Genomic DNA, 327,969 nt, shown 5'->3' on the forward strand with positions numbered 1-327,969 from the left:
ACTATTGAAGCCTGTGCAGGGTTATCAAATGTCTGCTTACCCGCTTCATCAAGCATATTAAAAAGAAACTCCGGATTGATCTGATCTTTCAATAACTCCAATTCAGTTTTCAGGTTTACCTTCTCCAATTCGTTCTTTCGTTTATAGAACCCTATCCAATGACGTAGCAAAATCGTAATGGAAGTTCCTGCAATCAATAACCCGTAAAGGAAAAAATTACTTACAATCTCAACCGCCAGTATTCGATTCTTATAGAAAAAAGAATAATACCCCGGTTCCTGCCTGTAATATAAATTCAGCCAGTAATCACTCCCAAAAGAGACTACGATCATGACCAATATTAGTAAAGATACAGTAATGATATACAAGACATATCGATTTTTCAGCAGCAACCCTGGTAGCAAAACATACATATGCAGATAAATTCCTCCCAAATAGGAAAACAGTAAAATGAGGCTGACACACCAAATCACATCATCTACTTCGCCCAAAAAAGTCGCACAGGTCAAATAAGGCATATTGAACGCGACAAAAGTGAAGAATAGTATCAGCAACACATGCCTACCGATTCTATATTTCGGGGCTATCAGAAATTTAATCAAAAAACTATTATATGTAACTTCCGACTCCGGCATAACATTATTTCTTTACTTATTTAGACGAGGTAAAGGTGATACATTTTCTACGAACTACAAAACCCGATCTAATCAGAAACCATACTTAATCGCTACACTTGTATAAAAAGAAGGCGAAAAATGCGGATCATAGTCTCTGTCCATCGACCGGAACATGGCCTTCAAGCTCCGGTCATCGTAAAAGGCGGTCCGGTAAGCAGACAGGCCGATCGTTATGGGAACAGAAAGAGATTTTGTGATCGTCAGTTCCGGCTGTAATCCGGTTATTATGTACTGCTGTGTAAATATCTGATCCTTCCCCTCATGTTTGACAAAGGCAAGCATGCCACTCATCGAACCGATCAGTTTCAGGCGAAACAATTTATGCAACTGGACGCCACCCGACAATTCCGCCCCATCCATCATTGAGACATTAACCATATAACGTCCTTCAATCCGCCAGTCCACGAAAAGGGCCGGAAAGGCCATCGGGTAACCGAAGCTGGTGTTCAAAGCAAGCCCCATACCCACATCGAGATTATCCCTCAGATGCCAGATTGCCGCAGCCACTCCCACACCCATAACATTATTCCAACGGACATAAGCCAGGCTTCCGGTATCCATAAAGATCCCCGCTCCCACACTTGCCAATAACGACCATTTCTTACTTAACGGACGGATATAAGATACTGCCAGCTGTGCATTGAAAATATGCGGCAAGTCTATATATCCCGACAAGTCCTTGTTATTCATCGAAGCATAGGAAGCGCTCAGGCCGACCATCCAGGCCGTCGGATGATTGTTTTCATCCATCTTCATCGATACGGGGACATTGACTCCTCCCTGTATCACTTTCATATCGCCTTTTCCGCCAACCTTTTTGTTATCGACATCCTTGAAACCGGAAGAACCGATATATTCAGCCTTCAGCCAAACCTGCGCGCCTGTTTCCTGAAATATAAAAACTCCCAGCAAAATCAACCATACCCATCCTGTTTTCATATCATGCTTCTTTTTATTTTTGAACTTGATACAAAACTAGGCAAACAGTCAATAGCAGAACTTTTTAGTATACGAACCGATACTAATAATATACCAAACGAGTATTTTGGTATATTTTTTATATCTTTGCGCCCCATTTTTTCATTAAACAAAAGGCAAAGATGAACATAAACGAGTTGACATGCGGTTTAGATTTCGGAACCTCCAATTCCATTATCTCCCTCACTGATAAAACGACACAAAAAGAAGTATTCTCTTATAGCGCAAGCTCCATCCTTTATTTCCCGGATACAAACGAAATGACCTATTATGTGGGAAAGGAAGCCCACGACAAATATATAGAAGAGAATATGACCGGGCGCCTGCTGAAATCGGTCAAGACACTACTTCGTCAGGATAAGTTCCTTTCTACCTGGATATTCGGCAAACGAATGACACCAGACCAGCTCGTCACCTGCATCATCCGTCACTTGAAAGAGAAAGCGGAAGCTTTTACAGGCACGGAAATCACCGATGTGGTATTGGGAAGGCCTGCCATCTTTTCGGAAGATCCCAAACAAGAGAATCTGGCCGTCAACCGTCTGACACTTGCCGCCCGTAACGCAGGTTTTAGGAATATCAAGCTGCAACTGGAACCGATTGCCGCCGCTCTCTCCTACGAACAACGGCTCGACCATAACGAGAATGTCCTGGTAGCCGACCTCGGTGGTGGTACTTCCGATTTTACAATCATGAACCTGTCACCCGACAAAGTACGCAAAGAAGACCGGCAAGACGATATCATCGCCCACGGCGGGGTCTACATCGGTGGCGACCTGTTCGACTCGGAGATCATGTGGTATAAAGTAACTCCTCATCTGGGACGGGGCGTGAAATACCAGTCATACGATAAGGAGATTGAAGTACCCTCCATCCTTTACCGTGAACTGAAAAACTGGGAACGGACTTTTATGCTGAAAGAAAGTAAACTACGCCGTTCGATGGATAACTATTACCACCTTTCGGGTAACAATCCAAAGATAGACAATGTAAGGGTATTGATTGATAACAACTATGTTTTCTCGCTGTTCAAAGGAATCGAACAAGCCAAGATAAATTTGTCGAATGGGAAAAATACGACGATCGACTTTGAGAAAGAGACGATCAGTATTCACGAACCTTTCACTCCTGACGAATTCGCCACAGTCATCGAACGGCATACGACAGCGATCGAACAATATATCTGCCAACTACTCGAAACTTCCAAATACAGTGCTTCGGATATCGACTCCGTCTTTATCACAGGCGGTAGCAGTCTTGTCATACCGGTAAGAGAAATACTTTACCGTATCTTCGAAAAAGATAAAATCCGTACAGGCAATACATTCAATAGTGTGGCTTACGGATTGTCGTTAAGTTATTAGAAAAAGACTCATCTTTTTTATGAGGCGGAGCCTCATGCCGCAGGCTCTCTTTTGCCGTTTGCTTCAGCAAACGGATATCTAAAAGCTCCAGATTTGCCGGATCCTCTGTGGGTTTTAACCCCTTTCATATAGGAAAGAAGCCCTGTTAATAAAGGGGCTTAAGCCCACAAAGGAAGAGGCTTTGCCTCCTGTCTTTTATATCCGTCGGTTAAAAACCGACGGCAAAAGAGAGCCTCGGCACAAGGCGTTGCCTTGTAAAGAAAGATAGCTCATATCTGTCAATAATTGAAACGTATCACCGATTACTACCGTAATGGCTTGTTGACCGAAAAATACTGGGAACGATTGATATTACATCTTTGGGTGAGAAATGACATAGTCCATCAAGAACTATGTTAGTAACAGGTGGCAAAGGTAACATTTATAATCAAATACAAAAAGCATAACGCTTAAAAATCACAGTGACCAGTAAAAAAGTCAGAAGATATTGTCTGATTTCCTCAATCATTTTATACTCTTTGGGTACCATTAGGAATACACTTGACTAATGCAAACTTTCCTGGTTTTCACCTGGTTTACTGATTTATCATGAATTTCCTCCATAATCAAAGGTATGCTTTTAGCTGTACGCTTTAATTTATGGCATATCAAACATTGTTCTTGATGGACTAAATCATTTTAGTTATGAAAATAAAACAGCTAATTCACAGGACAATACATTTGATGTCACCTCGCTCTAATGCCGGAAATGAGGCAAAATCACAGACTTTTATACCTTATAAATTTACCCGTATGGCACTGACTTTCATCTGTCTGTTGCTGACCTCTTCTATGGCTTCGCTATGTGCACAGGGAATACTCGATACAAATATACAGATACGTAAAAATGACCCGACAGTGACGGTTACCGTTACGAATAACAAGGGGAATGCCAATCCCCAAGCCGGAGATGAGGTAACCGTAACCCTAGCCAACCTCCCGAAAACGAAGAAAGCGACCGTAAAAGCCGGTGAAAGTTTTGGCGATACTAAGCTTGACAGTTGGGATATCTCAACGAACGGCGGCAACTCTTTTACCTTCACAATGCCCGCTTACAAACTCTTTATCGATATAGATGTTCAATATATCACAGCGCCCGATACTTATACCTTGACGGTCGAAACGGAAGGACTCTCTTCCGCGAAGGTCGCCGTTACCGTAACAGCAACGAATATGACCGGTGCAAATTCTCCTTATCAGGTGAAACCCGGCACGGAGGTCACCGCCTCGCTGCCGGCTTCCCTGCCCTCGCACGTCAGCCTGCTGGGGATTGAAGGGAGTGCCACCGACGGCTCCTGGTTTCTGAACCCTGTTATCCCCGAAGGAGGTTCCTGTCCCGATCAGGTCACTTTCAATATGCCGGAGACCGATGTGATACTGCGTTTTATGTTTAAAGATGATACACCGCCGGGACCGGGTCCTACACCTGACCCTGACCCCGATCCCGCCCCCAAACCCGATCCCGTTTATCATAAGGTGACAATCCCGCCCGTAGAAGGTGCCGCTACCGATCCGGCAGCAGGAAGCCACCGGGTAGAGGCAGGGGAAGATTTCAGCTTCTACCTTACCCTCGATAAGGATTACGACCGATCCACCCCTGTGGTGACGACCGACCGGGGCGACGAACTGACACCCCGCACGAGCGACGGCGCTTACGTCGTCCGGACGGTGCGGCAGAATATTGCAATCCGCATCGACGGTATCCGGCGCAACACGGCGGTAAGCAACGAAAAGATCGAAACGCCCACCGCCGGTTTCAGCCTGAGCAGTTCGGGGAGCACCCTCCACATTTACAGCGACCTGCCCGGCGTGGCACGCATCTACACCTTCGGCGGTTCGCTGATCCGTACCGTCGATGTGGCGGCAGGCATGCAGTCGGTGCAGCTTCCCCGGGGCGTTTATATCGTGCAGATGGGAGAAAAAAGCCTGAAAATCGTTTTGTAAACAATACCTATATATAATGTATCCTATGAAGAAGACTTTATACCTGGCAGCCTTGTCCGCCCTGTTGCTTTCGGCGGCGGGTTGCAGCGAAAACGACCTTCCGGAAAGTGATTCAGCCGAAGTGGTTTTATCGACCCGTACGGGAAACGAAACGACGGATTTCCGTCTGTTGGTGTTCGACGATAGCGAGGGAAAATGCCTGCTCAACCAATCTTTCGGCTCGGGCAACAAGAGCGTAAAGCTGGCAAACGGCACCTACCGCTTCGTCACCCTTATCGGTATCGAGGGGTTTGACCTGCCTGCCGGCGGGACGACCGACGGTATCAGCCTGTCGACACCGATTGCCCTGAAAACAGGAAGCAAATGTTCTCCCGTACAGGTCTGCACTCCGCAAACGGTCAGCATATCGGGCACCTCCGTCTACACCGCCGACCTGAAGCCCGCCACCTGCCTGCTGAAACCGGAACTGAAAAATGCACCGGAAGGCGTTACTTTGGCGCTGACCAATATGTACAACGGTGTCTCCCTAACGGGAAAGTATGCCGATAATGAAGCCCTTTGTTCATCCTATTCGCTCGGTAGCGGAGAAAACATCTGCCTGCCGACGAAAGGAAATGCAGTGTTGCAATATACCTCCGAAACCGGCGAATCTGTTTCGGGTACGCTCAACCTGGGCATGCCGCTCGAAGCAGGCTACACCTATTCGTTTACCCTGCAATGGCACTACGGCAGCCTGAGCCTAACTTCCGAAATCAAGAAATGGGAAGAAATTAAAACTGTTACCGGCGACGCAGAGTAACCTTTCCCCTCTCGAGAGGGGGCAGGGGGTGTGTCACAGTCAACAAAAGTATAAACAATCAACATCTATCTAACTAAAAAACAACCAACCATGGCAAAAGATCCGACCCAGAAGGCGAAGCTCACGCTGAAAGCCATCGACCTGGCACTTACCCAGGACGTTACCGACGACTGTTACCTGCAACCCAAGTTGCAGAAGTGTCTAAACATACACGACCTCGCCAGCGAAGTCGCCGCCCTCAGCACCCGCCAGGAGGACGTGGACGAAATAGCCCGCACAGGCAATCTACTCCTGCGTCGCATGATGTGGTATATCTCTTCGGGGTATAGCGTCAGCACCCTGTTGGGCTATTTCCGCCCCACCTCGCAGGGTGTCTTTCTCGAAAGCGAACTCACATCGGCTCCCGACCGCAAACGCCTGAAGCTCGGTGTCGCCTACTCCATGAGCCAGGAAATGCGCCAGGCACTGGAAGAAGCCGAGATCGACGTCGAGATACAGAAGTCGGTCAGCGGCCCGCAATTATTCACCGTAGTCAGTGCACAGGATGCACAGAACCCGGCAGCCGCCGCCCGTGGCGAAGGCACGCCTGTCAGTGCAGGACAAACCTGTATCATCAAGGGAAAGAACATCAAGGTGGGCGGCACAGGAGCCCAGATCGGCGTCACCATCAAGCGCACCGACGGCGACTCTGCCGAAACGATCTTCTTCCCAGCCTCTAAACTCTATCCGAACACTGCCACGCAGGTCGGCTTCGTATTGCCTGCCACAGCCGTCGACGGTTCCGTGTGGAGCGTAACGCTTTGCACACAGCTCGGCAGCAACGGGGCGGCACTACTTAAAGAACCCCGCACAGCGATGATGTCGGGCAACTTCGTCGTAGGCGATGTATCCGATACGCCCGGCGGCGATGACGACAGACCCGTAATAGAGTAACCGGAAAATCGCGCAAAGTCCGTGATACCCATCGCGGACCTTGCGTGATAGTAATCGCGGACTTCGCGCGATAGCCATCGCGGACCTTCCGCGATAAAAAGAAAAGAATGACAACCCCAAAAAGAGATAGAAAAATGGACAGATTATCAGCATTCAGCAACAGGATGACGGTAGCGTTATGTTGCCTCTTCGCCTTTGCCGGCTGCACGGACGACACGACGACGGACGGCAACCGCCTGCCCGACGGCAAATACCCGATGACCTTCACCGCCGCCGTAGACGGACTGACCGTCACCCGCGCCGCGAATACTGCCGACGGAGTATGGACAACGGGTGACAAGATAGCCGTACAGGTCAGTAATGCCGCATCCGATAAAAAAATAAAGGAATATACTCCGTCGGATATTAATAACAACAGTGCCACCCTGACCTCCGACGACCCGTTCTACTGGCAGACCACCGCCGAAACGAAGACCGTCAGCGCCTGGTATTGCGGCGACGGTTCCATCGCTGCCGGAGAGTCGAATGCCGGTGCCGTGCCCGCATCATGGGAGGTACAAGCCGACCAAGCCCAAAACGACGGTTACCCAAAGAGCGACTTCCTCTATGCCGCCAAAAAAGACATCTCGTTCAGCGACGCGGATAAATCCCTACCCTTCGCCCACCAGACCGCACGAGTGGTAATAAACATCAAAAAAGCGGAAGTGGCAACGGATGCCAATGTTATCTCAAAAGTCATTATCGGCTACGACAACAACCTCGCCCTTTCGGGCGCATACACCGTACCCACACAGGGAAGCGGTACCACCGGCACATGGAACATAAGCAGTGGCAACAAAGGCACCATCACCCCGAAAATGACTACCACTCCCTCCGGCAATAGCGATATCCTGATAACCTATGCCGCCCTCGTCATTCCGCAGGATATGAAAGACAAGAAATTCATCGCCGTCACCCTGACGGACGGCAATACCTATTATTATACCCCCACGAGCACCGAAGCCGACCTCGAAAGCGGCAACCAATATACCTACGACATCACCGTGAAGTATGGCTATCTGGATGTGGTGACAGCAAAGGCGAACGGTGCATGGGGCGACGGAACAACCGAAAATGTGACCAGCACAACCAAAAGTTCTCGCATTAAATGAAGGTAATTGAATTATTAATCTATTAAAATCCAATCCCCGCTTGCGGGTTGAAAAATAAAAATAATAACAATGAAACGAATCATCCCCCATATTCCTAATATCACAGCGTCAGCCTCCGTGTTGTTTGCTTCGGTCGTCGTGTTTGCCTCTGCCTTTTTGCTTTCCGGATGCAGTGAAAGCGAACTGCCCGGCGACGACGATAACGGTAACAACAACCGCCCCGCCCTCACCATCGAGGTATCCGATGGCGGCTATGCTCCCGCCGCAGGCGAGAAGTCCGATACCCGCGAGAATCCCGCCACCCGTGCCACAGAGAACGACTATACCACCCAATTCACCGCCGGTGACAAAATAGGCGTCTATGCCGTAAAGGACGGTGCCATAGTAGACGGTGTAAACAACCTCTGCCTCGTCGCCACTACCATGACTGCTCCCGATGGTAGCACCTCCCTTGTATGGCAAACCACCGACGGTAAAACTCCTTTCAATATCTCCGGTGCTGCCTACTATGCTTATTACCCTTGGCAATCCGGCGCCGATATGGCGAACAAGGTCATAGCTTCTGCTGATAACGCCGCCGCTTTCTTTGCCAACGTCATCAGCGGCTGGTCTCCCTCCACCGATCAGGGAACCTACGCCGCCTACACCTCCTTCGACCTGATGATAGCCCAGGGTACCACCTCCAACAAAACCCTCTCTTTCTCCATGCAGCACCAAATGGCGCTGGTGGTAATCGACCTGCCGAAGACAAAGTACACGCTGACGGATGTAAGCAGCAATCAGCTTCCCGATTACATCCTCGATGCCCCCGATACGAAATTCAACGACTTCACCCCCTGCCGGATGGGTGACGGCACTTATCGTTACCTGATAAATCCTGCCGCAACCGTTCCCCAACCGACAACCTTCTCCGGTAGCTACACCAATGCCATCCCTGCTACTGCCGAATGGAAATTTACAGCTAACGTCTCTGCCAGCCAGTACAAGAAATATGTGGTAGATAACGGTTCTGCAACCGTTATTGATAAATCCCACCAATTGCAAGTAGGCGATTTCTTTATGAAAGACGGTACGCTGCTCTCCAAAGATACATATTCCTTGTCCAACGAGCAGAAAGAGGCCTGCATCGGCATTGTTCTGAAAGTCGGTAGAGACGAAAGCGGCGATTGGGAAGATGATTGCAAGTACAAGCAGAAAGACGGCACAACTCCTATGAATGACATTCACGGTTACGTTCTTTCGTTGAAGGAAGGTAATGGTGGAAGAACTTGTGCGTGGGGTTCTATCGGTACATCAGTAGTATATGAAGAAGACGATGTGGATATGATGAATAGGGAGAAGAATACAGGTTTTTACGGTTATAAGAATACGCAGGCAATCATCCTGTTCAACAAAAGTCAAAGTGGTGACTTGTCAACCGCATTTCCCGCCGCTTATCATGCGACAGCAGGCTACGAAAAAGCGCAGCAAGCTCCCGCTAACAGTAGCGGTTGGTTTTTGCCTTCTGCCGGTCAGGGCCAGTATTGGTATCAAAACAAAGGTAACTTATTGCCAAGTTTTAAAAAAGCTCTCGGAAAAGATAATTTTGATTGGTCTGATTATTCTTATTGGTCGAGTTCGGAGTACAGTGACGATCCGAAGAACTCCGCGTGGGGCGTGAATTTCTTCTACAACGGCATGTACAACGACAATAAGGGCGGCGACGACTACAATAAGGTGCTGTCGTGTCTGGCTTTTTGATCTTATTTATCCATTAAAATTATTTATCTATAAAAAACCAATCCCCGCGAAGCGGGTCGGCGATATATTTAAACCATGGCTTTATCCGGATATTTACCTCTGTATCGTAACACCCGTCACGGCGGATATATTATCCGCCGTTTCACGAGTATTAGGATTTCAGGATGGTCATATTCGTTCACATCAGAGAGCCTCCGTCAACGTTCGGATATCGGAACATAAACAGTTTCATCCAATACATTCTTATACGCCGGACGGATAATACGTTTGCCGTCGAAATGAAGTTCTTCGATACGGTGAGCTGTCCAACCGACGATACGAGCCATGGCGAACAGCGGTGTATAGATTTCCTGCGGCAAGCCGATCATTTCATACACGAAGCCGGAATAGAAGTCTACGTTTGAAGAGACACGTTTCTTCGTTCCTTTATGTTTGGCGAAACATTCGATAGCACGTTCTTCCAGGAGTTCGAGGAAGGCAAACTCTTCTTCACGTCCCTTTTCCTTTGCCAGATCACGGGCCAGTTCCTTCAAGACAATGGCACGCGGGTCGGATATTGTATAAACGGCATGACCGATACCATAGATCAGACCCGTTTTATTGTAAGCCTCCTTATTCAGCATACGCATGAAATAAGTATCGATTTCATCCACATTCTTCCAATCTCCGATATTTTCTTTCAGATGGTTGAACATATCTACAACCTGGATATTGGCACCTCCGTGCAACGGGCCTTTCAACGAACCAATACCGGCTGCAATGGATGAATAGGTATCCGTTCCGGTCGAACTGGTTACACGAACAGTAAAGGTCGAGTTATTACCACCACCGTGCTCGGCTTGCAAGACAAGCAATAAATCGAGTGTACGTGCATCGAGTTCGGTAAAGTCTTTCTTCAGCATGTGCAGGAAGTTCTCTGCAAGCGACAAGTTTTCATGCGGATGGCGGATATGCAAAGAACGTCCGTGTGTACTATGACGGAAGATATTATATGCATAAGCGATAATAGTCGGGAAACGGGAGATCAGTTCGATGGACTGGCGCATCAGGTTGTCACGCGAGGTATCGTCCGGATTCGGATCGAAAGTGTACATTTCCAAAACGCTACGGGCAAGGATATTCATGATATTCTGTCCTTCCAGGTCGAGGATATTCATTTTAGTCTTCTGCTCCAACGGCATGTTATCACAGATCAGGCCTTTGAAAGAGGCTAGTTCTTCCTTATCGGGCAACTTACCGGAAAGCAACAGATAAGCCACTTCCTCAAAACCAAAACGTTTCTCTTTAATCAGGGCATGTGCCAAATCTTCCACATCGTAACCTCTGTAAAACAGTTTACCGGGGATAGCCTTCAGACCACCGTTATCCGGCAGACGTTCGTAACCTACTACGTTACCGATCTTGGTCAGTCCGACCAAAACACCGCTGCCGTCTTCGTTACGCAGACCACGTTTCACATTATACATCGGAAAAAGTTCATTGTCGATCTTACAAGCATCCTTCGATGCATCCGACAGCTTATAGATAAGATATTCTTTCTTCATGACTAATTATTTTATGAGGTTACAATAAAGATATGATACAATCACCAAACTCCCTGGTGCCAAGAGATTTTCCTGCCGGCATGAAACGAGCCAGGTCATTCGTTGCTTCACCTTTCGAGAAAGCTTTTTCCATAGCAGCCGTAATCAGGCTGGCTGCTTCATTCCATCCCATATATTCAAGCATCATCACGGATGAGAGCAAGAGGGACGAGGGGTTGACAACATTCTTTCCAGCAATGTTGGGAGCCGTGCCGTGTGTTGCCTCGAAAATAGCATAACCGCTGTCGTAATTGATATTGGCACCGGGAGCAATTCCGATACCGCCCACCATAGCAGCCAGCTGATCGGAGATATAATCGCCGTTCAGATTGAGTGTTGCGATGACGGAATATTCTTCCGGGATCAATAAAGTATTCTGCAGAAAGGCATCGGCAATAACATCTTTGATGATGACTTTTCCACTCTCGGAGGCTTCAAACATGGCTTTAACAGCTTCGGCTTCGCCTTTCTCCTTTTTGATCTTTTCGTATTGCGGCCAGGTAAATGTCTTGTCGGCAAACTCACGTTCCGCCAGGGCATAACCCCAAAGTTTGAAACCACCTTCAGTGAACTTCATAATATTTCCTTTATGTACAAGCGTTACACTCGGTAATTTATTAGTCAGGGCAAATTCGATAGCGGCACGCACCAGGCGTTCGGTTCCTTCTACGGATACGGGTTTTACGCCGAATGAAGAGGTTTCGGGGAAACGAACTTTGGTCACTCCCATTTCTTCCGTTAGGAACTTCAGAAACTTATGTGCTTCAGGTGTTCCTTGTTGCCATTCGATACCGGCATAGATATCTTCAGTATTCTCACGGAAAATATACATATCGACCTTCTGCGGTTCGCGTACCGGAGAAACAACGCCTTTGAACCAACGGACGGGACGCAGACAGACATAAAGATCCAACGTCTGGCGCAAAGCGACATTCAGCGAGCGGATACCACCACCGATCGGAGTGGTCAACGGACCTTTGATCCCAACCATATATTCGCGGAAAGCATCCATCGTTTCATCGGGAAGCCAGCTTCCGGTCTTGTTGTAAGCTTTCTCACCCGCCAATACTTCTTTCCATTCGATGGACCGTTTACCACCATAGGCTTTTTCGATAGCTGCATTTACTATCTTTTGGCAGACCGGAGTGATCTCTGCTCCTACGCCATCTCCTTCAATAAAAGGAATAACAACCTTATCAGGAACGATCAAATGGTCTTTTTGTTTTGTTATTTTATTCATTATGATAGTTTATTTATTAAATCGGATGTTGTCAAATATGAACCAATATGACCGCCCTTGTAGGGGCAGGTTCCAAACCTGCCCGTTGTGACAATGATTACATCCTGTCGATATTGGGCGGGTTTAGAACCCGCCCCTACGAGGTCTGTTATTTAGGTTCAATATTTTCTATTAATGTACTACATTCAGTGCCGCCCCAGCCTTGAACCATTTGATCTGCAAATCGTTGTATGTATGATTTACCGGGAATGATTCCTGCGAACCGTCTGCGTGTGTAAGAACGGCTGTCAATGGCTTATCGGGTGCAAAGTCTTTCAAACCGACGATGGAGATATGATCGTTTTCACGGATCTTACTATAATCATCTTTATTTGCAAACGTCAGGGCAAGCATTCCTTGTTTCTTCAGGTTCGTCTCGTGGATACGGGCAAAGCTCTTGGCAAGGATCACCTTTACATTCAGGAAGCGGGGCTCCATAGCAGCATGTTCGCGAGAAGAACCTTCGCCGTAGTTCTCTTCGGCAACAACGATGGACGAGATTCCTTTTGCTTTATATTGCTTGGCAACGGCAGAAACAGCTTCATATTCATCAGTAAGCTGGTTCAATACGGCATTTGTCTTACCATTGAAAGCGTTGACAGCTCCCATCAACATATTGTCAGATATATTTTCCAGATGTCCACGGAAACGGAGCCAAGGACCTGCCATCGAAATATGGTCTGTCGTACATTTTCCTTCCGCCTTGATAAGTAATGGCATGTCCAACAGGTCATTGCCATCCCACGGAGCAAAAGGCTGCAAAGCCTGCAAACGGTTTGACTCAGGATTGATCTTTACATCCGTATTCTTTCCGGTCGGAGCCAGATAACCATTATCTTTTACATCAAATCCTTTAGGTGGGAAATCGGTTCCCTGCGGTTCTTTGAGCTTTACTTCACGACCATTTTTCGTCTTCAACGTATCGGTCAACGGATTGAAACAAAGGTCACCGGCAATAGTCAGTGCCAGTGTCAGTTCCGGAGAAGCGACAAAGGCATGTGTGTTCGGATTGCCATCCGCACGTTTGGCGAAATTACGGTTAAAGGAGGTTACAATAGAATTCTTACGGGTATTATCGTCGGTATGACGTTTCCACTGGCCGATGCATGGTCCACAGGCATTTGCCATGATGGTAGCTCCCACTTTCTCGAAGTCACCGATAATACCATCGCGTTCGGCAGTATAGCGGATCTGCTCCGATCCCGGATTGATGATCAGCGGAGCGGCAACAGGAATCTTATCTTCAAAAGCCTGACGGGCGATAGAAACGGCACGGCTCAAATCCTGATAGGACGAGTTCGTACACGAACCGATCAGGCCCACTTCCATTTTACGGGGATAACCGTTCGCTTTTACTTTAGCAGCAAATTCAGAGATAGGCGTTGCTGCATCCGGAGTAAACGGACCGTTGATATGCGGTTCCAGTTCAGACAGGTTGATCACGATCACCCGGTCGTAATATTCGTCCGGCTGTGCTCTCACTTCCATATCGGCTTCCAGATAATCCTGGATAGCATCGGCCCAGGCAGCAACCGTATCACGTCCGGTTGCACGCAGATAAGTAGCCATATTCAGGTCGTATGGGAATAACGAGGTAGTTGCTCCTACTTCGGCACCCATATTACAAATAGTAGCTTTCCCGGTTGCGGAGATAGAAGAAGCACCGTCACCGAAATATTCAATGATAGCATTTGTCCCTCCTTTTACGGTCAGGATACCCGCCAGCTTCAAAATGACATCTTTGGGAGAAGCCCAACCGTTCAAACGTCCAGTCAGTTTGACACCGATCAGCTTCGGCATCTTCAGTTCCCACTCCATTCCGGTCATGACATCGACCGCATCAGCACCACCGACACCGATAGCAACCATTCCCAAACCTCCTGCATTCGGTGTATGAGAATCCGTACCGACCATCATTCCGCCGGGAAATGCATAGTTTTCCAGCACAACCTGGTGGATAATTCCGGCTCCCGGTTTCCAGAAACCGATACCAAACTTATCGGATACGGATTTGAGGAAGTCATACACTTCGCTATTTCCTTTGGTAGCCGTTTCAATATCCGCTTTCGCTCCGATATTCGCCTGGATCAGGTGATCGCAGTGGACGGTTGCCGGAACAGCGGATTTGTCTTTCCCTGCATTCATAAATTGCAGTAAAGCCATCTGAGCTGTTGCATCCTGCATCGCCACACGGTCGGGACGGAAGTTTACATAATCATCCCCACGCCTGAACAGGCGGAGTGCTTCTTCATCATATAAATGAGCATATAAGATTTTTTCGGCCAATGTCATCGGGCGGCCAATCTTTTCACGGGCTGTATCTACCCTTTTCGGAAAACTTGAATAGAAGCTTCTCAGCATTTCAATGTCGTACACCATATCGTAATCTTATTAGTTGTTTGTTTATCAGAATGTTTTTCACGCAATATACCGACTTGTCATCGGATGGAATGTAATATATAAGACATCATAAAAATTTTACTGTCTGATTTAATTCTTAACAAATATATATTATATCAGAATACGTTTCATTCAATAATTTCTATGGTTTAATAGAGAGTATCTATTATATAAAGAAAGTTCGCCTTACATTCTACATTTATTAATAGAACGCAAGGCGAACTCATTTTGTTCAGCGATTATCGCTGTTTATTTAATGATTGTTTTTATTTCCTTCCGACTCCTTCCATTTTTCGGCATAGCTATGAAGAATAGAGGCTATCCCCTCTCCGATCCTGACATAATCTTCTGTTTTCAGATTAGCCAGAGAAGCACGGATAGACCATTCGGGGGCATCGAAGCCACCGCCGTTCAGAAGAACCAGGGCCGTTTCCTGTGCCAGGCGGAACACCACATCGACAGGTTCATAATTGGTTTTCAGATATTCAACAAACTCGTCTCCGTAGAATTTCTTTGCCCAGACTTCCATATCTATTTCACTGTAGTAGCCGGCACGAAGCGGGTCGTCCAGCAAGGTAAAACCTGTGCTTTCCCAAAGTGTATGCAGGCGTTCATGTATGATCTCGATCATTCTCGACTGATAAAGATTTTCCGCATCCAACAGGGAGAAGGCTGCAAACAAAGCCATCTGAGTCTGCTGTGGCAGGGAAAGACCGGCCGTATGATTTAAAGCGACCTGGCGGCTGTCGGCTACCATGCGGTCGATAAATTTCATTTTCGACGGATCGATCATGATACTGTCATAACGTTTATTCAGTGCCGCTTTTTTATCGTCCGGCAGATCGGCGATCATCCGGTCATAAATATTGTCTTCGTGCAAAGCCACCACTGCCAGGCGCCAACCGGTCGCCCCGAAATATTTGGAGAAAGAGTATACACATAACGTGTTATCCGGTAATACGGCCATTAAAGAGCGAAAATCAGGAATGAAAGTGGCATATACGTCATCGGTTATAATCATCAGGTTCGGATTAAAATTGGTGACGATATCGACCATACGTTCTGTTAGGCCTTCTGTCAATGCATAAGATGGCGGGTTACTCGGGTTAACGATAAAGGCGGCCTTGACTGAAGGATCTTTCAATATATCAAGGTCCTTTTCCTGATATTGCCAGGTGTGATACCCGTCTCCGGTCATTTTAAGCGCGTGGATCTCGATCACATCGAACAGGTAACGCGCCTGTTCGGGTATTTCGATATATGGAGTAAAGACCGGAGCGAACAGGACGATCTTATCGCCTTTATTCAACAGGAAGTTCTGTTGCAGGGAGTCGAAGATATAACACATCGCAGCTGTCCCGCCTTCTGTTGCAAAAAGGTCGAACTTACCTTTGGGCGGATGGCTATTGCAAAGTGCCAACTTCAGATAGTCTTCTACCAACACTTCCGTATATTTCAGAATACGGTCCGGAACCGGGTATTGGTCACCAATCACCCCTTCGGCCCATTCATGTACGAGGTCGTTTTCATCGACACCCTTTTCACGGACCATATATTCGTAAGTATCTCTTAACAGGCGGGAACCGGGTGTTTCCTCATGTTTATCCAAAAATTCCTTGAAACGTACAGCAATGCGCTTTTTCTCCGGAACACCGGCCAGACCGACCATACCGTCTTCCAACTTGGTTCCGCGACGACATTCTTCCATTCCGAACTGGCCAAGCAGAAAGAAGGCTTCACGAGGTGTCGTTGCGATCCAGTTCGGGTTACCTCGTCCGGCATTCAACATGATATGAGTACTTTTACGGGCACTCTCGTCGGCTAGATCGATCAGGATATCCTTCAATTCGAAAGGGCTGATCTCCGACATCTTCTTTTCGTATTCACGGGTAATTACTCTTTCTTCCATATATACATTATTATATGATTTATAAATTTGAATTTGTCAATTCATCAATAAGACAATCACAACACCCCAGATAATCAGCAAAGTGTTGCCGACAGCGTATGTAACAGTATAACCTAGAGCCGGTGTCTGGCTCTCCACCGCATCTTCCACGGCACCGAGGGCGGCGGTTGTCGTTCGTGCACCGGAAGTACAGCCCAGTGTGATGGCCGGGTGGAACTTAAAGAGATAACGTCCCATCAGGACACCTGCGATCAGCGGGATGGTCGTTGCCAGTGCACCGATCACGAACAGGCTTACACCTACTTCTTTAAAGCCGGTCACAAAACTTGGTCCGGCCGTAATGCCGACAACAGCGATAAACATATTCAGTCCGACATTATTCAATACCCAGAGCGATGGTTCCGGGATACGACCGAAAGTAGGATGTTTGGAACGAAGCCAACCGAACACCAGTCCGGCAATCAGTGCTCCACCGCTTGTACTCAGGCTGACCGGAATATCTCCGAAATGCAATGCCAGCGAACCGATCACACCACCGATAAAGATACCCAATCCGACAAAGACCATATCCGTCTGGTTCGTCGGACGATCTGCATACCCCAATGTGGCAGCCGCTTCATTCACCTCCATCTTGGTGCCGACTAACTCGAGCATATCACCCGGATCGATCTTAGTCGCAGCCAATACCGGTATACTGATACCTGCACGTTTGATACTTTTGATACTGACACCATGCATCACCTTTTCCTTACGGAGCCGGGCTACGGTCATCCCAACGAATTTTTTGCGTGATATCAGGACCGGCAATGTCTCTGCCGGGAAATCCAGTAATTCGATATCGTTCACCTCGTCTCCGATCCAGTCTTCTTCCCCGATCACAAACTCGCGACGGCCGCTCAATACGACCTCGTTTCCTTTCATAAGCATCAGGTCAGGCTTCACCTCATAGACAATACCGTTGATACGGACACGTTCGACGAACAAACGCCGTCCCTGCCCTTCCAGATAATCTTCCAGCTCCTGCACCGTCTTACCGGCTCCGAACCAATCGTTATTTATCTTATATGCACGGAAAGTAATCGGACGGGCGGCAGGCATGAAACCGGGTTGTTCGCTCTCATCGTCAGTTCCCATCTTCGACTCTAATTCTTTACAGGCTTTCTTTACGGAAGCTAACCCTCCAAGGAAACGGGGAGCGATATCACTCATGATCCAGGCAGAGCCGGCCGTACCGAAAATATAAGAAACGGCATAAGCCACAGGCATCACGTTTATCATCGAAGCTTTGTCGGCGGCGCTCATTCCACCCTGGTTGATCGTATCTTCCGCCACACCCAATACGGCAGAGATCGTCTGTGAACCAGCCAGTAACCCGGCAGCTTCACCTGCATTGTATCCCATCAACTTTGCCAACAGGAAAGGGACAAACAGACAGAACAGACACATCAGTACAGCAAAAAGGACCTGCGGAAGTCCTTCTTTCTTCAGTCCACGAAAGAACTGCGGGCCTACACTGTAGCCCACGGCAAAAAGAAATAAAAGAAAAAATACCGACTTGATAGGTGCTCCGATATCGATATGTAACTGTCCGATTATTACTCCGACCAATAGGACACTGGTAACGGTTCCCAACGAAAATTTCCCTATCTTGAACTTACCGATCCAGAACCCAAAAGCCAGCGTCAAAAAGATGGCCAGTTCCGGATAGTGTTTAAGTAAATCTACAAACCACTCCATATATAAACTGTTTGGCGTTAATACTAAATAGACATTGTTATGTCCGGTTTTTACTTGTGGTAATGAAACAGAAGCCATAAGGCAGTTGTTCCGACAGAATCAATTAAGATAGTATAAAATCCCTCTTATTTTAAATAATTTTCTATCTTTGTCACCGCTTTGGTGATACGGTAACTTCCGGTTATCGTATAAAAGGGAATCCGGTGAAAATCCGGAACAGTGCCCGCTACTGTTAAGCCCATTCCGAAGGAAAGCATTCTTACACCACTGTCCGATACAAGGACGGGAAGGTCGCTTTCCGGGCAAGTCAGGAAACCTGCCAAGTTTTTTATATTGTATCTTCCCGGGGTCAGGAGGATGATAAGAACATACGGACAATCTCTTTTCATAAAAAATGTTTACCGGCTACTGGTATTAGGGTTTGTCGTATTCGTAGGTTATCTTTTAATTTACATTATATGAAACATTTACTATTACTTATTGCTTGTATGCTCGCACCTATGTGCTGGGCACACGATGGCGAAAACTTCGAGGCATCCGACATGCTGGCCTCCATGCAACCGGGTGACAAAGCCGCCTTATTAATGGTACATTTCGGTACCACGTATGACAACACCCGTGCGCTTACTATCGACGCGATCAATCAGAAAGCAAAGGAAGCCTTTAAAGACATGGAAGTACGCGAAGCTTACACCTCCCGTATTGTCGCACGCCGCCTGAAAGCACGCGGTATCGAAAAACTGAATCCTATGGAAGCGCTGGAAAAACTGAAAGCCGACGGATATACCCATATCCTTATCCAGTCAACCAACATTATCGAAGGGGTAGAAATGGAATCGCTTCGCAAAGACATTGCGCCGCTGGAAAAGAATTTCAAAGACATACGCATCGGCAACCCGTTGCTTTATACGCCTCACGATTTTGAGGATGTAATAATAGCCATCACAAAGAACGGGGCGAAAGAAGGTGCAACCGTCCTTGTAGGACATGGCACATACACACCTGCGACAGCTCAGTATGCGATGATGGATTATATGTTGCATTCGAAAGGTTACAACGATTATTATGTGACAACAGTTGAAGGTTACCCTTCTTTCGACGATATGGTTGCCAAACTTGAAGCAGGCAAAACAAAGAAAGTACTATTGATGCCTTTCATGTTCGTTGCCGGCGACCATGCGAACAACGATATCGCAGTCGACATGAAAGAGGAACTGGAAGGGAAAGGTTACCAGGTTTCCGTATTTATGCAGGGGTTAGGACAAAATCCGGAAATCCAGAATATATTTATCGATCATGCCAAGTTTGCCGCCAAACACAAGATGATAAATATTATGGATAAGAAGAAAAAGTACGCTGCAGAAAAAGATTAGTACTATAAGAGACTAATATCTCCCCATTTACATAGAAATATACAATAAGTAAATTCATTCAAATAATACATCTGAATGCAATTCCAATTTCTTCCGAATGAAACTTGATTTTCTTTCGGAAGGAATTTTCTTTTGTACCGGATGAAAAAACAGAATTGAAGGCTATATATAATCCTATTATACCAATAAAATACATTATCTTTGTTGGTACTGATAAAATCAGAATCAATAACTCAAAGCTAAAAGATGAATACAGGGAAAATAATCGTAGCCGGGATCGGTCCTGGTAGCGAATCTGATATTACTCCGGCAGTTCTGTCTGCCATCCGTCAGTCGGATGTCATCGTCGGGTATAAATATTACTTTCAGTTTGTTGAATCAGCGATCCGTCCCGATGCAATCTGTATCGACTCGGGGATGAAACGCGAAAAAGTCCGGGCAGAAGAAGCCTATAATTATGCTACCGAAGGCCATGTGGTAACAGTTATCAGTTCCGGCGACTCCGGTATTTATGGCATGGCTCCCCTTATCTACGAGATGAAACGCGAAAAAGGAAGCGATATTTCGATCGAAGTACTTCCGGGAATCAGTGCTTTCCAGAAAGCAGCCTCTCTGTTGGGTGCTCCGGTAGGACACGATTTCTGTGTGATCTCCCTCTCCGACCTGATGACACCTTGGGAAATGATAGAGAAACGGATCAAAGCCGCTGCCTCTGCCGACTTTATCACGGCTATCTACAATCCCAAAAGCGAAGGCCGCTACTGGCAGCTCTACCGCCTTATCGAACTCTTCCTGCAGGAACGTGACCCGCAGACACCTGTCGGTTTTGTCCGCCAGGCAGGACGTGAGGAACAGACTGTCACCATCACCACGCTGGCCGAATTCGATCCCGAACAAGTGGATATGTTTACTGTGATCATCATCGGTAACTCCCAGACATATCAATTCGATAATCACATGATAACCCCACGCGGCTATTATGGAGAGATCAAGATGGGTAAAAAAGAAACAGGTATCGGACAAGATATCATGATACGCAGTTTCCGGACAATCGAGAAAGAATTAAAGAACAAAGATATTCCATTAGACAAGAAATGGGCCTTACTGCACGCAATCCATACCACTGCCGATTTCGACATGGAAAACGTATTGCGGATAGACGACAACGCTGTGGCAACCCTCTACGAATTACTTAATAGCGGAAAGGTACACACCATCATCACCGATGTCACCATGGCTGCCTCCGGTATCCGTAAAGGAGCCTTACAACGCATGGGCATAGAAGTGAAATGCTATCTGTCTGACGAAAAGGCAATGGCCCTGGCTTCTGAAAAAGGGATCACCCGTACACAGGCTGGTATCCGTGTGGCCGTCAGCGAACATCCGGACGCTTTATATGTATTCGGTAATGCACCGACAGCCCTTATGGAATTGTGCGACCTGATACGGAAAGGGAAAGCGACCCCGGCCGGCATTATTGCCGCACCTGTCGGCTTTGTGCATGTACAGGAGTCCAAACATATGGTAAAACCGTTCGTCTCCATCCCTAAACTGATCGTTGAGGGACGAAAAGGCGGCAGTAACCTGGCAGCCACACTAGTAAATTCTATACTTTGTTATAACGACGCTATTAATTTAAAACCGGGAAGAGACGTATGAGAACACAATTTATCGTTATCGGTATGCCCGATAATCAAGAGTATATCAGCTACAATATAGATATACAGGATATCATCAATAGCAACACCCACTTTTCAGGAGGAAAACGACATCATGAACTGCTCCGGCCGTTCCTGCCTCCCGAAGCTGTATGGATCGATATAAAAGCACCTCTGTCCGAAGTTTTCGCAGAATATGAATATCACCAGAAGATCGTTGTATTTGCATCGGGTGATCCTTTATTCTCGGGATTTGCTTCAACCATATTAAAGCGCATGCCGGAAGCCGAAGTAACGATCATACCATCGTTCAACTCTTTGCAAATGCTTTCGCATGAATTGAAAATGTCTTACGAAGATATGCTTATGGTTCCTCTTACAGGCCGTCCCTGGCATGAACTGGATCGTGCGTTGATAGAGAACAGAAGTAAGATCGGTATCCTGACCGACCATGTGCATACACCGGCCGCCATTGCCATGCGTCTGTTGAAATACAATTTCACACAGTATAAAATGTATATAGGCGAACATTTAGGCAATCCGGAGAAACAACGTGTCTCACGCTCACTCGCCCTGTCAGAAGTTGAAGAGCATCCGATCGACAGTCCTAACTGCGTGATCTTGGAACGGATGTATAACGACATTACTTACCGTCCATTGGGAATCCCCGACAAGATGTTCGAACTACTTGACGGACGCGAACGGATGATCACAAAAGCACCGATCCGTATTCTCGACATGAGTGCCCTGATGTTGCCTATGTGTGATCATTTCTGGGACATAGGTTTCTGTACCGGTTCTATTTCCATCGAAGCCAAACGACAATATCCGCACCTGCATATCCATGCATTTGAGATCCGTAAGGAATGTTGGCAACTGATGGAAAATAACAGTTCCCGCCTGGGTGCTCCCGGCATCGATGTACATATCGGCGACTTTATGGAAGAAGAGGTATCCGACCTGCCGGCACCCGATGCAGTCTTTATCGGTGGTCACGGAGGAAAGCTGAAAGAGATAGTAAATAAGGTAGCCCGCTATCTGGCACCCGACGGGTTACTGGTTTTCAACTCCGTATCCGAAGAAAGCGAAAAATTATTTATCGACTCGGTTCTTGAAGCCGGATTGAAACTGGATGATCCTTTACATATAACCGTCGGCGATTATAACCCGATAGTCATACTAAAGGCATTTAAAGAAGCAAAATAGGAGAACAATGAATAAACGATCTTTAGCTATTGTGGTAGTCTCTACAAGTAGTCTACCCCTGGCACGTCAAATAAAAAAGCAGTATACTGATGCTGTTATTTACAGCAAAGAGTCAGAAGAAGAAACAGTTTTGATGGAATCGATCGACTCTATTATGGGAGATCTTTTCCTGAAAGTGGATGCTATCGTCTTTATCGGTGCGATGGGGATCTGCGTTCGATGCATCGCTCCCTATATTATGGATAAACATACCGACCCGGCTGTGGTCTGCATCGACAGTACAGGCAAATATATCATCCCCGTCCTGTCGGGACATATCGGAGGAGCAAACGAACTGAGCAAAGAACTGGCGCAACTTCTCGGCGGTAATGCCATCATTACGACCCAGAGCGACAACACCGGATTGTGGGCACTGGATACGCTGGCCGAGAAATTCGGCTGGTCTGTCGTAGCCGACGACCTGACCGACAACGAGAATGCCATGAACGCCTGCATCGCCGCCTTCGTCAATAAAAAGCCGACAGCCTTGTTGCTCGACGTGCGCGATCCGGGAACGGAATATCTGGAAAGTACTTGTCCCGATCATGTTCAGCTATTCAATAAATTTTCAGATATACCGCTCGATAAATTCGCCCTGGTGATAACGGTCGGACCGTTTATCTATGAGGCCGAAGTAATGATGGTTTCTTTCTTCCCGAAAGTATTACATATCGGTATCGGTTGCCGGAAAGATATAAAAGGAGATCCGGTAGAGCTTCATCAACATATCATCGGGACACTGATCGATAATAATATCTGTCCCGAGTCGATCGTCGATATTTCATCCATCGATATAAAGAAGGACGAGGCCATGCTCGCCCTATTGGCTTTCGCTATTATGGATTGTCCGTTCAAGACCTATCCGGCGGAGACATTAAATAAGATCTCCGTTCCCAATCCGTCAGCCCGCGTAAAGGAGGCGACAGCATCGGCCAGCGTTTCCGAAGCTGCCGCTATTTACAGTGCCGGAGGTGGTCTGCTATTATTGGAAAAGCAAAAAGGAAGTCTGGGTGAAGGCAACGAATATACTTTCGCTGTTGCTATGGACAAATCAGTTCGCCGGCAGGGACATATCGAAATAGTCGGAGCCGGACCGGGTGATCCGGAACTGGTTTCTATCCGTGGCCGCCGGATGCTTGAGAAAGCGGACCTTATCCTGTATGCCGGAAGTCTCGTCCCGAAGGAACTGACTTACTGTGCCAAACCGGGAGCCACCGTACGCAGCTCTGCCGATATGAACCTCGACGAGCAATTCGCCCTGATGAAAGAGTTTTACGACCGGGGTAAATTCATCGTACGCTTGCACACCGGCGATCCCTGCATCTACGGAGCGATACAGGAACAGATGAACTTCTTCGATCAATATGATATGAGTTACCACATCACGCCGGGCATCTCTTCTTTCCAGGCCGCCGCTGCCGCCTTGCGCTCGCAGTTCACCATCCCGGAAAAGGTACAGACTATCATCCTTACCCGTGGTGAAGGCCGCACGCCGATGCCAGAGAAGGAACAGTTGCATAAACTGGCCGCCAGTCAGAGCACGATGTGTATCTATCTGAGTGCAGGCATAGCCGACAAGGTACAGGAAGAACTTCTCCAGCATTATGCTCCCACTACACCGGTTGCTGCTTGCTACAAGCTAACCTGGAAAGATGAGCGTATTTATCGCGGAGAACTGAAAGACCTGGCGAAGATCGTGAAAGAGAATAACCTGACACTGACCACACTATTGGTCGTAGGTGACGCGATCGACAACCGCGAAGGCCTTTCCCGACTGTATGCCGACGAATTCAAACACCTGTTCCGTAAATAATGATACTGATACTGGGAGGAACGACAGAAGGGCGCGCTGCCGTCCGCATAGCCGATGAAGGAAGTGCCCCTTATTACTATTCGACTAAAGGGACACTTCAGGAAATAGACTGTGCGCACGGTATCCGTCTCACCGGAGGAATGGATACTGCATCGATGGAGATATGTTGCCGCGAAAACAATATCCGTCTATTGATCGACGCTGCACACCCTTTTGCCTCCGCCCTACACCAAACGGTAGCCGAAGTTTCTACCGCTCTCCAACTGCCGGTTATCCGCTACGAACGGCGTTATCCGCCGCGCGAGAACGATCTGATCTGGTGCGACGATTACAACGATGCCATCCATAAGTTAAGTGAACAAGGTATCCGCCGGCTGCTTGCACTGACCGGAGTAAATACCATTGCTCCTCTCCGTCCCATGTGGGAAAAATATCCCACATGGTTCCGTATACTCGAACGGGAAGAATCGCTCGCCATTGCCATGAAGCAAGGATTTCCATCAGAGCGTCTGCTTTTCTATCAGGAGGAAGATGATGCCGGCGAATGGATGGATCGGCTACAGCCGGATGCCATTATCACCAAAGAAAGCGGACAAACCGGTTATTTCACGGAAAAAGTAGCTGCCGCCCGTAAACGTTCGATCCCAGTATTTGTCGTTAAGCGTCCGGCACTTCCCGAAACATTCTACTTTGTTTACGGAGAAGACGGATTGCGCAAACAAATAGAACGGTTATTGCCGGAATTCTTCCCTTTGCATCATGGCTACACGACCGGAGCTTGTGCCACTGCTGCTGCCAAAGCGGCACTAATCGCATTGTTCTGCAAAGAGAAACAAACCCAATCCTCCATCACTTTACCATCAGGCGAATTGATCACTTTACCTGTTGCAGAAACCGAATGGGAAGGCGACAGTGCCATCTGCTCAGTCATCAAAGATGCCGGAGACGACCCGGATGTGACCAACGGCTCTAAAATCGTAGCGAAGGTGACTCTCTCGAAAGAACCCGCCTCTGCTCCCATCCGTTTTGTCGCAGGTCCGGGAGTTGGCACAGTTACATTACCTGGTCTGGGACTGGAAGTCGGTGGTCCTGCTATCAACACAACACCCCGCAAGATGATGACGGAAGAGCTAACTTCCGTTTTAAAAGAATACCGACAATCTATTCCCCATAATACAAAAACGACAGAAGCCTGCACACTGACAGTCACTATCTCCGTTCCCGGAGGTGAAGAGTTGGCAGCAAGAACATTCAACCCGAAACTGGGTATTGTCGGCGGTATCTCCATTATCGGGACATCGGGCATCGTACGCCCTTTCTCGACCGATGCTTTTATCGCCTCCATCCGTAAAGAAACGGAAGTTGCCAAAGCCATCGGTTGCACGACACTCATAATAAACTCCGGTGCTAAAAGCGAACGGTATCTGAAAGCCCGTTACCCCGAACTGCCTCCACAGGCATTCGTTCATTACGGAAACTTTATTGGCGAAACCCTAAAGATAGCCTCATCGCTTGACTTCTCCCAGGTAGTTATGGGTATCATGATCGGTAAAGCAGTCAAACTGGCCGAAGGCTTCCTCGATACGCACAGTAAAAAGGTAGTGATGAATAAAGACTTCCTGAAAGATTTGGCGCATCAGGCAGGCTGTGCCGAAGACACAATCCAAAAGATCGACACCATCACGTTAGCCCGCGAACTATGGCAATTGCTTCCTGCAGAAGAACAAGAAGCATTCTTCAATCTCTTATTGAAAAGATGCCATGAACATTGCACTCCACTCCTGCCTAAAGGTGAATTATCTATCTTATTGATAACGGAAGAAGGGGTTATTTGGAAATAATATGCTTTAAAAGTACAGATAGAAATAATAAACGTGAATGGTTCAATTCTTGTCAGTTTTGAGCCTATTTGTCTCATTCTCTTTTATGGGGCAAAGCCCCATGCCGCAGGCTCTATTTTGCCGTCGGTTTTTAACCGACGGATATAAAAGACAGGAGGCAAAGCCTCTTCCTTTGTGGGCTTAAGCCCCTTTAAACAGGGACTAGCATTATATATCAAAGGGGTTAAAACCCACAGAGGAACCTAGCAAAGCCGGAGCATTTAATCTATCCGTCGGTTAAAAACCGACGGAAAAAGAGAGCCTGCGGCATGAGGCGGAGCCTCATAAAAGACTCAGTTTTTTCTAAATTGGAACTTTCTCTCTATAACTCATCTATCTCCTCAATCAGTAGCCCTGTGCATTTTGCTATGTCGGCAACTTCCATCCCCATACGTTTCATGTTGGCAGCTGTCTGGCACAAGGCTTCTAGCTTTCCTTCTACTTTTCCTTTTGCTTCACCTTCAGCCAGCCCTTCAGCTTTCCCTTTTGCTTCACCTTCAGCTAGCCCTTTGCGGATGGCACTGTTGTAAATTGTTTTCTCTACGCTGATACCATCCCAAAAATGTTCGTAGCCAGCCAACTGCTCGTCGGAGAAGGCAGATTCTTCCAGTTCGCTCAAAGCTTTACTTATCTCCGGAACGGAAAGAAGTTCTTCGGGTACCTGACGGGTATATTCGTTGATCTCCGTCAAGTAACGAAGCCAAAGAACGTGCATTCTTTTTTCCGAATAGGTGTGTGGAGTGAATTTGGGCAGTTCCACGAAGATCAGTTGCAGGCCATCGATCACTTTGTCGCTGTGCTCTACGTGTACCAGTTCATAGTGATGATAATAACCATCCAGCTTCGGTTCAAAGACATCATTTACCAGGTTAAGCGAGTAGATAGGTTGCAGAAGTTCGTATGTTTCCCCTGTTTTCAGTTGTCGTACATAAGCCTTTGAGGCATTAAACAGTACGCGTTGGTAGAACTCGGGCGACCATAGCATCTGCATCTCGACCAAAAACTGGCGGCCTTTCTTATCCTTGCAACGGACATCTACAATACTATATTTACGCAACGGATTTTCCGGTATCATCTCGGAAGGTAAATACTCGATTTCGGTTATCTCTTCGCCCTCTTTCAAGGGTAACAATGCATTGAGCAGGCTCATCACCAGATCAGGATGCTGGCCGAATACCCGCTTAAACGTCAAATCTGCTTTTGGATTTAAATACTTCATAGTTACAGTGTTTTATATGTTCACGTGCAAATGTAGATATTATTTTGTGATAGCCCAACGGTTAGATAGAAAAGTTCAGTATTTGTCAGAATGAAACATTCTTCTCAGGTTTAAACTATTTCTCCAGACAAGGCGTTACCTTTATATTTATTATAAAAGAACTTGTTATGAGTAAAATTTCAGTAAAGATCAAACGAAAGAAGTCTGTGAAACCGGCTCACCCTATGCCCGTTTACCTGCAAATCATCTATTGCCGCAAAGTGGCTCGCATACCTTTGGGGATCAAACTGTCCGACAACGAATGGGACGAACAAGAAGGATGTATCCGCATACCTCCCGGCACTCCGCCGGAACAAGTATTGCACCTGTATTCATTAGATACCCAAATAAAAGAACGGCAGCAGTACCTCTTCAATCTCATTCGTTTTCTGGAGAGGAACAACACCCTGTCGGTTGCCAACCTGCTGTCGGCCTGCAAGGAAAACGAAGATAAGAGGTCCCTGTATTCCTTTATGGAACAACTCAGCACACAATTTGCCCGGGAGGGGAAGAAAGCCACTTCCCGCCATTACCGCAGTACGCTCAATACGCTTACTCTCTTTTCGGAAGGGAAAGACATGCGGTTGGACGATATCGACGAAACGAAAGTGAAACAGCTGGAAACCTGGCTTATCGAAAAAGGACTCGCCCCCAATACCGTCTCCTTCTATCTCCGTATCACACAATCCTGCTGGAACAAGGCGGTCAGAACCGGACTTATCCCCAACGCCTCCTCCCCTTTCTCACAGGTCAATACCCGGGTGGAGAAGACCGCCAAACGTGCCGTAGAAGAAAAGGTGATCATACGGCTGGCCAAACTTACCGACAAGGAATTACAGTCGCCCGCCCTGAAATTCGCCCGCGATATGTTTCTCTTTTCCTACTATGCACGGGGCATGTCGTATATCGACCTCGCCCACCTCAAAAAGGAAAACATAAAAGGGGATACATTGACCTATAAGCGGCAGAAAACCGGACAGGAATTAAAGATACGTCTGCTTCCGGAAATGATTGTAATCATAAAACGTTATGCCTCCAACAGTCGCCGGAGACTATTCCCCATACTCAGCGATGATGCCACTTATATCAATTATGAAAGTGCCCTCCGGCTACAAAACAAACAGCTAAAAAAACTGGGAGAACTGGTAGGCGTGGAAAATCTCACAACCTATGTAGCCCGTCACACCTGGGCCAGCATTGCCAATCAAAAGGGAGTTCCGATAGAACTTATCTCTAAAGGACTGGGGCATTCTTCCACGAAAGTGACGCTTATCTATATCGGTCTACTCGATAACCCGCGACTGGATCACGCGAATGATGTGGTAATATACGGTAAAATGAAGTATAAACACAAAAATAATATGAATGCTTTTAGATATTCGGATGGGTATTCTGTCTCTTGGTAAGAGACGGAACGAAGAGATATAGTGTCTGTTAAAACGTCACAAATGTAATAACCTTTTTTGATAAACTCTAAGTTTTCATCCGTTTTTTGCACAAAGAAGCCTTAATATTCATACGGATGTCAATATGAATACATATTTTAAGGGAAGGAACCATTCAGTAAAATCTTTCCTTACATTCTCCAATATCCTGATTTTAACTAGTTACCCATCATTTAAACTACTGTAATTTAACTGTTTACAAATTGTTTTATGTTTTTACTCATTCAACTCTTTACTTTTCTTACGGAAAGAAGATCAACTCCGGTTGATTTTTAAGCCTTACTAAAAAGCGTCAATCGTAACCAGTACTTATTTATACACTTTTTGTTTACCATTTTGTTTCACCGTAGCTTATAAACCACTTTTCCTTTATAAAAATCTTCCCATATAGTCAAAGCATCACACACCTCCTGCTTTCTTCGTTCCGTCTCTTACCAAGAGACAGAACGGACATAAAGCAAGAAAACAACATGTATAAACAGTTCTCCTTACTGCTACTATTATTACTTCCGTTCACTGTCAGCATATCCGGACAGCAGGTTGCACTGAAAACAAATGTATTGTTTCTGGCAACGGCAAGCCCTAATGCCGGTGTAGAGATCGGCATCGGAAAAAAGTTCTCTGTCGATATATGGGGAGCCTACAATCCCTGGAAGTTCAATAATAAAATGCATCTCAACTTCTACCTGGCTCAACCGGAAGTGCGCTACTGGTTCTGTCGCAAATTCGAAGGACACTTTATCGGCCTGCACGGTCATTACGGTCATTTCAATATCGGACAAATCCCTTTTATTCCCAACCTGGAGCAACACGAACTACGCGGCACCCTCTACGGAGGCGGACTATCCTACGGCTATCACTGGGCTATCGGACGTCATTGGGGATTGGAGGCTACCATCGGAGCCGGCTATGCCCGGATGGAATATACCCGCTACAAATGCGTTGAATGCGCCGAACCGACCGGCTTCTACACACGCAGTTACATCGGTCCCACACGGGCAGGACTTTCCATTATTTACTTCCTACGCTAATACAACAACGAGCTTATGAAACATCTATTAGTATATATACTTACGTTACTCCTTCTCCTTCCCGATAAAGCCGGTGGACAGGAGTTCCGCATTATTCCGCAGGAAATCAGCGTTCACAACGACAGCCTGCATCTTATCCTCTCGATGGACTTGAACAATATAAAGACTGGCAGTCTGACGGCACTGACTTTCACACCGGTATTGGCAGATAAGACCCATCGGTTACCGTTGCCTCCGGTCGTCGTCAGCGGAGCAAAACGCTACCGCTACGACCAACGCGAACAGACTTTATCGGGAAAAGACGCTCCTGTTCCTTACCGTATTCTCCGGGGGAACAAGCCGAAACTGGTAGACTATACGGTATCTATTCCTTACACCTCGTGGATGGCTCATGCCTCCCTCTTGCTTCAACAAGAAATCAAAGACTGCTGCGACCTCCGGTTGCTGGGGACGGATACACTGACAGGCAATCTCGCCCTGAGCAACATCCCCTCCCCGGACATTCCTGCACCTTCCGCGGCTCCGCACCAAACACGAAAACCGGGTCGCACGACGGTTGCCCTTTCCGGTGAAATGCTGGCAAGTTGCATACCTATGGTCTCTTTCCTTACTCCACTGCCGGAAAAAGACGGCAAGCAACGTTCCGGAAAAGCAACCTTATATATAGATTATCCGTTAGGCAAATTCGAGATCCTCCCCGACTTCAAAAACAACCGCAAGGAACTGGGCAAGATGGACAGCCTGCTGACTCCTGTACTGGAAAGTGGCTATACAAAGATAGAACAGATCGATATATGCGGATACGCCTCGCCCGACGGCCCCTATAAACACAACGAAGAGCTTTCGTCCAACCGTTCTCAATATTTCACCCATTATATAAGAAGCACCTACCGGCTTCCCCAGAAGCTCTTCAACGTCTCGTCGGTAGCCGAAGACTGGGACGGCCTGGTCGTACTGCTCGAACAAGTCGATCCGCCTTATAAGCAGGAAGTACTGCAAACGATCCGGCAGAACGGCATCTTTGAAGGGCGGGAAAAACAACTGATGGAATTGCCGGGCAACGTATATAAGAAGCTCTGCCGCGACCTCTTCCCCCTCCTGCGCCGCCTCGAAGTAGCCGTAGATTACCACGTGGCACGGGTAGAGACAAAAGATGCCGCCACGCTGATCTATTCGCATCCCGAACTGCTCAGCCTCGAAGAAATGTACGAAGTGGCACGCTACTATCGTCCCGGCACCGTACAGTACAGGGAAGTATACGAAATAGCAGCCTTCCATTTCCCGCAGGATGTGGTAGCCAATGTCAACGCAGCCTCCGCCGTAATGCTGGATGGTGACCTGAAAGCGGCATGGAACTATCTGAGCAAAGTGGAAGACGATCCCCGTGCCTGGAACAATATGGGCGTACTGACCCTGCTGGAAGGCGATCCGGAAGGAGCAGCCGTCTGGTTCCGCAAAGCGATAGGCGTGGAACCGCTAAAAGCAAGGGCGAATTTACAAAAGATTGAAAACGGAGAATCGGATACCGGACATGAATAAGACGAACCCAAAAACATATTCGCTCTGTATAGTATGCCATCTCATGCTGATGGTACTCGACTCCTGTGCCTTCGACGACGAATTATGCATTTGTCCCGACCGCACCCATATCGAATATTGGTATGCCGGCAATAGCTCCGACAATCAGCTTCCGCATTATGCCAACAACCTCCGGCAATATCTTTTCGATGCCGAAGGCCGCTTGCTCGACACCAATATGCTGCGCGGCGACAGCCTCACCGTCTGGGAAGCCAAACTACCCGCCGGCGACTACACGGTAACGACCTGGGGAAATATGGAAAACAGCGACATCGAAACAACAGGCAATCCGCAGCTAGGCTCTCTCCGGCTCAGTGCCGAACAGGCTGGCGTACCTCCCGGATTCCGTGGAAACGTAGGTCGTCTGTACTATGGCACTGCCACCTTTACCGTAGAAGACGGGCTCCCCTGCCGGCAACGTGTTTATCTCTCCCATGCTCATGCCCTTCTCTCTGTCACCGTCCGCTGGATGGAAGATGAAGAACGGCCCGAAGCCGGAGGAACCTACCGGATGCAACTGAAAGATATCCCCGCGCGCTACGATTTCATCAAAGGCTGGGAAACGGATCTCCCTTCGGGCGACGGGGTCTACGCCATTCCCGGCATCAGCAACAACACGCTGGTCAATCACGAGACTAAGGCGGCAATAACCTACGACCAGGAAGTGGAAGGACAGTTCACCACCTTCCGCTACACTGGCAGCACCCACCAGTTATGGAGCCTTTGGCGCAACGGAAAGCAGATCGTCAAAGAACTCGACCTGCATAAGTTTTTCAGTTCGCTACCGATGGATATGAACCGGAACATCAAGCAGGAATTCGATATACTGATCAGCATTTATAAAGACAAAATAACCGTCACTTTCGCATCCGCTTCCGACTGGAGCGAAGGGGGCGTTATCGGATAAACAAATAAATAAAACATTATGGACAATTACGAAAAAGACCATTACTGGGAATTCACCCTGCGTGACAACCCATTGACAAAGGACAATACGGAAGACTGTGTTGCCGAAGTGAAATCCGGCCCGAAAACGTTGCGCAATGACGACATTGCCAAGGAAATCAAGCGTACCGGCTCCGAGCTCAAGTATGCGACGCTCCTTTCGGTCACCTCGCAAAGCAACGAGATCATCCTCGAAGCGTTATTGAACGGCAATAGTGTGATGACAGACCTCTGCCAGTTTATCCCGCGCATCACAGGTGCGTTCGACAGTCCGGAAGCCCCGTTCGACCCGGCCATCCACAAACTGACATTCGACATCATTCTGACGAAATCCGTACGCGAAGCCCTGGCAAAAGTGAAAACGATCAACCTGGGAGCCAAAGGCGAGACAGCCGGTATCGGTCTTGTCACCGATACGTTGACCGGTGCGACCAACGGTGCGATCACCCCGAACGACGATATCATGATCGCAGGCAACAGCATTAAAATAGCCGGCGACGATGCCGTGGCCGGTGTCTTTTTTGTTGCCGAAGACGGTACAACGACCAAAGTGGCCCGCCGTCTCACCCAGAACGACCCCAGCAAGCTGATAGCCCGCGTTCCGGCTCTGGCCGACGGAAACTACACCCTACGCATCGTGACACAGTTCAGTACCAACAAACAGCTATTGAAGGAGCCCCGTACCATTGAATACAAAAAGCTCCTGACAGTAGGATCCGGAGGTGATTCCGGCGAAGACGATCGTCCGGTGATCGAATAATTTTCATCGGAGGCTTCGATACGTCCATATCGACCCGGTCGATAAACGTTTATCGATACCATCGATACGGGAACATCGAAGCCTTCGATAAGTGCTTATCGAGCCTGTCGATATAAACGCCTCATAAAGGAGGCAAATGCGTTTTTTGACATGATGTGATTGACAACAACCGGCGCCTGTAAGGGCGGTTCGCGCTCGGAGATAGAAAAAGGTGAGTCTTTTTTATGAGGCTCCGCCTCATGCCGCAGGCTCTATTTTGCCGTCGGTTTTAACCGACGGATAGATTAATGCCCCGGCTTTGCCGGATTCCTTTGTGGGTTTTAACCCCTTTGAGATATAATGGTAGTCCCTGTTTAAAGGGGCTTAAGCCCACAAAGGAAGAGGCTTTGCCTCCTGTCTTTTATATCCGTCGGTTAAAACCGACGGCAAAATAGAGCCTGCGGCACAAGGCAAAGCCTTGTAAAGAGAAATAGCTCATTTCTGACAAAATCGAACTCACTTCCCTACACTCTTAGTCAATCACATTCATGTCAATTACAATAGTTTATTATTAACCATGTAATTGATATAAAATGAAACTAGTATTAAAACAATTCCTCCTCTCGACAGCGATCCTGTTGACAGGAGTCGCTTGTACAAGCGAAACGCACGAAGGGTTATCCAACCCTTCGTCCCCGTCTGACGGGGACGACCTGACCCGAAGGGAGGTCGTTGTCACTCTCAGAAACCAGTTGTCGCTGGCTAAAGGGACGAAAGCAGGCGAAATTGCCACAGTAGAGGAAAACAAGATCGCCTCACTCGATGTCTACGCATTCGGATCGGACACAGAAGACGGTACCTACACCCTGCAGGAACGCTTCGCCTACCGCGAAGACCCGGCAGACCTGCCCGCAACAGCGACACCTATCGACCTCGAACAGCCTGGCGACGGCAAAGAAGCTTCCGTCAGCCTCAAACTGCAAAAAGGACTCTTCGTCAAACTCTATGCAGTAGCAAACCAACCGGAACTGGTAGACCCGACCGGAACAATCGGTCAAGGCACAACAGTCGGAACTACAGGAAAAGTGATGCAGGACGGCGACTTCAAACCGCTATCCCTCACCACTCCGGGACAGGCGGGTACAACCGTCCAAACAGTCGGCGTCCCTACAGAAACAGAGTTTCTGACATTCCACAGTCTGTTGCTCGACGCTGCCACACCTGCCGATGTGTTGGTATCGCCCCTCCCTATGTCGGGAGCCTACACCATCCCGCTCGACCTGACAGACTTCGAGTCTTTTTCACGCTTGCAGGCAGGTTTCAAACTGACGCGCACCGTAGCCCGTTTCGATGTCGTGAACAACGCTGCCGACAGCCGATTCACCATCACCCGTATTTCGATGGGAAACGCACGTCGCGGAACGACTTTCTTCCCGGCGAAACCGTATGCCACAACTCCGGCAGACCCAGCAGACCTTATCACACTGCCGGCACGTACCTTCACCGGACTAACGAATGCCAACACCGGTATTACAGCTTCTGCCTTCTACTCCTATCCCAGCCCACAGGCGGACAACGGATATATCATCCTGGAAGGAACATACAGGATGAACGAAACAGACCCCGAAAAAACAGTCTCTTACCAAATCCCTTTCAAACAGGAAGTAAACGGAACAGGCTCCCATATCGAAGTGAACCCGAATCATCGTTACACGATTACCATATCGAAAGCAGACGATTATCACATAGACTTCGACCTCACCGTGGCAGACTGGTCGGATGCAGGCAACGATCTCGACGGGTTTGAACCACCGGTACCGCCGTCTCCGGTAACATTCTCTGTTACGGTTAATCAAGACTTAGCGGATGCTTATAAGAATGCTCAGCCAAATCTTACTGCGTATCCTCCATTTAATTACGACGGAGGTGCGTCTACTGGTACAACAGGTTCGGATAGGAATGGTGTATCTTCTAGTTGTACTGTGAGTAAAACGTATTCTATAGAAGTAGAGAAGACAGAGAGGGGATCGTATTCTGATTATGCTACTGCTATAAGTTATTGTAGCGGTAAAGGTTCCGGTTGGCGTGTGCCAACTATGATTGAATTAAAGGCTATATATGATAATAAGACAACATTACAGAATAATGGCTGTGCTTCGTTCAGCAGCAATGGCTACTGGAGTAGTTCGGTCTACGATGGTTACAGCAGTGACCGTTGCGAACTGTACTTCAGCAATGGCGGTTTCGGTAACGCCTACACGGGCAGCAATCAGGGTGTTCGCTGTGTCCGGGATATCTAACAATTTAAAACCCAAAGACCGCCGTAAGGATAACTATAGTAACAATGAAATCGGTTGTTCCATTTGATTGAGTTGATTATTTCTTAATATCCGTCGTAAGGCGGGTTGATTTTGGTCTAACAAGTAATAAAAGGTATAATGAACCTGAATTAACACATAATAAAATGAATATAAAACTAAAGAACATATTACTGCTCCCGGCACTGGCCATCGCCTGTACGGGATGCAACAACGATCCCGTCGACGGTGAAATATCCTTGAAGGGTGCTGCCAACGAAATACAGTTGGTTATCGCAGGCAACGGCGAAGGTGTAGACTACACAAAAGCCATCGCCTCAGAAAGTGAAAACAAGATAGAGAACCTCGATGTCTATATCTTTGCCTCTGACGCACAAGCAGGTACATACAGATACCTCGACAAATGGGAAAGCGCAGCGGCAAACGACAAAGTACTGAATAAGTTTCTCCTGCAAGCATCCGGTTCCGAATGGAACGCTTCGATCTTCCCCACCGAAGTAGCAGGTTACCCTTATCTGAAACTCTTCCTCGTGGCAAACCGCGAAGACGATCTCTATCAGGAAAACGGAGCGACCGCACTGACACTTACCCCATTCACTAGTAGCGACAATTTTGATGCCGCCACCGACGAAGCAACCTTCCTGCAATCGTATACAAAGGCCCTTACCGCAAACAAGGTTTTGTACCCGTCATTATTAATGACCGGTGACGGCGCAACAAAGATGCTGGGAACCGTCTCGAACGTGAAGATCGAACTGAAACGTGTCGTTGCCCGTTTCGATATTGACAACACCGCACGCACCTCCAACCTGACCATCCAGTCTATCGCCCTCAAACAGGGACGCAAGACGGGTACACTTTGGAGTAGCGGCACACTGACACCAATAGTCGATGCAGATCTGACCACCTCTCCCCTTCTGATGGAATACAAAGAGGTGGATTACACCGCCTTAGCGAATGCCAATACAGGAGTAACAGAAAGTGCCATCTACACCTACCCCACACTCGATACCGACAAGGCCAGCCTGATTATCAAAGGGACATATCACGACCCGGTAACCAACAGCGATAAACCGGCTACCTATACCGTCCCCCTTCAAAAGACGGACGACGCTACGGGAACCACTGCCGACATCGCCATCCTACGCAACAACCGCTACAAACTGCGTATCATCGACGTCACCAGCACCACAATGACAGCCGCCTTCGAAATCGAAGACTGGACAAGCAGCGGTGGCATCATCGTTAAGCCGGAAGCACCGGTATTACCGATAACATTCACCGCAGATGGTGCCGATGTAGCAGAAGTCGGAGACGACAAAATACGTGTAGATGTGGACGGCGGTACATTCACCTTGACAGTCACCCATATCAACAACAAGCCGGTCACCATCGAAACCACTCCCGAATACGAGCCGACCTATGGTGACGGCGATAACAACTGGATCACGATCGCTCCTGTCACAAGGGCTACTACCGGGGTTGCAAAAACAGTCACTATAACAGCAAACAACAGCGCCGATACAGATCAAAAGCCATACGAAGTCCATATCGGCTACATCACTGTCAAATGGGGTGATGCACCGCAGGAACAAACGAAACTGGAAATCTACCGAGGAGCATCATCGGTCACTTATCTGGATCCGGCTGCCGGACAAACAGTACGTTTTGCCGCCGTAAAAATGAGGGATGACAGGTATTGGGCACCTATCAATGTAGGGGCTAAAACGGCAAAGAACAAAGCGACCCAGGATGCCAATACGGACATTACAGAAGATGCCGGTAAGTTATTCCAGTGGGGTCGTTTGTATGGTTTCGCTGCTACGAACAATGCAACGACCTGTACGAACGATTTAGCAGACATTGATCTTTTAGGCCGTCCGGAACAGGCTGATCTTGCTAATATGTCTAAATGGGACGGTAAATTCATCATCGGCACTAGCGAGTTAAAATACAATTGGTTGCAGATCAATGGAGCAGGTAATCCAAATCCGGAAGATGACGCCATGGTAGAAGGAGCCTGGTATCAGCAGCTTTGGAACGCTAATGAAGGTACGAGAAATAGCGATGTCGTTAAAACGGATGCCGATCCTTGCCCTGAAGGTTGGCGTGTTCCGACCCTGGGTGAATGGATCATGATCGGTGCAGGTCAGACACATGGTGCATCCGGTATGACTTGGGATAATAGCAACTTCTGCTTAATCATTCCCGGAAAAGAAAGCGGAGAGAACCTTATCTTGCCTGCAGCGGGCTACCGCAACAACAGTGCTGGAGCTTCCGACGGTCAGGGCATCAGCGGCCTCTACTGGTCGTCGTCTGTGTCTCCGGCTAGCGCCTATGCCGGCTACGTGTACTTCAATAGCGCAGGTGACCTGGAGACGAACACGAACGACCGTGCCAACGGTTACTCGGTACGTTGTATCCAGAAATAACCGTTCTCATTACTAACAAAGACCTCACAAATGAGGCAAAAAAACGTTCTTTGACATGATGTGATTGACAAGAGTAATATTCACTCATTATTTATCGGTTAATTATTTTATCTTTGTAAGACCTTTTTAAAACAGGACAATTATGGATAGAAAAAAGTTACCGATAGGCATCAGCGATTACAAGCTGATGATCAGCGAAGATTATTATTACGTGGATAAGACAGACTTTATCCGCCAGATAGTAGAAGACGGGAGCCTGATCACCCTGTTGCCGCGTCCGCGCCGCTTCGGTAAGACGCTCAACCTTTCTACGCTACGTTACTTCTTCGAGAAGACGGAAGGTAATGCATATCGTCCGCTGTTTAAAGGGAAAAGTATCGAAAGATGGAAAGATTTCGATAAGTATCAGGGGAAATATCCGGTGATAATGATTACGCTGAAAGATTGCAAGGCAGATACTTTTGAAGGGGTATTGGAGAAAATTGCCGGTGAACTGGCTACCGAATTCGAACGCCATGATTATCTTCTCGACAATCTGGAGATAAGACCTGTTCCCAAAGCGGTGTTTGAGGCTGTCTATCACGGGCAAGCTACACAAAACCAGTTAGAAACAGCTTTGAAGATTTTATCGGAACTGCTTACTTCCTACTGGGGTATGCCTCCGCTTGTCCTGCTAGACGAATACGACACTCCCATACACGTAGCCTTCGATAAAGGCTACTATGACAGGATGATCGGATTTATGCGCAACTTTATGAGTACCGTGTTCAAAGACAATACGGATATTTTCCGCGGCGTAATCACGGGGATTCTCAGGGTAAGCAAGGAGTCAATATTCAGCGGACTGAATAATATAGACGTAGATACTATTCTTGAAACTCCGATGTGTACTTCCTTTGGTTTTACGCAAGAAGAGACAGATCGGATGCTCGATGATTACTCGTTGGGTGACCGGAAAAAGGAGGTGAAAGAATGGTACAACGGCTACCTGTTTGGCGGCGAGACTGTTTACAACCCCTGGTCGGTGCTTTCCTACATTAACAAAGGTGGCGTATTGGCCCCCTACTGGGTAAACACCGGTTCCGACGTCTTGTTACGCCATCTGCTGGCCGACGGCCCCGCACAGATACGCGACGGTGTGGAAGCCTTGATACAAGGCGATACGATCCGTAGCGTGATAAACGACAAACTGGCTTTTCCGGATCTGCTAGCCAAGCCGGTCAACATCTGGTCGTTCATGCTTTTCAGCGGTTACCTGAAAGCTACTGATCCGGTCTTGCTCAGTAACAGTCTGACTGAATACGAACTGGAGGTTCCCAACCGAGAAGTTTCCACCGTATTCTCGACAATTATCCAAAGCTGGATAGACGGAGGCCCGGTAAAAAACGACCGTCTCGAACGAATGCTGCAAGCGCTGCGTATCGGAGATATCGAATACTTCGAAGAGCTACTGAATGACTTTTTGGTAAATTCGCTATCTTACTATGACACCTCCGGACGTGATCCGGAAAAGGTCTATCAGGCGTTTATGCTCGGCCTGCTGGCAGGTATGTCCGATTACGAGATCAGCAGCAACCGTGAGGCTGGTTTCGGGCGTTACGATATCATGCTACGACCGAAAAACGGACAGGGGCAGGCCATTATTATGGAACTCAAGCGGCTACGACCGAAAGAGACGGTCGAACAAGCACTCGCCTCGGCTCTGGAACAGATCGAAAACAAGCAATATGCTGTAACCTTACAGGCCGCCGGCTTCACCGATATTCTCCGGATGGCCATCACATTCGATGGCAAACAAGTCTGGATAAAAACAGTGAACTAATTCAGCTGTCAACTGTCAACTACTTTTGTCAATCACATTCATGTCAATTACAATAGTTTATTATTAACCATGTAATTGATATAAAATGAAACTAGTATTAAAACAATTTCTCCTCTCAACAGCGATCCTGTTGACAGGAGTCGCTTGTACAAGCGAAAACCATGAAGGATTGCCGGGCAATCCTTCATCTCCGTCTGACGGGGATGACCCGACCCGAAGGGAGGTCGTTGTCACTCTCAGAAACCAGTTGTCGCTGGCTAAAGGGACGAAAGCAGGCGAAATCGCCACAGTAGAGGAAAACAAGATCGCCTCACTCGATGTCTACGCATTCGGTTCGGACACAGAAGACGGTACCTACACCCTGCAGGAACGCTTCGCCTATCGAGAAAACCCAGATGACCTGCCCGCAACAGCGACACCCATCGACCTCGAACAGCCAGGCGACGGCAAAGAAGCTTCCGTCAGTCTCAAACTGCAAAAAGGACTCTTCGTAAAACTCTATGCAGTAGCAAACCAGCCGGAATTGGTAGACCCGACCGGAACAATCGGTCAAGGCACAACAGTCGGAACTACAGGAAAAGTGATGCAGGACGGCGACTTCAAACCGCTATCCCTCACCACTCCGGGACAGGCGGGTACAACCGTCCAGACAGTCGGCGTCCCTACAGAAACAGAGTTTCTGACATTCCACAGTCTGTTGCTCGACGCTGCCACACCTGCCGATGTGTTGGTATCGCCCCTCCCTATGTCGGGAGCCTACACCATCCCGCTCGACCTGACAGACTTCGAGTCTTTTTCACACTTGCAGGCTGGTTTCAAACTGACGCGCACCGTCGCCCGTTTCGATGTCGTGAACAACGCTGCCGACAGCCGATTCACCATCACCGGTATTTCGATGGGGAACGCACGTCGCGGAACGACTTTCTTCCCGACGAAGCCGTTCGGTACAACTCCAGCAGACCCGGCAGACCTTATCACACTACCGGCACGTACCTTCACCGGACTAACGAATGCCAATGCAGGTGTTACCGCTTCCGCTTTCTACTCCTATCCCAGCCCACAGGCGGACAACGGATATATCATACTCGAAGGAACATACAGGATGAACGAAACAGACCCCGAAAAAACAGTGTCTTACCAAATTCCTTTCAAACAGGAGGTAAACGGCACAGGCTCCCATATCGAAGTGAACCCGAATCATCGTTACACGATTACCATATCGAAAGCAGACGATTATCATATCGACTTCGACCTCACCGTTGCCGACTGGTCGGATGCAGGCGACGATCTCGACGGGTTCGAACCACCGGTACCGCCGACGGTAACATTCTCTGTTACGGTTAATCAGGACTTAGTGGATGCTTATAAGAGTGCTCACTCTAATCTTACTTCGTATCCTCCATTTAATTATGATGGTGGGACGGTTACTGGCACATTGGGCAGTGATTATAAAGGCGTCTCTTCAACTGCTACAATATCTACTCCTTATACTGTTGAGGTGGAGGCGACTCAGAGTGCTTCTACATATATATATAACGATAGTTCAGCCAAGAATTACTGTACGGCAAAAGGAACTGGTTGGCGTTTGCCTACAAATATCGAGTTGTTTGCTATGTGGACAAAGTGTAAGGGAACAAATACGAATGCAACGGATGACGAGGCGGCCTCAACATCGCTCGGTGCTAAGTTCACCAGCAATTGGTACTGGAGTAGTTCGGTCTCCAATGGTGCCAACGATAGCCGTTGCATTCTGAACTTCAACTATGGCAGTTTAGTTGACGACCACACGAACACCAGTAGCTGTGTTCGCTGTGTCCGGGATATCTAACAATTTATCAATTTAAAACCCAAAGACCGCCGTAAGGATAACTATAGTAACAATGAAATCGGTTGTTCCATTTGATTGAGTTGATTATTTCTTAATATCCGTCGTAAAGCGGGTTGATTTTAGTCTAACAAGTAATAAAAGGTATAATGAACCTGAATTAACACATAATAAAATGAATATAAAACTAAAGAACATATTACTGCTCCCGGCACTCGCCATCGCCTGTACGGGATGCAACAACGACCCCGTCGACGGTGAAATATCCTTGACAGGAGCAGCCAACGAAATACAGTTGGTTATCGCAGGCAACGGCGAAGGTGTAGACTACACGAAAGCCATCGCCTCAGAAAGTGAAAACAAGATAGAGAACCTCGATGTCTATATCTTTGCCTCTGACGCACAGACAGGTACATACAGATACCTCGACAAATGGGAAAGCGCTGCGGCAAACGACAAAGTACAGAATAAGTTTCTCCTGCAAGCATCCGGTTCCGAATGGAACGCTTCGATCTTCCCCACTGAAGTAGCAGGTTACCCTTATCTGAAACTCTTCCTCGTGGCAAACCGCGAAGACGATCTCTATCAGGAAAACGGAGCGACCGCACTGACACTTACCCCATTCACTAGTAGCGACAATTTTGATGCCGCCACCGACGAAGCAGCCTTCCTACAATCGTACACAAAGGCACTTACTGCAGAAAAGGTTTTGTACCCGTCATTATTAATGACCGGTAACGGCACAACAAAGATGCTGGGAACCGTCTCGAACGTAAAGATCGAACTCAAACGTGTCGTTGCCCGTTTCGATATCGACAACACCGCACGCACCTCCAACCTGACCATCCAGTCTATCGCCCTCAAACAGGGACGCAAGACAGGTACACTTTGGAGTAGCGGCACACTGACACCGATAGTCGATGCAGATCTGGCCACCTCTCCCCTTCTGATGGAATACAAAGAGGTGGATTACACCGCCTTAGCGAATGCCAATACAGGAGTAACAGAAAGTGCCATCTACACCTACCCCACACTCGATACCGACAAGGCCAGCCTGATTATCAAAGGGACATATCACGACCCGGTAACCAACAGCGATAAACCGGCTACCTATACCGTCCCCCTTCAAAAGACGGACGGTGCTACGGGCACCACTGCCGACATCGCCATCCTACGCAACAACCGCTACAAACTGCGTATCATCGACGTCACCAGCACCACAATGGCTGCCGCCTTCGAAATCGAAGACTGGACAAGCAGCGGTGGTATCATCGTTAAGCCGGAACCACCGGTATTACCGATAACATTCACCGCAGATGGTGCCGATGTAGCGGAAGTCGGAGACGACAAAATACGTGTAGATGTGGACGGCGGTACATTCACCTTGACAGTCTCCCATATCAACAACAAGCCGGTCACCATCGAAACCACTCCCGAATACGAGCCGACCTATGGTGACGGCAATAACAACTGGATCACGATCGCTCCTGTCACAAGGGCTACTGCTACCGATGATACAAAAACAATCACCATCGCAGCAAACAGCAGCATAGATACGGATCAAAGACCGCATGAAGTCCACATCGGCTACATCACTGTCAAATGGGGAGATACAGCAGAGGAACAAATGAAACTGGAAATCTACCGAGGAGCTTCAATAGTGACTTATTTGGATCCGAATGCCGGACAAACAGTACGCTTTGCAGCCGTAAAAATGAAGGATGACAGGTATTGGGCACCTATCAATGTAGGGGCAAAAACGGCAAAGAACAAAGCGATCAGAGATGAAAATACAGACATCACAAATGATGTAGGTAAACTATTCCAATGGGGACGTTCGCAAGGGCTGAATGCGACAAACAATGCAGCGATTTGTACCGAAGAGGCCAATCTCGGAGATCTAGGTCACCCGACAAGGGAAGATCTTGTTGATATGAGTAAATGGAATGGAAAGTTCATCAACGGTGACGGTACTCTATACAACAACTGGTTGCAGATCAATGGTGACGGTCAGCCAAATCCTCCAGATCCAGGGAAATATGTAGAAGCTTCCTGGTGCCTACAACTCTGGAACGCCAACAATGGAAAGGATAATGCCAATCCTGTTAAGGGAGCTCACGATCCTTGTCCTGCAGGCTGGCGTGTTCCGACTGATTCTGAATGGGAAGATTTAGGTGTATCATCCGATTCAAATCCATCCGGTGCGACCTGGGATGATGTAAATAATCGCACAATCATTCCTGGAAAAGAAAACGGAAAGAACCTTATCTTGCCTGCCGCGGGCTGTCGCGAGTGCTATAACGGACAATCCGATACGCAGGGCACCTATGGCTATTACTGGCAATCTTTAGCTACCAGCCAAGAAGTCTACTACGTAACCGTCAATAATAACAGCAAGCCCCTCGGTTGGCACTCAAACTCGGCAACCTCTGCCTTCTCGGTGCGCTGTATCCAGGAATAACCGTTCGGTCATTACTAACAAAAACAAATTTGATATGAATAAAGCAGATATGGTTAAAGAGTTATCCTCCCGGCTCGGTTGTACACAGACCGAAAGCCTCCATATAATCAATACGTGGCAGGAGGTAATCAGGGACAACCTGAGTCAGGGGAATAATATCGTACTTCAGGGATTCGGCTCCTTTGCCTGCTGGCAACAGACAGAACGATTGGGCCGCAATCCACGAACCGGCAAATCCTGCATGATCCCTTCACGCGTTAGCGTCAAGTTCAAACCGGGAAAGTTTTTATTACAATGTCTGAACAAAAAGTAACCTTGTAGAAATGAGGGCGAGACCTATTGATGTCTTGCCCTCATTATTTTTATTCCAGCGTAATCTCCTTGCTTTGAATATAGGAAACATTCAGCTGGCCCCCGGCATTTCCGTTACTCTCCTGCAAAGGATGAGTTTTTGCACGGCTGAGCGACAAGCTTCCTTTAGCAGGTAAAGAGGAATTACCGAAATTGATGTTGATGGATTTACTGCCTTCAGTACGGCTAAACACGTTATATGATCCTCCGACGTAAGTGACCCGCACCTCGACCAGTTCATCCTTTCCTACCGGATCTCCCTCCCAGGTAAGCGTAGTCGTACCTGTTATTTTGGCTGAAGTAAAAGACTCGGGGATAGCGATCGGCTTCACGTCGTTTATGGAAGCGACATTTGTATAGATACTGTCTTTTGCCCGCGTAAAGACAAAAGTCATATCATCCAATCCGGAGAATGAATAAGTATAAAAATAAGTACCTACATTGTCAAACTCCGGAGTCTTACCATTGATTGTAATGGAAGCCGGACCGTTCAATCTGATATTAATGCCGGCACTATCCAGTTTATTGAAATTAGCTCCGACACGCGTCGTATTATTGGTCACATCGTAAGCGACACCCAGATTCTGATAAAAGGGAACATCCGCATCGATATCGGGAGCGTCATCATTATCACAGGAGGTAAATGCCCATGCAGAGACGAGAAAGGCAAACAAGAAATACTTTTTCATGACGTTTAATATTTTGAATTACCTCTATATAACAAACGAAATGAGAAAAGTTTATCCTGTTAACATATTTCAGTTGACAGTTGACAAGTGACAGTTGACAGATTACAGAGATAACAATAATTCTTCGATGGAAGCAACCTGTCGCTGCTGCCCGTTCGAAAAATAAAGGGTGATGGCAGATGTTGCGGTATCACCGGCATCGATCCAGCTCTCCGATTCTATTTCGGAACCGGCATAAATGCCGTTTCGCAAAAGAGCCTTACGCACCATTGCATATTTCTGGCCGTCACCGACAAGACGGATTTTCTTATCGTATTGGTTGTCGATACGGAACAATCCGGTTTCCATATCGAAGACAATCCCTTTACGGGCAAAGAAACCGCTCAGAGAACCACTCAATGCCAGGTCTTCGGGTGTACCGGTACTGATCCCTTTCTCCCTATCCATCAGCCAGATCTTATCGGCTATCTGAAGGGCCAGTTCGAGATCGTGAGTGGAAAGGAAAATCGTTTTATTGGTGGAACGGGTAAGGCTATGCAACAATTGCATGATCTCGACTTTACTGGGAAAATCGAGAAAAGCCGTCGGTTCATCGAGAAAGATAACAGGTGTCTCCTGCGCCAGCGCTTTGGCGATCATGACCTTCTGCCGTTCACCGTCGGAAAGGGTGTGCACCATGCGTGAAGCAAGGTTCTCGATACGGACCAGGGAGATAGATTCTTCTACGATCTGCTTGTCTTCTTTCCCTAACCGTCCCCAAAAACCGGTGTACGGACTGCGTCCCATCCCGATCAATTCCCGGACAGTCATGTTACGTATCTCACACTTATCTGTCAGTACCACTCCCACTATAGTGCTAAGCTCCTTATCACTATAGTCCTGTATATCGCGGGACAGTAGTGCTATTTCGCCGGATATACGAGGCTGAAAAGCGGACAAGGTACGTAATAAAGTAGACTTCCCGACGCCATTGGCTCCCAATAGACAGGTTAATTCGCCACTGTAGATTGTTGTCGTTATATGGCTAGCTACCAGCTTTGTATCATTCTTGGAATGATAGCCGATAGAGAGATCGTTTATCTGAATAGTTGCCTCTTTCATACTCATTCGTTCAGTTCGTTTTTACGTCTGCGGAATAATACGGAAGCAACGACCGGAGCACCGACCAATGCGGTTACCGAGTTGACCGGCAAAGCTCCCTCGAATCCCGGCATACGTGCAATCAGGTTACAAGCCAATGCCAGGGCTGCCCCCACAAATAAGACACCGGGCATCAGTATGCGATGATCGGAGGTCTGGAAAATGGCACGGCAAAGATGAGGAACAGCAAGTCCCAGGAAGACGATCGGACCACAGTAAGCGGTCACGATAGCAGTCAATACACCGGCAGAGGTGATAACGAGCAGGCGTGCCCGTTTGATATTCAGTCCCAGGTTACGGGCATAACCGTCGCCGAGAAGCATCAGGTTTAATGTCTTTATCAATAGAAATGAAAGAGGGATCAGGATAGCCATAATCGCTACAAAAAGCATCATCTGATTACCGGAGACACGTGAGAAGCTTCCCAGCCCCCAGATTACATAAGCACGGATATCTTCTTCCACACTAAAGAATTTCAACACACCGATCACGGCATTTGCCACATAACCGATCATCACTCCGATAATCAATAGTGTCACATTCCCTTTTACCTTCTGCGAGACATAAACGATCAGTGCCATGACAGACAAGGAACCGACTATGGCCGCAATGGATAAGGCAATCTCTCCCATAAAGCCCAGCTTACTCAACGCCACGCCTCCCAGGCTTCCACTCAGTAAGACAACGAAAGCGACTCCCATACTTGCACCGGAGCTGATACCCAACACAGAAGGTCCCGCCAAAGGGTTACGGAATACGGTTTGCATCTGAAGCCCGCTGATCGCTAATCCGGCTCCGGCTACTAATGCCGTCAAGGCTTGCGGAAAGCGTGATTTCCAGATAATATTCTGCCAGGTGACCGGTTCGTCTCCATTGCCGCAGATGATATTCCAAACCGAATGGAAGGGAATCGAAACAGATCCCAACACCAGATTCAGAAACAACAACACGACGATCGAGACAAGGATCAAAAGCATCAGGATAGTATTAGAATACTTCATCGTCCCTATTTATTTAAGTAAATCATAATAGACAGGCGTGTGATCCGGCAGCAGATTCGGATGAAAGATATGCAATAAATCGCCCAATACAACCTCCGGCTCAGTCGGCATGCTCTCGTAAAAAGGTTTCTCCCGCATATTACAGTAGATCACTCCTTTTTCCTTGAAGGCACGGAAGTCTGCATAACGGGGATCCTGATCTTTCAGGGATTTATAAGTATATGTTCCCGGATAGCTGTTTACGATACGCCAGTAATCGGCTTCATCGGCCTGGTTATAGACGGTCTCGAAGTCGAGCGTCACACCGCCGGAACGATCGTCGTCTTTCAAAAAGTAATCAGCGCCGGCATCTTTGAAAAGCTGTGCAAGGAAACTCTTTCCTCCTACTGCATACCAGTTGCCACCATGTATTTCGCCACTGAACACGATAGGACGTTTCTGTACTTTACCTTCGGCAGTCAGCTCTTTCAGTTCGTTGTAGCGGTTCTCTATAGCTGAGAATTTCTCATTGGCTTCCTGCTCTATCCCGAGTAACAGACCGACAAACTTAATCCATTCAGCCTGTCCCAGTGGTGTCATTTCTTTATATCCCAGATGAGGAATCAGAGGAATACCGATATCTTTCATCGTCTCGTATCCGCCACGTTTAAAGGGAGAGATCAGGATCAGGTCGGGATTGATACTCATAATCACTTCATTATCGAAATTACCTTCGATCCCGATCTTCGCTGTCTTTCCTTCCTTCAACTGATTATTGATAGTCTTATTAAACAGATGGCGTGTACTCGTGATACCGACTACCTTATCCTCCGCTCCCAACTTAATGAAATTGGAGAGTTGCAGGGAGGTCATACAAATGGCACTACGCACAGGTGTTTCGATCACCGTATAATCGGCAGGAATACCTTCCGGCTTCGTCCCACGGGGAACCAATGCATACAGGAAATGCGTGCTTTCTTCATTCTGCGGGTCATGTATATCCATCAGGACATAACCGTCGGCATAAGTCAACTGAAAACCTTCGGCATACTTTGGCGCTACCTGAACCCGGTTATCCGTCATAGTCGTTTGCTGCGAAGAAACATTCTCTTTCTCCTGCTGATTTCCTTTTGATGCACACGATGTAGCCAATAGCGTAACCAGGCAACAACCTACTAAATACTTGTTCATATTCATATTGTTTTTTATCCGACACAAACCGTCCAAACCCACGAGGACAATCGTTATGCAAAAAATGGCAGGTCTTCTGACTTACTTCCATCCCGAATGCCTTCCCGATCGCAAAGACCAGTGGCAAAAGGTATTATCAGGATGTTTATAAAGCTTCACAGCAGCGTGGACTGTCCGGGATTTACACCCGGTTCCCTTTTAATCTGTCTCCGTGAACAGGAGTTTTACAGAACCGATTTCGAGCGCAAAAGTAATAAGAAAAACTGAACCATTCGCATACGGAACTGTTATTTACTGAGAATGTCGCTTCACCCCTGATATTGTTCAGTAGTTTATTTGGAGACTTCCGTTATTTTAAGCACTTTTGCCCTCCGAATAAAACAAGAGCAAATGACACATCCTATCAGCTTCGTTTCATTAGGTCCCGGAGAACCGGAACTTATCACTGTAAAAGGGCTTAAACAACTTCAGCAGGCAGATATAATCTATTGCCCGGCTACCCGGAATAAGCAGGGAGATTCTCTTTCACGTGCGGCAGATATCGTGCGTGCTTTAGATATAAATGAAATTGCCATCCAATGCTTTATGCTTCCTATGAGTAAAGACCGTACAGAAGCTTGGAAGGCCTACGATAGTTTATACAATGAGGCTGTGGCAAACCATGCAATAGGTAAACGGATTGTCATCGTTGCCGAAGGGGATGCTGGTTTCTATTCATCCATACAATACATATACGACAAACTTACAGACACTGGGATCGCTGTACAGCGTATTGCCGGGATTCCGGCTTTTATTGCAGCAGGAGCCTTAGCTGGGTTGCATATTGTCAAACAGGAAGAACAGATCGTTGTCATTCCCGGAACACCTTCTACCGAAGAGTTGAGTGAAAAAATACATGCCGGATATGTAATCGTCATTATGAAACTGTCACAATGTGTGGAAGCCGTACACGACTGTATCCGGAAGCATCCGCAGACACAGTTCCATTACTTTGAAAATGTGGGAACAGAAAAAGAATATTATACTTCCGATAAGAAGATTATAGCGGATAAAGTGTACCCCTATTTTTCATTGATGATCATACAATAATCCCCATCATAAGCCTAAAACAGAGTAGTTCTGGGAAATGACGGGGATATTAAAGGTAAAATCTATCGATATTGTATTGCAAAAACTATACTGATTCTATAATGTTACTCAAACGGTTCATATGATACCGGAGTGACTGAACAGATTCCCAGTTCTGGTGCCCTGACTTACACAACTCACGCGCACTTACCAACACACCTGAAATATGACTACTGATCTCTTCGATCTTTTTATTCGTTTCATTATAAAGAGATTCAACTTCTTCCGGTGAATATATGGAAGCAGATTGTGCCAACGATTCAAGCAATTCCATCTGGTAAACACCAGCCTTCGGGATCAAATTGCGGACGGCATAATGATGAAGATCCTGGATTTCCTTCTGCTTGGTTGTATCCCAACCTACATTACTCGTACTAACCGAAGGACTCATCTTTGAAAACATATGAATCCCCAAACAATCTGCAATTGTTCTTATCCATGATCCTGTTTCTACCTCTTTTGAAGCTACACCTGCCAAACTAAATCTCATTGTTGTCATAATCAAATCTCCTTAATTACATAAACCGAAGTTTTTAAAATCGCTACACACTTTCTTTTTATCACCCTAAGCCTGCTGTTTATTATATTTTGCTATCGTGACGACACAAAATTAATCAATTTGTTATACACAACAATCTATTATCCATATTTTATAATTCTTTAAGAGCAAAACTATCTAAATGCATTATTTTTGCCAACTAAAGATGACAAATACATCAAAAAGTACCACTTTAAGATGACAAAGATTTGTTTCCATTCTTCTTTTAGCATCTTTTATCAATATGACAGCAATATAATATCTCCACTCCCACCGGAAACCTTTCATTGTGACATTTTGTTATTTAATTAAAAATAATATACTTTTGTTCCTTCTTAAACTTACATAAGCACATGAAATCGGATATAGAAATTGCAAGAGAAGTTTCCCTTCGCAAAATAAAGGAAGTTGCTACAGGATTAGGCATTCCGCGCGAGGAAGTTCAGAACTATGGTCGTTACATCGCCAAAGTGCCTCTCCATCTCATCGATGAAGAAAAAATCAAAGAACATAACCTGATCCTGGTTACAGCTATCACTCCTACCAAAGCTGGAATCGGGAAGACAACGGTTTCTATCGGCCTTGCCCTCGGTCTGAACAAGATCGGTAAAAAGGCAGTTGCAGCCCTGCGTGAACCTTCATTAGGTCCGTGTTTCGGTATGAAAGGTGGAGCAGCCGGAGGTGGCTATGCCCAGGTGTTGCCGATGGAAAACATCAACTTACACTTTACCGGAGATTTCCATGCCGTAACTTCTGCTCACAATATGATCACAGCGTTGTTGGATAACTATATTTATCAGACACGCAATACCTGTGAAGGATTGAAAGAGATCAAATGGAAACGCGTACTCGACGTGAACGACCGCAGCCTGCGTAATATTGTATCCGGATTGGGTGGTTCTGCCAACGGTATCCCGACCGAAACAGGATTCGATATCACTCCTGCTTCCGAAATGATGGCAATCCTTTGCTTGGCTACCGACCTGGAAGATTTAAAACGTCGCATCGGTAATATCCTGCTGGGATATACTTACGATGATCAACCGTTCACAGTAAACGATCTGGGAGTTGCCGGAGCGATCACTGTATTGCTGAAAGATGCATTGCTGCCTAACCTGGTACAGACAACGGAAAATACACCTGCATTCGTTCATGGTGGTCCGTTCGCCAACATCGCACACGGATGTAATTCGATAATCGCTACTAAGATGGCTCTTACTTACGGTGACTATGTTATTACGGAGGCTGGTTTCGGTGCCGATCTGGGTGCAGAAAAGTTCTTCGATATCAAATGTCGTAAAGCGGGCTTAACTCCGAAACTGACAGTTATCGTTGCTACTGCACAGAGTTTGAAGCTGCACGGCGGCGTTCCTGAGGCACAGATCAAGGAACAGAATATCGAAGGCCTGCGTAACGGTTTCGCCAACCTCGACAAACATGTGTCTAACATGAAACGTTTCGGCCAGGAAGTGATCGTAACTTTCAACCGTTATGCAACCGATACGGATGAAGAAATCGCATTAGTAGCCGAGCATTGCAAGGAACTGGGTGTTGGTTTTGCCATGAACAGTGTATTCGCAGAAGGCGGCGAAGGTGGTGTGGAACTGGCTAAACTGGTTGTAGACACGATCGAAAACAAACCGTCGGCTCCACTGAAACTAGTGTATGAAAATACAGATCCGGTACGCGAAAAGATCAAAAAGGTATCTAAAGAGATTTATGGTGCAGCCTCGGTAACATATACAACGCTTGCCGACAAGAAGATCAAACAGATCGAAAGCCTGGGTATCTCCCACTATCCTATCTGTATCGCAAAAACTCAATATTCATTCTCTTCCGATCCAAAAGCATACGGTGTCGCCAAAGATTTTGAATTGAAAGTACGTGACGTTATCATCAACAATGGTGCCGAAATGATCGTTGTTGTCATGGGTGAAATCATGCGTATGCCGGGACTCCCCAAAGACCCACAGGCAAAACGGATCGATATCGTAAACGGATTGGTAGAAGGATTGAGCTGATCATTCAAAATGCATAAAAAGGTGGCCAAAGGGTCGCCTTTTTATGCATTTTGAATGATTACTTTATTACGCGTATCGGCAAATCCAATGGACCTTTAACAGAACGAGTCTTTGTCTGCCCTATCTTCGGACCAGGTATCAGCGGGCTATATGTCAGGACGTGACGTATACGGTCACGTTGGTCAGAAGTAAACTGAAAGGAATAGCTGACAGCATAATCCATAATATTGGTAGAAATAAATGTCTTACCGGTCTGGCAATCTTCACGCTTGACTAACGTATAAAAGTCAGCGTCTCCAGACTCTATCTGCAAGAAATACCATTCGTCATAATATGTTTTATTATATGTCGGGGTATCATCACAATAATCCGAGTCCATGCAACCTCCGGATGAAGTACCTACTTTATCTTCAGTAAAGACATGACGCAGTCCTAAATAATGCCCCAGTTCATGAGCTAATGTAACAACTATGTCGGTAGTTAGATAATATTGATCGTCGGACTCATCATTAATATACTGGCTGTTAATCGAAACACTATACGGAAACTTAAGATCCTCCAACGATAAATACGAATACTCCGTTTCGTTGACCCCTATCAACCAATTATGTCCTTTAATGGTGAACGGAAGATGTGAAATACCTAAAGCCTCAGTTCCGGAATTGTCTTGCTTGAAAAAATAAACCATAACATTGATATATTCATTGGGGTCCCAAAGCAAAGATACGTACTTTCCAGTCTCATCAGTCATGAATTCGTCACAATCGATCGGATATTCACCAGTCCATTTAATATATTCTACGCCGGGAGAAGCAAGCGTTTCTCCGGCGGGTGTTTTCGTTGCTAATGTAAAGGAAAGATTCATATCCAGACTGTTAACTCCATCCTTGTAATAGCCGTTCACTTTATTAAGTATATCGGCCAGGCGGTCCTTACTGACATATTGTAAAACGTCCGACTCGTTCTGATAAAGCACGTGAAAAATGACAGGGAGCTTGTAATGAAGTTCACCTTCGTTTGCATTCTGATGTATTTCGATCTTTTTCTCAGTTTTACCACTTTTTATTGTAACAGTCGCAGTTCTTGCTGTTGTTTCCAGGTTACCTTGAACTTCTATTGCACATTTCTGGCTGCCTGTCCCTTTTGTCGGAACGAGAGCGCACCAGGTTGCATTGGATGAAGCAGTCCAAGCAGCACCAGATGTGATTTGAACCTCTAAGGTCGCCCCTTCATAACTGACATCATTAAAAGCTGACTCCGACAATTCAAATTGCAGGTTTTCCGAGTCCGAGTCTTTACATCCGGCAAAGAGGGAAGTCAGGATAACCAATAAAAACAGATATTTAATTTTCATGTTGATCAATTGAGGAAAAAAATGTTTTTATTTACGTTTATCGAAATAATTCTTGAAGAATAATATCTGATAATCAATTGAGTTACGCCAATACTCGCTATTATGCGCACCGGGTCGTACAAGAAAATCATGGTCGATCTTATATTTCAGTAGTTTCTTATGGAAATCGTTGTTCACTTCAAAGAAGAAATCGCTATAACCACAATCAATGATGATTGCCAAGTCGCCATTTTTCAAACGGTCGATCTGATTGATTGCCGTATGGTTGTCCCATACTTCCTGATTTTCGCTTTCTTTACCTAACCAATCGCTCATATGCCAGTTGTTCGGAAAAGGGCGAATATCCACTCCACCGCTCGTACTTCCGGCTGCACCAAAGACATCTTTATGACGGAATGATAACCACATCGCACCGTGGCCTCCCATACTCAATCCTGTTATAGCACGTCCGGTACGATCTTTAATCGTTGGATAATTAGCATCTATATAATCGATAAGTTCTTTCGATACAAACGTTTCATAGCGATAGGAGGGATCGACCGGGCTATCCCAATACCAACTGTTTTTACCATCCGGACAGACAAATATAAGACCATATTGGTCAGCAATCTCCGGCAAATTCGGCTTTACGGAAATCCATGTTTTCGCATTACCTCCGTGCCCATGCAATAAATAAATGACAGGGGCTGTCGTTTTCCCATTTCCCGGCAAAACTACGACTGTCTGAACATCTTGGTTCATCACATTACTGCGCACATTTATAGTATCGACGACTGCGGCCTGCAAAGACAGGGCAAAAAACGCTATTAGCGATAAAAAGAATACCTTTGCTTTCATAATCAGAGTAAAATTTTAATATCGAAAACAAAGGTATTTATTTTTATTTAAAACACCTCTTTCCAGTGCTTCAGGTTTGTATCAATTGTATCCATAATTTCTTTGGATCGTCCCTGCATCAATAGCTTGTACATAGTCTGAGCAAAGCCGAGCATCTGGGTAAACTCAATTTTCGGAGGCATTGCCAGGGCATTCGGATCGGTCATGATATTGACGAGGACAGGACCGTCTGAAACAAAAGCCTTTGTCAATGTCGATAATACGTCGTCAGGATTACTTACATTATAACCGGCCATTCCCATCGAAAGAGCCACTCGTGCAAAGTCGGGGTTCAGCATTGTGGTCTGCCAGTCGGGCAATCCGGCTACCTCCATTTCTAATTTGACCATTCCCAATGAACGGTTATTGAAAACAACCAATTTGATCGGTAATTTATACTGTACGATCGTTGCGAGATCGCCCAACGACATAGAAAGACCACCGTCGCCACACAAAGCTACGACCTGTCGTCCCGGATAAGCCAGAGCCGCACCGATAGCCTGTGGCATCGCATTTGCCATCGAACCATGATTGAAAGAGCCTAACATCTTACGTTTCCCGGTAGCCTGCAAATAGCGTGCTCCCCATACACAGGTCATCCCTGTATCAACCGTAAAGATGGTATCATTCGCAGCGAGCTCATTAATGACGGAAATCACATATTCAGGTTGTATCTTTTCTTCTTTGCCTTTCACTTTGGCAGACGACCGGAGGTTGTCTTTTACCTTTTCATAATGCGCCAGCTGCTCACGAAGGAAAGAATCGTTTTTCTTTTGATGAATGAGAGGAAGTAGTTCCAGCAAAGTGTCTTTCACATCCCCGCAAAGTCCCATTTTAATTTTGGCACGACGTCCGAGACGGTTAGCTTTGATATCAACCTGTACAATCGTATTGTTTTGTGGCATAAAGGCTTCATAAGGGAAGTCTGTTCCAAGTAAAAGCAGAACTTCAGCCTCATGCATGCTGTAATACCCCGAAGGCATACCCAGTAAGCCGGTCATTCCCACTTCATTCGGATTATCGTATTGTATCTCCATTTTACTTTTAAAGGAATAAGCGACAGGCGCATTCAAAAGCTGGGATAATTCAACCAACTCTTTATGTGCATCCTTTGCTCCTATCCCACAAAAAAGAGTAACCTTTTCCGCCTTGTTCAACAGATCAGCCAGTTCATTGATCTCTCCAGCCGAAGGGCACACGCGCTGCCGGGTGGGAAACGGAAGCTGGGAAGACTCTCCTTCGCTGGCCGTCTTTGAAGTCAGGTCGCCAGGCAAACCGATCACTCCTACTCCACGGAACGAGAGAGCAGCCTGTATAGCTCCTTGTAGCATCCGGGGAAATTGCTCGGGTATAGTTGCCACCTGATTATAATGGCTGCAATCTTCAAACAATTTGATCGTATTGGTTTCCTGGAAATATTCCGTTCCGAACTCGTGAGTCGGCAAAGTAGATGCGATAGCAAGAACAGGAACACCTGTGCGCTGGGCATCATACAACCCGTTGATCAAATGTACATGCCCCGGTCCACTACTTCCCGCACAACAAGCTAATTCTCCACTCAGTTGTGCTTCAGCTGCGGCAGCATAAGCTCCTGTTTCTTCATGACGCACATGGATCCATTTGATTTTTCCATTCTTTCGTACTGCTTCGTTTACTTCATTCAAACTATCACCTGTGACGGCGTAGATACGTTTAACACCTGCCTTTTCCAGCGTGTCGACTAATTGTTCCGCTACATTCTTTGCCATATTATGTTTACTTTTTCTTTTATGTTTTGTTTATAAAAGAACTATGGTGGAAAGCAAAATGTTTTGAAAATATAGCAAAGATTATGACTTACCGGACCTGAAAACCGTCAGTCAGTGTTAACATGAAGGCCACGATAGCGGCTTCTTCATCCGGGGTCAGTCCCAGATGTCCCAGTTCATCCTTGTTGACGGTAGCAGCATATTCCGGCTCCGGATAATCCGCCACATCACGAACGTTGTAGAAATGTACGATCTCTTCAAGAGTCTTGAAATAGCCGTTGTGTCCGTAAGGAGCCGTCAGGGCTACATTCCGCAAAGTCGGAACACGGAACTTGCCGAACTCGGCACTGTCTTTCAGGAAAGAACCCAAGCCCATGTCCATCGTATCACGGTCGCAGAGGTTATAAGGAGCAGAAACGGTGAAGAATGGATTGTCCGGGTTGGAAGGAATTCCCAGGTTGTCGTATGTATGATCTGTAAACAATACTTTCCCTACCCGTTCGTCCGGTTCAAGAATATGGCATTCGGCACAAAGACCTTTTTCTCTGAACAAATCCAGTCCTAATTGTTCCTGATCCGTCAACTCACATTCTCCAGCTTGCCAGGCATCATATTTGGAGGAAAACGGACTCATTTCATCCGATCGTTCATAGGCAGCTATCGCATCTGTTATATAAGAGAAAAGTGAGTCTACTGAAGTTGAAGCCCCATATATCTTTACCAGTTCCGGATAGTAATCGGCACGGCGAACTTTCTCTGTGATCATTTTATTGTCCTGATTACCCATTTCCAACGGATTAACAAATGGTTGTGCAGCCTGTTCTTCCAGTGTATTCACACGTCCGTCCCAGAAAAGTCCGCCCACCCAGGTTTCATCTTCCTCATTATAGTGCAAAGGCGGAACATAACTCGAATAGGCACAAGTCATTGAATTACGATTGCTGAAACGCCCTTTTACCGCTCCTTCCGATGTGATACGAGAGTAAACATCTGCAAACCCTTTCTCCGGTGTATGACAGGTGGCACAAGATTGTCCGACAGGCTCTGAAAGATTATCATCAAAGAATAACTTCTTTCCGAGTAATTCTTTTTCATTCAATCCAGAATCCTGACCGGATGTACACGAAAGGAGAAAGACTGTACTTCCTATCATCCCTATTAGCAATATAATTCTCAAATAAGCATTCATGTAAGCAATGATTTTCCTGATAAGAACAAAGATAATATATATTCAGATAAGATACAATAGTTTTTATAAGTGTAATTTTAATCCTTTTAATGCAAAATATATACCTTTGCACAATTGTTTAGGTATAAATTTATGGGAACATCTAAAGAAATGACTTCCGGCCGGGCACTTCCACTGATCTTCAGTTTTGCCATGCCGGTACTTTTAGCTAATCTGCTTCAACAAACCTACTCTCTAATCGATGCAGCGATCGTTGGTAAGTTCTTAGGGATCGGTGCTTTCTCGGCGGTCGGTGCAAGTACGTCCGTTATTTTTCTTATCATCGGGTTTTGCAATGGATGTTGTGCCGGTTTCGGTATTCCGGTGGCACAAAAGTTCGGTGCACGCGATTACAATACAATGCGGCGTTATGTGGCTATCAGTTTGCAATTGGCTGCATTTATGTCAGTTATCATTGCTATAGTAACAAGCATTTACTGCAAAGATATTTTAAGGATTATGCAGACGCCGGAAAATATCTTTACAGATGCTTATTTTTATCTACTCGTTACTTTTATCGGCGTACCATGCACTTTCTTCTATAATTTGCTTTCCAGTATTATCCGTGCCTTGGGTGACAGCAAGACCCCGTTCTGGTTCCTGCTCTTTTCCACAATCCTAAACGTGATACTCGACCTGGTTTGCATACTGATATTCAAATGGGGAGTTGCCGGTGCAGCAATCGCCACTCTTCTATCGCAAGGAATTTCGGCTATCCTTTGTTTCATCTATATGTATCGCCGTTTCGAAGTATTACAGGGAACACGCGAAGAGCGAAAGTTCAACATGAGATTGGCAGGCAACCTGCTCTGGATCGGTGTTCCGATGGGACTCCAGTTTTCTATTACAGCTATCGGCAGTATTATGTTGCAAAGTGCCAACAATGCACTCGGGTCAGCCAGTGTTGCAGCTTTTGCTTCTGCCGTGCGTATAAAATCATTCTTTATGTGTCCTTTCGAAAGCCTAGGTATTGCTATGGCAACCTACACCGGACAGAACTATGGTGCCGGAAAACCCCAGCGTATCTGGCAAGGGATCAAAGCCAGCGGTTTAATGATGATCGTTTATGCAGCCTTCGCATTCCTTGTCATGATGCTGACTTCAGAGCAGTTGGCACAGATATTTGTCGATCCCACAGAAACGGAAGTTATCAGTAAAGCAGTTCAGTATATGCATGTATCATGTTCATTCTTCCCTATCCTCGGAATACTATGTATCTTGCGTTATACAATTCAGGGAGCCGGATTCACAAACTTGGCTATGCTTTCGGGTGTTTCAGAAATGATTGCCCGCACGCTGGTCAGTATTTATGCAGTACCGGCATTCGGCTTCCTAGCAGTCTGTTTCGGTGATGCGACGGCCTGGGTAGCCGCTGACTTATTCTTAATCCCAGCCTTTATGTACGTATATAAGAAAATAAAAGAGATAAAAAGAGCAGAGATATAGACAATATTTGACTAATATTGCATACTGCAAATGCTGAAAAATAATGAAGAAAGAAGAATACGATATAGCGATACAAAAAGCCGATTATAAAGATTTGCCGATAATTCTCGAAATACAGAAAACTGCATTCCTTGAAGAAGCAAAGTTCTATAACGACTATAAGATAGCTCCATTAATTCAAAGTCTCGATGAGATACAAAAAGACTATCAGGATCATTTATTCCTGATAGCGACTTATCTGAATCAAATCGTCGGATCGGTGAAACTACGGGAGCAAGATCTATCTTGTTGGATCGGCAGACTGATCGTCTCACCCGAATTTCAAAACAAGGGCATCGGGCGTAAATTACTTATGGAAGCTGAGAAACATTGCCCGACAGCAAAGGAATTCATCCTTTTTACCGGTTCGCAAAGTACAAAAAATATCAGGTTATATGAATCCATTGGATACAAAAAGGTGGAAGAATATGCCGATGAAAACAATCCGGATCTCCTATTAGTCAAAATGATTAAAAATATCAGATCCACCCCAATGCTATCGCAATAACCCCCGGACCATTAATGGCTCCGTGAATAATGACACCAGTCCATGAGTTTCGCGTTTTCTGGACGATATAAGGTTGGATAAACATTAAAGGCAGTAACATCACCCAAAGTTGCCAACCGAAGGCCAGATAGAAAAGGCTCCATCCTGCTCCCTGAACGATCCATGTATATTGTCCGGAAACCAACTCCTGGCGTGGTTGCATAACACCCCGCCAGAGTATCTCTTCTCCCATAATATTAAATATCCAAAATACAAACCAAACAGCCAATAACCAATAACGACTAGGGCCTAAAGGTTCAAACTCCATAAACGCAGGCGTATAATCAAGTTTATCGACAAATAAAGCGATTATCCCCATAACGATAAGCATTCCTATCGCAGTAACCAGTATTCCAAAAATACTCCAAAGCCAATCAGGTCCGGTCATTCTGACAAACCGCATTCTTTTATACCATGTCCGATAAGTCAGTTTATATATCTCTGATTTAAGTATAGCTATTGCCAGAAGAATGAGAGGAAAGAAAATGCCAAGTGCACCGACAATAAACCAGAGCAGGATCGGCTCCTGCCCCGTCTTCCCGCTAAGATAAGGAATTGTATAATGAGTTTGAAGCCACATAAGTAATGCAGCAATGATATATATTGAAAATGAATAAAATAACTTCATTCTTGAAAGTGGTTTCATCTGCTATTCTTTTTCTGAGAGTTTTATAGAATGAAATAATACGCCCTTGAATTCCGACAAATATACTGTTTATATATCTGATAATGAAACTATAATGAATAATATCGACCATTACGCCAGCCAGCCTTTGCATTTGAAGAAGTCATAAACGGCATTTCATTCGTCTCCACCTTATTCAACAGGAAAAACAAATGAATCATCAAAAAAACAGAGCATCATTACAGCAATTCAAAAAATAGTTGTATATTTGCTGTTGAAAAACGTAAATTTTTTCATAGTTAAGGTTTTGGTTAAGAAATGGCCCACTTGTGAAAGTTAGCCATTTCGTTTTTTTATACCTACCCGTCTCTTAAACATGAATGCCATAATCATGCTTCACTTCATCCATAACGAAAGTGCTTTCCAGAGAACCCAGACTGTCAATCGTTCCCAGAACATTGAGAATAAACTCCTGGTAGTATTTCATACTCGGAGCATGGATCTTCAGAAGATAATCATAACGCCCGGATATGTTGTAGCATTCTGTTACCTGGGGTATATCCTGTATTATCCGCGTAAACTCGGCTGCGATATCCCGGTTAAGCCTGCTCAGTTTTACACTGCAAAAAACCACAAAGCCCTGATTTAACTTTTCGGCGTCCAATACGGCAATATACTTCTTTATATATCCGTTACTTTCAAGCCGTTTAAGGCGTTCGAACACAGGTGTCGATGAAAGACTTACCCGGGCAGCCAGCTCTTTTGTCGTCAACCGGGCATTCTCTTGCAGCGTACGGAGAATTTGCAAATCCGTTTTATCCAAAGTATCCATAGAATAAAATTCTTTACAAGAAACCTTTTTAACAGTTCCTCAATTCATATTTTCTTTATACAGCCACAAATATAGTGACATTTTCCATATTTAATCTAAATCTTGTTTGATATAACCAAGTGCCATACATTTGTCAGAAAATAATTCAAGAATAAACAAACTAAAAAGAATATACAATTATGGCAACAAAGAAATTACATTTCGAGACATTACAAATTCATGTAGGACAAGAACAAGCCGATCCGGCTACGGATGCACGTGCAGTTCCCATTTACCAGACTACTTCATACGTGTTCCATAATTCAGCCCACGCAGCAGCCCGCTTCGGTTTACAGGACCCGGGCAATATTTATGGGCGCCTGACTAACTCTACACAGGGAGTTTTCGAACAACGTGTAGCCGCACTTGAAGGAGGCGTGGCCGGACTGGCTCTCGCTTCAGGAGCAGCAGCCGTTACGTATGCATTCGAGAATATCACCCGTGCAGGCGATCATATTGTAGCTGCCAAAACCATTTATGGAGGAAGTTATAACTTACTGGCACATACACTCCCTACATACGGTGTGACAACGACTTTTGTCGATCCCTCCGACTTATCGAACTTTGAAAAAGCGATCCAGGAAAATACAAAAGCTGTTTTCATTGAGACACTAGGCAATCCGAACTCAAATATTATCGATATAAAGGCTGTCGCCGATATCGCCCATCGACACAAAATTCCTCTGATTATCGACAATACTTTTGGTACACCTTACCTAATCCGTCCCATTGAACACGGTGCAGATATTGTTGTACACTCTGCCACCAAATTCATCGGCGGACACGGTTCTTCATTGGGTGGCGTCATTGTCGACTCCGGTAAATTCGATTGGGTAGCTTCCGGCAAGTTTCCTCAACTGACTGAGCCCGATCCAAGTTATCACGGTGTACGTTTTATTGATGCCGCCGGTCCGACAGCTTATGTAACCCGCATCCGTGCAATCCTGTTACGCGATACGGGAGCAGCCATTAGCCCATTCAATGCCTTTATATTGCTGCAAGGTTTGGAAACCCTTTCATTACGCGTAGAGCGTCACGTGGAAAATGCACTGAAAGTCGTAGAGTATTTAAGAAACCATCCGAAAGTAAAGAGGGTCAATCACCCAGCATTAATAACACATCCCGACCATACCCTTTATGAACAATATTTCCCGAAAGGAGCCGGTTCCATCTTCACAATCGAGATAAACGGGGGACAAGAAGAAGCGCACCGCTTTATAGACAGTCTGGAAATATTCTCACTGTTGGCAAATGTTGCTGATGTGAAATCACTGGTTATCCATCCAGCCAGCACAACACATTCACAACTCAATGCAAAAGAGTTGGCAGAACAGGAGATTTATCCGGGTACAGTACGCTTATCAATCGGAACAGAACATATCGATGACTTGCTAGCCGATCTGGATCAGGCCCTTGCTAAAATATAAAAGTAATTTCCGTTATCAGTACCCTGAAACCAAAAGAACCGCACCAAAATAAGTTCAGTTATTGTCAAATTTGAACCTATTCGTGTCATTGTCTTCAACAAGGCTTTGCCTTGTGCCGTAGGCTCTATTTTGCCGTCGGTTTTAACCGACGGATATAAAAGACAGGAGGCAAAGCCTCTTCCTTTGTGGGCTTAAGCCCCTTTAAAACAGGGACTACCATTATATCTCAAAAGGGTTAAAACCCACAAAGGAATCCGACAAAGCCGGAGCATTTAATCTATCCGTCAGCTAAAGCAGACGGCAAAAGAGAGCCTGCGGCATGAGGCGGAGCCTCATAAAAGACTCAGTTTTTATCAAATTTGAGCTATTAATAGTGTCGGTACATATCAAGGATAATTATCCACTATCGTTACGGATATGGTCGCCAATGACGAACGAAACTTCTCATCATCATATGGAGATTCGTTTCCTTTGATATCGTACATGATCGACACTTCCCCCTTATAGCCTTTCACCGGGAAAAATAACGCTTCGGCAGTACTCTCATCATACACCCATCGCCCTTTTCCTGAGACGAAATGTTCAAATGTCCCTTCTCCCAGACAAGTATATTCATCCGTCCAGAAGCGGAAACTCGAAGGGTCCAGATAGTCTTTACTTCCTATCGGCGTACCGCCGTTGTCGATATAACCCAAATCATTCTCCAAAGGACGTATTGTGATAGGTCCCCGACGATGATCCGTTATATCATCATTGGCTGTATTGGCTCCGTATAACGGGGTGATACGAAGATTCTTGATGACATTCGTATAGTTCGTTTCCGTTCCCGTTGCGGCAGTGAATCCTATAACCAGCTCGTCAGGAGTATCGACCGTATAAGTTATCCGGGGAGGAACAGTTGCCACATAGGCATAATCGTTAAGTATCGCACCTGGCAACCCGTTTTCTATATAAGTAAGCGTTGCCGGAAAGGTAAAATTCTCAATCACCGTTGTCGACGTTTTTCCATGTTGTACAGCTACTGTTATTTTAAACCCACCCACCGATTTGTCCGGATTCGATTCGAGTTTGATGATTGCTTTCCGATATTCAGCCTCTTCCGGACTTTCGAACCTTTTGCCACCAGCAATATCAAACGGTTGTGCAATCGGAGGAATAATACCACCCGGCAGGAAAGTGCCCTGTTCATATCCTCCGGTATCTGTATTCAAAATAAAACCTGCTTCGTTCCTCAGATTGGAAGCGTCACTGTTTCCTCCCGTATATCTTGTTGCCAACACCGGATATCCCCAATCCCCCTCGTACAAAGTATATTGCAAAGAGCCTGAAGGATGGCGGGAAGTTAAATCCTGTCTATCGGGACCAGCAGCTCCTCTGATTGTAATGTTACTCGGAGTATTATATTTTGTTGGTTTTTCACTGGGGGTTGAATTTGTATCGAAATAAGGAACTCCATTCCGTTGTTCCTGTCCCTCCATACGGATAGTCTTCAAATTTTTCTGATCCAGAGCAATAGCCAGATAACCGCCTAGAATTCCTTTTATCCGCTGTTTCTCGATATTGACACCTCCCAGAGTTCTATTCGTCCATCTGTAAGTATAGCCGAAACCGGCTCCTTCAGCACCATATTCCAAATTTCCAGCCCGGTCGGCATCAACCAGAAACATAGTAATCCCATCCGTTATACCACCGGTAGAACCCGGAGTCGGATACATCATATATTCAAATTCGATCTTCAAACCGTCGTTGGTCGTAAAGGGATAACCGGGAAGATAGAAGGCGCCGACTTCACTTTTCTTTGTTGTGAGTTGTAAGCCAAGCTCATCGACTAGCTCCGCTTTATTAGACCTATCCACACCCGGTTTAGCGAAAAGATTATTAGGAACAGGTTTTTCGACATCCTTCATCTTTCCATCCAGAAAAGAACGGAAAAACGGAAAACCACCTATCCTCGTTTGGGCTGTCAGTGAAGAGAATATCAACGGCAAAGCAATTATCAATATAAAACATATTTTTCTTTTCATCGTCTAATTATTTATGGTGGTTAGTAATCCCTTATACAACGGATCGGATACCCATACGAGCGGTCGGCATCGGAAAACTCTAACCTTTTCCGATACAAAAAAGGATAATAAACAGCAATATCGTCAGTGGGGGTTGAAGACCAGTAATAGCCATATGCACCAATATGAACGACAGCCCCGTCACCGTTCGGATAACGATGTCCGGAAACAGGTAGAAAAAGAGTTCCGTCCGGAGGTGTTTTCATTTCTCCGGCAGTCACCGTAGAACCGATTGCTTTCAGTCCGGCCAGCAACCCGCTGGTCACCAAATACGTTCCACCGGAATAATTACCGGCAGACGGTTCAAGCGCAGCCGTCACATTTTTAAAATCGCCGCCAGACGGGAATTCCGGTTTTGTAGGCGACTCTTTGTACAATAAATCCAATTCCTTATAGGTCGGCAAACGCCATTTACCTTCCACCCAACCGTTTTTCCCTGATATAAAACGGCATATATCACCGATCCCTTTATTTTCATTGAAACCCGATTGTCCTTCATAATCTTTAAAGGCATCCATATCCTCACCCGTTAGCGGAGGCGTAGTGAAACCGAAATCCTCGTGTGCATAAGGAACCCGATCCCATCCTTCAAGACCTCCACCCCAGCTTCCTGGCGAATATCCCGTCGGATTATAAACAACATGCCTCACCGGGTCATACGGATTTCCCACCGGGGCAAAAGCCAGTAATGATCCCCACTTAAAGAACACGCCCTGCGAATTGGCCGGAATGGTGGCATTATCCTCAGCAGTAACGGCAAAGGTCAGTTTTCCAGAACGAAAGACAATGTTGCTGCGTGCAAATACATTCGCTATCGGAACCCGCTGGACAATCATCGTGTCGCGGAGACGTCCGGCCGTAAACACGATCCGGCCGTTCACATAATCGCTGCCGCTCCAAGGCGAAGCGAGAGTTGCTATACGAAGATCCAGTCCCGACTGGTTGATATCCGTACCTTTATCACTGGCATTCCCGTTAGCGAATTTCAGCCAGGCGGTTGTAGTAGAGTCGATCACTTCCGCCTTCCAGTCATCGTGGTAGTCGGAACTTACCCGATGCATCAACTCTTTATTGACGCTCCACGGGATATCGATGATCTTGCTTTCAGTTCCCATAAAATACTGCCCGTCATAGACGATATTCTTTATTCCTGTCATATCCACGATCAGGATCGAAGTTTTCAGATTAGATAATACGGTAGACGCATTGAGCGCCTGATCAAAAGTACTGTAACCGATTCCTTCGGCGGCTGTGACAGTAACGATATATTTATGATTACGATATAATGATACATTATCTCCGGTTTTAATATTGGGACCATTCCCTGTACTGGTTTTATCGGATGTGAAATTAACACGGTAATAATATTCCGTCCCTTTGTAATTTCCTTTCAAGATTAAGCATACTCCTTTCTGAGTTTCCGCTTTCGGTTCTTCATAAATATAGATCTCTCCGGCCAGAAGAGGACCGGCCGAATTATTTCCCTGACTATAAACATACTTCATGGCTGCCTCTTGCGTACCCTCAGGTTTTCGGGCTGATACGGGCAATACGGGATTCAGGTTTTTCGTATAAGGATAGGTCTCGTCCTCTTTCTGCAACAAAGCCCCGGTCAACGGGTTCCAGGCCGGAGCAATAAATCCACCTGTATGATAATTGACCAGATAGATTTCCTGCAGGTTGAAAACAGAACCATTCACCTTATTCTCCACATCAATACGTGCCAGCATGCGGATCAGTTCAATGCCTGTTATCTTCATGCCCGGCGTAATACTGCTTACCGATACTTCCCCGTACATCGGGATCGGCGTATAACCGGATGAAGAGACATTCCATTTATACGAGCCTTCTTTATCGGCCGCAGTTTTAAAGATCAATGCCTCCAACAAATCCTGCTTTTCCAGGTCGACCGGGCTTTCCGGTAAGGCCGCATCCAGCTCTTTGGCTGCATTGGCAACAACGACAACAGAACCGGCATTTTCATCTTTCTGCAATTCCAACTGAAACTGAACCTTATACTCTTCGCCCGATATTTCCTGGGAAAAATCATCTATCTTCAGATGCCGGATCAGCCTGGCCGGAGTCGATTTATCGAATATCAACAGATCGATCGTATTTACTGCTGCTTCCCCTTTCTCATCTTCCATCGAACGTGTGACGGTGGGGATTTCCAGACCGGGAATAGTCATTTCCATCATCACCTTCTTTCCCTGCGTACCGCCACCGATCTCCTGTTCATCCACACATCCCCAACTATTCAATAACAGAAAAATAAGGGTTGTACAGATCAGTCCAGGCCATGTGTTATCTCGTTCCATATTATATCTATATTATATATGTATAACTTATATCAACGTCTGACCTTTATCAGCTTGATAAGGTTGCCAGCCTTCACCTCCACTGTCGCGTAACAACCTTTATAGTCGAAAGAATCGACCCCGGAGACATAAAAGAGTATTTCCTGTATAAGATCTCCTTCTTCACCCATTGTAGCGGAAAGTAACCAACCGTACAGATAACTTCCGGTATCCTCCACCGGTTGCCCGGAACTATCATAATACCGGGTCAGTCCCAGGCATATTCCTTTCGGGAAACCTCTGTCGTCATCGACACGGTCGTAATTGGTTTCCGCCTTAATAGTTGTATTATCGCCGTCTTCCGGCAAGTAAAGATCATCACGGCTTACCGTCAGGAAATACTGGGGATCGATGATAATACTCTGTCCCACATCTGTCCACGGAGCCACCTTTTGATCAAACTCCACCATTTTTCTTTTAACATACGCGGCTATTTTATATACATTATTCCGATTGATTTCGGTTATGATACGGGAAGGACTGCCTTCGTTCGAAAAATCAGAAAGAACGGTCACCGCATCCCTGTCTTCACCAGCCGCCCTGATCTTCCGGATATCCAACACCAGCTTATCGGCATCGCCACTGGCCGAGCATGTTCTTTCCGGTGTATAAAAAGCACAAACAAGTTGCAATGTATCTGCCAGTTTCAACGGATTAGAGCCTGTATACCGCCAGGTGACCTCTTTATCCGGAGAGGCGACCGTCGGCATATGGCCAAAGTCTTCGGCCGGTTCCGGAGCCATCAAATATCCTCCATCATGCGATTTCGACAGGGTGACGGTGGTCGATGTATTCACTTCCGCTGGGATTCCCTGTTCCGTCCTGAGCCAGAGTTCGACACGTGCCACTGCCCGCTTGACACTCAACTCCACCGTCACCGCATTCTCCTCTGAATCATTTTCTTTGGCTACGGATAGCTTCCTCACTATTCCTGTCATGGGAATTCCTTTTGCAACGGCGGCAGTATGGTTATTATTAAAAGCATCGGCCATCAGGTAAGTAATATCTTCCAGATCAGCAGGGGCAGACACACTCCTAAGGAACCCGGTAGTTGCAGTGGGTTCATTCAATATCACAACAAGCAACTTATCCGTATTACAACTAACCTTCAAGAGAGCACTAAACACCCGGGCTTTCTGTTCGTCCCCGTCGAACTCCTTCAGTTCGTTCATATCGACGGAAGGGAAAACAGAGGCATTGTCGAAAGTAATAAAGCGGGCAGTATGGATATAGTCGTCTTCCAAAGCGCCATCGGTCACGACCTTTATCTCCATCAGTCCTTTCGTTCCCTGCCGCTCATCGACATCGTCCACCGGCTGCTCGGCAGAACAGGAAAGCAGAAGAATAGTTGCAATGAATATATTTACCAGGCTCAATATCTTTTTCATAAATTCTTCATTCAAAAGTTCAGACACCTATATCATTGATCCATACAATCCAGTCGTTAATCACAACCTTTATGGCAACAAAACCTTCGGGGCCACGACCGGGTTCTTCCTTATAGAGAACCACGATATGCCACTCGCTCTGGCGGTCCAGGTATTCCTGCATAGGCAGCGTGCTACCGTCGGGACGCGAAGCGGGCTTGGTATGTTCCAACAAGTTCATCAGATCGTAGTCCCAGAGAAGCTTACCGGTTGCTGCACTTCTTATGATGAGACGATAATCATACTCTTTCGCGCAAAATAAGCGGTTTGTATTGATGCGGGCTTCGGACAACTCCGTTTCACCGTCCCCTGCGGCAGAAAAATAAGGCGTATATGTCACCTTCTCCTTTCTTTTCGGTGCATTATCATGACCATACACAGCACCTTCGGGAGTAACGATCTCGAACGTGTAGAGAGCAGCATCTGCTATTGTTGCCTCTTTCGGGCTTCCCTCCGACCTTGCCAATACCAGGTCGAAACGGTTCGTTTCCTTGATAAGGGAAACAGGATATACAGAAAGGTCGGCCCGGTATTCGACGTCCTGTGCCGTTCCTATCCATAGAGAAGGAAACTCATGGGACACGACACTTGATTCGCGTTTTAAGGCGACCTGCACCTCTTCCAGATCGGTTTTCCCGGGAACAAATGCATTTCCTTCCCTATCGGAAACCCTGAAACTACCGGATAATCCTCCGAGGGTCAGTATCTTATATTGCCCGAAAGGAAGGTCGCCACCGAGAAACATTCGCTTATTGCCTATCAGTTCTCCGCGAGAAGCCTGTTTGGTAAACAGATATTTACCAGCTTCATCGAATACAAACAGGTCTACCGAGCCGACTTGCGGGTCGAAAGAGTCGGTATATTCCATATTATAATCGTAAATAAATTCGAGATATATCCCGCAATCGTCCATATCGTCTTTGATCCGTTCGCAGGATAACAGGATAAGCGGAACGAAAGCTATTACAGCTAACCTGATCAGATATCGGTATGTCTTTTTCGTGTTCATTTCCCTGTATTTATTATTTACAATCCTAATCCTTTCAAAAAGACTTAGGCAACTAGCGTACAACCGATTACAGTTTCCTCGTAGTTTCGTGTTTTGGAAACTGGAGTTCCCTGCGCAGGGAACTGTAATTTCCTCCGCAGGGAACTGTAATTTCCTGCCGAGGAAACCAGAGTGTCCTTACGAGGAAACTGAAATGTCATCAGATACCAATCTCATTTTCCCAGATAACCCATGGTGCAGTCTTGACCGTGATACCTAAATAACCTGCCGATTCATCGATCGGGTCTTCGGGATCAGGATCGCCAGGACCCGGATTGTTCGGATCGGGATACCAAGGTGTTCCGGCTCCATAAACAATACCCAATGTCAGTGAATACCAGTTGTTGCGCACGACTCCGTACTTACCGAAATCCATTTCTTTGACAGTCTCATTATCATGGCGTATCTCATAATAATAGTAACTAAGACCGTTCTGATACCAGCGGATGACATCGTTTTTCTTATCTTTAATCAGTTCGCCGCCATTAGGAATATCCTTCAGGAAGTTTTTTGTCAGTGCAGCGAAATCTGCTCCGGGATCAAGGCCGTTCTTTTCTGCATAGGTTTTGATCGCTCCAAACATCTTATCGCAGGCTTTCCTTAAGTTCGACTCGAGTGTCGATTCCGAATATTTCTTTTGGAGAGCATCCAAATCCATGTAATTTTCACCCGCGAAATTGAACCAGTCGCCAGTCCTGGTTGTATGCTCCTTCGGATAATAAGTACCTTTTATCACGAGACGGGTAGCATTACCGAACTGCTGATAATTGGCATCCATCGTGTTTTCGAGGCAATAGGCAATTGCGAGTGCCCCGGTTTCAGACGGTTCCATCCAGCCATAAGGAGTCAATAGGATCGGATCGAACGTATCCGGATCGACCTCTGCAAAAGCAAGCCCCGCTCCCACATCTCCGGTGAAATTCGGATCGTGTGTATAGAAGTTATAGGTATAGAACGGATCAGTGGCCGTATGAGGCACTTTCAATATGGTCTTATCCGCACAAGGGAAGAATTCGGTGTTCACCACATCAAGCGTCCATCTTCCAAAGTCGAAAAAGGCACCCGAAGGCCTTACATCCAGGTCATCTTTCACCTTCAATTCCACTTTCGAGGCCAGGCGTTCGATCTTGACTTCCACCCTGTTGTCTGTTTCTTCGGCTTTCGCTTTCGCATCAGCGTCATCTTCTCCTTCATCCGGTTTGAAGATTTTACCGGTGATGTCAATCAATAGATCGGTCATCTTATCTCCTACGCTGAGACTTGTTTCATCACCACTGTTGATCATGGCGAAGCCTTTACTGATGCTGTTAACATCACCTGTCACCTCATCTTCGGCCACTCCCCGGATCGCTGCATTTACAGAGCTGAAACTAGAGGTTGCATTGATACTTCCGATACGGTTTTCCAGTTCTTCACCCGGATTGGCAATCACCAGCAGCCCGGTGGCAGAAGCCGAAACCTTAACGGCTGCCGGACTGGCCGTGGCTGGAGAAATCTTTATGGAATAATTGCTGGCTCCCGGAATACCGGTTACATTTCCTTCGCTATCAAAGATTACCAGGTAAAGCGTCTCAAGATCACTTTCGTTGGCTCCCGGATTTTCTCCCGAGGCACGGGTTGCCTTTTGCGTTTCGATCTTGATGGAAAGGTAGGCAACATCGGCATCTATCCCTTCATTTCCATTAGGACCTCCATCATCGTCGTTACAATTTGTCAACATGGCTATCGCCAACACTGACATGAAAATAGATTTAAGTTTCATTTTTTTACTTTTTAGTGATTATATAGATATGAGTTCCTCCCACTCTTTCAGTTTCTTTTGATACACGTCTTCCGCGACCTTATATTTCTCGATCAGTTCAATATGCTTCGCGGCATCGGGATTGCCTGCATCGAGGGCTCGTTCGGCATACTTCGCGGCTGTTTCCAGTTCAGCGTTGCGGGCGTGGAAAGCCGAGAAATACAGCCAGGCATCGGGCTCGTCTTCCAGGCCGCTGAGATATTCCAGGGCTGCTTCCATATCCATAGAGAGATAACTGAATACGGCCATCGACAAACGATTGATCTTTTCATCCGGATACATTGCGGACGTTTTCCCGATCACATCGCGGAACTGCGGGCTTTCCGGTTCATACTCGTTCGCCAACAGGTAGAATTCATACAACGACAACATATTCGGATGTGTCTGATAGACCTCCTTTATCGTTTCGATCGAATACTCGGGCACGGTGAAATCAATCCGGTAAGCACTGCGGCGAAGCGGCGGGAAAAGATTGGAAAGGAGATAACTCCAGGTCTGTCCGCCACGGGATTGCATCAGCGACCTTTTACGTTTGTCGGCTGCTTCTTCATTTCGTATCACTCCGAGGATATTTTCTTTTTCCGTTGCAAGCATAACCGGGTCTTCCTTGACGAGCTTCGCGAGCCCCTCCCAATCTTCACCATATCCTCGCGACGAGAGGGTAATGCCTGCCAAATCATAATTCCTTCGAAGCCATCCGGTCAGGGAAGCGGCACGTCGCTCGGAGAGACCGAGGTTGCTTTGCCAGGTTCCTTCAGGAGATGCATAAGCCGATATCGTTATCGTATTTATCCGAACGCCTTGTACATTATTTATATCTTCGATACTGCTCCGTATCTTATCCAGTTCATATTGGTTGTTGCCCAGGGCGGGATTGATCTCGGCATTTCCAACACGGTAGACAATCTGCGCCTCGCCGGTCTCTGTCCGATTCTTTATCTGTTCGCGTGGCGGAACAGGTATTTTTACAGGAAGGATATAAGGCATTGTCCGTTCCGGCTTTTCCATAAACCGGATACTGTCTGCTATGATCTCTACGGAGACACGGCGAAACTCTCCCCGGCAGTTTCTATATTCCTGCACCATGGCTACATTCGCATTTCTCATCCATGCTTCCAGGGGAACCGTACAGCTATATGTTATTTTCTCGTTCAAAGGTCGACGCCGTTTCACACTAAAGCAGGCATAAACAGGTTCAACATCCCCTGAAAGCATCTCCGACCTGTTTACGACTGCTTGCTGAGTTCTACCACGGACGACGAGAGGAAGCATTTTCTTTTCATTCGTTTCCGTACGGATTACCGGAAAGAAATACGCTTGTCCCCTCGGGCCGACAGAAATGCCCCTGGCTTCAATTTCAAGTATGGCACGTACGCTGTCCTTTTCCTGCCGTATGTCGCGTACAACCACACGTACATCCGAAACCTTCTGCTGCGCGTTTACGTTCAAGGGAGAGAGAATACAAGAAACAATCCCCACCAGGAAAACGACTTTCAGTTTTATGTTATGACTGGTAACCATAATTCTATTATTTTATAAGGAAGATCAACGTCAAGCCCAGCTTCGTCGGTCCGAAATAATGCTTTGTTCCGCTATGCTCCAACGGCTGGCATTTTCCACACGGAAACTTATCATACGACAGATAGGCATATCCTACGCCTACGGTGGCTTCAATCGACCAGCGGGGAGCCAGTATCCAATTGTAACCGTAACTGATACCCGCACCGACCAGCCATCCTTCGTACCGATTCTCTTTAATCGTACTGAAAGGACCGATGCCGCCTACATTATAAGAGGCATAATGCGCATGCGCTCCCCAGAAATGCCCGGTCAAAGGTTGGCATAACCACCAACGGACTTCGGGCTGCACGGCAACATGCTTGAACTTTTTTGTATCACTGAAACTCCACAAATTCAGACTGGCGGGAATATCGATCGTGGTTCTTTCTCCGACTTTAAACTCTACTCCCAGGTTGGGTGACGCCATGGCATCCATCAGCAGGTTGTTTTTCAGAGCAATCTTCTGCGCATGGGTTACTGTCGAGAACAGAACCGCTGTCAGTAACAATATAATCCTTTGAACTTTCATAGGACATTCGTTTTCTTGAAACAAAAGTAACCGAATGCCTAAGCCCGGAAAAGACAACTTTATCTACTCCGTGCGGTGTTCGTTGGACATTTCGGAGTAATCTACATCCAATGATCCATTCCTCACCGGAAAATGATCGAAAACAAGAAATAATCCTGAACCTTTTAGAGAATTTACATAGTCTGTTTTGACAAAAAAAGAGAAAACCGGATGGCAAAGAATCAAATTTTGCATGAAAGTACATTTTATCTCCGCATCCGATTTTCTTTCGAAGAATTATTCCTATTTTTCGATAATGGAAAAAATGAATTTACACGATATATTCGTAGAAGAATTATATAAGAGAGAGCCCAAAAAGGTAGACCTTATAAACCAGATATCTGATATTTTAATGTTGGAAAAAGAGTCCGTTTACAGAAGGATGGCGGGAAAAGTAAACTTTTCAGTCAGGGAAATGGGTGTGTTAGCCAAAACGATGAATATCTCGCTGGATAGCTTGTTGTACGATGAGGTCAATCTCCAATGGCTTCCTTTTGTCTTGGAGTCGCCATGCAAATTTCACTCGATGGACTCCCTGTACAATATGATAGAGTTCAACCTGAAGCAGATCGGAAACGTCAACCGGGACGAACCGGGAGAAACAGGAAGTGTACACAATTCTTTACCGCTGGAATTCTGCATAGCTTCTCCCCTGATGATGAAGTTCTTGTTCTTCAAATGGGGAAACTACTTCGTGCAATCGGAAGAGTTCAACAATTTCTCCCAATGGAATGCACCTTACAAATTGACCCAAATAACAGAAAAATACAACGAAGTATATCATTTCGAGAAAGCTTTTTATATCTGGGACAATTCACTGATCTGGACGATGGCCAAAGAAATAGATAATTTCTACCGGATGCATATCATCACCCCGCAGGAAAAAGAGGATATAAAAGACGAACTGAAAGATATTTTGTCGAAAATCGAGATGGCACTGAACGGGACTTATACGCCCAGCATCCCTTTCCTTTCCGAAATCGATTTCCTCGTTTCTTCCACCGATATAGGCTTTACCAGCGGCTATTACGCATCCGGCAATAAACACCTGGTCCTGTTTCAAACAAATTTCAGTTTCTCAATAATAGAGAACTCGGAGGAGAGCTTCGAAAAGATAAAAGAATGGATCAAATCCTTCTGCAAAATCTCTACCCTGCTCTCCAGAAGCGGACGCATCGAAAGGCGGTTGTTCTTTAATCAACAGTATAATATCATAGATGATCTTTTAAAATAATTCTTTACTTTTACAGCCCTAAAGAGTTATGATATATGATAAGAGAGGTAAGATTAGAAGATGTGAAAGCTATTACGGCTATTTATAACGAATATGTTATAAACAGTACAGCCACATTCGAAACACAACCTGTGAAAGAGGAAGAAATGTGTGTCCGTGTAAGAGCGATCTCAACAGATTTCCCCTATTTTGTTTATGAAGCAGACAACGAAATTGCAGGTTATTGCTATGCTCACCCGTGGAAAGAGAAAGCGGCCTATAAATACACGTTGGAAACCACAATCTACCTCTCTCCCAAACACACAGGCAAAGGCATCGGACGTCAACTCCTGCAAAAATTGATCGACGAATGCCGTCGCAGAGGCTTCCATGCACTCATCGCCTGCATAACAGAAGGAAATGAAACAAGTAACATCTTACATGCCAAACTAGGCTTCAACCAGGTATCCAGATTCGAACAAGTCGGATTGAAGTTCGACCGCTGGCTGGGAGTAGCGGATTACGAATTGGTGTTAAGCCCTGCCGGTCTGTCTTCTATTTGAAAAAATAATGATCAAGGCTTGCGGAAGAAAAAACCAGAATCCGGAGGCCGGCATAATGAAACAACCAACCAGGGTAAATATCAAAAGTGAATAACCTAAAGACTGCGGAGCTGGTTTTTGCTCTCTTTCAATATAATGTTGAAGTGTTTGCCCCCAAAAAATAAGTATAATTCCGCATACCAAAAACCAAAAAGCAAAATCTCGTTCATAATTTTCACCGCTTAAATTGAATAACCCGTCTTTAAGCATTCCCCAATAGGTTTCTTTCCCTATAAAGAAAGCATAAATTGTATGTATCACCCCCGTTAAAGTCAAAAATGTTCCACTGTACTTCCAAAGCTTCATATCTATTTGTTTTATGTTTAACATTTACATGCGACAAAGATAGATACTACAAATCTTGGGCAAGTGAAAATTAAGCCATACTTTTGTCCGAAAGCGACAAATCAAATATATGTTTATTACAGCAGGCTTACTAAATATGCTTCTAAAGCACTTCGGAACAACACAAGCCGAAATATCCGAAATACTGGCGGGATTAAAATATGACTACACCCTTTTGCAAAACCCGACATCTTATATCGACGCAAACATACTGGGAGTATATCTGGAGTATATCGTAAAAAAGACCGGCAATCCAAGGATAGGCCTCGAAACAGGATTCTTATTACCCTTTGTCCTGACCGGAAGCTTCTTCAATATTTATAACCAAAGCAAGACCGTGCGGGAAATTTTTGAGAATGAAAATCCATTCGATCCGGCCATCAATAATATATATACATTTGAAACAAAAGAAAACGACATTCATTTTTCCCTCGAAATATCAATAGAACCTCAATTCAAGATGTTATATCCGGTCGCCTCAAAGCAGTGGATCGAAATGCAATGCGGCTTTTTCCTTCAATATGCTTATAGTTTTACCGGCAGATTCATACATCCGGTCGTTGTCTACTCCATGTATGATAAAGAAGGGACAAAAGATAAGCTGGAAGAATATATGGGTTGTTCCGTCATCTTCAACCATGACCGGTTGATCCTCACATTCAACAAGGCGATATTGGATTTACCCATAATCACAGGAAATAAGGAAATACTTACTATTTTCGAAGACTACATGAATGAGATACGAATACATGAGACAGGAGGAAATAACAGCTTAACCAGAACGGTTCACAGATACCTTATGCATAGCCTATCCAATGCCGACCTATCCTTAAAACATGTTGCAGGCAGATTCAATATGAGCGAACGTAATATCCAAAGAAAACTAAAAGAAGAAGGCACTTCCTATCAAAAGATACTGGATGGTCTCCGTATGGAATTGTCTCAAAAATATTTGAAAGAGAAAATTCCTTTGCCGGAGATCGGATTCCTGCTTGGTTTCGAAAGTCAGAGTGCCTTCAATAAATTCTTTAAAAAACATTTTGGAACACAGCCTTCTATTTATGCCTGCATCAAATCATGAATTTCATTGATATGAAGATGCAGGTGATCTAAATATCCTTTTATCATTTCCCGCAAAGTGACCTTTATTCCTTCAAAGTCGCACCAATAATTATCCAACTTCGTCTGGTCGACCGACCGGATAACCTGGATAATATGCAAATTATAAAACTTCCAAAGCTGGATCAAGTTATCCCAATCTGCATTTTGATAATCCTGCAAAGCAATCCACCGATCATTATCCTGGCGATAATCAGGAAAGAAAAGCAAATATTCACAATATTGGAGCCTGATCATCCGCTGATGATTATTGGAAGCCGAGTCGATCAAATGGCCCAGAATCTGTTTTATCGTGCGATTTTGTTTATTGCGTTTCAAAGTGATCGTTTCTGTTGGCAAGCCGCACAATATCACCTCTTCTGTCCCGATTACGCTGGAAATACCTTCTACAATTTCTGAAAATTCAAAGTTCGTCATAATGCATCGTTTTTAATCATTTCATTTAAAATGGCTGTAACCATTACAGAGGACAAAAATAGTGTCCGGCTTTTACCTATGCTTGTAAAAATATGACTTATCAGATCAATTCAGACATCAATGTTTTTTGATAAGATTCAACCTGCAATCATTGGAAAAAAATGTAGAATAAGGGGAACGTGACAAAAGGTATTGAGTAGGCGACACCCCCGTAAAAGACTTGAAATCCTTTACCAGGTGCGAATGATCGGCAAATCCGCAGAGATAAGCCAATTGGGTAATTTCCATATCTGGCCTCTGCTGCAAGATATACAACAACCGCTGGAAACGGATTACTCTATAATACTCTTTGGGATTCATCCCCACATGTTCGGTGAATATTCTTTTAAAATGCCTGTATCCCAGGCAAGCATTATCGGCAAGAGAGTCTATTTTGACCTGAGGATGATTTACAATCAACTGAATCGAGTTCGCGATTCTTTTAGAATTACAATTATCTGCCATCAGCCTTTTTTGCAAAAATAACTCTATTTGCCGAATGCATTTATATATGTCCGCTTCATCCCTCACAGTCCTTACCAAATGATTCAACTCCCTATTTTCCAGATCTTCCACCGGGATATATTGATTACAAAACTCATTCATAGAATACGAAGAGAAGAGTTTTGCTGCCAAAGGGTGCAATATGACTGCAATCATATCGATTTCACCTTCAGGAGACAGACTTCCCGGAACGGAGAACTGTCCACGGACAAAACATTTCGGTTGCGATTTCCCGGTTGAAAGCAATAAATTGCCACCACGATGGAAAACAAGATGCATGCATCCGGACGGTATTGTTTGGATAGACATGCTCCCTGTTTCATTCGTTCTCAATATCCAATAGTATTTCACATATTGGAATAAAGGCAATGACGGATATATGAAGTAACTAGATTTCAATTATCTTATTTATAAGATTACAAATATAGCTTTTTGAAACGCGATCACTCCTGTCGATACAACTTTTTATTACTTCCTATTCCGGGCAAGGGCAAGTGTCAGCGTCCGAAAGACATGTGAATAATCTTCCGAATGGCTCATTTCCACTATGTGTTTGATTAATTCTTCATGGACATTGGGCGTTTCTATGTTAGTTGCTTTCTGCGGCTTTTCAGGCAATAGCCCGAGAAGTTTCATTTTTGATAAGTTATTCATTTGTTCAATTTTTAGATTGTAAATAAAGTCGACTCTTCTATTTTTATTATTCTCCTGGATAAAAGTAGGTTGATTTTCGTTCCTGTTAAAAGGTAATAGACAAACCGGCCTATTCGGATGACGAAAGGAAGAATTAGGTCGATAACAGGTACAAAGATAAATCCAAGCAATTTTGCCTGATTGAAAATTAAGCCATACTTTTGTCCAAAAGTGACAAAATAATCGATCATGCAAAAGACAGTCCTGAAAATAAATAATATACCTGCCATCCTATGGGGAGACAACACTGAAAAAGTCATTATTGCAATTCATGGAAATATGTCAAATAAAGCCGATATACCGATTGAAATCGTTGCCAAAAATGCGTTGACAAACAACTATCAGGTATTGAGTTTCGACCTTCCGGAACACGGAGATCGCATCAACGAAGGCACGCCTTGCAAAGTTCAGTATTGTATCAAAGACCTGGCCGACGTCATGCAATATGCAAAAGCCAACTGGAAACATATCAGTTTATTTGCAAACAGCCTGGGAGCCTATTTCAGCCTCCTGGCCTATCCTGACGAACCGGTAGAAAAAGCCTGGTTCCTCTCCCCGATCGTCGATATGCAACGTCTTATCGAAAATATAATGAGTTGGTTTTTCATTACGGAACAAGAACTGGAAAGCAAACAAACCATATCCACTCCCATAGGACAAAAGCTATATTGGGATTATTACAGTTTCGTAAAAAACCATCCGGTATCCCATTGGACTATTCCTACTCATATTTTATATGGCAGCCAAGACGAACTATGTGAAAATGACGTCATATCCCAATTTGCCGAACAGTTTTCCTGTCGGTTGGAGATTGTCGAGGGATCAGCTCATTACTTCCATACAGAGAAACAATTAGAGGTATTCAACAAATTCATAGCAGAAAATATATGAAAATAAGTATTGCACAAATAGAAGCGATCAAAGGTGATATCGAAATCCGTCGAAATACGCAAGAGATGAAAAGAATATGTTAAAAATGCGATTGGAAGAAGAAATAATAAGATTTTCATGAGGTAATTCAAAAATAAATCGTATATTCGCTTATGAAAAACGTAAATTTTTTCATAGTTAAGGTTTTGGTTAATAAGGAATGGCCCGCTTGTGAAAGCAGGCCATTTCGTTTTTATGCCTGATTATCAGACAGAACTTGAAAAAGCTGCTTGTATCAGGATTATACGTAACCGATTACACATTTTCTTCAAAAAGCTTGGCTTTTCAAATGAATGAAAACTGGATTACTTCACATTGGCAATTGGAAGCACATGATTTGGAAATACTTGATTATCCACAAGAAAATATATTGGATAAGGGTGGCTATATTTTTGTTGCAACCTATAAAGGTGAACCAGTCGGTGTATGTTCCCTTTGTAAAATGAATGATTCGATATATGATTACGAATTAGCAAAACTTGCCGTAACACCCAATATTCAGGGAAAAGGTATCGGACGATTTTTATGCGAAGCTGTGATAAACCAAGCAAAAGAACTAGGTGCAACAAAGATATTCTTAGAAAGCAATACTCTTTTAAAACCGGCAATCAACCTTTATCGCAAACTGGGCTTCAAAGAAGTTGCAGAATATCACCCATTGTATGCCAGAGGTGACATCCAAATGGAGTTAACCATAAAATAATCCAGCTCACTCCTAATAGAAAAAAAGAAATCCCTGATAATTAAATATTATCAGGGATTTACTTGATTTTTGTTTTGTTTTCAGTGATCCGCCTGGGATTCTCCTTTCAGAGTTACCACGCTGATATTTAAAACTTTATATTTTTAGCTTCAAGCATATCCCATGAATTATCCCACTAATTTGCTACGTGCTTTTGCGGTAGTTTGCTTATGGAGAATACTAGGAACAAAGGTAAACTTTTTCTTCTGATTTACAAAATTAATATTTTTAATATCTTGTAATGAGTAATAATCGTCTAATATTCAAACCAATCGTCGTCTGCCGCAATTTTTCCTACAGCCTTAGTGTTCTTTATTGCATAATCATGACAGATTTCTTCTGCAATAGAGCATAAAATTCTTGGATATGAATGACAATCTGACATTATTATTTTTGCAGACTCATAATCTAACGTAATATTATGTCTTCTTCTATTTAAATAGAAATTTAAAGGTGAATTCATTTTTAAATATATCCTTTTTATTTCTGGTAATAAAATAGAGATATTCGCAGCTTGACGAATATTTTGAATAAGATAATTCAATTTCAAGGACAATATCTTGAGATCATTTCCATTGTAAAATTGGAAAAAAACATCTATATATTCTATACGATCTTCATATTTCATTCTTAAAAATAGAATGAGTTTACATTTATCGGATATATTTAGTTCTGATCTCAAATAAGCATGCTGTTCCTTTGTCATTGACATGGAAGAAAGCCATCCTAGTTTTTCAAGAGATTCAATTAATTTGTCTTGGTTTACTTCCGATAAAATATTGTACAACTGATCTATAGTGGGAAGTAATTCAATTATTGTTTTTGCAGTCCCCCAAACCAATAATACCAGAAGGGCTAAGTACTTATTGTCAGATTGACTTAAAATTTTTTTCCAATAGCTGACATTTCCTGATTTTAGCCGGGCATACCGAATTCTTTTACATAAAGATTGCTTATTATCTTCTAAATTATTAAACTCGGAGAATTTTTGAGTTTGTGATTTAATGCCAGCAGATAAAACTGCATATTCATATAAAAGGATTGAATCTCCAAATATCTTTCTAGTTTCCTCTACTACTATATCCCATGGCAATATACTAATTCTCCATTGTTCTATTGGCATGCTGAAAACCGATTTACAATTTTCTAATATATTGATAATTTTTTCATCAAGTGGGTCTACTATTGGAATATCATTTTGGTTTTCCTCTTCGTCTAAATTCATAATGATTCTTTGGTCGTAAAAGAAAGATTCATATGGCATATTTACATCATATAAAGTATCTTGATAGAGTCTCCCGTTATATTGAATGCATAGCAGTTTATATAATTGATAGATAGGTGAATTATTTCCTCTCCGATCAATAAAAAACACATTTCCATTTAAAATATTTTCTAATAATAATTGTTTATGTTGAGGTCTTGTATTAATGTAATTAAACTGATTGCTATTAATTAATAGTATTAATTTCTTGCAATCTTTATTGCTGTCAATTGCGAGAATTTCATCAATTTCATTATATGATAATTTGCATAATATTCCAAGATTATACCCATATTTAAACCATTGCGTTAATTTCTCTCCGCTAAGATTTAAGCAATATTCTTTCCACTCTTTAACGCAGCTTTCATTGTTATTTACAATGATATTGATTAGTTCCTTTGCATAATCTTCAGTCGGAAACTTTTTTAAGCAAGCCATACATTGGTTTACAAGTTCTTGTTTTCCACAATTAATAGGCAACACTATTGTGTTCTTTTTTGCTCTATATCCTTCAGATAATACAGCACCAATATTTATTCCATCTAAAATGATTTCAATTGCATTTTGGAATAATTTAGGATATTGAGAGAAAACCCAATCAGATAAAAGCTGTGCTGTTATATATCGAGGAAAACTTGTATATTTCAAAATTGGATCTGATTGTATTTCTTTCAATTTAAAAATTAACATAGGCAATTCGCCTCTGTCAAAGCATCCTGCAAAAAAACGCAATACATTGTGCCAGTAATAGTTTTTAGCTAAAGCTTCAAATCTGTCAGGCTTAGTTCCATTTTTTTCTGTGCCTGCAGGGCAATAAGGGGCGGTATCATATAGATATTTCGCACAAAAATATTCTCTTAACGGTTGAACTTCAAATTCAAATGTGCCTTGTACTCTTGATACTAATGCACAAACTCGTTCATGCATAACTGAAAATAATTTGTCTGCAAGATCTATGGGATGTCCCTCTGACTTTAAATAGGTATTTAATTTATTTTTTAAGCGCTGAATTTCTATTCTTCCGTTATTCTTTAAAGTTTCTGCTTCTGAATGTAAAACCCATGCTAAATATCGATGAATATTGATAATTAAATCTCTTTGGTCTCTTATGTCTGCATTTTTTTCAGATTCACGATTAAAAAAAAGATCTATATAGCTATCATATAAAGATGTTCGTTTGTTTGGCAATGACTCACCCCTTGTGTTTAATAGACTGATCAAAATTGCTAATTGCATTGGGCTTTTTGCTAATTCTTTTAAATGGGGGAGTTTTAGTTTTTCTTCAACAAGTTTTCTTATTGAATGAGCCTCTCTTTCAGTCATCCTTTTAGAATGTATCCATTTTTCTAAATATTCTTTTGTTGTTGAATCTTTTATATCACTTAGTTCAAAATGGGGATATTCAATAATAGGGAAACTATTTGAATTAGCAAAGGCAGCAGGTCTACTAGTTATTATAAACTGTAAAGATAGCAGATTGCTACTTAATCTAGAATAACCCTTTTGAATTGCTTCTACTACTTTATTCCTTAGTTTAGTATCTGCTATTTCATCAAATCCATCTAATACAATGAGAACTGCAGCCCTCTTGCCTATGGCAAAAAAATCACTCATCTCAAAGTCTTCAATTTTTGAATGATAAAAAATATGAGCAATCAAGAAAGACTCAAAGCTTTCTTGCCACCTTCTTTCAAAATAATTATCATTAACAATATTACTATATGGATTTTGCCTATTTAACCAAGATGCAAAGTCTCTTAAATCTATTTTAAAAGGTATTTGCAGTGGCATATTTCTTACTTTTATTGGAATTTTCTCAATTTCCCATTTTCTATTTAATAATCTTGCTCTATGTACTTGACATATATATTGGGTAATAGTTGATTTACCTTGTCCAGGACCTCCTTCTACAACTAGCTTTGAACTTTTTACATATTTATTTAAGGATAAAAGATAGTCAACAGCTCCAGTGCATTCTTCATCGACTTTATCTAGTTCATACTTAGAATGAATATGCCAAGCACGTATACATTGGAACACATTTGACTTCACTTCATTTCTAGATAGATTTCTAATTTCTTCTTTGGGTATAATAGGAACATCAACAAATAAATCAAATATATTGTTCTGTAACTCTATTTGTTTAAATTTTACTTCACAATCAAGATCATACTGATCTTGCAAATAAGCTCTTAAAACAGACTCTCTTTTTTCTTTTTTTTCCTCTAAATTCTGAAAAACATTGTAGTTTAATATATCTTGTCCATTCAAAATGTCACAAAACGACCATTTTAGCAAAGGATAGGTATCCAAAAATCGAGATAAATCATCTCTCCACCAACAGAATGCGGGTATAGGTATTGTCTCATCTAAAAAATGCTTTATTTTATCAATAGTTCCATTATCTAAATGTGAGCTTCCTTTTACATTGGTTATTAAGTAATATGCTTTAGCATTTCTACGTTCTGCTAAGAATTTTATTTTAGGTAGTTCTTTTTTTATTGTTGATGATAACCACTCATAGATATTGGAAACATTATTTCCATCCCTACTAAATTTAACCTGAAAAACTGTAGATTCGCCTTTATTACCAATGTAAGCAAGTCCATCTCTTCCCCCATCTGGTTGACCGACAGGAAAACATTGTGTATTACTGAATTGTGTGTTGATTATGCATTGACATAACTCCTGAAAACGCTCATCACCTAGATTTTCAAATAAATAGTTCATCGTATTCTTGTTATAGTGATCTACAAAATTAATACAATAAATGTAAAATAGAAACTAAATAGGAAATTTTATACTAGTTATATACATATAGAAGATTGTTATGGATAAATTAGGTGAGAAAAAGGAGATTTATATAATGAGTTTATGATTTTTTTCTATTTCTAGGCTTTGGATTTTTTTCTTTAGAACTATGTGGAAAACTTGTTTCTAATGAAATGGAAGAAATGAATGAATTGTCTTGTATGATAGTATTATTAATATCTGCATAAAGAACTTGATTATTTACCTTCTTGCGATCAATATTGTTCTCTGTATCCCTTCCATTAAACTGAATTTCTTGCTCTTGTAGTTTAAGTTGCTCAGTTAGAGAATTGTTTTTCATCATGCTATAGTAAACGAATGATTCCGATTGTTGGCGGTCGTAACCAAACAGTTTATCAAAGCCTTGTTCCACTTGTCTGAATAGATTTATACGGTCAAAGCCTTTTATTACAACTCCTTTCTTAGTATTCTTATGGTTGGTAAGCGGTGAAAGTTTCTTTTTATTGGTTTGATCTTTACGACTTATAATCAAATGACAGTGCATATTTAGTACGTTGTTGGAACGACTACGGTCAAAATGAATCTTACTGTAAAACTTTATATCCGAAGCAGATAGCTCTTTATTGAAATTCTTGGCATATTCAGGAATAAATACTTCACGGATATAGCGCTTCATTGCTTTGGCTTGTTCCTGTTCTGTATTACCCATCGCCCTAAGCTCCTTTTCCGATGGACTGACATGGATAGCGTAAAACTTAGCATCCGTTTTTATGAGTTGCCCGATATTACTATCAATATCTTTTATAACTTTTGATTTGTATATATTATCATCTGTCAGATTGAAGAAGCCTTCGGTATAGATGCCTTTTTCCATTCGTTCGAAATCCTCATGTTCCATATAATTTGCTAGTTGTCGGCTACTACCAGCATTATTATATATACCATTAGATGGTGGGGCAAAGTCTATGTGCATAATCCTATGTATTTATCAGATTGCTGATTTTAACTTTCAGGTTCTCTTTTCTTTTGCTATCCATCACACCACAAGCGGATAACTCCGAATAGAGTTGTATCAGGTGAAGTAACTTTTTATAATCCCGTTGGTGTATCTGGTAGAGTGCGTTAATTTGTTTCGATTGGTTGTTTATCACATCGGCATGATTACAGAACTGTTCACTTAACTTTTTTAGTACCACTGTTTGTCTCTCCTGACTGACTTTCAGTTGAGAGAGAATAAGAGCTTCCAAAGTTTTGCCAATAGCATCGAAACGCAAAGCAATAGAATTTGTTGCCCGTATCATGGGATTCAGTTGTTCTTCCTCGTAGTGACGAATGAAGCGGATAATATCATCCTGTCTCTTATTTATTTTCGCCAGTTCTGATTTTACGGATTCAGGTGCTTCGGATGGGTTGATATGTGCCTTGTCTATATACCCGAACGCCAACTTTACAACTTCACTCTTTTTCAGTGAATAGCGTTTGCATATCTTCTCTACCAAAGCTGCCGTTTCCTTGTCTATGGAAATGGTAGTGAATATCGTTTTTCGACTGCTGTTTGGCATGGTAATTACTTTTTTATAGAAATATGAATAGATAAATACCTGATAATAAGCATTTCAAAGAAAATGCTTATTACAGGTGTCATTACAGCGTGTTCTTGTAACACGCTAAAGCCGAAGGCTTTGCCCCGCAGGGCAAGAGGGAAGAACAGGACTTGTCCAGTTCCCTCTTGCTCGATTTAGCGAAACGGGCTGAACCGATAGGTGAAGCAGTTTCTGTTAAATCGAGGTGACAACACAAAGAAATAACCCGCACACAGGCTTCTTCCCTCTACTGCGTTTTGCTATCAGGGCTGATTTGTCAACTGATTGTCTTTTTCAAACCGTTTGTAGGTTTGAGAATCGGCACGTTCACGAACAAAAGCTCGAATATCTACAGCCCGATAATAGGTTTTCTTTCCGATAGTGAAATAAGGAAGTTGATTATTTACTCTGTAGCGTTGAAGAGTTCGGAAAGATACTTTCAGGAGAAAAGCTAAATCCTGATTATCAAGAATCTTCTCATTATCATCTAGTACTGTATCAGTATTGATAAGAGATTTCAAATCTTGTCCGATTACGGTGAGCTTTTTGGATAGCTTTTCCATCCACTTCTCGAAGTTTTCGTTGTCTATATACATTTTGCTTCATTTTTTAGTTTAACATTATTGTTCTCAATCGATTGATGAAGCAAAGTACGGTAAATGGATGCAAATAAGTTAGGGGTGTAGTATATCTACTCCCCTAACAATTGTTGGTAAGTTCTTGATTTATAGATAGCCTTTCTTTTTACTTTCTTCGGCAATAGCTTTGCGAAGTGTATCTAAAAATTCAGTTACTTTAGATGGCTTGCGCTTTATGACGCTTTCGTGTTTCTTGTGAACATCTCCTAATTTGATATTAAAGAGGTGTTCAAATGCTCTCCCAATTTCTGTTAATGGTGATTTTGTTCCGGCATGGGTTACTACTCTTTGTGATAGGAATAGTCCACTAATCAACTCCATGATTTCAACTAGGTTGGTATTGTCGGTCAAATAGAGTGGTGAAGGTGGAAGGCTGCTTATTCTATTTTGAAATTGGCTGGGGTACTGAATTTTTAGATTCAGCAGTTCCATTTCTGCGGTAATAGTAGCCTGTACCTTTTGTATGAACAGCTTTTTAAGCGCATTTTTCCCCCTGCCCGTAAAGAGGTATTGTTTCAAGTAAAGCTATCTCGATACGGGTAGCTGCAAGAATTCGATAAGTAGTTGAATAATCATTTCCATTACTTATAGTTCTAATCTGTTCAACAAATTCGCCATAGGCTTCTTGCATTTCATTATTAGTTACTTCTTGTGAGGTTTCAGAGAATAGTCCGAACATCCTCATGTTTAACAATACATTCATAAGCATAATTTTAATGGTAAGTATTATATAGAAAGACTTAACGTCTGATTTCATGCTTTTATATTACCAATAAATATCCATTATGCCAGAAAATACTAAAATCAATCTACGAATATGAATCTAAACTAAATGAGCTTCTTTCTTTAGAAAAGAATGAAGTGATTTGATAGAACTAAACACATATCCTTGATTTTCCTTTTCTAATTTCTTCATTTTTGAGAGTGAGGCTATCCATGCAGCAGATAAGCATTGTATTCCAACTTTACTACAAGCGGTAATATCGGAAAATTCATCTCCAACATATACCATTTCTGCTGGTTGGATATTATATTTTGACATTAATTCCGTCATTGATTCCGCTTTTGTGTTTCTATCTGGCGATCCGATTGAAATACTATCAAAAAGAGCTTCCATTTCAAAATGGTGAAGCGTAATATCACAACTCCTTTGACCTTTACCTGTTATTAAAGATACAATAATTGAGTTCTTCTTCAATTCTGTTATCAATTCTCTTATCCCTGCAAATGGTTGAATGTAGACTGTGTGCATTTCTTTGTATTTCACATAAAAATCAATCAGAGCTTTTTCCCAATCTTCTGAAACGACCTCTTTAATCATTCCCTCTTCATTAAGTCCGAATGTTTTCACAATATCATCTTCTGACAATATTTTTGATGCATAGGGAGATACTGCCTGCTTAAAGGCTTCGATACACATTGGGATTGTATCGGCAATTGTACCATCCAAATCAAAAGCGACCAATTTTATCATAGTTTCTTAGTTTGATTGATTTGACGTATCACTTTACATGGATTTCCAACGGCTAAACTATTTGCCGGAATATCTTTTGTAACAACACTACCTGCTCCAATTACACTACCGTACCCAATTGTTATTCCGGGAAGGATTATTACACCTTCACCAATCCAGCATCCATCCTCAATTGTAATAGGCAAAGCGTAAGTGCGGCGAACTCGTTTTATTCCATCTTCTGTTTCAACAGGCGCTAGCCGTTCATCTAAATCAATAGGGTGAGTTGCTGTATAAAGCTGAACATTAGGGGCAATAAGAACATTACTTCCGATAGTGATTTTATTACAATCCACAAAGGTACAACCAGTATTTACAGTAACATTATCCCCTATATGTATATTGCAGCCATAATCACAAATAAATGGACTGGCAACCGAAACTTTCATTCCGATACTACCTAGCATCTTTTTTAGCAAGCTGTGTTTTTCTTCTTTATCCTCATAAGGTAATGAATTATATTTCATCAATAACTTATGTGTTCGGTTTTTTAAATCCAAGAAAACTTGGTTATGACAATCATACCATTCACCAGCCAGACATTTTTCCATTTCTGTTTTCATAATTGTTACGTTTATAAGATTGAAACTATTTCGGTTATATCTTTTCGTTTAGATGATTTTTCAGGTGGTTGTTTTACATAACCTAATGAAATAATTGCCACAGGGTACATATTGGGAGATAAATGAAGATTATCCTTTACCATATCAGGATCGAAATTACATACCCAGCAGCTACCTAATCCTTGTTCTGCTGCGGCTAAACAAATATGTTCAGTCGCTATTGCTGCATCAATATCTGCATGGTTCTTATTGTCTGATTTTCTCACCCAAGATATTGAATTGTCAGCACAAACTACAATATAGAGTGGAGCTTCGGTAAACCATTCACGTGGATAAGATTGTTGAATCAGTAGTTTTGGTTTATTACTTTTTACGACAAAAAAGTGCCAAGGTTGATAGTTTACAGCAGAAGGAGCAAAACGGGCACATTCTAAAATGTAGTCGAGTTTTTCTTGCTCAATCATATCAGAAGAATAGTTTCTTGCTGAATAACGTTGTTTTGATAGTTCTAAAAAGTTCATAAGTAATCTAATTTTGATTTATGGCAAAGTTATACCTATTTTATTTCAAATATAGGTATATGTTTTCGCTATATTGGTATAATTCCGCTTTATGTGTTATATTTGAGGTATGAAAAAAGAAAATCTTCATCAACCATTTGAGATCAGCTTTAACGAGCATAATGAATCGTTATTAACTGAGCATGAGCATACTTTTTTTGAACTAGTCTACATCTTAACAGGAACAGGTATTCAATGGATTAACAATAGTATGTTCCCATATCATGATGGACACTTGTTCTTGATAACTCCAAATGATTCTCATTCCTTTGAGATTCACACAACTACAAAATTCATTAACATCAAGTTTAATGACATCTATATACATTCAGCCATATTTGGTTCAGAGAATATCCAGAGATTAGAATTTATTTTGCAACATGCAAATCATCAACCGGGTTGCATCCTTAGAAATAAGGTGGATAAGCTATTAGTGAAACCAATGATTGAAGCAATTATTCGCGAGTATGTAAATAGGAATCTGTATAGTAAAGAGATTATCACACAGTTGATAAATACTATAATTATTGTTGTGGCAAGAAATATAGCTATGTTTTTACCTCAACAAGTCGATGAATGTTCAGATGATAAGTCTCTCGATATTCTTCAATATATCCAAGCAAATATCTATCAAACAGGTAAAATTAGAGCAAAAGAAATCAGTCAGCATTTTGGTATATCTGAAAGTTACTTGGGACGTTATATAAAAAAGCATACCAACGAAACAATGCAGCAATACATATTAAGCTATAAACTAAAATTGGTCGAAAGCAGATTGTTACATAGTCAAATGAGAATAAATGAGATTGCCGAAGAACTAGGATTTACCGATGAAAGCCATTTGAGTAAATTTTTTAGAAAAAACAAAGGCTGTAGTCCTTCAAGTTTCAGAAAAAGTAATAAGACAATATGATGCGTATCTATTCTTAATCTAATATATTTCAACGATAACATATATACTACTTATCTGTTTTCTTATTTCAATAAGAAGCCAGCAATAGTCAAATTCCACCACTTCCAGACAGTTTTTAAAACGTCTCTTGATTCTTCTTTCATTTGCCGATGAAAATAGAATCAACACGTTTTATAAACCATTTAAAAGAGAAAGTATGGAAGTAGTAACCATTGAAAAGAGAACCTTTTCGTATGTCTGCGAACGGTTCACCGAGTTTGCCAAACGAATAGAAAGTTTGTGCAGCACTCATACCCAGAAAGTAGAAAACTGGCAGGATAGTCAGGAAGTGTGCCTGTTGTTAGGCTTTAGTAAGCGAACGCTGCAATATTACCGAAGCAGTGGACGGCTGGCTTATTCACAAATCGGCAGCAAGATTTATTATAAGTCTTCCGATATTGAAAGAATTATTGCGGACAGTGAAACACAAAATCAATCATCCAAACAAACCACGTCTTATGAAAAGAACTAAAGAAGATTACCCGTCCTTCAACCTGTTTTCTATTGTCGGCACATGGGAAAGCGTTAATCTGAATCCTACGGTTATCATCTACCGGAACGATAAAGAGTATCTTCTTTCTATTATATATGTATCGGAAACCACCAAACAGGCTTCGCTCGCTACTTATGAGATACAGCAAGATGGTAGCCAGTATTTTATTACTGTTGCATCCAAACGGCTCTATATAGATTGTGATCCGGCAAAAGATGTACTTAGCATTTCATCACTGGGTGATTATCTGCGTAACTAACCAGCCATCTAGCCATCTTGAAATCAATATTTCAATAAAACAATCTTTCAATCATGGAATTAATAAATAAAGATACCCCGCAAATTAAAGAGTTTATTTCTTCGCTTGATTCGATGCTGAACGGTATTGAATCTATAGTCAAGCATTACAAGCCCCACCTGAACGGGGAGCGCTTTCTTTCTAACAATGAAGTTTCCAAGAAACTGAATGTCAGTTTGCGAACCCTGCAAGAATGGCGAGATACAGGTCTAATCCCCTTTATCCAGATAAAAGGTAAAATCATCTACCGTCAGAGTGATATTGATAAACTGCTCCAAAAGCACTACTTTGAAAGTTGGAAAGAGTAACCTGCCAAGCCTAAAACATTGTTTTTCGGAATTTAATTTGAATCGTTGACTTTTCCAGTGAAGTATTTAGTCTGCGCAAGTCTTTGGATAAAAATACGCTTGGAATGAAATGGAGAGGAAGATTTTTATTCAAACTGAAGGCTCGGACTTGAACAGGCTAAATACGGAACTTACCTTTGTCAATGCTTCATATTGAGTTCTGGAAAACTTACTATAAAAGAAAAGGATTGAGAAAATGAAATTCATTCTTCCCAATCCTTTTTCAATATTAGCTACTATCTTTATTATATAGCCAATTCCGACAGGCAGCTATTTACTTTTTGCATATCCTTGAAAATATTCTGATCCAATACCCTTGCATAGTGTTTTGTTACGCTTGTATCTGCATGACCTAACATCTTAGCAACATTCTCCATACTCACGCCATTTGCAAGGCAAATGCTTGTGGCATAGCTATGACGGGTGGTATGAGTGCTAAGATTTTTATGAATTCCGCACACATCGGCAATTTCCTTCAAATAACTGTTCATGCGTTGATTACACAATACAGGTAAAAGTTTTCCGGTACACTCTGCCACATCCTTATATTGATCAAGTATGGAAGCTGCCACAGGTAACACAGGAATGTTACACATGATTTTGGTCTTTTGGCGGTTCTTCCTTATCCAAAGTTCCCCTTTGTTGTCTTTTACCAAGTGTTCGGGTGATAAATCTTTCACATCGCTGAACGCCAAGCCAGTAAAAATGCAAAAGACAAAAACGTCACGTACCTGTTCTACTCGTTTAATTGTGAACTCTTTAGCGAGAATGATTTTAATCTCGTCCATTGTCAGAAATTCAGGATCTGTTTCTTCCAGTTTGAAGCGATAGTAAGCAAACGGATCTTTCTTTATCCAGTCGTTTTCCAAAGCAATGCGGATAATCTTCTTCAAATTTTTCAATCGGGTGATAGCGGAGTTCTGCGCACAACCTTTTTCAATCTTCAAAAAAGCATCGAACTTAGAAATGAAGTTGGCTTCCAAGTTATTCAGGGCAATATCCGGTAATTGATATTCTTTCTTAATGAATTTTTCTAAATATCGGGTAGTGGTTTCATACCGCTGGACGGTCTTACTTACAAAGTCTTTTCCAATCAGCTTACGGCTTTGTTCATTATGCTCTCTGAATACCTGCAATAGCGTTTTGTTATCTTCGTCCACACCATAATACAGTTTTCTAACAAGATCAACAGTGATAACCTTACCGGAAGTTTCCAGTTCTCTATAAATTTGGTGTACGTGGGAACGTGTGATTTCTAAGTAGTGGTTCAGTTCCACCGACATGCGGTCTTTGCCTTTTGAATTCTCTTTTGCCTGATTCCATAGGTTTACGGGACAACTTCTTTTGATAGAAATATCTACTATACAGCCGTTTACGGTGATTCTCATGCACACGGGTGCTTCTCCGTTCTTTAATAATTTGCCTTTCTTGATGAAGAACAATACAGAAAATGATTTTCGAGCCATTTTTACATCGTTTTTAAAGTTACAAAACTATGTATTCTCTTCCAAAGTAAGTCTATGCAAAAGACTATGAATCAGTGAGAAAGATGCAAATTCATGGGACTTTTTTGAACTAAATTTTAGTCCCACGATTTATCCACCGATAATATGCTTGAAACGGCTTTTTTCTGCTACCTGCCAGAAAAAATAAATCCCTGATAATGTCTGATTATCAGGGATTTGCTTGATTTTTCTTTTGTTTTCAGTGATCCGCCTGGGGTTCGAACCCAGGACCCCATCCTTAAAAGGGATGTGCTCTACCTGCTGAGCTAGCGAATCATCCTGTGCGTTACTTCTGTAATGCGGGTGCAAAGATAGGGGGTTGTTTTTTATTATGCAAATATTACAACAGTTTTTTTGCAGAAATTTTCATTTCATGCACGAAGCCACTTCCATAGCTATCTCCTGAATATCATTTATAAGTTTGCAAGATACCGAACAAAAATTCTTCGGTTGGCCGGGACGGGCCTTTATCACTCCTGTTATATCCTTATACTTCTGCATATCCTCAGAAACGGTCTTATAGAATATCTCAAAGTCAGCATTGTATTCACTCCATATATCTGTAAATGTTTTATCCGCATCATGGAAAATAGTATAACATGGAACAACCTCGTCCCAATAACCTAATTCTCCTTTTTCGTTAAAGCTCATACGAAATTCTTTGTTCTGATTGACAGCCCTCATAATAACGTATAACATTGTGGGAAAGAATTTTATATTCTTTCCCTTTTGCTTTGTTACAAGATTGGTAATATCGAGATTGGCATTTAGATTATACTTGCACTTTATTTGTGAATAGTAATAATCAAAATGAACGCTCCTTTCCCAACTTGTTTTGTCTATAACATGAAAAACAGGTTTCATATCTGAAATTTTATAATTCTGTATTACTTATATCGCCCTTAATCATTCATCAGGAAATGTAACCTGTTCTGTAAATTCACCTCCGCCATACCGCCATCGACATCCAGATACAGCAGGTTCATCTCCGGATAGAACTTCCTCAACCGTTTCTCGATACCTTTCGCTACAATATGATTGGCTATGCAACCGAACGGCTGAATACAGACAACCCTCTTTATCCCCTGACGGGCATAGCTGGCCACCTCTCCGGCTATCAACCAACCTTCACCGAACTGATTGGACAAATCCAATATCTCCGAAGCATATTTTGCCTTTACATATATTGATTTGGACGGCACATGAAAACGATAACTCTTCACGATTCCTTCCACCTTCCTGATCTTGTCATTCATATATTTCCAGAATATAGGACTCAGGCAATGCTTAAAGAGATTATCCTTCTGCAAACCATTCTTTACGTTGGCCTGGGAATTTACGAAATACTGCATCACGAAATCGATGATAGGAGGCGTGACCACTTCCATATTCCGGGAACGAAGCCATTCGGTGATATGAGCCTGTCCGTAATTATTGTATTTCACATAGATCTCCCCTACCAAGCCGATCTTCGTAAACTCACGGTCGTAGATGTCAACTCCGTTAAAGTCGGCCACAGCCTGTTCCAACAAGGAAAGCAACGCTTTATGATCGTTCCTGCGGATTGCCTCCACTCCCCTGTCGATATAGAAATCAAACAGATGCTGCGTCTCCCCTTTCTTCTTTTCCCGGATGATCGTACTGCTATACATCTGCTGCAATGCATCCGCATAGAGAAGCATATAAACGACAATATCCATCAATTTAAGAACCGGCAGTTTAAACGCCTTCTGATCATTCTGGAAAACCTCTCCGGCAGCAAACACCAACACCGGAATATTGGAAAATCCCGCATTCATCAAACCGGATTTGATCTGTGCCAGATAGTTCGTAGCCCGGCACTGACCGCCTGTTTGCGTAATGGCAACCACAACATCATCCAGGTCATATTTACCCGATTGTAACGCCGTGATAATATCTCCCAAAATCAATGTGGAAGGATAACAGACTTCATTATGCCCGTAGACAAGTCCGGCCTCCGCTGAAACCGTATTGGTCTTTGGCAGATTGACGATCTTATAACCAGCCAGTTCTCCGAGAGCCGGAATGAAAGGCGAGATAAAATCGGCAAACCAGGGAGCGAGTATTGTCTTTTGCCTGTCCTCTTTCTTATAGGCAACATCATAGCTCTGGAATGTCTTCGTTCCTGTTACCGGATCAGGTATTATCACCTTCAAAGACTCGATCAGGGAACGCATACGCAACCGGACAGAACCTGGACTGGCTATTTCGTCGATACGTAAGATCGTATGGTTCTTGCCTGCTTGCTTCAATATTTCCCCGGTTTCATCCATAAAGAAAGAGTCGGGACCACAGCCGAAAGAGTTCAGTTGCACCAATTGCACGTTCTGGGGAAGTTTGGCGACTTCCATGGCTGCTTGTACGACCCGGTTAGGGTAAGACCATTGCGAGACGATATTCAGTTTACCGAACCCTTTACTTTCCTTATGACGGAAAATATCGTCGGTGAACACATATACTCCCATATCCGAAAGGATCTGCCCTACCTTCTGATGGATCAGCGGGTCTGTATGATAAGGTCTGCCCACTACCACGAATACCAGCTTATTCTCTCTGACCGCCTGGTCGAACAAAGCTTTTTGTTTATCCCGCAAAGCATCTTTCGTTTCATTGCGTTCTTTTAGCGCTTTCACAAAGGCTTTTCTAAAAACAACCTCCGATACGCCCAAAGAAGAGAGATAAGTAAAACAGGCTTTCTCCAGTGCTTTGTCATTACTAAAGGTAACGACAGGTTTGTCGAACGGAATACCGAACTTTTCCTCCGGTTCCATAGAGCTCCGGATCACATCCGGATAACCGCTCACGACCGGGCAATTGTATGAATTGACCGATGAGTCGAACTCTTTTTCTTCCTTCACGATCATCGGATAGAAAATACGGTCGACCTTTTGCTCTGCCAATGCCAGGATATGCCCGTGCACCAACTTGGCCGGAAAACAGATGTTGTCAGACATCACACTTCCTACTCCTTTCTGGTAAAGAGCCGTTGTAGACTCGGAAGACAATACCACTTCCAAATCACATTCGGTAAGCAAGGTATGCCAGAAAGGATAATTCTCAAACATATTCAGCACCCGCGGAATACCGATCCGCAAACCGGATACAGACGTCTGCTTTTCGCTACTACGGGCAAAAAGGATCTCATTCTTTCTGTCAAATGCGTTATAGCCTTTCTCCGCAGCCGTAGCTTTGCTAAAGAATACTTTCTCGCATTTATTTCCTGCATAACAAATATTCCCGTTATCAAACCGGAAACGAAGGATCGAACATTTGTTCGTACATCCTTTACATTGCAATTCTTTTGTATCCACCGTATTTACATCCGGCAATACTTCCTCTCCGGTAAACAACGTCGGCTTCTTATCAGCCTGCCACATCTTCCGGGCATATAAAGCAGCTCCTAACGCTCCCATCAGTTCGGGATAGTCGGTGGTACTGACCGATTTGCCGGACAGGAGTTCGAGCGCACGGTAAACGGCATCGTTGCGGAACGTTCCGCCCTGCACCACGATATGTTCTCCCAAAAGGTTGAGGTTCGTGATTTTCAGCACCTTGAACAGACAGTTCTTGATGACCGAATAAGCCAAACCGGCTGCAATATCGCCTAATGCGGCATTTTCACGCAATGACTGTTTCACCTTCGAATTCATAAAAACAGTACAGCGTGATCCCAGGTCACTGGGATATTCTGCCAGGCAGGCAGCTTTCGTGAACTCTGAAAGCCCCATATTCATGGTTGCCGCAAAGTTCTGAAGGAAAGAGCCGCAACCGGATGAACAGGCTTCATTCAGTTCGATATTCGATATGACCCCGTTGCGGGTGAATATGGATTTCATATCCTGTCCGCCAATGTCCAGTACGAAGGAGACTTCCGGGTCTACATATTGTGCACCGGATAAGTGCGCCATCGTTTCTACGATCCCGTAATCGAGATTTAATGCCGACTTAATCAGGTCTTCCCCGTAGCCTGTCGCCGCAGATGAGATAAAGCGGAATGTAACTCCTTTGTTTTTGGCTTCCTGATAAAATCCGTTCAGTCCCTCGATCACCTTCCTCAAGGAATTTCCCTGGTTGGTGCCATAGAACGTATAAACGATATCACCGTCCGTATCCATAATCAGTATCTTGGTCGTCGTGGAACCGGAGTCGATACCCAGAAAGCATTCGATATTTTTCTTCGAACCGAGTTCTGCCCGCTTTAAAGGTTTTATCTTCCGGTTCTCTTTCCAGGACTGATATTCCTCCTCATTCGCGAATAAAGCAGGCAATACATCTTTCCGTTTATGATCCTTTATTCCCAGCTTTTGTATCAGCAAGGATATGTCTTCGATAGTCTCTCCCTCCCGGTTATAAAGGGCTGTTCCCCATGCCGGAAAATACTCACTGTTTGCCGGGACGATCAGATCTGCTTCATCCAGGTTCAGTAGTTCGACAAAAGAGTCTCGTAATGCAGGGATAAACGTCAGCGGACCGCCTATACAAAGTATCTTCGGTTGTATATCACATCCCCGAGCAAGCGTAGTCACACTTTGCACGGCGACAGTCCGCAAGATCGACATGGATATATCGGGAACCGGCACATTGCGCGATATAAGATTCTGTACGTCCGTTTTCGCAAATACACCGCAACGGGAAGCTACCGGGTATAACTTTTCATACTTCAGCGCCTGACGCCCCAGTTCTTCGACAGGAATATTCATCAGGTCGGCCATCTGGTCGATAAAAGCTCCCGTTCCACCGGCACAGCTTCCGTTCATACGGATATCCGGCTGTCTTCCATCTTTAAAGAATACCATTTTGGCATCTTCACCACCCAGATCTATCAGCGTATGTGTATCCGGATATTCTTTATCTACTACTTCTATAGATGCAACGACTTCCTGAACAAAAGGAATCCCTGTCCGTTCGGATATCCCCATGCCAGCCGATCCCGTAATGGCTATCGTAAACCGGCAATCAGGGAATCGGGAAGTGACAGTATTCAGTTCTTCAATAAATAAGGTATTAAAATCAGCCTTATGACGTCTGTAAACTTTGTAAATGATTTCATTCCGGTCATTCAAAACAACAACTTTCAATGTAGTGGAACCGACATCGATCCCGATACTACAAACAGTATTTGGTTTCATATTAAAACGATTATAATAAATCTATACGATAATCTAAATTGAGGGTTATATTATTAGTGGTTACCCTGGTATTATATATATGTAGCAGGTAGAAACTTATGGTCTCAACCCGCTAAAGATCAAATCAATCACACGCTTCTTATGTTCCGCCAGTATTTCGTTATACTCACTTTCCGACCTGTCTGCCACCCGGATGGCCAATCCTCTGAACATAAACGGAAACACACATAACGACAAGATATTTAAACCCAGATCGATTGCCGGAATATCCTTTATCGTTCCCTTTTTCACTTCCTCAGCTATCCTTTCGGACAATCTTGTAAATATTGCCAGAGGATCACGTTCCAGCAATTTCCTGATCAAAGTATCGGGACTCTGATTGACTTCATTCAGGATAAAAATAGGAATCTGAGGATATTCGGACAATATCTCATAATAGGTGCTTATCCATGCTTCTACCATATCGTAGAATGGCATATCCGATGTCAAAGTTGCGGAAACACGTTTAAAGAGAATTTCAAATGCTTCGTCGAATATTATCTCGAAAAGATTATACTTCGACTCAAAATAATATTTTATGTGGGCAACATTAGTACCTGAAGCTGCCGCTATATCGCGGATACTGGTTCCGGCATAGCCATTTTTAATAAATAAGTCACGGGCTACATTCAGTATCCGGTCACTTACATCCGATGTCGATTGCTTTTTCACCATACTAATTTAAACGATTGTTTAAGCAAACTTAAACGATCGTTTAAACGTGGCAAAACATTTACTGTTAATAATCATCAACGCAATGACCAAACGTATCTATCTAAATACCTAATAGTTATACAGACGTATTGATTATTGCTGCACCCCTGATTTATACCTGTATCTAAAATATTTACTGTTTCACCATATCTCTGTCGATACCAAATTTCTCATCCGTCTGACATTTTCCGGCAGGCTCCACATGGACTAAAATATCATATACATTGTCTATCGAGTCTTCTATACTCTTCTCTACTTCATCGGCAATCTCATGGGCACGCATTAAAGTCATTTGCGGATCTACTTCTATATCAAGCGTAATCAGATACAGATTACCTACCATTCTCGACCGGACACGATGCGGATTACCTGCACCGGGAACTTTCTCCACAGCTTCAAATATCTTATTATATACGTTGACATCTTTCACTCCATCCATCAGTTCGACATTGGAATCCATAAAGATACCGATAGACGATTTGATGATAAAGAGGCTGATCACCAACCCTGTGATCGAGTCGAGTATAGGCAACTTAAATATAAATGTAAATATCAACCCCAACAGGACGCCGCATGAAATAACCACATCATTACGCATATTGACAGCATTCGCGATCAGCATGGAACTGTTGATTTTCTTTCCTTGTTTATATTGGTAAGTAGACAACAAAAGTTTACCGACAATAGAAAAGACCGTAACATAGATGGCAATAGCCGATGGAATCTCTTTCGTTTCATCCGAAAAGATACTTTCAACCGACGATACCAACATCTGTGCGCCTGCATAAAAGATCACCAACGAAAGCACCTTTGTAGCAATGCTCTCCGCTTTCTCATAACCGAACACATACTTCTTGGAAGGCGGCCTGTTCATCAAACGTGCCGTAAAGATCATGACAACAGATATAACCACGTCGGTTGCCGAATCAATACCATCTCCTATTACAGCCAAACTCCCCGACAACAAGCCGACAACAATTTTGGATACGGACAGTATCGCGTTGCCTATCGTACTTACCCATGAAGTTCTTATCAAGATTTTCTCTCGTGACATATTATTATTGTGAAAATAAGTGGTAAAAGTAATCATTTTTAATGATCGCACAAGGATCCCCAGACTATACTAACACCGGCAAACAAATATCTGTTTCTCCGAATCATCATTAAATGCTTCCCCGTCAAATCCTCCGTATTTGTGAATAATATTAAAACCGTTCCATTCCAAATATGAATCCAATTCTTGCGGAAAAAACATTCTCATATCCAGATTTTGAATCGAATTGAACTTGCCATTAATAAAGTAATGCCATTCGATTCGATTGATCTGAGTCGTATTTTCATATCGCATTGTCTGCTTTATCAATACTTCTCTTCCATCGTCTGTTGTATAAGCAGCAATTTCCATCGGTTCTTTTTCGCCTTCTACGATATAACGAATATTCGGATTAAAGCAATCCAACAGAAATAAACCTCCGTCTTTGAGATGATTTTTAACGACACTGAATGCCTTAAATAAATCTTCATTTTTATATAAATGATGGATTGAATTAAATGGAATAAAAATAAGGTCGTATTTTTCCTGTAAATTCAAAGTCCTGATATCTGCTTCAATAAAAGGAATTTCCAATCCTGCTTCGGATGCTTTAATCTTTGCCTGGTCAAGCATTGAAGAAGTATAATCAACCCCGGTAATATCATACCCGTCCTGTGCTATTGGAACAGTAAGTCTGCCTGTGCCGCAACAAAGTTCGAGTATTCGGGTATCCTTACCTTTCAGCAGCCACCGTTTATAAAATTGCAAATCAGTCAGACCGGTATTCATGCCATCATAAATATTTGCATCATAAATTAAATCACCAACTTTATAATCACTATTCATTTATGTCCTCCAAGATTTATTGTTTTATGTTTTATCGATTTGACTTAAGCGATTGTAATTTTACAGTGCTGTACTGTCAAATGACTCGGCATAAAATTAGTGCTTTATTTCAAAATCCCCATAAATTAATACATTGATAACTCTCAAGCATATACTTCACCCACCCCTGAAGCCAGGACAGCGGTTGGAGAGTCAGACTTTACTAGATCACTTTTCATTTAATTTTGCGTAAATATCAATGCTTATATACTTACCATTCTTGATTTCACATTCTTTCATTGTTCCTTCATAAGTAAAGTCAAGCATCTTTAATGATTTTATACAGTTTGAATTTTCCGTATCCACAAATCCTTCGATTCTATGCAAATTCAGCTTTTTAAAGCCGAAATTACATATCAAAGGAAAGGCTTCCTGCATTATTCCCTGTCCCCAAAAGTCAGGCAATAACCAAAATCCAATTTCGGCCTTCTTATGTTCTTTCGATAAACCGTTAAGACCGCCTGCACCGTAAAAAGTGGTATTGTCTGACGAACAAATCGCCCACCAAATTCCTGTTTTGTTTCTTACAAGGTCTGCAAACCAATTCATTTGTTCTTCGGTCGCTTCCAAACTATCAAAACTGATTCCATAATATTTAATAACATCAGAATGAGATAGTCCTTTGTATACATTTTCGACATCGCTTTTTATAAACTGTCTAAGTAGGAGTCTATTAGTTTTAATTATTGGAAAATCTGTCATTATTATTTTGTTTTTATTACCACTCTGCTCAAAACCAATGTGTAATTCTATCCGTTCCTTGGATAGTTTCATCTATTATCGTTTCATATTAGGTAAAGATACGGTTAAAAAGACGAGAATGTCAAAACACGACCGGAATAATTATCTCTTACTATGACGTTCACCATATTATTCTGCCGAATTGCAGCACATCAAAATCAGTAAAATTGGTACAAACATCCCACTTATCGTTACAACAACTTCTACAGGTCTTGGTAACTTTGCATCAATAAAAACAAATAATTTCATCCTATAAATGAAATAGTAATGAACAAGATTCTTTTAATTTCAGTATTCACCATTTTAACACTCAATGTTATGGCACAAGAAAAAATAGTACAGACAGCAGGGCGCACCCAATTAGGCGAATTCGCACCCAAATTTGCAGAACTCAACGATGATGTCCTTTTCGGCGAAGTATGGAGCCGCACCGACAAACTTGGTCTGCGCGACCGCAGTTTAGTGACCATCACCTCTCTCATTAGCCAGGGTATCACCGACAATTCGCTCGTTTTCCATCTTCAGTCGGCAAAGAAGAACGGTATTACCCGCACCGAGATTGCCGAAATAATCACCCACATCGGTTTCTATGCCGGTTGGCCCAAAGCGTGGGCGGCATTCAATCTGGCCAAAGGCGTATGGGCGGAAGATTCTACCGGTGAAGACACCAAGGCCGCTTTCCAGCGCGAAATGATTTTTCCTATCGGCGAACCCAATACTGCATATGCACAGTACTTCATCGGTAACAGCTACCTTGCTCCCGTTTCCCGCGAACAAGTATCGATAGCCAATGTTACTTTTGAACCTCGTTGCCGCAACAACTGGCACGTACACCGCGCAAAAAGCGGCGGCGGACAGATGCTCATCGGCGTAGCCGGACGCGGTTGGTATCAGGAAGAAGGCAAGCCGGCAGTGGAGATTCTGCCTGGCACAGTAATTCATATCCCTGCTAACGTCAAGCATTGGCACGGAGCTGCAGCCGACAGTTGGTTCGCTCATTTAGCATTCGAAGTCCCCGGAGAGAATACTTCCAATGAATGGCTCGAACCAGTGACGGATGAAGAGTATAACAAACTCGAACAGAACAAACAATAAATATATGGAACAATTAGATGTATTCGATTGCTCGAATGTGCTTATAGCGAGCTATTTCACTGACGACCGGGGATGTGCCCACGAAAACAGGGAACATACGCTTATTTATCTATGTTCCGGTGAACTGGAGATAGAGGAGCGCGGAAAGAAAACCGTTTTGCATCCGGGAGAGTGTGCTTTCATGCGGCGCGATAACCGGATGTGGTTGCAAAAAAAGGTCGAGGATGGGAAACCGTACCGTTCTGTCGTGTTGAAATTCTCAAGACCTTTTCTGAGAGAATTTTATCAGACTCTTAACCGGCAACAAATTCCAACTGATTCTAAACGCGATAAAGTAAGTCTGCGTGTATTGCCAGGCAACAGACCGGACATTCGTTCACTGTTCGAATCCATCATTCCCTATTTCGATGCAGGTGAAAAACCGTCTGAAGATGTACTGAAGTTAAAAATGATTGAGGGAGTATATGTACTACTCAATACCGACAGGAACCTTTACGCCTCGTTGTTCGATTTTGTGGAACCGTGGAAAATAGACATTCTCGACTATCTGAATAAAAATTATATGTGCGACCTTTCGATGGATGAAATTGCAAGTTATACGGGACGTAGCTTGGCGACTTTCAAACGAGACTTCGCCAAAATCAGTGACCTGACACCACAGAAATGGATTATCAGACGTCGTCTGGAGGCTGCACATGATTTGATAAAATCAGGTAGAAAAAAAGTGACGGAAGCCTGTTTCGATGTGGGTTTCAAAAACCTGTCTCATTTCTCCAAAATATATAAGGAAGCGTATGGGGTTGCCCCATCATGGTAAAAAACAGAGATGTATTTTCGTAAAACATTACTTAACTAAATGAACTTTATAACAAACCCTTTTGAGCCTCGCAGCAAAGTCGTTGCGAGGCTCTCTTTTTACCTTTGCCTACAGAACATTAAAACAAAAAATTATGGAAAAAAACAATCAAATGAATCTCAGCCGTCGCGGATTTCTCAAGACGGCAACCTTAACAGGAGTAGCATTGACCATGCCCACCGGACTGGATAAAGTCTTTGCAGCGGAAACGAAACAGACGGCAGTCTCCGTTAACGACAGTGATGCCGCTCATATTACGGGACATCGTATATTGGGTACGGGAAAGGCAGCTTTCGAGGTATCGACACTCGGCTTTGGTGTAATGGGTATGACTTACAACCGCAGTCAGCATCCGGACAAAAAACAGTGCATCCGATTGTTGCATGAAGCGGTGGATCGGGGTATAACACTCTTCGACACGGCTATCATCTATGGACCGTTGACTAACGAAAATCTAGCCGGAGAAGCATTATCCGAATTCAAAAACCGGATCAACGTAACGACTAAATTCGGACATGAAGTTATCGACGGGAAAGCCACGGGTCGTCAGAACAGCCGACCGGAGACTATTCGTCGCTATTGCGAAGAGTCGCTCCGTCGCCTCCGGCTCGAATCGCTTCCCATGTTTTACCAGCACCGCTCTGATCCGGATACACCGGCGGAAGAAGTGGCATCGACCATTGCCGACCTGATGAAAGAGGGCAAGGTACAACACTGGGGCATGTGCGAAGTCAGTGCCGAGACCATCCGTAAAGCTCATGCTGTTTGCCCGTTGACGGCTATACAAAGCGAGTATCATCTGATGCACCGGTTGGTAGAGGAAAACGGAGTGCTCGATACCTGTCGGGAGTTGGGGATCGGCTTTGTTCCGTACAGCCCGCTGAACCGTGGATTTTTGGGTGGCTGCATCAACGAATACACAGTTTTCGATGTAAACAACGACAACCGCCAAACCCTGCCACGCTTTCAACCGGAAGCGATGCGTGCGAATACCCGTATCGTGAATGTGCTTCAAGCCTTCGGCCGCACACGAGGCATGACTTCGGCACAAGTGGCACTCGGCTGGTTGCTCCGGAAAGCACCGTGGATCGTTCCCATCCCCGGAACAACGAAACTGGCGCATCTGGAAGAGAATCTGCGCACGCAGGAATTTACTCTTTCACCCGAAGAATGGAAAGAGCTGGAGGATGCAGTAGCCGCTATTCCCGTTGTCGGAGACCGATACAATGCCGAGCAACAACGTCAGGTAGGTCGCTAAAGAATCAATCCTGCAAGACTTCTCAAACTTTCAGCATTGGAATAATTGTTTAATTATAAAATAAGAATCATATGAAAAAGTACCTGTATCTACTGTTTGCCACTCTTATAGCGGTAGGATTAAATGCATGTTCTCCCGATGATAATGAACCGGACAACCCGCAGACCGAGACTCCGGAAACACCCGACAATCCGAATCCAGCCCCAACGGGCAAGACACTGATTGTATATTACAGCTACACGAATAATGTACATTCTATTATCAACGATCTGCAGACGCAAATAGAAGCCGATGTGGTAAGGGTTGAACCTACCGAAAAAGGGATAGACTATGCCGCCAACAATTATGCGATTGGCAGTGCATTGATTCAGGCAATCCGGGATAATCCGAACGATGCGAATTCTTATCCATCTATTGAAACGACAATTGATAACCTGTCCGATTATGACAGAATCATCATAGGCGCACCTCTCTGGTGGAGCAATATGGCTGCACCTCTGCAAACATTCCTGTTTCAATACGGCAGTCAGATGGAAGGTAAAAACATCGGTCTGATCGTATCGAGTGCAAGCAGCGGAATCAACGGTGTCGAGTCCGATGCCAAACGGCTCATTCCGGGCGGAAACTTCCTCACACCAAGCCTATGGATACGTTCATCTCAAACATCCAACTGTCACTCGATGATTGCCGACTGGCTGAATGAGATCAATTAAACAGCAGATAATGATAACACCTCTTTTTATGGGCGGTATCGGCATGCAGGAAGTACAGCGAGCGACAATTGCACAGTTGGAAAATCCTCTTCCCGTGTAAGACGCTCTGTCCTTTAAATGACAGTGTCTTGTCATACTGATGGAAATGTTTTGCCATAGTGATGGCAAGAGTCTGCCAAAGGCATGGCAGAACTCTGCCACTACGATGGCAGTGGCCTGCTAAGCCTATGGCAAAAGCCTTTCCCCGTTACTACCATGCATAATCTTCTACATAAGCATCAAACTTCGGTGGTTCATCAATTCCACATCGTACCAGAATGTGCTGTATCTCTTTTTGTTCGGCAGGAGAAAGTAAACGTTCGCCTTTACGAACCCGATAGTAAGTTCTTTCACTGAAAAGGTTTCTCAAACGAGAGATGACGCTTTTCATCTGTGCGTAAGGCAGATTATCCAACAAACGTGTAAAGCCTTTGGCATAAATAACTTTCACGTCAGGACGATAATGCGGACACTCTCCCTCCAGTGTAACCTGGTATTTGGGACTAATAATCATCCAACGCTCGACGCTGTCCGAAATATCCTGTTCTGCCAACTGTCGCAAACAAGTAGAGGCTTTGGGGCACTCCCGTTTAAGGCATAAAGCATAGTTGAAGGGAATTTCCGGGAAAAGATGTTTTTCTTCCATACTAGTGATAAGTGTTTATTGTGTTAGTTTTCGATATAAGATTAATCAAACCAATCGTGTAAATGTAAGCATTCTTTTGGTGTAAACAGAGTGATTCCGGCAAAAAGATAATGATTTATAATAGCTACCTGTAATTAAGGTTAGTATATCCGTAATCTATCTACCAAATCTATCATACATTCTTCCGTACTTTGCAATAGAAAATAAATCTGCTGACGGCATGCAGTTAATCACCTCAAACGTACATTGGGCACAGAAGAAATAACAGGAAAACGTGACAAGAACTATTATTAAAAAAGAATATATGAAAACAAGAAAATTAGGAAACAACGGGCTGGAAGTGTCGGCCATCGGACTGGGCTGTATGGGTATGAGTTTTGCTTACGATCCCCTTCCCGACCGTAACGAAATGATACAGGTAATCCGTTCGGCCTACGAACTGGGGGAAACATTTTTCGACACAGCCGAAGTATACGGCCCTTATACCAACGAAGAACTGGTAGGTGAAGCAGTTGCCTCTTTCCGGGATAAAGTAGTTATAGCCACTAAGTTCGGTTTCAATATAGTCGATGGCAAACAAGCCGGAACTAACAGTCGCCCTGAACATATCCGTCAGGTAGTAGAAGAATCACTGAAAAGATTAAAGACGGACTATATCGATTTACTCTATCAACATCGTGTAGACCCGAATGTTCCTATTGAAGAGGTTGCCGGAACCGTAAAAGACCTCATTCAGGAAGGGAAAGTAAAGTATTTCGGCATGTCGGAAGCCGGAGCTAAAACCATTCGCCGGGCACATGCCGTTCAACCGGTCGCTGCCCTGCAAAGTGAATATTCTCTCTGGTGGCGTCGTCCCGAGGAAGAGATCATTCCTACGTTGGAAGAACTGGGTATAGGCCTCGTTCCGTTCAGTCCGCTTGGTAAAGGATATCTGACCGGAAGTTTTAACAAACAGACTACATTCGGCAAAGATGATTTCCGCAATAAGCTCCCACGTTTTACACAGGATGCACTCGATGCTAACCAGGCAATAGTCGATTTGCTGAAAAAGATTGCCGCAGAGAAAGAAGCAACGCCCGCTCAAATAGCATTGGCTTGGCTGCTGGCACAAAAACCGTGGATTGCTCCCATACCGGGAACGACCAAACTGCACCGCCTGAAAGAGAACCTGGGTGCAGCCGAAATTCACCTGACAGATGATGAATTGAAAAACATCAATGAAGCCAGTTCAAAAATAAAACTGACAGGCAACCGTTATCCCGAAGAACTGGAACGGACAACCGAGTTATAAAGACGAACTTGCACGTCTATATTCGCTGGGTGTCATATTTCCATATTTCTTAAAGAAGCGAACGAAATGTTGGGGATACTGGAATCCCAGTGAATAAGCAACCTGTGTGATTGATTTCTCCGGATTCAGTAATTCCTCTTTAGCCAGGTTGAGCATTTTCAATTGGATGTACTCTTTAGCAGATTTGCCTGTTTCTTTTTTTACAAGATCTCCAAAATAGTTGGGAGACAGGCAAATCTTGTCTGCAAAATAGTTAACCGTAGGCAATCCTTCTTTAGCGGCAAGTCCGGAATCCAGATATTCGTCAAGCAATCTTTCAAAACGGGCCAATACGTCCAGGTTCATGCCCTGTCGTGTGATAAACTGACGGTCATAAAAGCGCATGCAATAATCCAACAGCAATTCGATATTGGTACATATCAATCCTCTGGTATGTTTGTCTATCGCATGTTTCAATTCTGTCCGGATGATAGACAGTATATCCCTTATGATCCGGAGCTCTTCTTCCGACAGATGTAAAGCTTCATTCGACTCATAAGAGAAGAAAGTATATTTTTTGATTTTCTGCCCTAATGACGTTCCGCTAATAAAATTAGGATGAAACAATAAACCGATGGTCTTCGGAGTCGTTCCCGTGAAATCATTGGAATAACCCACTGTCTGACCTGGTGCAATGGCAACAATTGTTTCGGCATCGAAATCATAAATGCTTTTTCCATAATTGATCACACACCCTTTGGTCTCCTTCAGGAAAAGAGAATAAAAGCCGAGAGTCATCCGGTCCCTTCGCTGACTTTCCGGCTTGTTAAGATCGACAATTGCCACCAGTGGATGGAGGGTTTCAAAACCGAACAGGTCATTGTACTGTTCAATCGTATCTACTTTAAGAATCTCATCCATAATATATTAATATTTGATCCACTACAAAAGTAATTCGTTTTTTCCTTATCCTCATCATCGCATGGAAAGAAACCGTAATAATGGTAATGCTTCCCGTAGTTTCGGTAAACTTGAAAGTCAAGTTACTTTCTTTTTCCTGTTATCCATAATAGTCGAGAAGTTCTCTTGTCCCCACTGTATTATATTTTCTAGATGAGGAATTAAAGTCATCCCAAAATCAGAAACATAATACTCTACACGTGGGGGAACTTCCGGATATACTTTGCGATGCACCAAGCCGTCGGTTTCCAATGAACGAAGTGCTGTTGAAAGCATTTTCTCAGAAATAGACGGAATAAGTTTATACAATTCATTAAAACGCATAATTCCGTTTTCCCGAAGTTTCAATAACACGACTAATGCCCATTTATCTCCCAACCATTCTAATACAGGAGAAGCGGAACAATATTCATAATCCAATTTTTTTCTCATTTTTTTCGTAATCAAACAAATTGATACTTAGAAAAACTAACCTAAACGTAAGTAACTGAGTAATAATACAGTTCTTCTTTTTACCAGAAGAACGTCCTAACTTCGCTCCCACAAAAGTAACAAAATATTTTTTTAAGGATTTAATTTATCAGATTATGGAACTATTACATTTTACAGGACAAGTTTGGCGACCACCTTATGAAGCAAGTTCCCAACTGTTACAAGTAACAGCTGGATGTACATATCACAAATGCAAATTTTGCGGCTTGTATCATGGTACAAAATTCAGGTTATCTCCTATTTCTGAGATTGAAGAAGATTTGAAAGTCATTCAAAAATATCAGCCTAAAGCCAGACGCGTATTTCTGACAGGTGCTAACCCTTTTGCTTTAAGCTACAATAGATTGCTTGAATTGGGCTTACTAATTCGCAAATATCTCCCTTATTGTGAAACAATCGGTACATTCTCCCGCATAGCAGATATTAAGCCTAAAAGTGTAGAAGAACTGAAAAATCTACGCCATTTAGGTTTTGACAGTATCAGTATTGGAACGGAATCAGGGGATGATGAAACACTGGCAAAAATGAATAAAGGTAATACAGCCTCCGATATATTAGAGCAATGTCAGAAGTTGAAAGAAGCTAATATTCGCTATAATTTGGTCTACCTGACCGGACTTGCAGGAAAAGGGAAAGGACAACAAAATGCAACAAATACGGCTGCAATATTTAATCAGTTACATCCTTTTACCATCAATTTTGTATCTCTGACCGTTTTTCCGGAATCAGAACTTTATCAAGAAATACAAGCCGGTAAATATGTAGAAGCGACAGAACATGAACGTTTGTTAGAATTACGAACATTTATTTCAACACTTACTATAAAGACAACTTTACTGGGAAATACGGTTTCAAATGCAATTCCATTCGTAGGTATGATTCCTAACGATAAAGTCCGGATATTAAAAGATTTGGATGCGGCAATCAAACAACTTAGTGAAACAGAATTAAGGCAATACAGAGATCGTATAGTATCTTTATAAGAATGAGTCTTTTATCAAAGTAAAGAAAAAGCCCTGCAATGTGATAATTACAGGGCTTTACTTTACATCTTTCGAGGGTCGTACGAAAGAAGGAACTTTCTTCTACGTCTGGTAAACAGAGAATAAAAATAATTTGTGCTGCTGACATACTGCTGTCATTCGTACTTAGTATCTTTGTTTTAAAACTAAAATAGAAATATCATATTATGAATACAGAAAAACCATTAGTAGACAAAGATTATATATTGTTCAAAATCGGAGGTAAAGGAGGTTGGACCTTTGTCGAAATTCCTGAAATCCCTATGCCCAAAACATCATTCGGGATGTTGAAAGTAAAAGGAAAGATAGATGACTATGAGTTTTCTAATTTGAATATGATGCCTATCGGGAACGGAAATATCGGTTTACCCATCAAGTCGGCAATAAGAAAGAAAATCAAAAAGGAAGCTCCTGACACAGTTCATATTACTTTATATGAGGATAAAACTCCATTGATAATTCCGGAAGAATTGCTTTTATGTATGGAATATGAAGAGGGAGCATTAGAAAAGTTTGAAACTTATAGCGATGGTCAGAAAAAGGCATTTATCGACTGGATCAATTCTGCCAAAACAGAACAAACCAAAGCTGACCGTATCGCTAAAACCATACTCAAAGTGCTAAACGAGGATAAGTTTTATTAGAGTTCGCTTATTGGCAAAAAGGCAAATACAATTAATATGGAAATAAAACATAAAATACAGTTTGGAACTACTACCGATAAATTAGCAAAGAAAGTTCTAACAAAAGAAAAGATAGCAACATCTTCCTTATATGACTATTATTGTATGAACCTAAAGGAAACAATAAAAGAGAATGAATATGCCTCTATATTGGATTCACATGGTAGGGAGGTATGCATCATACAAATCAACAAGATTGAAATTGTTGAATTTCAGAATATAACAGAAGAGTTTGCAATTGCCGAGGGTGATGGGAATTTAGAAAACTGGCTAAGAATACATACGGAATATTATTCTTTATTATTAGAAAAAATAGGGAAAAAGCTTACAGGAGAAACAAAACTACTCTGTGAGTGGTTCAAGGTATATCAAAGCGAAGAAAAAGAAAAAGCCCTGTAATATATATTACAGAGCTTTATATCTTTTGCTTCTTTCGAAAGCGGTCCGGACGGGACTCGAACCCGCGACCCCATGCGTGACAGGCATGTATTCTAACCAACTGAACTACCGAACCAATGTTTTCATATCGCATCTCTCTCGATTGCGGTGCAAAGGTAGATAATATTTTTAATTACACAACAGTTTCATACAAATATTTCACATCGGATCGATTATTTTTTTACTTTTGTCCCCCATATAAACTATAACAGACATGAAGAATACTCCAGTAGATTATCAGACTGCCAGACGAATAATAGATGGCTACGGATTACCGGATTTCGGGAAAGCTACAATCCGTGAAGTTGTTGCCATATCCACACAATTGGAACAGGAAACAAAAACCGAGTTCATACATATGGAAATGGGCGTTCCCGGACTGAAAGCGGCGCAAGTCGGTGTCGATGCGGAAATAAACGCACTAAAGAGCGGTATCGCCTCCATCTATCCGAATATCAACGGTACGCCGGAAGTAAAAGCAGAAGCATCCAGATTCATCAAGGCTTTTATCAATATAGATATAGCACCGGAATGCTGTGTTCCGGTAACCGGTTCCATGCAAGGAACATTTGCCTCTTTCCTTACCAGCGGACAATGCACGGAAGGAAAAGACACCATCCTCTTCATCGATCCCGGATTTCCGGTTCAAAAACAACAGATCGTCGTGATGGGATATAAATACGAATCATTCGACGTCTATGAATATCGCGGAGAGAAACTGCGTGCCATCCTGGAAGAACACCTTTCAAAAGGCAATATCGCAGCCATGATCTATTCGAACCCGAACAACCCTGCCTGGTTCTGCCTGACAGACGAGGAACTGAAGATCATCGGAGAGATGGCAAACAAATATGATACGATCGTGATCGAAGACCTCGCCTACTTCGCTATGGATTTCCGCAAAGAACTCGGCAAACCTTTCGAAGCTCCTTATCAGGCAAGCGTTGCGCATTATACGGATAATTACATCTTACAGATCTCCGGTTCGAAAGCATTCAGCTATGCCGGACAACGTATCGGTGTAACTGCTATCTCCAACAAACTTTATCACCGTGCCTATCCGGGACTGACGAAGCGTTATGGCGGCGGCACTTTCGGAACTGTTTACATCCATCGTGTACTGTACGCCCTGTCATCAGGAACCAGCCATTCAGCGCAGGTAGCATTGGCTGCCATGTTCAAAGCAGCCTCCGACGGCCAGTTCGATTTTATCTCGGAAGTAAAGGAATACGGACGCCGTGCCGAAAGACTGAAAAAGATCTTTACAGACTACGGCTTCACGATCGTTTACGATCATGACCTGGACGAACCGATTGCCGACGGCTTCTATTTCACGATCGCTTATCCCGGAATGACCGGCGGAGAGTTGATGGAAGAACTGATCTATTACGGAGTAAGCGCCATCTCTTTAAGTACGACCGGCAGCAACCAGGAAGGTCTGCGCGCCTGCACTTCGTTCATCAAACCGCACCAATATGACCTTCTGGAAGAGCGTTTAAAGCTATTCAAAGAAAATCATACCCTATAATTAACACAAACCCGGTATTTATTTTACACTTATTAACCCAAATGCCGGGTTTTTCGTTTGCTTCTTAACATCAAAAGCCATATATTGTCGCTGTGTATTAACAGTTAAGCGATCTTATCATGGCATCATACAAAAATATCTTCAAAATAACGCATAATAATCTCCTGCCTGCACAAGGTAGCATACTCATATCAGAACCTTTTCTGCAAGATGCCTATTTCCAACGCTCCGTTGTTCTGCTCGTAGAACACACAGATGACGGATCAATGGGATTAGTCTTAAACAAGAAAACGGATCTGGTAGTCAATACATTTTTTCCGGAACTGGAGAAGTTCCCGGAGATACCGATTTACCTGGGAGGTCCTGTAAGTGCCAATCGCCTGTTCTTCATTCACTCACTGGGTGATCTGATTATCCCCGATTCCCTAAAGATAAAAGACCATCTCTATTTTGACGGTGATTTCGAAGCGTTAAAACGTTATATCCAGAATGGTCATTCTATCGACGGGAAAGTAAAATTTTTCCTCGGTTATTCAGGCTGGACAGAAGGTCAGTTGGGTAATGAGATCAACCATAACTCATGGGTAGTAAGCCACGCATCGAAAGAAAATGTGTTGCTGGCCGACGGAGAAGATTTCTGGAAAGATTCATTGGGAGAGCTTGGCAGCAATTATGAGGCATGGACAAAATATCCCAAGGATCCGTATCTTAACTAATTATCTTTCAGTCCGTACCTTTTGCATTACCAAAACGTCGGAATATCCTTTTTCCGTCAGGACCCAATCTTTCATTATTCCGGAAAGAACAAACCCAGAACGGGTAAATAAGGCCTTACTGGCTTCATTCTCTATCGGGATATGAACAAATAACTGGTGCAATTTCAGAAACAGAAAAGCATATTCCATCAATACATGCATCGCTTCCGTAGCAAATCCGTTCCCCTGATAAAGCGGATCGACCAGAATACCGATGCCTGCACGCCGGTGATGGGGCTCGAAGTCATACAAGTCGACCGTGCCGATAGCTGCTCCTGTCGAACGCAACTCGATCATCAGACGCAATTGCCTGGTATCGAAAATATCCCGGTGTGACTCCCGGATATACTCTTTCAATATATAACGGGAATATGGGGACATAGTGTTACCCAACTCCCATAGGTCAGGATTATTCTCCCAACGATATAAAAGTTCCAGATCTTCCGGCTCCAGTGCACGAAGCCGGATCATTTCATTTTCCAGTAGTGCCATATTACTTCCCCGGTGATATTAATTGTCCGCTCTCTGTACTATAAATATGATAGGTTACTTTTTTGTCAACCAGCTTATCCATAAACAAAAGCATTTGTTCAAAGCGAGCATCCGGATAACAAAAGGCATAGTCTGTGAACTCTTTCATCTGATTACGGCGGCAAATGGCATCCATCACACGCTCTTCACTCAAGTTCCATAGATTAATATGCTCCAGTTCAGGCATACGCTTGGCACAAACCGCTTTCATTGCTTCGAAATGCTCTTCCCGGCAAATCACCAACAGACGGCGGTGTTTATTATTCGACTTTGTCCGAACTCCCAACATCCGTGACAAAGCAGCCAGAGATGCACGCAACAGGATAGCCATCTTGATAAAAAATCCCATCAACCAGCCGGACTGCGGATAATACTTTTTGAAAAAGATCAGCATAGCCCCGTAAAATGCCTTCACATATTTCATGTCGCCATGCTTGGTACTTTCTCCCTTATAATGAAGGATACGTTCGGGAATATAGTAATTCTTATATTCACCCAATACCAGACGGTACGATAGGTCAATATCTTCACCATACATAAAAAACGCCTCATCCAGCAAGCCGACCTTATCCAAGGCCTCATGACGGAGCAACATGAAAGCACCAGCCAATACATCGACTTTATGCTGTTTCTCCTTATCAAGATAAGCCAGGCTATACCTTGAGAATATACGCGATTTAGGAAACAATTTCGACAAACCGAATATCTTGCAGAACGAAACCCAGGGAGAAGGAAAACTTCGTTTACTTTCCGGAAGGAAAACGCCATGCCCATCCAACATCTTCACACCGATACCACCGGAGTTCGGATTCTCATCCATAAAGAAACAAAGGGTCCGCAAGCTCTCCTCTCCTATCACCGTATCAGGATTCAGCAACAAAACATATTCTCCTTTACACTGGCGGATAGCCTGGTTATTCGCTTTTGCAAATCCCGGATTATCTTTATTCTCTATAAATAGGACTTCCGGAAATTTAGGATGCAAATAATCGATGGAGCCGTCAGTCGAATTATTGTCAACCACAAAAACCTCTGCATCCAGCCCGGCTATGGCAGCACGAACCGAAAGCAGACACTGCTCCAGAAAATACTTTACATTGTAGTTTACAATAATAATGGATATCTTGGTTTCGTACATAAAGAGTCTGATTAAATTTTTATCGAATCATTAAAGCTAGTCCGGTTCACGATGGAACGACCGAGGGTTATTTCGTCAGCATATTCAATCTCGTCACCAATAGACACCCCACGGGCAATCACCGTAATTTTCACTTCATAAGGAGACAACTTGCGATATATGAAAAAGTTCGTCGTATCGCCCTCCATCGTTGTACTAAGTGCCAGCACAATCTCCCTCACTTCGTCATTCGCCACCCGCTGCACCAGACTATCTATCTGCAGGTCGCCAGGCCCTATACCGTCCATCGGGGAAATAATTCCTCCGAGCACATGGTAAACGCCACGGAACTGCCCGGTATTCTCGATAGCCATCACCTCCTTAATATTCTCGACTACGCAAACGGTAGAATGGTCGCGCTGCGGATCGGCACAAATCGAACACATGTCGTCATCACAAATATTGTGGCACACCTTACAATATTTCACTTCTTTCCGCAAAGCCAGCAAAGCCGAAGCAAAGTTTTCCGTATAACCTTCATCCCGGCGAAGCATATACAAAGCCAACCGGAGAGCCGTTTTTCTTCCTACTCCCGGTAGCGAAGCCAGCTCGTTCACAGCATTCTCCAATAAAACGGACGGATATTTCTGAGTCATTGATTACCTTTCTTTGACCACAAAGATAATTAATTCCGCACAAACAACTCTATCCGTAATAAATAACGAATCGTTTTTATTAAAAATACCAAACCAATCAAAAACTTCATATTTTTGACACATCCATACAGCCCTTATAAAACCATATCTGTGAAACAATGTTAGCACTCAGAATATTTTCTACTAGAAAATTGTTTTATTAAAAAATAGAATATAAGTTTGCAGTATCATTGCAAGTAGAAATATTTATCAGTAGAAAACAAATAAGTAAACGCATGGCAAAGTTATTTTTCAAGAGACATTGGCTTACACTGCTAGGGATAGCACTCGGCGCCGCAGGGGGATTTCTATACTGGAATTTTATTGGTTGCACAACAGGAACCTGCCCTATCACATCTTCTCCTATCAACAGTTCGGTTTGGGGAGCAATTATAGGAGGTTTATTGCTCAGCTCTTTTCAGAAAGAAAATAAAATATCAACCGATAAAGATCAATAATATGGAAGCGCTATACAAGAAACAGGCATATTCACTGTTCGGTATGTTTACACTGGCACTACGCCTTGTAGTCGGCTGGACTTATTTTTCTGCTTTTTGGAGAAGATTAGTACTTGAGAATAAACTTATCCCGGATACGGCAGGTTATATAGGAGAGAAATTCAACCATTTCCTCCCTAACGCATTCGGAATAAAACCGGTGATAGAATATCTCGTTTCAAATCCGGATCAACTTTGGTGGGCGATGGTCGTTTTCACGATCATTGAAGGAATTGTAGGTCTGTTTTTTATGCTCGGCTTCTTTACACGGTTGATGAGTATCGGAGTGTTGAGCCTTGCAACCGGTATATTATTAGGTTCGGGATGGCTGGGAACCACTTGCGTGGATGAATGGCAAATCGGGATATTAGGTGTCGCAGCAGGCTTTACCCTATTCCTGTCCGGTGGAGGTAAATATTCTCTGGACAACATAGTCATTCCCCGGATTCCACTACTAAATAAGTATGCCTGGACAACCTGGTTGACATCCGGCCCGCTTCCACTCGATGAGAAGTCATCGGGAAGACTTTCGGTAGCCGGTGCAACAGCCATATTGTTTCTCTCCCTCCTGACCAATCAGGTATTCCATAATGGAGTATGGGGAAAGCTACATAATAAGTCGGTCAAGCCAAAGATAGAAATAAATGATGTCAATCTGGGCAAAGAAAAGTTGTCATTCACCATCTATCGTGTAGAAGGTGTGGATGTATACGGTTCCTTCCTGATCGGCGTTACTTTGAAAGATGCAAATGGCAATATCATCCTCGACAGAAACGGAGAGGAATTATCTGAATTTCCGGAAACAGATATCCGGAATATGTATATAGCGAAAGTGGCTCCTGGTAAGCATAGCCTTGTCATCCCTTTGGGAAGCAAAGCGGAGCTGACAATAAAAGATGAAACACTCGCCAATCTGCCCAAAGGTGACTACGAGTTGACATTGACAGATATCAGCGGCATTACCTGGAAACAGAAACTGAAAAATTAATTATTAACATCAATTCAAATCCAAATGAACAGTAAAAAAATCTTCACATTATTAGTATTGGTCGTAGGTTTCATGACTTTATCCTCCTGCAAAGGACAAGCCAAAAACGCTGTCGGTGAAACAGAAAGCAGCCAGGAAACAACAGCCAATACACCTGTCCATATCACAAAGGCTGATTTTCTGAAAAAGATATACAATTACGAAGCCAGCCCCAACGAATGGAAATATCTGGGCGACAAACCCGCCATCATCGACTTTTATGCAGACTGGTGTGGCCCCTGTAAAATGATCGCTCCTTCTTTGGAACAACTAGCCAAAGAATATGCCGGAAAGATCGATATATACAAAGTAGATGTCGACAAGGAAACTGAACTGGCACAGGTTTTCGGAATACAAGGTATCCCGGCATTGCTGTACATCCCCATGACAGGGAAACCCCAGATGCTTCAAGGAGCATTGCCTAAAGATCAATTAAAAGAAAAGATTGAAACTATTTTACTGAAAAAGTAAAAGCATTCTATCCATAACTAAAAAAGAGGTATCCCAATAAAGGGACCAGACGCAGACGACGCAGGATTACTCCGCGTTCGTCTGCATCCGGTAAAGAAGCTAATAACTCACCACCACCCTCAACATCGCAATATGAGACCTCTCATTTCCAGTCCGTATAAAATGGAATGCCGGCTGCACAGAAAAATGATCCGACACCGTATAATTCCCTGTTATTTCCAAAGCCCTCTCCCGGACATCGGAGAAAGAAGCCTGCGAAAAGATCACTCCCAAAGCATCTTTCCGTGAAGCAGAAAGTATCCCTCTGAAAACGCCACCGGCAGCCACATACCGCCGGCAGTCATTACGGTCGGACGGAGCAAAAGAATACTGTCCCAACACCCCCGCCGAATAACGTCCCGAACGCCAACACTCCTGTTCCGCAGAAAGCCAGCAGGCATAATTCACCCGCCAATGTTTTGCCGACGACGTTTCCGTCTGCGCCTGCACCTGTCCCGACGGCAGACGACAGTCAGACGCATCACCGAGACGATTGCTGCCATGTACAACAACACCCAAATTATAAGAACCAGGATAACTGTTGTTTGTAGTATAACTTATTTCTGCCAAATCAAGCAACCCATCCCGGCGTGGCGCAACGGTAAAAACCGAACTTCCCCGCTTAAAAGGAAGATAAGCCTTCCCGTTATACAGACTGTTCTTTATCCCGATCTTCTCATTTATCCGATATTCCAGATGCAGACAGACAGCAGACAAAGGATAGTTCGCCAACACATAATTAGCCGATAACGTCGGATAAATTCCACAAGAACTATTCGTGAACAAGGAAGCGTACGGAGTCGTAAAATAATCCTCGTTCACATTCCGCAATCCCCCGAACAGAAGCACCTTTCCTATCTGTTGGGAATACCCCAGAATAAAAGGGCTGAAAGGCAGATTATCCTCTTCTATATTCGAAAAGACCTGCCTGTCCCCGGCAATCCGTTCACGAGAAGTCTTGTAGACAGAAATCGTCTGAACCTCCAACTTCCCGTTACCCCATAGCCCCAGCCATTCCATCGGTACTGTAGCACGAAGAGAAAGAAGATTCACCCAATTCAACCGCCTGCCGAAATCCGACTGTAGCTCGGTTGTGTACTGAACGGATACTTCCGGCTTTTCCCGGGCAAAAACCACTTTCTCCTCGCCCATCTGCAACACTATTACAACCAGCGTGTAAACCGTTTTACGTACCATTGTTTTACGAATTGAGTCAACATGCAATATCCAAGTAAAGTCGCAAGCAGCCAGGGGAAATAACTCAGCGGCAGCGTTACAAGCCCGATAGATGCACCTATCCCTGTAAACGGCAGGAGGATACCGATCGCCATGATCGCAAAAGTGGTGAGTAATACCGGCCATGAAGCCCGGCTCTGTATAAACGGTATCTTCCGTGTACGGATCATATGCACGATCAATGTCTGCGAAAGCAGCCCTTCCACAAACCAACCGCTCTGGAACAAAGCCTGATGTTCCGGCGAAGTACACCCGAACACATACCACATCAACAAATAAGTCGTGATATCGAATATCGAACTTATCGGCCCGATGCAGATCATGAAACGGCTCAGATCGGAAGCATCCCACTTACGCGGCTTCAATAGGTATTCACGGTCGACCTTATCGAACGGTATCGTCGTCTGCGAAATATCATACAACAGGTTCTGTACCAACAAATGAATCGGAAGCATCGGCAGGAAAGGCAGGAAAGCACTCGCCGCCAATACACTGAACATATTACCGAAATTTGAACTTGCCGTCATCTTGATATACTTCATAATATTGCCGAATATCTTACGCCCTTCGAGAACACCCTGCTCCAGCACCATCAAATCCTTTTCCAGCAGAATGATATCGGCACTCTCTTTAGCAATATCGACCGCCGTATCCACCGAAATCCCGATATCCGACTGGCGTAAAGCCGACGCATCGTTGATCCCGTCACCCAGGAAACCGACCGTATTCCCCCCCTGTTGCAGTAACGTGATAATACGCGTTTTCTGCATCGGAGTCAGCTTCGAATAAACCGTCGTATGTTGCAGCTCCTTCACCAGTTCCTCATCCGTCATCTTCTCGATCTCCGGTCCCTGCAACGTATGCGTAATATCCACACCGACCTGGCGGCAGACCGTTTTCACCACAGCTTCATTATCACCAGATAACACCTTCACCTCTACACCATGCTCATGCAACTGTCGGATCGCTCCGGCAGCCGACGATTTAGGAGGATCGAGGAAAGCCAGATAACCGATCAGCACCATATCCATTTCATCCTCTACCGAGAAATCCAGCTCCTTTTCTATCCAACTCTTCTGGGCAACCGCCAGCACACGCATACCGTCACGGTTCATCCGCCCGCTTATTGCCAAAGCAATCTGCTTCAGTTCGTCCGTCATCGGGCATACTTCACCATTATATTCCACATACGAACAGATCTGCATCATCTCCTCGATCGCCCCTTTGGTGATGATCTGCCGCTTACCATCGTTATCCTCCACGATCACCGACATGCGGCGACGGGTAAAGTCAAACGGAATCTCGTCCACTTTCCTATATTTATCACCCAGATGCTCAAAATCCAGTTCCTTCGCATGCGAAAGGATCGCCTTGTCCATCAGGTTCTTCAGCCCGGTCTGGAAATAACTGTTGAAATAGGCATGTCGCAACACACGCAGATCGTCGTCCCCATGCACATTGAGATATTTCTCCAACACGATCTTATCGCGTGTCAATGTCCCCGTCTTATCTGTACAAAGAATATTCATCGCTCCGAAACTCTGTATCGCATTCAGATTCTTAACGATCGTCTTGCGGCGTGACATGCTGACAGCCCCTTTTGCCAGATTGGAGGTAACGATCATCGGCAACATCTCCGGCGTAAGACCAACGGCAACCGACACGGCAAACAGAAAGGCATCGAACCAGTCCCCTTTGCTCAACCCGTTAATCAGGAACACAAACGGAACCATCACCAGCATAAACCGTATCAGTAACAAACTCACCTTATTGATTCCCCGATCAAAACTCGTCTGTGCTCGCACCCCCGTCAGGCTTTTGGCAATCGTCCCCAGATAGGTAGAACGCCCGGTAGCAAACACCACGCCTATCGCCGATCCGCTCACCACATTCGACCCCATGAAGCAGATATCATCCAGCTCGACCACACTGCCTGTCCGGTGCGTCCTGTTCCCCAGTTCCGCTCTTTTCTCTATGGCATCCGACTCGCCCGTCAACGACGACTGGCTGACAAACAAATCCTTAGATTCCACAATACGGATATCGGCAGGCACCATATCTCCGGCAGCCAGGTAAACGATATCTCCCAGCACAAGTTCAGCAATATTCACTTCCTGCCCGTCTTTTGCACCCAGACGATAGACGGTAGCCGTATTCTTCACCATCCGTTTCAAGGCATCCGAAGCTCTGCCCGATTTCCATTCCTGCACGAAACGAAGCACCGCACTCAACATCACCATCGCCGTAATAACAATAACGGTCACCCATTCCCTGTCTTCCGGCGCGGCCATCAGGACATCTATCACCAGCGAAACAACCGCCAATGCCATCAATATACCGATAAAAGGATTGATAAAAGTTTTAATAAACATGATCAGCCAACGGTCACGTTTTTCGCGTACGATTTCGTTAGGCCCATGAAAACGTAAACGGTCTGTAACTTCTCCTTCCGTCAGTCCCTGACGTGAAGTGTCGAAATAACTGAACACAGATTTCAGTGGTTGGGTAGCAGCCAGGAACACCCGTTCGCTGTTGAAAGAGATTGCGTTGTTGTTCTTTCTTTTCTTTCTTCTGATCCACATGATAACTCTCTTTTGTGAAGCCCCCTGCTCCCAAAGCAGGAGGTCTCCGGTTTGGTATTCGTTTTATATCTCTCTTTTTGACAGCACAAAAGTAGAGACCCCCAGCCAGACAAGCCGTTAGAGAACTATTAGAAGGGTATTAGAGAACCATTAGAATTTTGCAGTTTACTTCTGCTTTCTAAATATTATACATATACATAATGAACAAACCAACAACATCACTCCTACCACCCAGTTTGAAAAAGAAAACTTCGCCACACTATTTCCCTGAAAAGATTCCGTATCAACCGAACGTCTCTCATCTGCCGAACCGGAACTAACAACCGATTCAGCCTCTACCTTCCCCTGCTCCTTAATAGCAACGCGGGTAACAGACTGTACCCCATCCGACCGACAGCTATCGAACACGACATGCTCTATACCGATCACCTTATTACGGGAAGCCTGATACAGCTTTCGCAACAACATACTATCATTATGAAGGCTATGCACCTCCCCCTTTATCTCTCGATGTTGCACTCTACGCCACCCGGCACTACAACCGGGCAGCAAAACAACCAACAAAACCACAGAAACAAACAAATTCCTCCCTCGCATATCCACACCTATCGCTTCCTTCATTTATTAATGATCACCTGATAACGATTCTCTCCATTTACCCGAAGCGACAAATGCAGGAATTTCTTCTGCTTATAAAGAATCGCCTGATCAAAAGGCAATTTGCTGAAAAGCAATACATCCAGTAACACCTTCGGATCAGGCACATAACAATCCGCCGCCTCTCCCTTCACATGCTGGCTCGAAGGCACGCCACCCACCAACCTGTTCACCTCCGGACTCCGGTAACCGCTTGTAATCGCGATCGGTTTCCCATAAGCAACCCGCAACGGCTGTAACAACCGTTTCACCAACTCCATCATGATCAATCTCACCTCAAACGGTGGCTCATTCAACAACCCATTCTCCACCGCCACCCTACTATACGTCATTTCCTCCCAGGTAAAATCCCTACTTATCCTCTCTCCCATTTTGTACCGATTTTATTTTATACGAATAATCCACCCCAAACAAAGCCCCGGCAAATGTGCAAGTCTCCCCGAAAGCCACCAGCACACTATTATGAATCTCCCCTTTCGGAGCAATCCAGAAACCGGAGAAGAGAAGTACAATCCCGCTCATCACAAGCAGGATTGCCATCACCAATTGAACAGTCAGCCTCTTTCTCATACATCCCCTTTCTTCTTACATCCCAACTGCCACCAGCCGACCGCCGACTCTATTCAATCACCGGTCTGTCATCCTCACCCGAATCTCCCTTCTTTTTCTTAGGTTTCGTATCTTCGTCCTCCTCGAACTTTACGATCTCACTCATCCAGCGCAGACTCGTTCCCGGCGAGAAGATCACACGTGCCTTCTTTATCATCGAAGCATTGAACGCCTCCTTCGTTTCAGCCCCTCCCGAACGGATCGAAAGACGGAAACTACCGAACTCGCCTACCTGCACAATACTCCCCGAACGAAGTTCCAGACTCATCGCCCAGTTCAGCGAATCCAATATCGCCTTCACATCCGCACTCGACATCGCCGAACGGCTGGAGATCAACTCACACAACTTCGCCATATCGCAGTAACTCGACGACCTCGCCATCGCATAAGTCTTCACCTTGTCCTTATCACCCCCACTAAGAACCTTACGCTGTACCTTTCTGAATTTTAATGTCATAGCTTTATACGTTTAATGATTAATACTAGAACTGAATTACTCGATTTCCGGTCTGTCTCCCGACCCCGAACCTTCCTCTTTTTTCTTAGGCTTCGTAGCTTCATCCTCCTCAAACTTCACGATCTCGCTCATCCAGCGCAGACTCGTTCCCGGCGAGAAGATCACACGCGCCTTCTTTATCATCGAAGCATTGAACGCCTCCTTCGTTTCAGCCCCTCCCGAACGGATCGAAAGACGAAAACTGCCGAACTCACCCACCTGAACGATACTTCCCGAACGAAGTTCCAAACTCATCGCCCAGTTTAGCGAATCCAGTATCGCCTTCACATCCGCACTCGACATCGCCGAACGACTGGAGATCAACTCACACAACTTCGCCATATCACAGTAACTCGACGACCTCGCCATCGCATAGGTCTTAACCTTGTCCTTATCATCCCCACTAAGAACCTTACGCTGCACCTTTCTGAATTTTAATGTCATAGCTTTTATACATTTAATGATTAATACGATTGTTTCCGGAGAACGAGACAAAGGTATGAGCAGGTAGATAGACGAAGATCAGCGCAAAACATTCGTGTAAAACAATGCATAATAAGACTTTAGAAGTAATCAAAATCTTAAAATACTATTTTCCACGAACCTTCACACTGATAAATCCAGGTTCTTATTTAACTTATATCAGTAGAACAATCATTATTCTGTAAGATTATCGATACCCTTTCGGATATTATTTTATCAGAGCCACAAAATAAATACCCGAAAGGGTATCAAATAAAAAACATTCATTATATTTGTACCCGAAGAGGTATCAAATATGAATAACTTATCATTAAATGAATACGTAAAATCAAAGCGCAAGTCGCTTGGATTATCACGTGAAGAACTTGCATTGAAAGCTGGTGTCGGTCTCCGCTTTCTACGTGAACTTGAACAAGGAAAAGAAACCTTGAAGATGGATAAAGTAAATCAAGTACTAAAACTGTTCGGAATGCAACTCGGTGCCATGCCTATGGACAGGAATAATTTAATAGAACCATGAAACAGGCTAAAATTTATATGTATAGTAATTTTATTTAACTTTTCAACAATGTATATTCAATATCATGCAAGTCCTAATTTCCTGAAAAATATCTGGTTACGCATTTTAGCATCATCAATAACTTTTTTAAAACTCTTTATTTCAATATATGCATTATAGTCTCTATTATAACCAAAATATCCTTGTTTATCTGGGCTTACTGATAAATTTGCAAAACGAGCAAATTCTTCTATTTTAGGAACAATGTCACAAACAATATAGATATATACAGGAGTTACATTTGGGTTAATAATTACTTCCTCCAATCCATCAGGCATTTCGTATCTACCAGCAAGTATCTTGCCTGCATAACGTAATGCTTGAGTAATAGGATTCTCATCATCAGGATAGTTGGTGCGTTTAGGGCGTTTAAATTCAACTATTGCAATAGGAGATGTAATTGCATTTTCTCCGTTACGATAGAACAAGCCACTTTCATAAAAAATAGCAAGATCCGGTTCTTTATGATCAACTTTAGAAATTACCTCGTCAGAAGCAATGTATTGAGTAAAGTTAAATCTTTCATCCAATAACCAAAGATTGTGGTCTTCGTATTCAACTTGTCTATCATCTTTAATCATAGGGAATATCAAATTATGCATTTCACTTTCCTTATGAGTCTTTCCGGTCTCTATCCTTCTACGTAAATTATCAAACAAATCAATAATTTTTCTTCTCTGACATACATAATGAACTAAATCATTTTTAGCTGTCTCCGTAACATTTTGCATTATATCATTTATAGCTGATTTGATAGAGTCATACTCACTCTCTTTAAGCTCCTCAAAAGATTGCTTTTCCTGTAGATCTTTTAACGCTAAACGCGCATTTAACTCTTTTTCAAACTTTATCTTTTGGAAACGCATCTCTAAATCAAAATCTGAGATTCCAATAGGTATAGATTCCATATCTACATCTTTCAGTAGAGTTTTATTCCATGGAGCAGAAGAATATACATAATGCTCTACCTTCTTTTTTTTATCAATAAATCGTTGATCAATGTCATCTTGGAAATATTCTTTTACAATTACTGCAACTTCTCTCAGAATTTGTTTTTCAGACAAATCAGAATATATATCATCTTCCTTTCCAAAAATAAAGCCATCACGCTCTGTAGTTACATTAGTATCAAGATAATCTCCTTGAACATATGCTTTAACCATATAATTCTTTTGAATACCATTGTCAGTTAACTCAAACAAAGTTTCTTTGAACTCAGGAACAAAATTATGTAAGGCACTATCTATAACCTCACGCATATTTGCTGTTAGACAAATTTTATTTGTAATAGCCGAATAATAAATTTTATAAACTTTCACTGTAAAATTCCAATCATTTTCTTTACCACGTAAAACAAGTGTTTTATCTATGCCTATTTGTTGAATATTCGAATCCGGTCCAATATAATCATTTAATACTATTTGATTAGACCCATCTTCTTCTTTAATTGTTATCTTAGGAGTATACTTACCTCCTGTCACAAAAAACACTAGCAAACGCTCTGCTAATTTACGTGCTATAACGTCAAGACCTTTATCTAAATCACAATCTTTTATCAAAGTTAAATGCAGAATAGTTCCAGTATGAATATTATCCGTAAACTCTATATTTTCTACTTTTTCATTTTCGATTATTTCATCTGCATGTCCAAATGTAAAAGAACGTTTCTTATAATTACCATTCTCACTATATACACTCTCAACAGCAACATGATTAAAATATTTCAGATACATAAATCGTCCAAATCCTTTTCCTCCTTTTTTTATTTTAAAACCACTACGATATGTATCAAATGAATCTTTATTTTCTTCAGTAAACCCTATACCATTATCTACTATATCAATAGAAACAATATCTGTAAGACTACAGGAAGAATCTAATTCAAGAAGTTGTTGAGCACTACGTTTAACAATAATGTCTATAATACCATCAACCCTTTCTGCCTCAATAGCATCTATAGAATTACAAACAGCTTCTATGATAGGTGTTAGACTTGTCGTCCTAGACTTAATATCTTTAACAATTCGATCAATATTAATCTTACTCATATTTATATTGTATGAAGTTCTAGTGATTCTAATGCAGAGAATAATAAAATAATTCAACATCTAAAAATATTTGAGAGAAATTATTTTTCATTGCCTGACTCAATGAAACACTAAAAAATACATAACCTCAGTTTGAAAAATAAAATTTGTCTCTATTATTTGCGCATTATTATCTCTGCTATTCCTCTATTTGTACATTAATTGCTTGAACACGTCCTTTATTATCTGGGCTAGTTATACAGTATTTCACTTTTTTATTCTCCAAATTTTCAAATACTAGTCCCGGATTCTTACTTTGCTGAAAAAAAATATCACTAGTCGCCCAACTGATATAACCACAATATTTTCCAGCACTATTTTTCATTACTTTTTTAACTTTACCGGAATATACATTGATCACTTCTGATTGTATTACGACTGGATTATTAGTAAAATCAGACACATCTTTTATTAGTAACTCTGTGAACTCTGGAATATCTTTAATAGCATATTTACTTTTATTCAAATTATCAATCCAAAATCTTTTTGACCTATAAAAAATCTTAGCCGATATTTCAAATTTTTCATGTGCTTTTTTTATATCATATAAATTTTTTAAAATTTTATCTGCATAAATATCAACATTTTTCTCCATCAACAAATTAGGGCATTTGCCTGCAACTAATCGACAAAAAACCATTAACAAATGTGCCTTATATGCTTTTAGATCTTTATGAATTTTTTGTTCTCGAAACAGTTTTTCTAGTGTATAAAATGCATATGAAACAGCGAAATATGGAAGTTTTGAATGAGACTCTTGAAAAATATCATTAGCAAATTCTTTAAGCAAAATAGACTCATGCTTATGCGACAAATATGGTTTTTCTTTGATTACACCTATACAATATTGAGTTAATATTCTTAAATTAATTTTTTGTATCGGTTTTATCGTAGGATTATGAGCATATTGTTTAGTTCTCCTCTCATAATATATTTTATCCTGAAAATCAGCAATATAAACATTGAAAAAACGTTCTAAATCTTTATGAAATTTTTTAGTTGTCTCAAATGCTTCTTCCAACACGATACTTTGACGATTTGTTCCTTTTACTATTTCATTTGCTATATCATCATTTCTAGTAGCTATTAACTTAATGACTAGAGTAATAGAACTAATATCAAGATTCGATTCTTTAGCTTTGTATAAAACATGGCAAGTTTGACATCCATTTACTATTTGTGGATTTTCTATTTTAAGCTTTCTATTATTAGGAATAAATTCATCACAAACAATAGCGATTCCATTATTTAATAATATAAATTTTTGTGGAGATTCTGAAATAGTTTCTAGAATTTCTGTATTAACGGTATTTTCTCCTTGATAATCTCTTACATTATCATCAAAAAGTGATTTTCTAATGACCCCTTCATCTGTTGTTATAAGTTTATACAATTCAGTAGCACTACATAAAACCATACATGAATTCTCAACACCTTCAACAGAAGTAAGTCCCATCGTATCTATCACATCAATAATTATTGAAAATTTATTTTCATTACTGTCTAGTATATTTCTAAAATATTCACTGTCTATAAAATAAAAATCAACCTTAGAACATATGTTCGTATTTAATATATCTTTTTTAGCTTGCTCCACAGTTCCAATATGCAAGGGGTCATTATTCCATTTTCCCATAACAACATAGTACATCCTAACAATAGGAGACTCTTTCCAATAATATGTTATATCATCACTTACTAAATATTCCTTTATTCTAAAAGCATTTTCTAGTTTTTCGTTTAAAGGAATCATTGGCCTTTCTGACAAAAAATTTCTAACCCCTGTAATAAATGCGCCAATTTCAGTTGCACTAAAATGAGATTTATTTTTAGATTGAATAAAAATGAATTCAATACTTAATCTTGAAGACTTAGATATAATATCTTTAATTTCATCTATACTTTTAACTAACATCCCATTTACTTTTATACTAATTCCATCAATTCCTGTATCTCCAGGGCCACCAACACATACAGAGTCTATCAATTCAGAATCTGCAGAAAAAGCATCAGGCTGATGTTGAATTAAAATAGCAGAATTCACAAACTGCTCAAAGGCTTCATTTTCAGAAAGTTTCAATAAGCCATAATTTTCACAATATTTTTTAAATCTAGCATTGATTATAGGTTCGTTCGTCATAATATTATTTTTTTATGTTATAATACAAAAGTAATAAAAAAAGCAATAAAAAGAGAAACAAAAAATAAGATAATTAACCAACAGAGGTTAATTATAAAATGGATAAAAGGAGGCAAAGTAAAAACTATCAAGAAGGCAACTAAAACCTCACTCCTCTAACAGTTTATATTCTATTGATTTACAAATTATTATACACACAACAATAAAAAAAATCAAAATACTGGAGTCACAAAGAGTACTACCTGTTTAAACCTGTCGTCAATCAAGTTGAGATATCTCCTTACATGATACAGCAAATGGAGGTAGCAATACTTTTACTAAAGGTATTCAAATCGAAGGATAAGTACTATTCGGTCACTGTGGAGATGTGTGTACGACAAAACGATTGGCATTATTACCGAAAAACGATCCCGAAAACAATCACTGCAACATAATTTATAATAGTTTATGTAGTCTATTCAGTAACTTAAATCAAATGTAGCCTCCCCACCCCAAAGCTTTCTCCCTATCCTCATCCCTACATCTCAAATATTTACTACCTTTGCCGCCAATTGTAAATCATAAAACGAAACGTCATGAGTAAATATCCATTTATGCTGATTACGTGCCTGTTTATTGCACAATCTGCTTTTGCGCAATCATATTCCAAATACTTTCGCCTGGAAAATCAGGATACCGTCAACTTTACCTTTACAGTGAGGAAACCTGATATTAAGGCAATAGACTGTTATCCTCAACAAATTACTCAAATATCGAAAAACGGAGATAACTACGAAATATCACTCACCACTATCAACCCCTACCTGGATGGAAGCAAACTGGCTAAAATGAAAGAAGCCAAGTATGACAAATCACGGGAATACGACAGAGAGATCACTAGATTTTTGCAATCTACTCCGTTGATAGATGCACAAAATGAACACGTTAGACAAATTGCCGATACACTGTTCAAAGATGAAACACAGACCTTTGTCATAATAGAGAAAGCCCTTAAATTTGTCTATACCTATCTGTCACCTTCCGACTCCATTGCCAAACAGATCGATGCAGGGATTTGCAGAACCGTAGATGTCAATACAGTTATCCAGACAAGGAAAGGTACTTGTAGCGAATATACTAATCTATTTACCGCATTGATGCGCTATATGAATATACCGACCCGTTTTGCAGTAGGATATTGTTATGTTCCCGAATGGAAAGCCGAAAGTACCCATGCTTGGCCCGAATGCTATATAGAAGGTGCAGGTTGGTGTTCTGTCGATCCGACTTTTCCTTCATATATCTCCCCACATTTTGGTATGGTTAGGATGCGCTACGGAATAGATTACGAAGACTGCGACATCAGAACCCTAAATTATGACATCGAGCCGATCGAGTTTACAAAGAAATGACCCAATGACGACAGAAGATAAAAGAAAGTATTTTGAAAATAGGGAAGATTGGAGAAAGTGGTTGACAGACAACTTTGAAACCAAAAACGAAATTTGGTTTGTCTTCCCTTGTAAGTCGTCAGACAAAAAAAGTATTACATACAACGACGCTGTTGAAGAAGCCCTTTGTTTCGAGTGGATCGACAGTACGATAAAAACACTTGACAAAGAACATAAAATTCAGCGCTTCACGCCTAGAAACCCTAAAAGTACATACTCGCAAGCCAACAAAGAAAGACTTAAATGGTTATTGGAAAATAAAATGATACACCCTAAATTTGAGGATAAAATAAGAACTATTTTATCTGACCCTTTTATTTTTCCAGATGATATAATTGACAGATTGAAAGAAGATAAAACAGCATGGAAAAACTATCTGCACTTCTCCGACCCATATAAACGTATCCGAATTGCATACATTGAAGCAGCCAGGAAACGGCCTAAAGAATTTAAAAAACGACTAAACAACTTTATCAATAAAACGAGAGAAAATAAAATAATAACCGGATTCGGCGGAATCGGAAAATACTATTAACGCCCATAAAATCCGGCATACAATGAAAAAACATAATACACATTGAAATAATCACCTATATATCAGCCTTTTTCATATATTTGTATCCTATACTATTATACAGATCACTTTCGGAGATACTATAACACTTAAAAACAGATAAGATGAAAAAAGTAATTTTTGCAGGCGGGATATATAACATATTCTTCGTACTATTTCACATCGGATTTTGGAAAATATGGGACTGGAACACAGAACTGGAAAAGCTGTCATTCACCAATAAATGGATCATGCCTATTCTAAATGTTCAAATAATCTACTACTTTATCTTTACTGCGGTGATTTGTTTTGCGTTTCATAAAGAACTATTTACAACAAAACTTGGGAAATGTTTCCTGATGGGTACTGCTGGATTCTGGTTTATTCGAGCAATTCAACAATTTGTATTTTGGGAACTAGGTGCAGTCTCTACAATTATCGGGGTATTATTTTTTTTATTGGGATCGGTTTTGTTTCTTATTCCGGCAATACGTAAACAAACAACAGGTACTATTGAATAACGTAAACCCGCATCCAAGTTTTACAGAACTTTATTCAATACACCCCACAAAATTCTACCAGCGTCATCTTGCCGATCAACACTAACGCCTCTTCGTAAGCAATCTCATCCTTGCCGATATGTCCGGCAAGTGTTCCGACCTTTCCGCAAATCTGGAAACAGATCAGAACGGACATAGCAATATGATTTATAGAGGTTTGTGCAGTCCGTTCAACGACTTCTGTCAAGTGAAGCATTCGGATAAACAAGACAGGATACCGGAGCGGACAGCGAAGGCAAGACATAACGGTTCTTTGTATTATAAAATCGATATATGACTGGCGGTCATGGATGATTACTTCCCGAATGAATTTCTGGTGTTTTTTAGGTAAGGTAGACCATATCGTGAAGGCTAACTTATAAATCTTTTCACGTAAATGGTTGCGGCCATCTTTCGACATTTTATCGATACTTCGGTTGAAAACTCTCGCATCGGGCACCTTACCATTGGGGAATAATGCTTCTAATTTATTTAGCTTCTTCATGATATATTCTGATAGGCATTGAATAATTAATAGGGAAAATCACATAACAGATGTATTGGGACACAGATTTAAAATCCATCAGATTAAAAATCTGCACCCCAAATACAATCTATTTTCAGGGATTCAACTCTTCGAGTAAAAACTTTCCGGGTTTGAACTTAACACTTGTACGTGCCGGGATCATATAAGAAACACCTGTTCGGGGATTTCGCCCTTCCCGCTCATTTTGTTTCCAGGGCACGAAACTGCCGAACCCCTGTAACACAACAGAAGTATTCTGCTTGATCGCTTCCGTCAATACTACCTGAAAGGTATTTACAAATTTACGCGACTGTTCTTGCGTGACATGCATCTGTACAGCCAATTCGTTTACTAAATCTGCTTTGTTCATAATCTGTTATATATATATTATTTTTTAATTTTAAAGACCGATCACTTGACTTCACGGACACAGCGAACATACCGTGAATAAGCAGCGTTACCGTTATCAAACGTACCTCTGACAATGTTTATCATGCATCGGGCATAAGATTTAGTTGAATATACCGAGCTACTCCAATACATATAATCCTCAAATGCACCATCAAAAGCATTAGAGTCGTTTTTATACTTATTTCTAATTGCATACAATTCTATTAAAGTAGGTATCCGCCAACCATCCTTTTTTTTCGTACAGTATACTGTTGCCTCAGTATTGTAACCATAATAAGCCTGAGTCGTATCCACCTCAATAATATAGGTTTCTTCCAGAGTGTAATTTTGGGAGTTCCCTTTATAATCAACATATTCCGCCGATGACACATTTCCTTGATCATAAGCAAAGGGAAGATAACCAACATCTGGTACTTCAGTCTTCTCATAAAAAGGTCGATCTGCAACAAAAGCATCTACCAGATTTTGATCAATCACAGCCGTATTTTTTATACCTTTTTCTTGTTTTACTGTAACCGTTTTTGAATGGTTTCCCCCTTTCACTGCGATAATAAACGTTGCAGAACGAGCTTCACCCCAAATATTGGCCTCTGCATTAAACGTCAAAGTTTGATCACTCCCTATCGCTACAGAATTTTCAATATCTGATGATATTGCAATACTACTACCATCCTCACGAGTCACAGTCCACGGTAAACCTTCTGTTCCATTCACAGTTACAAAATCGGAACTCTCCGTATTCGGCAAATCTATCTCACCTTTAGATACAGTAAAAGTTGAACCAGACTGCTTAATAGCCACATCCTTTGTTATATTTCCGGCTTTTACCGATATATTACCGGTATTCTCTGTGCTATTCAAATTGAGTTCGCTCGTTTTATATCCAAAATCCTGTTCGTTACCATCGGTAGTACCGGAAGTTGTACCCGTCAATACCAACCAATCAGGCGAGGTTGCAGAATATAATAATCCAGGAGTCCCCTTAAATGTTAATGTGCCGCTGGCATCTGCTGTAGCTGCCAATGTGATCGGATCACCGGAAGCAGTCAACTCTGAAGCTTTTTGAGTTACTTTGATATCCTTCGTCAAGCCGGCATCTGTTCCGCTGACCGCATTACCGACCTTTACAGTGATTGCCCCCTCACGAGTAGAAGCATCCGGATTAACAGCAGCATCAAAAGTAATCTTCTGGGCTGTACCGGTTGTTGGAGTTCCCGAAGTCCCACCCGTTAATGAAATCCAACCGTCGGGTGGTACACTGGCTGCCCAATCCAAACCGGGGGTTGCCGTAAACGAAGACTCGCCACTTCCTCCTTTGGCTGCTATATCGCTCAGCGTAGAACCCGTTACAGTAGCCCCCGACTGTTCTACGGTTATTTCCTGTTTCAAACGAATATAAGCAGGATCACCCACGGATGCCCCGGCTTTCACTATTATCTTTCCGCTGCGCACCTGGGACGATGGATTGACAGCCGTCGCTTTTACTTTCAACGTTTGCTCACCGTCCGGAGCCTCACTACCCGATGTTGCCGAATTAGAGAAATCCAGCCAACCGTCACCGTTTAAAGCAGCCAGCCATTGCAAGCCTTCAGTTGCAGTAAAAGTCGATTCTCCTTCCGAATCCGTTACTGCCGCCAACGAAATATCCTTTCCTTTTGTCAGGGTCGAACCGCTTTGAATGACCGTTATTTCCTGATCCTCTCCATTTACATCTATATTAAAAGAGACAGATCTCTCTTCCGCTTTCGGATTGGCCTCCACAGCCTTAAAGACGACATTGGCAGGCCCCTGATGTGTTATGGTTGCCCCCGGCTTGATCTCACTGCCGTCCAACAAGGCTGACAACCAGGGAGGCATATCGAACACCCACTGCTGCCCCGGACGGGCTGTGATCTGTATCTCTTTTTCACCGCCTTTCTTAGCGGGCATTCTGGTCGAATCGACCTCGATAGGAGGTATCTCACCGACAGTAATACGTTCGTCGGAAACGTCTATACCTATCAAAGTCACATTCATGGTATAGTGGGAATTGCGTACAATATCATAATTGTTCTTGTCGCTACCGGGATAAAACCGGAACGTAACATCTTTATACGATACTCCACCCTGCACAGCCTCTCCGGTCAGTTCGATACAGGTTGCATTCGTCACACCCGTTCCGATCTTCTTTTTTTCAACGTCGACTGCATCAGCCTCGCTGACAGTACCCGCCATATTCTCAGGCAAATACCAGTAAACAGTCGCACCGGAACCACTCGCCGTACCCATATATGTGGTATAACCGATACCATCCGTTGTCAACTGCGCTTTAGGAGCTTCAATCTGCGACAGGGTCGGTGCGTTCTTCAAAACGACGGAAGCCGGTTCAAATGTAAAATCACTACCTACCGAATAGGTAAACGTGATCTTGGCAATGAGACGCGTCAGTTCCACCGTAATATCTTTTATACCTTCAGCCTGAACCACGCCCTCCCATTTTCCCATCATCTTGCATAAGTTATTATCCGGCAATCCTTCAGCGGTCGAAGTATAAGCCAATGTATGCTTTTTTAAGGTCGTTTCATCGGCTATCGCACCCAGATCACCAGCATTCGACACGAAATAAACATGGCTCTTACTATCTTTCTGGCTCTGTTTCAGTTTCAGGTTGACGGTAGTACCGGTCATAGAAGGAAGATACTCGTTCAGCAAACGCTTACCCGTCGCCGCATCGTACTGCCCGATCCACAGGCTGGCAATCTGATTTTCCTGCACCTCCGACAACGGAGCGACAGCTTTGGTCTGTACCGAGTCCCTTGCTCCTACAGCCAGCGTATCCGAGTCGATCGTGCCGTCAGGTGTAAAAGTAATGCTACGGGTAACGGGAGTCCGGGTAGCCAGCACATTCAAGTTAAAGCTGGCATCTACTTCTGCCAATGTGTGCGGAGTAATTCCCCCTTCTTCTACTTCCGTCCGTGTACAACCGCCTGCAACCAACAGAAACAACAATACAAACAACCTTATTTTACTTACTCGTTTCATTGTATTTCGATTATATATATTCGTCAACTATCTCCTCCGACATCACCATTTCCACTCCACATTATTTTCGTCCACGTCGCAACCGTTACAGTCGTACCGATCCCTTCATTGATGTCGGGATCAGGATAAGGGGTGTCGGGACTTCCCACATTATCGTCTGTGAAAACGACTGCATTCCAGTCCAGCACCTTCATCAGCAAGCTACTTTCGTTATTCTTCACCTCAAGGGTAAAAATATAGCGTTTGCCTTCATCAAAAGTGATATTCTTGTCGATAGTCGCTTTCAGGGTCGCCGTTTCATCGTTCCTCACCACATCGATCTCTACCTCGAAAGGCTGGCTGTCTTTGGGAAGGATAACTCCTTTCGTCTTGTTCAGCCCCGAATTGTCCGGATCGGATTCCGGTTCCACCGGTTCGAACTCCCCTTCAACGAATGCGACCTGTGCATCCGTCCCGCTACCGCCTCCCGTAGGAAGGATACCTGTATCGCTGCCCGCTATCAGATCGGCTCCCGAAGAGGATATCTTTTTTATCACCAGCCCCGTTCCGTACAGTTTCTCAAAAGAAGAGGCATTGTCGGGGGAAGGGGCAACATTGAATACCAACATCGCACATTTCCGCCGGAAAGTTCCGAGCGTAACCTGTTGTGAATCTTTCGTCACCGCCACCCCGCGAACAAAGCCGGTCATCACATCTTCCTTATGGGGGACACCTGTTATCTTATAATAGCCATCCTCCCCTTTTTGCAACGGACGAGCCGGAGAAACGGCATAGAAATCGTAAACGCCTCCCCGTACGATCAAACCCTTGCCCTCTCCTTCCACCCGCTTTCCTTCGGAATCAACCAGGCAGGGTGACAGAGAACCGTCCGCTTTTACCACATAGGTGGCTTCAAACGTAGGTGCCTCCGTAGAGAAGGAAGCCTCTTGCGATTCACCGCCTACCTTACCGGTAAACCACGCCCCGACACGTACGGTCGTCCCTACAGGTAAAAGGGTCGGTGACGGAGAAACAGTTTCCCCTGCACGGGTCAGGAGTTCCGGAACACCCAGGTCTGGCTTACCGAAACTGACCGCCACCAGCCGCGCTGTATCCGGCATGTCCTCTACCGGACCGGCTGTGCAACCGACCAGTAATCCTATCAGATATATCAAATACCGTTTCATCATTATAATGCTTTTATATAGTAACTGATAGTACCTTTATTCCATCGGAATATCATACTCTCCGCCATCATTCCAGCCTGCCACCCGGATATCTGTCAATTCAATCCCCTGCGCCTGCATGCGGATATTATAGATATAATTATATCCCTTCTCCCACTTGGCCGTAAATGTGCCCGGATCAGTTCCGCTACTCCCGGACGGCTTCATCGCAAAGACACGGCCGTCATCCAGCGTCAGTTCCAATGTGGCACTCACACCTGCCACCGGAATAACCAACCCGAAAGCCTGAACAGCCGTTTGACCGGTTTCATCCGTTGTAAGCTCACTTCCGATACCGCGCATATCCCCATCTGCTGTAAATATCAGTTGATCGACTGCCGTCAGCGTACCTTCCAAACCGCCTGTCGAAAGGTTCAGTTTGGCGGAGGTAGACTTTTTAAATCCTCCGCTACTTTTCAGTACTACCTTCTTTATCAGGCAACCGTCAAAAGCCTCTCCCTCCTCCGATACGCGGAAGCTCACCTTTGCCAGCGCATGTTGCATCAGAAGCGACACCTCCGGATGCCAACGGTCTACCTGCCCTGTCGTCTTACAGTAGAGATAATCATCCTGATCGGTTTCCCATTGAACATCGGTCGTAGCATCCACCGGATTACCACCGTCATTAAAGTAGAACTTCTGCTTATCCAGCACCTTGACACCACTCATCAACGGTACTTTCGGAGTTCCCGAAAGCGACACACTTTTCTCAGACGGAGTATAACCATAGACTGTCCCTTTCTCCGTATACAGGCAAAGGGGATCCTCTCCTTCCGCCAACTCCCAAGCCGGTACGGCAGCAACGGCATTGTAAGTAAACGACTGGCTTTTGATGCCGCTCGCATAGAAACTCACTGTACCGCTACTACTCTCTTTGGTGACGCATACGCCTACGGATGTGAGCGGATTAGGGTTAGGTTCCTTATCGCCGGGACCTCCCGTTACGACGCTTCTCGATTCCACCTCCAACGACAAGCCCAGGCTCTTTATACTCAGAGGAACACCCTCTTCCGCATCACCGCCACCGGGCCCGGGCGGAACAATTTCCGCCTCGGTACAAGCTGCACACAGCAATAGAAACACAGTCGGTAATAGGTATAAGAACTTTTTCATGGGCTGTACTTTTTATGGAGTTATTACAATGGGATTTCGTCCTGTTCGTTATCGACCCAAGCTTCTACCGCTACATCCACAACTGTCAGCTTGTTACGACCAGCCGAGAACGTATAGATATAATTGTTACCAGCTTCCCAGGTGTTTCCCAATAGGGTGATGGGATAAACGACTGCTGCATTTGAACCTTCCTGCAACGTGATTTCCACATCTATCTCATTATCGTCGAAAGTCACTATCGGGTAAATTACCGCACTGACTGTCCGGGATACATTCTTTCCGGTTATCGCAGAGGAGGAGGTAGAAGTTCCTGCCTTAAAAGCATGTTCACCTTCTGTTCCTTCCTCGTCTATCTGCCTCATCAATATATAGTTCGTTACCGTACGGGACAAACTGGTAGTAGTCGATGTTCCTGTGATCGCTCCGTCTGTCAATGCCATCATTCCATCTCCTGTCTTAAACTGATTTGAACCTCCGGTATGATTTTTAACTTCAAATTTGGTGAAGTTCACGTCCTTATCGCTCAGATGTCCCCCATCATACACACGAAACGAAATCATTGCCATAGCATGTTTCATATCCAAATTGATCTTATAACCCGGATTATTTTCGTTCGTATTATCCGGATCTGCATCCGGCGCAACGGGAGTCTGTCCACTGGCACGTCCGTTATTGACATTACGGCCCGCCTCTCCGGCAAAATACAGGTAGTCTTTTTCTGTTGAGAGTGAAAGGTTAACCAGATCGGCCTTAGCTGTCGCCGCCCATGCATTGGTTTTCCAATATTTTTTTGCATTGTTTGCTGTGGCATCGATTTCACCGCTAGCGAGAACTTTTACCGGAATTTTAAGGTCGGATTCTCTGCTTATAGATAGTGAAATACTTGAATTATAGGGATAATAAGCATACACCTTGCCGACCTCTTTTGTCAGATAATAAGGAACTTCTTTTGTTGATTCATAAGTATCTTTCTTTTCCTTAATCGAAATCCAGTTCTTTCCTGTATCATCACCCATATACCAGACATGGTGACCTGTATACTCTGTTCCGTCGGGCGTGTACCAGCCGGTTGCTCCGCTGTTTGTTACCAATACACCCAATCCCGGAGCATAATCAGAACTGGTGAATTGTTTTACAGGATAAGTGATTGTTTCACCGCTTACTACCGATTTTGTTGCTGCTTTGGTTCCCGCATCCACTTTCAGGTTGGGAGTGATACCTAAAGATACCTGACCGTCGTTACCCGGTTCAGGGTCTATTCCTGTTTCTGTCTCCGAGCAGCTTGTCGCTGTCAGAAGGGCTATCAACATAACCCACATTGTCTTAGTTGTTTTCATTTTCCTTCGTTTTAAAGTGTTTATATTTAATATTTTATATCGGCATATCATCCTGTTCATGATCCGTCCAGGCTTCCACACCGACAGATGTAGTCTGTATCTGGCTTTTATCTGTAAAGAAGAGGGTTACAACATGACTTTTACCTGTCTGGAAACCGTCTTCGATATGGAAAGAGACTTCCGAAACTGTTTCATGTTCAGTTCCTCTGCCATCTTTCGTCGTTGTTATCCGAAGGTGCAACGGGTGTTCTGCTGTTCCGTCCACCGGAGATATCGGGAGCAGGAGATATCCTTGCGGTTCGGGAAGTTCTTCGCCGACTGTTACCTCCGGGACTGGCAAGTTTACTATATCCTTTACTGGGATATTTTTTATTCCATCATCTAACGATATATCATCCAAATGGGAAGTTTCCTGTTCCAAATCCAGTGTCTGACGTGTATGTACGTCTATCGCTTCAATCGTTTTTATTGTTCCCCATCTATCAGCCTGGTCACTGTAACAAACCAAACGAACCTGTGTCAGTAAATGACGGAACGTACAGGTTTGTACCGGGGCATATCCGCTGGCCGTCAGGATTCCCGTTGACATAATATCGGTTGTACCATCCACTATAAAGGTCACTTTGCCCGTTCCTGCAACAACTCCCGACTCACCCTTTGCCGGATAATAGCCGTGCAGGCGGATATGACGACCGTCCTCCGGGTATGACTGGGACTCGACAAACACGATCGGACGGTTCCCCTTACCTCCTGTTCGTACCGCCTCATATCTGTTCCACATGCCATAACTTTCTGTCGAAACGATCGTTTCATCCTGCCGGGCAAAGCAAACCTCTAAATCATTTTCATAGCCGGAGCCGATCACTCCGCGCGTTGATTGTCCGATCGCTCCTTCCAGGCACACCGCAGTTTCCGGGACTGGCTCCGGAGTAGGATTGCTGTCTGAACAGGCGGCGAGGCCCGGAAGGATGGCGATGGATATGAATGCTGTTACTATGAAGTTGTTCATGACTTTACGGTTACTTTCCGGGAGTTATTATTGTACTGCCATTATTACCCGGTTGCCATTCGGCGATACCGGTTTCTACCGCTATTTTACCATCCTCCGTAAAGGTGAGTGTGATAAGATGCGAATAACCCGCTTTCACACCTTCGCTGATATTGGAGACGGTAACATCCAATGTTTTAGGACTCCCGTCATAAGTTCCTTTCACCTCTAAACTGACAGGTAAATCTTCTGTTCCCATATTCGCTGTCGGGTAAAGCAACAGATAGCCGGTCGATGGTTTTTCGGCATCCGGGGCAGAAATTGTAGAAGGACAGTTTTTAACCGTTAGCGTTTGGTTGGCTGTTCCTGTTGCCGTCAGTTGAGCACCCTTGGTTTTATCGAGCGATAGTTTCAATCCCGTTGCTACATTCTTTACTTTGATGGAAGTGATCGCCGTCCATTTACTGATTGCTCCAGCAGAACCTGTACACTTGAACTGCAATTGGGTTAACAGATGGCTGAAGGTGAAAGTCTCGAACTTATTCACCAGCGAACCGGTCTGAACTCCCGTTGCCATTATATCCTCCTCACCGGTAATCGTGTAAGTGACACTGACCGGGTTAGTCGTTCCACTGTTCAATGCCTTGCGGGGATAGTAACCGATCAGGACAGACTCACCATCTTCCGTCAGATAGGTTTGCTCCAGTTCAAATGTAAGAACCGTGTTGCCTGTACCTCCTGTACGGACCGCATCGATAGGCGGGGTATTCCACGCAGCACCCGTTGTTCCCGGGTTATCCAGACGGACGAACGAGACTTCCAGGTCGTTCGTATAACCGCCGCTGATCACAGCACGGGTAGACTCCGCTATTCCGGCATTCACCTCTATTGCCTGCGCCGTTCCATTCGTTACCGGCTCTTCCGTGTTTGTGCAACCGCCTAAGAAAGCTGTTCCCAACAGACTCATGATCAATAATTTTTCTGTTTTCATATTATACCAGTGTTTTATATTGTTATTAAGGAGTAACTACACCCGAACCGTCACTGCCCGGTTTCCAGTCCGTCAGCGTAATCGTCAAACCACTTATTTCATCATAGCGGACAACCAGGTCAAGTATCACATGTGTCGTGACGGTAGCAGTGAACGCATCTTTCACCTCTTCCGTTATATCCGTAGATGAAGCAATCTCGCTTCCATCCGCCAGCGTCATCGTCAGGCTAAGGTCGACAGGTTCTTTGCCTTCCTCTTCTCCCTCACCCAGGGATAAACCGAACAAACTCAGCGAAGAGGCATATACACCCGGACTGACCTCTTCCGGCTCGAACGTCATAAAAGCAGGCGTATCGAACAGCGGCTTGCCGGAAGGTATATGTACCCGTGAAGAAACACCGGTCAACCTTCCGGACAAGACCGCCGGAACGACATCATCCTTATCCCCTCCTGTGACTTTTATATTCATTTCCAATGTACGGACAAGGTTTGCCGGAGTTAATTCTTTCGCTACCGTTTCCCCCCCGACTACCTCGATCTGCTCCAGACCTGTGCCGTACAAGCTACCCGGACAGGCTATCTGTACGGAACTTGATTTTAAGGAAGAAAGTTGTTGTGCTCTGCCGCAGGCTTCCTCATAACCCTTCTCCATTTCAAGTGTGACACCTGTGCAACCGGTATTACAGACTGCAACCCGGTAACGCCCCAAAGGCAACGTGCCCTCATATCCTGAAACGTCTCCCGTACGCATGAGCGGACTTTCCGAATCTTCCGGGTAGAAATACCAGGTCATATTATCCGGGCAACTATTGTCTGACCTTCGAAGCAGCAAACGTACCTTTCCGTTCTTCTCCCAATCCTCGTCAGTCATACGGTAGGCACAGGACGATACCGTCATAATCCATGCAGCACTGATCGCCCAAACGGCTACCTGTATCATTACATATCTTTTATTTCTTTTATCTCTTTCCATAAAATACCTCCTATCTGATTTGAAAACGATATGATAAGCAGATCTTTAAACCGACCATAAACCCGGTAGATGCAAAATGGGTTTCCAGATAATTACGGTTATCCAATGGATCATACCGGTATTTCTTTCCACTGAAAACGGAGCGGTAACCGGCACGGACACGCATACCTACTCCAAAACCGCCGACCAGAGAGAAGCGATAACCCATCGACAAACCTGCCGACCAAAAACAACCTGTCCGTCCATAAAGCATATCTTTCGACAGGTCGATCGCGCTTCCACGTACATCGAAATCTCCGTATTCGGCAAACAAGCCGGTATTCAATCCTGTAAACTTTCTCGAAGAGGATAGCCAGATACAAGGTTCGAGGGATATTTCGGACACAGCCCAACAGTCGCGCGCCTTGTCTTTATAGGCAAAGTCGGAATATATGCCGGACAAGGCAACCGACCAACGACCGGCGAAACAACACTCCACCTCCAGGTTCGGCATAAATGCACCCGTTTCTATCATTGTTTCCCCGGTTCCTAAACGAATTGACGGGACTACGCCGCACCAGGGAAGAAGGTTCGTTTTCACGGCCAGATATACAGGGTTTTGATGCATCGAAGTTTCTTTCATCCTCACAGATTTGGTTGACTGTTTTTGTTCCTCGGGAATAACTTCTTTGCCGACTGTATTTTTCTGTTTTGTCACTACCCGCACTGTTTCCCTGGTTGTTACGGTGGTAGCTAAAGCGATATCCGATTTTTCTGTTCGTTTACTATGGCGTACCGTATCCGTTACAGAAGCCAGACGGTAATCTTCCAGTTCCGTGCGGTCAAAAAGAGGATCGTCGATGCGGTACACTTCACGGTCGTAACCTCCTGTCTCACCACGACGGTACAGGTCTACATAAGGGACTGCACCATATTCACCGATGGCGGCCTCTACCGCTACCGGATAACGGCTTTCACTGTAATGAATCGAGATATTTGCAAACCACGGAAGTGGTTTATATACCTTATAGACATGTACCTGATCGCGATAGTTTCCGCTACGGTCGATGTAGAAGGCAACACAATCATGAGAAATATCGAAACGGGTTTTCAGATAGGCACGGATACGTCCGGCACGAAGGGAGGCTTCGTTCACAACCTCTTTATCTTCGTATTCATAGGCATTCACATGCGAGACGATCAACAAATGGCAATCACCTTTTAGGATTTGGTCACGGGACACGTCGAGTAAACCGCCCATCCGTTCCAGTTGATAAGCGTTGTCTCCGTAATCAGCAAGGAACAAGTCGTTATCCTGGCGGAAAGAGAAAAGGAATGATTCAGCCTTGTAATAGGTCGTAATCTGGGCATCCGCTCCTATCCCCAGAAGGAAGTTGAGCAGTAACAGGAAGATTGTTCTTGCCTGTATTTTCCGGTGTAGACCTTTTATCCTATACATATAATATATAATACCAGCATGTTCAATATTGAACAGCGACCATGATTATCACTAACTCTCTGTAAATGTTCACCTTATTTATATAATAAGGGTAGAGGGTGAAAAAAGCCCTCCCAGAAAGTGCCCGCTTAGGGAATTTTTAGGGTAAAAAATGAAGGATTGATGTCTTTTTGAGTCTTTTTGGAGGAAGAAATGGTACTGTCGGATAACAGTTTTCTCTTAACAAATTAAAAAATGATAACAGTCCCAGCCCGTCTTATGCCATCTTGTAATGAAAATCATATACTATGGCTAAAAAATAGGTTAACTTGTGAAATTTAGTAAAATAAATATGCTTTTTTTAAGAAAACACCCTACACTCCTTGTTTTTTCATTTTTTTCTTCTTACGTTTGCCACGTACTTCATTACAATTCAGGATTTTTCTTATTTATAAGACACTGATTGTAAGATAGAAAGAGGATGTTCTCCCTTATTATATAAATAAGGTTTACCCCACCCGCAAATAGCAGCCGATCGTCTCAGAAACCTGCCTATTTGCTTTGGCAACTTCCGATACGTCAAACTCCTTTAAATAGATACGGGTTGTCCTTTCCGACGTATGTCCCAATGCCTGACTGATCACGCCGATAGGTACATGCAGGTGATACGCCTCCGAAGCCCAGGCATGACGGAACGAATAGGTCGTCAACGTTTCCGGTAAATCCAGCATCACACTGAGATCTTTCAGGTATCGGTTTTCCGTTGCCAGACAGGCTTTATACTGTTCGTGGGTCATATCTTCCGACAGTACCGGGAAAAGATAGTGTCGCTCTGCACTGCGGTAGCGGTCGATAAGCATCTGCATCTCCGCCGACACTTCCATCCGGATCAGTACCCCCGTCTTCTGACGACGGTATTCCAGCACCGTACCGTTCTCCACCAGGTTCTCACCCGTCAGATGCACGATATCCACAAAAGGGATACCGCAGGCAAGGAAAGTGAACAGTGCCAGGTCGGCAGCCAGTTGCTTGGCCGGTTCCTTTTTCAGATCGAGCGAAGCGATCTTCTTTATCACTTCCACCGGCACAGCTCGTTTACGTGTCTCCTCCCGTTTCAACCGCAGCCCGGCAAAAGGCGATCTCTCCTGCCGTCCCCTGCCGAACGGCAAAGCACGGTTATACATCGCCCGAAGGCAACTGAGGTAGCTGTTCACCGTATTGACACGCAGCCCTTTCCTCTGCAGCCACAACTGGAAGTCCTGCACAAGTTCCGCCGTCACATCCTTATGTGCCGGCCCCACATCTGTGATAAAGCATTCGAAATGGTTCCGCACAGCCCTATACAGATCGGCGGTACTCTCATCTCCCCGCCTACGTTTATCCTGTTCCTGCGTCGCCATCAGCCCGCAAAAATCTTTTCTCTTCATAACTCTTCCTCCATTCATTTTCAGATTGATCAAAAAGATAAAGATAAACATTCTCCCCTTTCAAAATGTTCGTTTTTCACCTCCCCGGCTAACATCACTCCCCTCACAAATCTTTGTTCCAGAGGAACAAACCGACCTCACCACCGCATCTTCCCCTCCTCATCCCCACTCCTTCCGGAAATCATTGCAATGATTCTCCCCCATCATCACAATGTCCCCACGAAGTCATCACAATGACTCCGCACACTCATCACAATGGAGGGGGGTAATCATTGTGATGAAAAATTTAACACATGAAAAAGAAATAGATTTTCTTCAATTATTACTCCTTAAAATGGAGTATATACAGCTTCCCAAAAGCTAGAAGCATCTTTTTGACTGATCGTTTTCAATAAACAAATTGTAGCTGGCCTCGCCTTTTCTCTGCCACTTGCTCTGAAAACATTACAATGATCGGCTTTATCACCTAACTAAAATATACTTCTATCTTCTATGGAATATCTTTATGTCAAACCTCAAATCCCGGTGAAGCAGAAAAAAATTATCCTCTTATCTCCCCGCTTCATCGAGAGCCGGGAAATAGGAGGATAATTACCAAATTGACAATTTACTATAACAATACAATTATTCTAAAATCAGTTTTTCCAACGAATCAATAAAAACAATAGCTTGTGGGTAAAGTTCTTCCACTTTATCCCGCGTCATCATAATATAATCATCGTAGTCACCTGTCTGACGATTATCATATAGAATAGAGAAAAAGCGAGCTTGCTCTTTTGATACTTGTCCCGATACAACAAATTCTTTTCCAAATGCCTGTCTCACCCCAGAGTGTGTCTTGACACTAATGCCTTTTTTAAGCAATAATGCAGCTACAGCATAATAACAAGCATAATACATTCGATTAGTAGCCGTATTCCAAAAACCATGTTCTATATGTACAGTAATTTCCTGTAAAGTATCTTTCGCATTTTGCAAACGTAAAGCGATCAAAGCTGTTCTCTCATCGTCTGTCATAATACTATTCCTTCCTTCATTACATTCTCATAAAAGGGAGTAATCAGATTATTCCAAAACTTCTTAGGGAAAACTCGCGGACTAATTATGACACCTGTTTCAAACTCGATATCATAAAGAGGATAAGCTATTTCCTGTTCTTCTTTCAGTGAAATATTATCCTTATTTACCAGTATCAGTACATCTATATCACTATCAGGACGAGCATCCCCTCGCGCTTCACTTCCATAAAGTATAGCTTGAGCATCTGGGGCAACACGACGAAGAACTTCACGGATGCGATTTACTATTTCAGGACGTCTCATAGGATTCTCCTTTCTTTATTAATAATATATGTACTCTGCAAATGTAACAAATCCGGAGAGAATAGCAAGAGGATTTCAGTATTGTAATATTCATAATTGAATGATTTAACGATCTATTATTACTTTTCTATAGTCTCCGTCGCTTTTCTTCTGAAAGCCATTTCTCAGTAATGCCTTTATAGAAATGATATTTTCCTCCACCGGATCTGCCGCAATTTCTTTGCCTCCGATTTCAATAAGCTTTTCCTCCAACATCTGAATAATCCTTTTGCCAAGACCTTTATTCAAATATTCCTCTTCACCGATCAGATAACCAATTTCAAATGTATGATTTTCCTCTACTACATCTCCATACAGTGCATTAAAATCATGCCCGTCTTCTTCCAAATCTTTCAAGAAAAAGCAATCAGTATAAAGACAATACCCAATCCTCCGATCCTCATGGCAAACAATAAAGTGCTTTAAGAAGTCATATTTCCCATCTCTTTCCTTTATCTCATTCAGCCAATCCTCTTTATCACCAAACCATTTCGATATATACTCCTTATCCAACCATTTATCAAAATATGGTATATCTTCATCCATCAGAGGTTTTAATACAAGTTCTTTCTTATTTATCATGAATTTTTCGTTATAGTATTTTATTTGATGACATCCATTCCTTTGTACTCAAACAAAAGCCATTCAGTCCTAGCTGGCTTCAAAATATGAAAGCTCCTTACAAACTTAAAAGCCATTTCCATACAGGAAGGACTTCAATTGTTTTTCCGCCCATCTCTATCGTCCGTTCCGTATCGCGGGTAATAATCAATAGTTTCTTACATTCTAAGACTTCGGTAATTTTCAGCAAGGCTTTTACTTCCCGGTCAAATGTTCCATCGCTATTGTCAAGATTGTAACAAACCTGAATAGCTGTGTAATCATCAGGAATGTAGAAGTCTACCTCAATACTTTGATTATAAAAATAAACAGCATCATTTCGCCCGTATTTACGCAATAAATTCACGGCTACCATATTCTCCAATAAAGAAGTATTCCCGTCCAATAAAAAAAGATTCAGAATACCGTTATCCGTGAAATAATACTTAGGTGAAGTTTCTTTATCGACCAATTTCCCTGCAATATTCTGTATAGGATTAATAAGCCATGCATCTCTAGCGTATTCCATGTAGTTTATAACTGTCTGCGTTCCAACCTTTGCTCCGGTAGATGATACAATATTTGCAATCCGGGTAAATGACAAAAGTTGCTTGACACTTTCGGCCAGTTTCTTGAACATGATACGTAAAGCGAATGTGTTATCTACCGTATGACGGGCTGCTATATCTCCCAGATAGATTTTTTGATAAACACTGGTCAGATAATCCCGTTTAACCAATAAATCAGCTCCTTCCGGGAATCCGCCAAAATAGAAATAGTCATTGAATTTTCGCAATACTTCGGCTTTGCCTTCCGTTGATAACAGGTGATTGGAAGTAACAGAAACATCGTTTGCCGTCAAAAACTCTTTGAAAGAATACGGATAAACATCAATAGGAATATAACGTCCACCTAAAGTTGTCTGAATGTCCTGACTTAACATTTTAGCATTACTTCCCGTAATGTAAACTCGATGTTTCGTATCAGCCATACGACGAGCAAATTTTTCCCATCCGGAAACATTTTGTACCTCATCTAAAAACAAAAGAGGTTTCTTTCCATACATTTCTAAATGAACTTCCAATAACAGATTTAAATCTTCTGCTTTCATCCCGGTAAGACGTTCATCTTCAAAATTGATATAAAGCATTTCATCCCACTGTACACCTTGTGCTAGTAGTTGCTGCATCCGTTGATATAACAGGTAAGACTTTCCCGCTCGCCGAATACCCACAAAAACATAATTTCCAAACTCCTCAAAAGTGAAACTTCGTGGAATCACCTTATATTTGGGGACTTCCACTTGATTGTCAGCGATAACCGTTTTCAGAATATTTTTATCCATATCTTTCTATATTTATTCTCCAAACAATACAAATATAGTCCATTTTTATTTTATACACAAAACAAAAATAGATGTTTATCGTTTTACCGACAAAACAAAAACCATTCTACCCTAAAGTTTGTATGTCTAAAAAATAATACAATACAGTGCAGGAATCCGAAGAAACCTGCACCATATAAAAATAAAATCAGGAATTTGCTTTGCGCTTCTTCACTTCTTCCACGAGCTTTGTAAAAGATTTATCCCTTTTACGTTTCTCATGTTCGGAGGCGGAGAAATGCCAGGCTTCCTGCTTTAGTTTCAGATAGCTTTCATACACTTTTGTATCTAACAGGCCCTTGTCGACTGCTTCCAGCACGGCACAACCAGGTTCATTGGTATGTGTACAATCCTTGAAGCGACACGATTCTGCATAACTGGAAATTTCCAGCATTTCAGCAAGTGAATCGGGATTATCTACAGCCAATCCAAATTCACGAATACCCGGAGTATCTATTAAAACGCCTGAACCGTCCATCAAGACCATCTCCCGGCGGGTGGAAGTATGCCTTCCTTTCCCTGTGGACTGGCTTATATCCGATGTCAGCAGCACTGATCTTTCACAAAGTGCATTAACAAGAGAACTCTTTCCCACACCCGACGAACCGACAAACACCACCGTTTCGCCTTCCGATATGGATTCCCGTAACCGGGAAACTGTCTCAGGATGAAGGATACTGGTGAAAAACACCGGCATCCTGCTGGCAAGATGTTTGATCGCCTCTTCTACTACCTGTCTATCAAAAGGCAGATCGGATTTATTGAGTATCAACACAGGATCGATACCTTCTTCCAGTATCTGAACCATGAAACGTTCGACCCTGCGGATATTGAAATTATCATCGAGGCTCTGCACAATAAACGCCTTATCCACATACGATGCAATCGCCTGTTTCTCGGCAACTGTCCCACTTTTCTTACGGTACAATGTCCGTTCACGAGGCAGCATATCGACGATAATCCCTTTACTATCGTCGAAAGGTTGAAACAGAACCCAATCGCCCGTACAAGGCAGTTCAAAGTCAGATCTTCCATACATCATATTTCCCGTCAACTCACATTGGAACAATCCATTTTCGGAAATAACTTCATAACAGGTGCGATGCACGACGGCTATCCGTCCGTGAGATAACGTATTATATGCCGATTCTTGTTTCAGTTGGTTCAACCTGTCATTCCAACCATACATATCCAAACAGATCATAGCGTTATCTTTTTAGCGATATAAAACACATAGCCGTAGAATCCTTTGTACTTACGGTATAATTCCTCTTCATGATGTGACATCGCGACAAGTTCTTCGGCAGTTTTATTTCCCGGATATTTGGCTAGAAACTTTTCCCGTGCTTTAGCCAAAGGCGCAAAATAATGCTCTGTCCAGCAAATCTCAGGCAAAATAAAGGAAGCAACAAGAAGATACCCAGCCTTTTGCACCAGGGCTACCTGATTGGGAATGGTATCTATTTCCGGATAAGCCTCCATCCAAAAATCATGGATCTCTGCCGGACGTTCTTCGGTAAACCATGTGCTTTCGGAAACGGCGATATATCCTCCTGTTTTCAGATATTTACGCCATTCGTTTAATCCACGTTCAAAGCCGATATTATAAATGGCTCCTTCCGACCAGATCAGGTCTAATTCAACTTCTCCAAAAGGAAGGTTATCCATCGAACCGACGATTCCTTCCACTCTATCCTGAAGATTCAGCTTCCTGGCATTGTCGTTGAACCGGTCGATGAATCCCGGAAAAAAGTCGAGACCTGTAATATGTCCCGGTACATGCTGTGCCAATGTCATTGTCTGTCCGCCTGTACCACAACCCAAATCGGCGATAAGGGACCGGTCGGTCAGGTTGTCTATAAAACTCAATGCTTTAAGGGTCACTTCAGGACTTCCGGGTCCCTGACGTTCTGTGTTTAAAAAATATTCGCAGATTAAATTAAAATCGAATTCGTGAATTGTTTTATTTTCGTTACTCATTTTCTTTATGTATATAGCATACCCGTGAAAGCATAACAATGCCGTCATCATTGTACACTGATTAAAATTGAATTAATACAATAGGAATTACGCCCGAGCAGAATTACCCGAGAATAAACGAAAGGACAACCTGTACAAGAAATACAGATTGTTTACTACACCAAATCCGATTTAAATAGTTTGTTTAACATGCGGCAAAGGTACATAATATTTTGTATTATGCTAATTATATATGCAGAAACTCCACCACAAACACAGTCCCTTCACCCGGATAAGAATGAACATAGATATTTCCTTTGTGGAGGAAAACGATCTTTTGAACCAACGCCATCCCTATTCCATTGCCGACTGCATAGTTACGGTTACTGCCACGGTGAAAGGCGGTAAAGAGATGTTCCATGTCCTCTGTGGGGATTCCGATGCCTGAATCGGAAAAGCGAAGGATGGATTTTTCTTCATAGAAAGATATCTGCACCGAGGAAGTTTTATCGTCAGAGAATTTACAGTTATTCTCCATCAGGTTGACAAAGGCAGTTTTCAAAAGATAAGCATTCCCGGAAACGGTAATCATGTCATCGTCGTCGGTCTCTTCTTCAAAAAGCAAATTGACCTTATACTCCTTATTGGCTTTCAGAACCAGTCCGCGGGCATCAAGTAACAGCTCATCCAGGCGTACCTCTTCCATACTGATCTGCTCCGGCTGATAACTGGCACGAGCCAAGTTAAGCAAGCCCTCAGATAATTTCACCACCTTATCCGCATCCGTCAAAGCCTCTTCCACCGCTTTCCGATAGGCTTCACCGGAACGCTCCTTGAGAAGCGTAACCTCCAGACCACCGATCAAGGCAGCCATAGGTGTACGAAGTTCGTGAGAAACATTACTGACAAACATTTTCTGCGCATCGAACGACTGCTCCAATCGGTCGAGCGTATGGTTGAAGGTCACAGCCAACTCTCCCAACTCGTCTTTTTCGTCCGCTACCGGAACTCTTTCGTCCAGATTGGATGCCGTTATCTTCTCCACCTTCCTGACAATATTCGAGACAGGCGACAAAGCACTTCGCGACAGAAAATACCCCACAACAGCCAGTACCGCCAACCCGACACCCCATAATATCAGCAGGATATTCCGTAAAGCATCGAGCTTCGCATAGCCATAACCGTCAAATGCAGCAGCCGTGATAACATAGTCTTTCCCCTCAAACGGATACAAAAGTCCGACCACCTGATAATCTCCTTCAAAGAATTCGATGGATTTCTTTTCGACAATACGCCGAATCATTTCCGGAGTTTCTTTCACCCGATCTATCTCTTTGGCATCATGATAAAGCAGATTGAACGACGGATCATAGACAGCCACCTCCACCTCATCGATAAACTCCCGGTTATTCATGTAAATAGATTGCATAGTAGCGGCATCGACCTTATGTTGCAGGAATAGATTTGCTTTCGTAATCCCCTCCTTTTTCAGGTCACGATAGAAAACACTTTTCCGGTTACTTTCCGACAAGAACCAGATCATTCCCATCAGGAACAGGAAGACAGTAGCTGTGACTGCCGTATAACGGATCGCCAGTTTAGTCCTGATTTTCATCGGTACGCAGTATAAAACCCATGCCTGGCTTAGTATGGATCAGTTTAACAGGAAAATCACGGTCGACTTTCTTTCGAAGATAATTGATATAGACATCGATAAAATTAGTCCCCGTATCGAAATGAGTGTTCCAAACCTTATCGGCTATCTCTGCACGCGACAGGACACGCTCCGGATTCTCCATCATATAAGCCAGCAAATTAAACTCTTTAGGTGTCAATTTTATCTCACGTCCATCGCGAAAGACAGACTTACCGGACAGATCGATACGAAGATCGGCATAGTTTAACTCCTGGGGCTGTGTAGTTTGCGAAGCGACAACTTTTCTTTTCAGCAGCACCCTGATACGGGCATCCAGTTCGCGGAAATCGAAAGGTTTGACCATATAATCGTCTGCCCCGGCATCGAAGCCGTCCAGCTTGTCGTCGGTTGTGCCCAAAGCAGTAAGCATCAGAACGGGGATATCCGGATTCAGTTGCCGCACCTCTTTCGTCAGCTCAAAGCCATTCATCTTCGGTAGGATAATATCAGAGATCACCAGATCGAACCTCGAAGCCCGAAAAAGACGCAACCCCATCTCCCCATCAAAAGCCACCGACACCTGATAGCCGGAATCTTCCAAACCGACCTTCAGGAGTTCCGCTACACGCTGTTCATCTTCTACTACCAGTATTCTTGTCATACGATCTTTTTTTGTTTTTGGGATCACTGAATCCATTATAAGGTTTACAAAGATAATAATTTCCTATATTCACAGTATATCCCTATATTTGTCCCACTATATATTTTAAACAAGGGAAATGGTCAAGAGGATTGTTATCATCGGAGCGACGTCAGGTATCGGTTATGAAGTTGCAAAAATATACCGTCAGTTGGGTTGGCGTATCGGAGTGGCAGGACGCCGTATCGAACGACTCGAAGCATTCAGAGAACAGGCTCCTGAACAGATAGAGATACAACAACTTGATGTTACCGAGGTCGATGCAGTAGAAAAACTTCATCAACTGATCGACAAGTTGGGAGGCATGGATCTATTCCTACTTAGTACAGGTATCGGCAGCCAGAACCGGATGTTAAATCCAGACATAGAACTGGCAACCGTGAATACCAATGCTATCGGCTTTACCCGCATGGTAACAGCCGCCTACCATTATTTTCAGGAACAAGGGGCAGGACATCTGGCTGTCATCAGTTCCATAGCCGGAACAAAAGGCTTGGGAGCCGCTCCTGCCTATTCAGCCACCAAAAGATTTCAGAATACCTACATCGACGCTCTGGCCCAATTGGCCAGAATGGAGAAACTACCTATCCATTTTACCGATATCCGTCCCGGCTTCGTAAAAACAGACTTATTGAAAAATGATAAATATCCTCTTTTGATGCGTCCTGAACGAGTTGCCCAACAGATCGTGAGGGCGCTGAGCAGAAAAAAACGTACTGTCATCATCGACTGGCGCTATATAACTCTTGTGTTCTTCTGGAAACTGATCCCCTCCTACGTATGGGAACGGTTGTCTATCCATAATTGAATTTGTATATCTTTTCCGTAATCTCTACCTTTGTGCCCGGTTATCAAAATGCACAAATAAAAGAAAATGGGATTATTCATAAAGAAACCTCTGGGAGCTTTACAGGCTGAAGCAAATGAATCGGGAAGTAAAACATTAAAACGGGTATTGGGGCCGTGGAGTCTGGTAGCACTAGGCGTCGGCGTTATTATCGGAGCGGGATTATTCTCGATCACAGGAACCGTTGCCGCCGGATATACCGGACCGGCCATCACCTTATCGTTTGCCATTGCTGCCCTGGGTTGCTGCTTTGCCGGACTCTGTTATGCTGAGTTTGCTTCGATGATCCCGGTAGCCGGAAGTGCCTATACCTACTCGTATGCGACTATGGGCGAGTTGATCGCCTGGATTATCGGTTGGGACCTTGTACTCGAATACACCGTGGCGGCAACGACCGTCAGTATCAGTTGGAGCCGTTACCTCGTAGTCTTCCTGGAAGGGTTAGGCATTCATTTACCGCAAACACTTACTGCCTGCCCCTGGGATGGTGGCATAGTCAATATCCCGGCTTTCCTGATCGTTGTCCTGATGAGCATCTTCCTGATCCGCGGAACGGAAGGTAGCTCGATCTTCAACGGGATCATTGTATTCCTAAAGGTTTCCGTAGTATTGGTTTTCGTTGCTTTGGGTTGGAAATATATCAATACGGACAATTATATTCCTTATATCCCTGCCAATACGGGAACACTCGGTGAGTTCGGTTTCTCAGGGGTGCTTCGCGGGGCAGCCATCGTCTTCTTCGCTTTCCTCGGATTCGATGCAGTATCCACCGCAGCACAGGAAGCTAAAAACCCGAAACGCGACATGCCGATCGGTATCCTCGTCTCCCTATTGGTATGTACCGTCTTATACATGCTGTTCGCCCATGTAATGACAGGGGTGGCACATTATACTCAGTTTGGCGGACAAGAAGGAATTGCTCCCGTAGCCGTTGCTATCTCCCATATGGGGAATGCAGATGCGGCAGGTATCATCCAGCCGGATTATCCCTGGCTGAATAAAGCGATCGTTCTGGCCATTCTGTTCGGTTACTGTTCGGTCATCATGGTGACTCTGCTTGGACAAAGCCGTGTGTTCCTGAGTATGAGCCGCGACGGACTTTTACCGCCATTTTTCTCACATATCAATGAGAAATTCCGTACACCGGCACGAAGTAATCTGCTCTTTATGTTGCTGGTAGGGTTGCTGGCTGCTTTTGTTCCGGCCCGTGTAGCAGGTGAAATGACCAGTATCGGGACTTTATTTGCTTTCACACTGGTATGTGCCGGAGTATTGGTTGTAAGAAAAACAATGCCGGACGTTCAGCGAGCTTTCAAAACGCCGTTTGTTCCACTCATTCCTATTCTGGGAATCGTTACCTGCCTTTGCATGATGCTCTTTCTCCCGGCCGATACTTGGATACGTTTAATATTATGGATGTTGATCGGACTAGATATCTATGCCTGCTACGGTGTTAAACACAGCAAACTGGAATACATGCAGCAACATCGTAAAGGACAGCTTTCACTTAACATGATAGGTATCGCCCTTTCCGTCCTCTGTGTGATCACCGGACTATGGCATCAGCAGACAGTGGGATGGGATGAAAGCAAGATCTTACTGATCATTTCGTTCGTATTCGCATTCACACATTTGCCGTTTTATATGGTACGGATTTGGAGAAATACGACACAAGCATAAATAGATATATGAAAATATAAGTAGTAAAAAAGGCCGATTTAAAATCGGCCTTTTTACATATTACTTCTGTTCTTTATAATCTTTACGATAAGAGCACTCTGTTTCCGTAGGAAAGTCTTTCGGCACTTTCTGAGTCACCTTTCCGGTGGCCGCCCATTCAGCACCACGCAACAGCAAAACCTGGAAACCTGTACATTGCATAGCTGTATTATTTTCAACCGTCTCACCAGCATGTCCGAGCATCGTATGGAAGATACGGGCGTTGCCGTAATCGACAGTGAAAATCAGCGGTTCCTCACGACCTGATCCGCCTGTTTCCTTATCAGAATAAGAGGTGTACAGGAGAGCATCGATATTACCCGGACCACGCATACGGTCATATAATTCATCCTTTGTATGACGCCATTTCAAAGGTAACCCTTTGACGATCGGATGCACTTTATCACGTCCGTTTAAAACATATTCATGCTGGCTGCCATGTGAACCTCCGGGACCGGCAGAACTGTCTTTGACCAGTTTACCATCTTGCCAGTATACATAAGGACCGGCATTTTCATTGCGGTTTTCCCAACCTCCCAAAGCGCAGATCTTATTGAACTCCGGCCATTTAGAAAAAGCATTATCAGCGGCATGATAGATCACTACACCACCACCACCTTGTACATACTCGAGGAAATGTTTGTTTGTTTCTTCCGGCCAGGAATCACCATTATAATCGAGTACTACTAACTCATAAGGAGTAAAATCGAGTACAAAACTTGACATGTCCTTTCCCTGTGAGGGAGAAACCGCGAAATCGACTGAGAAACGGCCGGAATTTTCCAGTATCTGTTTTAACACCACATGGCTGACCTGCCAGTTATGGTTATTCTGCCCTGTTATTAATAAAGTTTTGATAGGTTTCCTGGCTGACACCGAGCATACACACAACATGGAAACCAACACAATGAACAGCTTTCCTAAAAATAAATGTCTCATGGTATTAATATGGTTTAAAGATTTGTAAGGGCAAATGTAGTAAAAATTGACAGTCGACAATTGACAATTGACAATTATTTGGTTGGAGGTCAGAACCAAAGCCGAACCAGGCTTGTTTTTATCGAGCTTATGAAGGTAAACTGGAGGATATTAAAGCTGAAACTAGTGGATGCCAGGCTCTATTTTGTGAGTCTCATCGTAGGATTGCTTACCGGCCTGGTAGCAGTTCCTTACCATTATTTATTGCAGCTGTTCTATAACTACCGGAAAGAGTTTTTCGAGTCTTCCCCTCCCTGGTATCTGTATGTTATCTCATTTTTTGTATTCTGGGCAGTCCTTATATTTGTTTCGAAACTGGTAAAACGTTGGCCTTTCATCAGCGGCGGTGGTATCGCACAAACACGAGGGGCTATCAACGGCCGGATAGTGTATACACATTCATTACGACAATTACTCGCGAAGTTTGTAGGCGGAGTACTGACATTAAGCAGCGGTCTTTCAATGGGGCGTGAAGGGCCGTCCGTGCAAATGGGTTCCTATATAGGCGACCTGGTCGGTAAATGGGGACATATCCTGAGTGGTGAACGTAAACAATTATTGGCAGCAGGCGCCGGTGCCGGGCTGGCAGCCGCTTTTGCCGCTCCACTGGCAGCAACAACACTGGTTATCGAGTCGATCGAACGTTTCGATGCTCCCAAGACAGCTATTACTACGATCCTGGCCGGAGTAGTTGCCGGTGGAATTGCCAATATGATATTCCCGATCAATCCTTATCATGAGATACAGGCAGTAGCTCCTGACCTGACCTTCTCTTTACAGATAAAACTGTTCCTGTTGTTTGCCGTGGTCGTCTCCATTTTCGGGAAATTCTATTCACTGTTGATGCTATATGTCAAAAGACTGTATCCCGCCATAAAACAACCGGAATACATCAAATTACTTGGCTTGCTGATCATGGCATACACAATCTCCCTGACTTTGACGGATCTGACAGGTGGAGGAGAACAATTCCTGATGGAACAGGCACTCGGAGGAACACAAAACATACTTTGGATTACTGGAATGATGCTGTTGCATATGGTATTTACCGTTTATTCTTTTTCTTCAGGATTACCCGGAGGAAGTTTTATCCCAACACTTGTAACCGGTGGTTTGCTTGGAAAGATATGTGCACTCTTATTGGTACAACATGGAATTATCGCTCCCGAAAATGTCAGTTATGTAATGCTGGTCGGGATGGCCGCTTTCCTGGTGGCTGTTGTCCGTACCCCTATTACTGCTATTATCCTGATAACGGAAATCACAGGGCATTTTGAAGTATTTTACCCTTCGATCGTCGTTGGGGGACTGACTTACTACTTCACCGAGCTATTAGAGATAAAACCGTTCAATGTGATGTTTTACGAAGAGATGATCAAAAACCCTTTCTTTCAGGAAGAAAAACGGCTCAAGTTGGATGTAGAGGTCATGGCAGGTTCTTATTTCGACGGTAAAGAGATCGATACCCTGCATCTACCCAACAACTGCATCATTATAAATATCCATCGCGACCGCAAAGACTTTCCCCCTACCGGTCAAACGATCTTACCCGGCGACCAGCTAACCCTCGAAATAGATGCCCAGGATATCGAAAAACTGTATGAGCCATTAGTTAGCATGGCGAATATCTATTAAATTAAAAAGGTGTCTGAAAGCTATTCAAACACCTTTTATCCTATTATTTATCCTTAATCAGGCAAAGAACAAAATCAATAACTGTGCCGTCAATACACGCAGGAACATTGTCAATGGATAGACAGTTGCATACCCCACGGAAGGAGCATCATTTCCGGCTGTTGCATTCGAATAGGCCAGTGCAGGCGGATCGGTTGTACTACCGGCAATCAGACCCATTAATGTAAAGTAATTCACCTTACAGAAATAACGACCTATACATCCGATGATCAGCAAAGGAACCGTCGTTATGATGAAACCGTAACCAATCCAGGCAAAACCTCCGTTGTTGACGATCGTATCGACAAAGCCATCACCGGCACTGATACCGACACAGGCAAGGAACAACGTGATACCTATCTCACGTAACATCAGGTTTGCACTCTGAGTCGTATAGGTTATCAGCTTATATTTATAACCGAACCGACTGATCAGGATAGCCACGATCAGCGGTCCACCGGCCAATCCCAGTTTTACCGGTTGCGGGATACCCGGGAATGTAATAGGTATACTACCCAACACAATACCCAGCGCAATACCGATAAAGATCGTGATCAGGTTCGGCTCGTTCAAACGTTTCATCGAGTTACCTAATACCTTCTCTACATTTGTGACGGCAGTCTCGGTACCTACTACATTTACACGGTCACCCACTTGCAGTGTCAGGTGCGGAGTAGCAACCAGATCGACACCGGCACGGTTGATACGGGTAATATTGATACCGTATAACTGACGCAGCTTCAATTGTCCGAGACGTTTACCGTTCAACTCCGGTTTTGTAACCAGGATACGACGGTTGATGAACTGGCTTTCCATACGAATCCACTGTTTGCGTTCCATATCGATCACTTCACCGACAAAAGTCTTGATGGTATCGGCATCCTGTTCGGTTGTAATTACAAAAACTTTATCGTTCTCATGCAATACCGCATTAGCAGAAGCTATTTCAATCTGTTTGTTGCTGTCATGCCAGATACGGGATATAACGAAATCACGATGTTCCAGCAAACCAGACAACTCCCCTACTGTTTTTCCAAATATCGCCGGATTTTTAACCACCAGGGAAATGGGTTTAGCCTCATTGGCATGAGAAGAATCCTCATTGTTCAGTTGCTCACTCTCCTTGTCGAAGTTCACCCGGAATGCATAGCGAACAAACATAATCGAAAGAATAATACCGATCACACCCAACGGATAAGCAACCGCATATCCCAGTGCAATTGTATTATCAGCCGTACCATACATGTCGGAATATGCCTGTTGAGCAGCACCCAGACCAGGTGTATTCGTCACCGCTCCCGACAAAATACCAACCATTGTGGGCATTGGAATACCGGTTGTGTAATGCAGGATAATAGCAGTTACTACTCCCAGGAACACAATCCCGCAAGCGAGCAAGTTCAACGTTATTCCTCCCTTCTTGAATGACGAGAAGAAACCGGGCCCCACCTGCATACCCACGGAGTAAACAAACAGGATAAGACCGAACTCTTTAAAAAAGTGAATTACATTGTGGTTGATCGTAAAACCGAAATGTCCCAGAACAATCCCCACAAATAAAACCAGTGTGATGCCCAGAGAGACTCCAAACACCTTAATTTTACCCAATTGAATTCCGGCCGCTATCACAAACGACAGCAACAGGATGGAGTGGCCAATACCTTCTCCCCATAATAAATCATTGATCCAATTCATATTCTAATATTAAAAAACCTTGTCACTATTTAATAAAGCTGGCAAAGATAACCATTTAGTTTGTGTTTAACAACATAAACAGTATCTTTACCCGAGAAATAAAAATAGCTTGCATGAATAAGATATATAACCTGATTTTAGTATTGTTCACTGCATTGGGTACCCTCCATGCGCAAGGTGAAGGAAAAACAATAACAATCCGAACAAATGTGGGGACGATGAAGGCCCAGCTATATGATGATGTCCCCAACCATGTCCGTACTTTCATCAACCGGGCACGACAGGGAGAGTTCAACGGTACGCTTTTTACCCGTGTTATCAAAGAATTTATGATACAGGGAGGTGCTCCCGACTCGAAAACAGCTCCTCCGGGTGCTCGTTGTGGTTTCGGCGACTCGTCGGCCGAGATACTACCAGAACTAAACAGTAAATATTTCCATAAAAAAGGCGCCTTGGCTGCTCCCCGCCAAAACGATGACGTCAATCCACAGAAGAAATCGGATATGTCGCAGTTCTTTATCGTACAGGGGAAAATATACCGCAACGGAGAGTTGGATACGCTGGAGTTGATCGCAAACCAGAATATCCGCAAAAAGGCACTCGACGAATTTTACCGTCCGGAAGCCGTAGAGCTGAAAATGCTGAAACAAAGTAACAAACGGGAATACAACAAACGTATCATCACGATCAATGCAAAGATCGATTCCATGATACTGGCCACTCCCGGACATTTGATTTTTACCGACGAACAGCGGAAAGCCTATACGACAACCGGTGGTTGTCACCACTTAGATGGCATCTATACGATTTTCGGTGAACTGACAGAAGGCTTCGATGTGTTGGATGTTATTGCCAACCAGCCGAAAGACCAATATGACCGCCCCAAAAAAGATATCAGAATTATAAGTGTAACCGTAGAATAAAATTCATCCAATATGCTGAAAAGAGATTTAATCATGGTACAGATAGAAGAACTGGGCAAGATGATTGCCCAGGTAATCTTCAATCGTAATAACAATGCTGCCGGAAAGAACCCGGAGCTGATACAGACTGTTTTCGAGAACCTGAAACTGGATCAGGATTTCCTGATGACAACCGCTCCCGACGATATCCTCCGTTTCCTCGACAACGAAGAGAAGAGCGGTATCCTCCGTCTTGAAATCGCAATCAAGACTTTGATCGAAAGTAGCTACCTGCAACCCAAAGACCAGCCGGCAATGCTCCGCCGGGCAAAAGAACTATTGGAGTATTTGCAGGCACATGACACTACTTTCTCATTGGAAAGGGTTAATTTGATGAGTGAAATTGAGAAGATGTTGAGTTAATGGGCTATTGTTTCCACCAGCCACTGCTCAATATTCCGGGTCTTGGAGCTAAAGTTCACTTTTATTGTCCGTTTCAAATGAGTAGCCTATCATACGCCCTTCGCTTGTATGATAGGCTACTCATTCCGTTAGTGTTTTCCGTCATCCGCGTTGCCAATCCATCACTAGTCTACACAGCCGTAAACGTCAGCGAGATGTCTTATTGCAAATAGACAGGCTTTTATGCCAAAACACCGTTTTCATACAGATATTCGGGTGCAATATCAATCACACCATCTTTCCACTCCAATGTATCCGTAACAGAAAAACTTTTAAATAGAGCCATCTCCTTTAAAGGCTTAAATACGGGATAAGTATTTATCAAGGACGTGAAGTCTACCACCTTACGAATACCGTCATTGAATGTCACCAAGATGCGATAACCATCCAAATACTTTGCTTGCATTACTTCTTTCCACATAATCGTTATTGATTCCAAAAATAAAGAAACTCGCTCACATACGGATGGATTTCGCAGGAATAAATGCCACTTTAGGGATTTTTACTCTACCGGATTGAGCTATTTGATTTCGCCTATATTACAGTTGGCAGCCTTAAAAAAAGACAAGTCATTTGCAGAAGACTATGTCCAGCTATAATAAAACCGGGCAGATATGTGGTATATCTGCCCAGGTTCTAATTCTTATAAAACTTTATCTCGTACTGCCATCTTACAAAACATTTATTATCATTTAGGAATATACAAAATAGAGCGTACTCCAAATGTGAAAGTATTATTATGATTAGTTTGATCTTGCCAGTTACCAATCAAATCAACATCATGGTATCCTTCATCCGAAGCCCAATAATGCGCTGTGTATTGACTTGAAGTCACAGTGAAAGCCGTAAAACCAACAGAAGACAACGCATTCAATTGATCGCGCAAATCAAATATAGTTCTCCACTCGTTGACACTTGGTAAATACCAACCACTTGTGTTCGCTGGTGCTACCGGTTCATAATTCTCAGCCAGCTTTTCTGCCTCACTTCTGTGCGCTCCCACAGTGTGATCGTAGGCAGCATTGTTCATAGATATTACACGTATTTTGTTAGATTCTACGGCATAGACAATGCCTATACAAAGAGCTTTTTGCTTATCAGTCAGTTTTTTATTATGACTTTCAAATGTACCATCATAAAAGAAGTAGTCACCAAAACCAATTGTTAAGTCATCTTTAGTCTTTGTTCCGATTGGTTCTAATTTAGCAGTGATAGTATATGCTTCGCCCGCTACGAAAGACGATATTCCACTGACATTAATCTTCCTTAATCCGTTAATCTTGATTAGTTCTATATCACTCACATTCATTTGCGGCACAAGACAAGCTTCCCAATATTCTCCGCTACTGTCGACTTTCTTCATTGTGATATCCCCCTCTGCTCCATTACTGCCCCCGACAGTGCCCTCAGTAATGGAGCAAGACGTGTAGCCTTTTATTATTATCCTATCCACCCAATTTTCCTCATTTCCCTCCAGTTTCACCCGCACCTTGGCTAGTTGATGTTTAAAAGGCAAAGGAATATTTTCATCATTATACTTTGCTGTGACACCCTGTTCCACTTTCAGCACATACGCAAGCCCATTCGATTGGTCGGCAAGGCTAACAGTCTTGTCTGTCGTACTCTGACCTGTAATATTGGAATACCAGGCATTAATCGTTGCCTCATTGGTATTCTGCCAGTAACATGGCTCTTCTGCTGTTGCCTCACCATTTGCATTCAGCATGTAAGTACCTTCTTCACCTTCACCAATTCGTACCTTTATTTTATCACCTTCACTCCATCGGCTACTCATTCCGTTATCGTTTTCCTCCACCCGCGTCGCCAATCCATCCCCAGTCTGCACCGCCGTAAACGTCAGCGGATACATTCCTTCAGGCAATGTCGTGCCATCGGTCACCGTTGTTTCTTCCTGCGAGCAACCGCCTACGAGAAGAGCGGCTGCCAGCAAGGATATTGTTGCTAGTAAATAGTTTCGTTTCATATCATTTTTATTATTATCAAATATATTGTCAGAGACCAGAGCAGATACCCTGCGCCGTCCGACGCATGAAGCAAGCGCGCCCCGACGCATACGGTATGCGCGCTTCGGCGCACGGAGCATGCGGGGAACGGCGCATGCTTCGTGCGGGGAACGGCTACTCGATGACGGGGCGATCGTCATCGTCGTCATCTTTCTTGCCAGCTACCAATGTGATGGGGTAAACCAATGTGCGCATCTCTTTCAGCAAGGTGCTGGCAGAGCTGAACCATGTCTCCACCACCAGCTGATATTCGCCATCCGCCAGGTCGGCTGGCAAGGTGAACATCAGGCGGCTGGGATCGTTGATACCCAACTGCGTGAAAGATGCAGCCTCCGTCTGGTCAGCCAAATTGAGCAACTTCACTGCCCCCAGACCGGTACCGTCGGCTCCTACGCAACGGATTTTCGTACCTTTTACATCCAGCATGCCACCTGCCGTAATCGTACCGTCGGTCTTGCCCGTTGCCACGTCTTTCACCAGCGAGATACGTGCGCCACCCATACGGCGGACGGTACCGGAGAACTTCGGTTCGACCTTGGCCACCTCCGTACGCATTGCTTGCGAAGGGGTGATATTGACGGCGCATTTGTTGACTGCCGGGTCTATCACCCCCGTGTCGCCAATGAAAACGCCACTCAATGAGGGAGCATACTGTGCCGAGCCGGTCACGATGGTATAGCCGTCGCACAGCAACTGGCGAATCTTTTCGTCGATCAGGGTACCGATGTTGACAATCGTATCGACACGGTACTCTGTTCGTTCAGCAGAGATAGCAGCAGCAATATCCGCAATCGTCAATGACTTCTTGGTTTGTATCGCTGCCACGTAATCTTCTTTAACGTCTTTGGTCATCATATTCTCAACGAGATCGTACGACCAGATGTAATTTGTTTTTGTGTCTGCCATGTTATTGATTTATTTAGTTTATATATGATAGAACGCCCGGTTCGTTCCCTCCGGGCGGGTTGGTTCTGAAATGAGGGGTTACATTTCGGTTTCGCCTGTGTACTTGTTGCTCTCCCCTTCCCACCCGGTAATCGTTGCTGTCACCGTCAGTTCCGTCAGTTTGGCGGTGATGGTGTAACGGTATCTTTGCCCTTTGACGAAAGTTGTTGCTTCTCCCAACTTGTATGTCAATTCGGTATCATCCGACAAAGTGACACGGATGAAAGCGGTTTGTGCGTTAAGCGTTTGAGGGATGATAATCGCCTCGTTGAGTTCCGGTGCATCCGTATCAGTTGTCTCGCTTTTGTCGATTAGGATTGCGTTAGAGGTTCCTGCATCTATCTCCCCGCTTGGTGCTACCGAAATGTCCTTGCTATCTTTCGACGGCTTGAAAGTTCCTTGCAACTGCGTATTTAGTATTTCCACCTTGGAAATACCTTTGTCACCCAAACTTTTATCCTTTATCAACACCACCTCGATTTTCGAAAGGAGATGTTTGAAAGGAAGGGTGATGGCGCCTTTGGCGTCTTTTGCTTCTTTCTTCGTGTTCGACACTGTTGCATAGAGCAGGTCGGATTTGGCGTAACCACCACCGGTCGTGCTTTGCTGGTCTGTTTCTACTTTATGAGTCAAATCTCCAGTTGGATAATCAGTAGGCATACTAGATGGTCCATTAATATGAAATGCATAGAGATTGATACTTTCCTCTTCGGCTGGGAAATACATCTCATCGGCACCGGTAAAACCGTTCTCTTTGTTAGCCGTTAGTTCTTTTCTATAATATTGATGCGCAGGCTCTGAACCTGTAACACCATCCACATATAGCCAGACCTTTTCATTCTCGGCTATTTCCGTATCCAGCCCGTGTGTGGCGCGGGTCAGCGTAGCAACTCCGCTACTTAGATAAAGGCGACCGTCCCATTCCGGGAGTTCTTCCTGATTGCAAGCGGTAAGCAACAAGGTTACCGCCATCAGATTTGTGAGTAAACAGGATATTCTTTTCATTGTTTTCATGTATTTGTTATCATTAATCAGCATCTCCTTCTACTTCGTCACCACCTAGTTGCCAGTTGGTGACAGAAGATGTTATCTCCATCGTTCCCTCATGCCATTGGATAGAGAACGAATAGGTGTAACCGGCTTTGAGCGGCGTCCCCAGGTCGAGTGTTCCTTCTAAGGCGGGCTCGGGCGCGTCCGGTAGGGAATATTGCAATGTGGCGTTCTCTTTCGTTGGTAGGCAGATGTTTACCCCGCTATTCAACGGATAAGAAGATATGTTTTCAACATTGTCATACTTGTTCGTGAGGGAAATACCGGCATACATATTGGTCAAAGCCAGTTCGACTCCATCGGGAGCATCCTTTAGTTTCAATTGTAACTGACAAGTGGCAGGTTGCAAGTTTGCCTCATAGGTTGTAGCACCCGATATCTCGACCTTCTCCAATCCACTAACCATGGCGGGAGAACAAGTCCCACCCTCTTTCAAAGGGATCAAGGTGGAAGCTTTGATATCCGTTGTCGTCCCCGATGCAGGCAGTTCGAAACCCTCCATACCCGAAAGGGTGACAAACTGATAGCTGCCATTTGCCAAGCGGATGCTCTCGTTGCCGGAGCCGAACGACCGGTTGCAGACACAAGCGCCATCACCATCGAATACCAACAAAAGATAATCAACAGTTCCCGTTTCTCCACGTGTTGTCAGGGAGACTTCCGCTGTCTCTCCCACCGGTAATGCCGTATCGTCATCACCGCAGCCCGTCATCAACAAAGGCAGGACGGATAGGGCTGCTCCATATACCAAGTTCTTTATACTATACATTAACATATATGATTTATAAAATGACTTTCTGACTCTTCTCTCCCATCCGCACGATGTAGGCACCGCTGGGAAGTGTTACCGGCTGCACACCAGTCATCACCTGCACGGTACGCACCAATGCGCCGCTAAGGTGGTAGATATACGCTTTCTCCATACGCTCGCTCCGGATATACAGGATGTTGCCCTCACAGTGAAGGCTGAACCCCTTGGCTGCCATCCCAATCTCCTCGTTGGCAACCGAAGCATTCTGACGGATACCGTCAATCCGGATGGTTATATTCTGCCGCACAAACGAAAGAACGTAGGCACCATCACTGGAGCGAGGTTTCAACACTTCGCCCCAGTCGGTCGTTACCACCGGCTCGGACTGGTCGTAGTCTTTGTCGAGTGTCAGGTAAAACTTGAAGCTGTTCCACGCCTCAACCGAGTATGTGCCTGCTACCGGGTCGGTAACAGCCCCTTGCACAGCAGGGAGAGTTATATCGTAATAAACAGGGGTCGGATCAGGACTAGGATCGGGCAGAGCCTGTTCATGGATGGTAAAACGGATAACGACCTCAGTCGCCGGCATAGTGAAAGTAATGCTATTCGGATCCGTTCCGCCCGTAGCAATCAGAGGGATAGATTGCCAAGTGCCGTCAGGTGCATAGGCACGAATACTCAACAAACTCAAGCGGCTGGATAGCAGTGTTTGCAGGGTAGCGGTCACTTCTGCACCTGCTTTTGCCATGTAAGAGGATCCGGAAGAAGTAACCCCCTCTGTCTCAGTAATGGTAATGGTTACTTTGTCGGATGATACGCCGGATGTTTCGATGCTGAGCGGATAGAAAGATGCGTCAATGCTACCCGATGATTCTATCTGTACATCTATATATACAGGATAGTTGGGCATTTCAAAAGTATAGGTATTTTCCGCTGTACCCTGTTTAAGCGTTGTTATATCATTCGAACCAAAAGACATTCCAGCAGTCACTGTTGCTCTCTTTCCACCCGTCAAACCATCCAAGGTAATAGTCACCGTCTCTCCTATACGAGCCGTTGGCTTATTTACCGTGACAGTTACCGAAGGGTCATTTACTCGGATTTGTACCGTCCCTTCCAGTCCCGGTTGTGCATTCAGATACGCAGGAATGGATAGAAACAACACAAAAAGCAAAGTTATTATCCTGCTATAAAGAGAGATAGACGATGTAAGCCAGGTAGAAATAGAGTAAATTTTCGAAGGGAAAAACATGTTTTTAGCATCATTCCATCTTTTACTACTCGAATTTATCCGGGTGAGTTTCAAGCTTTCACAATTCATGGGCTGTATTGACTTTGTTTTAATAGAACTACGTACGAATTAGGGGACGCAGATGATGCAGACAAGCGCAGAGTCACACAGATAATTAATTAAAATCTGCGTAACTCTGCGCTTGTCTGCGCTATCAGCGTCCCCTAATACTTTTTTAGCAATTTATTGAATACAAAGCCTTGGCTGTAACAAATTATTTATATATTTGCTCCCACAACTAACGTAGTTCTATTAAGACTGCGTCTCCATCGCGGCAACTCCTTCCGCACAACGTTCCCCATCAATAGCGGCAGAGACAATCCCTCCGGCATAGCCTGCTCCTTCCCCACAAGGGAAAAGTCCTTTTAGAGTAATATGCTGATACGTATCGCGATCACGAAGGATGCGAACAGGGGAAGACGTACGTGTCTCCACTCCTATCATCAGAGCTTCATTGGTCAGGAAACCTTTCGATGTCTTGCCAAAATGACGAAAACCATCGCGCAGGCGACTGGTTACAAACTCCGGCATCCAGAAATGAAGCGGTGAAGCCAACAAACCGGGTGTATAGGAAGACTCCGGCAAGTCGAACGAGTTTTTCTTCGTAACAAAGTCGTTCATACGTTGGGCTGGTGCTGTCTGTTTCATACCACCGTTCAGCCAACATACTTCTTCCAGCCTTTCCTGAAAAGCCATCAATGCTAAAGGCGAATCGGCAGGGACCTTTATCTCTTCATGTTTCATCAGTTCCGGATAATCTTCAGGTCGGATCTCTACCACCATTCCGGAATTCGACCAGCGCGAACCTCGGTTAGACGGCGACATACCGTTTACAACAACTTGTTTCGGACCGCTTGCCGCCGGAACGACAAATCCACCGGGACACATACAGAAAGAATACACACCTCTTCCGCTTGCCTGCGTAACAAAGCTATATTCGGCAGCCGGAAGATACTTTCCTCTCCCCTCTCTACGGTGATACTGAATTTGGTCGATCAGCTCCTGCGGATGTTCCAAACGAACACCCACGGCAATTCCTTTAGCTTCGATAGGGATCTTTTGCTCATAAAGATATCGATAAACATCACGGGCCGAATGACCAGTTGCCAGGATAACCGGGCCAAGAAAGGTCTTTCCTGTATTGGTTTCAATACCGACAACTTCATTGTCTTTCAGGATCAGAGCATCCATACGGGTTTCGAAATGAACTTCACCGCCACAACGGATGATCTGCTCACGGATATTTTCTATCACACGGGGCAGTTTATCCGTTCCTATATGAGGATGGGCATCTGCCAGGATCGAGGTACTGGCACCATGCTGACAAAAAACATTCAGAATCTTATCTACTGAACCGCGTTTCTTACTGCGGGTATATAACTTACCATCCGAATAAGCCCCGGCACCACCTTCACCGAAACTGTAATTCGATTCACTGTTCACGACATGCTCACGACTGATCAATGCAATATCCTTCTTTCGATCGCGAACATTCTTACCACGTTCTATGATAACAGGGCGCAAGCCTAGTTCAATCAGACGCAGAGCGGCAAACAGTCCTCCGGGGCCGGCACCAACCACAATCACAGGTTTACCGCTTGATACATCTTTATATTCCACCGACTGGTATTCTGCCTCTTCCGGCTGCTCATTAATAAATATACGCAGTTTAACATTTACATAAATCGTACGCTGACGGGCATCGATCGAACGTTTCAATAACCGTACTGCTTGTATATCTTTGAGAGGGGAACCGGTTTCCCGTGCAACGACTTGTTTCAGGGATTGCTCATTGACTGCTTCTTCCGGCAGAATGCGGAGTTGTAATTCTTGTATCATTATTTACTTGTTATAAAGAGAAAACGATTATCCAAACAGATGACGGAAAGCCTCTTCCACTTTCTTCACCTGTATAATCTGTATTTTACATTTAGCGGTATCGAAACCTTTCAGGTTATTATGAGGAATGATTATACGCGAAAAACCTAGCTTCTCCGCTTCCAGGATACGTTGCTCGATACGGTTGACCGGACGAATCTCACCCGATAAACCGACCTCGCCACACATACATACACCTTGCTCGATACTGATATCGAGACTCGATGAAAGTACGGCACTGATAACAGCTAAGTCAATAGCAGGGTCATTTACCTTTAAACCACCGGCAATATTCAGAAACACATCCTTTTGTATCAATTTAAATCCGGCACGTTTTTCAAGAACTGCCAGCAACATATTCATTCGTCGCAGATCGAATCCCGTTGCGCTGCGTTGCGGCGTACCGTAAACAGCAGAACTTACTAATGCCTGAGTCTCGATCAGGAAAGGACGAATCCCTTCGATCGCAGCGGCGATCGTCACCCCACTCAGCCCCTCATGATTTTGGGTCAACAATAATTCCGACGGATTGCTTACTTCACGTAAACCATTCTGCCTCATTTCATAGATACCCAATTCAGCCGTACTACCGAAACGGTTTTTAATACTGCGCAGAATACGGTACATATAATGTTGGTCGCCTTCAAACTGAAGCACTGTATCGACAATATGTTCCAGGACTTTTGGCCCGGCAATACTTCCTTCCTTATTAATATGACCGATCAGCAAAACAGGCACACCACTTTCTTTAGCATATTTCAGGATAGCGGCGCTACATTCACGCACCTGGGAGACACTACCGGGAGACGATTCCACAATCTCGGTATAGATAGTCTGGATAGAGTCGATGATCATTAAATCCGGTTGCACGTTACGAGCCTGTACAAATATCTGTTCCAGGTTTGTCTCGCATAAGATAAAACAGTCCGGATTTTCATGAGCCAGACGGTCGGCACGAAGTTTAAGCTGCCGACTGCTTTCCTCACCCGAAACATATAATGTTTTCAGCCCGTTCAGCCCCAAGACGGTCTGCAACACCAAAGTTGACTTGCCGATACCCGGTTCACCACCGATCAGTACCAGCGATCCTTTCACCAGCCCCCCACCGAGGACACGGTTCAACTCTTCATCCTTCAAATCGATACGGGATTCTTCTTCGGACGTGATATCGCGTAATAAGACCGGACGCACTTTCTCGTTATCAGTTATTCCTGGAATAATACGTTTTGCCGAGGGTTCTTTGGTGGCGACGATTTCTTCCACATACGTGTTCCATTCGCCGCAATTAGGACATTTACCGACCCATTTAGGAGAGTCTGCTCCACAATTGGAGCAGACATATACTGTTTTTGTCTTAGCCATACATCTTTAAGATTTGGCGTAAAGATAGGAAAAGTTAGCCAAATAAGTCGAGTGTAAGTTGTTTCTTCTCCGCCTCCAGCTTGCGCAGATGACGCTTGCCCTGTGGGGTAACGATTTCAAGTTTATCGAAACGGGTACGAATCACGGTAGTCACCGTATAGCTGACATTGATCGTTTCACCCAATTCACTTAACTTACGTGCAATCTCCAATACGCAGTCGATACACATACCGCTGGTGAAAGAGATCTTTTCATCGAACATCTGTTTCTTGAATTCTTCGTCGCACATATAAAAGTCGATCGTCTCGCCTCCTTTATTATAGATACCCTTCCAACGATAACGGCTATCTTTCAATACAGGCGAAATAATTTCTATCGTCGCTTTATTATCTTTGATGGTAGGCAGATCGTCCGAACGCAGGATAAAGTAATCGAACTGCTCACGTTTTACTTCCAGCGAACCGGAACGGCTGCCGTTATTTGCATTCAATTCGCGTACATTTATCTTTGTCACCTTGGGATATCCCTTCAACGCTTCATAAAAATTGGATTTACACTTACTGAACTTAGGCCATGAGGACAGTAACTCTATAAGTTCATGAGGGATTCGGGCACCCGGATCTTTCAATTTGAGCGAACGTTTCAGGAGTAATATTTCTTTTTGCATATTCTCTTCATCGGCATTCGTCCGGTCGGCAATGGGTTGTCCCCCTACCGACAAGGTCGGACGTGACAGAACCTGCATCAATATATTCAATACAATGGAAATAGCACGCGGACTTTCGCCAGCTATCGGCCATACGACCCGATATCCACCTGCCAGTGGAACAGGTTCGCAATGGGCAGTCATCTTCACATCCAGCATATCAGCCAATACACGGATCATGGAAAGTATTTCTTTCTCACAACGGTGTTTGATCATCGCGTCCATATAGCTGGACTTATCGTTAAAAGAATAACGAAGTTCAAGTTTGTTTTCAAACTTTATCATAGAATAATCTTGTTATTTGTCCAAAATCCAGCTAATTACTTCACAGGTTGTTCTTTAGGCTTACGATCAAAGAACGGATTTTTTGAAGAGGCACTGACCGGGATAGCCATCACACATTTACTGTCTTCACCGAGCCATCCCAAACGCTGTGCAGCCAGGCCGGCACTAAACATGACACGCGTATCCAAACGCAGGTCGGAAGCCGTAGCACAAGCTGATCCGATTGCAATACCCAAATCTACGGAATTAATAGCACACGGAACTTCTGCCGGTTTCTCTACACAAGTATCATATCCGCAATGTGCACAATTCAGTCCTTGTACCTGCTGACGCGTGCCGAGTATCACAACAGCCTCGGCGCTCAGGATGTTATCCGCATCACGTAAGAAAAACTTTAATCCTGTCTCAGCGGCAACCTTCAACATCTCTTCAGACAGATGCCGGATATCATCACCCGTTACCATTGCAATCTCTATAATGTCAACACCTTTCCCTTTCGGAGCCGTCCGGGCAGCCGTCATCATCTGACGGACAACAGCTAACACATGTTCGTGTCGTATCTCTCTTTCGTTTTGTATCATTTCTTTATTGGTTTAGCAGGAACAAAGATACACTTTTACTCGTTTTCAAGTTCAAGATTTGTCATCTTTTCTGTGATCGCAAAAGGATAACCGGGATATTCATATAAACTGAAACGTGGTTCCGTGACACCTTCGCAATAATTCCAGATACTACGGTATTCTTTCACATCCTCTCCCAATTCTTCCAACTGCCGAAGATAGGCCGCAACCGATTTATTCTCGACAATAAATACCTCTCCCATCTGATGAATGATCGGGCTGTGCCGACGACCGGTATCATGGTCGAACTTCAGGATACGCTTGCCTTCTGCCGTAAATCCTACCGTTTTAAATGTCATGCTTTTTCCGATTGCCGGCAAATTCAATACACTCCGGTCGGTTGCTGCAAATAATAAATGATTGTCTCTAAGGAAACCTATCAACTTTTTGCCCAACGGACGCTTATTCGTTACTATATTATCCAGTTCCTCCAGTTTATCTTCTGGAATGTGACCGAATGCCTTCTCTTCGTATTGTTCCTGCAACGAACGGCTATTAGGTGTAAACACGGCATAATTTTCGTTAAAGCCTTTCACGGAGAAGGTATAATAACAAATGATCCCTACCGAATTCAAAGTCTGGCGTAACTTAGCCGTATGCCCCCGCCGGGATGCAGCTACCGTATAAACCAACTGGTTGGTAATGACCCATCCGGCATCAAGGATCGCTTGTATGGCTCGTTTAGCCTCGGGAGTTACTTCTAAAGGAGACTGGAAATGGGTCTGGATAATAAACTGGGAAACACCAACCGTAGAAGCTTTGTCTTTAAACTCTTTTAGAATGGCTACCAGTTCGTCCGTTATACGCAACGGAAGATAAGCGAGCAAACGCGATCCCAAACGTACACGTTGCAACTCAGCATATTTTTCACCTTCCGGACGTTCTTCATTGGCTTTCCGTTTACGAACTGCCATTTTATATACGGCTTCCAATATCTTGCGTAGTGTTGCATTCTGACTCATCAGCGCATCTCCCCCGGTAATCAGGATATCTCTTAACTGGGCATCCTCCTCAAAATAATGCATCAACCGGCGCAATTTCTTATCCCAGCTTTCTTTTGCTTTTAATGCTTCGAAATCAAAATTCAAACGTTCACTTTGAAAATCGTACATTCGCTGACAGGAAGCACATAGCCCTCCACAAGCCCGGCCCATCGAATCCGGTATCAGGATAGCAACTTCAGGATAACGACGATGGATATTATGCCCTTCGGGCAACAACCACCCGGCAGCATTGGGTTGCCCGGGTACTACTATATCCTCTTTTTCCCACGCTTTGATACTTCCGTATGTCTCCACCAGTTCTTCCGAATACAAGACATACGACCGGATTGTCTCATCATCATATCCCTCTTTTCCCGGATTAAGCAACGACAAATAGTAGGGAGTGACAAAGAACGGCATGCCTTTTTTCCGGGCATGGCTCAGCAATTGCATCATCTCCTCTGACAGGGAATCGCCCAGAAAATAATTTAGTTCCTTCGGGCTTTTGATAGCCAGCGCTAAATGAAAACGTGCCGTATTCCACCATTCCTTCACCTGATCATATTTTTCCTCCTCTGTCATTTCCGGAGTAAACTGATATCGGGACGATGGTGCATTACGACGTTCTATTTTACGGATCAGTCTTCTGATTATCCGATCTTTATTCGCTTCACGAACGGCTATCACTTCCTCATCCAACCCTGTCGGCCAACGACTCATTTGCCGTTTTACCTGCGAGCGATCAGGAACAATTTCTTCCGGATGCTCCAGTAACATAAACTGATGATACAAATCGATGAAAAGATCGGGTGATACATTATCAGTAAGTTTCCCGGTCAGTAATTGCCAGAAATAGGTAAAGGTATGTATCGACAGTTCCTCACCGGTTGAGAGTTCATCTACCGTCGTCTCATCATAATCCAATAAAAGTAAAATACGCTTCGCCACGGCATTCCCCATATTACTGCCCCCCTCACCCGTATCTAGCCGTGAAGAGACAAAAGAACGAAGAGCTTCTCTGAACAGCTCCACGCTCCGGCTCTCTTCCGCCATTGCTATCAAATGAGGAAAATCTCTGTTAAACACTTTCAGTAAATAAGAATTGTCGTACGTTAGTTCTTTTCTTTTAATCATAAACATCACTGCTTTTTAGATAGATTAGAATAATTCAAGTCTCAGAGCACTTATTCAGACAGACGGATTACATTATATAATATACAAGGATAGTTTATTCCTGAATCACAAACAACAGATGAAGAAGCTCAGACTTTTACACTTGTCTACAAATATAATATTTTTCTTTGAAAAGCAGCGAATATTTACTTTTAAAACATTCTAATTTATGATATATCAGGATCAAAATGACATTCCTTTTACTATTAAATTACACTTTCGTTTCACTTTCACCTGTTTTTGTAGAAACCAGTCATTATCATTTTTACATACATCTTGAAAAAAAGGCGATAGCGCTTGCATTTATCAAAAAGTATATATATATTTGTCACAAAGTAATATTCGAGGCTTAGGCCTCTCGTTTAAGGTTAAGGTATTGGTCATTATAAGAATTAAAAAGTCTACTTGTGAAAGTAGACTTTTTTATTTGCTAATATCCATCCAAACACCCAAACCTAAAAATTTCTCATGCTTAGAATTAAGCATCTTCACGTTCTGATACATAGACACGCACAGAAAAAGGTATTTTATCCTGTTCTACGCCCCAGTTCAAACGGAATAGTACCACCACCATTTACTGCTTGTTCAACAGTGGTTTCACTTACACTCTTTTCTGCCAGTTGATCTTCCAGAGACTTTTGAATCTGTGAAAAAATTACATCAAAATTCTTTTCCATTGTAATAAATTTAGTCTGTTAATAAAACGATTGGTATATTTTTTCAACAAGTAGCATACCTGTCTTAAAGAAATGAAGAACTCACTTGAGTGGAGAAATCACAGAGTTTAGATTTAACTTATTCGTAAATCACGTTGCAAATAAACACTAAACATCAATACAATCAAAAGATACAATAAGTTTTAAAGTGACAACAGACGCGTTGTCATATGACAATAGTAGATGTCACCTGATAACAATACACCATCTATCGGATTTGAGTTTATGAGTAAAAATCATAATCGCTCAACCCCCTTCTGAACAAGTATCTCTAGTAAATTACGTTTGAAACAAATCTCCATCTTAACAGAAATGTAACATCTATTTCATTCATCCGAAACAACAATAGCGTTCCTTTGCAGGAAAATAATTAAATTTGTAAACAATGAAATGAGTTTTTCATTTCAATTAAATAGAAAAGACTATGGACATGCCCCGAATTCTTGTTGTGGACGACGAAGAGGACTTGTGCGAAATCCTCAAATTCAATCTGGAAATAGAAGGATATGAAGTAGATACCGCTTTCAGTGCGGAAGAAGCACTCAAAAAAGACCTATCCGTATATCAACTACTACTGCTCGATGTGATGATGGGAGAAATCTCCGGATTCAAAATGGCAAGTATTTTACGGAAAGATGAAAATACAGCCAATGTTCCAATCATCTTCCTGACAGCGAAAGATACGGAAAACGATATGCTGACCGGTTTTAACCTGGGAGCAGACGACTATATTTCAAAACCGTTTTCCATCCGCCAGGTTGTCGCACGCGTTAAAGCGGTGTTACGCAGAACAGCAGAAAAAGATAAAACTACGGCTAACGAACTGCTCGAATACGAGACACTGGCCCTCGATACCAAACGCATCAAAGCGTCTGTCGATGGGAAAGAAATCCCTTTGACCAAAAAGGAGTTTGAAATATTGAAACTGTTACTGGAAAACAAAGGGAATGTATTTTCACGCGAAGAGATTCTGTCACGCATCTGGAAAGATGAAGTATACGTATTGGACCGTACCATCGATGTAAACATCACCCGGCTACGGAAAAAGATCGGCTCTTACGGAAAGAATATCGTGACCCGCCTGGGCTTCGGTTATTGTTTTGAATGCTAATACCCTTTATTTGAATTATGGTAAAAGTAGATAATATGAAGAGCAGAATACCGTTCAGTCAACGGTTGTTCTGGTCTATTTTCGTGATGTTTCTGGGATTCACGGTTTGTTTCCTGTTATTTCAATATCAACGGGAACGTGAATTCTCGCAGGAGAAGTTGAATAATGTATTAAGTAACTATAATTACCAGCTATTCCGACGTACACAGCAGCAAAGTGCCGACATAGACAAAAACGTAAAACAGTTCATTGAAGATATTCCGCAAAAAGATCTGCGGGTAACGATTATCAACCCTGAAGGAAAAGTCTTATTTGACAACAGCGGGACTGAAGAATTCAACAACCATAACGACCGTAGCGAAGTACGTAAAGCCCGTCTTTATAATGAAGGCTTTGCTATCCGTACATCCGGATCAAACGGAAGAAGATACTTTTATTCGGCCAGCAATATAGGTGGCTATATTTACCGCTCCGCATTGCCTTACGATCCGTATGTGCAAAATGCACTGTCGACCGATAAGGATTTCATCTATTTCATGATATTGATGACCCTGATCTTCTTCTTTGTACTCTCCCGCTTTACTTTTAGCATCGGCCGTACGATATCCAAACTTCGGGACTTTGCCCTGAATATAGAAAAAGACAGAATACCGGAAACCGATTACATGTTCCCGAATGATGAACTGGGCGATATATCCAGAAATATCATCACATTATACCACCGTCAACAAAAAGCAAAAGATGAGCTTTCTATGGAACGGGAGAAGCTGATCAAACATTTTCAGTACGCAAAAGAAGGATTTGCCATGTTCACGGCAGAAGGAAAAGAAATCCTCTCAAATATTCTTTTCATCCAGTTCTCAAACGTGCTTTCCGACAGCCAGATCCGTCAGGCAGAAGAAGTGATAGACATTCAGGAGTTAGAACCTATCAAAACATTCCTGAACAAAAATATCCCCAATACAAACCGTAAGCGGAAAGTATTACGCGAATCTGCCACAATCGATAAAAATGGTAAGATATTCCTTATCGAATGCATCCTGTTCCTGGATAACAGTTATGAAATCTCGATCAACGATATATCTCGTCAGGAAGAAGAAAGCAGGATGAAACGCCAGCTTACACAAAATGTAGCCCATGAGCTGAAAACCCCTGTCAGCAGTATACAAGGATATCTCGAAACCATCATCAGCAATCCGGAACTGGCAAACGACAAACGCCAGTTCTTTCTTGAGCGCTGTTACTCACAAAGTACTCGCCTGACCGGATTATTACGCGATATATCCGTATTGAACCGATTAGATGAGGCTTCTGAGCTATTCGACCTGGCAGATACGAATATTCCGAAACTGATCAATGAAATACAAAAGGAATGTTCGAAAGAAATGGAAGAGAAACATATCACCTCCGAAATCATCTTACCCGGCAATCCGACCATTTATGGAAATTACTCATTGTTATATTCCATCTTCCGGAACTTATATGATAATGCAATTGCGTATGCAGGAGAAGGATGCAAGATCACGATAAACTGCTATAAAGAAGATCCTAAATTCTATTATTTCAGCTTTGCCGATAATGGTACCGGCATTCCGGAAGAGCATATTAACCGTATTTTTGAACGCTTCTATCGTGTAGACAAAGGACGAAGCCGCAAAGTAGGTGGAACAGGTCTGGGATTATCGATCGTGAAGAATGGTGTCAACTTCCACAAAGGCCAGATTTCAGCGAAAAGTAGCCCGGGAAAGGGAGTCACTTTCTTCTTCACGCTTAAAAAAAAGCTATAAGGGAAAACAAGATAAATAGAGAAATTCCGGAAAAGGTCAGAGCAATGAACTTTTTAAAAAGGGATACATGCGTATGTAAAGGGGTACATGCGTTTGGTAAAGGGTCTGCGTCCACGTGCGTGATCTTTCCCGGAATTAAATCTTATACGACTTCGTCTTTTTCATTAAAGTCGTCAGCTTCCTGATTACCACCTTCGATGGTTTCTGTTACATCTTTAACATCTCCGGAAGTATACGTATTTCCCAACATAGAGTTGTCGGTAGACATCGCTTCATCTGTTAACTCGGCACTCTCGTCCCACAAAGTTTTCATTATTTTTGTCATAACCATTGATTTTAATTAGTTAATACAATAAATAAACAAAACTGGAAAAGGAATTGTTGCCGGAATTATCAAAAACTACAACGTAGTATACAGAATCGAATCTACCGCATGCGATAAAATATACGCAGCCGGGGTTGCATTCGCCAGCGAATAACCCTGTTTCAACTCTTCTATTGCAGCTTCCTTACCTGCACCCAAAACCGGTACAAGCAACGGTGAACCATTCAATATGATCGGACCGGTCATTGTAATACGGAACTGTCCGGTTTCAGGATGCTGGGAGACGGCGTAGTTTCGGCTATCCGTCAGCAACGGAAGGTTATCAGGGAAAATTGAAGCAGTGTGTGAATCGCCTCCTATTCCCAGAATGATACAATCGAAATAAGGGAACTGCCCGTGACGGGGTAAATATTCCTTTACGATACGCGAATAACGCATAGCCTCCGTACCGGGTTCCACCTCACCATGAATGCGATGGATATGATCCCTGGGGATCTGCAAAGGTTCAAACAGTAACCTGTTCGCATGTCCGAAGTTACTATCCGGATCAGTCGGGGCTACACAACGTTCGTCCACCCAGAAAAAGCGCAGATTGTCCCAATCTACCTTATCCTTGTATTCATCAGCCCAGAGGGCAAACATCTTCTTTGCCGTTTCCCCGCCCGAAAGAGCGAGGTTAAACGGTTTCTGATCATCTTTACGGGCCATATAATCCATCAACTGGCTGGTCAAAGCCCTCAGAGCGTCTTTACTATCTTTATAATTTTCAACTTTCATACGCAATATTCCTTTTTATTAATTAGCCGCATGAATCACAGGGAGCCCCCATGGAGTCTGCACCTAACATCATTCTTTCTATCGGTCCGTTCTGTCCCGGTTCATAGAAAAACAATCGCTTCGACCCTTCTTCTTTCCAATGATGCAAGATCGGATCGATAAAACGCCAACTAGCCTCCAATGCATCGCTACGTGCATACAAGGTAGAATCTCCCAGCATAGCATCTAATAACAAACGCTCATAGGCATCCGGCAAATGAGTCTTAGACAATGAGTCGTAACGGAACTCCATACCGACTTGCTTTACCGTAAATCCGGCACCAGGCATCTTCAGTCCGAAACGTAACGTGATGCTTTCGTCGGGCTGGATACGGATCACCAACTTATTACAGGAACTACCCGAACATTGTCCGGCAAACAATTGGTGCGGAGTCGATTTGAAATGGATAACGATCTCCGACGACTTTTCCGGCAACTTCTTCCCGGTAAAGAAATAGAACGGCACACCGCTCCACCGCCAGTTATCGATAAAAAACTTCATACCGACATACGTCTCCGTATTCGAATCGGGAGCAACGTTCTTTTCTTCCCGATATCCCTCGTACTGTCCTCGTACCACCCATTCGTTTATCTCACGGATCGTATAAGGACGGATCGAACGGAAGACCTTCACGATCTCGTCGCGAATCGACTCCGGGTCGAATACGGAAGGTGACTCCATTGCCGCAAAGGCCATCAATTGCATCAGATGGTTCTGTATCATGTCACGCAAGGCACCGGCACCATCATAATACTTACCCCGGTTCTCCACACCCAGCGTTTCTGAGGCACTGATCTCGATCGAGTCGACATAGTTCCGGTTCCACAGCGGTTCGAATATACCGTTCGAAAAGCGAAGTACCAGGATGTTCTGTACGGTCTCTTTTCCCAGATAATGGTCGATCCGGTAAATCTCCTTCTCATCGAAAATACGGCACAGATGCTGATTCAGTTGCTGTGCAGTATCCAGGCTCGTACCGAAAGGCTTCTCCACGATTACGCGGCGCCAACCGTCTTCCGAAGCGGCAACATTCATTCCATTCTCCTGAAGATATTTCGGAACCAGTTCGTACATCAACGGCGGCGTGGCAAGGTAATAGATCACCTTGTCGGGAAGATGTTCCTCCTGCTGCAAAAGATGGATACGGTCTTTCAGTTTCACATATTCGGCGGTATTGGTTGAATCGAATGCCAGGTAGAAAAGTATCTGAAGAAATTTATCCAGATCTTCACTGTTCGTTTCCTTATTACCCCGTGCTTCCAGGATATGTTTACGTTGTTCGGCACGGAACTCTTCATCCGTAAACGCGGTGCGCGCAGCACCCAGTATCGCAAAATGTTCAGGTAACATATTGCTGACGTGCAATTCAAAAAGTGCAGGAAGCAACTTGCGGCCTGTCAGGTCGCCCGATGCTCCGAAAATAACAAGTAACTGATCATTTGGTCTGTTCATCCTTACATCCTCCACTTGTTAAGCATTATAAGTCCCGGAAACGGTATTTCCACCTTCACCCGTCCAGTTGGTATGGAAGAAGAGGCCACGTTCGCGGTCGGTTCTTTCATAGGTATGGGCTCCGAAGTAATCACGCTGTGCCTGGATCAGGTTGGCAGCCGAATGCATGGTACGCAACCCGTCGAAATAACTCAAAGCAGAACTCATAGCCGGTAAAGCCACTCCACTTAAGGCTCCTTCGGCAACGACTTTACGCCAGGAAGGTAACGCTTTCTGTATTTTTGTACGGAAAAAGTCGTCGAACAACAGGTTCTCCAACTTCGGATTCTTGCGGTATGCTTCCGTTATCTTCTGCAGGAAGACGGAGCGGATGATACATCCCTTACGCCAGATCTGTGCAATAGTTCCGTAATCCAGATCCCAACCATAATGCTCGGAGGCGCGGCGTATCAAAGAGAATCCCTGGGCATACGAGATCAGTTTGGAAGCATACAAGGCCTGACGTATTTCTTCGACGAACAGGTTCTCTCCCAACTCGACAGGTTCGGGATACAAACCGGATGCTTTTTCGCGTTCAATATAAAGAGCCGACAGCAGACGGGCATATACGGCTTCCGTGATCAAAGTCAGCGGATCGCTCTCATCCATAGCAGCGATAGCACTCCACTTTCCTGTTCCCTTTTGTCCGGCCACATCCAGTATTTTATCCAGCAACGGCTTGCCGTCTTCATCACGGAAACGAAGGATATTCTTTGTGATCTCGATCAGGAAGCTATCCAGTTCCCCTTTATTCCATTCCTCGAATACGACCGACATTTCATCATTGTCGAGTCCTTTCCGGTTTTTCAACAATGAGTACGCTTCAGAGATCAATTGCATATCCCCATATTCGATACCGTTATGGACCATTTTTACAAAATGTCCGGCTCCACCGCGTCCGATCCACTGGCAGCAAGGAGTACCGTCATCCAGCTTGGCTGCAATACCTTGCAGGATATCCTTTACAATCGGCCATGCTTCGGGAGAACCTCCGGGCATTACAGAAGGACCGTGAAGCGCCCCTTCTTCTCCGCCGGAAATGCCCGAACCTATAAAGTACAGACCTTTTGCTTCCACTTCCTTCACGCGGCGTTCCGTATCGTGAAAGTCTGAGTTACCTCCGTCGATGATTACATCGCCCGGCGACATATAAGGCAATAGTTGTTCAATCATTTCGTCGACCGGTGCACCGGCCTTGATCATCATCATAATGATGCGCGGACGCTTTACAGCCTCCGTCAGTTCTTCGATCGAATGGGTGGCGATAAAATTCTTGCCTTTACCACGGCCATTCACAAAACGGTCCACTACTCCTTCCTCACCGGGAAAGTTACGATTATATACAGCAACGGTAAAACCTTTGCTTTCCATATTCAGAGCCAGGTTCTCCCCCATTACGGCGAGACCGATCAGTCCGATATCTGCTTTTTTCATGTTCTTTTCTATTTTATATTTTGTTTTTACTATTTTATCAATGCGAACAAATCGTTCAGCGATTCGCTCATCGACGGGTGTGTATAAATACTATCCCGCAAAAATGTATAATCTTTTCCGGCACGTATGGCAAGCGATACGGTGTTGATCACCTCTGTCGACTCGGCACAGAAAAGTGTACATCCCAGTATCTCGCCGGTTTCCGTATCGACGATCGCTTTCAATAGGCCGTCCGTCTGTTCGAAGGTACGTGTCCGCGGGAATGCAGCAGCCGGAATCCGCGCAATGCTTATTTTCCTTCCGGAACGCAGCGCCTCTTCCTCTCCCATCCCGATGCGTGACAGCGGTGGATCGATAAATACCGAATAGGCAACCGCCACACGGTCATCCTTCGTACGCTGTCCGTTGCCGAACAACTGGTCTTTTATCACGCGATAATCGTCCAGAGAAATATAGGTAAATTGAAGACCGCCGGTCACATCGCCCATTGCCCATATATTCGGAACATTGGTGCGCAGATGATCGTCCACAATAACGGCTCCCCGGTCGGAGATCTCTATCCCCGCAGCTTCCGGATGCAGGTCTGTGGTGTTCGGACGACGTCCGGTAGCCAGCAATACTGCGTCGGCGGGAAGTTGTACTTCGTTTCCTTCTTTCTCTTTATATGTTATAACAGCTCCGGTGTCATTGTGTTCAATCGACTGTACCAAAGCATTCAAATGAATAGTGATTCCTTTCTTTTCGAGTACCGTTTTTACCGCATCGGCAATGTCGCGGTCCTCACGGGCGATAAACTTGTCTCCGCCTTCCAATACGATCACTTCCGAACCGAAACCGGCAAACATAGATGCAAATTCCAGACCGATATAACCACCTCCGACAATCACCAGCCGGCGGGGTAGTTTATCTAATTCCATGATCGAGGTACTGGTATAGACAAACGGATTTCCTTCTATACCTTTGATGGGCGGGATGATAGTAGATGCTCCCGTATTGATAAATATCTTTTTGCCTTCCAGGAGGAGGGTTTCTTCGCCTGCTTTTACTTCTATTTCATGAGGGGAACGGAAAGAGGCGATTCCTGTATAGACAGTCACTGTGTCTTTCGAGTCGAGATTGTCGAAATTCTTTTTACGCAGCAGAGAAGTAAGTTCCCTTTTTCCGGCAATTGCCTGGCGGAACTCTTCGGCATACTGTTCGAAGGAAGATGGTTTACGGTAGGATATGACTTTCGACATATGCACCAACCTTTTCGTCGGGATACAACCGATATTGATACAGGTTCCTCCGTACATTCCGGACGAACGCTCGATAATAGCGACATTCCAGCCTCTGTTTCCCAACTCTGCGGCAAGTGTTTTACCGGCTTTACCAAACCCAATGATAATTGCATCATACTTTTTCATCCAACAATCCTCCTCTTTTTTTAGACTAAGTTATAAATAGAACAGCTGTTTTAACCTAATTGTTCGTAAAATTTTATCTATATTCTGATAATTCGTGTCTATCACCCTGCCCTAATAGCAAAGGCTGACGATACAAAAGTAAAGAATGCAGACGGTTAAAAGGATGTTCATTTTTCCTGAAAAGTTGGCGATTTGGCTATTCTTTGATGATCTTATTCTTCTTCCGGTATTCAGTCGTACTCATTCCCGTCGTATTTTTGAAGAAGCGGCTGAAAGTTGCCTGATCTTCGAATCCTAACGACAGAGCGATCTCTTTAGAACTTTTGGAAGTATAAAGCAATAAACGTTCTGCTTCGGCCTGTATCCGGTTATGGATAATGCGGATAGCCGAAGGTTGTTGGTAAGCAGCCAGTAGGTTGGCTAATGTTTTGGGAGATTTATTCAACATATCGGCATATTCCTGTACTTGCTTCTTTTCCTTGAACCAGGTGTCGACCAATACATAGAACTTACGGATCGTCTCGAACTGTACCCCGTTCTCTTGTCTCACCCCATGCCGATTTTCCGCCACACGCGTACATAATATAATAAAGCGTTTCAGCAAAACACGAAGCATCTCGTCCTGCAAATGGTCACGACTCTCGAATTCCTCGCGCATAATACCCGTCAACGTATCGATCTTGCGCCGCTCTTCGTCAGACAGGTCAAAAATCACAACATGCGAAGATCCGTGAAACAACAGGCCGTTGCACGAAACCTCATGATCGTTACCATAGATACAATAGAAATTACTATTGAACATCAATGCCAGATAGGTCCCGTCCACCCGGATAAATTCCAGATGATGCAAGTGAGACAAAGTAAGCAACTGTCCCGCATTCAATACGACAGTCTGATGGTCGACATCCAGTTCAAGCCGACCGGAAACAACCCAAATAAACTTATATAATGTTTTGTCTTTCAATAAAGCCGGGTTAGTATCCAGCGAATCCGATAAAATAACTTTTCCTTTGATCTTGCTGTTTTCAAATGATAAATTCATGGTATTCCTGTACGTTATATATTATTACCTCCATTCGGTAGGGATCTCCCCCGTATTCCTGCGGAACCAACGGGAAAAAGTATCGTGGTTGGCAAACCCCAGCATCGTAGCAATCTGCGAAGGACGCAGGCGGGTTTTCGACAACAAGTCTTTTGCTTCCAGCAATACGAACTCACTGATCCATTCGGCAGCCGATATTCCCGCACCTTGCTTACACCGGATATTCAGTTCCTGCGAAGTGATCCCTAACTTTTCTGCGTAAAAGTACGCAGGAGAATGATGATATCGGCTAATTAAGGTCGCAAATTGTTGAAAAAAGAGTGAATTTTCTGTTTTGGGCACTTCCGAGACCGATTTTCCCTGTTGCAGATTTATGATCAAAGCCCGGAGCAGCGACTCCACCACTTTAGCACGCATCTCCTTCATCTGCTCGACCTGCGATTCGATCAGCCTCAGATAAGTTCTTGTTTCTTCAATCTCGTCAGAAGGGATATCGCGGTAAACAAGACGTTGCCGGTTAATAAGTAACTCTTCGGATACATAAACGATTATACCGGTAAACCCGGTAGACTGGAAAGACTTTATTTCTGTTACATCATCACTGGCAACCAATAGAAGCTGCCCTGCAGTTACATCATAAACCTGATGCATAGCCTGGCAACTGAAAGTTCCCCCGGTACAGATCACGACCAATGTACCCGAGTCCAACGGAAGCAACTTACAGTTTTCACCATCTTTTACATATAGGATCTTCAGCGAACTTTCAAGCGTTAGCTCAGGTGTCGACACCGTATTGTAAAGATCAACTGGTAATATTCTTTCTGTTTTCATTTTTTAATTACTATTTTTAGCGTATAAATTAAGTATCGGGTAAACATATAAACGTCATTATTAGTTTATTATAGAGTAGGATTTTATCTTTAGTTAAAACCATCTTAAGAACATTTTATGATAACAACTCTTATTATTCTGGCTCTTTCGGCCTTCTTTTTCGTAAACGGGAAGATCCGTTCAGACCTTGTTGCTCTTTGTGCGCTGGTCCTATTAATGGTATTCAACATTCTGACTCCGGAAGAAGCGCTCTCCGGTTTTTCCAATTCCGTCGTCATTATGATGGTCGGATTGTTCGTAGTAGGTGGAGCCATCTTCAAGACAGGCCTGGCCAAGATGATCGGTAGTAAAATACTCCATCTGGCAGGAACCAGCGAGATCAAACTATTTATACTGATTATGCTGGTTACAGCTTTTATCGGTGCATTTGTCAGCAACACCGGGACTGTAGCCCTGATGTTGCCGATCGTTGTCAGTATGGCGGTCAATGCCAATATCAATCCCGGCCGTTTCCTTATGCCCCTTGCGTTTGCCAGCAGTATGGGAGGTATGGCCACGCTGATCGGTACGCCTCCGAACCTTGTGGTACAGGAAGCGTTGTCGAATGCAGGCTATAACGACCTTTCATTCTTTTCGTTTACCCCGATAGGTATCGTCTGTATTACAGTCGGTATCATCGTCCTGATCCCACTGAGCAAATGGTTCCTGGTGAAGAAAGAAGATAACAAAAAAAACGATGTCGCCACCGGCCGTTCCCCGCAGGAGTTGGCTACCAAATACAGCCTTTCCGATAACCTATACCGGGTCCGGGTACATAAAGACTCACGGATACGTAACAAGAAATTGCAGGAACTCAACATCACGAGCCTCTACAATCTTACTATTCTGGAGATCAGACGCAAATCCTCGTCGCAAAGCCGTTTCATGAAAACGGTCGATCAGAAACTGGCAGGCCCCGATACGGAAATCCATGAAGAAGATATCCTATACGTATTCGGCGACTTCGACAACATCGACAGGTTTGTCAAAGAGAACCACCTGGATCTCACCGAGTCGCAGGTATCCGAATTTACAGGCGACCAGGAAAAACTGAGTGTCCGCGAGATCGGTATCGCCGAAGTCCTCTTGATGCCCGACTCCAAACTGATCAACCGAGCCGTCAAAGACTCCGGTTTCCGTGATAAATATTCAGTCAACATATTAGGGATAGAACGTAAAAACGAATATATCCTGTCCGATGTAAAAGATATAAAGATGCATGCCGGAGATATCCTCCTGATACAAGGTAACTGGGACGATATCGCCCGTATGAGCAAGAAACAGTCACAATGGGTGGTACTCGGGCAACCTGTCGAAGAGGCCTCCAAAGTTACCCTCGACTACAAAGCGCCCGTTGCCGCCGGTATCATGGCCCTGATGATCGCAGCTATGGTGTTCGACTTTATCCCCATTCCTCCCGTAGCGGCCGTACTTATTGCCGCCATCCTGATGGTATTGACAGGCTGTTTCCGGAATGTGGAAGATGCCTACAAAACGATCAACTGGGAAAGTATCGTACTGATCGCAGCCATGCTGCCGATGTCGCTCGCGTTGGAAAAGACCGGTGCCTCCTCGCTCATCTCTGAAAAGTTGGTAGGAGGATTGGGCAATTACGGGCCGCTTGTCTTAATGGCAGGAATCTATTTCACGACCTCACTGTTAACCATGTTCATCAGCAACACGGCAACAGCTGTCCTTGTCGCCCCGATCGCCCTGCAATCGGCCATTGCCATAGGTGTAAGCCCCTACCCGTTCCTGCTAGCTGTAACAGTCGGAGCCAGCATGTGTTTTGCTTCTCCATTCTCCACTCCGCCGAACGCACTTGTGATGTCGGCCGGTAAATATACGTTTATGGATTATGTAAAAGTAGGGCTTCCCCTGCAGCTCATCATGGGGGTAATTATGGTCTTTATACTGCCATTATTATTTCCGTTCTAAACATTCGTGCATCTTTTTTAGTTTTATATTTGCACGACAAAAAGAAAAACAATGAAGATTCCTTTTAAACCAATTACTATAGAGGATAAGGAGACAATTACCTCCTTTACCTATCCTCATAATTATCGCAATTGCGATTACTCGTTCGCCAACATTTGCAGTTGGCGTTTCCTGTACGACACAGAGTTCGCCGTAGTCGACGGATTTTTACTGATCCGCTTCCTGATAGAAGATAAAAGCAGGATGGTCTACATGACCCCGGCAGGAGAAGGCGACCTGCGGCATGCGTTGGAACTGTTGGAGGCCGATTCGCAGAAACACGGCCATCCGCTATGTATGCTGGGGGTGACGCCCGATGCCAAAGAGATGCTTGAAAAGGCATTACCCGGAGGATTCTTTTATATTCCTGAACGGGATTATTTCGACTATATCTACCTGCGTGAAGACCTGGCACTATTAAAAGGCAAGAAGTTCCAGTCCAAACGCAACCATATCAACAATTTCAAGAAGAGATATGAGTACGAATATTCCTCTATCACTCCGGAACTAATCCCTCAGTGTCTGAAACTGGAATGTACCTGGTATAAAGCCAACCGTACGGAAGACGACGCGGAAGATCTGAATTACGAACGTATTTCCATGACTTATGCCCTCAATCATTTCGACGAACTCGGACTGTTAGGAGGTGCCCTGCTCGTCGACGGAAAAGTAATAGCTTTTACATTCGGAGCACCGATCAACCACGATACTTTCGGGGTACATGTGGAAAAGGCCGATGTCGACTACGAAGGGGCCTATACGGTTATCAACCAGGAATTCGCTTCCCGGTTGCCGGAACAGTTCACCTATGTCAACCGGGAGGAAGACTTGGGTATCCCCGGACTACGCAAAGCAAAACTTTCTTATAACCCGGTCATACTATTAGAGAAGAACGCCGCGATAAAGAAAACGCAAAACAATAAAAAAGATGAACAAGCAACAAGTAATCGATCTGTGGCGTCTCTCGTTTAATGATACGGAAGAATTTATACGCCTTTATTTCGACCGGGTATATAAAGAAGAAAATACCCTGGTGATAGAAAAGGACGGTCAGGTGGTGTCTGCCCTTCAGATGCTGCCTTACACCATGACATACTATGGAACGGAAATATCCGTAGCTTATATTTCGGGAGCCTGCACCCTACCCTCTATGCGCGGAAAAGGCCTGATGAGACAACTCATCCAAAACGCATTCGAGGAAATGAAATACCGGTCGGTAGCCGTTACGGCACTGATCCCGGCCGATCCCTGGTTATTCGATTATTACCGTGAACAAGGTTATACGGAGGCATTCGACTACTCTGAAGAGACATATATCCGCCCTGCAGAGCCGGTATGGGCACCGAAGCTGACGGTTGTTCCGCCCGAAGTTCCTTCGATAGACCTTCTTTATAAATACTTCGACCGCCAAATACGCAAACGTCCCTGTTGCATATTGCACACAAAGGATGACTTTATCACCATCCTGCGCGACCTGCAACTATCCGGCGGACAAATGCTTACCGCGCTCGACGAACAGGAACAGCCTGTCGGAATGGCTTTCGTACTTCCGCCCGACCATACCTCCGGAATACCGGAAGCAAGCGAACAACTCTATATAAAGGAATTCTTTTACGATGACGACCGGGTTGCCAACCTCCTGCTTCAGGAAGCCACCTTGCAAAACAACGTAAAGAAAGCCGTCTATAAGACACCGCCCGTAGTTCCCGGAACACACCCGATGGGTATGGCCCGCGTAATAGATACGGAACGGCTGATGCATCACTGGCTGTCTACCCATAAGGAAGCACCGGTATCGGAAAAATTATTGAAAGAGCAGGATATCCAGACTTTCACACGAATAGTGATGGGATACCCTCACCGGGAAGCTTATATGAGCCTGATGCTGGATTAATCCGGCACCAGGCGTCTAGTCAATCGTAAGCCACTTCGAAAAGATCGCCTTTCTGCAAATCGATCCGTACAATACCGAAAGGCAAGGTCACCGGATCGATCTCTTTTTTGTTCTTATAATATTTCTCCCTTCCGTTCCTTTCCGGAAGTTTCAGTTTCAACGTATTATCGACAGTAGCTGTTATCTGTGCATGCTTCACGGTCTGCCCGGTCCAGGAGAGATCGACTTCAAATCCTCCACGTGCACGAAGCCCTTTAAAACTACCCTTATTCCATTCTTCCGGCAAGCATGGCAATAATTCCACATACTCTTCATGGCTTTGCAGCAACATCTCCGCAATACCGGCCGCCCCACCCTCATTTCCATCGAATACAAAAATATCTACCGGTGCGCCGCCTATCCCTTTCGGAGAGATCGTCAGCATATTCTCGCGGCTTAGGTCCTTCATCAGACCGACAACGCTTTCATGCGCTTTCGTACGGTCTTTCAAACGGGCAAAAAAGTTAATCATATTGGCACGACTCCATTCCACATCTTCCCAGTTTCCGGAATTTAAACGCCGGTCGATAGTCACCGCAGCAGCTTTAGCCAGTTCGGGAGTCTTATCCAATGAAATCTGTGAATAGGGATATAATGCCAATAAATGGCTTGTATGCCGGTGGTTGGGTATCGCTTCTTCATAGTCTTCCTGCCATTCCTGGATCTGACCGTATTTACCGATCTTAAACGGAGGCAATCGATCGATCGCAGCGATCACACGTCCCCTGAATTCTTCATCCAATTGTAATAACTCAGCAATATGCAGACAAGCATTCAGCAATTCATGTACGATAACCCTGTCGCAGGTTGGCATCATGGATGTCGAAAACTGCTTGCCGTTCCATGCAAAACTATTTTCGGGAGAGTTGGACGGACCAGTCACCAAATAACCGGTTTCCGGATCTTCCGTCATATAGTCGAGGAAAAATAAAGCAGCCTGTTTCAGAACCGGATAGGTCTTCAACAGGAATATCTCATCTTTGGTAAAACAATAATAATCCCAGATATGCGTAGCCAGCCAGGCTCCTCCTGTCGGATGAAGCCCCCAACCGGTACTCCAACCCGGAGCCGTGAAGTTCCATACATTAGCTACGGTATGCGCCACCCAACCTTCGCAACCATATACTTTATCGGCCGTTTCGGCACCTGCTCCTGCCAACGATTCTATATATCTGAACAAAGGAGCATTACATTCGGAGAGATTACCCACGTTGGCAGCCCAGTAATTCTGCTGCGTATTGATATCCAGGTGATAATCGCAGGTCCAGGCCATATTGCACGCCAGATTATCGTTCCATACCCCTTGCAGGTTAGCCGGTAACGGAGAGTTTTCACGCGAAGCGGAGATCAACAGGTAACGACCGTATTGAAAGTATAAAGCCACCAAATCCGGATCATTCCCTCCTGCCTTCAGCAGTTTCAACCGTTCGTCAGTAGGCAGCGACTCTTTCTTTTCATTTCCCAGAGAGAGGCTGACACGGTTGAATAAACGGCCAAAATCAGTCTGATGCTCCTGCTTAAGTGTATCGAAGCCTTTCTGTTCTGCACTGTTCAAAGCAGACAATGCCGTTTCTTTCATATCCTCCGGAACAAAATCGGTTCGCAGGTCAGCGATCAAAATCACTTCGTCGGCATTCTCCACCGACAAACTTTCTTTATTTTGCCGGATACTTCCCCCTTCTACCAAAGCCTTTACCTGCCCGTAAAAATTAACCCCTCCGGGACCGAAGGTCGGAAAAGAAACCTGGCCGGTAAAACAGATCGCATCCTTCTCCGTTGTTATTACAGACTCACGCAAGGGATTCAGGCGTATCTCGAAATTCTGACTCCCCTTCTGAGAAGCAGTCAACCTTATCACCATTACATTGGCCGGATTCGAGCAGAAATATTCGCGGGTATAAGTAACCCCATCCTGTTCATAAGAAACGGAGGCGATCCCGGTAGCGAGATCGAGGGAACGATCGTAATTTTTGAACGTAGCGTTTCCCTGCCCGAAAAGCAGCTCTATATCACCGAAAGGCACGTGCGTACCGAACGATGCAGGAGACCCGACCAGCTTCTCCGAAGCGATCGCATTTCCCTCCTCCAGCTTTCCGTCGAGGAAGATTTGCTGAAGGCTCCTGAGTTCCTCCTTGCCAAAAGGTTTTTCCTGTACTTCATTCTTCTGCCCGGACCAGAGCGTTATTTCATTCAGGGCAACGGTTTCTTTCGAAACACCCCCGAACACCATTCCACTCAGCCGCCCATTCCCTATGGGCAAAGATTTCATCCATTCATCAGCGGGTTCATCATACCACATTTTCACAGTCCCGTTCTGAGAAAAAGTCCCCTGAACGAACAATGCTAAACTAAAAGAGACACACAACCATTTGTTTTTCATAATAATATAACTACCTATACATTTATACTGTCACCTCCTGCGTCAGCACGAAAGGATCTTCTTCTTTTCCAACGCTTCCTTATAAAGCTTTTCCTGCAATACCGCATATTGCGCAATATACCCCTCTTCCATCATTCCTTCCGGTTCACTGGCTCCGTCGGTTTCCACAAACAGACTGATCCTTTTACTCATCTCGATATATTCATCGAACCCTTCACTGGAAGAATTCAATACACTGATAATAGTCTTGTATCTGGGAGTATCCATACTGTATTTAATTTATGTGATTAAAAATCCGATCCATTCCTTACTTCATTCGACCTCTTCAGAAAACAAGAACCTGAGTTCTTTAAGCGCTTCTGTCGAATGAAACGAAAGTTGATCAAAAAGCGCATGAGTTTTAAGCTGTTCAATTGTAGCATCAGCCGTCAATGTCCCTTGTTCGTAAAGCAACAAGGTCGCATATAACTTATCATTGGCAACCGGTCCCATCACCATATCGAATAGTTCCGTTTTATTCCCTTTCCGATTTCCAATAACAAATTCCAACCACTCCAATGTTGCCCCGTTAAAGCGACGGATACGATAATCCTTACTCAGAATATTATCATCAACTTCATAAACAGAAACAACAGCTTTAGTTTTATCAGGCTCAACTTCACGATTTCTCTTAATGATGGACCACTTTCTGGCCTGCTCATAGCTGGTAGTCGTATAAAAGCCTTTTCCAAAATCGGTATTCTTTCGTCCTCGCGAAAGGCTCGGCTTCTTCACCGCATTGATGGATCCATGATATAATTTCATTTTCCTGTCTTTTTTCTGTTCTTAATATATGTAGCGACCTCCGATATTATATATTCGCGACTCTGTGTATGCAACATCTCAAATACCTGCTGTAAATAATCAAATACATCATATTGGATGAAGAGTGACAAAGTCTCTTCCGCAGAGAGATGCTTTTCTTCCTTATAGTTCTCAATACAGAATATCTGGAACAATAATACAGCCGAATCTTTTGTCTCTCGTTCCTTCTTCTCCACCTTTTCTTTTTCCAACATATCATAAAGAATAAGCGTACTCAAATACCACATCTTAGCCGAACTATCCATCAGCTTATTATACAGCTCCGTACCATATAAATAACATAAAGCATCCTTTAGAGAAAACCTTTTCTTCTCCATAATAAAAGCGACAAACTGCTGAAGCTTAAATGGTAATATTGCATTTTCAATTGTAGTACCCATAATCTAAATGATTAATCAATCGTTATCCATTCTGAAATATTCCGTTCTTCTGCACTGAAAGAAACACCCACTTTTATTAAAGTACGGTTATCTGCCACATAAGGGATCAGATAACCTTTCTCGTCGATCTGGCGAACAGCATCTGCTGCACTGCCATCCAGTTTAAACTCAAAAACATAAATATAATCTTTCGTTTTCACCACGGCATCCGCACGCCCTCTGGCACTGCGAACCTCCGCATCACAAAATTGCCCCATCAGCTTAAACACCAAATAGAAGACTACCTGATAATGGCGCTCTGTCCGATCGTTCAACTCATAAGGAAAATCGGCAAAGAAAGCCTTCAGCCGCGTCAGAAACGCATCCGTTTCCCCGGCGCGAAGTTCACGTATAAACTGTTCGATATAAAAACCGCTTTCATCATCCGAGACCGGAGTATAGAAAGGTACTATAAAATTCAGAAAGCCATATTCCACTTCCTCATTGGGAAAACGAAGCGTATAATTCTGAAACTCCTTATCATAATCTTTTATCGTCAGGTAGCCACTTTGATAAATCACCGGAATCGGGTTATTGGCATCCACCCTGTATTCCGAGAAAGCCGAAGCACGTAACTCGACACCTTCAATGATCCTACGCAAATCATAATTGCTTTTCTTCAGAAGTTTAATAAGGAAAGTAGGAGTTCCCGTTTGAAACCAGTAATTACTGAAATCCTGTTTTTCCAGGACATTCAATACACTGAACGGATTAAAGACACCTTCGACCGCTGGATGAAAATGATATCCGTCATATTTCTTTGTCAATGTAGCAACAGTTTCTTCTACTGTAAGATCATTCGCATCACCCAGATCTGTTATCTCATTCATGAAATTAGCAGTCAACTCATCCTTTGTCATACCGCAAAGAGTAGCATACTGACGCGTCATACTGATATCGTTCAGCTGATTCAGATCACTGAACACGCTCACATGAGCAAATTTGGTCACTCCGGTAAGCAATACGAATTGCAGGTAAGGATCGGCACTCTTTAGTACACCGTAAAAAGCTTTTAACGTACTTTGATAAGATTCCAACAATGCTTCATCTCCTAAAGCCTGCAATAAAGGTTTATCATACTCGTCGATAAGAACAACCACTTGCTTTCCGCTCTTCTCATAAGCTCGGCGAATAATTCCCGCAAAACGAGTCGACAAGGAAGATTCATCTTTCCCAACTCCATATATCTCTTCCCAACGCGTAAGATGATTACTCAACAGCAAGGACAATGACTCAGAAGCCACATACTTCTCCGCATTCAAATCCAGATGCAACACCGGATATTCAAACCAGTCTTTCTCTAGCTTTTCGATGGCCAGTCCTTTAAACAGTTCTTTCTTTCCCCGGAAATAAGCTTCCAGTGTTGAGATCAGCAAACTCTTTCCGAAACGTCGTGGACGGCTCAGAAAATAAGGTTTACCCATCGTTACCATTTCATAAATCAGAGCAGTCTTATCGACATAGGCATACCCTTTGCTCCTCAAATCCTCGAAGCTCTGTATTCCAATCGGCAGTTTTTGAAGTCCTGTATTCATCATTTTCTGTTTTATGCTACAATACACAAAGATAACATTTTCTTTAAAAACAACCCTTATTTCCCCTCCTTAGTTTACACGCAATCCACAGAGAAAACAGCAATAATAAGGCCAATCCGGCAAGAGGCGGGAAAGGATTCCGGGACAAAGACCGGGCAGTGCTTTGAGCAGTGAGATTTTCCGTAATAAGACGTTCATATTCCGTATGGCTGTCCGCTACGACAAGTAGCGAGTCGGTCCATGAACAGATACGGGCGGCTTTGGCAGTAGTGATGCTTTGCAGGTATTGCACGCCGGAACTGTCCGGCGGCAAATATACGACCTGCTCCAACTCCCACGAAAGGCTGTCGGTGATCTCCAGGTTCGCGACGCGGATCAGGCTGTCCCGGCGGCTTACCCTTACCGAATCCCTGCGCTCTTCCCGATGCATGCCTGTTGCAGTTCTGCGTACTCCACATCCTGCAAACAAAAAAACGACACATAACATGCAGAGAATAACCTGCATACGATTTTTTCCCGAAGTTTTCAATGAAAGATGAAGGAACTTCCTGCGTTTATACAAAATCGCCTGATCGAAAGGCAATCCCGACCGCATCAAAAGCTCCAATAGCTTCGCCGGTCCTTCGGGTGTATAGCAATCGGCAGCCTCCCCCTTCACATGCTGACTCGCAGCCACACCACCCACCAGACGATTCACTTCCCCATTACGATAACCGCTCAGGACAGCGATCGGCTTCTTATATAACTGCCGCAGCGGTTCCAGTAAACAAACTACCAGATGTTGCAACGACACCTTTGCTTCGGGAGACGGTACATTGTCGATCGCATGTTCTACTGCCGTCCGGCTATACGTAAGCTCTTCCAGACAGAAATGCTCACTCAACCAGGTCTTTTTACTTTCCATTCTCATTGATTTTTAATTTATAAGTATAATCCACTCCGAAAAGAGCCCCTGCAAACGTGCTGATCTCGCCAAAGGCCACCAGTACGCTGTTGTCGATCAGTCCCTGCGGATCGATCCAGAACCCGCAGAAGAGAAGAACAATCCCGCTCAACGTGAGCAGGATTGCCATAATCAATTGAATAGTCAACCGTTTCATAATCCTCGGTCTTTTAACTGTCAACTGTCACTTGTCAACTGTCAACTTATTCAATCACCGGTCTGTCATCCTCACCACTGCCTCCACCTTCATTCTTATCTTCAGAAGCCACCTTCTCGAAGTTGGTCCGGCTCTTGGCGATGCGCAAAGCCTTGCCGGGGAAGAAGCAAACACGCGGTTCGCGAATCATACTGACATCGAAATCCTTCGCATCGGTAACTCCATCCGAACCAAAAGAAAAACGGAGATTACCCAATTCTCCCAGATTGACACGACGCCCGTTGCGCAGGTGACGTATCGATACCACATTCACGCGATCCAGTACCGCTTTCACGCTGGCGCTACTCACTCCCGAGCTGTCGGTTACCTCTTCGATCAGTTCATCGAAAGTCACCAGGTCACCGCAAACCATCTGTGCATACTGTTTTTCCGGATGTTCCTTCTGGTCGTCTCCCAGATTCTTACGCGGAACCATTTTGAATTTGATTGCCATAATAATAAGGTATTAAATGATTTATAAATAATGAGTTCTATATCGAACCCAGGTCAAAGATAAAAGAGCATTTTACCGTTTTCTTCGCCAATATGGCTTTTTCAGGTGACAGGTGACAGGTGACAGGTGAGAGTTATTATCAGTTTTGAATGTAGGGGCGTTGGTAGGGGCGGTTCGCGAACCGCCCTTACAGGTGCCGTTGTCTTCAACAAGGCAAAGCCCACCTGTCAACTGTCACTTGTCAACTGTCAACTGAAAAAGCCATATCAGCGAAGTCGCATCCGGAGGTTACTTAACAACTATTGGCTATTTCTTACCGGTTTGTCGTCGGGAGGCGGACAACCGTTCTCATTTGTCAGTTCTATAATATCCAGCAATTCGCAAAGACAGTCGGTATTGGCGCACTCTTTCCGGAAATTATCGCCGAAATATTCTACCGATCCCTGATAATCGAAAGCCAGAAAACAGCAAAAAGCCAGGTGAATATAAGAAGGGGCCTTCTCCCCTTTCGAGCGCGGCCCCTCAAACAAACGCAGCAACTTACGGAACAACAGCGGTTCGCGCAAATGATAGGTAAAACGGCCGAGCACAGTTTTATTGCGGAAATACGCGATTGTCCGCTCCCAATCTTTCCGCAGCAGGCAGAACAAGAACAGATGATCACGCTCGTCCAACTCTTCCCATTCGCAAAGGGCGGCATCGAAAGCCATTTTGTAATAACGCTCCTGCTCTTCGTCCGACAATTCACTGAGTTTCAACAGAAACTTTCTGGCGGAAGGATGTCCGCTCCCCATTAATTTTTTCAGATCTTTATACATAAAAAGTGCCGGACAACGGGGAGTGATTAGCCCTCGTTGCCCGGCACAAAAGCCCGTAGGCCATCAATATCCCTGCGCTATGCGAATATTATGACGCGACAGGCGCGGATTCTGCGGCATCGCCTTACGAAACCATGAAACAGCTTCCGACGGATCATTCTCCATCAAAGCCAGTACCCCCAGATTGTTCCACGAACGCGGATCATCGGCAACCCGCTGTAAAAAGTAGGCCGCCGCTTCCTTATCCCCCAAAGCAAGCGAAGCAGCCCCGGCATTCAACACTGCCTCCCGGCTATCGGGAAAACGATAAGCTGCCAACTCATACACTTCGCGATACTGTTCCGTTCCCGGACGGTATAACACAGCCACTTGCAGCAATTCACCGAGCGTCAGCCGCTCCGGATCGGTAACGACCTTTTCCGCCAACGCCTGCAAGTCGGGCGATTGCGCCCCTGCTTTTACAGTCGTCTCATACGCAATATCCAACTCCATCCGCCGCAGCCGCGAAAAGAAACTTTTCTCTATATCCTTATATACAGTCCCTTTTTCAAGCGCCTTCAACTGCTTCCTCCGGCTATCGGCATCGGTATAAGTATCCAGAACCGACAGAACCTGCGTACGGTAGCTACGCCCCGATTTCGCAACCAGTTCCCGCAGACCTTCCCAGTCCTCGCCTACCCAGTCGATCGTGACCGGCACACCGCCCGCCAGCTCCGGCAGTTTTTGCAGATAGTTTTTAAAACCTACAGCCCGGTTACCCGCCAGCCGCTCATTCTCCGTCGTACTGCCGTCGGGCGAAGCAAAGCCAGTCAAGCGGACCGACTGTATCTTCTTTTCCCCATCCTGCAAACGAGATAAGCGTTCTTTCAGTTTTTCCAGTTCAGCCCGGTTATTCCCATATTTCAGGTCGAGCTTGACACCTCCGGCCGGGAAACCGATATAAGCCGTCAGCTTTTCACTACTCAATTGTTCTGCCGGGCAGATTGCCGGTTCCGGGGAGAGATAACTTATCATCTCCCCATAAACAGCCAGAGCATCCATCTTCAATAAAGGGATCTCGGTGTGACGCACCAGGATCGCCGCCGATGAATCCTTCTCAACAACAACCGCCTGGGCTCTTTCCATCCGTCCTGCCGTCGGCATCTCTTGCCGGCTGGTCTTACAGGAAGGCAGGACAGCCAGCATACACAAGCCGGCCAATCCTTCCGTTACTATTTTCTTCATACATCATTTGCTTTGAGGATTCAAAGCCTCCAACAAAAACTTTCCGGGTTTAAACTTTACACTGGTACGGGCATTTATCACACAAGGTACTCCCGTACGCGGATTACGTCCCTGTCGCATTGACTGTTTCCAGGGCTCAAACGAGCCAAACCCCTGAAGCACGATGGCATCCTGTTTCAATGTCTCTGCAAGTACCTCCTGGAAGGCATTGACGAACTGCCTCGATTGATACTGGGGAATACGCATTTTCGTTGCTAATTCGTTTACTAAATCTGTTTTGTTCATAATCAGTTGTCTTTAAATAATATGTTATTCTCTAATTGTTTTTTCAACGACGACAGGAAGATCATACAATCTATCGGGGTCACCCCTGCTATATTATACAGCCGCAGCCGTTCCAGTACCTGAGCACCCACATCGGGTTCCTTTGGGACAAGCCCGGATTCTTGGGCGGTTTCTTTTTTCAGGTCCGACATCATTTTGGATATATATTGGCTTTTGGCCGCCATAAACTTCTCGTCCCCGAGCAACACCGAATGAATTGCCAACCGCTTCTCATCAATTTTCTCGTATTCCCGGTTTTCCAGTATTTTAGGAAGGACAGCATCAGGAAATCCCAACGAGATAACTTCCATATTGACCACCTTACAAAAACGGATATTTACCTGATAAGCAGTTATAGTCTGTATAAATTTAATTGCCGAACGCTCATAAGCCTTCCAGAAAAGACCTTCGCGATACAAGTATATATTCTTACTATCGGCCGTCTCCAAAGCCAGCTTTTGTCTCAAGTCCATAAATAATACCTCCTGTTTATTTAATTACGCTCTTCCGCCACCCTGTTATCTGCCGTCCGATATCTTCCATCAATAAGACCAGTTTGGCATAACTGCCCGTATCGATGATCCGTAGATCGTTGCAGAGCCGTATTTCCAGTTTAAGGAATTCAAATTCGTCGACAAGCTGCATCAGATGGGGCGATTTGTCCAACGACACATTCGCCCGATAGATGCAACGGGTCAGGTTCATCGAATCCCTGCGGATATCCTGCATCAGGGTGTACTTATATTCGCGGGGAGCATGATGCGATACGGCATAGATCATTTTTATCAGTTCAACCGTCCGCAGATAAAGCGGAGTTTCAGTATGTAAAGCCATGATTCAATATTTCGTAACAACTATATCTGGATGCATATATTACCTGATACAATTCGTCGTAATTTCCGGGAACCAGCCCGGCCTTTTTCTGACCTCTTATTATAGTCGAGCAAATATTCCTTACTGTCTGATGGCGCAACAGGCGCACCTTCTCTTTCCGGACTATTTTCTCGGGACTGACATAATATAGTTTGTCGAGTGCCGGCGAAAGCCATTCTCTTACCTTCTTCCTCAAGTTCAAACTGCTATGATGCCTCATCAGCCCCAAATATGAATTCAGGCTTTGTAGAAAATGTTCCTCTTCATCTTCGCTCAACGGATGTTTCGATACCTTATAATTATATTCTCCTATCACTTTACGCATCCCTTTCACGGCCCGTTTCCCCGTCAGGATAACCCGTCCTTTCACGATAGCTCCGACAAAACGGATACCATTCGTATAGTGGGTCAGCCGAATTTTATTCGGATGAAGGGTCAACCCCAGTTCTTCCTGCAGATACTGCTGGAACAAGGGTATCAGACTCTTCAAATACTCCTTGTCGTTATGCACGACAAAGAAATCGTCTACATACCGTCCATAATAACGTAACCCCAATTTACTTTTACAGTAATGGTCGAAGCCATTCAGGTAAAAATTAGCAAACAACTGACTGGTCAGATTACCGATCGGCAACCCCAATTCACGGTTGCATACAAACAAATCGAGTTGCCTGGGTTTCGTTTCATTCGGAAGCGGCATGCCGTTCATTGAAAACAGACTCTTATCTTTCGGCAGGCCTTTCCATAAAGACCGGTGCCCTTTTATATGTACCCTCGATACCGGATTATCCAATGCGATCAGCCGAGTCAGGTATAATACCGTTTCCAGGTCATCCCCTTCATAATTGGCCCGCAAAAAACGATCCAGCTTATCAGCCAGTAAACGGCGGTCTATATTCATAAAGAACCCCCGTATATCACACTGAAGGACATAACAGTCTTTTGTATAATTTCCCGAACATTGGGCTATAAACCGCTTCAAGCGATTTACAGCAAACAAAGTGCCTTTGCCGACACGACACGAATAACTGTCCAGTATAAACTCCTTCTCAAACAAAGGATTGATACGCGCTGCCAGATAATGATGTACCACCCGGTCGCGAAAAGAAGCCGCAAAGACTTCCCGCTTGACAGGTTCCGTCACGACAAATGCATCCGAACGCGAAATCTTATAGCGTCCTTCTTCTATCTCTTTATATAATGTATAAAGATTATACTCCGCATCCATTTCAAACTCCATCGCAGCATCCGTTCTCCGTTTTGTCTTACGGCAATCGTACCATGCTTGCACCAATGATTCAAAGTCTATTTTCATTTCATACTTCATTTTTGTTTTTAGATTCATAAACGAGTCCCGGACACAGCGAACATAGTTGTTGTTGTTGTCGTTGTTGTTGTTGGTATTGCCATTGCTGAGGTTCACGATCCAGTGTTTGCCACTATTGTAGACCGTACTACTCCAGTACCAATTGCTCACGAACGTTCGTAGTTGCCACTTATAACTTACTGCCGGGGCTTCCCGGGGTAATGCTAACAGAGTAAACCCTGTGGACAACCGGATTCGTCTGAATCTTGACGCTACCGTATGCCGTAGCTAACGGTATTCTGAAGTCCAAACTATTTTCTTATACTTTTCTCTTTTTTCTTATACTAAATAATTACAAACAATCAGGCTTAAAGACTCAAACCAGTCCCGGACACAGCGAACATATTTGTTGTTGTTGTCGTTGTTGTTGTTGGTATTGCCATTGTTGAAGTTCACGTACCAGTGGTTGCCACTACTGTTGGCCGTACTACTCCAGTAGTTATTGCTCACAAACGTTCGTAGTTGTCACTTATGACTTACTACCGGGGCTCCCCGGGGTAATTCTAACAGGGCAAACCCTGTGGACAACCGGATTCGTCTGAATCTTGACGCTACCGTATGCCGTAACTAACGGTATTCTGAAGTCCAAACTATTCTTTTATATCATAAGCATTCCTCCTTTTAATTTTCAAATTTCGACCGCCTTACGGCGGCCTTTGGTTTTTAAATTGTTAAATTGATAAATTGTTCAGTTTTTATCCCGGACACAGCGAACATAGCTGCCGTTGCCGTCGTAGCCGCCGCCGCTGGTACCGCCATTGCTGAGGTTCACGATCCAGTGGCCGCCACTACTGCAGACCGTACTACTCCAGTACCAACCGCTCACGAACGCTGTGAAGCCGCTCTCTCCCTGTAACGCAGTCTTATTATTATACATAGTTACCAGCTGATCCTTCGATGGCAAATACCAATCACTTTTTCCTTCCGCTGTAAGGTTACTACAATATGAGTTAGCACTACTCCAATTCATGGAACCTCCATCCGTTTTACATACTTGAAGGTTACCAACATAAGCTCCGGTTTCCCCAGCCGCCTGCGTAGCACTGAATGCCAGTGTACGCGCAGGACTGGCACCGCTTGCCGATAAGGTAAATGAACCCGTACGCTCAGCACCGGTATTGGCAGCACCCGTAAAAGTGATCGTTGCATTTCCGGTACCACTGGTAGGACTCACCGTTATGCCATTATGGGTAGCCGGTGCTATTGCCCACGCTAAACCGGCTGTCGCGGTTACCGAACCAGTTACTTTGCTGTTTGCGGCAGCAGCTATTTGGCCCGACGGATTCGTTCGGCTAAAACTAGAACCGGCTTGCTTGATCTCTACACTTTTCGATATATTACCCGCCTTCACAGTTACAGTCGCTTTTCTTTCTGCACTATTCGGATTTACAGAAGCCGTTTTATATGTTAACTGCTGATTAGAACCACTAGTCGTCCCTCCACTGATAGAAGCAGTACCGTTAGTAACTGTCAACCACGAAGGAAAACCGGCGGTGAAGGAATATGACAATCCGCTAGTGCCATTCATTGTATAAGTACCGCTGGCACCTGTTGTTGCAACCAATGCTGTTGTTGGACTGACAGAAGCTGTTAAGGAAGAGGCCGACTGAGTAATGGCAATCGTTTTTGTCAGACCGGCATCTGTTCCGCCAACGGCATTACCCGCCTTTACCGTTATATTACCGTTACGGCTAGTCTCGTTCGGATTAAGTCCTACGCTATATTTTATATCCTGATTCGTACCAGTAGTGTTATTTGTACCCTCAGTTGTGCCGGTCAAAGTCAACCAATCCATATTTTCCGATACGTTCCACGATAAACCTTCCGTAGCCGAAAAAGTAGATACATAATCAGTAGTAGAAGCGGTAGCTGCTACCGTTTTGGCACCACTTACAGACAAGGTTGCACCCAGTTGGTTCAGAACGATATCACCTGTTGGCCCGACAGAGGTGTCACCCGCACGGACGGTGATCTTTCCACTCCGGGCAGAAGAAGAAGGGTTAACAACTGCCGTATAGTTTATTGTCTGAGCCGCTCCGGTAGTAGGTGTTCCCGCTCCACCGGTATTTATAGTAATCCAGTTGCCCGACGTGATACTCGATGCCCAGGGCAAACCTTTGGTGGCCATAAACGAAGCATCACCGGTCGCCCCTTTTGCAACTATATTATTTATTGTCGAACCGGTTACGGTTGAACCCGCCTGGTTGACTGCTATCTCCTGTTTCAAACCGGTATAAGCGGGATCACCCACGGAGGCGCCGGCTTTCACCGTGATTTTACCGGTACGCACCTGCGCAGACGGATTAGCAGAACCGGCCTTTACTTGTAATTCTTGTGCACCTGCCAGTGCTTCACCAGCAGATGTACCCGGATTAGTAGCCCAATCCAACCAGCCGTCGCCTCCACCCAAAACTGCCGACCATTGCAAACCCTCGGTAGCCGTAAAAGAAGAAGCACCTTCGGAGCCTGCAGTAGCAGCCAAAGAAACAGGGCTGCCAACCGTCAACGTGGAACCGCTTTGAGTGATCGTTATATTCTGATTCTCTCCATTCACTTCGATATCGAAAGAAACAGATCTCTTTTCTGCTCTGGGATTAGCTTCCACAGACTTAAAGACCACCTTGGCAGGCCCCTGGTATGTTATAGTTGCACCCGAAGGGATATCTTTGCCATCCAACAAAGCTGATAACCAAGCAGGCATATCAAATATCCACTCCTGCCCCGGACGGGCTGTGATCTGTATCTCTTTTTCACCACCTTTTTTAGCAGGCATTTCAGTAGGATCGACCTCAATATCCGGTATCTCGCCGACCGTGATACGCTCGTCGGAAACATCGATGCCTACCAGGGTGACATTCATCGTATAATGCGAATTGCGTTCGATATCATAATTATTCTCGTTACGACCGGGATAAAACCGGAACATAACATCTTTATAAGTAACACCTCCCTGCACGGCATTGCCGGTCAACTCGATACAGGTGGCATTCGTTACGCCCTTACCGGTCTTTTTCTTCTCCGAGACGACAGCATCCGGTCCGCTGACCGTACCCGCCATATTCTCAGGCAAATACCAGTAAACGGTAGCACCCGAGCTACTGGCAGTACCGGTATAGTTACCATAAGTAACATCTTTCGTCAATTGTCCTGTCGGAGCCTCCACCTGCGAAACAGACGGAGCATTCTTCAAGGTGACCGAAGTCGGAGTAAACGTAAAATCAGCACCCATCGAATAGCAAAAACTGATCTTGGCAAGGAGGCGGGTCAGTTCCACGGTAATATCTTTCACACCGCCGGCAACAACCTCACCTTCCCATTTACCCACCATTTTACACAAGCTATTTTCAGGCAAGCCCGTTCCCGATGAAGCATACGGCAATCGCTGTTTCTTCAATGTAGTTTCATCGGCTACTGCCCCCAGATCACCTGCGTTTGATACGAAATACACATGACTCTTACTACCATTCTGGCTCTGTTTCAGTTTCAGGTTGACCGTAGTACTGGTCATGGAAGAGATATACTGGTTAAACAAACGCACACCTGTCGTGGCATCATACTGCCCCACCCACAGGCTGGCGATCTGGCTTTCTTGCGCTTCCGACAATGCAGCAGCGGCTTTGGTCTGCACCGAGTCCTTTACTCCGACAGCCAGCGTGTCCGACTCGATCGTACCATCGGTAGTGAATGTAATGCTACGCGTCACGGGAGTCCGGTTAGCCAGCACATTCAGGTTAAACCCGGCATCCACATCCTTCAAAGCATGAGGCGGGATTACATCCTCTTCCACATCAGTCTGTGTGCAACTGCCGGCAAACAACAGAAGCAATACCACAAACAACCACGCCAACGACAAGCCGATACGTAACCGTCCGATTCCCGTTAAAGGTTTGCGCCTTGTTTTACTTACTCGTTTCATTGTATTTCGTTTTTAATATATTTTGTTTCAACTATTGTCAGATCTAAATTCTGACAAATAATCAGTTTGCTAATTTCCACCAATAAAAAACCCCAACATTCTTTTGACAGATGATGGGGTTCAGACTACAGGATAATAAAATGTAATCGTTACATATTCATTAAAGTTTCTAGCTTTTTAGCAATAGTATCCGTATCCGGAAGATATTCCCGATAAGCTTCCGGCAACTTGGATGAAAGAGCATAAGTAGCCACACCGATAGGTAAGTTAGAATTTTTCAAAGCATACTCGACAATCATGCGACTCTTAGACTTACAGATAATTATACCGATAGAGGAATTCTCATGCGGAAGTTTTACGGTATCATTTAACACATTCAAATAAAACTCCATCTTCCCTTTGTACTCAGGTTTAAACTCACCTATCTTTAACTCGACAGCGATCATTGCCTGTAATCGTCTGTTATAAAGCAGTAGATCAATAAAATATTCTCTATTGTCTACAATGAGCCGATATTGATTGCCAATAAATGAAAAATCTGCCCCAAAATCAATCAGGAAAGCCCTGATATTTTTAATAATAGACTGCTCCAGTTCCTCTTCTGAATATTCATTTTCTAAACCGGTGAATCCCCACGAGTATTCATCTTTTACTGCCAGTATTGCCTGATTCTTTAATTCTTCGGGCAATGTCGTATCAAAATTAGTCTGTCCAAGTAAATACTTTTCAAAGGTCTGCAACTCAATCTTATTGATAAGTAAATCTTTCGTCCAACCATACTTCCGGGTAGCCAAAATATAAAATTGACGTTCCTGTGTATTCTTACACCTGGTCATAATAACAATATGCTTCGACCAGCTAATTTCTCCAACTAATGGTTGGAGAATTGTATCTACCTGATATTCTTTGTAAAATCGGGCCATATCCCAAAGATTTGAAGTACCAAACCCTTTAATCCCCGGAAACTCTTTCTGAATATCTTTCGAAAGGTTCTCTACAACAGATCTTCCCCAGTCCAACAGATTTTGTTGTTCATATATACGCCGACCTAACTCCCAATAAAGAGATATCATTTCCTTATTGACAGCTTTCATTGCTTCATATTGGGCAGAACGAATACGGGATTTAACTTCATAAAGGAATAGGGAATATTCCTTTGTTTCTGAAATGTTTGTGTTATTATTCATAGTTACTGTTTTTGTTGTCTGCAAAGATAACTTTTTTCTCTATTCAAATGAAAATCTAACACAAAATATTCTCTTTTTTCCCTAATCTGAACCCCACCATGTCAAAGAACGCTTCGGTTTTTAATTTTTCCTGCAATCAGAAGAGATCATCAACCTCCACCTACATTCATATCGCTCCAGTTTATAACTTTCCAGGTGGCTACCGTTATAGTCGTTCCGATCCCTTCGTTAATATCGGGATCGGGGTACGGGCTATCCGGGCCTCCCACATTGTCGTCTCTAAAAGCGATTGCATTCCATTCCAGCACCTTCATCAATAAACTACTTTCATTATTCTTTACCTCGAGGGTAAAGATGTAACGTTTACCTTCGTCGAAAGAGATATTCTTGTCGATCGTCGCCTTCAGCGTGGCTGTTTCATTATCTCTTACTACCGTAATTTCGACATCGAAAGGCAAGCTGTTTTTAGGCAGGACAACACCTTTTGTTTTATTCAGGCCACAACCATCCGGATCGGATTCCGGCTCCACTTTTTCAAACTCCTCTGCGGTAAAGACTACCTGTGCTTCCAGCCCGGCAGCTCCCCCTGTAGGAGAAATCCCGGTGTCGCTACCGGCTATCAGATCGGCAGCAGAAGAAGAAATCTTTTTGATCACTAAGCCAGTTCCGTACAGCTTATCGAAAGGAAGAGCATTCTCCGGCGAAGGAGCAACATTAAAGACCACCTGCACACATTTCCGGCTGAACGTACCGAGTGTTACCTGACGGGAGTCCTTCGTCACCGCTACCCCCCGCACAAAAGAGGTCATCACATCTTCCTTATGCGGAATGCCGGTTATTTTATAATAGCCGTCGTTCCCCTCCTGTAGCGGACGCGCCGGAGAGACAGCATAGAAATCGTATACCCCTCCCCTCACGGTTAGCCCTTTGGCCTCGCCGTCTATCTTTTTCCCGTTTCCATCCACACAGCAGGGGATCAAAGTGCCGTCGGCTCCTACCACATAGGTCGCTTCAAACGAAGGGGCGGTCGTAGAAAAAGAAGCTTCCTGCAACTTTTCTCCCACATAACCGGTAAAATAAGCACCGATACGCACGGTAGTTCCCTCAGGCAGAAGGGTTGGCAACGGAGTAACCTCCTCCCCCGCACGAGTCAGGAGTTCAGGCACGCCCAGGTCAGGTTTACCGAAGCTGATTGCTACCGGTCGGCTCTCTTCCGGCACGATCTCCTCCACCGGGCCTGCCGTACACCCCGCCAGCAGACCACCGGCCAGTAGCCTGATCAGATATAACTGCATTCGATTCCGTTTCATTCTATTCATTTTCAATTCTCAATTGTGAGCGGGAGGAGTATCGCTCCCCGCCCGCCCTGTTTGTTGCAACCTATTCTACCGGAACATCGGTCGAACCACCGTCGTTCCAGCCGGCTACTTCTATATCCGCTATAACGATTCCCTGCGGAAGCATCTGAATATTATAGATATAATTGTTTCCCTTCAACCAGTTGGCTATAAAAGTTCCGGGAGTACTGCTTCCTTCGACAGGAGCCATCGTAAAGACACGGTTATCGTCGAGCGTAAGCTCCAACGTAACAGGTATGCCCGTCACCGGGATCACCAGCCCGAAGGCCTGTACCGGCACCTGTTTAGGATCGGTTACATTCGTACCTATGGCACGCATATCCCCGTCGGCCGTGAACCACAATTCATCTACGGCAGTTGTCGTGCCACTCAACTCGCCCGTTTCCAGACTCAGCTTGGCGGAAGTAGATTTTTTAAAACCCACGCTGCTTTTCAGCACGATCTTCTTTACATTGCTGCCCGCAAAAGCCGAACCGCCATCCGTTTCCAGAATACGGAAACTAACCTTCGCCAATGCATGATACATAGTGAGCGACACATCCGGATTCCAGCGGTCCACCTCGGTTGCAGCTTTGCAATACAGGTAATCATCCTGATCACATTCCCACTGTACATCGGTAGAAGCATCCACCGGATTACCGCCATCGTTGAAGTAAAACTTCTGCTTATCCAAGACCTTTATACTACTCATTAAAGGTACTTTCGGATTGCCTGCCAGCGACACACTCTTCTCCACAGGCGAAAAAGCATACACTGTTCCTTTATCCGAATGCAAAAGAAGCTGTTCTTCCCCTTCCGCAAGTTGCCAGACAGCCGGATCGACCTGCGTATTGTAAGTAAACACCTGCGTATTATTCCCGCTGGCATAGACACTCACCGCACCGCTACTGCTCTGTTTCGTGACACAAAGCCCGACTGTAATCAACGGATTAGGGTTTGCCGCATCACCGACAGGACCGCCCGTCACGATGCTTCTCGATTCTACCTCTACCGACAAGCCCAGATTCTTTACGGATAAAGGAGTTCCCTTTTCCGTGCTGCTACCACCTTCGCCGTCATCGGCCGTAGGCACAACGATATCCGCCTGTGTACAGGCAGCACACAGCGACAGGAAAACGGCTACCGGAAATGTATATAGATACTGTTTCATGGGCTTAGTTTTTAATGGGAATGATTACAGAGGGATTTCGGGCTGTTCGTCCTCATTCCAGGCTTCAACAGTCACATCCATAACCGTCAGCTTGTTGCGGCCGGCAGAAAGCGTATAGATGTAGTTATTGTTGGCTAACCATTCATTGGCAGGCAGGGTAACAGGAAATACCATATCATCATTACCTCCTTCTTTCAGGGTTATGATCACCTGGATATCGTCATCACCGAAAGCAGCGGTCGGATACACAATAGCACTGACCGTCTTGCATACGACCTTCGCATTTAAGGTAGAGCCATTCACTTTAAAATCATATTGACTTTCCGTAGCGTCGGCTTCTACCTGTCTCATCAGGATATAGTCGGTGATCGTACGACTGATATCACCGTCGGTCAGTGAGTTGGGTGTTATCGTTCCGTCGACCAACGACATATAAGCAGTACCCATCTTGAAGAATTTATCTGTACTGCTATCTGTATTTTTGATCTGGAACTTCGTGAAGTTCACATTTTTATCACTCAGTTTACCACCGTCATACACACGGAAAGTAACCATCGCCATAGCATGCTTCATATCCAGATTGATCTTATAACCGGGGTTGGCATCACTCGTATTATTCGGTTCATCTTCCGGCTTGACCGGTGTTTGTCCGGCAGCACGTCCGTTATTTACATAACGACCGTTTTCAGCGGCAAAATACAGGTAATCTTTTTCCGTTGCCAGAGAAAGGTTTATCTGGTCGGTTTTGGGAGTAGCTGCCCATGCACCATCCTTCCAGTATTTCTTCGCATTGTTAGTTGCAGCATCTATCGTTCCGCTAGCCAGAATGGTTACCGGGATTTTCAGATCAGCTTCTGCTGATATACTTGGAAGACTAGTCGTTATAGAAGCATCATAAGGATAATAAGCATAGACCTTTCCTACTTCCTTGGTCAGATAATAAGGGACTTCCTTAGTATCGGCAAAAGTATTTTTTTTCTCCTTTATGGAAATCCAGCCGGCTCCTTTATCTGTTCCCATATACCACACATGGTGGCCGGTGTATTCCGAACCATCAGGCGTATACCAGTCGTTTGCATCTTTGTTGGTTATCAGGACACCTAATCCGGGTGCATAATCGGCCTCGACATATTTCGAGATATCGTAAGTAAGAGCCTCTCCGCTTACCACCGATTTGGTTGCAGCCTTGGTGCCGGCATCCACTTTCAGATTAGGTGTGATACCCAAGGCTACCTGATCGCCATCGCCTGAGTCGATAATTAAATCTGTTTCTGTCTCCGAACAGCTTATTGCTGTCAGCAGGGCTATAGCCATAGCCCCCATTGTCATACTCTTTTTCATTTTAGTTCGTTTTAATATAAATACTAGTTATTACTTATTCTATTACTTAAATCGGAATTTCACCGGCATCCTGATCTGCCCATCGCTCCACACCGACCGTTGTAGCCTGTATCTTCCGTCCGTCGGTGAAAAACAGGGAGACGACATGCCGTTTGCCGGCCTGAAAACCACCCTCAACGGTTACCGATACACGGGAGACAGTCTCCACCGCATTGCCGTTACCGTCCTTTGTTGTCGCCACCTGCAATTGTAGCGGGCCCGATGAGGCCGGGAGCAGAATATACCCCTGCGCTTCGGGAAGCTCTCCGCCTTCCTCTACCTGAGGAACCGACAGACCGGCTATCTCCTGCACGGCTACAATCTTTATATCTTCCGGTGAAGAAACATCGGCTAACGCAGGCAAAGCCGAAAGCCAGTCCAGTTGTTGCCGGACATGTACCCCCGTTACTTCTATCCGGACAATCTCTCCCCACCGGTCGGCCCGGTCGCTGTAGCAAACTAGACCGAGTTGTGTCAGCAGATGTTGGAACGTACATACACGCAGGGGTACAAAACTGTTGCCTGACAAAGGTCCCGTCGCCATTACATCCGTCATTCCGTCTATTGTAAAGATCACCCGGCCTGCCGCAACATCCGTTTCACCGATAGCCGGATAATAACCGTGCAACCGGATATTGCTTCCATCAGACGGATATAGCTGCGTATTATCGAACACGACCGGACGATTGCCCGCCCCACCGCTCCGGACAGCTCCGGATACACTCCACGTACCATACACTCCGGAACCGGTTTCATCCTGCCGGGCAAAACACACAGCCAGATCCTTTTTATAGCCGGAGCCGATCACTGCACGGGTAGACACACCGATCGCCCCTTCCAAGCATACCGTCGTTTCGGCAACCGGCTGCAAAGTAGGATCGTTACCGTCCGAACAGGCGGTTAGTGCCCGAAGGCAAACGATGGTGGCTATCGCTATTATTTTCTTCATCTCCTGCTATTCTAAAAAGGGTTATGCTCCGGGAGTGATCGTTGAACTGCCTCCGTTGCCCGGCTGCCATTCGGCAATGCCTGCTTCGATGGTGATTTCGCCGTCGATCGTGAAATTGAGGGTGATCAGGTGAGACTGTCCTTTCTGTGCTCCTCCGCTGATGTTAGTGATGGGAACCTGCAATGTTTTCTCAGCTCCATTATAAGTTGCCTTTACTTCCAGATTGATAGCGGCAGACTCCGTACCCATATCCGCTACCGGATAAATCATCAGATAACCGGTCTTCGGATCAGTAGCATCGGGACCGGATACCTCTTCCGGACAACCGATCACGCTCAGGCTGGTGTTGGCCGAACCTGTTGTCGCTAGCGTTGCTCCGCTTGTTTTATCGAGCGACAACGACAGCGTGTTATATACGTTCTTTACCGTAATAGATGAAACTTTTGTCCATTTCTTAACTGCTTCCGCCGAACCGGAACATTTGAATTGCAACTGGGTAAGCAGGTGCTGAAAGGTGAACGGGGTAAACTTGGCGTTAGCAGCCCCGGTCTGCACTTCTGTCGCCATAATATCTTCGTCGCCTGTAATAGTGTACGAAACTGTCGGATTGTTTTTCCCACTCAGGGCAGCCTGCGGATAATAACCGATCAGAGTCGACTGACCATTGGCCGCCATATACGTCTGTGCCGTTGCAAAGGTAACGGAGGTATTACCGCCACCGCCAAGACGGGTGGCATCGATAGCCGGTGTAGTCCAATCCGTATTCGATTCCGGGTTATCCAACCGGGCAAACGATACGGCCAAGTCACTGCCATAACCGGCGTCGATCACCGCACGGGTAGCCTCTCCGATACCGGCACTTACCTGCATCGCTTCTCCCTGACCGGCAGTTGCCGGTTCTTCTTCGTTGGAACAACTGCACAAAAGAGCCGTAACCAACATACTCATTACTAAAAACTTGTTCGTTCTCATTTTATTTCTCGTTTAATAATAATACCAGTTTCATTTATTGTTAAATATGAGCTATCTCTCTTTACAAGGCCTTGCCTTGTGCCGCAGGCTCTATTTTGCCGTCGGTTTTAACCGACGGATATAAAAGACAGGAGGCAAAGCCTCTTCCTTTGTGGGCTTAAGCCCCTTTAAAACAGGGACTACTATTATATCTCAAAGGGGTTAAAACCCACAAAGGAATCCGACAAAGCCGGAGCATTTAATCTATCCGTCAGCTAAAGCAGACGGCAAAAGAGAGCTTGCGGCATGAGGCGGAGCCTCATAAAAGACTCAGTTTTTGTCAGATGTGAATCACATCTTTTTACTCTGTCACCATCCCGTTGCCGGAAGCGCCTACCTGCCAGGGAGCGACTGTTGCTGTCCCTTCGATAGCAACTTCACCTGTTTTCAAAAAGGATAGGGTCACCAGATGCGAATTGCCGGCCAAGGCATTCAGTCCTGCCTGGGTAGAAGCGTCTATGATATTAATTTCTTTACTGGTTGTACCACCTTCATAAGTCACTTTTACTTTCACACCATCGAGAGCCTTCACCATAAAAGGCTCGCCGACCTTCGTCACTTCTTTGGTCAGTTGAATAGGAGCAGTAACACCCGGAACAGCCAGGGTAGCCGCAGTCTCATAAGTTACGACACCATCGGCAATCGTCATCGTCTTCGGATAAGCAGCGTCTACGACTTCTATTTTAGATATCTTCTTATCCGGATTCGCCCCCAGGTAACCATCCGAAGCCTGTACCTGAAAGTTCAGTTGCGTCAATGCATGGGTGAACGTAAATGCACCTGCGGGAACATCTTTATTTCCACTCACAATGCCACCGTACATCACATCTTCCGTACCCGTCTTCTGAAAAGTCACTACCCCTGATACGGAAGCGATTTCCGGATGCCAGGCCGCCATATATACATTTCCTGTGGCCGGATACACCTTCGATACATTCAAAGGAACCGATGTTCCTGCCGCTGTTTCGGACGCTACCAGCGTGATACTGTTCTGCCAGGCAACAGCAGCCGTCCATGATGCAGGCGGCTGAGTCCCTTCAATAGCTGTGATAGCGGCCGTAAACGAATCGCCCGTAACAACCGGAGCCTTGGTGATCGCTCCGCTCACAGTGGCTCCCACCCTGATCTCTGTGGTTTGAAGAGTTCCCTCTTCAGAAGAGGAACAACCGGATACCACTGCCGCCAAAAGAGCGGCACACATACAAACTTGTTTCATATTTTCTTTTTATTAAATGATTAAAAACAGATATTCAATCGATAATTCCCGTTCCGTTATTCCCTCTCTTCCACTCCGACACCTGTGCCGCCAGGGAACAGGCGCCATCGGCACGAAGCACGACCGACAGCAGATAAGAAGTACCGGATAGCGGAAAACCATCCGTTTCATGGAACGATACCGGCAACCGCTCGAACCGCGTCAGATTGCCTGCACGGTCTTCCAGTATTACCGTCAGGCCTACCGCAACACCTGGCTGTATCATGACCATTTCCGACACGTCTACCCAATCGGTATCCAGCGGCAGACACTCGCCGCCGGCCATCCGGTCAAGGACGATCAACGCCTTTTGTTTGCCGGAGAAAGTCAACCCTTTATCCGGCAGCGACAATACAGCATCGCATTGTACCCCTTCCGCCACAAGGCCGAAAAGTTTCCACCCTTTATCTTTCCCTGCCTCGTCACACCGGAATTGAAAACGTAACTGACTCAGCAGATGCGTAAACCGGAACGACTTTCCTTCCTGCCAAAACATATCCGTCAGGGAGCCGTTTTGTTCGTCAGTCACCAGCAAATCCTGCCGACCGTCGATCGTCCAGGCAATCCGGCCGTCACCCACTGACTGACCTTCGGGAGCAAAGCCGCGCAGGTAAATACGGCTGTTGTCCGAAGGATAATATTTCGGTTCCACCAGGCTCGTGCTCCCATCCGCTTTTACCCGGGCTTTCCATATATCCGTATACTTACCCGATTCATTGCCTTTGGCAAAAAATACAGAGTCGGCAAAAGAAACCTCGCCCGATAGCTTCTCCGAAAAGGCACGAAGCACTAGCTTTTGTTCGCCAGGCTGCAAAAGTTGTCCGCCACTATCCGAACAGCCCGGCAGCCCCCAAATAAGAAGAGACAGTAGCAGCAAAGCTGATTGCACGATATATTTGTTTTCTTTCTTCATTTATATATTGTTTCAATATTTTCTAATTCCCCGCTTCGCCGGAACCTTCTTTCCAGCCGGACAGGGTGATTGTTGCACCGTTTATCTCATCATACGCGATCTCCAGGTCGAGTACGACATGAGCCGATATGCTTTGCTCGAATGCCTTACCCACTTCCCCGGTTATATCCGTAAACGAAGTGACCTCTTTTCCGTCTTTCAGAGTAAGCGCCAGGTAAAGTTCGACCGGATCGCCCTCCTCTCCTCCGTCAGACAGGCCGAACAGATTAAGAGAAGAAGTGTATATTCCCGGATTAGCCGCTTCAGGCTCGAATGCCATAAAAGCCGGCGTATCGAACAAAGCCTTTCCACTGGGGATATGCACCTGTGCCGATACACCTGTCAGCCGACCGGAAAGCCCGGTCAGCCGGATATCTTCACTACCCGTCACTTTAATATTCAATTCGAGTGTTTTTACCAGACTGGCGGGATACAATTCCTCTACTACTGTTTCCTCGCCGCCGACATCGATCAAATGGCATCCTGTACCATACAAATTACCGGGCTGGGCTATATGTACGGAAGACGATTTCAAAGCGGAAACCTGCCGGACCTTGCCGCAAGCCTGTTCATACCCATTGTCCATTTCCAATACGACATTATTACAATCGGTGTTACATACCACGACTTTATATTGTCCCGCCGGCAGCGTACCTTCGTAGCCTGAAGCACTTCCCATGCGAACTTCCGGACGCCCAGTACCGTCTTTATAAAAATAGTAGGTCATGGCCGTCGGATAACTGCTCCGCGTCTGCCAGTCGAGGTTCAGACGCACCTTGCCATTTCTCTCCCAGTCTTCGTCGGGGGCATGATAAACACATGCCGGCATAACAACGGCACATACCCCAAATACCACCCAGGCCAATATTCTGCTGTTTCTCTGTTTTTTCATATTCCTACCCTATCTGATTTGAAAACGATACACCAGACTCACTTTCAGGCCAACCATAAAACCGGTGGACGAAAAGCGAGTTTCCAGATAATTCTTGTCGTCTATTTTATCGTAACGATATTTCTTCCCATCGAAAGTCGAACGATACCCCGTCCGGACACTCCCCTCGACACAAAATCCTTTCCCTAGCGGTATCAGACAATTGATGGAAGCCCCCATTGTCCAGAAACGGCCGGTACGTCCATAAAGCACTTCTTTGTCGGGATCGATATCACTACCCCGCACATCAAAATCACCGTATTCACCAAACAGTCCGGTACTCAACCAATTAAACTCACCTGAACGCAATGGCCATACACGGGGTTCGACCGAAATTTCCGACACCGACCAACGATCGCGTGTCTTATCTTTATAGGAAAAGTCGGAATACATACCTGACACTGCCACTGACCAGCGTTTGGAAAAATACCATTCCAACTCCACATTCGGCATAAAGGAACCGGTCTGCATCTTCACGTCGCCCGTACCCAAAAGAATGGAAGGAGCGACGGTACACCAGGGCAACAGGTTAGTTTTAACAGCCATAAGAACAGGTGCAGCATCAGACCGGGAAACCGGTTGACGAACAGCTGCTATTTCCGGTTCATTTTCTTCGGTTACTATTTCTTCCGGTATTAACTCTTGTACCTGTCTTTTCTTTTTTATCGTCCGTACCGTTTCACGGGTGGTTATAGTGGTGCTATGAGTATCCAATGTATTCACAACCGAAGCCAGACGGTAATCTTCCAGTTCCGAACGGTCGAACAACGGGTCGTCGATACGATAAACCTCACGATCATAACCACCGGCTTCACTACGACGAAACAAATCGACGTAAGGGATAGCTCCATATTTTGACAAGGCCTCCCTGACAGCTTTCGGATAACGACTCTCGCTATACCGGATAGCAGTATTGGCAAACCAGGGAAGCGGCGATTCCACCAGGTAGACATGTACCCGGTCACGATAACTTCCGCTTCGATCGATATAAAAAGCCACACATTCGGCAGGAATATCCAACCGGGTTTTCAGATAGGCACGGATACGATTGGCACGAAGGGAGGCTTCATTGATCACAGCGTCCTCTTCACAGTCATAGGCATTCACATGAGAGATTATCAATAAATGACAACTTCCGGCCAACAAACGATTACGGGAAACAGGCAACTGCTGTCCCATCCGTTCCAACTGGTAGGCATTGTCACCATAATCGGCAAGAAACATATCATTATTTTCTTTAAAGGAAAATAAAAAAGATTCTGCTTTAATATAGGAGGTAGTTTGGGCATTCGTTCCCGGCAAGAAAAACGTAGAAAGTATGAACAGGCAAAGCGCAGTTCTCATTATTTCCATTATCCTTTTACAGATTTGCTGTTTCATCCTATACATCTCCCTATTGGCTTTTGATATTCAGTTTTTTCTTCAAAATTCTACCCTTATTTGTGAAATAAGGGAAAGCACTAAAAGGAGCTCTTTTTTTAACAGAGTTTCTGCCCCGAATAATAATAAAAATGTAGGATTGGAGTCTTTTTGAGGTTCGTTTTTGAAAAAAACAAGTAGAAATGATAACAGTTTTTTTCTAAAGGATATTAAAGAGATAACATTCCCACCCCCCCTTTATACCTGTACTCCCTAAAATTCGGGCTATAGGCTATAAAACAGGTAAATATGTGAAAATACATTAAATAGATGTGCTTTTTTTTATAAAACACGATGAAAGCCTTGTTTATTCGTTGGAATCTATCTATGTTTGCACAGTGTTTTATCTCAAATGGTAAATCCAAGTGATTATAAACATCTATGTTTGAGATAGAAAGACGCATTTTCCCCTTATTTCACAAATAAGGATAAATTTCCCCTATAACCAACTGCTCCACTTTTCCAGAGACTTGTTTAGCCGCTTTACCTAGTTCATCTACTCCAAAAGCGAGGAGATAAGTATGCGTCATACGCTCTGTAGTATGTCCCAGAGCCTGGCTGATAATACCAATCGGCACATGGCAATGGTAGGCTTCCGAAGCCCATGCGTGACGAAACACATAAGTTGTCAGCGTCTCATCCAGATTCAAAAGCACACATAAATCTTTCAGATACTGATTTTGTTTGGCCAGGCAGTATTTATACTGTTCGTACGTAGCATCTTCCGATAAAACCGGAAAAAGATAGTGGGCGTCCGGACGGCTATAACGGTCTATCAGGAACTGCATTCCCGGAGTTACTTCTATCTGGATCAGTACTCCGGTTTTCTGCCGATGATACGTCAATACCTTCCCATCATCTATCAGATTATCCCGTGTCAGATGCACCAGGTCGACAAAAGGCATACCACAGGCCATAAAGGAAAAAAGAGACAGATCGGCAGCCAGCTGTTTCTTCGGCTCCTCTTTCAGGTCGAGGGAGGCGATCTGTTTGATCACTTGAGTTGTCACGGCCCGTTTCCGGGTTTCCTCACGTTTCAATCGGAGTCCGGTAAAAGGCGACTCCAGCGGCTTCTTTTTCCAACCGAGACAGGCACGATTGTACATCGCACGCAAACAACTCAGATAACTGTTCACACTGTTCACCCGTAATCCTTTTTGACGCAGCCATTCAATAAAACCATACACCTTACTGCGGGTGATATCATCCAACGAAAGTTCACAACCACTATTAAAATTTTCAAAGTGGTTACGGACAGCCCGATACAGGTCTGCCGTACTGTTATTGCCGGCAGAACGTTTTTCCTGCTCCAGCAATCTCATCTGTTTGTAAAAGTCCTTATTCTTCATAACTTTTCCTTTCTTTTAAAAAAGGTAAAGTTACAACAATCGAGACTGGATAAAAGTTACCCGCGCAGCTTTTTATCATTCCCTGCGCAGAAAATTTCGGCTAACCGCGCAGGGAACTGTCATTTTCCGCACAGCCATTGTTAGGGAATGGATAGCCCCTTACTTTTCAAAATAAAACAATAAATACCTGGTTTCTATCCTCTTTCTCAAAAATAGTTTCCACATTTACTTTCATACTTAAATACTCATCAGCAGAATTAATCTGCCTCATGCCGAAGGTTCTCTTTTGCCGTCTGCTTCAGCTGACGGATGGATAAATACTCCGGCAAAGACGGATTCCTTTGTGGGTTTTAACCCCTTTAAAAACATATTGGACAGATCTTTTATAAAAGGGGCTGAAGCCCACAAAGGAAGAGGCTTTGCCTCCTGAATTTGAAACCGTCAGCTAAAGCAGACGGCAAAAGAGAGCCTACGGCACAAGGCTTTGCCTTGTAAAGAAGGATAGCTCATCTGATAAAAAGTGAATCATATTAACACCTCCACCAGGTAGGGATGAATCCGGATAAGGAATCTTTTTAACCCTGCTTTATGTTTTTCCGACAACAAGGAGGTTTCGCACTTTGTTATACAATAAGAAAAGCAAATGATCATGAGAAAAGTATTATCCATCATTATCCCTATTCTGATTTGTTTCTTTGTAGGGCTTACTGCCAGCTACTTTCAGGCTGACGCAATAAAGAACTGGTATCCGACTTTAGTCAAGCCGGCACTCACCCCTCCTAACATCGTCTTTCCAATAGCCTGGAGTATCATTTATATATGTATGGGCATTTCGATCGGGCTTATCATTAATTCAGCAATCGAGCAAAAGCGATTCTTTGTGAAAGCATTCATCATGCAGCTGTTCTTCAACTTTACATGGAGCATCGGCTTCTTTTATTTCCAGAATCCGCTTATCGGATTCATCAACATCCTATTGCTCGATATATTCGTTATCAACTACACCCTAAAGAGCTACCCTGTAAACAAAGCAAGCTCTATCCTATTCATCCCTTATGTAGCCTGGCTACTATTCGCTACCTATCTGAATGGGTATATTCTGATGTTTAATTGAAATTTACATACAGTCTCTTGATAAAAAGAAAGATTTACTTCTGTCACAGTAAATCTTATATGAGGCGTGCCTCATGCCAAAGGCTCTCTTTTGCCGTCTGCTTCAGCTGACGGATCAATAAATACTCCGCCAAAGGCGGATTCCTCTGTGGGTTTTAACCCCTTTAATATATTCTTCGTTCAACAGACAACACTTATAAACCACTTCTACGAAGCATTCCCATAAAAGATTCATATTCTTCCTCAAAACTACATTTCTTATGGTGCTCTTCCTGTTTTCTGATATACTGTCGGACGGTATCCAGCCTATCTGGACTCACAGAGATAGCAAAATAATCATCCTGCCATTGTAGTGGTCCATACTTCATCAGACAATACCAACGAGATGATTCTCCTTTTATCAATCTGGCTACCTCTCCAAGAGATTGATCCGATTTCAGAAATAACAAAAGATGTACATGATCGGTAAAACCACCAATATGATCAATTAGGATACCTTTGGATTTTGAATATTTACGTATATGAGTATACAATTCATACCGATAATGTGGATTCTTTAATAAGGGAGCCCTTTTTTTAGTACTCCATACGCAATGAATAATAAGTGATAGATAAGACATAGCTAAGTGTTTTTAGTTTGCTGCAAATGTAAGGATAAATCTTTATTAATTGGTTAGATCTAAGCTGGTTTTTGAAGTTAAAAAGGGGTTAAAACCCACAGAGGAAAAGGCCTTGCCTCTTTATTATTAAATCCGTCAGCTGAAGCAGACGGCAAAATAGAGCCTACGGCACGAGGTATTATCGAAAGACTACTTTATTAAGATATCCATCCTTACATTTTTGGATAGTAAGTCTACTTTATATTTCTTCTTAAAAAAGGCTTTAGCACGTTGCATAGTCGTATCATTACTGGGATAACGACTCGTCACAATAATAGCTGTCTTCAGAATATTATTTGTACTTGAAAGCTGTTTGATAGTAGATTCCAATTGCTCCAGAGCATGCGGGATGTCTTTTCCTTTCAGTTCTACAAAATATTCATTTGCATTATGATCCAAAACCAGAAAATCACATTTAACACCTTCTGTTATCTGACAACCATCTACTACTACTTTGGTTAATATGTTATTCTGAGGATTTGAAAAAACACATTTACGCTTGTTCTCCTCAAGAACAAGTATCCGGTCGGTTATTTCAGTTGTACAATTTGGCTTAAACTTATCCATTATACCTCTAATGCTAACAATTCAGAAAATATACGGCTCTCCTGATCGGCAACAGAATCTATCTGATCAGCAACTATCAGTCGATATTCTTTATCTAAAATAGAAAGGACTTCTCCACCCTCGATCTTATAAGCTCCCACATTATCAAAATCCAGTACACATGCCTGGGGAACTAACTTATAAACTTCAGCAGCCTTTGAGATATCTGCGTTCAATACATTATTCGCTTCTATCAGGTTATTAAAAGCAGATAATAAATAAGGACTGTGCGTTGTTATGGTGAGCTTTTTACATTTGCCAATCATTTGATGAAGTAACTTAACCTGAGTCTGAGGAAACAAGTTCAATTCCGGTTCCTCTACGACAAACCGGCTGTATTCCTTTTCTTCTACAGCATAGTCAAGCACCATCAATAAAGGTATCACAGATTGCATACCGGATGAAGCATCCTTGAAAGGGATTGTTTTATCACTGTCTTTCAACAACAGAGTTTCATTCGAATTATTTGTCTGAAACAGCAAATTAAAAATAGGAACGTTATAATCCGGATACTTCTTTTTAGCCTTCTCATAGATAGAAGCAAACTTCAATAAAGTATCAGGTATCGGAGCTTTATTAAGTACAAGGGTTGCCAGCGAACGAGAGAATGTACTTACAAAGAAGCGTTCAGCCGGGATATAAAGACTTTTAATTTGTTCTCTTTCTCCTACTGCCTGTCCCTCAGAGATCGCAAAATCAAACTTTCCTTGCAAATAAGAGATAGTAACACTTTCACCGATATAATGTATATAAGTATCACTATTGAAATAAGAAGCTATATTATACTCTTCAAACAGAGGTTTCAAATCAAATCCTTTGTCCTGAAAAAGATTAGTCGCATTCTCTTCAAAAATAGTAATAAGTTTAGCGATAGTACTCTTTCCTGAACCTTGCTCACCAATGAATACATTATAGTCTTTCAAATCTATATCCGCAGACTTTATAGCTCCAAAATTACGTATGATAAGTTTTCGAATCATAATCATCACTTTCCTGACAAAGATAGAGAATCGTCCCTATCAATCCAAATTATACAACTTCAACTTATTATAAAGCGTTTTCCGATCTATGCCCAACAGTTGGGCGGCGCGGGTTTTGTTGTTGTTGGATTCCTGAAGGGCTCGTTTGATCAATTCGCATTCGTGGGTTTCGTCTTTCAGAAGGATACGGGTGTCCTTCTCCGGAGCTTCCGTCAACTCTTCGGGAAGTTCGCGACGGGTGATATACCGGCCGGTAGCCAAAAGGGTAGCATACTTGATGACGTTTTTCATCTGGCGCAGGTTACCCGGCCATGAATACGACTGGAAAAGACGGATTGTCTCGCCGTCGAAACCAATAATATCTTTCTGAAGTTCCGCATTCGCCTGATCAAGGAAATTATTGGCGAAAAGCAATAAGTCTTCTTTCCGCTCTTTCAAATCCGGAATACGGATAGTGAACTCATTGATACGATGATAGAGGTCTTCCCGGAAATCGCCTTTTTCAATGGCTGTACGAAGATTTTCGTTCGTGGCCGAGATCAACCGGACGTTGATAGCGATCTCATCATTACTACCGATCGGCTTGACCTTACGCTCCTGCAAGGCACGAAGTAACTGTACCTGCACCTCATAGGTCAGGTTACCGATTTCATCCAGGAAGATCGTTCCTCCATGAGCAGCAACAAAAGCGCCGGTCTTATTATCTATTGCACCGGTAAACGATCCCTTCACATGGCCGAAAAACTCTGAAGCCGCCAGGTCTTTAGGGATCGCCCCGCAATCGACAGCGATGAACGGAGCTTTACTACGGTTACTTAATTCGTGGATACGGCGGGCTATATATTCTTTACCTGTTCCGCTCGCCCCGGTAATCAGTACGGACATATCCGTCGGAGCTACCAGACGGACATGATCGAACAACTGGCGGGCAGCAGGACTCTGTCCTTCAATATAAGTGTTTCCTTCCGATGATTTTTTAGTAACCGGATGTTCCGCCGCAGGCGCTTTTACGACCTCACGGATCTTACCCAGCAACTCTTCCGGATTCAGCGGCTTGGCTATATAATCGGATGCCCCCAATTTGATGGCCTGCACAGCAGTCTGTATCTCCGCATAGCTCGTCATCATGATCAGAGGTAAAGAGTTGTATTTTTCCTTTACCCATTTCAACAAGTCGATCCCGTCACCGTCCGGCAAACGCAGATCCGACAAGATCAGGTCGTAGCTGACACTCTCAATCTGGCGCTTTGCGTCCGAAACCGAGCTTAATGCCTTAACCTCAAAGCCTTTCTTCCCTAACCAGGTTGTGAGCATTAAAGAGAAAGTTATATCATCTTCAACTATAAGAACTGATGGCATACTTAAATTATATTTAAACCTTAGGCAAAGATATATATTTTAAGGATAAATCAGGAACAAATCCAGGTCGCTTTACGCCAGGCCCCTTCGAACGGCCCCTGTTTATGATTCTTTAACCACCAATGGCAGAATCCCAATTGAAGGACAAACAGCCCGATGCCGACTCCGAAACTGGCTGCTACTCCCAACACATTATACAGCGACAGACCATAGCCGAAATAGATAAATGTACCTATAATGGACTGGCTCAAATAGTTAGTCAGGCTCATCTTTCCATAAGGTACCAGAACTGATAATACTTTGTGGCCGGATACCTGTTGCCACAAGAAGACAAAGAGGGCAACCAATACACACATGAATGAGAAATTACGGAAAGAGGAGACAATCGTGTTCATTGGAGACAGCATACTCTTATTCGGTAACAGCTCCGGTAAAGCTTCCGTCAGATAATAAAGAGGAACAAAGCAAACAAAGCCGATCAGTAACGTACGAAGCCAAAATTTACGGTTCTCCGATAAATGAACAAACAGCTGGCGACGTCCGATCAACATACCTATAAGGAAGAGGGAAGCGGTCTGGAAGAAACGGCCATGACTCCATCCCCACAACAGGCTGAAAAGCTGTCCGTCCCACAGATTCGACTTTACCATAGCCCAGAAATCAGGCTGGCTCAGGAACGGATACATATTTTTATGATGTACCAACCATTGACCCGGCGTAGCCACATACTCCGGATTATTCATCGCATAGAAAAACTTAGCCCACTCCACAGGTTGAAGCATCAATAGTATAGCCGTTATTAATACCGCCTTATCGCTCCACCGGCAGACCGGGATAAGAACAACACCTACGATAGCATACAAAACGAGGATATCTCCGGGGAAGAACGCACCGTTGAAACAGCCGATCAGGAAAAGCAGGAACAACCGCCACAAGAAACGCAAACGGAAGTCTTTTCCTTTTTTGGCCTGGTTGTTATATTGAATGAAAAAGCTAAAACCGAATAAGAGGGAAAAGATCGCATACGCTTTTCCGCTGAAAAGGAAGAACAGAGTATCCCAGACATTCGTGTTAAGCGACTTCATGAACTCGGAAGTAGCTTCCGGGAATTCGTAGAAATTAAAATGTTCGATATTATGTAAAAACATAATTGCCATAACGGCAAAACCTCTTAGGGCGTCGACAACTTCAATGCGTGCCGACTTGAGTGGCATTTCGTGCTCCATGGTATTCTATTGGTCTTTTTTTATTAATGAGTGCAAATTTAGCAAACAAACTTACACCAAACAAAAAAAGCATCCCCAACAGATGCTTTTTTTGTTTTTGCAGACTTAATAGAATACTCAGAAATAATCTTTTTTGCTTTAAACGGTTTAAATGTAGAAACGTCCACTTACGATTCTAATAATAGGAGTACGAAATTCATGCCAAAGTCCGCAAAAGAGCTTCGTTGATTTCATAAACTCTTATAACTTAACAGAAAAGGAAGATAAAATGTTCTAACAGACAGGAATATTAAAACAATACAGTTGTAGAAATGGGGACACAACTGTGGAAAAAATCCACAATTTCATACCCCGTTTTGACACAGGGGAAAATTCTGTATTTGTCAGATGTGAACCAGTATGACCGTCCTTGTAGGGGCAGGTTCCAAACCTGCCCGTTGTGACAATGATTACATTCTGTCGATATTGGGCGGGTTTAGAACCCGCCCCTACGAGGTCTGTTATTTAGGTTCAATATTTTCTAATCTATCAGGCTGGTAGCCTGGGCTATGATATTTTTTACTTCGGCGATTACCTCGGAAAGCTGGGTTCTCCACTCTTCCTCCGCCATGCATTGTGCATTTTTTTCTATCGACCTTAGCTTTTCGACCAGGGAAGTTGCTCCCAACATAGTAAACAATGGGACCATTTTATGGGAAAGTTTTGCCGATTGTTCCCGGTTGCCGTCATTCAAACTGGCTTCCAGCAAATCATTGCTCTTTCCTGTCTCATAGATGAAAGTGGATAATATGGAATTGGACGCATCCTTGTCTTCGCCGGCAAACGCTGTAAGCGAATCGAATTTGAACTCTGTCGTCACTTCTATTTTCGTCGAAAGCAACTTATTCAATAACGTAATCAGTTGGCGGGCTGTAAAAGGCTTGTTCAAAAAGCCTGTAAAGCCGGATTCCAGATAATGATCGTGCTCATTTTCCACACTGGCAGAAAGGGCGATCACCGGGATCTTATCCATTCCCTGCATATAGGAAGAACGTATCTGTGCAAGCAGTTGGAAACCATCCATTCCGGGCATCTGTATATCCGTAATAATAACATCGAACGCATTTTTCTCCAATAAACCGGTTACGGCAAACGGATCGGTACAACTTACCACTTCCACATGATTCTGGCGCAGGTATTCTTCTGTAAGGGCCAGTTGCAACGGGTCGTCGTCCACCAACAGGCAATAAATATCGCGTCCGGAAAATGCCGATGTTTCAGGCTCGGCTACCGATTCTTCAGCAATAGGAAGTACCTGTACATCCGCCACAGTTATTGGAAGCTCGATCGTAAAATCACACCCTTTGCCGACAACACTCTTTAGCGAGAGAGAACCACCCATCAGGACCGTCATCTTCCGGGTAATGGACAATCCCAGACCGAACCCTTCCGCCTTTTCACTTACCGATAGACGAGTAAATTCACCGAAAATACGCTCCTGCTCTTCCTCCGGGATACCGGGACCGGAATCACTCACAATCACATTCAACTGCGCGCTGTTACCGGTAAGGGCATTGACGGAAACAACCATCACAACCCTTCCTTCGCGCGTAAATTTAATGGCATTCGACAGCAGATTGCCTACCACCTGGCGAATACGGATCGGATCGCTGACATACAGCTTATCGCTACCCGCCTCTTTCAGGTTCAGGACGAACTCCAGCGACTTCGCTTCGGCTATCGGACGGAAGCTGGTATAGATCTCATTGAACAAGGTCGACACGCTGAACGGAATCCGCTGTATCTCCATCTGTCCGGATTCAAGACGATGGAAATCCAATAAGTCGTTCACCAGAGAAAGGATATGGCTAGCCGATCCGGACATGTTTTCCAGATAGTATTGCTGTCTTTCGTCAGGATGCCTTCTCATCAGTAAGTCTATGTAACCGATGATAGACGAGAGCGGGGCACGGATATCATGACTGATCGTCAGCATCATTTTTTCCCGGCTATGAAGCAGGTCCTCCGCATATTGCTTGGCCTTTTCCAATTGCATCCGGTAGTATTTACTTTTCGATATATCCCGCGTAATCATAAATATGAAGATGATCACTATCACGACCGATACAATGGCAATTCCCGCGATCAACAGGGATGTTTCGCGCAGAAGCTGTTGCTTTCCTTGCATGCGTTCGAGCGAGGCATTCACTTCCTCCTCTTCTATATCACGCAAAATCTGGTTGATCTTACTAGTTACGATACTGTTATTATAACGTAGGTTGGCAGCACGATCCAATAGTTGCTCCGACAGCAATTTACGTTGATCGGCGACACTGTCCTGAATACTTTTCAATACACTTACAATCGTATCGGAGGGATTAAATGCATTCACCAACGTGTCCGTCACGATCTGGCGGGTCGTATTCACCACAATGCTCGTATCGGGGCGTCCGGGGGAAAAAGCATCGGCCAGGCGACGGAAAAAGCCACGGGGTTTTACCGGATTGAGAACGGTATCCTGCTTGACAACTACATGTTCTTTGATCTCCAGCTGCTGAATAAACGTATCCTGTTGGGCGATCACCTTTTCGATATTAAGCGTATAAAGATGTTCGGTATTGACTTCTTTCCAGGTTTCAAGCAGTCGGCTGGTATTTCTCCGCTTTTGCCTGAGCAGCATGTCGATCGTATCGATCTTCAATAACTGCACGGAATCAGAGATCAGGACCCGCAGCGAGTCCATGTTACGATGGGCTTTATTCAAGGTACGGTTAAAATGCTTCACATCGTTTTGAGGCATACCGACAAGTTGCCCCAGCGCTTCGCTTTCATAAAGCAGGGATAATGTATTCGTGACCAGATAGACCTTCTGGCGTGCTTTGGTGTCGGGCTCCTCCTCACCTGCTATCTGTTCCACGATCTGATAGATATATACGACCGAACATACTGCTATTACTATCAATAGCAGATATCCCATGATCACTTTGAGGGTTATATGTCCACTTTGTTCAGCCATGGAACAAAGATAAATGTTTGTAACGGAATATCAATCTTTATCGTAAACAATACCCCATTTATCCAACATAACAAAGTCTGCGTTCTTTAATCCGACCTTCCAGAAAGGAACAGGATCGTCATGATCTCCAAGGTACATGCGGTCGCGAACCGTAAAGGCGGAATTCGACACAGCCAGTGTCGAATCGGCTACCGGAGTGTGCACTCCGGCAATATCGAGCACTGTATGGAACACGCTGTTCGTACTGACAGGTAAAGTGCTGTGGGACATAGCAGCCTGGTACTTCTCCGGATAGGTGGCACGATACGCTTCAGAAAACCAGATTATATAAGGTATATGCAACTGATAATAAGTCGGGATGGGCGATGCATGCAGGTAACGGGCCCGTCTGTCGTCAAAAATATCCTCACCGTGATCGCTCAGGTAAAGCATCGACACGCAGGCATTTGTCTTAGCAAGCATATCGGTGATCTCTCCAAGGACATAGTCGGTATAATGGATCGAATTATCGTATGCATTACGCAACTGTGTCTTGTAAGCGGCACGGATTCCCTCCGCTTTATCGGGCGTATAGAATGCAAACTCCTTCGGGTAACGTTCATGATAATTGAAGTGCGACCCGTATGTATGAATCACAAAGAAAAGATTATCGTCCGTTTTGTCCAGCTCCTTTTGAAGATAAGGAAGCAATGCGCCATCATGCAAAGATGTCAGATAGGAAGATCCTGTCTTGAACTGGCTCATATCGATAAAGGTATCGGCTTCGCGGTAGAATGCACCGATCATCGATGTATTGAGATTCTGATTGGCTATCACAACCGTATGGAAACCGGCTTCCTTAAAAGCGGTTACGATACTTTTCTCGTCGTAAATAATCCCGTAGTCTTCCGCACTGGCAGCCGACAGGATAATAGGGACACTCTTATGTGTATTATTGGATTGGGTGACAACATCGGTGAAGTGCACCAAACCGTCCAGCTTCTCCATCCGGGGAGTCGTTTCGCGTTCGTAACCGTACAAACTCCATTCCATAGCACGGGAGGTTTCGCCCACTACCAATACATAAATCTCCCGCTTGCCGTCGGCCTGTACCGGTTTCGTGGCATTAAAGGTAAAATCGGCCGAAGTAATATGGTAGTTGCTGTTCTTCTCCGCTTTATTGATCGCGAAGTAAAGATTATAAAGTGCATTTCCCGGATAAAAATCATCTTTCAAAGAAACGTTATGGCCCTGTATCGGAGCAAGCAGACACAGAATAATCCCCAATGCGAAAACACCGAGGCTTCTTATCGCCCATTTCCTGCGAAAATCACCGGTCAGCTTTTCTTTCAGCCGGATAGACCAGGTAGCCAATAATAGCGTGGGTAATGTATAAAAGAAAAAGACTCCTATAATGACCAGAAAGATATTCCCCAGTAGCTCGCTGGCTTCAGAGGCTGTCGAACTGGTCAGGTTCAGGAACATATCCACAGCAATGACCGATTCACCGAAAAGATGGAGAAGAACCAGCTGGCCGCCATCCAGAATAACTTTAGGCAGCAAGCACCAGACTACTATTCCCGGTTTACGTGCCAGCAGAAGCAAAGCCACCCAAAAGGCATACGGAAGGATCAAAGAAGCAATCCCCACCGTTATTGGCAAAGGCTCCGTAAAAAACAATACACAATTAGGAATGATAAACAATAATGCAAACAGAAACAATAAGTGCTTCTGGGAAGTAAACCAATCCCTCAACTTTATAAAATAACTCATCAATGTAGTGTATATACCAAAAAACAACTATTCTTTTACTTGCCGCCCGGATTAATCACCGGGCGAACCGCAAAAGTAGGTGTTATTCAGCACATAGTCATGCTAACCTGATACAAAAAAAGTTATTTCATTGATATTAAGTCAATATTTCAACAAAGTTTCATCCCACACCATAATGCCAGGACGGACATATTTTAGTACCCACGATCCCGACCTTTATATACCGGGATTTACAGCTTTTGTATGATGCCTATAAACTCATCGTTCGTAATATCGAACTCCGGTTCCTTGTAATTTACGTAATCTTCAAAATAGTCGCTGGCAATATCGGCCACAATCTCTTTCCCTTCCAGTCCGTAAGAAGAAACTAATGCTTCCAATTTACTTTTTACTTGCCGGATCACCTGCAGGCGGTCTTCATAACGCTCCGGTTTTTCCTGATCCGTCACATGCTCGTTACGGGTAACGAGATATACAACGGTATAAAATTTGTCCACATTACCGAACACCGGAACGAATAAGGTCTTTTTATCTTCCGGCAACGCAGCCAGAAATTCCTGTATCTTTGTCATTCTATCTTTTTTTATTGATTTTGTCTATACAAAGATAACGAATAATCTTTCGCCCCTTTCTAATATAATATTAATAAATCTATTAACTTTACAGCCATTAAAACAAGGGCAATTTATTATAATCGAATTTTAAATTAACGCATTATGATTAAGAGAGAGAAAAGTATTGAACTGCTGAATAAAGCAGTCGCCGATGAAATGACAGCTGTTAACCAGTACATGTATTTTCATTTTCGTTTAGATGACATGGGATACGACCTGTTGTCAAGCCTTTTCAAACGTACAGCCATCACAGAAATGATGCATGTGGAACGCCTGGCAGAACGTATCCTATTCCTGAAAGGTGAAGTAGAAATGAAATGTTCAGGCCCTGTAGAAAAGATTCACGATGTAAAAGCAATGCTTGAAAAAGCAGCTCAGATGGAAACCGGAAGTGTAGACGATTACAATGCATGGGCAAACGAATGTGCTCAACATGCCGACTCTGCCACCAAGAAAGTTTTCGAAGGCTTGGTTATCGAAGAAGAAGGCCATCTGGACCAGTTCGAAACAGAAATTGAAAATATGGAAAACTTCGGAGCGAATTATCTGGCTTTGCAGTCGATCGAACGCAGCAAGATCATTTCTTCCGGTGGAACTCCTGCCGAATAATTATAGAAAAAATGAAGAGAGGCTCATTCGAACCTCTCTTTTTTATACAATCAGTGCTTTTATAAAGCAGTAGAGGAAATATCCGCAAAGCGATATCTTAGCAACCACACTAAGCAGAAATCCGACAAATGCACCTATCCCCGCCTTAAAAGCTTCGAATGACTTTTTGCCGCCTAACAACTCGCCGATCACGGCTCCTGCAAACGGGCCGAACAGGATACCCCAGGGAGGAAAAATAAATATACCGGCAATCGTTCCGATCACACATCCCCAGTTTCCCCATTTACTACCGCCACCATATTTGGAGCCCAGTACCGGAGTTATATAATCCAGTACCTGCACAACGACAACTAAAACACCCCAAACAACCAGTTGCGTAACCGTAAACTGCACTTTATCCGTAAAATGAAGCAACAGAAGTCCCAGATAAGACAAAGGGGGTCCCGGTAAGACCGGTAAAAAGCATCCGGCAAATCCTACCAGCAGGCAAATAGCCCCGATAACAATTAAAAAGATATCCATTCGTAATTTATTAAATCAGAATCCGGTCAAAGATATGAAAAGTATTTTGTTGTGAGGATTTTTCACCCGATATTTGTGAGTCGATACAGAATGAATACAGATGATGACGAATGATATGAACAGTTCTGAAGAAGAATACATTATTATAGAAGGTGCACACGAGAATAATCTGAAACATGTTTCACTGAATATCCCGAAGAAACAGATCAGTATTTTCACTGGAGTCTCCGGCTCCGGGAAATCGTCGTTGGTACTCGATACGATCGCTGCCAAATCACGGAGGGAGCTGAACGAGACTTTCCCGAGTTTTGTCCAGCAGTATCTGCCCAAATACGGGCGTCCGCATGTGGACAAGATAGAACACCTGCCGGTAGCCATCGTGATCGACCAGCGAAAACCTGCCCCCAATGCACGTTCTACCGTCGGAACTTACACGGATATCTACTCTTTATTGAGGTTGTTGTTCTCACGTGTCGGGAAACCGTTTGTAGGCTATTCAGACACATTTTCTTTCAACCATCCGCAAGGCAGATGTACCCGGTGTGACGGGCTCGGCGAGATCAGGGAGCTGGATATACACAAGCTGGTCGATTTCAATAAATCGCTGAATGAAGACGGAGTGATCAATTATGTAGCATTCAAACCCGGAGAATGGCGCTGGATACGTTATGCCAATACAGGGCTGTTTGATCTCGACAAGAAAATAAAAGATTACTCGCCGGAAGAGTTGGAACTATTCCTGTATTCTCCAAGTATCAAGTTGAAAAACGCACCGGCAAACTGGCCCAAGACAGCCAAATACGAGGGGCTCGTTGTCCGTATGTACCGGAGTATTATCAATTCGGAGGAAGGTAAGGTTCACCAGAAATTACTCGAACCGATGCTGACAATGGGAGTATGTCCGGATTGTGGAGGGACACGTCTCAACCAGACCGTATTGTCATGCCGCATCAACGGGAAAAATATAGCCGAAGTCACCCGGATGGCCATCCCTGATATTATCGAATGGTTAAACACCATACAAGACCCTATCGCCTACGATATAAAACAATCTATCGGCGGACGGTTAGCTGCGTTGGTAGAGATCGGACTGAGTTACCTGACACTCGACCGGAGCATGGGAACTCTCTCGGGCGGGGAAGCGCAACGGTGCAAAATTGCCAAATACATTAACTCGTCGCTGTGCGACATGCTTTATATCCTGGATGAACCGAGCGTCGGACTGCATAGCCATGACATTCATCTATTGAAAGCATCCGTCCGTAAACTGCGCGACCACGGCAACACCGTTCTTCTTGTCGAACATCACAAAGAGATGATACAAATCGCCGATCATATCGTCGACATGGGTCCGGGCTCGGGAATGGATGGCGGCAATATCCTGTACGAAGGAGACTACGAAGGTTTGCTGAAAAGCGGCACACAGACCGGAATGATGATAACTGAAAAAGTACCGTTAAAGCAGAATCTCCGGCAACCGTCAGGCTGGTTCACACTCGAACATGCCAACGAACATAACCTGAAAGACCTGACCGTCAAACTTCCGATAGGAGTTCTGACCGTCATCGCCGGAGTTGCCGGGTCAGGGAAAAGTTCCCTGATGGAATGTTTCCGTAAAGCCTGCCCGGAAGAGGTTATCTATATCAGCCAGAAGAATATCGGTATTAGCCTGCGTTCAACGCCTGCTACCTATCTGGGCGTAGCGGATGACATCCGAAAGATTTTCGCACAAAAGAGTGGCGCCAGCTTAAGCACATTCTCTTTCAATGGGAAAGGCGGTTGCCCTGTCTGCGGAGGGAAAGGGGTAATCGTGTCGGATATGGCTTTTATGGATGCGATAGAAACGGTTTGTGAAGCATGCAGCGGATTACGTTACTCGCCGGAAGCCTTGCAGTATGAAGTGGAAGGTATCAATATAGCCGAAGCGATGGATTTAACCGTGCGGAAAGCTTCGCTCCGTTTTGCCGGGACTATTATTGAAAAGAAGCTGCTGCCACTCATGCAGGTCGGATTGGGGTATCTGCATCTGAACCAATCCCTTTCTACATTATCCGGAGGAGAACTGCAACGTGTAAAGCTGGCATCGTACCTCGACAGCCGGGGTAAAATATACGTACTGGACGAACCGACCGACGGCCTGCATGTGAAAGATATCCGGCACATTATCGAACTGTTCGATTCTATGGTAGAGCAAGGCAATACGATCTTCCTGGTAGAACACAACCTGGATGTACTGAAAGCAGCCGACTATGTGATCGAATTGGGTCCGGGAGGCGGAGAAATGGGTGGTAAACTGATTTTTCAGGGAACACCACAGCAAATGCTCTCTCACCCATCTTCCATTACGGCTAATTATCTGAAAGTGGAATTGCCAGGAAACAGGAAATCTTAATCAAGATTTAATAACCGAATCTTCCTTTTTCCCGGTAGATTTTAATACCTTTGAAGCCACATAAAAATAAAAGTTGGAGATGATACAAAAAGAACTGATCGACGACCTGCAACTCAAATGGGGTCGTATACAACAGGCAATGCAAATACAGCATGCAGATGCCTGCCTGCTGAGTGTAGATGTTAACCTGTATTATACAACCGGACGGATTTTCAGCGGATATTTCTATCTGCCCGCAGAAGGAGCTCCCTGGTTTTTCGTCAAACGCCCGAACGGATTGAACGACGATCACATCGAATATATCCGCAAGCCGGAACAAATAGCCGAGATATTTGCCGCCCGTGGCATCAAGATGCCGGAAAAGTTGCTGCTGGAAGCCGACGAGCTGACCTACAACGATTATATCCGCCTGCAATCCATATTCAACCCGAAAGAAACAGGTAATGCGACTGCCCTGATGAGGACCCTTCGCGAAATCAAAACGCCATGGGAAATCTCGCAGTTCCGCATCTCTGCCGAAAAGCATGCCAAGACATACTCGGAAGTTGCCGAATGTTTCCGTCCGGGAATGACCGATCTGGAATTTCAATATGAAATAGAAAGACGCATGCGCCAGAACGGTTCGATCGGAATCTTCCGCGCTTTCGGAGCCAACATGGATATTTTTATGGGAAGTATCCTGGCAGGTGAGAATGCCGAAGCCCCCTCTCCTTTCGACTTCGCCCTGGGAGGCAGCGGTATGGACGCTTCCTGCCCGCTCGGAGCCAACGGCACGATCCTGAAAGACGGGACAGCCATCATGGTGGATATGGCGGGTAATTATACGCCGTATATGACCGACATGACCCGCGTATTCTCGGTCGGTAAACTAACGGAAGAGGCTTATCGTGCGCACCAGACTTCGTTAACGATACAAAACGAAATAGAAAATGTTGCCCGTCCGGGTGTCGTTTGTTCGGAATTATATAACATCGCAGCCGGTATCGCAGAGAAAGAAGGATTTGCGGGTAACTTCATGGGGACCAAACAGCAAGCCAAATTTGTCGGACACGGTATCGGCATCCAGATCAACGAACTTCCGGTACTGACACCCCGTTCCAAAGAAGAACTGCAACCGAATATGGTATTCGCGCTCGAACCTAAATTCGTCATTCCGGGTGTAGGAGCCGTCGGTATCGAAAACAGTTTCCTGGTTACAGATACAGGCATCGAGAAACTAACTCATTTCGAAGAAGAGATCATTCAATTACATTAATTAAAAACAATAAAAGCACATGAAAAAGACGATTACTTTTCTGCTTCTACTGGCATTCATCATTATGCCGGCAAAAGCTGCGGATGTAGAAAATGTAAAACCGGTCAAGAACATTATCCTTCTGATACCGGACGGCACTTCACTGGCTACCGTTTCTATGGCACGCTGGTTGCAATGGTACACCAACCCCGACAAACCCAATCTGAATCTGGATCCGTATCTGTGCGGTACTGTACGTACGCACTCTTCGAACGCTCCGATCGGTGACTCTGCTCCGACTACTTCCTGCTACATGACAGGTTATCCGAGCCGCACCGGTTATGTTTCTACTTATCCGGAAAATGACGGGAACAACGATATCTATCCGACCGATCCCAAACGTGCTTTCCAGCCGCTTACGACTCTATTGGAAGCTGCAAAAATGACACAGGGCAAATCGACCGGTCTTGTTTTCACCTGCGAATTTCCTCATGCTACTCCGGCAGACTGCTCCGCCCACAGCTACAACCGCGGTAAATACGAATGGATCGCTCCACAGATGGCTCATAACGATCTGAACGTAGTGATCGGTGGCGGCGCTTCCCTCCTTCCGGAAGAAAGCGAAGCCTATCTGAAAGGTAACGGATACGGTGTATTCAAAAACGACATCAACGGCATGCGCAACTATAACGGCGACAATATGTGGGCTTTGTTCGCAGACCGCGAAATGGCTTACGACCTCGACCGTGACCCGGCTCAACAACCTTCACTGGAAGAAATGACCCGTATCGCTATCAAAAAGCTATCCAAAAATCCGGAAGGCTTCTTCCTGATGGTAGAAGGTAGCAAAGTAGACTGGGCCGCTCACGCAAACGACCCTGTCGGCATGGCTACGGATATGTTGGCTTACGACCGTGCCTGCGGTGCTGCACTCGAGTTTGCCCGCCAGAACGGCGAAACTGCTGTTATCATGGTTCCCGACCACGGAAACAGCGGCATCAGCATCGGTAGCTACAGCTGCCCCGGCTACGACAAATTAACAAAGGATCAGTTGTTCCATCAATTCTCCCTCTATAAACTTACAGCTGAAGGTTTTGCTAAAAAAGTAAACAGCGAACCCAATTCAGAAGTACAGAACATCTTCCGCGAATATGCCGGATTTGAACTGACAGCCGAAGAACTGGATGCCCTGAACCATTGCAAAGACTACAAGAACAGCCCGATCCCTGAAAGCGAACGTACAGCAGAAGGTAAAGGATCACTGTACAGTGGTTCGCTGACCTCTTTCATGTCGAAACTGCTTACTTCAAAAACCTGTTTCGGATTTACAACCGGAGGTCATACCGGCGAAGATGTTTTCCTGGCAGCCTACCACCCCGACAAGGCCAGCCTGCCGATCGGTATGCATACCAACATCGAGCTGAATGCCTATATGTGTGCCCTGTTCGGCATGGATCGCGACAAATTGGACGAACTGACAGCAGAGAACTTCGCTCCCCATACAGAAGTGTTCGAAGACTACAAATGCGAGATCATTCCGGCCAAAGAAGAGAAAGGTTCACCGACACTGGTTGTAAAGAATAAAAAGAAACAATTAAACATTACACCGTTCAGTAATATCGTAACCATCGGCAAAAAAGGCCAGGAAGAAATCCGGCTCAATTCAGTCGTTGTCTACGTCGATAAGAACAATACATTCTACCTCCCGGAAAAGCTGGTTGAATATCTTAAATAAAAACGAAGCGGAGGCTATTCAGTCTCCGCTTTTTTTATACTTTTGCATAAAAGAAGATTATACACAAAATGAAAAGTAAAAGTTTAGTTTCTATCGATCAATGTACCAAAGAGGACATTCTTCGTATTCTGGATAACGCCAGGAAGTTTGAGGAGAACCCGAACCGAAAGTTACTGGAAGGAAAAGTGGCTGCGACCCTGTTTTTTGAACCTTCTACCCGTACGCGCTTGAGCTTTGAAACAGCTGTTAACCGTCTGGGCGGACGGGTTGTCGGATTTCAGGATGCTTCGACCACAAGTTCTTCAAAGGGCGAAACGCTGAAAGATACGATCCTGATGGTAAGCAACTATGTAGACCTCATCATCATGAGACATCATCTGGAAGGTGCTGCCCGCTACGCATCGGAAGTAACAGATATTCCAATCATCAACGCCGGAGACGGAGCCAATCAGCATCCCTCGCAGACGATGCTCGATCTCTATTCGATCCAAAAGACACAAGGAAAACTGACCGACCTGAATATCACAATGGTGGGCGACCTGAAATACGGCCGTACGGTACATTCGCTGATCGTCGGCATGTCGCACTTTAATCCTACTTTTCATTTCGTGGCACCGGACGAACTTCGCATGCCGGACGAATACAAGAACTTCTGCGATGAACACGGTATCAAATATTACGAACATACTACCTTCGATGAAGAAGTGATCAACCAGACAGATATTCTTTACATGACACGTGTACAACGCGAACGCTTCACCGACCTGGAAGAATACGAACGGGTAAAGAATGTATATATCCTGCGCAACAAGATGCTGGAAAATAGCCGTGAAAACCTTCGCATACTTCACCCGCTACCCCGCGTCAACGAGATCGCCTATGATGTAGACGATAATCCGAAAGCCTACTATATCCAGCAGGCACGCAACGGACTGTTTGCCCGCCAGGCTATTATTTGTGAAGTTTTAGGTATCAATATTTAATTCTGATAATCGTTATGTCAGTAGAAAAGAAAAGAGAATTGCAGGTAGCCGCTTTAGAGAACGGAACTGCTATCGACCATATCCCCCCCAGTCAGTTATTTAAAGTAGCCAAGTTGCTGGGCCTTGAAAATATGGATAACACAATCACGATCGGAAACAATTTCCACAGCAATAAAATGGGTTGTAAAGGTGTGATCAAGATCTCCGATAAATTCTTTGAAGAAGATGAGATCAACCGTATCGCCCTGATCGCTCCTAAAGTGATCCTGAACATTATCCGTGATTACGAGGTTGTAGAAAAGAAAACGGTCACTTTGCCGGACGAACTGGTTGGCCTGGTAAAATGTAACAATCCGAAATGTATCACCAATAACGAACCGATGCCAAGTCGCTTCGAAGTGATCGACAAGGAAAAAGGCACGATCAAATGTCATTATTGTGAACGTAAGATCAACAAAGAAGATATCATTATTAAATAAATAATATGAAGCAGAACTGGAAGCCCGGTACCATGATCTATCCATTGCCAGCAGTAATGGTTAGTTGTGGCAGCGAACCTTCAGAATACAATATCATTACTGTGGCGTGGGTTGGTACGATTTGTACCAATCCACCCATGTGTTATATATCCGTACGTCCCGAACGTCACTCTTATCCTGTTCTGAAAAAGAATATGGAATTTGTTATCAACCTGACCACACGCGAACTGGCTTATGCTACCGACTGGTGTGGTGTGAACTCGGGAAAAGACCATCATAAATTTGAGGAAATGGGACTTACACCGGGCAAAGCGACCCTGGTCAATTGTCCTACCATAGAAGAAGCTCCTCTCTGTATCGAATGCCGGGTGAAAGAAGTAATTGCCCTGGGCAGTCACGATATGTTTATCGCCGACGTACTGAATGTACAGGCAGACGACCGGTATCTGGACCCGCAAACAGGGGCATTCGACATGCAACGTGCCGACCTGTTGGCTTACTCGCATGGAAAATATTACGGATTGGGAGACTTTGTCGGTAAGTTCGGCTGGTCGGTGAAAAAGAAAAAATAAATATTATGAAAAAGATCTTCCTTCTGTTGTTTATGTCTTTTGCCGGTATCTCGGTCCAGGCACAAAAGTTTATCCAGATCGAGGATAAGGCTTTTAATTTCGGAGCTAAAGTCGGTGTCAATTCAACTTTCCCGATCGTGAACTCGCTCAGGATCGATGATGTTGAAGCTGAGAACATCCGGTTACAATATAAGGTAGGTTATCAAGCTTCTATCTTTTGTAGGATCAACATCGACCGTTTTTTTATCCAGCCTGATCTGTCCTGGTATCGGACAGAAGGCGATATCTTTTTCTCACTACCAGAAACAGAAAGTACCGCTACCATGATAGGTAAGACTTCCGGAAACGACCAGCTTAAACTCAAGTCTACTTCTTTGGAACTCCCGGTTATGATCGGATATTATCTGGTGAAAGAGGGTCCGTATGCTCTCAGTATGATGGTCGGACCTAAATTGAAATATAATTATAAGTTACGCTACACGACCCATTTCTCTGAACTTACCAATGAATATATCAATGACAATACCCCTTTCGGTATAGGCATTGCCGCCGGGCTGGGCGTAAGTATCTGGCGTCTGTTCTTTGAATTTACCTACGAGTTCGGAATCAACCAGATCGAATCCGATTTCAAAGACCGATCATCACAATTGCCTGTCGAACGAACTATTTCGATCGACAAGCGTACCAATATGATGAGTTTCTCACTGGGATTTCTTTTCTGATTATTTTCCGCATATATCCTTGAAAGGACACCAGGCACAGGCCTTTTCTGTCGGAGTCTGCACGAATGGTTTCTCGCGACCGAATATTTCATCCAGGCAATTACGCAAACCGGCTTCGAAAGCGGCCGAATAGTCGGAATAGTCAGTTACCCGCTCCGATCTGTTTCTTTCTATACGACGACTTACAGCGGCATCGAACGAGTCCGAGAAAAGCGTACGCATATAATAAATTCCCGGTTGAAGTATTTTCCCTGCCGGGACTTCACCATACATCAAAGAATACATAAAGACCTGCATCACAGCCTTCGCCCGGTCTTTCTCTTCCATATCGAACAGGCTTTCTACCGTTGTAAACGTAGATGTTCCGCTACCGCTCTTGTAGTCGATGATACGGATGGCATCCCGCACCTCGTCGATACGGTCGATAAATCCCTTTAACTGGATCTCCGACCGGTCGCTTAAGGTAAAGAGGCAATTGATCTTTTTTTCGGATTCGATATATTTGAACGGAGTCAATTTGCTGTCGCGCTCCAGTATCTTTTCCACATATTTGCGGATCATCTCTCCGATCAGGAAGTTTTGACCTGTCAGCGGACGCACCACGTCTGTCTTGAAAAAGACCTCAGCGAATGCACGTGCAATGGCGCCGGTCAGTACCGGAGTATCTTTTTTGATGGCTTTCAGTAAATCGGCTGTCACCATCTTTCCACAAAGAGGTTCATATAATTCTTCCATTACCTTATGCAGGATACTACCGAACACATTACTCTCTATCGTCTCACTCACCTCCTCTTCTTCACGGATACCTTCAACGACCGAGAAATAGAACTTAAGCGGACAATCCAAATAGGTATTTACGGCACTGGCGGAAATGGCACGTACACCGCCCTTACGGAATGCAGCCAGACGCGCCATCACCTCATCGGTCTTTTGTACCTGTAAGGCCGGAGTCTTAGCGGACGAGACATTATAGACAACCAATTTATCATGCATCGGCTGTTCATAATGATAATGCAGCTGATGAACGAAACGGCTCACCTCCCCCGTCTGCAATCCGTTACTCCGGGTGTCATACAATAGGCTGACATGGCTTGCCCGATAGATCAGGCGATAGAAGTGATAGGCCCAAACACTGTCCTGATGCTCGTAAGTGGGTAATCCGAATCCACGACGCAAGTTATACGGGATAAACGAATTGGCCGCTTTCCTCAACGGGAAGATTCCTTCATTCATAGAAAGAATGATCAGGCGGTCGAAATCGAGTGCACGGGTTTCCAGTACCCCCATGATCTGCAGGCCGGAAAGCGGTTCGCCCCGGAAAGGGATCGTGATCGTATCCGTCACACGTTTCAGCAGGCGGAAATAGGTGTCGATCTTCATTTCAATACCGGTGTCCTGCATGATCTCTTTCATACGGTTCACAGTCGTGAAATAATGGAAGATAAATTCCTGTTCGATATCATTGGTCCGCTGGGTGGCGTCTTCATCCTCTTCTTCGGAGAGGGTGTACATAACCTTGTTCAGCTCCTGCAATACATTGATCAGGTAATCGGAAAAGGTCTCGACATCCGTTACCGGAGTGAACAGGACGGAAAGAAGAGGTGTTTTCCCCAGATCGGCAGAAGTAATATATATCTTATTGTTCTCGGCTATATCCCTGATCAGGAAAGAGACGGTTTCCGGGTTCGTGGTACTGATATACCGATGGTTCAGTATAGGCAATACATCACGGAAATAAAACATCGGCTGCCGGTCTACGTAACGGACATTCTTTTGCAATGCCAGAATATATTCCATCAGTGAAGCCACTGGCGTACCGGCCAGCGGATACCCCATCGTAACATTGATACGGCGGATTTGCTCGGGAATTGCATTGAGCACAGGGATAAGCAAATGTTCGTCCGGCAGGATAACAGCCGTACGCAATGCCTCTTCGGGACTCATTTCATCTTCTTTGCAGAGCTCATTCAATAAGGAATAGACCTGTTTGGCCTGGCCGATGCCCGAAGGGATACCGATCACTTCGATATTTGTGTTTACCTCTTCTTCTTTGGGAAGAGGGTATTTCGAAGGGAAGTTCTTCAGGTTGCGTTCCACGAAATAAGAGGCCTTGTTAGCAGGGTCGGTCACCTTGGCAGAAGCATAATCCCAGTAGAAATCGGCGATCTCTCTTTTCTGCAACTGCAGGAGGAAACGTTCCTCAGCAACAGAAAGGGCGTTCAGTCCTACAAAGACCACCTTTGTATAAGGCAGGTCGCAACAACGATCCTGCTCCATCTGCTCGACAACCTCACGGAAGATCATTCCCTCATAGCCTTTGCCTTCGGCAGCGAGAGACTTCTTCAGGTCATCATACAGTGTATAAAGTATTTTCCATACAGCAAGGAATTCTTCCTGGTTGGGCGAATCGCCTTTCGGATAGAATGAGGACCAGAAAGTACGGATAGCGGCAATCTGATCTTCGTCCAGAAAACTGAAATCATTCTCTATCTCGCGCAAGTCGGTTACGTTGGTAAAGAGCATACGTGCATCTGCCATGTATTTATCGACATCGTCGAAATCGTTCAGTAGCATCTCACCCCAATACAGGAATTCGTCGAATGTTTCTGTCGAACCGCTATGACGTATGTATATATCGTATAACATAAACAGCATATTGATACGGTCGGCTGTCTGCTTACCGCTTAGCTGCACGAACAGATCGTTGATCGTAAGGATGGTTGGCGAGAAAAGAGGTTTCTCGTCTACCTCCGAAAGATATTTCTGAAAGAAAAGTCCCGTTCGGCGGTTAGGAAACACAAAAGCCAGCTTGCTGACTTCCGCACCGTATTGCTGATAGAATATTGAAGCTATCTGGTATAAGAATGGTTTCATATTTTTTCAATCCTTTCCTGCTCTTCCGCTGTAAAACTGATATTCTCCAATGCTTTCAGATTATCTAATAATTGATCTACCGAACTGGCTCCGACAAGTACACTGGTTACGCGGTCGTCTTTCAGCAACCAGGCCAACGCCATTTCCGCCAATGTCTGTCCACGTTCCATCGCCAGTTCGTTCAACCGGCGGATCTTGTTTATTTTTTCTTCCGTCACCTGCTCACGTTGCAAGTGTCCGGTCGATTTGGCAGCCCTGGAGTTTTCAGGTATTCCATGCAGGTATTTATTAGTCAGCATTCCTTGTGCCAAAGGTGAAAAGGCAATCATACCGACTCCTTCTTCTTTCAGTAAAGGCAATAAATCGGGTTCAGTCCAACGGTCGAACAAAGAATAACGTGCCTGATGGATCAGGCAGGGCACACGATGTTCATTCAATATCGCGAGGGCTTTCGCTGTCTGCTCTGCATTATAATTCGAAATGCCGACATACAAGGCTTTCCCCTGACGGACTATATCGGCCAGTGCGCCCATCGTTTCTTCCAGAGGCGTTTCCGGATCAGGGCGGTGTGAATAGAAAATATCCACATAATCGAGGCCCATACGTTTCAGGCTCTGGTCGAGACTTGCCATCAGATATTTACGGCTTCCCCAGTTTCCATACGGGCCGGGCCACATATCGTAGCCGGCTTTGGTCGAGATAAGGAGCTCGTCACGATAGGCGCCGAGGCCTTTTTTCAATATCCTGCCGAAGTTCTCTTCCGCCGATCCGTAGACCGGTCCGTAATTATTAGCCAAATCAAAATGGGTGATCCCATTGTCGAAAGCGGTATGGGCGATCCTGATAAAGTTGCTGAATACGTCCACACTTCCGAAGTTATGCCATAACCCCAGTGAAATAGCCGGCAGCAGTATCCCGCTACGACCGCAACGACGATACATCATTCCGTTGTATCTGTCTTCATTTGCCTTGTATATACTTTCCATGGTTTATCTTATTTCTTACAAATGTAGATAAAATCACCATAAAATAATCATTTTCTCCGTCTCAGTTGCTTCTTTCGAATTATTGGTGCTGATAGCGGCACGGTATAAATAAATGCCGGGGCGTACATGCGAGCCTGCATTATTTCTCAAATCCCAATCGACCACATAGTCTTTGAATAATTCGGACGATCCTGTTTCCTCATGCTTCCAATGCAGGCGTCCGCTAATATCGTAGACCATGATACCGACCTTCATCTGTGTCTCAGGCCGGTTGTATGAAAGATGAAACTTCACGTTACCTTTGGCCGGGGTCGGAGTAGCGATGATACGGGTAAGAAAAGGTTTCAGGCCTTCCACTACTTCGAATTGAAAAGTACAAGTCGTAGGATTGTTCATTATATCCCAAACCTTGAATTCGGCTTCATGTAAACCCGGTTTCAATGCCGGAACAGCAAATCGAACAATGCCTTCTCCTTCCGAATCGGGAACAAATTCATAGTACCGGTTTAACGTATAGTTCGTTGCCGGATTATTATCGATATTGAGTGTTATATCATGTCCGATACTACTGCCTGTCACATTTATACCGCTTTTGTCCCAGAGTTTTGCATAGAAATAAGGGGTATTATTCACCTGATCCCCACTCACAAAAGTAGAGTCGTTCAGAAACAAGGATCGTATTTCAGGACCTTGTGTATCATTATCCGGATCATCTTTCGTCCCATTGGCAAGGAATTTATTAAAATAACCTTGTGCATCCTCACCCCTGGTCTTGTCAAAAGCGTATAAACTCATTTTGCCGCAAGTTTTCGCTGAATAGGAAATATCCTTTGGTACTTTAAAGGTGAATTTGAACTTACCGTCTTTCACAGAACCGCCTCCTTCAAAAACGGTATTAAAGTAATCATGATAATAGATCTTATTTTTATAAGGATTATTTCCCAATGTGGAATCTCTTCGGTAGCCATCCAGGATCTTTGTACGCAATTCTCCATTAAAATCAGATACAAGACTTCCTTTCGTATCAATAATATTCCCCTCCACAGTCACCCAAGCATTTGCATTAAATACAACCGTATCTTTTTCTATCGCCGAACCGTTAATTGTCGTAACCTGAACACGATGCTTCGGATAAGATAGCTTCAATGCCGGATCACCGATCAGGCAGAAGCCTAGTTTACGACTATTTCCTGCATAATTTTTCAACTTTGTTTGCTTCATTACATCACCTAACGTAAGATGTTGGCTATTTTCCTCATTAAATAACTGATCCATAAACCGGCTGTTGATCGCCTTATTGATACCAGTGAAAGCAACACGGGAAGTCGTAAACAAAGCGATACCTCCACTCTTTTCCCTCAAAAACACATCCTCTCCAGCAGAGGTAGCAACAGCATCAAAACGACAAAAGTCACAGGTCGCAGTGATCCACAGAGGCAAATGCTTATAGGTATATTTCAAAATATCGTTATGCTTTATCACCAACTCGTCACTCAAGCTCTCCGTGTTTCCGTGGCCAACATAGTTAAGGAGAAACATGCCATTTCTCAGCTTTTCCATAATCCTCTCTTCCACTTCCGGATATTTGCCACCACCTCCCAAATCTTTTTTAAAGGCGTCGAAATAGATTTTATTAACAATATATCCCTTGGAGTTCTTATTCTCTTCCAACATAATTGTCAATTGTTCCGTATCGACTTGATGAACAGTATCATATTTATCAGCATTACTACCATCATCGGCTATAAAGCACAAATTATTTTTCCACATACCTAAATCTGAATTATTCATATAAGAAATAATCTTATCGACAATCTGTGCTGCTTGTTTTCGAGTACGGACTGGAAAACGTCCGATGGCAATATTCAATGTTGCAGTTGATGTCGGATATTGATCCTTGTTACTATCATAGTTATAAATAGCATTTTCACTATCATCTTCCAGAAAACCAAAATAATCATCTACCGGATACGAATACATATCCAATGACTCAGTCGTTTGGTAGGTAAGTAACATATTCTTTCTCTCACTCTCACTCACATCCTTCCAATCTTTCGTCAGGAACCGGTTATCAAACGAACCATCTCCAAAAAGCAGAAGATATTTAGGAGATTTTGCGTTGTCTTTACCCCGGTCATAAAACATTTTCATCAGACGTCGATAAGCCGTGGCATCTGGTGTTCCGCTTGAAAATTCGTTATAGATCTCTTCCGGAGTAAATATCCGGATAATCAGACCATCTTTCTCTTCATGCGCTTTTTGCAATCTTTCCGCCTCACTTTTAAAAGCCAAAGGAGAGATAATCACCATATCGACCTGTTCAGACCCATGCAGATTCTGATTAGTAACCATTTGTGCCTCTTTTGCAGAAATAGACGGAATCGTCTTGTCCAGCTGAATAACCACAAACTCTCTTAGCTGATTTGCTTCAGGAATTACAAATGACAAATTCATTCCGCTCAACTCCGTCTCCATCACTTTCGGATTTAACGCATCCGTAACATCCCACACAATTGTATTTGAGTTGGCATTCTTTATTGTAAAACGGGATTTATGTCCTATCGACGAAACATTACGGAAAAAGGTCGGTTCATTATAAGTTCGAAGTTCTCTTTTCAGATGTACACGAATGTAATCCAGAAATGCTGTTTTATTATTTCTTTCAGAATAGTTTACTTTAATAGAAAAATTCTTGTCTTTCTTTCCGGTCCAGAAACCATACGCTTCGGCTGACTTAGCTTTTATATAAGAAAGAAGATCTCGGTGGTAAAAGTTTGAACCTACGCTGGGTACAACTCCTTTCGCAACTTCTTCATCCTTTATCGAAAGAGTAAAATTATTAGCAACATCCGTTCTGGCAATTAACCGACATTCCACCACAGCATCTTCCTGCACTATCCCTTCTACATTATTGAAAGGCACTGATATCGATGACATAAGCGACTCTCCATAAAGTTCACGCCCCGAAGTATTGAGAGAAACCAAATCCTTTTCATGCAAAAGATAATCGTCAAAAGTATCAAATACTTCCACTGCATCTTTAGACTCTGATTTTATCGTCTCCATTTCTTTCACGTTCTGAGAAGAAGTAAGGAAATAATATCCATATTCAGAATAAGGATTATTTGTATGAACAAAGGTCTTTCTTCCTGTCTGACCGGTATATTGCTCATTCTTATACTCCCACTTCCTGGTTCCCCGCCCATAAAAAAGCAAGTAACCGTCTTTCCTCAACACCGGAACAGCTGGCAGATCATCTATATAGGGTTTCGAGAAATCTTCATCTAACGGCCAACCGCCATAACCAAACACGGCCACTTTCGAAGGATCGGAAAAACCCATATTCTCCAATTCGGCATCCGTCAGTTTATAGATTCCGTCTTTATCGATTGCTATTTTCACCCAACTTCCACTACTCAACACAGAACTTTGGGTATACCGTTCTTTTGCTGGTAAAGAGAACGACAGGCAAAAACAAAACAGACAGACAAAACTGCTTTTCGCTAACAATCCTTTCATGTGTAGTACCATATTTTTCAAGTATTCAATGATCTTTTAACGCTTTCCGTTTTGTTTTATTATAAAACAGCCAGGAATTCCCAAAAGAAGTTTACTAACTTTGCTTGTCTTGAAAACGATACAAAAATTATCAGAATATGAAAACATTATCAAACGATTTACTAACCATCCAGGTGTCTCCTCATGGTGCCGAACTAAGCAGCATTGTTGCCAACGCCACAGGAAAAGAATATCTCTGGCAAGCCAATCCGGCATTTTGGAAACGTCATTCACCGATTTTGTTCCCTATTGTCGGCAGTCTATGGAATAATGAATACCGACACAACGGCATCACTTATCCGCTTTCGCAACATGGTTTTGCCCGAGACAAAGACTTCGAACTGATAAAGGAAACCGAAACGGAACTTCGTTTTAAACTGACTGAAAATGAAGATACGCTAAAACTATACCCATTCCCGTTCTATCTCGAAATCGGTTACCGCCTGGCCGGTAATCAAATAGAAATCGTATGGGTTGTGAAAAATACCGGTAGCGAAGAACTGCACTTCCAAATCGGAGCACATCCTGCATTCTATTACCCCAGTTATAATGAAAACAGTGAAAAACGCGGTTTCTTTGCCTTCGACCGCACAGAAGGACTAAAGTATAAACTAATTCAGGAAAAAGGCTGCATAGGAAATCAGGAATATCCTTTGACACTCGATAAAGAAGGATTGTTACCACTGGATACGCACACTTTCGACAAAGACGCATTGGTACTCGAAGACAGTCAGGTGAAACGGGTCGATTTGCTCAACCAAAATGGTAGCTCCTACCTCACTGTTTATTTCACCGCCCCTGTAGTCGGCCTGTGGTCGCCACCTGCGAAAAATGCACCTTTTGTCTGCATCGAACCCTGGTACGGTCGTTGCGACCGGGTAAACTATACCGGTGAATACAAGGACAGAGACTGGATGCAACATCTACAACCAGGAGAGATATTCAATGCAAGCTATCTGGTGGAGATTCATAAATAAATCAAAATCGAGTGAAGCAAGGGTGTTTCACTCGATTTCGATCAGTTTCAGTATTTTCGCAATATCCTTATCCGAATATCATTTAACAAAACTTGCCAGCTTGAACCGGCAAATAGTAATTGACTCACTGTCAAAAACAATCTCTTTAACATTCCTTGCTACCTGGTTTTGTTTAGTAGAGACAACATTAGCCCCGGGATTTTTTAATGTATTCCTAGCCCTTAATGAATCTGCAGATAAAACAGTTGTATCCAGAAGCTTATCGACTTTACAATTAGAGAAATTCAATTTGGTTTTAAGTTTCTGAGGATTCACATTCACCACAAACAGAGTCAATAACATCTTCTCCCTGTCGATAGATGCAGAAACATCTAAAGAAGCAAGATCACTTTCTATTATTGGAGAGATTGCTTTAGCCAGGATACTTTCATTAAGCACATGAGCTCTGTATTCTTTCAGCGGAAAGAATACAGTTTGTCTAATAGAAGCATCTTCATCAGTCATAATAGGAGCCAGAATATTAACCATTTGCGCCCAGTTGGCCATACCGATATGAGCAGCATTCCGATGAAAAGAATTAAGATAATGAGCTGTAGCTAACGCATGATACCATTCATAAGTATTGGTAGTCCCATAAGGAGGTTCCTGTTGTTCCCAGATACCCCATTCATCAATCGCTATCTGAACTGGCTTGGTACGATGTGGAAAACGATACCATTTCTTCCAATCCTTTACTACTTCCTGGGAGTTCTCTTTCACTAATTTTGCAAAATCAGTAATCCGTTCGTCCACATAACGTATTTTCTTGAAAATGGAATAAGGATTCCCTTCGTCAGTACCTACATAAGCATGATAAGAGATATAATCAACTGCCCCATCCAAGCCCTTAAGAATAATTTTATTCCATTCCGGATGTTGACTTTCTCCGTTAGCAATCAATTGGATAGAAGGATCGGTCAGTTTCATCAGTTTGATAAAATGCCATACATCTTCCACATATTTATGCGGATCCTGATGTCGACCGGCATCCGGTTCCGCAGCTTCTTCATTCCCTAGTGCCCAGTATTTTACCCGAAAAGGCTCCGGATAACCGTGTAAACGACGAAGATTAGCATAATAGGTGTTCTCTGTTCCATTACAATAATCTACCCAATTAGCCGCTTCATCCGGTGTACCAGTAGAAAGATTGATCACCAATACCGGTTCGGCATTTATCTCCCGGCAATACTCGATAAATTCACAAGTTCCGAAATGATAGGTATTGATACCTCCCCAGACCAGGTTCTTTTTCGCCTTCCGTTGCTCTTTCGGCCCTATGCCATCTTCCCAGTGAAAAGTCTTTACCACCGTACCACCAGGAAAACGAAGCATGGGCGGATTCAGTTCTTTCACTTTCTCCAGTACATCACGACGAAAACCTCTTTCATCAGACAAAGGAGAATTTTCGTCATAGACTCCCTCATCAATACACCGTCCCATATACTCAATGAATTGTCCGTAAATAAAAGGAGAAATTTCTCCCAGGCAAACAGACGGATCGATTGTGATTTCATTTTCCTGTGCTTGTAGCGAACAAAAGAAAAGTGTGGAGAGAAATACACTGATAAATTTCTTTTTCATAAAACTTTCTATTTTATTATTTGCGACTTAACATTCCATCCCTTTACTACAAAAGTACCATTTTCCGGCAGATCATCAAGAGCGGTCTCTATTGTTACCTTTTTCATTTCACCAGGAAGTAGCGAAAAGAAGTTATCCGTATAAAAACTTGGTCGTACTGGCTTACTGTTTTCATCCAAATATTGTAATTGTACAAAAAAAGCCAGTGAAAGGGAAGGATTTCGTACTTCCAGCTCCATAACCTGCCATCCCTCTTTTTTAACCAATCGATGCTTTGTTGTCAATTTCACTTCTTTCAATTCTGAAAGACTTTCAAATCCTGAAGAAGTAGGACCGGTAAGAGTTTTAGGGCCTTCATATATATCATTTGAACGCCAATAAAAATTATCGGAAACCATTTCTCCCTCCTCGTCAAAAAGACGAAGCTTAATGAAATGTACCTGCGATATTCCGACCGGAAAGTCTATTGTAAAAAGATCGTTGACAACACCGTCTTCAGGAATATCTACCTGTTGACTTTTCTCCCACACCTTTTTACTCTTAATATCATAAACCTCAGCTGTCACCTTATAACCTTTAAATGATCGATAGTAATCGTTATATACAGACACTGTATTCTTCAGGTAATCAAACTGAGGATGCAATGGTTGCAAAGCATTCTGCGTATGATAAAGAGAAGCCGTCGGTTCCAGGGAATAATCCCACATACGGGCACAGACCTGTGGTAGCGGACAGTTATGATACCAGAATAGCAGACCAGAACAATAACGATCTCCATAGTCCAGCTTGTTATAATTCCATACTTCCCAGATCGACTTCGAATTCATCGCTCCGACAAATTGTCCTTTCATCGCAAACTCCTCAATATCGTAAGAAAGACCATAATTATTTGTAAGCTTTTTATACATAGTAGTCATAAGATGAAAACCTCCCCCATCATGGTAGTCCCATACTTCTTTATTTATAGGCCAAAGATCTTTTTCATCCATTATCTCACGCAATGTCTCTACTGTTGGTAAAGTCGGTGCCCCATACTCCGGGTTAAACCCATCAATACGACTACCACGCTCCGAAGCCGTATTCTCATAATGTTGCATCGGGTTGACCTGCTTATAAGGACTGCCATCATGAACTCCACAACATTCTGACTCCATCTGGTATCCACGTGTTCCGTCTAAAGTTCGGATCAAAGCTTCAGCACCCGGCATTTCCGTACTTTCATTGGACGATACATAATAGGCCAAAGAAGGATGATTTCGGATACGCTTTACAGTTGCTTCCATATTACTCAGATATAAATCTTTATCATGAGGATGTTTCGTATCGCCGGTCATCCAAAATTCCTGCCAGACGAGCAATCCCATTTCGTCACACAACTGAAAGAAATAATCTGATTCGGCAATACCTCCACCCCAAAAGCGAATCAGATTAACACCTGACTGCCGGGTATACCGTAGTTCTGCGTAAGTTCGTTCGTCCGAGGTCCGCAACATGGCTTCCGGTATCCAGTTTGTACCACGAATAAATATCTTTTTGCCATTAACATAGAACTGGCGGGATTTATCCGGTGTATTCGTATCAGAGGTAATTTCACGGATGCCGAAACGTGTCTTTACTGAATCAGAAACAATACCGTCTACAATTACATTCAGTTTTAATTCATAGAGTTCCGGCTTTCCTTTAAACAAAGGCCACCATAAACGCGGATTTCTTATTTCCAATCCGGCAAACTCCTCAGGTGTGAAAGTAACTGTTTGAGTTTCTCCCCGGAACAAATGAACCTCTTTACTAAAGGTTATTCCTTCGTTCACAATTTCTCCGTTTATTGTACATTTAACCCGTCCGGTTGTTGGGTTACTCACTTCTACACTGACCGTCTCTTTAGCCTTATTATAATTGGGCTTATCCAGATCAGACTGGATAAAAGGATGACGGAGTACAACCCGACCGGTAGTATATAAGGATATATTCTTCCAGATACCCGTATTCCGGTCACGAATACCATCCAGAAAAGTAAAATCCCATCCGACACTCATCAGCATAGTTGTATTCAGGCCGATATTACCGTCGCCTCCATTGTGAAACTCACCCGGAGCACCCCATTGTTTTTGCCTGACTGTACCCGATACATCTACCGGATATACCCTGATAGCTAATGCATTAGTTGTACCTATATTTGCAAAGTCAGTGATATTGATATAATCGGGCCGAAACATACCCGCTATCGTACTGAGTAAATGTCCATTCACCCATATTTCTGCACGATAGTTAATACCATCGACCTGCAACCATATCAACTTATCTCTATAGTCTTGCGGAATCTCAAATTCCGTACGAAACCAATAAGTATAGAAATCACGTCCGGCAATTGACAGATCAGGGATAAGGTTAGATGTTAACTTATTATTCAATCCATAATAAGGTTCAGGATAGACCTTATTATATACCAAAGAATTGAGAACCGTACCCGGTACAATCGCCGGCATCCAATCATCCTCTTTATAATCAGGCTTGGAAAGGACTTCCGATGATACTTTCACTTCTACGGCCTTTTTCATTGTCCAGGAAAATGCTCCCGCATGCTTTTCTTTTGAATCCAGATAAATTCGATTCTGTTCTTTATAATAATTAGGGATTTGTCCCTGTATCAGGCAAGTAAATCCTACTGCAAACAATATGAAAATAATTTTTCTTTTCATGACATTACATTGATATTCGAAGGAAATGCCAAAGCCTGCATTAATGTATTACCCATATGCTCTTACACTAAGAATAACAACAATTCAGGCTTTTGACAAACTCCTTGTTCTACATTTTATTTCTTCTCTCTTACAAATAAACTCTTTATCACTTCCGGTTTGAGTTCATTTTGGGGATCAAATTTATCAGATGCCATGTATTCCAATATACTTTGTTTAAACTGAGCTGCTGCAGGATATTTTTCAGGATTCCGGTTCAGGTCGGAGCTACATACAACCAACTTTCCGGTTCCGACCTTTGCCTCAAATAATATACCCAACTTCCGGTTTTTAAACCAGTCATCTATCAGATAAACAATCGGCTTGAAACCGACCGGGAAATCATCCATAATCATAGCGTCGCAATCAGAAACAATATCCCACCATTGATAGTCGCTATATCCTTCGTTTGGAAAAGCAGATAAAGCAGGATGTGAAGGATCACACAATATTCCCAAAGTATTAGGAGCCTGATTTCTTGTCCATGCCGTATTCCAGAAAATACTGGAAAATCCTATGGCAATGTCTCCCCCTTTTTCCGGCAGAACGCTTCCCCTCGGAGAAATAACAAATACGGATTCACCCTTATTCAACTTCTCGATAACAGTATTGTCAAACTTAGAAGAAATATAAGGTTGATTGTTAACCATCGCTTTTTGCACCGGATATACCCAAATATTCCATTGATTTTTGATTTCCGTATTTTCTATACCTACAGTTATAGTCAATTGAGTCGGTTCTTTCAGCTGTTCAAAGGACAGATCGATATTTCCGACCGGTATGCAGTTGTCCAAAGGAAGATCTTTGGAAAAACGACCTTTCCCGACAATCTCATTATCGGCATTGACAGCTGTCCAGAAGATAGGAGCATTTTGCAAAGGCTTTTCACCAAAATGGGCAAATTCTACAGGAACATTCATCTGCTCATTGTTCATCCATACCATTTTAGGAAAACGGACCAACGGTACCGTTTCGCTACAAAACATGCTATATGTTTTCCCGTCAACATAACCTTTCTTATCCCAAAATGCATCCAACACACCGACTAAAGCAGTACCTTGTCCGGGAAAATCATGTAAATCCAGTAATTGAAATCCTCCAAATCCTGGGGTACGCAAGGCTGCTTCTATATCTGCCTTATAACAAAGTACCTGAAGCTTGCCGGATGCATAAAGGAAATCATCCGCCAAATGTCCCATATTATTTTCCTCCAGCGTTTCTTTGAATATTTCAAAGTTTTTCGCTTTCAGTACACCCGTATATTTACCTATTTCCTTAAAATTCGGATATACACACCATTGCCCTATTTCATGACTGACAGTCGGCATATCTTTTTTGATCATTTCCCTGAAATCATAATCCGAACATGGCGGTTGCGCATTGATAATACTGTTAAGTCCTTTTCCCCAACGCTGAATGCGTGGTTCAACAGCGTTCCAATAATCAGCATTTTCAATATACGGCCAACCTGCACCACTTGTGTAAACCCTTCTGTTGTCTTTCTTTTTCCAATACTCGACCAGTCTGGATAGATACTTATCCCGATTAGCCCCACCCGGCTCATTCCCATGAGCCATCATACAGAATGAAGGATGATTGCCATGTTCTTTCAATATCCTCTCACCTTCGGCATAAAGCCATTCATCAATATATCCACCTTCGCCTACGTTACTCCAGGCACCGCATTCTACCTGTAGATAAAGTCCCATACTATCTGCTACATGGAAGGCTATTTCCGGTGGACACCAGGAATGGAAACGAATATGGTTCAATCCGAACTCTTTGCAAGAACGATAAATCTTTTCCCAGTATTTTGCATCTGTAGACGGATAACCGGTCAACGGAAAAATACAACATTCCAGCGTCCCTCTTAGAAAGGTCGGTTGTCCGTTGACATGAAAACGCGTTCCTACTTTTTTAAACTCACGGAAACCGAAGTTAGTATACCGTTCATCCGATTCGCCGGAAGATGTTACTGTTGTTTTCAATCGGTAAAAATCAGGTGTATGTTCAGACCAAAGTCGTATATTGTTTCCTGCATTCACAACCGCCTCAAGACTCATTACTCCATTTGAAACATTCTGCTCCAAACGGGTAGGTGTACCGACCGGTTCCCCATCAGGTGTCACTATTTGAAAAGAAAGTCGTGCTTTCCCTGAACCCTTTACAGAAACATTCACTGTTACTTTCTTAGCAACGAGATCTGGATATATTTGCACATCTTCAATAGATACCTGGGGCTTAACAGATAACATTAGTTTCCCGATTACACCGTTCCAATTACTTTGCGTATGGTCGGATACACTATGGGAATTAATCCCAACCGGAATATGTACCCTGTTATCAATCCGTAAAACAATATTATGCTTTCCCGGTTCCAAACCTGTCAATTCGTACCGATGAGGTGTCGATATACCATCCTGATGACCGATTTCCTTCCCATCCACAAATAAGTTTGTTTCCCAATGTGTCCGTTCCAACTCCAGAAGAAGCGTTTTACCCTTCCAGCTGGATGGAATATCAACATCTTTCCTGTACCAGGCAACTCCCACATAGTGTTTCTCGGGATTCAGCCAGAAAGGAGCTTTCAGATCTTCCTTTTGCCTGTATTTCTCATACTCAGGAGCATTATACCATGTACTGTCGACTATCTGTCCAGTCCAGCGGGTATGGATATCAATATCATAACCATACCCTTGTTCTTGCAAAGATCCCGGTAAAGTTATCCGATCATTAAATTCATTGTTAAACCATTGTTCACTAAGACCTTTATCCTCAGGATCAAGTTTAATCATCCACTCACCACTCAGGTCGATATTATTTTTTTGAGCGGTGATGCACCCCTCAAATAATAGAGTCAGAAGTGCTAATACAATTATTTTTTTCATATTATATTGTTCATTAATCTAAAGGTCCCTGATTCGGTATTGTCGGCCATCCCGGATTCTGATAAATCGGGGATGTCGAAACATCATTGTTATCAGATGTAATTAAAAAATGCTGAACTGCTATTGGAGACAGATAATGTGCCATAGTCCATCTATATCCTTCTAAAACCCAAGATTTAGATGATATTTCATAAGGACGTAAATATTCGCTGATCGCCGGATCCGAAACATTTGCGGCAGAATTATCCAGTCCATATATAAGTAATGTCCCGCCATCCGGTTTATCATACCATTTTTGCATCGGTCCCCACAATTTAAATCCCTCAACATGATAAGGTGTAGTTATCAGTTGATCCATCGACCGCCATCGTCTCAAATCCAGATACCTGAATCCTTCGGCAATCAGTTCGGAAGAACGTTCGCGACGGATATTATAAAGGGTTGCATCAACCAACCGGCCACCGGAGTAAGTCGCCCAGTTATTTTTAGCTTCTTCACTCATATTCGTAGCTGCTATGGTTTTAGTGAAGTCTTCATCGGTTTTAGCCCGACGTCTGATACTTTTCCAATAACTTTCCGCTTTTTTATCCAATACCCCATTTTTCTCATAACAAGCTTCCATGTAATTCAAATAAGCTTCTACTGCTCTAAAGGTTATGCAACCGGTAAATGCCTTGTCGGCCGCACCATGTTTTTGATCGTAATTATTATACTTACGCAAAGCGTAACCGGTAGGATATCCATAGGTAAGAGCTCCGTTAGTTATATCCGGTATAGGTTCTACTAAAGTAGAATGTGACCCTTCGCTCGATTCGTATAATATGTTCTTTTGGCCGGGTTCTTTCAAAAACAACCATAAACGGCCGTCCCTATTCTTTCTCACATCCGATATCAGGTCATCACCTGCATATCCTGAAGCAGGAGCATAAATCGGTAATCCGTTTGCCATCAGAAATGAATTTACGTATCCTCGTGTCAATCCCATGCCGGCATTACCCAATTGGGCAAATTGTGGTATATTATGAGAAATACCCAAGCCTTTGTCATATTGTCTCCAGAGCAAAACTTCACTATATACCGACATATCCTCTGCACCAAACATATCATGATATGGATTTACAGGATCCGTTACACTTTGCTGTAAAACTCCATTGTTCTCTACTAGAGGAATCTTATCGGCAACAGCCATAGCCGCTTCCATCGCCTGCCCCAGAAAATAGTCAATTTCATTATCTATACTTCCCGACGGATATTGATAATTAGCATTATAACCCTTACTTTTTCCCGGCCAACCTTCTCCACCAGGAACAAATGCGGTGTTTTTAAAATATTTCAACCAGGTACCTTCCACAAGAGCAACCCTTGACTTAAGTAATTGCGCACAATCTTGTGAAATACGATTCTTCTTTCCATCCGGTGATGATTCCTGTAATAAAGAGATGGCCTGATCCAAATCCGAAAGAATAAAACGTGCAACTTCATTGCGGGGAAAACGCTTACTAGCTTCTGTCAATACTTCTTTTTCGTCCGTCAAAACAGTCGTGATGATAGGATAATCACCATATGTATCCACTTTCTTGAAATACATTAAGGCTCTCAAAAAATATATTTCACCTACATAATGATCAATATTCTCTTTTATACCACTTATTTTATTTTCTTTCCAAAGAGGCAATACCTTCTCCAAAAAATAATTCAAACTATATATTTTTGAGAATTCCCAATTACCACCCGATTGCGATACTTTCCATTCGCCGGGAACAAAACGGTTATCGTACCCAGACAGATAGACCCCAATATCCGTATGTATATCACTTAAGAAACCAGTACTGTTTCCTGCATAAGAAGGCAAAATGTCCGGATACAATTTATTAGCATATGCAGCTAATTGCGATTCTTCATTCAGATAGGATTCCGGTGTGATTTGAGAAAGAGGCTCCCTATCCAAAAAATCGTTACAGCTAACCAACAATCCCATTAAACCTATTGCTACTATTGATTTTAATATATGTATCATAATCATATTGTATTAGAAATTTAAACTTAAACCAACGGATATCGTTTTTGATAAAGGATATGCATTTCCGTTATTTTCCCATCCTCCATCGATTGTCTCCGGATCGAAAACATCAATCAACTTTGTTCCTGTCCAAAGGTTTTCCCCAGACACATAGAAACGTAATTTAGATATTTTCAGTTTGTCCGTAAGCGAGTTAGGCAAAGTATATCCGAGTTGGATATTCTTTAAACGTATATAAGCCGCGTTTTGAAGATAGCGAGTTTGGGTATGTTGATTCCTTGTAGAATAAAATACGGGACGTGGAAAATACGAATCTAAGTTTTGTCCCAAAGGATGATCCGCATCCTCCCTGAAATAATCCAGATGAGGTTCCATACACGTCGAATTCCAAATAGAATTGTTCGCACCCCAAAAATAGTAACTACCCTGAAAGTAGTCACGTTTCATGACTCCCTGAAAGAACAAGCGCATATCAAAACCTTTGTAATCAGCATTAAGGTCTAATCCGAATTGAAAACGGGGCCTATTATTTCCAATTATACTTAAATCACCATGGTCATCCAATGTATTAGCACCTCCGTCTACTTTACCATCTCCATTGATATCGACATACATAATATCACCGGCTCCCCATTGGTTACCTAAAGTATTTTGACCTCCATTGGGCAAAGAGGCCAAATATGCATCCATTTCCTCTTGGCTTTTCGCAATTCCTACAGTGGTATATCCCCAAATTTCCCCCATTTTCATACCAGTCCTGTAAGTATTCAAATTTCCTGTTTCATTCGGATATCTGGTAATTTCGGTTTGTGAATCGGATAATAAAAACTTAGCCCCATATCCCAATCCATTATTCAGACGGTCATTCCAGGCAATCGACAACTCAAAACCATAGGTATTCAAGTCTGTATTATTCGTTTGGGGTACACCGGTTCCTAAAGTTACGGGTAATTCAGGTGCAGGGCCTATCATATCCAATGTCTTCCTGTTGTAATAATCGAAAGAGCCTGTTAAACGATTGTTCAGCATACCAAAGTCCAAACCGATATTCCAGGTATTCACCCTCTCCCAGGTCATACTGGAACTTACTAATCCCGGAACCGTAGCTGTATTGGGTTTAGCACCGTTGACCAGCCAGGCACCGTCAGAAGCTTTCACATCCATCAACTGATAAGTTGGATACCAACTACTGGTATTTTGATTTCCTAATTCACCGTATGAACCTCTGAGTTTAAGTGTTCCAATATATTCTGCCAGAGAAGACCAGAAGCTTTCCTGCGCTATATTCCATCCAATGGAAAAAGAAGGAAACAACTTCCAACGGTTATCTGAACGAAAACGGGATGTCCCATCATATCTCAGATTGGCCTCCACCAGATATTTTCCTAGATAATCGTAATTAATTCTTCCAAAGAACCCTGCAGTTGACCAGTGGTTATTTGCACCGTTCACTCCCGGTATAACAGATTTTCCATTCACATCTATACCCGTAGTAAGATCGATAACAGGATATCCAGGAATAATTATACCTTCCCGTTCGGCTCCAAATTCTCTGTTTTTAAATAACTCAGCTTGAAATCCCACCATTCCTTTGAAATTATGCCCAGATACCAGACTTTTCGAATACTCGGTATATGCATTCATATTCAAATAATTATCCTTATTTTGATCTTCATGCACTTGTGAGTTGTTATTGGAGGGATAAGGATTCCCGGCTACATCATGATTATACGTTTTCTGAATATCCCAATGGGTATTCCTATTCGTTATCCTATAGTTGAAATCGATAAATGTTTTCCAATCTTTTATTGGTTCCAACGCCAATTGAACTTGTTGATACAGATAATCCGTTTGCCATCTACCCCGACCTCCGTCACGTAGGTTTAAAGCCGGAGAAGGTGAGTTATATAGATAGCCATTAGGGTCATATAATGGTAACGTAGGCCATCCTTGTCTGGCTAAATCAAAAAACAAATTATCCTTTAAAAATGAAGGCCTTCCATAATCTTCCCGAATAAAGCGATTACTATAATTTAATTGTGCCCAATTCGTTATTTGTACATTAATTTTTGCGGTAGCGGTATATCTGTCGTAGGTATCCTGATTGAACTCCATTAAACCGTTCTGATCCAAATAATTTAAGGATAAATAATAGTTGACGGTTTCCCTTCCTCCCTGGACACTAAAATTATGTTCTTGTGAAAAAACCCAACTTCTATATATCGCATCATACCAATCGACATTATCATTCCCATACATATAACCATCCCCCCAATACGTAGGGTTGTTAGGGTTTTCTATGATATTAGTTGTTATTTCTCCTCTCTGGAATTCCAAAATACGTTTAATGTGGTCTTCACTAAAATGAGGAGTAGCCCCTCTGTTTATATTCCCGTCATTAAAATAAGTTGCAAACTCAAATGAATCAGCCATTTTAGGGAGTAAGACAGGATCACTCCACCTGAAACTATTATTATAATTCACAACTGTTTTTCCCTGCCGTCCTTTCTTGGTTGTTACCAGAATTACTCCGAAAGGTGCACGCGAACCATATATGGAAGATGCAGCTGCATCCTTTAGAACAGATATGTTTTCTATATCCTGCGGGTTAATGGCATTAATGTCTCCCTCCATCCCATCGATCAGTATCAGAGGGCTTCCATTTGAACCTGACCCGATCGTAGCCACACCACGGATATTAATACTGCTACGACTTTCCAGCATACCATTATTCTGCGAAATATTCAATCCGGGAACTAAACCTTGTAATGCTTGTGAAGCCGTCATAACAGGTCGTGCCTCCAGCGATTCAGAATCAATCGTTCCCACGGAACCGGTAAGATTCACTTTCTTCTGAGTACCGAAACCTACGACAACAATTTCATCCAGTGACTGTGAATCTTCTTTCAGGACAACAGAAAAAGAAGTTTGATTTCCTATCGCCATTTCCCTAGTCACATATCCAATATATGAAACTTGTATGGCCGAATGACTGGAAACCGCAATGGAAAAGTTTCCGTTTATATCTGTCACAACCCCGTTCGTAGTACCTTTCTCCACGACATTAGCCCCGATAACTGCTTCTCCCCGTTCATCGGTAACCGAACCGGTAATTATCCTTTTATCCTGCTGGGGGGACTGTGCAGATTGATGGTTAAGAATAATCATCTTGTTGTTCACCTGATAAGTTATACCGGTATTTTTCAAAATAAGTTCAAGGGTTTCAGAGATTGTTTTATTCTTTACATCTACATTCACTTTCTGATGTCTATCGACCTGATCGTTATTGTAGAAAAAATAGAAGTCGGTCTGTTGTTCTATTTTATTAAAAAGATCTCCCAGTTCAATTTCATTTTCATGAATCGTTAACTGTGTAATTTGTGCATAAGTACCTATAGCGTACGTCTGCAAAACACCAACAAAAAACAAGAGGAAGGCGATTCTCATAATAAGTGATAAAAATTTAGGAATAGGAATTCCAGGTCTGCAATTTTTCATACATTTGTTTGTTTTTAATTTGTTGCCATTAACCGGATCCTGCAAGATTACTTGGTTATTGGCTGGATTAATAAATTGAAAATTTTATGAGTCGGAAGATGGCCATATCTTCCGGCTCTTTTATTTCAGAAAGGTTAACATCAATCCTTTTCCATAGGCAATTAGATTTTATTAGTTAGACATTAAATATTATCGTGGGTTGATTTTTACACTTTTACCTATAATTTGATATTTCACAGAATAACTTTTACTGATCGATGTCAAAACATCCTCTATACTTTGTTCCGGAGTCACCCGACCTGTAAATCGTTTGTTCCTTAATGAAGCTGATATTTGAAAATCCAGATCGAAATGTTTTGCCAACAGTCCGGCAATCTTCTCCAACGTTTCATCCGTAAAACGATAGGTTCCATCTTTCCAGGCAACATAATATCCTGTATCCACAACTGTTATCTTAATATCTCCGTTCTGTCGGTTTATATTTGCCTGTTGGCCGGGAATAAGAACTTTTGAAATACATTTCCCTTCGATATTCTTATAATTCAAATTGACTCCCCCTGTAATCAAAGTCACTAGAGACTCCTCTTCCGAAAAGGAATCTACAAAAAACTCCGTACCGGTCACTTCTACCTCAACCTCTCCTATCTGTACAACAAATGGTTTTTCCTTATTTTTCTGAATATCAAAATAGGCTTTCCCTTCCAGAGCTATGATACGTTTTTGTCCATTAAATTCTTCCGGATAAGTTATCTTTGTGTGCTCGTTGATCCAGACTTCCGATTGATCAGGCAAAAGAATCGATTGTACACCTGTTCGATTGTATACTACATTCTGAACAAGTACACTCTGATCCGGAACTTTTTCCTTTACCGGAAGATTTATCCATGCAGCAGAAGCTATTATTATCCCAATAAACATAGCTGCCGCATAACGTAACCAAATAAATGATTTCCTCTTTGGCGGAACAATAGATAATGATCGTTTCATTATTTCCGCTGAAACTTTTTCCCAACCTTTATTAATAGTTTCTTTGGATAGTTCCGTGCGCAAACTCCATATTTCCTCCAGTTGATAATAGTATTCCACGTTTTTACGATCCTCCTTTAACCATTGGTTAAGCGTATTCAGTTCAGCCTCCGTTGCTGTTTTTCGGATCGATCGGATAATTATGTCTTGAGGTATAGATGTCATCTTTTAATGTTTTAAGTGTCATTCTATAGATAAGACAAGATGCTGCGAGAATTTACTTAAAAGAAAAACAAAAAAAACAAACTTTTTTTCCCATCTGCCGTCAATCGGCTACGTAATGTTTTCAAACCTAAGTATAATTGATGTTCTACTGTACGAATAGAGATATTCAGAATTTCCGCTATCTCAGCGTTTCTCTTTTCTTCAAAATAAGCCATCTTAAAGATTTGCCGACATTTTTCCGGCAATTCTTCTATTTGATTGTAAATATGTTGTATGTCTTCTTTGTCAATAATTTTTTTCTCATAAGATTCATAATAATCAAGGCCTAATATACGGTTTTCCAATTCGATCGACTGTATATAATTATCCTTTACCTGTTCCCGCCTGAGAATATTCAGGCATCTGTTCCGCACAGCCATAAACAAATAAGAACAGGAAGGCATCTCTTTATAGGTATCTAGATTGTCCCACACTTCCAGAAAGACATCCTGTATGATATCTTCGGCTATCGCAGAGGATACAAAACGTTGGGCAAAAAACATCAGAGATGATACATTTGCCTCATAGTAACGCTTGAAAGAAAGAAGATTATTTTCTTTTGTCGAATCTTTCATCAACATATTTTATTCCCAATTGAACAACATGTTTAGTGAGACAAAAGTAAGAATAAAAAGTGAGAATGAGAAAATGTATCAGGTACGAAACATTATGAGAAGTATTAAGTAATAAGTAATAAGTATGGAGCAAAAAAAAGGCTATCCATCACGGACAGCCAATCTTCATTGTTAACCTTAAATCTAATACCATGAAAAACACAGTGCAAATTTAGTGCTTTTATGTTATACAGCATAACATTTGCAAGAAAAATGCATTCCATTAACATTATTTACCTAAAACATATTCTAAAACATGCGAAAACAGCCATTCATTATTAGAAACTTTCTTATTCGTTACACAAAAAATGAAGGGGATACCCGAAACCGGACATCCCCTCTCATCACCAAGCCTCTTATATTTATTATTTATCGAAACGCTCTTTCAGCTTTGTAATCATATCACGGGTCATCGTATCCAGATCATAAGTCGGTTTCCAATCCCACTCTGTACGAGCACAAGTATCGTCCAGTGAGTTAGGCCATGACTCAGCAATTGCCTGACGCAACGGATCCACATTATATTCCATCTGGAAGTCAGGAATATATTTACGAATGTTACTTGCAATAATTTCCGGATCGAAGCTCATAGAAGCAATATTGAATGAATTACGGTGTACCAAACGAGTGGGATCAGCTTCCATGATCTGGATAGCTGCATGCAATGCATCCGGCATATACATCATATCCATGAATGTTCCGGCAGCGATCGGACATACGAACTTCTCGCCTTTGACTGCAGAATAATAAATATCAACAGCATAGTCAGTCGTACCACCACCCGGAGGAGTTACATAAGAAATCAATCCCGGGAAACGAACCGAACGGGTATCGACACCGAAACGAATATTATAATAATCGCTCAGCAACTCGCCGGAAACTTTTGTTACACCGTACATTGTACGCGGGTTGCGAATTGTATCCTGCGGAGTTTTGTCTTTCGGAGTATTGTTACCAAATACACCGATTGAGCTCGGAGTAAATACAGCACAATGCATCTCACGTGCTACTTCCAACACATTGAACAAACCACCCATGCCGATCTTCCACGCTAACTGGGGTTTTGCTTCTGCTACCGCCGAAAGTAAAGCTGCCAGGTTATAAATCGTATCGATCTTATATTTAGAAACTGTCTCAGCAATCTGCTGTTCATTTGTTATGTCAACAATAGCAGAAGGTCCCGATTCCAGCAGCTCTCCTTTAGGTTCTGCACCGGAAATATAACCTGCCACGATGTCGCCATCATAACGTTTTCTCAACTCCATGGTTAACTCTGAGCCGATCTGACCGGTAGAACCAATAATTAATACATTCTTCATTGCGTTTTATTGTCTTTTTAAGTTTTTTCCGCGGCAAAGGTATAGAGAATAAAATTGTTCCTGCATTATTTTCTTGTGTTTTTTAATACCAAAATTCAAAAAAAAATATGACCTTTGCTTCATCAGTTGACAGTTGACTATTAACAGTTGGCAGCTTACATTAATAAAAAGCTTCAAACTGTAACTTGTCTGCATCAACTATAAACAATTTCGTCTACTTGATTCAAAAATACTAACAAAAAACAATGTTATGTACGGTAAACTGAAAGAATTCCTTACACAGGAACTGGCAAATATTAAAGCTGCCGGATTGTACAAAAATGAGCGTATTATTACTACGCCTCAAAGAGCCGACATTAAAGTAAATGCCGGAAGTGATGTTTTAAACTTCTGTGCCAACAATTACCTTGGTCTGTCAGACAACCAACGTCTGATCAAAGCTGCAAAAGATGCTATGGATACTCACGGATACGGAATGTCGTCCGTTCGTTTCATCTGCGGAACTCAGGATTTGCACAAACAATTGGAAGCTGCTATTTCCGATTATTTCAAAACGGAAGATACTATTCTGTATGCCGCTTGTTTCGACGCAAACGGTGGTTTGTTCGAACCGTTGTTCGGCGAAGAAGATGCTATCATCTCCGACTCACTGAACCACGCTTCTATCATCGACGGTGTACGTTTGTGTAAAGCAAAACGTTATCGTTATGCAAATGCCGATATGGCTGATCTGGAACGTTGTCTGCAGGAAGCTCAGGCTCAACGTCACCGCATCATTGCAACAGACGGCGTGTTCTCTATGGACGGCAATGTTGCTCCGATGGATAAGATCTGCGAATTGGCAGAAAAATATGATGCACTGGTAATGGTTGACGAATCTCACTCTGCGGGTGTTGTCGGTCCGACTGGCCACGGTGTGGCAGAACAATATAATGTATATGGCAAAGTAGATATCTTTACAGGTACGTTAGGAAAAGCATTCGGTGGTGCAATGGGTGGTTTCACTACAGGTAAAAAAGAAATTATCGACATGCTTCGCCAGCGCTCACGTCCTTATCTGTTCTCTAACTCGGTAGCACCTGCTATTGTCGGAGCTAGTCTGGAAATGTTCAAGATGCTGAAAGAAAGCGATGCACTGCATACCAAGTTGATGGGTAACGTGGCTTATTTCCGCGATAAGATGCTGGCTGCCGGCTTCGATATCAAACCGACTCAGTCTGCTATCTGCGCAGTTATGTTGTACGATGCTAAATTATCTCAGGATTTCGCTGCCAAGATGCAGGAAGAAGGAATCTATGTAACTGGATTCTATTATCCGGTAGTTCCGAAAGAACAGGCACGTATCCGTGTTCAACTGTCAGCCGGACATGAAAAAGAACATCTGGACAAGGCGATCGCTGCATTTATCAAGGTTGGTAAAGAACTGAATGTGATTAAATAAATGAACATTTTTCTATAAATAAAAGAGAAGCGGAACATATTTGTTACCGCTTCTTCTCTTTCAAAACAAACCATTAACCTTTAATAATTATTATCTTCCTCGCCATCTACGAGATTATTCAATTCAAACTCCAGACTTACCAGGTCCTTTTTCCATGATTTCAGGATATGGGACGGTGTCTCCTTTGGAGGGTTGTCTATTTTCGTCTGGATATTGGATATCTCCAGTTCCAATCTTTCGCGCCTGTTCATATCTATTTTTTATTTATCACTTGTTTAACAATCACTCAATTAATAAACAACTGCAATTGCCAATATGTTCATCAAAAACTGTCTGTACGACGTAAATTTTAAGCGTTCCGCAATAGCCCTATTTATTATGGGGAGCCACTTCGATAAGATGGAAAGATTTCATATCTTTGCATACCGAAAACAATTGACAATATAATATTTATATGCAACTTAGTAATTATCACAGTCATTGCACATTCTGTGATGGGCGTAGTACTCCTGAAGATTTTGTAAAGTTCGCTATATCGCATGGATTCCGGGCGTACGGTTTTTCCTCACACTCTCCCCTGCCCTTCGAAACTTTCTGGAATATGTCAAAAGATGATATGCCTGAATATCTGGCGGAGATAAGCCGGTTGAAAGAGAAATATGCAGACCGGCTGGAAATATATACATCCCTGGAAATCGATTACCTGGATGAGACTTATAATCCTTCCATCGCCTATTTTCAGGAACTACCGTTAGATTATCGAATCGGCTCCATTCATTTCCTGCCTTTATCGGAACATCTGAGTGAAGACAATATGGTATGTATAGACGGGCCTTTTTCCGATTACAAAGATTCGGTAGACCGTTATTTCGAAGGTGACATCAGCAAACTGGTTGCCCGCTATTTCGACTCTACATTAAAAATGATCGAAGCCGGTGGTTTCGACATCGTGGGACATATGGACAAGATCTATATGAACGGACACAAATGCAAGGATTTCTCTTTTGATGCGGATTGGTACCAGGCTCCATTCAGAGCAACCCTCGACCTGATAGCTCAAAAAGGATTAATGGTTGAAGTCAATACCAAGAATCTGGTAAAAAAGCAACAAATATTCCCACGCAAAGAATATATCGGCCTGTTGAAAGAGATGAATATACCGGTAATGGTCAATTCAGACTGCCATTATCCCGATCTGGTAAATGACGGACGCGAAGAAGCATTTAATATACTGAAAGAACTCGGTTTCAAGACTACCCGCGAGCTGGTAAAAGGTAGTTGGCAGGACGTTGCAATATAAATCAAAACATTATTAGGGAACACAGACGACGCAGACAAGCGCAGAGTCTGCGTTCCTTAATCTCGACTTTCGTCACAACCTTATTTTTTTCTCTTATACAAAAAGGATTGCCATCGCTCCTCGGTATGATCCTGGCGGAACATCTCGTACCGTGCCATCGTAAAGAGTAGATCGGACAAGCGATTGGTAAATTGAAGGATAATCTCTTCAACGGGATCTTGCCTGTTCAACGTCCACAAACGACGTTCAGCACGACGGACAATCGTACGGGCCAGTTGCAGATGGGCGGAGATCAATGTTCCTCCCGGAAGGATGAAAAATCCGTTATCTTCCATCTGCGCGGTCAGGGTATCGATCTGCTGTTCGCAGAAAGACACCAGGTCTTCCGAAAGACTGTTCGGATTCTTATCACGGATAGCCGACGGGGTCGCTACATGCGACATAACCACCATCAGTTCCCGTTGTATCTTACCCAAGACATCCTGCCATTCATGTTCAGGAGGCAATAAAGCCCGCACAATACCGATTTGTGCATTTACTTCATCGAGTGTACCGTTCGCTTCGATACGAATATCATCTTTGTCTACCCGTTCGCCGCCGTGGATACCGGTACGGCCTTTATCTCCTCCTCTGGTATAAATTTTCATCTTACTTCTTCGTTGTATCTTTCTTTTCTTCTTTTTCTTCCGGATGGATGATTCCTTTTACAGTATCACCGATAGGCAATTTATCCAATACGCCCAGACTCGGAGCCACTGTTTTAACTAACTGATTCAGGAAATTACCGGTTGTACCCTGACCACCGTCAAAGACAGTAATATCACCCAGCTGCATATGTTCGAATGCTTTCACCTGCTCACCAGCTATTTCTTTCCACTGATCCACCATCTTATACTGGATAGCGATAGCCGGATTCGATTCGGCAGCCTCAACCATCGCCTTGAAACCATCGGCTTCGGCAAGCAACGATTTCTTTTTACCTTCGGCTTCGGCTTCCAGTTTCATCTGAATCGCACGAGCTTCGGCTTCGGCCTGTGCCAATGTTGCCTTTGCTTTCGCTTCAGCTTCACGGATCATCTTTTCGGCAACCGCTTCAGCTTGCAGGATCGCTTCCTGACGGGCAATCTCGGCCGGCACGATCTTTTGTGCTTTCAGGGCAGATTCTACCTTTTTGGCTTTCGCTTCTTCTACCTCACGTTGTGCAATTTCGCGGGCAGCCTGTACAGAGGCTTCCGATTTGGCTGCTGCTTCACCGGCCTGTTTATTGGCTTCCGCCTGAGTTACGGCAAGTTCGGCATCCGACTTCGCCACTTCCTTGTTTGCTTCGTTTCGTCCTACGGCAGCTTTTCTTCCGGCATCGGCTTTCTTGATTTCCATATCGGAATTTAATTCTGCCACGCGGCTTTCCTTATCAGTGTTCGCTCTTTCGATATTGATATTCTTATCGGCTTCGGCACGGGCAACCTGCGATTCCTTTTCTGCATTGGCTACGGCAACCTGTGCGATACGCTCCTTATCGGCATTAGCCACAGAAATTTCCTGTTGTTTCTTGGTTTCAGCAATTGCAATATCCTGATCTTTGCGTGTCTCGGCAACAGTAGTTTCACGTTCACGAATCTGGTTGGCAATCTTGATGGCACCCAGCTTTTCCTGTTCTTCGATATTTGCCTGGGCTTCGTTCAAAGCCTTGCTTTCCGCTTCTTTACCGAGGTTGACGATATAGTTGGCGGCATCACGGATATCACTGATGTTGATGTTCATCAGGTAAAGACCGAATTTACGCAGCTCCGTATCGATATTGTCGCGTACCTTAGACAGGAATTTATCACGGTCGGAGTTCAGTTCCTCGATTGTCATGTCGGCGATAACCAGACGCATCTGACCGTACACAACATCGGTAATAAGATTCTGTTTATCTTCCGGTTGCAACCCCAACAGACGTTCGGCTGCATTCTGCATCACTTCGGGGTCGGTACTGATCGCCACCGTAATGGTTGTCGGAACATCCACACGGATATTTTGGGCAGACAAGGCTCCGGTCAGTTTGCAGTCTATCTGAAGAGGTTTCATGGAAAGGAACTCATACCCCTGAATGATAGGCCAAACGAAAGCGGCACCACCATGATAAAGTTTAGCGGATTTCTCACCGGATGTCTTACCATACACTACCAGCACTTCATCACTCTTACATTTACGATACCGGGATAATATTCCGATAAAAGAAAGGATGACAACCACTACCAAAATGGCTACCATAATTAACATTTCCTGTGTCATAACTTAATCCTTGAGTTTGTTATTGTATATAAATTGTTCCTGATTCTACTTTGCAGATAATCGTACGGTCTCCGGTCTGATACTTCTTTCCTTCCAGGGAACGAACTTCCACCTCACGCAAGGCTCCATTCTGAGCTACCTGCACGAAATAGCGAACACCGTCTTGTGCATAAATCGAACATTCACGACCTACAAGGGCTTCCGTCTTCTCCGGTTTATTCTCTTTCTGAAGCTGATAGGCTTTTTTATAAAGGAACCATAAGACGAAAACGAATGCCAATCCGATCAGTATACCGACCAGGAAAGTCGATATGGATGTACTTTTAGCAATATACATATACCAACCGAAGCCGATACAAAAATGGGTAAAACCTTTGAATGATACGGCACTACTAAGATCTGCATCGATATCCGTATCTGTATCCAGGTCACCGAAAAAGATAGACATGATAAACTGTATCAGAAATATAGCTGAAGCAACTATTGCGATACCGAGAAAAATAGTATTGACCATGGTATGAATTATTAGTGTTCACGAAAATAAGGATTATTTCGATAAAACCGGCATATATAATAAAAATATGTATGTTTGCAGTAAATTATTAAGACAACCTTATGCAAACAATCATAGAAACAGTACAACAGGCACTCATTGAAAACATAGACGAAAAGACTCGTGACAATGCCCAGAACTTCTTCAAAGAAAAGATCCTGTATCATGGCGTAAAGGTTCCTCTTGTCAACAAGATCAGTAAAGAACTTTTCACGTCGATCAAAGAACTTCCTAAGAACGAAATCTTTTCTTTATGTGAAGCACTGTGGGAATCCGGTTATTCGGAGGAATCATACATTGCATGTAACTGGTCTTACTATATTCATACACAATACCAACTGGAAGACTTCATCGTATTTGAAAAATGGGTAAACTCGTATGTCAACAATTGGGCATCCTGCGACACATTATGCAATCATACGGTCGGGACATTCCTTGAAATGTATCCGGACTATATATCCCGGTTGAAAGAATGGGCACGGTCGGATAACCGCTGGACCAAACGTGCGGCTGCCGTTACCCTGATTATTCCTGCCAGGAAAGGGATGTTCCTGCAAGATATTTTCGAGATCGCAGATATTCTCCTTTACGACCCGGACGATCTGGTACAAAAAGGATATGGCTGGATGCTGAAAGCTGCCAGCGAAGCTCATCAGGAAGAGGTATTCGATTATGTGATGTCGAAAAAAGCAACTATGCCCCGTACCTCATTAAGATATGCCATCGAGAAGATGCCCAAAGAACTGAAAGTACAGGCTATGGCTAAATAAGTCCGTTCAAATAGTCTATAAACCATTTATTATTCGTATTGTCACCCCAATACAGGTGTGTATAACCTGCCAGCACGTTCTTATACCTGTAAAGTGGAGTATCGACAGAGACTCCTTTTGCCGTTTGCGCGGTAGCAACTGATGCAAGATGTTCTTCGCAGGGCAAGACACGGGAATAATGAAATTCATGTCCTTTCATTGTATAGTCTTTATAATGTAAGGTACGATATCCCAGGCGAAGCTTCATCTGTTCCATAGTGGCCGACTGATTGAACAGGCCAACCATTGGGTAAATAGTTCCTTCTGTCGATCTTATCTCATTACATAAATACATCATTCCGCCACATTCCGCCAACAGCCTCCCTCCTGCTTCCACATATTGTCGGATTGACCGGAGCATTGACTGGTTGGAAGACAACTTAGACAAATATAATTCAGGATATCCTCCGGGTAAATAGACAAAATCAGACTCCGGCAATGTCGTATCTTTCAGAGGACTGAAAAAGGTAACTTTACCTAATCGATGCAACAACTGGATATTCTCTTCATAAGCAAAATTGAAAGCGGCATCCCTGGCAATCGATATTCTTAAGGAAGGCAGCGTACTTTCTCCTGATTGAGTAAGAAGATGGGAGGCCGAGGCATCAGGCTGATAAGCCGTCAGTTCCAAAAGCCGGTCTATATTGACATGCTTTTCCACCAAATCTGCTACACGATCGGCAAACGTATCGAAACAAAATGCCTCATCCAATGATAGACCTAAATGGCGACTGGGAATCTCTACATCCGCTTGTTTAGGAAGATATCCCAACGCTTCCACCCCGGCATCGAGACATGCTTGCTTCAGAAAAGAATAATGGTTCTCCGAAGCGACAAAATTGAAAACCGCACCAACCAGATTAAGTTCTTTATGGAAGTTTTTGAATCCATATAATAATGGAGCGACAGAGTAAGCCGTACTCTTTGCATTGACAATCAGTATGACCGGAATACCCAACAGACCTGCTATTTCAGCACTACTACCTTTCATTCCGTCGTATCCGTCAAAAAGCCCCATCACTCCTTCGGTCACTGCATAATCGGCTTCGGAAGTATAATGCCGATACAGTTCCTTTATATGTTGCTCCGACATCATGAAACTATCCAGATTTACAGAAGGAGAACCGGCGGCCATCTTATGGTGGCGTGTATCGATATAATCCGGTCCGCACTTAAAGGGTCTGACTTCCCCTCCCCGGTTCTTCAATGCCCGAAGTAGTCCGAGTGTAAATGTTGTCTTTCCACTTCCCGAGGAAGCGGCTCCTATTAGAAGGTGCGATTTCATGATCTATAAGATGTTCATCAATAATAATGGAAAGGTTTTATGCTAAGCGAACGATTCTGCCACTAGGATGGCAGAGTCCTGCCACCGTAATGGCAATGTTCTGCCATCCTAGTGGCAGACATTTGCCATCACGGTGGCAAAACAGAACCAACAGTACGAAACACGTACTTCTTATAAGTTCAATCAGTATTAATACTGCTCTTTTTCGTTCGGGAAATCCTGCGTCTTCACATCCTCGATGTAAGCCTGTACGGCACGAGTGATCTCTTCGCCGATATTAGCATATCTACGAAGGAAGCGCGGAGAGAATCCCATGTTGATACCCAGCATATCATGCATAACCAAAACCTGGCCGTCTACACCTCCACCGGCACCGATGCCGATAATAGGAATAGTCAGCTCAGAAGCGACACGTGCTGCCAACTCTGCCGGAATCTTTTCCAACACGATGGCAAAACAGCCGATCTCTTCCAAAAGGTGAGCATCGTCAATCAGCTTCTGTGCTTCAGCTTCTTCACGGGCACGAACTGTATAAGTACCGAATTTATTGATAGACTGCGGAGTCAAACCCAAATGTCCCATTATAGGTATACCTGCACAAAGGATGCGTTCAATAGATTCTCTTATTTCACTTCCTCCCTCCAGTTTAATACAATCGGCATGTGTTTCCTTCATGACACGGATAGCGGAAGCCAAAGCCTCTTTCGAATTACCCTGATAGGTACCGAAAGGCAGGTCTACTACTACCAACGCACGATTAACGGCTTTCATAACAGATTTACCATGATAAATCATTTGGTCCAGTGTTATAGGAAGCGTTGTTACATTTCCGGCCATCACATTCGATGCAGAATCGCCGACCAGGATAACATCCATACCTGCCTGATCGATCAGTTTAGCCATTGAATAATCGTAAGCTGTCAACATGGATATTTTTTCTCCACGTTGTTTCATTTCCATCAGGCGATGTGTAGTCACCTTTCTTGTATCATCTAAATCCCTCTTTGCAACTGACATAATGCTTTTTTGTTAATTGTTACGGCGGCAAAGTTAAGGATATTCTGTAATAAGCAAGACAAACAATAAAATATTTATGTCGTACAACATATGTTTATTTTTGTTTATCTTTGCGCCCGTTTACATTTAACGTTTAAAATACAAGCAAAGATGAAAAAGTTGATTTTTACTTTGGTGGTTGCATTTATGGCAATCGTCAGTGCTGATGCACAGGTTTATGTAGGTGGTTCTTTCAATCTGACTCACGACAAGAACGCAGATGTCACCAATTTTACTATCGCCCCTGAAGTCGGTTATAACCTGAACAAGACCTGGGCTATCGCTGCAGAAATCGGTTATACTCATTTCAAGAATGGCGAGTTAAAGGCTAACGCATTCAATTTTGCTCCTTATGCACGTTTCTCTTTCTTTGAAAAAGGTATTGTCCGTTTATTCGTGGATGGTGGTGTTGGTGTTTCTACTTATAAAAAAGAAAGCAACGACAGTGTCAACGGCTTTGAAATCGGTATTAAGCCGGGTATCGCTCTTGAGATATGCAAGAACCTTACATTCGTTACTAAATACGGATTTGCAGGTTACCGCGATGATTACAAATATGGCAACAGTACATCCGGTATCAGCTTGAGTTCTGAAGACCTGACATTCGGTTTCCACTACGAATTTTAATCGATCAAGTAACTACGGAAGATGTGTCAAAATAAATAAACCGGACGCAGATGTCGTCTTTTTGGCACATCCTCCTTCTTCCCTCCCCCTACTTCTTCAAAAAATATCCGATTGCCCGAAATATATCATTATATTTGCATCTGCTGAAATATAAGTATACTATGGACAACAGGAAAATCGCTTCAGACTTACTATTCAGAAAAGCTGAAGAAACAGATATCGAACGTATCTGGGTTATTATCGGACAAGCAAAAGAACAAATGCGCCGGCTCAACAGCCACCAATGGGACGAAAGCTATCCGGCTCTCGAAACGATCAGTCAAGACATTAAGACCGGCAACGGTTATGTCTTCTGCAAAGGAAATAAAGTGGTTGCATACGGTGTTATCTCTTTTGACGGAGAACCTGTCTATAAGGATATCGATGGAAAATGGACGAATGAATTACCTTATATGATTGTCCATCGTTTGGCTGTTGCCGACGAAATGAAACGTCAGGGAATGGCTAAACGTTTTATGCAGGAAGCTGAAGAGGTCAGTCGTCAGAAAGGAATCTATAACTTTCGCGTCGACACAAATTATGACAATGAATATATGCTTCACCTGATCGATTCGCTGGGATTCCAATATACAGGAGAAGTTCGTTACAGAGGCAATAATATAAGGAAAGCATTCGAGAAATGTATTTATCCTCATGTCTCGTCTTTCGGTGTTCCGGGTTATACCATCCGTGAAGCTATTTACGAAGATGCCGGAATCATTTTCGATGCAATAGATAAAAATCGTGACGACTTACGGACCTGGCTACCTTTTGTCGATGGCCTGAAAAGTGTTAGCGATGAACAAGCCTTCCTTTCATCTTCGTTACAGGTTCCGTATGAAGAACGGGATATCGTCTATATGATTGAGAAAGGGAAAAGTATTTGCGGACTGATCGGTTTTCATTTCTCAGACCGTGCCAACCATCGTACGGAAATAGGTTATTGGCTACTTCCTGAATACAGAGGAAAAGGTCTTGTTACCAGGGCCGTACATCATTTATGCCTGTTAGCTCTCTGTGAAAAAGGATTCAATCGTATTCAAATAAGATGTGCCATAGGCAATACAGCCAGCAATGCCATTCCCCAACGCTTAGGATTCAAACAAGAAGGAACGGAACGCGACGGTGAACTTTTAATAAACGGTGAATACACAGATATTAATGTATATAGCCTTTTGAAAAAGGATATTGCAGAATAAATAATCAAAAACAGAGATATTCAATTTATTTATGGAACAAGAAATTCAATTAAACGATCACAACAAAGCCGAGTATCCACCTATGCACACGGCCGAGCATATTCTTAACCAGACGATGGTACGGATGTTCGGTTGTCCCCGTTCCAGGAACGCCCATATAGAAAGAAAAAAGAGCAAGTGCGATTATGAATTGTCAGAAGCGCCTACTGCTGAAATGATGGCAGAAGTAGAACGACGGATAAACGAAGTGATAGATCAACATCTACCTGTAACAGTCGACTTTATCCCGAAATCGGAAGCCGGTGCCATTGTCGATCTCAGCAAATTACCGGAAGATGCCAGCGATACACTACGCATCGTTCGTGTTGGAGATTACGATACTTGTGCATGCATTGGCGCCCACGTCGGCAATACCTCCGAAATTGGACGGTTCAAACTGCTTAACTATGATTATGCAGACGGAAGATTACGCCTGCGCTTTAAGCTGGAAGCCGTATAACCAAAAGATAGATATACAGAATAAAGAAAGGCTCTCATCCCGACATCGGATAAGAGCCTTTTCTAATTTATCAAATTACCGGGAACGAACTTCTCTCCTCATAAAAGATACATATGATAAAGCGAAACAAACAACCGTCGCCGCAATCAGCCCGGTCAATTGCGGCCAGACAACCATCAGGCTCTGTCCTAAAGGCAACGGACTGGGAATAGCTCCATGAACCTGTTCCATAGTCAATGGCCCTAGACTTCTGACTGAAGGCATCAGCAATGTGGTCGTTGCGTCACTGAACAACTGGCTCGGTGCGAAACGTAACAGATTAAGCATAAAGCGCTGGTAACTGATTATCTGATAATCGCTGGCAAATCCGGAAGGACTGAGTGCTTTTCCTATCAGATTAATGATCATATTATAAAAAACACTGAAAAACAACCAGATCGCCACACAAGCCAATGCAGAAGTCGCCGCCTGACGGAATTGTATGGAAAAGAATATCGACAAATTCAACCAAAAGGCTACGTAGAAGATACTAACAATAATAAAGAACACCATCCTCAGAAACTCTTCTGCCGTTGGCGGAATACCGATAGCAATCAACCCAAAGCCCATCACCAGAAAGCCTAACGAGAACAGCATAATCGCTATCACGATCAAAGCTCCCACAAACTTCGCATTGATCAGATAATCCCGATGAATCGGTTGTGACAGGATACGGCTAAGCGTACCCCTGTTTTGCTCCGAATTGATCGCATCAAATCCGAGGGCGATTCCTAACAATGGCCCTAAAAAGCTGATAAATACGACAAAGGAGGGCAACGTCCCATCTGATACGGTAAACAGCTTCAGAAACAAGAATGCATTATCCGGATCATTCGGTTTAATAGAAGCACCGATATTAGTAAGGGCAGTGTACAACGCCCCCATACAAGTCAACGCAATTATGACGATCAGAATGATAAACCGCCAGCTTCTCACATGGTCGGCGACTTCCTTATTTACAATTACCCAAAAAGGATGATATATTCTATTCATGATCTTTACCTCCTTCGAAATAACGATTATAAATATGTTCGAGCGCATGTTCTTCTTTTTGCAACTCGGCCAGCCTAATATCAGCCAGTAGTTTACCACCGCTAAATAACCCGACCCGGTTACAAACCTGCTGAACCTGATCCAGATGATGGGAAGAGAATAAGACCGTCAAACCGTCCTCATGGCTCAACTGATGAATTAAATCCATAAATTCGCGTACACCGGACGGATCTATCCCCGATGTCGGTTCATCCAGAATAATTACTTCCGGCTCTTTTATCAATACATCGGCCAGTCCCAGACGCTGACGCATACCCCGGGAATATTTCCCGGCTTTCTTCTTTCCTTCATTAGTCAAGCCTACCCTGTCTAGTAGCTGTTCCGCTTTCTGTATCGCTTCGCTTTTAGGAATACCATTCAACTGAGCCGTGTAAACCAGGTTCTCTATTCCGGTCATATCATCATAAAAACCTACGTCTTCGGGTAAATAGCCAACTTTCCTTTTCACCTCTATCGGGTGGGTAGTCGAATCTATACCACAGACCTTTACTGACCCGGAAGTAGGTTCGGTCAGTCCGAGCATCATTAGGATAGTTGTTGATTTACCCGCACCATTAGGGCCAAGCAAACCAAATATATCACCTTTCTCAACAGTGAGATTCAAATCGTTCACTGCTGTAAAACCTCCGTACTTCTTTGTCAAGCCGGTTAGTTCGATAACATGCTGGCACATGGCTTACCTCCTTCCGTATTTGCGGAACAGATAATACACACCACCTAATACTACCACTATAATAAATACGCCGACCCATCCCCAGACCATCGGGGTCTTTACGGAGATACGGAAATCTGCAGTAGCATTAACTTCCGGCGTCTTTGCTTCCATTTTTGTAACATAATCGCCCGGAAGCGCCTTTTTGGAAGCCTTTACGATAGCCACCACATTTGTACTCTGCCCTGCCCCCAGTTTTACGACCTTGGCAGGATCGAAAGAGACTTCCCAGTCTACCGGTTTACTTGCTGAAAATGTTACATCTTTCAACTCACCGGAACCGTTATTCTTTACTACCAGATCTATCCGCTTGGTATCGCCAGCCGTTATATCCGAACTAAGCAATCCCCTCGGTGTCGTCAATTCCATTTCATAGGAACCGGTGATGACTACTTCCAGTTCCAGATCAGCAGAAGTAGAACCAGTCGATGCATGAACGGGGATTTTATAAGTTCCTGCTGCTACATTTGCCGGCGGATTGACATCGATCGTTATATTTTGAGTCGCGTTCGGTTCTACCTGTGCAGATGTCGCCTGCTTATAATTAGGCTTAAACACCACATTCCAACCTCTTTCCACTTCAGCCGTCAGGGCATAAAGTTGTTGTTCCGCAGTACGATTCTTGATCGTTGCATTAAAGGTAAAAGTAGATTTGGAATTACCTTCCATATTTGGCTGGGTAGTTGTGAAGTCTGTCTGATAAGTTCCCTGCTTGGAAACGGTAATAGTAAGCGGAAGTTTTGCCATGCCATCAGCCGAAACCGTAAAATTATAAGTTCCCTTATTCACTTTCACCGGCACTTCCACCTTCAGGGAAAAATTCTTCTTCTCATCCGGAAGGACCGAAAGCTGGCTGATCGAATATCCCCCGGACTTTACTTCATAACTCCATCCCCGAGGCATTCCCTCGACAGAGATAGTTGCATTTTTCACTTCGTCACTTTTGTTAATGACGTCAATACTGTAATCGATCGACTCCCCCGGCGGAACCGCTATCTTTGTGTAGGGAGTGTACAACATCACGCTCTTTTCAGAATCATCAGCGTGGACTTTACTACAAGGGATTATCCCCAATAACAGTACAAATAATAGGTTTAAACAGTTAATTTGCATTTTCATAATGATTTTTATAGAGTATACAAAAATGATTACTTATTAGCCGGAGGCAAATATATAGACAGAGAGTATTAGATACTTTTAAAAGAATTAAAAAAAAACTATCGTACAAGCATTTCCTTTCCTAATCCGTTAAAGCTCTGTTATGGATGCGATAACAAACGAACCTTTCCTATACATTATATATAGACAACCCTAAAAGAAGCCATTTGTATGCTAAACAGACCGAATTATTCTGCAAATGTAACATTGAAATAAAATATTTTTGTGTAAGTTTGCGAGCGCTAAGAAAGACATTTTATACAGAAATTTAAATACAAGAGTTATGCAATCAATTGACAATTTCAATTTTGCCGGCAAAAAGGCATTTGTAAGAGTTGACTTCAACGTTCCATTGGACGAAAACTTCAACATCACAGACGACACCCGTATTCGTGCCGCTCTTCCTACTCTTAAGAAGATCCTGGCAGACGGTGGCAGTGTAATCATAGGTTCTCACCTGGGTCGTCCGAAAGGCGTTACTGATAAATTTTCACTGAAACATATTTTGGGTCGTGTATCTGAATTACTGGGCGTAGAAGTTCAGTTTGCTAACGACTGTATTGGTGAAGAAGCTGGTGCTAAAGCTGCTGCTCTGCAACCGGGCGAAGCTTTATTGCTGGAAAACCTTCGTTTCTATGCAGAAGAAGAAGGTAAACCCAGAGGTTTGGCTGAAGATGCAACAGACGACGAAAAGAAAGCTGCTAAAAAAGCAGTAAAAGAAAGCCAGAAAGAATTCACTAAGAGATTGGCTTCTTATGCAGACTGCTATGTAAACGATGCATTCGGTACTGCTCACCGTGCTCACGCTTCTACGGCGCTGATCGCTGATTACTTCGATGCTGACCACAAAATGTTCGGTTACCTGATGGAAAAAGAAGTAAAAGCTGTAGAAAAAGTAATGAACGACATCGCTCGTCCGTTTACCGCTATCATGGGTGGTTCTAAAGTTTCTTCTAAAATCGAAATCATCGAAAACCTGCTGAACAAAGTAGATAACCTGATCGTAACAGGTGGTATGACTTATACTTTCACTAAGGCTATGGGCGGCAAGATCGGTAACTCTATCTGCGAAGATGACAAACTGGATCTGGCTCTCGACCTGATGAAGAAAGCAAAAGAAAAAGGTGTAAACCTGGTATTGGCTGTCGACGCTAAGATCGCTGATGCTTTCAGCAACGACGCAAATACTAAATTTGCTAACGTTAACGAAATTCCTGACGGATGGGAAGGTCTTGACATCGGTCCTAAGACTATCGAAATCTACGCTGACGTTATCAAGAAATCTAAGACTATCCTTTGGAACGGTCCTACAGGCGTATTCGAATTCGAAAACTTCACTGACGGTTCTCGTGCAGTAGGTAACGCTATCGTTGAAGCTACTAAGAACGGTGCATTCTCTCTTGTTGGTGGTGGCGACTCTGTTGCTTGCGTTAACAAGTTCGGTATTGCAAGCGAAGTATCTTATGTATCTACAGGTGGTGGTGCTTTGCTGGAAGCTATCGAAGGCAAAGTTCTGCCGGGTATCGCAGCTGTTAAAGGCGAACCGTACAAATAATTTCAGATATTGTTTATAATATCCTAATTAAATATAAAACCCCGGTGAAGTGATTTCACCGGGGTTTCTTGTTTTATAATCACTGCCTCATAATATCCCATCTGGGATGTATTACGGATGAATAACGTAACCATATATGCCTCCTTGCAATATTGAATTAATTCATATCTTTGTTATCGACAATGGTTTCCGAATCACATTTCAGTGAGAAAGATTAAAAGGGAATCCTGTGAAAATCAGGAACTATCCCCGTAGCTGTAAGTTTTGCTCCTGCAAAGGAGAAATGTAGTAACTGTCATATACCACTGGTCTCAAGGCCGGGAAGGTGTTACTACTGAAACAAGTCAGAAGACCTGCCATTTCAATCAGACAGAATCCAGCGCTTTCGGGTGAAAAGCAGTGGTATGAATCCTTATAAGATCCATTTATCACTTTATCTCCGGGAATCATTGCGGAACTGCATGAACAGAAGTATTGTTTAATCTTAAATAAAAAGTATGATCAGCACGGAGATTTTTATTGTCAAGAGAGATGGTAAAAAAGAAGTATTCTCACTTGACAAAATCAAGAATGCGATAGCTAAAGCATTTTTGTCGGTAGGAAGTTTTGCTACCCAGGAAGTAATAACCAATATCCTCAGCCGCATCAGTGTCAGCGAAGGGACAAGTGTGGAAGATATTCAGAACCAGGTGGAAGTTGCCTTGATGGCAGAGCATTATTATGCGGTAGCTAAGTCATATATGCTATACCGGCAGAAACATCTGGAAGATCGGGAAGTAAGGGATAAACTACGCTTTCTATTGGATTATTGCGATGCATCCAATCCGGCTACCGGAAGTAAATATGATGCTAATGCCAATGTGGAGAATAAAAATATCGCGACCCTGATAGGTGAATTACCGAAATCAAACTTTATCCGCCTGAACCGCCGGCTGCTAACAGACCGGCTAAAAGATATGTACGGCAAAGAAGTATCGGACCGTTATCTGGAACTGTTGAATCACCATTTCATTTATAAGAATGATGAAACAAACCTTGCCAACTATTGTGCCAGTATAACAATGTATCCCTGGCTGATAAGCGGTACAGCTTCTGTCGGAGGTAACTCTACCGCCCCAACCAACCTGAAATCTTTCTGTGGCGGTTTCATCAATATGGTATTCATCGTTTCAAGTATGTTGAGCGGTGCGTGTGCGACTCCCGAGTTTCTGATGTATATGAATTATTTTGTCGGATTGGAATATGGAAAGGATTATTACCGACATGCCGACGATGTGGTAGACTTGTCCAGTAAGCAACGAACGATAGACAAAATGATTACAGACTGTTTCGAACAAATAGTCTATTCCATCAACCAGCCTACCGGAGCCAGAAACTTCCAGGCTGTCTTTTGGAACATCGCCTATTATGACAAGTATTATTTCAACAGCCTTTTCGAGAATTTTGTATTCCCTGACGGCAGCAAACCCGATTGGGATTCGTTAAACTGGCTGCAAAAGCGGTTCATGAAATGGTTCAACAAAGAACGTACCCGTAATATTCTGACTTTTCCTGTTGAAACAATGGCACTCCTGTCAAAAGACGGAGATGTACTCGATAAGGAATACGGTGATTTTACAGCCGAGATGTATGCCGAAGGACATTCTTTCTTTACCTACATGAGCGATAATGCCGATTCGTTAAGTAGTTGCTGCCGTTTGCGCAACGAAATACAGGACAACGGTTTCAGTTATACACTGGGAGCCGGAGGTGTATCTACCGGTTCTAAAAGTGTATTGACAATCAACCTGAACCGTTGTATCCAGCATGCCGTGAAGTCCGGTATACTTTATCCGTTCTTCCTGGAAGAAGTGATCGACCTGGTGCATAAAGTCCAGTTGGCCTACAATGAGAACCTGAAACAATTACAGGCCAAAGGTATGTTGCCTCTGTTCGATGCCGGTTATATCAATATGAATCGCCAGTATCTTACAATCGGGGTGAACGGATTGGTTGAAGCCGCCCAGTTTATGGGAATCGAAATCAACGACAATCCCAAATATGAAGCATTTGTACAGGAAATACTCGGCATGGTAGAGAAGTACAACAAAAAGTACCGTAGTAAGGAAGTATTGTTCAACTGCGAAATGATCCCTGCTGAAAATGTAGGAGTAAAACATGCCAAATGGGATAAAGAAGCAGGTTATCAGACATTCCGCGATTGCTATAACAGCTATTTCTATATCGTGGAAGATACGACACTCAACGTTGTCGACAAATTCCGCATCCACGGCCGACGTTATATCGAACATCTGACCGGTGGCTCGGCACTCCACATGAACCTGGAAGAGCATCTGAGCAAAGAACAATACCGTCAGTTACTGCGTGTCTCAGCTATAGAGGGGTGTAATTATTTTACATTCAACATACCTAATACCGTTTGTAACGATTGTAACCATATCGACAAACGCTATTTAAAAGAATGTCCCAAATGCCACAGTCAAAATGTGGATTATCTGACCCGCGTTATCGGTTATATGAAACGTATCAGCAATTTCTCACAACCTCGGCAGAAGGAAGCTCATATCAGACATTATGCTACGTTACACTGATTACGATATAGTCTTTCAGGAAGTACCGGACGAAATAACGTTGGCGATCAACATATCTAACTGTCCCAACCGGTGCAAAGGTTGCCATAGCCCCTATTTACTGAAAGATATCGGCGAGCCTTTGACAGAAGAAAACCTTTCCGCACTTCTCAAGAAGTACGGAAAGGCCATTACCTGTGTCTGCTTCATGGGTGGAGATGCTTCACCTGCAGATATCAAACAATTAGCGGAATATCTGCATCATCAGACTGTTACTCCGGTAAAAGTCGGATGGTATTCGGGAAAACCCGAGCTATCCCCGGCTATCGACCTGAAATTCTTTGAATACATCAAACTAGGTCCCTATATCGAGCATTTGGGCGGATTGAAATCCCCCACAACAAACCAACGTTTCTACCGTATCGAGAACGGGATGATGAAAGACATCACCTACCGGTTCTTTTCTACAGCGAAATGACAGACAGTTAGAACCGGACCGGTTTACCGCTTTTGGCACTCTTTATGGCAGATTCAAGAATCTCTACTACAACCAGGTTGTTCTCCAGCGAAGACAAATCGGTGGGAGCAACCTGTATTTCTTTACGAACAGCCGCTTTTAGATAATAGAAAGAATCATTATAAGGAACTTCCAATGCAGGAGGTTGTACCGTCGTCTCTTTCCGATCGGTGTAAATACGCATGGAAGTCGGTGTGTCCTGATAAATATATCCTTTAGTACCATAAATATGCATATCTTTTCGTCCTTTCGGCCAGTTCCACGATCCCATGATCTGTACGGTTGCAGAAGGATATTCCACCAGGATCGTCGCATCATCGTCTACGTTCGGATATTTATCCGGTTTAAATTGTTTCAATACGGCATATACACTTTTCGGTTTCTCTCCATTCATCAACCAGGTAACCAAATTAGCACCATAACAACCGAAATCGATAACCGCCCCTCCACCGTTCAGCTTCGGATCAGTCAGCCAGTCAGTGAATTCTTTTCCACACCCAATCTCGATGGGCCCTTCATGCCCGTCATAAACCTCTATACGGTTAATCTTTCCGATTGCATTATCTTCCTTTATTAGACGATAAGCTTCATGATTAGTATTATACCATGTCGTTTCATAATTGGTTAGTAACAAGGTATTATTTTTACGGGCCAGTTCTGCCATCCGGTTAGCATGTTGCATATTAACAGCTAAAGGTTTCTCGACCATTACATGAATACCACGCGGTGCACAAGCCTCTACAACAGCCAGATGATCATAAATAGAACCATAAGCTACCACCACTTCTGGCTTCGTCTTATCCAGCATCTCCCCCAGATCGGCATAAAAAAGAGAAGCATCCAGCTTCTTTCGTAACGGATTATTTTCTCTTAACCGTTCATCCGGTTCAGCAACTCCGACAACTTCAAAATCACCTCTGTCCATACGAATAATGACTTCATGAAGATGTCCGTGCGATACCCCGGCTACCCCCAGGCGGAGCGGTTTAGAATTTTGAGCACTTAAGATAAATGGCATGTAAACGATCGACATAAATAAAAATGTCCTGATTATCTTGTATATATTCATGGCCTATATAATAGAATTGTTTGTGACAAAGATATAAATATTTTTGTACCTTTGCCCCTCATAAAAATAAGAATAGATAACATATATAACAATAAAAAAGATGGCAAAAGAGCTGAAAGAACTGACCAAGAGAAGTGTAAACTACTCCCAGTGGTACCAGGATCTGGTTATTAAAGCGGATTTAGCAGAGAACTCTGCTGTACGTGGCTGTATGGTTATCAAACCTTACGGATACGCTATTTGGGAAAAAATGCAACGTATCCTCGATGATATGTTCAAAGAAACAGGACACGTAAACGCTTACTTCCCGCTGTTGATCCCGAAATCATTCTTAAGCAAAGAAGCCGAACACGTAGAAGGTTTCGCCAAAGAATGTGCAGTTGTTACACATTATCGTCTGAAAACGAATCACGACGGTACAGGTGTTGTTGTCGACCCGGCAGCTAAACTGGAAGAAGAACTGATCATTCGCCCGACATCAGAAACAATCATTTGGAATACATACCGCAATTGGATCCAGTCTTATCGCGACCTGCCTATCTTATGTAACCAGTGGGCAAACGTAATGCGTTGGGAAATGCGTACCCGTCTGTTCCTTCGTACTGCCGAATTCCTGTGGCAGGAAGGACATACCGCTCACGCAACCCGCGAAGAAGCAGAGATCGAAGCAAAGAAGATGCAGCAAGTATATGCAAATTTTGCCGAAAACTATATGGCTATGCCGGTCGTTAAAGGCGTAAAGTCTGCCAGTGAACGTTTTGCAGGAGCTTTGGATACCTATACGATCGAAGCTATGATGCAGGACGGAAAAGCATTGCAGGCAGGAACTTCCCACTTCCTGGGACAGAACTTCGGTAAGGCATTCGACGTTACTTTCATCGACAAAGAAGGTAAGAGCGACTACGCATGGGCAACTTCATGGGGGGTTTCTACCCGTCTGATCGGTGCGCTTATCATGTCTCACTCGGATGATAACGGTTTGGTATTGCCTCCGCACCTCGCTCCTATCCAGGTTGTAATTATTCCGATCTACCGTAACGACGAACAGCTGGCACAGATCAGCGAAAAGGTGAGCGGTATCGTTGCCAAGCTGAAGAAGATGGGTATTTCCGTTAAGTTCGACGATGCAGATAATAAGAAACCGGGCTGGAAGTTCGCCGAATACGAACTGAAAGGTGTTCCTGTACGTCTGGCTATGGGTGGACGCGACCTGGAAAACAATACGATCGAAGTAATGCGTCGCGATACGTTGGAAAAAGAAACCATCACTTGCGACGGTATCGAAAAATACGTACAGAACCTGTTGGAAGAAATCCAGCAGAACATCTTCCAGAAAGCACTCGACCATCGTACAGCTTGCACGGTCACAGTCGACACTTACGAAGAATTCAAGGAAAAGATCGAAGAAGGCCTCTTCATCATGGCTCACTGGGACGGTACTCCTGAAACAGAAGAGTTGATCAAGAACGAGACGAAAGCAACTATCCGTTGTATCCCTCTGGAAGGAGACAAGACACCGGGTAAATGTATGGTTACCGGCAAACCTTCCGCACAACGCGTATTGTTTGCACGAGCTTACTAAGCAATAATACTAAAATATGAAAAGCGGTAAATAACCTTGAGAAACGAGGTGTTTATCGCTTTTTTATATTCACACAGAAAAGTATTCTCGTTTTCATCCCTTGTTGTATCATTTTACATAGAATAAATATCAAAATTCAAAGTCTGCTCAATATTCAAAACTCTAATTTTGTAGAAAGATAATTATATACTTTTATTCTATCATAACTTAATACAAATACAGATGAAAACAACCTTATCCTCCTTATTGGCCGCTTTAGTTTTCATACTGGCAGGATGCACATCCAGCCAAACGGTCGATATAAAAGACCTCCGGGTTGAAATGAAAGAAAATCCGATCGGTATCGGAGTATCGCAACCCCGCTTTATGTGGAAAATCTCCTCCGTATCTCCCGATCTCATTCAGACCTCGTATCAGATACAGGTCGCCGAATCTCCCGAGAATCTAACTAACGGAAAAGATTTAGTTTGGGACAGTGGCGAGGTTAAAAGTGACGAGTCCGTACAGATACCTTACGCAGGAAGCCCGCTACAATCCTGCAAACAATACTTCTGGCGTGTTAAAGCCAACACCAACCAGGGTACCACCAATTGGAGTAAAACAAACTCCTGGTCGATGACACTTAACCCATCCGATTGGAAAGCAACGTGGATCGGAGAAAACAAACTGTCCAATGCCGGAGAAACAAATGAAGGAAAAACCCGTCTTGCCGCACGCTATCTCCGTAAAGAGTTCGTTGCAAACAAACCTATTCAAAGAGCCGTCTTATACATTTCAGGTCTCGGTTTCTCCGAATCTTACATCAACGGAAAACCCGTTAGCGAAGATATTTTTGCACCCGGCCCCTCCTGGTATCCTAACCGGGTATATTATAATGTATATGATGTAACCGATCTATTGTCAAAGGATAAAAACACGATCGGTATCGCCTTAGGTAACGGACGCTATTTCGGCATGAGAGATAAACAGGAAACTTTACCTTCTTTACTCGCACAGTTGGAGATCGAGTATGCTGACGGTTCGCAGTCAACCATTATCAGTGACACCTCCTGGAAAGTAACCTCCAAAGGCCCTATCGTTGCCAATAACGAATTCGATGGAGAAGAATACGATGCCCGACTAGAACTGAACGGATGGAACAAAAACGGTTTCGACGACTCCAAATGGCAAACGGCAGATGTTATGGCCACACCTCCGGGAGAACTAACCGTACAAGCCAACCCGAACCTTCGCATCCAGGAAGAAATCAAACCCGTCAGCATCACCGAAAGACCGGACGGTAAATACATCATCGATATGGGTCAGAACATGGTAGGCAGACTGGCTATCAACCTGAAAGGAAAGAAAGACCAACCTATCACAATGAAGTTTGCCGAGATACTGAAAGAAGACGGTTCACTTTACCTGGACAACCTGCGTAGCGCCAATGTCTTCGATATTTATACACCGGCACAGGATGGTAATTTCAGTTGGGAACCGACATTCGTTTATCACGGATTCCGTTTTGTAGAAATCTCGGGACTCGACTATAAACCGGAATTAACCGCCTTCACCGGAAAAGTAATCTATGACAAAATGAAAACGACCGGAAAGTTCGAAACCTCCAACCCACTGGTCAACCAGATCTATAAAAACGCCTACTGGGGTATCCGCGGTAACTACCGTGGAATGCCGACCGACTGCCCACAGCGTGACGAGCGCCACGGCTGGTTGGGCGACCGTGTAACCGGAGCTTACGGAGAAGCATTCATCTTCAACAATGCTCTCCTCTATAACAAATGGTTGCAGGATATCGAAGACTCTCAGAGCCCCGAAGGAAGTATTTCCGATGTATCTCCACGCTATTGGACCATATATAACGACGATGTCACCTGGCCTGCCGCCTACTTCTATGTTGCCAACCTGTTATATCGCCAATATGGTGACAAGAGCGGTATTATCAGACACTACCCGTCCATGAAACGCTGGATGCAGCATATCGAACAAACAGCCATGAAAGATTATATCATCGTAAAAGACACATACGGTGACTGGTGTATGCCCCCGGAATCGCAGGAATTGATCCATTCGCAGGATCCGGCCCGTAAAACCGACGGTGCTATCCTCTCTACCAGCATGTACTACAGCCTATTGAACATGATGAGTGAATTTGCTCAAATCTGCGGACAAGACAACGATATCCCTGTATACCGTGAACTTGCAGCCAAAATGAAAGAGGCTTACAATACAAAATTCTTCAATCCGGAAACTGCCCAATACGGCAACAACACCGTTACAGCCAACATATTGTCATTACGTCTCGGTCTTGTACCGGAAGGATACGGAGAAAAAGTTTTTGCCAACATCGTAAAGAAAACAGAAGAAGACTTCGGAGGCCACGTAAGCACCGGTGTTCTGGGTATCCAACACCTGATGCGCGGCTTGACCGAATACGGCCGGGTAGATATGGCTTGGAAAATCGCTACCAACGACACCTACCCAAGCTGGGGCTATATGGTGAAGAAAGGTGCCACCACCATCTGGGAATTATGGAACGGAGACACAGCTGATCCAGCCATGAACTCAGCCAACCATGTCATGTTACTGGGTGACCTGATCATCTGGTACTACGAAGACCTGGCAGGAATTAAGTCCGCTCCGGAATCGATTGCTTACAAGAAACTGATCATGGCCCCGGTATTCCCTGAGGGATTAAACTCAGTGTCTGCGGCCTACGAATCTGTTTACGGAGAGATCACAAGTGCCTGGAAGAAAGAAAACGGAACTTTCAGTTGGGACATCACAATCCCGGGTAATACTTCTGCGGTAGTACGTATACCGAAAGAATTCCAAATCAAACAATCCAACCAGCCGGGAATCCGGAAAGTGAGCGACACCGCCACCTACACGGAAATCGAGATCGGCTCGGGTAGTTATCACTTCGCTAATTAAACAAAGAAAAAGGGTTGCAATTAATAACATGCAACCCTTTTCTATTTGCTGTAATCCTCCTCTTAACAAAAGAAAGCAAAGGAACACTAGCCGATTTAAAGTGAATTCCTTACCTTTGGGAGTGAAACAAATCAGACTTGTATGGAACTCACTCTCCCAACCCAGTTGAATGCTACCGAACCGACCGTACTCGACACGAAGGTACTCGTTGTGATCGGAGCGAATGGCGCCGGCAAAAGTTCGTTCGGTAGGGACTTGCTGGAACGTTATGCCGATAACAGTAAAAAGATATCCGGCATGCACTCGTTATTTATCAGCAGCGAAGAACCCGTTCCTGTCGAAGGCAACGAACTCTCCCGCCTTCAGTCGATGATCGCAGAACGTATTTTTATGCCCCGTCTTTCGGAATATGAGAAACTAATCCTGCGTCTGCAAAGTGAAGAATTCGAAGCAGCCGTAAATTACAAGGAAGCCTGCAAGCTCAATCCGGATCTGCAACCGCCTGTCACCAAAATAGACCGCATCCAAGCCATCTGGGAAAAAATGTTTCCCCACAACCGCCTGGTACGGAAATCCGGATTTATCGAACTGGCCTCGACCAGTCGAGACGGTAATTCATATACCGCCGGAAGAATGAGCGATGGCGAAAAGATCGTTTTCTACCTGATCGGAGCCGTACTGTGTGCCACCCCGAACGAACTGTTAGTGATCGAAGAACCCGAAATACTCCTTCACAACTCCATCAAGAACCTGCTTTGGGACGAGATAGAAGCCATGCGCCCCGATTGTACCTACATATATCTCACACACGACATCGATTTTGCCACCTCACGCCCACAAGGCAAACGGATCTGGATAAGAGACTACAACGCCGATGCCCATGTATGGGATTACCAGCTGATAGAAAGCAACGACAGCCTTCCCGAAGAAGTCTATATAGATATCCTGGGAAGCCGTAAACCCATCCTGTTCATCGAAGGCACCGACTCCAACAGTATAGACAACCGCCTCTACCCGCTTATCTTCCCCGATTATATGGTCAAGCCGATGGGCGGTTGCCAGAAAGTGATCGAAACAACAAAGGCTTTCCGCCAGCTACAGGATTTCCATACACTGGAATCGATGGGCATCGTCGACCGCGACCGCCGTACCCGGGGAGAGATCGATTATCTGCGCGAGCAACACATCTTCGTCCCCGACGTAGCCGAAGTGGAAAACCTGTTGATGCTCGAACCCGTCATCAAAACTGTTGCCAACCGCCTGATGAGAGATCCCGAACAAGTATTCGAGCAGGTAAAAGAGAATGTAGTCAAACTGTTCGAGAAAGATCTGGAGAGCCAGGTGATCCTCCATGCCAAACATCGTGTACGCAAAAAGCTCGAAACAACAGTAGACCGCAAAATCACCACCGTCGAACAACTGACCGAGCATGTGGAAAGCATCCGTTTCAACGTCCATGTAGACGAGATATACAGCGGAATAAAAGATAAATTTATTCAATACGTCGAAACAAGCGACTATAAAAACATTCTCCGGGTATATAACCAGAAAGGTATGCTCCCGCAAAGTCGCCTGTGTAACATCTGCGGTATCAGTAACAAAGAAAGTTACCTGAACCTTATCCTCTCTATACTGAAAGAAAATAAAGAGGATGCGGAAATCATCCGTTCATCCATCAAAGAATCTTTAGGGACATAAAAAGTTATCAAAAATGCAGGAAAAGTCCGTAAAAAATCGTTCTTTTGCACATTAAAAATATCGACATTAACTGGGATAGTCCTTTTACAAAAAGAATATGCGTACACCGACACTACAATACCTCTACCTGCAAAAGCCGGTAACAATGGTTATTATCATCTGTATAATCTCCGTACTTCCCTGGATCGGTCTGGGGGATTTCTCCACTAAAGGAGAACCACGTGAAGCATCAGTTGCTATATCCATGTTGGAATCAGGAAATTGGGTGTTGCCCCAGGTCTATGCCAACGAGTTTGCTTACAAACCTCCTATGGCACACTGGCTGATGGCTGCTTTTTCCTACCCGCAGGGGTATGTATCAGAGTTTACTGCCCGCCTGCCGTCCGCCCTCGCTTTCATCTGTCTGATGGGATGTACACTAGTCTTTTTCGGACGAAGGATTAAATTTCAACAGGCTTTCATTGCCACTCTCCTATTACTTACCTGTATAGAGATACACCGGGCAGCCATGACCACCCGAGTCGATATGTTACTGACCACTTTCATTGTGATCGGCCTCTATCAGCTGTTCCGTTGGGAGGACCGGTTGGAACTGAAAGGCTTACCGATCATAATACCTATATTACTGGGATGTGCCGTATTGACAAAAGGACCTGTCGGTGTCATCCTTCCTCTGTTTGTCTTCGGAGCTTACCTGCTAATGCTTCGTAAATACAGCTTATTGACCATTTTTAAATCGCTCCTCTATATCGGTGTATCCTCCTTATTTTTACCATTACTGTGGTATATCGCAGCCTGGAAGCAGGGAGGAGATCATTTCCTGGATGTCGTACTTGCCGAAAACTTCGGACGTTTCTTTCACCTGGACACTCCAGAGATCAGTTATGACCTGGGACACGAGAATGGTGCCTGGTACAACTTTATGACCCTGGCAGCAGGATTTATCCCCTGGACGATCTTCTTTTTCTTCTCTCTCTTCGGACTGAAATGGCAAAAATCCAACCAGTCTTTTAAAGAGATCCTGAAAGATAGCTGGAACCGCATTCTTTCTATGGAGAAAGAAAAGCTATTCAGCCTGGTAGCTTTGGTTTGTATCATCTTTTTTTATAGCATCCCTTCCAGCAAGAGAAGTGTGTACCTGATGCCCGCATATCCGTTTATTGCGATATTCCTGGCACAATACGCAATTTATATTACCGAATACAGAACAAAGGTTACCCGTATATTTGCAGCATTCCTGGCCTCTATAACAACTGTCGTTCTAATTGCCGTCGGATTGACAATGATAGGAGTCATCGACCTGGTAACTATCGTATCGCAATATACGGATCGTGCAGCTACCTTGTCGCAGGTTGAAGCCGTATCGAATATGTTTTCTTATTGCAACGGCCTGACGATCTGCATTATTATCATCGTCCTGTTGGCCCTGATGACAGTACTTTACCAGATGTTCAAAAAGATAAACATCAAAATCCTGTATGCCACCATTGCATTGAGCTTTACGATCAATCTATTGATCGACGGCGTTATTATGCGCGGTATCCGTCAGAATGGTTCTGCACGTCCTTTCGCAGAAAGGGTAATGAAAGAATATCCGTTGAACGAAAATAACATGTTCGTGATGAACAATCTCAGGATTTACAGAAACCTGTACGGACTTAATTTTTATCTCGGAAACCGTTTCCATAACTTCGAACAGGAAATGCCGGAAGGAGGATTTTTCTTTGCTACCCCCAGTGATCTGGAGACAGTGATCAAAAATTACGAAGGCCAATACACATTCAGTATATTGACCTCCTCTGATTATATCATTCAAGAAATGCGACGTCCGATTCTTTTATGCAGTTTCGCACGCGAGAAATAAAGTTTATTTAAGCTCTTTAATCTTTATACTGCGGAAAGCAACCTCATCGCCATGATCCTGCAACAGGATATGTCCTTTGGGAGCTTCTCCGAAACGTCCTGCCTCGTTATATGACGGGGCAGCATATTTACTACCTTTCACTAACTCACGGAAAGCATCCGAGCCACGTTCATATTCCAGTGTTTTAAACCCGTTCAACCAATGTTCTACATGATTATTGGGGAACACTTTCAAAACAGCCTGATTCCAGTTTCCAACACCGTTGAAACGTTTATTCTGTGCCGGCATCATATCATAAAGACTTGCCAGTGTACGGCTACCCGGGAAAGTTGTATACAGTTTGGCATCCGGATGAAGCTTATCGTCCAATATCTGATATTCCAGACCATAAGCCGATCCACTCTGTTTTTCAGCCTCTGTTACGAAATACTTGATACCACTGTTAGCCCCCGGTGTAATTTTAAATTCCACACTCAACTCAAAAGCAGCATATTCTTTATCGGAAACAATATCACCGCCGTTTGTGGACTCTCCGCCACCCGATTTCAATACGATCAGTTGTCCGTCTTCCACTTTCCAACCATGATCCGGGAAAGCCTCTTTGTGAGCTCCACGCCATCCGTCGGTTGTTTTTCCATCGAACATCAAATTCCATCCATCCGCTTTTTCTGCATCTGTCAGGTAATTGGGAATGCGATTCACTTCCGGAGCTAAAGTACCCTGCATACGCTCTGCTTCCAGGTTTTCCGTTTTGATACGTATATTACGCCATTTGATCTCTTTTCCTTCCAGTTCCGTATTCTTACCGATACCATGTACCTGAAAAGCAATAAAGCCTTTAGCCGTTTCATCATCATACAGGTTAGCCGTGTTGACACCATTCAACCAGATACGGATATTATTGCCGATCGCTTCGATACGATATTTGTTCCAGTCTGTCTTTTTGTAAGCGGCCTGTCCCGGTTTGTTATCGACTAATGTCACAAGCCAGCCACGACGCGCCTCATCATACACACCACCACTCCAAGCTCTGTCTGACGGATCCATTTCACACTGGTAACCATGCACACGTCCGTTCTGATAGTCCGGGCGGCTCTCGCTGCGGAACTGTACTCCCGAATTCAAAGAAGGATCGCATAAGGCTTCAAACTCCAGGATAAAATCACCATATTCCTGTTCGGTAGCCATAAAGCTATTCGGCTGCCCCGTTACCGAAGTACCTACCAGGCAACCATCCTCCACCCGATAAGGAGCTTCTCCATTTAACTGTTTGAAACCGGTAAGATCTTTACCATTGAATAACTGTTGCCAACCGTCATTCGACTGACAGGAACAAAGCAGCACAAGAGATAAGGCTGCCAATTTCAAAGTTGCTTTCATTCTGTTTTCCTTTTAGTATTATAAGTAAGTAAATGTTTTTCCGGTATACGAACACCCGTGTGTACGGGCACAAATATAGAAATTAATTTATAATGTACCAGCAAATGCATAGCTATTTTAATAAAAAGGAATCCTTATCAAAGAAATAGGTGTATCTTTGTATGCAAAATGTAATCAATAAAGGTATTTCTATGAAACTGAAAACGGCTCTCTTTGACTTTGACGGTGTGATAGTCGACACTGAACCAATTTATGATATTTTCTGGAATGAAGCAGGCGTCCGCTACGGAACAGGTATCGACAACTTCGCCGCTGTGATCAAAGGCACTACCCTCCCCTACATAATGGATAAGTATTTTTCCGATCGTCCGGAAGAATTCCGTCAGATGGTAATAAAAGAATCGACCGAATACGAAAGTACAATGCCCCTACCGGCTATGCCCGGTTCTCTCGAATTCCTGCACTTGCTGAAAAAGAACGGTGTGCAGATAGGTCTGGTCACCAGTTCCGATAATTCAAAAGTAGAACGTGCTTTTAAATTACATCACCTGGACAACCTGTTCGACACGATCGTAACAGCCGACCGTATCACAAAAGGCAAACCCGATCCGATGTGTTATCTGTTGGCAGCAAACGACCTGAACGTTTCTTCAGCCGACTGCATCGTATTCGAAGACTCTTTTGCCGGCATACAAGCCGGAACAGCGGCCGGTATGCGGGTAATCGGATTAAGCACTACCAATCCGGAAGAAACCCTCAGAGATAAGGTATATGAAGTGATACCGAACTTCGAGAAGATCACTTTCGAGGATTATATGAAATGGTAAAAATGACTTTTACTATTCGATGAGACAAAGAAACCGAGAGACAGAATATTTTCTGACACCCGGTTTCTTTACATTACTTGCTACTTTTTCCTGAAAAGCATCAACTAACCTTGACCAGACCGATTCCATAGAAACCATCCTACTGCTTAGAATTATATTTAAACCTTTTCTTATATCGAATATACTTACGTCTTAAAAAAACCATAAGCAAGTATATATTTGCAAGCAAACTAGCCCAAAAAGGAGATTGAAAGAAAACGCTTGTAATGAAATAGAAATCTTTTCTTTTCCTCCACAGAAATTTCTTTTGCTCTTCTTTACTCCAATAATAATCATACAAAATTGTTCTTACTTCCGTTTCTTTATGGCTAATACAATTCAGAAAAAAATAATAGAACTTCAAATAAAGTTCGTCTTTAATAGACTGATTATAGGTATATATATCCAATAGAGAGTAGATATACTTCACCATATCAAGCTTAAGCATTCTGACTTTTTTCGCATCCTGATTTGTTATAGATCCTGACCGTGAAACATAATTATACAAACGGATATCAATAACTATCGTTTTTTTTACTTTCAAACATATTTGCATGTTGAAAAACAAATCTTCCCCGATGGAAATAGGATGATAAATAACATCATCAAATAATGATTTTCGCATCAATTTACCCCAAATAAACCATTTCTTATGATGGAGTATACAATACAGCAGTTCCTGACCATACAATCCATCCAACTCACTATTACTTTTTACCTTCTCTTTAAAGATATAACCATTATCCTCAGTGACATAATAAAAATTGCATTCTACATAATCAGATCCACTTTTTACTATTGCATTATACAATTCTTCTATTGCATTTGTTTCCAGATAGTCATCACCATCTAAATGAAATACATATTCACCACGGGCTATATCTAATCCAGATTTACGAGCATAAACCAATCCTTGATTTTCTTTTGTTATTACTCTGATACGACTATCTTTCTCTGCATATTTTTTAATAATATGGGGAGATTCGTCGGTTGATCCATCATTAACAACAATGATCTCCAGATCATGAAAAGTCTGACTGACACAAGATAATAAACAAGTATCAAGATAGGAAGCTACATTATACACCGGTATAATAATTGAAACTTTTACATCCATTTGTTCTATAATTTATTATTAATTCATTATTACTTAACTATACTTACCGGCAATTATAAACATCACTCAGATGCTTCTTGATTTTCTCCCTATCCCCACCACAGACGCGCTTTATTTCAAAGATTTTACTATCCACCAATGTCCTATACCACCACCCTTGCAGGAAATGCCATAAAAAACCTTCTTGACCTTCCAGAAAACCACCTTTAAGAAAATAACGATAACAGAAATAAATAAATGCACGCCAGAAAAGAGGCATACGCACATAACGATGTTTTATTTGCCTTTTATCCATAGCCTGAGCTGTTAATTGTTTTTGATCATCAGACCGAGATACACCGTATAAATCCAACTCGATATCCAATAAATCTGCAGCTTCACGAACTGCATAACCTACATGCTTATTGCAAAACCATGACAGGTTATTCAAATTATGATCTACAAAATCTCCTTCAAAATTGACTGTTGTTCCGTCCAATAACTGAATATGTTCATCCATCAGTCGTTGCTCACAAATAGCTTTACCATAGTGAAACATACGAAGCAAATAAACGGGATAAATTCCTCGTTTCATCCATTTCCCCAAAAAGTAGTGACGTCGTTTAAAAACAATACCTGATATATTCTCCGGTAAAAATGGAACTTTCTCTGATAACTCCTTTATCAATGCGGGTAGTAAATATTCATCCGCATCCAACCGAAGTACCCATTTCGTTCGGATCGGAGCATGTTCCAATGCCCAGTTGAATTGCTTCGCATAATTATTCTCCCATTTATTTTGAAAGATCACAGCACCATACTCCTTTGCAATCTCCAACGTACGATCCGTTGAAAAAGAATCTATTACATAGATATCCAGCGCCAAATTCTTTAGATTTTCTAAACAACGACGAATATGAATTTCTTCATTATAAGTCAAAATAATCACTGATAAGTCTAGCATATCTCATTCATTATTCGTTTCCTTATATACTTGGCCGGATTTCCTCCGACAATAGTCCATGCCTCCACATCTTTGGTAACTACACTTCCAGCACCGACAACAGCACCTTCTCCAATAGTAAGACCTGGTAATATCAATGCTTTGGCTCCGATAAAAACATAAGGTTCTATATCTATTCGTCCTACCATCAGAGGGAGTCTTAACGTTGACAAATCATGTGTGCCATTACAGATATAAGAATACTGGGACAAAACGGAATATTCACCGAAACAGACAGGTCCCAAATTATAGACTTCTGAGTTGGGACCGAGACAAGCTCCTTCCTTCATTTCCAAATGCCAAGGGACATATATACGAGCCGAAGAAAAAATAAAAACCTTTTTTACTTTTGCTCCAAATATCCGAAGCCAAAAAAGTCGCCAGAAATTTAGTTTCTTCGGAGTCCAACGACATAATAATAACCAGGTAAAATGCCACAGACGTATCCCTAATGCCTCTTTTACAGACCAAGAGGTAGTAGCCGAATCTTTTTGGAACTCAATTTTCAGCCAAACCTTCCCCATCACACAATATCATAAACAAGTCCAAAAAACGATCTGCTATACAAGGACAAGAAAATTGCTTGGCTGTTTCCGCTGCATATAAGCCTAATTTACGACGCTTGGAAGCATTTTCTATCAGATCCTCCAACGCGGCTTTTAAGTTCTCAACAGCATTTTCTTTTACATTAAATCTTATGCCATTCTTTTCATGAAACACATAATCGTCGAAACAGGGGATATCCGATACAATAACCGGTAATCCCAACGCCATAGCTTCCAAAGGAGCACAAGGCATCGCATCACCTGTTGTCGGAAGCGGAGGATAACAATATATATGTGCAGTCCGCATATATTGAGCTAACAAAGTCGGATCAGATATTTCTCCTACAAAATCCAACTCAAAGTTTTTTACATACTTTTTTAATTCATTACAATATTCCTTTCCTCCTCCACCTCTCCGTATATCATTGGTTCCAATTAAAGATAATTTTATCTTTTTCTCAACCGATAATGAAGAAAGAGCTTTTACCAGGTTAAACAGTCCTTTTTCCGGATGTAATCGTCCGGTATAAACTACATGCACAGTGTCTTCTATATCTCCGATAGATGTATAATAATAAATATTTTGATTTACAGGATTATTTATTACGCACACATTTTGTAGTCGCGGAGCTTGTTTTATCACTGCTTCACCAATCATTGAACCACATGCCACTAATTTATCGACATTGGACAGATATTTAAATTGATTCTTAGGAAAACGAGCAACATTATAGATTGAAACCTTATACTTTTTTTTAAAAAATCTACATAAGAAAGGGGTCCAGAAGGTATTCATTACCAATATATCTGTTTTTTCAATTCTCATAAGAGAATTAATTGAATACAGAAAATCAAATATCAAGTCCAAATACACAGATCTTTTTCTTTTGTAACCTTTGATATAAATATTATTTATTCCATTTTTATCTAATAGATTATTTGTATATCCCTCGTGCTCTGGTCGTTTTGAAATAATTTTCACTTGATTTCCTTTATTTACAAATTCTATCGATAGATCGTACCAGATTTTCTCTACTGCACCAATCCCTAGAGGAGGTACATATCCAAAAGGAGAGGTTATTATTGTTATTTTCATACTCATTTGTTTTTGTTTATCTAAGTTATTTCCAACAAAACGGATAGATTATCATTCTCCATTTTCAAGAGACTTTGAGTATATTTTCCGGCTGCTTTCTTTTTAAGCAGAATATCTTCATCAGAAAGATTTTCCAGAAAAACGGCTATATTTTCTTTTACATTTTCAGAATTTGAAACCAGCCAAATCGCATCACTAAACATATAAGCACCTTCTGATTCCTCATTTGCATTATATAAAACAGGTATCCCGGAACATATCGCACTAACCACTTTCGAAGGCACACAAACATGATTCCAGGAAGGAAGTAAGGAAGCCACACATATATCTACAAACTGTAATTCTACCGGAGCAATATAATCAAGTACAATTACCGATTCAGACATGGCCGCCTCTTTCAAGATCCGTTGTGCCTTTGCCCCATATAAACGAAGTAAAAACAAATATTTTTTAGGATTTAACTGCTTAATTAACTCCAAAAGAAATATATCATTATGAGCTTCTCCTATATTCCCTGCATAACAAAAAACAATCTTATCCTGATTATCTTTTCGCCAAAAAGGGATATTCGCTCTTTCGATAGAACATATCCCACAAGGCAACACTATATGAGGAATAGAAGATTTGTTATATTGCCGGCACAAATAACGATATTGTTGCTCGCCTAATGTTATTAAGAAGTCAGGAACATGATCATAAATTAAAGAAGCTATTCCCCGGTAAACAGGATTTTTACATGACACGAGGCCAGCAGAAACAAATGCTTCAGGATATAAATCCATTGTCCAAAAAACTAATTGACTTCGATAAAACGGACGGAATAAAATAGCCCAAGCATTGATCAAAGAAGGATCGGTCAGTACCACTTTCAATTGATGGCGCGGCAACAACATTGAATAAGTTATTAATCGGAAACCATCCACCAGATTACCAAATAAACGAAGCCATTTATTAACACCACTATAAAAATCCGGCAATTCGATCGTCCGATAAGGTAATTTCTCATCTTGCCCAGAAATCTGTCCTTTATAAGAAGCATCAATAGAAAGTACAATCACATCGACTCCGTTTTTCCATAAAAAATCCGCAAGTTTACGAATCGGACGTCCGGTAGCCGAAGGATGTAATGCGCCGTATTTATTGATAATTACGACTCTTTTTCGCATGTATATTCTTATAATTACAGGTTAACATTTTTTCTCATTCCCCTTAAGCGTAATACTCCTATAGCTCTTAATAAACTTCTTTTTCTATTTCTCAACAAATAACAGAAACGATCGATTAACGGCAAGTCAATTCCCCCCACAGGGTATTCTAATTCAGAGGCAACCTCACTTTCTATTTCTCCACATTCCGACTTACCGACTGCAAATGTTGGATAAATACCCTCAACCAAAATTCCTTTCTCATTCATATATTCATAATCATCTGCATAGATCGAAGCTTTGGGAGTCGCTAATAAAATGTGTGCCGCTTGTCTATTTATCAAATAAGCACACGTACCACAAGCTCTCCATATTCTGAAGATAGAATAGTTATCAATTTTGTATCGTGCGCGAGGGTAGTAATGTGAATGTCTGGCAAGAGTGACGACACAAGCTTCTTTTTCCTCTGATATTCTTTTTACTATCTCAGACAATACAAATTCCATACGAGCTGAATCCCAAAAACGAACATCATCTTCGAGTATTAAAGCATATTGTTCTTCCGAAATCAATAACCTCCGGTAACATTCTCTATGACTTAAAGTACAGCCTATTTCTGTAAGCATAGGTTCACGCAAATACCTACTTTTAAACCGTTTACATTCAAAAAGGCCCTCTATTTCCTCTACAGACATTTTTTTACCGTAAACAGCATTCACTAACTCTACATCCATACAAGGATATTTTGCTGTTTCAGCTATCACATATTCTCTTCTATCTTTCGACACCTCGAGATTAATAACGAATGTTTTTATTTTCATGATAAGATTAGTTGTTATTGATATCCATAATAATTTTCACCATATCCAGAACCATAATACCCGTAGCCATACCCATAACCAGCATGTTTATAACGGGCATCATTCAATAATACAGACATATGCGGTAACTTACCTCCAGTATATAAATTCTCCACATCCGGCAACCGTCGACGATCCATTAATCCTTCACGTACGACATAAATACAGAGGTCGACAACACGGCTGACAATTTGTGCATCGGCCACCATGCCGTAAGGAACCGTATCGATAATGATATAGTCATACCGATCTCTCAACACCCCAATCAATTTATCCAAAGACAGCCCCAGCAATAACTCTGCGGGGTTGGGAGGTACAGGGCCGGAAGCAATCACGTCCAGTTCTTCAAATCCGATATGGGGATGTATCAATTGTGTCGGGTCCGTTATCTTTCCTGACAAATAATTAGTCAGACCTGGCAATACATTCCCATCCTTATCTTTCTTAGAACCCTTACGGATATCCATTTCCAGCAAAATTGTCCGTTTCCCTGCCAATACCAGAGAGACTGCCAAATTATAGGATATAAACGATTTCCCGGAAGCCGGATTAAATGAAGTCAACATCAAAACCTGTGATTTGTTCTGTTTATCCAACATGAAATCTATATTGCTCCGCACAATACGGAATGCTTCGGAAACTCCATTCCTCCGTTGTTTACCGATCACCATTTCTTCATTTTTCCGGTTATGTGGTATTTCTCCCAGAAATGGAATACTCAGATTGTCTTCAATATCTTTCCGTCCACGTACAGTGACATTCAGCATTGGACCCAGATAGAAAAATAACCCCGGTACAACCAGACCGGCAAGTATGGCTGCCAATAAGACCACCAAAGGACTAACACCGGCTGTTCCTACCCCGTATGCCTGATCCACTATACGAAGATTACTCTCGGATGTAGCAGATGTCAATGCATTTTCTTCCCGCTTATTCAATAGATAGAGGAATAATTCTTCTTTTATTTTCTGCTGTCGCTCTACTGAAAGTACATATTTCTGTTGGGTCGGAATACTACTGATCTTACCGGCTTCCAACATTTGCATCCGCTGAGCATATTCCAGTTTCGAATTAATCTCCTCTTTTGCGTTTCTCAGACTTTGACCAACTCCCTTGTGTAAAGATGCTATTTCACCATTCAATATTCTGACAACCGGATTATTAGCACCTCCGCTTTCCATCAGTTTATCCCGTTCCAATAATACTGCGTTATATTTATCGATCAATCCTCCTATCCAAATACTCAACAATCCTGTGTTAGCAGGGAGCAAGGCTTCTTTCTTCAATGGATCGTGTAAATATTGTTGAACCAGTTCAATCAATTCTTTCTGATTACTCAGTTCGGTCACCTGACGATCATAGAAATTCCGACTTTCCAGCGAAAGTTTAGCTTCTATACCAAGATCAGCCGATCGGTTCTGTTTCCGGTAATCTTCAATGTTACTCTCTACATTTCCCAATTCTTCATTGATCAGTTTTAATCGTTCATCAATAAATATAGCTGTATTCTGTATGATCCGGTTTTTATCCTTCAACGATTCATCCACATATACACCGACCAATGTATTCAGTATATCGTCTCCTCTTTCCGGATTCGTATCCAGATAAGTCAATGTCAATAAATTGGCATCATTAACACTGCGCTTCACTTCCAACTGGCCTAACAGGGAAGATATAAGCGACTCATAATCCCAGCAAGAAACCTGTATCTCTTCATTCAGCCATTCATTATTGAATGAAGGGGTTCTATCCACCATCATCCGCCCGATCGGACTATCTATCGGCGTTCCGAAAGTATATTCCATAACCCCATCCGGATCATCCTCTAAACTTTTTATTCTAAAACGGTCATCTGCAACAGGGATAATCGAAAAAAAAGCAGGCTGGGTAAAAGTTGAATCAGGAAAGCTGATTTTCACTGGCATATCCGTATATAAATCTTTAATTTTAAGGCCATCATCCACCGAATAGCCGATTTCCAACCCTAATCTACGGATAACCTCACGCATCAATATTCGAGATTTGAATATCAAAGCCTCTCCCTCTATACTATTACTTTCACTGTCTTCAAACATTTGTTTTTCACTAAAAGCCTCTTCTGCTTTCACCTTATTTTTCAACTGGACGACAGCCTCCCGTTCATAAATAACAGGTATAGTCCTCATACAAACATAAGCCCCCACCGCAAAAAGAAAAACAGATAAAACAAACCATTTCCATTTGGTGAGTAATACATCTAAAATAGTGCGGAGATTAAATTCATTGACCAGATTTAATTTTTCCGTATAAGTAGTTTGTTCTTCCATACACTTTTATTTAAATAGCAAAATACTGACGCTAATCAGAAGAGAGGCCAGTCCTGTCCAGGTTCCGACACTTGTAAACTGTCCCGCGCTTGCCTCTGCTCTAACACGGTTAGGTTCTACATAAACCATATCATTCTGCTTCAGAAAATAATCTGGTGATTGAAAAATATCCCTCGATCGAAGATCATGATATAAGATGGTACGTACGCCGTCTGTTTCCCGGATAACCGCCACTCGGTTACGACGCCCATGAATGGTCAAATCGCCCGCCAGGCTGAGTGCTTCAAACAACGTTATACGTTCAGAAGATATTTGATAAGTACCAGGACGATCAACCTCTCCTAGTATAGAGATACGGAAATTAAGAAAACGAACCATCACGATCGGGTCTTTCATGTATCCTCCTGTTTCCAGTCTACTCTGAATCAAATCTCCCACTTGCCGTCGGGTCAAACCAGCCACTTTTACTCGCCCTAGCAATGGAAAGTTGATCGTACCGTCCACTTCCACCAAATACCCCTTATTATTATTCCCGCCGGAATATCCATAATTACTTCCACCACCATCAACACCATTTCCGTATTGCAGAAAGGGACGTAGTAACTCTGGGTCCACACAGCTAACTGAAATATCCAGCAAATCGTCTTTCTGTATCTTCAGGTAAAAGGTATCGACCATAGCAGTTTTAGCCAGTAACTTATCTCCCTGCAAATACGCGATGTCCTTTACTGAGCCACAGGAGAGCAACATACAGCTCAATATCCAACCTAAAAACAGTTCTTTAATTTCTTTCATACCTTACTATTTCCCGTTTATTTTTTCAATTAACCCTTTGCCCGGTTTGAATTTCACACTAATACGTTTCCGAATCTTACATTCCCGACCGGTTTTCGGATTACGTCCCATACGCTCCGACTGTTCCCAAGGAACATAATGACCGAAATTTTGTATCAAAACAGATTCGTCATGGGTGATCGAATCACAGATCACTTCACTCATCGTATCTATAAAAGACAAGGTCTCTGTAACAGTCACTGACATGCGGCTTGCAATTACTTTTGCCAATTCATACTTGTTCATATTTATCACTATTAGGTTTAATCAATCATATATAAATTCAGGTTTATCAGCTTGCCCGGCAACCCAGGTATACAGCCGTTTCATCTGTCGGGATACGACATCCACCGAATATTTATCCAAGACCAACTGGCGTCCCCGTTTTCCCATTGCTTGTAACTCTTCTTCATCCAGAGATAAAACCTCCCGTACTGCTGTGGTCAAGGCATCAAGATCGTTTTTTACCCATCGGCCGCACTGGTGTGTTTCCAGGTCCTGCCAGGGAGAACCAGTCGACGCTATGACAGGTATTTCCTGAAGCAAAGCCTCAGGTGTTATAATTCCAAAATTTTCAAAATCACTGGGAACAACCAAGCAAGTGAGAGAAGCCAGCAAACGATTCTTTTTTTCTCCTGTAACAAATCCTTCAAAACGTACTTTTTTTAAATGTAACCGTTCCACTTCTTTCCTGAGGAACTTCATATAGAAAGGATCTCCATCACCCATTATCAGGAGTTCACCTGGTTCATTCAAACGAGACCAGATATCGATTAATTTTTCTATCCTTTTACGGGGATGTACACGGCCCAGATAACCGATACGTTTCACATCTTTCAGAGAAACAGACTCAACCTTATCGTCACATTCCATCGGACAAGGGACAACTGCCACCGGATTGGTAAATCCCAATCTCCGGTAATGTTCCATCTCCTCCATGCAAGTTGCATGAATACAAGCAGCTTGCTGCAATTGACGACGTTGATATAAGAATAAAGAAGTCTTCTTTATAAAAAAGGATTGTTTCAATGCTTCCGGATACAGGGTTCCATGCAAAGTAATCACATAAGGAACTCCCTGCTTTCGGGCATATCTGGCAGTTATATAGCTCGAATACAACCATATTCCCTGAATATGATAAACATCTGCTCTTCCCATTTTAGCCAATTCATAGGGAATTACCTTAGCATATCCCCTACATTTATCCTGTAAACAAGGACGAGGGAGGTAACAGATGGAAGGATCCTCCGACACGGCCTCATCATCCGGCCCCAGTGAATTTGTCAAAACCCTCACATCCATTCCAAGTGCTTTTGTACCCTGCAACGTCAATAGAGTTGTACGTGAAGGCCCTCCACTGGCATTGCTCATAGAGTTTATTACATGAATAATTTTCATTTATATATATTTATCAATTTGGAATTCAATACATCAGAAATAATTCCCGATCTTCCGGATATACTTTCTTAATCATCTCACGGAAGTCTTCCGGTATCACATAATCTTTTGCAATCAATAATCGATTTCGGTATTCGGACAATTCAAAAATTTCCAGTAACTTTATCCAATCGCTTTCAGATTCATATCGGAAAATTTCAACATTTTTTCCTAAAAAATAACTTTGAGGATTTAACCAGGGAATTCTCTTATTATGTATAAAATAATCTTGTTCGGAACGTTCATAAAATATTTTATTACAAATATCGTTTACGGAAGCCATACTAAGCTTCCGTAAACGATATGTCTCGGGACATATCGTGAGTAGATATATTTTTCTTAGCCAGTTTGATTCTATAAATTCATACTTAATAAGTTTTGGACATTTTATAATCTTTGGGTACTTTTTATACCATCTCCCCCCAATACAACTTTTTAATTTCTGTGTTAATTCTTTTACTGCAGAATAAAAGCGATTATAAGGATTACGTATCATTACAACAATCCGATACTCTTCCCATTCTGGAACAAAACTCGGTAAATCATCATAAGTGATATGCCCCAGATCCGTTCCATATTTGCAGGTATATAACTTCCACCATTTTGTCGCTTCGGTGTTTCCATATTTTTCAATATAAAGATCTCTCAGAAATGTTCCACCGCATTTTGGGTTATGCAGGTAGATTACTTTACGTTTTTTATCGACAATCATAATTTTATAGTATTTAATTTAATCCAGTAGCCAATCGGCCCTCAATACCGGCGAATGCGCCAGTAAAAGCGTTACTTTCGCCAGACGTTTGTGAAGAGGTAACATACGCGCCAGTAACTCTGTACGTTCCGTTACTGTTAGAGCCAGGCGCAATTCTGCCAACAGTTGCCTGAGCTGCCTCAATAAATTAGCTTCGTAAATTTCCAAACGGCTGAAGCGGGTCGCTTTCTTTATATAACCAACATACTCTATCGCGCCTAGCATTGCCAACAGGGAATCCGGATCGTGCCCCGGTTCCAGAAGGATCTGTCCCACTGAAAAACCTTTTCCCGATAAAAAGCAAGCCGCTTTGAATCCGTTCACCTGTCCGGCGCGATCGCCGTCGAGCATCATCAGAACACAATGGGTGTACCGCCAGAGCAAAGAAGCATGCTGTTCGGTCAATGCAGTTCCGCATAATGCCACCGTATTCCGGAAACCGGTCGCATGCATGGCCAGTACATCTTTATAGCCTTCAGTGACATAAACAAAACCATGTTGGCGGATCGCTTCACCGGCCTGATACAAACCATATAATATCTCACTTTTATGATACACCGGACTATCGGAAGAATTAACATACTTATGGATATCCGCACCTTTTGTCTCTCCCCGGTAACGACCGGCAAAAGCTACCGGATCACCCCGTTCGTTGCGTATAGGAAAGATTAGGCGGTTGCAAAAATTACTGTAATCGCGAGGCAAGGAAGAAGGGCCGATTCCTACTTCAAAGCCCTTATATGTTTCACGCAACAGCTCCTCTTCCGGAATATATTCTTCCAGCCAATCGAGCATCATCCGGTGGTTGCGAAGCAGATTTTTTATATGAAACGGACTTACTAACTCACCCGGTACCGATTGTTTCTTTTTCGCTACCGGAGGATATTTTACCGGCCGGTAGTCACCCTCATCCGACAATCCGTACCAATCGGCCAGCTTCTTCAACGCTTCCTGAAAGCTGCATCCCTCCATTTTTTCAACGAATTTGAACAGATCGCCCCCTTCGCCACAGGCAAAGCATTTATAGTACTGTTCTTTCACATTCACATGCAGCGAAGGATGACGGTCGTCGTGAAAAGGACAAAGCCCCAATATTATTTTTGCAAAACCACCTCTTTGTAATGGCAGATAACGCCCTACCACCTCTTCCAGTCTTGCAATTGATAGTATTTTATCTTTAAGGTTCATATCATCTTCGGGCATGCGTATCATACCATCCCGGTGAAGAAATTAAAATTCCTAGTATACGATAATAAATTTTACCAAGCAGATATTTGCGCCATCTATAAAATCTGTCATCTTTATATAAGAGATATTTCAAAAAAATCCAACGATATTTTTGTATAGCTTTCTTTCTGTCTATCCAGCCATATTCTGGTAAATCATTTCCAAAAAGTCCGGATGAAGCATTTGTGAATACATGTTCTACATGTATTCCTTCTTTTGTAATAAAAGAAGTTTTTGAATAAGGAATTTCCGCTTGATTTATTACTTGAAATGAATTATAACCCAATTTACACAACAGATCAAATTCTCTTTTTAAAGCCTCAAAGTCGACTTTATTCGATTCCAACGAAATATAATTTGGTTTTTCTGAAAAAGAAAGTAGTGCTTTCAGACAAAGAACATCCATGCCCTCAATATCTATTTTCAAATAATGAGGAATTCCATATCTATTTAAGCATGCTGCAAAATCGATAACAGAAGCTTCTATAATAGAACTCGGTTTATCACATCGTTCATTTCTGTCTACCCAATTCTGGCAAACAGTTCCCCATTGATTGTTCCCTTTATTTTTAAAAAAGGTCACTTTATCAGTACTCTCTGTCATTACCTCCGTATCAACTATAGCACCTTCAACTATAATCAACTGCCCCGTTTTTATAGCATCACTAAATCTATCCCGGCAGAATGCGACCAATTCAGGATCAGCTTCAAAAGCAATGACATTAAACCCTTTTTTGAGATAGAAATTAGTATCATCACCATTGCACATCCCAACATCATAAATCAAATTTTTTTGTATCATTTCATTTAATTTAATTATTTATAAAATCATATTCTTTCCATTCACTAACCTATGTATTACGGAGTTTAGATATAAGTTTGCTTAAACTACAATTACATTCTTTCTAATTCATATCACCCTCGGATCATAATCCGTCAGACAAGTCATTGCCGGATTATACCGGAATTTTGCTACTCCGGTCGCCCCGTTACGATTCTTAGCCACTAATAGGAGACCGATGCCGTGCAAGTCTTCCTTTGTCTTCGGATCATAAAAAATATTGTATTTCTCGGCACGGTAAACGAATATCACGACATCTGCCACCTGTTCGATCGCACCCGAATTGCGTAAATCACTCAGAACTGGAAGATGAAGTCCCTGCCGACGGTCGACCTCACGGTTTAACTGGGCCAATAGGATGACCGGGATCTCCATTTCTTCGGCCATCAGTTTCGCCTTACGGGCGATATTACCCAGCGCCAGATCGGTTGTTTCCTGCAATAGGTTCTTCGAGACCACGATATTGATCAGGTTCAGGTAATCGATAAACATGGCATCCAGTTTGCCATGTTTGTTTAGCGACTGTGCCTTGGCACGTATATCTTCGATCGTATCTGAACCACAATACTCCAACGTAATCGGCAAACGTTCCAACTCTTTACGGGCTGCCTCCAATCGTACACGGTCGGAGGCCGATGTTCCTTTAAAGCGCAAATGGTCGGCATCGATACCGCTCACCATCGACAGTAAACGGGTGGCATTGTCCTCCTTCCCCATCTCCACACTGAAGAAAGCTACCGCTTTTCCCTGACGTGCCATACAAAGCGCCATCCACAGAGCAACCGCCGATTTCCCCATCGAAGGACGTCCGGCGATCACCGTCAGTTCGCCCTCATAAAGTCCGCCAGTCAGCTTATCCAAATCATACAATCCCGAACGGATGCGGGTAATCATTCCCGATTCGCGTTCCGTTTGTTCGCGGTACGACTGTTCCAATACACGTGCCGCCACCCCTCCGGCCTCTTCCATCGAAGAGACATGTGCCATCCCGTTGCGCAGCGAACCGGCCAACTCCTCCACTCCCGTCAACAACTCCGCCACATCGGCCGAAGGCAACTGGGCCTCCGTCTCTTTCTTTTTCAGTCCGTTAACCAGTTGGCGCAACGTATAACAGCGAACCAGTTCGTCGGCATGAATGCGGATATGGGCATCGCTGCGGACATCCAACAGCATTTCTGAAAGGAACGACAAGCCATTCAGCTGCTGGTACAAACCGTTATCCAACCGCGACATTTCATTCTCCACCGTCAGCATATCGACTCCTATTCCCTTTTCGACCAACGACAAGACGGCACGGTAAACAAATGCGTTTCGCGGATCGCTGAACATGTCCGCCTGCAGACGGTCAGCCACATCGAAGACGGCATCCGGCGCAGTCAATAGACCGGCTATCACCGCCTGCTCCATCGGTAGATTTACGTTCGGAAGGATTTGCCGTTTAGTTTTTTGTGCTTCTCCCATCAGTTCACCACTCCTTTCTGACCGTTGTAAGGGTTATAAAAATTATTCGCCATATCCCATATGCTACTGCCAGATTCAGTCGGGTCGGTAGGATTTCCGGCATCGACAGGGGAGACGGAATGTTGCACCTGTACCGATTGCTCGTAGTTCACCAGAGCGATCCGTTTGTAAAAACCGATATCCGACAGGATCAGGAAATGTTGTTGTTCCAATTTGACCAGATGTTTTTTTACCACTCGCCGGTCAATCCCGGTCAGTTCCTCGATTTCGGTATAGGTGGTGATCCACTCACCCGGATGGCAAAAGAAAACCTGATCGTTCAGACAGATCTGTCCTTCGCTGAAATAAGCGAAGGTTTCCACGCAAAGCAATACCTTTGCCATCTCGCTCAACTCACGTCCTCCTGTAAAATAAGCCCGCAACACGCTTCTACCCACTTTCAGGTAGCCCGACTTCCGGTAATCCGGCGTCATGTTTTCCTTACGTTTTTTCATTTTTTTCCGCTTTTTAGTTACTAATTTCAACGTGACAGGTAAAAGCGCGCTTTTGTGACAGATTTGAACTTCTGATTATCAAGTTTCAGATCAAGGTTACAAAACATTACTTCGACAGCGGTTTGTACAGCCTCTTTAATATAGAATAAATATTATTTATAATTAATACAAAGGGGCCCGATCAAAAATTTAATTCCGAACTCTCACGTCCATTTACCCGACAGCAGTAAATTTACATACGCCAGGCCATTCGACGGAGTACACGAAAAAACAAGTAAAAAAGAGTAAAGCACACTCATTCCCAGCGGATTATTTTTTTATTTCTTGAATTTTAGTGTACTAAACAAGCACTTAAACTTTGTTAAGACGTCCTCATATTCAGGAGGGATCTCATAAAACCATTTACGAACCGTCGAACGTTCCTGAGAAAAGCGGAATGCACCATACAAGGTATTTGTCAATTCGGTCGGGTTGCACCCGATAATTCCCAATTTCAACAATACCGACATTAGAGCGATAAAAAAACGCGGATAATGTACATCCCGGAGCGGCAGATTAAATATCTGACTTTCGTACCCGTAATATTGCATAATCGTATCACGATACTCGAGAAAAAAACGACCGGAGAATTTACACCATTGTTTATTGTCGACCTCTTCCGACTCACGCAAAAAAGCGGCTGTCTCCAACACGGTTTTTACCGGATCGGATTGTTTTTGCAAATTCTCTTTAAATGTCGGAAAAGATAACGGGTCTCCTCCCGCAAGCCTTGATAAATTTTTTTATTCATTTCAATTTAATTTAAGGCCGGGAATGAGTTGCTTATTTCCTAAAAAAAACACCTGACTTTTGATTTTAAAAGTCCCTTATTTTGTATTTAAAAGTCTGGTCTTAACATTTCAAAACACCCTTATTTTATAGACCCTTTTATTCATTCAAAACACGCAAATTCTCGCGTGCTAAACGAGGATTTTGCGGCATATATTTTCGGAAATAAGCAGTAGCAGATTCCTTGTCGCCATCCATCAAAGCCAATACTCCGAGATTATTATAAGCACGTGGGTCGTTTTCCACCCGACTCAAAAAATAACGGGCCGACTCTTTATCGCCCAACGCCAGGGATGCGGCAGCGGCATTCAGCTGGGCGACAACAGATGAAGGATAAGTATAAGCGGCTATCTCGTACACTTCACGGTATTGTTCCGTACCTGGACGATAGAGAGAAGCAACTCTGAGCAGTTCCGGCAACGACAACTTTTCAGGCTCAGTATATACCTGTTCAACCAAGCGGTGGTTATCCACAATAGCTTCCACAGCAATTTCCATTTCTACCATCAGCTCCATACGGCGCAAACGTGAGAAGAATGTTTTTTCGATATCTTTATACACCGTCCCCTTATCTATCGCTTTGAGCTGTTTGCGGCGGCTATCCGGATCGTTAGTCAACTGAAGGATTGCCTGCACACGGCTACCGTATGGCTTGCCGGATTCAACGATCAACCGTTGCAAACCATCCCAGTCTTCGCCCACCCAATCGATGGTAATCAGCGCCGGATCCGAGAATTTGAATTGCTTCTGCAGATAGTTTTTAAACTGGATAGCCCGGTTACCGGCCAGACGCTCGTTCTCTTTCGTACTGCCATCCGGCGAAGCATAACCGATCACACGGATTTTCTTTACATCCCCATTACCGGAACGAAGTAATGATTTTAATCGCTCTTCGAGCTTTGCCAACTCGGCACGGTTATTCCCGTATTTAGGGTTGACCTGAACGCTATTGGCCGGAAAATCGATATAGGCAGCCAGCTTCTCTTCCACGATTTTCAGAGCCAGTTCTTCTTCGGGAGTGATGTAGGTGAGCATCCGATTGTAGACCGACTGGGCATCTACCTGCCATTGTGGAATCAGAACGCTTCGGGCCGGCTGCTCCGAAGTTGGTACCACAACCGTTTCCACCTCTGTTTGTACTCTGTTTGCAGTTGCATAGACATCGCTGAATGTGGATTGTTTCCGGCTGCTACAAGCTGGTAGAACTGCCAATAAGCTGATGCCGGCTATTCCTTCTAAAATTCTTTTTCGCATGATTTAATTATCTATTTTATGTTTGGTTACACAAATTATTAGTTGTATATATACCTCTCCTCTTAGCCTCGGCAGCCAGGGCCGGAGTTACATCATATCCGCTAATAACTTTTTCAACCGAGTCATCCAGATTGAATATAGCTGTCGAGTCTACCGATATGGCTTTTTTTATATCACATCCCATGAGAAACAACAATTCGAAAGGACAGCAAAGATCAAGAATCATTGCTGTCGGAAAATAATATTGATAGTCTGTTCTTTCTGCCGGATGGGGTTTAATGATGACTTTCGACTCATCATAACCCGATAGCAATTTGCGGTACATTTCAATCTTTTGTTGTTCCGAAAAATTCCCCGATGAGAATTCTGTAAAAGGTTGCGTCAATAAAAAAATGTCATAGCCTGCCATTTTGCTGAAATCAAAGTCGGCCGGAAGAAACAACTGCTTTATTTCTTCCTGGCTCTTTCTATCCTTTTGATGCCACAACTGTTTCAGGTCTATAATTTCGACCTTATCAGCTATAATTTCCGGTATCGGCAAAATACCGGTAAGATAAATTTTTTGCACATTTCCGGACAGTCCTAGCCAGGGATGCAGATCACCATACAAAAGCCTACTTATCATCGGTTTACGTTTCCTGTAAACAAGCTGTGTAACAGTGGCTTCGCACTTATAAGAGAGGGTTCCGTCTTCCATATAAAATATATTTGTAAAACAGGATAAAAACTTATTAGTATATATAAGATCTCCACCCAGAAAGACAGGTATATACCGGTTTATAAAAACAGAATAATGAATCCTTAAAAAAGAAATAATCCGATCTGTATAGGATATATTTAATAAAAACACAGCATTCTTCATACGGATAGCAACCGGTACAGGAAATTCATCGTGTATAAAAAACAATGTATCCTCTTTTTTATAAGGCTCCAGTAGCAGGTATTGTAACAGCGAATAGAGATTAGGCAAATAAGCAATCGCTTTATATCTTTTAAATAACTTCATTTTATCGGTGGCTTTTATATTTCTCAAAATAATATTCTACCAACTCAAAATCTTCCCGTGTGTCAATATCCAAAAAGCCGAACGGATGATCGACAATCAGCGAATACAGGGAATCTCCCCGGATACGTCCGTTCAATATCAGGTCGCGGTGGCTGATATACAAAAGGCCGTTTTCGAAATAAAGCGTCTCCATATCCTGGCTGCGCTGGCCAAACGTGAAGTTCCAGGGAATAAATCGTCCTTCCGCCAAATGTCCCAGTTTACGAACCTGGGGAGTGACAGCGAACAGACTGTCGCATTTTTCCAATTCGATTATCCGCAAGGCTTCTTCCATCATACCCTCCGGACGAAGCGGATTGGTGGCTTGTATATGGATCATGTAATCAAACTCCTTTCCCTCCGAAAGGAGTTCTGTTGCAGCATGCTGCAACACGACATCGCTGGAACACAGATCCCCCGACAATTCCACCGGACGCTTTATCACTACTGCCCCATATTTGCGGGCCACAGCGGCAATCTCTTCGCTATCGGTCGACACATACACCTCCGTATCGGGTAGTACTCGCCGGCTATATTCGATAGAGTGCGCCAATAAGGGCTTTCCGGCCAAAGGATAGATATTCTTTCCCGGAAAACGCTTAGATCCTCCACGCGCCGGGATTAACATTACATACTTCATCGGATAAAAAGATTAGATCGGATAAAATGAAACCATTTACCCTTGTTAAATTAGTCGATATGATTATTGCGAATTAAAATTGTCGCTTTATCGTATTTTTCAACCAAAGATTCATTTTGGTGTATTTATTTATGTTAGATTAAATGTATTCAAGTCAGACTTATCCAAACAGAAGTTCAGCCTCCATGTTTATACACGGAACCACAAACAGATAGTTCTTTTCTTCTGGATTTATTCGGATTGTTTTGTTGATATTGTCAGTTATGGGTTCGGTTGGTTCCGGTATTATCAAATGTGACCGGTTTAATTATTGGCATATTTGAGCTATTTGTTTGTATTGATAATAGTGACAGATGGCAACTGTTTCCCCTCTTTGAGAGGGGAAAGGTTACTCCCGACGCTATAAATTTATAGCTCACCTTCTTCTAATTCTTAGTTTTCAAATTCACGCATCGCTACCGGTTGCCAGCCTTTATAGACGACTGCCAACAGACGTAAACGAGTATGGCTTGTGCTGCTGATAACTTTTTCATCGGAAACATAGCGAAGCAACTGGCTTTTCGCTTCTTCCAACAGCTTTTCAACATTCATCGTGTGATCGTCATGCTTCAGGTATTTCAATTCGATCAGATAAGAATATTGCATATCCGGATAATTCGCAAGGTTGGGCATCTGATATAGATCCGAAAAACCTCGTCCGGCTTCAAATTCCGGCCAAATAATGAAGTAATCCGTCAATCCGTAAGGTATTTTCTTTGCCATATTCTACTTTATTTATTCAATTCAAATCCATTCCTTCTGATAAGAATTATACAAAGATAACTAATTTCCCCAAAAGCGAACTTCAATTTTCAACTCTCAATTTTCAATTCTCAAGGTTCGCCCAGAAAACGAAATATCTGCCTGGTTTGTAACGGAGTGAACTTGCGCTGCCCCTTACGCCAGCCGGCTTCCTTAAGGGCCGTTGTCAGACCTTCGTTGAATGCGATCCAACGTTTGATCGCTTTGGCTGCCGAGTCGGGCTGCAAGGTCGGATTATATAACAAACCTAGTTCAGTAACTCCATAGCTTCGTACCGGTACATGTGTTTCCGCCTGTTCTGTATCCTTATTCATAATGCATTATTTTTATTTGATTTATGCATTAAATGTACAAAATATTCTGCAATATCACAAGCATTTACGACTTACATTTCAATGAATACAAAACAATATCCGGACTTATCGATACTTATCCGTCGATAACCGGACAGAACTGGAATTAACAGGAAATGCCTCTCCCCGACTGTCGTACCTTCGTATTGTTATCGATAACCAACCAATTATTCATTATTAATTATCAACGTTATGGCACTGAATTTCCATCTGGTAAAACGTCCCGACATGCGTAAAGACGCTGCCGCAGGTTCCGAACTGTATTATGCACAGGTTCGCGCTTTGAAAAAAATCAGCTTCGAAAAGTTATGCAGCATGATCGCTATGCGAAGCACCGCATTTATAGGTGATGTCATGTTGGTGATCGAAGGTCTACTCTCGGTCATGCAGGAACGTCTTGAAGAAGGCGATATTATTTGCATGGGCCGCCTGGGTAATTTCCGCATGGTGGCGGGAAGCAAAGGAGTCCCCGTTAAAAAGGATTTCGACACCTCTCTCTTCAACGATGCACGCATCGTATACGTTTCGGGCACTATGCTGGCCGATATCAAGCGAAATGCCAAGTTCGAAGAATTGAAACCGATCAAAGACCCGGATGCCGGCAGCGAAGGCGGTAGCGGTGAAGACGATCGTCCTGTTATTGAATAAATATGGAAAAGCAAGCATTTTTTAAAAAGTTCCTCCCGGCGGCAAAAGCTGCCGGGGAACATTTCAAACTGAATCCGCAGATAATCCTCGCACAAGCAGCCATCGAAAGCGGCTGGGGTGAAAGCGTCCTCTGCACAGTGTACAACAATTATTTCGGCCTTACCGGTTACGGGCAACCCACCCTCTACTGGAAAGGGGCGAAAACACTCAAAACGGAAGACGGAGGGATTTCCCACCTCCAATTTCGTATCTATGAATCGGTTGAACAAAGTTTCTTCGATTTTGCAAGGTTGATCCGCACGGTTTATCCGACAGCTGCCTCGCTCAGCTATTATCCTGAAGCCTATGCCAAAGAGGTCGCTTACAGCCGTTACATCAGTGAGGCAAACAGCGACAACCGCGAAGCTTACCGGCAGATGCTGATCAAAATCAGCCAATATATCAAATAAAATTATTATCATGAAATATCTTGAAGCTATCCTTCGTTTCCTGACAACGATTGCCCAATTATTTTTTCGGGGTAAAAGGAAACATATACCTGATCGACCTCTGGTTGACGATCCTGGCCATGCTGGCAGTGAACAACCGCAACACCGAAGTGGCCCTGGCGGCTATCGGAGCGATTCTCTCGATATCAGGGAAACCTTCCCGTCACCCGAAAAAATAATGGGTGGTGCACTGATCCTTTGTGCAACGGGAGGGTATTTGCTGAAATTGCTAGGATCATAAATTACAAATATCTATAATTTTACGGCATATTGCCAACGACTCCGGACGGTGGGATATGACCAGCAAGGTCAATCCCGGACATTCCTCCGATAAACGTAGTATGGACTCATTGATGGTATGCTCCGAGTTTTCATCCAGTGAAGAGGTAGCCTCGTCGAACATCAGGATTTCAGCTTTCTTATATAAGGCACGAGCTATGCCTAACCGTTGACGCTGACCTCCCGACAGAAGGCTGCCTCCTTCACCTACCGGAGTAAGGACTCCCTTGGGCAAAGTCGACACAAAACGTTCCAGTGAGGCCAAACGCAAGACCAGGGCGATCCGTTCCATATCCGGTTGTTTATCGACATCACCCATTACGATATTATCCAATAAGGTACCTTCTACCATAAACAGTTGTTGTGAGACATATCCTATCCGGCTTCTCCAGGAGGCCAGCTTGTCAGCCGACAAATTAACCCCGTCGATATAAATACCACCCGAATCCGGCTTCAGAAATCCCAGTATCAGATGAAACAAGGTCGATTTACCACACCCCGATTCACCACGAAAACCGATAAAGTCACCTTTATGAATCTCCAGGGAATAATATTCAAATACCGGCTTCACCTTATCGTATGAGAAACTAAGATCACGAATAGAGATCGAATGGTCGAATGCGATCGGATGCTGGTCAATCATTTCATGAGACACCTCTTCCAATTCCAGATCATCTAGAGCTTTGAAGACGAATGAATTTCCTCTCATAAGAAACAGATATCCTGTACCCTTTATAATGCTTGGCAATACCCGGTAAACAGCAATAGCAAATATACCGACGATCAATCCTAATGAGGGAAGCTCAAACAATTGCGTGGCTATAATCAAAACGATCACCGAGCAGACAATAGCTATTTCCAATACTCTTTGTAACGAATTGCTTAGTATCAACTGACGAACAAAAAAACGATTCTGCTCTGTCAATAGATTAGAAAAGCGTCGGATACTTTCCGGAAAAGTGTTATTCATTTCCATATCCGTAAAGCCAATAAAAGTTTGTTGCAATAACTTGCCCCTTTGAGGTATTAATAAGTACAGTTTTTCTCCATAAGCCTTTATCCGGGAACGGGAATAACGATAATAGATTAACGTTATGGGAACAAATGTCAATATAACCAAGAAAAAGACATACACATTAAATGCGATTAATCCAGCAAATATCGACACTGAAACAAAAATCTCACAAGCTAATGATGAAAACGGAACAAAATACCCCTTAATCAAATTTTCGGCTATACTATTGATCTGGTTAATCAATTTATGGCTATTATTCTGTTTTATAAACAAATATCCTTTGGAATAATAACAACTATACAGACGAATAGACAAATAAGAGGACAAAGAAAATAGTCGCTGATTCTGCTTATACTGTAACCAAACAGATAAACAAACACGCATAATTGTAAAAATCAAAATTGAAAAACAGATGAAAAAGACAAAGGAACGGATACTATCAAATCCGACCCAATGATAAAATAAAGCCAGATATTTATTCTCCAATACCACTTTTTCATTCAATACCAACAGTAATATAGGCAAGAGAACACCGATTCCCACCAAGTCAACAACAGCCATGATAAAAACGGATAAAACTACCCCCCACAAACGTTGCTTATACAGACGTGGTAACAATTTAAAAAACCGTATTATCTCATCAGGTATCAATCGAATCATATTAATCTATTATTTATATTTACTACTTTACCACACTCTGATAATAACAACCACAGGAAAAAACAAAGATAAGCTCCGGAAGCTATTACATATCCTTCAAAAATCATGTGGAACAAAAACAAAAATAAAAGAGAGCCTATAAAATATCCATTTATTCCTACCGATTCTTTTATAAACAAGAAATAGAGACTACGAAAAAAAAGAATCGAAAATGACAAAAAACCCATCAACCCCATTGACGATAATAAAAATAGCCAGCTACTTCCTGGCTCTATCGTTCCACTACCTGATTTTGAACTTCTACTTACAGCCTCCTTATTCATTGTTGCAAAACCAACTCCAAAAAATGGATATGCTTTAAATTCATCCATCCTTTTATTCCACAATCCATCTCTTGACATCGTCACACTCCCACCTTTCTCTCCAATCTCCATTTTTGAGCGTAATCTTTCTGTATGAATCCACCAGAAACTAGAAGTTAATAATGTAACACATAACACTGTAAAACAAATCTTTCCTAACCTCATCACATGATGACGATATATCCGACTATAAAAGAAAGCTGTGGCACACATCGTACTTCCTAAAGCAGAACGGGAACCCGCCAATATCAGAATCAACAACGAAACGATGGCAATTCCGACTTCAAGATACTTGCTTAACAATTTAGACGACAAATAAAAGCGATACAAACTATAAATGAAAGATATTCCACTTAATGTCCCCAGTAACATGGATTGATTGGTAAATCCTTCAAACCCACTCCTACCTTGCACAAGTTCCGGACGAATTATCCAGGCCTGAAATGTTAAAATCACAATCCAACGAATAAAAGTCAGACTATGCACAAATAATAAACGTCTCCATACTACTAATATGGGATTAACAAGAAAAGGACCTACAACCAAAGTGACAGCCATAAATCCGATTACTCTAAATCCAACTTGAAAATAAGCAGGTATATCATTTACCCAAACTGAAAATAATATGGAAATCAAGAAAGGTAACCAAGTATAAGTAAACGCCAATCCTCCCCTAAAAACCATCCAAAACAAAGCCGCGACGAAACTTGCGTAATAAACAGGGTCTGGTATTGCCGGTAAATCAGGGCTTACCTTCGTAAAAGACAGCAGAAGGATATTAAACAACAGAATACGGGATAAACTATCAATCGTTCCTGTCTTCATTTTTGCGAATGCATTCCCATCATCCGGTATCTTCTATAAAGAAACTCCAGATGATATCTGAGATATAATAACAATAAACAACAATAATCCATTATCCACGGAGATGTATGGAGCAGTAACTCACGAAAGAGTTTCTGGTGAATATCTTCCGGTGGAGTTTCTTTTACTATCTTCTTTAACATTGATGATGAGAAATAGTATGTTTGTATAATACATAAACGCTCTTTTCTTGACAACTTTGCGCCGGGCCGGTATAAAGTATATAAGAAAACCCGGTAATCACGGACTTTCATTTTTTGTAAATAATCGTCTGAAATCTTTTTATCTACTCGGAACTGACTAAAAAACGATTGAAATACTGCTTCTTTCTGTTTGTGTGCCTCCAGAAATTTGGGCCGGTAAGAAGAAATTATAGTTGGCACATCTCTACGCATATAATGATAATAGATACCCGGTAATATGCTAACAGCCTTGACTTCTTTCAATACTTCCAGATTAAAAGCTATATCTTCAAAAGGAGCTTCTACCTGAAAGGTCAACATCCGGTCTCTTAGAAGTTGTTTCCTATATATCTTATTGCAAGAATAATTAAACAAATGCAATTGCGAAAGTTCAACAAAAAGAGAATAAAAATTCATTGGATCCCGTTCTGTATATTCCTGACTTACCTTTTCAAGATATGTACAGTCATCTTTCGTATATTCAATTGCTACACTACAAACTACAACATCCGAATTTTCTCGTTTAGCGACTTTAAACATCGACAGAAACATATCGGGTTCTATCCAGTCGTCTGCATCTATAAAAGCTATATATTCTCCCGTAGCCAGTTGCATTCCGTTATTACGGGAAGTACTTAAATGTGCATTTTCTTGATGGATAACCCGGATACGGGGATCTCTTTCGGCATATCGATCGGCAATCTTTCCGCTACTGTCCGTTGAACCGTCGTCGACCACAATTACTTCGATCTCCTTTAGATCCTGGTTGATTATACTATCCAGGCAAGCAGGAAAGTATTCCTCTGCATTATAAACCGGTACTATTACTGAAACTAATGGCTTTTGCATCTTCATTATGTTTGATCCTGACATCCAGTAAATGATTCATCAAAACGGTGAGCAGGATATTTATTATCAAGATTATATTCAAATCAACCAGTTCTCCCAACCCCAAATTGACAAACAAGGTTACGACCGTATAACTAATCAACATGACTGTCGACTGCAAATGGCTGAAACCTGCTGCCAGACACTTATGGTGGATATGAGCACGATCGGCCAGAAATACCGGATGTTTATGATAAACGCGAACTATCATCACACGCAATGCATCGAAAACAGGTACAAAAAGAAGAGACAACGGGATAATTGCACAACGAACATCCATCCCTTCATTAGGGACAAACATCGCATATTTAACAGCAAAAAAAGACAATAGATAGCCCAGCGACAAAGAGCCGGAGTCGCCCATAAAAAGCTTCGTACCACGTTCTACCGATCCGAATATGTTATAATACATAAAGGGTAACAGACAACCCACAACAGCAAAAGCCAGCATCGAATAAATCCACTCTTCCCTCAAGATATAGAGCGTACCGAACGTAACAAAGCATACCAAAGCACCTCCGGAAGCTAAACCATCAATCCCATCTATCAAATTAACTGCATTCGTTATAAATACAATCATGACGATAGTAAACGGAACACCGATCATAGCAGGAACCTCATATATTCCGAACATTCCATACAGATTATTTATATATAATCCCGACATGGGAAACAAAGAGGCTACCAGAAACTGGGCTATAAATTTCTTACGATAACGTACTCCTATCAAATCATCTTTTACTCCGACAAAATACAAAAACAAGCTACCGGCTGCTAACAATAACAATTCCAGCAATGTATAACCGGTCAATTTATCGTTAAACGGAAAATTAAGTAAAAAGCGGATAGCTGTAGAGAAAGATAACGAGATCAGAGTGGAAGGAATAAATACCAGACCACCCAAACGGGGAACAGCCACTACATGACTTTTCCGGGCATCCGGATCATCATACAGGGCTTTTCGCTTAGAGATGATGATTATACGCGGAAGTACAAAAGCTGAAAACAAAAACGATAAGAAGAAACAAAGAGAAATGATAATTTCAGCTTTTGTCGCTTCTGCGTAAACAGAAAGAAAAGTGATTGGCATTGAATAAGTTGACATCTTTTCTGGATTTTGTTCTTTGCATAACAATGTTCGTCAGTCCCATTTATATGGATGACATACTAGTGTGTTTCTGTTTGACCCTTATTTATGGAATAAGGGTCATTGAGTACAAATCACTATATATCAATCACATACAACAGTGTTTTAAAAACTAAAAGAGGATAGTTGCTCACTATTTTCCGATTGAAAGTAAAATGCAATTCCTGAATTACTCATTTCAGAGTGGACGAGGATGAGAGAAGTAGAAAGAACGATATAGTAGTATTTATTTAGTAAAATAATATTTCAAACAACCCGAATTCATCAAATAAACGTCAAAAGGAGAGCTTTTGATTATTTTGTTGTTTCGCTAAGATCAGTTAAGAGATTTTTAGCGACAGACTTTGATTTTTACAATCTATTCATTTTTAGCTGTTTCAGTGTTACTTTTCCGTCAAAATAAACAGACTTGTTATAATTTTATTCTTTTTTAAGACACAAAAAAGCCTCCTGACTAAAGTTTTATCGATTTAATTTTTTTACTTTTGCCCTGTCTTAGATTTTCAAGCCTTTTGTGGTATAGGGTAGATTTATAAATGATTTTTCACCACTAATTTTAAGGCTATGACCCTTATTCCATAAATAAGCGTCAATTTCTAAATTTATCCCCTATTATCCACTTTTCTACACACCCAATGATTTTCATATTAACACGATCGATTAGCGATTGATCCAGGTTACTTAAATAAAAACGAGTCGTTTTCTCGGATGTATGCCCCAGGGCCTGCCCTATTATTGTTACGGATGCAGATTTCTCTTTCGCACACATCGCCCACGAATGGCGGGCTACATAAGAGGTCAGTTTTACCGGGGTAGATAACTTGTTACCGATAGCTCCCAAACGACGGTTATAGGTACGCAAAGCCACTTTATAACTCTCGTAAGAAGCCTCTACCGACTTTAGGACAGGAAACAGCAGATCTGAGTTTATATCGGCATATTTGTCAAGCAAACGGCGCATACCCGGCGTGATCGTCACACGGATCTCCGTTTTTGTCTTGACACGATAATAAACCAGTACATTCCCATGAATATTGATACGGGTCAGATGGGCCAGATCGACAAAAGCCATCCCGCAGGCCATAAAACTAAATAAAAACAAGTCTCGTGCAAAGTCCAGCCGTTTACTGCCTTTCAAATCCAAATGTGTTATCTCTTTGATCACATTTAAACCGACCGAACGTTTGTAGGTTTGGATAGGACGAAGATAAACCTTTCGAAACGGGTTCTCACCCGGAGTAATCAGATTATCCGAAGCTGCCGCATTATAAGCTGCACGAAAGATACTCGTGTAGTTACTAATCGAATTCTGACTTAGCGACAAAGACTGCAAATGGGTAACAAAGTCTTGTACGAGATGGCTGTTCACCCGTTTCAGATTAAACTTGCGCTTCCCCAAAAACTGTTCCAACTGACGACGGGTAGCTTTATACAAACCCGCTGTTCCTTTCTTTCCTGAGTCATATTTCTCTTTTTCAAGACAATCCATATAACTCAACACATTTCCACAAATGTGCGTTTTTTTTGCTTTCTCTTGCTGTGTTACCATAAGTATCATTTTTGAATTGGATTATAAATAACAAATGTAAGAGAAATGTTGTTGCGAATCAGTGGTTTTGAGAAAAACAGGAGCATTTATCACACAGCCCATATAATAAAAAGCCTCCCGGTTGAAACAAGTTCAACCGGGAGGCCATTTTATTTATAAAGTAATCTGTTTATCAGAAATTATATCCGACGCGCACAGCCAGGATGGGCTGGTCGAATGTCTTAATAATATTATACTTAAATTCTAATCCTACCGTTATCTGGTCAGTTGCATATACTTCACCTCCCAAACCGACGTTTGCTCCGAAGCGAGTAAAGTTCTGGCTAGCCTTTATTGTTCCTAATCCTTCAAGATTGTACTTTCCAGTTGCTTTCCAGAATGAAAGATCAAGACCAGCCAACGGATAGAAGCCGAACATTTCACTCAGTTTGAATACATAATGAACGTTCATATCGATAGCCCAGGCACTCAAACCATTATCCTTCACAAAATAAGTCAACGAAGGAGCAAAACGAACTTCATCAGTAAAATTATAACGATAATCAACTCCCAACAGTGCATTGCCATTATCATTAAACCCGTAACCAAGATTGAAACCGAATGACGATTGTCCTTGCTGAGTTTGTGCAAATGCACTCATGCTGATAATTGCCAGCATACACATAACAATTAATTTTTTCATACTCTCAATAATTTAGTTCAACATTATTCGCAAATATAATTATTTTACTTTAAGTCTGTCACCGGCACTTTTTACGATACTGCGATAGTAATCTTCATCGTAGCCAGGGAAATCAGGGTATTCAGACAAGCCGTAACCGTTTTGTTTGAACTGCCCGTTTTCTTCTTTCTTAACGTTTCCGTCCATATATTTTACTAACAGGTATTCACCGAGCTTCTTCCAGCGGGCAGTAGCTTGATCGGCTGTCGTGGTACTAAACCAGGTAAGGAACTTTACAGCCTCTGCCGGATTCTTAGCATACAATTCGGATGCAGCCTTATCGATAGCCGGAATTGCTTCTTTATAACTATTCTCCAACTCCTGCTGAACCGGACGGATATCCTTGATCATAAAGCTGTATTTCGAATAAGCCTGATTGGCTACCCAGTTATGAATCCAGAATGCAGAAGTCCAGGAGAAATTCATGATGTCCCCGTTACCTACCCGATAGCATTCGGGGGATTCCGTGATCGAACAATATAGCGGGGTGAATACAGCCATATCGGCATCGTCCACACCGAACCAAAGGATTCCACCAACTGCATCCGGCAACCAGTTACGCATCTGCGGAACGATTACAAAACCGGTCTGCTGCGTTGCAATGGCACGTTCGTTGGTGTATTCTTCACCATCTACCTTAAACGTCATCGGACGCCAGCGATACGGTACTTTATAGGAACCGGCACCGGCATCGTTTGTCATATCCAGATCTGTTCCTTCATAATGGTCACGCATGCCGTTCTGAACATCCTGTACGGACAAGAGACGGTTAGGCTTCACATACAATGGCATCGGCTCCTTAGAGGTGTCCCCTTTGATCAGATCGGTATACTTATCCATTGTGTTATCATATTTACGGAAGAAAGACCATACGCGGGCTTCACATCCTCTCAATCCACTGAAATCGTAAGGGCAATAGGCTTTCTGGAAGCTGAAGTCCTTATCTTTTCCACTGAAATAGCCCTTCTCACGGGCGAAAGAAACAACGTCGGGCGAATACATACAGTTCTCCTTGTCATCGAAGGGGATCTGCTGGATACGCGACTGGTTGGCATGTGCCGAGATGCAATCGTCCGGTACACGGATTGCCACCCATACCGCTCCTTTATTGCCTGTTCCCTTTCCAATCAGTTCCATTACCCAGGCTTCATTCTTATCGGCGATAGAGAATGTTTCGCCACTGCTGTAATAGCCATGTTCCTTCACCAGGTCGGTCATTACCTTGATTGCTTCGCGTGCCGATTTGGAACGTTGCAAAGCGATATAGATCAGGCTTCCGTAGTCCATGATACCCGTAGTATCCACCAACTCCGGACGTCCGCCGAACGTACTTTCCGTGATAGCGACCTGATATTCGTTCATGTTTCCTACCACCGAATAAGTCTGTTCCACCTGCGGGATCTGTCCCAGCGGTTTATTTGTATCCCATTCCCTTACCTCCAGCATAGCCCCTTTCGGCCAGGTTGCTGCCGGCCAACGGTAGAGCTCGCCATATAACGTATGCGAGTCTGCTGCATAACTGATCATGACCGATCCGTCGACCGATGCTTTCTTTCCAACCAGCAAACCTGTACATGCCATTGCATCCATTCCGGAAAGCAAGAGGGCGCAGGCTGCCGCGATAATCCAATTCTTTTTCATATAAATAAGTTTAAGCGAATAATAGCATATATACTGCCGCACCGCAAATATAACCAATCAATGCCAGAATTGAAAATCGCTTTGTATAGTACATGAAATCGATCTTCTCCAAACCCATCACCGTTACACCGGTTGCCGAACCGATAATCAAGATACTACCGCCTGTTACGGCACAGTAGGCAAGGAAAGTCCAGAAACCACCGTCGGCTACAAAATACTGGGCGTAAGGAGCCAGATCGGCTGTCTGCTGTACCACAGGGTACATACCCATAGTGGCAGCAACCAAAGCAACGTTATCCACACAAGACGACAGTACACCGATAACAAAACTGATCAGATACGGATCGTGCACATGTTTGTCGAGATAAGCGGACATCAGCCCCAACTGTCCGGATGTTTCCAATGCCCCTACGGCCATCAGGATACCCAGGAAGAAAAAGATGGTGGCTAAGTCTATATTGGGTAATAAGCGGGAAATACGTAACTTTTCCGATTCATGCACGTGCAAACGGCTATACATCAGATCGGTGTAGAACCACAGGATAACCAGTCCCAGTAATACCCCCAGGAAGGGAGGCAAATTGGTCAGCATCTGGAAGACCGGGACCAATGCTAAAGAAAGCACGCCGATCACAAAAATAGTACGACGAGCCCGGTTGGATATTTCCGGAACAAATTCGTCCGCCATTTCTTCTTCGCTCATCACACGCAACTGAGCGTCTTTCTTAAAGAGCCAGAAATGAGCGATCGTAAGCGGAACCAGCATATTGACCAGTGCAGAAAGGAATACATGCGATATCTGGTGCATCGCAGTTATATTTTTACCTACCCATAGAAGAATGGTAGTGACATCACCGATCGGCGACCATGATCCGCCGGCATTGGCTGCAATAATTACCATACAGGCATATTTTAAACGGTCGGTCCGGTCGGGAACCAACTTTCGGAGCACTGCCATAATCACGATGGCTGCAGCCAGGTTATCCAATAAGGCGGAGAAAAAGAAGGTTGCGAAACTGATATACCACAACAGTTTCCGTTTGTTGGCTGTCCGGATATATCCCGTAACAGCTCTGAAACCACCATGTTTGTCGACAATATCGACAATCAGCATGGAACACATTACAAAGAATAAGGTTTCCGCCACATTACCCAGATGATAGACGATAGAGCGGTTTGTTATGAAATTAATAAACTGGTCTTTGGCCGGCAGGTTTGCCATTTCCGGGTTTTGTGTTAAAAATTCGGCGAATAAAGGGTTAGAGCGTTCAACGAAGATGTTATAGGCGTCAAACATCAGGATCATCCATAAAGAAATTGCCATAAAGAGGGCGGTTGCGGCTTTGTTGATTTTAATCTTATCTTCGAGCGCAATTGCCAGGATGCCTGCAACAAAAATAATTGGCATTAATATAAACATAACTGTAATGTATTGTGGAAAAGAGGAGGCTTACAAAAGTGCCTCTTTCCCTTATTATATTATAAAGTGTATAAATAACTGATTTCCTCGGCCCAGATCGATTCGTCGGGAGTTTCCAGGATCAGTGGTATATCGTCGAAACGAGGGTCCTGCATCAACATAGTGAAAGTTGTCAGTCCCATCACTCCTTTTCCTATACTGTCGTGCCTGTCTACACGTGTGGCCAGGTCTTTCTTCGAGTCGTTGATATGCATTCCACGCAGATAGGAAAAACCGATCACCTCGTCGAAATGGCGGAAAGTCTCGGTAAATCCCTGCTCGGTCTTGATATCGTATCCGGCAGCCAGCGTATGGGCGGTATCGATACAGACACCTACACGCGACTTATCTTCCACTTTATCGATAATAGCTGCTATCTGTTCGAATGTATATCCCAGATTGGTGCCCTGACCGGCCGTATTCTCTATGACGGCACACACTCCGGTAGTCTGTTCCAATGTCCAGTTGATAGATTCAGCAATACGTGCCAGGCAATCGTCGACAGACAGCTGGTTCAGGTGACTCCCCGGATGGAAGTTCAGGCGGTCTAATTCCAGTTGTTCACAACGCTGCATCTCATCCAGAAAGGCTTCGCGCGATTTCTGCAATCCTTCGGGTTCGGGATGTCCCAGATTGATCAGGTAACTGTCGTGAGGAAGAATGTGTTTCGCTTCATAGCCAAACTCCTTACAACGTTCTTTAAAAAGAGAGATACTTTTCTTTGTCAACGGAGAAGATTTCCACTGACGTTGGTTTCGTGTAAAAAGGGCAAAAGCCTTTGCCCCGATAGCCTGGGCGTTCAACGGTGCATTCTCTATCCCACCCGACGCACTTACATGAGCTCCTATATATTTCATCTGTTTTTCTTTTTGCTTTGTTTTTTTATCTACTATTTTTCATCTTCGGTCTTGCATCCGGCAAAATGGAACTGTTCCGTTGCCTGTTCCTGAGTAACAATAAAATATACGATGTCGGCACGCGAACAAAGTTCGTTTTGCGAATTATATATTTCTGTCTCAATAAAAATGGCATTCCGTTTTCGCTCTTTGATGCGCCCGCGCACCATTAAGCGTGGTTCCCGGGTCGAGATGCTTTTCAAGAAACGTGCATCCAGGCGGGAAGTCACTCCCGACGTTTGTAATTTCCTTAATACTACCCAACCGGCCAGTTCATCCATAAGTGTCGTCTGGATTCCCCCGTGCAATGTATTCAACCAGCCCTGATAATGACTTTCCGGTTCCCAGAAAGCTACTACATCATCCCCATCTTCATAAAATTCCATGTGAAGGCCCTGAGGATTTTCGGGTGCACACCCGAAACACATATAACCTTCCAGTCCCTCCCAGGGATTAATAATCTTTTTCATACAACAACAGCTTTAAACGGATTGTTTCTTAAATAAAGAAAATTTTATAGCATAAGTTCGTTACAAATATAACAAACTTACAGCGAGTTTTCGGGGATGGAGTAAAAAAAACAGAGATAAAGACGAAGCCTTACCTCTGTTTTTCATACGAATAATCAGGTATCTATTATCTTTATTCTTCTATTTCAGGCATCAAAAAATCCACGAAACACAGGGCAGCCAAAGCTGTACCGTATCTCTTTTCGATGGTAATACCTTCAGTTATAAAGTTAAGTTCACCCAGATAATACTTACCGTAAGTTTTCTGGTGAAGATCGTTGATTACACGAATCAGACGTGACTCCAACTCTTCAATACGATAACGGCCGCTAACCTCGCATACCAGTCCGCCAACCTTCTCATCGAAGTTTTCGTCCTTGTACATCCAGGCGTAAACCACACCGGCAGATACAAACTCATCCTGATACCCGTGAGACACGGCCATAATGGTCTTCAGTTCCGTACCAAATGGAGGAAGGTCAATCTCATCCATGGTAGCAAGATGTGCAGTGGCGGGGATAACAGACGAATACGTCATAATGTTAAAGTCTGAAATACCAGCATCATAAAGGGCCATGTGATAAGAACCTGCATGTTTTTCCAGATCCGAGTCGCCACTACCCTTTGTAATAAAAAAGGTGTTTGGAATTAAATTCCCAACTTTCTTTACCATCTACAAATATGTTTTACTTAATTAATAATATTGCGGGCACAAAAATAGGAACTTCTTTGGGATTATTTTCTTTACAAATGATAAAAAACCAACTTTTTACATATTATTTCCCTTTTTATTACATCTGCAACTAAAACAGGCTGATAAATAGCACATTTGGGAACAAAAGCCAAGCCTTATAAATCGCGTCTATCGATTGATCGAAAAAAGTTATAACAAATGAGGCCTCCCGGGGTGAACAAATCTTGAACTGTTAATGTTAGATTAATAGAAACAACATAAAACATATTGGTCATGCTTACATTATGTCTTAGTTTATTATTATTGGTCACAAATAACAGTAATCATAGTCAAACAACAAATAAAAAAGAAGAAATTATGAAATTCGAATTAATTCAATTACCCTATGCAGCCAATGCGCTGGAACCGGTTATAAGTAAAGCAACTATTGAGTTCCATCACGGAAAACACCTTCAGGCTTATGTAAACAACTTGAATAACCTGATCCCGGGAACCAAGTTTGAAAACGCTCCGTTGGAACAGATCGTAGCAGAATCGGACGGTGCCATTTTTAACAATGCAGGACAGATCCTTAATCATAATTTATATTTCACACAGTTCTCACCCAAAGGAGGCGGCAAACCGTCAGGCAAGTTAGCAGAAGCTATCGACAAGACCTGGGGTTCGTTTGAAAACTTCCAGAAAGAATTCAACACGGCAGGCGCCGGTTTGTTCGGTTCAGGATGGGTTTGGCTGGCAAAAGATAAAGACGGCAAACTTTCAATTACCAAAGAAGCTAACGGTAGCAACCCTGTTGCCAAGGGTCTGACTCCGATTCTGGGATTCGACGTATGGGAACATGCTTACTATCTGGATTACCAGAACCGCCGTCCCGATCACCTGACTGCCTTATGGAAGATCATCGATTGGGATGCCGTTGGCAAAAGGTATTAATTAATAGTAGTGTAGTTTAAACTAGATAAGGCCGTCCGGAGTATATTTCTCCGAACGGCTTTTTTATTCGTTGCGGCAAAGGAAATAATGTCAATTATTAAGGAAAAACAGCCAATTGTTACAGGAATAAAAGGTTGTAACTTTGTTATGTAATTAGAAGCACAATAATAACGAAAACAACAAGGAGTTATAATCATGAAAATTAACGAGTTAACAAAACAGGAATTCTTAAGTAAAGTAGCCAACTACGAAGCGAGTCCCGACAAATGGGTATACGAAGGTGACAAACCTTGTATCGTAGACTTCTTCGCAACCTGGTGTGGTCCATGCAAAACAATCGCTCCTATCCTGGAAGAACTGGCCGACGAATATGCCGGACAAATCGATATCTACAAGGTAGATACGGAGAAGGAAGAAGAATTGGCCGCCGCATTCGGTATCCGGAGCATACCTTCCCTCCTGTTCTGTCCGATGGGCGAACAGCCGCAGATGGCAAGAGGTGCCATGAGCAAGGCTGATTTCAAAAAGGCTATTGATGAAGTGCTTTTGAAGAAAGAAGAAAAGTAATTATACGCAATTTGAATAAACTCCTGATAGCGCAAACCCGGTAAACGGGGCGGCTATCGGGAGTTTTTTATTTCCGGGTATTATTATCCGTGCAGTACCCCCTGCATATCGATCACCGGCCAGGGTTTATAGTCGCGCCATGCACCACGTGTAAAGTCAGGTATAGCTACCGAACAACTCTTATTAAGGACGGAGCGTTCGCTCAATTCAACGATACATGACCAGGCGGCCGCATCGTAGACACTCTGGTCGAGCGGATAGCCGTTCTGCAGGCAATAGATCAGGCGCCAGTCCATGATAAAGTCCATACCGCCATGACCGCCGACCTTTTTTGCCCGTTCGCCGATGTATTTACTTAGCGGGTGTTCGTATTGAGCCATCACCTCTTTATGGTTACCCTCTTTCAGGAATGAATGCGTGTCGGGTTGCACAGCAACTTTCTGATCAGGGTATTTTACGGCCATACCTTTCGTTCCCTGTATCAGATGGATACGAGAATAAGGACGCGGAGAAGTGGTATCGTGCTGAATCATGATGGACTTACCGTTTACGGTATGAATGATTGTTGTATTCATATCGCCCAGCATATAACGTTCCGAATGGGTAATGCGTTCGTCGTTTTCCAGGTTATTCTTTGCCCAGAGCGAGAGACCGAACTGATTGGTGGAAACGGAAGAGAGATAGTCCATCCGGTCTCCCTGGTTAATTCCCATTATTTGAGCAACAGGGCCTAAACCATGAGTCGGATATGGATTTCCGGTGTGGTATTTACTGTATTCAAGCCGCCAGTGTTTGTAATAGCCTTTGAACTTTTCACCTCTCAGGTCATGTATATAAGCTCCTTCTCCGTGGATAACATCACCCAATAGACCCTGGCGGGCCATATTCAAGGTTGCCAGTTCAAAGAAATCATAACAGCAGTTTTCAAGCATCATGCAATGTAATTGGGTTTCTTCGGCTTTGTCGACCAAGGCCCAACAGTCTTTTACGGTAAGGGCAGCAGGAACTTCGATAGCGACATGTTTGCCGTGATCCATCGCATAGAGGGCGATTGGAACATGCAGTTCCCAGGGAGTTGCGTTATAAACCAGGTCGATATCGTCGCGTTCGCACATCTTTTTCCAGTCTTCTTCACCCGTATAAGCTACGGCTTCTTTGCGGTTACTGTTTTTCAGTGTTTTCTGGCTGTTGGCAACCCGGTTCGGGTTCAGATCGCAGATAGCAACGATCTCGGTGCCTTCTATCTGTGCCAAACGTTTTACGGCTCCGGCACCACGTCCAAGGCCCACTACGCCGATACGGACAGTGCTTAACGGTTTACAACGGAGTCCGAGTACCGACTTCCCCCTGGCGGGCGGGCTGGGATCTTCGCCCCGAAGCGGGAAAACTCCCACTGCAGCCGGAG

At 43.5% G+C, this 327,969-nt stretch carries 284 protein-coding genes, 2 tRNA genes, 1 pseudogene and 3 riboswitches (1 of these 290 running past the window's edge); of the genes and pseudogenes, 92 read left to right on the forward strand and 195 right to left on the reverse strand.

Going from position 1 to position 327,969, the window contains the following annotated elements:
* Positions 1 to 368 carry the start of a sensor histidine kinase gene (locus BQ7394_RS12055; protein WP_235848736.1) on the reverse strand. The gene continues 454 nt to the left of window position 1, outside the view, so the window shows 368 of its 822 coding nt (coding positions 1-368); the start codon lies at positions 366 to 368; the stop codon falls past the left edge of the window.
* A gap of 339 nt (positions 369 to 707) precedes the next feature.
* On the reverse strand, positions 708 to 1,616 hold the full coding sequence (locus BQ7394_RS12060; RefSeq protein ID WP_075557663.1) for a DUF6268 family outer membrane beta-barrel protein: 909 nt from the start codon (positions 1,614 to 1,616) through the stop codon (positions 708 to 710).
* Positions 1,617 to 1,777: 161 nt separating this feature from the next.
* Between BQ7394_RS12060 and BQ7394_RS12065 the strand changes: the two genes are divergently transcribed.
* The 6 genes from BQ7394_RS12065 (at position 1,778) to BQ7394_RS12090 (ending at position 9,625) form a co-directional block, all read left to right on the forward strand.
* Positions 1,778 to 3,019, forward strand: coding sequence for an Hsp70 family protein (locus BQ7394_RS12065; protein ID WP_075557664.1), 1,242 nt, complete (start codon positions 1,778 to 1,780; stop codon positions 3,017 to 3,019).
* Positions 3,020 to 3,703: 684 nt separating this feature from the next.
* The gene (locus BQ7394_RS12070; protein WP_139317702.1) at positions 3,704 to 5,002 is read left to right on the forward strand and encodes a hypothetical protein; all 1,299 of its coding nucleotides are present in this window, start codon (positions 3,704 to 3,706) and stop codon (positions 5,000 to 5,002) included.
* 25 nt (positions 5,003 to 5,027) lie between these two features.
* The gene (locus BQ7394_RS12075; protein WP_139317703.1) at positions 5,028 to 5,801 is read left to right on the forward strand and encodes a hypothetical protein; all 774 of its coding nucleotides are present in this window, start codon (positions 5,028 to 5,030) and stop codon (positions 5,799 to 5,801) included.
* A gap of 90 nt (positions 5,802 to 5,891) precedes the next feature.
* Entirely contained in the window at positions 5,892 to 6,734 is an 843-nt protein-coding gene (locus BQ7394_RS12080; protein ID WP_075557667.1) for a DUF4469 domain-containing protein, read from the forward strand.
* Positions 6,735 to 6,868: 134 nt separating this feature from the next.
* The gene (locus BQ7394_RS12085; protein ID WP_075557668.1) at positions 6,869 to 7,885 is read left to right on the forward strand and encodes a fimbrillin family protein; all 1,017 of its coding nucleotides are present in this window, start codon (positions 6,869 to 6,871) and stop codon (positions 7,883 to 7,885) included.
* Between the two features lie 69 nt (positions 7,886 to 7,954).
* Positions 7,955 to 9,625, forward strand: a complete 1,671-nt coding sequence (locus BQ7394_RS12090) for a fimbrillin family protein (protein ID WP_075557669.1) — start codon at positions 7,955 to 7,957, stop codon at positions 9,623 to 9,625.
* Between the two features lie 197 nt (positions 9,626 to 9,822).
* On the opposite strand, the gene BQ7394_RS12095 is transcribed toward BQ7394_RS12090, so the two are convergent.
* The 5 genes from BQ7394_RS12095 to aspT form a co-directional block, all read right to left on the reverse strand.
* On the reverse strand, positions 9,823 to 11,169 hold the full coding sequence (locus BQ7394_RS12095) for a citrate/2-methylcitrate synthase (RefSeq protein ID WP_075557670.1): 1,347 nt from the start codon (positions 11,167 to 11,169) through the stop codon (positions 9,823 to 9,825).
* A 19-nt stretch (positions 11,170 to 11,188) separates the two neighbouring features.
* Positions 11,189 to 12,448 (reverse strand): NADP-dependent isocitrate dehydrogenase, encoded by a 1,260-nt coding sequence (gene icd / locus BQ7394_RS12100; RefSeq protein ID WP_075557671.1) that lies wholly within the window; start codon positions 12,446 to 12,448, stop codon positions 11,189 to 11,191.
* Between the two features lie 171 nt (positions 12,449 to 12,619).
* Entirely contained in the window at positions 12,620 to 14,866 is a 2,247-nt protein-coding gene (locus BQ7394_RS12105) for an aconitate hydratase (RefSeq protein ID WP_075557672.1), read from the reverse strand.
* 274 nt (positions 14,867 to 15,140) lie between these two features.
* The gene (locus BQ7394_RS12110) at positions 15,141 to 16,796 is read right to left on the reverse strand and encodes a bifunctional aspartate transaminase/aspartate 4-decarboxylase (RefSeq protein WP_075557673.1); all 1,656 of its coding nucleotides are present in this window, start codon (positions 16,794 to 16,796) and stop codon (positions 15,141 to 15,143) included.
* Between the two features lie 36 nt (positions 16,797 to 16,832).
* Positions 16,833 to 18,533 carry an aspartate-alanine antiporter gene (aspT, locus tag BQ7394_RS12115; RefSeq protein ID WP_075557674.1) on the reverse strand — a complete coding sequence of 567 codons (1,701 nt, stop codon included), beginning with the start codon at positions 18,531 to 18,533 and terminating at the stop codon, positions 16,833 to 16,835.
* Positions 18,534 to 18,676: 143 nt separating this feature from the next.
* Positions 18,677 to 18,871, forward strand: a riboswitch (cobalamin riboswitch).
* A gap of 120 nt (positions 18,872 to 18,991) precedes the next feature.
* On the opposite strand from aspT, the gene BQ7394_RS12120 reads away from it, so the two are divergent.
* The 5 genes from BQ7394_RS12120 (at position 18,992) to cbiD (ending at position 26,463) form a co-directional block, all read left to right on the forward strand.
* On the forward strand, positions 18,992 to 19,906 hold the full coding sequence (locus BQ7394_RS12120) for a sirohydrochlorin cobaltochelatase (protein ID WP_075560002.1): 915 nt from the start codon (positions 18,992 to 18,994) through the stop codon (positions 19,904 to 19,906).
* 246 nt (positions 19,907 to 20,152) lie between these two features.
* A complete protein-coding gene (gene cobJ, locus BQ7394_RS12125) occupies positions 20,153 to 21,565 on the forward strand; it encodes a precorrin-3B C(17)-methyltransferase (protein WP_075557675.1) in 1,413 nt (470 codons plus the stop codon).
* A complete protein-coding gene (cbiE, locus tag BQ7394_RS12130) occupies positions 21,562 to 22,770 on the forward strand; it encodes a precorrin-6y C5,15-methyltransferase (decarboxylating) subunit CbiE (protein WP_075557676.1) in 1,209 nt (402 codons plus the stop codon). The genes cobJ and cbiE overlap by 4 nt, the downstream gene beginning before the upstream one ends.
* 7 nt (positions 22,771 to 22,777) lie before the next feature.
* Positions 22,778 to 24,622, forward strand: a complete 1,845-nt coding sequence (gene cobM, locus BQ7394_RS12135) for a precorrin-4 C(11)-methyltransferase (RefSeq protein ID WP_075557677.1) — start codon at positions 22,778 to 22,780, stop codon at positions 24,620 to 24,622.
* On the forward strand, positions 24,622 to 26,463 hold the full coding sequence (gene cbiD / locus BQ7394_RS12140) for a cobalt-precorrin-5B (C(1))-methyltransferase CbiD (protein WP_075557678.1): 1,842 nt from the start codon (positions 24,622 to 24,624) through the stop codon (positions 26,461 to 26,463). Before cobM ends, cbiD begins: the two co-directional genes overlap by 1 nt.
* A 361-nt stretch (positions 26,464 to 26,824) precedes the next feature.
* On the opposite strand, the gene BQ7394_RS12145 is transcribed toward cbiD, so the two are convergent.
* On the reverse strand, positions 26,825 to 27,721 hold the full coding sequence (locus BQ7394_RS12145; RefSeq protein ID WP_075557679.1) for an Rpn family recombination-promoting nuclease/putative transposase: 897 nt from the start codon (positions 27,719 to 27,721) through the stop codon (positions 26,825 to 26,827).
* Between the two features lie 167 nt (positions 27,722 to 27,888).
* Between BQ7394_RS12145 and BQ7394_RS12150 the strand changes: the two genes are divergently transcribed.
* The 11 genes from BQ7394_RS12150 (at position 27,889) to BQ7394_RS12200 (ending at position 44,669) form a co-directional block, all read left to right on the forward strand.
* A complete protein-coding gene (locus BQ7394_RS12150) occupies positions 27,889 to 29,166 on the forward strand; it encodes a site-specific integrase (protein WP_075557680.1) in 1,278 nt (425 codons plus the stop codon).
* A 509-nt stretch (positions 29,167 to 29,675) separates the two neighbouring features.
* Positions 29,676 to 30,236: a DUF3575 domain-containing protein gene (locus tag BQ7394_RS12155; RefSeq protein WP_075557681.1), complete on the forward strand. Its 561-nt coding sequence runs from the start codon at positions 29,676 to 29,678 to the stop codon at positions 30,234 to 30,236.
* A 15-nt stretch (positions 30,237 to 30,251) separates the two neighbouring features.
* Positions 30,252 to 31,775, forward strand: a complete 1,524-nt coding sequence (locus BQ7394_RS12160) for a DUF3868 domain-containing protein (protein ID WP_075557682.1) — start codon at positions 30,252 to 30,254, stop codon at positions 31,773 to 31,775.
* Positions 31,768 to 32,721 carry a FimB/Mfa2 family fimbrial subunit gene (locus BQ7394_RS12165; RefSeq protein WP_075557683.1) on the forward strand — a complete coding sequence of 318 codons (954 nt, stop codon included), beginning with the start codon at positions 31,768 to 31,770 and terminating at the stop codon, positions 32,719 to 32,721. The genes BQ7394_RS12160 and BQ7394_RS12165 overlap by 8 nt, the downstream gene beginning before the upstream one ends.
* An 18-nt stretch (positions 32,722 to 32,739) precedes the next feature.
* Positions 32,740 to 33,519: a DNA-binding domain-containing protein gene (locus BQ7394_RS12170; RefSeq protein WP_075557684.1), complete on the forward strand. Its 780-nt coding sequence runs from the start codon at positions 32,740 to 32,742 to the stop codon at positions 33,517 to 33,519.
* 572 nt (positions 33,520 to 34,091) lie between these two features.
* Complete coding sequence (locus BQ7394_RS12175; protein ID WP_075557685.1) at positions 34,092 to 35,798, forward strand: Lcl C-terminal domain-containing protein; 1,707 nt, start codon at positions 34,092 to 34,094, stop codon at positions 35,796 to 35,798.
* A gap of 164 nt (positions 35,799 to 35,962) precedes the next feature.
* Positions 35,963 to 38,248, forward strand: a complete 2,286-nt coding sequence (locus BQ7394_RS12180; RefSeq protein ID WP_075557686.1) for an FISUMP domain-containing protein — start codon at positions 35,963 to 35,965, stop codon at positions 38,246 to 38,248.
* A gap of 142 nt (positions 38,249 to 38,390) precedes the next feature.
* Complete coding sequence (locus BQ7394_RS12185; protein WP_075557687.1) at positions 38,391 to 40,070, forward strand: AAA family ATPase; 1,680 nt, start codon at positions 38,391 to 38,393, stop codon at positions 40,068 to 40,070.
* A gap of 85 nt (positions 40,071 to 40,155) precedes the next feature.
* Entirely contained in the window at positions 40,156 to 41,898 is a 1,743-nt protein-coding gene (locus BQ7394_RS12190) for an Lcl domain-containing protein (protein WP_082211876.1), read from the forward strand.
* Between the two features lie 172 nt (positions 41,899 to 42,070).
* On the forward strand, positions 42,071 to 44,356 hold the full coding sequence (locus tag BQ7394_RS12195) for an FISUMP domain-containing protein (RefSeq protein WP_075557689.1): 2,286 nt from the start codon (positions 42,071 to 42,073) through the stop codon (positions 44,354 to 44,356).
* A gap of 34 nt (positions 44,357 to 44,390) precedes the next feature.
* Positions 44,391 to 44,669, forward strand: coding sequence for an HU family DNA-binding protein (locus BQ7394_RS12200; protein ID WP_075557690.1), 279 nt, complete (start codon positions 44,391 to 44,393; stop codon positions 44,667 to 44,669).
* A gap of 49 nt (positions 44,670 to 44,718) precedes the next feature.
* Here BQ7394_RS12200 and BQ7394_RS12205 read toward each other — a convergent pair whose 3' ends face one another.
* From BQ7394_RS12205 to BQ7394_RS12220, 4 genes are all read right to left on the reverse strand, one after another.
* On the reverse strand, positions 44,719 to 45,396 hold the full coding sequence (locus tag BQ7394_RS12205) for a hypothetical protein (RefSeq protein WP_075557691.1): 678 nt from the start codon (positions 45,394 to 45,396) through the stop codon (positions 44,719 to 44,721).
* A gap of 102 nt (positions 45,397 to 45,498) precedes the next feature.
* Positions 45,499 to 46,497: an ABC transporter ATP-binding protein gene (locus BQ7394_RS12210; protein WP_075560003.1), complete on the reverse strand. Its 999-nt coding sequence runs from the start codon at positions 46,495 to 46,497 to the stop codon at positions 45,499 to 45,501.
* A 2-nt stretch (positions 46,498 to 46,499) separates the two neighbouring features.
* Positions 46,500 to 47,537, reverse strand: coding sequence for an iron ABC transporter permease (locus tag BQ7394_RS12215; RefSeq protein ID WP_075557692.1), 1,038 nt, complete (start codon positions 47,535 to 47,537; stop codon positions 46,500 to 46,502).
* A gap of 9 nt (positions 47,538 to 47,546) precedes the next feature.
* Positions 47,547 to 48,707, reverse strand: coding sequence for an ABC transporter substrate-binding protein (locus tag BQ7394_RS12220; protein ID WP_075560004.1), 1,161 nt, complete (start codon positions 48,705 to 48,707; stop codon positions 47,547 to 47,549).
* Between the two features lie 49 nt (positions 48,708 to 48,756).
* Positions 48,757 to 48,960, reverse strand: a riboswitch (cobalamin riboswitch).
* Positions 48,961 to 49,097: 137 nt separating this feature from the next.
* Here BQ7394_RS12220 and BQ7394_RS12225 point away from each other — a divergent pair.
* The gene (locus BQ7394_RS12225) at positions 49,098 to 49,796 is read left to right on the forward strand and encodes a precorrin-2 C(20)-methyltransferase (RefSeq protein WP_075557693.1); all 699 of its coding nucleotides are present in this window, start codon (positions 49,098 to 49,100) and stop codon (positions 49,794 to 49,796) included.
* Between the two features lie 85 nt (positions 49,797 to 49,881).
* On the opposite strand, the gene BQ7394_RS12230 is transcribed toward BQ7394_RS12225, so the two are convergent.
* Positions 49,882 to 50,334, reverse strand: coding sequence for a hypothetical protein (locus BQ7394_RS12230; RefSeq protein WP_075557694.1), 453 nt, complete (start codon positions 50,332 to 50,334; stop codon positions 49,882 to 49,884).
* Between the two features lie 392 nt (positions 50,335 to 50,726).
* Here BQ7394_RS12230 and BQ7394_RS12235 point away from each other — a divergent pair, with 392 nt between their 5' ends.
* Positions 50,727 to 52,394, forward strand: coding sequence for a formate--tetrahydrofolate ligase (locus BQ7394_RS12235; RefSeq protein ID WP_075557695.1), 1,668 nt, complete (start codon positions 50,727 to 50,729; stop codon positions 52,392 to 52,394).
* Between the two features lie 58 nt (positions 52,395 to 52,452).
* On the opposite strand, the gene BQ7394_RS12240 is transcribed toward BQ7394_RS12235, so the two are convergent.
* The 4 genes from BQ7394_RS12240 to BQ7394_RS12255 form a co-directional block, all read right to left on the reverse strand.
* Positions 52,453 to 53,748, reverse strand: coding sequence for a zinc-dependent metalloproteinase lipoprotein (locus BQ7394_RS12240; protein ID WP_075557696.1), 1,296 nt, complete (start codon positions 53,746 to 53,748; stop codon positions 52,453 to 52,455).
* A gap of 27 nt (positions 53,749 to 53,775) precedes the next feature.
* The gene (locus BQ7394_RS12245; protein WP_075557697.1) at positions 53,776 to 54,585 is read right to left on the reverse strand and encodes an alpha/beta hydrolase; all 810 of its coding nucleotides are present in this window, start codon (positions 54,583 to 54,585) and stop codon (positions 53,776 to 53,778) included.
* 47 nt (positions 54,586 to 54,632) lie between these two features.
* Positions 54,633 to 56,372 (reverse strand): thiamine pyrophosphate-dependent enzyme, encoded by a 1,740-nt coding sequence (locus BQ7394_RS12250; RefSeq protein ID WP_075557698.1) that lies wholly within the window; start codon positions 56,370 to 56,372, stop codon positions 54,633 to 54,635.
* Between the two features lie 88 nt (positions 56,373 to 56,460).
* A complete protein-coding gene (locus BQ7394_RS12255) occupies positions 56,461 to 57,525 on the reverse strand; it encodes a cytochrome-c peroxidase (protein WP_075557699.1) in 1,065 nt (354 codons plus the stop codon).
* Between the two features lie 168 nt (positions 57,526 to 57,693).
* Here BQ7394_RS12255 and BQ7394_RS12260 point away from each other — a divergent pair, with 168 nt between their 5' ends.
* Together BQ7394_RS12260 and BQ7394_RS12265 are read left to right on the forward strand one after the other, a co-directional pair.
* Positions 57,694 to 59,046 (forward strand): MATE family efflux transporter, encoded by a 1,353-nt coding sequence (locus BQ7394_RS12260; RefSeq protein WP_075557700.1) that lies wholly within the window; start codon positions 57,694 to 57,696, stop codon positions 59,044 to 59,046.
* A 43-nt stretch (positions 59,047 to 59,089) separates the two neighbouring features.
* Positions 59,090 to 59,593 carry a GNAT family N-acetyltransferase gene (locus BQ7394_RS12265; protein ID WP_075557701.1) on the forward strand — a complete coding sequence of 168 codons (504 nt, stop codon included), beginning with the start codon at positions 59,090 to 59,092 and terminating at the stop codon, positions 59,591 to 59,593.
* Here the strand turns inward: BQ7394_RS12265 and BQ7394_RS12270 are convergent.
* Together BQ7394_RS12270 and BQ7394_RS12275 are read right to left on the reverse strand one after the other, a co-directional pair.
* Complete coding sequence (locus tag BQ7394_RS12270) at positions 59,565 to 60,278, reverse strand: CPBP family intramembrane glutamic endopeptidase (RefSeq protein ID WP_075557702.1); 714 nt, start codon at positions 60,276 to 60,278, stop codon at positions 59,565 to 59,567. The two genes, BQ7394_RS12265 and BQ7394_RS12270, sit on opposite strands and share 29 nt — an antisense overlap.
* Before the next feature lie 349 nt (positions 60,279 to 60,627).
* Positions 60,628 to 61,089 carry an Lrp/AsnC family transcriptional regulator gene (locus BQ7394_RS12275; protein ID WP_075557703.1) on the reverse strand — a complete coding sequence of 154 codons (462 nt, stop codon included), beginning with the start codon at positions 61,087 to 61,089 and terminating at the stop codon, positions 60,628 to 60,630.
* Positions 61,090 to 61,268: 179 nt separating this feature from the next.
* On the opposite strand from BQ7394_RS12275, the gene BQ7394_RS12280 reads away from it, so the two are divergent.
* Positions 61,269 to 62,555, forward strand: coding sequence for an O-acetylhomoserine aminocarboxypropyltransferase/cysteine synthase family protein (locus BQ7394_RS12280; protein ID WP_075557704.1), 1,287 nt, complete (start codon positions 61,269 to 61,271; stop codon positions 62,553 to 62,555).
* 386 nt (positions 62,556 to 62,941) lie between these two features.
* Here BQ7394_RS12280 and BQ7394_RS12285 read toward each other — a convergent pair whose 3' ends face one another.
* The 8 genes from BQ7394_RS12285 to BQ7394_RS25800 form a co-directional block, all read right to left on the reverse strand.
* Positions 62,942 to 64,579: a hypothetical protein gene (locus tag BQ7394_RS12285; RefSeq protein ID WP_075557705.1), complete on the reverse strand. Its 1,638-nt coding sequence runs from the start codon at positions 64,577 to 64,579 to the stop codon at positions 62,942 to 62,944.
* 20 nt (positions 64,580 to 64,599) lie between these two features.
* A complete protein-coding gene (locus BQ7394_RS12290; protein WP_075557706.1) occupies positions 64,600 to 66,936 on the reverse strand; it encodes a fibrobacter succinogenes major paralogous domain-containing protein in 2,337 nt (778 codons plus the stop codon).
* Positions 66,937 to 66,968: 32 nt separating this feature from the next.
* Positions 66,969 to 68,363: a hypothetical protein gene (locus BQ7394_RS12295; protein ID WP_075557707.1), complete on the reverse strand. Its 1,395-nt coding sequence runs from the start codon at positions 68,361 to 68,363 to the stop codon at positions 66,969 to 66,971.
* 19 nt (positions 68,364 to 68,382) lie between these two features.
* On the reverse strand, positions 68,383 to 69,411 hold the full coding sequence (locus tag BQ7394_RS12300) for a FimB/Mfa2 family fimbrial subunit (protein ID WP_075557708.1): 1,029 nt from the start codon (positions 69,409 to 69,411) through the stop codon (positions 68,383 to 68,385).
* Between the two features lie 199 nt (positions 69,412 to 69,610).
* On the reverse strand, positions 69,611 to 71,212 hold the full coding sequence (locus tag BQ7394_RS12305) for an Mfa1 family fimbria major subunit (RefSeq protein ID WP_075557709.1): 1,602 nt from the start codon (positions 71,210 to 71,212) through the stop codon (positions 69,611 to 69,613).
* 18 nt (positions 71,213 to 71,230) lie between these two features.
* A complete protein-coding gene (locus tag BQ7394_RS12310; protein WP_075557710.1) occupies positions 71,231 to 72,772 on the reverse strand; it encodes an OmpA family protein in 1,542 nt (513 codons plus the stop codon).
* Between the two features lie 7 nt (positions 72,773 to 72,779).
* Positions 72,780 to 73,340, reverse strand: coding sequence for a DUF3575 domain-containing protein (locus BQ7394_RS12315; RefSeq protein WP_075557711.1), 561 nt, complete (start codon positions 73,338 to 73,340; stop codon positions 72,780 to 72,782).
* A gap of 63 nt (positions 73,341 to 73,403) precedes the next feature.
* Positions 73,404 to 73,574: a hypothetical protein gene (locus BQ7394_RS25800; protein ID WP_154674741.1), complete on the reverse strand. Its 171-nt coding sequence runs from the start codon at positions 73,572 to 73,574 to the stop codon at positions 73,404 to 73,406.
* Between BQ7394_RS25800 and BQ7394_RS12320 the strand changes: the two genes are divergently transcribed.
* Together BQ7394_RS12320 and BQ7394_RS12325 are read left to right on the forward strand one after the other, a co-directional pair.
* A complete protein-coding gene (locus tag BQ7394_RS12320; protein WP_075557712.1) occupies positions 73,573 to 74,613 on the forward strand; it encodes a hypothetical protein in 1,041 nt (346 codons plus the stop codon). The two genes, BQ7394_RS25800 and BQ7394_RS12320, sit on opposite strands and share 2 nt — an antisense overlap.
* 35 nt (positions 74,614 to 74,648) lie before the next feature.
* Positions 74,649 to 75,155 carry a GNAT family N-acetyltransferase gene (locus tag BQ7394_RS12325; protein WP_075557713.1) on the forward strand — a complete coding sequence of 169 codons (507 nt, stop codon included), beginning with the start codon at positions 74,649 to 74,651 and terminating at the stop codon, positions 75,153 to 75,155.
* On the opposite strand, the gene BQ7394_RS12330 is transcribed toward BQ7394_RS12325, so the two are convergent.
* Positions 75,126 to 75,500 carry a DUF6463 family protein gene (locus BQ7394_RS12330; protein ID WP_075557714.1) on the reverse strand — a complete coding sequence of 125 codons (375 nt, stop codon included), beginning with the start codon at positions 75,498 to 75,500 and terminating at the stop codon, positions 75,126 to 75,128. The two genes, BQ7394_RS12325 and BQ7394_RS12330, sit on opposite strands and share 30 nt — an antisense overlap.
* Before the next feature lie 109 nt (positions 75,501 to 75,609).
* Between BQ7394_RS12330 and BQ7394_RS12335 the strand changes: the two genes are divergently transcribed.
* The gene (locus BQ7394_RS12335) at positions 75,610 to 76,620 is read left to right on the forward strand and encodes an AraC family transcriptional regulator (RefSeq protein ID WP_075557715.1); all 1,011 of its coding nucleotides are present in this window, start codon (positions 75,610 to 75,612) and stop codon (positions 76,618 to 76,620) included.
* On the opposite strand, the gene BQ7394_RS12340 is transcribed toward BQ7394_RS12335, so the two are convergent.
* The 3 genes from BQ7394_RS12340 to BQ7394_RS12350 all read right to left on the reverse strand — a co-directional run bounded on the left by BQ7394_RS12340 (position 76,599) and on the right by BQ7394_RS12350 (position 78,272).
* The gene (locus BQ7394_RS12340; RefSeq protein ID WP_075557716.1) at positions 76,599 to 77,075 is read right to left on the reverse strand and encodes a DinB family protein; all 477 of its coding nucleotides are present in this window, start codon (positions 77,073 to 77,075) and stop codon (positions 76,599 to 76,601) included. The two genes, BQ7394_RS12335 and BQ7394_RS12340, sit on opposite strands and share 22 nt — an antisense overlap.
* A gap of 117 nt (positions 77,076 to 77,192) precedes the next feature.
* Positions 77,193 to 78,017 (reverse strand): AraC family transcriptional regulator, encoded by an 825-nt coding sequence (locus BQ7394_RS12345; RefSeq protein WP_075557717.1) that lies wholly within the window; start codon positions 78,015 to 78,017, stop codon positions 77,193 to 77,195.
* Positions 78,018 to 78,086: 69 nt separating this feature from the next.
* Positions 78,087 to 78,272, reverse strand: coding sequence for a hypothetical protein (locus BQ7394_RS12350; protein WP_075557718.1), 186 nt, complete (start codon positions 78,270 to 78,272; stop codon positions 78,087 to 78,089).
* A gap of 228 nt (positions 78,273 to 78,500) precedes the next feature.
* On the opposite strand from BQ7394_RS12350, the gene BQ7394_RS12355 reads away from it, so the two are divergent.
* Together BQ7394_RS12355 and BQ7394_RS12360 are read left to right on the forward strand one after the other, a co-directional pair.
* Positions 78,501 to 79,202, forward strand: a complete 702-nt coding sequence (locus tag BQ7394_RS12355; RefSeq protein ID WP_075557719.1) for an alpha/beta hydrolase — start codon at positions 78,501 to 78,503, stop codon at positions 79,200 to 79,202.
* 256 nt (positions 79,203 to 79,458) lie between these two features.
* Complete coding sequence (locus BQ7394_RS12360) at positions 79,459 to 79,944, forward strand: GNAT family N-acetyltransferase (RefSeq protein WP_235848738.1); 486 nt, start codon at positions 79,459 to 79,461, stop codon at positions 79,942 to 79,944.
* A 295-nt stretch (positions 79,945 to 80,239) separates the two neighbouring features.
* Here the strand turns inward: BQ7394_RS12360 and BQ7394_RS12365 are convergent, their stop codons facing one another.
* From BQ7394_RS12365 to BQ7394_RS12405, 9 genes are all read right to left on the reverse strand, one after another.
* Positions 80,240 to 83,977: an NACHT domain-containing protein gene (locus BQ7394_RS12365; RefSeq protein ID WP_075557720.1), complete on the reverse strand. Its 3,738-nt coding sequence runs from the start codon at positions 83,975 to 83,977 to the stop codon at positions 80,240 to 80,242.
* Between the two features lie 142 nt (positions 83,978 to 84,119).
* Positions 84,120 to 84,992, reverse strand: a complete 873-nt coding sequence (locus BQ7394_RS12370) for a DUF5712 family protein (RefSeq protein WP_075557721.1) — start codon at positions 84,990 to 84,992, stop codon at positions 84,120 to 84,122.
* 4 nt (positions 84,993 to 84,996) lie between these two features.
* Positions 84,997 to 85,581 (reverse strand): BfmA/BtgA family mobilization protein, encoded by a 585-nt coding sequence (locus BQ7394_RS12375; protein WP_075557722.1) that lies wholly within the window; start codon positions 85,579 to 85,581, stop codon positions 84,997 to 84,999.
* A gap of 284 nt (positions 85,582 to 85,865) precedes the next feature.
* Positions 85,866 to 86,198 carry a helix-turn-helix domain-containing protein gene (locus tag BQ7394_RS12380; protein WP_075557723.1) on the reverse strand — a complete coding sequence of 111 codons (333 nt, stop codon included), beginning with the start codon at positions 86,196 to 86,198 and terminating at the stop codon, positions 85,866 to 85,868.
* A 129-nt stretch (positions 86,199 to 86,327) separates the two neighbouring features.
* Positions 86,328 to 86,672 carry an RteC domain-containing protein gene (locus BQ7394_RS12385; protein ID WP_046452704.1) on the reverse strand — a complete coding sequence of 115 codons (345 nt, stop codon included), beginning with the start codon at positions 86,670 to 86,672 and terminating at the stop codon, positions 86,328 to 86,330.
* A gap of 43 nt (positions 86,673 to 86,715) precedes the next feature.
* Positions 86,716 to 86,943, reverse strand: a complete 228-nt coding sequence (locus BQ7394_RS12390; RefSeq protein WP_173664699.1) for a hypothetical protein — start codon at positions 86,941 to 86,943, stop codon at positions 86,716 to 86,718.
* Positions 86,944 to 87,063: 120 nt separating this feature from the next.
* Entirely contained in the window at positions 87,064 to 87,714 is a 651-nt protein-coding gene (locus tag BQ7394_RS12395) for an HAD family hydrolase (RefSeq protein WP_032536112.1), read from the reverse strand.
* Positions 87,711 to 88,316 (reverse strand): sugar O-acetyltransferase, encoded by a 606-nt coding sequence (locus BQ7394_RS12400; protein ID WP_075557724.1) that lies wholly within the window; start codon positions 88,314 to 88,316, stop codon positions 87,711 to 87,713. Before BQ7394_RS12400 ends, BQ7394_RS12395 begins: the two co-directional genes overlap by 4 nt.
* A gap of 11 nt (positions 88,317 to 88,327) precedes the next feature.
* Positions 88,328 to 88,837 (reverse strand): nitroreductase family protein, encoded by a 510-nt coding sequence (locus BQ7394_RS12405; protein ID WP_075557725.1) that lies wholly within the window; start codon positions 88,835 to 88,837, stop codon positions 88,328 to 88,330.
* A gap of 109 nt (positions 88,838 to 88,946) precedes the next feature.
* Between BQ7394_RS12405 and BQ7394_RS12410 the strand changes: the two genes are divergently transcribed.
* The 4 genes from BQ7394_RS12410 (at position 88,947) to BQ7394_RS12425 (ending at position 90,927) form a co-directional block, all read left to right on the forward strand.
* Positions 88,947 to 89,789: a helix-turn-helix domain-containing protein gene (locus BQ7394_RS12410; protein ID WP_046452707.1), complete on the forward strand. Its 843-nt coding sequence runs from the start codon at positions 88,947 to 88,949 to the stop codon at positions 89,787 to 89,789.
* Between the two features lie 196 nt (positions 89,790 to 89,985).
* Positions 89,986 to 90,300, forward strand: coding sequence for a helix-turn-helix domain-containing protein (locus BQ7394_RS12415; protein WP_010535366.1), 315 nt, complete (start codon positions 89,986 to 89,988; stop codon positions 90,298 to 90,300).
* The gene (locus tag BQ7394_RS12420; protein ID WP_075557726.1) at positions 90,287 to 90,580 is read left to right on the forward strand and encodes a DUF3876 domain-containing protein; all 294 of its coding nucleotides are present in this window, start codon (positions 90,287 to 90,289) and stop codon (positions 90,578 to 90,580) included. Before BQ7394_RS12415 ends, BQ7394_RS12420 begins: the two co-directional genes overlap by 14 nt.
* 53 nt (positions 90,581 to 90,633) lie before the next feature.
* Positions 90,634 to 90,927 carry a helix-turn-helix domain-containing protein gene (locus BQ7394_RS12425; protein ID WP_005778546.1) on the forward strand — a complete coding sequence of 98 codons (294 nt, stop codon included), beginning with the start codon at positions 90,634 to 90,636 and terminating at the stop codon, positions 90,925 to 90,927.
* A 284-nt stretch (positions 90,928 to 91,211) separates the two neighbouring features.
* Here BQ7394_RS12425 and BQ7394_RS12430 read toward each other — a convergent pair whose 3' ends face one another.
* The 8 genes from BQ7394_RS12430 to BQ7394_RS12465 all read right to left on the reverse strand — a co-directional run bounded on the left by BQ7394_RS12430 (position 91,212) and on the right by BQ7394_RS12465 (position 101,066).
* The gene (locus tag BQ7394_RS12430) at positions 91,212 to 92,432 is read right to left on the reverse strand and encodes a site-specific integrase (protein ID WP_075557727.1); all 1,221 of its coding nucleotides are present in this window, start codon (positions 92,430 to 92,432) and stop codon (positions 91,212 to 91,214) included.
* A 242-nt stretch (positions 92,433 to 92,674) separates the two neighbouring features.
* Positions 92,675 to 92,747: transfer RNA gene (locus BQ7394_RS12435), tRNA-Lys, on the reverse strand.
* A 90-nt stretch (positions 92,748 to 92,837) separates the two neighbouring features.
* Positions 92,838 to 93,335: a CatA-like O-acetyltransferase gene (locus BQ7394_RS12440; RefSeq protein ID WP_075557728.1), complete on the reverse strand. Its 498-nt coding sequence runs from the start codon at positions 93,333 to 93,335 to the stop codon at positions 92,838 to 92,840.
* Between the two features lie 38 nt (positions 93,336 to 93,373).
* A complete protein-coding gene (locus tag BQ7394_RS12445) occupies positions 93,374 to 97,621 on the reverse strand; it encodes an acyl-CoA dehydratase activase-related protein (RefSeq protein ID WP_075557729.1) in 4,248 nt (1,415 codons plus the stop codon).
* A gap of 96 nt (positions 97,622 to 97,717) precedes the next feature.
* Positions 97,718 to 98,335 carry a TetR/AcrR family transcriptional regulator gene (locus BQ7394_RS12450; protein WP_075557730.1) on the reverse strand — a complete coding sequence of 206 codons (618 nt, stop codon included), beginning with the start codon at positions 98,333 to 98,335 and terminating at the stop codon, positions 97,718 to 97,720.
* 172 nt (positions 98,336 to 98,507) lie between these two features.
* Positions 98,508 to 99,428 (reverse strand): cation diffusion facilitator family transporter, encoded by a 921-nt coding sequence (locus tag BQ7394_RS12455; protein ID WP_075557731.1) that lies wholly within the window; start codon positions 99,426 to 99,428, stop codon positions 98,508 to 98,510.
* A gap of 69 nt (positions 99,429 to 99,497) precedes the next feature.
* Positions 99,498 to 100,253: a class I SAM-dependent methyltransferase gene (locus BQ7394_RS12460; protein WP_075557732.1), complete on the reverse strand. Its 756-nt coding sequence runs from the start codon at positions 100,251 to 100,253 to the stop codon at positions 99,498 to 99,500.
* A gap of 207 nt (positions 100,254 to 100,460) precedes the next feature.
* Positions 100,461 to 101,066 carry a GNAT family N-acetyltransferase gene (locus tag BQ7394_RS12465; RefSeq protein ID WP_210436533.1) on the reverse strand — a complete coding sequence of 202 codons (606 nt, stop codon included), beginning with the start codon at positions 101,064 to 101,066 and terminating at the stop codon, positions 100,461 to 100,463.
* A gap of 234 nt (positions 101,067 to 101,300) precedes the next feature.
* On the opposite strand from BQ7394_RS12465, the gene BQ7394_RS12470 reads away from it, so the two are divergent.
* The 4 genes from BQ7394_RS12470 (at position 101,301) to BQ7394_RS12490 (ending at position 104,955) form a co-directional block, all read left to right on the forward strand.
* Complete coding sequence (locus BQ7394_RS12470) at positions 101,301 to 102,128, forward strand: carboxymuconolactone decarboxylase family protein (protein ID WP_075557733.1); 828 nt, start codon at positions 101,301 to 101,303, stop codon at positions 102,126 to 102,128.
* A 4-nt stretch (positions 102,129 to 102,132) separates the two neighbouring features.
* Positions 102,133 to 102,945, forward strand: a complete 813-nt coding sequence (locus tag BQ7394_RS12475) for a helix-turn-helix domain-containing protein (RefSeq protein ID WP_075557734.1) — start codon at positions 102,133 to 102,135, stop codon at positions 102,943 to 102,945.
* A gap of 133 nt (positions 102,946 to 103,078) precedes the next feature.
* Positions 103,079 to 104,242, forward strand: coding sequence for an aldo/keto reductase (locus BQ7394_RS12485; protein WP_075557735.1), 1,164 nt, complete (start codon positions 103,079 to 103,081; stop codon positions 104,240 to 104,242).
* 71 nt (positions 104,243 to 104,313) lie between these two features.
* A complete protein-coding gene (locus tag BQ7394_RS12490) occupies positions 104,314 to 104,955 on the forward strand; it encodes a flavodoxin (protein ID WP_075557736.1) in 642 nt (213 codons plus the stop codon).
* Between the two features lie 250 nt (positions 104,956 to 105,205).
* On the opposite strand, the gene BQ7394_RS12495 is transcribed toward BQ7394_RS12490, so the two are convergent.
* Complete coding sequence (locus tag BQ7394_RS12495) at positions 105,206 to 105,640, reverse strand: DUF6078 family protein (RefSeq protein WP_075557737.1); 435 nt, start codon at positions 105,638 to 105,640, stop codon at positions 105,206 to 105,208.
* A 304-nt stretch (positions 105,641 to 105,944) separates the two neighbouring features.
* Here BQ7394_RS12495 and BQ7394_RS12500 point away from each other — a divergent pair, with 304 nt between their 5' ends.
* Positions 105,945 to 106,931 (forward strand): aldo/keto reductase, encoded by a 987-nt coding sequence (locus tag BQ7394_RS12500; RefSeq protein WP_075557738.1) that lies wholly within the window; start codon positions 105,945 to 105,947, stop codon positions 106,929 to 106,931.
* On the opposite strand, the gene BQ7394_RS12505 is transcribed toward BQ7394_RS12500, so the two are convergent.
* Complete coding sequence (locus BQ7394_RS12505) at positions 106,926 to 107,831, reverse strand: helix-turn-helix domain-containing protein (RefSeq protein WP_075557739.1); 906 nt, start codon at positions 107,829 to 107,831, stop codon at positions 106,926 to 106,928. The two genes, BQ7394_RS12500 and BQ7394_RS12505, sit on opposite strands and share 6 nt — an antisense overlap.
* A 117-nt stretch (positions 107,832 to 107,948) precedes the next feature.
* Positions 107,949 to 108,302, reverse strand: a complete 354-nt coding sequence (locus BQ7394_RS12510; RefSeq protein ID WP_075557740.1) for a winged helix-turn-helix transcriptional regulator — start codon at positions 108,300 to 108,302, stop codon at positions 107,949 to 107,951.
* Positions 108,303 to 108,457: 155 nt separating this feature from the next.
* On the opposite strand from BQ7394_RS12510, the gene BQ7394_RS12515 reads away from it, so the two are divergent.
* The 3 genes from BQ7394_RS12515 (at position 108,458) to BQ7394_RS12525 (ending at position 110,466) form a co-directional block, all read left to right on the forward strand.
* Positions 108,458 to 109,345, forward strand: a complete 888-nt coding sequence (locus tag BQ7394_RS12515) for a radical SAM protein (RefSeq protein WP_075557741.1) — start codon at positions 108,458 to 108,460, stop codon at positions 109,343 to 109,345.
* 206 nt (positions 109,346 to 109,551) lie between these two features.
* Positions 109,552 to 110,028 (forward strand): YdeI/OmpD-associated family protein, encoded by a 477-nt coding sequence (locus BQ7394_RS12520; protein ID WP_075557742.1) that lies wholly within the window; start codon positions 109,552 to 109,554, stop codon positions 110,026 to 110,028.
* A gap of 36 nt (positions 110,029 to 110,064) precedes the next feature.
* A complete protein-coding gene (locus BQ7394_RS12525) occupies positions 110,065 to 110,466 on the forward strand; it encodes an ASCH domain-containing protein (RefSeq protein ID WP_075557743.1) in 402 nt (133 codons plus the stop codon).
* 41 nt (positions 110,467 to 110,507) lie between these two features.
* On the opposite strand, the gene BQ7394_RS12530 is transcribed toward BQ7394_RS12525, so the two are convergent.
* A tRNA-Asp gene (locus BQ7394_RS12530) sits at positions 110,508 to 110,581 on the reverse strand.
* A 138-nt stretch (positions 110,582 to 110,719) separates the two neighbouring features.
* Here BQ7394_RS12530 and BQ7394_RS12535 point away from each other — a divergent pair.
* Both BQ7394_RS12535 and BQ7394_RS12540 read left to right on the forward strand, forming a co-directional pair.
* Positions 110,720 to 112,033, forward strand: a complete 1,314-nt coding sequence (locus BQ7394_RS12535; RefSeq protein ID WP_075557744.1) for an aminotransferase class I/II-fold pyridoxal phosphate-dependent enzyme — start codon at positions 110,720 to 110,722, stop codon at positions 112,031 to 112,033.
* A gap of 119 nt (positions 112,034 to 112,152) precedes the next feature.
* On the forward strand, positions 112,153 to 112,749 hold the full coding sequence (locus tag BQ7394_RS12540; protein WP_075557745.1) for a YqgE/AlgH family protein: 597 nt from the start codon (positions 112,153 to 112,155) through the stop codon (positions 112,747 to 112,749).
* Here the strand turns inward: BQ7394_RS12540 and BQ7394_RS12545 are convergent, their stop codons facing one another.
* From BQ7394_RS12545 to recR, 3 genes are read right to left on the reverse strand one after another with little or no spacing between them, the layout of a single operon-like run.
* Positions 112,750 to 113,280 (reverse strand): GNAT family N-acetyltransferase, encoded by a 531-nt coding sequence (locus tag BQ7394_RS12545; RefSeq protein ID WP_075557746.1) that lies wholly within the window; start codon positions 113,278 to 113,280, stop codon positions 112,750 to 112,752. It lies immediately after the preceding gene.
* Position 113,281: 1 nt separating this feature from the next.
* Positions 113,282 to 114,457: a glycosyltransferase family 2 protein gene (locus BQ7394_RS12550; RefSeq protein WP_075557747.1), complete on the reverse strand. Its 1,176-nt coding sequence runs from the start codon at positions 114,455 to 114,457 to the stop codon at positions 113,282 to 113,284.
* An 11-nt stretch (positions 114,458 to 114,468) separates the two neighbouring features.
* Complete coding sequence (gene recR, locus BQ7394_RS12555) at positions 114,469 to 115,092, reverse strand: recombination mediator RecR (protein WP_075557748.1); 624 nt, start codon at positions 115,090 to 115,092, stop codon at positions 114,469 to 114,471.
* Positions 115,093 to 115,367: 275 nt separating this feature from the next.
* On the opposite strand from recR, the gene BQ7394_RS12560 reads away from it, so the two are divergent.
* The 3 genes from BQ7394_RS12560 to trxA (BQ7394_RS12570) are packed head-to-tail and all read left to right on the forward strand — an operon-like array spanning position 115,368 to position 117,126.
* Positions 115,368 to 115,589 carry a DUF6132 family protein gene (locus BQ7394_RS12560; protein WP_075557749.1) on the forward strand — a complete coding sequence of 74 codons (222 nt, stop codon included), beginning with the start codon at positions 115,368 to 115,370 and terminating at the stop codon, positions 115,587 to 115,589.
* 1 nt (position 115,590) lies between these two features.
* Positions 115,591 to 116,616, forward strand: a complete 1,026-nt coding sequence (locus BQ7394_RS12565) for a TQO small subunit DoxD (RefSeq protein ID WP_075557750.1) — start codon at positions 115,591 to 115,593, stop codon at positions 116,614 to 116,616.
* Between the two features lie 24 nt (positions 116,617 to 116,640).
* A complete protein-coding gene (gene trxA, locus BQ7394_RS12570) occupies positions 116,641 to 117,126 on the forward strand; it encodes a thioredoxin (protein WP_075557751.1) in 486 nt (161 codons plus the stop codon).
* Between the two features lie 99 nt (positions 117,127 to 117,225).
* On the opposite strand, the gene BQ7394_RS12575 is transcribed toward trxA (BQ7394_RS12570), so the two are convergent.
* From BQ7394_RS12575 to BQ7394_RS12605, 7 genes are all read right to left on the reverse strand, one after another.
* Positions 117,226 to 118,362 carry a carbohydrate porin gene (locus BQ7394_RS12575; RefSeq protein WP_082211884.1) on the reverse strand — a complete coding sequence of 379 codons (1,137 nt, stop codon included), beginning with the start codon at positions 118,360 to 118,362 and terminating at the stop codon, positions 117,226 to 117,228.
* Positions 118,329 to 120,983 carry a magnesium-translocating P-type ATPase gene (mgtA, locus tag BQ7394_RS12580; protein ID WP_161951794.1) on the reverse strand — a complete coding sequence of 885 codons (2,655 nt, stop codon included), beginning with the start codon at positions 120,981 to 120,983 and terminating at the stop codon, positions 118,329 to 118,331. Before mgtA ends, BQ7394_RS12575 begins: the two co-directional genes overlap by 34 nt.
* A 165-nt stretch (positions 120,984 to 121,148) precedes the next feature.
* A complete protein-coding gene (locus BQ7394_RS12585) occupies positions 121,149 to 121,604 on the reverse strand; it encodes a hypothetical protein (RefSeq protein WP_235848739.1) in 456 nt (151 codons plus the stop codon).
* Positions 121,601 to 122,011, reverse strand: coding sequence for a D-Ala-D-Ala carboxypeptidase family metallohydrolase (locus BQ7394_RS12590; protein WP_075557753.1), 411 nt, complete (start codon positions 122,009 to 122,011; stop codon positions 121,601 to 121,603). The genes BQ7394_RS12585 and BQ7394_RS12590 overlap by 4 nt, the downstream gene beginning before the upstream one ends.
* Entirely contained in the window at positions 121,992 to 122,210 is a 219-nt protein-coding gene (locus BQ7394_RS12595) for a hypothetical protein (RefSeq protein WP_075557754.1), read from the reverse strand. Before BQ7394_RS12595 ends, BQ7394_RS12590 begins: the two co-directional genes overlap by 20 nt.
* A gap of 49 nt (positions 122,211 to 122,259) precedes the next feature.
* Complete coding sequence (locus BQ7394_RS12600) at positions 122,260 to 122,706, reverse strand: HU family DNA-binding protein (protein WP_075557755.1); 447 nt, start codon at positions 122,704 to 122,706, stop codon at positions 122,260 to 122,262.
* Between the two features lie 36 nt (positions 122,707 to 122,742).
* Positions 122,743 to 123,189, reverse strand: a complete 447-nt coding sequence (locus tag BQ7394_RS12605; protein WP_075557756.1) for an HU family DNA-binding protein — start codon at positions 123,187 to 123,189, stop codon at positions 122,743 to 122,745.
* Between the two features lie 334 nt (positions 123,190 to 123,523).
* Here BQ7394_RS12605 and BQ7394_RS12610 point away from each other — a divergent pair, with 334 nt between their 5' ends.
* Positions 123,524 to 123,748 carry a helix-turn-helix domain-containing protein gene (locus tag BQ7394_RS12610; protein ID WP_075557757.1) on the forward strand — a complete coding sequence of 75 codons (225 nt, stop codon included), beginning with the start codon at positions 123,524 to 123,526 and terminating at the stop codon, positions 123,746 to 123,748.
* Positions 123,749 to 123,810: 62 nt separating this feature from the next.
* On the opposite strand, the gene BQ7394_RS12615 is transcribed toward BQ7394_RS12610, so the two are convergent.
* Both BQ7394_RS12615 and BQ7394_RS12620 read right to left on the reverse strand, forming a co-directional pair.
* Positions 123,811 to 125,835, reverse strand: a complete 2,025-nt coding sequence (locus BQ7394_RS12615; protein WP_075560008.1) for an ATPase — start codon at positions 125,833 to 125,835, stop codon at positions 123,811 to 123,813.
* Between the two features lie 178 nt (positions 125,836 to 126,013).
* The gene (locus tag BQ7394_RS12620; RefSeq protein ID WP_075557758.1) at positions 126,014 to 128,014 is read right to left on the reverse strand and encodes an AIPR family protein; all 2,001 of its coding nucleotides are present in this window, start codon (positions 128,012 to 128,014) and stop codon (positions 126,014 to 126,016) included.
* 575 nt (positions 128,015 to 128,589) lie between these two features.
* Here BQ7394_RS12620 and BQ7394_RS12625 point away from each other — a divergent pair.
* The 3 genes from BQ7394_RS12625 to BQ7394_RS12635 all read left to right on the forward strand — a co-directional run bounded on the left by BQ7394_RS12625 (position 128,590) and on the right by BQ7394_RS12635 (position 130,518).
* Positions 128,590 to 129,405: a transglutaminase-like domain-containing protein gene (locus BQ7394_RS12625; protein WP_075557759.1), complete on the forward strand. Its 816-nt coding sequence runs from the start codon at positions 128,590 to 128,592 to the stop codon at positions 129,403 to 129,405.
* A 4-nt stretch (positions 129,406 to 129,409) separates the two neighbouring features.
* Positions 129,410 to 129,979: a YdeI/OmpD-associated family protein gene (locus tag BQ7394_RS12630; RefSeq protein ID WP_075557760.1), complete on the forward strand. Its 570-nt coding sequence runs from the start codon at positions 129,410 to 129,412 to the stop codon at positions 129,977 to 129,979.
* Between the two features lie 143 nt (positions 129,980 to 130,122).
* Positions 130,123 to 130,518, forward strand: coding sequence for a hypothetical protein (locus BQ7394_RS12635; RefSeq protein WP_075557761.1), 396 nt, complete (start codon positions 130,123 to 130,125; stop codon positions 130,516 to 130,518).
* Positions 130,519 to 130,552: 34 nt separating this feature from the next.
* Here BQ7394_RS12635 and BQ7394_RS12640 read toward each other — a convergent pair whose 3' ends face one another.
* From BQ7394_RS12640 to BQ7394_RS12730, 19 genes are all read right to left on the reverse strand, one after another.
* On the reverse strand, positions 130,553 to 131,041 hold the full coding sequence (locus tag BQ7394_RS12640) for a hypothetical protein (RefSeq protein WP_075557762.1): 489 nt from the start codon (positions 131,039 to 131,041) through the stop codon (positions 130,553 to 130,555).
* A gap of 115 nt (positions 131,042 to 131,156) precedes the next feature.
* The gene (locus BQ7394_RS12645; protein WP_075557763.1) at positions 131,157 to 131,432 is read right to left on the reverse strand and encodes an HU family DNA-binding protein; all 276 of its coding nucleotides are present in this window, start codon (positions 131,430 to 131,432) and stop codon (positions 131,157 to 131,159) included.
* 41 nt (positions 131,433 to 131,473) lie between these two features.
* A complete protein-coding gene (locus BQ7394_RS12650) occupies positions 131,474 to 134,494 on the reverse strand; it encodes a BACON domain-containing protein (protein ID WP_139317705.1) in 3,021 nt (1,006 codons plus the stop codon).
* A 23-nt stretch (positions 134,495 to 134,517) separates the two neighbouring features.
* Positions 134,518 to 135,663, reverse strand: a complete 1,146-nt coding sequence (locus BQ7394_RS12655) for a BF2992 family fimbrillin-A clan protein (RefSeq protein WP_235848740.1) — start codon at positions 135,661 to 135,663, stop codon at positions 134,518 to 134,520.
* Positions 135,664 to 135,696: 33 nt separating this feature from the next.
* The gene (locus tag BQ7394_RS12660; protein ID WP_075557765.1) at positions 135,697 to 136,812 is read right to left on the reverse strand and encodes a fimbrillin family protein; all 1,116 of its coding nucleotides are present in this window, start codon (positions 136,810 to 136,812) and stop codon (positions 135,697 to 135,699) included.
* Positions 136,813 to 136,835: 23 nt separating this feature from the next.
* Complete coding sequence (locus BQ7394_RS12665) at positions 136,836 to 138,149, reverse strand: fimbrillin family protein (protein WP_075557766.1); 1,314 nt, start codon at positions 138,147 to 138,149, stop codon at positions 136,836 to 136,838.
* A 34-nt stretch (positions 138,150 to 138,183) separates the two neighbouring features.
* A complete protein-coding gene (locus BQ7394_RS12670; RefSeq protein ID WP_075557767.1) occupies positions 138,184 to 139,158 on the reverse strand; it encodes a fimbrillin family protein in 975 nt (324 codons plus the stop codon).
* 10 nt (positions 139,159 to 139,168) lie between these two features.
* Positions 139,169 to 140,128 carry a fimbrillin family protein gene (locus BQ7394_RS12675; RefSeq protein WP_075557768.1) on the reverse strand — a complete coding sequence of 320 codons (960 nt, stop codon included), beginning with the start codon at positions 140,126 to 140,128 and terminating at the stop codon, positions 139,169 to 139,171.
* Positions 140,129 to 140,153: 25 nt separating this feature from the next.
* Positions 140,154 to 141,101, reverse strand: a complete 948-nt coding sequence (locus BQ7394_RS12680) for a DUF5119 domain-containing protein (protein WP_235848741.1) — start codon at positions 141,099 to 141,101, stop codon at positions 140,154 to 140,156.
* Between the two features lie 10 nt (positions 141,102 to 141,111).
* Entirely contained in the window at positions 141,112 to 142,539 is a 1,428-nt protein-coding gene (locus tag BQ7394_RS12685) for a DUF3575 domain-containing protein (RefSeq protein WP_075557770.1), read from the reverse strand.
* Between the two features lie 488 nt (positions 142,540 to 143,027).
* The gene (locus BQ7394_RS12690) at positions 143,028 to 143,945 is read right to left on the reverse strand and encodes a tyrosine-type recombinase/integrase (RefSeq protein ID WP_075560010.1); all 918 of its coding nucleotides are present in this window, start codon (positions 143,943 to 143,945) and stop codon (positions 143,028 to 143,030) included.
* Positions 143,946 to 144,569: 624 nt separating this feature from the next.
* Positions 144,570 to 144,962 carry a HEPN domain-containing protein gene (locus BQ7394_RS12695; RefSeq protein WP_075557771.1) on the reverse strand — a complete coding sequence of 131 codons (393 nt, stop codon included), beginning with the start codon at positions 144,960 to 144,962 and terminating at the stop codon, positions 144,570 to 144,572.
* Entirely contained in the window at positions 144,959 to 145,267 is a 309-nt protein-coding gene (locus BQ7394_RS12700; RefSeq protein WP_075557772.1) for a nucleotidyltransferase domain-containing protein, read from the reverse strand. The genes BQ7394_RS12695 and BQ7394_RS12700 overlap by 4 nt, the downstream gene beginning before the upstream one ends.
* Positions 145,268 to 145,372: 105 nt before the next feature.
* Positions 145,373 to 145,888: a GNAT family N-acetyltransferase gene (locus BQ7394_RS12705; RefSeq protein ID WP_075557773.1), complete on the reverse strand. Its 516-nt coding sequence runs from the start codon at positions 145,886 to 145,888 to the stop codon at positions 145,373 to 145,375.
* A gap of 97 nt (positions 145,889 to 145,985) precedes the next feature.
* A complete protein-coding gene (locus BQ7394_RS12710) occupies positions 145,986 to 147,251 on the reverse strand; it encodes an ATP-binding protein (RefSeq protein ID WP_075557774.1) in 1,266 nt (421 codons plus the stop codon).
* Between the two features lie 187 nt (positions 147,252 to 147,438).
* Positions 147,439 to 148,494: a ribosome small subunit-dependent GTPase A gene (gene rsgA, locus BQ7394_RS12715; protein WP_075557775.1), complete on the reverse strand. Its 1,056-nt coding sequence runs from the start codon at positions 148,492 to 148,494 to the stop codon at positions 147,439 to 147,441.
* Positions 148,491 to 149,270 (reverse strand): class I SAM-dependent methyltransferase, encoded by a 780-nt coding sequence (locus BQ7394_RS12720; RefSeq protein ID WP_075557776.1) that lies wholly within the window; start codon positions 149,268 to 149,270, stop codon positions 148,491 to 148,493. The genes rsgA and BQ7394_RS12720 overlap by 4 nt, the downstream gene beginning before the upstream one ends.
* Before the next feature lie 226 nt (positions 149,271 to 149,496).
* Positions 149,497 to 150,864 carry a sensor histidine kinase gene (locus tag BQ7394_RS12725; RefSeq protein ID WP_075557777.1) on the reverse strand — a complete coding sequence of 456 codons (1,368 nt, stop codon included), beginning with the start codon at positions 150,862 to 150,864 and terminating at the stop codon, positions 149,497 to 149,499.
* The gene (locus BQ7394_RS12730) at positions 150,848 to 151,546 is read right to left on the reverse strand and encodes a response regulator transcription factor (RefSeq protein WP_075557778.1); all 699 of its coding nucleotides are present in this window, start codon (positions 151,544 to 151,546) and stop codon (positions 150,848 to 150,850) included. Before BQ7394_RS12730 ends, BQ7394_RS12725 begins: the two co-directional genes overlap by 17 nt.
* Before the next feature lie 118 nt (positions 151,547 to 151,664).
* Here BQ7394_RS12730 and BQ7394_RS12735 point away from each other — a divergent pair, with 118 nt between their 5' ends.
* On the forward strand, positions 151,665 to 152,393 hold the full coding sequence (locus BQ7394_RS12735; RefSeq protein WP_075557779.1) for an SDR family NAD(P)-dependent oxidoreductase: 729 nt from the start codon (positions 151,665 to 151,667) through the stop codon (positions 152,391 to 152,393).
* Positions 152,394 to 152,459: 66 nt separating this feature from the next.
* Positions 152,460 to 154,112 carry an amino acid permease gene (locus tag BQ7394_RS12740; protein WP_075557780.1) on the forward strand — a complete coding sequence of 551 codons (1,653 nt, stop codon included), beginning with the start codon at positions 152,460 to 152,462 and terminating at the stop codon, positions 154,110 to 154,112.
* A 60-nt stretch (positions 154,113 to 154,172) separates the two neighbouring features.
* Here the strand turns inward: BQ7394_RS12740 and BQ7394_RS12745 are convergent, their stop codons facing one another.
* Positions 154,173 to 155,090, reverse strand: coding sequence for a ThuA domain-containing protein (locus tag BQ7394_RS12745; RefSeq protein ID WP_075557781.1), 918 nt, complete (start codon positions 155,088 to 155,090; stop codon positions 154,173 to 154,175).
* Between the two features lie 129 nt (positions 155,091 to 155,219).
* Between BQ7394_RS12745 and BQ7394_RS12750 the strand changes: the two genes are divergently transcribed.
* Entirely contained in the window at positions 155,220 to 156,764 is a 1,545-nt protein-coding gene (locus tag BQ7394_RS12750) for a ClC family H(+)/Cl(-) exchange transporter (protein ID WP_075557782.1), read from the forward strand.
* A 57-nt stretch (positions 156,765 to 156,821) separates the two neighbouring features.
* Here the strand turns inward: BQ7394_RS12750 and BQ7394_RS12755 are convergent, their stop codons facing one another.
* Positions 156,822 to 158,498, reverse strand: a complete 1,677-nt coding sequence (locus tag BQ7394_RS12755) for a putative transporter (RefSeq protein WP_075557783.1) — start codon at positions 158,496 to 158,498, stop codon at positions 156,822 to 156,824.
* A 113-nt stretch (positions 158,499 to 158,611) separates the two neighbouring features.
* Here BQ7394_RS12755 and BQ7394_RS12760 point away from each other — a divergent pair, with 113 nt between their 5' ends.
* Positions 158,612 to 159,421 (forward strand): peptidylprolyl isomerase, encoded by an 810-nt coding sequence (locus BQ7394_RS12760; RefSeq protein WP_075557784.1) that lies wholly within the window; start codon positions 158,612 to 158,614, stop codon positions 159,419 to 159,421.
* 12 nt (positions 159,422 to 159,433) lie between these two features.
* Positions 159,434 to 159,823, forward strand: a complete 390-nt coding sequence (locus BQ7394_RS12765; RefSeq protein WP_075557785.1) for a hypothetical protein — start codon at positions 159,434 to 159,436, stop codon at positions 159,821 to 159,823.
* 220 nt (positions 159,824 to 160,043) lie between these two features.
* Here the strand turns inward: BQ7394_RS12765 and BQ7394_RS12770 are convergent, their stop codons facing one another.
* The 12 genes from BQ7394_RS12770 to BQ7394_RS25805 form a co-directional block, all read right to left on the reverse strand.
* Entirely contained in the window at positions 160,044 to 160,283 is a 240-nt protein-coding gene (locus tag BQ7394_RS12770) for a DUF2442 domain-containing protein (protein WP_075557786.1), read from the reverse strand.
* A gap of 267 nt (positions 160,284 to 160,550) precedes the next feature.
* On the reverse strand, positions 160,551 to 161,846 hold the full coding sequence (locus BQ7394_RS12775) for a fimbrillin family protein (RefSeq protein ID WP_075557787.1): 1,296 nt from the start codon (positions 161,844 to 161,846) through the stop codon (positions 160,551 to 160,553).
* A gap of 154 nt (positions 161,847 to 162,000) precedes the next feature.
* Positions 162,001 to 162,792: a DNA-binding domain-containing protein gene (locus tag BQ7394_RS12780; RefSeq protein WP_075557788.1), complete on the reverse strand. Its 792-nt coding sequence runs from the start codon at positions 162,790 to 162,792 to the stop codon at positions 162,001 to 162,003.
* Positions 162,793 to 162,870: 78 nt separating this feature from the next.
* Positions 162,871 to 163,836, reverse strand: coding sequence for a fimbrillin family protein (locus BQ7394_RS12785; RefSeq protein WP_161951795.1), 966 nt, complete (start codon positions 163,834 to 163,836; stop codon positions 162,871 to 162,873).
* Positions 163,837 to 163,858: 22 nt separating this feature from the next.
* Entirely contained in the window at positions 163,859 to 164,650 is a 792-nt protein-coding gene (locus BQ7394_RS12790; protein ID WP_075557790.1) for a FimB/Mfa2 family fimbrial subunit, read from the reverse strand.
* A 13-nt stretch (positions 164,651 to 164,663) separates the two neighbouring features.
* Positions 164,664 to 165,953, reverse strand: coding sequence for a hypothetical protein (locus BQ7394_RS12795; protein WP_075557791.1), 1,290 nt, complete (start codon positions 165,951 to 165,953; stop codon positions 164,664 to 164,666).
* Between the two features lie 222 nt (positions 165,954 to 166,175).
* Positions 166,176 to 167,762 carry an NAD(P)/FAD-dependent oxidoreductase gene (locus tag BQ7394_RS12800; RefSeq protein ID WP_075557792.1) on the reverse strand — a complete coding sequence of 529 codons (1,587 nt, stop codon included), beginning with the start codon at positions 167,760 to 167,762 and terminating at the stop codon, positions 166,176 to 166,178.
* 27 nt (positions 167,763 to 167,789) lie between these two features.
* Positions 167,790 to 169,163 (reverse strand): DNA repair protein RadA, encoded by a 1,374-nt coding sequence (radA, locus tag BQ7394_RS12805; RefSeq protein WP_075557793.1) that lies wholly within the window; start codon positions 169,161 to 169,163, stop codon positions 167,790 to 167,792.
* Between the two features lie 34 nt (positions 169,164 to 169,197).
* Positions 169,198 to 170,154, reverse strand: a complete 957-nt coding sequence (locus BQ7394_RS12810; protein WP_075557794.1) for a hypothetical protein — start codon at positions 170,152 to 170,154, stop codon at positions 169,198 to 169,200.
* 35 nt (positions 170,155 to 170,189) lie between these two features.
* Positions 170,190 to 170,735 (reverse strand): ferredoxin domain-containing protein, encoded by a 546-nt coding sequence (locus BQ7394_RS12815; protein ID WP_075557795.1) that lies wholly within the window; start codon positions 170,733 to 170,735, stop codon positions 170,190 to 170,192.
* Between the two features lie 35 nt (positions 170,736 to 170,770).
* The gene (locus tag BQ7394_RS12820) at positions 170,771 to 172,891 is read right to left on the reverse strand and encodes a KamA family radical SAM protein (protein ID WP_075560011.1); all 2,121 of its coding nucleotides are present in this window, start codon (positions 172,889 to 172,891) and stop codon (positions 170,771 to 170,773) included.
* A 566-nt stretch (positions 172,892 to 173,457) separates the two neighbouring features.
* A complete protein-coding gene (locus BQ7394_RS25805; RefSeq protein ID WP_154674742.1) occupies positions 173,458 to 173,607 on the reverse strand; it encodes a hypothetical protein in 150 nt (49 codons plus the stop codon).
* A gap of 463 nt (positions 173,608 to 174,070) precedes the next feature.
* Between BQ7394_RS25805 and BQ7394_RS12825 the strand changes: the two genes are divergently transcribed.
* A complete protein-coding gene (locus BQ7394_RS12825) occupies positions 174,071 to 174,757 on the forward strand; it encodes a response regulator transcription factor (protein ID WP_075557796.1) in 687 nt (228 codons plus the stop codon).
* A 17-nt stretch (positions 174,758 to 174,774) separates the two neighbouring features.
* Complete coding sequence (locus BQ7394_RS12830; RefSeq protein WP_075557797.1) at positions 174,775 to 176,544, forward strand: sensor histidine kinase; 1,770 nt, start codon at positions 174,775 to 174,777, stop codon at positions 176,542 to 176,544.
* 142 nt (positions 176,545 to 176,686) lie between these two features.
* Here BQ7394_RS12830 and BQ7394_RS12835 read toward each other — a convergent pair whose 3' ends face one another.
* The 7 genes from BQ7394_RS12835 to BQ7394_RS12865 all read right to left on the reverse strand — a co-directional run bounded on the left by BQ7394_RS12835 (position 176,687) and on the right by BQ7394_RS12865 (position 183,890).
* Positions 176,687 to 176,869 (reverse strand): hypothetical protein, encoded by a 183-nt coding sequence (locus BQ7394_RS12835; RefSeq protein WP_075557798.1) that lies wholly within the window; start codon positions 176,867 to 176,869, stop codon positions 176,687 to 176,689.
* Positions 176,870 to 176,944: 75 nt separating this feature from the next.
* Positions 176,945 to 177,646 carry a 6-phosphogluconolactonase gene (gene pgl, locus BQ7394_RS12840; RefSeq protein WP_075557799.1) on the reverse strand — a complete coding sequence of 234 codons (702 nt, stop codon included), beginning with the start codon at positions 177,644 to 177,646 and terminating at the stop codon, positions 176,945 to 176,947.
* A 22-nt stretch (positions 177,647 to 177,668) separates the two neighbouring features.
* Positions 177,669 to 179,138: a glucose-6-phosphate dehydrogenase gene (gene zwf, locus BQ7394_RS12845; RefSeq protein WP_075557800.1), complete on the reverse strand. Its 1,470-nt coding sequence runs from the start codon at positions 179,136 to 179,138 to the stop codon at positions 177,669 to 177,671.
* An 18-nt stretch (positions 179,139 to 179,156) separates the two neighbouring features.
* A complete protein-coding gene (gene gnd / locus BQ7394_RS12850; protein WP_075557801.1) occupies positions 179,157 to 180,611 on the reverse strand; it encodes a decarboxylating NADP(+)-dependent phosphogluconate dehydrogenase in 1,455 nt (484 codons plus the stop codon).
* A 29-nt stretch (positions 180,612 to 180,640) separates the two neighbouring features.
* Positions 180,641 to 182,017, reverse strand: a complete 1,377-nt coding sequence (locus BQ7394_RS12855) for an FAD-dependent oxidoreductase (RefSeq protein ID WP_075557802.1) — start codon at positions 182,015 to 182,017, stop codon at positions 180,641 to 180,643.
* Positions 182,018 to 182,213: 196 nt separating this feature from the next.
* Positions 182,214 to 183,059, reverse strand: coding sequence for an AraC family transcriptional regulator (locus BQ7394_RS12860; RefSeq protein ID WP_075557803.1), 846 nt, complete (start codon positions 183,057 to 183,059; stop codon positions 182,214 to 182,216).
* 24 nt (positions 183,060 to 183,083) lie between these two features.
* A complete protein-coding gene (locus tag BQ7394_RS12865; protein WP_075557804.1) occupies positions 183,084 to 183,890 on the reverse strand; it encodes a helix-turn-helix domain-containing protein in 807 nt (268 codons plus the stop codon).
* A gap of 117 nt (positions 183,891 to 184,007) precedes the next feature.
* Between BQ7394_RS12865 and BQ7394_RS12870 the strand changes: the two genes are divergently transcribed.
* The 3 genes from BQ7394_RS12870 to BQ7394_RS12880 are packed head-to-tail and all read left to right on the forward strand — an operon-like array spanning position 184,008 to position 187,800.
* Positions 184,008 to 185,867, forward strand: a complete 1,860-nt coding sequence (locus tag BQ7394_RS12870; RefSeq protein WP_075557805.1) for an SLC13 family permease — start codon at positions 184,008 to 184,010, stop codon at positions 185,865 to 185,867.
* A 51-nt stretch (positions 185,868 to 185,918) separates the two neighbouring features.
* Positions 185,919 to 186,878, forward strand: coding sequence for a DUF2156 domain-containing protein (locus tag BQ7394_RS12875; protein WP_075557806.1), 960 nt, complete (start codon positions 185,919 to 185,921; stop codon positions 186,876 to 186,878).
* The gene (locus tag BQ7394_RS12880; protein ID WP_075557807.1) at positions 186,835 to 187,800 is read left to right on the forward strand and encodes a GNAT family N-acetyltransferase; all 966 of its coding nucleotides are present in this window, start codon (positions 186,835 to 186,837) and stop codon (positions 187,798 to 187,800) included. The genes BQ7394_RS12875 and BQ7394_RS12880 overlap by 44 nt, the downstream gene beginning before the upstream one ends.
* 19 nt (positions 187,801 to 187,819) lie before the next feature.
* On the opposite strand, the gene BQ7394_RS12885 is transcribed toward BQ7394_RS12880, so the two are convergent.
* The 27 genes from BQ7394_RS12885 to BQ7394_RS13020 form a co-directional block, all read right to left on the reverse strand.
* Positions 187,820 to 190,219, reverse strand: a complete 2,400-nt coding sequence (locus tag BQ7394_RS12885; RefSeq protein WP_075557808.1) for a glycoside hydrolase family 95 protein — start codon at positions 190,217 to 190,219, stop codon at positions 187,820 to 187,822.
* Positions 190,220 to 190,261: 42 nt separating this feature from the next.
* Complete coding sequence (locus tag BQ7394_RS12890; protein WP_075557809.1) at positions 190,262 to 190,486, reverse strand: hypothetical protein; 225 nt, start codon at positions 190,484 to 190,486, stop codon at positions 190,262 to 190,264.
* A 45-nt stretch (positions 190,487 to 190,531) separates the two neighbouring features.
* A complete protein-coding gene (locus BQ7394_RS12895; RefSeq protein ID WP_075557810.1) occupies positions 190,532 to 191,023 on the reverse strand; it encodes a DUF3990 domain-containing protein in 492 nt (163 codons plus the stop codon).
* Positions 191,020 to 191,463, reverse strand: coding sequence for a DUF3791 domain-containing protein (locus BQ7394_RS12900; protein ID WP_075557811.1), 444 nt, complete (start codon positions 191,461 to 191,463; stop codon positions 191,020 to 191,022). Before BQ7394_RS12900 ends, BQ7394_RS12895 begins: the two co-directional genes overlap by 4 nt.
* 11 nt (positions 191,464 to 191,474) lie before the next feature.
* Positions 191,475 to 193,040, reverse strand: a complete 1,566-nt coding sequence (locus BQ7394_RS12905; protein ID WP_087880599.1) for an ATP-binding protein — start codon at positions 193,038 to 193,040, stop codon at positions 191,475 to 191,477.
* A gap of 40 nt (positions 193,041 to 193,080) precedes the next feature.
* Complete coding sequence (locus tag BQ7394_RS12910; protein WP_082211896.1) at positions 193,081 to 193,941, reverse strand: D-Ala-D-Ala carboxypeptidase family metallohydrolase; 861 nt, start codon at positions 193,939 to 193,941, stop codon at positions 193,081 to 193,083.
* On the reverse strand, positions 193,931 to 194,137 hold the full coding sequence (locus BQ7394_RS12915; protein ID WP_075557813.1) for a hypothetical protein: 207 nt from the start codon (positions 194,135 to 194,137) through the stop codon (positions 193,931 to 193,933). The genes BQ7394_RS12910 and BQ7394_RS12915 overlap by 11 nt, the downstream gene beginning before the upstream one ends.
* Positions 194,138 to 194,183: 46 nt before the next feature.
* Positions 194,184 to 194,630, reverse strand: coding sequence for an HU family DNA-binding protein (locus tag BQ7394_RS12920; protein WP_075557814.1), 447 nt, complete (start codon positions 194,628 to 194,630; stop codon positions 194,184 to 194,186).
* Positions 194,631 to 194,929: 299 nt separating this feature from the next.
* Positions 194,930 to 195,424, reverse strand: coding sequence for a hypothetical protein (locus tag BQ7394_RS12925; RefSeq protein WP_075557815.1), 495 nt, complete (start codon positions 195,422 to 195,424; stop codon positions 194,930 to 194,932).
* A gap of 87 nt (positions 195,425 to 195,511) precedes the next feature.
* Complete coding sequence (locus BQ7394_RS12930) at positions 195,512 to 196,672, reverse strand: tetratricopeptide repeat protein (protein WP_075557816.1); 1,161 nt, start codon at positions 196,670 to 196,672, stop codon at positions 195,512 to 195,514.
* A 3-nt stretch (positions 196,673 to 196,675) separates the two neighbouring features.
* The gene (locus BQ7394_RS12935; protein WP_075557817.1) at positions 196,676 to 196,957 is read right to left on the reverse strand and encodes an HU family DNA-binding protein; all 282 of its coding nucleotides are present in this window, start codon (positions 196,955 to 196,957) and stop codon (positions 196,676 to 196,678) included.
* 2 nt (positions 196,958 to 196,959) lie between these two features.
* Positions 196,960 to 197,469: a hypothetical protein gene (locus BQ7394_RS12940; protein ID WP_075557818.1), complete on the reverse strand. Its 510-nt coding sequence runs from the start codon at positions 197,467 to 197,469 to the stop codon at positions 196,960 to 196,962.
* 16 nt (positions 197,470 to 197,485) lie between these two features.
* On the reverse strand, positions 197,486 to 197,830 hold the full coding sequence (locus BQ7394_RS12945; protein ID WP_075557819.1) for a four helix bundle protein: 345 nt from the start codon (positions 197,828 to 197,830) through the stop codon (positions 197,486 to 197,488).
* Entirely contained in the window at positions 197,814 to 199,346 is a 1,533-nt protein-coding gene (locus BQ7394_RS12950) for an RNA-directed DNA polymerase (protein WP_139317708.1), read from the reverse strand. The genes BQ7394_RS12945 and BQ7394_RS12950 overlap by 17 nt, the downstream gene beginning before the upstream one ends.
* Positions 199,347 to 199,514: 168 nt before the next feature.
* Positions 199,515 to 199,685 carry a DUF1566 domain-containing protein gene (locus BQ7394_RS12955; RefSeq protein WP_082211902.1) on the reverse strand — a complete coding sequence of 57 codons (171 nt, stop codon included), beginning with the start codon at positions 199,683 to 199,685 and terminating at the stop codon, positions 199,515 to 199,517.
* A 238-nt stretch (positions 199,686 to 199,923) separates the two neighbouring features.
* Entirely contained in the window at positions 199,924 to 203,151 is a 3,228-nt protein-coding gene (locus BQ7394_RS12960) for a BACON domain-containing protein (protein ID WP_075557821.1), read from the reverse strand.
* A gap of 149 nt (positions 203,152 to 203,300) precedes the next feature.
* The gene (locus BQ7394_RS12965; protein ID WP_075557822.1) at positions 203,301 to 204,338 is read right to left on the reverse strand and encodes a PDDEXK nuclease domain-containing protein; all 1,038 of its coding nucleotides are present in this window, start codon (positions 204,336 to 204,338) and stop codon (positions 203,301 to 203,303) included.
* 149 nt (positions 204,339 to 204,487) lie between these two features.
* Positions 204,488 to 205,648 (reverse strand): BF2992 family fimbrillin-A clan protein, encoded by a 1,161-nt coding sequence (locus BQ7394_RS12970; RefSeq protein ID WP_075557823.1) that lies wholly within the window; start codon positions 205,646 to 205,648, stop codon positions 204,488 to 204,490.
* A 70-nt stretch (positions 205,649 to 205,718) separates the two neighbouring features.
* Positions 205,719 to 206,846, reverse strand: coding sequence for a fimbrillin family protein (locus BQ7394_RS12975; protein ID WP_075557824.1), 1,128 nt, complete (start codon positions 206,844 to 206,846; stop codon positions 205,719 to 205,721).
* A gap of 24 nt (positions 206,847 to 206,870) precedes the next feature.
* The gene (locus tag BQ7394_RS12980; RefSeq protein WP_075557825.1) at positions 206,871 to 208,187 is read right to left on the reverse strand and encodes a fimbrillin family protein; all 1,317 of its coding nucleotides are present in this window, start codon (positions 208,185 to 208,187) and stop codon (positions 206,871 to 206,873) included.
* A 46-nt stretch (positions 208,188 to 208,233) separates the two neighbouring features.
* Positions 208,234 to 209,175 carry a fimbrillin family protein gene (locus tag BQ7394_RS12985; protein WP_075557826.1) on the reverse strand — a complete coding sequence of 314 codons (942 nt, stop codon included), beginning with the start codon at positions 209,173 to 209,175 and terminating at the stop codon, positions 208,234 to 208,236.
* A gap of 21 nt (positions 209,176 to 209,196) precedes the next feature.
* Entirely contained in the window at positions 209,197 to 210,147 is a 951-nt protein-coding gene (locus tag BQ7394_RS12990) for a fimbrillin family protein (RefSeq protein ID WP_075557827.1), read from the reverse strand.
* A gap of 340 nt (positions 210,148 to 210,487) precedes the next feature.
* Positions 210,488 to 211,402, reverse strand: coding sequence for a fimbrillin family protein (locus tag BQ7394_RS12995; RefSeq protein ID WP_082211905.1), 915 nt, complete (start codon positions 211,400 to 211,402; stop codon positions 210,488 to 210,490).
* A gap of 34 nt (positions 211,403 to 211,436) precedes the next feature.
* Positions 211,437 to 212,354: a fimbrillin family protein gene (locus BQ7394_RS13000; RefSeq protein ID WP_075557829.1), complete on the reverse strand. Its 918-nt coding sequence runs from the start codon at positions 212,352 to 212,354 to the stop codon at positions 211,437 to 211,439.
* 22 nt (positions 212,355 to 212,376) lie between these two features.
* Complete coding sequence (locus BQ7394_RS13005; protein ID WP_075557830.1) at positions 212,377 to 213,285, reverse strand: DUF5119 domain-containing protein; 909 nt, start codon at positions 213,283 to 213,285, stop codon at positions 212,377 to 212,379.
* Between the two features lie 9 nt (positions 213,286 to 213,294).
* Positions 213,295 to 214,677 carry a DUF3575 domain-containing protein gene (locus BQ7394_RS13010; protein ID WP_087880600.1) on the reverse strand — a complete coding sequence of 461 codons (1,383 nt, stop codon included), beginning with the start codon at positions 214,675 to 214,677 and terminating at the stop codon, positions 213,295 to 213,297.
* A 482-nt stretch (positions 214,678 to 215,159) separates the two neighbouring features.
* Entirely contained in the window at positions 215,160 to 216,092 is a 933-nt protein-coding gene (locus BQ7394_RS13020; protein ID WP_075557833.1) for a tyrosine-type recombinase/integrase, read from the reverse strand.
* A gap of 649 nt (positions 216,093 to 216,741) precedes the next feature.
* Between BQ7394_RS13020 and BQ7394_RS13025 the strand changes: the two genes are divergently transcribed.
* Positions 216,742 to 217,206 (forward strand): TspO/MBR family protein, encoded by a 465-nt coding sequence (locus BQ7394_RS13025; RefSeq protein WP_075560013.1) that lies wholly within the window; start codon positions 216,742 to 216,744, stop codon positions 217,204 to 217,206.
* 193 nt (positions 217,207 to 217,399) lie between these two features.
* Here the strand turns inward: BQ7394_RS13025 and tnpA are convergent, their stop codons facing one another.
* The 8 genes from tnpA to BQ7394_RS13065 all read right to left on the reverse strand — a co-directional run bounded on the left by tnpA (position 217,400) and on the right by BQ7394_RS13065 (position 227,354).
* Positions 217,400 to 217,825 carry an IS200/IS605 family transposase gene (tnpA, locus tag BQ7394_RS13030; RefSeq protein ID WP_075557834.1) on the reverse strand — a complete coding sequence of 142 codons (426 nt, stop codon included), beginning with the start codon at positions 217,823 to 217,825 and terminating at the stop codon, positions 217,400 to 217,402.
* A 189-nt stretch (positions 217,826 to 218,014) separates the two neighbouring features.
* Positions 218,015 to 218,431: a hypothetical protein gene (locus tag BQ7394_RS13035; protein ID WP_075557835.1), complete on the reverse strand. Its 417-nt coding sequence runs from the start codon at positions 218,429 to 218,431 to the stop codon at positions 218,015 to 218,017.
* Entirely contained in the window at positions 218,431 to 219,450 is a 1,020-nt protein-coding gene (locus BQ7394_RS13040; protein ID WP_075560014.1) for an AAA family ATPase, read from the reverse strand. Before BQ7394_RS13040 ends, BQ7394_RS13035 begins: the two co-directional genes overlap by 1 nt.
* Before the next feature lie 39 nt (positions 219,451 to 219,489).
* On the reverse strand, positions 219,490 to 220,809 hold the full coding sequence (locus tag BQ7394_RS13045; RefSeq protein ID WP_075557836.1) for a sigma-54-dependent transcriptional regulator: 1,320 nt from the start codon (positions 220,807 to 220,809) through the stop codon (positions 219,490 to 219,492).
* Positions 220,810 to 220,859: 50 nt separating this feature from the next.
* Positions 220,860 to 222,035: a DUF418 domain-containing protein gene (locus BQ7394_RS13050; RefSeq protein ID WP_075557837.1), complete on the reverse strand. Its 1,176-nt coding sequence runs from the start codon at positions 222,033 to 222,035 to the stop codon at positions 220,860 to 220,862.
* Between the two features lie 520 nt (positions 222,036 to 222,555).
* Complete coding sequence (locus BQ7394_RS13055; RefSeq protein ID WP_075557838.1) at positions 222,556 to 225,030, reverse strand: hybrid sensor histidine kinase/response regulator; 2,475 nt, start codon at positions 225,028 to 225,030, stop codon at positions 222,556 to 222,558.
* Between the two features lie 30 nt (positions 225,031 to 225,060).
* The gene (locus BQ7394_RS13060) at positions 225,061 to 226,782 is read right to left on the reverse strand and encodes a phosphoethanolamine transferase family protein (protein ID WP_075557839.1); all 1,722 of its coding nucleotides are present in this window, start codon (positions 226,780 to 226,782) and stop codon (positions 225,061 to 225,063) included.
* Between the two features lie 230 nt (positions 226,783 to 227,012).
* Positions 227,013 to 227,354, reverse strand: a complete 342-nt coding sequence (locus BQ7394_RS13065) for a hypothetical protein (RefSeq protein ID WP_075557840.1) — start codon at positions 227,352 to 227,354, stop codon at positions 227,013 to 227,015.
* 144 nt (positions 227,355 to 227,498) lie between these two features.
* On the opposite strand from BQ7394_RS13065, the gene BQ7394_RS13070 reads away from it, so the two are divergent.
* A complete protein-coding gene (locus BQ7394_RS13070) occupies positions 227,499 to 228,005 on the forward strand; it encodes a ferritin-like domain-containing protein (RefSeq protein WP_075557841.1) in 507 nt (168 codons plus the stop codon).
* 42 nt (positions 228,006 to 228,047) lie between these two features.
* Here the strand turns inward: BQ7394_RS13070 and BQ7394_RS13075 are convergent, their stop codons facing one another.
* A complete protein-coding gene (locus tag BQ7394_RS13075; RefSeq protein WP_075557842.1) occupies positions 228,048 to 228,527 on the reverse strand; it encodes a DUF456 domain-containing protein in 480 nt (159 codons plus the stop codon).
* A 100-nt stretch (positions 228,528 to 228,627) separates the two neighbouring features.
* Between BQ7394_RS13075 and BQ7394_RS13080 the strand changes: the two genes are divergently transcribed.
* The 7 genes from BQ7394_RS13080 to BQ7394_RS13110 all read left to right on the forward strand — a co-directional run bounded on the left by BQ7394_RS13080 (position 228,628) and on the right by BQ7394_RS13110 (position 236,644).
* The gene (locus tag BQ7394_RS13080; protein WP_235848742.1) at positions 228,628 to 230,919 is read left to right on the forward strand and encodes an ATP-binding cassette domain-containing protein; all 2,292 of its coding nucleotides are present in this window, start codon (positions 228,628 to 228,630) and stop codon (positions 230,917 to 230,919) included.
* A gap of 79 nt (positions 230,920 to 230,998) precedes the next feature.
* Positions 230,999 to 232,174 carry a M24 family metallopeptidase gene (locus BQ7394_RS13085; RefSeq protein ID WP_075557843.1) on the forward strand — a complete coding sequence of 392 codons (1,176 nt, stop codon included), beginning with the start codon at positions 230,999 to 231,001 and terminating at the stop codon, positions 232,172 to 232,174.
* A gap of 19 nt (positions 232,175 to 232,193) precedes the next feature.
* The gene (locus BQ7394_RS13090) at positions 232,194 to 233,888 is read left to right on the forward strand and encodes an alkaline phosphatase (RefSeq protein ID WP_075557844.1); all 1,695 of its coding nucleotides are present in this window, start codon (positions 232,194 to 232,196) and stop codon (positions 233,886 to 233,888) included.
* Between the two features lie 68 nt (positions 233,889 to 233,956).
* Entirely contained in the window at positions 233,957 to 234,871 is a 915-nt protein-coding gene (gene pyrB / locus BQ7394_RS13095) for an aspartate carbamoyltransferase (RefSeq protein WP_075557845.1), read from the forward strand.
* 14 nt (positions 234,872 to 234,885) lie between these two features.
* On the forward strand, positions 234,886 to 235,350 hold the full coding sequence (pyrI, locus tag BQ7394_RS13100; protein WP_075557846.1) for an aspartate carbamoyltransferase regulatory subunit: 465 nt from the start codon (positions 234,886 to 234,888) through the stop codon (positions 235,348 to 235,350).
* A gap of 5 nt (positions 235,351 to 235,355) precedes the next feature.
* Positions 235,356 to 235,922 (forward strand): flavin reductase family protein, encoded by a 567-nt coding sequence (locus BQ7394_RS13105; RefSeq protein ID WP_075557847.1) that lies wholly within the window; start codon positions 235,356 to 235,358, stop codon positions 235,920 to 235,922.
* Positions 235,923 to 235,927: 5 nt separating this feature from the next.
* Positions 235,928 to 236,644 (forward strand): porin family protein, encoded by a 717-nt coding sequence (locus tag BQ7394_RS13110; RefSeq protein WP_075557848.1) that lies wholly within the window; start codon positions 235,928 to 235,930, stop codon positions 236,642 to 236,644.
* Here BQ7394_RS13110 and BQ7394_RS13115 read toward each other — a convergent pair whose 3' ends face one another.
* The 3 genes from BQ7394_RS13115 to porU are packed head-to-tail and all read right to left on the reverse strand — an operon-like array spanning position 236,645 to position 244,023.
* Positions 236,645 to 239,518, reverse strand: coding sequence for a PD-(D/E)XK nuclease family protein (locus BQ7394_RS13115; RefSeq protein ID WP_075557849.1), 2,874 nt, complete (start codon positions 239,516 to 239,518; stop codon positions 236,645 to 236,647).
* Complete coding sequence (gene mgrA, locus BQ7394_RS13120) at positions 239,515 to 240,504, reverse strand: L-glyceraldehyde 3-phosphate reductase (RefSeq protein WP_075557850.1); 990 nt, start codon at positions 240,502 to 240,504, stop codon at positions 239,515 to 239,517. Before mgrA ends, BQ7394_RS13115 begins: the two co-directional genes overlap by 4 nt.
* Before the next feature lie 33 nt (positions 240,505 to 240,537).
* Entirely contained in the window at positions 240,538 to 244,023 is a 3,486-nt protein-coding gene (gene porU, locus BQ7394_RS13125) for a type IX secretion system sortase PorU (RefSeq protein WP_075557851.1), read from the reverse strand.
* A gap of 137 nt (positions 244,024 to 244,160) precedes the next feature.
* Between porU and BQ7394_RS13130 the strand changes: the two genes are divergently transcribed.
* Entirely contained in the window at positions 244,161 to 245,039 is an 879-nt protein-coding gene (locus tag BQ7394_RS13130; RefSeq protein WP_075557852.1) for an aldose 1-epimerase family protein, read from the forward strand.
* 78 nt (positions 245,040 to 245,117) lie between these two features.
* Here the strand turns inward: BQ7394_RS13130 and BQ7394_RS13135 are convergent, their stop codons facing one another.
* From BQ7394_RS13135 to BQ7394_RS13170, 8 genes are all read right to left on the reverse strand, one after another.
* Positions 245,118 to 246,659, reverse strand: a complete 1,542-nt coding sequence (locus BQ7394_RS13135) for an alpha-L-arabinofuranosidase C-terminal domain-containing protein (RefSeq protein ID WP_075557853.1) — start codon at positions 246,657 to 246,659, stop codon at positions 245,118 to 245,120.
* 8 nt (positions 246,660 to 246,667) lie between these two features.
* Positions 246,668 to 249,358 carry a glycosyl hydrolase 2 galactose-binding domain-containing protein gene (locus BQ7394_RS13140; protein WP_075557854.1) on the reverse strand — a complete coding sequence of 897 codons (2,691 nt, stop codon included), beginning with the start codon at positions 249,356 to 249,358 and terminating at the stop codon, positions 246,668 to 246,670.
* Between the two features lie 116 nt (positions 249,359 to 249,474).
* The gene (locus BQ7394_RS13145; protein ID WP_075557855.1) at positions 249,475 to 252,285 is read right to left on the reverse strand and encodes a glycoside hydrolase family 2 protein; all 2,811 of its coding nucleotides are present in this window, start codon (positions 252,283 to 252,285) and stop codon (positions 249,475 to 249,477) included.
* A gap of 13 nt (positions 252,286 to 252,298) precedes the next feature.
* Complete coding sequence (locus tag BQ7394_RS13150) at positions 252,299 to 254,308, reverse strand: RagB/SusD family nutrient uptake outer membrane protein (RefSeq protein WP_075557856.1); 2,010 nt, start codon at positions 254,306 to 254,308, stop codon at positions 252,299 to 252,301.
* A gap of 6 nt (positions 254,309 to 254,314) precedes the next feature.
* Positions 254,315 to 257,803, reverse strand: a complete 3,489-nt coding sequence (locus BQ7394_RS13155) for a TonB-dependent receptor (protein WP_075557857.1) — start codon at positions 257,801 to 257,803, stop codon at positions 254,315 to 254,317.
* A gap of 189 nt (positions 257,804 to 257,992) precedes the next feature.
* Positions 257,993 to 258,994 carry a FecR family protein gene (locus BQ7394_RS13160; protein WP_075557858.1) on the reverse strand — a complete coding sequence of 334 codons (1,002 nt, stop codon included), beginning with the start codon at positions 258,992 to 258,994 and terminating at the stop codon, positions 257,993 to 257,995.
* 56 nt (positions 258,995 to 259,050) lie between these two features.
* Positions 259,051 to 259,608 (reverse strand): RNA polymerase sigma-70 factor, encoded by a 558-nt coding sequence (locus tag BQ7394_RS13165; RefSeq protein WP_161951796.1) that lies wholly within the window; start codon positions 259,606 to 259,608, stop codon positions 259,051 to 259,053.
* Between the two features lie 404 nt (positions 259,609 to 260,012).
* Positions 260,013 to 260,966, reverse strand: coding sequence for an NAD-dependent epimerase/dehydratase family protein (locus BQ7394_RS13170; protein WP_075557860.1), 954 nt, complete (start codon positions 260,964 to 260,966; stop codon positions 260,013 to 260,015).
* Between the two features lie 250 nt (positions 260,967 to 261,216).
* On the opposite strand from BQ7394_RS13170, the gene kbl reads away from it, so the two are divergent.
* Entirely contained in the window at positions 261,217 to 262,407 is a 1,191-nt protein-coding gene (gene kbl / locus BQ7394_RS13175; protein WP_075557861.1) for a glycine C-acetyltransferase, read from the forward strand.
* A gap of 80 nt (positions 262,408 to 262,487) precedes the next feature.
* Here the strand turns inward: kbl and BQ7394_RS25990 are convergent, their stop codons facing one another.
* Complete coding sequence (locus BQ7394_RS25990) at positions 262,488 to 262,658, reverse strand: hypothetical protein (RefSeq protein WP_165359877.1); 171 nt, start codon at positions 262,656 to 262,658, stop codon at positions 262,488 to 262,490.
* Between the two features lie 203 nt (positions 262,659 to 262,861).
* Here BQ7394_RS25990 and BQ7394_RS13180 point away from each other — a divergent pair, with 203 nt between their 5' ends.
* Positions 262,862 to 263,707: a histidinol-phosphatase gene (locus BQ7394_RS13180; RefSeq protein ID WP_075557862.1), complete on the forward strand. Its 846-nt coding sequence runs from the start codon at positions 262,862 to 262,864 to the stop codon at positions 263,705 to 263,707.
* An 80-nt stretch (positions 263,708 to 263,787) separates the two neighbouring features.
* On the opposite strand, the gene BQ7394_RS13185 is transcribed toward BQ7394_RS13180, so the two are convergent.
* Genes BQ7394_RS13185 through BQ7394_RS13195 form a run of 3 tightly spaced genes read right to left on the reverse strand, consistent with a single transcriptional unit; the run spans position 263,788 to position 266,498 of the window.
* A complete protein-coding gene (locus BQ7394_RS13185) occupies positions 263,788 to 264,354 on the reverse strand; it encodes a cob(I)yrinic acid a,c-diamide adenosyltransferase (RefSeq protein ID WP_075557863.1) in 567 nt (188 codons plus the stop codon).
* Between the two features lies 1 nt (position 264,355).
* A complete protein-coding gene (locus BQ7394_RS13190) occupies positions 264,356 to 265,984 on the reverse strand; it encodes a flotillin family protein (RefSeq protein ID WP_075557864.1) in 1,629 nt (542 codons plus the stop codon).
* 19 nt (positions 265,985 to 266,003) lie between these two features.
* Positions 266,004 to 266,498 carry a hypothetical protein gene (locus BQ7394_RS13195; RefSeq protein ID WP_075557865.1) on the reverse strand — a complete coding sequence of 165 codons (495 nt, stop codon included), beginning with the start codon at positions 266,496 to 266,498 and terminating at the stop codon, positions 266,004 to 266,006.
* Between the two features lie 101 nt (positions 266,499 to 266,599).
* Between BQ7394_RS13195 and BQ7394_RS13200 the strand changes: the two genes are divergently transcribed.
* A complete protein-coding gene (locus tag BQ7394_RS13200; protein WP_075557866.1) occupies positions 266,600 to 267,307 on the forward strand; it encodes a DNA alkylation repair protein in 708 nt (235 codons plus the stop codon).
* Here the strand turns inward: BQ7394_RS13200 and BQ7394_RS13205 are convergent.
* Both BQ7394_RS13205 and panB read right to left on the reverse strand, forming a co-directional pair.
* On the reverse strand, positions 267,300 to 268,631 hold the full coding sequence (locus BQ7394_RS13205) for a cobyrinic acid a,c-diamide synthase CobB (protein WP_075557867.1): 1,332 nt from the start codon (positions 268,629 to 268,631) through the stop codon (positions 267,300 to 267,302). The two genes, BQ7394_RS13200 and BQ7394_RS13205, sit on opposite strands and share 8 nt — an antisense overlap.
* Before the next feature lie 189 nt (positions 268,632 to 268,820).
* Complete coding sequence (gene panB, locus BQ7394_RS13210) at positions 268,821 to 269,648, reverse strand: 3-methyl-2-oxobutanoate hydroxymethyltransferase (protein WP_075557868.1); 828 nt, start codon at positions 269,646 to 269,648, stop codon at positions 268,821 to 268,823.
* 150 nt (positions 269,649 to 269,798) lie between these two features.
* On the opposite strand from panB, the gene BQ7394_RS13215 reads away from it, so the two are divergent.
* The 3 genes from BQ7394_RS13215 (at position 269,799) to BQ7394_RS13225 (ending at position 272,051) form a co-directional block, all read left to right on the forward strand.
* The gene (locus BQ7394_RS13215; RefSeq protein ID WP_075560016.1) at positions 269,799 to 270,314 is read left to right on the forward strand and encodes an outer membrane beta-barrel protein; all 516 of its coding nucleotides are present in this window, start codon (positions 269,799 to 269,801) and stop codon (positions 270,312 to 270,314) included.
* Between the two features lie 161 nt (positions 270,315 to 270,475).
* Positions 270,476 to 271,552 carry a GNAT family N-acetyltransferase gene (locus tag BQ7394_RS13220; protein WP_075560017.1) on the forward strand — a complete coding sequence of 359 codons (1,077 nt, stop codon included), beginning with the start codon at positions 270,476 to 270,478 and terminating at the stop codon, positions 271,550 to 271,552.
* Positions 271,553 to 271,583: 31 nt separating this feature from the next.
* A complete protein-coding gene (locus tag BQ7394_RS13225) occupies positions 271,584 to 272,051 on the forward strand; it encodes an alanyl-tRNA editing protein (protein WP_075557869.1) in 468 nt (155 codons plus the stop codon).
* A gap of 75 nt (positions 272,052 to 272,126) precedes the next feature.
* Here BQ7394_RS13225 and BQ7394_RS13230 read toward each other — a convergent pair whose 3' ends face one another.
* The 3 genes from BQ7394_RS13230 to BQ7394_RS13240 are packed head-to-tail and all read right to left on the reverse strand — an operon-like array spanning position 272,127 to position 274,974.
* Entirely contained in the window at positions 272,127 to 273,083 is a 957-nt protein-coding gene (locus BQ7394_RS13230) for an ABC transporter permease (protein ID WP_075557870.1), read from the reverse strand.
* Positions 273,076 to 273,816 carry an ABC transporter ATP-binding protein gene (locus BQ7394_RS13235; protein ID WP_075557871.1) on the reverse strand — a complete coding sequence of 247 codons (741 nt, stop codon included), beginning with the start codon at positions 273,814 to 273,816 and terminating at the stop codon, positions 273,076 to 273,078. The genes BQ7394_RS13230 and BQ7394_RS13235 overlap by 8 nt, the downstream gene beginning before the upstream one ends.
* 3 nt (positions 273,817 to 273,819) lie before the next feature.
* On the reverse strand, positions 273,820 to 274,974 hold the full coding sequence (locus BQ7394_RS13240) for a COG1470 family protein (RefSeq protein WP_075557872.1): 1,155 nt from the start codon (positions 274,972 to 274,974) through the stop codon (positions 273,820 to 273,822).
* A gap of 322 nt (positions 274,975 to 275,296) precedes the next feature.
* Between BQ7394_RS13240 and BQ7394_RS13245 the strand changes: the two genes are divergently transcribed.
* The 3 genes from BQ7394_RS13245 to nrdG all read left to right on the forward strand — a co-directional run bounded on the left by BQ7394_RS13245 (position 275,297) and on the right by nrdG (position 279,616).
* Positions 275,297 to 276,568 carry a phosphoglycerate kinase gene (locus BQ7394_RS13245; protein ID WP_075557873.1) on the forward strand — a complete coding sequence of 424 codons (1,272 nt, stop codon included), beginning with the start codon at positions 275,297 to 275,299 and terminating at the stop codon, positions 276,566 to 276,568.
* A gap of 165 nt (positions 276,569 to 276,733) precedes the next feature.
* Positions 276,734 to 276,943, forward strand: a riboswitch (cobalamin riboswitch).
* A gap of 122 nt (positions 276,944 to 277,065) precedes the next feature.
* Positions 277,066 to 279,159 (forward strand): anaerobic ribonucleoside-triphosphate reductase, encoded by a 2,094-nt coding sequence (nrdD, locus tag BQ7394_RS13250; RefSeq protein WP_075557874.1) that lies wholly within the window; start codon positions 277,066 to 277,068, stop codon positions 279,157 to 279,159.
* Positions 279,143 to 279,616, forward strand: coding sequence for an anaerobic ribonucleoside-triphosphate reductase activating protein (gene nrdG / locus BQ7394_RS13255; RefSeq protein ID WP_075557875.1), 474 nt, complete (start codon positions 279,143 to 279,145; stop codon positions 279,614 to 279,616). The genes nrdD and nrdG overlap by 17 nt, the downstream gene beginning before the upstream one ends.
* Positions 279,617 to 279,623: 7 nt before the next feature.
* Here the strand turns inward: nrdG and BQ7394_RS13260 are convergent, their stop codons facing one another.
* The gene (locus BQ7394_RS13260; protein WP_075557876.1) at positions 279,624 to 280,724 is read right to left on the reverse strand and encodes a Gfo/Idh/MocA family protein; all 1,101 of its coding nucleotides are present in this window, start codon (positions 280,722 to 280,724) and stop codon (positions 279,624 to 279,626) included.
* Positions 280,725 to 280,824: 100 nt separating this feature from the next.
* Here BQ7394_RS13260 and proS point away from each other — a divergent pair, with 100 nt between their 5' ends.
* The 4 genes from proS to BQ7394_RS13280 all read left to right on the forward strand — a co-directional run bounded on the left by proS (position 280,825) and on the right by BQ7394_RS13280 (position 288,799).
* Positions 280,825 to 282,306, forward strand: a complete 1,482-nt coding sequence (gene proS / locus BQ7394_RS13265) for a proline--tRNA ligase (protein ID WP_075557877.1) — start codon at positions 280,825 to 280,827, stop codon at positions 282,304 to 282,306.
* Positions 282,307 to 282,528: 222 nt separating this feature from the next.
* Positions 282,529 to 285,237, forward strand: coding sequence for an alpha-L-rhamnosidase (locus BQ7394_RS13270; protein ID WP_075557878.1), 2,709 nt, complete (start codon positions 282,529 to 282,531; stop codon positions 285,235 to 285,237).
* A 141-nt stretch (positions 285,238 to 285,378) separates the two neighbouring features.
* Positions 285,379 to 286,935: a DUF4435 domain-containing protein gene (locus BQ7394_RS13275; protein WP_075557879.1), complete on the forward strand. Its 1,557-nt coding sequence runs from the start codon at positions 285,379 to 285,381 to the stop codon at positions 286,933 to 286,935.
* Between the two features lie 97 nt (positions 286,936 to 287,032).
* Positions 287,033 to 288,799: an ArnT family glycosyltransferase gene (locus BQ7394_RS13280; protein WP_075557880.1), complete on the forward strand. Its 1,767-nt coding sequence runs from the start codon at positions 287,033 to 287,035 to the stop codon at positions 288,797 to 288,799.
* 3 nt (positions 288,800 to 288,802) lie between these two features.
* Here BQ7394_RS13280 and BQ7394_RS13285 read toward each other — a convergent pair whose 3' ends face one another.
* Positions 288,803 to 290,179 (reverse strand): 3-keto-disaccharide hydrolase, encoded by a 1,377-nt coding sequence (locus BQ7394_RS13285; RefSeq protein ID WP_075557881.1) that lies wholly within the window; start codon positions 290,177 to 290,179, stop codon positions 288,803 to 288,805.
* Positions 290,180 to 290,370: 191 nt separating this feature from the next.
* Here BQ7394_RS13285 and BQ7394_RS13290 point away from each other — a divergent pair, with 191 nt between their 5' ends.
* Entirely contained in the window at positions 290,371 to 291,006 is a 636-nt protein-coding gene (locus BQ7394_RS13290; RefSeq protein WP_075560018.1) for an HAD family hydrolase, read from the forward strand.
* 139 nt (positions 291,007 to 291,145) lie between these two features.
* On the opposite strand, the gene BQ7394_RS13295 is transcribed toward BQ7394_RS13290, so the two are convergent.
* The 21 genes and pseudogenes from BQ7394_RS13295 to BQ7394_RS13395 form a co-directional block, all read right to left on the reverse strand.
* Entirely contained in the window at positions 291,146 to 292,162 is a 1,017-nt protein-coding gene (locus BQ7394_RS13295; RefSeq protein ID WP_075557882.1) for a glycosyltransferase family 2 protein, read from the reverse strand.
* A gap of 43 nt (positions 292,163 to 292,205) precedes the next feature.
* Positions 292,206 to 293,105, reverse strand: a complete 900-nt coding sequence (locus BQ7394_RS13300; protein ID WP_075557883.1) for a glycosyltransferase family 2 protein — start codon at positions 293,103 to 293,105, stop codon at positions 292,206 to 292,208.
* 14 nt (positions 293,106 to 293,119) lie between these two features.
* Positions 293,120 to 293,263: pseudogene (locus BQ7394_RS26640) on the reverse strand (DapH/DapD/GlmU-related protein); the annotation flags it as partial.
* Positions 293,264 to 293,642: 379 nt separating this feature from the next.
* Positions 293,643 to 294,785 (reverse strand): glycosyltransferase family 4 protein, encoded by a 1,143-nt coding sequence (locus BQ7394_RS13310; protein ID WP_161951797.1) that lies wholly within the window; start codon positions 294,783 to 294,785, stop codon positions 293,643 to 293,645.
* Positions 294,786 to 294,805: 20 nt separating this feature from the next.
* Positions 294,806 to 295,843, reverse strand: a complete 1,038-nt coding sequence (locus tag BQ7394_RS13315) for a glycosyltransferase family 4 protein (RefSeq protein ID WP_139317709.1) — start codon at positions 295,841 to 295,843, stop codon at positions 294,806 to 294,808.
* A gap of 122 nt (positions 295,844 to 295,965) precedes the next feature.
* A complete protein-coding gene (locus tag BQ7394_RS13320) occupies positions 295,966 to 296,751 on the reverse strand; it encodes a glycosyltransferase family 25 protein (protein WP_075557887.1) in 786 nt (261 codons plus the stop codon).
* Between the two features lie 14 nt (positions 296,752 to 296,765).
* On the reverse strand, positions 296,766 to 299,096 hold the full coding sequence (locus tag BQ7394_RS13325) for a GumC family protein (RefSeq protein WP_075557888.1): 2,331 nt from the start codon (positions 299,094 to 299,096) through the stop codon (positions 296,766 to 296,768).
* Between the two features lie 6 nt (positions 299,097 to 299,102).
* On the reverse strand, positions 299,103 to 299,891 hold the full coding sequence (locus BQ7394_RS13330; protein ID WP_075557889.1) for a polysaccharide biosynthesis/export family protein: 789 nt from the start codon (positions 299,889 to 299,891) through the stop codon (positions 299,103 to 299,105).
* A 6-nt stretch (positions 299,892 to 299,897) separates the two neighbouring features.
* Positions 299,898 to 300,176 carry an HU family DNA-binding protein gene (locus BQ7394_RS13335; RefSeq protein ID WP_075557890.1) on the reverse strand — a complete coding sequence of 93 codons (279 nt, stop codon included), beginning with the start codon at positions 300,174 to 300,176 and terminating at the stop codon, positions 299,898 to 299,900.
* A 21-nt stretch (positions 300,177 to 300,197) separates the two neighbouring features.
* Entirely contained in the window at positions 300,198 to 301,328 is a 1,131-nt protein-coding gene (locus tag BQ7394_RS13340) for a glycosyltransferase (protein ID WP_075557891.1), read from the reverse strand.
* Between the two features lie 25 nt (positions 301,329 to 301,353).
* On the reverse strand, positions 301,354 to 302,079 hold the full coding sequence (locus tag BQ7394_RS13345) for a sulfotransferase family 2 domain-containing protein (RefSeq protein WP_075557892.1): 726 nt from the start codon (positions 302,077 to 302,079) through the stop codon (positions 301,354 to 301,356).
* A gap of 18 nt (positions 302,080 to 302,097) precedes the next feature.
* Entirely contained in the window at positions 302,098 to 303,330 is a 1,233-nt protein-coding gene (locus BQ7394_RS13350) for a DNA primase (RefSeq protein WP_235848743.1), read from the reverse strand.
* The gene (locus BQ7394_RS13355; protein ID WP_082211911.1) at positions 303,308 to 304,147 is read right to left on the reverse strand and encodes an FkbM family methyltransferase; all 840 of its coding nucleotides are present in this window, start codon (positions 304,145 to 304,147) and stop codon (positions 303,308 to 303,310) included. Before BQ7394_RS13355 ends, BQ7394_RS13350 begins: the two co-directional genes overlap by 23 nt.
* Before the next feature lie 108 nt (positions 304,148 to 304,255).
* Entirely contained in the window at positions 304,256 to 305,647 is a 1,392-nt protein-coding gene (locus BQ7394_RS13360; protein WP_075557893.1) for a replicative DNA helicase, read from the reverse strand.
* The gene (locus tag BQ7394_RS13365) at positions 305,647 to 306,141 is read right to left on the reverse strand and encodes a hypothetical protein (RefSeq protein ID WP_075557894.1); all 495 of its coding nucleotides are present in this window, start codon (positions 306,139 to 306,141) and stop codon (positions 305,647 to 305,649) included. Before BQ7394_RS13365 ends, BQ7394_RS13360 begins: the two co-directional genes overlap by 1 nt.
* Before the next feature lie 317 nt (positions 306,142 to 306,458).
* Positions 306,459 to 306,863: a hypothetical protein gene (locus BQ7394_RS13370; protein WP_235848744.1), complete on the reverse strand. Its 405-nt coding sequence runs from the start codon at positions 306,861 to 306,863 to the stop codon at positions 306,459 to 306,461.
* 205 nt (positions 306,864 to 307,068) lie between these two features.
* On the reverse strand, positions 307,069 to 308,223 hold the full coding sequence (locus BQ7394_RS13375) for an OmpA family protein (RefSeq protein ID WP_075557895.1): 1,155 nt from the start codon (positions 308,221 to 308,223) through the stop codon (positions 307,069 to 307,071).
* 16 nt (positions 308,224 to 308,239) lie between these two features.
* Positions 308,240 to 309,229 (reverse strand): glycosyltransferase family 52, encoded by a 990-nt coding sequence (locus tag BQ7394_RS13380; protein WP_075557896.1) that lies wholly within the window; start codon positions 309,227 to 309,229, stop codon positions 308,240 to 308,242.
* Position 309,230: 1 nt separating this feature from the next.
* Entirely contained in the window at positions 309,231 to 309,908 is a 678-nt protein-coding gene (locus BQ7394_RS13385; RefSeq protein ID WP_075557897.1) for an acylneuraminate cytidylyltransferase family protein, read from the reverse strand.
* Positions 309,909 to 310,340: 432 nt separating this feature from the next.
* The gene (locus BQ7394_RS13390) at positions 310,341 to 310,670 is read right to left on the reverse strand and encodes a PD-(D/E)XK nuclease domain-containing protein (protein WP_082211912.1); all 330 of its coding nucleotides are present in this window, start codon (positions 310,668 to 310,670) and stop codon (positions 310,341 to 310,343) included.
* Positions 310,671 to 310,780: 110 nt separating this feature from the next.
* Entirely contained in the window at positions 310,781 to 311,023 is a 243-nt protein-coding gene (locus BQ7394_RS13395; protein WP_075557898.1) for a DUF4248 domain-containing protein, read from the reverse strand.
* A 231-nt stretch (positions 311,024 to 311,254) separates the two neighbouring features.
* Between BQ7394_RS13395 and BQ7394_RS13400 the strand changes: the two genes are divergently transcribed.
* Genes BQ7394_RS13400 through BQ7394_RS25810 form a run of 3 tightly spaced genes read left to right on the forward strand, consistent with a single transcriptional unit; the run spans position 311,255 to position 312,377 of the window.
* Positions 311,255 to 311,710: an HU family DNA-binding protein gene (locus BQ7394_RS13400; RefSeq protein WP_075557899.1), complete on the forward strand. Its 456-nt coding sequence runs from the start codon at positions 311,255 to 311,257 to the stop codon at positions 311,708 to 311,710.
* 2 nt (positions 311,711 to 311,712) lie between these two features.
* Positions 311,713 to 312,159 carry a glucosaminidase domain-containing protein gene (locus BQ7394_RS13405; protein ID WP_075557900.1) on the forward strand — a complete coding sequence of 149 codons (447 nt, stop codon included), beginning with the start codon at positions 311,713 to 311,715 and terminating at the stop codon, positions 312,157 to 312,159.
* A gap of 50 nt (positions 312,160 to 312,209) precedes the next feature.
* Positions 312,210 to 312,377 (forward strand): hypothetical protein, encoded by a 168-nt coding sequence (locus BQ7394_RS25810; RefSeq protein ID WP_154674743.1) that lies wholly within the window; start codon positions 312,210 to 312,212, stop codon positions 312,375 to 312,377.
* 56 nt (positions 312,378 to 312,433) lie between these two features.
* Here BQ7394_RS25810 and BQ7394_RS26290 read toward each other — a convergent pair whose 3' ends face one another.
* The 11 genes from BQ7394_RS26290 to BQ7394_RS13465 all read right to left on the reverse strand — a co-directional run bounded on the left by BQ7394_RS26290 (position 312,434) and on the right by BQ7394_RS13465 (position 325,043).
* The gene (locus BQ7394_RS26290; protein WP_235848745.1) at positions 312,434 to 313,447 is read right to left on the reverse strand and encodes an ATP-binding cassette domain-containing protein; all 1,014 of its coding nucleotides are present in this window, start codon (positions 313,445 to 313,447) and stop codon (positions 312,434 to 312,436) included.
* A gap of 701 nt (positions 313,448 to 314,148) precedes the next feature.
* The gene (locus BQ7394_RS13420; RefSeq protein WP_075557903.1) at positions 314,149 to 315,339 is read right to left on the reverse strand and encodes an O-antigen ligase family protein; all 1,191 of its coding nucleotides are present in this window, start codon (positions 315,337 to 315,339) and stop codon (positions 314,149 to 314,151) included.
* The gene (locus BQ7394_RS13425) at positions 315,336 to 316,409 is read right to left on the reverse strand and encodes a glycosyltransferase family 2 protein (RefSeq protein WP_161951799.1); all 1,074 of its coding nucleotides are present in this window, start codon (positions 316,407 to 316,409) and stop codon (positions 315,336 to 315,338) included. The genes BQ7394_RS13420 and BQ7394_RS13425 overlap by 4 nt, the downstream gene beginning before the upstream one ends.
* Positions 316,369 to 317,553: a glycosyltransferase family 4 protein gene (locus BQ7394_RS13430; protein ID WP_082211917.1), complete on the reverse strand. Its 1,185-nt coding sequence runs from the start codon at positions 317,551 to 317,553 to the stop codon at positions 316,369 to 316,371. The genes BQ7394_RS13425 and BQ7394_RS13430 overlap by 41 nt, the downstream gene beginning before the upstream one ends.
* 631 nt (positions 317,554 to 318,184) lie before the next feature.
* Positions 318,185 to 319,144 (reverse strand): tyrosine-type recombinase/integrase, encoded by a 960-nt coding sequence (locus tag BQ7394_RS13435; RefSeq protein ID WP_075557906.1) that lies wholly within the window; start codon positions 319,142 to 319,144, stop codon positions 318,185 to 318,187.
* 172 nt (positions 319,145 to 319,316) lie between these two features.
* Positions 319,317 to 319,826, reverse strand: a complete 510-nt coding sequence (locus BQ7394_RS13440) for an outer membrane beta-barrel protein (RefSeq protein WP_075557907.1) — start codon at positions 319,824 to 319,826, stop codon at positions 319,317 to 319,319.
* A 39-nt stretch (positions 319,827 to 319,865) separates the two neighbouring features.
* Positions 319,866 to 321,506 carry a dipeptidase gene (locus BQ7394_RS13445; protein ID WP_075560022.1) on the reverse strand — a complete coding sequence of 547 codons (1,641 nt, stop codon included), beginning with the start codon at positions 321,504 to 321,506 and terminating at the stop codon, positions 319,866 to 319,868.
* 10 nt (positions 321,507 to 321,516) lie between these two features.
* Complete coding sequence (gene nhaD / locus BQ7394_RS13450; RefSeq protein WP_075557908.1) at positions 321,517 to 322,926, reverse strand: sodium:proton antiporter NhaD; 1,410 nt, start codon at positions 322,924 to 322,926, stop codon at positions 321,517 to 321,519.
* Between the two features lie 59 nt (positions 322,927 to 322,985).
* Positions 322,986 to 323,822 carry a deoxyribonuclease IV gene (nfo, locus tag BQ7394_RS13455; RefSeq protein WP_075557909.1) on the reverse strand — a complete coding sequence of 279 codons (837 nt, stop codon included), beginning with the start codon at positions 323,820 to 323,822 and terminating at the stop codon, positions 322,986 to 322,988.
* Positions 323,823 to 323,854: 32 nt separating this feature from the next.
* Complete coding sequence (locus BQ7394_RS13460) at positions 323,855 to 324,331, reverse strand: PaaI family thioesterase (protein WP_075557910.1); 477 nt, start codon at positions 324,329 to 324,331, stop codon at positions 323,855 to 323,857.
* Between the two features lie 172 nt (positions 324,332 to 324,503).
* Positions 324,504 to 325,043 carry a pyruvoyl-dependent arginine decarboxylase gene (locus tag BQ7394_RS13465; RefSeq protein WP_075557911.1) on the reverse strand — a complete coding sequence of 180 codons (540 nt, stop codon included), beginning with the start codon at positions 325,041 to 325,043 and terminating at the stop codon, positions 324,504 to 324,506.
* 294 nt (positions 325,044 to 325,337) lie between these two features.
* On the opposite strand from BQ7394_RS13465, the gene BQ7394_RS13470 reads away from it, so the two are divergent.
* A complete protein-coding gene (locus BQ7394_RS13470; RefSeq protein WP_075557912.1) occupies positions 325,338 to 325,997 on the forward strand; it encodes a superoxide dismutase in 660 nt (219 codons plus the stop codon).
* A 195-nt stretch (positions 325,998 to 326,192) separates the two neighbouring features.
* On the forward strand, positions 326,193 to 326,564 hold the full coding sequence (trxA, locus tag BQ7394_RS13475) for a thioredoxin (protein ID WP_075557913.1): 372 nt from the start codon (positions 326,193 to 326,195) through the stop codon (positions 326,562 to 326,564).
* An 83-nt stretch (positions 326,565 to 326,647) separates the two neighbouring features.
* On the opposite strand, the gene BQ7394_RS13480 is transcribed toward trxA (BQ7394_RS13475), so the two are convergent.
* Positions 326,648 to 327,958, reverse strand: coding sequence for a Gfo/Idh/MocA family protein (locus BQ7394_RS13480; protein WP_235848833.1), 1,311 nt, complete (start codon positions 327,956 to 327,958; stop codon positions 326,648 to 326,650).
* Positions 327,959 to 327,969: the final 11 nt, after the last annotated feature.

This window comes from Parabacteroides timonensis, assembly GCF_900128505.1.
Classification (GTDB): Bacteria; Bacteroidota; Bacteroidia; order Bacteroidales; family Tannerellaceae; genus Parabacteroides; species Parabacteroides timonensis.

Bases quoted from the DNA above. Each gene is read 5' to 3' on its own strand.
- BQ7394_RS13070 (WP_075557841.1), top strand. From the start codon at position 227,499: ATGATTAAGAGAGAGAAAAGTATTGAACTGCTGAATAAAGCAGTCGCC.
- BQ7394_RS12940 (WP_075557818.1), bottom strand. From the start codon at position 197,469: ATGGACTTGAGACAAAAGCTGGCTTTGGAGACGGCCGATAGTAAGAAT.
- BQ7394_RS12615 (WP_075560008.1), bottom strand. From the start codon at position 125,835: ATGAGTAAGATTAATATTGATCGAATTGTTAAAGATATTAAGTCTAGG.
- BQ7394_RS13470 (WP_075557912.1), top strand. From the start codon at position 325,338: ATGCTTACATTATGTCTTAGTTTATTATTATTGGTCACAAATAACAGT.
- BQ7394_RS13020 (WP_075557833.1), bottom strand. From the start codon at position 216,092: ATGAAGAATAAGGACTTTTACAAACAGATGAGATTGCTGGAGCAGGAA.
- radA (WP_075557793.1), bottom strand. From the start codon at position 169,163: ATGGCTAAGACAAAAACAGTATATGTCTGCTCCAATTGTGGAGCAGAC.
- BQ7394_RS12990 (WP_075557827.1), bottom strand. From the start codon at position 210,147: ATGAGAACGAACAAGTTTTTAGTAATGAGTATGTTGGTTACGGCTCTT.
- pyrI (WP_075557846.1), top strand. From the start codon at position 234,886: ATGTCAGTAGAAAAGAAAAGAGAATTGCAGGTAGCCGCTTTAGAGAAC.
- BQ7394_RS12870 (WP_075557805.1), top strand. From the start codon at position 184,008: ATGATAACAACTCTTATTATTCTGGCTCTTTCGGCCTTCTTTTTCGTA.
- nrdG (WP_075557875.1), top strand. From the start codon at position 279,143: ATGCTACGTTACACTGATTACGATATAGTCTTTCAGGAAGTACCGGAC.
- BQ7394_RS12460 (WP_075557732.1), bottom strand. From the start codon at position 100,253: ATGAATAGTGATTATAAAGTTGGTGATTTAATTTATGATGCAAATATT.
- BQ7394_RS13155 (WP_075557857.1), bottom strand. From the start codon at position 257,803: ATGAAAAATTGCAGACCTGGAATTCCTATTCCTAAATTTTTATCACTT.
- BQ7394_RS12285 (WP_075557705.1), bottom strand. From the start codon at position 64,579: ATGAAAAGAAAAATATGTTTTATATTGATAATTGCTTTGCCGTTGATA.
- BQ7394_RS12370 (WP_075557721.1), bottom strand. From the start codon at position 84,992: ATGCACATAGACTTTGCCCCACCATCTAATGGTATATATAATAATGCT.
- BQ7394_RS12430 (WP_075557727.1), bottom strand. From the start codon at position 92,432: ATGGCTCGAAAATCATTTTCTGTATTGTTCTTCATCAAGAAAGGCAAA.
- BQ7394_RS12835 (WP_075557798.1), bottom strand. From the start codon at position 176,869: ATGACAAAAATAATGAAAACTTTGTGGGACGAGAGTGCCGAGTTAACA.
- BQ7394_RS13230 (WP_075557870.1), bottom strand. From the start codon at position 273,083: ATGAATAGAATATATCATCCTTTTTGGGTAATTGTAAATAAGGAAGTC.
- BQ7394_RS12180 (WP_075557686.1), top strand. From the start codon at position 35,963: ATGAATATAAAACTAAAGAACATATTACTGCTCCCGGCACTGGCCATC.
- BQ7394_RS12750 (WP_075557782.1), top strand. From the start codon at position 155,220: ATGAAGGTAAACTGGAGGATATTAAAGCTGAAACTAGTGGATGCCAGG.
- BQ7394_RS12745 (WP_075557781.1), bottom strand. From the start codon at position 155,090: ATGAGACATTTATTTTTAGGAAAGCTGTTCATTGTGTTGGTTTCCATG.
- BQ7394_RS13260 (WP_075557876.1), bottom strand. From the start codon at position 280,724: ATGAATATATACAAGATAATCAGGACATTTTTATTTATGTCGATCGTT.
- BQ7394_RS12270 (WP_075557702.1), bottom strand. From the start codon at position 60,278: ATGAAACCACTTTCAAGAATGAAGTTATTTTATTCATTTTCAATATAT.
- BQ7394_RS12645 (WP_075557763.1), bottom strand. From the start codon at position 131,432: ATGAACAAAGCAGATTTAGTAAACGAATTGGCTGTACAGATGCATGTC.
- BQ7394_RS13165 (WP_161951796.1), bottom strand. From the start codon at position 259,608: ATGAAAGATTCGACAAAAGAAAATAATCTTCTTTCTTTCAAGCGTTAC.
- BQ7394_RS13115 (WP_075557849.1), bottom strand. From the start codon at position 239,518: ATGAAACCATTCTTATACCAGATAGCTTCAATATTCTATCAGCAATAC.
- BQ7394_RS12145 (WP_075557679.1), bottom strand. From the start codon at position 27,721: ATGAAGTATTTAAATCCAAAAGCAGATTTGACGTTTAAGCGGGTATTC.
- BQ7394_RS13195 (WP_075557865.1), bottom strand. From the start codon at position 266,498: ATGGTCAATACTATTTTTCTCGGTATCGCAATAGTTGCTTCAGCTATA.
- BQ7394_RS13350 (WP_235848743.1), bottom strand. From the start codon at position 303,330: ATGATACGCATGCCCGAAGATGATATGAACCTTAAAGATAAAATACTA.
- BQ7394_RS13460 (WP_075557910.1), bottom strand. From the start codon at position 324,331: ATGAAAAAGATTATTAATCCCTGGGAGGGACTGGAAGGTTATATGTGT.
- BQ7394_RS13300 (WP_075557883.1), bottom strand. From the start codon at position 293,105: ATGCTAGACTTATCAGTGATTATTTTGACTTATAATGAAGAAATTCAT.
- BQ7394_RS12720 (WP_075557776.1), bottom strand. From the start codon at position 149,270: ATGAGTAACGAAAATAAAACAATTCACGAATTCGATTTTAATTTAATC.
- BQ7394_RS12245 (WP_075557697.1), bottom strand. From the start codon at position 54,585: ATGAAAGCAAAGGTATTCTTTTTATCGCTAATAGCGTTTTTTGCCCTG.
- BQ7394_RS13110 (WP_075557848.1), top strand. From the start codon at position 235,928: ATGAAAAAGATCTTCCTTCTGTTGTTTATGTCTTTTGCCGGTATCTCG.
- porU (WP_075557851.1), bottom strand. From the start codon at position 244,023: ATGAAAGGATTGTTAGCGAAAAGCAGTTTTGTCTGTCTGTTTTGTTTT.
- BQ7394_RS12465 (WP_210436533.1), bottom strand. From the start codon at position 101,066: ATGAAACTATCCAAGGAACGGATAGAATTACACATTGGTTTTGAGCAG.
- BQ7394_RS13035 (WP_075557835.1), bottom strand. From the start codon at position 218,431: ATGGATAAGTTTAAGCCAAATTGTACAACTGAAATAACCGACCGGATA.
- BQ7394_RS12795 (WP_075557791.1), bottom strand. From the start codon at position 165,953: ATGAATTGTGAAAGCTTGAAACTCACCCGGATAAATTCGAGTAGTAAA.
- BQ7394_RS12735 (WP_075557779.1), top strand. From the start codon at position 151,665: ATGGTCAAGAGGATTGTTATCATCGGAGCGACGTCAGGTATCGGTTAT.
- BQ7394_RS13285 (WP_075557881.1), bottom strand. From the start codon at position 290,179: ATGAAAGCAACTTTGAAATTGGCAGCCTTATCTCTTGTGCTGCTTTGT.
- BQ7394_RS12440 (WP_075557728.1), bottom strand. From the start codon at position 93,335: ATGAAACCTGTTTTTCATGTTATAGACAAAACAAGTTGGGAAAGGAGC.
- BQ7394_RS25805 (WP_154674742.1), bottom strand. From the start codon at position 173,607: ATGGAAAAGAATTTTGATGTAATTTTTTCACAGATTCAAAAGTCTCTG.
- BQ7394_RS13290 (WP_075560018.1), top strand. From the start codon at position 290,371: ATGAAACTGAAAACGGCTCTCTTTGACTTTGACGGTGTGATAGTCGAC.
- BQ7394_RS13400 (WP_075557899.1), top strand. From the start codon at position 311,255: ATGGCACTGAATTTCCATCTGGTAAAACGTCCCGACATGCGTAAAGAC.
- BQ7394_RS13395 (WP_075557898.1), bottom strand. From the start codon at position 311,023: ATGAATAAGGATACAGAACAGGCGGAAACACATGTACCGGTACGAAGC.
- BQ7394_RS12175 (WP_075557685.1), top strand. From the start codon at position 34,092: ATGAAACTAGTATTAAAACAATTCCTCCTCTCGACAGCGATCCTGTTG.
- BQ7394_RS12415 (WP_010535366.1), top strand. From the start codon at position 89,986: ATGGAAGTAGTAACCATTGAAAAGAGAACCTTTTCGTATGTCTGCGAA.
- BQ7394_RS13390 (WP_082211912.1), bottom strand. From the start codon at position 310,670: ATGGCAAAGAAAATACCTTACGGATTGACGGATTACTTCATTATTTGG.
- BQ7394_RS12325 (WP_075557713.1), top strand. From the start codon at position 74,649: ATGATAAGAGAGGTAAGATTAGAAGATGTGAAAGCTATTACGGCTATT.
- BQ7394_RS13140 (WP_075557854.1), bottom strand. From the start codon at position 249,358: ATGAAAAGAAAAATTATTTTCATATTGTTTGCAGTAGGATTTACTTGC.
- BQ7394_RS12855 (WP_075557802.1), bottom strand. From the start codon at position 182,017: ATGAAAAAGTATGATGCAATTATCATTGGGTTTGGTAAAGCCGGTAAA.
- BQ7394_RS12490 (WP_075557736.1), top strand. From the start codon at position 104,314: ATGAAAAAGTACCTGTATCTACTGTTTGCCACTCTTATAGCGGTAGGA.
- BQ7394_RS13360 (WP_075557893.1), bottom strand. From the start codon at position 305,647: ATGGGAGAAGCACAAAAAACTAAACGGCAAATCCTTCCGAACGTAAAT.
- BQ7394_RS13320 (WP_075557887.1), bottom strand. From the start codon at position 296,751: ATGAAAATAAAAACATTCGTTATTAATCTCGAGGTGTCGAAAGATAGA.
- BQ7394_RS12420 (WP_075557726.1), top strand. From the start codon at position 90,287: ATGAAAAGAACTAAAGAAGATTACCCGTCCTTCAACCTGTTTTCTATT.
- BQ7394_RS13050 (WP_075557837.1), bottom strand. From the start codon at position 222,035: ATGGAGCACGAAATGCCACTCAAGTCGGCACGCATTGAAGTTGTCGAC.
- BQ7394_RS13345 (WP_075557892.1), bottom strand. From the start codon at position 302,079: ATGATTGTCGATAAAAAACGTAAAGTAATCTACCTGCATAACCCAAAA.
- trxA (WP_075557913.1), top strand. From the start codon at position 326,193: ATGAAAATTAACGAGTTAACAAAACAGGAATTCTTAAGTAAAGTAGCC.
- cbiD (WP_075557678.1), top strand. From the start codon at position 24,622: ATGATACTGATACTGGGAGGAACGACAGAAGGGCGCGCTGCCGTCCGC.
- BQ7394_RS12355 (WP_075557719.1), top strand. From the start codon at position 78,501: ATGCAAAAGACAGTCCTGAAAATAAATAATATACCTGCCATCCTATGG.
- BQ7394_RS13010 (WP_087880600.1), bottom strand. From the start codon at position 214,677: ATGGAAATAATGAGAACTGCGCTTTGCCTGTTCATACTTTCTACGTTT.
- BQ7394_RS13215 (WP_075560016.1), top strand. From the start codon at position 269,799: ATGAAAAAGTTGATTTTTACTTTGGTGGTTGCATTTATGGCAATCGTC.
- BQ7394_RS13105 (WP_075557847.1), top strand. From the start codon at position 235,356: ATGAAGCAGAACTGGAAGCCCGGTACCATGATCTATCCATTGCCAGCA.
- recR (WP_075557748.1), bottom strand. From the start codon at position 115,092: ATGACTCAGAAATATCCGTCCGTTTTATTGGAGAATGCTGTGAACGAG.
- BQ7394_RS12980 (WP_075557825.1), bottom strand. From the start codon at position 208,187: ATGAAAAAGAGTATGACAATGGGGGCTATGGCTATAGCCCTGCTGACA.
- BQ7394_RS13240 (WP_075557872.1), bottom strand. From the start codon at position 274,974: ATGAAAATGCAAATTAACTGTTTAAACCTATTATTTGTACTGTTATTG.
- BQ7394_RS13355 (WP_082211911.1), bottom strand. From the start codon at position 304,147: ATGATACAAAAAAATTTGATTTATGATGTTGGGATGTGCAATGGTGAT.
- BQ7394_RS12545 (WP_075557746.1), bottom strand. From the start codon at position 113,280: ATGGCACTACTGGAAAATGAAATGATCCGGCTTCGTGCACTGGAGCCG.
- BQ7394_RS13465 (WP_075557911.1), bottom strand. From the start codon at position 325,043: ATGGTAAAGAAAGTTGGGAATTTAATTCCAAACACCTTTTTTATTACA.
- icd (WP_075557671.1), bottom strand. From the start codon at position 12,448: ATGAATAAAATAACAAAACAAAAAGACCATTTGATCGTTCCTGATAAG.
- nhaD (WP_075557908.1), bottom strand. From the start codon at position 322,926: ATGTTTATATTAATGCCAATTATTTTTGTTGCAGGCATCCTGGCAATT.
- BQ7394_RS12170 (WP_075557684.1), top strand. From the start codon at position 32,740: ATGGACAATTACGAAAAAGACCATTACTGGGAATTCACCCTGCGTGAC.
- BQ7394_RS13150 (WP_075557856.1), bottom strand. From the start codon at position 254,308: ATGATTATGATACATATATTAAAATCAATAGTAGCAATAGGTTTAATG.
- BQ7394_RS13235 (WP_075557871.1), bottom strand. From the start codon at position 273,816: ATGTGCCAGCATGTTATCGAACTAACCGGCTTGACAAAGAAGTACGGA.
- BQ7394_RS12585 (WP_235848739.1), bottom strand. From the start codon at position 121,604: ATGAAGGAAGCGATAGGTGTGGATATGCGAGGGAGGAATTTGTTTGTT.
- BQ7394_RS12070 (WP_139317702.1), top strand. From the start codon at position 3,704: ATGAAAATAAAACAGCTAATTCACAGGACAATACATTTGATGTCACCT.
- BQ7394_RS12655 (WP_235848740.1), bottom strand. From the start codon at position 135,663: ATGATGAAACGGTATTTGATATATCTGATAGGATTACTGGTCGGTTGC.
- BQ7394_RS13045 (WP_075557836.1), bottom strand. From the start codon at position 220,809: ATGCCATCAGTTCTTATAGTTGAAGATGATATAACTTTCTCTTTAATG.
- BQ7394_RS12780 (WP_075557788.1), bottom strand. From the start codon at position 162,792: ATGGCAGACACAAAAACAAATTACATCTGGTCGTACGATCTCGTTGAG.
- BQ7394_RS12475 (WP_075557734.1), top strand. From the start codon at position 102,133: ATGGAACAATTAGATGTATTCGATTGCTCGAATGTGCTTATAGCGAGC.
- BQ7394_RS13385 (WP_075557897.1), bottom strand. From the start codon at position 309,908: ATGAAGTATGTAATGTTAATCCCGGCGCGTGGAGGATCTAAGCGTTTT.
- BQ7394_RS12905 (WP_087880599.1), bottom strand. From the start codon at position 193,040: ATGATGAATACAGGACTTCAAAAACTGCCGATTGGAATACAGAGCTTC.
- BQ7394_RS12385 (WP_046452704.1), bottom strand. From the start codon at position 86,672: ATGGAACTGCTGAATCTAAAAATTCAGTACCCCAGCCAATTTCAAAAT.
- BQ7394_RS12330 (WP_075557714.1), bottom strand. From the start codon at position 75,500: ATGAAGCTTTGGAAGTACAGTGGAACATTTTTGACTTTAACGGGGGTG.
- BQ7394_RS12520 (WP_075557742.1), top strand. From the start codon at position 109,552: ATGAATACAGAAAAACCATTAGTAGACAAAGATTATATATTGTTCAAA.
- BQ7394_RS12995 (WP_082211905.1), bottom strand. From the start codon at position 211,402: ATGAAACAAGTTTGTATGTGTGCCGCTCTTTTGGCGGCAGTGGTATCC.
- BQ7394_RS12635 (WP_075557761.1), top strand. From the start codon at position 130,123: ATGAAAAAAGTAATTTTTGCAGGCGGGATATATAACATATTCTTCGTA.
- BQ7394_RS12600 (WP_075557755.1), bottom strand. From the start codon at position 122,706: ATGACATTAAAATTCAGAAAGGTACAGCGTAAGGTTCTTAGTGGGGGT.
- gnd (WP_075557801.1), bottom strand. From the start codon at position 180,611: ATGAAAAAAGCAGATATCGGACTGATCGGTCTCGCCGTAATGGGGGAG.
- BQ7394_RS13145 (WP_075557855.1), bottom strand. From the start codon at position 252,285: ATGAAAAAAATAATTGTATTAGCACTTCTGACTCTATTATTTGAGGGG.
- BQ7394_RS12920 (WP_075557814.1), bottom strand. From the start codon at position 194,630: ATGGCAATCAAATTCAAAATGGTTCCGCGTAAGAATCTGGGAGACGAC.
- BQ7394_RS12525 (WP_075557743.1), top strand. From the start codon at position 110,065: ATGGAAATAAAACATAAAATACAGTTTGGAACTACTACCGATAAATTA.
- BQ7394_RS13365 (WP_075557894.1), bottom strand. From the start codon at position 306,141: ATGAAAAAACGTAAGGAAAACATGACGCCGGATTACCGGAAGTCGGGC.
- BQ7394_RS12110 (WP_075557673.1), bottom strand. From the start codon at position 16,796: ATGGAAGAAAGAGTAATTACCCGTGAATACGAAAAGAAGATGTCGGAG.
- BQ7394_RS12565 (WP_075557750.1), top strand. From the start codon at position 115,591: ATGGAAGCGCTATACAAGAAACAGGCATATTCACTGTTCGGTATGTTT.
- BQ7394_RS12265 (WP_075557701.1), top strand. From the start codon at position 59,090: ATGAAGAAAGAAGAATACGATATAGCGATACAAAAAGCCGATTATAAA.
- BQ7394_RS12410 (WP_046452707.1), top strand. From the start codon at position 88,947: ATGAAAAAAGAAAATCTTCATCAACCATTTGAGATCAGCTTTAACGAG.
- BQ7394_RS12605 (WP_075557756.1), bottom strand. From the start codon at position 123,189: ATGACATTAAAATTCAGAAAGGTGCAGCGTAAGGTTCTTAGTGGGGAT.
- BQ7394_RS12700 (WP_075557772.1), bottom strand. From the start codon at position 145,267: ATGAGACGTCCTGAAATAGTAAATCGCATCCGTGAAGTTCTTCGTCGT.
- BQ7394_RS13220 (WP_075560017.1), top strand. From the start codon at position 270,476: ATGGACAACAGGAAAATCGCTTCAGACTTACTATTCAGAAAAGCTGAA.
- BQ7394_RS12660 (WP_075557765.1), bottom strand. From the start codon at position 136,812: ATGAAAAAGTTCTTATACCTATTACCGACTGTGTTTCTATTGCTGTGT.
- BQ7394_RS12550 (WP_075557747.1), bottom strand. From the start codon at position 114,457: ATGTACGAAACCAAGATATCCATTATTATTGTAAACTACAATGTAAAG.
- BQ7394_RS12195 (WP_075557689.1), top strand. From the start codon at position 42,071: ATGAATATAAAACTAAAGAACATATTACTGCTCCCGGCACTCGCCATC.
- BQ7394_RS12210 (WP_075560003.1), bottom strand. From the start codon at position 46,497: ATGAAAGAGGCAACTATTCAGATAAACGATCTCTCTATCGGCTATCAT.
- BQ7394_RS12445 (WP_075557729.1), bottom strand. From the start codon at position 97,621: ATGAAACCAAATACTGTTTGTAGTATCGGGATCGATGTCGGTTCCACT.
- BQ7394_RS13135 (WP_075557853.1), bottom strand. From the start codon at position 246,659: ATGAAAAAGAAATTTATCAGTGTATTTCTCTCCACACTTTTCTTTTGT.
- BQ7394_RS13055 (WP_075557838.1), bottom strand. From the start codon at position 225,030: ATGGCTGAACAAAGTGGACATATAACCCTCAAAGTGATCATGGGATAT.
- BQ7394_RS12865 (WP_075557804.1), bottom strand. From the start codon at position 183,890: ATGAAAACAGAAAGAATATTACCAGTTGATCTTTACAATACGGTGTCG.
- BQ7394_RS12160 (WP_075557682.1), top strand. From the start codon at position 30,252: ATGAAACATCTATTAGTATATATACTTACGTTACTCCTTCTCCTTCCC.
- BQ7394_RS12485 (WP_075557735.1), top strand. From the start codon at position 103,079: ATGGAAAAAAACAATCAAATGAATCTCAGCCGTCGCGGATTTCTCAAG.
- BQ7394_RS26290 (WP_235848745.1), bottom strand. From the start codon at position 313,447: ATGAATAACACTTTTCCGGAAAGTATCCGACGCTTTTCTAATCTATTG.
- BQ7394_RS12575 (WP_082211884.1), bottom strand. From the start codon at position 118,362: ATGGTACGTAAAACGGTTTACACGCTGGTTGTAATAGTGTTGCAGATG.
- BQ7394_RS12985 (WP_075557826.1), bottom strand. From the start codon at position 209,175: ATGAAGAAAATAATAGCGATAGCCACCATCGTTTGCCTTCGGGCACTA.
- aspT (WP_075557674.1), bottom strand. From the start codon at position 18,533: ATGGAGTGGTTTGTAGATTTACTTAAACACTATCCGGAACTGGCCATC.
- pgl (WP_075557799.1), bottom strand. From the start codon at position 177,646: ATGAAAGTTGAAAATTATAAAGATAGTAAAGACGCTCTGAGGGCTTTG.
- nfo (WP_075557909.1), bottom strand. From the start codon at position 323,822: ATGAAATATATAGGAGCTCATGTAAGTGCGTCGGGTGGGATAGAGAAT.
- BQ7394_RS13340 (WP_075557891.1), bottom strand. From the start codon at position 301,328: ATGAAAATTATTCATGTAATAAACTCTATGAGCAATGCCAGTGGAGGG.
- BQ7394_RS13310 (WP_161951797.1), bottom strand. From the start codon at position 294,785: ATGAAAATAACAATAATAACCTCTCCTTTTGGATATGTACCTCCTCTA.
- BQ7394_RS12190 (WP_082211876.1), top strand. From the start codon at position 40,156: ATGAAACTAGTATTAAAACAATTTCTCCTCTCAACAGCGATCCTGTTG.
- cobM (WP_075557677.1), top strand. From the start codon at position 22,778: ATGAATAAACGATCTTTAGCTATTGTGGTAGTCTCTACAAGTAGTCTA.
- BQ7394_RS12620 (WP_075557758.1), bottom strand. From the start codon at position 128,014: ATGACGAACGAACCTATAATCAATGCTAGATTTAAAAAATATTGTGAA.
- BQ7394_RS12275 (WP_075557703.1), bottom strand. From the start codon at position 61,089: ATGGATACTTTGGATAAAACGGATTTGCAAATTCTCCGTACGCTGCAA.
- BQ7394_RS12965 (WP_075557822.1), bottom strand. From the start codon at position 204,338: ATGAATAATAACACAAACATTTCAGAAACAAAGGAATATTCCCTATTC.
- BQ7394_RS13170 (WP_075557860.1), bottom strand. From the start codon at position 260,966: ATGAAGAATGTATTAATTATTGGTTCTACCGGTCAGATCGGCTCAGAG.
- BQ7394_RS12975 (WP_075557824.1), bottom strand. From the start codon at position 206,846: ATGAAACAGTATCTATATACATTTCCGGTAGCCGTTTTCCTGTCGCTG.
- BQ7394_RS12225 (WP_075557693.1), top strand. From the start codon at position 49,098: ATGACACATCCTATCAGCTTCGTTTCATTAGGTCCCGGAGAACCGGAA.
- BQ7394_RS13040 (WP_075560014.1), bottom strand. From the start codon at position 219,450: ATGATTCGAAAACTTATCATACGTAATTTTGGAGCTATAAAGTCTGCG.
- BQ7394_RS12510 (WP_075557740.1), bottom strand. From the start codon at position 108,302: ATGAGAAAAAAATTGGATTATGAATATTGTTCCGCTTCTCCTGTATTA.
- BQ7394_RS12515 (WP_075557741.1), top strand. From the start codon at position 108,458: ATGGAACTATTACATTTTACAGGACAAGTTTGGCGACCACCTTATGAA.
- BQ7394_RS12105 (WP_075557672.1), bottom strand. From the start codon at position 14,866: ATGGTGTACGACATTGAAATGCTGAGAAGCTTCTATTCAAGTTTTCCG.
- BQ7394_RS13205 (WP_075557867.1), bottom strand. From the start codon at position 268,631: ATGAAATCGCACCTTCTAATAGGAGCCGCTTCCTCGGGAAGTGGAAAG.
- BQ7394_RS13085 (WP_075557843.1), top strand. From the start codon at position 230,999: ATGATACAAAAAGAACTGATCGACGACCTGCAACTCAAATGGGGTCGT.
- BQ7394_RS12350 (WP_075557718.1), bottom strand. From the start codon at position 78,272: ATGAATAACTTATCAAAAATGAAACTTCTCGGGCTATTGCCTGAAAAG.
- BQ7394_RS13075 (WP_075557842.1), bottom strand. From the start codon at position 228,527: ATGGATATCTTTTTAATTGTTATCGGGGCTATTTGCCTGCTGGTAGGA.
- BQ7394_RS12080 (WP_075557667.1), top strand. From the start codon at position 5,892: ATGGCAAAAGATCCGACCCAGAAGGCGAAGCTCACGCTGAAAGCCATC.
- BQ7394_RS13005 (WP_075557830.1), bottom strand. From the start codon at position 213,285: ATGAAAAAACAGAGAAACAGCAGAATATTGGCCTGGGTGGTATTTGGG.
- BQ7394_RS13295 (WP_075557882.1), bottom strand. From the start codon at position 292,162: ATGGATGTAAAAGTTTCAATTATTATACCGGTGTATAATGTAGCTTCC.
- BQ7394_RS12960 (WP_075557821.1), bottom strand. From the start codon at position 203,151: ATGAAACGAGTAAGTAAAACAAGGCGCAAACCTTTAACGGGAATCGGA.
- BQ7394_RS12470 (WP_075557733.1), top strand. From the start codon at position 101,301: ATGAACAAGATTCTTTTAATTTCAGTATTCACCATTTTAACACTCAAT.
- BQ7394_RS12365 (WP_075557720.1), bottom strand. From the start codon at position 83,977: ATGAACTATTTATTTGAAAATCTAGGTGATGAGCGTTTTCAGGAGTTA.
- BQ7394_RS13025 (WP_075560013.1), top strand. From the start codon at position 216,742: ATGAGAAAAGTATTATCCATCATTATCCCTATTCTGATTTGTTTCTTT.
- BQ7394_RS12165 (WP_075557683.1), top strand. From the start codon at position 31,768: ATGAATAAGACGAACCCAAAAACATATTCGCTCTGTATAGTATGCCAT.
- BQ7394_RS13200 (WP_075557866.1), top strand. From the start codon at position 266,600: ATGCAAACAATCATAGAAACAGTACAACAGGCACTCATTGAAAACATA.
- BQ7394_RS12425 (WP_005778546.1), top strand. From the start codon at position 90,634: ATGGAATTAATAAATAAAGATACCCCGCAAATTAAAGAGTTTATTTCT.
- BQ7394_RS13000 (WP_075557829.1), bottom strand. From the start codon at position 212,354: ATGAAGAAAGAAAACAAATATATCGTGCAATCAGCTTTGCTGCTACTG.
- BQ7394_RS12680 (WP_235848741.1), bottom strand. From the start codon at position 141,101: ATGGAAAGAGATAAAAGAAATAAAAGATATGTAATGATACAGGTAGCC.
- BQ7394_RS12885 (WP_075557808.1), bottom strand. From the start codon at position 190,219: ATGAAAAACAAATGGTTGTGTGTCTCTTTTAGTTTAGCATTGTTCGTT.
- BQ7394_RS12830 (WP_075557797.1), top strand. From the start codon at position 174,775: ATGGTAAAAGTAGATAATATGAAGAGCAGAATACCGTTCAGTCAACGG.
- BQ7394_RS12775 (WP_075557787.1), bottom strand. From the start codon at position 161,846: ATGAAACGAAACTATTTACTAGCAACAATATCCTTGCTGGCAGCCGCT.
- cbiE (WP_075557676.1), top strand. From the start codon at position 21,562: ATGAGAACACAATTTATCGTTATCGGTATGCCCGATAATCAAGAGTAT.
- BQ7394_RS13190 (WP_075557864.1), bottom strand. From the start codon at position 265,984: ATGACACAGGAAATGTTAATTATGGTAGCCATTTTGGTAGTGGTTGTC.
- kbl (WP_075557861.1), top strand. From the start codon at position 261,217: ATGTACGGTAAACTGAAAGAATTCCTTACACAGGAACTGGCAAATATT.
- BQ7394_RS12300 (WP_075557708.1), bottom strand. From the start codon at position 69,411: ATGAACACGAAAAAGACATACCGATATCTGATCAGGTTAGCTGTAATA.
- BQ7394_RS12185 (WP_075557687.1), top strand. From the start codon at position 38,391: ATGGATAGAAAAAAGTTACCGATAGGCATCAGCGATTACAAGCTGATG.
- BQ7394_RS12220 (WP_075560004.1), bottom strand. From the start codon at position 48,707: ATGAACAAGTATTTAGTAGGTTGTTGCCTGGTTACGCTATTGGCTACA.
- BQ7394_RS12060 (WP_075557663.1), bottom strand. From the start codon at position 1,616: ATGAAAACAGGATGGGTATGGTTGATTTTGCTGGGAGTTTTTATATTT.
- BQ7394_RS12740 (WP_075557780.1), top strand. From the start codon at position 152,460: ATGGGATTATTCATAAAGAAACCTCTGGGAGCTTTACAGGCTGAAGCA.
- BQ7394_RS12150 (WP_075557680.1), top strand. From the start codon at position 27,889: ATGAGTAAAATTTCAGTAAAGATCAAACGAAAGAAGTCTGTGAAACCG.
- BQ7394_RS12590 (WP_075557753.1), bottom strand. From the start codon at position 122,011: ATGGGAGAGAGGATAAGTAGGGATTTTACCTGGGAGGAAATGACGTAT.
- BQ7394_RS13440 (WP_075557907.1), bottom strand. From the start codon at position 319,826: ATGAAAAAATTAATTGTTATGTGTATGCTGGCAATTATCAGCATGAGT.
- rsgA (WP_075557775.1), bottom strand. From the start codon at position 148,494: ATGATCTGTTTGGATATGTATGGTTGGAATGACAGGTTGAACCAACTG.
- BQ7394_RS12450 (WP_075557730.1), bottom strand. From the start codon at position 98,335: ATGGTGAAAAAGCAATCGACATCGGATGTAAGTGACCGGATACTGAAT.
- BQ7394_RS13060 (WP_075557839.1), bottom strand. From the start codon at position 226,782: ATGAGTTATTTTATAAAGTTGAGGGATTGGTTTACTTCCCAGAAGCAC.
- BQ7394_RS12685 (WP_075557770.1), bottom strand. From the start codon at position 142,539: ATGTATAGGATAAAAGGTCTACACCGGAAAATACAGGCAAGAACAATC.
- BQ7394_RS12240 (WP_075557696.1), bottom strand. From the start codon at position 53,748: ATGAAAATTAAATATCTGTTTTTATTGGTTATCCTGACTTCCCTCTTT.
- BQ7394_RS12935 (WP_075557817.1), bottom strand. From the start codon at position 196,957: ATGAACAAAACAGATTTAGTAAACGAATTAGCAACGAAAATGCGTATT.
- BQ7394_RS12760 (WP_075557784.1), top strand. From the start codon at position 158,612: ATGAATAAGATATATAACCTGATTTTAGTATTGTTCACTGCATTGGGT.
- BQ7394_RS13335 (WP_075557890.1), bottom strand. From the start codon at position 300,176: ATGAACAAGTATGAATTGGCAAAAGTAATTGCAAGCCGCATGTCAGTG.
- BQ7394_RS12380 (WP_075557723.1), bottom strand. From the start codon at position 86,198: ATGTATATAGACAACGAAAACTTCGAGAAGTGGATGGAAAAGCTATCC.
- BQ7394_RS13425 (WP_161951799.1), bottom strand. From the start codon at position 316,409: ATGCAAAAGCCATTAGTTTCAGTAATAGTACCGGTTTATAATGCAGAG.
- BQ7394_RS12970 (WP_075557823.1), bottom strand. From the start codon at position 205,648: ATGAAACGGAATCGAATGCAGTTATATCTGATCAGGCTACTGGCCGGT.
- BQ7394_RS12405 (WP_075557725.1), bottom strand. From the start codon at position 88,837: ATGAACTTTTTAGAACTATCAAAACAACGTTATTCAGCAAGAAACTAT.
- panB (WP_075557868.1), bottom strand. From the start codon at position 269,648: ATGTCAGTTGCAAAGAGGGATTTAGATGATACAAGAAAGGTGACTACA.
- BQ7394_RS12255 (WP_075557699.1), bottom strand. From the start codon at position 57,525: ATGATAGGAAGTACAGTCTTTCTCCTTTCGTGTACATCCGGTCAGGAT.
- BQ7394_RS12900 (WP_075557811.1), bottom strand. From the start codon at position 191,463: ATGGGTACTACAATTGAAAATGCAATATTACCATTTAAGCTTCAGCAG.
- BQ7394_RS13090 (WP_075557844.1), top strand. From the start codon at position 232,194: ATGAAAAAGACGATTACTTTTCTGCTTCTACTGGCATTCATCATTATG.
- BQ7394_RS13405 (WP_075557900.1), top strand. From the start codon at position 311,713: ATGGAAAAGCAAGCATTTTTTAAAAAGTTCCTCCCGGCGGCAAAAGCT.
- BQ7394_RS12595 (WP_075557754.1), bottom strand. From the start codon at position 122,210: ATGAGAAAGAGGCTGACTGTTCAATTGGTGATGGCAATCCTGCTTGTG.
- BQ7394_RS12310 (WP_075557710.1), bottom strand. From the start codon at position 72,772: ATGGTTACCAGTCATAACATAAAACTGAAAGTCGTTTTCCTGGTGGGG.
- BQ7394_RS12205 (WP_075557691.1), bottom strand. From the start codon at position 45,396: ATGAAAAAGTATTTCTTGTTTGCCTTTCTCGTCTCTGCATGGGCATTT.
- BQ7394_RS13420 (WP_075557903.1), bottom strand. From the start codon at position 315,339: ATGAAGACAGGAACGATTGATAGTTTATCCCGTATTCTGTTGTTTAAT.
- BQ7394_RS12800 (WP_075557792.1), bottom strand. From the start codon at position 167,762: ATGATACAAGAATTACAACTCCGCATTCTGCCGGAAGAAGCAGTCAAT.
- BQ7394_RS12650 (WP_139317705.1), bottom strand. From the start codon at position 134,494: ATGAAACGAGTAAGTAAAATAAGGTTGTTTGTATTGTTGTTTCTGTTG.
- BQ7394_RS12395 (WP_032536112.1), bottom strand. From the start codon at position 87,714: ATGATAAAATTGGTCGCTTTTGATTTGGATGGTACAATTGCCGATACA.
- BQ7394_RS12535 (WP_075557744.1), top strand. From the start codon at position 110,720: ATGAAGAATACTCCAGTAGATTATCAGACTGCCAGACGAATAATAGAT.
- BQ7394_RS12695 (WP_075557771.1), bottom strand. From the start codon at position 144,962: ATGACAGACGATGAGAGAACAGCTTTGATCGCTTTACGTTTGCAAAAT.
- BQ7394_RS12320 (WP_075557712.1), top strand. From the start codon at position 73,573: ATGAAAGTACATTTTATCTCCGCATCCGATTTTCTTTCGAAGAATTAT.
- BQ7394_RS12085 (WP_075557668.1), top strand. From the start codon at position 6,869: ATGGACAGATTATCAGCATTCAGCAACAGGATGACGGTAGCGTTATGT.
- BQ7394_RS13325 (WP_075557888.1), bottom strand. From the start codon at position 299,096: ATGGAAGAACAAACTACTTATACGGAAAAATTAAATCTGGTCAATGAA.
- BQ7394_RS12305 (WP_075557709.1), bottom strand. From the start codon at position 71,212: ATGAAACTTAAATCTATTTTCATGTCAGTGTTGGCGATAGCCATGTTG.
- BQ7394_RS12895 (WP_075557810.1), bottom strand. From the start codon at position 191,023: ATGAAATTATATCATGGATCCATCAATGCGGTGAAGAAGCCGAGCCTT.
- proS (WP_075557877.1), top strand. From the start codon at position 280,825: ATGGCAAAAGAGCTGAAAGAACTGACCAAGAGAAGTGTAAACTACTCC.
- BQ7394_RS12400 (WP_075557724.1), bottom strand. From the start codon at position 88,316: ATGAAAACAGAAATGGAAAAATGTCTGGCTGGTGAATGGTATGATTGT.
- BQ7394_RS12665 (WP_075557766.1), bottom strand. From the start codon at position 138,149: ATGAAAACAACTAAGACAATGTGGGTTATGTTGATAGCCCTTCTGACA.
- BQ7394_RS12915 (WP_075557813.1), bottom strand. From the start codon at position 194,137: ATGAAACGGTTGACTATTCAATTGATTATGGCAATCCTGCTCACGTTG.
- BQ7394_RS12785 (WP_161951795.1), bottom strand. From the start codon at position 163,836: ATGAAAAGAATATCCTGTTTACTCACAAATCTGATGGCGGTAACCTTG.
- BQ7394_RS12790 (WP_075557790.1), bottom strand. From the start codon at position 164,650: ATGTATAGTATAAAGAACTTGGTATATGGAGCAGCCCTATCCGTCCTG.
- BQ7394_RS12455 (WP_075557731.1), bottom strand. From the start codon at position 99,428: ATGTCACGAGAGAAAATCTTGATAAGAACTTCATGGGTAAGTACGATA.
- BQ7394_RS12250 (WP_075557698.1), bottom strand. From the start codon at position 56,372: ATGGCAAAGAATGTAGCGGAACAATTAGTCGACACGCTGGAAAAGGCA.
- BQ7394_RS12710 (WP_075557774.1), bottom strand. From the start codon at position 147,251: ATGGATAAAAATATTCTGAAAACGGTTATCGCTGACAATCAAGTGGAA.
- BQ7394_RS12495 (WP_075557737.1), bottom strand. From the start codon at position 105,640: ATGGAAGAAAAACATCTTTTCCCGGAAATTCCCTTCAACTATGCTTTA.
- BQ7394_RS12890 (WP_075557809.1), bottom strand. From the start codon at position 190,486: ATGGATACTCCCAGATACAAGACTATTATCAGTGTATTGAATTCTTCC.
- BQ7394_RS12065 (WP_075557664.1), top strand. From the start codon at position 1,778: ATGAACATAAACGAGTTGACATGCGGTTTAGATTTCGGAACCTCCAAT.
- BQ7394_RS13330 (WP_075557889.1), bottom strand. From the start codon at position 299,891: ATGAAAGAAATTAAAGAACTGTTTTTAGGTTGGATATTGAGCTGTATG.
- BQ7394_RS12770 (WP_075557786.1), bottom strand. From the start codon at position 160,283: ATGTGGAAAGAAGTAATGCAAGCAAAGTATTTGGATGGTTATCGCATC.
- BQ7394_RS12765 (WP_075557785.1), top strand. From the start codon at position 159,434: ATGCTGAAAAGAGATTTAATCATGGTACAGATAGAAGAACTGGGCAAG.
- BQ7394_RS12610 (WP_075557757.1), top strand. From the start codon at position 123,524: ATGAATAACTTATCATTAAATGAATACGTAAAATCAAAGCGCAAGTCG.
- cobJ (WP_075557675.1), top strand. From the start codon at position 20,153: ATGAATACAGGGAAAATAATCGTAGCCGGGATCGGTCCTGGTAGCGAA.
- BQ7394_RS12155 (WP_075557681.1), top strand. From the start codon at position 29,676: ATGTATAAACAGTTCTCCTTACTGCTACTATTATTACTTCCGTTCACT.
- BQ7394_RS12260 (WP_075557700.1), top strand. From the start codon at position 57,694: ATGGGAACATCTAAAGAAATGACTTCCGGCCGGGCACTTCCACTGATC.
- BQ7394_RS13180 (WP_075557862.1), top strand. From the start codon at position 262,862: ATGCAACTTAGTAATTATCACAGTCATTGCACATTCTGTGATGGGCGT.
- BQ7394_RS12630 (WP_075557760.1), top strand. From the start codon at position 129,410: ATGACGACAGAAGATAAAAGAAAGTATTTTGAAAATAGGGAAGATTGG.
- BQ7394_RS13280 (WP_075557880.1), top strand. From the start codon at position 287,033: ATGCGTACACCGACACTACAATACCTCTACCTGCAAAAGCCGGTAACA.
- BQ7394_RS12075 (WP_139317703.1), top strand. From the start codon at position 5,028: ATGAAGAAGACTTTATACCTGGCAGCCTTGTCCGCCCTGTTGCTTTCG.
- BQ7394_RS12095 (WP_075557670.1), bottom strand. From the start codon at position 11,169: ATGAAGAAAGAATATCTTATCTATAAGCTGTCGGATGCATCGAAGGAT.
- BQ7394_RS12235 (WP_075557695.1), top strand. From the start codon at position 50,727: ATGAAATCGGATATAGAAATTGCAAGAGAAGTTTCCCTTCGCAAAATA.
- BQ7394_RS13380 (WP_075557896.1), bottom strand. From the start codon at position 309,229: ATGAAGTTATTTAAAAGATATAAAGCGATTGCTTATTTGCCTAATCTC.
- BQ7394_RS12910 (WP_082211896.1), bottom strand. From the start codon at position 193,941: ATGGAAAGTAAAAAGACCTGGTTGAGTGAGCATTTCTGTCTGGAAGAG.
- BQ7394_RS12675 (WP_075557768.1), bottom strand. From the start codon at position 140,128: ATGAAAACAGAAAAATTATTGATCATGAGTCTGTTGGGAACAGCTTTC.
- BQ7394_RS13245 (WP_075557873.1), top strand. From the start codon at position 275,297: ATGCAATCAATTGACAATTTCAATTTTGCCGGCAAAAAGGCATTTGTA.
- BQ7394_RS12215 (WP_075557692.1), bottom strand. From the start codon at position 47,537: ATGAAGTATTCTAATACTATCCTGATGCTTTTGATCCTTGTCTCGATC.
- BQ7394_RS13225 (WP_075557869.1), top strand. From the start codon at position 271,584: ATGGAACAAGAAATTCAATTAAACGATCACAACAAAGCCGAGTATCCA.
- trxA (WP_075557751.1), top strand. From the start codon at position 116,641: ATGAACAGTAAAAAAATCTTCACATTATTAGTATTGGTCGTAGGTTTC.
- nrdD (WP_075557874.1), top strand. From the start codon at position 277,066: ATGATCAGCACGGAGATTTTTATTGTCAAGAGAGATGGTAAAAAAGAA.
- BQ7394_RS12560 (WP_075557749.1), top strand. From the start codon at position 115,368: ATGGCAAAGTTATTTTTCAAGAGACATTGGCTTACACTGCTAGGGATA.
- BQ7394_RS12200 (WP_075557690.1), top strand. From the start codon at position 44,391: ATGAATAAAGCAGATATGGTTAAAGAGTTATCCTCCCGGCTCGGTTGT.
- BQ7394_RS12755 (WP_075557783.1), bottom strand. From the start codon at position 158,498: ATGAATTGGATCAATGATTTATTATGGGGAGAAGGTATTGGCCACTCC.
- BQ7394_RS12725 (WP_075557777.1), bottom strand. From the start codon at position 150,864: ATGAAAATCAGGACTAAACTGGCGATCCGTTATACGGCAGTCACAGCT.
- zwf (WP_075557800.1), bottom strand. From the start codon at position 179,138: ATGAACAGACCAAATGATCAGTTACTTGTTATTTTCGGAGCATCGGGC.
- BQ7394_RS12505 (WP_075557739.1), bottom strand. From the start codon at position 107,831: ATGGATGAGATTCTTAAAGTAGATACGATTGAACAGTACAATGACCTG.
- BQ7394_RS13275 (WP_075557879.1), top strand. From the start codon at position 285,379: ATGGAACTCACTCTCCCAACCCAGTTGAATGCTACCGAACCGACCGTA.
- BQ7394_RS13080 (WP_235848742.1), top strand. From the start codon at position 228,628: ATGATGACGAATGATATGAACAGTTCTGAAGAAGAATACATTATTATA.
- BQ7394_RS12290 (WP_075557706.1), bottom strand. From the start codon at position 66,936: ATGGAACGAGATAACACATGGCCTGGACTGATCTGTACAACCCTTATT.
- mgrA (WP_075557850.1), bottom strand. From the start codon at position 240,504: ATGGAAAGTATATACAAGGCAAATGAAGACAGATACAACGGAATGATG.
- BQ7394_RS12335 (WP_075557715.1), top strand. From the start codon at position 75,610: ATGTTTATTACAGCAGGCTTACTAAATATGCTTCTAAAGCACTTCGGA.
- BQ7394_RS12925 (WP_075557815.1), bottom strand. From the start codon at position 195,424: ATGGGGAGCGGACATCCTTCCGCCAGAAAGTTTCTGTTGAAACTCAGT.
- BQ7394_RS13160 (WP_075557858.1), bottom strand. From the start codon at position 258,994: ATGACATCTATACCTCAAGACATAATTATCCGATCGATCCGAAAAACA.
- BQ7394_RS12625 (WP_075557759.1), top strand. From the start codon at position 128,590: ATGAGTAAATATCCATTTATGCTGATTACGTGCCTGTTTATTGCACAA.
- BQ7394_RS13430 (WP_082211917.1), bottom strand. From the start codon at position 317,553: ATGTCAACTTATTCAATGCCAATCACTTTTCTTTCTGTTTACGCAGAA.
- BQ7394_RS13130 (WP_075557852.1), top strand. From the start codon at position 244,161: ATGAAAACATTATCAAACGATTTACTAACCATCCAGGTGTCTCCTCAT.
- mgtA (WP_161951794.1), bottom strand. From the start codon at position 120,983: ATGTGGATCAGAAGAAAGAAAAGAAAGAACAACAACGCAATCTCTTTC.
- BQ7394_RS12810 (WP_075557794.1), bottom strand. From the start codon at position 170,154: ATGATAAAGTTTGAAAACAAACTTGAACTTCGTTATTCTTTTAACGAT.
- BQ7394_RS12670 (WP_075557767.1), bottom strand. From the start codon at position 139,158: ATGAACAACTTCATAGTAACAGCATTCATATCCATCGCCATCCTTCCG.
- pyrB (WP_075557845.1), top strand. From the start codon at position 233,957: ATGAAAAGTAAAAGTTTAGTTTCTATCGATCAATGTACCAAAGAGGAC.
- BQ7394_RS12120 (WP_075560002.1), top strand. From the start codon at position 18,992: ATGAAACATTTACTATTACTTATTGCTTGTATGCTCGCACCTATGTGC.
- BQ7394_RS12825 (WP_075557796.1), top strand. From the start codon at position 174,071: ATGGACATGCCCCGAATTCTTGTTGTGGACGACGAAGAGGACTTGTGC.
- BQ7394_RS12295 (WP_075557707.1), bottom strand. From the start codon at position 68,363: ATGAAAAAGATATTGAGCCTGGTAAATATATTCATTGCAACTATTCTT.
- BQ7394_RS12390 (WP_173664699.1), bottom strand. From the start codon at position 86,943: ATGAATGTATTGTTAAACATGAGGATGTTCGGACTATTCTCTGAAACC.
- BQ7394_RS25990 (WP_165359877.1), bottom strand. From the start codon at position 262,658: ATGAACAGGCGCGAAAGATTGGAACTGGAGATATCCAATATCCAGACG.
- tnpA (WP_075557834.1), bottom strand. From the start codon at position 217,825: ATGTCTTATCTATCACTTATTATTCATTGCGTATGGAGTACTAAAAAA.
- BQ7394_RS13435 (WP_075557906.1), bottom strand. From the start codon at position 319,144: ATGGTAACACAGCAAGAGAAAGCAAAAAAAACGCACATTTGTGGAAAT.
- BQ7394_RS12930 (WP_075557816.1), bottom strand. From the start codon at position 196,672: ATGAAGAAAATAGTAACGGAAGGATTGGCCGGCTTGTGTATGCTGGCT.
- BQ7394_RS12640 (WP_075557762.1), bottom strand. From the start codon at position 131,041: ATGAAGAAGCTAAATAAATTAGAAGCATTATTCCCCAATGGTAAGGTG.
- BQ7394_RS12875 (WP_075557806.1), top strand. From the start codon at position 185,919: ATGAAGATTCCTTTTAAACCAATTACTATAGAGGATAAGGAGACAATT.
- BQ7394_RS25800 (WP_154674741.1), bottom strand. From the start codon at position 73,574: ATGCAAAATTTGATTCTTTGCCATCCGGTTTTCTCTTTTTTTGTCAAA.
- BQ7394_RS12860 (WP_075557803.1), bottom strand. From the start codon at position 183,059: ATGAATTTATCATTTGAAAACAGCAAGATCAAAGGAAAAGTTATTTTA.
- BQ7394_RS13270 (WP_075557878.1), top strand. From the start codon at position 282,529: ATGAAAACAACCTTATCCTCCTTATTGGCCGCTTTAGTTTTCATACTG.
- BQ7394_RS12540 (WP_075557745.1), top strand. From the start codon at position 112,153: ATGGCATCATACAAAAATATCTTCAAAATAACGCATAATAATCTCCTG.
- BQ7394_RS12730 (WP_075557778.1), bottom strand. From the start codon at position 151,546: ATGACAAGAATACTGGTAGTAGAAGATGAACAGCGTGTAGCGGAACTC.
- BQ7394_RS13375 (WP_075557895.1), bottom strand. From the start codon at position 308,223: ATGCGAAAAAGAATTTTAGAAGGAATAGCCGGCATCAGCTTATTGGCA.
- BQ7394_RS13445 (WP_075560022.1), bottom strand. From the start codon at position 321,506: ATGAAAAAGAATTGGATTATCGCGGCAGCCTGCGCCCTCTTGCTTTCC.
- BQ7394_RS13185 (WP_075557863.1), bottom strand. From the start codon at position 264,354: ATGAAAATTTATACCAGAGGAGGAGATAAAGGCCGTACCGGTATCCAC.
- BQ7394_RS12880 (WP_075557807.1), top strand. From the start codon at position 186,835: ATGAACAAGCAACAAGTAATCGATCTGTGGCGTCTCTCGTTTAATGAT.
- BQ7394_RS12090 (WP_075557669.1), top strand. From the start codon at position 7,955: ATGAAACGAATCATCCCCCATATTCCTAATATCACAGCGTCAGCCTCC.
- BQ7394_RS12375 (WP_075557722.1), bottom strand. From the start codon at position 85,581: ATGCCAAACAGCAGTCGAAAAACGATATTCACTACCATTTCCATAGAC.
- BQ7394_RS12945 (WP_075557819.1), bottom strand. From the start codon at position 197,830: ATGGCTTTACATACTGAAACTCCGCTTTATCTGCGGACGGTTGAACTG.
- BQ7394_RS12280 (WP_075557704.1), top strand. From the start codon at position 61,269: ATGGCAACAAAGAAATTACATTTCGAGACATTACAAATTCATGTAGGA.
- BQ7394_RS12230 (WP_075557694.1), bottom strand. From the start codon at position 50,334: ATGACAACAATGAGATTTAGTTTGGCAGGTGTAGCTTCAAAAGAGGTA.
- BQ7394_RS12705 (WP_075557773.1), bottom strand. From the start codon at position 145,888: ATGATAAATAAGAAAGAACTTGTATTAAAACCTCTGATGGATGAAGAT.
- BQ7394_RS12500 (WP_075557738.1), top strand. From the start codon at position 105,945: ATGAAAACAAGAAAATTAGGAAACAACGGGCTGGAAGTGTCGGCCATC.
- BQ7394_RS13065 (WP_075557840.1), bottom strand. From the start codon at position 227,354: ATGACAAAGATACAGGAATTTCTGGCTGCGTTGCCGGAAGATAAAAAG.
- BQ7394_RS12820 (WP_075560011.1), bottom strand. From the start codon at position 172,891: ATGATTAAAAGAAAAGAACTAACGTACGACAATTCTTATTTACTGAAA.
- BQ7394_RS12815 (WP_075557795.1), bottom strand. From the start codon at position 170,735: ATGATACAAAACGAAAGAGAGATACGACACGAACATGTGTTAGCTGTT.
- BQ7394_RS12315 (WP_075557711.1), bottom strand. From the start codon at position 73,340: ATGAAAGTTCAAAGGATTATATTGTTACTGACAGCGGTTCTGTTCTCG.
- BQ7394_RS12690 (WP_075560010.1), bottom strand. From the start codon at position 143,945: ATGAAGAGAAAAGATTTTTGCGGGCTGATGGCGACGCAGGAACAGGAT.
- BQ7394_RS12340 (WP_075557716.1), bottom strand. From the start codon at position 77,075: ATGACGAACTTTGAATTTTCAGAAATTGTAGAAGGTATTTCCAGCGTA.